The sequence below is a fragment of the Aestuariicoccus sp. MJ-SS9 genome (assembly GCF_032586235.1).
Classification (GTDB): domain Bacteria; phylum Pseudomonadota; class Alphaproteobacteria; order Rhodobacterales; family Rhodobacteraceae; genus Aestuariicoccus.
Genome location: NZ_JAWHTD010000001.1, coordinates 1 through 354,479 on the forward strand (window position 1 = coordinate 1; position 354,479 = coordinate 354,479).

General features: G+C 66.4%; 345 protein-coding genes, 2 tRNA genes, 4 pseudogenes and 1 riboswitch. Of the genes and pseudogenes, 187 read left to right on the top strand and 164 right to left on the bottom strand.

Features of this window, described 5'->3' with window-relative positions; all coding sequences use genetic code 11:
* Nucleotides 1–69: 69 nt before the first annotated feature.
* From RXV88_RS00005 to RXV88_RS00020, 4 genes are all read right to left on the bottom strand, one after another.
* Nucleotides 70–1,188, bottom strand: coding sequence for a M48 family metallopeptidase (locus tag RXV88_RS00005; protein WP_316289624.1), 1,119 nt, complete (start codon nt 1,186–1,188; stop codon nt 70–72).
* Between the two features lie 2 nt (nt 1,189–1,190).
* A complete protein-coding gene (locus RXV88_RS00010; protein ID WP_316289625.1) occupies nt 1,191–2,468 on the bottom strand; it encodes a DUF898 family protein in 1,278 nt (425 codons plus the stop codon).
* A gap of 212 nt (nt 2,469–2,680) precedes the next feature.
* A complete protein-coding gene (locus RXV88_RS00015) occupies nt 2,681–3,202 on the bottom strand; it encodes a 2'-5' RNA ligase family protein (protein WP_316289626.1) in 522 nt (173 codons plus the stop codon).
* Between the two features lie 118 nt (nt 3,203–3,320).
* Complete coding sequence (locus tag RXV88_RS00020; RefSeq protein WP_316289627.1) at nt 3,321–5,636, bottom strand: DNA topoisomerase IV subunit A; 2,316 nt, start codon at nt 5,634–5,636, stop codon at nt 3,321–3,323.
* 149 nt (nt 5,637–5,785) lie between these two features.
* Between RXV88_RS00020 and RXV88_RS00025 the strand changes: the two genes are divergently transcribed.
* Together RXV88_RS00025 and RXV88_RS00030 are read left to right on the top strand one after the other, a co-directional pair.
* Nucleotides 5,786–6,283 carry an SH3 domain-containing protein gene (locus RXV88_RS00025; protein WP_316289628.1) on the top strand — a complete coding sequence of 166 codons (498 nt, stop codon included), beginning with the start codon at nt 5,786–5,788 and terminating at the stop codon, nt 6,281–6,283.
* Nucleotides 6,284–6,360: 77 nt separating this feature from the next.
* Nucleotides 6,361–7,188: an SDR family NAD(P)-dependent oxidoreductase gene (locus tag RXV88_RS00030; RefSeq protein WP_316289629.1), complete on the top strand. Its 828-nt coding sequence runs from the start codon at nt 6,361–6,363 to the stop codon at nt 7,186–7,188.
* Between the two features lie 43 nt (nt 7,189–7,231).
* Here RXV88_RS00030 and RXV88_RS00035 read toward each other — a convergent pair whose 3' ends face one another.
* Nucleotides 7,232–8,110, bottom strand: coding sequence for a glutathione S-transferase (locus RXV88_RS00035; protein ID WP_316289630.1), 879 nt, complete (start codon nt 8,108–8,110; stop codon nt 7,232–7,234).
* Between the two features lie 226 nt (nt 8,111–8,336).
* On the opposite strand from RXV88_RS00035, the gene RXV88_RS00040 reads away from it, so the two are divergent.
* The 6 genes from RXV88_RS00040 to RXV88_RS00065 all read left to right on the top strand — a co-directional run bounded on the left by RXV88_RS00040 (nt 8,337) and on the right by RXV88_RS00065 (nt 15,035).
* Nucleotides 8,337–9,215, top strand: coding sequence for an RNA polymerase factor sigma-32 (locus RXV88_RS00040; RefSeq protein ID WP_316289631.1), 879 nt, complete (start codon nt 8,337–8,339; stop codon nt 9,213–9,215).
* On the top strand, nt 9,212–9,994 hold the full coding sequence (locus tag RXV88_RS00045) for a ChaN family lipoprotein (RefSeq protein ID WP_316289632.1): 783 nt from the start codon (nt 9,212–9,214) through the stop codon (nt 9,992–9,994). Before RXV88_RS00040 ends, RXV88_RS00045 begins: the two co-directional genes overlap by 4 nt.
* A gap of 86 nt (nt 9,995–10,080) precedes the next feature.
* The gene (gene coaBC, locus RXV88_RS00050) at nt 10,081–11,280 is read left to right on the top strand and encodes a bifunctional phosphopantothenoylcysteine decarboxylase/phosphopantothenate--cysteine ligase CoaBC (RefSeq protein ID WP_316289633.1); all 1,200 of its coding nucleotides are present in this window, start codon (nt 10,081–10,083) and stop codon (nt 11,278–11,280) included.
* Nucleotides 11,281–11,320: 40 nt separating this feature from the next.
* Nucleotides 11,321–11,785: a dUTP diphosphatase gene (dut, locus tag RXV88_RS00055; RefSeq protein ID WP_410468784.1), complete on the top strand. Its 465-nt coding sequence runs from the start codon at nt 11,321–11,323 to the stop codon at nt 11,783–11,785.
* Nucleotides 11,785–12,828: a molybdopterin-synthase adenylyltransferase MoeB gene (locus RXV88_RS00060; protein WP_316289634.1), complete on the top strand. Its 1,044-nt coding sequence runs from the start codon at nt 11,785–11,787 to the stop codon at nt 12,826–12,828. Before dut ends, RXV88_RS00060 begins: the two co-directional genes overlap by 1 nt.
* A 185-nt stretch (nt 12,829–13,013) precedes the next feature.
* The gene (locus RXV88_RS00065) at nt 13,014–15,035 is read left to right on the top strand and encodes a M3 family metallopeptidase (RefSeq protein ID WP_316289635.1); all 2,022 of its coding nucleotides are present in this window, start codon (nt 13,014–13,016) and stop codon (nt 15,033–15,035) included.
* Between the two features lie 4 nt (nt 15,036–15,039).
* On the opposite strand, the gene RXV88_RS00070 is transcribed toward RXV88_RS00065, so the two are convergent.
* Nucleotides 15,040–16,029, bottom strand: a complete 990-nt coding sequence (locus RXV88_RS00070) for a TraB/GumN family protein (RefSeq protein ID WP_316289636.1) — start codon at nt 16,027–16,029, stop codon at nt 15,040–15,042.
* Between the two features lie 75 nt (nt 16,030–16,104).
* Here RXV88_RS00070 and RXV88_RS00075 point away from each other — a divergent pair, with 75 nt between their 5' ends.
* Nucleotides 16,105–16,779 (top strand): DUF2161 domain-containing phosphodiesterase, encoded by a 675-nt coding sequence (locus RXV88_RS00075; protein WP_316289637.1) that lies wholly within the window; start codon nt 16,105–16,107, stop codon nt 16,777–16,779.
* A gap of 36 nt (nt 16,780–16,815) precedes the next feature.
* On the opposite strand, the gene RXV88_RS00080 is transcribed toward RXV88_RS00075, so the two are convergent.
* Both RXV88_RS00080 and RXV88_RS00085 read right to left on the bottom strand, forming a co-directional pair.
* Complete coding sequence (locus RXV88_RS00080; RefSeq protein WP_316289638.1) at nt 16,816–17,151, bottom strand: hypothetical protein; 336 nt, start codon at nt 17,149–17,151, stop codon at nt 16,816–16,818.
* A gap of 77 nt (nt 17,152–17,228) precedes the next feature.
* Entirely contained in the window at nt 17,229–18,845 is a 1,617-nt protein-coding gene (locus RXV88_RS00085; protein WP_316289639.1) for a tyrosinase family protein, read from the bottom strand.
* A gap of 358 nt (nt 18,846–19,203) precedes the next feature.
* Here RXV88_RS00085 and RXV88_RS00090 point away from each other — a divergent pair, with 358 nt between their 5' ends.
* The 4 genes from RXV88_RS00090 (at nt 19,204) to RXV88_RS00105 (ending at nt 23,915) form a co-directional block, all read left to right on the top strand.
* Complete coding sequence (locus RXV88_RS00090) at nt 19,204–19,515, top strand: co-chaperone GroES (RefSeq protein WP_316289640.1); 312 nt, start codon at nt 19,204–19,206, stop codon at nt 19,513–19,515.
* Nucleotides 19,516–19,602: 87 nt separating this feature from the next.
* Nucleotides 19,603–21,246: a chaperonin GroEL gene (gene groL, locus RXV88_RS00095; protein WP_316289641.1), complete on the top strand. Its 1,644-nt coding sequence runs from the start codon at nt 19,603–19,605 to the stop codon at nt 21,244–21,246.
* A 153-nt stretch (nt 21,247–21,399) separates the two neighbouring features.
* On the top strand, nt 21,400–23,037 hold the full coding sequence (locus tag RXV88_RS00100) for a metallophosphoesterase (protein WP_316289642.1): 1,638 nt from the start codon (nt 21,400–21,402) through the stop codon (nt 23,035–23,037).
* Nucleotides 23,038–23,075: 38 nt separating this feature from the next.
* Complete coding sequence (locus tag RXV88_RS00105; RefSeq protein WP_316289643.1) at nt 23,076–23,915, top strand: DMT family transporter; 840 nt, start codon at nt 23,076–23,078, stop codon at nt 23,913–23,915.
* Here RXV88_RS00105 and RXV88_RS00110 read toward each other — a convergent pair.
* Nucleotides 23,912–24,349 carry an NUDIX domain-containing protein gene (locus RXV88_RS00110; RefSeq protein WP_316289644.1) on the bottom strand — a complete coding sequence of 146 codons (438 nt, stop codon included), beginning with the start codon at nt 24,347–24,349 and terminating at the stop codon, nt 23,912–23,914. The genes RXV88_RS00105 and RXV88_RS00110 overlap by 4 nt on opposite strands.
* Nucleotides 24,350–24,410: 61 nt before the next feature.
* Between RXV88_RS00110 and RXV88_RS00115 the strand changes: the two genes are divergently transcribed.
* Together RXV88_RS00115 and RXV88_RS00120 are read left to right on the top strand one after the other, a co-directional pair.
* Nucleotides 24,411–25,175: an alpha/beta hydrolase gene (locus RXV88_RS00115; RefSeq protein ID WP_316289645.1), complete on the top strand. Its 765-nt coding sequence runs from the start codon at nt 24,411–24,413 to the stop codon at nt 25,173–25,175.
* The gene (locus RXV88_RS00120) at nt 25,165–26,310 is read left to right on the top strand and encodes an alpha-D-ribose 1-methylphosphonate 5-triphosphate diphosphatase (RefSeq protein WP_316289646.1); all 1,146 of its coding nucleotides are present in this window, start codon (nt 25,165–25,167) and stop codon (nt 26,308–26,310) included. Before RXV88_RS00115 ends, RXV88_RS00120 begins: the two co-directional genes overlap by 11 nt.
* Before the next feature lie 91 nt (nt 26,311–26,401).
* Here RXV88_RS00120 and RXV88_RS00125 read toward each other — a convergent pair whose 3' ends face one another.
* From RXV88_RS00125 to RXV88_RS00135, 3 genes are all read right to left on the bottom strand, one after another.
* On the bottom strand, nt 26,402–27,472 hold the full coding sequence (locus RXV88_RS00125; protein ID WP_316289647.1) for a 5-(carboxyamino)imidazole ribonucleotide synthase: 1,071 nt from the start codon (nt 27,470–27,472) through the stop codon (nt 26,402–26,404).
* 81 nt (nt 27,473–27,553) lie between these two features.
* Complete coding sequence (gene purE, locus RXV88_RS00130; RefSeq protein WP_316289648.1) at nt 27,554–28,054, bottom strand: 5-(carboxyamino)imidazole ribonucleotide mutase; 501 nt, start codon at nt 28,052–28,054, stop codon at nt 27,554–27,556.
* Nucleotides 28,055–28,153: 99 nt separating this feature from the next.
* Nucleotides 28,154–28,378, bottom strand: coding sequence for a YdcH family protein (locus RXV88_RS00135; RefSeq protein WP_316289649.1), 225 nt, complete (start codon nt 28,376–28,378; stop codon nt 28,154–28,156).
* 158 nt (nt 28,379–28,536) lie between these two features.
* Between RXV88_RS00135 and RXV88_RS00140 the strand changes: the two genes are divergently transcribed.
* Nucleotides 28,537–28,950, top strand: coding sequence for an Hsp20 family protein (locus tag RXV88_RS00140; protein ID WP_316289650.1), 414 nt, complete (start codon nt 28,537–28,539; stop codon nt 28,948–28,950).
* Nucleotides 28,951–28,953: 3 nt separating this feature from the next.
* The gene (locus RXV88_RS00145; RefSeq protein ID WP_316289651.1) at nt 28,954–29,184 is read left to right on the top strand and encodes a DUF1150 family protein; all 231 of its coding nucleotides are present in this window, start codon (nt 28,954–28,956) and stop codon (nt 29,182–29,184) included.
* A gap of 28 nt (nt 29,185–29,212) precedes the next feature.
* On the opposite strand, the gene RXV88_RS00150 is transcribed toward RXV88_RS00145, so the two are convergent.
* From RXV88_RS00150 to trxB, 4 genes are all read right to left on the bottom strand, one after another.
* Nucleotides 29,213–29,869, bottom strand: a complete 657-nt coding sequence (locus tag RXV88_RS00150; RefSeq protein ID WP_316289652.1) for a hypothetical protein — start codon at nt 29,867–29,869, stop codon at nt 29,213–29,215.
* A 23-nt stretch (nt 29,870–29,892) separates the two neighbouring features.
* A complete protein-coding gene (locus RXV88_RS00155; RefSeq protein WP_316289653.1) occupies nt 29,893–31,611 on the bottom strand; it encodes a bifunctional sulfate adenylyltransferase/adenylylsulfate kinase in 1,719 nt (572 codons plus the stop codon).
* A 147-nt stretch (nt 31,612–31,758) separates the two neighbouring features.
* On the bottom strand, nt 31,759–33,087 hold the full coding sequence (locus RXV88_RS00160) for a cytochrome P450 (protein ID WP_316289654.1): 1,329 nt from the start codon (nt 33,085–33,087) through the stop codon (nt 31,759–31,761).
* A 130-nt stretch (nt 33,088–33,217) separates the two neighbouring features.
* Nucleotides 33,218–34,222 (bottom strand): thioredoxin-disulfide reductase, encoded by a 1,005-nt coding sequence (gene trxB, locus RXV88_RS00165; RefSeq protein ID WP_316289655.1) that lies wholly within the window; start codon nt 34,220–34,222, stop codon nt 33,218–33,220.
* A 183-nt stretch (nt 34,223–34,405) separates the two neighbouring features.
* Here trxB and RXV88_RS00170 point away from each other — a divergent pair, with 183 nt between their 5' ends.
* The gene (locus RXV88_RS00170) at nt 34,406–34,903 is read left to right on the top strand and encodes an Lrp/AsnC family transcriptional regulator (RefSeq protein WP_316289656.1); all 498 of its coding nucleotides are present in this window, start codon (nt 34,406–34,408) and stop codon (nt 34,901–34,903) included.
* 6 nt (nt 34,904–34,909) lie between these two features.
* On the opposite strand, the gene RXV88_RS00175 is transcribed toward RXV88_RS00170, so the two are convergent.
* The 5 genes from RXV88_RS00175 to lgt all read right to left on the bottom strand — a co-directional run bounded on the left by RXV88_RS00175 (nt 34,910) and on the right by lgt (nt 39,004).
* Nucleotides 34,910–35,587 carry a Hint domain-containing protein gene (locus RXV88_RS00175; protein WP_316289657.1) on the bottom strand — a complete coding sequence of 226 codons (678 nt, stop codon included), beginning with the start codon at nt 35,585–35,587 and terminating at the stop codon, nt 34,910–34,912.
* 327 nt (nt 35,588–35,914) lie between these two features.
* The gene (locus RXV88_RS00180; protein WP_316289658.1) at nt 35,915–36,058 is read right to left on the bottom strand and encodes a hypothetical protein; all 144 of its coding nucleotides are present in this window, start codon (nt 36,056–36,058) and stop codon (nt 35,915–35,917) included.
* A 251-nt stretch (nt 36,059–36,309) separates the two neighbouring features.
* Complete coding sequence (gene pgeF, locus RXV88_RS00185; protein WP_316289659.1) at nt 36,310–37,065, bottom strand: peptidoglycan editing factor PgeF; 756 nt, start codon at nt 37,063–37,065, stop codon at nt 36,310–36,312.
* Entirely contained in the window at nt 37,062–38,120 is a 1,059-nt protein-coding gene (locus RXV88_RS00190; RefSeq protein ID WP_316289660.1) for a class I SAM-dependent methyltransferase, read from the bottom strand. The genes pgeF and RXV88_RS00190 overlap by 4 nt, the downstream gene beginning before the upstream one ends.
* Nucleotides 38,117–39,004, bottom strand: coding sequence for a prolipoprotein diacylglyceryl transferase (gene lgt / locus RXV88_RS00195; RefSeq protein WP_316289661.1), 888 nt, complete (start codon nt 39,002–39,004; stop codon nt 38,117–38,119). Before lgt ends, RXV88_RS00190 begins: the two co-directional genes overlap by 4 nt.
* 93 nt (nt 39,005–39,097) lie before the next feature.
* Between lgt and RXV88_RS00200 the strand changes: the two genes are divergently transcribed.
* The 3 genes from RXV88_RS00200 (at nt 39,098) to RXV88_RS00210 (ending at nt 41,355) form a co-directional block, all read left to right on the top strand.
* Nucleotides 39,098–39,340, top strand: a complete 243-nt coding sequence (locus RXV88_RS00200; RefSeq protein WP_316289662.1) for an accessory factor UbiK family protein — start codon at nt 39,098–39,100, stop codon at nt 39,338–39,340.
* Nucleotides 39,341–39,465: 125 nt separating this feature from the next.
* Nucleotides 39,466–40,503: a succinylglutamate desuccinylase/aspartoacylase family protein gene (locus RXV88_RS00205; RefSeq protein ID WP_316289663.1), complete on the top strand. Its 1,038-nt coding sequence runs from the start codon at nt 39,466–39,468 to the stop codon at nt 40,501–40,503.
* A 63-nt stretch (nt 40,504–40,566) separates the two neighbouring features.
* Nucleotides 40,567–41,355 carry an exodeoxyribonuclease III gene (locus tag RXV88_RS00210; RefSeq protein ID WP_316289664.1) on the top strand — a complete coding sequence of 263 codons (789 nt, stop codon included), beginning with the start codon at nt 40,567–40,569 and terminating at the stop codon, nt 41,353–41,355.
* A gap of 144 nt (nt 41,356–41,499) precedes the next feature.
* On the opposite strand, the gene RXV88_RS00215 is transcribed toward RXV88_RS00210, so the two are convergent.
* Nucleotides 41,500–42,768: an acetylornithine deacetylase/succinyl-diaminopimelate desuccinylase family protein gene (locus RXV88_RS00215; RefSeq protein WP_316289665.1), complete on the bottom strand. Its 1,269-nt coding sequence runs from the start codon at nt 42,766–42,768 to the stop codon at nt 41,500–41,502.
* Between the two features lie 159 nt (nt 42,769–42,927).
* On the opposite strand from RXV88_RS00215, the gene RXV88_RS00220 reads away from it, so the two are divergent.
* A complete protein-coding gene (locus RXV88_RS00220) occupies nt 42,928–45,807 on the top strand; it encodes a DNA/RNA non-specific endonuclease (protein ID WP_316289666.1) in 2,880 nt (959 codons plus the stop codon).
* 107 nt (nt 45,808–45,914) lie between these two features.
* Here the strand turns inward: RXV88_RS00220 and RXV88_RS00225 are convergent, their stop codons facing one another.
* Nucleotides 45,915–46,883, bottom strand: coding sequence for a DUF2125 domain-containing protein (locus tag RXV88_RS00225; RefSeq protein ID WP_316289667.1), 969 nt, complete (start codon nt 46,881–46,883; stop codon nt 45,915–45,917).
* Between the two features lie 67 nt (nt 46,884–46,950).
* Between RXV88_RS00225 and RXV88_RS00230 the strand changes: the two genes are divergently transcribed.
* From RXV88_RS00230 to RXV88_RS00240, 3 genes are all read left to right on the top strand, one after another.
* A complete protein-coding gene (locus RXV88_RS00230) occupies nt 46,951–47,481 on the top strand; it encodes a gamma-glutamylcyclotransferase (protein ID WP_316289668.1) in 531 nt (176 codons plus the stop codon).
* 67 nt (nt 47,482–47,548) lie between these two features.
* Nucleotides 47,549–48,769 (top strand): biopolymer transporter ExbB, encoded by a 1,221-nt coding sequence (locus RXV88_RS00235; RefSeq protein ID WP_316289669.1) that lies wholly within the window; start codon nt 47,549–47,551, stop codon nt 48,767–48,769.
* A 2-nt stretch (nt 48,770–48,771) separates the two neighbouring features.
* Nucleotides 48,772–51,204 carry a peptidoglycan -binding protein gene (locus RXV88_RS00240; protein WP_316289670.1) on the top strand — a complete coding sequence of 811 codons (2,433 nt, stop codon included), beginning with the start codon at nt 48,772–48,774 and terminating at the stop codon, nt 51,202–51,204.
* A gap of 3 nt (nt 51,205–51,207) precedes the next feature.
* Here the strand turns inward: RXV88_RS00240 and RXV88_RS00245 are convergent, their stop codons facing one another.
* The 3 genes from RXV88_RS00245 to gloB form a co-directional block, all read right to left on the bottom strand.
* Nucleotides 51,208–52,164 (bottom strand): M23 family metallopeptidase, encoded by a 957-nt coding sequence (locus tag RXV88_RS00245; protein WP_316289671.1) that lies wholly within the window; start codon nt 52,162–52,164, stop codon nt 51,208–51,210.
* A gap of 2 nt (nt 52,165–52,166) precedes the next feature.
* A complete protein-coding gene (gene clpA / locus RXV88_RS00250; protein WP_316289672.1) occupies nt 52,167–54,494 on the bottom strand; it encodes an ATP-dependent Clp protease ATP-binding subunit ClpA in 2,328 nt (775 codons plus the stop codon).
* 152 nt (nt 54,495–54,646) lie between these two features.
* Complete coding sequence (gloB, locus tag RXV88_RS00255) at nt 54,647–55,414, bottom strand: hydroxyacylglutathione hydrolase (protein ID WP_316289673.1); 768 nt, start codon at nt 55,412–55,414, stop codon at nt 54,647–54,649.
* Between the two features lie 62 nt (nt 55,415–55,476).
* Here gloB and RXV88_RS00260 point away from each other — a divergent pair, with 62 nt between their 5' ends.
* From RXV88_RS00260 to RXV88_RS00290, 7 genes are all read left to right on the top strand, one after another.
* On the top strand, nt 55,477–56,226 hold the full coding sequence (locus RXV88_RS00260) for a class I SAM-dependent methyltransferase (RefSeq protein WP_316289674.1): 750 nt from the start codon (nt 55,477–55,479) through the stop codon (nt 56,224–56,226).
* A gap of 590 nt (nt 56,227–56,816) precedes the next feature.
* A complete protein-coding gene (locus RXV88_RS00265) occupies nt 56,817–57,383 on the top strand; it encodes a F0F1 ATP synthase subunit delta (protein WP_316289675.1) in 567 nt (188 codons plus the stop codon).
* Nucleotides 57,384–58,922 carry a F0F1 ATP synthase subunit alpha gene (atpA, locus tag RXV88_RS00270; RefSeq protein WP_316289676.1) on the top strand — a complete coding sequence of 513 codons (1,539 nt, stop codon included), beginning with the start codon at nt 57,384–57,386 and terminating at the stop codon, nt 58,920–58,922.
* Nucleotides 58,923–58,937: 15 nt separating this feature from the next.
* Nucleotides 58,938–59,816, top strand: a complete 879-nt coding sequence (locus RXV88_RS00275) for a F0F1 ATP synthase subunit gamma (protein WP_316289677.1) — start codon at nt 58,938–58,940, stop codon at nt 59,814–59,816.
* An 18-nt stretch (nt 59,817–59,834) separates the two neighbouring features.
* Nucleotides 59,835–61,259: a F0F1 ATP synthase subunit beta gene (gene atpD / locus RXV88_RS00280; RefSeq protein ID WP_316289678.1), complete on the top strand. Its 1,425-nt coding sequence runs from the start codon at nt 59,835–59,837 to the stop codon at nt 61,257–61,259.
* A gap of 101 nt (nt 61,260–61,360) precedes the next feature.
* Nucleotides 61,361–61,795 (top strand): F0F1 ATP synthase subunit epsilon, encoded by a 435-nt coding sequence (locus RXV88_RS00285; RefSeq protein WP_316289679.1) that lies wholly within the window; start codon nt 61,361–61,363, stop codon nt 61,793–61,795.
* 224 nt (nt 61,796–62,019) lie between these two features.
* A complete protein-coding gene (locus RXV88_RS00290) occupies nt 62,020–62,370 on the top strand; it encodes an H-type lectin domain-containing protein (RefSeq protein ID WP_316289680.1) in 351 nt (116 codons plus the stop codon).
* 55 nt (nt 62,371–62,425) lie between these two features.
* On the opposite strand, the gene RXV88_RS00295 is transcribed toward RXV88_RS00290, so the two are convergent.
* The 5 genes from RXV88_RS00295 to RXV88_RS00315 form a co-directional block, all read right to left on the bottom strand.
* Nucleotides 62,426–65,812, bottom strand: a complete 3,387-nt coding sequence (locus tag RXV88_RS00295; protein ID WP_316289681.1) for an efflux RND transporter permease subunit — start codon at nt 65,810–65,812, stop codon at nt 62,426–62,428.
* A 3-nt stretch (nt 65,813–65,815) separates the two neighbouring features.
* The gene (locus RXV88_RS00300) at nt 65,816–67,273 is read right to left on the bottom strand and encodes an efflux RND transporter periplasmic adaptor subunit (protein WP_316289682.1); all 1,458 of its coding nucleotides are present in this window, start codon (nt 67,271–67,273) and stop codon (nt 65,816–65,818) included.
* A 91-nt stretch (nt 67,274–67,364) separates the two neighbouring features.
* Nucleotides 67,365–67,907: a molybdenum cofactor biosynthesis protein B gene (gene moaB, locus RXV88_RS00305; RefSeq protein ID WP_316289683.1), complete on the bottom strand. Its 543-nt coding sequence runs from the start codon at nt 67,905–67,907 to the stop codon at nt 67,365–67,367.
* Between the two features lie 15 nt (nt 67,908–67,922).
* The gene (locus tag RXV88_RS00310) at nt 67,923–68,465 is read right to left on the bottom strand and encodes a hypothetical protein (protein ID WP_316289684.1); all 543 of its coding nucleotides are present in this window, start codon (nt 68,463–68,465) and stop codon (nt 67,923–67,925) included.
* On the bottom strand, nt 68,462–69,235 hold the full coding sequence (locus RXV88_RS00315; protein ID WP_316289685.1) for a uracil-DNA glycosylase: 774 nt from the start codon (nt 69,233–69,235) through the stop codon (nt 68,462–68,464). Before RXV88_RS00315 ends, RXV88_RS00310 begins: the two co-directional genes overlap by 4 nt.
* Before the next feature lie 123 nt (nt 69,236–69,358).
* Here RXV88_RS00315 and RXV88_RS00320 point away from each other — a divergent pair, with 123 nt between their 5' ends.
* Nucleotides 69,359–70,309 (top strand): aspartate carbamoyltransferase catalytic subunit, encoded by a 951-nt coding sequence (locus RXV88_RS00320; RefSeq protein ID WP_316289686.1) that lies wholly within the window; start codon nt 69,359–69,361, stop codon nt 70,307–70,309.
* A complete protein-coding gene (locus tag RXV88_RS00325; RefSeq protein WP_316289687.1) occupies nt 70,306–70,851 on the top strand; it encodes an aspartate carbamoyltransferase catalytic subunit in 546 nt (181 codons plus the stop codon). The genes RXV88_RS00320 and RXV88_RS00325 overlap by 4 nt, the downstream gene beginning before the upstream one ends.
* Nucleotides 70,852–70,951: 100 nt before the next feature.
* Here RXV88_RS00325 and RXV88_RS00330 read toward each other — a convergent pair whose 3' ends face one another.
* Nucleotides 70,952–71,848 carry a LysR family transcriptional regulator gene (locus RXV88_RS00330; protein ID WP_316289688.1) on the bottom strand — a complete coding sequence of 299 codons (897 nt, stop codon included), beginning with the start codon at nt 71,846–71,848 and terminating at the stop codon, nt 70,952–70,954.
* A 95-nt stretch (nt 71,849–71,943) separates the two neighbouring features.
* On the opposite strand from RXV88_RS00330, the gene RXV88_RS00335 reads away from it, so the two are divergent.
* From RXV88_RS00335 to RXV88_RS00350, 4 genes and pseudogenes are all read left to right on the top strand, one after another.
* Nucleotides 71,944–72,171, top strand: a complete 228-nt coding sequence (locus RXV88_RS00335; protein WP_316289689.1) for a hypothetical protein — start codon at nt 71,944–71,946, stop codon at nt 72,169–72,171.
* A gap of 117 nt (nt 72,172–72,288) precedes the next feature.
* Nucleotides 72,289–73,356 (top strand): dipeptidase, encoded by a 1,068-nt coding sequence (locus tag RXV88_RS00340; RefSeq protein WP_316289690.1) that lies wholly within the window; start codon nt 72,289–72,291, stop codon nt 73,354–73,356.
* A gap of 17 nt (nt 73,357–73,373) precedes the next feature.
* Nucleotides 73,374–73,622, top strand: a complete 249-nt coding sequence (locus tag RXV88_RS00345; protein ID WP_316289691.1) for a hypothetical protein — start codon at nt 73,374–73,376, stop codon at nt 73,620–73,622.
* A 12-nt stretch (nt 73,623–73,634) separates the two neighbouring features.
* A pseudogene (locus tag RXV88_RS00350) lies at nt 73,635–74,072 on the top strand (gamma-glutamylcyclotransferase); the annotation flags it as partial.
* A gap of 260 nt (nt 74,073–74,332) precedes the next feature.
* Here RXV88_RS00350 and RXV88_RS00355 read toward each other — a convergent pair.
* Nucleotides 74,333–74,626 carry a hypothetical protein gene (locus tag RXV88_RS00355; protein WP_316289692.1) on the bottom strand — a complete coding sequence of 98 codons (294 nt, stop codon included), beginning with the start codon at nt 74,624–74,626 and terminating at the stop codon, nt 74,333–74,335.
* Between the two features lie 140 nt (nt 74,627–74,766).
* Here RXV88_RS00355 and pyrC point away from each other — a divergent pair, with 140 nt between their 5' ends.
* On the top strand, nt 74,767–76,062 hold the full coding sequence (gene pyrC / locus RXV88_RS00360; protein WP_316289693.1) for a dihydroorotase: 1,296 nt from the start codon (nt 74,767–74,769) through the stop codon (nt 76,060–76,062).
* 205 nt (nt 76,063–76,267) lie between these two features.
* Here pyrC and RXV88_RS00365 read toward each other — a convergent pair whose 3' ends face one another.
* A complete protein-coding gene (locus tag RXV88_RS00365) occupies nt 76,268–77,956 on the bottom strand; it encodes an AIPR family protein (protein ID WP_316289694.1) in 1,689 nt (562 codons plus the stop codon).
* Nucleotides 77,957–78,182: 226 nt separating this feature from the next.
* Here RXV88_RS00365 and plsY point away from each other — a divergent pair, with 226 nt between their 5' ends.
* Nucleotides 78,183–78,779 (top strand): glycerol-3-phosphate 1-O-acyltransferase PlsY, encoded by a 597-nt coding sequence (gene plsY, locus RXV88_RS00370; protein ID WP_316289695.1) that lies wholly within the window; start codon nt 78,183–78,185, stop codon nt 78,777–78,779.
* A 473-nt stretch (nt 78,780–79,252) separates the two neighbouring features.
* Nucleotides 79,253–80,113 (top strand): branched-chain amino acid aminotransferase, encoded by an 861-nt coding sequence (locus RXV88_RS00375; RefSeq protein WP_316289696.1) that lies wholly within the window; start codon nt 79,253–79,255, stop codon nt 80,111–80,113.
* A 215-nt stretch (nt 80,114–80,328) separates the two neighbouring features.
* Here RXV88_RS00375 and RXV88_RS00380 read toward each other — a convergent pair whose 3' ends face one another.
* Nucleotides 80,329–81,360, bottom strand: a complete 1,032-nt coding sequence (locus RXV88_RS00380) for a fatty acid desaturase (protein WP_316289697.1) — start codon at nt 81,358–81,360, stop codon at nt 80,329–80,331.
* Nucleotides 81,361–81,494: 134 nt separating this feature from the next.
* Here RXV88_RS00380 and RXV88_RS00385 point away from each other — a divergent pair, with 134 nt between their 5' ends.
* The 14 genes from RXV88_RS00385 (at nt 81,495) to gph (ending at nt 94,368) form a co-directional block, all read left to right on the top strand.
* Complete coding sequence (locus RXV88_RS00385; protein WP_316289698.1) at nt 81,495–81,950, top strand: universal stress protein; 456 nt, start codon at nt 81,495–81,497, stop codon at nt 81,948–81,950.
* Nucleotides 81,951–82,222: 272 nt separating this feature from the next.
* Nucleotides 82,223–82,531, top strand: coding sequence for an antibiotic biosynthesis monooxygenase family protein (locus RXV88_RS00390; RefSeq protein ID WP_316289699.1), 309 nt, complete (start codon nt 82,223–82,225; stop codon nt 82,529–82,531).
* Complete coding sequence (locus tag RXV88_RS00395; protein ID WP_316289700.1) at nt 82,524–83,321, top strand: class I SAM-dependent methyltransferase; 798 nt, start codon at nt 82,524–82,526, stop codon at nt 83,319–83,321. Before RXV88_RS00390 ends, RXV88_RS00395 begins: the two co-directional genes overlap by 8 nt.
* Before the next feature lie 141 nt (nt 83,322–83,462).
* Complete coding sequence (locus RXV88_RS00400) at nt 83,463–84,026, top strand: NifU family protein (RefSeq protein ID WP_316289701.1); 564 nt, start codon at nt 83,463–83,465, stop codon at nt 84,024–84,026.
* Entirely contained in the window at nt 84,016–84,678 is a 663-nt protein-coding gene (gene tsaB / locus RXV88_RS00405; protein ID WP_316289702.1) for a tRNA (adenosine(37)-N6)-threonylcarbamoyltransferase complex dimerization subunit type 1 TsaB, read from the top strand. Before RXV88_RS00400 ends, tsaB begins: the two co-directional genes overlap by 11 nt.
* Complete coding sequence (gene rimI / locus RXV88_RS00410; protein WP_316289703.1) at nt 84,668–85,126, top strand: ribosomal protein S18-alanine N-acetyltransferase; 459 nt, start codon at nt 84,668–84,670, stop codon at nt 85,124–85,126. Before tsaB ends, rimI begins: the two co-directional genes overlap by 11 nt.
* Nucleotides 85,127–85,226: 100 nt before the next feature.
* Complete coding sequence (locus tag RXV88_RS00415; RefSeq protein ID WP_316289704.1) at nt 85,227–86,231, top strand: BMP family ABC transporter substrate-binding protein; 1,005 nt, start codon at nt 85,227–85,229, stop codon at nt 86,229–86,231.
* A 143-nt stretch (nt 86,232–86,374) separates the two neighbouring features.
* Nucleotides 86,375–87,973 (top strand): ABC transporter ATP-binding protein, encoded by a 1,599-nt coding sequence (locus tag RXV88_RS00420; RefSeq protein WP_316289705.1) that lies wholly within the window; start codon nt 86,375–86,377, stop codon nt 87,971–87,973.
* Between the two features lie 86 nt (nt 87,974–88,059).
* On the top strand, nt 88,060–89,154 hold the full coding sequence (locus tag RXV88_RS00425) for an ABC transporter permease (RefSeq protein WP_316289706.1): 1,095 nt from the start codon (nt 88,060–88,062) through the stop codon (nt 89,152–89,154).
* Nucleotides 89,154–90,119, top strand: a complete 966-nt coding sequence (locus RXV88_RS00430; protein WP_316289707.1) for an ABC transporter permease — start codon at nt 89,154–89,156, stop codon at nt 90,117–90,119. Before RXV88_RS00425 ends, RXV88_RS00430 begins: the two co-directional genes overlap by 1 nt.
* Nucleotides 90,120–90,125: 6 nt before the next feature.
* A complete protein-coding gene (locus tag RXV88_RS00435) occupies nt 90,126–91,649 on the top strand; it encodes a class I adenylate-forming enzyme family protein (RefSeq protein WP_316289708.1) in 1,524 nt (507 codons plus the stop codon).
* Nucleotides 91,646–92,770 (top strand): N-acetylglucosamine-6-phosphate deacetylase, encoded by a 1,125-nt coding sequence (gene nagA, locus RXV88_RS00440; RefSeq protein WP_316289709.1) that lies wholly within the window; start codon nt 91,646–91,648, stop codon nt 92,768–92,770. The genes RXV88_RS00435 and nagA overlap by 4 nt, the downstream gene beginning before the upstream one ends.
* Before the next feature lie 384 nt (nt 92,771–93,154).
* The gene (locus RXV88_RS00445) at nt 93,155–93,709 is read left to right on the top strand and encodes a thioredoxin family protein (RefSeq protein ID WP_316289710.1); all 555 of its coding nucleotides are present in this window, start codon (nt 93,155–93,157) and stop codon (nt 93,707–93,709) included.
* Nucleotides 93,706–94,368, top strand: coding sequence for a phosphoglycolate phosphatase (gph, locus tag RXV88_RS00450; RefSeq protein ID WP_316289711.1), 663 nt, complete (start codon nt 93,706–93,708; stop codon nt 94,366–94,368). Before RXV88_RS00445 ends, gph begins: the two co-directional genes overlap by 4 nt.
* A 12-nt stretch (nt 94,369–94,380) precedes the next feature.
* On the opposite strand, the gene RXV88_RS00455 is transcribed toward gph, so the two are convergent.
* On the bottom strand, nt 94,381–95,316 hold the full coding sequence (locus RXV88_RS00455) for a LysR family transcriptional regulator (protein WP_316289712.1): 936 nt from the start codon (nt 95,314–95,316) through the stop codon (nt 94,381–94,383).
* A 113-nt stretch (nt 95,317–95,429) separates the two neighbouring features.
* Here RXV88_RS00455 and RXV88_RS00460 point away from each other — a divergent pair, with 113 nt between their 5' ends.
* The 7 genes from RXV88_RS00460 (at nt 95,430) to RXV88_RS00490 (ending at nt 101,406) form a co-directional block, all read left to right on the top strand.
* The gene (locus RXV88_RS00460; RefSeq protein WP_316289713.1) at nt 95,430–95,900 is read left to right on the top strand and encodes a TRAP transporter small permease; all 471 of its coding nucleotides are present in this window, start codon (nt 95,430–95,432) and stop codon (nt 95,898–95,900) included.
* Entirely contained in the window at nt 95,897–97,195 is a 1,299-nt protein-coding gene (locus tag RXV88_RS00465) for a TRAP transporter large permease (protein WP_316289714.1), read from the top strand. The genes RXV88_RS00460 and RXV88_RS00465 overlap by 4 nt, the downstream gene beginning before the upstream one ends.
* Nucleotides 97,196–97,233: 38 nt before the next feature.
* Nucleotides 97,234–98,226, top strand: coding sequence for a TRAP transporter substrate-binding protein DctP (gene dctP / locus RXV88_RS00470; protein ID WP_316289715.1), 993 nt, complete (start codon nt 97,234–97,236; stop codon nt 98,224–98,226).
* Nucleotides 98,227–98,295: 69 nt separating this feature from the next.
* Entirely contained in the window at nt 98,296–99,396 is a 1,101-nt protein-coding gene (locus RXV88_RS00475; RefSeq protein ID WP_316289716.1) for an FAD-dependent oxidoreductase, read from the top strand.
* Nucleotides 99,371–99,676, top strand: coding sequence for a (2Fe-2S)-binding protein (locus tag RXV88_RS00480; RefSeq protein WP_316289717.1), 306 nt, complete (start codon nt 99,371–99,373; stop codon nt 99,674–99,676). Before RXV88_RS00475 ends, RXV88_RS00480 begins: the two co-directional genes overlap by 26 nt.
* Nucleotides 99,663–101,057: an FAD/NAD(P)-binding oxidoreductase gene (locus RXV88_RS00485; protein WP_316289718.1), complete on the top strand. Its 1,395-nt coding sequence runs from the start codon at nt 99,663–99,665 to the stop codon at nt 101,055–101,057. Before RXV88_RS00480 ends, RXV88_RS00485 begins: the two co-directional genes overlap by 14 nt.
* Before the next feature lie 10 nt (nt 101,058–101,067).
* Complete coding sequence (locus tag RXV88_RS00490; RefSeq protein WP_316289719.1) at nt 101,068–101,406, top strand: RidA family protein; 339 nt, start codon at nt 101,068–101,070, stop codon at nt 101,404–101,406.
* 5 nt (nt 101,407–101,411) lie between these two features.
* Here RXV88_RS00490 and RXV88_RS00495 read toward each other — a convergent pair whose 3' ends face one another.
* The 5 genes from RXV88_RS00495 to RXV88_RS00515 form a co-directional block, all read right to left on the bottom strand.
* The gene (locus tag RXV88_RS00495) at nt 101,412–102,131 is read right to left on the bottom strand and encodes an alpha/beta hydrolase (protein ID WP_316289720.1); all 720 of its coding nucleotides are present in this window, start codon (nt 102,129–102,131) and stop codon (nt 101,412–101,414) included.
* Complete coding sequence (locus RXV88_RS00500; protein ID WP_316289721.1) at nt 102,128–103,669, bottom strand: ABC transporter permease subunit; 1,542 nt, start codon at nt 103,667–103,669, stop codon at nt 102,128–102,130. Before RXV88_RS00500 ends, RXV88_RS00495 begins: the two co-directional genes overlap by 4 nt.
* The gene (locus RXV88_RS00505) at nt 103,666–104,721 is read right to left on the bottom strand and encodes a glycine betaine/L-proline ABC transporter ATP-binding protein (RefSeq protein ID WP_316289722.1); all 1,056 of its coding nucleotides are present in this window, start codon (nt 104,719–104,721) and stop codon (nt 103,666–103,668) included. Before RXV88_RS00505 ends, RXV88_RS00500 begins: the two co-directional genes overlap by 4 nt.
* A gap of 75 nt (nt 104,722–104,796) precedes the next feature.
* Nucleotides 104,797–105,759 (bottom strand): glycine betaine ABC transporter substrate-binding protein, encoded by a 963-nt coding sequence (locus RXV88_RS00510; protein WP_316289723.1) that lies wholly within the window; start codon nt 105,757–105,759, stop codon nt 104,797–104,799.
* A gap of 47 nt (nt 105,760–105,806) precedes the next feature.
* On the bottom strand, nt 105,807–106,850 hold the full coding sequence (locus RXV88_RS00515) for a D-cysteine desulfhydrase (RefSeq protein ID WP_316289724.1): 1,044 nt from the start codon (nt 106,848–106,850) through the stop codon (nt 105,807–105,809).
* Between the two features lie 108 nt (nt 106,851–106,958).
* Between RXV88_RS00515 and RXV88_RS00520 the strand changes: the two genes are divergently transcribed.
* Entirely contained in the window at nt 106,959–107,876 is a 918-nt protein-coding gene (locus tag RXV88_RS00520; RefSeq protein ID WP_316289725.1) for a LysR family transcriptional regulator, read from the top strand.
* 467 nt (nt 107,877–108,343) lie between these two features.
* Nucleotides 108,344–108,592 carry a hypothetical protein gene (locus RXV88_RS00525; protein WP_316289726.1) on the top strand — a complete coding sequence of 83 codons (249 nt, stop codon included), beginning with the start codon at nt 108,344–108,346 and terminating at the stop codon, nt 108,590–108,592.
* 29 nt (nt 108,593–108,621) lie between these two features.
* Here RXV88_RS00525 and RXV88_RS00530 read toward each other — a convergent pair whose 3' ends face one another.
* Both RXV88_RS00530 and RXV88_RS00535 read right to left on the bottom strand, forming a co-directional pair.
* Nucleotides 108,622–108,774 (bottom strand): hypothetical protein, encoded by a 153-nt coding sequence (locus RXV88_RS00530; protein ID WP_316289727.1) that lies wholly within the window; start codon nt 108,772–108,774, stop codon nt 108,622–108,624.
* Between the two features lie 532 nt (nt 108,775–109,306).
* Nucleotides 109,307–109,459, bottom strand: a pseudogene (locus RXV88_RS00535) (IS1380 family transposase); the annotation flags it as partial.
* Between the two features lie 149 nt (nt 109,460–109,608).
* Between RXV88_RS00535 and RXV88_RS00540 the strand changes: the two are divergent.
* Together RXV88_RS00540 and RXV88_RS00545 are read left to right on the top strand one after the other, a co-directional pair.
* Complete coding sequence (locus RXV88_RS00540; RefSeq protein WP_316289728.1) at nt 109,609–109,962, top strand: hypothetical protein; 354 nt, start codon at nt 109,609–109,611, stop codon at nt 109,960–109,962.
* 229 nt (nt 109,963–110,191) lie between these two features.
* Nucleotides 110,192–110,620 (top strand): GFA family protein, encoded by a 429-nt coding sequence (locus RXV88_RS00545; RefSeq protein WP_316289729.1) that lies wholly within the window; start codon nt 110,192–110,194, stop codon nt 110,618–110,620.
* A 555-nt stretch (nt 110,621–111,175) separates the two neighbouring features.
* Here the strand turns inward: RXV88_RS00545 and RXV88_RS00550 are convergent.
* A tRNA-Lys gene (locus RXV88_RS00550) sits at nt 111,176–111,251 on the bottom strand.
* Between the two features lie 125 nt (nt 111,252–111,376).
* On the opposite strand from RXV88_RS00550, the gene dapF reads away from it, so the two are divergent.
* From dapF to RXV88_RS00570, 4 genes are read left to right on the top strand one after another with little or no spacing between them, the layout of a single operon-like run.
* The gene (gene dapF / locus RXV88_RS00555; protein WP_316289730.1) at nt 111,377–112,207 is read left to right on the top strand and encodes a diaminopimelate epimerase; all 831 of its coding nucleotides are present in this window, start codon (nt 111,377–111,379) and stop codon (nt 112,205–112,207) included.
* Nucleotides 112,204–113,457 (top strand): tRNA (N(6)-L-threonylcarbamoyladenosine(37)-C(2))-methylthiotransferase MtaB, encoded by a 1,254-nt coding sequence (gene mtaB / locus RXV88_RS00560; protein ID WP_316289731.1) that lies wholly within the window; start codon nt 112,204–112,206, stop codon nt 113,455–113,457. The genes dapF and mtaB overlap by 4 nt, the downstream gene beginning before the upstream one ends.
* Nucleotides 113,458–113,459: 2 nt before the next feature.
* Nucleotides 113,460–114,083 (top strand): FMN-binding negative transcriptional regulator, encoded by a 624-nt coding sequence (locus RXV88_RS00565; protein ID WP_316289732.1) that lies wholly within the window; start codon nt 113,460–113,462, stop codon nt 114,081–114,083.
* Nucleotides 114,084–114,122: 39 nt separating this feature from the next.
* On the top strand, nt 114,123–114,815 hold the full coding sequence (locus RXV88_RS00570) for a CDP-alcohol phosphatidyltransferase family protein (protein WP_316289733.1): 693 nt from the start codon (nt 114,123–114,125) through the stop codon (nt 114,813–114,815).
* Between the two features lie 54 nt (nt 114,816–114,869).
* Here RXV88_RS00570 and RXV88_RS00575 read toward each other — a convergent pair whose 3' ends face one another.
* Entirely contained in the window at nt 114,870–116,069 is a 1,200-nt protein-coding gene (locus RXV88_RS00575; protein ID WP_316289734.1) for a LysR family transcriptional regulator, read from the bottom strand.
* 102 nt (nt 116,070–116,171) lie between these two features.
* Between RXV88_RS00575 and RXV88_RS00580 the strand changes: the two genes are divergently transcribed.
* The 10 genes and pseudogenes from RXV88_RS00580 to RXV88_RS00620 all read left to right on the top strand — a co-directional run bounded on the left by RXV88_RS00580 (nt 116,172) and on the right by RXV88_RS00620 (nt 125,069).
* A complete protein-coding gene (locus RXV88_RS00580; RefSeq protein WP_316289735.1) occupies nt 116,172–116,903 on the top strand; it encodes a PIG-L deacetylase family protein in 732 nt (243 codons plus the stop codon).
* A gap of 166 nt (nt 116,904–117,069) precedes the next feature.
* A pseudogene (locus tag RXV88_RS23690) lies at nt 117,070–117,321 on the top strand (catechol 2,3-dioxygenase); the annotation flags it as partial.
* 148 nt (nt 117,322–117,469) lie between these two features.
* On the top strand, nt 117,470–117,901 hold the full coding sequence (locus RXV88_RS00585; protein ID WP_316289736.1) for a VOC family protein: 432 nt from the start codon (nt 117,470–117,472) through the stop codon (nt 117,899–117,901).
* 22 nt (nt 117,902–117,923) lie between these two features.
* On the top strand, nt 117,924–118,595 hold the full coding sequence (locus RXV88_RS00590) for a 4-carboxy-4-hydroxy-2-oxoadipate aldolase/oxaloacetate decarboxylase (protein ID WP_316289737.1): 672 nt from the start codon (nt 117,924–117,926) through the stop codon (nt 118,593–118,595).
* Entirely contained in the window at nt 118,588–119,676 is a 1,089-nt protein-coding gene (locus RXV88_RS00595; protein ID WP_316289738.1) for a 4-oxalomesaconate tautomerase, read from the top strand. The genes RXV88_RS00590 and RXV88_RS00595 overlap by 8 nt, the downstream gene beginning before the upstream one ends.
* Nucleotides 119,673–120,554 carry an amidohydrolase family protein gene (locus RXV88_RS00600; protein ID WP_316289739.1) on the top strand — a complete coding sequence of 294 codons (882 nt, stop codon included), beginning with the start codon at nt 119,673–119,675 and terminating at the stop codon, nt 120,552–120,554. The genes RXV88_RS00595 and RXV88_RS00600 overlap by 4 nt, the downstream gene beginning before the upstream one ends.
* Entirely contained in the window at nt 120,551–122,464 is a 1,914-nt protein-coding gene (locus RXV88_RS00605) for a TRAP transporter fused permease subunit (RefSeq protein WP_316289740.1), read from the top strand. The genes RXV88_RS00600 and RXV88_RS00605 overlap by 4 nt, the downstream gene beginning before the upstream one ends.
* Before the next feature lie 2 nt (nt 122,465–122,466).
* Nucleotides 122,467–123,441 carry a TAXI family TRAP transporter solute-binding subunit gene (locus RXV88_RS00610; protein WP_316289741.1) on the top strand — a complete coding sequence of 325 codons (975 nt, stop codon included), beginning with the start codon at nt 122,467–122,469 and terminating at the stop codon, nt 123,439–123,441.
* Between the two features lie 54 nt (nt 123,442–123,495).
* Nucleotides 123,496–124,155 carry a dienelactone hydrolase family protein gene (locus RXV88_RS00615; protein ID WP_316289742.1) on the top strand — a complete coding sequence of 220 codons (660 nt, stop codon included), beginning with the start codon at nt 123,496–123,498 and terminating at the stop codon, nt 124,153–124,155.
* Nucleotides 124,156–124,187: 32 nt separating this feature from the next.
* Nucleotides 124,188–125,069, top strand: coding sequence for an NAD(P)-dependent oxidoreductase (locus RXV88_RS00620; protein ID WP_316289743.1), 882 nt, complete (start codon nt 124,188–124,190; stop codon nt 125,067–125,069).
* A 6-nt stretch (nt 125,070–125,075) separates the two neighbouring features.
* On the opposite strand, the gene RXV88_RS00625 is transcribed toward RXV88_RS00620, so the two are convergent.
* Together RXV88_RS00625 and RXV88_RS00630 are read right to left on the bottom strand one after the other, a co-directional pair.
* The gene (locus RXV88_RS00625; RefSeq protein WP_316289744.1) at nt 125,076–126,461 is read right to left on the bottom strand and encodes a sensor histidine kinase; all 1,386 of its coding nucleotides are present in this window, start codon (nt 126,459–126,461) and stop codon (nt 125,076–125,078) included.
* Entirely contained in the window at nt 126,458–127,129 is a 672-nt protein-coding gene (locus tag RXV88_RS00630; protein WP_316289745.1) for a response regulator transcription factor, read from the bottom strand. Before RXV88_RS00630 ends, RXV88_RS00625 begins: the two co-directional genes overlap by 4 nt.
* Nucleotides 127,130–127,232: 103 nt before the next feature.
* Here RXV88_RS00630 and RXV88_RS00635 point away from each other — a divergent pair, with 103 nt between their 5' ends.
* Genes RXV88_RS00635 through RXV88_RS00660 form a run of 6 tightly spaced genes read left to right on the top strand, consistent with a single transcriptional unit; the run spans nt 127,233 to nt 135,127 of the window.
* Nucleotides 127,233–128,324: a tricarboxylate transporter gene (locus RXV88_RS00635; RefSeq protein ID WP_316289747.1), complete on the top strand. Its 1,092-nt coding sequence runs from the start codon at nt 127,233–127,235 to the stop codon at nt 128,322–128,324.
* A 55-nt stretch (nt 128,325–128,379) separates the two neighbouring features.
* The gene (locus RXV88_RS00640; RefSeq protein WP_316289749.1) at nt 128,380–130,395 is read left to right on the top strand and encodes a tripartite tricarboxylate transporter permease; all 2,016 of its coding nucleotides are present in this window, start codon (nt 128,380–128,382) and stop codon (nt 130,393–130,395) included.
* Nucleotides 130,392–131,429, top strand: a complete 1,038-nt coding sequence (locus RXV88_RS00645) for an isocitrate/isopropylmalate dehydrogenase family protein (RefSeq protein WP_316289751.1) — start codon at nt 130,392–130,394, stop codon at nt 131,427–131,429. The genes RXV88_RS00640 and RXV88_RS00645 overlap by 4 nt, the downstream gene beginning before the upstream one ends.
* Nucleotides 131,426–132,511 (top strand): 4-oxalomesaconate tautomerase, encoded by a 1,086-nt coding sequence (locus tag RXV88_RS00650; RefSeq protein ID WP_316289752.1) that lies wholly within the window; start codon nt 131,426–131,428, stop codon nt 132,509–132,511. Before RXV88_RS00645 ends, RXV88_RS00650 begins: the two co-directional genes overlap by 4 nt.
* Nucleotides 132,508–134,154 (top strand): thiamine pyrophosphate-binding protein, encoded by a 1,647-nt coding sequence (locus RXV88_RS00655; RefSeq protein ID WP_316289754.1) that lies wholly within the window; start codon nt 132,508–132,510, stop codon nt 134,152–134,154. Before RXV88_RS00650 ends, RXV88_RS00655 begins: the two co-directional genes overlap by 4 nt.
* Nucleotides 134,155–134,158: 4 nt before the next feature.
* The gene (locus tag RXV88_RS00660) at nt 134,159–135,127 is read left to right on the top strand and encodes a D-2-hydroxyacid dehydrogenase family protein (RefSeq protein WP_316289756.1); all 969 of its coding nucleotides are present in this window, start codon (nt 134,159–134,161) and stop codon (nt 135,125–135,127) included.
* A gap of 4 nt (nt 135,128–135,131) precedes the next feature.
* Here RXV88_RS00660 and rraA read toward each other — a convergent pair whose 3' ends face one another.
* Nucleotides 135,132–135,623 carry a ribonuclease E activity regulator RraA gene (gene rraA / locus RXV88_RS00665; protein WP_316289757.1) on the bottom strand — a complete coding sequence of 164 codons (492 nt, stop codon included), beginning with the start codon at nt 135,621–135,623 and terminating at the stop codon, nt 135,132–135,134.
* Nucleotides 135,624–135,647: 24 nt separating this feature from the next.
* Here rraA and RXV88_RS00670 point away from each other — a divergent pair, with 24 nt between their 5' ends.
* The gene (locus RXV88_RS00670) at nt 135,648–136,394 is read left to right on the top strand and encodes a TSUP family transporter (RefSeq protein ID WP_316289759.1); all 747 of its coding nucleotides are present in this window, start codon (nt 135,648–135,650) and stop codon (nt 136,392–136,394) included.
* Between the two features lie 11 nt (nt 136,395–136,405).
* On the opposite strand, the gene RXV88_RS00675 is transcribed toward RXV88_RS00670, so the two are convergent.
* From RXV88_RS00675 to RXV88_RS00685, 3 genes are all read right to left on the bottom strand, one after another.
* A complete protein-coding gene (locus RXV88_RS00675; protein WP_316289761.1) occupies nt 136,406–136,897 on the bottom strand; it encodes an asparaginase domain-containing protein in 492 nt (163 codons plus the stop codon).
* Nucleotides 136,898–136,978: 81 nt separating this feature from the next.
* Nucleotides 136,979–138,013: an AbrB family transcriptional regulator gene (locus RXV88_RS00680; RefSeq protein ID WP_316289763.1), complete on the bottom strand. Its 1,035-nt coding sequence runs from the start codon at nt 138,011–138,013 to the stop codon at nt 136,979–136,981.
* Complete coding sequence (locus tag RXV88_RS00685) at nt 138,010–138,660, bottom strand: GntR family transcriptional regulator (RefSeq protein WP_316289765.1); 651 nt, start codon at nt 138,658–138,660, stop codon at nt 138,010–138,012. Before RXV88_RS00685 ends, RXV88_RS00680 begins: the two co-directional genes overlap by 4 nt.
* Before the next feature lie 104 nt (nt 138,661–138,764).
* Between RXV88_RS00685 and tcuA the strand changes: the two genes are divergently transcribed.
* Complete coding sequence (gene tcuA / locus RXV88_RS00690; RefSeq protein WP_316289767.1) at nt 138,765–140,147, top strand: FAD-dependent tricarballylate dehydrogenase TcuA; 1,383 nt, start codon at nt 138,765–138,767, stop codon at nt 140,145–140,147.
* Complete coding sequence (gene tcuB, locus RXV88_RS00695) at nt 140,137–141,198, top strand: tricarballylate utilization 4Fe-4S protein TcuB (protein WP_316289768.1); 1,062 nt, start codon at nt 140,137–140,139, stop codon at nt 141,196–141,198. The genes tcuA and tcuB overlap by 11 nt, the downstream gene beginning before the upstream one ends.
* 83 nt (nt 141,199–141,281) lie before the next feature.
* On the opposite strand, the gene RXV88_RS00700 is transcribed toward tcuB, so the two are convergent.
* Genes RXV88_RS00700 through RXV88_RS00715 form a run of 4 tightly spaced genes read right to left on the bottom strand, consistent with a single transcriptional unit; the run spans nt 141,282 to nt 145,447 of the window.
* Nucleotides 141,282–142,379, bottom strand: coding sequence for a sn-glycerol-3-phosphate ABC transporter ATP-binding protein UgpC (locus tag RXV88_RS00700; RefSeq protein WP_316289770.1), 1,098 nt, complete (start codon nt 142,377–142,379; stop codon nt 141,282–141,284).
* Between the two features lie 5 nt (nt 142,380–142,384).
* Entirely contained in the window at nt 142,385–143,278 is an 894-nt protein-coding gene (locus RXV88_RS00705; RefSeq protein WP_316289771.1) for a carbohydrate ABC transporter permease, read from the bottom strand.
* Complete coding sequence (locus tag RXV88_RS00710) at nt 143,271–144,143, bottom strand: sugar ABC transporter permease (protein WP_316289772.1); 873 nt, start codon at nt 144,141–144,143, stop codon at nt 143,271–143,273. The genes RXV88_RS00705 and RXV88_RS00710 overlap by 8 nt, the downstream gene beginning before the upstream one ends.
* A gap of 59 nt (nt 144,144–144,202) precedes the next feature.
* On the bottom strand, nt 144,203–145,447 hold the full coding sequence (locus tag RXV88_RS00715; RefSeq protein ID WP_316289774.1) for an ABC transporter substrate-binding protein: 1,245 nt from the start codon (nt 145,445–145,447) through the stop codon (nt 144,203–144,205).
* A 234-nt stretch (nt 145,448–145,681) separates the two neighbouring features.
* On the opposite strand from RXV88_RS00715, the gene RXV88_RS00720 reads away from it, so the two are divergent.
* From RXV88_RS00720 to RXV88_RS00740, 5 genes are all read left to right on the top strand, one after another.
* Complete coding sequence (locus tag RXV88_RS00720; protein WP_316289775.1) at nt 145,682–146,419, top strand: response regulator transcription factor; 738 nt, start codon at nt 145,682–145,684, stop codon at nt 146,417–146,419.
* A complete protein-coding gene (locus RXV88_RS00725) occupies nt 146,416–147,867 on the top strand; it encodes a sensor histidine kinase (RefSeq protein WP_410468785.1) in 1,452 nt (483 codons plus the stop codon). Before RXV88_RS00720 ends, RXV88_RS00725 begins: the two co-directional genes overlap by 4 nt.
* 197 nt (nt 147,868–148,064) lie before the next feature.
* Nucleotides 148,065–148,577 carry a phage tail protein gene (locus tag RXV88_RS00730; RefSeq protein ID WP_316289777.1) on the top strand — a complete coding sequence of 171 codons (513 nt, stop codon included), beginning with the start codon at nt 148,065–148,067 and terminating at the stop codon, nt 148,575–148,577.
* A 146-nt stretch (nt 148,578–148,723) separates the two neighbouring features.
* Nucleotides 148,724–149,692, top strand: coding sequence for a hypothetical protein (locus RXV88_RS00735; protein WP_316289779.1), 969 nt, complete (start codon nt 148,724–148,726; stop codon nt 149,690–149,692).
* A complete protein-coding gene (locus tag RXV88_RS00740) occupies nt 149,689–150,600 on the top strand; it encodes a hypothetical protein (RefSeq protein WP_316289781.1) in 912 nt (303 codons plus the stop codon). Before RXV88_RS00735 ends, RXV88_RS00740 begins: the two co-directional genes overlap by 4 nt.
* An 11-nt stretch (nt 150,601–150,611) precedes the next feature.
* Here RXV88_RS00740 and RXV88_RS00745 read toward each other — a convergent pair whose 3' ends face one another.
* Nucleotides 150,612–151,313 (bottom strand): WbqC family protein, encoded by a 702-nt coding sequence (locus RXV88_RS00745; protein ID WP_316289783.1) that lies wholly within the window; start codon nt 151,311–151,313, stop codon nt 150,612–150,614.
* Nucleotides 151,314–151,349: 36 nt separating this feature from the next.
* Here RXV88_RS00745 and RXV88_RS00750 point away from each other — a divergent pair, with 36 nt between their 5' ends.
* Complete coding sequence (locus RXV88_RS00750; protein WP_316289786.1) at nt 151,350–151,682, top strand: glycosyltransferase family 2 protein; 333 nt, start codon at nt 151,350–151,352, stop codon at nt 151,680–151,682.
* A 42-nt stretch (nt 151,683–151,724) separates the two neighbouring features.
* On the top strand, nt 151,725–152,321 hold the full coding sequence (locus RXV88_RS00755) for a hypothetical protein (protein WP_316289788.1): 597 nt from the start codon (nt 151,725–151,727) through the stop codon (nt 152,319–152,321).
* Between the two features lie 9 nt (nt 152,322–152,330).
* On the opposite strand, the gene RXV88_RS00760 is transcribed toward RXV88_RS00755, so the two are convergent.
* Nucleotides 152,331–153,128, bottom strand: coding sequence for a hypothetical protein (locus RXV88_RS00760; RefSeq protein WP_316289790.1), 798 nt, complete (start codon nt 153,126–153,128; stop codon nt 152,331–152,333).
* A 31-nt stretch (nt 153,129–153,159) separates the two neighbouring features.
* Nucleotides 153,160–153,828: a hypothetical protein gene (locus tag RXV88_RS00765; RefSeq protein WP_316289792.1), complete on the bottom strand. Its 669-nt coding sequence runs from the start codon at nt 153,826–153,828 to the stop codon at nt 153,160–153,162.
* 59 nt (nt 153,829–153,887) lie between these two features.
* Between RXV88_RS00765 and RXV88_RS00770 the strand changes: the two genes are divergently transcribed.
* Together RXV88_RS00770 and RXV88_RS00775 are read left to right on the top strand one after the other, a co-directional pair.
* On the top strand, nt 153,888–154,997 hold the full coding sequence (locus RXV88_RS00770; protein WP_316289793.1) for a DegT/DnrJ/EryC1/StrS family aminotransferase: 1,110 nt from the start codon (nt 153,888–153,890) through the stop codon (nt 154,995–154,997).
* On the top strand, nt 154,994–156,013 hold the full coding sequence (locus RXV88_RS00775) for a sulfotransferase (RefSeq protein WP_316289795.1): 1,020 nt from the start codon (nt 154,994–154,996) through the stop codon (nt 156,011–156,013). Before RXV88_RS00770 ends, RXV88_RS00775 begins: the two co-directional genes overlap by 4 nt.
* Here RXV88_RS00775 and RXV88_RS00780 read toward each other — a convergent pair.
* From RXV88_RS00780 to RXV88_RS00810, 7 genes are all read right to left on the bottom strand, one after another.
* Complete coding sequence (locus RXV88_RS00780) at nt 156,001–157,605, bottom strand: B12-binding domain-containing radical SAM protein (protein WP_316289797.1); 1,605 nt, start codon at nt 157,603–157,605, stop codon at nt 156,001–156,003. The genes RXV88_RS00775 and RXV88_RS00780 overlap by 13 nt on opposite strands.
* Nucleotides 157,606–157,724: 119 nt before the next feature.
* On the bottom strand, nt 157,725–159,056 hold the full coding sequence (locus RXV88_RS00785) for an FAD-binding oxidoreductase (RefSeq protein WP_316289798.1): 1,332 nt from the start codon (nt 159,054–159,056) through the stop codon (nt 157,725–157,727).
* 2 nt (nt 159,057–159,058) lie between these two features.
* On the bottom strand, nt 159,059–160,609 hold the full coding sequence (locus RXV88_RS00790; RefSeq protein ID WP_316289800.1) for a trimethylamine methyltransferase family protein: 1,551 nt from the start codon (nt 160,607–160,609) through the stop codon (nt 159,059–159,061).
* Complete coding sequence (locus RXV88_RS00795; RefSeq protein ID WP_316289801.1) at nt 160,606–161,370, bottom strand: NAD(P)-binding domain-containing protein; 765 nt, start codon at nt 161,368–161,370, stop codon at nt 160,606–160,608. Before RXV88_RS00795 ends, RXV88_RS00790 begins: the two co-directional genes overlap by 4 nt.
* Nucleotides 161,371–161,407: 37 nt before the next feature.
* Entirely contained in the window at nt 161,408–162,898 is a 1,491-nt protein-coding gene (locus RXV88_RS00800; RefSeq protein WP_316289803.1) for an aldehyde dehydrogenase, read from the bottom strand.
* 94 nt (nt 162,899–162,992) lie between these two features.
* Entirely contained in the window at nt 162,993–163,901 is a 909-nt protein-coding gene (locus tag RXV88_RS00805) for a dihydrodipicolinate synthase family protein (protein ID WP_316289804.1), read from the bottom strand.
* Entirely contained in the window at nt 163,891–164,595 is a 705-nt protein-coding gene (locus RXV88_RS00810) for a GntR family transcriptional regulator (protein ID WP_316289805.1), read from the bottom strand. Before RXV88_RS00810 ends, RXV88_RS00805 begins: the two co-directional genes overlap by 11 nt.
* Nucleotides 164,596–164,728: 133 nt before the next feature.
* Between RXV88_RS00810 and RXV88_RS00815 the strand changes: the two genes are divergently transcribed.
* Entirely contained in the window at nt 164,729–165,667 is a 939-nt protein-coding gene (locus RXV88_RS00815) for a 2-hydroxyacid dehydrogenase (RefSeq protein ID WP_316289806.1), read from the top strand.
* Nucleotides 165,668–165,694: 27 nt separating this feature from the next.
* On the opposite strand, the gene denD is transcribed toward RXV88_RS00815, so the two are convergent.
* Genes denD through RXV88_RS00835 form a run of 4 tightly spaced genes read right to left on the bottom strand, consistent with a single transcriptional unit; the run spans nt 165,695 to nt 169,243 of the window.
* Entirely contained in the window at nt 165,695–166,651 is a 957-nt protein-coding gene (denD, locus tag RXV88_RS00820; protein WP_316289807.1) for a D-erythronate dehydrogenase, read from the bottom strand.
* On the bottom strand, nt 166,648–167,568 hold the full coding sequence (locus RXV88_RS00825; RefSeq protein ID WP_316289809.1) for a sugar kinase: 921 nt from the start codon (nt 167,566–167,568) through the stop codon (nt 166,648–166,650). Before RXV88_RS00825 ends, denD begins: the two co-directional genes overlap by 4 nt.
* A 47-nt stretch (nt 167,569–167,615) precedes the next feature.
* Nucleotides 167,616–168,212 (bottom strand): LysE family translocator, encoded by a 597-nt coding sequence (locus RXV88_RS00830; protein ID WP_316289810.1) that lies wholly within the window; start codon nt 168,210–168,212, stop codon nt 167,616–167,618.
* Nucleotides 168,212–169,243 carry an L-idonate 5-dehydrogenase gene (locus RXV88_RS00835; protein WP_316289811.1) on the bottom strand — a complete coding sequence of 344 codons (1,032 nt, stop codon included), beginning with the start codon at nt 169,241–169,243 and terminating at the stop codon, nt 168,212–168,214. The genes RXV88_RS00830 and RXV88_RS00835 overlap by 1 nt, the downstream gene beginning before the upstream one ends.
* Nucleotides 169,244–169,359: 116 nt before the next feature.
* Between RXV88_RS00835 and RXV88_RS00840 the strand changes: the two genes are divergently transcribed.
* The 3 genes from RXV88_RS00840 (at nt 169,360) to RXV88_RS00850 (ending at nt 172,020) form a co-directional block, all read left to right on the top strand.
* Complete coding sequence (locus RXV88_RS00840) at nt 169,360–170,118, top strand: SDR family oxidoreductase (protein ID WP_316289813.1); 759 nt, start codon at nt 169,360–169,362, stop codon at nt 170,116–170,118.
* Nucleotides 170,119–170,142: 24 nt separating this feature from the next.
* Entirely contained in the window at nt 170,143–171,063 is a 921-nt protein-coding gene (locus tag RXV88_RS00845) for an NAD(P)-dependent oxidoreductase (protein ID WP_316289814.1), read from the top strand.
* 66 nt (nt 171,064–171,129) lie between these two features.
* Entirely contained in the window at nt 171,130–172,020 is an 891-nt protein-coding gene (locus RXV88_RS00850) for a phytanoyl-CoA dioxygenase family protein (RefSeq protein WP_316289816.1), read from the top strand.
* Nucleotides 172,021–172,047: 27 nt separating this feature from the next.
* Here the strand turns inward: RXV88_RS00850 and RXV88_RS00855 are convergent, their stop codons facing one another.
* Nucleotides 172,048–172,749 (bottom strand): RraA family protein, encoded by a 702-nt coding sequence (locus RXV88_RS00855; RefSeq protein ID WP_316289818.1) that lies wholly within the window; start codon nt 172,747–172,749, stop codon nt 172,048–172,050.
* A gap of 123 nt (nt 172,750–172,872) precedes the next feature.
* On the opposite strand from RXV88_RS00855, the gene RXV88_RS00860 reads away from it, so the two are divergent.
* Nucleotides 172,873–174,654, top strand: coding sequence for an IlvD/Edd family dehydratase (locus tag RXV88_RS00860; protein ID WP_316289819.1), 1,782 nt, complete (start codon nt 172,873–172,875; stop codon nt 174,652–174,654).
* A gap of 13 nt (nt 174,655–174,667) precedes the next feature.
* Nucleotides 174,668–175,405, top strand: a complete 738-nt coding sequence (locus RXV88_RS00865; RefSeq protein WP_316289820.1) for an SDR family oxidoreductase — start codon at nt 174,668–174,670, stop codon at nt 175,403–175,405.
* Between the two features lie 45 nt (nt 175,406–175,450).
* On the opposite strand, the gene RXV88_RS00870 is transcribed toward RXV88_RS00865, so the two are convergent.
* The 10 genes from RXV88_RS00870 to RXV88_RS00915 form a co-directional block, all read right to left on the bottom strand.
* A complete protein-coding gene (locus RXV88_RS00870) occupies nt 175,451–176,335 on the bottom strand; it encodes a DMT family transporter (protein WP_316289822.1) in 885 nt (294 codons plus the stop codon).
* A 4-nt stretch (nt 176,336–176,339) separates the two neighbouring features.
* Complete coding sequence (locus RXV88_RS00875) at nt 176,340–177,062, bottom strand: SDR family oxidoreductase (RefSeq protein ID WP_316289823.1); 723 nt, start codon at nt 177,060–177,062, stop codon at nt 176,340–176,342.
* Nucleotides 177,063–177,074: 12 nt separating this feature from the next.
* On the bottom strand, nt 177,075–177,950 hold the full coding sequence (locus RXV88_RS00880; RefSeq protein WP_316289824.1) for an NAD(P)-dependent oxidoreductase: 876 nt from the start codon (nt 177,948–177,950) through the stop codon (nt 177,075–177,077).
* Between the two features lie 61 nt (nt 177,951–178,011).
* Entirely contained in the window at nt 178,012–179,055 is a 1,044-nt protein-coding gene (locus tag RXV88_RS00885; RefSeq protein ID WP_316289826.1) for a Gfo/Idh/MocA family oxidoreductase, read from the bottom strand.
* Nucleotides 179,055–180,545, bottom strand: a complete 1,491-nt coding sequence (locus RXV88_RS00890; protein ID WP_316289828.1) for an altronate dehydratase family protein — start codon at nt 180,543–180,545, stop codon at nt 179,055–179,057. The genes RXV88_RS00885 and RXV88_RS00890 overlap by 1 nt, the downstream gene beginning before the upstream one ends.
* A gap of 111 nt (nt 180,546–180,656) precedes the next feature.
* On the bottom strand, nt 180,657–181,604 hold the full coding sequence (locus tag RXV88_RS00895; RefSeq protein WP_316289829.1) for a phytanoyl-CoA dioxygenase family protein: 948 nt from the start codon (nt 181,602–181,604) through the stop codon (nt 180,657–180,659).
* On the bottom strand, nt 181,601–182,689 hold the full coding sequence (locus RXV88_RS00900) for a mandelate racemase/muconate lactonizing enzyme family protein (RefSeq protein WP_316289831.1): 1,089 nt from the start codon (nt 182,687–182,689) through the stop codon (nt 181,601–181,603). Before RXV88_RS00900 ends, RXV88_RS00895 begins: the two co-directional genes overlap by 4 nt.
* A 13-nt stretch (nt 182,690–182,702) precedes the next feature.
* Entirely contained in the window at nt 182,703–184,298 is a 1,596-nt protein-coding gene (locus tag RXV88_RS00905; RefSeq protein ID WP_316289833.1) for a TRAP transporter large permease subunit, read from the bottom strand.
* Nucleotides 184,298–185,110 (bottom strand): TRAP transporter small permease, encoded by an 813-nt coding sequence (locus RXV88_RS00910; RefSeq protein WP_316289835.1) that lies wholly within the window; start codon nt 185,108–185,110, stop codon nt 184,298–184,300. Before RXV88_RS00910 ends, RXV88_RS00905 begins: the two co-directional genes overlap by 1 nt.
* Nucleotides 185,111–185,233: 123 nt before the next feature.
* On the bottom strand, nt 185,234–186,250 hold the full coding sequence (locus RXV88_RS00915; RefSeq protein ID WP_316289836.1) for a TRAP transporter substrate-binding protein: 1,017 nt from the start codon (nt 186,248–186,250) through the stop codon (nt 185,234–185,236).
* A gap of 218 nt (nt 186,251–186,468) precedes the next feature.
* On the opposite strand from RXV88_RS00915, the gene RXV88_RS00920 reads away from it, so the two are divergent.
* From RXV88_RS00920 to RXV88_RS00930, 3 genes are all read left to right on the top strand, one after another.
* Nucleotides 186,469–187,161, top strand: coding sequence for a GntR family transcriptional regulator (locus tag RXV88_RS00920; RefSeq protein WP_316289837.1), 693 nt, complete (start codon nt 186,469–186,471; stop codon nt 187,159–187,161).
* Nucleotides 187,162–187,199: 38 nt separating this feature from the next.
* On the top strand, nt 187,200–188,045 hold the full coding sequence (locus RXV88_RS00925; RefSeq protein WP_316289839.1) for a fumarylacetoacetate hydrolase family protein: 846 nt from the start codon (nt 187,200–187,202) through the stop codon (nt 188,043–188,045).
* A gap of 145 nt (nt 188,046–188,190) precedes the next feature.
* Nucleotides 188,191–188,649, top strand: a complete 459-nt coding sequence (locus RXV88_RS00930) for an NUDIX hydrolase (protein ID WP_316289841.1) — start codon at nt 188,191–188,193, stop codon at nt 188,647–188,649.
* A gap of 5 nt (nt 188,650–188,654) precedes the next feature.
* Here RXV88_RS00930 and RXV88_RS00935 read toward each other — a convergent pair whose 3' ends face one another.
* Nucleotides 188,655–189,908: a cytochrome-c peroxidase gene (locus tag RXV88_RS00935; RefSeq protein ID WP_316289843.1), complete on the bottom strand. Its 1,254-nt coding sequence runs from the start codon at nt 189,906–189,908 to the stop codon at nt 188,655–188,657.
* A 126-nt stretch (nt 189,909–190,034) separates the two neighbouring features.
* On the opposite strand from RXV88_RS00935, the gene RXV88_RS00940 reads away from it, so the two are divergent.
* A complete protein-coding gene (locus RXV88_RS00940) occupies nt 190,035–190,430 on the top strand; it encodes a tetratricopeptide repeat protein (protein ID WP_316290140.1) in 396 nt (131 codons plus the stop codon).
* Nucleotides 190,431–190,475: 45 nt separating this feature from the next.
* Here RXV88_RS00940 and RXV88_RS00945 read toward each other — a convergent pair whose 3' ends face one another.
* Nucleotides 190,476–191,204 (bottom strand): Crp/Fnr family transcriptional regulator, encoded by a 729-nt coding sequence (locus RXV88_RS00945; protein WP_316289845.1) that lies wholly within the window; start codon nt 191,202–191,204, stop codon nt 190,476–190,478.
* Nucleotides 191,205–191,266: 62 nt separating this feature from the next.
* Here RXV88_RS00945 and RXV88_RS00950 point away from each other — a divergent pair, with 62 nt between their 5' ends.
* Nucleotides 191,267–191,659 (top strand): hypothetical protein, encoded by a 393-nt coding sequence (locus RXV88_RS00950; protein WP_316289847.1) that lies wholly within the window; start codon nt 191,267–191,269, stop codon nt 191,657–191,659.
* A gap of 117 nt (nt 191,660–191,776) precedes the next feature.
* Here the strand turns inward: RXV88_RS00950 and dctP (RXV88_RS00955) are convergent, their stop codons facing one another.
* From dctP (RXV88_RS00955) to RXV88_RS00980, 6 genes are all read right to left on the bottom strand, one after another.
* Complete coding sequence (dctP, locus tag RXV88_RS00955) at nt 191,777–192,835, bottom strand: TRAP transporter substrate-binding protein DctP (protein WP_316289850.1); 1,059 nt, start codon at nt 192,833–192,835, stop codon at nt 191,777–191,779.
* A 57-nt stretch (nt 192,836–192,892) separates the two neighbouring features.
* Nucleotides 192,893–194,182 carry a TRAP transporter large permease gene (locus RXV88_RS00960; protein WP_316289851.1) on the bottom strand — a complete coding sequence of 430 codons (1,290 nt, stop codon included), beginning with the start codon at nt 194,180–194,182 and terminating at the stop codon, nt 192,893–192,895.
* The gene (locus RXV88_RS00965; protein ID WP_316289853.1) at nt 194,183–194,767 is read right to left on the bottom strand and encodes a TRAP transporter small permease; all 585 of its coding nucleotides are present in this window, start codon (nt 194,765–194,767) and stop codon (nt 194,183–194,185) included. It abuts the gene before it with no gap.
* 53 nt (nt 194,768–194,820) lie between these two features.
* Nucleotides 194,821–195,327: a flavin reductase family protein gene (locus RXV88_RS00970; RefSeq protein WP_316289856.1), complete on the bottom strand. Its 507-nt coding sequence runs from the start codon at nt 195,325–195,327 to the stop codon at nt 194,821–194,823.
* Between the two features lie 66 nt (nt 195,328–195,393).
* Nucleotides 195,394–196,284: an aldo/keto reductase gene (locus tag RXV88_RS00975; protein WP_316289858.1), complete on the bottom strand. Its 891-nt coding sequence runs from the start codon at nt 196,282–196,284 to the stop codon at nt 195,394–195,396.
* Nucleotides 196,285–196,320: 36 nt separating this feature from the next.
* A complete protein-coding gene (locus tag RXV88_RS00980) occupies nt 196,321–197,475 on the bottom strand; it encodes an LLM class flavin-dependent oxidoreductase (protein WP_316289861.1) in 1,155 nt (384 codons plus the stop codon).
* 91 nt (nt 197,476–197,566) lie between these two features.
* Between RXV88_RS00980 and RXV88_RS00985 the strand changes: the two genes are divergently transcribed.
* The 6 genes from RXV88_RS00985 (at nt 197,567) to RXV88_RS01010 (ending at nt 207,488) form a co-directional block, all read left to right on the top strand.
* Nucleotides 197,567–198,268, top strand: coding sequence for a GntR family transcriptional regulator (locus RXV88_RS00985; RefSeq protein WP_316289863.1), 702 nt, complete (start codon nt 197,567–197,569; stop codon nt 198,266–198,268).
* A gap of 14 nt (nt 198,269–198,282) precedes the next feature.
* Complete coding sequence (locus RXV88_RS00990) at nt 198,283–199,377, top strand: Gfo/Idh/MocA family oxidoreductase (protein WP_316289864.1); 1,095 nt, start codon at nt 198,283–198,285, stop codon at nt 199,375–199,377.
* A gap of 180 nt (nt 199,378–199,557) precedes the next feature.
* Entirely contained in the window at nt 199,558–202,740 is a 3,183-nt protein-coding gene (locus tag RXV88_RS00995) for an Ig-like domain-containing protein (protein WP_316289865.1), read from the top strand.
* Between the two features lie 54 nt (nt 202,741–202,794).
* Nucleotides 202,795–204,087, top strand: a complete 1,293-nt coding sequence (locus RXV88_RS01000; protein WP_316289867.1) for a TolC family protein — start codon at nt 202,795–202,797, stop codon at nt 204,085–204,087.
* The gene (locus RXV88_RS01005; protein WP_316289869.1) at nt 204,084–206,303 is read left to right on the top strand and encodes an ATP-binding cassette domain-containing protein; all 2,220 of its coding nucleotides are present in this window, start codon (nt 204,084–204,086) and stop codon (nt 206,301–206,303) included. Before RXV88_RS01000 ends, RXV88_RS01005 begins: the two co-directional genes overlap by 4 nt.
* 3 nt (nt 206,304–206,306) lie before the next feature.
* Entirely contained in the window at nt 206,307–207,488 is a 1,182-nt protein-coding gene (locus tag RXV88_RS01010; RefSeq protein WP_316289871.1) for an HlyD family efflux transporter periplasmic adaptor subunit, read from the top strand.
* Nucleotides 207,489–207,656: 168 nt separating this feature from the next.
* Here RXV88_RS01010 and dtd read toward each other — a convergent pair whose 3' ends face one another.
* Entirely contained in the window at nt 207,657–208,100 is a 444-nt protein-coding gene (gene dtd / locus RXV88_RS01015; RefSeq protein ID WP_316289872.1) for a D-aminoacyl-tRNA deacylase, read from the bottom strand.
* Nucleotides 208,097–208,996, bottom strand: coding sequence for a carbohydrate kinase (locus RXV88_RS01020; protein WP_316289874.1), 900 nt, complete (start codon nt 208,994–208,996; stop codon nt 208,097–208,099). The genes dtd and RXV88_RS01020 overlap by 4 nt, the downstream gene beginning before the upstream one ends.
* A 143-nt stretch (nt 208,997–209,139) precedes the next feature.
* Between RXV88_RS01020 and RXV88_RS01025 the strand changes: the two genes are divergently transcribed.
* Nucleotides 209,140–209,556, top strand: coding sequence for an Hsp20/alpha crystallin family protein (locus RXV88_RS01025; RefSeq protein WP_316289876.1), 417 nt, complete (start codon nt 209,140–209,142; stop codon nt 209,554–209,556).
* A gap of 4 nt (nt 209,557–209,560) precedes the next feature.
* Here the strand turns inward: RXV88_RS01025 and RXV88_RS01030 are convergent, their stop codons facing one another.
* The 9 genes from RXV88_RS01030 to RXV88_RS01070 all read right to left on the bottom strand — a co-directional run bounded on the left by RXV88_RS01030 (nt 209,561) and on the right by RXV88_RS01070 (nt 217,509).
* Nucleotides 209,561–210,685, bottom strand: a complete 1,125-nt coding sequence (locus RXV88_RS01030; RefSeq protein WP_316289878.1) for a TFIIB-type zinc ribbon-containing protein — start codon at nt 210,683–210,685, stop codon at nt 209,561–209,563.
* Nucleotides 210,686–210,716: 31 nt separating this feature from the next.
* Complete coding sequence (locus RXV88_RS01035) at nt 210,717–211,094, bottom strand: hypothetical protein (protein ID WP_316289880.1); 378 nt, start codon at nt 211,092–211,094, stop codon at nt 210,717–210,719.
* A 55-nt stretch (nt 211,095–211,149) separates the two neighbouring features.
* The gene (locus tag RXV88_RS01040) at nt 211,150–212,283 is read right to left on the bottom strand and encodes an SPFH domain-containing protein (protein ID WP_316289881.1); all 1,134 of its coding nucleotides are present in this window, start codon (nt 212,281–212,283) and stop codon (nt 211,150–211,152) included.
* Between the two features lie 21 nt (nt 212,284–212,304).
* Entirely contained in the window at nt 212,305–213,264 is a 960-nt protein-coding gene (locus RXV88_RS01045) for a DUF2927 domain-containing protein (RefSeq protein ID WP_316289883.1), read from the bottom strand.
* A 2-nt stretch (nt 213,265–213,266) separates the two neighbouring features.
* Nucleotides 213,267–214,466 (bottom strand): toxic anion resistance protein, encoded by a 1,200-nt coding sequence (locus RXV88_RS01050; protein WP_316289885.1) that lies wholly within the window; start codon nt 214,464–214,466, stop codon nt 213,267–213,269.
* Between the two features lie 39 nt (nt 214,467–214,505).
* Entirely contained in the window at nt 214,506–215,387 is an 882-nt protein-coding gene (locus RXV88_RS01055) for a 5-bromo-4-chloroindolyl phosphate hydrolysis family protein (RefSeq protein ID WP_316289887.1), read from the bottom strand.
* A 176-nt stretch (nt 215,388–215,563) separates the two neighbouring features.
* Nucleotides 215,564–216,400, bottom strand: coding sequence for a hypothetical protein (locus RXV88_RS01060; RefSeq protein WP_316289889.1), 837 nt, complete (start codon nt 216,398–216,400; stop codon nt 215,564–215,566).
* Nucleotides 216,401–216,412: 12 nt separating this feature from the next.
* On the bottom strand, nt 216,413–216,610 hold the full coding sequence (locus RXV88_RS01065) for a hypothetical protein (RefSeq protein WP_316289890.1): 198 nt from the start codon (nt 216,608–216,610) through the stop codon (nt 216,413–216,415).
* 86 nt (nt 216,611–216,696) lie between these two features.
* Nucleotides 216,697–217,509 (bottom strand): pseudouridine synthase, encoded by an 813-nt coding sequence (locus tag RXV88_RS01070; RefSeq protein ID WP_316289892.1) that lies wholly within the window; start codon nt 217,507–217,509, stop codon nt 216,697–216,699.
* 114 nt (nt 217,510–217,623) lie between these two features.
* Between RXV88_RS01070 and RXV88_RS01075 the strand changes: the two genes are divergently transcribed.
* Nucleotides 217,624–218,076, top strand: a complete 453-nt coding sequence (locus RXV88_RS01075) for a nucleoside deaminase (protein WP_316289894.1) — start codon at nt 217,624–217,626, stop codon at nt 218,074–218,076.
* The gene (locus RXV88_RS01080) at nt 218,077–218,622 is read left to right on the top strand and encodes a pseudouridine synthase (protein ID WP_316289895.1); all 546 of its coding nucleotides are present in this window, start codon (nt 218,077–218,079) and stop codon (nt 218,620–218,622) included. It begins immediately after the preceding gene.
* An 83-nt stretch (nt 218,623–218,705) separates the two neighbouring features.
* Here the strand turns inward: RXV88_RS01080 and hemF are convergent, their stop codons facing one another.
* The 4 genes from hemF to clpS all read right to left on the bottom strand — a co-directional run bounded on the left by hemF (nt 218,706) and on the right by clpS (nt 221,909).
* Nucleotides 218,706–219,587, bottom strand: a complete 882-nt coding sequence (hemF, locus tag RXV88_RS01085; RefSeq protein WP_410468788.1) for an oxygen-dependent coproporphyrinogen oxidase — start codon at nt 219,585–219,587, stop codon at nt 218,706–218,708.
* A 113-nt stretch (nt 219,588–219,700) separates the two neighbouring features.
* On the bottom strand, nt 219,701–220,501 hold the full coding sequence (locus RXV88_RS01090) for an SDR family oxidoreductase (protein ID WP_316289899.1): 801 nt from the start codon (nt 220,499–220,501) through the stop codon (nt 219,701–219,703).
* A 36-nt stretch (nt 220,502–220,537) separates the two neighbouring features.
* Nucleotides 220,538–221,530, bottom strand: coding sequence for a class I SAM-dependent methyltransferase (locus RXV88_RS01095; protein ID WP_316289901.1), 993 nt, complete (start codon nt 221,528–221,530; stop codon nt 220,538–220,540).
* A gap of 31 nt (nt 221,531–221,561) precedes the next feature.
* Complete coding sequence (gene clpS, locus RXV88_RS01100) at nt 221,562–221,909, bottom strand: ATP-dependent Clp protease adapter ClpS (RefSeq protein ID WP_410468786.1); 348 nt, start codon at nt 221,907–221,909, stop codon at nt 221,562–221,564.
* A gap of 109 nt (nt 221,910–222,018) precedes the next feature.
* Between clpS and RXV88_RS01105 the strand changes: the two genes are divergently transcribed.
* The 3 genes from RXV88_RS01105 to RXV88_RS01115 all read left to right on the top strand — a co-directional run bounded on the left by RXV88_RS01105 (nt 222,019) and on the right by RXV88_RS01115 (nt 225,340).
* The gene (locus RXV88_RS01105) at nt 222,019–222,717 is read left to right on the top strand and encodes an HAD family hydrolase (RefSeq protein WP_316289903.1); all 699 of its coding nucleotides are present in this window, start codon (nt 222,019–222,021) and stop codon (nt 222,715–222,717) included.
* Between the two features lie 271 nt (nt 222,718–222,988).
* Nucleotides 222,989–224,413, top strand: a complete 1,425-nt coding sequence (locus tag RXV88_RS01110) for a D-alanyl-D-alanine carboxypeptidase family protein (RefSeq protein ID WP_316289905.1) — start codon at nt 222,989–222,991, stop codon at nt 224,411–224,413.
* Between the two features lie 81 nt (nt 224,414–224,494).
* On the top strand, nt 224,495–225,340 hold the full coding sequence (locus RXV88_RS01115) for an urea carboxylase-associated family protein (RefSeq protein WP_316289906.1): 846 nt from the start codon (nt 224,495–224,497) through the stop codon (nt 225,338–225,340).
* Nucleotides 225,341–225,348: 8 nt separating this feature from the next.
* On the opposite strand, the gene glyA is transcribed toward RXV88_RS01115, so the two are convergent.
* From glyA to RXV88_RS01135, 4 genes are all read right to left on the bottom strand, one after another.
* Nucleotides 225,349–226,680, bottom strand: coding sequence for a serine hydroxymethyltransferase (glyA, locus tag RXV88_RS01120; protein WP_316289908.1), 1,332 nt, complete (start codon nt 226,678–226,680; stop codon nt 225,349–225,351).
* On the bottom strand, nt 226,673–227,377 hold the full coding sequence (deoD, locus tag RXV88_RS01125) for a purine-nucleoside phosphorylase (protein ID WP_316289909.1): 705 nt from the start codon (nt 227,375–227,377) through the stop codon (nt 226,673–226,675). Before deoD ends, glyA begins: the two co-directional genes overlap by 8 nt.
* Nucleotides 227,377–227,691: an H-NS histone family protein gene (locus RXV88_RS01130; protein WP_316289911.1), complete on the bottom strand. Its 315-nt coding sequence runs from the start codon at nt 227,689–227,691 to the stop codon at nt 227,377–227,379. The genes deoD and RXV88_RS01130 overlap by 1 nt, the downstream gene beginning before the upstream one ends.
* 147 nt (nt 227,692–227,838) lie before the next feature.
* Nucleotides 227,839–229,803, bottom strand: coding sequence for a protein meaA (locus RXV88_RS01135; RefSeq protein WP_316289913.1), 1,965 nt, complete (start codon nt 229,801–229,803; stop codon nt 227,839–227,841).
* Nucleotides 229,804–230,013: 210 nt separating this feature from the next.
* On the opposite strand from RXV88_RS01135, the gene RXV88_RS01140 reads away from it, so the two are divergent.
* From RXV88_RS01140 to RXV88_RS01160, 5 genes are all read left to right on the top strand, one after another.
* Nucleotides 230,014–231,357 (top strand): 1-acyl-sn-glycerol-3-phosphate acyltransferase, encoded by a 1,344-nt coding sequence (locus RXV88_RS01140; protein WP_316289915.1) that lies wholly within the window; start codon nt 230,014–230,016, stop codon nt 231,355–231,357.
* A 172-nt stretch (nt 231,358–231,529) separates the two neighbouring features.
* Nucleotides 231,530–232,816 (top strand): crotonyl-CoA carboxylase/reductase, encoded by a 1,287-nt coding sequence (gene ccrA, locus RXV88_RS01145; RefSeq protein ID WP_316289916.1) that lies wholly within the window; start codon nt 231,530–231,532, stop codon nt 232,814–232,816.
* Nucleotides 232,817–233,175: 359 nt separating this feature from the next.
* Complete coding sequence (locus RXV88_RS01150; RefSeq protein WP_316289917.1) at nt 233,176–233,886, top strand: helix-turn-helix transcriptional regulator; 711 nt, start codon at nt 233,176–233,178, stop codon at nt 233,884–233,886.
* Between the two features lie 92 nt (nt 233,887–233,978).
* Nucleotides 233,979–234,614 carry an acyl-homoserine-lactone synthase gene (locus RXV88_RS01155; RefSeq protein WP_316289918.1) on the top strand — a complete coding sequence of 212 codons (636 nt, stop codon included), beginning with the start codon at nt 233,979–233,981 and terminating at the stop codon, nt 234,612–234,614.
* Nucleotides 234,615–234,783: 169 nt separating this feature from the next.
* Entirely contained in the window at nt 234,784–236,313 is a 1,530-nt protein-coding gene (locus RXV88_RS01160) for an ATP-dependent RecD-like DNA helicase (protein WP_316289919.1), read from the top strand.
* 50 nt (nt 236,314–236,363) lie between these two features.
* Here RXV88_RS01160 and RXV88_RS01165 read toward each other — a convergent pair whose 3' ends face one another.
* The gene (locus RXV88_RS01165; protein WP_316289920.1) at nt 236,364–237,383 is read right to left on the bottom strand and encodes an NADP-dependent oxidoreductase; all 1,020 of its coding nucleotides are present in this window, start codon (nt 237,381–237,383) and stop codon (nt 236,364–236,366) included.
* A gap of 102 nt (nt 237,384–237,485) precedes the next feature.
* Here RXV88_RS01165 and RXV88_RS01170 point away from each other — a divergent pair, with 102 nt between their 5' ends.
* From RXV88_RS01170 to RXV88_RS01190, 5 genes are all read left to right on the top strand, one after another.
* On the top strand, nt 237,486–239,117 hold the full coding sequence (locus tag RXV88_RS01170; protein ID WP_316289922.1) for a long-chain-fatty-acid--CoA ligase: 1,632 nt from the start codon (nt 237,486–237,488) through the stop codon (nt 239,115–239,117).
* Nucleotides 239,107–239,550 (top strand): MaoC family dehydratase, encoded by a 444-nt coding sequence (locus tag RXV88_RS01175; RefSeq protein ID WP_316289924.1) that lies wholly within the window; start codon nt 239,107–239,109, stop codon nt 239,548–239,550. The genes RXV88_RS01170 and RXV88_RS01175 overlap by 11 nt, the downstream gene beginning before the upstream one ends.
* An 81-nt stretch (nt 239,551–239,631) precedes the next feature.
* Nucleotides 239,632–240,867 (top strand): acyl-CoA dehydrogenase family protein, encoded by a 1,236-nt coding sequence (locus tag RXV88_RS01180; protein ID WP_316289926.1) that lies wholly within the window; start codon nt 239,632–239,634, stop codon nt 240,865–240,867.
* 65 nt (nt 240,868–240,932) lie between these two features.
* Nucleotides 240,933–241,955 carry a phosphotransferase family protein gene (locus RXV88_RS01185; protein WP_316289927.1) on the top strand — a complete coding sequence of 341 codons (1,023 nt, stop codon included), beginning with the start codon at nt 240,933–240,935 and terminating at the stop codon, nt 241,953–241,955.
* Entirely contained in the window at nt 241,942–242,352 is a 411-nt protein-coding gene (locus RXV88_RS01190; protein WP_410468787.1) for a PaaI family thioesterase, read from the top strand. The genes RXV88_RS01185 and RXV88_RS01190 overlap by 14 nt, the downstream gene beginning before the upstream one ends.
* Nucleotides 242,353–242,427: 75 nt before the next feature.
* Here the strand turns inward: RXV88_RS01190 and rpe are convergent, their stop codons facing one another.
* The 8 genes from rpe to RXV88_RS01230 all read right to left on the bottom strand — a co-directional run bounded on the left by rpe (nt 242,428) and on the right by RXV88_RS01230 (nt 251,279).
* Complete coding sequence (gene rpe / locus RXV88_RS01195) at nt 242,428–243,102, bottom strand: ribulose-phosphate 3-epimerase (RefSeq protein ID WP_316289929.1); 675 nt, start codon at nt 243,100–243,102, stop codon at nt 242,428–242,430.
* A gap of 127 nt (nt 243,103–243,229) precedes the next feature.
* Nucleotides 243,230–244,165, bottom strand: coding sequence for a glyoxylate/hydroxypyruvate reductase A (locus tag RXV88_RS01200; RefSeq protein WP_316289931.1), 936 nt, complete (start codon nt 244,163–244,165; stop codon nt 243,230–243,232).
* Between the two features lies 1 nt (nt 244,166).
* Complete coding sequence (rodA, locus tag RXV88_RS01205) at nt 244,167–245,306, bottom strand: rod shape-determining protein RodA (protein ID WP_316289933.1); 1,140 nt, start codon at nt 245,304–245,306, stop codon at nt 244,167–244,169.
* Complete coding sequence (mrdA, locus tag RXV88_RS01210) at nt 245,303–247,246, bottom strand: penicillin-binding protein 2 (protein ID WP_316289935.1); 1,944 nt, start codon at nt 247,244–247,246, stop codon at nt 245,303–245,305. Before mrdA ends, rodA begins: the two co-directional genes overlap by 4 nt.
* Nucleotides 247,243–247,782 carry a rod shape-determining protein MreD gene (locus tag RXV88_RS01215; RefSeq protein ID WP_316289937.1) on the bottom strand — a complete coding sequence of 180 codons (540 nt, stop codon included), beginning with the start codon at nt 247,780–247,782 and terminating at the stop codon, nt 247,243–247,245. Before RXV88_RS01215 ends, mrdA begins: the two co-directional genes overlap by 4 nt.
* Nucleotides 247,775–248,677 (bottom strand): rod shape-determining protein MreC, encoded by a 903-nt coding sequence (gene mreC / locus RXV88_RS01220; protein ID WP_316289939.1) that lies wholly within the window; start codon nt 248,675–248,677, stop codon nt 247,775–247,777. The genes RXV88_RS01215 and mreC overlap by 8 nt, the downstream gene beginning before the upstream one ends.
* 30 nt (nt 248,678–248,707) lie before the next feature.
* The gene (locus RXV88_RS01225; protein WP_316289941.1) at nt 248,708–249,754 is read right to left on the bottom strand and encodes a rod shape-determining protein; all 1,047 of its coding nucleotides are present in this window, start codon (nt 249,752–249,754) and stop codon (nt 248,708–248,710) included.
* Nucleotides 249,755–249,905: 151 nt separating this feature from the next.
* Entirely contained in the window at nt 249,906–251,279 is a 1,374-nt protein-coding gene (locus tag RXV88_RS01230) for a C13 family peptidase (RefSeq protein ID WP_316289943.1), read from the bottom strand.
* A 195-nt stretch (nt 251,280–251,474) separates the two neighbouring features.
* Here RXV88_RS01230 and RXV88_RS01235 point away from each other — a divergent pair, with 195 nt between their 5' ends.
* The 3 genes from RXV88_RS01235 to mscL all read left to right on the top strand — a co-directional run bounded on the left by RXV88_RS01235 (nt 251,475) and on the right by mscL (nt 255,198).
* Nucleotides 251,475–253,979: an FAD-dependent oxidoreductase gene (locus tag RXV88_RS01235; RefSeq protein WP_316289945.1), complete on the top strand. Its 2,505-nt coding sequence runs from the start codon at nt 251,475–251,477 to the stop codon at nt 253,977–253,979.
* A gap of 201 nt (nt 253,980–254,180) precedes the next feature.
* On the top strand, nt 254,181–254,630 hold the full coding sequence (locus RXV88_RS01240; protein WP_316289946.1) for a YtoQ family protein: 450 nt from the start codon (nt 254,181–254,183) through the stop codon (nt 254,628–254,630).
* Nucleotides 254,631–254,772: 142 nt separating this feature from the next.
* Complete coding sequence (mscL, locus tag RXV88_RS01245; protein WP_316289948.1) at nt 254,773–255,198, top strand: large conductance mechanosensitive channel protein MscL; 426 nt, start codon at nt 254,773–254,775, stop codon at nt 255,196–255,198.
* A gap of 54 nt (nt 255,199–255,252) precedes the next feature.
* On the opposite strand, the gene ald is transcribed toward mscL, so the two are convergent.
* Nucleotides 255,253–256,377, bottom strand: coding sequence for an alanine dehydrogenase (gene ald, locus RXV88_RS01250; protein ID WP_316289949.1), 1,125 nt, complete (start codon nt 256,375–256,377; stop codon nt 255,253–255,255).
* 140 nt (nt 256,378–256,517) lie between these two features.
* Here ald and RXV88_RS01255 point away from each other — a divergent pair, with 140 nt between their 5' ends.
* The 3 genes from RXV88_RS01255 to RXV88_RS01265 all read left to right on the top strand — a co-directional run bounded on the left by RXV88_RS01255 (nt 256,518) and on the right by RXV88_RS01265 (nt 259,733).
* Nucleotides 256,518–256,976 (top strand): Lrp/AsnC family transcriptional regulator, encoded by a 459-nt coding sequence (locus tag RXV88_RS01255; protein ID WP_316289951.1) that lies wholly within the window; start codon nt 256,518–256,520, stop codon nt 256,974–256,976.
* Nucleotides 256,977–257,088: 112 nt separating this feature from the next.
* Nucleotides 257,089–258,093 (top strand): Hint domain-containing protein, encoded by a 1,005-nt coding sequence (locus RXV88_RS01260; protein ID WP_316289954.1) that lies wholly within the window; start codon nt 257,089–257,091, stop codon nt 258,091–258,093.
* 56 nt (nt 258,094–258,149) lie between these two features.
* Entirely contained in the window at nt 258,150–259,733 is a 1,584-nt protein-coding gene (locus RXV88_RS01265) for a GMC family oxidoreductase (RefSeq protein ID WP_316289956.1), read from the top strand.
* Nucleotides 259,734–259,841: 108 nt separating this feature from the next.
* Here RXV88_RS01265 and RXV88_RS01270 read toward each other — a convergent pair whose 3' ends face one another.
* Entirely contained in the window at nt 259,842–261,206 is a 1,365-nt protein-coding gene (locus RXV88_RS01270; protein WP_316289957.1) for an alpha/beta hydrolase, read from the bottom strand.
* A gap of 146 nt (nt 261,207–261,352) precedes the next feature.
* Nucleotides 261,353–261,559, bottom strand: a complete 207-nt coding sequence (rpsU, locus tag RXV88_RS01275) for a 30S ribosomal protein S21 (protein WP_005614280.1) — start codon at nt 261,557–261,559, stop codon at nt 261,353–261,355.
* A gap of 114 nt (nt 261,560–261,673) precedes the next feature.
* Between rpsU and RXV88_RS01280 the strand changes: the two genes are divergently transcribed.
* The gene (locus RXV88_RS01280; RefSeq protein WP_316289979.1) at nt 261,674–262,369 is read left to right on the top strand and encodes a COQ9 family protein; all 696 of its coding nucleotides are present in this window, start codon (nt 261,674–261,676) and stop codon (nt 262,367–262,369) included.
* A gap of 267 nt (nt 262,370–262,636) precedes the next feature.
* Nucleotides 262,637–263,608, top strand: a complete 972-nt coding sequence (locus RXV88_RS01285; protein WP_316290145.1) for an NAD(P)H-quinone oxidoreductase — start codon at nt 262,637–262,639, stop codon at nt 263,606–263,608.
* Nucleotides 263,609–263,665: 57 nt separating this feature from the next.
* On the opposite strand, the gene RXV88_RS01290 is transcribed toward RXV88_RS01285, so the two are convergent.
* Nucleotides 263,666–264,523 (bottom strand): DUF2189 domain-containing protein, encoded by an 858-nt coding sequence (locus tag RXV88_RS01290; RefSeq protein WP_316289982.1) that lies wholly within the window; start codon nt 264,521–264,523, stop codon nt 263,666–263,668.
* Between the two features lie 183 nt (nt 264,524–264,706).
* Between RXV88_RS01290 and RXV88_RS01295 the strand changes: the two genes are divergently transcribed.
* Nucleotides 264,707–265,690: a quinone oxidoreductase gene (locus tag RXV88_RS01295; protein WP_316289984.1), complete on the top strand. Its 984-nt coding sequence runs from the start codon at nt 264,707–264,709 to the stop codon at nt 265,688–265,690.
* 19 nt (nt 265,691–265,709) lie between these two features.
* Here RXV88_RS01295 and RXV88_RS01300 read toward each other — a convergent pair whose 3' ends face one another.
* From RXV88_RS01300 to RXV88_RS01315, 4 genes are all read right to left on the bottom strand, one after another.
* Entirely contained in the window at nt 265,710–266,492 is a 783-nt protein-coding gene (locus RXV88_RS01300) for an alpha/beta fold hydrolase (protein WP_316289986.1), read from the bottom strand.
* 111 nt (nt 266,493–266,603) lie between these two features.
* Nucleotides 266,604–267,017, bottom strand: a complete 414-nt coding sequence (locus tag RXV88_RS01305; RefSeq protein ID WP_316289988.1) for a cupin domain-containing protein — start codon at nt 267,015–267,017, stop codon at nt 266,604–266,606.
* Nucleotides 267,018–267,348: 331 nt separating this feature from the next.
* Nucleotides 267,349–268,020 carry a hypothetical protein gene (locus tag RXV88_RS01310; RefSeq protein WP_316289989.1) on the bottom strand — a complete coding sequence of 224 codons (672 nt, stop codon included), beginning with the start codon at nt 268,018–268,020 and terminating at the stop codon, nt 267,349–267,351.
* 32 nt (nt 268,021–268,052) lie between these two features.
* On the bottom strand, nt 268,053–269,237 hold the full coding sequence (locus RXV88_RS01315) for an NAD(P)/FAD-dependent oxidoreductase (RefSeq protein WP_316289991.1): 1,185 nt from the start codon (nt 269,235–269,237) through the stop codon (nt 268,053–268,055).
* Between the two features lie 223 nt (nt 269,238–269,460).
* Here RXV88_RS01315 and ftsW point away from each other — a divergent pair, with 223 nt between their 5' ends.
* From ftsW to RXV88_RS01345, 6 genes are all read left to right on the top strand, one after another.
* Nucleotides 269,461–270,633 carry a putative lipid II flippase FtsW gene (gene ftsW / locus RXV88_RS01320; RefSeq protein WP_316289993.1) on the top strand — a complete coding sequence of 391 codons (1,173 nt, stop codon included), beginning with the start codon at nt 269,461–269,463 and terminating at the stop codon, nt 270,631–270,633.
* 66 nt (nt 270,634–270,699) lie between these two features.
* A complete protein-coding gene (locus tag RXV88_RS01325; RefSeq protein WP_316289995.1) occupies nt 270,700–271,839 on the top strand; it encodes a UDP-N-acetylglucosamine--N-acetylmuramyl-(pentapeptide) pyrophosphoryl-undecaprenol N-acetylglucosamine transferase in 1,140 nt (379 codons plus the stop codon).
* Nucleotides 271,840–271,865: 26 nt separating this feature from the next.
* Nucleotides 271,866–273,263, top strand: a complete 1,398-nt coding sequence (murC, locus tag RXV88_RS01330) for a UDP-N-acetylmuramate--L-alanine ligase (RefSeq protein WP_316289996.1) — start codon at nt 271,866–271,868, stop codon at nt 273,261–273,263.
* A 323-nt stretch (nt 273,264–273,586) separates the two neighbouring features.
* Nucleotides 273,587–275,155 (top strand): hypothetical protein, encoded by a 1,569-nt coding sequence (locus RXV88_RS01335; protein WP_316289997.1) that lies wholly within the window; start codon nt 273,587–273,589, stop codon nt 275,153–275,155.
* Nucleotides 275,156–275,360: 205 nt separating this feature from the next.
* A complete protein-coding gene (locus RXV88_RS01340) occupies nt 275,361–275,615 on the top strand; it encodes a DUF2484 family protein (protein WP_316289998.1) in 255 nt (84 codons plus the stop codon).
* Nucleotides 275,612–275,863, top strand: a complete 252-nt coding sequence (locus RXV88_RS01345; protein ID WP_316290000.1) for a DUF2484 family protein — start codon at nt 275,612–275,614, stop codon at nt 275,861–275,863. Before RXV88_RS01340 ends, RXV88_RS01345 begins: the two co-directional genes overlap by 4 nt.
* Nucleotides 275,864–276,235: 372 nt before the next feature.
* Here RXV88_RS01345 and RXV88_RS01350 read toward each other — a convergent pair whose 3' ends face one another.
* Entirely contained in the window at nt 276,236–277,864 is a 1,629-nt protein-coding gene (locus tag RXV88_RS01350; RefSeq protein ID WP_316290001.1) for an AMP-binding protein, read from the bottom strand.
* 116 nt (nt 277,865–277,980) lie between these two features.
* Here RXV88_RS01350 and RXV88_RS01355 point away from each other — a divergent pair, with 116 nt between their 5' ends.
* Nucleotides 277,981–278,640 carry a sulfotransferase family 2 domain-containing protein gene (locus RXV88_RS01355; RefSeq protein WP_316290002.1) on the top strand — a complete coding sequence of 220 codons (660 nt, stop codon included), beginning with the start codon at nt 277,981–277,983 and terminating at the stop codon, nt 278,638–278,640.
* Nucleotides 278,641–278,724: 84 nt separating this feature from the next.
* On the opposite strand, the gene RXV88_RS01360 is transcribed toward RXV88_RS01355, so the two are convergent.
* Complete coding sequence (locus RXV88_RS01360; protein WP_316290003.1) at nt 278,725–279,669, bottom strand: homocysteine S-methyltransferase family protein; 945 nt, start codon at nt 279,667–279,669, stop codon at nt 278,725–278,727.
* Nucleotides 279,670–279,931: 262 nt separating this feature from the next.
* Here RXV88_RS01360 and RXV88_RS01365 point away from each other — a divergent pair, with 262 nt between their 5' ends.
* Entirely contained in the window at nt 279,932–281,149 is a 1,218-nt protein-coding gene (locus tag RXV88_RS01365) for an MFS transporter (RefSeq protein ID WP_316290005.1), read from the top strand.
* A gap of 174 nt (nt 281,150–281,323) precedes the next feature.
* Here RXV88_RS01365 and RXV88_RS01370 read toward each other — a convergent pair whose 3' ends face one another.
* The 10 genes from RXV88_RS01370 to RXV88_RS01415 all read right to left on the bottom strand — a co-directional run bounded on the left by RXV88_RS01370 (nt 281,324) and on the right by RXV88_RS01415 (nt 292,184).
* On the bottom strand, nt 281,324–283,525 hold the full coding sequence (locus RXV88_RS01370; protein ID WP_316290007.1) for a 3-hydroxyacyl-CoA dehydrogenase NAD-binding domain-containing protein: 2,202 nt from the start codon (nt 283,523–283,525) through the stop codon (nt 281,324–281,326).
* A 118-nt stretch (nt 283,526–283,643) separates the two neighbouring features.
* On the bottom strand, nt 283,644–284,114 hold the full coding sequence (locus RXV88_RS01375) for a cupin domain-containing protein (RefSeq protein ID WP_316290009.1): 471 nt from the start codon (nt 284,112–284,114) through the stop codon (nt 283,644–283,646).
* 47 nt (nt 284,115–284,161) lie between these two features.
* Nucleotides 284,162–284,626 carry a hypothetical protein gene (locus tag RXV88_RS01380; protein ID WP_316290010.1) on the bottom strand — a complete coding sequence of 155 codons (465 nt, stop codon included), beginning with the start codon at nt 284,624–284,626 and terminating at the stop codon, nt 284,162–284,164.
* 1 nt (nt 284,627) lies between these two features.
* Entirely contained in the window at nt 284,628–285,839 is a 1,212-nt protein-coding gene (locus RXV88_RS01385; protein ID WP_316290012.1) for an acetyl-CoA C-acetyltransferase, read from the bottom strand.
* 13 nt (nt 285,840–285,852) lie between these two features.
* A complete protein-coding gene (locus tag RXV88_RS01390; RefSeq protein ID WP_316290013.1) occupies nt 285,853–286,491 on the bottom strand; it encodes a glutathione S-transferase in 639 nt (212 codons plus the stop codon).
* Between the two features lie 376 nt (nt 286,492–286,867).
* A complete protein-coding gene (locus RXV88_RS01395) occupies nt 286,868–287,992 on the bottom strand; it encodes an acyl-CoA dehydrogenase family protein (protein ID WP_316290015.1) in 1,125 nt (374 codons plus the stop codon).
* Between the two features lie 23 nt (nt 287,993–288,015).
* On the bottom strand, nt 288,016–288,228 hold the full coding sequence (locus RXV88_RS01400) for a hypothetical protein (protein ID WP_316290016.1): 213 nt from the start codon (nt 288,226–288,228) through the stop codon (nt 288,016–288,018).
* A gap of 61 nt (nt 288,229–288,289) precedes the next feature.
* The gene (locus RXV88_RS01405) at nt 288,290–290,071 is read right to left on the bottom strand and encodes an acyl-CoA dehydrogenase C-terminal domain-containing protein (protein ID WP_316290018.1); all 1,782 of its coding nucleotides are present in this window, start codon (nt 290,069–290,071) and stop codon (nt 288,290–288,292) included.
* A gap of 35 nt (nt 290,072–290,106) precedes the next feature.
* Complete coding sequence (locus tag RXV88_RS01410) at nt 290,107–290,511, bottom strand: MerR family DNA-binding transcriptional regulator (RefSeq protein ID WP_316290019.1); 405 nt, start codon at nt 290,509–290,511, stop codon at nt 290,107–290,109.
* Nucleotides 290,512–290,786: 275 nt separating this feature from the next.
* Nucleotides 290,787–292,184, bottom strand: a complete 1,398-nt coding sequence (locus RXV88_RS01415) for a 2-isopropylmalate synthase (protein ID WP_316290021.1) — start codon at nt 292,182–292,184, stop codon at nt 290,787–290,789.
* Nucleotides 292,185–292,344: 160 nt separating this feature from the next.
* Here RXV88_RS01415 and RXV88_RS01420 point away from each other — a divergent pair, with 160 nt between their 5' ends.
* On the top strand, nt 292,345–294,003 hold the full coding sequence (locus tag RXV88_RS01420) for an NAD+ synthase (RefSeq protein WP_316290022.1): 1,659 nt from the start codon (nt 292,345–292,347) through the stop codon (nt 294,001–294,003).
* Here the strand turns inward: RXV88_RS01420 and RXV88_RS01425 are convergent.
* Nucleotides 294,000–294,218: a tautomerase family protein gene (locus RXV88_RS01425; protein WP_316290023.1), complete on the bottom strand. Its 219-nt coding sequence runs from the start codon at nt 294,216–294,218 to the stop codon at nt 294,000–294,002. The two genes, RXV88_RS01420 and RXV88_RS01425, sit on opposite strands and share 4 nt — an antisense overlap.
* 157 nt (nt 294,219–294,375) lie before the next feature.
* Here RXV88_RS01425 and RXV88_RS01430 point away from each other — a divergent pair, with 157 nt between their 5' ends.
* Nucleotides 294,376–294,849: a phage tail protein gene (locus tag RXV88_RS01430; RefSeq protein WP_316290024.1), complete on the top strand. Its 474-nt coding sequence runs from the start codon at nt 294,376–294,378 to the stop codon at nt 294,847–294,849.
* Here the strand turns inward: RXV88_RS01430 and RXV88_RS01435 are convergent.
* Complete coding sequence (locus RXV88_RS01435) at nt 294,827–295,210, bottom strand: metallopeptidase family protein (RefSeq protein ID WP_316290026.1); 384 nt, start codon at nt 295,208–295,210, stop codon at nt 294,827–294,829. The two genes, RXV88_RS01430 and RXV88_RS01435, sit on opposite strands and share 23 nt — an antisense overlap.
* Before the next feature lie 99 nt (nt 295,211–295,309).
* Nucleotides 295,310–296,242, bottom strand: a complete 933-nt coding sequence (locus RXV88_RS01440; RefSeq protein ID WP_316290028.1) for an MBL fold metallo-hydrolase — start codon at nt 296,240–296,242, stop codon at nt 295,310–295,312.
* Nucleotides 296,243–296,518: 276 nt separating this feature from the next.
* Here RXV88_RS01440 and RXV88_RS01445 point away from each other — a divergent pair, with 276 nt between their 5' ends.
* A complete protein-coding gene (locus RXV88_RS01445; protein ID WP_316290030.1) occupies nt 296,519–297,835 on the top strand; it encodes an MFS transporter in 1,317 nt (438 codons plus the stop codon).
* Between the two features lie 117 nt (nt 297,836–297,952).
* Here RXV88_RS01445 and RXV88_RS01450 read toward each other — a convergent pair whose 3' ends face one another.
* Nucleotides 297,953–298,906, bottom strand: a complete 954-nt coding sequence (locus tag RXV88_RS01450; RefSeq protein WP_316290032.1) for a hexose kinase — start codon at nt 298,904–298,906, stop codon at nt 297,953–297,955.
* A 138-nt stretch (nt 298,907–299,044) separates the two neighbouring features.
* On the opposite strand from RXV88_RS01450, the gene gltX reads away from it, so the two are divergent.
* Complete coding sequence (gene gltX, locus RXV88_RS01455) at nt 299,045–300,379, top strand: glutamate--tRNA ligase (RefSeq protein WP_316290034.1); 1,335 nt, start codon at nt 299,045–299,047, stop codon at nt 300,377–300,379.
* Here gltX and RXV88_RS01460 read toward each other — a convergent pair.
* Nucleotides 300,376–301,614, bottom strand: coding sequence for a DUF2254 domain-containing protein (locus RXV88_RS01460; RefSeq protein WP_316290036.1), 1,239 nt, complete (start codon nt 301,612–301,614; stop codon nt 300,376–300,378). The genes gltX and RXV88_RS01460 overlap by 4 nt on opposite strands.
* Nucleotides 301,614–302,177 carry a gamma-glutamylcyclotransferase family protein gene (locus tag RXV88_RS01465; protein WP_316290038.1) on the bottom strand — a complete coding sequence of 188 codons (564 nt, stop codon included), beginning with the start codon at nt 302,175–302,177 and terminating at the stop codon, nt 301,614–301,616. Before RXV88_RS01465 ends, RXV88_RS01460 begins: the two co-directional genes overlap by 1 nt.
* A gap of 93 nt (nt 302,178–302,270) precedes the next feature.
* Between RXV88_RS01465 and RXV88_RS01470 the strand changes: the two genes are divergently transcribed.
* From RXV88_RS01470 to gcvP, 4 genes are all read left to right on the top strand, one after another.
* Nucleotides 302,271–302,747: an Rrf2 family transcriptional regulator gene (locus tag RXV88_RS01470; RefSeq protein WP_316290040.1), complete on the top strand. Its 477-nt coding sequence runs from the start codon at nt 302,271–302,273 to the stop codon at nt 302,745–302,747.
* 22 nt (nt 302,748–302,769) lie between these two features.
* A riboswitch (glycine riboswitch) is annotated at nt 302,770–302,855 on the top strand.
* 160 nt (nt 302,856–303,015) lie between these two features.
* Nucleotides 303,016–304,143 (top strand): glycine cleavage system aminomethyltransferase GcvT, encoded by a 1,128-nt coding sequence (gene gcvT, locus RXV88_RS01475; RefSeq protein ID WP_316290042.1) that lies wholly within the window; start codon nt 303,016–303,018, stop codon nt 304,141–304,143.
* A gap of 18 nt (nt 304,144–304,161) precedes the next feature.
* A complete protein-coding gene (gene gcvH, locus RXV88_RS01480) occupies nt 304,162–304,521 on the top strand; it encodes a glycine cleavage system protein GcvH (RefSeq protein WP_316290043.1) in 360 nt (119 codons plus the stop codon).
* 90 nt (nt 304,522–304,611) lie between these two features.
* Nucleotides 304,612–307,461, top strand: a complete 2,850-nt coding sequence (gene gcvP / locus RXV88_RS01485) for an aminomethyl-transferring glycine dehydrogenase (RefSeq protein WP_316290045.1) — start codon at nt 304,612–304,614, stop codon at nt 307,459–307,461.
* A 69-nt stretch (nt 307,462–307,530) separates the two neighbouring features.
* Here the strand turns inward: gcvP and RXV88_RS01490 are convergent, their stop codons facing one another.
* Genes RXV88_RS01490 through RXV88_RS01500 form a run of 3 tightly spaced genes read right to left on the bottom strand, consistent with a single transcriptional unit; the run spans nt 307,531 to nt 311,655 of the window.
* A complete protein-coding gene (locus RXV88_RS01490) occupies nt 307,531–308,400 on the bottom strand; it encodes an inositol monophosphatase (protein WP_316290047.1) in 870 nt (289 codons plus the stop codon).
* A gap of 58 nt (nt 308,401–308,458) precedes the next feature.
* Nucleotides 308,459–310,966, bottom strand: a complete 2,508-nt coding sequence (locus tag RXV88_RS01495) for an ABC transporter permease (protein WP_316290049.1) — start codon at nt 310,964–310,966, stop codon at nt 308,459–308,461.
* Complete coding sequence (locus RXV88_RS01500) at nt 310,963–311,655, bottom strand: ABC transporter ATP-binding protein (RefSeq protein WP_316290050.1); 693 nt, start codon at nt 311,653–311,655, stop codon at nt 310,963–310,965. The genes RXV88_RS01495 and RXV88_RS01500 overlap by 4 nt, the downstream gene beginning before the upstream one ends.
* A 17-nt stretch (nt 311,656–311,672) precedes the next feature.
* On the opposite strand from RXV88_RS01500, the gene RXV88_RS01505 reads away from it, so the two are divergent.
* Entirely contained in the window at nt 311,673–312,338 is a 666-nt protein-coding gene (locus RXV88_RS01505; protein WP_316290051.1) for an arylesterase, read from the top strand.
* A 59-nt stretch (nt 312,339–312,397) separates the two neighbouring features.
* Here RXV88_RS01505 and RXV88_RS01510 read toward each other — a convergent pair whose 3' ends face one another.
* Entirely contained in the window at nt 312,398–312,604 is a 207-nt protein-coding gene (locus RXV88_RS01510) for a cold-shock protein (protein WP_316290147.1), read from the bottom strand.
* Nucleotides 312,605–312,887: 283 nt separating this feature from the next.
* On the opposite strand from RXV88_RS01510, the gene RXV88_RS01515 reads away from it, so the two are divergent.
* Nucleotides 312,888–313,151 (top strand): hypothetical protein, encoded by a 264-nt coding sequence (locus tag RXV88_RS01515; RefSeq protein ID WP_316290053.1) that lies wholly within the window; start codon nt 312,888–312,890, stop codon nt 313,149–313,151.
* A gap of 84 nt (nt 313,152–313,235) precedes the next feature.
* Here RXV88_RS01515 and RXV88_RS01520 read toward each other — a convergent pair whose 3' ends face one another.
* From RXV88_RS01520 to RXV88_RS01535, 4 genes are all read right to left on the bottom strand, one after another.
* The gene (locus tag RXV88_RS01520) at nt 313,236–313,427 is read right to left on the bottom strand and encodes a hypothetical protein (protein WP_316290055.1); all 192 of its coding nucleotides are present in this window, start codon (nt 313,425–313,427) and stop codon (nt 313,236–313,238) included.
* A gap of 103 nt (nt 313,428–313,530) precedes the next feature.
* Nucleotides 313,531–314,676, bottom strand: a complete 1,146-nt coding sequence (locus tag RXV88_RS01525; protein WP_316290056.1) for a geranylgeranyl reductase family protein — start codon at nt 314,674–314,676, stop codon at nt 313,531–313,533.
* A gap of 23 nt (nt 314,677–314,699) precedes the next feature.
* A complete protein-coding gene (locus RXV88_RS01530; RefSeq protein ID WP_316290057.1) occupies nt 314,700–315,248 on the bottom strand; it encodes a L,D-transpeptidase in 549 nt (182 codons plus the stop codon).
* 268 nt (nt 315,249–315,516) lie between these two features.
* Nucleotides 315,517–315,942, bottom strand: a complete 426-nt coding sequence (locus tag RXV88_RS01535) for a tellurite resistance TerB family protein (RefSeq protein WP_316290058.1) — start codon at nt 315,940–315,942, stop codon at nt 315,517–315,519.
* Nucleotides 315,943–316,039: 97 nt separating this feature from the next.
* Between RXV88_RS01535 and RXV88_RS01540 the strand changes: the two genes are divergently transcribed.
* From RXV88_RS01540 to RXV88_RS01565, 6 genes are all read left to right on the top strand, one after another.
* Complete coding sequence (locus tag RXV88_RS01540; protein WP_316290060.1) at nt 316,040–317,629, top strand: lysine--tRNA ligase; 1,590 nt, start codon at nt 316,040–316,042, stop codon at nt 317,627–317,629.
* Between the two features lie 93 nt (nt 317,630–317,722).
* Complete coding sequence (locus tag RXV88_RS01545; RefSeq protein ID WP_316290062.1) at nt 317,723–318,142, top strand: DUF4864 domain-containing protein; 420 nt, start codon at nt 317,723–317,725, stop codon at nt 318,140–318,142.
* A 69-nt stretch (nt 318,143–318,211) separates the two neighbouring features.
* Nucleotides 318,212–319,189, top strand: coding sequence for a methylmalonyl Co-A mutase-associated GTPase MeaB (gene meaB, locus RXV88_RS01550; protein ID WP_316290063.1), 978 nt, complete (start codon nt 318,212–318,214; stop codon nt 319,187–319,189).
* 155 nt (nt 319,190–319,344) lie between these two features.
* Complete coding sequence (gene rpmB / locus RXV88_RS01555) at nt 319,345–319,635, top strand: 50S ribosomal protein L28 (RefSeq protein WP_316290064.1); 291 nt, start codon at nt 319,345–319,347, stop codon at nt 319,633–319,635.
* Between the two features lie 102 nt (nt 319,636–319,737).
* A complete protein-coding gene (locus tag RXV88_RS01560; RefSeq protein WP_316290066.1) occupies nt 319,738–320,082 on the top strand; it encodes a hypothetical protein in 345 nt (114 codons plus the stop codon).
* Nucleotides 320,083–320,121: 39 nt separating this feature from the next.
* On the top strand, nt 320,122–320,553 hold the full coding sequence (locus tag RXV88_RS01565; protein WP_316290068.1) for a copper chaperone PCu(A)C: 432 nt from the start codon (nt 320,122–320,124) through the stop codon (nt 320,551–320,553).
* A 6-nt stretch (nt 320,554–320,559) separates the two neighbouring features.
* Here the strand turns inward: RXV88_RS01565 and RXV88_RS01570 are convergent, their stop codons facing one another.
* On the bottom strand, nt 320,560–321,261 hold the full coding sequence (locus RXV88_RS01570) for an NAD-dependent deacylase (protein WP_316290069.1): 702 nt from the start codon (nt 321,259–321,261) through the stop codon (nt 320,560–320,562).
* Between the two features lie 36 nt (nt 321,262–321,297).
* Between RXV88_RS01570 and RXV88_RS01575 the strand changes: the two genes are divergently transcribed.
* Entirely contained in the window at nt 321,298–321,744 is a 447-nt protein-coding gene (locus RXV88_RS01575) for a low molecular weight protein-tyrosine-phosphatase (RefSeq protein ID WP_316290071.1), read from the top strand.
* 108 nt (nt 321,745–321,852) lie between these two features.
* Here the strand turns inward: RXV88_RS01575 and RXV88_RS01580 are convergent, their stop codons facing one another.
* Entirely contained in the window at nt 321,853–322,509 is a 657-nt protein-coding gene (locus tag RXV88_RS01580) for a GntR family transcriptional regulator (RefSeq protein ID WP_316290073.1), read from the bottom strand.
* A 144-nt stretch (nt 322,510–322,653) separates the two neighbouring features.
* Between RXV88_RS01580 and dctP (RXV88_RS01585) the strand changes: the two genes are divergently transcribed.
* The 5 genes from dctP (RXV88_RS01585) (at nt 322,654) to RXV88_RS01605 (ending at nt 328,357) form a co-directional block, all read left to right on the top strand.
* A complete protein-coding gene (gene dctP, locus RXV88_RS01585; RefSeq protein ID WP_316290148.1) occupies nt 322,654–323,634 on the top strand; it encodes a TRAP transporter substrate-binding protein DctP in 981 nt (326 codons plus the stop codon).
* Between the two features lie 76 nt (nt 323,635–323,710).
* Nucleotides 323,711–324,259 carry a TRAP transporter small permease gene (locus RXV88_RS01590; protein ID WP_316290075.1) on the top strand — a complete coding sequence of 183 codons (549 nt, stop codon included), beginning with the start codon at nt 323,711–323,713 and terminating at the stop codon, nt 324,257–324,259.
* Entirely contained in the window at nt 324,259–325,575 is a 1,317-nt protein-coding gene (locus tag RXV88_RS01595; protein ID WP_316290076.1) for a TRAP transporter large permease, read from the top strand. The genes RXV88_RS01590 and RXV88_RS01595 overlap by 1 nt, the downstream gene beginning before the upstream one ends.
* Nucleotides 325,572–326,819: a malonyl-CoA decarboxylase gene (locus RXV88_RS01600; RefSeq protein WP_316290078.1), complete on the top strand. Its 1,248-nt coding sequence runs from the start codon at nt 325,572–325,574 to the stop codon at nt 326,817–326,819. Before RXV88_RS01595 ends, RXV88_RS01600 begins: the two co-directional genes overlap by 4 nt.
* Before the next feature lie 11 nt (nt 326,820–326,830).
* Nucleotides 326,831–328,357: a malonyl-CoA synthase gene (locus tag RXV88_RS01605; RefSeq protein WP_316290079.1), complete on the top strand. Its 1,527-nt coding sequence runs from the start codon at nt 326,831–326,833 to the stop codon at nt 328,355–328,357.
* A 4-nt stretch (nt 328,358–328,361) separates the two neighbouring features.
* Here RXV88_RS01605 and RXV88_RS01610 read toward each other — a convergent pair whose 3' ends face one another.
* The 3 genes from RXV88_RS01610 to RXV88_RS01620 all read right to left on the bottom strand — a co-directional run bounded on the left by RXV88_RS01610 (nt 328,362) and on the right by RXV88_RS01620 (nt 332,286).
* A complete protein-coding gene (locus RXV88_RS01610) occupies nt 328,362–330,434 on the bottom strand; it encodes a DEAD/DEAH box helicase (protein WP_316290080.1) in 2,073 nt (690 codons plus the stop codon).
* 99 nt (nt 330,435–330,533) lie between these two features.
* Complete coding sequence (locus RXV88_RS01615) at nt 330,534–331,388, bottom strand: MBL fold metallo-hydrolase (RefSeq protein ID WP_316290083.1); 855 nt, start codon at nt 331,386–331,388, stop codon at nt 330,534–330,536.
* 43 nt (nt 331,389–331,431) lie between these two features.
* Nucleotides 331,432–332,286 carry a helix-turn-helix domain-containing protein gene (locus RXV88_RS01620; RefSeq protein WP_316290084.1) on the bottom strand — a complete coding sequence of 285 codons (855 nt, stop codon included), beginning with the start codon at nt 332,284–332,286 and terminating at the stop codon, nt 331,432–331,434.
* 113 nt (nt 332,287–332,399) lie between these two features.
* Between RXV88_RS01620 and RXV88_RS01625 the strand changes: the two genes are divergently transcribed.
* Together RXV88_RS01625 and RXV88_RS01630 are read left to right on the top strand one after the other, a co-directional pair.
* Nucleotides 332,400–333,311: a fatty acid desaturase gene (locus tag RXV88_RS01625; protein ID WP_316290086.1), complete on the top strand. Its 912-nt coding sequence runs from the start codon at nt 332,400–332,402 to the stop codon at nt 333,309–333,311.
* Nucleotides 333,312–333,332: 21 nt separating this feature from the next.
* Nucleotides 333,333–334,217 carry a DMT family transporter gene (locus RXV88_RS01630; protein ID WP_316290087.1) on the top strand — a complete coding sequence of 295 codons (885 nt, stop codon included), beginning with the start codon at nt 333,333–333,335 and terminating at the stop codon, nt 334,215–334,217.
* A gap of 11 nt (nt 334,218–334,228) precedes the next feature.
* Here RXV88_RS01630 and RXV88_RS01635 read toward each other — a convergent pair whose 3' ends face one another.
* Nucleotides 334,229–334,930: an NUDIX hydrolase gene (locus RXV88_RS01635; protein WP_316290089.1), complete on the bottom strand. Its 702-nt coding sequence runs from the start codon at nt 334,928–334,930 to the stop codon at nt 334,229–334,231.
* Nucleotides 334,931–334,956: 26 nt separating this feature from the next.
* Nucleotides 334,957–335,346: a DUF983 domain-containing protein gene (locus tag RXV88_RS01640; RefSeq protein ID WP_316290090.1), complete on the bottom strand. Its 390-nt coding sequence runs from the start codon at nt 335,344–335,346 to the stop codon at nt 334,957–334,959.
* Between the two features lie 202 nt (nt 335,347–335,548).
* Here RXV88_RS01640 and RXV88_RS01645 point away from each other — a divergent pair, with 202 nt between their 5' ends.
* From RXV88_RS01645 to RXV88_RS01660, 4 genes are all read left to right on the top strand, one after another.
* On the top strand, nt 335,549–336,037 hold the full coding sequence (locus RXV88_RS01645; RefSeq protein WP_316290093.1) for an EF-hand domain-containing protein: 489 nt from the start codon (nt 335,549–335,551) through the stop codon (nt 336,035–336,037).
* Nucleotides 336,038–336,115: 78 nt separating this feature from the next.
* Nucleotides 336,116–336,709 carry an RNA polymerase sigma factor gene (locus RXV88_RS01650; protein ID WP_316290095.1) on the top strand — a complete coding sequence of 198 codons (594 nt, stop codon included), beginning with the start codon at nt 336,116–336,118 and terminating at the stop codon, nt 336,707–336,709.
* Nucleotides 336,699–337,067, top strand: coding sequence for a hypothetical protein (locus tag RXV88_RS01655; protein WP_316290096.1), 369 nt, complete (start codon nt 336,699–336,701; stop codon nt 337,065–337,067). Before RXV88_RS01650 ends, RXV88_RS01655 begins: the two co-directional genes overlap by 11 nt.
* Before the next feature lie 3 nt (nt 337,068–337,070).
* Nucleotides 337,071–337,568 carry a periplasmic heavy metal sensor gene (locus tag RXV88_RS01660; RefSeq protein WP_316290099.1) on the top strand — a complete coding sequence of 166 codons (498 nt, stop codon included), beginning with the start codon at nt 337,071–337,073 and terminating at the stop codon, nt 337,566–337,568.
* 9 nt (nt 337,569–337,577) lie between these two features.
* Here RXV88_RS01660 and RXV88_RS01665 read toward each other — a convergent pair whose 3' ends face one another.
* Entirely contained in the window at nt 337,578–339,011 is a 1,434-nt protein-coding gene (locus RXV88_RS01665) for a diguanylate cyclase (protein ID WP_316290101.1), read from the bottom strand.
* A 96-nt stretch (nt 339,012–339,107) separates the two neighbouring features.
* On the opposite strand from RXV88_RS01665, the gene RXV88_RS01670 reads away from it, so the two are divergent.
* The 7 genes from RXV88_RS01670 to RXV88_RS01700 all read left to right on the top strand — a co-directional run bounded on the left by RXV88_RS01670 (nt 339,108) and on the right by RXV88_RS01700 (nt 345,121).
* A complete protein-coding gene (locus RXV88_RS01670) occupies nt 339,108–339,392 on the top strand; it encodes a DUF3572 domain-containing protein (RefSeq protein ID WP_316290104.1) in 285 nt (94 codons plus the stop codon).
* Nucleotides 339,389–340,093 (top strand): HAD family hydrolase, encoded by a 705-nt coding sequence (locus RXV88_RS01675; RefSeq protein WP_316290105.1) that lies wholly within the window; start codon nt 339,389–339,391, stop codon nt 340,091–340,093. Before RXV88_RS01670 ends, RXV88_RS01675 begins: the two co-directional genes overlap by 4 nt.
* Before the next feature lie 98 nt (nt 340,094–340,191).
* Nucleotides 340,192–341,760 carry a trimethylamine methyltransferase family protein gene (locus RXV88_RS01680; protein ID WP_316290108.1) on the top strand — a complete coding sequence of 523 codons (1,569 nt, stop codon included), beginning with the start codon at nt 340,192–340,194 and terminating at the stop codon, nt 341,758–341,760.
* A gap of 93 nt (nt 341,761–341,853) precedes the next feature.
* The gene (locus RXV88_RS01685; protein WP_316290110.1) at nt 341,854–342,462 is read left to right on the top strand and encodes a heme NO-binding domain-containing protein; all 609 of its coding nucleotides are present in this window, start codon (nt 341,854–341,856) and stop codon (nt 342,460–342,462) included.
* Nucleotides 342,459–343,475, top strand: coding sequence for a diguanylate cyclase domain-containing protein (locus RXV88_RS01690; protein ID WP_316290113.1), 1,017 nt, complete (start codon nt 342,459–342,461; stop codon nt 343,473–343,475). Before RXV88_RS01685 ends, RXV88_RS01690 begins: the two co-directional genes overlap by 4 nt.
* 189 nt (nt 343,476–343,664) lie before the next feature.
* Nucleotides 343,665–344,981, top strand: a complete 1,317-nt coding sequence (locus RXV88_RS01695) for a mechanosensitive ion channel family protein (protein ID WP_316290116.1) — start codon at nt 343,665–343,667, stop codon at nt 344,979–344,981.
* A 65-nt stretch (nt 344,982–345,046) separates the two neighbouring features.
* A tRNA-Gln gene (locus RXV88_RS01700) sits at nt 345,047–345,121 on the top strand.
* Between the two features lie 280 nt (nt 345,122–345,401).
* On the opposite strand, the gene RXV88_RS01705 is transcribed toward RXV88_RS01700, so the two are convergent.
* Genes RXV88_RS01705 through RXV88_RS01715 form a run of 3 tightly spaced genes read right to left on the bottom strand, consistent with a single transcriptional unit; the run spans nt 345,402 to nt 347,745 of the window.
* On the bottom strand, nt 345,402–347,078 hold the full coding sequence (locus RXV88_RS01705) for a recombinase family protein (protein ID WP_316290119.1): 1,677 nt from the start codon (nt 347,076–347,078) through the stop codon (nt 345,402–345,404).
* Nucleotides 347,075–347,512 (bottom strand): DUF2924 domain-containing protein, encoded by a 438-nt coding sequence (locus RXV88_RS01710; protein WP_316290120.1) that lies wholly within the window; start codon nt 347,510–347,512, stop codon nt 347,075–347,077. The genes RXV88_RS01705 and RXV88_RS01710 overlap by 4 nt, the downstream gene beginning before the upstream one ends.
* A complete protein-coding gene (locus RXV88_RS01715; protein WP_316290121.1) occupies nt 347,512–347,745 on the bottom strand; it encodes a DUF3489 domain-containing protein in 234 nt (77 codons plus the stop codon). Before RXV88_RS01715 ends, RXV88_RS01710 begins: the two co-directional genes overlap by 1 nt.
* 636 nt (nt 347,746–348,381) lie before the next feature.
* On the opposite strand from RXV88_RS01715, the gene RXV88_RS01720 reads away from it, so the two are divergent.
* Nucleotides 348,382–349,218, top strand: coding sequence for a DUF3883 domain-containing protein (locus RXV88_RS01720; protein ID WP_316290124.1), 837 nt, complete (start codon nt 348,382–348,384; stop codon nt 349,216–349,218).
* 85 nt (nt 349,219–349,303) lie between these two features.
* Here RXV88_RS01720 and RXV88_RS01725 read toward each other — a convergent pair whose 3' ends face one another.
* From RXV88_RS01725 to RXV88_RS01735, 3 genes are all read right to left on the bottom strand, one after another.
* Nucleotides 349,304–350,374: a hypothetical protein gene (locus RXV88_RS01725; protein ID WP_316290126.1), complete on the bottom strand. Its 1,071-nt coding sequence runs from the start codon at nt 350,372–350,374 to the stop codon at nt 349,304–349,306.
* 135 nt (nt 350,375–350,509) lie between these two features.
* Entirely contained in the window at nt 350,510–350,893 is a 384-nt protein-coding gene (locus RXV88_RS01730; protein WP_316290128.1) for a hypothetical protein, read from the bottom strand.
* Nucleotides 350,894–351,159: 266 nt separating this feature from the next.
* Complete coding sequence (locus tag RXV88_RS01735) at nt 351,160–351,585, bottom strand: hypothetical protein (protein WP_316290130.1); 426 nt, start codon at nt 351,583–351,585, stop codon at nt 351,160–351,162.
* Between the two features lie 774 nt (nt 351,586–352,359).
* Between RXV88_RS01735 and tnpA the strand changes: the two genes are divergently transcribed.
* From tnpA to tnpC, 3 genes and pseudogenes are all read left to right on the top strand, one after another.
* Nucleotides 352,360–352,743: an IS66-like element accessory protein TnpA gene (gene tnpA / locus RXV88_RS01740; RefSeq protein ID WP_316290132.1), complete on the top strand. Its 384-nt coding sequence runs from the start codon at nt 352,360–352,362 to the stop codon at nt 352,741–352,743.
* A complete protein-coding gene (tnpB, locus tag RXV88_RS01745; protein ID WP_316290134.1) occupies nt 352,740–353,093 on the top strand; it encodes an IS66 family insertion sequence element accessory protein TnpB in 354 nt (117 codons plus the stop codon). The genes tnpA and tnpB overlap by 4 nt, the downstream gene beginning before the upstream one ends.
* A gap of 68 nt (nt 353,094–353,161) precedes the next feature.
* Nucleotides 353,162–354,347, top strand: a pseudogene (gene tnpC, locus RXV88_RS01750) (IS66 family transposase); the annotation flags it as partial.
* Nucleotides 354,348–354,479: the final 132 nt, after the last annotated feature.

A 354,479-nucleotide genomic window follows, 5' to 3' on the forward strand; every position in this document is an offset into this window, starting at 1 on the left:
CCGAAGACATCGTACTTCAGTACCTCGAACAGCATATCGCCGATCCTACCGGCGCCAGCCGGTAGTGGTTCAGTCGCAAATGTTCCGGAAGGCGGCCCATTCCGCCGCATCCAGCACCGGCGTGGCGGTGAAACCGGCGGGCGTGGCGGCGCGGGCCTCCGCGATGCGGTCGGCCAGCGCGGGATGCGACATCAGATGCGCCAGCAGGCCCTCGGGTTCGCCGCCGCGCGCCCGCAGCCGTTCGAACATCCGCCCCAACGCCTCGGGCGCCAGCCCGGCGGACAAAAGCAGATCGTGGGCAAAGGCATCGGCGCCGGTCTCGGCTTCCTGGCTGTATTGCGCCTCGATCAGCCGTTCGGCCAGCACCAGCACCATCGCCCCGCCCGCGAAATCCCCGAAGAGCAGCCCCAGCACCCCGATCGACCCCGCCGAGCGCAGCGCGTGCCGCGTGGGGTCGCGGCTGACCACGTGACCCACCTCATGCGCCAGCACCGCGGCGACCTCGTCGGGGGCCTCGGCGGCGTCGATCAGGCCGCGGAAGAGCACCACATACCCCCCCGGCAGCGCAAAGGCGTTGACCATGTCGTGATCCAGCACGCTGACCGTCAGGTCGTGCTGCAGGTCCAGTTGGTCGGCCAGCCGCGCCTCCACCCTGCGCAACCCGGCCAGACCGGCCTCATTGGTGCAGAACGGCACCGGCGCGACCCCGCTGTCGCCCAAGGCCTCGCGGATCTGGTTCAGCGTCACCTCGCCAAGCGCGCGCTCGCCCTCGGGCGGGATGTAATTGGCCAGCTGGTCCGCCATGCGCGGCACCAGAACGCCGACGATCAGCGCGACCGAAGCAATGGCGGCCATGGCCCAGAGCGCCAACCGCCGCCGCCCGGTCACCGGCGCGGCGCGGTCGGCCTCGGGCAGGCGCGGCAGCAGCGCGCGGTCTTGCAGGATCACCCGGGCCAGCGGATCGTCGCGGTGGCGGATCACCAGGATGTCGCGTCGGGCCTGATCCGGCACTTCGCGGATGTCGGCCAGCGGCCAGGTCAGGCGGACGGCGCCTCCGATCTCGACCGAAAGACAGCGCGCCTCTTCGTCGACCCGCGCCATGGCCGCCTGCGGCGCTGCGGATTGCCCGTCAAAGAGCGTGGCGGGGGCGGCGAATTCCGGCGCGCGCGCGCCGACGTGGAGGATCATGCTCATATCGACGCCCCCACATCCAGCGCCTCGGCAAAGCCCTCGGCCTCGGTATGTTCGTCGCGCGGCCGCTGGCGCACCGACACCAGCGCCCCGGGCGACGTGACCGCCAGCCCCAGCGCGTAATGCCGCGTCACCGGCAAGGTGATCAACGCATGGGTCAGCGCCGACCAGAGCAGGAACACCGAGAAATAGATGACCACCGACAGCGCGATCAGCGCGTAGCGGCTGGCGTTCCCCAGCGTCTCCATCCCGGCGCCAGCGTCGAAATGCAGGGTCACATCCGCCCCAATCAGCAGTACCCCGATCAGCACGACGCTCGTGACAAGGGCGAAGATCGCCAACCCGGACAGCACATAGCCCAAGACGTGGATCATCAGCACCCGGAACGGGCTGGCCTTCAGGCGCAGCCCGGCCCCCTCCAGCGTCTTGGCCCCGGTCAGACGGCGCAGCGTCTCGACCCGGTAATAGGCCAGCCCGTAAAGCCCGACCAACCCGGCCAGAACCGCGATGCCCGTGCCAAGCGGAATATTGCCGGCATAGAAAACACCTGCGCCCACAGCACCCAGCCCGCCCGCGATGAAAAGCCACTTCATCGCCGGATAGAGCATCTGCCAGCGCCCGCCCTGCACCATGCGCGCATCGCCGAACCAGGTGCGGTCGGTCTTGTATTTTTCAAGCGCGAAGGTCATGCGCGGCCACAGCAGCCCGGCGCTGACAATCGTGATCAGCCAATGCACCAGCGCCCGGCCGGCATAGCCCCAGGCCCCCGGTTCCAGCCCGAACCGCATCCCGCGCCAGCGGGTGCGCGCTAGCACATAGCGCCGCGCGCGGTACTGCGCGTAGAACCACAGCGGGATAACACCCAGAAAGCTGAGCCCATAGGCAAAGCTGTTGCCCTGAAAGAGCGAGAAGCTGGCGAACATCAGCAGCAGGTTCACCACGCCGATGTAGAACGCCAGGATCACCACAGCGATCAGAAAGCCCAGCAGCTTTTCCATCGGGTCGCCCACGTATTCCAGCGGGTGTCCACCGACGCGGATCGCCGACCAATACCAGCGCCTCAGCCGCGTCTTCATCCAGAACCGGTAGATCCCCAGCGTCAGCACCGTCAGCACACCGGTGCGCAGCGCCAGACCAAAGACACCCCGGCGGTTGCCGTGAAACGTGGTTCCCAGTCCCGGCGGTTCCGGCGCGGCGGCGGGCTCGGCCGGCGGTTCGGGCGCGCCCTCACCGGACGAGGCGCGCTCCCATGGTCCTGTCTTTTGCCCGTCGTCCACTGCACGTCCCCGTTGACCGTCATGGCCACCCTACAGCGGCAGGGGGCGCAAGGACATGCCCCGGAAACGAAAAAATCCTGTTGGAAAGCAAGGGGGGGCATCCCGGCGTGGGTGTGGGATTTCCCTGTCGGTCAGGCGTCTTCGCAGCGCACCGGGTGCATCTGTCCGTCTTTCAAACGGCTGGACGCGTCCAGTGTCGCGAACGACCCGGGCTACGTCCGAAACGGTATTGTTGCGCGGGCGTTCAACCTGTCGCCAGTCGCCTCGACCAATTCCAGCGCCTTGACCGTTCCGGTAATCGGCAGCGCCCCGATATCGGCCACGTCCAACCCTTCGATGACCGTTTGATCCGCGTTCGTCGCGACGGTCATGTGCGGTGCGTACGGCAGATCGGATCGCAGATCATGCCGGTGCGGCCCCTCGTAAAGCCGACGGTGCAAGGCTGTCAGCGTCCGTGCCCCGCGGCCACAGGTCAGAAAGAGCTTGTGAGCCTTGTCAAACGGATCCCAGGCAACTTTGGTGCCGGAAAACGCGATGGTGAGTTTCGGGGTCGTGCGGGACACGTCCTCACAGAGCCCAAGGAGGGTGTCGGCGTCTTCCCGTCTCGATCCGAAAACCAGCGTGATATGCGGGCGAACCATCCTGGCCCTGTCGGGTTCGTGAAGGGATCGAAAACGGTCAATTCCTTGAGCAACGCCACGCTCGAACTCAGGATATGCCAACACATATATCACGGCGCGACATCAGAGCCATTCAGGCGGCTTCGCAACGGGAACGTCTTCGGCGGTGCCGGCCCGCCGCTTCGGGCGCGCTGGCCTTGGGTCGAAAGACAGAGGCAAAAGGCCTCGCCTGTCATGTAAACCGGTTGTCGCGCGGGAAGCCGCGCGGGGCCATGCGGCCTGCGCTGGCGCGTTTGCCGCGCCATTCGTCCAGCGCGGTCTCGGTGCGGGTGCGCCCCGCAGGGTCGCGCCACGACAGGCCCTCGGCCAGCGCGAAGGTGGTGGCGTCCGACAGGCCGCCGTCCTTGTACTTTTGCAGCCGAACGCCCTTGCCGCGCCCCATCTCGGGCAGTTCGTCCAGACCGAAGACCAACACCTTGCGGTTCTCGCCAACCACGGCGACCGCATCGCCGGTGACGGGTTTGCAGACCTGGGCCTTTACATCGCCGCGCACGTTCAGCACCTGCTTGCCCGCGCGGGTCTGGGCCACGACCTCTTCCTCGGGCACGACGAACCCGTCGCCCGCCGACGAGGCCACCAGCAGCTTGCGCCCCGGCTTGTGGATGAACAGATCGACGATCCCCGCCTCGTTGGGCAGATCGACCATCAGCCGCAGCGGTTCGCCCATGCCGCGCCCGCCGGGCAGGGCGGCGGCGCTGAGCGTGTAGAACCGCCCGTTCGACCCGAAGACCAGCAGCCGATCGGTGGTTTCGGCGTGAAAGATGAACCGGGGGCTGTCGCCGTCCTTGAACTTCAGCTCGCGGTCCAGCGCGATATGCCCGGTCATGGCGCGGATCCAGCCCATCTGGCTGCACACCACGGTGATCGGCTCGCGCTCGATCATGGCCTCCAGCGGCACCTCTTCGACCTCGCCGGCCTCGGCGAAGGTGGTGCGCCGCGCGCCGCCCGCATAATCCTTACCGAAGGTCTTGCGCACCTCGCGCAGTTCCTCGGCGATGCGCTTCCACTGCAGGTCGCCCGACTCGAGCAGATCCTCCAGCCCGGCGCGTTCCTCCATCAGCTTGTCGCGCTCGGCCACAAGCTCCATTTCCTCAAGTTTACGCAAGGACCGCAGCCGCATGTTGAGGATCGCCTCGGCCTGCACCTCGGTCAGCCCCAGCTCGTCGTCACCCGCCACAGGCGGCGGCGAGACATAGTCGCCCTCGTCCGTCGCGCGGACATGGGTGCGGCCCCAATCCTCGCGCATCAGCGCGGCCTTGGGATCGTCGTCGTAGCGGATGATGTCGATCACCCGGTCGAGGTTCAGATAGGCGACGATCAGCCCTTCCAGCACCTCCAGCCGGTGGTCGATCTTCTCCATCCGGTGGCGGCTGCGCCGGACCAGCACGTCGCGGCGGAAATCCAGAAAGGCGCGCAGCACCTCTTTCAGCGAACAGACCTTGGGCGTGACCCCGTCGATCAGCACGTTCATGTTGAGCGAAAAGCGGATTTCCAGGTCGGAATTGCGAAACAGCATCCCCATCAGAATGTCCGGATCGACGTTCTTCGAGCGCGGCTCGAGCACCATGCGGATGTCTTCGGCGCTTTCGTCGCGGATGTCGGCGAGGATCGGCACCTTCTTGGTCTGGATCAGCTCGGCCAGCCGCTCGACCAGCTTGGATTTCTGCACCTGATAGGGGATCTCGGTCACGACGATCTGCCACTGGCCGCGGCCCAGATCCTCGACATGGTATTTCGCGCGCAGCCGGATCGCGCCGCGCCCGGTGCGATAGGCCTGCGCGATATTCTCGGCCGGTTCCACGATGGCGCCGCCAGTGGGAAAGTCCGGCCCGGGCACATATTGCAGCAGCGTGTCGTCGCGCGCGTCGGGGGCCTTGATCAGATGCAGGCAGGCGTCGATCAGCTCGCCGATGTTGTGCGGCGGGATGTTGGTGGCCATGCCCACCGCGATGCCCGAGGATCCGTTGGCCAGCAGGTTGGGATAAGAGGCGGGCAGCACCACCGGTTCCTGCAGCCGCCCGTCGTAATTGTCGCGAAAGTCGACCGCGTCCTCATCGAGGCCGCTCAGCAGCGCCTCGGCCATGATGGTCATGCGCGCTTCGGTGTAGCGGCTGGCGGCGGGGTTGTCGCCGTCGATATTGCCGAAATTGCCCTGACCGTCGACCAGCGGATAGCGGATGGTGAAATCCTGCGCCAGCCGCGCCATCGCGTCATAGATCGCGGCATCGCCGTGGGGGTGGAAATCACCCATCGTGTCGCCGCTGATCTTGGCGGATTTCAGGAACCCGCCCGTGGGCGACAGCCGCAGCCGCCGCATCGCATAGAGGATCCGCCGATGCACCGGCTTGAGCCCGTCGCGCGCGTCGGGCAGCGCACGGTGCATGATCGTCGACAGGGCATAGGTCAGATACCTGTCACCGATCGCGCGGCGCAGCGGTTCGGCGACGTCGCGGGGGTTCATGTTGGGGTCATCGGTCATGTCATCCATAGATCGTGTGATATGCGCTTCCCGACGCCCGGTAAAGCGACCGGGTGCGAAATTTTCACCGAAATTCCCTTAGGGCGGGCTGGGGAATCGGCTACTCTTGGGGCATTCTCAAAGGTCCGGTTGCGGCCATCGTATTTTCCGGGGGGCGCATGACCCGATTTATTTTACTGACGTTCGTCTTTCTGTTCTGGGCATTCTACGAGATGTCCGGCGGGGCGGGGTTCCAGCCGGGCACAGCCAGCCGTGAGATTGCCGATGACATCCCGGAGCCGGCCGTGACCCGCGCCGATACCGGCATGGTCGACCTCACCCGGCTGACACCGCCGACGCCGCTCCCCGACGTGGCGCTGGCCACCGCCCGGGCCGCACCCGTCGCCGCGCCAGTCCCGCCCACCGCACCGGCAGAGCCCGCCGCCGCTCCGGCGCCCGCAGAGGCCCCGGCGCGGGAGATTTGGCAAGTCACCGGCGCCCGCGTCAACCTTCGCGCAGGGCCGGGCACGCGGTACCAGGTCGTCACCCAGCTGCGCCGCGGCGACGGCGTCACCATCCTCAGCGATCCCGGCGGCGGCTGGGTCGAGCTGCGCGCGGTCGAGGGTGATCGGGTCGGCTGGATGTCGGCGAATTTCCTCGCGCTGGCGGCGGACTGACAAATCCGCTTGTCCATGGCCGGTGAGCCGGGCAAAAGCCGGGGTCGGAGCGGTTCAACCGGCGCGGGCAGGCAAACATGCGGAAATCCATTCTCATTACCGGCTGTTCGTCGGGCATCGGGTTCGATGCGGCGCAGGGGCTGCGCGACCGCGGCTGGCGCGTCTTCGCCTCTTGCCGCCAGCCCGAGGATTGCGCGCGCCTGGTCGACATGGGGTTCGAGGCCCCGCGCATCGACTATGCCGACGAGGCCAGCATCCAGGCGGGTCTCGCCGCGGTGCTGGAGGCCACGGGCGGCACGCTCGACGCGCTATTCAACAACGGCGCCTTCGCGGTGCCCGGCGCGGTCGAGGATCTGCCCACCGACGCGCTCCGCGCGATCTTCGAGGCGAATGTCTTTGGCTGGCACAGCCTGACCCGCGCGGTGATCCCGGTGATGCGGGCGCAGGGGCACGGACGGGTGATCAACCATTCGTCGGTTCTGGGGCTGGTGTCGGCGCCGTGGCGCGGGGCCTATAATGCGACCAAATACGCCACCGAGGCGCTGACCGACACGCTGCGGGTCGAGATGCACGACACCCCGATCCGCTTCATCGCGCTGAACACCGGGCCCGTGACCTCGGAGCTGCGCAAGAAGTCGATCCCCCATTTCGAACGCTGGATCGACTGGGAGGCCTCTCCCCGCGCCGAGCAATACCGCACCAGCCTGCTGGCGCGGCTTTACCGGTCGAACGGGCCGGACCGGTTCGAAAAGCCGCCCTCGGCGGTGACCGCCAAACTGATCCACGCGCTCGAACACCCGCGCCCCAGGCCGCGCTATTACATCACCACGCCGACCTACCTGATGGGGGCCGCCCGTCGGCTCTTGCCGACCCGGACGCTCGACTGGATCCTCTCCAGAGGTTAGCGCGGCACGATCCCGGCCCGGCGCTGCGCCCGACCCACGCCCCTCAGGCGCGTGTGACCTGGTCGAAGAGGGCCATGAAGGCCGGCCAGGCGGCGGCGTCGGCGACGGTCTTGTCGCGGCAGAAAGCGTTGCAAAAGCCGAAGACGCGGCCTTCGATCCGGGCCAGATGGGTGACCGGCTTGCCCGAATAGGGGCAGGCGTCGTTTTCGGGTGTGCCGCTCTCGACCGGTGCGGCGGTCAGCGGTTCGGGGCCGGGCCAGGGGGCCGGGCTGTGATCCCGCTGGTAGCGTTGTAACGTGGCGCCGCCGGCCAGCCCCATGGCGCGCCAGCAGCGGAAGGCCGGGTCGGCGAGGTGGCGCGCGACATAGGCCTGCGCAGGCTCGTCCACCGGCAGGCCGTAGCCCGCGATGCGCGCGGCCACGGGCGCATAGACCGCATCGGCCACACTGTAGCCGCCACAAAGCCAGGGGCCGCCGCTCTGTGTCAGCGCATGATCCCAGAGCGCGGCGATCCGGGCGACATCCGCCCGCACCGCGGTCGAGGGGCGGACCCCGGTATAAGCGGTGCGCAGGTTCATCGGGCAATCGTTGCGCAGGTCCGCAATGCCCGAATGCATCTCCGCCGCCAGGCTGCGGGCCAGGGCGCGCAGCCTGGGGTCCTGGGGCCAGAGCCCGGCCTCGGGGAAACGGCTGGCGAGCTCTTCGGCGATGGCGAGGCTGTCCCAGACGACCGCGCCGTCCTCGGTCACCATGGCGGGCACGGTGCGCGCGGGGGCAAGGGCGGTCATATGGTCGGCAACGCTGCCCTGGTCGAACGGGACCCGCTTGGTCCGGACCGCAAGGCCGAACCGTTCGAAAAACAGCCAGCCGCGCAGCGACCAGCTGGAATAGATGTAATCGCCGATGAAAAGCGTCGCCGTCATGGGGCCAATCCTTTTGCGTTTCCAGACCGCTACCGCACCCCGGACCGCCTTGTGAAACGTTGATTTGTTATGGGGCTCTTCACCCTTCGTTATGCGTTTCTTGCGAAAGGCAAGTGGGATTTGAAACTTTTTTGCAACCGCTGGTGATCCGCTGACGTTTACCCTCCGTAGACATCCATAAGCGCCGATAAAAAGCCGTAAGGCACATGACAGCTGGGGAGCGACCATGGCACTTGACGCATTCAACGACCAGACTTTGTCCCGCCGGGCCATGAAGGCCGAATTGCTGGACGCGGAAACCGAATTGAAACTGGCTTATGCCTGGCGGGACCAACGGGACGAGGCGGCGCTGCACCGCCTCATCACCGCCTACATGCGGCTGGCGATCTCGATGGCGTCCAAATTCAAGCGCTACGGCGCGCCGATGAACGACCTCATTCAAGAGGCCGGGCTGGGCCTGATGAAGGCCGCCGACAAGTTCGACCCGGATCGCGGCGTGCGCTTTTCGACCTACGCGGTGTGGTGGATCAAGGCCAGCATCCAGGATTACGTGATGCGCAACTGGTCGATGGTGCGCACCGGCAGCACGTCGTCGCAGAAATCGCTTTTCTTCAACATGCGCCGGGTCCAGGCCCGGCTGGAGCGTGAGGCGGCAGCGGCCGGCGAAACGCTGGACCGGCACCAGCTGCGGCAGATGATCTCGACCGAGATCGGCGTGCCGCTCCACGATGTCGAGATGATGGAAGGGCGGCTTTCGGGCTCGGATTATTCGCTGAACGCCACGCAATCCGTCGAAGACGAGGGGCGCGAATGGATCGACGCGCTGGAGGATGACGGCGCGCAGGCCGCCGAGATCGTCGAGGAAAGCCACGACCGCGAGCAGCTTCGCGACTGGCTGGTGACGGCGCTGAATGGCCTGAACGACCGCGAACGCTTTATCGTGCGCGAGCGCAAGCTGCGCGACGACGCCCGCACGCTTGAAAGCCTCGGCAACGAGCTGGGCCTGTCGAAAGAGCGGGTGCGCCAGCTCGAAGCGGCGGCCTTCGTCAAGATGCGCAAATCGCTTGAGGCGCAATCGCGCGAGGTGCAACACTTCCTCGCATGAGGTTCTTCTTTGCCCTTTTTGTTCTGATCGCCCCCGCAGCCTATGCTGACGGGGGCGATTTGCCGTCGGCGGATGTGCTGTTTCTTGGCGAACAGCACGACAACCCTGCCCACCATGCGCGCCAGGCCGCCATCGTGGCGGACGTTCGGCCTGCGGCGCTGGTGTTCGAGATGCTGACGCCCGACCAGGCCGGGCGCGTGACGTCTGGTCTTTTGGCTGACCAGCAAGCGCTGGAAACCACGCTGGGCTGGCGCGACAGCGGCTGGCCCGATTTCGCCATGTACTACCCGATTTTCACAGCCGCGCCCGGGGCACGTATCTACGGCGCCGCGGTCCCGCGGGAGCGGGCGCGGGCGGTGATGTCCGACGGGATCCTGGCGGTGTTCGGCGACGATGCCGATGCCTACGGGCTGTCCGATCCTCTGCCCGCAGATCAGCAGGCCACGCGCGAGGCGCTGCAGCTCGAGGCGCATTGCGACGCCATGCCCGAGGAAATGCTGCCGATGATGGTAGACATCCAGCGCCTGCGCGACGCGCGCCTGGCGCAGGAGGCGCTGCGCGCGTTGCAGGATACCGGCGGGCCGGTCGCCGTGATCACTGGCAACGGCCATGCCCGGCTGGACTGGGGCGCACCAGCGGCGCTGTCCCGGGTCGCGCCCGGGGTCAGCCTCTTCGCGCTTGGTCAGGGCGAAGAGGCGCGCGCGCCCGATGGCAGCTTCGACCGGGTCGAGACGACGGCGGGCGTGGATCGCGGCGATCCCTGCGCCGCCTTCCGGTAAGGCGCGGCGCACCGTGGCGTCATGAGGTCTTGCGGCCCGCGCACCTGCGCGCGTAGGGTCGGCGCGGGTTTTAAGGGAAGCCGAAGATGCTGTCGGGCCGACGTATCCTGTTGATCATCGGGGGCGGAATCGCCGCCTACAAGACGCTGGACCTGATCCGGCGCCTGCGCGAACGCGGCGCGGCGGTGACGCCGGTGCTGACCCGCGCGGCAGGTGAATTCGTCACGCCGCTGAGTGTGTCGGCCTTGGCGGGCGAGAAGGTCTATACCGATCTCTTCGACCTGACCGACGAGGCCGAGATGGGCCATATCCAACTAAGCCGTGTCGCCGACCTGGTGCTGGTCGCCCCGGCGACGGCGGATCTGATGGCCAAGATGGCCCACGGGCTGGCGGGCGATCTGGCCAGCACGCTTTTGCTGGCGACCGACACGCCGGTGATGATCGCGCCGGCGATGAATGTCCGCATGTGGGAGCACCCAGCGACCCAGCGCAACCTGGCCGTTCTGCGCGGCGACGGCGTGGCCGTTGTCGGCCCCAACGAAGGCGACATGGCCTGCGGCGAATTCGGCCCGGGCCGCATGTCCGAACCGCTCGAGATCGTGGCGGCCGTCGGCGCGGCGTTGTCGGACGGGCCGCTGAGGGGACGCCGCGTGGTGTTGACCTCGGGCCCCACGCACGAACCCATCGACCCGGTGCGCTATATCGCCAACCGCTCTTCGGGCGCGCAGGGCACCGCCATCGCGGCGGCGCTGCGCGATCTCGGGGCCGAGGTGATCTTTGTCACCGGCCCGGCCGAGGTGCCCCCGCCCGAAGGCGTCGAGGTGGTCGCGGTGCAATCGGCCCGGCAGATGCGCGATGCGGTGCTGGCCGCGCTGCCGGCGGATGCGGGCATCTTCGCCGCCGCCGTGGCCGACTGGCGCGTCGCGCACCCGTCGGACAGCAAGCTCAAGAAGACCAAGGGCGGCCTGCCGGTGCTGGAGTTTGCCGAGAACCCCGACATCCTGGCCGAGGTGGCGCAGATGGGCGCGGGGAGGCCCGCGCTGGTGGTGGGCTTCGCCGCCGAGACCGACGACGTGATCGCCAACGCGACCGCCAAGCGACAGAGCAAGGGCTGCGACTGGATCGTCGCCAACGACGTCAGCCCGGCCACGGGCATCATGGGCGGCGCGGAAAACGCCGTGACGCTGATTTCCGGCGACGGGGCCGAGGATTGGCCGCGCATGGGCAAGACCGAGGTGGCCCGGCGTCTGGCCAGCCGCATCGCCGAGGCCTTGGGGGAGCGGTGACGGCGCGCGCCGGATCGCATAACAGGCAGAATGACAGGAGATGGCACGTTTGGTGCGGATTGATCTGACATGGGATGAGGGCGCGGACAGGTCCCTGGGCCTGCCCGCCTATGCCACGGCGGGCGCGGCGGGCGCAGATCTGCGCGCCAACCTGCCGGGGCGCGAGGCAATGACGCTGGCCCCCGGCGCGCGGGCGCTGGTGCCGACGGGCCTGCGGCTGGCGATCCCCGAGGGCTACGAGGCGCAGGTCCGGCCCCGCTCCGGTCTGGCGCTGAAGCACGGCATCACCCTGCCCAACAGCCCCGGCACGATCGACGCGGATTATCGCGGCCCGCTTGGTGTGATCGTGATGAACGCCGGGGCCGAACCCTTTGAGATCGCCCACGGCATGCGCATCGCGCAGCTGGTCGTGGCCCCCGTGGTGCAGGCCCGGTTCGAGCTGGTCGAGACCCTGCCGGGCACGGCGCGCGGCGCGGGCGGTTTCGGGTCGACGGGGGTCGGCTGATGCTGATGGTGCTGGGTCTGGCGGCGGTGCTCTGGGGCATTGGCCATCTGATGGGCGCGCCCAAGGCGGCGCGGGTCTATATGCTCGGCCTGCTCTACGTGGCGGTGCTGGCGCTGCACCTGGTGCTGCCGGCGGGCCATCCGCTGCGCATGGCCACCGGCGAAAGCGCGGCGCTGTGGCTGATTCTCGGTGGCTTTGCCGCTTTGGCGCTGATCTATCGCGCGGTGCTGGGGCGGCTGCGCAGCCGGGCGCAGGCGAACGAGGCCGCATCGGCCCCGCCAGCGCGCCCCGGCACGTTTTCGGCCACGGAACTGGAACGCTATGCCCGCCACATGGTGCTGCGCGAACTGGGCGGTCCGGGGCAGAAGCGCCTGCGCGAAGCCAGCGTGCTGGTGATCGGCGCGGGCGGGCTGGGCGCGCCCGCGCTGCAATATCTGGCGGCCGCCGGGGTGGGGACCATCGGGGTAATCGACGACGACGTGGTCGAGAACGCCAACCTGCAGCGGCAGGTGATCCACCGCGACGACATGATCGGCACGCCCAAGGTCTTTTCCGCCGAGGCGGCGATGAAGGCGCAGAACCCCTACGTGACCGTCCGCCCCTACAAGCGGCGCCTGGAGGCCGGGGTCGCCGAGGAGCTTTTTGCCGAGTATGACGTGATCCTCGATGGCACCGACAATTTCGAGACGCGCTACCTGGCCAACCGCGCGGCTGTGGCGGTGGGCAAGCCGCTGGTCTCGGGCGCGCTCAGCCAGTGGGAGGGCCAGTTGAGCGTCTTCCATCCCGCCGAGGGCGGCCCCTGTTACCAATGCGTCTTTCCCGAGGCCCCCGCGCCGGGGCTGGCGCCTTCTTGCGCCGAGGCGGGGGTTCTGGGGCCTTTGCCCGGCGTGGTCGGCGCGATGATGGCGGTCGAGACGATCAAGCTGATCGCGGGCGCCGGCGCGCCGCTTCGGGGCGAGATGCTGATCTACGATGCGCTCTGGGGCGAGACGCGCAAGATTTCGATCCCCCCGCGTGAGGGCTGCCCGGTCTGCGGATCCTGACGCCCGCGCCGCGACCGGACAGGACCATCGGATCGCACTGCGTTTCCAATGCGCATCGGCGCGACCTCGCAATAGACGGCCATGCGGCATCGCTGCGCGCCGGTCGGTCAAAAGCCGTCAGGCCAATCCGGTCATTGCAGTCACCCGGGCGTCGCCCTAGCTAATGTGTCAAAGAGGAGATGTGCATGACCAACCCGCTGCTGGACCCCTGGGAGACGCCGTTCGAGCTGCCGCCGTTCGACCGGATCGAGGACGACCATTTCGCGCCCGCCTTCGAAGAGGCGTTGACGCGGCATATGGCCGAGGTGGACGTGATCGCCTCAAACCCCGAGCCGCCCACGTTCGACAACACGATCATGGCGCTGGAAGGCGCGGGGGCTGCGCTGGACAAGGTGCTTTCGGTGTTCTTCAACGTCGCCGGGTCGGACAGCAACCCGCAAAGGCAGGATTTGCAGCGCGCGTTTTCGCCGAAGCTTTCGGCGCATTCCTCGGCCATTTTTTCCAACAAGGCGCTGTTCGCGCGCATCCGCGACCTGTGGGGCCGGCGCGACAGCCTGGGGCTGAGCGACGAGGAGGCGCGGGTGCTTTACCTCACGCATCGCGGCTTTGTCAGGGCAGGCGCGGCGCTCGAGGGCGACGCGGCCGACCGGATGGCCGAGGTCAAGTCGCGGCTGGCGGTGCTGGGCACGTCCTTCACGCAAAACCTGCTGAAGGACGAGGCGAAGTGGTTCATGCCGCTGGCCGAGGCCGATCTGGAGGGTCTGCCGGGCTTTGTCGTCGACGCGGCGCGGTCGGCCGGAGAGGCGCTGGATCAGCCCGGCCCGGTGGTCACGCTGTCGCGGTCGCTGATCGTGCCCTTTCTGCAATTCTCGCCGCGCCGCGATCTGCGCGAAAAGGCCTGGCGCGCCTGGACCAGCCGGGGCGAGAACGGCGGCGAGACCGACAACCGCGGCATCGCCGCCGAGGTGCTGGCGCTGCGCGAGGAGCGGGCGAAGCTGCTGGGCTACCCCGATTTCGCCACCTACAAGCTGGAAACCGAAATGGCCGGCAGCCCCGAACGGGTGCGCGATCTCTTGATGCAGGTCTGGCAACCGGCGCGGGCGCAGGCCATGGCCGACGCCGCCGAGATGGAAGAGATGATGCAGGCCGACGGCGTCAACGGGCCGTTGCAGGCCTGGGACTGGCGCTATTACGCCGAGAAACGGCGCAAGGCGCTGCACGATCTCGATGAGGCCGAGCTGAAGCCCTATCTGCAGTTGGAGCGCATGATCGAGGCGGCCTTCGCCTGTTCCAACCGGCTTTTCGGGCTGGAGTTCCGGCCGCTGGACGCGCCGCTCTATCACCCGGATGCGCGCGCCTGGGAGGTGACGCGGAACGGCGAACATCTGGCGGTCTTCATCGGGGATTACTTTGCGCGGGCGTCGAAACGCTCGGGGGCGTGGTGTTCGGCCTTCCGGATGCAGGCGCGGCGGCCGCTGGCCAAGACGCCCATCGTGGTGAACGTCTGCAACTTTGCCAAGCCTTCCAAGGGGCAGCCCGCGCTTTTGTCTTATGACGACGCGCGCACGCTCTTCCACGAATTCGGCCATGCGCTGCATCAGATGCTGTCGGATGTGGATTTCGGGTCGGTCGCGGGGACCTCGGTGGCGCGCGACTTCGTCGAGCTGCCCAGCCAGCTTTACGAACACTGGCTGGAGGTGCCCGAGGTGCTGGCCGAATTCGCCACCCATGCCGAAACCGGCGAGCCGATGCCCAAGGCGCTGCTGGACAAGGTGTTGGGGGCGGCGACCTTCGACATGGGGTTCCAGACCGTGGAATATGTCGCCTCGGCGCTGGTCGATCTGGCCTTTCACGAAGGCGAAGCGCCCGCCGATCCGATGGCGAAACAGGCCGAGGTTCTCGACGAACTGGGCATGCCCGAGGCGATCGTCATGCGCCACGCCACGCCGCATTTCGCCCATGTCTTTGCGGGCGACGGCTATTCCAGCGGCTATTACAGCTACATGTGGTCCGAGGTGATGGACGCCGACGCCTTCGAGGCCTTCGAAGAGGCGGGCGGGGCGTTCGACCCGGCAACGGCCGAGCGGCTGGAACGGTTCATCCTGTCGGCGGGCGGATCGCGCGAGGCCGAAGAGCTTTACGTCGAATTCCGGGGACGGATGCCCGGGGTCGAGGCGTTGTTGAAAGGGCGCGGGCTGGCGGCCTGAGCGGTCAGAACGGCTGGCGGGTCAGGGTAAAGCCCGCTTCGTCCAGCAGGTTCAGGATGCCGCCCGGCCCGCCCAGATGCCCCGCGCCGAAGGCAGCGACCACGGTGCCTTCGGTTGTGTCGAGCGCGTCGGTGATCACCGGGATCCAGGCCTGGTTGCGGGCCGTCAGCATCACCTGCTCCATCCGGTCGAACGACGCGTCCATCTCGGCCGGGGGCGCGGGTGCGTCGCGGCGGGCGAGGATGCGCGAGGCGATCCAGCTTTCGTAATGCGCCTCTTCGAAATAGGCGGCGAGCAGAGTGGCGAACTGATCCTCGGCGGCACCCGGCGGCAGGATCGCGGTACCGAGCATGTCGATCTGTTCTTCCAGCGGCGTCGCGGTGAAGAGCCGGAAGATCGTGTCGTAAGGTTCCAGCGACCGGGTGGGCACGCCATTTTCGCGCGCCAGCTTTTGCAGCCGGGCGTCCAGCCCGTCGGCCTCTTGCGCCATGGCGCTCATGCAGGGGGGCAGGGCCAGCAGCATCGACAGATACCAGGGCTGGAACTTGGCCGCCATGAAGGCGGGCAGGCCGCGTTCGGCGGCGGCCTCGGCCAGGGTCTGCCAGGCGGCGGCGTCCATCAGCTCGGGCAGGCTGGTGTCGCGCAGGGTGATCATGCCCGGATCTGTGGCGATGGCCTTTTGCAGCTCTTTCTCCTCGGCCTTGGTGATTTCGAGCAGCAGCAGGGCGGCGTTCTCGACCACGGGTGCCAGCCGTGCTGTCGGGCCGTCGAGGCGGGGATCGCCCAGATGCATCGTGCCGATGACATGCAGCACCTCGCCGTCACGCTCGGCCCGCCAGTGGTTGCCGCTGGTATAGGGCGCGGCGGCGGTGGCTGCGGTCAGCTCGGTGCGTTCGGCCCCGGTCAGGGTGGGCCGCAGATCGGTGCCGGTGCATTGCGCGGATGCAGCGCTGGCCAGGACCCAGATCAGACAGGCCGTCAGGAAACGTGTCATTCATGCCTCATGCGTTTGCAGGGACGGTAGGCCGGGTGATGGACACCGGCAAGGGCGCAGGCGATGATTCAGCCCATGCAGCGGGAAAGCGATCTTTATGCGCCGGTCAAGGCGCTGTTGCAGCGGCAGGGCTATGCCGTCAAGGGCGAGGTCGGCGCGGCCGACCTGGTGGCGGTGCGTGGCGGCGAGCCGCCGGTGATCGTCGAGCTGAAGCTGCGGATCACCCTGGCGCTCTATCATCAGGCGGTGGCGCGGCTGACGCTGAGCGAGCATGTCTACATCGCGGTGCCGCGCCCGACCGGGAAGACGGCGAAACGGGCGCTCAAGGACAATCTGGCGATGTGCCGGCGGCTGGGGCTGGGGTTCATCACCGTGCGCGCCGACGGGCGGGCCGAGGTGCAATGCGATCCGGGCGCGGCACGCCTGCGCCGGAACCCACAAAAGGCCGCAAGGCTCTTGCGCGAGTTCGAGCGGTTGCGGGGCGATCCGAACGACGGGGGTGCTACACGGCACGGGATCGTCACCGCCTACCGCCAGGATGCGTTGGCCTGCGCCGCGCATCTGGCCGAGGCGCAAGCGCCCTGCAAGGGGGCGGAGGTGGCCCGGGCCACCGGCATTGCCAGGGCGACGACGCTGATGCGCGACAACCATTACGGCTGGTTCGACCGCGTCGGCACCGGGCTCTATGCGCTGACCGACACGGGCCGCGCCGGGCTGGTGCATTGGGCCGGAAGCTGGGAGGACGGCTGAGGCTGGGCGCGGCGGCGCGGCCCCGGGGCACATCGCTCAGGGCTGGTCCAGCAGGCGGATGCCGCGCAGATCGTCGGGTCCGGCGGGGCGGTCGCCCTCTGGTGTCTTCACGATACCGGTCAGCGTTGTCTCGCCTTCCATAAGCGCATCGCGGGGCAGCAGGATCTGGTGATATTGCTCGTCCGCCGGATTGAGCTGGCCGAAAAACGCCACCCCGCCGACGATGCGCCCGTCGGGCGCGACGAGGATCAACTCGGCCCCGTTGGGCAGCGCGCCGGTGATCACCTCGACGGTCAGCGGGTCGTCATGCGGCGGCACGGTCAGGCTGAGCTGAGCCGGGGCCATACCGTCGTCAGGTGCTGTCTGCGCCATGGGAAGCGAGGACCAAAGGATCGCGGCCCCGCCAAGGGCCGCGATGCAGGTTATGAGGGCAAGGGGTTTCACCCCATTCAGATGGCCTCGACATCGACCGAAATCAACTGTCCGGCGATGGCGCCGGCGGAGTCCAGCCGTTTCGACGGATCGACCTCTGCTGCGGCCATGGCGAAGGTCAGCTCGCCGCCGGGCACCAGCGTGCCGGTCGCCTCGAGCCGGTTCAGCGCCTCGGTGATGTCGATGGAGACGGTGAAAGGATCGCTGTGGGAATGGACCACGCCGAAGAACTCGAACGACCCGGCCAGATCCGGGCTGTCGGGCGCGGTCTGGGGTGTGTCGCCCTGAGGCGCCATGAAGAAGTTGAACCGCAGGCCCTGAACGTTTTCGGGCGGCACGAAGGTGATATGCGCGATGTGGCGCACCTGGCTCATCGGGGCGGTGAGGGTGTTGGTGAACGCCTCGTTCAGCGCCACACCGGCGATGCCCGCGTTGAAGGCGCTGAAGGCCTCGGTGCGCACGTTCGAGGCATTGTTTGTGGCCACCATCAGCGCGCGGGGCGGCGCGTCGACCAGCTCTTCGCCGGTGGCGCGGGTATAGCTGTAGCCCCAGCGCCCGATGTCCATGTAATCGCCCGCGGTGGTGTCCTGGGTCACCTTGTTGCCGTCGCCGTCGATGAAGAACAGGAACGGCTCGCGATTGAAGGCCGGGGCGTCGGCGGGCAGGGGCAGGGCGGATAGGCCCAGCTTGGTCTGTTTGCGCGTCCAGATGTCCCACAGCCGGTCGATGTTGCCGTGGTGCAGGTAGAACAGCGGGTCGATCGACGAAAGCAGCGTCGGCATGATCCCCCCGGTGTTGTTGTGCACTTGGTTGTGGGGCTGGCCCTCGATCACGGCGGAACCGCGCATCCCCCGATGATGGTTCGGGGCCTTGGGGCTATTGAAGGCCGAAGACGGATCGTTCGGGGCCGGTTTGACGAAGATCTCGGGCTTGAGCCCGCCGAGCACGATCTCGGGCTGGACGAATTCGAGCGCGCGATCGGTCAGATCCGGGTTTTGCGCGGTCTTGGTGCGCCCGATGGAGCGGGGCGTGGCGAAATTGGCCTGCACACTGCCGCCCCAGCCGTTCCAGAACATGTCAAAGCCGGTGTTGCCGCGGATCGTCTCCTGCGCGAGCTGGGCGTCATCGAAGCTTTCCCAGTAGGCGCGGGTGGCGTCCTCGTAATCGGCGGCGAAGCTGGCCCAGTCGGCGGGGAAATGGCTGCTGGTCGGGTCGAGAGCATTGTCGCTGCCGAACATGGCCGCGGGCAGGCGCTGTTCGGTCGACCAGTCCCAATAGGGCAGCGAGAATTCGGGGTTCTTGCTGTGGATGCGGATCTTGTGTTCGAAATAGGCCAGGAACGGACGGTGCCAGACGAAGAACCACCAGTTGCCATGCGGACAATCCAGCAGGTGGATGAAGGCGTTACGATACCAGTTGTGCGGATGGTCCGGGTCGAGCTTGAGCATCTCCGCGACGCCTGCGCGGTAGCTGTCGACGTCTTCCTGCGCGTCCTTGGCCATGACGTTCTTGCGGATACCGGCATAGGTGCCCTGGGCAGACAGCAGCGCCGGGGCGGCCAGTGCGACGGAGCCGGCAAGCGCGCCACGGAGGACGGAACGGCGGGTGGTCTTGAGGTGGGGGATGTCTGTCATGGTCAATCTCCTGAAGTATGATTGGGGTCTGCTGCCCCATTGGGATGGTTGGAATTGCGCCGCGTGGTCGCGCCTGGCGGAAATAGGGTTTTCCGACGCCCGGCCCCGAGGTGCGGGAGTTGGAAATTTGAAATACACCTTTAAGTATAACACGGAAAAGGCGTGCGGTAAGCGAAAAATTCCCGGGGGCTGCGGTGCGGGTCGTGAATATGCGCAAAATTTTTGTGGATGCCATGTTGACACGACTCGGGCCTGTCCTTAGCTACACGCCGTTAGCACTCGAACGAGGTGAGTGCTAACGGTCCGCCGGAGATCGGCGGGACCATTGGGAAAAACTTTGAGCCAAGGAGCTGCAAAGATGGCATTCAAACCGCTTCATGACCGCGTGCTTGTGCGTCGCGTGGAAAGCGACGAAAAGACCAAGGGTGGTCTGATCATCCCCGACAGTGCCAAGGAAAAGCCCGCCGAGGGCATCGTTGTCGCTTGTGGCGAAGGCGCACGCAAGGACAGCGGCGAACTGATCGAGATGGCCGTTTCGGCCGGTGACAAGATCCTGTTCGGCAAGTGGTCGGGCACCGAAGTCACGATCGACGGCGAAGAGCTGCTGATCATGAAGGAATCCGACATCCTCGGGATCATCGAGGATTCCGCAGCCGCCAAGGCTGCCTGACCGGACCCTGATCCAACCGAAACGTCCGAGCGGTGCGCATGAATGCGCACCCTACGTGAACGCAATTCAAGATAAGGAAGATCGGACATGTCTGCAAAAGACGTTAAATTCGATACCGACGCCCGCACTCGTATGCTCAAGGGCGTGAACATCCTGGCCGATGCCGTGAAGGTGACGCTGGGCCCCAAAGGCCGCAACGTGGTGCTGGACAAGTCGTTCGGCGCGCCGCGCATCACCAAGGACGGTGTCTCTGTCGCCAAGGAAATCGAGCTTGAGGACAAGTTCGAGAACATGGGCGCGCAGATGGTGAAAGAAGTCGCCAGCCGCACCAACGACGAAGCCGGTGACGGCACCACCACCGCGACGGTTCTGGCCCAGGCCATCGTCAAGGAAGGCATGAAGGCGGTTGCCGCCGGCATGAACCCGATGGACCTGAAGCGCGGCATCGATCTGGCCACGCATAAGGTCGTCAACGCCATCAAGGCCGCCGCACGCCCCGTGAACGACAGCGCAGAGGTTGCGCAGGTCGGCACCATCTCGGCCAACGGCGAGGCCGAAATCGGCCGTCAGATCGCAGACGCGATGCAGAAGGTCGGCAACGAGGGTGTCATCACCGTCGAAGAGAACAAGGGCCTCGAGACCGAGACCGACGTGGTCGAGGGCATGCAGTTCGACCGCGGCTACCTGAGCCCCTATTTCGTGACCAACGCAGACAAGATGATCGCAGAGCTCGACGACTGCATGATCCTGCTGCACGAGAAGAAGCTGTCGTCGCTGCAGCCGATGGTTCCGCTGCTCGAGTCCGTGATCCAGTCGCAGAAGCCGCTGCTGATCATCGCCGAGGACGTGGAAGGCGAAGCGCTGGCCACCCTCGTGGTCAACAAGCTGCGCGGCGGTCTCAAGATCGCAGCCGTCAAGGCACCGGGCTTCGGCGATCGCCGCAAGGCCATGCTGCAGGACATCGCGATCCTGACCGGCGGTCAGGTGATCAGCGAAGACCTCGGCATGAAGCTCGAGAACGTGACCATGGACATGCTTGGCACCGCCAAGAAGGTCTCGATCACCAAGGACGAGACCACCATCGTCGATGGTGCCGGTGAGAAGGCCGAGATCGAAGCGCGCGTCGCCCAGATCCGCAACCAGATCGAGGAAACCACCTCGGACTACGACCGCGAAAAGCTGCAGGAACGCGTGGCCAAGCTGGCCGGCGGCGTTGCCGTCATCCGCGTCGGCGGCATGACCGAAGTCGAAGTGAAAGAACGTAAGGACCGCGTCGACGACGCGCTGAACGCCACCCGTGCCGCCGTTCAGGAAGGCATCGTGGTCGGCGGCGGCGTCGCCCTGGTTCAGGGCGCCAAGGCGCTCGACGGACTGGAAGGCGCCAACAGCGACCAGAACGCCGGTATCTTGATCGTTCGCAAGGCGCTTGAATCGCCGCTGCGTCAGATCGCAGAGAACGCCGGTGTGGACGGGTCGGTCGTGGCCGGCAAGATCCGCGAAAGCAACGATCTGAAGTTCGGCTACAACGCCCAGACCGATGAATATGGCGACATGTTCGGCTTTGGCGTCATCGACCCCGCAAAGGTCGTGCGCACCGCGCTGGAAGACGCCGCATCGGTGGCCGGTCTGCTGATCACCACCGAAGCGATGGTGGCCGACAAGCCCTCCAAGGATGGCGGGGCCGCCGGCGGCGGCATGCCCGACATGGGCGGCATGGGCGGCATGATGTAAGACCCGCGTACGCGTCCTTCGGGGCGCGGGATGCCGGGCGATACATCGCTTGCGACAACAATGAAGGGGCTGCCATCCGGCGGCCCCTTTTTCTTTTGACACGCACCTCTTTGGCGGGAATTCTGCGGGTCATATTTCATTGAGGAGTTGATCATGCGCATTCTGATGGCTGGCCTTTTGGCCTGCGGGCTTGGGGCTGGCGCCTCTGCCGCGCAAGAGGGCGGCGTTCCGGTCGCTCATGTGCCGGACCCCGATCTGCAGAACCTTCAGGTCCTGGCGATGTGGCAGCAGATTCTGCCCGATCCGCCGGGCCATACACCGGGCGCGCCCCTGACCGAGCTCCGTTATGTCGTGCATGCGCCGGGTCTGGCAGCCGCCGACCGCTGTGCCGCGCCGGGAATGAGCCTTGTCGGGGCGACGGCGGGGACCGCGCCGTCGCTTCGGGCCGAGATGAAAGGCCGCACCGAAGACCGCCAGACGGTGTACAGCGCGTCGGTCTGCACCACGCCGCTCGATCCGGGCGCGGCCGAGGTGGGGATCCGGCTGAACGGTGCGTTTGCGCCGCTCTATCACGACCCGCGTTTTTACGCAGGCCAGCCCGCGCCGGTTGCGCGTATGCCCGGGCCCGCGGCCTTTGGCGCCAAAGCAGCGGGCGGCGACGCCCTGCGCGCGGTGTTCCTGTCCGACAGCGGCTGCCGCGGCGAAGAGGCGACCACCGGCTCTGGCGCGCCCGACACGTCCAGCCGCAACTGGCAGGATTGTGACGTGATCGCGCCGCAGAGCACGCCGGACGCGACCGACCAATCCTGGCCGCTCAACCGGCACGCCTGGCAGGCGGCGGCGCTAGAGCCGGATTTCGTGATGCACGGCGGAGATTATCATTATTTCTTCGAGGAGCAGCCCTATTGGAAATCCGGTGCCGGGCAGGATCGCCTGGAATATTGGTTCCAGGAATTCCTGCTGCCGGTTCAGCCGCTCTTGCTGACGGCGCCCTTCGCCTTTGGCCGGGGCAACCACGAGGTCTGTGACTTCGGTTGGTTCGGTCCGGGCTGGCTGGCGCTGTTTCATTCCGGCGACGAGACGTTCTGCGGCGCCCGCAATCTGCCCGATACCGGCTGGTCGGTGGCCAGTTGGCGATTCACCGTCGCGCCGCGCAACGGCACGGCCAGCCCCTATACCGTCTGGATGATCGATTCCGGCGACACCGGCATGGCGCGCGAAAATGGCCGCTACGACCCGGCGGCGGCCAAGGGCCGCGACAAGCTGTGGGTGACGCATTACCCGGCAGTGAAGAACGAATATTACAGCATCAGAGGCGGCCGTCATATCGGCGACGACCTCAATCTGGAGGCCATCAACGCCGCTGTGCAGACCGGTTGCGCGGCGGGCGCCTCGTGCTGGCCAAACATGGTGCTGAGCGGGCACCAGCATCTATTCCAGCATCTGGCGCTGAGCGCCAAGGGGCTGGGGCCGGAGGTTCTGACCGATGTCTATGTCGCCGGGCATGGCGGTGTGCGTATGGACAGCGACGGGCTGCCGGCCTTTGCGAACGATGAAAGCGGGCTGCGCAGCTGCGGCACGAGCTTTGCCGACGATCTGGTGATGGGGCGCGACGATGTCACCGCCACCACCCAGACCGCACGGGCCTATGGCTTTCTGCTGCTGACCCGCGACGCGGCCAGCGCAGGCCCCGGCGGGCCGCAAAGCGGCTGGGAGGTGACCCCGCAATGGTATCTGTCCAAGGTGCCCCAGGGCGGGACCGCCGCGGATTGCGACGTCTTCGCGAATTAGGGCTTTTGCCCGGCGGGGGCGCGGGGCAAGGTGAGGGCATGCGTCTCTTTCTGCTCACCGCCCTGACCATGGTGGCCTTTGCCGCCAACTCGATCCTGAACCGGATGGCGCTGGCCGGAGGCGGGATGGACGCGCTTGTCTTTGGCGCCGTGCGGCTGGTGGCCGGGGCGGCGATGCTGGCGGCGCTGGTCGTGATCGCGCGCGGCGGCCTCAGGCTGGGCGGGCCTGCGCGGGTCGCGGGTGTCGGCGGGCTTCTGGCATATATATTCGCGTTTTCATGGGCTTACCTTCGGCTTGATGCCGGGGTGGGGGCGCTGATCCTGTTCGGCGTGGTGCAGATCACCATGTTCGCGGGCGGCCTGCTGGGCGGCGAGCGCCCGCCGGTCCTGCGCTGGCTGGGCGCGGCGCTGGCCTTTGGCGGGCTGGTGTGGCTGCTCTGGCCGCGCGCAGGCGTCCAGATCAGCGTGCCGCACGGGCTGGCCATGGCCATTGCGGGCGTCGGCTGGGGTGTCTATTCGCTGGCCGGGCGCAGGGCCTCCGATCCGCTGATGGCCACGGCCGCGAATTTCGTGTTCGCCGCACCTGTCGGGCTGGTGCTTGGGCTGGCGCTGATGCCGGGCGCGGCCTGGGACGCCGCGGGGCTGGCCCTGGCGGTGCTGTCGGGTGCGGTCACCTCGGGGCTGGGATACGCATTGTGGTACAGCGTCCTGCCGAAGCTCGCCGCGTCCAGCGCGGCGGTGGCGCAGCTGACGGTGCCGGTGATCGCCATGGCGGGCGGTATGCTCTTTTTGTCCGAGGCGCTGACGCTGGATTTCGTACTGGCGGCGGTTCTGGTGCTGGGCGGTGTCGGCCTGTCGGTTCTGGCTGGACGGCGCTAGGGCACGATCCGTTCCAGCGGGTCGTAACGCACGGATGTGTCCCAGGCGAGATCGCGCAACGCGTCCGGCTTGAGCCGGATGCCCGCCAGCGCCGCGCGGTCAAAGAACCGGCGGCGATTTACCACGTTTTCCGGATCGCGCCAATCGTCCGACAGCGCCCCGCCGAGGAGGGTGCAGCGAAAGAACACCTCGACCTGATGAAAGCCGCGCTCGGGGTCGTGGAACTCGTTCACCAGACACAAGGGCCCAACGTCGATGCGGAGCCCGCATTCCTCATGCACCTCGCGGCGCAGGTTGTCGGGCAGCGACGCGCCCTTCTCGACGCCGCCGCCGGGCGCGCACCAGAGGTCGCTCCGGTCGCCGGGATAGGCGTTGACCAGAAGCAGGCGGTCGTCGTGCACAAGCACGGCGCGGACGGCGAGACGTGGCGACATCGCGGAGCCTTTCATGCGAATGGTCTTTCTTAGGACGGGGATCGGGCTTATCTCAAGTGTCATGCGCCTGATACTCGCCTTTTGCCTGTCGCTGATCGCTCTGCCCGCGCGGGCGGATTGCGTGATCCTGCTGCACGGGCTGGCGCGCACCGAGTTCTCCTTTGTGCTGATGGACGAGGTGCTCAAGATGAAGGGCTATCGCACCGTCGTGCCGGGCTATGCCTCGACCAAGGCGCGGATTCAGGTGCTGGTGGAACAGACCCTGCCGCAGGCGGTGGCGGAATGTGGTGAGGACAAGGTGCATTTCGTGACCCATTCGATGGGCGGCATCCTGCTGCGGGTCTGGCTGACGGAAAACCGACCGGAGAACATGGGGCGGGTGGTCATGCTGGCGCCGCCGAACCACGGCAGCGAACTGGTGGACGAACTGGGCGGGCTCGAGCTTTTCGAATGGTTGAACGGGCCGGCGGGGATGCAGCTTGGCACCGGGTTCGACGACTTGCCGAGCCTGCTGCCGCGGGTGGATTACGACCTGGGGGTGGTGGCGGGATCGCGGTCGCTGAACCCGGTGTTTTCGCAGATCATTCCGGGGGAGGACGACGGCAAGGTGTCGGTCGAATCGACAAAGGTCGCGGGCATGTCGGCGCATCTTACGCTGCCGGTGACGCATACGTTCATCATGCAGGCCCCGTCGGTGATCGCGCAGGTGCTGCTGTTCCTGCGCGAAGGCCGGTTCGATCCGTCGCTGGACTGGACCACCGTCTTTACCGCGCAGGAGCTGGCCTGCCTGATCGGGCTCTGCCCCGAGGCGGAAGATGCCGATTGACCTCACACTGACCGGCGCGCGGGTGCTGCGCCCCGGCGGCTGGGACCCAGCGCCTTTGGCCGTGGCGGGCGGGCGGATCGTGGACGATGCCGCGGGCCGGGCGGTGGATCTGAGCGGCTATGACGTGCTGCCGGGTATCGTGGATGCCCATGGCGACGGGTTCGAGCGTCACATGGCGCCCCGACGCGGCGCGCTGCGCGAAGAGGATGCGGGCGTGGTGGCCTGCGCCTCTGAACTGGCGGCCAACGGCATCACCACCGCCTGCCTGGCGCAATTCTGGAGCTGGGAAGGCGGCATGCGCGGGCCGGATTTTGCCCGCAGCGTCTTTGCCTCGGTCGCGCGCGTGGCGCCGCAGGTGCCGGTGGACCTGCGTCTGCAGATGCGGCTGGAGACGCATATGCTGGACGATTTCCCGCAGGCATCGGAGGCCGTGGCGCGCTGGGGCATCGGTTATGTAGTGTTCAACGATCACCTGCCGCACGGGCGTCTGGCCGAGGGGCGCAAGCCGCCTCGGCTGGTGGGGCAGGCGCTGAAAAGCGGGCGCAACCCCGAGGCGCATCTGGCGATGATGCAGGCGCTGCACGCGCGCAGCGATGAGGTGCCGGCGGCTTTGGACGCGCTCTGTCATGACCTGGCGGCGCGCGGGGTGGCCATGGGCAGCCATGACGACCGCACGGGCGCGGCGCGGGAGACCTGGCGCGCGCGCGGCGTGTATGTGTCGGAATTCCCCGAAACGCTGGAGGCGGCCGAGGCGGCGCGCGCGGGCGGCGACAGCGTCGTTCTGGGCGCGCCCAACGTGGTGCGCGGGGCGAGCCATGCGGGCAACGTGTCGGCGCTGGAGGTTGTGGCGGCGGGGCTCTGCGATGCGCTGGCCTCGGATTACCATTACCCGTCGCCCGCCCGCGCGGCCTGGCGGCTGGTCGAGCTGGGGCTGTGCGACGAAGCGGCGGCCTGGGCGCTGGTGTCGTCCGGCCCGGCGCGGCTGCTGGGGCTGAAAGACCGCGGGGCGCTGCTGCCCGGGCAACGGGCCGATCTGGTGGTGATGGAACGCGACAGCCGCCGCATCGTCGCGACGCTTGCGGCAGGGGAAATGGCGTTCCTCACAGGCCCCGTCGCGGCGCGCTTTCTGGCCTAGAGGTTTATTTTAAAGGAGCGGCTGCGCCGCGCCGTGTATCTCACGCCCTGCCTTGCAGGGCGCTCGGGCGGGCGCTTGTGTCGGCGGTGCGCTATCCGCGCTTGACGATGTTCACATGACCCATCTTGCGGCCCGGCTTGGTGTCGGCCTTGCCATAGAGGTGGATCGCCGTGCCGGGCGCTTTGGCGAGCGCGGGGATGTCATCCACATCGTCGCCGATGAGGTTCTGCATGGTCACGTCCGTGTGGCGGCTGCCGTCGCCCAGCGGCCAGCCCGCCACGGCGCGGATATGCTGTTCGAACTGGTCGATCACGCAGCCGTTCTGGGTCCAGTGGCCGGAATTGTGCACGCGGGGGGCGATTTCGTTGACGATGAGACCCTGGGGCGTGACGAACAGCTCGACCCCCATGACGCCGACGTAATCCAGCGCGTTGAGGATTTTGGCCGCCAGCAGCACCGCGTCGGTGCGCTGTTGCGGACGCAAAGTCGCGGGTACGGTGGTGGTGCGCAGGATGCCCTCGCGGTGGACGTTCTCGCCCGGGTCGTAGCAGGCGACGCTGCCGTCCTGGCCGCGGGCGGCGATGACCGATACCTCGTGGGTGAAATCGACAAAGCCTTCGAGGATCGCCGGGGCGTGGGCGATCTCGTCAAGCGCGGTTTCGGCGTCTTCCGGTGTGGAGAGACGAACCTGCCCTTTGCCGTCATAGCCGAAGCGGCGGGTTTTCAGGATCGCGGGCAAGCCGGTCTGGGCGATAGCGGCCTCAAGGCTGTCAGCATCGTCCACCGCCGCGAAGGGGGCCGTGGCAAGGCCGAGGTCGCGCAGGAAGCTCTTTTCGGTCACGCGGTCCTGGCTGACGCGCAGCGCCTCGCGCCCGGGATGGATGGGGCGCAGCGATTGCAGGATGTCGAGCGCCGCGGTGGGGATATTCTCGAACTCGTAGGTGATCACATCGACCGACTGGCCGAAGGCGCGCAGGGCGGGCTCGTCGTCATAGGCCGCGGTGGTCACCCGATGCGCCACATGCCCGGCGGGGCATCCGGCGGAGGGTTCGTAGATGTGGCACTTGAAGCCTAGGCGGCTGGCCGCCACCGACAACATGCGGCCAAGCTGACCGCCGCCGAGGATACCGATGGTCGATCCGGGGGGCAGGGGGGCTGTCATGGCGGGGTCCTTCGGGCTGCGGAACGGGCGCTTTCGCGCCTCTTTCGGACAGAACGGCGCCGGACACAATGGGGATTGCGGTCAGGGCGTGTCGCGCACCGGGGCGTCGGGGATCGAGGCCGAGAGATCGGCGCGCCACTTGTCGAGCCGTCCTGCCAGCGCCGGGTCCTGAAGCGCCAGGATGCCTGCCGCCATGAGCCCGGCATTGGCCGCGCCCGCGGCCCCGATGGCCATCGTGGCGACGGGAAATCCGCGCGGCATCTGCAGGATGGAATAGAGGCTGTCGACGCCCGAAAGCGCGCGGGTCTGCACCGGCACGCCGATCACCGGAACGCGGGTTTTCGAGGCCATCATGCCAGGCAGATGCGCCGCGCCGCCGGCACCGGCGATGATCACCTGCAAGCCGCGATCTACGGCGGTCTTGCCGTACTCCCAAAGCCGGTCGGGGGTGCGGTGGGCCGACACGATCCGCACCTCGTGCGGCACGCCCAGGGCATCCAGCATATCGGCGGCCTCTTTCATGGTGGGCCAGTCCGACTGACTGCCCATGATGATGCCGACCTTGATGCTGTCCTCGGGCATGTTCCGCTCTCCTCTGGAAAGAGCGCGCACTATACCGGCTGGCTGAGGCGCGGCAATCGCACGCGCGACAGAGCGCCCGGGGTGTTGCCGCGCTGCCCGTCAGGCGATGATGTCGGGGGTCAGCCGGTCCTCGATCAGGGCGATCTTGTCCTTGAGGTAGAGCTTTTTCTTCTTCAGCCGCTGGAGCGTCAGTTGATCCGCCCGGCCGTGCGCCTGCAGCGCGTGAATCGCCTCATCCAGATCGCGGTGTTCGCGGCGGAACACCTCGAGCTCGACGCGCAGCACCTCGTCGGTCTTCATGGAAATGTCGGTCGGCGCATTCATCGTCGGGTGATTCCGGTTGCTGGACGGTCCCTTAACATACCGGATTCAGGCGATTTCGCAAAGGTCTTGCACCGGGCCCGATCGCTTCCCATATTTGTCACACCGGGTCGCCGGAACGGGGCCTGGGCAGGACTGTCGCTTTAGGCAAGGACGTGTCGATGACCAAACTGACCCTGGGGTCTTATCCCCATATGCTGGGCTTTGAACAGCTCGAGCGCCTTCTGGAACGCACCGCGAAATCGGGCAACGAAGGTTATCCTCCGTTCAATATCGAACAGACCTCGGATTACTCGTATCGGATCACGCTGGCGGTGGCCGGTTTTTCCGAAAGCGATCTGTCGATCACGGTCGAGGATCGGCAATTGGTGATTCGCGGGCGTCAGACCGACGACAGCGCGGAACGGGTGTTTCTACACCGGGGGATCGCGTCCCGTCAGTTCCAGCGCAGTTTCGTGCTGGCGGACGGTGTCGAGGTGGGCGAGGCGATGATCGAGAACGGGCTTTTGCACGTCGATCTAACGCTGAGCCGTCCGGATACGGTGGTGCAGACAATCCAGATCAGAAAGGGGTGAGCGATGAACACGCAGTATGATTTCGACAAGGTGATGAACAACGACCGCATTGTCTATGTCCGGTCGGTCGCTGTCAGCGATCTTCCTGACGACGTGCGGGACCAGGTGGGCGAAGCGGATGTGCTTTACGCCGTGCACCGTGCCGATGGCGAGCGACTGGCGCTGGTGCGCGACCGCAAGCTGGCCTTCGTGCTGGCGCGGCAGAACGATCTGGCGCCGGTGACGGTGCACTGATCGCCGCGGTGCCCGGGCGGCAGGGCTGCTACCGGGCAGGGGGCCAGATCCCGAAGACCTGATGAATGTGACGGGCGGCGGCAGACATGTCGGCCGCCCTTTGCGTGTCCTGCAATGGTGCGGGTGCCCGCAATGGGGTGACGCAGGCCCGCGCCGAAGGGCAGTCCCTGACGTCGAACCCTTGCCGCTCATAGGTCGCCGAAAGCCACAAATCATCGACGCGAAAGGCGGCGTCGGGCACCTTGAACGCCGCCTCGTCCAGTGCGCCCGCCTGCACCAGATCACCGCCGAAGCCCTGCGCAATCCGCCCGCCCCGGCGCTTTAGCCGGGACAGCGGAAACGAGGATGCACAGGTGACCGTTCCGGGGGTGTGGACGTCCTGCAAGGCACGGGCCCAGCCGGGCGCGTAAAGACAATCGTCGTCGCAATAAAGGATCATGTCACCGGTGGCGGCATCCTTCGCCACCGTCAGAAGCTTTGTCGCCGGGCCGTAATCGCGCGTCGCCCACAAAAGCGTCACCCCCGCCGGAAGCGGGGGTGGTGTGACCGGCCCGGGAAAGCGCCGGTAGGTGCGGGGCAGGGCCAGCACCACGCGGTCCCACCCTTGCGCTAGCAGGCATTCAAGCGCCGGCCCCAGCCCGCCGAAGCGCGGCGGGATCGAGGTGAGCGAGATGGTCAGCGCCAAGGCCGCTCTGCCCGGCTGACCCCTTACTGACCGGTGATCAGGCCCATGCTTTCCAGCTTGAGGATCACCTGATGCGCGCAGTTGTCGACATCCACATTCTCGGTCTCGACCCGCAGTTCTGGGTTTTCGGGCACGTCGTAGGGGTCGGAAATGCCGGTGAACTCCTTGATCTTGCCTTCGCGCGCCAGCTTGTAGAGCCCCTTGCGGTCGCGGCGTTCGCATTCCTCGATCGAGGTGGCGACGTGCACCTCGACGAAGGCGCCGAAGCTTTCGATATCCTCGCGCACGGCGCGGCGGGTGGTGGCGTAGGGCGCGATGGGCGCGCAGATGGCGATGCCGCCGTTCTTGGTGATCTCGCTGGCCACATAACCGATGCGGCGGATGTTCAGGTCGCGGTGCTCTTTCGAAAAGCCTAGTTCCGAGGAAAGGTTCTTGCGGACGATATCACCGTCCAGCAGCGTCACTGGACGCCCGCCCATCTCCATCAGCTTGACCATCAGCGCGTTGGCGATGGTCGACTTGCCCGAGCCCGAGAAGCCGGTGAAGAACACGGTAAAGCCCTGCTGGGAACGCGGCGGCCTGGTGCGGCGCAGCTCGGTCACCACTTCGGGGAACGAGAACCATTCGGGGATCTCAAGCCCTTCGGCCAGACGGCGGCGCAGTTCGGTGCCCGAGATGTTCAGGATGGTGACGTCATCCTTGTCGGCGATCTCGTCCATCGGTTCGTACTGGGCGCGTTCCTGCACATAGACCATGTGTTTGAAATCGACCATCTCGATGCCGATCTCGTCCTGGTGTTCGCGGAACAGGTCCTGCGCGTCGTAGGGGCCGTAGAAATCGTCGCCCGCGCTGTTCTTGCCGGGGCCGGCGTGATCGCGGCCGACGATGAAATGCGTACAGCCGTGGTTGCGCCGGATCAGGCCGTGCCAGACCGCCTCACGCGGGCCGGCCATCCGCATCGCCAGGTTCAGAAGCGACATGGTCGTGGTCGACGCCGGGTACTTGTCAAGCACCGCCTCGTAGCAGCGCACGCGGGTGAAGTGGTCGACGTCGCCCGGCTTGGTCAGGCCCACGACCGGGTGGATCAGCAGGTTGGCCTGCGCTTCCTTGGCGGCGCGGAAGGTCAGTTCCTGGTGCGCGCGGTGCAGCGGGTTGCGGGTCTGGAAGGCCACGACCTTGCGCCAGCCCAGCTTGCGGAAATAGGCACGCAGCTCGTTCGGGGTATCGCGGCGGGCGCGGAAATCGTAATGCACCGGCTGCTGGATGCCGGTCACCGGGCCGCCCAGATAGACCTTGCCGGCGGTGTTGTGCAGGTAGTTCACGGCCGGATGCGCATCGTCATCGGCGCCAAAGACCTTTTCCGCCTCGCGCGCCTTGTTGGGCACCCATTTGTCGGTGACGGTCATGGTGGCGAGGATCACGCCCTCCTGGTCGCGCAGCGCGATATCCTGCCCGATTTCGATCGTGTCGGCGAATTTCTCGCTGACGTCCAGCGTGATCGGCATCGGCCAGAGCGTGCCATCCGTCAGGCGCATGTTCTCGACGACGCTGTCGTAATCCGCCTCTGGCAGGAACCCCTTGAGCGGGAAGAAGCCGCCGTTCATCAGCAGTTCCAGATCGCAGATCTGGCGCGGCGTCAGATCGTGCGAGGTCAGATCGGCGGCCGTTACCTTCAGTTTCTGGGCGCTGTCGTAGGAAACGTAAAGCTCGGGGATCGGTGCGAGGTTGGGCAACATGGACATGACGGTCACAACCTTTTTGTCGAAGCGGATAAATTTTGCGCGGGCTTACTCCTGGGGCGGGGTCGGGCGCAAGCGCAACGGGTTCCGATTCATGCGGATGGTGCGGAAATGCCGCGTTGCACCGGCTGCATGGCTCATGCGGGGGCGTCAGGCAGGGCTTAGGGTGACCGGCAGGCCGCCCCTGGGTTGCGGAATCGGGATGCGTTTCCAGACCACCTCGCCGGTGTCGGCCCGCGCCACCCGGTAGCGGGTCAGCAGGGCGCGGGTAAAGGCCTTGACCTGCATGGTCGAGAAATGCAGCCCGATGCATTTGTGCGCCCCGCCGCCGAAGGGTGCCCAGGCGAACCGGTGCGACCGGTCCTCGGCGCGGTTGTCGGAAAAGCGTTCGGGGTCGAAGGCGTCGGGATCGGTGTAGTGCTTCGGCGACCGCATCACCATGGCGATCTGCGCCGACACATAGCTGCCCGCGGGGATCGGAATGCCGTTCCATTCAAAGGCGCGCAGGGCGCGGCGCGGGATCAGTGACACCGGCGGCACCAGGCGCAGCGCCTCTTTGAACACCAGATCGGTCAGCGGCATGGCGCCCAGCATCTCGGGCGTCATCGGCCCGTCGCCGAGCGCCGCCACCTCGACGGCCAGACGCTCTTGCCACTCGGGATGTTCGGCCAGCGCCCAGACCATCGTGGTCAGCCCGCTGGCTGTGGTGTCATGCGCGGCCATCATCAGAAAGTTGAAGTGATCGGCGATCTCTTGTGCGTCCCAGTGGCGGCCCTCGTCATCGGTGGCGCGGCACATCTGGGAAAAGAAGTCCTCGGCCGTGCCGTTCCGGCGGTCCTCCACCAGCGCATGGAACCGGCCGACAAGACGGGCGTGCGCCTGCGTCCCGCGCCGGAACTTGGTGAAGGGCAGCGGCTTGCGCACCACGGTGATGGTCGAGGCGATCTCGTCGATGAAGTCGCGGTTGAGGGTTTCGGCCTCGGGCGCGTCGGCGGGCAGCCCCATGAAGACATGCGCCCCCAGCCGCAGGGTCAGATCCTTGATCGCGGGGTAAAAGCCAAAGCGCCGGCCCACCGGCCATTCCGCCAACAGATCGTCAAGCTCGGGGGCCATGAGGCTCAGGTAACTGTCCATCGCGGGCTTGCGGAACGCGGCCTGCATGATGCGGCGGTGCAGGCGATGGTCGTCGAAATCGCGCAGCATCAACCCGTTCGGAAAGACATGGCCCAAGGCATCCGCCCAGCCTTGGGCGTTCGAAAAGAGCTTGTCGGGGTCGGTCAGGATGTATTCCACGGCCTCGGCCGAGGTGAAGGCGACACGCCATTTGCCCATCAGCCGGAGCCGGTAGACATCGCCGAATTCCGCCATCGCCCGGCGGTGCAGCCCGGTGAAATCGCGCAGCGAATGCAGGGTGTTGCCGACCAGCGGCTGCTGCGGCGGGAACGGAATATGCGAAAGCGCGGCGTCGGTGGCGGGCATGGCAATTGCTCCTGAAAATATGCGGGCAGTTTACGCTGAATCCGCCGGGAACGCGCAAAAATCCGGCCTGAAATGAAAACGACCGGCCTTTGGGGCCGGTCGCGGGGTCGTCTGACGATGCTGTGCGCGGCTATTCCGCCGCCGGGTTCTCGACGCCGTAGCCCAGCGGTTCGGACGTGTCCTTGCCCGCGTCTTCGCCCTGTTCGGCCAGCCAGCGCTCGGCCTCGAGCGCGGCCATGCAGCCCATGCCGGCGCTGGTCACGGCCTGCCGGTACTTGTGGTCGGTCAGGTCGCCCGCGGCGAAGACCCCGGGGATCGACGTGGCGGTGCTGTCGGGCTGTGTCACCACATAGCCGCCCATGTGGGTTTCCAGCACGTCCTTGACCAGTTCGTTGGCGGGCGCGTGGCCGATGGCGACAAAGACGCCCTTGCAGGGGATGTCGGTGATCTCGCCGGTGTCCACATGCTTGACCTTTACACCCTCGACGCCCAGCGGGCTGTCGGTGCCGTAGACCTCTTCCAGCTGGTGATGCCAGAGCGGTTCGATCTTGGGGTTCTTCATCAGCCGGTTCTGCAGGATCTTCTCGGCACGCAACTCGTCGCGGCGGTGGATCAGCGTGACCTTCGAGGCGAAGTTGGTCAGGAACAGCGCCTCTTCGACGGCGGTGTTGCCGCCGCCGATCACCACGATTTCCTGCCCGCGATAGAAGAAGCCATCGCAGGTGGCGCAGGCCGACACGCCGAAGCCCTTGAATTTCTCTTCCGACGGCAGGCCCAGCCACTTGGCGCGCGCGCCGGTCGCCAGGATCACCGCATCGGCGGTATAGGTCGTGCCGCTGTCGCCATGCGCCACGAAAGGACGCTTGTCCAATTCCAGGCTGGCGATGATGTCGCCGATCACCTCGCAGCCCATGGCGCGGGCGTGGGCCTCCATCCGCACCATCAGGTCGGGGCCTTGCACCTCTGTGTCGCCGGGCCAGTTCTCGACCTCGGTGGTGGTGGTCAGCTGGCCGCCGGGTTCGATGCCCTGGACCAGCAGCGGCTCAAGCATGGCGCGGCTGGCATAGACGCCGGCCGTATAGCCCGCCGGGCCGGACCCGATGATCAGAACCTTGGTGTGGCGCGTGTCGGACATGGGGCAGCCTCTTGCATCTTCGGTGTCGGTCCCTGCATATAACCCCGGCACCGTCCGGAAAAAAGGGCAGAGCGGTGCGCTGGCTTTCATTTTCGATTGATTAAGAATATTGCGCGGTTGTGAAATAATATCGCGCTCTGCGACGTTAGTGCTATATGATCCGAACAAAATACGGGGGACTGGGTGGTACACAGGCTTGATCCGATCGATCGCAAGATCCTGGCTGAACTGCAGGCCGACGGCCGCATGACCAACGTGGAGCTGGCCAAGAGGGTCGGCATCTCTGCGCCGCCGTGCCTGCGGCGGGTGCGCACGCTCGAGGAACAGGGTTTCATCCGCGGCTATCACGCCGATGTGGACCCGCGCGAGCTGGGGTTCGAGGTACAGGTTTTCGCCATGGTCGGCTTGCAAAGCCAGGCCGAGGCCGATCTGCGCGCCTTCGAGGACCGCTGCCGCGCCTGGCCGCTGGTCCGCGAATGTCACATGCTGAACGGCGAGGTCGATTTCATCCTGAAATGCGTGGCCCCCGATCTGAGCACGTTCCAGAGCTTTCTGACCGGCGAACTGCTGACCTCGCCCAACGTGGCCAGCGTCAAGACATCGCTGGTGATCCGGGGCGCCAAGGACGATCCCGGCGTGCCGTTCGACGTGCTGGAAGAACGGCTGAGCCGCAGCGCCTGACCGGCCTCAGCCCGTCAGGCCATCGATCACCTCGCGCCGGGTGCGCGGCCAGGCCAGCTCTCCGAAATCCGGAATGTCGTCGATGTTTTGGAACATCGACAGAAACAGCGCGCGGATGTTCTGACCCATCGGCTGGCTGAGCGCCTTGCCGGGGTGATAGGTCTCCATCTCGATCCCGCCGACGCGGATGGCGGCGTGGCGCCGCAGCATCAGGTGATAAAGCTGCACCGGACCGCCCGGCGTGATGTCGAAGATCCGGTCGCCGTCGGTGTAATCCGCCACCGGCACCAGAACGGCGCTCTGCCCGATCAGCCGTTGCAGCCGGTCCCGCCGCACGATCATCCGCGCGGCCGGTCCGGCCAGGATGTCGATGCCGGGGCGGCCCATGCCGAAGGCGTCCGACGTGATCCGTGTCAGCTGGGTGAGCGAGGTGATCTGGTCGGTCTTGCCTGGGACATAGCTTGTCGACCCGATCCACATCACCGGCTCGGGCGTCTGATCGGTTTCGACATAATCGCCCGGCAGCAAATCCTCGATTGCGACGGGGCCCCGGACGGTGTCGACCAGCGTGCCGCGCGCAAAGGCGCAGGCGGTTTCCTCGAAAAGCGGCGTGGCGGGCGCCACATGGGTCGTGTGAGAGATCGAGAGGTCGGGCAGTAGCGCGGCGGCCTCATATTTGCGCATGAGAGAAACTGTGCGCTGAGGCCGCCCATCTGTGCGGGCAAACGGGTCCGTTCGGACCGGGAGAGAAACGGGATCGCCGGCGCCTGGCGCGCGGTGTAGGGGGCTGTTCATGTGATCACCCTTTCAGGTTGGTCACATCCGTGCTGGCCCCCACCAACAACGACAGAAGGACTGTGCGAACTCGTTGATCACACCTTGGCCTCAATCCGTCATCGTTGTCAAAATTGATCGCGTGTTACCCGGCCCCCGGCAGCCAATCGTTTTACCGCGACAGTATTGTCCCCGCCGCGTGAACATTATCGCCACATTTGGCGCGGTCGCAGAGAATCACGCCGAGCGTTGCTTGAGCAAAGGTGCCGCGCGCTTGGCCACAAAGGCCCGGCGGCGGCTGCCGCGCGCCCAAGGCATCTGCACCTGCGTGTCCTGCGCCGTCTTGAGAACCGATTTGATGAAACGGCTGTTGGTGGTCATTGTCCTGCTCCTTGTTACGCGCCCCACCGGATCGTCGGTGGCGTTTGACCCAAGGTGCCGATGCATTGGGGCGGACTTTTGACAAATTGGCGATAATTCTTCGAAGTCATGGCGATTGGTGCAATTGCTGCGGTGTATAGCCGCCAATGACTTGGTATTTATGCAGAAAAATCCGCGAGCCGCTTGGATTATTTCTATTTCGGAAACAGATTGTCGCCCAAATACTGGCCAAACTACGGCGCGATTTCGCCTTAGAGGCGAATAACCGAAATCAGTCGCCCGTAATCCGCTTCCCTGGCATGGGTGGCACGGCGGTAGGAATAGAACCTTTCGGGATCGCTATAGGTGCAGTGGCGGGTCCATTCCGCCTCGACGCCCGCTTGGCGCAGCCGGTGCAGGCCGAAGGCGGGCAGATCGAAATGCACCCGGTCGCCGGCGCTGCCGGCGAAAAAGCGCGCGTTGCCGGGATCGTCCGCCAGAAAGGTATCGAGGAATTCGGGCCCCACCTCATAGGCGCGCTGGCTGATCGAGGGGCCGATCACGGCGCGGATGTTTGCGGGGGTCGCGCCCAGGGTCTCCATCGCCTCGACGGTGCGTTCCAGCACGCCGTCGAGCGCGCCGCGCCAGCCCGCATGTGCCGCCCCGACCACACCCGCGCGGCGGTCAGCGAAAAGGACCGGCTGGCAATCCGCCGTCAGCACCGCCAGCGCCAGGCCCGATATGTTGCTGACCAGCCCGTCGGCGCGGGGCGTGTCGCCGCTCAGCGGACCCGAGACGGTCACCACGTCGGCGGAATGCACCTGATGCACCGTCACCAGGTGATCGGGGCTGACGCGCATCGCGTCTGCCACGCGGCGGCGGTTGATCGACACCATCTCGGACTGGTCCGACGATCCGGTGCCGCAGTTCAGCCCCGCGAACACGCCCGAGCTGGCCCCGCCCTTGCGCGTGAAGAACCCGTGGCGAAAAGGGTTTAACGCATTGGCGGTGATGATTTCTAACGTCATGTGTCTAGTCCGGGGGGCGGCGCGGCCCCGTCTGGAAAGTATCCGAGAATCTTGAACACCGTCCCCATTTCCTCGGGATGGGTCAACCGGCGATGTGCAGCGATATGCGTCTCGAGAGCCTGTCCGCTCAGCCCCTGTGCAAGTGCCTGCGCGCGCGCCGTGATCCCAAGCCGTTCCAGAAAGACACCCTGCGGCGTCAGCCGGGTGAAGGCACTGGGGGTGGCGGCGGCAAGCGCCTCGAAATCCACGTGGGCGGTCAGGTCGGCCTCGCCCGGATGCGCGAAGGGATCGGCGGCGCGGTGGGCCTCGATTGCCTGAAAGGTGTCGCCCATCGACCGCCAGTCACCGTAATCCGCGATCAGCGCCGCGCCGCCGTGTGCCTTGATCCGCGCGCCGATTCCGGCGGCGATGGCGGCGGCGGGGGCGCAGGTCTCGACGATGTCGCCCGGGGCGGTGTCCTCCAGCCGGTGATCCAACGCCGCGACCGGCGCGGGATCGGTCAGCCCCAGCACCAGTGCGTCGTCGCGCAAGCCCACCACCCGCTCGCGCCAACCGTTTTCGGCGCGCTGGAACTGGCGGATCGGCAGCGCGTCGAAGAATTCATTCGCGATCAGGAAGAGCGGCGCATCGGGCAGGGTTTCGGGCGTGTCGTGCCACTCAGGCGCATAGGCGGCCAGCGTCGCGGCCTGCCGCGCGCGTAGCGTGGGCGAGGCCTCGACCAGATGCACCGAAAGGGCTGCGTGAAACCCCGGCACGGCGCGGGTCGCGCGCAGCGCGTCGGCCATCAGCGTGCCACGGCCCGGCCCCAGCTCGGCCAGAACGATCCGCTGCGGCGCGCCCTGATCCAGCCAGCATTGCGCCAGCGACAGCCCGATCAGCTCGCCGAACATCTGGCTGATCTCCGGCGCGGTGGTGAAATCGCCCGCCACCCCCAGCGGATCGCGGGTGGCGTAATAGCCGTGATCGGGGTGCATCAGACACGCCTGCATATAGTCGGCCAGACCGATCGGGCCGGTCCGGGCGATACGCTCGATAAGGAGGTCGCGCAGGCTCATGTCCGGCGGGGCGCGGTCAGGATCAACGCGATCCCCAGCGCCAGCATCGGCAGCGACAGCAGTTGGCCCATGGTCAGCCCATAGCCGCCCACATGCCAAGCCAGCCCCAGCGGGTTCCCCGCGGCGACGAATTGCGCATCCGGCTGGCGCACGAATTCCACCAGAAACCGCGCCAGCCCGTAGCCCGAAAAGAACGTCCCCGCCACGCGCCCCGGGCGCTTGAGCGCGCCGCGCCGCCACACGAGATAAAGCAGCACCGCGCCCAGGATCAGCCCCTCGAGCGCGGCCTCGTAAAGCTGCGAAGGGTGGCGCGCGCATAGTTCGCCCAGCGGCTGGCCGCAGTCCTGCGCCATCTGGCCGGGAAAGACCACGCCCCAAGGCAGGTCCGTGGCGCGGCCCCAAAGCTCGGCGTTGATGAAATTGGCGATGCGCCCCAGCAAGAGCCCCGGCGGCGTCGCCATCGCCAGCAGGTCCGCCGCCGGGCGCAGCGGAATGCCGTTACGCGCGCAAAACGCCAGAACCGCCAGCACCACACCCAGAAGTCCGCCGTGAAACGACATGCCGCCCTGCCAGATCATCAGGATCTGCCCCGGGTTTTCCAGGTAATAGCCCGGCTGGTAGAACAGCGCATAGCCCAGCCGCCCGCCCAGGATGATGCCCAGAATCACCCACGTCGCCAGATCCTCGATCTGGCGGGGCTCCATCGGCGGGGTGGCATCGGGCCAGAGCCGCGTGGCGCGCACCGCCCGCACGCACAGCCACCAGCCGATCACGATCCCCGCGATATAGGCCAGCGCATACCAGCGCAGGGCAAATTCCAGCCCGAAAAGGCTGATCGAAATAAGCTCGGGCGAGATATCGGGAAAGGGGATGACGGCGCGCATGTGCGTCTCTGTGCCTCTGTGCGGGCGGGGAAGTCAACCTTGAGAGTGCCGCCCAACCGGCCCATATAGGGGGCAACCCAAAGGAGTAGCCCCATGCAGACCCGCAACAAGATGTTCGAGGACATTTCCCAGCTGATGACCAACGCCATGGGCGTCGCCCAGGGCGCGCGGGAAGAGGCGGAAACGGCGATGAAATCCATGATGGACCGCTGGCTGGCGGACCGCGATTTCGTCACCCGCGAGGAATTCGACGCGGTCCGCGCCATGGCGCAGAAGGCGCGCGAGGAAAACGAGGCACTCAAAGCGCGCATCGAGGCGCTCGAATCCGGCAAGTGACGCCCCCGGAGGTGCAAAGAGCCGCCGCCGCAGTGTTTGCGTCCGCTGTCTGGAAACGCCTGCCGGGGCCTTGCCTCGCCAGGGGGGCTGCGATTTGATGACAGAGGCTGAACCGGAACGGACGCATGCGGGAACCTTTTGAACTGGGCGGCGAGGTGATCGCCGCGGGGCAGCGGCGGACGGTCGATCTTCCGGTCAGCGTCCTGTCGGATCACACGCCTGTTGCGTTGTCGGCCCATGTGGTCCACGGGCGCAGGCCCGGCCCGGTGATGTTCGTCTCGGCCGCCGTGCATGGCGACGAGGTGATCGGGGTCGAGATCGTGCGCCGCGTCTTGCGGGCCGGTCCGGTGGCGCGGTTGGCGGGCACGCTGATCGCGGTGCCGATCGTCAACGCCTTCGGGTTTCAGAACCATTCGCGCTATCTGCCCGACCGGCGCGACCTGAACCGGTCGTTCCCGGGCACCGCGCAGGGGTCTCTGGCGGGGCGGCTGGCGCATCTCTTCCTGACCCAGGTGGTCGAGCGCTGCGATGTCGGCATCGACCTGCATTCGGCGGCGGCGGGCCGCACCAACCTGCCGCAGATCCGCCTGACCCCGGGCAACGAACGACTGGTGGCCTTGGGCGCAGCCTTCGGCGCGCCGGTGACGCTGGGATCGAAGCTGCGCGAAGGGTCGCTGCGTGAGGCGGCCGAGACGCGCGGCGTCGACGTGCTGCTTTACGAGGCGGGTGAAGGGCTGCGGCTCGACGAGATGGCGGCCCGCGCCGGCGTGGCGGGCGTGCTGCGGGTCATGGCGCAGCTTGGCATGCTGGCGGGCAAAGGCGTGCCACGCGCGCGCCGCGCCTCGGTGCTTTGCGACAGCTCGTCCTGGGCGCGCGCGCCGATGGGCGGGCTGCTGCGCGCCCATCGCGCCAGCGGCGATTACGTCGAGGAGGGCACGTTGCTGGGCATGGTGTCGGACCCATTCGGCGAACAAGAGGCCGAGGTGCGCGCCGAAACCACCGGCATCGTCATCGGCCGCACGAACCTGCCCATCGTCAACGAAGGCGATGCGCTCTTTCACATCGCCGTACCCCGCCGCCCGGCGGGGGCCGAGGCGGCGGTGCAGGAGCTGACCGACCACCTCGAGGCGGAAACGCTCTACGACGAAGACGAGATCATCTGATCCGGGTTGCGCTCGGCCCCGCGCGCGGGCATGACCCTCGCGTCCCGAGACAGGAGAGACCGGATGCCCTTCACCCTTGCCACCTGGAACATCAACTCCGTGCGCCTGCGCGCCGATCTGGTGTCGCGCCTGCTGACCGAAGAGGCGCCGGACGTGCTCTGCCTGCAGGAATGCAAGAGCCCGGTGGAGAAAATGCCGCTCGAGGACTTCGCGGCGCTGGGCTATGGCCATGTGGTGGCGCGCGGACAGAAGGGCTACAACGGCGTGGCGATCCTGTCCAAGCTTCCTTTGGAGGATGCGGGCGACAAGGATTTCGCCGGGCTGGGCCACGCCCGCCACGTGGCGGCGCGGCTCGAGAACGGGGTAGTGATCCATAATTTCTACATCCCGGCTGGCGGCGACGTGCCGGACCGCGAGAAGAACGAGAAATTCGGCCAGAAGCTCGACTACCTCGCCGAGATGCGCGACTGGTTCAACGGCGACCGCCCCGGCAAGGCGATTCTGGTGGGCGATCTCAATATCGCCCCGCGCGAAGACGACGTCTGGAACCACAAGCAATTGCTCAAGGTCGTGTCGCACACCCCCGTCGAGGTCGATCAGCTGGGCCAGACCCAAGAGGCCGGCGGCTGGGTCGACGTGACCCGGCAGGATATCCCCGAGGGCAATCTCTACAGCTGGTGGTCCTACCGCTCGCCGGACTGGGACGCGGCCGACAAGGGCCGCAGGCTCGATCACATCTGGGCGACCCCCGACATTTCCAACTCCGCGCACGGCTCGCGGATCCTTCGCGCCGTCCGCGGCTGGGACAAACCCAGCGACCACGCCCCGGTCTTCGCCACCTTCGATCTCTGAACCACCGGGCGCGGTGCGCAGTGAATGCGCACCCTACGGGGCTCACCGCCCCTGTCTTCATTGATCCATAAATATCCCGGGGGTGTGGGGGCTGGCCCCCACTCCTGTCGGCGCGCCCTGGCGCGCCGATCCAAGAAACGGGCGCTACGTCAGCAACGCCTGCAGGCTCCGCCCCATCACCCGCGCGCTGTCGAGCATATCCGTCACGCCGATCCATTCGTCGGGCTTGTGCGCCAGTTCCAGCACCCCTGGCCCGTAAGCGATGCAATTCTTCAGCTTGCCGATCCGGTCGATGTGCTTCTGGTCGTAGGACCCCGGCGAGGCGACATAGGACGGGTCCTGCCCCAGCACATCCCGTATCGCCTCAGCCACCGTCGTGACGACCGGCGCGTCGCGGTCGGTCATCGACGGGATCACCCGGTTCAACTCTCGGATCTCGTAGTCGAAATTCGGCCGCCGCGCCTTGAGGTCTTCCAACAGGCCGACCACCTCGGCGCGCACTTCCTCCAGCGGTTCTTCCAGCAGAAAGCGGCGGTCGATCACGATCCGGCAGCTGTCGGGCACGCAATGGGCGGGCAGGCCGGTGTCGCCGGTCTCGGGCTCGCGCGCGCCGCCGTGGATCGAGTTGATGTTCATCGTCGATTGCCGCGCACCCTCGGGCACCACCGGCATGTCGGTGCGCCGCGCCGCCATCGCCGGAAACAGGCGCTCTTCGAAGGCCGCCAGCACGGCCCCCATGTGCCGCACCGCGCAATCGCCCAGGAACGGCATCGAGCCATGGGCGATCTCGCCCTTGGTCTCGATCTCGGCCCACCAGCCGCCGCGGTGGCCGAGACAGATACGATCCTTGTTCAGCGGCTCGGGGATAATGACGTGCTGCACGCGGGCCGGGTCGAAATACCCAAGCTGTGCCAGATGCGCGACGCCGCCGTAGCCGCCGGATTCCTCGTCCGCCGTCGCGCTGATCTCGACCGCGCCGGCGAAATCCGGATGGGCTTCCAGAAACGCCTCGCAGGCGATGACCGACGCGGCCAGCCCGCCTTTCATGTCGCAGGCCCCCCGGCCATAGATCCGGTCTTCGTCCAGCTCGCCGCCAAAAGGATCGCGGGTCCAGCCCTTTCCGACCGCGACGACGTCGTGATGGCTGTTGAAATGCACGCACTCCCCGGGACGCGCCCCGTCGCGCCGCGCCACGAGGTTCCAGCGCGGATACCGGTCGCTGTCGCCGGGCGCGCCGGTGGCGCGAATCATCTCGCAGGCAAACCCGCGCGCCGCCAGCCGCTGCCCGAGATAATCGCAGATCGCGCGGTAATTCTCGCCCGGCGGATTCAGCGTCGGGATACGGATCAGATCCTGCGTCAGCGCGATCAGCTCGTCGCGCTTGTCGGCGATGGGGGTGTCGAGGTCGGTCATGGCTGGCTCCGTTCCGGGACAGTCAACCGCGCCGCCCTGTCGGGCGCAAGTCACGATTGACGGTTCTTAATTTTCGCCATTCGTGCTAAAGTTGAAAGAGGCGTCAATTTTCGGCGTGACGGACCATCGGTTGACCAGTGTTTTGAAGGAGTGATTGACATGACACCAGAAGAGTTTCTGCAGCACGTGGCGCATGCCACGGAACGCGAAGACCTCGAAGAATTCGAACGGCTGGGGCATTACTTCGAACAGGGCGGCGCGCAGGGCCATCCGTTCGAGCCCGACATTCATCTGCACGGCCAGAACCCCGACGATCCGCAAGAGGCCAACGTCGCCGCCAGCGCCGCCAACGCCTGGGCGCGGGGCTACCGGCTCTCGCAATTCCGCAAGCGGATGCGGGCGGGCTATACCGGGCCGGTGCTGGTCAGCGAGGGGGACAGCTGGTTTCAGTACCCTTGGCTGCTGCGCGACACGATCGACAACCTGATGGAGCCTTTCGCCATCAATTCGCTGGGGGCCGCGGGCGACACGCTGTCGAACATGCTGGCGATGGCCGAATACCGCGAGGCGATTGCCGAACACTCGGCGGATGTGTTCCTCTTTTCGGCCAGCGGCAACGACGTGTTGGGCGGGGGCGATCTGGCGACGCTGCTGCACCGTTACCAGCGCGGGATGGAGCTGGGCGACATCCTGCGCCACGACAAGGTCGAGGCGACGCTGGCGCGGATCGAACAGGGCTACATGACCGTCATCCGCGAGGCGCTGGCGGTGCGCGGGTCGCTGCGGGTGTTCTTTCACGGCTACGACCGCGCCGTGCCGCGTCGCAACGGCAAATGGCTGGGCAAGCCGATGGGCGAGCTGGGCATCCCCTCGGGGATGCAGGCGTTGATCGCGGGGCATCTGATCGACCTGCTGAACCAGCGGCTGCATCGTGTCGCCAACCGGTTCCCTGGCCGGGCGCATCACGTCGATTGCCGGGGCCGCGTCGGCACCTCGGTCGGGTCCTGGTATGACGAGCTGCATCCGCGCAACCCGGGCTATGCCCGCGTCGCGGCGCTGTTCGAGGCGCAGATTCGCCAGTCCGAGGAAATCGCGCCGCCGCGTCCGGTGCCGCCGATGCCCTTCGAGCTGGACAACGGCGAGCCGGTGACCGCGCTCGACCGGGCGCTGGAACGGATGGAGGCGCCCGAGGAAGCGATCATCGACAACCTCGATTCGGCCATCATCGGCGCGCCGCGCGGCACGCATCTGACAGCGGCCGATCTGCAGATCCTCGACGATTACCAGGAGCTGCTGCGCGAGGCGAACCTGCCCGACAAGGACCGCCGCCTGCGCGCGCGCCGCCACATGGTGCCCGAGGACGACGAACGCGCCTTCGAGCGCATTCTGGGGCGGTCGAACCTCTTTCCGGTCAACTTCCTGTCGCGCGGCGCGGCCAAGGCGCAGGCGGTGGCCAAGATCCAGCTCTTCGTGCGGGGCGGTATCCCCGTGGGCTCTGGATCGGGGTTCCTGGTGGGGCCGGGGCTGATGCTGACCAACAACCACGTTCTGTCGAGCCGTCAGGCGGCGTCGCGGGCCAAGGCGATCTTCAACTATCAGGACGACGACAGCTTTCAGCCGATGCCGACCCAGACTTTCGACATCACCGGGGATGTGTTCTTTACCTCGGACCGCCATGCGCTGGATTTCACTTTCGTGTCGGTCAGGATGGACAATGATCGGGGCGAGACGCTGGATCCGTTCGGCAGCTTCACCCTGATCGAGGAATCCGGCAAGGCGGTGAAGGGCGAACCGGTGTCGATCGTCCAGCATCCGCGCGGCGACCGGAAATCCATCGCCCTGCGCGACAGCACCATCGTCGGGGTGAAGGGGGATTTCATCTATTACAGCACCGACACCGAACCGGGCTCGTCCGGGGCGCCGGTGCTGAACGACCAATGGCTGCCGGTGGCGCTGCACCACCGGTCGGTGCCACACCCGGACAAGCCGGGGGTTTGGATCGCCAACCGGGGCATCCGCATCAGCCAGATCTTCCGCGCCCTGCGCGAGGCCGCGGCGGCGGGCGATCAGGATGCGCTGGAGGTGCTGCGGCTTTTGGGGGCGGACGAGGGCGACGGCGCCGCCGTTCCCTCCACCCGCCCGCTGCGACCGAGGGAAGATATGTTCATCCCGACGCTCGACAGCTCGCTGCCGGTGGACGGCACCGTAGGCGTCAGCGAGGCGGCCTTTGCGGTCGACCGCTGGGACGGGGTGGCGGGCTATGACCCGGACTTCCTGAGCGAAACCATCGCCTTGCCGCTGCCCGAGGGCCGCCGCAACGTGCGCGAGGTGAACGGGCGGCCCGACCTGCCCTACAAGCACTTTTCGGTGGTGATGCACGAGGGGCGCAAGCTGGCGATGCTGACCGCCTGCAACACCGACGGCACGCGGCTGAAACGGCTGCGGCGCAGCGGGTCGTGGCGGCTCGATCCACGTCTGCCGCAAGCGGCGCAGATCGACAACGAGGCTTACCGCCACAACGATTATGACCGGGGGCACCTGGTGCGTCGGGTTGCGCCGATGTGGGGGAGCGAGGACGACGCGCGCTTTGCCATGGCCGACACGTTCCACTACACCGTCTGCGCGCCGCAGCATGCGCGGCTCAACCAAGGCATCTGGCTGGAACTGGAGGATTACATCCTCGACTGGGCCGAGGAGAACGCCGCCAAGGTGTCGATCTTCACCGGGCCGTTGTTCCGGGCCGACGATCCGGTCTATCGCGGGCTGGTGCAGGTGCCGGCGGATTACTGGAAGGTCGCGGTGGCCGAGACGCCTGCCGGGCTGCGCGCGGTGGGTTATTTGCACACGCAGAAGAACCTGATCCCGACGGTGGACGAGGCCTTTGGCGATTACCGCACGCACCGGGTGCCGATCCATGTGCTGGCGGAATTGTCCGGACTCGATCTGAGCGCGGTGCAGGGCTTTGACGTGGCGGGTGGCGGGTTCGAGGCCATGGCCGCCCCGCGCGAGGTGCGCGGACCCGAGGACATCGGGCTCTGACAAGGGATTGCGCCGCGCCTTGCGCGTCGCGGGGGGGAGGGGGCGCTGCCCCCTCTTGCCTGCGGCAATTCACCCCCGGGATATTTCGGGATCAGTGAAACGGAAGGTCAGGGCAGGCGCAGCCGGGGCGCGGGACCCAAGGGGATGGGGCCGAGGGCCATGCGGCCGTCGTCGAAATCCAGCGGCAGGTCGAGCGTGTCGCGGCTGCCCGAGAGGCTGGCGACGATGTCGAGCCCCTGTTCCAGCGTCCGCGCCACCGCCGGGGGCAGTTGGCCGGCGTCTTCGGCCATGGCGACCAGAACGCGCCAGTTTTCCGCCTGCAGGGTCAGACGCCCGTCCAGCGTGCCGTCATTGGCCACGTCGACCGTGCCGGCGAGCTTGAGCCGAACGTCGCCCAGCCGGTATTCGGCGAGGCGCAGGTCGATGGCGTTCGGCTGCGTGCCGCCGCCGGTCAGGCGGTCGCGGGTCAGCGGGTCGTCGAAAGTGACCCTGGCGTCCAGACGGACGCCGTCGAGGGCCGCGGGCAAACCCGGCAGGGCGCGGCGGTCGCTGGCCATGGCCTCGGCCGTCAGGGCCACGCGGTAGGTCAGCGGATCGTCGGGCTGATGCAGCACGGCCGCGTTCAGCCCGGCCAGCGCCAGCGACCTGTCGCCCGCGATGTTCAGCACCGTGGCCTCGAGGTTGAGGCGTTCGAGCGTTTGCCCGGTTTCGACCAGACTGGCGCGCAGCCCGTCGGAGGCGATGTCGTAGACGCCGTCGGGCAGGACCAGGGTCTGGGTGTCGGGAAAGGCCAGGATCAGGTGGCCCGGCTTGTAGCTGAGCTGGAAGATTTGCAGGAACGGGGCCTCCCACCCCGTGCCGCGCGCGCCGTCCGACAGGAATATGCCGCTGATCGTGGTGTCGATGCGGTTGGGAAAGCCGCGCACGGCGATGTCGTCATAGCTGGCCTGCCAGCCGTCGGCGCGGCGCGCCTCGAACCAAGCCTCGACCGCGCCGCGTTGCTGGGAGGCCGCGTGGAACCACCAGCCGGACCAGCAGGCCGCCAGAAAAACCACCAGAAAAATCAGCCTTTTCACCTGCTGCGCCCCTTACATTGCGGATCGCGATGGTGTTTACAGCGCGGCATCGGAAAGGACCAGAACCATGACGTTATGGGTGTTCGGCTACGGATCGCTGCTTTGGAACCCGTGTTTCGAAGTGGCGGAGACGGCGCATGCCACGCTCTCGGGCTATGCGCGCAGCTTTTGCATGCGCTCGATCCATCATCGCGGCACCGACGAGAACCCGGGCCTGGTGCTGGCGCTCGACGAACATCCGGGCGCGGTCTGCGAAGGGCTGGCGCTGCGCGCGGCGCCGGGCACCGAAGAGGCGACGCTGGCCTACCTGCGCGAGCGCGAGCTGATCTCGTCGGCCTATCTGGAGAAGACGCTGCATGTGGATCTGGCCGATGGCCGGCGCGCGCAGGCGGTGACCTATGTGATCGACGCCGAGCACGTTCAATATTGCGGCGGGCTGGCGTTGGAGGAGCAGGCGCGGATCATAGCGCAAGCGGTGGGCGGGCGCGGCCCCAACACCGAATATCTGATCAATACGGTGGCACATCTCGACGAGCTGGGCATCCCGGATGCAGAGCTGCAATGGCTGGCCCGGCGAGTGGCTGCGATAAGCGGATAACCGCTTGGCTTGACTGCCTATCACCCTTAGGGTCTGCGACGATGTTCACAACCGCCCGGGTTCACAAATGAACCAGCCCGACCTAGAGGCCGAGCCGCATTTCAGCCAACCCGTCCGCCAGATCGTGTCGATGCTGGTGGTGCTGGGCCTGTCGGCCGGTGGTGCGGTGCTGGCGTTGCCGCGCGTGCTGCCGGTGTTCGAGGCCAACCCCTATCTGAACGGGTTCATCCTGTTCGTCTTTGTGATCGGGGTGCTGTCGTGTTTCTGGCAGGTGGCGCAGCTGATGATCTCGGTGCGCTGGATCGAGCGCTTTGCCGGGTCGCGGATCGCCCCCTACCAGCGCGCCCCGCAGCTTCTGGCGCCGCTGGCGACGCTCTTGCGCAGCCGCGCCAAGCGGATGCAGATCACCACCACCTCGACCCGCTCGATCCTCGACTCGGTTGCCACACGGATCGACGAGGCGCGCGAGATCACGCGTTATATCGTGTCGCTGCTGATTTTCCTGGGGCTTCTGGGCACGTTCTATGGCCTCGCCACGACGGTGCCCGCGCTGGTCGACACGATCCGCTCGCTGGTCCCGCAAGAGGGCGAGAGCGGCGCGGATCTCTTCAGCCGGCTGATGAGCGGGCTGGAAAGCCAGCTGGGCGGGATGGGCGTGGCCTTTGCCTCGTCGCTGCTGGGCCTGGCGGGCTCGCTGATCGTCGGTTTGCTCGAGCTCTTTGCGGGCCACGGGCAGAACCGGTTCTACCGCGAGCTCGAGGAATGGCTGAGCTCGATCACCAAGCTGGGCTTTTCCCACGGCGATGGTGAATCCGGCCCTGATCTGGGCGCGGCGGGCGTCGTGCTCGACCAGATGGCGGAACAGATGGAGCGGCTGCAGTACCTCTTTGCCTCGGCCGAGGAAAGCCGGTCGGAGGTGGACAGCCGACTGGGTCAGCTGGCGGATTCGGTCGAACGGCTGACCGAACGGCTGGAGGCGACGGCGCCCTCGTCGACCGCGCTGGCGCGCATTGCCGACGGGCAGGACCGGCTGATCGACGTGCTGCAGCACCGCGAAAGCGGCGAAGGGATCGATGCCGAAAGCCGGATGCGGCTGCGGTCGATCGACGTGCAGATGCTGCGCATCCTCGAAGAGATCAGCGCCGGCCGTCAGGAAAGCATGGCCGAGCTGCGCACCGACCTCGCGGCGCTGTCGCGCACGCTGGGCCAGCTTGCCAAAGAGCGTCAGAATTACGTTCCGCTGCGTGCACAGCGCGGTGAACCGCCCAAATCCGGGCAGGAGAGCTGACCATGGCGCTGTCGCGCCGCACAGGACAACGGTTCCAGGCCTCGATCTGGCCCGGCTTCGTGGACGCGATGACCGGGCTCTTGCTGGTGCTGATGTTCGTGCTGACCATCTTCATGGTGATCCAGTTCGTGCTGCGCGAAACCATCACCGGGCAGGAAACCGAGCTGAACACCCTCTCGGCCGAGATCGCCGCGCTGGCGCAGGCGCTGGGGGTGCAGGAACGGCGGAACACCGCGCTGACCAACCAGCTGGGCGAGCTCGAGGTGACGCTGTCGGACAGCGAGGACCAGCTGGCCGAACAGCGCGCCATCATCGCGTCCCTGACTGCCACGCGCGACCGGCAGGCAGCGGCGCTGGACGCGGCGGACGCCCGCATCGCCAGCTTTGAGGATCAGGTCGCCGTTCTTCTGGCCGAACGTGACGACGCCCGCGCCTCGGTTGCCGAGCTGACGGCCACGACCGAAGAGTTGACCGCCGCGCGCGAGGCGCTGAGCTCGGAACGCGACGCGCTGGAACTGGCTTTGGCGGCCAGCCGCAACGAGATCGACGCGCAAGCCGAGGCCGCGCGGCTGGCCGCCGCACGCCGCGAGGCGCTTGAGGCGCTGATCGCGGACCTGCGCACCAACGCCGCCGAGGCCGAGACACGGATCGGTAACCTGACGTCCGACGTGGAAGGATTGCAGGCGGATCTGACCACGGCCGAGGCGCGGATCGGCAGCCTGTCGTCCGACCTCGAAGGTCTGCAGGCGGAATTGTCCGAGGAAGAAGCCCAGCGGCTGGCCGAGGCCGAGGCCGCCGCGGCGTTGCGCAGGCGGCTGGAGAACGCCAACGCCGAGCTGACCGCGATGACCATGGCGCTTGAGGCCGAACGCGCCCGCGCCGAAGAGACGCTGACGCTGCTGGCCGCGGCGCGCGAGGCCGAGGACGATCTGAACGCCCGGCTGGCGGCGGCGCTCTTGCAGGGGCGCGAGGAAACGCAGCTTTTGAACACGCGGCTGCAGGAACAGGCCGCCGATATCGCCGAACTGCAGGACGCGCTGGCCATGGCGCGGGCCGAAAACGGCACCGCCGGCAGCACCATCGCCGAACTTCAGTCCGATCTGGCCGCCGAACGCAGCGCCCGTGAAAGCGCGGAACGCGCGCTGGCCGACGCGCGGCGCGCGGGCGACGTGGCCGAAACCCGGCTGTCGGACCTCTCGGCGCAGCTGGCCGCCGCTTTGGCGCGGGTGACCGAGGCGGACCTGATGGAAACCGAACTGGCCGCCTTGCGTCAGGAGGCCGACACCCTCGTCGCCACCATCGCCGAAGGCGAGGCGCGCGAGGCCACTTTGAGGGCCGACCTGGCCGCCGCCCGCGAAGGGCTGGCCGAAAGCGAAGAGGCGGCCGATGCCGAGACAACCCGGCTGGCCGAGGCCCTGGCCGCGTCCGAGGCTCTCGTGGCGCGCCGGGATGCCGCGATCGCGACCTTGCAGGCCGAACTGGCCGAGGCGCAGGCCCGCGCGGTCGAGCGCGGGGCGGATGCCCGCTCGCTCGAGGAACGGCTGGCGGCGGCGCTGGCCGCCCGGCTCGACGCCCAGACCAGCGCCGAGGAAACCCGCGAACGGCTTGCTGCCGCGCTGGCCGCACAGGCCGCTGCCGAGGCCCGCGCCGATGAGCGGCTGAGCGAGGCCGAGCGCCGGCAGGCGTTGCTGTCGCAGGCGCAGGTGGAATTGCAGGACAGCCGCGCGCGCGCCACCGCCGCCGAACGGCAGACGGAGCTGCTCAACCAGCAGGTCGCGACCCTGCGCCAGCAGCTGTCGCAATTGCAGGGCCTGCTGGACGAGGCCCGCGCCAGCGATGCCGAGGCGCAGGTGCAGCTGCAAAACCTCGGGTCGGAACTGAACGCAGCACTGGCGCGGGTGGCCGCCGAGGAACGCCGCCGCCGCCAGCTGGAAGAGGCCGAGCGCAAGCGGCTTGAGGCGCAGGCGAAGGACCTGGAACGCTACCGCTCGGAATTCTTTGGCCGCCTGCGCGACGTTCTCGGCGCGCAGGAAGGGGTGCGGATCGAAGGCGACCGCTTTGTCTTTTCCTCCGAGGTGCTTTTCGCGCCCGGCGAGGCCGAGCTGTCGCCGGACGGTCGGCAAGAGATCGCCAAGGTCGCCGACATCCTGCGCGCCGTGGCGGGTGACATCCCCGAGGAAATCGACTGGGTCATCCGGGTCGACGGCCACACCGACGACGTGCCGATTCGCCCCGGTGCGCAATTCGCCGACAACTGGGAGCTTAGCCAGGCGCGGGCCCTGTCGGTCGTGCGCTACATGATCAATGCGCTCGACATCCCACCCGACCGGCTGGCCGCGAACGGCTTTGGCCAGTACCAGCCGGTGAACCCCGCCGACACGCCCGAGGCGCGTGCGCAGAACCGGCGGATCGAGTTGAAGCTGACCGAGAAATAGCGCCTAGCGCACCGTTACGTCCGCGTGCCGGATGGCGATCACCGTCTCGCCGCGCATCAGCCGCACGTAACCGCGATAGGCCCCTGCGGGCCAGCCGCCCGCGGGGGCGCGTTTACCGAAGGCGCGGAACATCTGCGCCTGACTGTCCTCGATCAGCACGCTGCGGTCGAAAACCGGCCCCTCCGGCCCGCTGGCCGACAAATGCAGCACGTCGCCCGGTTCGGCATGGAAGGCATGGCCGTAAAGCACCATCGGCTGATCGGGTTGCAGGTCACGGGCGCGGGCGGCACCGGACTGCACCTCGGAAAACTCGGGGACGCGGTCGGAAAACCCGGCGGTGAAGAGGCCGGTGCGTTCATACGGGATCGGCTCTTTCCAGAGAGTTTCGCGATTCGTGTCGCAGCCGGGCTCGGCTGCGGGGTTGAACGGGTCGACCGGCTGGCCGTCCTTCAGCACCGAAATATGCACATGCGGATAATTCGTCTGGCCGCTGAGCCCGACCAGCCCGAGCACATCGCCCGCCGCGACGACTGTGCCTGGCGTCACCGCGACCGAGCCCATTTTCATGTGGCAGTAGAGCGTTTGGTAGCCGTTGCCGTGCACGATTCGCACCGCGTTTCCGCATTCGCGGCCGCGCAATTCCTCGGCGATCTCAGGCGAATAGGGGCGATCGGTCATGCCGTCGCGCAGCGCGTCGACCCGACCGGCGGCCGCGGCCCGGACGGGCACGCCCGCAGCCATCGCATCGAAGGACAAAAGCGCGATATCCGTGCCGCGATGCCCGTCGCGGGATTTCAGCCCGCAGGCGTAATCGGCCTGGCCCGGGCCCGGGTCGGCATCGACGTAATCCTCGATAAAGCAGGTCTTGCCCAGGGTGCAGTCGAGCGGCAGGTCCAGAAAAGCAACCTCCGCCGCAGCGGGGGCTGCGGCGGAGGCCAGGATCGCCCACAAGAGGCGCATGTTCAGTCTGCGGTGAGAAGCGGCGGCTTTTTCGAGCTGAGGCGCGGCTTGTCCGGCCCTTCGAGGTTCAGCACCAGCTCGCCATCCTTGACCGCGACCTTGACGAGGCCACCCTTGGCCAGCTTGCCGAAAAGCAGTTCCTCTGCCAGCGGCTTCTTGATGTGTTCCTGGATCACGCGGCCCAGCGGACGTGCGCCCATCTTGTCGTCATAGCCCTTGTCCGCCAGCCATTCGGCGGCGGGCTTGGTCAGTTCGATGGTCACGTTGCGGTCCATCAACTGCGCCTCGAGCTGGAGCACGAACTTTTCCACCACCTGCAGGATGGTATCCTTCGGCAGCGGTGCAAAGCTGATCACCGCATCCAGACGGTTGCGGAATTCCGGCGTGAAGGTGCGTTCGATGGCGGCGGTATCCTCGCCCTCGCGGCGGTCGCGGCCGAAGCCGATGGCGGCCTTGGCCTGTTCGGTGGCGCCGGCGTTCGAGGTCATGATCAGGATCACGTTGCGGAAGTCCACCGTCCTGCCGTTGTGGTCGGTCAGCGTGCCGTGGTCCATCACCTGCAGAAGGATGTTGTAGACATCCGGATGCGCCTTTTCGATCTCGTCCAGCAGCAGCACGCAATGCGGATGCTGGTCGACCCCGTCGGTCAGCTGACCGCCCTGGTCAAAGCCGACATAGCCCGGAGGCGCGCCGATCAGGCGGGAGACCGCGTGCTTTTCCATGTATTCCGACATGTCGAAGCGCAGCAGTTCGACGCCCAGCGTATCCGCCAGCTGCTTGGCCACCTCGGTCTTGCCGACACCGGTGGGACCGGCAAAGAGGTAGTTGCCGATCGGCTTCTCGGGCTCGCGCAGACCGGCGCGGGCCAGTTTGATGGCCGACGAAAGCGCCTCGATCGCCTTGTCCTGGCCGAAGACCACGCGCTTGAGCGTCGCCTCCAGGTCCTTGAGTACCTCGGCATCGTCCTTGGACACGTTCTTGGGCGGAATGCGGGCGATCTTGGCCACGACATTCTCGATCTCCTTGGTGCCGATGGTCTTGCGGCGCTTGGATTCGGCCACCAGATGCTGCGCCGCGCCGGCCTCGTCGATGACGTCGATGGCCTTGTCGGGCAACTTGCGGTCGTTCATGTAGCGCGCCGAAAGCTCTACCGCGGACTTGATCGCATCGGCGGTGTATTTGACGCTGTGATGCTCTTCGAAATAGGGCTTGAGACCTTTGAGAATCTTCACCGTGTCCTCGACCGAGGGCTCGTTCACGTCGATCTTCTGGAACCGGCGGCTGAGCGCGCGGTCCTTTTCGAAGTGCTGACGGAACTCTTTATAAGTGGTCGAGCCCATTGTGCGCAGCTTGCCGCCCTGCAACGCGGGTTTCAGCAGGTTCGAGGCGTCCATGGCCCCGCCCGAGGTGGCGCCCGCGCCGATCACGGTGTGAATCTCGTCGATGAAGAGCACCGCGTCGGGGTGATCCTCCAGCTCGGTCACCACGGCCTTGAGCCGTTCCTCGAAATCGCCGCGATAGCGGGTGCCGGCCAGCAGCGCGCCCATGTCGAGCGAATAGATGGTGGTATTCGACAAAACCTCGGGCACCTCGCCGGTGACGACTTTGCGCGCCAGCCCCTCGGCGATGGCGGTCTTGCCAACGCCGGGGTCGCCCACCAGCAGCGGGTTGTTCTTGCGGCGGCGGCAGAGCACCTGGATGCAGCGCTCGACCTCATGCTCGCGGCCGATCAGCGGGTCGATGTCGCCCTGCCGCGACTTGGCGTTGAGGTCGACGCAATACTTGGCCAGCGCGGATTCCTTTTCCTCGGCTGCGGGGGCCTCGGTCGCCTGCGCCTCTTCCTCGGCTTCGGTGGCGCCGGTCACCGGGCGGCTTTCGCCGTAGGCCGGGTTCTTGGCGACGCCATGCGCGATGAAGTTGACCGCGTCGTAGCGGGTCATATCCTGTTCCTGCAGGAAATAGGCAGCGTTCGATTCACGCTCTGCAAAGATGGCCACGAGGACATTCGCGCCCGTCACCTCGGTCCGGCCAGAGCTTTGCACGTGGATGGCGGCGCGCTGAATGACGCGCTGGAACGCGGCGGTCGGAACCGCCTCGGACCCTTCGATATCGGTCACGAGGTTCGACAGATCCTCGTCGATATATTCCACCAACGTCGTTCGCAGCTCTTCGGTGTCGACCGAACAGGCCTTCATCACGCGGGCCGCATCGGGTTCGTCGATCAGGGCCAGCAAAAGGTGTTCCAGCGTCGCGAATTCGTGGCTGCGCGAATTGGCCAGCGCCAGCGCCGAATGGATTGCCTGTTCCAGTGTGTTCGAGAATGAAGGCACGGGCGTGCTCCTTCTTATCTGCGCTGCCTCGGGTCGGTGCAGCATTGCCTCTTAGTATTAAAGTTTGGTCGATTGCCGTGGGTCTTCAAGGTTTTTCTTTGTTTTCTCGCGTCACATTTCGGAACAGTGGCGAAAACTGCCGTGATCGTGACCTAAAAGCGATCCTTGCGGGCGCGGATTTCTGCGAAGGCCTCGACGTCCGACGCGCCGGGCATGCCAATTGCGGATTTGACCCCGGGCAGGTTGGCCCGCAGGAACGGGTTGGTGGCCAGTTCTTCGGAGAGCGTTGACGGCACGGTCGGCTGGCCCTTGGCGCGTGCCGCCGTGATGTCCTTTGACCGAGATGTAAGCGCGGCGTTGTCCGGTTCAATGGTCAGCGCGAATTTCGCGTTCGCGGCGGTGTATTCGTGGCCCGAGCAGACGGTGGTGTCGGGCGGCAGCGCGGCCAGTTTCGACAGGCTCGTCCACATCTGGTCCGCGGTGCCCTCAAAGAGCCGCCCGCATCCCAGCGCCATCAGGCTGTCGGCGGTAAAGACCAGCCCGGCAGAGGGGATGTGAAAGGCGATATGGCCGATGGTGTGCCCCGACACGTCCATGACCTGCACCGTCTCGCCGGCAAAGGTGAAGCTTTCGCCATCCGCGACGGCCCGGTCGAGCGGCGGCAGGCGTTCGGCATCGGCGGCGGCGGCGGTGACCTTGGCGGGATATCTCTCCAGCAGCTCCGGCACGGCGCCGGTGTGGTCGTGGTGATGGTGGGTCAGCCAGATGTCGGTCAGCGTCCAGCCGCGCGCCGCCAGCGCATCGAGGATCGGAGCGGCCTCGGGCGCGTCGACCACGGCGGTGGCGCCGCTTTCGGCATCATGCACGAGGTAGGTGTAATTGTCGGAAAGCGCGGGAAGCGTTACAAGTTCGAGGGGCATGGTCAATCGGGGCCTCCTTTGTCAGACTGCAACCAGAGTGACCGATAAGCCAAGGGGCTGCAATGCACCTGGACGTGCAGGACCTCCGCGATTTCTACTACGCCAGCGCGCTTGGCCGCGCGGCGCAGCGCATCGTGCGGGAACAGACGCTGGCCTTCTGGCCCGAGGCCAAGGGGCAATCGGTCGCGGGCTTCGGTTTCGCCGTGCCGCTCTTGCGCCCCTACCTGCCGAACGCCCGCCGGGTGATCGGCCTGATGCCCGCGCCGCAGGGGGTCATGCACTGGCCCGCCGGAATGCCAAATGTGTCGGTGCTCTGCGAAGAGACGCGCTGGCCGATCGAGACCGGGCATGTGGACCGGCTGATCCTGATGCACGGGCTGGAAACGTCGGAACGCCCCTCGGACTTGCTGGACGAATGCTACCGGGTGCTCGGGCCCGGCGGGAAGGCGCTTTTTATTGTGCCGAACCGCTCGGGGCTCTGGGCGCGCAGCGACGCCACGCCGTTCGGGTTCGGGCGGCCCTATTCGCTGAGCCAGCTGGAATCGCAGCTCAAGCGGCACGATTTCCTGCCCGAGGCGCATGTGTCGGTGCTCTATCAGCCGCCGTCGTCGCGACGGTTCTGGATGAAGACCGCGCCCTTCTGGGAGCGCGCGGGCCGCACGATTCCCGCGATCATGGCCGGGGGTGTGATGATGGTCACAGCCGCCAAGCGCTATCCGCCGCAGCGCAAGGGGCTGGGTGAAAAAGCCCGGGTGCTGAACCCGCTGGACGTGCTGACGCCGAAACCCGCAAAAGCGCCCAAGCCGGTCTGACCGGAACCCTACCCGCCGCAGGGCCGCGACGGGATTCGCAGCCGGTGACCGGGCGGTGCGCCTAAAATTTGTGCAAATCCTTGCGGGCGGTTCATTTCGCGCGACGAAAAACACTCGGGACCGGGCCGGACTGGCACGATGCGGTGTCAGGAATGGAGACAAAAAACCTGTCATTCGGAATGCCGGCAGGGCGCGCGGCGCGGGCCAGTTGCGGGGCATGGCGACCCGTAACCCCATAAAATCCAGCGCATTGGCGGGGTTGGGTGGCGACGGTGAGGTCCCCGGGCACGGCCTTACGGAAGAGTGTTACCGCTGACTCCCGCCCTCGCGCTTTTGCAGGGGCCGCGCGCGGGGGGCAGAGAATCGTCGTTTTTGCCGCCTTTTCAGACGCGCAGATGGTCGCACTTTGTGCAAAGCCCCGGAAAATAGGGGCTTCCGACGGCTCTTTATTACGCCTTAGCATGTTGCGGGGTGGGAGTGCCTCTGCTACATCCGCGCTGATTTTTGGCGTCATGGACCTATGTCATGACGAAACACACGTCTCCGGGCCCACCTGCAAGGGCGGGCCACGGGGGCATCATATCGGAAGGGTGGACGTGTCTGAATCAGCTTCGATTTCCTCCGGCATCGCCGAACGCTATGCCACGGCGGTCTTCGAGATCGTCAAGGAGAACAAGAACCTCCCCAAGCTCGAATCCAATCTGGACGATCTGGCGCAAGCCTTGTCCGAAAGCGCCGATCTGTGCGAATTGCTGAATTCGCCGGTTCTGAGCCGCGCGACGCAGGCCAGCGCCATTGACGCCATCGCGTCGAAGATGGGTCTGATTCCGGCGGTGAAGAACGTGCTGGGCCTGATGGCGGCCAAACGCCGCCTGTTCGTCGTGCCGCAGATGGTGCGCCAGCTGCAGGAAATGATCGCCGATGAGAAAGGCGAAGTGACCGCGGATGTGGTATCGGCCAAGGCGCTGACCGCGACCCAGTCCAAGAAACTGGCCGAGACGCTGAAGGCGCAGGTCGGGAAAGATGTGAAAATCAATGCGACTGTCGATGAAAGCCTCATCGGTGGACTTGTCGTCAAGGTGGGCTCGAAGATGATCGACACGTCGATCAAGGCGAAGCTCAACTCCCTCCAGAATGCAATGAAAGAGGTCGGATAAATGGGTATCCAAGCAGCCGAGATTTCTGCGATCCTAAAGGAGCAGATCAAGAACTTTGGCCAGGAGGCCCAAGTGGCCGAAGTGGGTCGCGTGCTGTCGGTCGGCGACGGTATCGCCCGCGTGTACGGTCTCGACAATTGCCAGGCCGGCGAGATGGTCGAATTCCCGGGCGGGATTCGCGGCATGGCGCTGAACCTGGAATCCGACAACGTCGGTGTGGTGATCTTCGGCTCGGACCGGGACATCAAGGAGGGCGACACCGTCAAGCGCACCAAATCGATCGTGGACGTGCCGATCGGCGACGCGCTGCTGGGCCGGGTCGTGGACGGCCTGGGCAACCCGCTGGACGGCAAGGGCCCGATCGAAACCTCGGCCCGCGGCGTCGCCGACGTCAAGGCCCCGGGCATCATCCCGCGTAAATCGGTGCACGAGCCGATGGCGACCGGTCTGAAATCGGTCGACGCCATGATCCCGATCGGCCGTGGCCAGCGCGAGCTGATCATCGGCGACCGTCAGACCGGCAAGACCGCTGTGGCGCTCGACGCGATCCTCAACCAGAAGTCCTACAACGACGGTGCCGGCGCCGACGAGAGCAAGAAGCTCTATTGCGTCTATGTCGCCGTGGGCCAAAAGCGTTCGACCGTGGCGCAGCTGGTGAAGAAGCTCGAGGAAACCGGCGCCATCGAATATTCGATCGTCGTCGCCGCCACCGCGTCGGACCCCGCGCCGATGCAGTACCTTGCACCCTACACCGCGACCGCCATGGCCGAGCATTTCCGCGACAACGGCCGCCATGCGCTGATCATCTACGATGACCTGTCCAAGCAGGCCGTGTCCTACCGTCAGATGTCGCTGCTGCTGCGCCGTCCGCCGGGCCGCGAAGCCTATCCGGGCGACGTTTTCTACCTGCACTCGCGCCTGCTGGAGCGTTCGGCCAAGCTGGGCGACGACCACGGCAACGGGTCGCTGACCGCGCTGCCGATCATCGAAACCCAGGGCGGCGACGTGTCGGCGTTTATTCCGACCAACGTGATCTCGATCACCGACGGCCAGATCTTCCTGGAAACGGAACTGTTCTACCAGGGCATCCGCCCGGCCGTGAACACCGGTCTGTCGGTGTCGCGCGTGGGCTCTTCGGCTCAGACCAACGCGATGAAGTCGGTCGCCGGCCCGGTGAAGCTGGAACTGGCGCAGTACCGCGAAATGGCGGCCTTTGCGCAGTTCGGTTCCGACCTCGACGCCGCGACCCAGCGCCTGCTGAACCGTGGCGCGCGTCTGACCGAGCTGATGAAGCAGCCGCAGTATTCGCCGCTGACCAACGCCGAGATCGTCTGCGTGATCTATGCCGGCACCAACGGCTTCCTCGACAAGCTGCCCGTCGCCGACGTGGGTCGCTTTGAACAGGGCCTGCTGGCGCACCTGCGCGGCAAGCACAAGGATCTGCTGGACTGGATCACCAACGAGGACCCGAAGGTGAAGGGCGAGGCCGAGGACAAGATCAAGGCCGCAATCGCAGAGTTCGCCGACGACTTCGCATAAAGGAGGGAGCGGTTCATGCCTTCTCTCAAGGACCTGAAAAACCGGATCGAGTCGGTCAAATCGACCCGCAAGATCACCAAGGCCATGCAGATGGTGGCCGCCGCGAAACTGCGGCGGGCACAGGATGCCGCCGAACAGTCGCGCCCCTACACCGAGCGGTTCATGTCGGTTCTGGGGTCGCTCGCGGCTTCGGTCGGCGACAGCGACAGCGCGCCCCGGCTTTTGTCGGGGACGGGCAAGGACGATGTGCACCTGCTGGTGGTGATGACGGCGGAACGCGGCCTCTGCGGCGGCTTCAACGCCAACATCGCCAAGCTGGCGCGCCAGAAGGCGACCGAGCTGAAAGGCCAGGGCAAGACCGTCAAGATCCTGACCGTCGGCAAGAAGGGTCGCGATTCGCTGCGCCGCGATCTGGGTGACCACTTCGTCGGTCACATCGACATGACCGACGTCAAGCGCGTGGGCTATGCCGACGCGCAGTCGGTGGCGCGTGACGTGCTGGGCCGCTTCGACGCGGGCGAGTTCGACGTCGCGACGATCTTCTTCTCGAAGTTCGTCAACGTCGTGTCGCAGATCCCGACCGCGCAGCAGGTGATCCCTTTCGTGGCGCCCGAAGGCACCGCCGAGGAAGAAGAGACGACGCTCTACGAATACGAGCCCGGCGAAGAAGAGATCCTCGCGGATCTGCTGCCGCGCGGCGTGGCGACGGCGATCTTCTCGGCGCTGCTGGAAAACGGGGCGTCCGAACAGGGCGCACGCATGAGCGCGATGGACAACGCCACCCGCAACGCGGGTGAGATGATCGACAAGTTGACCATCGAATACAACCGTTCGCGTCAGGCCGTCATCACCAACGAACTGATCGAAATCATCTCGGGCGCGGAAGCGCTCTAACGGAACCGGAGACGAAACATGGCAAACGCAAAAGGCAAAGTGACCCAGGTCATCGGCGCCGTGGTCGACGTGCAGTTCGAAGACCACCTGCCGGCGATTCTGAACGCGCTGACCACCGACAACAACGGCAAGAAACTGGTTCTGGAGGTTGCGCAGCACCTGGGTGAGAACACCGTCCGCACCATCGCGATGGACGCGACCGAAGGGCTCGTGCGCGGTCAGGAAGTGACCGACACCGACGGCCCGATCTCGGTGCCGGTGGGCAACGCCACGCTGGGCCGTATCCTGAACGTCGTGGGCGAGCCCGTGGACGAACAGGGCCCGGTCGAGGCCGACGAATACCGCCCGATCCACGCGGAAGCGCCGAAGTTCGAAGAACAGTCGACCGAATCCGAAGTGCTGGTCACCGGCATCAAGGTGATCGACCTGCTGGCCCCCTATTCCAAGGGCGGCAAGATCGGCCTCTTCGGCGGCGCAGGCGTGGGTAAGACGGTTCTGATCATGGAACTGATCAACAACATCGCCAAGGTGCACTCGGGCTTCTCGGTTTTCGCCGGTGTGGGTGAACGAACCCGCGAGGGCAACGACCTCTACCACGAGATGATCGAATCCAACGTGATCAAGCCCGACAATCTGTCGGACAGCCAGGTGGCGCTTGTTTACGGCCAGATGAACGAGCCTCCGGGGGCCCGTGCCCGCGTGGCGCTGACCGGCCTGACCCTGGCCGAACAGTTCCGCGACCAGTCGGGGACCGACGTTCTGTTCTTCGTCGACAACATCTTCCGCTTCACCCAGGCGGGCTCCGAGGTGTCGGCGCTTCTGGGCCGTATTCCTTCGGCCGTGGGCTATCAGCCGACGCTGGCAACGGACATGGGGCAGATGCAGGAGCGCATCACCTCGACAAAGGCTGGCTCGATCACGTCGATCCAGGCCGTCTATGTGCCCGCGGACGACCTCACCGACCCCGCGCCTGCGACGACCTTTGCGCACCTCGACGCCACGACCGTTCTGTCGCGCGCGATCTCCGAACTGGGCATCTACCCGGCGGTGGACCCGCTCGATTCGTCGTCGCGCCTGATGGACCCGCAGATCGTCGGCGAAGAGCATTACAAGGTGGCACGTGACGTGCAGGGGATCCTGCAGCGCTACAAGTCGCTGCAGGACATCATCGCCATCCTCGGCATGGACGAACTCAGCGAAGAGGACAAGCTCACCGTCGCTCGTGCGCGGAAAATCCAGCGCTTCCTGTCGCAGCCCTTCGACGTGGCGAAAGTTTTCACCGGCTCCGACGGCGTTCAGGTTCCGCTGGAAGACACCATCTCCTCGTTCAAGGCGGTTGTGGCCGGCGAATACGACCACCTGCCCGAAGCGGCCTTCTACATGGTCGGTGGCATCGAAGAGGTGAAGGCCAAGGCCGAGCGTCTGGCCGCCGAAGCAGCCTGATCGCGAAACAGGCGCAGCTCCTCCAGTCCTTGCGGACTGTCCTCGCGAGGAGGGCCCGCAAGGGACCGAGGAGCGGCTCCAAGCCAAAGGAATGACAGCAGATGGCTGAGACAATGCAATTCGATCTGGTCAGCCCCGAGCGCAGCCTGATGTCGGCCGAGGTCAAATCGGTGGTGATTCCGGGTGCGGATGGCGACATGACCGCCATGCCCAACCACGCGCCGCTGATCACCACGCTCCGTCCCGGAATTCTGCGGGTCGAGACCGACAAGGGCACCGAGGAATTCGTCGTGACCGGCGGCTTCGCCGAGATCGGCGAAGGCCTGTCGGTTCTCGCCGAACGCGCGCTGCCGCGCGCCGACATGGATCAGGCCACCTATGAGGCCCTCGTGGCCGAAGCGCAAGACGCCTATCACCAGGTCAAGGAAACCTTCAAGAACGAGCCCGGCCCCGTCGACGACGCGGCCAAGCTCTTGCAGGACATGGTTGCCGTCGGGGCCCATATCGGCCTCGATCCCAAGCAGCCGTCGCTCTGATCCGGCACGGCACGACATCGAAAAAGCCCCGCAGGTTCTGCGGGGCTTTTTCGTTTGGCCCGCACACCGCCTGCCACGACACGCCATCCGGTTGCGCCCGATAAGGAACCCGCTTCGCCCGGCGGCATTCCCGCCTCTCGCGGGTGCCGAGGCGCGCTTTAAGGGTCCCATTTCCGCCATTTTGCCAGTATACGAACCGCGCAACGGGCAATCAGAGGCGGGTGATGCGCAAACTACGTGCCGCGCGGATCGGCATCGATCAGGGCAACGAGGAACTGTTTTCCGATTTCGCCAATGGCGGCGAGATGTGGATCGGGTCGGGCTCGCGCGAGCGGCGCAAGAGGATCCATTTCTCCGAACCCTTCAGCACCATACCGGCCGTGCATGTGGGCCTGTCGCTCTGGGACATGGACAGCGGCGCCAATGTGCGCGCCGATCTGGCCGCCGAGAAGGTCACCGAAAAGGGGTTCGACATGGTGTTCCGCACCTGGTCGGACAGCCGCGTCGCGCGGGTGCGGATGGCCTGGATGGCCGTGGGCGAGGTCAAGTCCGAAGACGACTGGGACCTGTACTGAGACACAGGCGCAACACGGCCACGGACCCGATCCGGGGCCTCTGCGCTGCCTGTCCTCAGGCCCGCCGCCGCGCCAGCAAGAGGCCCACCGCGGTGGCGACGTAGATCGCGAGGCTCGCCGCGGCCATGCCGCCCAGGAACAGCGCAAAGGCCGCCTGCATCGGCGACAGCGCGGCCAGTTCCGGCAGGCTCAGCGCCGGGTGCAGCGCACCCGTCGCCGCGACCCATCCCATGGTCGCCGCCAGCCAACCCAGCATCGTCAGCACGGCCAGCACCATCACCCCGCGCACCGCCGGGCGGCGGAACCGCAGCCCCTTGCGCAGCGCGGCGATCTGTCGGCTGATATCGTGCTGGATGGCCACCAGCGCCGGCACCACCAGCAGCACCAGCAGCATCCCGAACCCCAGTCCGTAAACCAGAGTGATCACCGTCGGCTTCAGGAACTGCGCCTGGCTGGATTGCTCGTAAAGCAACGGCGCCAGCCCCAGAACCGTCGTCGCCGTGGTCAGGAACACCGGCCGCAGCCGGTCCGCCGCGCCGTCTATGATCGACGGCACCAGCCCCCGGGTCGCGCCGTATTCGTCGATCTGCGTCACCAGAACGATCGAATCGTTGATGATGATCCCGGTCATGCCCAGCAGGCCGACCACCGTGAACATCGACAACGGCACATCCCAGAGCGCATGACCATAGATCGTGCCCACGAGGCCGAAGGGAATGACCGCCATAACCACCAGCGGCCGTGTCCAGCTGGCAAAGACCCAGGCCAGCACCAGGTAAATGCCCAGCAGAACCAGCACCAGCCCGGTCCGCGCGTCGTTCAGGAAATCGCCCTCCTGCTCGCTCAGACCGGCCAGGCGGTAATCCACTTGCCGCTCGCTGGCGATAGTGGGCAGGATTTCTTCCTGCAGCGCCTGCATGATCTCGGTCGCGCGGGCGGGGTCGTCGTCGGAAATGTCGCCGGTGACCGATATCAGCCGCACCCCGTTCTCGCGCCGCACGGTGCTGAAGCCGGTCCGCCGCTCGACGCTGACGATATCGGCGAGCAGCACGTAATTGCCTTCGGGCGTGCGCATCTGCGTGCGTTCCAGGAAATCGGCGGTCAGCTCGCCCGTGGGCAGCTCGATCCGGATCGCGGCGCTGCGGGGGCCGTCGGGATAGGTCGCGGCCTCGATCCCGCCCAGCCGGTCGCGCAGCACGCGGCCCAGCCCGTCGATGTCGAACCCAAGCGCCTGGCCCTGCGCGGTCAGCTCGAGGATCAGCTCTTCCTTGTCATAGGCGAGGTTGTCCTCGACCGCCGAGACCTCGGGGAATTGCGCCAGCGCGGTTTTCAGGTCTTCGGACGCGGCCTTCAGCGTTTCCGCCGTCGCGCCGTAGAACTGCACGTCCAGCGCATCGCCGCCGGGCCCCGACCGCCAGCCGCGAAAGCTGATGGTCTCGACCAGCGGATGCCGCGCGACGCGGTCCTGCAGCGCGCCGACGAAGGCAAAGCTGGAATAGGGGCGCAGGTCGGCGTCGATCAGTTCGATCGAGAGGCCGCCCAGCTGATCAGGCTCTTTGGTGTCCGTTCCGCTCAGGCCCCGCCCTGCGTTGCCGCCCACCTCGGCGATCACATAATCCAGCGGGTTGCGGCCGTATTCGGCCTCGTATTCCGCGCCCAGCTCTTCGGCGGCGGCTTGCATGGCGCGCATCTGTTCCAGCGTGTCCTCGCGCGTGGCGCCGGGCGCCATGGCGAAATTGCCGGTGACCGAGGAGCGTTCAGGCGCGTTGAAGAACCGCCACTGCACATCGCCCGTGATAAATAGCGCCGCCTGCGAGGCGAGCAGCGCCAAAGCGCCGGCCAGCACCACGTAGCGCGCGGCGATCACCCCGGCCATGAAGGGGCGGAAGAGCGTCTCGCGCAGCCAGACGAAGCCCCGGTTCACCACCCGCGACGGCATGTCGTACCAATGTTGCTTCGCCGAATGGGCGATGGCATGGGACATGTGGTTGGGCAGGATCAGGAAGCACTCCACCAGGCTGGCCAGCAGCACCACGATCACCGTAAAGGGGATATCGGCGATCAGGTCGCCGAACCGTCCGCCGATCGCCACCAGCCCGAAAAAGGCGATCACCGTCGTCAGCGTGGCGCAGAAGACCGGCAACGCCATGCGCCGCGCGGCGGTTTCCGCCGCCTCGACCGGGGGCAGGCCGCGCCGGGCCAGGTGATCGGCGTGTTCGCCCACCACGATGGCGTCGTCCACCACGATCCCCAGCGTGATGATCAGCGCGAAGAGCGAGATCATGTTGATCGTGATCCCGGCCACGTACATCAGCGCGATGGCGGCCAGCATCGCAGTCGGAATGCCTGCCGCCACCCAGAAGGCGGTGCGGGCGTTGAGAAACAGAAAAAGCAGCGACACCACCAGCGCCAACCCGGTCAGACCGTTGTCGAGCAGGATGTTCAGACGCCCGGTGATGTATTCCGCCCGGGTTCGGATCAGATCGACGCTGACGCCGTCGGGCAAGGTGGCCTCAAAACCCTGGGCGACCTCCTCGACCTGGCGCTGAATGCCGATGGCGTCGCCGCGGTCGGACCGGTCGACGCGGATCGAGATGGCGGGGTTTTCACCGACGAAATAGCTGCGCTCGCGGTCCACCCCCTCGACCCTGATACGGGCGACATCGCCCACGCTCAGTTGGGTGCCGTCGGGCAGCGAGCGCAGCACGATCCCGGCGATCTGGTCCGCCGCGCGCTTTTCGGTGCCGGTGCGCACCCGCGCGCCGCCGCCCGACACGTCGCCCGCCGGGTCGGTGTCGACCTCGGCGGCGATGGCAGTGGCGATCTCGCGCATGGTGACGTCATAGGCGATCAGGTTGGACGAGGGCACCTCGATCACCGTCTCCGGCGCGGCGAGCCCCCGGATCGTCGTGCGCGTGACGCCTTCGGCAAAGAGCCGCGCGACCAGTTCGTCGGCAAAGCGGCCCAGCTGGTCCACGCCCACCGGCCCGGTGATCACCAGATCGGTGACCCGGTCGCGCCAGGCGCCGCGCCGTACGGACGGGTCGTCGGCCTCTTCCGGCAGGGTGCTGACGCCATCGACGGCGGTCTGCACGTCGCCGGCGGCGCGGGCCATGTCCCAGCCCGGCTCGAATTCAAGCTCGATCGAGGCCACCCCCTCGCGCGACCGGGCCGAGCTTGATTCCACCCCTTCGATCGCCAGCAAGGCGGGTTCCAGAACCTGTACGATGGCGGTGTCCACATCCTCGGCGCCGGCGCCGTCCCAGCGCACGGTCACGTCGACCTCGTCGACGATCACGTCGGGAAAGAATTGCGCCCGCATGTTCGGGACGGCCAGAAGACCGGCGGCGATGAGCACCACCAGAAGCAGGTTCGCCAGCGTTCTGTGCCGCACGAAATAGCTGAGGATACCGCCTGCCGCCCCGGGGATCGCGCGCGCCATGGTCTAGCCGCCCATCCGCTCTTCGATGCGCTGCACCACGCGGGCGGGCACCTTGGCCTGCGACAGCTGCGCCAGAATGCGGCTCTTGGCCTCGGCGGGCATACGCTTGTTGCCTTCGACGAAGGCGACAAGCCGGGCGCGGCGCTCTTCGGTCAGCTCCAGCATCTCGGGTTCTTCGGGGGCGGCGGCGTTGGGGCCGCGCAGCGGTTTGACCTTGATCCCGGCGCCCAGCAGCGGCGTGCGTTCGGCCACGACCTCTTTGTCGGCCAGATCGCGGGCGCGGATCAGGATATCGTCGCCCTGGCGGCGCATGACCTCGACCGCGACGGATTCCAGCCGGTCGTCGGTGCCGATCACGAGCACCTCGCCCGCCGCGTTGACCGCGCTTGCGGGCAGGCGGGCGACGAAGGGTAGGGCGGGTTCTTCGATCCGGACGGTCACGAAATCGCCGGGCTTGAAGCCCGGCGCGCTGTCCAGCGTTGCAAAGAGCAGCCGCCCGGTCTGGCCCGCGCCCACCGCCGCGCCTTCGCGGGTCAGGCGGCCGGCGGCGGTCAGATCGGTGCCGAAGACATCCAGCGTGACGCCGACAGGGGCTTCGCGCAGGGTCCCGTCGCTGTCCAGCAGGCGGGTGTATTGCTGGGTCGAGACGCGGAACGCGACCTCGAGCGATTGCGGATCGACCAGTTGCGCCAGCTGTTCATTGGCCGACACCAGCCGCCCGCCGACCACTGTCACGCCGCTGAGCGTCCCGTCGAACGCGGCGCGGATTTCGGTGTCGTCCAGATGCCGCTGCGCCTCGTTGCGGGCGATTTCGGCGCGTTTCAGCCGGGTCTGCGCCTGGTCGATGCGCGCCTCGGCCTGGGCCAGCGCCTGGCGGCGGGCCAGCACCTGCGCCCTTGCGGCAGAGGCGGCCAGCTCGGCGGTTTCTACCGCCGCCGCCGTTCCGACGCCCCGGCTTTCCAGATCCTTCTGCCGCTGGAACGCGCGGTCGCGCAGATCGACCTGTTCCTGCGCGGCGATCAACTCGTCCCGCGCCAGAAGGATCGCGCGGTCGGCCTCGCGTACCTCGGCCTCGGCATCCAGCACGTCGCTTTCCGCGCGGTCCAGCGCGGCCTGCGCCTCGGCGGGGTCGATCCGCGCCAGAAGCTGACCGGCCTGCACTCGCCCGCCCTCGAAGAAGGCGGGGTCGAGCTCGATCAGTGTGCCGCCCGCGGCGGCGCGCAGTTCCAGCGTGCGGCGGCTCTGCACCTCGCCAAAGGCGGTAAGGATGGGGGTTTCGGTGCCGAAGACCACCGGCACCACGTTGACCGCGAAGACCCGTTCGCGCGCCTGCGGCACCCTCGGTTCCTCGGCCAGCCGCGTCTGGACGGCGTCGCGCACCATCGCCCCGGCCCAGACCAGCAGGCCCAGGGTCAGCGACAGCAAAAAGAGGCCGGTCAGGCTTTGACGCAGAAAGCGCATGGCGCTCCTTTCCGAGGTTGCGCGGGATAGTGTATTATGTAGCGAGCGCAGGGGGCTTGCCAAGAGAACGGGGGTTAAACGCCCCCGCGGGTCATTTCCGTCGCTGGTGTTCGTCCAGCCGTGGCATGATCTCGACAAAGTTGCAGGGCCGGTGGCGGTAATCCAGCTGCAGCGACAGGATTTCGTCCCAGGCGTCCTTGCAGGCTCCGGGGCTGCCGGGCAGGGCGAACAGATAGGTGCCCCCGGCCACGCCGCCGGTGGCGCGGGACTGCACCGCGCTGGTGCCGATCTTGGCCATCGACACATGGGTGAAGACCGTGCCGAAGGCGTCGATCTCTTTCTCGTAGACGTCGCGATGCGCCTCGACCGTCACGTCGTGCCCGGTCAGCCCGGTGCCGCCGGTCGAGATCACCACGTCGATCCCCGGATCGGCGACCCAGGCGCGCAGCTGCTCGGCGATCTGGCTGCGTTCGTCGCGGATGATCTGGCGGTCGGCGAGGATATGCCCCGCGCCTTCGATCCGCTGGGCCAGTGTGTCGCCGGACCGGTCCTGCGACAGGTCGCGGGTGTCGCTGACGGTCAGTACGGCGATGCGGACGGGGATGAACTCGCGGGTTTCGTCGATGCGGGACATGGGGAGGCTCTGGTTTCAGGGGCAGGGATGCATGACCGGAAGGCGCGGCGTCTCGAAGACTTGCGCCATGCGTGCCCGGCCGGGGCCGGAGGCGAGATAGGCCGCGAAGCCGGTCCATGGGGCGGAAGGGTCGCCGCAGATGCCCGCGCCGATGGCGGCGCGGCGGCTGGCCAGCGCGGTGTCGAGGAAGGCGGGCAGTTCCCCCGCACCGAGCGGCGGAAAGGTATTGGCGGCGTAAAAGGCCGCGGCCTCGACCACCAGCCGCGACAGGGATTCGCGGTCGGCGTCGCCCAGCGTCTCGGGGCAAAGCTGCACCGCCGCGGCGATCTCGAACACCCGGTCGATGGCGCAACCCGCCGCCCCCCAGGAGCTTTGATCGGTGGCGGTATACATGCCGTTGTAGTCGGTCACGATCACCGGGCCCGGCAATTCCAGGATACGCCGGTCGGGCGTGGCCTGCTGAACCTCCGCCGCGTGATGGTCGAAGAGCGCGGGATAATCGATCTCGAAGGCCTGCGCGGGCAGGGCCCAGACGGCGAGGAGGCACAGCACCCTCATCCCAGCCGCGCCTTCAGCGACAAGAGGTCGGACCAGCTCTCGCGCTTGGCCGAGGGGGTGCGCAGCAGGTAGGCGGGGTGGAACATCGGCAGGGCGGGCAGGCCCTGCGCCTCGGTCCAGTGGCCGCGCAGGCGGGTGATGCCGCGTTTGCCCAGCAGCGCCTGACAGCTGATGTTGCCGACGACGACCAGTACCTCGGGCTTGGCCAGCGCGATGTGGCGGAAGAGGAACGGCTGCATCATGGCGATCTCGTCCGGTTTCGGATCGCGGTTCTGCGGCGGCCGCCAGGGCAGGACGTTGGTGATATAGACGTTCTCTTCGCGGCTGAGTCCGATGGTGGCCAGCATCAGGTCGAGCAAATGGCCCGCCCGCCCGACGAAGGGCCGGCCCTCGCGGTCTTCGTCGCGGCCCGGGGCCTCGCCCACGATCATCACCCGCGCGCCCGGCACCCCGTCCGAAAAGACGAGGTTGCGCGCGCCTTTCTTCAACTCGCAATGCTCATAGGCCGCAAGTGCCGCGCGCAGGGCCTCCAGATCGCCTGCCGCATCGGCCATCGCGCGCGCCTCGGCGACGGCGTCGACCTCGGGCGCGGGGGGCACCGGCGCGGGCGCCTCGGCCTTGGCCACCACGGGCGCTGCGGCCTTGGCGCGCGCGGCCTCCTCCAGCGCAAAGCGGTCGATCGGGGCCTCGGCGAGCGTCTCGTCGATCCCCATCTCCAGCTGCCAGCTGAGCGCGGCATGGGCCGCGTGCCATTCAAGTGCCGAATCCATGACCGCGATCCTAGCCCGCGACGGCGGCAATGCCACGCCCCGATCTGCGAAATCCCGCCGCCGGTCCCACTTGCCGCCCGCCCGCCCGCTGCCTATACAGACCCGACCAGCCGGAGCCCGCCCATGCGTTTCGATCAGCGACACCTTCTGGGGATCGAGCCCCTGCGCCCCGACGAAATCACCACTCTTCTTAATCTTGCCGACGATTACGTCCGGTTCAACCGGGGCCGCGACAAGCACAGCCAGGTGCTGAGCGGGCGCACCCAGATCAACATGTTCTTCGAGAACTCCACCCGGACGCAGGCCAGTTTCGAACTGGCGGGCAAGCGGCTGGGGGCCAATGTGATGAACATGGCGATGGAGGCGAGCTCGATCAAAAAGGGCGAGACGCTGATCGATACGGCGCTGACGCTGAACGCCATGCACCCCGACCTGCTGGTGGTGCGCCACCCGCATTCCGGGGCGGTCGATCTTCTGGCGCAGAAGGTGCATTGCGCCGTGCTGAACGCGGGTGACGGTCGGCACGAACACCCCACCCAGGCGCTGCTCGACGCGTTGACGATCCGCCGGGCCAAGGGCCGGCTGCACCGGCTGAACATCGCGATCTGCGGGGATATCGCGCATTCCCGCGTGGCGCGGTCGAACATCCTGCTGCTGCACAAGATGGAAAACCGCATCCGCCTTGTGGGCCCGCCGACGCTGATGCCCGCGGGCATCGAGCATTTCGGGGTCGAGGTCTATGACGACATGTGCGAAGGCCTGAGGGACGTCGACGTGGTGATGATGCTGCGGCTGCAGAAAGAGCGGATGGACGGCGGCTTCATCCCCTCGGAACGCGAATATTACCACCGCTACGGGCTCGATGCCGAAAAGCTGGCTTTTGCCAAGCCCGACGCCATCGTCATGCACCCCGGCCCGATGAACCGCGGGGTCGAGATCGACGGCACGCTGGCGGACGACATCAACCGCTCGGTTATCCAGGAGCAGGTCGAGATGGGCGTCGCGGTGCGCATGGCGGCGATGGAGCTTTTGGCGCGGAACCTGCGCGCCCGCCCGACCGAGGTCATGGCATGAGCGTGACGATGGAGATCAACGGCTCGGAAACCGGTGTCGTTCGGCTCTTTCACCTCGATCTGCCGCCCGAGGCGGTCGACCGCTTTACCACCCAGGCGGGCACCGGCGAATGGCCGCTGCAATACGGGCTGGGGGCCAAGCGCCTGCGTCCGGCGTTCGTCGAGTTGGTGGCGATCCGGGATCTGGAAGGGATGGCGCTGTCGTCCTACCTCGTCGAGGCGCACAATGTGCAGGGCACGGATTTCAAGGCGGCGCGGGCGCAGATCGACGCGCTGAAAGGGCATGTGCTGGTGCTGCCCAGCCAGGCGTTCGACAACACCTCGCAAACCCTGACGATCCGGACCCCGCTGCGCTGGATCGGCACCTTCACCGAGGCCGGTCCGCGCAAGAGCGCGGCGCGGCTGACCAGCCGTTCGGCGCGCGGGGTGACCGGAACCGGGCCGGCCCCCGTCGGCAAGGGCGTGTCGCTGGCGCTGAAGATCGTGCTGGCTGTTCTGGCGGCGGTCATCCTCGCGGTCGTCGCCTTGGCCGTCCGGCCGTAGGGTGCGCGATTTCGCGCACCGCTCTTCGGGCCGTCGGCAACGGTGCGCGAAATCGCGCACCCTACGGCGTTGCGCCGGATAACGGGGCGGCGGCAACGGTTTATCTGAACAGCGCCGCGTAGCGTGGGATGAAGAACTTTGCAAAGGCCTTTACTTCGGGCCGACGATAAGCCTCCGGCGCGATCAGCACCATATGCGGCGCGTCCAGCTCTTTGGGCGGGTCGAAGCAGCGGATCAGCGTGCCGGCCGCTTCCTCGGCCACCACCATGCGCAGGTTCATGATCCCCAGCCCCTTGCCCGCGCGCACCGCCGCATCCATCACCGTGATTTCGCTGAAGGACCGGGCGATCGCCTCTTCGGCCACGTATTTCCGCACCCAGTCGTGCAGCACCGGCTGGACATCGTCGCGCTGAAAGGTGAAGACCGTGTGGTCCTTCATGTCCTCGGGCCGCTCGGGCAGACCACGTGCCTCCGCATAGGACGGCGCGCCGTAGAGCGTGAACCTCGCCGTGCTGATATGCCGGCAGATCAGGTCGGGATGCTGTCGGCTCCAACTCAGCCGCAGCGCCACGTCCGCCTCTCCGGCCATCAGATCGAGCGGTCTCACCCCGGGCAGGAAATCCAGCCGGACCTCGGGGTGCCGTTCCGAGAACTGGCTGAAGATGTCGCTCACGCGCGGCGAGAATTTGGCGGCGTTGCCGGTGATCCTTATGGGCCGCGCGCAGGTGAGCCCGCGGACCGTCGCGGCCAAGCCATCGGCGGCGGCCTCGATGGCTTCGGCATCCGGCAGGATCGCCAGCGCCGCCTCGGTCGGACGAAAGCCGCGCGTGTCGCGGTCGAAGAGGGTCAGGCCGGTCTCGTGTTCCAAAGCCTCAATGCGCCGTGCGACCGTGGGCTGTGCGATGCCCAGCCCGCGCGAGGCGGCCAGGGTCGAGCCCTTTCGCATCACCGCGAGAAAGACGCGGATGTCCGACCAGTTCCGCAAATCGCTCTTCATTTTTGTAGAGCAGCACAAAATCGTTCAGGATACCAGAGGCTCTGATCCATGGGGTATTCTGAGGGTGTCACTTCGGCATCGAAAGGATCCCCGGCATGGCCTCCATCGACAGAACAGACATTATCGCCCCGACGCTTCTCGACCGGGCCTTCGCCGTCTTTCGGCAGATCGTCAGCGCCCGCGAAGAGACGGCCCTCGAGACCGCCGATGCGGTGCGGGCGCGCCGCGCTTTCGTGCAGGAGATGCTGGACCGCAATCCAAACGCCTTTTCAAGCGACCTCGACGTGAAGTCGATGATGCAGCATTATCCCGACAGTTTTTAGGGGCGCGATGCCCGGAGCAAACTCTGTGCGGCCCGGTCGACGGGTCCACGGCATCCGGTGCATCGGCATTCATTGTGACGAGGCGCCCCGGCCAAGATTGACGCGAGGCGCAAAAGCATGACCGACAACATCCCCTTCTTCGACGGCCACAACGATTTCCTGTTGCGGCTGATGAAATCGCCCGATCCGCGGGAAGAGACCTGGCTGGGCGACGGCGGCAAGGGTCATCTCGATTTGGCGCGGATGAAGGCGGCGGGGTTCGCGGGCGGGCTCTTTGCCATTTTCGTGCCGCCGGTGTCGGACGGGCCGCCGCGCGACTTTCGGGAGCTCATGGCAAAGCCGCCCTACGATCTGCCGTTGCCGCCCCTGATGGATCATGCCGCCGCGCAACCCGTCGCGCTGACCATGGCGGGGCTTTTGCACTGGATGGAACGCGCGGCGCCGCAGGACTTCCGCCTCTGCCGCTCGGTCAAGGATATCCGCGAGGCCTTTGCCGCGGATGTCATCGCCGGGGTGATGCACATGGAAGGGGCCGAGGCGATCGGCCCCGATCTGGACGCGCTCTATCTCTTTCACGACATGGGCCTGCGGTCGCTTGGCCCGGTCTGGAGCCGCCCGACAATCTTTGGCCACGGCGTGCCGATGGCCTTTCCCGGATCGCCGGATATCGGGCCGGGGCTGACCGAAAAGGGCAAGGATCTGGTGCGGCTCTGCGACCGGCTGGGCATTCTCATCGACCTGTCGCATCTCAACGAGGCCGGGTTCGACGATGTCGCCGGTGTGTCGACCGCGCCTCTGGTGGCCACCCATTCCAATGCTCACGCGCTCTGCGCCGCGCCGCGCAACCTGACGGATCGGCAGCTGCACATGATCCGTGAACGCGGCGGCATGGTGGGGGTCAATCTCGCGACCTTCCTTTTGAACGCCGATGGCGCCGCCGCCTCGCACACGGGATGGGACGTGATTTTGCGCCATATCGATTATCTGATCGACCAGGTGGGCGAGGATCACGTCGGGCTGGGCTCGGATTTCGACGGCTGCGTCCTGCCCGATCTGATCGGCGACGTCACCGGCGTGCCGGCCCTGTTCGAGGCGATGCAGGCGCATGGCTTCGATGACGCGCTGCTGCGCAAATTCGCGCGCGAGAACTGGCTTGCCTGCCTCGAGCGCGTTGGCGGCGCATGACCCCGGGGGATATGTCCATGATCGCGCCGGCCCTTCCGCCGCTGAGGCTGACCCGCGCCCTGGTCGACCGCCTTCCGGCCAGGACGGACGAGCGAGGGCCGGTGCGCGTGCCGGATCCCGAACCCGGGCACGACGGCCGTGCCGCCGCCGATATCCTGTCACGGCTCGACCCGCCGGGCGCGCTCTGGGTCTTTGCGGCGGGCTCGCTGATCTGGAACCCGCGCATGGCGGTGGCCGAGCGCCGCCTGGCGCATGTGCAGGGCTGACGGCGGGCGTTTTGCATTGACGACAAACGGTTTCGCGGCTCCCCGTCGGCGCCGGGCCTGATGATGGCGCTCGACCGTGGCGGTGCGTGTGCGGGCGTGGCGCTGCGGATGGAGCCGGGCGACGACCCGCACGGGTCGCTGGTCAGCCTGCTGGAGCAGGAACCGCCGGTTCCGCCGCAACTGGTACGGGCGGACACGCCGGACGGCCCGGTCCCGGCCATCGTCTTTGCCATGGATCCGACGTTCCCGCTGTATCGTCCCGAGCCAGAGCTCGACGATCTGGCGGATATCCTGTCGACGGCCGTGGGTCATATCGGGACGATGGCCGAATACCTGCTGAACACCGTGACCGAACTGGAAAAGGCGGGCGTCCACGATCCGCATCTGTGGCACTTGCAGGACAAGGTGGCGGAGCGGCTTGAACGGTTGGAGTTGCGGGCGGCGCGGTGATCGAGAGGTAATGGGCGGGTTGGTCTTCCGGCAGACCAAGGTCCCGGACCCCTGCAGTCAAGCCGCGACCAGCGCCTGCCCGTGGGGTGGCGCTGCAACCTGCGTTCTGCGCTCTTTATCTCTGCCCAGTCATTGCCCCGAGTGAGCGGCGCGCTTTGCCCTGCCAAAGCGCCAGCCCGCCGGAACGGGCAGGCGCTGGTCGCGGCGGCCTTCGGCCTTGATTCCGCGACTTTGGTGCTCTGAATACAGGTGCACTTTGGTTACGACCGGTTTTGCACCACCACCGGCGTTTCGAAATACCGGAAGCTGGGCGTGCTGCCGAAGGTCTCGGCGACGCGGGAGAGGAACGCCTCGCCATGCGCCTCTTGCGCATCGGCGATGCTGTCCCAGGTGTAGACGCCACCGGCGATCCCGGCCTCTGGGTCATAGAGATAATTCTTGCGGTACAGCTTGGGGTTGGCGCGCCAGATTTCGGCGCTTTCCTCAAAGAGTGCGACGACGCGCTCGCGCCCCATGCCTTCCGGAATGTCGAATGTCACGATCTCGGTGATCATCTGCGGCCCTCCTCTGTGGCGGAAAGGATGCCATGCCGCACGACCCCTGACCAGCCGGGCCGGACCCGCGTCACGTCGGGTGTTCCCCCCGCGCCGAATTTGCCGTACCACGGCGGGAAACCGGTCCAGGGTCCTTGCGCATGACACAGACTTTGCTTCAGAACGCCCGGCTGATCGACCCCGAAGGCGACGCGATCACCTCTGGCGACGTGCTGCTCGGCGATGGCGTGATCCAGGAAATTTACCCGGAAGGCTCTGAAAAGGCGCTGCAAAAGCTGGGGTCGGTCGAGCGGGTCGAGTGCGGCGGCGCGTTCCTCGCCCCCGGCATCGTCGATATCGGCGTCAAGATCGGCGAGCCCGGCGAGCGCCACAAGGAAAGCTACAAGACCGCCGGGCTGGCCGCGGCGGCGGGCGGCGTGACCACCATCGTCACCCGCCCCGACACAAGCCCGGCCATCGACACGCCCGAGGCGCTGGAATTCATCCGCCGCCGCGCCAATGACGCCACCCCGGTCAACGTCCTGCCCATGGCCGCCCTCACCAAAGGCCGCGAAGGCCGCGAGATGACCGAGATCGGCTTTCTGATGGACGCGGGCGCCGTGGCCTTTACCGATTGCGACGCCGTGGTGACCGACACCCGGGTCCTGGCCCGCGCGATGACCTATGCCCGCGGGCTTGGCGCGCTGGTTATGGGCCACCCGCAAGATCCCGGCCTCAGCCGCGGGGCTGCGGCGACCTCGGGCAAGTTCGCGTCCCTGCGCGGCCTGCCCACGGTGTCGCCCATGGCCGAACGCATGGGGCTCGACCGCGACATCGCGCTGATCGAGATGACGGGCGTGCGCTACCACGCCGACCAGATCACCACCGCCCGCGCATTGCCGGCGCTCGAGCGGGCCAAGGCCAACGGGTTCGACGTGACCGCGGGCACCTCGATGCACCACCTCACGCTGAACGAGATGGACGTGTCCGACTACCGCACCTTCTTCAAGGTCAAGCCGCCGCTGCGGTCCGAGGACGACCGTCAGGCGGTGATCGAGGCGGTGCGCACGGGGCTGATCGACATCATCGGCTCGTTCCACACGCCCCAGGACGAGGAATCCAAACGCCTGCCGTTCGAAGAGGCCGCGAGCGGCGCGGTGGGGCTCGAGACGATGCTGCCGGTGCTGCTGCGGCTCTACCATTCCGGCGAGCTGCCCTTGCCGGTTCTCTTCCGCGCGCTGTCGCTGAACCCGGCGCGGAGGCTTGGTCTGCCCGCGGGCCGAATGGCCAAAGGCGCCCCGGCCGACCTGGTGCTCTTCGACGCCGACAAACCGCTGATCCTCGACCGCTTCAAGCTACAGTCGAAGTCCAAGAACACCCCCTTCGACGGCGCCCGCCTGCAAGGAAAGGTGCTGCGCACCTATGTCGCCGGGCGGTGCGTTTGGAAGGCGGGGTAGGCGGGGGCTTTTTGAGGGCAGGGTGGCGGGGATGAACGGGCGGTTTCCGGAAGTTCCTAGCAGCTGCAGCAAGAAACCAGGCCCAACCGAATACGGAAATTCGGCGCTTGGATCTCGGAGACATTACGATAACGTCAAGGGTTTTGGATCTGCGATACCCTGTAGGCAATCATCCAACAAGATGCCCTCCAAATGAAAGTCAGGCTCACGATGCCTGAAAGTGCGCTTGAATCTTGTCTTTGACCTTGTCTTTCACTTCTTCCTTGAAGCTCGGTCCTTTGGCGATCTGATCGACTCCCCCAGCATTGGAAAACAGGTGCCACACTTCCGAAATCGCTTCTGAAATGTCGTCGCTGGAAATCTGACCTTTAAGCTTGGAAACTCTATCGGCATTCAAGGAAATGGACTTGGATTTAAGCGCGCAAACCCAGAAAAGAACATAAAATCGTATGTTGTTTCTGTCTCTCGCAACGAGGCCAGATGTTTCCTTGAGCTTCAACTCGATCTTGCGGATTGTCGAAGCAGCAACAAGATATGCATCCAAGGCATAGGTATCTGCAAAAATTGAATTGTAAACCGCATCATCTTTTATCAGAGACGAAGGCCGAGCCCTTGCGTTGTCCGGTTCACCCCGAAACAACGTCATAACTGCTTGAGCCATTAGGGCGATGCTGATAATTTTCGCAGCAGGCTTTCCTTCATTCTTGTAGAAATTCTTCCTCCTATCATAAAAATAACCATTGGCTTTCAAGTGATGTTCAATGTCCCTCTGAATTTTATCGGTCGCCCTTAGAGACGCGAGCGGCACCTGATTTTGACTATTGGTTGCCTTTATTATCTTGTCTCGGACCTCTTCATTTTCTGAGGCAACCACCTTGACCATCACCGATCTTGCGTCATTCCTATCTACGCCGGAAAAGAATCTACCAATTTCAGAGCTTGTCTGCAGGCCATTAACGATCTGGGGGTTTTCAATGGTAATTATTGATCCGCCCGAGCTGGCCCGCGATGCAAGAATAGTAACTCCATTGTTAAACCACCAAAAATCATCGGCCCGGCCGCTTTCCAGGGTGTTCGAGATTTCCTGATTTACCTCAGTTGAGCCTTGGTAGTCGCGAACGTTGGCCTCGAATAGATCTGACCGTATTTCTGACCCACCACCTAAGAGAAACGTATAGAAATTCCTTAGCTTAACTAACGCAACGTACCCATTGCTTCCATTGAGGGATTGATCGAAAGTGAGTTCAAAAGTTTGCGTAGGCTTCGTGCGGGCGAGAACCAAGAGCTCCTTTGCTCCCCAAAGCTTAAAGCTCACCTCTGCTTCATCAAATAGGCTTTTTAATGTATCAACGAGTTCCTCCGCCTTCAACTGAGTGTTTTGATGAACATCCGCGGTCGACTTGGTACATGCATATATTATTTTAATTTTCAAGGAGGGAAATTTTGAGGCAAGTCGTCTGTATGACTTGCGAAATATGTCCGCTCGAGATTTCACTTCCGAGTTATACTGTGTTAGTGTATCAAAATCTTGAGACAGGCTCAAAAGACGCCTGAGTGACAGTATCATATTATTGATCGGTGTTTCCGAGAACCCGCTTGTTGATTTGCTTTGGATGATCACGACTTCCAGGTCAGCAGATTTTTTGGGCAGGGTGAAACCTACCTCCTCCCCGACGCACTCCCCATCTACAAAGGTATAAAAAGAATCAATGCCGCCATCGTGTTCGCCGTCAACGATCCCGGCTTGTATTTCCTCGTAGGAAAGTTCGTACTCTTTTGTGGCCTGCTCTGCGCAAAAAACTTCGAAGAAGTCCGGCGCGGACATCTCAGGGGCAATCGTTTCGTTTTGATCCTGCAGAACCTGACCAAGAATAATTTCTGAGTTGTCAGCCATTGGCGAATTTTCTTCCCGCTTTTCTGCTCGCAGCTGTAGCGCCCTTCTCCGACGACGGCAACGGCAAGCAACGTTACGGCACCTTGTTCAACCCTGAACGGCAGATATGGGCAGCTTGCGTCGCGTCATCGGCCGGCAATAGGTGCATGGCCGACCGACGACCGATTCCCCGGCACCTGTCATGCGATGGATTGCGGAGGGCGGGGGGGGATCGTATGGTTCGGGCATGGATATGTCTGTGTTCTCTGTGCTGCTTTGGGCGGTCGTCGGGTATCTGATGGGGTCGGTGCCGTTCGGGCTGCTGATCACGCGGGGCTCGGGGATCGATCTGCGCAGTGTGGGGTCGGGCAATATCGGCGCGACCAACGTATTGCGGACCGGCAAGAAGGGGGCGGCGGCGCTGACGCTGATCCTCGACGCGGCGAAGGGGGCGGCGGCGGTGCTGCTGGCGCGCGCCGTGGCGGGCGAAGAGGCGGCGCAGGTGGCCGGGCTGGCGGCCTTCTTCGGGCATTGCTACCCGGTCTGGCTGCGGTTCAAGGGCGGCAAGGGCGTGGCGACCTTCCTGGGCATCCTTCTGGCCATCGCCTGGCCGGTCGGCATGCTGAGCTGCGCGACATGGCTGGCGGCGGTGGCGCTTAGCCGCATCTCGAGCATGGGGGCGCTGGTGGCGGCGGCTTTCTCGACCTTGTGGATGTTCCTGCTGGGGCGGGGCGAGGTGATCGGGCTGGGCATCGTGCTGACGCTGATGATCTTTTGGCGGCACCGGGAAAACATCGCGCGCCTGAAGGCCGGAACGGAGCCTCAGATCGGGAAAAAGGCCTGAGCCTGGCGCTGCCCTGAGGGGTGGACTGGACGGCTTTTCAGGATGCGCTGGAGCGGCATGGGCCGACCGGTCGTCGAAGAGTATGTGCCACGGCCGGCGGCATGCAGACACATAAGGACACCCGAATTGGCCGCGTTCGTCTGAACATCATTGCCGAAAGCGCCTCGTTCCTCGTTCTCGGGGGTCGCGCCGGAGCCGGTCTTTTTCAGCGAACCGGGCGGCAATGGGATCGGCATGGTCGGCGCGACCTTGGTGCGCTGTACCGGCCGGTTCTTGGCGGCGGTGCGCGCAGAGCACGCACCCTACGGGGCTTGGCGCCGTGTTGTCCGGAGGCGCAACGCGGTCCCGGACCCGATCCGGGACCTCTGCCCTCGCCTTGACGCGGTGAGGTCTGCCGATATTGCCGCGCGCCGGACTTGTCCCCGGGGCGCGCCGCGCCTAGGGTCGGAGCGGCGTGAAGGAGGCGAGACATCATGGCGACCGGCAGCAATATCCGCACATATTTCGGCGGCACCTGGCATGAGGGCGATGTGCCGGTCATGCGGGCCGCCGATCACGGCGCATGGCTGGGATCGGGCGTGTTCGACGGTGCGCGCTTTGTGCAGGGCGTTGCCCCCGACCTGCTGGCGCATTGCGCCCGGGTGAACCGCTCTGCCGAGGCGCTTATGCTGACCCCGACGGTTGGCGCCCAAGAGATGGTGGCGATGGTGATGGAGGGGCTCGAGGCCTATCCCAAGGACGCCGCCGTCTATATCCGTCCGATGTATTGGGGGATCGACGGCGATCAGACGGCGATCGTGCCGCAGTCCGGCAAGACCGGCTTTGCGATCTGTCTGGAACAGATCCCCATGGCCCCTGAAAGCGCCGCCGCCAGTCTTGGTCGGACGCGGTTCCGCCGCCCGGTGCTGGAGGATGCGGTGGTCAACGCCAAGGCCGGCTGTCTTTATCCCAACAACGCGCGCATGCTGGCCGATGTGCGCCAGCGCGGCTTTCAGAACGCGCTGGTGGCCGATGCGATGGGCAACGTCGCGGAAACCGCGACGGCCAACGTCTTTATGGTGCGCGACGGGGTTGCCTTCACGCCGATCCCGAACGGCACCTTCCTGGCCGGGATCACCCGTGCGCGCCACATCGCCAACATGCGCGCCGACGGGATCGAGGTGGTCGAGACGGTGCTGACCTTCGCCGATTTCGATGATGCGGACGAGGTGTTCATGTCGGGCAACATGAACAAGGTCACCCCGGTCAACGGGTTCGAGGACAAGAGCTATCAGGTCGGCCCGGTGACCCGCCGGGTGCGCGAGCTTTACTGGGACTGGGCGTTGTCGACCTGAGGCCTTGAGCCGCTGGGATCGGACGAAAGTTTCGCCGCGCGCTGGCGCGTGCAGCGACCGGCCGGGGGCTCCGCCCCGTCGCAATTGTCTCTCGGACCAATGGCGCGACAATGGCAATCGCCGGGGGCTCTGCCCCCGGACCCCCGGGATATTTTTGACCAGATGAAGCAGGAGCGCGGGGCGGTTGGCGTGTCGTGTGCGTGCGTCGGGCGCGCTTACAGCGATTTCAGATCGGAGAAACGGACCAGCCGGCGCGTCGGTTCGTGCCACAGGTTCAGCCGCGCGCAGGCCAGCGAGCTGCGCAGGGTCAGCCGAGAGTGCTCGACCAGTTCGGCATGGTCGCGCAGGACCTCGGGCAGGCGGTAGAACGGGATGCGGCTGTAGAGGTGGTGCACGTGGTGGATGCCGATATTCGCTGTCAGCCACCGCAGCGGCGCGGGCAGGTCGTAATGCGAGGAACCGTGCAGTGCGGCCTCGTGCAGGTGCCAGTCGGGACCCATGTCCCAATGGGTCTCTTCGAACTGGTGCTGCACGTAGAAGAGCCATACGCCGACCGATCCCGCGACCATCACCGTGGGCAGCCAGACGAAGGCCAGCGCGGCCCAGCCGCCCAGCAGGTAGAACGCCGAGAGCAGCGCCAGGATGCTCAGGTTCGTGCCCATCGCGCTGATCCAGTAGCGGCTGCCTTCATGCATGACGCCGAAGGGCAGGCGCTGTTTGAGCAGGAAGACATAGGCCGGCCCGATGGCGAACATCACGAAAGGGTGGCGGTAGGCGCGGTAGGCCAGACGGCCCAGCGGGCCGCGAGCGCGGTATTCGTCGACCGTCAGCGTGTCGAGATCGCCGATCCCGCGGGAATCGAGATTGCCCGAGGCCGAGTGGTGGATCGCATGGCAGCGCCTCCAGACGTCATAGGGGGTCATGGTCAGCACCCCCAGGCAGCGGCCGATCCAGTCGCGGGCGCGCCGGTTGTCGAGAAAGGAGCCATGCCCGCAATCGTGCTGGATGGCGAAAAGGCGCAGCAGGAACATCCCGTTGACCGCCGCGATCCCCATGGCCAGCGCCCAGTGCAGGCTGAGTGCCCATCCCGCCAGCGCCCAAAGCGACAGGAAGGGCAAAAGCGTCACCGTCAGCTCCCAGATCGAGCGTTTCGTGTCCGGTTGACGATAGTCGGCCAGGATACGCACCCAGTCGCGGGCGGTCTCGACGGTCCGCTCTGCGGGGGTCGGCACTTTGTGGAATGTCATTGTCTGCTCTTATTGTGTGGTACCGGGATAAAGCCCACGCCGGGTTTGGCAAGACCAAACAGCCCCGGATGCGGCGCTATTGCACGGGCAGGGGGCTTGCGTCATGATCGGGAAAGGGTCTTGAAGGGCAAATCATGCGCAAATTTCTGGTGGTTCTGGACGACAGCCGCGAATGCCTCAACGCCATGCGCTTCGCCGCGATGCGCGCGGCGAACACTCGGGGCGGTGTGGCGATCCTGTCGGTGATCCCGCCGGACGAGTTCAATCACTGGATCGGCGTCGGTGAGGTGATGCGCGAAGAGGCGCGTGAACGCATCCATGCGCATTTCGAGGTCTTCGCGAAGTGGATGCGCGACAAGCAGGGGGTCGATCCCGAGCTGGTGATCCGCGAGGGCGAGGCGGTTCCCGAGATCATCGCGCAGGTTCGCGAAGACCCCGAGATTGGGGTTCTGGTGCTGGGGGCCGCCGCCGACCGCAAGGGGCCGGGGCCGCTGGTGACGCAGCTGACCAAGAACTCCGGGTCGCTGCCCATCCCGATCACCATCGTGCCCGGCGATCTGAGCAAGGAACGGCTCGAGGCGATCACCTGACGCGATGCGAACCGTTGTCCGGCGGCCTTGGCACCTTGCGCTAATGTGCGCAGCTGCGCGCCACGACCGGGCCGCCCGCTGACTATCCGCGCGCGGCAGTCCCGGGCTTGACCCGGGACCTCCTGGGCAATTGCCGCGCGTTGGCCGTTGCAGCTCCATCCGAGTGGCCGTTGCTCCAAAACCACGGCGGATACCGTCGCCGATGTGTGCTATACTGCGCCGTACTGAGGCTCTCATACATCCAGAAACCGCGCTTTTCGGAGGACGGATGCATGATCATGCGGATATTTCAGGTCGTCACGCGGCCCGGCAAGGAAGCGGACTTTGCCCGCTTCTTCCACGACACGGCCATCCCCCTGATGCGGGGGACAGAGGGCATTATCCAGGTTCTGCCGGGGGCCCCGCGCCCCGATACCCCGAGGGAATTCAGTTTCGTGATGATCTGGGAAAGCCTTGAAGCGCTCAAAGCCTTTGTCGGCGAGGATTACCAGAGCCCCCATATCGACCCGGCCGAGGCCGAACTGGTCGAATCGCGGACCATCACGCACTACGACCTCGTCGGGGGCGTAAGCGATGAATAGCCCCGCCACCTTTGCCGAGCGCTACCAGTCGGTCCTCGTTCCGGTGATTTTCGAACCCTGGGCGCGCGAGCTTATGCGCCGTGCCGCGCCGCGAACGGGTGATCGTATCCTCGACCTTGCCTGCGGCACGGGGGTCGTGACGCGGCAGGTCGCGCAGATGGGCGTGCATCCGGGTCGTCTGACCGCGGCGGATCACAATCCGCAGATGCTGAATGTGGCGCGGGCTCTGACCGCCGAGGCCGGGCTGGATGTGGAATGGGTCGAGGCCGACGCCGGCGACCTGCCATTCGAGGATGACGCGTTCGATCTGATTTACTGTCAGCAGGCGCTGCAATTCTTCCCGGATAAGCCGGCGGCGCTGCGGGAAGTGCGGCGCGTACTGGCCCCCGGCGGGCGGGCGGCGTTCTGCGTCCAGCGGGACCTGGAGGCCAATCCGATGCTGAAAGCCCAGGCCGCCGCCCTCGACCAATATGTCGGGACAGGCGCGGGGGACGCGGTGCGGGCCATTTGCGGCCTGCCCGACGGCGAGGAGCTGCGCGACCTCTTCGAGACCGCGGGGTTCGAAGAGGTCGAGGTCGCGCCGGTCACGCTGACCCTCCACCATCCCGACGCCCGGTCCTTTGCGGCCGGCGCGATGGGCGGCATGCACACAGGCGACAAGCTGTCGGGAATTTCGCAGGACGATGTCGCGCGCGTGGTCGAGGCCTTCCTGACCGGGCTCGGCGATTGTCTCGACGGGTCCGCGATGCGCTTTCCGCACGCCTCGCATGTGGTTCTGGCCGGGGGCTGAGGGACCGCAGGGGCGAGCGGCAAGGTCCCTGCCGGTCCGGCAATTTGATGCCCGCCGGAGGGTTTTAGAACTGTTCTAAACCTTGACCCCGCAGCGGGGCGGGCGCATATAGGGAGGGACGCGAAAAAAGGTGCAGATGCCATGTTCATTCAAACCGAATCCACCCCCAACCCGGCCACGCTGAAATTCCTGCCCGGCCAAACCGTGCTGGAGATGGGGACGGCCGATTTTCCCAGCCCCGAAGGCGCGGCGGGATCGCCGCTGGCGGGGCGGCTCTTTGGCGTGCCCGGTGTGCGCGGCGTCTTTTTCGGCAACGATTTCGTGACCGTCACCAAGGACGACGGCATCGATTGGGACCACATGAAACCGGCCATCCTCGGCGCGATCATGGAACATTTCCAGTCCGGCGATCCGGTCATGGCGGATGACGCGGCAGGCGCGGGCGGCCATGCCGAACATTCCGGCGAGGATGCCGAGGTCGTCGGCCAGATCAAGGAACTGCTCGACAGCCGGGTGCGTCCGGCTGTGGCGCAGGACGGCGGCGACATCACCTTCCACGGCTTTGATCGGGGTGTGGTCTATCTGCACATGCAGGGGGCCTGCGCGGGCTGCCCGTCCTCGACGCTGACGCTGAAGATGGGGATCGAGAACCTGCTGCGCCACTATATCCCCGAGGTGACCGAGGTGCGGCCGGTTGCCGTCTGACGTTCACGTTCTGGCATTCGACACATCGGCGGCGCATTGCGCCGCCGCTTTGCTGTGCGGAGGCCGGATCCTGGCCGAGCGGGCCGAGGACATGGGGCGCGGCCAGGCCGAACGGCTGATGCCTATGCTGCAGGCGCTGCTCGATGACGCAGGCGTGGGCTGGGGCGACCTGGGGGTGATCGCAGTCGGCACCGGGCCGGGGAACTTCACCGGCATACGCATCGCCGTGTCCGCCGCGCGGGGGCTGGCGCTGGGGCTGGGCGTTCCGGCGATTGGTGTCAGTACGCTAGAGGCCGCGGCCCACGCGCGCAATCTGCCGGTGGTCAGCGCTGTGCCCGCCCCACGCGGGCAGTTCTATGTGCAGACCTTCGGGCCGAACGGCGTGCAGGATGTTAGGCTGATGTCCGCGGACGGATTGGAGACAGCCAGCAGCGCCATGCCGATCTGCAGCTACGATCTGGCGGCGCTCGAGGCGACCGATCTCGAGATGCGGCACCGCGCCCCTGCCGATCCGCTCGCAGTGGCCATCGCCCGGATCGCCGCGCTCCGTTCGCTGACGCCGGACCAGCCGCGCCCCGCGCCGCTTTACGTCAAACCCGCCGATGCCGCGCCTCCGCGCGAGGCGCCGCCGGTGATGCTCGATGACGCCTGAGGCGCTGGCCGGGATCGCCGCGCGCGCCTATCGCCACATGACCCCCTGGAGCGCGGCTGATTTCGCCGAGCCGCTGGCACAGCCCGCGGCGCTGCTGGTGGCAGAGGATAGGGGATTCGTTCTGGGCCGGGTGGTGCTGGACGAGGCCGAGGTGCTGGCCCTGGCGGTCGAACCCGCGATGCAGCGGCAGGGCCATGCCCGCCGGCTGCTGTCGCGGTTCGAGACCGCGGCGGCCGCGCGCGGGGCCGGGCAGGTGTTTCTCGAGGTGGCGGCGGGGAATGCGGCGGCGCGTGGGCTTTACGCCGCGCTGGGCTATGCCGAGGTGGGCAAGCGTCGCGATTATTACCGGCAGCCTGACGGGGCACGGGACGACGCGATCTGCCTCAGAAAGGATCTGACCCAAGGTCACGGGCTTGCCGCGCCCGGCGAATCCCCAAAAAGCGGTTGACCCTTCCCGCGCCCTGCGGCCTTAATTGGCGCGATCAGCATGATCTGCAAACGAGCGGCGGGCGAACGACCCGTCGCCTTTACCATCTGGGAGCCTTTTGATGACCCTCATGACCAAATTTCTCGGCGCAGCCGCGTCGCTGGCGCTGACCGCCGGGGCCGCTCTGGCCGATCCGGCCCTGATCTACGATCTGGGCGGCAAATTCGACAAGAGCTTCAACGAGGCCGCTTTCAACGGCGCCGAGCGCTGGGCCGCGGCCACCGGCGGCAGCTATCGCGACATCGAGCTGCAATCCGAGGCGCAGCGCGAGCAGGCCCTGCGCCGCTTTGCAGAAGCCGGGTTCAACCCGGTTGTCACCACGGGCTTTTCCATGTCCTCGCCCATCGCGGCGGTGGCGGCCGATTATCCCGACACCAAGTTCGTGACCATCGACGGTTATGTCGATCCGGGCGAGCATCCCAACGTTCTGTCGGTCCTGTTCTCGGAACATCAGGGCAGCTACCTGGTAGGCAAGCTGGCGGCCATGGCCTCTGAAAGCGGGACCGTGGGTTTTGTCGGCGGTATGGACATCCCGCTGATCCGCAAATTCGCCTGCGGCTACGCGCAGGGCGCCAAGGCGGTGAACCCCGACGTCACAGTGATCTCGAACATGACCGGCACCACACCGGCGGCCTGGAACGACCCGGTGAAAGGGTCGGAACTGGCCAAGGCGCAGATCAGCCAGGGTGCGGATGTGATCTTTGCCGCCGCCGGCGGCACCGGTCTGGGCGTGCTGCAGACCGCGGCGGACGAGGATATCCTGTCGATCGGCGTGGATAGCAACCAGAACTATCTGCATCCCGGCAAGGTGCTGACCTCGATGCTCAAGCGGGTCGACGTGGCGGTCGAGGAAGCGATGACCGCGGGCGCCGATCTGGAGACCGGCGTCAAGGTGCTGGGCCTCGCTGAAGAGGGCGTGGGCTACGCGCTGGACGACAACAACGCCAGCCTGGTGACCGGCGATATGCAGTCGGCCGTCGACGAGGCGCGCGAAATGATCATCGCCGGCGACCTGGCGGTGCACGACTACACCAGCGACGACAGCTGCCCGGCACTGACGTTCTGAACCGTCTGAAGACAAAGGCGGGGCCGCACCGCGCGGCCCCGCTTTCCGCAACGGGCAGCTCGTCAAGCCCTTGCGGCCTTTCCTCGCGAAGACGCCCAGCGGGCGGATGAGCGGCCCCCGATCCAGCGCAGTCAGGGCGTGACATGACCCATCCCGCCATCGAACTCAAAGGCATATCCAAAGCCTTCGGCCCGGTGCAGGCCAACAAGGACATCTGGATCCGGGTGATGCCCGGCACGATCCACGGCATCATTGGCGAAAACGGCGCCGGAAAATCGACGCTGATGTCGATCCTCTATGGCTTCTACAAGGCCGATGCGGGCGAGGTCTTCATCAACGGCAGCCGGAACGAGATCCCCGATAGCCAGGCCGCGATCGCGGCGGGCATCGGCATGGTATTCCAGCATTTCAAGCTGGTGCAGAATTTCACTGTTCTGGAGAATGTCATCCTCGGGGCCGAGGACGGCGGTCTGCTTAAGCCCAGCCTGAACCGCGCGCGCGGGGTTCTGAAACAGCTGGCCGAGGAATATGAACTGGCGGTCGATCCCGACGCGCTGGTCGAGAACCTCAGCGTCGGGCACCAGCAGCGGGTCGAAATCCTCAAGGCGCTCTACCGGCAGGCGGATATCCTGATCCTCGACGAACCCACCGGGGTGCTGACCCCGGCCGAGGCCGACCACCTGTTCCGGATCCTCGACAACCTGCGGGCCGAGGGCAAGACGATTATCCTGATCACCCACAAACTGCGCGAAATCATGGATATCACCGACACCGTCAGCGTGATGCGGCGCGGCGAGATGACCGCGACGGTCCGGACGGCCGACACCTCGCCCGAGCAGCTGGCCGAGCTGATGGTGGGGCGTAAAGTGCTTTTGCGGGTGGACAAGGCACCCGCCAATCCGGGCAAGACCGTGCTCGAAATCGAGAACCTGAAGCTGACCGACGACAAGGGGGTCGTGCGGCTCCGCGGGATATCGCTCGACGTGCGCGCGGGCGAGATCGTGGGCATTGCGGGTGTCGCCGGAAACGGCCAGTCCGAACTGCTCGAGGTGCTGGGCGGCTATGCCAGCGCCACCGGAACGATCCGGGTGAACGGAGAAGAGATCGACCTGAGCGGGCACCATTCCGATGGCCAGTCACGCCGCGCGCGCGGCATCGCCCATGTGCCGGAGGACCGCCAGCACGAAGGTCTGATCATGGAATATTCCGCCTGGGAAAACTCGGTCTTCGGCTATCACCGCGACGCGGCGGCGACAGGCGACGGGCTGCTGATGGACAATGCCGCCATCCGCACCGAGGCGGCGGCCAAGATGCAACGTTTCGACGTGCGCCCGCCGAATCCGAACCTGGCGGCGCGCAACTTCTCTGGCGGCAACCAGCAGAAGATCGTTCTGGCCCGCGAGATCGAGCGCAACCCGGACATCCTGCTGGTTGGTCAGCCGACCCGGGGCGTGGACATCGGCGCGATCGAATTCATTCACCAACAGATCGTCACCTTGCGCGATGCAGGCAAGGCGGTCTTGCTGGTGTCGGTGGAACTGGACGAGATCCTGTCGCTCTCGGACCGCATCGCGGTGATGTTCGACGGTCAGATCATGGGCGAACGCGATCCCGCCAAGACCGATCAGACCGAACTTGGCCTGTTGATGGCCGGGATGACGGAAACGCCCGACAAGCCATTGATCGAAGCCGTCGACGAAAAACTGACGGCCAAAGAGGAACGGGAGGCGCGGCATGTCTGAACGCCAGCCAAGGGACCCGTTTTCCGTGACGGAAAACGGACCGGAATTTTGGCAAAATTCCACGCCCGGGGCAGAGGAGCCGCGGCATGGATAGGATGCCCGCCTGGGCCGATGCCATCCTCGTCCCGCTCATTTCGCTGTTTCTTGCGGCGATCCTGTCGGCGCTGGTGATCCTGGCGATCGGCGAGTCGCCGTCTCAGGCCTTCTGGCTAATGGTCGATGGGGCGCTGATGCGCTCGTCGGGCTGGGGGTATACGCTCTACTACGCCACCAATTTCATCTTCACCGGCCTCGCGGTCGCCGTTGCCTTCCATGCCCGCATGTTCAATATCGGCGGCGAGGGGCAGGCGATGATCGGCGGTCTGGGGGTGGCGCTGGTCTGTCTTTTCATCCCTTGGCCGCATTGGTCCATCGCGCTGATCGGCGCGACGCTGGCGGCGGGGCTTTTCGGTGCGGCCTGGGCGTTGATCCCGGCCTATCTGCAGGCCAAGCGTGGCAGCCACATTGTGATCACCACGATCATGTTCAACTTCATCGCCGCGGCCGTGTTGAACTACGTTCTGGTCAACCTCCTGCGGCCAGCCGGCGCGATGGACCCGGCAACGGCCAAGTTCCCCGAAGCCACCCATCTGCCGACCTTTCAGCAGATGTTTTCCACCGCCGAAACCGCCCTGTTCCGAGGCTCGCCCGCGAATGTCAGTTTCTTCATCGCTCTGGCGGCCTGCCTGGCGGTCTGGGTGCTGATCTGGCGCACCCGGCTGGGATACGAGATCCGCGCCTTCGGCAATTCCGAAACCGCCGCCAGGTATGCCGGTATCAGCCCTGTGCGCATCACGGTCGTGGCCATGCTGATTTCCGGCGGGCTGGCGGGGCTGATGGCGCTCAACACCACAATGGGCGAGGCCGAGCGGCTGGTCATGAACGCCACCGAGGGCGCCGGCTTCATCGGGATCGCCGTGGCGCTGATGGGGCGGTCGCATCCGCTGGGCGTGCTGCTTGCGGCGATCCTCTTCGGCTTCCTCTATCAGGGCGGGGCCGAGCTGGCGCTCTGGACGGACATCCCGCGCGAGCTGATCGTGGTCATTCAGGCGTTGGTGATCCTCTTCACCGGGGCGCTGGACAACATGGTGCGGATGCCGTTGCAAAAGCTGTTCATGGCCCTGCGCCGGAAGGGGGCGTGATGGATCTCGACACGATTATCCAGGTTCTGGACAGCACCATCCGGCTGGCGACACCGCTGTTGCTGGCCTGCCTTGCGGGGCTCTTTTCAGAGCGCTCGGGCATCATCGACATCGGGCTGGAAGGCAAGATGCTGATCGCCGCCTTCTTCTCCGCGGCGGTCGCGTTTTCGACTGGGTCGGTCTGGCTGGGGATGCTGGCGGGCATAGCCGCGTCGCTGGCCTTGTCGGGCATCCACGGGCTGGCCTCGATCACGTTTCGCGGCAACCAGCTGATTTCCGGCGTGGCGCTGAATTTCCTAGCCAGTGGCGTGACGGTTCTGGTGGCGCAGGTCTGGTTCGGGCAGGGCGGGCGCACGCCATCGCTGATGACGGGCGGCCGGTTCGAGGGCTTGACGCTTCCGCTGGCCGAGACGCTGCGCCCTGTGCCGGTGCTGGGGCCGATCTATGCCGACCTGATTTCGGGCCATTCGATCCTTGTCTATGTCGCCTTTCTGGCGGTGCCTTTGACATGGTGGGTCCTGTTCCGCACGCGTTACGGCCTGCGCCTGCGCGCCGTGGGCGAAGCGCCCGAGGCGGTGGATACCGCTGGCGTTTCGGTCGTAGGCCTGCGCTTTTCCGCGCTGGTCATTACCGGCGTGCTCTGCGGGCTGGCGGGGGCCTATCTGGCGACCGGGCTGCAGGCGGGCTTTGTCCGCGAGATGACCGCGGGCCGTGGCTATATCGCTCTGGCCGCGCTGATCTTTGCCAAGTGGCGGCCGTGGTACGCGCTTTACGCCTGCCTGCTCTTCGGCTTCCTGCAGGCGGTGGCGCTGCGCTATCAGAACATCGACCTGGGTGGTTTTGTGATCCCGGTGCAGGTGATGGACGTGCTGCCCTATATCCTGACCGTCGTGATCCTGGCGGGCTTTGTCGGCAAGGCGATCCCGCCGCGCGCCGGTGGCGAACCCTATGTGAAGGAGCGCTAGGGGGAGATGAACCCCGCCGTCTGGCTGCACCGCACCGCGCAGCGCTGGCCCGAGCGTCCGGCGCTGCTGGTCGGTGAGAGGGTCACAGCCGATTACGCGGGTTTCGCGGCCATGGCTGCCGCGCTGGGAAATGGCCTGCGCCAGCGGGGTATCGGCCCGGGTGACCGCGTGGCGGTCTTCATGCAGAACGCGCCGGAGTATCTGATCGCGCTCTACGGCATCTGGTGGGCCGGGGCCGCCGCCGTTCCGATCAATGCCAAACTTCACGCCAAAGAGGCCGCATGGATCATCGCCAATGCCCAGGCTGCGCTGGTCATCGCCGACGAACCCCATGCCGGGGCGCTCTCCTCGGTCCTGCCCGGGGACCTTGCCGTCGTCGCAACCGGAACGCCGGACTGGGCCGCCCTGCAGGCGACCGCGTCGGACGCGCCGCCGATGGCCATGGGGCCAAAGGATCTGGCCTGGCTCTTCTACACCTCTGGCACCACGGGGCGGCCCAAAGGTGTGATGATCACCGCGGGCAATCTTCAGTCGATGACGCTTTGCTATTTCGCCGATGTCGACGAGGTGCGGGCCGAGGATGCGATCCTCTATGCAGCGCCGATGTCGCATGGGGCGGGGCTTTATAACTTTATGCACGTGATCCGGGGCGCGCGCCATGTGATCCCCGAAAGCGGCGGGTTCGACGCTGCCGAGGTGTTGGCACTGGCCCCCAGGATCGGCCCGGTGTCGATGTTCGCGGCCCCCACCATGGTGCGTCGTCTGGTCGACGCGGCACGGCGCGCCGGGTTGGACGGCGACGGGTTGCGCACGATCGTCTATGCGGGCGGGCCGATGTACGAGGCCGATATCCTCGACGCCGTGGCCACCATGGGGCCGCGGTTCGTGCAGATCTATGGGCAGGGTGAATGTCCGATGGGGATCACCGCGCTCTGCCGCGAAGATGTGGCGGACCGCGACCACCCGCGCTGGCGCGACAGGCTGAATTCCGTGGGCCGCGCGCAAAGCGCGGTCGAGGTGGCGGTCGTCGATGCCGAGGGCCAGCCGGTGCCGCCCGGCACCAGCGGCGAGATCGCCGTGAAGGGCGCGACCGTGATGGCGGGTTACTGGCGCAACCCCAACGCCACGCAGGACACGCTGCGGCAGGGCTGGCTGATGACCGGCGACATGGGGGTGCTGGACGCCGAGGGCTATCTGACGCTGCAGGACCGCGCCAAGGACATGATCATCTCGGGTGGGTCGAACATCTACCCGCGCGAGGTCGAAGAGGTGCTTCTGTCGCATTCCGCCGTGCGCGAGGCCGCCGTGCTGGGCCGCGCCCACCCCGAATGGGGCGAAGAGGTGGTAGCCTTTATCGCCGCCGATCCGGGCAGCGTCGACGCCGCCGCGCTGGACGCGCTTTGCCTCGACCGGATCGCGCGGTTCAAGCGGCCCAAGGCCTATGTCTTTGTCGACGACCTGCCCAAGAACAATTACGGCAAGATCCTCAAGACCGCGCTGCGGGACCGGCTGGCCGGAGGTGGGGAATGACCCGCATCGCCTATGCCGCCGCGCGGGTCTTTGACGGGCAAAACCTGCTGACGGACCATGCGGTCCTGTCGGAAAGCGGGATCTGCGCCGGGGTCGTTCCGGTGTCGGATGTGCCCGAGGGTTACGCCTGTCAGCGGCTTGAGGGCATGGTTCTGCCGGGTTTCGTCGATCTGCAGGTGAACGGCGGGGGCGGGGTGATGTTCAACGACGCGACCGACATCGCAGGGCTCCGCCGCATTGCCGAGGCCCACGCGGGCACCGGGACGCTGGGCATACTGCCGACGCTGATCACCGACACGCCCGAGCGCACCACGCAGGCGATCCGTGCCGTGCGCGAGGCGCTGGCGGCGGGTGTCCCCGGTATCCTTGGCCTGCATCTGGAAGGCCCGCATCTGTCGCGCGCGCGCAAGGGCGCACATGAGGCCGCGCTGATCCGGCCGATGCAGGACAGCGATCTGCAAGAGCTTTGCGCAGCGGCGCGCGATCTGCCCAACCTCATGGTCACCGTCGCGCCGGAGGCCGCGAGCCTTGCGCAGATCGCAGCCCTGGCGGAGGCGGGCGCGCTGGTGTCGCTGGGCCACAGCGATTGCGATTACGAAACCGCCATGGCCGCTTTCGGGGCGGGCGCGCGCTGCGCCACGCATCTTTTCAATGCCATGAGTCCCCTGACCAGCCGCGCCCCCGGTCTGGTCGGCGCGGCGCTGGATCACGGCGCGGTGGCGGCTGGGCTGATCGCCGATGGTATCCATGTGCATCCCGTTAGCCTGCGGCTGGCGCTGCGGGCCAATCGCGGGCCGGGTCGGCCCTTTCTGTTGACCGATGCGATGGCGCCGCTGGGGACGGACGACGCCTCGTTTACGCTGAACGGACGGCGCATCCGCCGGGCTGGTGGCCGCCTGACGCTGGAGGACGGCACGTTGGCCGGGGCCGATCTGACCATGACGCAGGCCATCGGGGTGACGACCGGGCCGGTCGGCGTACCTATGGCTGAGGCCTTGGCGATGGCGACCTCGGGTCCGACAGGTCTTTTGCGCGATGCGCCGGGATTCGGGCGGTTCGAGCGCGGGCAAAGGCTTCGGGCGATCCACTGGCCGCCGGAGGGCGCGGTCGCGTCATTATGAGGGCGAGGTTCGGGACGAAACGAGGCGCGATATTCATCGCAGCACGAGTCGCGGATTCAAGGGCGAAGCCCGCCGCGACCAGCGCCTGCCCGTCCCGGCGGGCTGGCGCTTTGGCTGGGCAAAGCGCGTCGTTCGTTCGGTGCAATGACTTGGCTGGGATAAAGCGCACAGAACGGATCAAGCAGCGCCACCCCACGGGCAGGCGCCGGTCGCGGCTTTCGAATGTTCCATTAACGTCGCCCCGCCCGGCAAGGACCCATCAACCGTATCCCACCAGCACCCGCCCGAAGCCCGGCAATTCGTTTGACGCCGCGCGCGCCGTGGTGGATGACTGCACCCAACCGGATGCCCCGCATTCACCGGACCCAAGGAAAGGCACACCAAATGGCCGTCTCTCCCCCCGTGTGCGATTTCGGCTGGACCGCGCCGGGATTCCGCCTGCCCGCCACCGACGGCAAGGTCTACGCCCTGTCCGACATCGCCGGGCCGAAGGGTACGCTGGTCATGTTCATCTGCAACCATTGCCCCTATGTGCTGGCCGTGCTCGACCGGATCGAGCGGGACGCCCGCGATCTTCAGGCCCTGGGCATTGGCGTCGCGGCGATCTGTTCCAACGATGCCGAGGCCTATCCCGCCGACAATTTTGACAACATGGCCCGGCTGGCACTGGACCGCGGGTTCCCTTTTCCCTATCTGCACGACGCCTCTCAGGACGTCGCCCGGGCCTGGGGGGCGGCCTGCACGCCGGATTTCTTTGGCTTCAATGCCGACGGGGAGCTGCAATACCGCGGAAGGCTAGACGGCTCGGGCCGAAATCCCGCGCCCGTCGATGCCCCGCGCGAGCTTTATGAAGCGATGCGGCAAGTGGCTGAAACCGGGCGGGGCCCGCGCGACCAGATCCCTTCGATGGGATGTTCGATCAAATGGAAAGTGACATGACCAAGACCATCGTCTTCGATCTCGACGGCACGCTGGTGCACAGCGCGCCCGACATCCACGCCGCCGTGAACCGGATGCTGGCCGATTGCGGCGAGGCGCCGCTGGATATGCCAACGGTGACCGGCTTCGTCGGCAACGGCATTCCGAATCTGGTGCGGCTGGTGATGCAGGCGCGGGACATTCCCGCCGATGCAGAGCCCCGGATGATGCAGCTGATGGTCGACCATTACACCGCGCATCCGGCGGATCTGACGCGGCCCTATCCCGGTGTGGTCGACGCGCTGACCGCGTTCCGCGCGGCGGGCCACAGGCTGGGGGTTTGCACCAACAAGCTGCACGCGCCTTCGGTCGACATCCTTGATCAGCTGGATCTGGCACGGTTCTTCGACGTGGTGATCGGCGGCGACAGCCTGCCGGTCAAGAAGCCCGACCCGGCCCCGCTCTATGCCGCGTTCGAGGCGCTTGCGCCCGAACCGGGGCTTTACGTCGGCGACAGCGAGGTGGACGCCGCCACGGCCGAAAACGCCGGGGTAAGCTTTGCTCTGTTTACCCGGGGCTATCGCAAGACCCCGGTCGAGGCGCTGCGCCACCACTTTGCCTTCGACGCCTTCGACGACCTGCCCGCGTGGGTCGCGCAGAACGCGGTGAGCGCCGGCTGACGCAGGCACGGGTCAGGCCCTGGCCAAGCTCTTTGCGACCTCCTGCTGCATCTTCTGAAGACCGCTTTCAAGATCGGCGATAAAGGCCCGCGCGGCCAGCGATTGCGTGGCATAGCCCGGCGTCAGAATCGAGACGCCGCTGGTGATCCGGGGCCGAAAGCGGCGCAGCGTCAGGGCCGGGTTCGCAGGGTTCTGCACGAGATAGCTGTAGGCCGTGATCATGTCGCAGACCATATAGCACAGCCCCTCGGCCACGAATTGCAGACCCGGCAGAAAGGTGCGCAATTCCAGGTACTTGTTAAAGCGATGCCCGGTTGAATGAAAGGCTGCTTCGGTCTGGGTGGCGGTGGTGTGATCCTCGAACAGGATCGCCATAGGCTTGCCGTCGAGATCGGCGGGCGTCAGCGTCTTGCGCGCGGCCAGAGGATCGTCCTTGGCCAGCACGCAGACGCAATCCAGCGCGAAATCCGTCTGGTTGATCGAGGCGCGCGGGGCCGGGGTTTCGGCAAAGCCGATGTCGTATTGCTGCGAGGCGATCAGATCCTCGACCACCCCGGATGACCGCATGATGAGCGCCAGCTCGATCCCCGGCTTGTCGCGGGCGAATTGCGTCAGCAGCCGCGGCATGAAGAACCCCGAGGCGGCGGGGTGACAGGCGATGCGCAGCTTGCCGGTTTCCAGCGTGCCGATGCGCGCCAGCGTTTCCTTTGTGCGGTCCAGCCGCGCCAGCACGGCCTCGGCCTCTTCCAGAAAGAACCGCGCTTCGGGGGTCGGCGTCAGCTTGCCGTGTTCGCGCAGAAAAAGCGCAAAGCCCAACTCGTCCTCGAGCGTGGCGATCATGGTGCTGACGGCGGGCTGCGTGCGCCCCACCGTCCGCGCGGCCTGGCTGATCGAGCCGCTGCGCATGACTTCGACGAAGGTGACAAGCTGACGGACCGAGAGGTTCATATCAAATCCATAAACTCAGTTGATGGGTTTAAAGATATTATCAAATTGATTTTATGGTGCTTGTCCAGCGATCCTTTCTTCACCAACGCCCATAACCGGCGGAAGGGGGGATCATGGACACGTTTTCGAAATATCTGCTGACCGGGCTGATCGGCATCGTCGCCCTTGGCCAGTTCGTGCAGGTGATCACGCGCTACGTCCTTCAGGTGCCCGTGATGGGGCTGGAGGAGACGATGCTCTATCCGACGGTCTGGCTTTACATGCTGGGCGCCGTCAACGCCTCGCGCGAGAACACGCATATCCGCGCGAACGTTCTGGAGATCTGGCTGACCACCGACCGGCAGCACACGATCCTCGCCATCATAGGCGAGATCATCAGCCTGATCGTGGGCCTGTGGCTGCTGTCCTGGGCCTGGGATTACACGCGCTATGCCTGGCGGGTCTGGAAGGAAAGCCCGACCCTCTACATCCCGACCTTCTATTCCGACGTCGCGCTGGTGATCGGTATGGCGCTGATGATGATTTACACCGCCTGGCACCTCTGGGGCCACGTGCGCAAGCTTGCCGGGGAGACGGCCCAATGATCGAGATCGCGCTTCTGGCCATTGCCGTACTGGTTCTGACGCTGACACTTGGGGTGCCATTGCCCTACTGCTTCGGGGCGGCGCTGATGGTGATGTATTTCATCGGCGACGTGACGATGAAGGGGATGATGCTCTGGGGGTTCCAGCAGTTGGGCAACCCGGTTCTGCTGGCCATTCCGCTCTTTGTGCTGGCGGGGACGATCATGTCCGAAAGCGGGATCGCGGCGTCGCTTTTGCGTTTCGTCAATGCCTTCATCGGCCATGTGCGCGGCGGGCTTGGCGTCGTGGCGGCGGTCAGTTGCGCGGTGATCGGGGCGATCTCGGGCTCGGGCCTGACCGGCATCGCGGCCATCGGCCCGCTGCTGATCCCGGAAATGGAAAAGCGTGGCTATCCCCGCGAATACGCCACCGCGCTGATCGCCAACTCGTCGATCCTGGGCCTGCTGATCCCGCCGTCCGTGACGATGATCGTCTACGGCTGGGTGACCGACACCTCGATCCTGGCCTGTTTCCTGGCGACGCTGGGGCCCGGCCTGCTGATCATGTTCAACTTTTCGGTGGTGAACCTGTGGATGAGCCGCAAGTTCGACCTGCATCTCGACGACAAGCCCACCTTCAGCGAGCTGACCAGCGAGGTCACCAAGCGCGGCATCAACGCCTTCCCGGCGCTGCTGATGCCGGTGATGATCCTGGGCGGCATCTATGGCGGGATCATGACCCCGACCGAGGCCGCGGCCCTGTCGGTGATCTATGCGATCCCGGTTGGCTTTCTGATCTACAAGGGCCTGCGGTGGGACAACTTCCTTTCGGCTGGCAAAGAGGCCGCGACCGCCGTGGGCGCGATCATGGTAATGATCCTCTTTTCGATGATCCTGGGCCAGATGTACGTCTACGAAAGCATCCCGCAGCAGCTGGTCAGCGCGATCTTCGGCATCACCGAGAACAAGGTCCTGCTGCTGATCATGATCAACATCCTGCTCTTCCTGGTGGGCATGGTTGTCAACGACGTGACCGCGATCATCCTGATCGCCCCGCTGCTGCTGCCGCTGATGAACGCCATCGGTGTCAGCCCGGTGCAATTCGCCGCGATCATGGGGGTCAACACGGCCATGGGGGGTGTCACGCCGCCCTATGCCTCGATCCTCTATCTCGGCGCGCGGATCGGCAATGTGAAGGTCACCAAGGTGATCCCGCCCGCCATGATCCTCATCGTGACAGGCTATGTGCCGGTGGTCTTCCTGACCTCGCTCTGGCCCGACCTGTCGCTCTTTTTGCCGAGACTGTTCGGCTACTGACCGCAACCCCTTTCCACATCCAACGGAGGACACCACCCATGAAACACTTTCTGACAGGCACCGCCGCCGCCGCCCTGATGGCCATCGCCAGCGTCGCAAGCGCGGCCGAGCTCAAGATGAGCCACGTCCGCCCGCAGGACGCCACCATCGACGTGGAACTGCGCGCCTTCGCCGGCAAGGTGGCCGAGGCCACCGGCGGCGACGTCACCATCAATATCTTTCCGGCCTCGGCGCTAGGCGATTACACCACGGTGCAGGAACGCGTGAGCGTCGGCGCCATCGACATGGCCACCCAGCCCGCCGCCACCGCTGCCGACCGCCGGATGCAGATCAGTTCGTTCCCCTATCTGGCGAACAGCTGGGCCGACGCCCGCGCGATCTATGGCCCCGACGGCCCGGTGCGCGACGTGATAGCCGGGCTTTATGCTGAGCAGGACATCACCATGCTGGCCGCCTATCCGGTCTATTTCGGGGGCATCTCGCTGAACACCGATCCGGTGAACCCGGGCGACCCCAGCCAGTCCAACGGCATCAAGGTGCGCGTGCCCGGCATCAAGTCGTTCCAGCTGACCGGCGAGGCGCTGGGCTACATCCCGTCGCCGATCCCGTTCTCCGAGGCGTTCACCGCGATCCAGACCGGCGTCGTGGACGGCGTGATCGGGTCGGGCGCCGAAGGCTACTACGCCTCTTTCCGCGACGTGACCAAGGCCTACATCCCTGCCAACACCCATTTCGAAGTGTGGTACATGATCATCTCGAACGGCTCGCTGGCCGAGCTTGACGCTGAAGATCAGGAGGCGCTCAAGGCCGCTGCCGCCGATTTCGAAGCGCAGCGCTGGACCGTGGCCGAAGCGGATCAGGGCAAGTGGGAACAGCGTCTGGCCGACGAGCTGGGCACCAACGTGGTCCAGCTGACCGACGATCAGCTGGCTGCCATGGCCGCCAAGGTCCGCGAAACGGTCTGGCCGATCGTTCTGGAAGACGTCGGCGCCGAATGGGGCCAGGGCATTCTCGACCAGATCGGCAAGTAATTTCACCCGGGGCGGCGGGTCACCGCCGCCCCGCACCCGAAACCTCCAGCCCAAGGAGAGGACAGTGCGATGGACGCGGATTATGCAATCGTCGGCGGCGGTGTCGTGGGCCTTTCCGTGGCCTGGGGGCTTTTGAAACGCGGCAAGCGCGTCACGCTGATCGACGGCGACGATGGCTCGTTCCGCGCCAGCCGCGGCAATTTCGGGCTTGTCTGGGTTCAGTCCAAGGGCATGAAGCAGCCGCGCTATGCCCGCTGGTCGCAGCAATCCGCCGCGATCTGGGCCGACTTCGCCGCCGAGCTGGGCCACAACACCGGGCAGTCAGTGCCGCTGGAACAGAAGGGCGGCTATGACCTGCATTTCTCGGAAGAGACCCTGCAGGCCACGGTCGAGAAATACGAGGTGCTCAAGGCGCAGCTGGATGGCGATTACCCCTACGAGGTGCTGGGCCACAACGCCCTGCGCAAGGAAGAGCCGCATATCGGCCCCAAGGTCGTCGGCGCGATCCTGCATCACCAGGACGGCCACGCGAACCCGCTGAAACTGCTGAAGGCGCTGGCCGATGACGTGCGCCGGATGGGCGGGGTTGTGCTGAACGGCAAGACCGTCACCGAGGTGACCAAGCCCGACGGCTTCGTGATCCGCTGCAGCGACGGCTCCACCATCGGCGCGGCCAAGGTGGTTCTGTCCGCCGGGCTGGGCGCTGCGACGCTGGGGCCGAAGCTGGGCTTCAAGGCGCCTGTCCGGCCGCAGCGCGGGCAGGTGCTGATCACAGAGAAACTGCCGAAGATGATCAATCGCCCCTCGCTCATTGCGCGGCAGGTGGACGAGGGCGGCATCCAGATCGGCGCTACCAACGAAGAGGTGGGCCTTGACGACCGCGTGACCCAGCCGGGTTTGTCGGGCCTCGCCGCCGAGGCGATCGCCGCCTATCCCGCACTGGCCCGCGCGCAGCTGGTGCGCAGTTGGGGCGCGCTGCGGGTGCTGTCGCCGGACGGGCTGCCGATCTATCAGGAAAGCCGCGACATGCCGGGGGCCTATCTGGTGACCTGCCACAGCGGCATCACGCTGGCCGCGGCCCATGCCCGCTACCTGCCCGACTGGCTGGAACGGACCGAGGCCGCCCCGGATCTGGAGGTGTTCAGTGAAGACCGCTTCGCCGTTTCTTGAACTCGACCAAGGCCCGCGCGTGCGCGTGCATTTCGACGGGAGGCCTTTCGACCTGCCCGAGGGCGCGAACCTCGCCGCCGCCTTGCTGGCGGCTGGGGTCGGGGTGTTCCGGCACACGCCCGTATCGGGCGCGCCGCGCGCACCCTATTGCATGATGGGGGCCTGTTTCGAATGTCTGGTCGAGATCGACGGCGTGGTCCGTCAGGCCTGCATGATCGAGGTGACCGAGGGTCTGCGCATCGCCCGCCCGCATGAGGAGCCGACGGATGACCCAGAGTGACCTGATCGTCATCGGCGCCGGACCCGCCGGCATGGCCGCCGCGGCGACGGCGGCGGGGCATGGGCTGTCGGTGACGCTGCTCGACGAACAGCCGCGTCCCGGCGGACAGATCTATCGCGATGTGGACCGGGCAGCGGCGAAACGCGGCGACATTCTGGGGCAGGATTACACCCACGGCGCGACCCTGACCGCCGGGCTGAAGGCCCCTGGGATCGACCACATCGCCGGCGCGGTGGTCTGGGCCATCGAGGACGGCTTTCGCGTATCCTACACCCGCGACGGCAAAGGCGCGCAGGTGACCGGCGACCGGATCGTTCTTGCCACCGGCGCGCTGGAGCGTCCGATGCCGGTGCCCGGCTGGACGCTTCCTGGTGTGATGACGGCGGGGGCCGCGCAGATCCTGCTGAAGCAATCGGGCGTGCTGGCGCGGCGGGCGGTGCTGGTGGGCAGCGGGCCGCTGCTCTACCTAATCGCGGCGCAGATGGTGCGGGCGGGCACGCCACCGCTGGCGCTGGTCGAAACCCAGACGCGCGGCGATCTGGTGCGCGCCGCGCGGCACTGGGCCGGTGCCGTACGTGGCTGGCCCTATCTGGCCAAGGGGCTGAGGATGCTGGCCGAGATCGTCCGCGCCGGGGTGCCCCGCTACACCGACGCGACTGACATCGCCGTATCGGGCAGCGCTCGCGCCGAGGCGGTGACCTTCCGCGCCGGGGGCAGGGCGCACAGCCTCGCCTGCGATACGGTGCTTTTGCATCACGGCGTCGTGCCCAACACTCAGGCGGCGCGGTCGGTCGGGGTGACTCATCGCTGGGACGAGACGCAACATTGCTTTGCGCCCCAGGTCGACGCGTGGGGCGCAACGGATGCCGAGGGCGTCTATATCGCCGGTGACGGCGCAGGGATTGGCGGGGCGAAGGTTGCCGAGGTCGCGGGCAGGATCGCCGCTCTTGGCGTGGCCTGCGATCTGGGCCGGCTGACGCAAGCGCAACGCGACGCGCTGGCCGCGCCACTGCTGCGCGCGCGGGTCAGCGAAGGCGCGATCCGGCCGTTCCTCGACACCGCCTATCCGCCGTATGCGCAGGCCCTGTCCCCCGCCGACGCCACCATCGTCTGCCGCTGCGAAGAGGTCACGGCGGGCGACATCCGCGGCTATGCGAAACTGGGCTGCCTCGGCCCCAACCAGACCAAGGCCTTTGGCCGGCCCGGCATGGGGCCGTGTCAGGGCCGCTATTGCGGTCTGACGGTCACCGCATTACTGGCAGAGGCGAACGTGCAGACGCCGGATCAGACGGGATATTACCGCATCCGCCCGCCGCTCAAACCCGTCACGCTGGGCGAGCTGGCGGCCATGGACACAGCGGCCCAGGACGCCGCCGAATAGGAGCACAGGCATGATCGAACGCATCGACACCGGCAAGCGGATGAGCAAGATCGTCAAGCACAATGGCGTGGCGTATCTCTGCGGACAAGTGGGCGACGGCGCGACCGTGGCCGAACAAACCCGCGACTGCCTCTCGCGGGTCGAGGCGCTGCTGGACAAGGCGGGATCGTCGCGCGAGCAGATGCTGCAGGCGGTGATCTGGCTGGCCGACATGGCCGATTTCGCCGAGATGAACGCTGTCTGGGACGCTTGGGTGCCCGAGGGCCACGCCCCGGCCCGCGCCTGCGGCGAGGCCAAGCTGGCGCGGCCCGAGCTCAAGGTCGAGATTATCGTGACGGCGGCCTGCTAAGGGCTTCAGCTGTCCAGAAAGCCTTTGACCAGACGGTTGAAGATGTCGGGCCGTTCCATGTGCACCGCATGGGCGCAGCCCGGCACGACCGCCAGCTGGCAGCGCGGGATCGTGCGCCAAAGCGTTTCGACCTGCGACCATTGATAGGTGCGGTCGCCGTCTCCCCAGATCAACAGCGTCTCTGACGCGATCTGCGGCAGGTGATCCACGCCCGACCAGTCGCGCATCGCCGCCAGCCCAGCAAGGATCGCGGGCAGACCGGACTTTTCGGCGATGGCGGCGCAGGCCTGATATTGGGCGGCGGCCTCCCGCTGCAGGAACCAGGTGGCGGCGATACGGCGTGCGGTGGAGGCCGGTCCATCGTCGCGCGTGCGCTGCATCGAGGTCTCGATGGGTTCGAACCGGCCAGGCAGAACGCCCACTGCGCCGGTGCCGTAGAGGATCAGCCGCGCGACGCGGCCGGGGGCCTGGCGGATCATCTCTTGTACGATCATGCCGCCCATGGAATGGCCCATCAGGTCGAAGCGGTCCACGCCTTGGCGGGTGACTTCCTCCAGCACCCAGGCAGCGAAGCCGGGGATGCTGTCGATGGGCGGTAGATCCGCGCCCCGGCCAAAGCCCGGCAGATCGACGCGGACCAGATCGCGCCCCTCGGCGAGCGGCGCCTGCAACGCCCATTGATCGCTCCCGCCCATGAAACCATGGACCAGGACCAGCGGTGTCACCGGCGACCGCCCTGCACGATGCGGTCAAGGATCATGGCGCAGAAGAGGATCGAGAAGCCCGCGAGGATACCCTGACCGACGTTTGCGTATTGCAGCGCCTCCAGCACGTCCTCGCCCAGCCCCTTGGCGCCGATCAGCGACGCGACCACGACCATCGCAAGGCTCAGCATGATCGTCTGGTTGATCCCGGCCCGGATCGACGGTGAGGCAAGCGGCAGGTCGACCTTGGTCAACAGATACCATTTGTTCGCCCCGAAACTGATCGCCGCCTCGCGCACCGATTCCGGCACGCCGCGCAGGCCCAGCACGGTCAGGCGCACCACCGGCGTGCCGCCGAAGATCATTGTGGTGACCACGGCGGCGGGCTTGCCCGTGCCGAAGAAGGCGATCACCGGGATCATGAAGACGAAGGCGGGCATGGTCTGCATGAAATCCATGATCGGCTGGATCGCCGCGTAAAAGCGCGGACGGCGGGCGGCGAACATCCCCAGCGGAATGCCGATCAGGATCGACAGACACGCCGCCGTGCCCAAGAGCGCCAGCGTCGTCATCGCCTTTTCCCAGAACCCCAGCAGCCCCATGTAGGCCAGGAACGCGCCGGAATAGATCGCCATGCGCACCCCCGCCGTCAGCCATGTCAGCAGGATGATCAGCGACGCGATCACGATCCACGGGGTGCTGACGAACACCAGCTCCAGCGCGTCCAGCACCAGCCGGATGCAATAGGTGATGCCGTCGAAAAGCGCCTCGCCGTTCAGCACCGCCCAGTTGAAGAAGGCCTCGACCCAGTCGATGCTGGTCAGGCGGATGTCCGGGTCGGTGGGAAAATCGGTGAGCAGGGCGAAGCGGTCGGGGAAGCTGTAGTGCACCATCGCCGCCGCGACGAGCAGCCCCATGAAAACCGCGCTGAACACGATCTGAGACACCGGCATACCCGACCGGATCGAGCGATCCGACAGCCAGTCGGAAAAGCGCGCCTCGAGCGCCCAGTTGGCGGTGGTGGCCTGCGCGGCCTTGGCCAGAATGAGGATCGCCAGACCCGTCAGCGCGATGGTCGGGCCGGTGGCGGCCAGAGCTTCGGCCTCGGCGCGGATACCGCCGATATTGGCCTCCAGCCCGTCGACCGCGCGTTGAAAGGCGTCGACCCTGTCAGACCCGCTTTCGATGGCGGCGGCCAGCTGCTGGCGGCGCAGCTCCAGCGTGCCTTCGATGGATTCGATCCGCGCCATGGCGTCGGCGGCCAGATCGCCGAAGAGCCCGCGCGCGATCTGCACCAACGCCAGCGCCTCGAGGATCAGAAACGGCAGCGCCCAGGACCAGAGCCCGCGCGCCCCGAACCAGACCGGCCCAAAGAGACCGGCCATAAGGTTGAACGTGGGCGTGAACCGGGCCGAGGCGCCGATGCGGTCGAAATTGCGAATGTAATACTCGGGGCTGGTGCGCACGAAGGTGCGGATGTTCTCGCGCCGCTCTTCGGCATAGGCCAGCGCGGCGTCGCTTTCGGTGTCTTCCAGCGGGTTCAGGTTCTCGTCTCTCATGATACTTCTGTCCCTTCGATGACCGTCCGCAAGAGATCGGCGCGGGTGATGACACCGACATCCGCGCCATCATCCTCGACGAGGATGGCGTTTTCGTCGTCGATGGCCATATTGATGAGATTGCTCAGCGTTTCGGCCCCGTTCACCCGGGGGGCATCGGACGGGATCGGGCCGTGGGCGGCCAGATAGGCGTCGATGGGCTGCATGACCGCATGGGCATGCACCACCTTCAGCCGCGAGATACCCGCGACGAAGTCGGCCACGTAATCGTCGGCGGGGTGCATCACGATGTCTTCGGCAGTGCCGACCTGAACCACCTTGCCGTCCCGCATGATCGCGATGCGGTCGCCGATGCGCACCGCCTCGTCCAGATCGTGGGTGATGAAGACGGTCGTTTTCTTCAGGATCTTCGACAGGCGGATGAATTCGTCCTGCAACTGCCGCCGGATCAGCGGGTCGAGCGCCGAGAAGGGCTCGTCCATCAGCAGAACGTCGGGGTTGGCCGCCAGCGCGCGGGCGAGCCCCACACGCTGCTGCATCCCGCCCGACAGCTCATGTGCATATTTTGCGCCCCATGCGCCCAGTTCAACGATGTCGAGGATGGCGGCGGCCTGGCGCATCCGTTCGTTCTTGGCCACCTGGCGGATTTCCAGCGGCATCGCCACGTTGTCCAGAACCGAACGGTGCGGCATCAGGGCGAAGTTCTGGAACACCATGCCGATCTTCTGGTTGCGGAAGCGCTGAAGCTCTCTCGGCCCCAGCGCCATCACGTCGGTGCCCTCGATCTCGATCTTGCCATCGGTGGGTTCGAGCAGCCGGTTGAAATGGCGCACCAGCGTCGATTTCCCGCTGCCCGACAGGCCCATGATGCAGAAAATCTCGCCCCGGTTCACGTGCAGGCTGACATCGGCGACGCCCACCACCGAGTTGAATTCGGCCAGAACCTCGGCCTTGGACAGGCCCCTGTCCCGGATCGCGCGCAGGGCCTGTTCAGGCCGCGCGCCGAAAATCTTCCAGACATTCGAGATTTCAATAACGGTTTCTGCGTTCATCTTTCCCCGCCCTGCCTGGTTCAGGCGGGGCGGCCCGGTCGCAACCGGAGCCGCCCCTTTGTCATAAGTGCCGGATCAGAGGCCCAGCATCGCATCGACGCGATCGGAATTGGCCTCGACCCATTCCTTGGCAACGTCTGCCGGATCGCGGTCCTGGGCGCTGATCTCATATGCCAGGCTGCTGACGTCGTCGGCGGTCAGCGCGAAGTTGGTGAAGAACTCGGCGATTGCGGGCGAGCGGTCCACCAGCGAGTTCGACCACGCGATCTGCACCTCTTTCAGCGCGTCCTTGCTGGCGACCATCGACTTGTTGTACCAGTCCGGATCGTCCGAGGGCTGCACCATGACGTACTTTTCCGGGTCGTAGGTCGGCTCGGTCAGCATCATGACGTCGAACATGTACCAAACCGCGTGCGGCGTGTAGCAGTAGAAGGCGTAGCCCTCGTCCTTGGCGATGCTGTCCTTGATGCGCGCGGTCTTGACCGCCTCTTCGGCGCGGATGGGTTCGATGAAGTCCAAGAGGCCATAGTCGCGCACCTTGACCTCGTTCACGTTGGCCGAGGCCCAGCCCGGCGCGCCGATCCACATCTCGCCCTTGCCGTCGCCGTCGCTGTCCATCAGCGCCGCCACGTCGGGCCGACCCAGATCGGTGATGTCGGTGATGTTGTTGGCTTCGCCGAAATTCTTGCTGACGCAAAAGCCCTGGTTGCCTTCGTAGGGGTTCGACGAGAGCGTCACGGTACCCTTGCCGTCGACATATTCCTTGGTAAAGCTTTCCTGGTTGGGCAGCCACACATCGGGGTGCACGTCGATGTCGCCCTTACCCTGGTCCATGGCCTGGAAAATCGTCGCGTTGTTGCCGGGGACGTATTCGACCTGCCCGCCGATGCGGCTGGTCACGATCTCGCCCAGTACATGAGCGATGGCCTGCGCGCCGGTCCAGGACGGCACGCCGATCTTGACCTCTTCGGCGAAAGCCGGCAGCGCGAAGGCGCTGACCGCCGCGGCAAGTCCAAGGGATTTCAGTTTGGTTTTCATGATCTTCTCCTCTGTTGGTGCTGTTGGTGCGCCTTTGCGGCGTCCTGTCAGTTCAGCGATTGGTTTATCTGGTCTTCGTAGGCGAAAAGCGCGGTGGACCCCCCGGTATGCAGAAAGAGCACGTTGTCGGTCGGCTTGAAGAAGCCCTGCCGGACCATGCCGATCAATCCGGCCATGCCCTTGGCGGAATAGACCGGGTCAAGAAGAATTCCCTCCTGCCGCGCGCTTAGGCGGATTGCCTCCATTGTGGACTCTGCGGGAATTCCGTAGCCCTCGCCGACATAACCGTCATCCACGAGGATCTTGCTCAGCGGGATGGGGTCGGCGCCGAGTTTCTCCAGCGTTTTCAGGGTCAGCGCGTGCACCGCGTTCATCTGGCGTTCGCGCGGCTGGCGGACGCTGACGCCCATCACCGGCAGCGCATGGCCGATTGCCTCGAACCCGGCCACGAGCCCGGCCTGGGTGCCGGTGCTGCCTGTGCCCATCACCAGCCAGTCGAAGGTCTGACCGGTCTCGCTTGCGTGATCCGCGATCTCCTGCGCGCAATTGGCATAACCAAGCGCGCCGGTGGCGTTCGACCCGCCGCCGGGAATGAAATAGGGGCGGTGCCCCTCGGCGCGCAGTTGTTCGGTCACCGCCTGCGCCTCGGCGTTCATGTCGAGCCCCGGGGGCCGGAAATCATGCGTCGCGCCAAAGAGGTTGTCGAGCAGCACGTTGCCCGTCTGCTCATACGACGCGGCGCGGTCGGGCACCCGTCGTTCCAGCAGGACATGGCATTTCATGCCGACCTTGCAGGCCGCCGCCGCCGTCTGGCGGACATGGTTGGATTGCACGGCGCCCTGGGTGACCAGCATGTCGGCGTTCTGCTGCATCGCCTCGCCCACAAGGAATTCCAGCTTGCGGGTCTTGTTGCCGCCCATGGCCAGCCCGGTGCAATCGTCGCGCTTGATGAAAAGACGCGGGCCGCCCAGATGTTCGGTCAGGCGCGGCATGGCCTCGATCGGGGTGGGGCGGTGGCACAGGTCGGTGCGCGCGAAGCGTTCGAAATCAATTCGGACGGCGTCGCGCGGAAGCGTATCGGTATCGGCCATGGCAAATCCTGCAGGAGCTAAAGTCCCTTTCAGAGTGACCAAGAACCCCGGCACGATCCAATGCTATGTTTAAATGGCATTATGCAAATTTTGCATTATGATTAAATTATGGACCTTTTGTTAATCCGCGATCTCGAACGCCTGCGCCAGACCGGGAACTTTTCCCAGGCCGCGGCGCTCGGTAACCTCAGCCAGCCGGCATTCAGCCGGAGGATCAAGGCGCTCGAGGCCTGGGTCGGCGTCACGCTTGTCGACCGGTCGCGCCAGCCGGTGCGCCTGACAGAGGCGGGTGCGCAGATCCTTGAGGCCGGATTGCAGGCCTCGGCGCGGATCGAACAAGAGCGCAGCCAGATCCTCGAGGCACAGTCGCTGCCCGACAAATACGTCGTCACCTTCGCCGCGCAGCATTCCATCGGATGGCGTTTTTACCCCGCCTGGCTTCAGGGGCTCGAGGACGCCTACGGCCCGATCCTGTCGCGGCTCAGGGCCGACGATCTGCCCAACTGCATGCGCGATCTCAAGAACGGAAGCGTCGATTTCGTGATCGCCTATCAGCGCGCCGATGCGCCGCGCGGTATGTGCGTCGATTCCATCGCCATCGGCGACGACCAGCTGATCCCGGTGTGCAAACCCGATGCCGAGGGCCTGCCGCTCTTTCGCTTCGACACGCCGGGGGTCAAGATGCCCTACCTGCGGTTTGGCGACGCCGCGCCGATCGGTGCGCATCTCGAACCGCTGTTCTTGGACAAGCTTCTGTCACGCCGGTTGCAGACGGTCTATGAAAATTCCATGGCCGGAGCGCTGCGGATCCGGGCGCGGGCGGGCGACGGCGTGGCCTGGCTGCCGCGCAGCCTCGTCGCGCCGGATGTGGACAGCGGCATTCTGGTGCAGGCGGGCGAGCCGGACTGGATCGTCGATCTGTCGATCCGGCTCTTTCGCAATACCGAGCGGTCGAACCGGACCACGCGGTCGATCTGGTCGTTCCTCGAAGTCCGCCAATCGGTGTCGCTCTTGCCCGAGGCGTGACCCGCGGGCGGGCCTTTGACGGCCATCCGGCCCTTCCCTCGAAGCTGACGCAGTGCGCGGTGGTGCAACAACGATGTCCCATGTCGCCGGTCCGGCTGCCCTGCCGCGCATGATCGGTTCGATATGGCCTCGGGACCAGGTCCAGCCATTCCTTGCATCGCTGCCTGCAGCGGCATGAAAGCCCGGCAGACCGACCGCTGGCGCGGATCAAGAAATTCGGAAAGATGGCATATTTTCAGGGCGTTTCTGCGGGCGTTCTGGCCACGCGAATGTCGGTCATACGCATCCGCCCGAGCCCATCGGCCCGGCGTTTTCGATTTCTGTAGCGCATACGGCGGATCCACTGCGCAATCGGTTCATTGAAACTCGACCGTTTTCCGCTTTGGCTCATCAAGGGTCCGATTCATGCCCAAAGTGATCAAGAAATATTCGGACCCCCCTGATCACACGGATCGGCGGACGACACCTTGCTGAAGATCGCGGCAAAGTGCGCGCCGGAAATCGGCACGGAGCTTGAACGCGCCAAGGCGATTGCGCAACTCAACTGGGGAACCACCAACGCAGCAGAGGTGGCGCGCGCGATGGCCGAAACCGTCGGATTGAAACTGGCCGACGTTCCCGATTTCGACGCGGCGGCATCGTTCGAAGAGGTGGCAAACCTCAAGATGTCCAGCGGCGATGGTGCCGATATCAAGATCAAGCGCCCGGAACTCTAGACCGTTGACGCGCTGGACTATAACCGCGCCTACAAGATCCAGGTCAAACCCGCGGTGCCCGCGAACATCGTGGCGATACCCGGCATCGACAAGCGGTTCGTTCGCGAAAAGGAAACCTGCGAAATCAAGTGGCGCGAAGACTTTTTTACGTAGGCTTCACACGGGCAGAAGAAGAAATCCATATTGTGTGCAATAAGAACAATCCGTCCCCGTTTGTGATTGAGTTGGCGAGACGTTTGAAGGAGCAATAGGGCACTCGACTGCCTAAGTGTTCAGGACCCGGTCACTGGCAACCAAATTCGCTCATATATTGCCGGACCCGGTCAAGGTTCGAGCTCGAGCTGGGTCCACAAAGAGACTCACATGGCACGCCGTCTCCGTCACCGTCGGCCCTTCTATAGCCGCATACACACCATTGGTAGACAGCCTCTCTACAGCTACTGAAGCGCCCACAGGTGCCGCCGCAATTGTAACTTTGAGCTAGTTGAAACGACTGCCTCGGCTCCTCAGAAAGCACGTAGGTCGGCAAGGTTACTAGCGACATAACCAACGCAAAAAAGGTGAGTATTTTCAGATCAAACATTTTTTCTCATTTCAAAATAAATTCCCGTAATCCTTATCAGTGGTAATACCTTCTGGCAACCCTTTTAACAGTCTTTAGCCGATGAGAAAATTAATGATTATCAATAACGTCCACAATATGGCCACATAGTGCGACGTCAGATCGGACAGCTCAAGTGCATCATCGAGGTCCCGCAAGATGAGCAGGCCTGCATCAGAACTGAGCTGCGACGGTCGGGGTTCCAGCGGCGCGCGTTGGAGGGAATCCCGCCTCAGATTGTGACTTATTCCAGCACTCGATAGAATGAACGTACAACACCGCCTTCACGTAGCTAGACTGATCCAAGTGTACCCTCAAGCATATTCAGTTACTGAAAAAATTTTTAGGTAACTGGGAGAAAATGAGTTACCAATATTTATGTGAAATGTTGGTCAGCGAAAACTAAGGAAAACACATGGCTAAGAAAGAAGAAGAACGAGACTGGTCGGAGATCATCGCTGAAGTGCGGTCAAAGGCGAAGTTGGAACTTGAAGAAGTTGCTAGCGAAATTCATGCAAAGGTAGAAGAGGTGGTTGCGAAGGTCCGTTCTGCCAACTTCCATGAGGAAGCCGAACAGTTTCTATCTCGAGTTCGAAATCTTGCAGACGATTTCTCTCATTCCGAGGAAGGTCCTTCGTCTTCAGTCGCCAAACCCAAGACCGGTAAAGCTAAACGCCCTCCCATGTACCGCACACCTGATGGTAAAGAATACTCCAGGGCACTCAAGGGCTGGACGGAAGCTGAGAAAGAGAAGTTCAGGATTAAGTGAAGACTAACGAGCGCTGCATCCAAAGCGGACATCACTTAGACCTCGCCCAATCCTAGATGACGGCTGACGAGGGCTTAACGGACATCTTATAGAAAGGCTCAGATGTCGTGGAAGAGCCCAGAGCGGACCTTCTGACCGTGCGCTTTCCGCCGGTTGTTGAGTCAGTTTCGTGTTTGATCGATGTCATGCTATTATGGGGCTATTGAAACATCGGGGGGGGGAGGACAACATGTCGAACACGCACAAAGGTCAGTGCTTCTGCGGAGCCGTCGAAGTCGAAGTGACCGGGGAACCGGCCGGTATGGGCTATTGCCATTGCGAAAGCTGTCGGTCTTGGTCGGCCGGTCCAGTTAATGCATTCACTCTCTGGGACCCGGACAAGGTCAAGATTGTGAAGGGCGAAGAGTATGTGAGGCAATACAACAAGACCGAAAACAGCGATCGGAAATGGTGCGAAAAGTGCGGTGGACACCTAATGGCAGGGCATCCGGGCCTTGGCCTTACCGATGTCTATGCGGCGGTAATTCCGAGCCTCGAGTTCAAGCCGGGCATTCACGTCAACTACGCCGAAACGGTTCTTCCAATGAAGGACGGCCTACCGAAAATGAAAGACTTCCCCTCCGAATTCGGAGGTTCGGGAGAAACAGTTCCGGAATAGGTCGATGGCCACGCGACAGCCGTCACCCCTGGTGTCATTTCAGCGGTTGGCGGCTTTGTCCGCAAGCCGGACCTAACCTCGATTTTGGCGAACGTCTGGAGCCGTTGAAAACCGTCGTTGGGGTTGGGATCGATTATTTCTCCATAGCCTAGCCCTGCAGCATCCCCACTTGATGAAGCTAGATGAAGATGTCCTTGGGCTGGTCACGCTCAGTGCTTCAAGTGTTTCCAACCCCTTCACTGGCAGAGGGCATATATGAATTACGCACATACCCCCGGTGGCCCATACCCACCCCCTCGCAAAAGCTGGACCGGAGAGGTCTGTGCCGGGTTGGTTGCCTGCACAAGTGGGCCGTTATCTCAGTTGCGTCAGCTTAAAGTGTAGGGGCGTTGTCCGGACCCTGAGGCACTAGTCCGTGCTGCAAGGCGTTACGTGAGACTTCCTGCGGCAAACATCAAAGCTAAGCTCAGCGGAAGAAATCCGCCAAATGTCTACCATATGTCTATTGGAGCACTGGGCTCTCGCGCACATTTTTCCATAAGTCTTTGATTTTAGTGGTGAGCCGTGCAGGATTCGAACCTGCGACCCACTGATTAAAAGTCAGTTGCTCTACCAACTGAGCTAACGGCCCACTAGGCGGTGTATCTAGAAAGACGCTTGCAGGGGGTCAACCCATAAAATCGACAAAGTCCGGGTCTTTTGCGGCCGGCATCGGGGGCTCTGGAAGAGGGGCGGGGAAGGGCGTATATGCTCGGCATGACCGCTGTGCGCGATACCGGATTGCCCTTCATGAAAATGCACGGGCTTGGCAACGACTTTGTCGTGCTGGACGCGCGTGCGCGCACGCTGGAGGTGACGCCGGCGCTGGCGGTGGCGCTGGGTGACAGGCATCGCGGGGTGGGGTTCGACCAGCTGGCGGTGATCACCAAGGGCACGCAGGACGCGCATCTGACTTTCTACAACGCGGACGGGTCGTTAAGCGGGGCGTGCGGTAATGCCACGCGCTGCATCGCGCGCTTCCTGATGGACGAATCGGGGCGAGAGGCGCTGACGCTGACCACGGATCGCGGCACGTTGCCTGTGTGCGATGCGGGCGGAGGGCTGACCTCGGTGAACATGGGGGCGCCGCAGCTTGACTGGGCCGAGATTCCGTTGGCCGAGGCGATGGATACGCTGGAATTGCCGATCGAGGGCGCGCCGACGGCGACCGGCATGGGCAACCCGCATTGCACCTTCTTCGTCGAGGATGCCGAGGCGGTGGCGCTCGACCAGTTCGGGCCGCGGTATGAACACCATCCGCTCTATCCGCGGCGCACCAATGTGCAGGTGGCCAGCGTGACCGGCCCCGACCGCATCCGCATGCGCGTGTGGGAAAGGGGCGTGGGGGTGACGCTGGCCTCGGGCTCCAGTTCCTGCGCCACGGCGGTGGCGGCGGCGCGGCGCGGGCTGACCGGCCGGCGCGTCATGATCGACCTCGATGGCGGCACGCTTATGATCGACTGGCGCGAGGATGGCGTCTGGATGACCGGCCCCACGGCGCATGTTTTTGACGGGGTGCTGTCCCCTGACTGGCTGGCCGCGCTATGACCGCGCCCAAGTTCACCACGCTGGGCTGCCGGCTCAACGCCTACGAGACCGAGGCGATGAAGGCGCTGGCCGATCAGGCCGGGCTGGGCGATGCCGTGGTGGTCAACACCTGCGCGGTCACCAACGAGGCCGTCGCCAAGGCCCGCAAGGAGATTCGCCGCCTGCGCCGCGAAAACCCGCAGGCGCGGGTGATCGTCACCGGCTGCGCGGCGCAGATCGACCCCGACAGCTTTGCCCGGATGGAAGAGGTCGACGCCGTCATCGGCAATACCGAAAAGATGACGCCCGAAACCTGGGGCCGTCTGGCGGCGGATTTCATCGGCAATACCGAAACCGTGCTGGTCGACGACATCATGTCGGTCACCGAAACCGCCGGTCACCTGATCGACGGCTTCGGCACGCGCAGCCGCGCCTATGTGCAGGTCCAGAACGGCTGCGATCATCGCTGCACCTTTTGCATCATCCCTTACGGCCGGGGCAATTCCCGGTCGGTCCCCGCCGGTGTCGTGGTGGATCAGATCAAGCGGCTGGTCCAGCAGGGCTATAACGAGGTGGTGCTGACCGGGGTCGATCTGACCTCTTGGGGCGCGGATTTGCCGTCGCAGCCCAGGCTGGGCGATCTGGTGATGCGGATCCTGCGGCTGGTGCCCGATCTGCCGCGTCTCAGGATCAGCAGCATCGACAGTATCGAGGTCGACGACAACCTGATGCGCGCCATCGCGACCGAGCCGCGGCTGATGCCGCATCTGCACCTGTCGCTGCAGCATGGCGACGATCTGATCCTCAAGCGGATGAAGCGCCGCCACCTGCGCGACGACGCCATCCGCTTTGCCGAAGAGGCGCGCAAGCTGCGGCCTGACATGACCTTCGGCGCCGACATCATCGCCGGTTTCCCGACCGAAACCGAGGCGCATTTCGAAAACTCGCTGAAGCTGGTAGAGGAATGCGGCCTGACCTGGCTGCATGTCTTTCCCTACAGCCCGCGCCCCGGCACGCCTGCCGCGCGGATGCCGCAGGTCGACGGGCGCGCGATCAAGGAGCGCGCGGCGCGGCTGCGCGCCGCCGGTACGCGGCAGGTCGACCGGCATCTGCAGGCGCAGATCGGGCGCCGTCACAACGTGCTGACCGAAGCCCCCGACATGGGCCGGACCGAGCAATTCACCGAGGTGCGGTTCTCCCAACCTCAGCCCGTCGGCCAGATCGTGCCTGTCACGATTGCCGGGCAGGACGGGCATCAACTTCGGGCCTGACCATGCATCCCAATCCTATCTTCCACAAAACCGACCGTGCGCGCAGCCTCGCCTTTGCCCGCGAGCGTGGCTTCGGCGTTTTGGCGGTATCGGCCGAGGGCGCGCCGCATCTGTCGCATGTGCCCTTCCTGCTGTCCGAGGATGGCACGAGTGCGCTTCTGCATCTGGTGCGCTCGAACCCGATCGCGCGGACGGTGCGCGCGGCCACGCCCGCGCGGCTCGACGTGCTGGGGCCGGACGGCTATGTGTCGCCCGACTGGTACGGCATCGACGATCAGGTGCCGACCTGGAACTACGTCGCAGTGCACCTGCTGGGGCAACTGCACCCCATGCCCCCCGAAAGCATCGAAGAGGTGCTGGAGGCGCAATCGGCAGCCTACGAGGGGCGGCTCGACAAGCGGCCCTGGACCATGGACAAGATGAGCGGCGACGCGAAGGCCCGCATGCTGCGCCAGATCCTGCCCTTCCGGCTGGAAGTGACCGGCATCGACGCCACCTGGAAGCTGGGCCAGAACAAGCCCGACGAGGTGCGAAAACGCGCCGCCGGTCACGCGCGGGGCGGTCTGGGTAACGATCTGGGCACGCTCGCCAACTTGATGGACGCGCCGCCCGATCTGACCGACTGACCATTTGCGCTTGCGGCACATTTGCGCCATGACAGAGGCATGAAACTGACCACGCGCGCGCTTGCAGTACACCTTTTCACGGCGACCGGTGCTGTCTTCGCCATGCTGGCCCTTCTGGCGGCGGCGCAAGAAAAGTGGTCGGTGATGTTTCTCTGGCTCGTAGTGGCCTTCGCGGTGGACGGCATCGACGGGCCTCTGGCGCGCAAATACCACGTCAAGAAGAACGCCCCGCGCTTCGACGGGGTGCTTCTGGACCTGATCATCGACTATCTGACCTACGTCTTCATTCCGGCCTTCGCGCTTTTTCAGTCGGACCTTTTGCCGGGGTGGACAGGCTGGTTCGCCATCATCGTGATCACCTTCGCCAGCGCGATGTATTTCGCCGACACGCGGATGAAGACCGATGACAATTCGTTCCAGGGCTTTCCGGGATGCTGGAACATGCTGGTGCTGGTGCTCTTCGCGATCACGCCGAATTTCTGGGTGATCCTGGCCATCGTCGCGGTGCTGGCGGTGGCGATGTTCCTGCCGCTGAAGTTCATCCACCCCGTCCGGACCGAGCGCTGGCGGATGCTGTCGTTGCCCATCGCGCTCTTGTGGACGTTTTTCGCCGGCTGGGCCGCTTGGGTCGATTTCCACCCCGAAAGCTGGGCGCATTGGGGGCTGATCGCCACGTCGGTCTATCTGGTCTTCGCCGGTGTTGCACAGCAGCTGATCCCGGCGCGGGGCTGAGCGGCGACCTTCTTGCTGCCTTGACGGAATTCGCAGGTGGGCACGTTATCGTGTCTACATCCGGCGTCCTGCGTCGCGCAGAGCCTGCAGAAAGATCGCTTGCCCGCTCGTCGGATACCAGTCCGCCCGGTACAGCGCGCCGATTGCGCGCGGGGCGTCGTCGAGCGCGACGGGCAACTCAAACAGCAACCCCCGGCGCGTTTCCGAGACGACCTGCGCCCGGGAAATCAGCGTCAGCCGGTGGCGCGACTGCAAAAGCTGGCGCACCAGCACCATGGATGAGGTTTCGACCAGCGTCTCGCCCACGGCCTCGGCCAGCGACGGGAAGGCGCGTTCGAAATAGCTGCGGGTCGGGGTGCCCGATCTGGGTAGAACCCAGGGAAAGGAATGCAGATCTCCGGGCGTGATTGCACCACGTTGCATAAGCGGATGATCCGGCCCGCAAAAGATCGCCAATCTGTCTAGGAAAAGCGTTTCCTGCCGGATGTCCCGCGCTGGCGGCGGATCGCGCAGCGCCCCGACCAGAATGTCGAGCGCGCCTGTGCGAACCGCTTGCAGCAGTTCGGGAAAGGGACCGTCGTCCACATAGATGCGCAGCTGCGTCGCGCCGTCCTGAACGCTGTCGATGGCCTCGGACAGGATTGTTGCCCGGGCCAGCGGCAATGCGCCGATGCGCACCCGAGCCGCGCCGTGGCCGAGCGCCGTGGCGATTTCCTCGGTCGCCTGTTCCAACTCGGCGAACATCAGCCGGGCGGCCTGTTGCAGGGCCTCGCCCTGCCGGGACAGGCGAACGGCGCTGCCCGCTTTCTCAAAGAGCGGCAGACCGAGGCCGTCTTCCAGGTCTCGCGCGGCGCGGTAGACCGTGGGCTGGGCCGCCCCAAGCGCCCGGGCGGCAGCGGAATAAGACCCCGTCTCGCCGATAGCGATCAGCGTGCCCAGCTGCGCGGCGGTCGCGCGGGTCTCGACCCGCAGCGGCATGGGTTTGCGCGCGCGCCCCGCCCGCCCGTTCAGCAGATCGAGCGCCCGGCTGGCGCGGAAGCGGAATCGTTCGCCCTCTGCGGTGGGCACCATCCCGCGCGGCGCGCGGTGGAAAAGCCGGGTGCGCAGCTGGTCCTCGAGCCGCGCGATGGCGTGGGTGATCGCCGGTTGCGACAGGTGCACGACCCCCGCGGCCTCGGAAATGCTGCCTCTGTCGCAGACCTCCACGAAGGCGCGCAGATGTCTGAGATTGAAAGAACGGCCCGCCTGCGTCATGCGCTGCTTATAGCCAAATTCGATACCTCGCGCAAAATTCGAATTTGTGCGGCAGGCGGAAAACGCGGATCATGTCCTGGCACCAAGGGGAGGGTGAGGCCGTTGACCGACAAGAAGACCGCACTTGTGATTTCCGCTCATGCCGCGGATTTCGTCTGGCGTTGCGGCGGCGCCATCGCGCTCCATGCGGAAAAGGGATACGAGGTGACGGTGGCCTGCCTGTCCTTCGGCGAGAGGGGCGAAAGCGCGCGGCTCTGGAAAGAGGGCAAGTCGCTCGACGAGGTCAAGGCGATCCGCCGCGCCGAGGCCGAAGCGGCGGCAGAGGTGCTTGGCGCGCATCATCTGGAATGCTTCGATCTGGGCGACTACCCGCTGCACATGGACAAGGACGACAAGTTCGCGCTGGTCGATCTGATCCGCAGGGTTCAGCCTGCGTTCATGATGAGCCACTCGCAATACGACCCCTACAACACCGATCACATGTACATGACCCAGGTGGCGCTGGAGTGCCGGATGATCGCGCAGGCCTGGGGCCACAACCCGGGTGAAAAGGTGCTGGGCGCGCCGCAGCTTTACCTTTTCGAGCCGCATCAGACCGAGCAGATGGGCTGGAAGCCGGACACGTTCCTGGACATCACCCCGGTGTGGGACAAGAAGCGCGCGGCGATGGAATGCATGAACGGGCAGGTCCATCTGTGGGACTATTACACCCGCGTCGCCCATCAGCGCGCCAATCACTTCAAGCGAAATTCAGGCGGCATGTCGGGCGGGCGCGATTGCAAATACGCCGAAGGGTTCCAGTCGATCTTCCCGCGCACGGTCGACGAATTGTAAGCGCCGGGCCGGGCAGGGTGGCGCGGTATAGGTGTAGCTAATCGCTGGAGGAGGCGATGGGCTGCCGACAGGGGCGCACTGCCCCGGTGTCTGGCAAGGAGGAGAGCCGAGGATGACTGCAGCGACATTCCCGTCATTCGACACGGCCCATCTCGGGCATGTCGAGATGCTGACCGACCGGTTCGAGGAAAGCCTGGATTTCTTCACCGGCGTCTACGGTCTAAAACTCTCCGGCCAGAACGGGCAGAGCGCCTATCTGCGGGTCTGGGACGATTACGAATTCCATTCGCACAAACTGACGCGGGCGAAAACGACCGACGTTGGCCATATCGGGTATCGCGCCGCCTCGCCCGAGGCGTTGGGGCGGCGTGTCGTGGCGATCGAGGCATCGGGCTGCACGACCCAAGGCTGGGTCGATGGCGGCATGGGTCACGGGCCCGCCTACCGCTTCGAAGACCCATTCGGGCATATGTTCGCGCTTTACTGGGACACCCGCCGGGCCGAGCCCGGACCGGGCGACGCCCCGGCGCTTCATGGAAACCTGCCTGGGCGCGCGCCTCACCTAGATGATCCCGCTGGACAACGGCCGTCTGGGAGGTTGCTGGTTCGCGGTCAAAAACAAGACCTGCGATCTGGCCTGCTCCGAAGAGCACGGCGGCGGGCGGGGGCGTCTGCATTACGTCACCTACGCAACCGATCTGCGCGAGGACATCCTGCGCGCCGCAGACCTCTTCCTCGAAGCGGGGGTTCATATCGAAACCGGCCCGGACAGGCACGCCATTCAGGGCACGTTCTTTCGTCGTGTCCGGGAGCCCGCGGGCAACTGGGTCGAACTGGCCAACGCGGGTGCGCGGCTGATCCTCGCCCCAGCCTGTCGTCTGGACCGAGGCGGACCGCAAGACGGGTCAGGCCTAGGGGCTCAGGACCATCGACAGCTTTCACACCCACGGGTCACCGCCCGTGACACGGCAGGGCAGACTGCCCGTCGCATGATATAAGACGAGACCAAAAGGAGCCGCCATGCCGGTTGTGGTTCAGAACATCGAAAGAGCCGATTCCGCCCTCATCGCAAGGCTGGGCGCCGCCGGGGTCGCGACCGTGCACGAGGCGCAGGGCCGCACCGGGCTCATGTCGGCTAAGATGCGGCCGATCCAGCAGGACATGGCAATCGCCGGGTCGGCCGTCACCATCAGCGCCGCACCGGGGGATAACTGGATGATCCACGTCGCCATCGAGCAGCTGCGCGACGGCGATATCATGGTGCTGGCCCCGACGGCCCCCTGCGACATGGGCTATTTCGGCGATCTGCTGGCCACCTCGGCCATGGCGCGGGGCTGCCGGGCGCTGGTGATCGACGCCGGGGTCCGCGACACGCGCGACCTGCGCGCGATGGGTTTCGGCGTCTGGTCGACGGCGGTTTCGGCGCAGGGCACGGTCAAGGAAACGCTTGGGTCGGTGAACGTGCCCATCGTCTGCGCCGGGGCGCATGTGAACGCGGGCGACGTGATCGTCGCGGATGACGACGGCGTCTGCGTGGTGCCGCGCGCCGATGCGGCGGCGGTCATGGAGGCGGCGCAGACCCGCATCGACGCCGAAGAGGCCAAGCGCCAGAGGCTCGCGGCCGGCGAGCTGGGGCTCGATATCTACGACATGCGCCCCCGGCTGGCCGAGAAGGGGCTGAAATATGTCTGACGGGCTGCGCTGCATGTGGATGCGGGGGGGCACGTCCAAGGGCGGCTACTTCCTGCGGGACGATCTGCCCACGGCCCCGGCGGCGCGCGATGCGCTGCTGCTGGGGGTCATGGGCTCGCCCGACCCGCGCCAGATCGACGGGATGGGCGGGGCCGATCCGCTGACCTCCAAGGTGGCGGTGGTCGGTCCCTCGGACCGTCCCGGCGTCGATGTCGATTACCTCTTCCTACAGGTCTTCGTGGATCAGGCCATCGTCACGGATGCGCAGAACTGCGGCAACATCCTCGCCGGTGTCGGCCCCTTCGCCATCGAACGCGGGCTGGTGCCCGCGCAGGATGGCGAGACACCGGTCACCATCTACATGGAGAACACCGGCCAGATCGCGGTGGCGCGGGTGCGCACGCCGGGTGGCGTCGTGTCCTATTCCGGCGACGCCCATATCGACGGCGTGCCGGGCGGTGCGGCACCCGTACCCATCGAATTCCGCGACACCGCCGGGTCGACCTGCGGCGCGCTCTTCCCGACGGGCCGCGTGGCGGACGAAATCGACGGGGTCGCGGTGACGCTGATCGACAACGGCATGCCCTGCGTCATCATGCGCGCGTCGGACATGGGGATCACCGGGCAGGAAAGTCCGGCCGAGCTTGAGGCCGATACCGACCTGCGCGCGCGGCTCGAAGCGATCCGGCTCAAGGCCGGGCCGCTGATGAACCTGGGCGACGTGGCGGCCAAGTCGGTGCCCAAGATGACCATGGTCAGCGCGCCGCAGCGCGGCGGCGCGATCTCGACCCGGACGTTCATTCCGCACCGCTGTCACAAGACCATCGGCGTGCTGGGCGCGGTCAGCGTCGCCACCGCCTGTCTCACGCCCGGTGCTGTCGGCCACGATCTGGCGCAAATCCCAGAAGGCGACGCCAAACCGCTGTCGGTGGAACATCCCACCGGCGAGATGACGGTCGTCGGCAGTGTCGAGGGCACAACAGTGACCCGGGCCGAGGTGCTGCGCACCGCGCGGAAACTGATGGACGGCACCGTCTTTCCCGCCGACCCCGTTCAATCCCTGCAGGAGGCTGCGGAATGACCCCCGATTATCTGCCGTTTCACCCCTCGCCCAAGAAACCGGACTACACGCCGCCCCCGGGTGCGGTGGACGCCCATTGCCACGTCTTCGGCCCCGCCGCCGTCTTTCCCTTCGCGCCCGAGCGCAAGTACACGCCCTGCGACGCGCCCAAAGAGCAGCTTTTCGCCCTTCGCGATCATCTGGGCCTGTCGCGCAACGTGATCGTTCAGGCCACCTGCCACGGGCGGGACAATGCCGCGCTGGTCGATGCGCTGGAGGCGTCGGAAGGCCTTGCGCGCGGGGTCGCCATTGTGGGCGAGGACGTCTCCGAGACCGATCTAAAGGCCATGCACGCGGCGGGCGTGCGCGGTGTCCGGTTCAACTTTGTCAAACGGCTGGTCGACGCCACGCCGCACGAGGTCTTCGAACGGATCGCGGCGAAGGTAGCGGCGCTGGGCTGGCATATCGTGGTTTATTTCGAGTCGCAGGATCTGGACGAGGTCGCGCCGCTGGTCCGGCGGCTGCCGGGGATCGTCGTGGTCGACCACATGGGCCGGCCTGACGTCGCGCAAGGCGTCGAGGGCGCGGGCTTCGCCGCCTTCCTGCGGTTCATGGAGGAAAATCAGGATGTCTGGGTCAAGGTTTCCTGCCCCGAGCGTCTGACGCTCGCGGGCCCGCCATATGACGATGTGGTGCCCTTTGCGGCGCGGCTTGTGGACCGCTTCCCCGACCGGGTGCTCTGGGGCACCGACTGGCCGCATCCCAACATGAAAAGCCACATGCCCGACGATGGCGCGCTGGTCGATGTGATCCCCCGGATCGCCCCGACCGAGGCGCTGCAACGCAAGCTCTTGATCGATAACCCCATGCGCCTCTACTGGCCCGAGGAGGGCGCATGACCACAGCCCGGACCACATGGCGCGACGGGCTTATCGCGGTTCTGGCGACCGCGATGGTGCTGGCGTGCATCCTGTGGAACATAGAGGCCCCGACGCGTCTGGGCTTTGCGCTGCTGACCCAGCAATACATGGCTTTTCAGCTTGGGCTGGCGCTGGTCATCGCCTACCTGAAATTCGACTTTCGCGGCGAGGACAAAGCCGGCGCTGGCCTGATCGACGGGGTGATCGCCGCGGCGGTATTCGGCGTGCTGATGTACGCGGCCTACGATTTCGTCTGGCTGCTGCGCGAGCAGGCCTACCGGCCGTGGCAGATCACCATGATCGGCGCGGTGGTCGTGGTCACGGTGATGGAGGGCATCCGCCGCCGCGCAGGCTGGATGCTCTTCTCCATCGTCGGCGTGTTCCTGATCTACGCGCTCTTCGCCGACAAGGTGCCGGGGCGGCTGATCGGCAAGGAACTCAGCCCGGTCCGGCTGGTGCAATACGTGGGCTTCGACCCCAACGCGGTCTTTTCCACGCCGCTGGCGGTGGGCACGATCATCGTGCTGCTCTTCGTCTTCTTCGGCAAACTGCTGTTTGCGGCGGGGGGCGGGGCGTTCTTCACCGATCTGGCCATGGCGGCGACGGGCCGGTCGCGCGGCGGCAGCGCCAAGATCTCGGTCGTCGGCTCGGCGCTTTTCGGGTCAATCTCGGGCAGTGCGGTGTCGAACGTGGTGACCACCGGGGTGGTCACCATCCCGCTGATGCAGCGTGGCGGGTATTCCAAACGCGATGCCGGCGCGATCGAGGCCGTGGCCTCGACCGGCGGTCAGCTCACGCCGCCGATCATGGGGGCTGCGGCCTTCCTCATGGCCGAGTTTCTGGACATCTCCTATTTCACCGTGGCGGGGGCGGCGCTGATCCCGGCGCTGCTCTATTACCTCAGTGTCTTTCTGCAGGTCGATCTGATCGCCGGGCGCGACCGGATCGCGCCAACGGATGTCGAAGGCCTGACCGTCCGGCAGGTGCTGGCCGAGGGCTGGCATTTCATCATCCCCTTCGCGGTGCTGCTGTTCGCGCTCTTCTGGTGGCGGATGGATCCAGCGGATTCCGCATTGCTGTCGGCGGTCGCCATCGTCGCGGTCAGTTTCCTGCGCAGCTATCGCGGCCAACGGCTGACCCTGTCGACGCTCGGGCGCACCTTCGTCGACACCGGGACCGGCATGGTCGATCTGATCCTCGTCGTGGCGGCGGCGGGCTTTGTCATCGGCATTTTGAACATCACCGGCCTGGGCTTTGCGCTGACGCTGGTGCTGGTGGATGCGGTCGGGTCCAACGTGATCCTGCTTTTGGGTATCTCGGCGGTGATCTGCATCATCCTCGGCATGGGTATGCCGACCTCGGGCGTCTACGTCCTGCTGGCGGCACTCGTCGCGCCGTCGCTGGTCGAGGCAGGGATCGAGCCCATCGCGGCGCATCTCTTCATCCTCTATTTCGGCATGATGTCGATGATCACGCCGCCCGTGGCGCTTGCGGCCTTCGCGGCGGCGACGATCACCAAGGACGACCCGCTGGGCACCGGCTTTGCCGCGATGCGGGTAGGCTGGGCGGCCTTCATGCTGCCGTTCATCTTCGTGGCGACGCCCGCGATCCTGATGAATGGCGGTTGGGGCGCGATTGCGCTGAACCTCGCGCTGGCCTGCGTCGGCGTCGCGGCGATCACCGCGGGGATCGTGGGGTTCTGGGCGCAACGCCTGTCGGCCCTTTTGCGCATCGGGTTTGTCGCGCTCGGGCTGCTGACGCTGCCGCTGGGCTTTCTGCCCGCGGCCGAGACATTGCACATACCGGCGGCCATTGCCGCCGTGCTTCTCGCAGGGGGTCTGCGGATCAAGGCCCCAAAGGAAACGAAGTCAGAACCAGGGAGGATATGACGATGAATTTTCTGACCAAGACGCTAGCGGGCGGCGCTTTTGCGCTGGCCTTCGGGGCGACGGCGGCTGTCGCGCAGGTCGTGACGATCGCGACAGGCGCGCAGGGCTCGCTGGCCTATAACTCGGGTCAGGCGGTGGCCAAGGTGGCGAACGACGCTGGCATCACCGCCCGCACCCAGCCGCTGGTGGGCTACCTGCCGCTGATCAACAACGGCGAGGTGGATTTCGGCTTTTCCAACGGGGTCGAGGCCGAATACGCCTATTCCGGCACCGGCAATTACGACCGCGCGAACCCCAACATCAGGCTGGTGGGCGTGATGTTCCCGCTGACCACCTCGATCATGGCGCCCTGCGACCTGGGGCTGAAGACGGTGGCCGACCTCAAGGAGCGCGCGGGCGATCTGCGGATCGCGTCGGAATACACCTCGTCGACGATCATCCCCTTCTACATCGGCGGCGGGCTGGCCAATGCGGGGCTAAGCTATGACGATTTCCAGCAGGTGCCGGTGGCGTCCTTCGTCGCGGGCATCAACGCGCTGGGCGACGGGCTGGTGGACATCGCCCTTGTCAGCCTGAACGCGGGCGCGGGCCAGCAGGCGGCGGTCAAGCTGCAGGTTCGCGGCGGGCTGTGCTACATCTCGCTAGACAATTCCGACGCGGGCGTCGCGGCGTTCAAGGAATTCCTGCCGGCGGGCAACATCGTGTCTTTGCCGCAGAACGACAAGATCAACGGTTTGCAGAACGGCGGCGCGAACCTGATGAGCATCCCGTGGGTGATGATGGTCAATGCCGACGTGGATGAGGATCTGGTCTATACGATGACCAAGACCGTCGTCGAGCAGAACGCTGCGCTGAAGGATAGCTTCGGCGCCTTCGCCCGCGCCAAGGCCGAGACGATGGCCCCGGCCTCGGCGGTGCCCTATCACCCCGGAGCGCTGAAATACTATGCCGAGGCCGGTATCGACGCGCCGCAGTAACGCCAATCCGGCGCGCGCGGAGACGCGCGCGCCTTTCCAACAGGAGACAGGGACATGATGATCGAACTCACCGCAGCCGACGGCCACAAGCTGGACTGCTGGATGACCGAAGCCGAGGGCGCGCGGAAAGGCGGGATCGTGATCCTGCAGGAAATCTTCGGCGTCACCGACCAGCTCAAGGGCGTGGCGGCCCGCTATGCCGCGCTGGGTTATGACGTGGCGATCCCGGCGCTTTTCGACCGGTTCGAGAAAGGCGCGGTCATCCCCTATTCCGAGGCCCCGCGCGGCCGCGACATGATGCTGGCGACCGACCTCGACACCACGATGAAAGACGTGGACGCGGCGGTGCAGGCGCTCAAGGCAAAGGGCGGCAACGTCGCGGTGATCGGGTTCTGCTGGGGCGGGGGGCTGGCGCTGCGCGCCGCGCAGGTGCTCGACATCGCCTGCGCGGTGCCGTTTTACGGCACCCGGTTGAACCAATACCTGCTTGCGCCTCTCAAGGCCCCGGTCGAGGGGCATTTCGGCGCGGAGGACGGCCACGTTCCACCCGAAATGCTCGACGCTGCGCGCGCCTACTTCCCGGATATGGGGGTTCACCTTTACCCCGGCGCGGGCCATGCTTTCGCTAACAATCATAGGCCGGCAGACTTTGTCGAGGCGGCGGCCGAGGAAGCGCATGCGCGCGCCGAAGCCTTCATCGGCGCGCATATGTAGTCGTTGCCACGAGGCGGGAAGGAGCGGACAGGATGCGAATAACCTTCATCGGGCTGGGCGAAGCGGCCAGCGCCATCATTTCGGGATGGGGCGACGCACAGCCCGGCCCGATCCGCGCCTTCGACATCAAGACGGTCGACCCGGCGACCGCGCCGGAAATCGCGGCACGGGCCGAGCGGCTTGGCGTAACGGCCTGCGCCAGCGCCGCCGACGCCCTGAAAGATGCCGAACTGGTGTTTTGCATGGTCACGGCCGACCAGGCCGTCGCGGCGGCAGGGCAGGGCGCGCCACACCTGCCCGAGGGCGCGGTCTGGTGCGACATGAACAGCTGCGCGCCCAGCTCGAAACAGCGCTCTGCCGCGACCGTCGAAGCGGCGGGCGGGCGCTATCTGGACGTGGCCGTCCTGGCCCCGGTCTATCCTTTGCGCAACATGGTGCCCTGCCTCGTCTCGGGACCCGACGCGAGCAGAATGGCGCCCGTGATGGCGGGTTTCCCGATGGATGTGCGGGTGGTCAGCGACGCGGTCGGCCGGGCGTCCTCGATCAAGATGGTGCGGTCGATCATGGTCAAGGGGCTGGAGGCGCTGACCGCCGAATGCGTGCTCGCCGCCGTCGCGGCGGACGTGGCGGACGAGGTCTTCCCCTCGCTCAAATCCGACTCGCCCCGGCTCGAAGTGCTCGAACGCGCGGCCTACAATTTCGAGCGCATGCTGGTGCATGGCAAGCGCCGGGCCGCCGAGATGGACGAGGTCGCCAAGATGCTGGCCGACCTGGGCCTGCCGGGGGACATGTCCACCGCCACGGCCCATTGGCAGCGCGTTCTGTCCGGAACCGATCTGACCCTGCCCGAGGGGGATGTTCCCGACCACCTGTGGTTCGCGTCGGAATACCTAAAACGGCTCCTGCCGGACTGATCGCGATTACGCGGTCCGCGCCCCGGCGTCGGTCCTGTCCTGCGCGGGCAGGGTGATGGTGACCGCGAAACCGTGCTCGCGCGGGTGCACCGACAGCGTGCCGCCATGACGCTTGGCCACCGCATCGGCGATCGAAAGACCGAGCCCGCTTCCCGCGCCGGGCTCCATCTGGCCAAAGCGGGCCAGGATCTTGGGGATGTCCTCGGGGGCGACGCTCGCGCCGTCGTTCTCGACGCTGAGTGTAAGGGTTCCGGCGCTGCGCCCCAGCGTGACCACGATTTCGGTCAGGCCCGTGCCGCCGTGCATCAAAGCATTGTCGATGAGGTTGGTCAGCGCCTCGCGCAGCATCAGCGCGTCCACCAGATGCGCGCCCACGTCCGCTGCATTTGCCGTCAGTGTCACACCGCGCGCCTTGGTTGCGCGCTGCATGTCGCTGACCGTGTCCCGCACCAGCGCGCAAAGATCGACGCGGGCAAAGCCCTCGGTCCCGGATTCCGCGCGCGCGCGTTCCAGCGTAAGCAGGCGGTTGGCCAGATCGGTGGCCTTCGCGGCCGCGCTCACCAGATCGCCCGCCCGCGTGCGCGCCGCTTCGAGCGTTCCGGCGGTCTGGATCGACTCGCCCAGTGCCCGCATCCCCGCGATGGGGTTGCGCAGCTGGTGGGCCGCATCCGACACGAAGGCCGCCTGCGCGTCGAAGGTCGAGCGCATCCGGTCCAGCAGCGCGTTGAGCTGCGACACGATCCCGCGCGCCTCGACCGGGACGGCCCGCTTGATCGGGCTCAGGTCCTCGGGCGAGCGGGTCGAGATCGCGTCCTCCAGATCGGTCAGCGGTTTCAGGCCGATCGCCACGCCGAACCATACCAGCGCCGCCACCGCCAGCAAAAGGGTGGCCATCACCGCCGCCGAGCGCAGGGCCAGCGCCCAGACGAAGGCATTCCGCGCCTCCAGATCCTGCCACACGGTGATGGTGAAGATGCCCGACAGGTTGTCGATGCTGGCCTCGTCCTTGAGCCTGAGCACCCGCACCGGCGCGCCGCGATAGGTGGCGTCGTAATAGGCGAAGGCGACGTCGCGGCTCAGCCGCCCCGGGGGGATCGGCGGCACGGCATAGCCGGTGACCAGAACGCCATCGGGGCCGTAGACGTGATAGCGCACGGGTCCGCCCGCGGTTTCGCTCAGCAGCGTTTCGGTTTCCAGCGACAGCGCGTCGCCGTCGCCGCGCGCCACATCGCGGGACACCGCCACGGCGGTGAACATGAGGTTGCGGTCGAAGAACTCTTTCGCCGTGGCCTGCGCCACGCCGATCCGCCAGACCCCGATCATCAGCGCCAGAACCATCAGCGGCAGCAGGATGATCGTGAAAAGCCGCAGCCGCAGCGAAAGACGCTTCACCCCTGCCGCTCCTGCAGGACATAGCCGATGTTGCGCAGCGCCCGGATTTCGAGCCCGACCGGCCCGAGCTTCTTGCGCAGCCGCGAGATATGCGCCTCGACCGCGCTTTCGGCCACGTCGGCGCCGGTACCGTAGAGCGTCTCGATCAGTTCCGTCTTGGATTTCGCGCCGCTGCGCGCTCGCAGCAGGGCGTCGAGCAGCGACAATTCCCGGCGCGGCAGTTCCAGCGGCGCGCCGTCGATCATGACCAGCCGCTGATCGGGCACATAGCGCAGCCGGCCCATCGTGATCTCGGTCTGCATGGCGTTGGGCACCCGGCGTGACAGCGCGCGGATACGGGCCTCGAGTTCGTCCATCTCGAACGGTTTGGCGAGGTAGTCGTCCGCCCCGGCATCCAGCCCGGCGACCAGATCGTTGGTGGCGCTGCGCGCGGTCAGCAGCAGCACCGGACGGTGATCCCCCCGCGCCCGCATCCGCCGCAGGATCGACAGACCGTCCCGCCCCGGCAGGTTGATGTCGAGGATGATGATGTCGTTCTCGTCGGTTTCGAGAAACTCTTCAGCCGCATGGCCATCGGCGATCAGGTCGGTGGCGTGGCCCCTGTCCTGAAGGCGGTAAGCGATGCCCTTGGCCACGCTTTCGTTGTCTTCGATGATCGCGATGCGCATTTTCCGCCTTCGTCAGTTTCGTGCAAGGTTCGCAGGATACATACTGGGCATCAAGTGCGCGAAGCACTGAGATCGGGCGGGTCAGCCGCCAAGGGAGGAAACTATGACGATCAAGAAAATGGCCCTCGCGGCCGGCTTTGCTGTTGCGGCCACGTCCGCCTTTGCCGGAGGGCACGGGCTCGACATGTCGGGCAAGACCATCGAATTCGTGATTCCGTTCTCGGAATCTGGGGGCTCGGCCAAATGGGCGAACTTCTATGCGCCGCTGCTGAGCGAGGCGCTGCCGGGCCAGCCCACGGTCGTGGTCAAGTATATGCCCGGCGCAGGCTCGACCAAGGGCGCCAACTGGTTCCAGGATCAGACCTGGGACGATACCGAGGGCACGGTGATCTTCGGTTCTTCGGGGTCGACGCAGTTCCCCTATCTGCTGGGCGATCCGCGCGTGCGCTATGAATACGGCGACTGGAACGTGGTTCTGGCGTCGGGCACCGGCGGCGTCGCCTATCTGCCGCCCGAGGAAGCAGGCATGCTCGACGGTCTGGACGCGACCGGTCTTGCCGGGCACGACTTCATCTGGGGCAGCCAGGGGGCGACCCGTCTCGATCTGGTGCCGCTGCTGGCGTGGAAGATGCTGGGCATGAATGTCGAGCCGGTCTTCGGCATCAAGGGCCGCGGCGACGGCCGCCTGATGTTCGAGCGCGGCGAGGCGAATATCGATTACCAGACCTCGTCGGCCTATCTGGCCAACGTCACCCCGCTGGTCGAGTCCGGCGCGGCGGTGCCGTGGATGACCTGGGGCGCGCTGGATGACGACGGCAACATCGTCCGCGATCCGACCTTCCCCGACATCCCGTCCTTCAAGGAGGTCTGCGAAGCCACCCCCGCCTGCGAAACCAGCGGCGACGCGTGGGAGGCGTGGAAGGCCTTTGCCATCGCCGGTTTCCCGGCGCAGAAGATGGTCTTCCTGCCGAAAGGGGCGCCCGAAGAGGCGATCGCTACCTTCACACAGGCCTTCAACGACGTTCTGGCACGCGACGATTTCGCCGGGATCTCCGAGGCGCGCCTCGGCGTCTACCCGCAGATGACCGGCAAGGCCGCGCAGAACACGCTCAAGCTGGGCACGCAGGTGCCGCCTTCGGCCAAGGCTTTTGTGCAGGCCTGGCTTGAAGAAGCCTACGGCGTTTCGCTGAAGTAAACGCCCTGCCCCCCGCGCCACTGCGCGGGGGGTCCTTTTTCCCGGGAGCAGACCGATGGACCTTTTTGCAACGGCGCTGCCGGCGCTTTCCGAAGCATTTGCGCTTATCCTTCAGCCGCAGCAGATCATGTTCCTCATTCTGGGGGTTCTTCTGGGCCTGTCGGTGGGTGTGTTTCCGGGCCTCGGCGGCATCGCCGGATTGTCGCTGGTGCTGCCCTTCATGTTCGGCATGGACCCGGTATCGGGCCTTGCGCTGATGGTCGGACTGGTGGCGGTGGTGCCGACGTCGGACACCTTCGCGTCAGTGCTCATGGGCATACCCGGCTCGTCGGCCAGCCAGGCCACGGTGCTTGACGGTTTCCCGCTGGCCCGCAAGGGCGAGGCGGCGCGGGCGTTGGCGGCGGCTTTCGTGTCGTCGCTCTTTGGCGGGCTCTTCGGGGCCTGCGTTCTGACCTTCTTCATCCTCATCGCCCGCCCCCTGGTGCTGGCCTTCGCGCTGCCCGAGATGCTGGCGGTCACGCTGCTGGGTCTTGCGATGGTGGCGATCCTCGCCGGCCGCCTGCCGCTCAAGGGTGTCGCGGCGGCCTGTCTCGGCCTGCTTCTGGGCACCATCGGAGAGGCCAGCCACGGCGGCAGCCTGCGCATGGCGACCTATGACATTCCTTATCTGACCGATGGCATCAAGCTGGTGATCGTCGGTCTGGGCATCTTTGCTGTGCCCGAAATCATCAGCCTGCTGCGGCAGGACCAGTCCATCGCGCGGGGGGCCACCCTGGGCGCGGGCTGGATGCAGGGCATCCGCGACTGGTGGACCAATATCTACCTGTCGATCCGCTGCTCGGTCATCGGTGTGATCGTCGGCGTGATCCCCGGCCTTGGCGGATCCGTCGTCGACTGGATCGCCTACGGCCACGCGGTGCAGACCACCAAGGACAAGTCCAACTTCGGCTCGGGCGAGATCCGCGGCGTGATCGGGCCGGAAAGCTCGAACAACGCCAAGGAGGGCGGGGGCCTCGTGCCGACGCTGATCTTCGGCATTCCCGGCTCTGGGTCGATGGCGGTCTTCATCGGCGGTCTGGCGCTGCTGGGCTACGAGGCCGGGCCGCAGATGATCCAGAACGATCTGAATGTCACCTACACGATCGTCTGGTCGCTGGCGCTGGCCAACGTTGTGGGTGCCGGGCTCTGCATCGCGCTGTCGGGCGGGATCGCCCGGCTGACCACGATCCGCTTCACGCTGCTGGCGCCGTTCCTTTTCATGATGATCTCGTTCGCGGCGTTCCAGTCGCGCCAGTCGCTGGGCGATCTGGTCGCGCTTTTCGCCATCGGGCTTGTCGGCATCTTTTTGCGCCGTTTCGACTGGTCGCGCCCGGCCTTCCTGATCGGCTTCGTGCTGTCGTCGCAGGCCGAGAATTTCTCGGCCAACGCCCATCAGATCGCTACATTCAAATTCCGCCGCGGGATGGAGCAGGGGCTGGAATACCTTGCCTCGCCCATCGTTCTGGTGATCCTGGCGATCACTGTGGTGTCGGTGATCCTCGGGATCCGCCAGTCCAAGCAGATCCGCTCGGAGGGCGAGGTCCACACCGGCGCCAAGCGCGCGCCGCTGATCTTCCTGCTGATGCTGCTGGCCTATTCCGTGATCGCCTGGGTCAACGCGGCCTCCATCAACCTGATGTCGGACAAGATCTTTCCGATGGCGGTGGCCAGCGTCGGCATCGTGGCGCTTGTCCTGCTGCTGATCCGCATGATCCGCGCGCCCGAGGGCGACCCGATCTTCGCCGACCGCGAGGCCGCGGGCGAGGATGCCGACGCGCCGCACGGGCTTTGGCCGACGCTGGCATGGTTCGCGTCGCTTCTGGTGCTGTCGGCGCTGCTGGGCTTCGTGCTGGCGCTGACGCTCTTCATGCTGGCCTTCTTCCGGTTGCGCGCCGGGGTCAGCTGGTTGCAGACGGTTCTGCTGACGGCGGGGGGCATCGGGTTCATGATCTTCCTGACCTCGACGCTCAACCGCGATTTCCCGCCGGGGCTGCTGCAAGAGCTTGTCGATCTGCCCTGGCCATTGCGATGAGGCTTCTGTGCCTGCCGGGCGACGGGATCGGGCCCGAGATCATGGCGGCTACCTGTCAGGTCCTGCGCGCGGCTTGCCCCGGGGTGACGCTCGAAGAGGCCGACATCGGGTTTGCCGCCTTGCAGGCAGACGGCACGACGATCCCCGACGCGGTGCGCGCCCGCGCCCGCGAGGTCGATGGCGTGGTCCTCGGCCCGGTGTCCCACAACGCCTATCCGCCGGTGGCGGAGGGCGGGTTGAACCCCTCGGGCGTGTTGCGCAAGGACCTGGCGCTTTTCGCCAACATCCGCCCGGCGCGGTCGCATCAGGCGGTGCCGACACCCACCGGGCACAAGGTCGACATGGTGGTGGTGCGCGAAAACCTCGAAGGCTTCTACGCCGACCGCAACATGCACGAGGGCCCCGGAGAGTTCATGCCCGTGCCCGGCGTCGCCCTGTCCGTCCGCCGCATCACCGAGGCCAATTCCCGCGCCATCGCCGAGACCGCGTACCGGCTGGCGGCCCAGCGGCGCGGCAAGGTTGCCGTGATTCACAAGGCCAACGTGCTGCGTCTGTCGGACGGGCTCTTCCTCGACACGGTGCGCGACGTGGCGCGGGCCTTTCCGCAGGTAGAGACCGAAGAGCTGCTGATCGACGCGGCGGCGGCGCATTTCGTGCGCGACCCCTCGCGCTTCGACGTGGTGCTTGCGACCAACATGTATGGCGATATCCTGTCTGATCTGGCCTCGGAACTGGCCGGCGGGCTGGGGCTGGCGGCCTCGCTCAACCACGGGGCGGAACACGCGGTGGCGCAGGCCCAGCACGGATCGGCCCCGGATATCGCGGGGCAGGACGCGGCCAACCCCGCGTCGCTGATCGGATCGGCGGCAATGCTGCTGGAACATCTGGGCCAGCCCGACGCGGCCCGACGCATCACCACGGCGCTTGACGCGGCGCTGGCCCGGCCCGATACGCGCACGCGCGATCTGGGCGGGGCGCTCGGCACCCGCGCCTTCGCCGATCATCTGACCCAACGGATCGAGGCTACACCATGACCCAGCACCCAATTCCGTATCTCTTCCTGCGGGGCGGCACGTCGCGCGGCCCCTATTTCAACGCAGCCGACCTGCCAAAGGACCGCGATCACCTGGCGCAGGTCCTGATTTCGGTCGTCGGGGCGGGGAACCCCCGCAACATCGACGGAATCGGCGGCGGCACGGCGGTGACGACCAAGGTGGCGATGCTGTCGCGCTCGGACGATCCCGCGGCGGATATCGATTACTTCTTCGCGCAGGTGGGCGTCGAAGAGGCCGAGGTCGATTTCTCGCCGACCTGCGGCAATATCCTCGTCGGCGTCGGCCCGGCGGCGATCGAGATGGGGCTGGTGCCCGCGCGCGACGGGGTGACGCCGGTGCGCATCCGCGCCGTCAACACCGGCGCGCTGATCGAGGCCGAGGTGCAGACGCCCGGCGGCGCGGTCCGCTATGACGGTGACGTCGCCATCGACGGCGTGCCCGGCACGGCCGCCCCGGTGACGCTGAACTTCATGGAGGTGACGGGCTCGCGCACGGGCAAGTTTTTTCCGACCGGCAACCCGGTGGACGAGATCGACGGCGTCCAGGTGTCCTGCGTCGACGTGGCCATGCCGATGATGATCGCGCGGGCGTCGGATTTCGGCATCACGGGGCACGAGACCGCCGAGGAACTCGACGCCGACAAGGCGCTCTTTGCGCGGATGGAGGCGCTCCGGCTCGAGGCAGGCAGGCGCATGGGGCTGGGCGACGTGACCCGGTCGGTCGTCCCCAAGATCGGCCTGATTTCGGCACCGCGCGCGGGCGGGCATTTCGCCGTGCGCTACTTTATGCCGTGGAACACCCATCCGACCGTGGCGGTGACCGGTTCGCAATGCCTGGCGGCCTGTGCGCTGGCCCCGGGCACCGTGGCCGAGGGGCTGGTCCGTCCCATCGGGCCATCGCCCGTGAACGTGGTCATCGAGCACCCGATGGGGACCATGGAGGTGCGCGTCAAATACGACACCGACCCCTTCGCCTTCGTCTCGGCCGGGGTGACCCGCACCGCGCGGCTGATCGCGCGCGGCGAGCTTCTGGTGCCCGCCGCCGTGTGGGAGAACGCATGACGCTGCACACCTTCGACATCCTAGCCCGCGCCTTTGTGCAGGAGGGGACGGGGGCGTGTTTCGCGCTGATGGGCGATGCGAACATGGCTTTCGCCACGCGGCTGTCGGAAACCGGCTGCCGGATGATCTATGTGCGGCACGAACATTGCGCCGTGGCCGCCGCCATGGCCTATGCCCGCAAGACCGGCGAAGTGGGGCTGGCCACCGTCACCTGCGGGCCGGGACTGACCCAGCTGATGACCGCGCTGCCCGCTGCCGTGCGGGCGCGGATCCCGCTGGTCGTGCTGGCGGGCGAGGCGCCGCTGAAGGCGGGCTGGTACAATCAGGCGATAGATCAGGCCCCCTTTGTCACTGCCACCGGTGCGGCCTACCACAGCCTGCACTGGCCCGCCCGGATGCCGACAGCCGTGCGCGACGCCTTTCTGCAGGCCCGGCGCGAAGGCCGCCCGGTCGTTCTGGGCGTGCCCTTCGATCTGCAGGAACTGCCCTGGACCGGGTCCGAGACCTTGCCCGAGCCCGCCCATCGCCTGCACGTCCAGCCGCGCCCGATTCCGCCCAATCCCGACGATCTGCAGGATGCCGTCAGGGCGGTGGACAGCGCAAACCGAGTTGTCGTGATGGCCGGCATGGGCGCTGTCGAGGCGGATGCAGCGCAGGCCTGCCGCGCGCTGGCCGAACGCTGCGACGGGCTCTTGGCGACGACCTTACCCGCGCGCGGTCTCTTCCACGACGACCCGTTCTGCGTCGGCATCGCGGGGGGCTTTTCCACCGAGGTCGCGCGCGAGATGTTCGCCGAGGCCGATCTGGTGATCGCCTTGGGCGCATCTCTGGCGCGGCACAACGCGGATGGCGGGGCGCTCTGGCCAAAGGCGCGGGTTCTGCAGATCGACACCGATCCCGTCGCCGTCAGCCAGGGCCGCGTGGCCGCCGACCTGCATCTGCGCGCCGACGCGCGGCTGGGGGCCGAGGCGCTGGCCGAAGCGATCCGGCCCCGCCCGGCGGACTGGCGCAGCGATGCGCTGGCAACGCGCATCCGGACCGAGCCCGCCGATTCCGCGCAATTCCCGCCAGAGGATGGCCTGCACGATCCGCGCGACGCTGTCGCCGCGCTCGACGCCGCGATCCCGTCCGACTGGCAGCTGGTCAATTCGTCGGGGCATTGCTCGTATTACGTCGCGCAGATGCCCCGCCGCGCTTACGAAAATTTCCTGACGATCCGCGAATTCGGGGCCATCGGTAACGGCATCTCTTTCGCGATGGGAACCGGGGTCGCCCATCCCGACCAGCCCGTCGTGTTGTTCGACGGGGACGGCAGCCTGCTGATGCACGTGCAGGAGATCGAGACGATCCTGCGCCACGGGCTTAATATCCTGATCGTCGTGCTGAATGACGGCGCCTACGGGTCGGAAATCCACAAGTTGCGGGCCGAGGGGCTGTCGGATGCGGGAGCCGTCTTTGGCCCCACCGATCTTGCGGCGATTGCCCGGGGTTTCGGCGCGGCGGGCCAACGGGTGGACGACCTGAGCGACCTTCCGGGCCTGATTTCGCAGTTCCAAGGGTCGGGCCGCGCGGCACTGCTGGACATTCCGATCAGCGACAGGATCATGTCGCCGGTCATTCGAAGATCTCACGGGAAAGGCTGATCCGATGAAAGTGCACATTCTCGACGACTGGTTCGACACGCTCAAGACGCTGCCGAGCTTTGCCCGGCTCGAGGGCCACGACGTCACCATCTGGACCGACCATACCGAAGACCTCGACGTTCTGGCCGAGCGGCTGGCCGATGCGGACTGCGTCGTGCTCTTTCGCGAACGCACCCCGGTGACGGCGGCGCTGCTGGAGCGTCTGCCGAACCTCAAGCTGATCAGCCAGCGCAGCGTTTATCCGCATGTGGACGTGCCGGCGTGTACGGCCAACGGCGTGATGCTCTGCTCGAACATGTCGGCCGGCAAACCCTCCATCGCCGCGTCGGAACTGACCTTTGCGCTGATCCTCGCCTCGGCGCGGCAGATCCCGCAGCAGATGCAGAGCCTGCGCGCGGGGACATGGCAGCTTGCGCCGGGGCAGACGCTGATGGGGCGCAGGCTGGGGCTTTATGGGTATGGCAAGATCGGCGGCCAGGTGGCGCGCTATGCCGAGGCGTTCGGGATGAAGGTCTGGTGGTGGGGCTCGGACGAGGGCCGGGACCGGGCGCATGCGGCCGGGGCCGAAGTCGCGCCGAGCCGCGAGGCGTTCTTTGCCCAGAGCGATTTCGTTTCGATCCACGTGCGCCTGACACCCGCCACCCGTGGCCTGATCAGCGCCGAAGATTTGCTGGCGATGAAGCCCTCGGCCACCTTCGTGAATACCTCGCGGTCGGGCCTTGTGGCGGACGGCGCGCTGGAGGCCGCGCTGGAGGCCGCGCGGCCCGGGCGGCTGGCGCTGGATGTGTTCGATCCCGAACCCTTCACCGACACGTCGGACCCGGTCATCAGCCATCCAAACGTGATCTGCACGCCGCATATTGGCTACGTCACCGAGGACGAGTTGGATATGCAGTTCGCGGATATCTACGACCAGATCAACGCCTATGCCGACGGCGCGCCGATCCACGTGATCAACCCCGAGGTGCAGTGAAGGGTCAGAGCGCCAGGTCGTCGGGCTTGGTGCCCGGCGGGAAGACGATGCAGCCTTCCTCGTCGGCCACGAGGAAGGCGCCGGGCGAAACGCGCGCCTCGCCCAGGCGGATGTCGATGCCGATCTGCCCGTCCCCGCGCCGCTTGCCGGGGCGCGGGATGTGGCCCAGCGCCAGCACGCCCAGATCGAGCGCCGCCAGCTCGCCCACGTCGCGCACCGCGCCCCAGATCACCACGCCGGCCCAGCCGTTGTCGTTGAGCCCACACGCGATCATGTCGCCCATGACCGCGTTGCGCACCGATCCGCCTGCGTCCACGACCAGAACGCGGCCCTCGCCCGGGGTCTGCGACAGCTCCTTGATGCGGCTGTTGTCCTCGAGGCATTTGACCGTTTCGACCACGCCCGAGAACCGCTTGCGGCCGCCGTATGACGTCAGCCCGAAGGGCAGGATTTCCAGCAGGTCGCCATATGCGTCGTGCAGGTCGCAGGTGTTCATGCGGGTAACCTCCGGGGTTGGGTCATGAGCGTCGAGGCGCTGCTTGGCGGGTTCGATCCCATCGTGGCGATTATGCTGCTGGGCGCAAGCTTTGTCGGCTCGTTCATCACCGTGGCGCTGGGGATCGGGGGCGGATCGCTGCTTTTGGCGATCATGGCGTCGTTCCTGCCGCCCGCAGCGCTGATCCCGGTGCACGGGGTGATCCAGCTGGGGTCGAACCTGTCGCGGGCGGCGGTGCTCTTTCGCAAGACCCACTGGCCACCGGTCGCGGCCTTCGCTGTGGGCAGCGCCATCGGGGCGGGGGTGGGCGGCAGCGTCGTGGTGAATCTGCCGCCGGGGATCGTGCTGATCGGGATCGGGGTCTTCGTGATCTGGAGCGTTCTGGCCCGGCCCCCGGCCTGGCTGTCGCGGTTTCCATTGCTGACCGGCCTGATCTCCAGCTTCCTGACCATGTTCTTCGGCGCGACCGGCGTGTTCGTCGCGAATTTCTCGAAATCCCTCCGTCTTTCGCGCGAGCCGCATGTCGCGACCCATGCGGTGCTGATGACCCTGCAGCACGGGCTGAAGATCGTGGTCTTCGGGATGCTGGGCTTTGCCTACGGCCCCTGGGTGGGTTTCATCGCGGCGATGATCGCGGCGGGGTTTCTGGGCACTTTGGCGGGCCGCTCGGTTCTGATCCGGATGAGCGATCACGGCTTCAAACGCGCGCTCGATGTGGTGCTGGTGCTGATTTCCCTGCGTCTGATCTGGCAGGGGATCGGGGCGCTCTGACCTGGTGCCGGTCAGACGTCGAAGCGCCCCTGTTCGGTGTTCTTGTTCAGCTCTGCCGCCGCGAAGACGCGCCCGTTCATCACGCCCCAGACCCCGTGGCCCAAGAGTTGCGCGGCCACGACCGCGCCGCCCAGGTTGAACTCGCCATCCGAGGTATAGAGCGAAAACGGCCGCATTGCGCCGGTCAGTACCACGGTCTTGTCGCCGATCCGGGGCGCCAGAAAGCGCGCCGTGTCGCCCATCGTGCCGGTGCCGTGGGTGACAACGACCGCCTCTTCGGGGGCGGCGGCGACCGCGCCGGCAATGGCCGCGCGGTCGGCATCGTCGAAGTAAAGACTGTCCTTCAGCATCAAGAGCTCGACCGTGGGAAAGTGGCAGCGCCCGATGCGGAGCATCTCGGGCAGATGCGTCGCGCCGTCGGGCGCGAATGACAGCCCCTCGGTCCGGGGATCGTGCACCTTGTCGATGGTGCCGCCGGTGACGATGATGCGCAGGTCTTTCATCGGAGGGCCTTTTGGTTTGCCGCGGTCGTGGTGCTTCTATCCCATTCGGGTGCGGTTGAAACCGTCAAACCGGTGCACTGTTCAGGTGTCGGACCGCGACACCAGCCTGAAATAGCGGACCGCGACCGGCGCGCCCAGTATGACGACGAAGATGCGCAGCACGTGATGCGCCACGACAAAGGCCACGTCCGCCCCCACGATCAACGCAAGCACTGTCAGTTCGGCCTGTCCGCCCGGGGCGAAGGCCAAAAGCGTCTCCATCCCCGGGGCGAGGCCGAACATATAGATCGCCTCGACGAAGACGATGGTCAGCAGGATCAGCAGAACGCAGAAGCCGACGCCGGCGATCAGGTCGCGCCGGGCCTCCTGCAAGGTGATCCCGGCGTATTTGCTGCCGATTGTCAGCCCGATAAAGAATTGCGCGGCCCATATCGCCTCGGCTGGGGGGCGGTAGTGCAGCAGCCCTGCGAGGGTGACGATGGCGGTCACGATCAGCGGCCCCAGGATCGACGCCCCGAACATGCCGACGCGTTTCGCCCCAAGCCAGCCAACAAACGCGCAAACCACCATCAGCGCCATTTCGTGCAGCGGCACAGTGGCTGCGGGCGCGCCCGGCGGGTTGCTGAGGTCGGCCCCCCAGACGCCCTTCAAAAGGAACGGCAGCGCCACGACGATCACCAGAACGCGGGTCGCGTGGATCAGCGACATGGCGCGGACATTGCCCCCGGCCTCTTCGCCAAAGACCAGCATGTCCTGGAGCCCGCCGGGCATCGAGGCGTAATAGGCGGTGGCGAAGTCATAGCCCCAGAGCCGCCGGAAATAGGGAATTCCGACCAGCCCGATAGCGGCGACCATCACCGGCACCAGAACCAGCGTGGGCCACATGGCCGGGAAGGTGACCAGCACGGCCGGTGTCAGCGTCGCCCCCACGGCGACACCCAGCACAGTGCGCATCGCCTCGTTCACGGGCTTGATCCCGCGCATGGGCACGCCTGCGAGCGCGGCCAGCAAACAAGCGGCGATCGGGCCCAGCAGCCAGGGCAACGGCAGGTCCACGAATTTGAACAGCGCGACGCCAAGCGCGCCGATCGCGAAGGCGTTGAGGACGGGCATCATGGCTCCATCGCCCGCAGACGGTGCCGCAGCGAGGTTTGCAGATGGGTCTCGGCCGCGGTCCCCGCCGCCGCGCTGTCGCCGCTGCGCAGCGCGTCGATGATCGCCTCGTGCTGCGCCACGACCGTGTCAATGCGCGCGTCGTCGGTGAACGTCGTGGGCCCCAGCAACAGCAGCGAATTGTTAAGCGCCCGCGCCGCTTCCAGCAGAAAGCGGTTGCGTCCGGCAAGGTAAAGCCCGCGGTGAAAGGTCTGGTTGATTGCCGCCGCCCGCGCCGGGTTCTGCCGTTCCTGCGCGATTTCCCGGTTGAGGTCCTCCAGCGCGTCGAATTCCGCGCCCGTGCCATGTTTGGCGGCCAGCTCGGCCGCGGTGCGTTCCAGCACCACGCGCATCTCATAAAGCTCGACCACTTCGGCGTGGCTGAGCCTGCGGATCACCGCGCCGAGGCGGGGGCGGTGTTCGACGATGCCGTCCGCCTCCAGCCGCCGCAACGCCTCGCGCACAGGGGTGCGCGAGAGATTCAGCCGCTCGCCCACGTCTTCCTCGCGCAGCCGGTCGCCGGGGGCGAACTGACCCTCGCGAATCGCGCCGAGAAGCGCGTCATAGGCGGCTTCGCCGCTGGATTTCGACAGGGTTTGCGGGGTGGTCATCGGCTGGGCCTTGAACTTTGTATCCGCTGGGATACAATACTGTTAACCCAGGAGCAGGGTGAAGTCAAAGCGACTTTGCCCGCAGAGGTGGCAAAGGTTTGAAGATGGACACGAAACCCGACATTCTGGTCGTCGGTGGCGGGAACGCGGCGCTTTGCGCGGCGCTGACCGCGCGCGAAACGGGCGCGCGGGTGGTGATGCTGGAAAGCGCGCCGAAACCCTACCGCGGCGGCAATTCACGGCACACGCGCAACTTTCGCTGTATGCACGCAGGCCCCTTGGGCGTGCTGACCGATGCCTATGGCGAGGACGAATATTTCGAAGACCTGATCAAGGTCACCGGCGGCAAGACCGACGAAACGCTGGCCCGCATGACCATCCGCGCCTCGGAGGAATGTTACGACTGGATGCAGGCCCATGGCGTGCGGTTCCAGCCGTCGCTTTCGGGCACCCTGTCGCTGTCGCGCACCAACGCGTTCTTCCTCGGCGGCGGCAAGGCGCTGGTGAACGCCTATTACCGGCGGGCCGAGGACAAGGGCATCGACATCGCCTATGAGGCCGAGGTCACGCATCTGGAGCATGACGGCGCCCGCATCGGCGCGGTCGAGGCGACAATCGGCGGCGACACGGTCACCTTCCATCCGCGCGCGGTGGTCGTCGCCTCGGGCGGCTTTCAGGGCGATGTCGACTGGCTGGCGCGGGCCTGGGGGCCGGCGGCGCGCAACTTTTTGAACCGGGGCACGCCCTACAACCGGGGCGTCGTGCTCAAGGACCTGCTGGATCAGGGCATGGAAAGCGTCGGCGATCCGACCCAGTGCCACGCCGTCGCCATCGACGGCCGCGCGCCGAAATTCGACGGCGGCATCGTGACCCGGCTGGATTGCGTGCCGTTCTCCATCGTTGTCAACAAGGACGGAGACCGTTTTTACGACGAGGGCGAGGACGTCTGGCCCAAGCGCTATGCCATCTGGGGCCGGCTGGTCGCGGCGCAGCCCGATCAGGTCGGCTATGCGATCATCGATTCCAAATCGCTGGAGCTTTTCATGCCGTCGGTCTTCCCGCCGGTGAAGGCCGACACGCTGGAAGGGCTGGCGCAGAAGCTGGGCCTGCCGGGCACCAAGCTGCGCGAGACGGTCGAGGCTTTTAACGCCGCCTGCCGCGACGGCGACTTTCATCCGACCGAGCTGGACGGTTTGGCGACCGAAGGCCTGAGCCCGCCGAAAACCAACTGGGCGCGCCCGATCTCGGAGCCGCCGTTCTACGGCTATTCGCTGCGTCCCGGCGTGACCTTCACCTATCTCGGACTGCGCGTCGACGAGAGCGCGCAGGTGCACGGGCCGGACGGGCCGGTCGAAAACCTTTGGGCAGCAGGAGAAATCATGGCGGGGTCCATTCTGGGACAAGGGTATCTGGCCGGGTTCGGCATGACCATCGGCACCGTCTTCGGGCGTCTGGCAGGGAAGGGGGCCGCGGCTTATGTCAACTGAACTGATCGCCGAAGCCCGCCGCCAGGTCGAGATCTGCAACGCCTGCCGCTATTGCGAGGGCTATTGCGCCGTTTTCCCGGCGATCACCCGGCAACGGGCCTTTGCCGACGGGGACATCACCCAGCTGGCCAATCTCTGCCACAACTGCCGGGGCTGCTATTACGCCTGTCAGTACACCGAACCGCACGAATTCGCGCTGAACCTGCCCAAGGCGCTGGCTGAGGTGCGACAGGCCAGCTGGCAGGACCACGCCTGGCCGCGGGGATTTGCGCGTCTTTACGACCGCAATGGCGTGGTGATCGCGGCGCTTCTGGTGGTGGCGATTGCGCTGCTCTTCGCGCTGGCGCAGGCGTTCCGGCCGGAAACCGGCGAAGGGTTTTACGCCTACATGTCCCACGGGCTGATGGTGGCGGTCTTCGCGCCTGCCTTCGTGCTTCCGCTTGCCGCCATTGCCGTGTCGCTGCGCGGCTACTGGCGCAGCGTGGGCGGCGGTGCGGTGTCGCTGACCGATCTTTGGGCCGCGCTGCGCTCGGCGGGGCGGATGGACAACCTTTCGGGCGGGCACGGCGAGGGCTGCAATTTCGAAGATGCGGACCGCTTTTCCAACGCCCGGCGCGGGTTCCACCACGCTGTGCTTTATGGCTTTCTGCTGTGCTTTGCCTCGACGTCCACGGCGACGCTGATGCACTACCTGCTGGGGCTCGAAGCGCCTTACGGGCCTTTCAGCCTGCCCAAGCTGCTGGGTGTTCCCGGCGGGGTGCTCTTGTGCCTGGGGACGGCGGGGCTGGCGTGGCTCAAGCTTAAGGCCGATCCCGAGCTCGGCGCGCCCAAGGTCTGGGGCGGCGAGATGGCCTTTGTCGCATTGCTCTTCGCGGTCAGCGCCACCGGCCTCGTGCTCTATGCGGCGACGGGCTCGGCGGCGGTCGGCTGGCTGCTGCCACTGCATCTCGGCACCGTCCTGACCTTCTTCCTACTGATCCCGTTCTCGAAAATGGCGCATGGCTTTTACCGCCTCGCGGCTCTGGTGCGGGATCAGACCGAGCGAGGCTGACACCAAACCTTCCCGGCATGGCGACATGAAAAGAGCGCCCGAAGATCACTTCGGGCGCTCGTTGTTTTCGTCGGGTTGGCGGGTCAGTTCAGCCGCAGCCCGGTGTCCGGGGCGAAATACGACACCTTGCCCAGATCGAAGGCCAGTTTCAGCGGCTTGCCGGGCTGCGCCGTGGTCTCGGAGTGCAGACGGGCGGTGACATGCTTGCCGCCCAGCTGCATCACCGCGAAGGTGTCGGCCCCCGCCGGTTCGACGATGTCGATCAGGCATTCGGCCTCTTGCGCGTCGCTGCCCGTGCGCATCGTCGGATCGGCGATGTCTTCGGGGCGCACGCCCAGGATCACGTCCTCGGGCAGGTCGTGGTTGCGGGTGTCGGTCAGCACGATCGGCGCGCCGTCCTTGCGGGCGATCTCGATATGGGTGCCGCCGCCGTTCGCCCGGGCCTTGGCCGGGATCAGGTTCATCGCCGGGCTGCCCATGAAATCCGCCACGAAGAGGTTGGCCGGACGGTTGTAGATTTCCGACGGCGACCCGATCTGCTGGATCACCCCGCCCTTCATCACGACGATCTTGGTGGCCAGCGTCATCGCCTCGATCTGGTCGTGGGTCACATAGACCATCGACGCGCCCAGATTGTGGTGCAGGGCCTTGATCTCGGTCCGCATCTCGACCCGCAGCTTGGCGTCCAGGTTCGACAGCGGTTCGTCGAAGAGGAAGAGCTTGGGATCGCGCACCAGCGCCCGGCCCATCGCCACCCGCTGACGCTGGCCGCCCGACAGCTGGCCGGGACGGCGGTTCAGCAGCGGCTCGATCTGCAGCTGCTGGGCCACCTGCGCCAGCTTGCGGTCCTGCGTCGCCTGATCCACCCCGCGCACCTTCATGCCGAAGGTGATGTTCTTGGCCACCGACATGGTCGGGTAAAGCGCGTAGGACTGGAACACCATGGCGATGTCGCGGTCCTTGGGGCTGACGTTGGTCATGTCCTGCCCGCCGATGAAGAGCGACCCGCCGGTGATCGGCTCTAGCCCGGCAATGCAGTTGAGCAGCGTGGACTTGCCGCAGCCCGAGGGCCCGACCAGCACCAGAAAGTCGCCCGGTTCGATCGACACGTTGATGTCTTTGAGGATCTCGACGGGTCCGTAGTTCTTGTAGAGGTTCTTGATTTCAAGGATCGGAGCCATGGGATTTATCCTTTCACGGATCCAGCGGTCAGACCGCGGATGAAGTATTTGCCGGCGACGACGTAGACCAGAAGGGTGGGCAGCGCAGCGATGATCGCGGCGGCCATGTCGACGTTGTATTCCTTCACGCCGGTGGTCGAATTGACGATGTTGTTCAGGGCCACGGTGACCGGTTGTGTGCCGGCCTCGCTGAACGACACACCGAAGAGGAAGTCGTTCCAGATCTGGGTGAACTGCCAGATGACCGCGACAACGATGATCGGCAGCGACAGCGGCAGGAAGATCGACCAGAAGATCCGGAAGAAGCCCGCGCCGTCCACCTTGGCCGCCTTCGTCAGCTCGGCCGGAATACTGACATAGTAGTTGCGGAAGAAGAGCGTCGTGAACCCGAGCCCGTAGATCACGTGCACGAAGATCAGACCGGGAATGGTCCCCGCGATGCCCATGATCCCCAGCACCCGCGCCATCGGAAGCAGCACCACCTGGAAGGGGATGAAGCAGCCGAACAGCATCAGCGAGAAGAGGATGTTGGCCCCGCGAAAGCGCCATTGCGCCACCACATAGCCGTTCATCGCCCCCAGCAGGGTCGAGATGGCCACCGCCGGAATGGCGATCAGCACCGAGTTCCAGAAGTAGGGCCGCACGCCTTCGCACTGAATGCCGGTGCAGGCGCCCGACCAGGCGGTGCGCCAGGCGTCGAATGTGACCTCGCGCGGCAGCGCGATCAGGTCGCCGGTGCGGATCTCTTCGAGGCTTTTCAGCGACGTCGTGACCATCACGAAGAGCGGCATCAGGTAGAACAGCGCGAAGAGGACGAGGGTGATGTAAAGCAGCCAGCGCAGGGCGATCTTGCCGATCTGGCTGTTGCTCTTGGCGGATGTCATCGAAAGATCAGTCATCTTGGGTCCTCAGCTCGGAATAGAGGTACGGGACGACGATGGTGAAGACGACCAGCATCATGATCATGGCCGAACTGGCCGCCTGACCGATGTCCCCGCGTGAGAACGCCATGGCGTACATATACGTGGCGGGCAGGTCGGTGGCATAGCCGGGGCCGCCGCCGGTCAGCGCGATCACCAGGTCGAAGCTCTTGATGGCGAGGTGCGCCAGCACGATGAAGGCCGACAGAAAGATCGGGGCCATCGACGGGATGATGATGGCGGTATAGACGCGCCAGGTGGGAATGCCGTCGACCTGCGCGGCCTTGATGATCTCGCCATCGACCGACCGCAGACCGGCCAGGAACAGCGCCATAACAAAGCCCGAACTTTGCCAGATGGCAGCGATGACGATGGTGTAGATCGCCATGTCGGGGTTCACCAGCCAGTCGAAGGTGAAGGTCTCGAACCCCCAGCCGCGGACCATGGCCTCGATCCCCAGACCGGGGTTCAGGATCCATTTCCACGCGGTGCCGGTCACGATCATCGACAGCGCCATGGGGTAAAGATAGATCGTGCGGATCGCGCCTTCGGTGCGGATGTTCTGATCGAGAAGGATCGCCAGGATCAGCCCGAGGATCATCGCGATCACGATAAACAGAATGCCAAAGATAAAGAGGTTGTTGATTGCCGTGTCCCAGCGCGGCGACGCGAAGAGACGTTCGTATTGGATAAAGCCCTCGATTTCGTATTTCGGCAGCAGCCGCGACCGCGTCATCGATACCCAGGCCGTCCAGGCGATAAAGCCGTAGACGAAGACCAGAACTGCGATGAACGAGGGGGCCAGTACCAATTTGGGCGTGTTTTCTTCAAGCCACTTGGTCATTGGATTTGTCCCTTTGGGGGTGGTCCCGCCCCTTGGGATCAAAGGGCGGGACAGGCCGGTTACATGCTGTTTGCGACGGCGTCTGCCAGCATCTTGACCGCGTCTGCCGACGACATGTCAGAGTTGAAATGCGCGGTCACGACATCGGTGATCGCGCCAGACTGCGCACCGCGCAGCGCCATGCCGTGGGCATAGCTGGGCAGCAGCGACCCGTTGGCCGAGCTTTCGTTCATGTCCTTGGCGGACAGGTGCGCGCAGCTGTCGAACTCGTCCAGCGACACGTCGGTGCGGGCCGGGATCGAACCCTTGTTAAGGTTGAACACCTTCTGGAAGTTCTGACCGACGATCAGTTCCGCCAGCAGGGCCTGGCCTTCCTGCTTGTCGTCGCCGTCAACGTCGAACATCGCAAAGCTGTCGACGTTGTAGAGGAAGCCGTCACCCGGGGTCGAGGCGCAGAGGAAGTCTTCGCCCGGGACCTTGCCCGCGGCCATGAATTCGCCCTTGGCCCAGTCGCCCATGATCTGGAACGCCGCTTCGCCGTTCATGACCATCGCGGTGGCGAGGTTCCAGTCGCGGCCCGAGAAGTTGTCGTCGACATAGCCGCGCATCTTGCGCATCTGGTCGAAGACCGCGACCATCCCGTCAGAGGTCAGCGTGTCGGTGTCCAGCTCGACAAAGGCCTTGTGGAAGCCGTCGGGGCCGAGGATGCCCAGAGCGACGGCCTCGAAGACGGTGGCGTCCTGCCAGGCCTGGCCGCCATGCGCCAGCGGGATCACGCCCGCCGCCTGCAGCTTTTCGGCCGCCGCGTTGAACTCGTCCCAGGTGGTGGGCATTTCGATGCCGTTGGCCTCGAGAACGTCGGCATTTGCCCAGATCCAGTCGACGCGGTGCACGTTGACCGGCGCGGCGCACCAGGTGCCCTCGCACTTCATGTGACCGGCGATCGAGGCGGGCAGAACGTCGGCCCAGCCCTGTGCCTCGGCCACGGCCGAGATATCGGCCAGAACGCCTTCTTCGTACCATTCCTGGATCGCCGGGCCTTTCAGCTGAACGGCGGTGGGCGCGTTGCCCGACAGAACGCGTGCGCGCAGAGCGGTCATCGCGGCGTCGCCGCCGCCGCCCGCGACGGGCATGTCTGTCCACTCACCGCCCTTGGCGGCGAATTCTTCCTGCAGCACGGCGACCGACTTGGCTTCGCCGCCCGAGGTCCACCAATGCAGGACTTCGGCCTGCGGGTTGGCGATGGCCGCGGTGGATGCGACCAGTGCGATACCGGACACAGCGCTGAGAATGTAGGATTTCATCTTGGTTCCCTCCCAAAGATAGTAAATACGGGCCCTTTTACGGGCTTCGGTAGCGCAATCATGGCGGATCGCCCCGGCGCCATGCAATTGAGACATGGCCGGTTCCCGGGCTGGTCATGCAAATAATCGGGCGGTTCGTTACAGGTTGTTACGTTGCCCCCGATTTTGTTGCATGGTGTTACCGATCCGGGTCCGGCATGCATGCACGGGGGCCGCGGTGCAGGAGGGTGACAGGTGGCGATTCCCAGAATTCTGGTGGTCGATGACGACCCCGAGATGCGCGAGATGATGACCCAATTCCTGCGGCGGAACGGCACCATCGCGCTGCCCGCCGCGACCGAGGCCGAGGTCCGCAAACATCTCGGCGGCGGGCGGGTCGACCTGATCCTGCTGGACGTCATGCTGGGCGACGAGAACGGGCTGGAGATCTGCGGCCGCCTGCGGCACGAGCAGGACGTGCCGATCATCATGGTCTCGGCTTTGTCGGCCGATCACCAGCGCATGGCGGGCTACGAGGTGGGGGCCGACGATTACGTGGCCAAGCCCTTCAACCCCGATCTGCTGCTGGCGCGGGTCAAGGCGGTGCTGTCGCGCGCGCGGCGGTCGTCGTCGCTGGTGCACCGGCGGAACACCAAGACCTTTCACTTCGCCGGCTGGACCTATGACGCCAAGCGCGACGAGGCGCTGTCGCCCGCGGGCGTGCAGGTCGCCCTGTCGCGGCGCGAGACGGCGCTCTTGCGGGCGCTGCTGGCCAATCCGCACATCCCGCTCACCCGCGAAGAGATCGCCGCGGCGCTCGACGTGACCGGCGACACCAAGCAGACCGCCGACGCGCTGGGCCGCGCCATCGACGTGCTGGTTGGGCGGCTGCGGTCCAAGATCGAACGGAACCCCAAGGATCCGCAGATCCTGCGCACCGAGCGGGGCGTGGGTTATGTCTTTGCGGTCGACGTGATGGCGCAGGACGCGTGATCGCCCGGCCCTTCAGCCTGCGCGCCATCGGCACGCTCTTCGTTGCCGCGGCCTTTCTGACGGGCGTGCTGGCGACCTGGATGTGGATGCAGTCAAACGCCGGCTGGCGCGCGCATGGCACTCAGGCCTTCGTGGCGGGTGTGACGACCTATAACGCCTTGCAGAACAACACGCTGCCCTCCGGCGACGTGGCGATCCTGCCGCTGTCCGATGCCGATCAGGCGCTGGCGCGCGCGGGCGCGTTCAACCGCATCGCCGCCGCGCCGCAGGCCGCGCGCCTCACCACTGTGCCGATCCTCGCCGATGCCGAGAACATCGCCACAGGCGAGCCCCTGACGCTGGTAATCCTGTCGCCCGACCTGGTCTACCGCCTGTCGGCGCTGCCCATCCGCGACGGTCAGACCGCCGCCGAGACCACCGGCGAGGTCTTCCGCCTGCTGGCCTCTTATTGCAGCGACCCGGTTGTCATAGCGCGGATGGGCGACGCGCCCTGGGTGCGGATCGACGGCGGCGCCGTCTGGGGCTGCGCCGACGCCCCGTCCGACCAGCGTCTGATCGCGGCGATGGGGGCGGTCATCGCGCTGGCGATGCTGTTCACCGCGACCCTGAACACCTCGGCCGATTTCACCCATTTCGCCGATCAATTGCGCAGCCGCCGCCGGCTTGGCGGGCCGACCAGCTACGACATCCCCGGCCCGCGCGAGCTGCAGGATATCGTCGCGGCCGTGAACAGTTATCTGGAGACCGAGCGCGCCCAGCTCGAAAGCCGGGCGGCGGTGCTTTCGGGGGTCAGCCACGATCTGGGCACGCCTGCCACGCGCCTGCGCCTGCGCACGGCGCTGATCCAGGACGCCGAGCTGCGCGAAAAGCTCGAGGCGGACATCGACAGCATGACCGGCATGATCGACAGCGTGCTGACCTACACCCGTGCCGAAATGAGCGCCGAGCCACCGCGCAAGCTGTCCCTGACCGCCCTGATCGACGCCATCGTCGCCGATTACGAGGACATGGGACGCGACGTGACCCTGCGCGCGCCCCGGGACGTGATCGTGCATGGCGGCCGTTCGGTGTTTATGTCGCGGCAGGGTCAGACCGTGGTGGCTGGGGATCGCGACGTGATCGTCACCGGCAGGCCCATCGCGCTGCAGCGCGCGGTTACCAACCTGATCGACAACGCCCTGAAATACGGACGCCGCGCAACGGTTCAGCTGGAAACCGATTCCGACAGCGCGACCATCGTGGTCGAGGACGAAGGATCGGACAGTTCGGCGGCCGAGATCGAGGCGCTGATGGCCCCCTTCCGGCGCGGCGACAACACCGCGACCGTCGATGGCTACGGGCTTGGCCTGACCATCGTGGCCACCATCGCCCAGCTGCACGGCGGCGCACTTGCGTTCGAGGACGGCCCCACGGGCCTGCGCGTGCGGCTGACCATCCAGCGCGGATAGCCGGGCCCGCCCCTTGGCAGGCCGCTCGCCGCGAGGTTGCGCGTCTTCCTTCGGACACAGAGGCGCGCGCGCGACGGCGCTTGTCCCCGCCAAGCCGGTTCGAGTCCCGCAAACGTCACTCAGGCATTGCTTTAAGGGAAATTCCCTCTAAGAATGCTCGCGTATAGGTATAATTTGTTCACTAAGGAGAGAGACTTATGGAAGGTACTATCGGAACGATAATTTTGTTCGCGGGCAATTTTGCGCCAAGAAGCTGGGCATTCTGCGACGGGCAGTTGGTGTCAGTTGCGGAAAATTCGGCGCTGTTCAGCATCCTCGGAACAACCTACGGCGGTGACGGGCGGAACACTTTTGCGCTGCCCGATCTGCGCGGCTGTGTGCCGATCCACCCCGGCACCGGTCCGGGGCTGACGACGCGCCGTCTGGGCGAGCGTCTGGGGCAGGAAAACGTGACTCTGACGCTGGCGGAAATGCCCTCGCACAACCACTTTCCGCGCGCACAAAGCGGTGCAGGCAACGAACAGACGCCGATCAACGCCGTCAACGCGGACGAAGGCAACCAGACTTTCAACCTCTACAACAACGCCGCAAACGGCAATATGATGGCCACCACGGACACCGGCGGCAACCAGTCGCACAACAATATGCAGCCGAGCCTCGGCATCAACTACGTGATTTGCATGCAGGGCCTTTTCCCGTCGCGCAGCTGATCCTGTGTCGGGGTTGTCCGGACAGACAGGCAACGGGGGGCGGCAGCGCCTCCCGTTTTCGTTTCGACAGCCGCGCGCAGAGGCGCTAACGCTGACAGGGCCGGGCCCCGAGCCCGGCGTTATCCTGGCCACCACAGGCACGCCGAATGACCGATCATGGGGACTACACGTCGCTTTGGACCCTCAAGGGGCGCATCGACATACCGCTGCGTGACGCGCGGGGACATGCGCTCAAGTTCCAGTTTCCAACGGTTCACCGGCTGGCCCCCGACCGCTGGCGGCTCTACCTCGCCGCGCGGGGCGAAGAGAATGTGGGCCGGATGGTCTTTGCCGATCTCGACCCGACGCGCGCCATGCGGGTTCTCGACTGCGGCGAGGTGATCGACAGCTCTGGCGCGGGGCAGGGCGATTACGACGCCGACGGGATCGGACCGTCCTGCGTCTTTCAGACCGACGCCGGCCTGACGATGGCGGCCACGGGCCTGAGGCTGAGGATGCCGGCCTACGACGCCGGGATCGGCTTTCTGCGCAGCGACGACGACGGGCGTAGCTGGCGCCGCTGCCCCGAGATCGCGCCGTTCTACGGCCCGTCGCCGCATCTCTTCGCCGTCGGCGCGGATATCCAGCGCATCGGCGGTCGCTATCACATGTGGTTCGCGCAGGGGGCCGGGTGGCGCGAGGACGTGAAACCCTACCCCGAACCGACCTACCAGATCGGTCATGCCACGTCAGACGACGGCACGGCCTGGGTCGCCGATCCGGCCCCGGCGATCGCCTTTGCCAGCCCTGAAGAGACTGGCATCACCCGGCCTTGTGTGCGCTTGGCGGCCGAGGGGTACGAGATGTGGTACTGCACCCGCCGCAAATACGACCCAAAGCGCCCCGAACTGCGTCGCTACCGCATCGGCTATGCCACCTCGTCCGATCTGGTGCACTGGCGGCGGCAGGACGCGGCGCATCGGTTCGCGCCGCCCCCCGCGCCGGGCGATTTCGACGGGCAGATGCAATGCTACCCTACGGTTGCCGCGACGCCCGGGCGGACGGTCATGTTCTACTGCGGCGATGGCTATGGACGCGGCGGCGTCGGCTATGCGGAACGGGTGACGGCGCGATGACCGACTTCCTGATCGCCAGCCACGGGGTCAGCGCCAGCGCCTGGCTGGCGGCCTTTCTGCACACGCATCCAAAGGTCCACTGCGTCCACGGCAGCCAGATGCAGCCCGTCAGCGGGGCCGAAACCTATGACATCGACGCCATCCGCGCCGAAAAGGGCATGGCCGGCCTGCTGGCGCTGGCGCAGCAGGTGCGGCGCGGCGCGCAACAGCGCGGCGCGCGTCCGCTGTCGCAGGTGTTCGGCGATTTGCGCGCCGCATCCGACCGACCGATCCGCGGCGCGGTGCACAGCTTTCGCCTGCGCGATCTTCCGGGGCTCGATCCGGGCGACAGGGCCGCACCCATCGTTGTCTTCAACCTGGTGCGGCATCCCGTGGACGTGGTGCATTCGGCGCATGGACTGCTGCGGCAGTCGATGCGCATCGACCTGCATGAGGCCTGGTGGACCGCCGGGCGGTTGGTGTCGGGCCACCTTCAGACGATCGAGACGCTGGCCGCGCGCCATGATCTTTTCCCCGGCGATCCGGAGGTCATCAGCTTTTTCGGGGCCTGTCTCGCGCTCGAGGGGCTGGCCGCCGATCAGCGCGCCGTTCCCGAGGTGCGGGGGAAGGACTGGGTCGACTGGGCGGGCACCCTGCGCAGCGAGGATGTCACCGGCGACAGCCAGACCCGCGCGGACCTGCTGACGCGGATCGGTGCCGATCCGGTGGCGGCGCGGGCGCTGCCCGACCGGATCAATGCCCATGCGGGCGGTGGCCGCGACCAGGGCCCGCGCGCCAAGTGGGCGCGCTGGTCGGACTGGCAGCGCAGCGCGTTTCAGACCTTTTTCGACACAGCCCAGCTGCGCGCGGCCTATACCGGCATGGGCTATGACCTGTCGATGATCCCCGAGGGGGCCGCCGCAGCATGACCCCCGAAAGGTCAGTCGATCTGGCCGAGGATGTCTGCCCGGATCGTCTCGATATCATCGGTGAAGAGCGCGGGCAGCAGATGCGGAAACCGCCCCCGGTAGGGCGGCAGGAACCGCAGCGCCACCCCGGCGGCGGCGAAACGCGCCGGATCGTACAGCGCCCGCCCGCCCGGCGCGTTGACGTAACAGGTCCCGCCCATCTGGCGGACGATTTCCACGATCCGGTCCTGGCCCGTCAGCCCTTCGGGCTTTGTCAGCGCCGAGCTGCGGAGGATCTCGGGCGTCAGGCGCAGGCCCGCGCAGACCCGGCGCAGGGTCCGTTCCAGAAAGGCGGTCAGGTCGCGCCCCGGGTCCTCGATCAGCGCGCGCAGTTCCCGGCGCAGCGCCGTGTCAGTCCGGTCGAGCGCCGGCAGCCCTGCGCTATTCGCCATAAGCCGCGCGCCTGAGTCCGGGGCCAGTTGCATGTCGCGGATCAGGGCGTCGCGCGGGGCCTTTTGCACCGCCAGGGTCAGCCACCGCTCGCCCCCGCCCGGCGCGGGCACCTGACAGCGGTGCACCCGCCCACGACGCGGAAATTGCACGTCGTCCAGGATCACGAAGACATCCGCCGCGGCAAAGAGCCGGAAGTACCCGGCATAAGGCAGAAAATAGGGCTGCATCACCGCAACCCGGCGCGCCCGAGGCTCGTATTCCCCGCGCGTGTCGCCTAGCATCGGCGGGCAGCAGGGCGGCAAGGACAAGGCAGAGGCATGAAGATCGTGGCCTATATGCAGGTCGGAAACGAGGTCGCGCTGATCGACGCGGTCATTTCACATACCTTGGCGCTGGGTGTCGATGGCTTTGTCATCGTCGATGCCGCCTCGCACGACGGCACCGCCGAGGCCCTGCGCGCTTATGTGGGCGATCCGCGGTTCGACATCGTCTTTCTGGATCACGATCAGGTCTATGGCCCCAATCCGCCCGATCCGATCGCCTTCGGCCGCGAGATGATCGCGCGGATGCGCGCGCGGTTCGATCCCGACTGGGTGCTGCGGCTGGATGCGGACGAATTCTGGCTGACCGACGGCGCGACCCTGCAATAGGTCTGCCAGGCCGCGAGCGCCGATCAGATTACCGTCACCCGCGTGAATGCGATCCGCGTGCCGGGCGGGCCCGCGCCGGATATATTGGTGCGCGACCGCCGGTTCGACGAGATCGCCGTGATGGTGGCCCCCTTCGAGGGGCAGCTGTTGTGGCGGAAAGGTGCGGGCCGGTTGCCGCTGAATTTCACGGCGGTGCTCGCCAAACCGCTGCTGCGCGCCGACAGGCTGCACGGTTTTGCACGGGGCGGGCACGCGGGCACCTATGCGGACGGCACGAAAATGCAGAGCGAACCCACCGACAAGCTGGCGGTTCTGCATTTGTGGTTCACCGATGAGGCGCGGTTCATGCGCAAGGCGGGGTTCATCCGCAAGGTCGAGGACACCCTCGGGCGCGAAAGCCGGGCCTGGCAATGGGCGCATTGGGGCAATCTTTCGAAACGCGGCGAGGACGCGGTGACCGCCGAATTCGCAAAGCAGATGCCAAGCCCTGCGGAATTCGAGACGCTTGTCGCGCAGGGGCGGATCGCCGTGGGCCCCGCGCTCTGGCCCGCGCTGCGTGGCGGGCGTCCCGGGTCCGAGCGGCGCGATCTGGCCGAACTTGGCTGGCACCGCGCCGCCGGCGGCGACGGTCCGGCCTGAGAAAACCCGCTATTTGGTCACGCGGTCGGCGGCGAAGGTCGCAGGGTCGATGGCGATCACCACCGCGTCGCCGGTCGGCCGCAATCCAAGTTTGGTGCAAAGCGCCTCGGACGGGGCGTTGCCCTCGCGGATGCCGGTGGAGAAGGTCGCAAAGCCGAAGCGCGCGTTCATCTCGAGCATCGCCATCGCCCCGAGGATCAGCGCGATCCTCTCTCCGCGCCGGCTTTCGTCGGTCGACAGCATACCCCACCATGCAGTGCCGCCCTTGGGATGGTCCGGGTGGAACTGCGCGATGCTGGCCGCCGCCCCGACGATGCGCCCCGCGCCATCGCTGGCATAAAGGCAGACCGTCGGGCGGTCGTGGCCGCGCAGAAAGGCCCCCATCGGCAGCAGAACGCCGCAGCCCTGCGTCAGCGCATCGAGCCCGGCCATCTCGTCGGCAGGAGTGTCCGAGCCGGTTGCCTGCACCGTCAGATCGGGCGGGAGCGGACGTGCGTTGCGCACCGAACGGGCGATATCCAGAACATCGGGCCCGCTTTGCCACCGGTTGAACCGGTCGGTCCGCAGCCCCCGGGTCTCCAGCCGGGCGCAATGGTCCTCCGGATCCGGGACGCCCTCGACCGCGCCGATGCCCTGAAGGCGCGCCAGCGCCTTTTGTTCGCGGATGTCGCCGCTGTTCCAGTCGGCCAGGCCGACACCGCGTCCGTGGCAATAAAAGCGGGGATCGTCGCGCAAGAGCGTCCAGAGTTGCCAGGCGCGGTATTGCAGCGCTTTCTGGGTGTCGCTGCCGAAGTATTCCGGGATCATGCCAGCCCTCTCATGATTGCCGCGCCGCGCCTCATCCCAACAGTCTCTTGCCGAAACGGCGCGCGCCGCCTTCGATCACCCGTATCCCGCGCGCGGCGGCCAGCGCGCCGTCGGCCAGATCCCGCGTCACAACCGTATCCGCGCCGACGATGCAATCCGAGCCCACCGTCAGGTTGTCGGTGACACCCGACATGCCGCCGAAGAACACGCAATCGCCCACCCGGACATTGCCGGCGATCCCGCAGAAGGACGCCATAAAGCAATAATCGCCGATCCGGGCATGGTGGCCGATGTGCACCTTGCTCCACAGGATGCTGCAAACGCCCAGACGAGAGAACGGCTGAACCGTGCATTCCTCCAGAATGACGCTGTTCTCGCCCACATGCGGGGTTTCGACCTGTGCGGTGGGGTGGATGAAGCTGGCAAAGCGATAGCCCATCGCCTTGCCCTCCAGATAACGGTCGCGGCGAAAGCGGTTGTTGTCGCGATAGCTGACCGGCCCGATCAGCTGGTAACGGTCGGGCGGGAAGTCCTGCGCAATGCGGTCCCAGGGGACGACCGGCTTGCCCCTGAATTCCGGCTCTGTCGGCAGAAAATCCGGATCGACCGTATAGCCTGCCACGGTAAGATCGCTATGATTGTCCAGGTAATGGCCGACGACCTCTGCAAGTTGTCCGACGCCAAAGACAATCACATCCATGTCGTGTAATCCTTCGGGACAGACGCGCCGTCCGGGTTGCTAATATCAAGGAGCCTATCTTGGCAGACATCCCGTGGCTACCCGTGGCGCGCCCTCGGTTGCCGACAGCCGACCGGCTGATGCCCTATCTGCGGCGCATCGACGAAAGCCGCGTCTACGCAAACCGCGGCGCGCTTCAGGTCGAGCTGGAGCAGCGGCTGGAGGCGATGACGGGACTGCCCGGCCAGCGCGTGCTGGCCTGCGCCAGCGGCACGGCGGCGCTGATCGGGGCGATGCTTACGGTCGCGTCGGGACTCAAGGAAACCCGCCCGCTTTGCCTGATGCCGGGGTTCGGTTTCGTCGCGACGGCCGCGGCGGCCCGGCTGGCCGGTTTCGCGCCGCATTTCGCCGATGTGTCGCCCCGGACGGGCGCGCTCTGTCCAGAGCGGCTGATGTCCCATCCGCGCCTGTCCGAGGTGCGGATGGTGGTGCCCGTGGTGCCGTTCGGCCGCCGGATCGACCTTGCGGCCTGGGACCGGTTCGCGCAGCAAACCGGCATCGCCGTTGTCGTCGATGCCGCCGCCGGGTTCGAATGGCTCACCGCGCCGGGGCGGGAATTTCCGCCGTCTCTCATGATCGCGGTCAGCCTGCACGCCACAAAGGCCTTCGCCAGCGGCGAGGGCGGGTTGGTCATCGCCGCCGATCCGGACAAGGCCAGGGGCGCGTTCCAGGCCATCAACCATGGCTTTCTCAACACCCGGCAGGCCGAGCTTTTGGCCACCAACGGCAAGATGTCCGAATACCACGCCGCCGTCGCCCTGGCCGAGCTCGACGGCTGGGCCAAGAAGCGCGCGGCGCATCGGCGCACGGGCGCGCTCTTGCAGGCGCAATGGCGCCGCCGCCCGCGCGAGGGCCGGCTCTGGACCTGCCCGGATGTCGCGGGGTGCTATGCGCTTTACCAAGCGCCGACCGCCGCCGCGGCGCAGGCGGCGCAAAAGGCGCTGGCCGCCGCCCAGATCGGTACGCGGTTCTGGTACGGCAGCGGCATTCAGGATCACCCCGCGCACAGGCACCTGCCCAGCGACGACCTGACCGTCGCCCGCGATCTGGCCGGGCGGCTTCTGGGCCTGCCCGCTTTTCCCGACATGACCGCCGCAGAGGCCACCCGCATCATCGAGGCCCTGCCGTGATCTCCTACCTTCACATCGGGTTGCCCAAATGCGGCTCGACCTTTCTGCAGCACCGGTATTTTCCGGTGCATCCCGAGCTCTACCACCTGGGAAAATCCAGACGCCCGATGGAGATGCCCTTCGACATGCGGCTGTTCCTGTTCTCGGACCTGACCGATCTGCCGCCTTATCAGTATGACGGCGCGGCGCGGCGCCGGATGATCGACGCGCACCGGGACAAGGCCGAGAGGCGCGGGGCCCGCGCCATCGGCATTTCGATGGAGCTTTTGACCAACATGGTGCAGGGCCGCCTGTCGCTGGACGACCGCGCCGCCCGCGCCGTCGGCGCGCTGGGCAGCGGAACGCGGGTCGTCTTCATGGTGCGCGAACCCCTGTCGTGGATGACGTCGCTTTATGCGACCTACGTGCGCGAAGGCGGCCTGACCCAGGGCTTCGACGAATGGTGCGTCCATGCGGTTCTGGACCGCGACATCGGCTTTTACGCCAATTTCCTCTTCGACCGCATCCACGACAGCTATGCCGCGCTGGTGGGGGGCGACAATATCCTGACCCTGCCTTACGAAACCCTGCGCGCCTCGCCGCAAGGGGCGGCGGATGCGATCAGCGACTTTCTCGGCGTGACGCGTCTGCCGCTGGGCAACGAGGGCGCGCTGCATGCCCGCCCGTCGCCGCTGGCGCTGGGGGCGATGCTGGCGCTGAACCGGCACTGGTGCTTTGCGTTGGGCGGGCCGCATCTCCGCCGTCTCGGCGGGCATCGCCTGCCCGAGCTTTATGCGCAAGAGGGCGCGCCGGTGCCCGGTTACGTCGCCGAGGCGACAAAGCGCCACCAGCTCATGTACCGCCCCGAGGCGGACATCCTCGCATGTGCGCGGCAAGAGGGGCTCGAGATCGCGCCGCCTGATCTGACCTGCCCGCCCGCATTGCAGGCGCGGCTGACGGAAAGCCTGGCGCCGCACATGCGGCGGCTGGCCGACCTCACCGGTCTGCCGCTCGCCGGTCTGGGCTATCCGGTCTGAGCCAGCGCCGGAGCCGCGGCGCGGGTGCGCGACTGGCCGATGTAATTGGTGTCGTCGGTATGCGCCATCAGGTAGAAATGCCGATGCTCGATGCAGAGCCCCAGGAAAGACGCAAACGGAATGGCGATCCCGCCCGGCAGGGCGCGGTTGCGCCGCCAGGCGCGCCAATAGGCCGCCATCAGCGCGCGCCCCTGCACCGTGGGCAAGAGCGCCCGCGCGAACCGCATCGCCGGGCCTGCCGCCGCCAGCGCGGGCAGGCCCGCGCGCTGCCGCGTGGCGGTGATTTTGCGGTTCAGCGCGCCGCGCCGCTGCCGGAACCCGGGCGAGGCGGCGTAGCCGTCCAGCAGGCGCGCGAAATAGGTCTCGGGGTCGTAAAGCCGGTGCAGCAGCGCGCGGTAGCCTTTCAGCAGCGTGCCACGGTCCATCTGCCGGGGCGCGAAGATCAGCAGGTCGTTCGACAGATCGAGCCGCCCTTCCGCCTTCAGCCGGTCGTACAGAGGCGTCGAGGGGATCGGCGTCAGCAGTGCGATCGCGGCCTTGGCGATGCCTGTGTCCTGAATGAACCGGAACTGTTCGTCGAAGATCCGGGCGTCGTCGTTGTCGAACCCCACGATGAACCCGGCCTGCACCGTCAGCCCGTGGTCGCGGACGATGCGCACCTTGTCCCCCAGATCGCCGCCGCGCGTGTTCTGCACCTTGCGCGTTTCGGCCAGCGATTCGGGCCTTGGCGACTCGATCCCGATGAACACCTCGCGAAAGCCCACGTCGACCATCAGCCCGATGAACTCGGGGTCGTCCGCGAGGTTGATGCTGGCCTCGGTGGTGAAGCCGATTGGATAGCCGTTGGCCTCTTGCCAGGCCTTGAGCGCCAGCAGAAACTCGCGGTCCTTCTTCTTGTTGCCGATGAAGTTGTCGTCGACCAGAAAGCAGGTGTCGAACCCCGCGGCGCGGATCGCCTCGACCTCGCGCAGCATCTGCTCGGGCCGTTTGGTGCGCGGTTTGCGCCCGAAGATGGTGATGATGTCGCAGAATTCGCAGAGGAACGGGCAGCCCCGCGAGAATTGCAGCGACGCAACCCGGTAGCCGCCGCGCCGCAGCGCGTCGTAGCGCGGGGCGGGAACCGCCTCCATGTCGGTGCGGTTCGCCTGTTCGTAACGCTCCGCGACCGGGCGGCCGTGGGCCAGATCGTCAAGATAGGCAGGCCAGGTGGTGTCCGCCTCGCCGATGAAGCGGGTGTCGCAGAGGCCCTCGAACCTCTGCTCCTCGACCGTGACGTAAGGCCCGCCGAGAATGACCCGCGCGGGCAGATCCCGCAACAGGCCGAGCAGCTCGAACATCCGCTCGCGCTGCACGATCATCCCGGTCACGCCGATCACGTCGAAGCGGCTGAGCGCGGCGATTTCGATTTCCTCGACGTTTTCGTCCAGCAGCACGACCTCGTGTTCCTCGGGCACCAGAGCGGCCAGGGCGGGCAGGGCGCCGGGCACCATGTAGGACTGGCGCGTGCGCGACATGACCGACACCGCGTGCTCCATCCCCCAATACGAGGCGGGCACCCGTGGGTTGATCAGGCAGATACGCAAAGGCTTCATGGCAGGGCTTGGTCCAGTTAGGATTGCGATAATTTTCAGTCAGGGAAACACGTTTCGATTGCACCGTATCGGATCGTGGTGGCATGTCCAGCCCCGGGGCGGAACGCGCCCGGCAGGCGCTAAAGCTCGCGCCCCGCCGTCCATTCTCCCCAGCGCAGGCGCGCCGCAGCTCCGGCCCGTATCAGCGGGCGGGGCGGCAGGCGGGCCGGGGGCGCGGCGGCCAGCGCGCGGCTCAGCGCCGGGCTGCCGACGCCCGCCGCCGCCTCTGCCGCCAACAGCCCCGCCAGCGTGCCCTTGGCGGTGCCCAGCCCGTTCTGGCAGCAGGCCGACCACAGCCCGGGTTCCAGCGCGCCGATCACCTGCACGTTGTTGCGGCTCAGGCAGAGCCTGCCGCCCCAGCGATACTCCATTCCCACACCCGCCAGCATGGGAAACCGCGCCGCGAAGGACCGGTCGTGCGCCCGGCAGATCCGCGCCAGCCGGGCGTCGGACACCTCAAGACCGGGCTCATAGGTGAACCTGTTGCGGACCACGATCCGGTCACCGCCGGTGCCGGAAATACGCCGCACCGTGGTGCCCAGCGGATCGGCCGGGGTCAGCCCCCAGACCGGCGCGCCGCCCAGGTGCTTGGTCTCGTCCGCGGTCAGCGCTCGGGTCATCGAGGCATAGGTGAACACATGCATCAGCCGCCCGCGCATGTGGCCGAAGCGTTCCAGATGCCCGTTGACCGCCAGGATCACACGCGGCGCGGTGACCGATCCGCGCGGGGTGGTGGCGACCCAATCGCCCTTCCGCTCCAGCGCGGTGACGGGGCTGAGTTCGTGAATCGCGATGCGGTTCGAACGCAGCCCCCGCGCCACCCCGCGCACGAAAAGCGCGGGCTGGATCATGGCGGTACCGGGGGTGAAAAGCCCCTCCCGGTAAAAGCGCGTGCCGGTCAGCGTGTGCATGTCGGCGGCGTCGAGCCGCTCGCAAGGTTCGCCCAGGGCCGCGAGGTGCCGCGCGAAATCTGCGTTGTGCCGGGCGCCCTTCGCGGTCGCCGCGGCATTGATCTTGCCGGTCCGGGCAAAACCTTCGGGGCCGATGTCAAAAGCCTCGGCCATCCTGGCGGCAAAGGCGATGGCGTGGCGGTTGTCGGCGATCTGTGCAAGGTCGGCCTCAACCGCGCCGGCGTAATTCTCGGACGCCAGGTCGTGCGGCAGGTCTATCATGAAACCCGAATTACGCCCCGCCGGTCCGTCCGCCACCCGATGCGCCTCGAGCACCGCGATCCGGTCGCCGGGGCAAAGCTGCGACAGCCGTCGTGCCGCCGCCAGCCCGGCAAAGCCCGCGCCGATCACCAGCCAGTCGGCAGTGGCGGCGCGCTCGAGCGGGGTCGGCGGATCGGGGTCGGGCAAGAGCCGCGCCCAGCCCGCGGGGCCCGGATCGACCGGCGGCCTGATCCCGCGCATGTTCAATACTCCTGATTGAGCGCATCCGCCGCCGGGATCTCGCGCTCGCGCCGGGCGATGAAATCGCGCAGCGCCTCGTCCACGGCCGGGTCCAGCCCGGGTTCCTCGTAGGACCGCAGCAGCGTGCGGGCGTGGGTCAGCGCGCGTTCGGTGATCTCGACCGATCCTTCGGCCTGCCATTGCTCGATAGAGTTGTTGTCGAAGAGCTCGGGCATGAAGAACGCCCGCTGGAAGTTTTCCAGCGTGTGCGGATGGCCCAGGTAATGCCCGCCGGGGCCCACGTCGCGCACCGCCTGAAGGCCCTCTTCGAAATCGTCCCAGCGGATGCCTTCGGCCATGCGGTAGCCCATCGCGCACATCTCTGCATCGACGACGAACTTGGCCATCGAGCAATGCATCCCCGCCTCGTTCCAGCCCGCCGAATGCCAAATATAATTGGCCCCCGCCATCAGCACCGCATTCAGCGTCATGGCCGATTCGTAACCCGCCTGCGCGTCAAATGTCTTGGCCCCGCCCAGCGTGTTCGAGGACCGCCACGGCACGCCGTAGAACCGCGCCATCTGGCCGATCATGAAGTTCATCAGGCTTATCTCGGGCGTGCCGGCCATCGGCGCGCCGGATTTCATCGACACCGTCGACAGGTAATGGCCGTAGATCGCGGGCGCGCCGCGCCGCACCACCTGGGTATAGGCCAGCGCGCTCAGCGCCTCGGCATTGAGCTGCGCCACCGCGGGTGCGACCGACGCGGGCGTGTTGGCCCCGCCCAGCACGAAGGGCGAGCACAGCACCGGCTGGTTGCGGCGCGAAAAGGCGCGCAGCGCGCCCAGCATCGTCTCGTCCCAGACCAGCGGCGAATTGCCGTTTATGTTGCCGGTGCAGACGGCGTGCGTCTCCATAAACTCCGCCCCGAAAAGCAGCGCGCACATCTCCATCACGTCCTCGGCGTTCTTCGGGCTGGTGGTCATGCCCATGAAGGTCTTGTCGGAATGTTTGATCGACGAATAGGTGATGCGCAGATGCCGCTGACTGATCGGGTGATCGTAGGGTTCGACGATGTGATGGGCCGAGGAATGCAGGCTGGGCAGCATGTGGCTCAGCTTGTGGAAATCGGCCAGATCCGCCAGCGTCGGATTGCGCCGTACGTCGTTCAGATCGCGCAGGAACGGCGCGCCGGTCATCGGCACAAAGATGCTGTGATCGTTGCCGAAAGGCAGGTTATTGGCCGGGTTGCGCGCGTGGTAGGTGAAGGACGCGGGGATCGTCGCGATCAGCTCGCGCACCAGCCAACGGTCCAGGTGAACCCGCTCGCCGCGCACATCCGCGCCCGCGCGGCGCCAGTCCTGCAGCGCGATCGCGTCGCGAAAGACGACGCCCACATCCTCCAGAATGGCCATCGAAGCGCCGTCGATGCGGGCGATCTGGCCCGCGTCCATCGGCTCGACCAGCGGCAGCCTGCGCCGCAGCGCGGGCAGCATCGTGATATCGCGGGTTTGGCGCTGGGCCTTGCGCGCGCCCCGTCCGCGGCGGGCGGGTCCGATGGCGGCGACGGTCACGGCTTGCGCTCCATACTTGCGGCGATGCGTTCGAGGATGCCCGGCAGGGGTGCCAGGCTCCCGGCCTCTGTCAGCCCGTCGACCATCTGCCGGTTAAGGGTGTTTGGCGTGGCCAGTGCGGCCTTTTCAGACGCCAGCTGGCCCGCGGCGGATTTCGGCAGGTTGGTGAGCACGCCGGACACCAGGTTGGCGACGTAGACCTCTGCGGCATCCGCGTCGCCGGTTCTGTCCGCCAGCCAGCCGCTGGCCTCCTCCAGCATCGCCAGCACGCCCGACACGAGGGCCGAGGCGGCGAAGAGGCTGGCAAGTGCGGCTTCCTCCGCCAGAGGCAGAACGGGGTTGTCGTCGCCAAAGAGCGCCTGCAGCGCCGCCGGGTCGCCCGCCACCGGCAACGGGCAGCCGCCCGCTTCGATGAAGCCGTAGGGAATGGTCGCGCCGATCCGCGTGACCGGGGCGCAGGCGGCGGCGATCTCGGCCAGGGTCGGTCCCGCCATGACAGAGACGATCCGCTGGTCCTCGCGCCAGGTCAGGCCGTCGAGCGCCGCACCCCAGACCGCCGGGCGCAGGCAGAGGAACACCGTCTCTGACGCGTCGATCACGCCCTGATTGGGCGCAACGTCGATGCCCAGCCCGGCCTCCACGAGGGTCGCCGCAACCGTGGCGTTGCGGTCCGACACCGTGACCCTGTGGCCCTTGCGCACCAGCGCCCGCGCCATCGGCGCGGCGATATGGCCGGTGCCGATGAAGCCGACGGCGGTCATGACGCGCCCCCGGCTACGGGGCCTGTTCCGCGCGCCCTCATCCGACCCGGTCCCCGTCGCGCGGATCGCTCAGATCGACCCAGATCGTCTTGAGCTCGGTGTATTGGTCATGGGCGTGCAACCCGTTGTCGCGCCCGCCGAAACCCGACTGGCGGTAGCCGCCGAAGGGCGTTGTGATGTCGCCCTCGCCGTAGCAATTGACCGTCACCGTGCCGGCCCGGATCGCCCGCGCGGCGCGCAGGGCGGAACGGCCGTTGGCGGAAAACACCGACGCGCTTAACCCATAGGCCGTGTCGTTGGCCAGCTCGATCGCCGCGTCGTCGGTGGCGACGGTGATCACGCTCAGCACCGGGCCAAAGATTTCGTCCCGGGCGCGGGGTTCGTCGGCGGCGATCTCGTAGATCGTCGGGGGCAGGAAGGGCCCGTCCATCTCGCCCCCGGCCAGCGCGTGGCCGCTCAAAAAGCCCCGGACTTTGGCGCAATGCGCCCCGGACACCAGCGCGCCGATGTGGTTGGCGGGGTCGAGAGGGTCGCCCGTGCGCCAGTCGCGCAGCCGCGCCGTTATGCGCGCCAGCAGCGCATCCTTCACGTCGCGGTGCACGATCAGCCGTGAGGTGGCCGAGCAATTCTGCCCGGCGTTCCAGAACGCGCCGTTGACCACATGTTCGGCGACGTGATCGAGGTTCTCGGCATCCGACAGCACCACCGCCGGGTTCTTGCCGCCGCATTCCAGCACCACCTTCTTGAGGTTGCTGTCGGCGGCATAGCGCAGGAACCGGCGGCCGGTTTCGGTCGAGCCGGTAAAGCTGACCATGTCCACGTCCATGTGCCGTCCCAGCGGCTCGCCCACCGACGGCCCATCGCCGGGCAGCACCTGCAACACACCGCGCGGCAGGCCCGCCTCATGCGCCAGTTCGGCGACCCTGAGCGCGGTCAACGAGGTCTCCTCGGCCGGTTTCACGATCACCGAACAGCCCGCCGCCAGCGCCGGGCCGATCTTCCAGGCCAGCATCAAGAGCGGGAAGTTCCAAGGCAGGATCGCGGCCACGACGCCGATGGGCTCGCGGACGATCATCGCCATGGCGCCGTCGCCCACGGGCGCGGTCTGGTCATAGATCTTGTCGGCGGCCTCGGCGTGCCACCTGATGCAATGGATCGCCTCGGGCAGGTCGATCAATTCGCAGTCGCGGATTGGCTTGCCCGCATCGAGGCTCTCCATGACCGCCAGGTCGCGGCGGTGGCGGGTCATCAGCTTGCAGAGCCGGATCAACACGTCCTTGCGCGCCGTAGGGTGCGTGGTCCTCCACGCACCGCTGTCGAAGGCCGTGCGGGCCCGCGCGACGGCCAGGTCGACGTCTGCCGCGCTGGCGGTCGACAGCTCGGTCACCACGTCCCCGGTGGCGGGGTTCAGCACCGGCATCGCCGGGCCGCTGCCGGTCCGGAACCGGCCGTCGATGAAGGGCGCGCGGGGCAGGTCGAGCCCGGCGGCGATGGCGGCATATTCGGCGCGGGTCAGCAGGTCTGTCATGCGGTTTCTCCCACCCCGGAGCTGATCCGGGGCCTCAAGGAAGGGGCAGAGGTCCCGACGCGGGGGCCGGGAAAGCGAAGGCGGCAAACCAAGGTCATGGCAACGCCCCCGGGATCGCGGCGATGGCGCGGTTCATCGTGCCGATCACCTCGGCCAGCTCGCGCCGCGCCTCCTTGGTCAGTGGCTGCAACGGCCTGCGCGGCGGGCCCGCGTCGATGCCGCGCAGGCTCAGCCCGAACTTGATCGACTGCACGAAGGCCCCGCCCTGTTCCAGCACCCGCATCAGCGGCAACATCGCCGACATGATCGCGCGGCCCCGGGCGAAATCGCCGTCGAGCGCGCAGGCGCGGTAGAGCGCGATATGCGCCTCGGGCGCGAAATTCGACCCCGCGCAGACCCAGGACCGCGCGCCCCAGGCAAAGAACTCCAGCGCCTGGTCGTCCATCCCGCAGCTCAGCGCGATATGCGGATAATCGCGCGCCAGCATGTGCAGCCGGTTCGGATCGCCCGAGCTTTCCTTGATAGCGCAGAAATTCGGGCTGCGCCCCAGCCGGTCGAGGCAGTCCTCATCCATGTTCACCGACATCCGCCCGGGGTAGTTATACAGCATCACCGGCAGGTTCGCCGCCCGGTCCACCGCCAGCGCATGCAGCGCGATCTCGCGGCCCGTGGGATAGGCATAGGGCGGCGTGGCCACCAGCAGCGCATCCGCCCCGGCGGCCTTCGCGGCCTGGGCATAGATCACGCTGTCCTCGGTCCGGATCGCGCCGGTGCCCACGATCATCGGCACACGGCCCGCGATCAGCTTTGCCACGCGGTCCATCATGTCGATCCGTTCGTCACCGGTCTGGGCGTAGTATTCGCCGGTCGTACCGGCGACGATGATGCCATGCACCCCCGCACCGACCAGCAGCTCGACGGTTTCGGCCAGTGCGTCCTCGTTCAGCGTGAAATCCGCATGATAGGGGGTCACCAGCGGGGTATAGATGCCCTCAAAGCGCATGTTTCCGGTCCTTGAACGACAGCACGTCGACGGGCAGCGGATCGGGGCGGACGAACCGCTCCAGCCGGTCGCGCGACAGGTCCCAGTGCTGCAGGGTCAATTCGATGGCCAGCGCGCCCTCTCGCGCCTCGATGGCGGCGATGATGGCGTCGTGCTGTTCCGAGGCCTTGGCGATCAGCGCCTTTTCGGTGTCCGAAGCGGGCCGGTAGAACGTCTGGCTGAGCCGCGTATGGTCGATCAGCAAACGCTCCATCGCCGCCGCCAGATAGGGGTTGCTGGCCATGTCCACGGTGATCGCGTGGAACCGGTGGTTGGCCAGCGCGATCTGGTTAGGATCGGCGGCGCGTGTGGCGGCGGCAAAGGCGCGCTGCGCCGCTTTCAGCGCGTCGAGTTGCGCCGTGGTGCGATTCTCGGCCGCCAGCCGGGCCACATTGGCATAGACCATCGGCGCGGTCTGAAAGAAGGTCCGCATCGTGCCGATGTCCATCGACGCCACCTTGGCCCCGCGATTGCCCGTGATCTGCACAAAGCCTTGACCGGCCAGCCGTTGCAGCACTTCGCGCAGTGGGGTGCGCGAGATGCCGTAACGCTCGGCCAGCGAACTTTCGTCCAGATCCGATCCCGGTTCGAGATCGGTCGACAGAATGCGGCTGCGCAGGTCTTCGAAACAAAGGTCCTTGGCGGAAGTCGGCATGGAGAGTCCTTTTTGTGTACACTGTGTATACAAAAGGGACTCGGAGTCAACTGAGAACAATCCCGGCCCCGTTGACTTGTCGGTGCCTCTGCGACAAGAAAGAATGGTATACCATTTTCCGAAAGGGCCTCGCATGACCTCCTCAAACGTATTCGCCATCGGCCCCTTCAACCCCGAGGAACGCGCCGCGCTGCAGGAAACCTTCGCGCCGGTCTTCCTTTCCGGCCCGGACGAGATCGCCGCGCAAGAGGGCCGCGACGCGGTCAGCGCCGTGGCCTACAAGGGCCATGCGCCCTTCGGCGCGGCGCAGATGGACCTGCTGCCCGGGCTCGGGATCGTTGCGAATTACGGCGTGGGCTATGACGCGATCGACGTAGCGGCGGCGGATGCGCGCGGGATCAAGGTGACGAACACGCCCGATGTGCTGAGCGACGACGTGGCGGACCTGGCGGTGGCGATGCTGATCATGCAGGGGCGCCAGATGATCCAGGCCTCCGACTGGGCGCGGTCGGGCAATTGGGCGGCCAAGGGCGAATACCCGCTCAACCGCAAGATCAGCGGCGGCCGGGCGGGCATCCTCGGGTTGGGCCGCATCGGACGCGAGATCGCCGACCGGCTGGCGGCGTTCAAGATGGACATCCACTATTTCGCGCGCTCGGAAAAGGACACGCCCGGCTGGACCTACCATTCCGACCCGGTGTCGCTGGCCGGGGCCGTGGACTATCTGATCGTCGCCCTGGTGGGTGGGCCCGACACCGCCAATATCGTCAGCGCCGAGGTCCTTGCGGCCCTCGGCCCGCGCGGCATCCTGGTGAACATCTCACGCGGGTCCTGCGTGGACGAAGAGGCGTTGATCGCCGCGCTGCAATCGGGCGGGCTGGCGGGCGCGGGGCTGGACGTGTTTCTGAACGAACCGAACATCGACCCGCGCTTTTACGACCTGCCCAACGTGGTGATCCAGCCGCACCAGGGCTCCGGCACGGTCGAGACCCGCGCCGCCATGGCCAAGCTGCAACGCGACAATATCGCGGCGCATCTGACCGGCGCGCCCTTGCTGACCCCGGTGAACTGAGGCGGGGGCCCGGCAGAGGGTCCCGGGTCAAGCCCGGGGCCGGTCGTCCTCGATGTAGAAACGGATGTTGTCCTCGAAACTGTCGTCGGCGCTCAGGCCGAGCTTGACGGATTTCTCGGGCCGCAGGTCGAACCGCCAGCCCTTGACGATGCGCTCGACCTCGGGCTGTTGCTCCCAGCGGATCAGCCGCGCGGGTTCCGGCCCCGCCACCGCGGTCATCGCCTCGATCAGCTGTGCAATCGTCCACATCCGCCCCGGCATCATCATGTTGCGGTTCTGGCCCAGGTCGGCCTCGGCCAATTCGGCCCCGAGGATCAGGTTCTCGACGCATCTGCGGGGTGACAGGTAGTAATGCGCGAAGTCTTCGGTCACCGGGCAGACCGCCTCTTGCCCGTTGAGCGGTTCGCGCAGGATCGATGACATAAAGCTCGAGGCCGCGCGGTTGGGTTTGCCCGGCCGCACCGAGATCGTCGGCAGCCGGAACCCCCGCCCATCGACGAAGCCCTTGCGTGAAAAGTCGTTCAGCAGCAGCTCGCCGATGGCCTTCTGCGTGCCGTAGGAGGTCTGCGGATTGAGCAGCGTATGGTCCAGGATCGGATCCGGCACCTCGCCGCCGTAGACGGCGATGGACGACGAGAAAACGACCACCGGTTTCGTCCCGAGCGCCCGGCAGCGGTTCAGAACGTTCAGCGTGCCCATAAGGTTGATCGACATGCCCGCGTCGAACTCCTCTTCGGCGTGGGCCGAGACGATGGCGGCCAGCAGGAAGATCACATCGGTGCCCTCGGGGATCGCGGCGGCGACCGAGGCCGGGTCGGCGATGTCGCAGGTCAGGCTGCGCGCGCCTTCGACAGGGGCCGGGTCAACCACGTCGGCCAGCGTCAGCGAGGCGATGTCCCGCCCGCGCAGATGCCCGCGCCGCAGCAGCGCGCGGCCCAGTTTCTGGCCGATCACGCCGCCGCCGCCGAGGATGAGAATATTCATCGGTCGTCCTCCGTTTCGAAAATTTGCGGCACCAGCGCGCCGCGATGCCGGATCACCTTTGCCGCCAGCGCCATCGCGCCGCAGACCGCCGTGTCGAGCCCCTGACCCAAAGCCAGCCCGCAGAGGAAGGCCGCGCCAAAACTGTCGCCGGCGGCGGTGCTGTCGACCACCTCGGCCACTTTGGGCGGCTGATAGACCGCCGGGCCGATGTCTTTGTCCCAGACCGTCAGCGCACCGCCGCCGTCCTTGACGGCGACCCGCGACGCGCCCGCGTCGCGGTAGCGCGCGATGGTGTCCTCGGCGCTGGCATCGCCGAAAAGGGCGATCTCTTCGTCGAACGATGGCAGCACCGTGTCGGCGACCGAGGCCCCCATGCGCAGCCCTGCGCGCATGGCGTCCTGGCTTTCCCAGAGCCGGGGGCGCAGGTTGGTGTCGAAAGCTACATGCGCGCCCGACCGGCGCGCCGCGTCAAGTGCGGCGCAAAGTGTGGCGCGGCCCTCGGGCGGCAGGATCGCCAGGGTGATGCCAGAGAACTGAATCACATCCCGCCCCGCCAGAACACCTGCGAGCCAGTCCGGATCCTCGGCCAGCGTTTTGGCCGCCGATTGTCCGCGCCAGTAGGAAAAGCTGCGCTCGCCCTTGTCGAGCGAGATCATGTAGAGACCGACGGTGCGGTCGGCCACGCGGCGCAGGGCGCCGGTGTCGATGCCCTGCGCGGCAATGAAGGCGGTCATTTCGTCCGACACCGCGTCGGTGCCGATGCAGCTGGCATAGGCGACCGACCACTCGGCGGGCAGCAGGCGGCGCGCGTACCAAGCGGTGTTGAACGTATCCCCGGCAAAGCCGCGCCGGTAGAGATCGCCGCTCGCCGGGGCCAGCTCGACCATACATTCGCCGATGGAGAGAAAGGACGGCATGGGATCAGTCTCCGGACAAATGGGTCATGGGGGTGACGCGCCGCATCCTACCCTCCGAATGCCGACAAGAGCGCCAGCGCCACGACCCCCAACATCGCCGCTGCCATGGCCATGTTGATGGCGCGCTGCGTGCGCTCGGCCAGGTTCAGCCGGTGCAGCGTCACCCCGGCCCAGAGCCAGGCCAGATGGATCGGGATCCAGATCGCGTTCATGATGATGACCTTGGTCACCGTCTCGAAGACCAGATTGCCGGGCGCATAGCCGAAGCCGGTGATCAGCGCGGTGTTGACCGCATAGGCCTTGGGATTGATCGTCTGCAGCAATACGCCCGCGCCGATGCCGGGCGAGGATTTCGCCTCGATAAAGGCGATGCGCGCCCCGGCGAAGGCGATCCGTGCGGCAAGGTAAAGCAGATAGGCCACCGATGCGGCCATCAGCACCCAGCGGATGGCGGGGACCGACAGCACCACCGCGGCCAACCCCGTGATCACCGCTGCCAAAACCAGGTTGGTGCCGATGAAAAGCCCCGTGACATAGGACAGGCCCGGGCGGAACCCATAGGCCGCGCCCACCCCCGCCGTCGACAGAACGCCGGGGCCCGGCGTCACGATCAGCAGGAAGACGGCGGCGGCGAAGGTCAGCATCAGGTGAAATCCAGCTGCACTTTCATCGCCTTGGCGCGATCCGCGGCGGTGTCGAAGGCGCTCTGGTACTCGGCCAGCGGAAAATCATGCGTGATCAGCGGGTCGACCACGATCAGCCCCTTCTGCATCAGCGTGACGGCAGTGGCGAATTCGCTGTGAAAGCGGAAGGACCCGATCAGGTGCAGCTCTTTCGCGGTGATCTGCATCATCGGCAGCGACATGTCGCCCGACAGGCCAAGCTGCACGATGGTGCCTTGCGGCCTCAGCGCCGGGATCGCACCCGCCAGAGCGGGCTGCGCGCCGGAACATTCAAAAAGCACGTCGATCTGCCCCTTGCCGGCGGTGAACGGGGCCAGGGCGTCGGGGATGGTGGCGGTGTTGAGCGTATCGTCCGCGCCCGCCTCGCGGGCGAAGGCCAGCGCGCGGTCGGCGATGTCGGTGGCAATGATCCGCCCCGCCCCGGCACGCCGCGCGGCGAGAATGGCAAGCGCCCCGATCGGGCCGCAGCCGGTGACCAGCACGGTCTTGCCCAGCAGCTCGCCCGCCCGCCGCACCGCGTGCAGCGTCACCGCCAGCGGTTCGGCCATCGCCGCCTGCGCCGGGCTCAGCCCCGCGGCGGGCACGCATTGCGCCGCGTCGGCGACGATTTCCTGCCGGAAGGCCCCCTGGATATGCGGGAACGGCATGGCCGAGCCGTAAAAGCGCATGTTCAGGCATTGGTTGGGCAGACCGCGCAGGCATTCCTCGCAGGCCCGGCAGGACCGCGACGGCGAGATCGCGACCAGATCGCCGGGCTCAAGCCCCGTCACCCCGTCGCCCAGGGCCGTGACATGGCCCGCGACCTCGTGCCCGAGGATCATCGGTTCGCGCAGCCGCACCGCGCCGAAGCCGCCGTGGTTGTAATAATGCAGATCCGACCCGCAGATCCCGCCGCGCGCCAGCCGGATCCGGACCTCTCCGGGGCCGGGATCGGCGATCGTCACATCCTGAAGACGCAGGTCACGGGCGGCATGGGCATAAAGCGCGAGCATCGGCCTCTCCTTGGCGGGTGGGGCGCTTGGCAATCGGCCCGCAAATGGTATACCATTTTTATCAAGGCGATCTTGGACCGGAATGTCAACGGGCGGCGCCATCCTGGGGAGGTATCATGCAATTATTCGATCTGACCGGGCGCACGGCCCTTGTGACGGGCTCGTCCATGGGCATCGGCCTGGCGCTGGCGCGCGGGTTGGGGCAGGCGGGCGCGCGGCTGGTGCTGAACGCGCGCAATCTGGATCGGCTCGACGCTGTGGCCGAGGGCCTGCGCGACGAGGGGCTGGAGGTGGACACCCTGTCGTTCGACGTGACCGATCCGGCAGAGGTCAAGGCGGCCATCGACGGCTACGAGCGCACGCACCAGATCGACATTCTGGTCAACAACGCCGGGATGCAGCACCGCACCCCGCTGCACGAATTCCCCGAGGACGCCTTTGACCGGCTGATGCGGACCAACGTGAATTCGGTCTTCTACGTGGCCAAGGCGGTCGCGCGGCACATGATCGAACGCGGCGCGGGGCGGATCATCAACATCGCTTCGGTTCAGACCGCTTTGGCGCGGCCCGGCATCGCGCCCTACACGGCGTCCAAGGGCGCGGTGGCCAACCTGACCAAGGGCATGGCCACCGACTGGGCGCGGCTGGGCCTGAACTGCAACGCCATCGCGCCGGGCTATTTCGACACGCCGCTCAACGCCGCCCTGGTGGCCGATCCGGCGTTTTCCGAATGGCTGGAAAAGCGCACCCCGCAGGGCCGCTGGGGCCGGGTCGAGGAACTGGTCGGCGCGGCGGTGTTCCTGTCGTCCGACGCATCGACCTTCGTCAACGGGCAGACGCTGTTCGTCGACGGCGGCATCACCGCAAGTCTTTGAGACGTCATCGAGGGAGAGAGAGCAATGGGAAAACCGGTCATCGGCTTTATCGGTCTGGGCCTCATGGGCCACGGCATGGCCAAGAACATCCGCAAGGGGGGCTATGAGCTCTGGGTCAAGGGCAATGTGAACCGCGCCCCGGTCGAAAGCCTGATCGACATGGGCGCGCATGAATGCACCTCGCCCAAGCAGATGGCGCAGATCTGCGACATCATCCACATCTGCCTGTCGAACTCGGCGCAGGTGGAATCGGTGATCCGGGGGGCGGACGGCATCCTGGCCGGCGCGCGCGAGGGGCTGATCGTGATCGATACCTCGACCGCCGATCCGACCTCGACCCTGGCGTTGGCCGAAGAGATGTCGGCCAAGGGCGTCAGCATGGTGGACGCGCCGCTGGGCCGAACGCCGAAAGAGGCCGAGGAGGGTATGCTGGACGCCATGGTGGGCTGCGACGCGGCCCTGTTCGACACGGTCCAGCCGGTGATCGATTGCTGGGCCGGCAGCATCACCCGGATCGGCGATGTTGGATCGGGCCACAAGATGAAGCTGATCATGAACTTTCTGGCGATGGGCTATGGCGCGCTCTTCTCCGAGGCGGTGGTGCTGGGGGCCAAGGTCGGCATCGCCCCGCAGACCGTGCGCAAGGTGATCGGGCCGAGCCGCATGGGCAACGGCTTTTTCGAGACCTTCATGCGTTATGTCTGCGACCGCGACCGCGACGCGCACAAGTTCTCGATCACCAATGCGTCGAAGGACGTGCGCTATGTCGCGCAGATGGCGGCGGATGCGGGGGTGGTGAACGTCATGGGCGCGTCGATCAAGCATTACTACACCCATGTGGAGGCGATTGGTTCGGGTGCGGATTACGTACCGATGCTGTCGGATCACGTTGGCCGTCTGAACGGCGTCGACATGGCCGAGGCGGTGAAGAAGGGTCAGGACTGAACCGCGCGGGGAGGTCCCGGATCGGATCCGGGACCGGTGTTGCGCGCCAGGGCCAGGGAGGGGCCGATGCTGACAGCGGATCAAAAGGCGTTCTACGCCGAAAATGGGTATCTGAAGGTGGAGGCGGCGGTGACGCCCGACGAACTCGCGCGGCTGCGGGAGATCACCTATCGCTTTATCGACGGGTCGCGTGACGTTGCGCAAAGCGACGATGTCTACGATCTCGACACCGGGCACAGCGCGGCCGAGCCGCGGCTGACGCGGATCAAACTGCCGCACAGGCAGGACCCGTATTACTGGCAGATCCTCACGCAATCGCGGGTGACGCAGGTGCTGAACGATCTGCTGGGGCCCGACACGGTGCTGCTGACCTCGAAGCTGAACACCAAGGCGCCGGGCGGCGGGGCGGCGGTGGAATGGCATCAGGACTGGGCGTTCTATCCGCATACCAACGACGATCTGCTGGCCTTCGGGCTGATGCTCGAGGACGTGGACGAGGCGAACGGCCCGCTGATGGTTCTGCCCGGCAGCCATCGCGGCCCGGTGCTGAGCCATCATGCCAACGGCGTCTTCTGCGGCGCCATCGACCCGGACGATCCGCTGTTTGAGCGTGACCGTGTGGTGACGCTGACCGGCAAGGCCGGGGACATGACGGTGCATCACGCGCGAACGCTGCATGGCTCGGCCCCGAACATGAGCGACCGGAACCGTCTGATTCTGTTCTACGAATGCGCGGCGGGGGATGCCTGGCCCTTGCTGGGGTCCAGCAGCTATTTCCACGCGCTGGGGCAGCGCGGGTTCTGGGAGGATCTTCAGGACCGCGTGATCACCGGCCAGCCCTGCCTGACGCCGCGGATGGCGGATGTGCCGGTTGTCATGCCCTTGCCGCCCGCGCCGGATATTTCGTCGATCTTCCGCATGCAGGAATCCGGCGGGGCGAAAAGCGCGTTTCGCTGAGCGGATAAGGTGGCAAAAGGCCCGGCGTCAGCGATCCTCGATCACTGCCGCGCCGCTGGCCAGCATGGCGGGCAGGCGGCCGAAGCTGCGCAGGCCCTGCGCGACCTCTGCATCGAGCTGCTCTTCCAGCCGGATGATCTCGGCCAGCCGTGCGATCACTTCGTCGATCCGTGCGAAAGGCACCACGACCACGCCATCCCGGTCACCCACGATCATGTCGCCGCTGGCGACGGACTGCCCGCCGATGTTCACCGATCCGCCCACGCGCCCCGGCCCGGTGGAAAACGGTGATGCCGGGCAAAGCCCGGTGCACCACGCGGGCAGGCCCGCCGCGACGATCCCGTCGTAGTCGCGCATCGGCCCGTCCGACACAAAGCCCGCGGCGCCTGCGTTGCGCAGCATCCCCATGACCCGGTCGCCCGCCGACGCGCAGCCCTGGTGCCCGCCGAATCCCGCCACCACGATGTCGCCGGGCTGCACCTCGTCCAGCGCGCCAAGGGTCGCCAGAATGTCGCCCGGCCCGTTGTCGGCGCAGAGCGCAGGGCCTGCCGCCATGCATCTCAGATCGCGCCCCTCGCCGATGGGCCGGATCGCCTTGTCGAGCGCGCCGCCACCGCCGAGGGCATCGCAGACAAAGCCGGTCGGAACGCCCTGGAACGCGGCGATCTGCGCCTCGGTCGGGCGCGGGCGGTTGCGCCGGATGATCAGCGCGGGGGGTTCTTCGATCATGTCGCCTGTCTCCGTTTGGGCTGGCCGGATACGGCTTATGGACGGGCCGCGTCATTTGGTATACCAAAATTGCAAATGCTCACAAGCCGGACCCGGCCGGCTTTCGATCCAAGGACGACCCGCATGTCAGACACCCGCGCAGGCAAGAAATTCCGTTCGCAGGAATGGTTCGACAATCCCAACAATCCCGGCATGACCGCGCTCTATCTCGAGCGATATCAGAACCAGGAATACACCCGGGCCGAGCTTCAGGGCGACCGCCCGGTAATCGGCATCGCAAATACCGGCAGCGATCTGGCGCCCTGCAACAAGATCCACGTCTTTCTGATGGACCGGATCAAGGCGGGCATCCGCGATGGCGGCGGCATCCCGATGGAATTCCCGGTGCACCCCATTCAGGAGACCGGCAAGCGGCCGACGGCGGCGCTTGATCGGAACCTCGCCTATCTGAGCCTTGTCGAGGTGCTGCACGGCTATCCCATCGACGGGGTGGTTCTGACCACCGGCTGCGACAAGACCACGCCGGCGATGCTGATGGGGGCCGCGACGGTCGATCTGCCGGCCATCGCTCTCAATGGCGGGCCGATGCTGGACGGCTGGTGGCAGGGCAAGCGGGCGGGCAGCGGCACCATCGTCTGGGAAAGCCGCCGTCTGCTGGCCGAAGGCAAGATCGACTATGAAGAGTTCATGAGCCGTGTCTGCGCCAGCGCCCCGTCGCTCGGCCATTGCAACACAATGGGCACGGCCAGCACGATGAATGCCATGGCCGAGGCGCTGGGAATGTCGCTGACCGGCAATTCCGCGATCCCCGCGCCCTTCCGCGAGCGCATGGCCATGGCCTATGAGACCGGCCGGCGCATCGTGCGGATGGTTTACGACGATCTGAAACCGTCCGACATCCTGACGCGCGAGGCCTTTGAGAACGCCATCGTCGTCAACGCGGCCATCGGCGGGTCGACCAACGCGCCGCCGCACCTGCAGGCGGTGGCGCGCCACGCCGGGGTCGAGCTGAACGTGAAGGATTGGGAGACCGTCGGCTTCGACGTGCCGCTTTTGCTGAACATGCAGCCCGCGGGCGAATACCTGGGCGAGTCTTTCTTCCGCGCGGGTGGCGTTCCGGGGGTCATGGCCGAGCTGATGAAGGCAGGGCGGATTCACGAACAGGCCATGACGGCGACGGGGCAGACCATGGGCGCGAACCTCGCCGGTCTGGAAAGCCAGGATCGCGACGTGATCCGGCCCTATGACAACCCGATGCGGGTGAACGCTGGGTTCAAGGTGCTGTCGGGCAACCTCTTCGACTCGGCGTTGATGAAGACCTCGGTGATCTCCGAGGATTTCCAGCGCCGCTTCCTGTCGCAGCCCGGCAAGGAGGGCGTGCTCGAGGCCCGCGCCATCGTCTTCGAGGGCCCCGAGGATTACCACGACCGCATCAACGACGCCTCGCTCGACATCGACGAGCATTGCATCCTCTTTATCCGCAACGTCGGCTGTGTCGGCTATCCCGGCTCGGCCGAGGTGGTGAACATGCAGCCGCCCGATGCGCTGATCAAGGCGGGCATCAACCATTTGCCGACGGTGGGGGACGGCCGGCAATCGGGCACGTCCGAGAGCCCCTCCATCCTCAACGCCTCGCCGGAATCGGTGGTGGGCGGCGGGCTGGCCTTTCTGCAGACAGGCGACATGGTTCGGCTCGATCTGAACGACAGCACGATGAACGCGTTGGTGGACGAGGCCGAATGGGCACGCCGCAAGGCGGGTTGGACCGCGCCCGAGATCGTCAACCAGACCCCGTGGCAAGAGATTTACCGCACCCACGTGGGCCAGCTGGCCGAGGGCGGCTGCCTGGAACTGGCGACCGCTTATCAAAAGGTCGCGCGGCACCTGCCGCGCGACAACCACTGAAGGATTTCGCATCATGAGCCAAAGCATCCTGATTACCGGCGCGGGCCGCGGCATCGGCAAGGCCTGCGCCAAGACGTTTCTCGAGGCGGGCTGGCGCGTCGGGCTGATCGGCCGAACTGCCGCCGCGCTCGAAGAGGTCTCGGGCGGCCATGAGAACGCGCTGGTCCTGGCGTGTGACGTGACCTACGAAGGGCAGGTCGATGCGGCCTTCGACACGGCGGTCACGACATGGGGGCGCGTGGATTGCATCTTCAACAACGCGGGCGTCAGCCTTTTGGGCGCGACGATCGACGAGATCGCGGTGGCCGACTGGCGCAACCTGATCGACATCAACGTGACCGGCAGTTTCATCTGCGCCCGCGCGGCGTTTCGGGTGATGCGCGCTCAGGACCCGCAGGGCGGGCGGATCATCAACAACGGGTCGGTGTCGGCCTATGTCCCGCGCTGGGGATCGGCGGCCTATACGACGTCGAAACACGCGATCACCGGGCTGACGCGGTCGATATCGCTGGATGGGCGGCCCTACAACATCGCCTGCGGCCAGATCGATATCGGCAATGCGCTGACCGACATGGCCGAGAAGATGACCAAGGGCGTGCCGCAGGCCGACGGCACCATTGCCGTCGAGCCGGTGATGGATGTGTCGAACGTGTCGAAATCGGTGCTGCACATGGCGTCGTTGCCGCTCGAGGCGAACGTCCAGTTCATGACGGTGATGGCCAGCGCCATGCCCTATATCGGCCGCGGCTGACCGGCCGGGATCGGATTTTTAAGTAAAAATCCGGACCGTTTTCCGTCACGGAAAACGGGCGCGCCGCTCGCGGTGCCAGATATAAAGCCCGGCGGCGATAATGATGCCGCCGCCGCCCAGCGTCCAGACCGTGGGCCAGGTCGCAAAGACCAGGATCCCCGCGATGGCCGCCAGCAGGATCTGGATATAGACCACCGGCGCCAGGATCGACGCGTCGGCCATGGTATGCGCCCGCGTCGTCGCGATATGCCCAAGCGCGCCGAAAAGCCCGATCACGCTCATCATCACGACAACCAGCGGCTGGTCGGGCATGTGCCAGAGCGGCCAGACCACCGGTGCCAGCGCCAGGGTCGGCAGGCCTGCCGACCACAGCTGCGCGGTGCCGTTGGCCTCGATCCCGGCCAGCATACGCGTCAAGATGAAATAGCCCGAAGCACAGGCCAGCGCGCAAAGCGACAGGATCATCGCCGGATCGAAACCCGTGCCCCAGGGCTGCATCACCACCAGCACCCCGAAGAACCCCGCACAAACCGCCGCGATCCGGTGGATGCCGACCCGTTCGCCCAGGATCGGGATCGCCAGGAGCGTCACGACGATGGGTCCGGCAAAGAAGATCGTCGTCGTGACGGTGATCGGCAGGTGGCTGAGGGCGGCGAAATTGAACATCGTGCTCGCGCCCAGCAGCGCGCTGCGCAACAATTGCCGCCAGGGCGCGCGGCTGCGGAACACCGACGGCCCGTCGCGCGGCACGAAGATCACGCAGGCGATCAGGAAATGCCCGGCATAGCGGCAGAACACCGCCTGCAGAGGCGCCACCCCCGCCAGAATCAGCCATTTCGCCGTGGTGTCGATGCAGGTGAAAAACACCACCGCCAGCGCCATGAGCGACAGGCCCAGGCCGGTGCGCTCTTCGCGCGGGGCGACGGACACCGGCTCAGCCCACCGCCCAGCCGCCGTCGATCACATGCGCCTGCCCGGTGGTGAAGGCCGATTCGTCCGACGCCAGGTAGAGCGCCAGTGCGGCCACCTCCTCGGCGGTGCCGATCCGGCCCATGGGCTGGCGGGCGATGAAGGCGCGGCGCGCCTCTTCGTAATCCCCCATGGCGTGCAGCCGGTCCTGCAGTGACGGGCTCTCAATCGTGCCGGGGCAGATGCAGTTCACCCGCACCCCCTTGGTCACGTAATCGAGAGCCACGGATTTCGTCATCCCGATCACCGCCGCCTTGGTGGCCCCATAGACGAAGCGGTTCGGCGCGGCCACGATCGACGACACCACCGAGGCGACGTTCACGATCGACCCGCCGCCGCGTTCCACCATGCCCGGCAGCACCGCCTGCATGGAATGGAATTGCGAGCGCACGTTCAGCCCCAGGGCAAAGTCGAATTCCGCATCCGTGGCCTCGGCGATGGTGCCCGCGTGCACGAAGCCCGCGCAATTGACCAGCACGTCGGGGGCGGCCGCCTGCACCGCGCCCGTCAGCGCGGCCTTGTCGGTCACGTCCAGCGCCGCCGTCTCGCAGTCCAGCCCCTCAAGCAGCGCGGGGTTCAGATCGGTGGCTACGACCGACGCGCCCTCGGCCATGAACCGCTCGGCGATGGCGCGGCCGATGCCCTGGCCCGCCGCCGTGACGAAGGCCCGTTTTCCCTGCAATCTCATGTCATTCACCTTTCAGATGTGTGCTGAGGTATCCACCATCTCGGGCACCAAGCGGTCCCCGAAGCCATTGTCGCGTGCCTCGCGCAGCGTGGCGTCGGCGGCCCCGGAAATGCGCGACTGCGCGCCCAGATCGGCGGCCATCTGGCGGTAATACCCCACGTCCTTGGCGCCGTTGGTCACCGAAAAGGCCAGATCGATCTTGCCCTCGGCGGCGTAGTTCCGGACGAAATCCATCATGCCCGAGCGCAGCGGCCCGGCGGCCATGACGTTGTAGAGATCCTCGCGCGCCACCCCCGCCGCATCGGCCATTGCAAAGGCCTCGGCCATGGCGCAGGCGGTGGTCATGCCGAAGAAATTGTTGATCAGTTTGATCGTATGCCCGGTCCCCAGCTTGCCCAGGTGAAAGACGTTTTCGCCCAGCGTCTCCAACAGCGGCCGGGCGCGTTCGAACGCGGCTTCGTCGCCCGAGCACATGATGTTCAGCAGCCCGTCCTTGGCATGGGCCGGGGTCCGGCCCAGCGGCGCGTCGAGATAGGCCGCGCCCTTTTCGGCCAGCGCCGCGCCGATCCTCAGCGTCGAGGCGGGCAGCGAGGTGCCGAAGTCGATCACGATCTGATCTTCGCGCGCCCCGGCCAGCACGCCGTCGTCGCCGAATATCCTGGCCTCGACATGCTCTGACGTGCCCATGCAGAGCATGACCACATCGCTCGCCTCGGCCAGCGCGCGGGCGCTTGCCGCCTCGGTCGCGCCGTGCGCCAGCGCCGCGTCGATGCCGGTGCGGTCACGGTGGCCCAGCACGATCAGCTCGTGGCCCGCGGTCTGCAGGCAGTCGACCATGGCGCGCCCCATCAGGCCGAGGCCGATGAACCCGATTTTCGCTGCTGTCATGAGAGGTCCTCCAATAGGGTCCGGCCGCAGGGTATGGGCCGGCGGTTTGTGTACTGGCGGCTCAGGCGCATTCGGTGACCGGCCCGACATGGACGGTGCCGCCACTGGCAGCGGCGTCAAGCGTGGCCAGTGTCGCGGCGAGGGTGGCCAGACCGTCGCGGCCCGTGGCCAGCAGATCGTCCGCCGCGCCCCCGGCCACACGGGCAAAGCGCAGCATCTGTTCCAGGATCGGATCGACGCGGGGCAGCTTGGGCCCGGGGGTGCGGGTCTGCGCCGTCCGCCAATCCGTCGCCTCGTGCCACAGATCGAGGGAGGGAAAGCAAAGGCTGGCCTTGGTGCCGATGAAGCGCACAGGGTCCTGACCGGTCTGGCCGATCTCGGGGTTCTCGCCCGAGGCGGCCTCGAAGCTCCAGGGCGAGGCGCCGGCGTCCGAGATCAGGAAGGTACCGAGCGCGCCCGAGGCAAAGCCCAGCGTCAGCGCGGCGGTGTCCTCGATCGCCAGACCGCGGGCCGCATTCGCTGTCTGCGCGGTGATGCTGGCGATCTCGCCCATGAACAGCCGCAAGAGGTCGATCTCGTGGCTGAGGTTGGTCAGGATCGGCCCCGCGCCCGGCGCGCGCCGCCAGGGCACGTCGTAATAGCTGTCGTGCTTGCGCAGCGACCACAGCCCCTGAACGGCGACCAGCGTGCCCAGATCGGGCAGGCGGTCGCGGGCGGCGGCGACGAATGGATGGCAGCGCCGGTGGTGCCCGGTCAGCAGCGGCAGGCCGGCGCTCTCTGCCGCGCGGCAGAGCGTTTCGGCCTCGTCCAGCGTGGCGGTGACGGGCTTTTCGACCAGCACCGCCCAGCCCCGCCCCAGCGCGGCCAGCCCGCTGGCCAGGTGATCCGGGGTCGGCGTGGCGATCACGGCCGCGCGGGTGCGGGCGGGCACGTCCTCGACCCCGGACACGACCGGAAACCCGAGGCTTTCCAGCTCCGCGCGGCGTGCCTCCTGCGGTTCGACCACCGCCGTCAGGTCGATCTGCGGCGCGGCCAGCGCGACCGACATGTGCCGGAACCCGATCGACCCGCCACCGATTACGCAAAGCGGAAGCGCTGGGGCCATCACATCACCGCGCCGATCTGCCAGGGCACGAATTCGTAATCGCCCAACCCCTGCGCCTCGGATTTGGTCGCCTCGCCGCTGGCCATCCGCAGCCACATCTCATAGATCTCGCGGCCCACCTCCTCGACGCTGGCCTTGCCGGTCAGGATGCGGCCCGCGTCGATGTCCATGTCGTCGCTCAGCCGCGCGTACATTTCCGAATTGGTGGCGATCTTCATCGACGGGCTGGGTTTCGCGCCGAAGGCCGAGCCGCGCCCGGTGGTAAAGGCCACCAGATTGCAGCCCGAGGCGATCTGCCCCGTGACCGAGGCCGGATCGTAACCGGGGCTGTCCATGAAGGTGAAGCCCCTGGCCGTCACCGGCTCGGCGTATTTGTAAACGCCGGTCAGCGGCGTGGTGCCGCCCTTGGCCGCGGCCCCCAGCGATTTTTCGAGGATCGTCGTCAGCCCGCCTTTCTTGTTTCCGGGGCTGGGATTGTTGTCCATGCTGCCTTTGTTGCGGGCGGTGTAATCCTCCCACCAGCGAATGAGGCCGACCAGCTTTTCGCCGGTGGCGCGGTCGGCGGCGCGGGCGGTGAGCAGGTGCTCGGCGCCGTAGATCTCGGGCGTTTCGGCCAGCACGCCGGTGCCGCCCTGCGCCACCAGCAGGTCGCAGGCATGGCCCAGAGCCGGGTTGGCGGTGATGCCCGACCAGGCGTCCGACCCGCCGCATTGCAGCGCGACCATCAGCTCGGAGGCGGGGCATTCGCTGCGGGTGGCTTCATTCACCAGCGGCAGCATCGCCTCGATCTTCTTGATCCCCAGCTCGACCGTCTTGCGCAGCCCGCCGACGTCCTGAATGTTCATCGTCTGAAAGAGCGGGCCGGGGGTGAGGCCGAAGGCCTCGACCAGCCAGTCGATCTGGTTCATCTCGCAGCCCAGCCCCGCCATCAGCACGCCGCCGACATTGGGATTGCGGGCATAGCCCCACATGACGCGCTGCAGCGCCTCGAAACCCTCGCCATCCCCGGCCATGCCGCAGCCGGTGCCATGCACAAAGGCGGCGACGCCGTCGACATTGGGATAGGGGGCCAGCCGGTCGGGGGTGAAATGCTGCGCGATCATGCGCGCGGCGGTCGCCGAGCAATTCACCGAGGTGATGACGGCGATATAGTTGCGCGTGCCGACCCGGCCCGAGGGGCGACGGAAGCCCATGAAGCTGTCTTTTTGCGCGGCGGGCGCCACGGGCCGCAGGTTGGTGCCGAACTCGTATTCGGTATCGACGTTGCGGAAGTCGAGGTTGTGCGTGTGCACATGCGCGCCCTGCGGAATGTCCTCATGCGCATAGCCGATGATCTGGTCGTATTTGCGCACGGGCTGGCCCTTGGCGATGGCCTGGGTCGCCATCTTGTGGCCGCGCGGGATCAGCGTCGTGGCGCCCTCGTCGCCTACGGCGAGCGGGCGGATGGCGGTGACCACGTTGTCATGGTCGGACAGACGGACGGTGTTCATCTCGGTGCAACCTTCGTTTCGGGCGCGCCGCAGTCCCGGGCCCGATCCGGGGCCTCTTGGCCATGAGGTCCCGGGGCAAGCCCGGGACTGCGACGCGTGTCGTGATGCATTTCAGGCACAGGCAGGGCTGTCCGCCTGCCAGCGGTGGATCGGGATATGAGGCTGGCCTGCGAGCCGGGCGCGGGCGGCTTCCCACATCGCGCGCCATGCGCGCCAGTCCCGGAGTTCGGTGTCCGGCGCGGCGCGCGAGCGCGCGACGAAGTCGGGGAAATGCGCGCGGCCCGTCGGCTGGCCGGTCACATTGTAGCGAATGTCGAAGGACCAGCGGAAGGCGTCCGACCGGTTCACCAGCGAGGCATGCGGCGTCAGCGGATGGAAGATCACCGCGCCGCCGGCCTTGACGGGCAGCGGCAGCGCTGCCTCTTCGTCGAGGAACCCGTCGGCGATGGCGGTCTGGCGTTTGGGGCAATGCGGGCACATGCGCGGCTTTCCGGGGATCACCTGCAAACAGCCGTTCTCGACCGTCGCATCGGTGATCGCCAGCCAGACCGTCACCATCCGCGTCGCGTCGCCCTCTTCATGCGCCACCGCGCGGTCCTGGTGCCAGTCGGTCGCGGTGATATGCGCGCGGATCTCGTCGCCGCGCAGGTCGGTCGCGGGGGGCTTCAGCCGCACGTGCTGGATCGGGTTCGAGGCGATCTCGGGCCCGATCAGATCCTCCACCAGATCGAGCAGGCGCGGGCAGGTCACCATGTCGAAGACCGCCGGGCCGAAGTGAAACGGCGTGTCGGCGGCGATCGCATCGCCGGGCAGCGAGATGTCCATCGGCTGAAACCAGTCGCAGCCGGCGGCGTAGCTGGTCAGCAGCTTGTCCTGAAACCCGCCGTCGCAGGGCGGCACGCGCCCCTCGGCCTGCCAGCGGGCATAAAGCGCGTCGAGCAGGGTCGCGTATTCGGCGCGGATCCGGTCCAGCAGGCCGGGCGGCAGCACGTCCTCCACCACCAGGAAGCCGACCTGTTCGAACTGGTCTTTTTGGGTGTCCGACAGAAACAGGGTCATGGTCGCAGGCTCTCCAGCCGGTCCCAGTCGAAGACGACGCCGTGGCCCGGACGGTCGGGGGCGATGGCGTGGCCGTCTTCGATCCGCAAAGGCGTCTCGACATAATGCTCGAGCCCGAAGCCATGCGCCTCGAGATACGAGCGGTTGGGGCAGGCGGCGAGCAGATGCACGGTGATGTCATGCGCGCCGTGGCTGGTCACGGGCAGGTGGTGCGCCTCGGCCAGCCGGGCGATCTTTATGAACGGTGTGACGCCGCCGCAATTGGTGACGTCCGGTTCGGGAAAGCTGACGCCGCCGCTGTCGATGACCGTCTTGAAATCCCACAGCGACCGCAGGTTTTCGCCGGTGGCGACGGGAATGCCGCCTTCGGTCTGCACCCTTGCGTGGCCGGCGGGATCGTCGGGCGGGATCGGTTCCTCGAACCAGGTCAGGTCGAATTCCGCAAAGGCGCGCGCGGCGCGGATCGCGCCCGCGACCGTGTATTTCATGTTGGCGTCGACCATCAGCGGCAGGTCCGCGCCGAAGGCGTCGCGCATGGCGGTGATCTTGGCCACATCCTCGGACAACCTGTCGCGGCCCACCTTCATCTTGATAGCGCGGTGGCCGTTTTCCATGTTGTCGCGGGTCTGGGCCACCAGCTCTTCGGGGGTCAGGTCGAGGTCGATGCCGCCCGCGTAGCAGGGCACCCTGGGGTCGAACCCGCCCAGCAGCCGCCAGAGCGGCAGGCCCGCCCGTTTCGCCTTGAGATCCCAGAGCGCGATATCCAGCGCCGACAGCGCCAGCACCGTCGGCCCGCCGCGCCCGCCGTAGTGGAAGGCCCACCAGAGGTCCTTCCAGATCGCCTCGGTCAGGTCGGCGTCGCGGCCCAGAACCTTGGGCGCCATCTCGCGCCCCAGGATATCCGCCGCCGCGCCGCCGTTCACGCCGCAGGTGAAGGTATAGCCCACACCCTCGGCGCCGTCGGCGTCGCGCACCCGCGCGGTGACCACCTCGAAACCGCGCATCTGGCCGTGCATCGAATCCTCGAGCACCCGGGGCAGCGGGATCATGTAGTGATCGGCGATGATGCGGTCTATCCGGGCCATGGCTTGGGTCGTATCAGAGGAAGAGGGTCACGATGGGCGGCCAGATCAGCAGAACCGACAGCGCCAGCAGCTGGATTGCGATGAAGGGCAGGAACCCGCGGAAGATGTCGGTCAGCGAGATATGCGGCGGCGCCACCGATTTCAGATAGAAGGCCGCGGGGCCGAAGGGCGGCGACAGGAAACTGACCTGCATGTTCATGCAGAACACCACACCGAACCAGATCGCCACATGGCGCGGCTCGAGCTGGCCGAGATAGCCCAGCTCTTCGATCGGCAGTTTCAGCACGATGGGCAGGAACACCGGCATGATCAGCAGCACGATGCCGACCCAGTCCATGAACATGCCCATGATCAGGAAGATCACCATCATGGTCAGGATGATGCCCATGGTCGGCAGATCCGCGCCGACGATCAGGTTGGCCACATAGGTGGGCCCGCCGGCCAGGGTATAGGCCGCCGCCAGCGCCGCCGCGCCGATGGTCACCCAGATGATCGTGCCGGTGGATTTCAGCGTCCGCATCAGCGAATCCCAGACGATGTCGAAGGTCATCTCGCGCCGGATCAACCCGATCACGAAGACCGCGATCACGCCCATGCCGGCGGCCTCGGTGATGCCGGTGATGCCGCCGTAGATCGACCCCAGCACCACCCCGATCACCACGATGGGCGCGATAAGGCCCTTGCCCATCTGCCAGCCTGCGGCGGTGCGCTCGCGCCCGACCACGACGAAGACAATCAGCAGGGAAATCGCGAAGGCCCCGACAATCCAGGGAATGTCCGACACCATCCCGAGGAAGATCGGATCGACCCCTTCGGTCACCGCATTGGCCCCGGTGAAGGTAAAGAAGAGGTTGCGCGCCAGCAGCACCCCGGTCAGCCACAGGGTGAACCGCGCCAGGAAGCCTAGGAACATCAGCCCCTTTTCGCTGCCACTGGGGTCATTGGGGTCGGGTTCTGGCAGGGGCGCCTGGCTTGGGTCCATCCGCGTCCGGATCAGGATGTAGATGATGAAGAACGACGCCAGCATGAAGCCCGGCAGGAAGGACGCGGTAAAGAGCGCCTTGATCGAGGTCTCGGTCACCAGCCCGTAGAAGATCAGCACGATCGAGGGCGGGATCATGGTGCCCAATGAACCCGACGCGCAGATCGTGCCGATGGCGAGGTTCTGGTTGTAGCCCAGCCGCAGCATCTGCGGCAGGGCGATCAGCCCCAGCAGCACCACCTCGCCGCCGATGATCCCGGACATGGCCGCCATGATCACCGCCATGATCGAGGTCACAACCGCGATCCCGCCGCGCATCCGCGACAGCCAGACGTTCAGCGACGAATACATGTCGCGGGCGATCCCGGATCGCTCGAGTAACGCGGCCATGAATATGAAGAGCGGCACCGATATCAGAACGTAGTTCGTCATCTGCCGGTAGACCGCCTGGCTGAGCACCGACAACGGCCCCATGCCGAAGCGGCCGAACAGAAGGTCGGGCCCGAATTTCATCACCAGCGTCGCCACCGCCAGAAAGGCCGAGGCAAAGCCCAGCGGCATACCGATGGCCAAAAGCGCGAACATGCCCAGCAACAAAAGCAGGCTGAGGGTGCCGATATCGACCATTAGTTCTTCTCCTCAAGCGTGCGGCGGATGTTCTCGATCTCGGTCTCGTCGACATCGTCGAGGGGCGAATGATGCTCGGGGTGTTTTTTCCAGTCGGTGATGAGGTTCGAAAGCGCCTGGATCGCCACCAGCGTGATGATGATCAGGATGGCGGGTTTCACCGTGGCGGGAATGGGCGGATCCCAGGCGGTGCCGAAGGTCTCCATCCGGCCGAATTTCTGCTGGGCCTCGTTGAAGGCGCCCCAGACCAGGCTGAAGGTGAAGGCCCAGATCAGGAAGACAGAGATCACGTCGGACGCTTTCTGCATCCAGCGCGGCATGATGTTGTAGATGATGTAGATGCGGATGTGGCTGCGCTGCTGCATGGCATAAAGCCCGGCCAGCAGGAACACGAAGGCCGCGATCCAGAGCGATAGCTCGTTGGCCCAGAGCGTCGGCTTTTCGAAGACGTAGCGCGACACGACTTCGTAGAACATCACCAGCACGATGCCGGCGACGCCGATCATCGCGACGCGCGAACAGACCAGCGACAGATAATCCAGCGGGCCCGTGGGCGCCGGTTCGATGCTGCCGATGAAATCCGACAGGTAGAGCGAGGCCAGCAGCAAGGTCAGGAACATCAGCCAAAGCATGATCTGAACCTGCGGCCGCCCCTCGGGGCGCAGCATCTCGTGCATCGAAATGCCCTCGGCACTCAGGAAATGCCCGCCGATCAACCAGATCGCCATCGCCAGTGTCGCGACCGTGACCCCGATCAGAGCCATGCGGACCGGCGCGCGCATCGGGCCCAGCCAAACGCTTTCGGTTTGCATGATCCGTCCCCCCGTTGAGTTCGACATTGCCGGACCGGTTCACCGCTGCCGGCAAGAAATTGCGGCAGGCCCGTGGACCTGCCGCATGGGTCCTTGCGCTTTTGCGCAAGGACAAGCTCCTGGTCAGTCGGCGATCAGGCCGAGCTGACCCAGATAGGCCTTGTGGCTGTCCACCAGCGCACGCGCCTCGGGGGTCTTTTCGGCCCAGCCTTCCCAGGCCGCCTGCGCGCCCTTGCGGAACGCGGCGCGGTCCTCGGCCGACCAGTCGTACAGCGTCACGCCCTCGGCGGTCAGCTTGGCCGCGGCCTCGGCATTGGCGCGCTCGGAATAAAGCGCGGTCTGCAGCGCCAGCTTCTGCATCGCGGTTTCGATGATGCGCTTGTGCTTGTCGCTCAGCCCGTCCCACACGGTCTTGTTGCAGGCCAGGTGGTCCGACGGCATCGAGTGGAAGCCGGGGTAGGTGGCGTGCTTGACGATGTCGTAAAGACCCAGGCCCACGTTGTTGGCCAGGCTCGACGCGTCGGCGCCGTCGATGATGCCGGTTTCCAGCGCGGTGAAGATCTCGGTGAAGTCCATCACGATGGGCGAGGCGCCCAGCTCGGCGAAGATCTCGGTCTCAAGTCCCGGGGGCGAGCGGAATTTCCAGTCCTTCAGATCGTCCGGCCCGGCCAGCGGGCGCGACGAGGACATGGATTCCTGTCCGTAGATCCACCACCCGATCAGCTGCATGCCGTAGGTGTTGTACAGCTCTTGTGCGGCCTCCAGGCCGCCGCCGTAGTAGAGCCACGACAGCTGCTGGTAGGGCGTGTCATAGCCGCCCATGATGTCGCCGACGAACTGGAACGCGGGGTTCTTGCCGGTCTGGTAGGCGCCGCCGGTCATGTCGCAATCGAGAATGCCGTTGGCGGCGGCGTCGAAGGTTTCGACCGTCGCCACGACTGAGGACGAAAAGAAGAACTCGATGTCGATCTCGCCACCGGACATCAGCTCGACATCGTCGATGAATTGCTGGGTCAGCTGGCCCGACACGGATTCGGGTGCGTAATGGTTCTGAATGCGCAGCGTCACTTCTTGCGCCATCGCGGAGCCCGCGATCACGACAGCCAGTGCCGCCGAGCCAAGCAGTTTTGAATAAGACATTTTTTTCCTCCCTGAGCGGTGTCTGAACCGCAATCCGATGCGCCGGTGGCTTAGGCCCGGCGCGAAGAATGGTATACCATCCCGCAGCGAACGCTAACCAAGACCTTCTCGACAATCAATCAATTTTGGTATACCAAAAAAAATAAGAGTGAGGCGGCGGCAAGCGCCTGAAAATGTTTGATAATTGCCGGCAATCTGCGAAAGGATGCAAAAGGATCATGGCGGACACCACGCTGCCGGACCAGATCGCGGCGCGGCTGCGCCGGGATATTTTGCGCGGCAGGCTGGCACCGGGCGCCCCCGTCAAAGAGCGCGACAACGCCGCCGAGATGGGGGTCAGCCGGACGCCCATGCGCGAGGCGATTCGCATTCTGGCCAAGGAAGGTCTGGTCGAACTGCGCCCCGCCCGCAGCCCCGTCGTCGCCAATCCGACCCTGAAAGAGGTGACCGACGCGATCACCGTTCTGGTGGCGCTCGAGGAACTGTCGGGCCGGCTGGCGGTCGAACACGCCACCGACGAAGAGATCGCCGGCATCCGCCGGATCCACGAAAAGATGGCCGCCGAATTCGATCTGCTGGATCACATCGACCGGTTCGAGATCGACATGGCCTTTCACATCGCTATCGCCAAGGCCTCGCATAACGTGGCGCTGGCGCGTACGCATGGGGCCTATCTGGCGCGGATGTGGCGGGCGCGCTTTCTGTCCGCCCGCACCCGTCGCAACCGCGACCGCGTGCTGCGCCAGCACGGCACCATCGTCGCCGGGCTCGAGGCGCGCGACGCCGAGGCCGTCAGCCGCGAGATCGGCGTTCACCTCGGCCACCTGCTGACGCATATCATCGAGGAATTCCGCGACCGGGCCGAAGACGCCCGCCCGGCGGTGGAGGTCGAATCCGACTCCGGGTCGTGATAACGATCCGCAACTGACCACAAAGAAAGGGAGCGAAGATGAAACTGCTGCGTTACGGGGCCGTGGGGGCCGAAAAGCCGGGGATGCTGGACGCCGATGGCAATGTGCGGGATTTGTCGGCGCATGTGACCGATTTCGCGGGGGACTCGGTGTCGATCGCGGCGCTCGACGCGCTGCGCGGGATCGACCCGGCGTCGTTGCCGCTGGTCGAAAATCCGGGCCGGATCGGCAGCCCGCTGGCCAGCGTGCCGAACTTTTTCTGTGTCGGCCTGAACTACGCCAAGCACGCCGCCGAAACCGGGGCCGAACCGCCGAAAGAGCCGATCCTCTTTTCCAAGGCGACCTCGGCGCTTTCGGGGCCCAACGACCCGGTGATCATCCCGCGCAAATCGGTCAAGAGCGACTGGGAGGTCGAACTGGGCATCGTGATCGGGGCCGAGACGCTTTACGTCTCGGAGGCTGACGCGCTGAACCACGTGGCGGGCTATTGCATTATCAACGACGTCAGCGAACGCGAATTCCAGATCGAGCGCGGCGGCACCTGGATGAAGGGCAAGGGCGCGCCCACCTTCGGGCCGACCGGCCCCTGGCTGGTGACCGCGGACGAGGTGCCGGACCCGCAGAAACTGGACCTGTCGCTAAGCCTGAACGGCGAGGTGGTGCAAAGCTCGAACACCGACGACATGATCTTTTCGGTCGTCGAGATCGTCAGCTACATGAGCCAGTTCATGAAGCTGGTGCCCGGCGACATCATCGCCACCGGCACCCCGTCGGGCGTCGGCATGGGCATGAAGCCGCAGCGCTTCCTGCGCCCGGGCGATGTGATGGAGCTTGAGATCGAGGGGCTTGGCAAACAGCGCCAGGAGGCCGTCGCGGCCGAGTGATCTTTACCGCTCAAGATTACCGAGAACGCCCCGTTTCGGCGGGGCGTTTTGCCCGGAAATCGGCGTCTAGTTGAAAAATCTTCAGGAAAATGTAAGTTAATTCAAGCAGTCAACAAATCATAACACAGCCAAGGGCGTTCATTTCATGCCGAAAATCGGGGAACAGATCGCCGCATTGCCGATGCGGTGGGACAAGAACGGGGATTTGCAGATCCTCATGGTAACCTCGCGCGACACCGGTCGCTGGGTCATGCCCAAAGGCTGGGAAATGGACGGCAAGAAACCCTGGGCCGCCGCCGAGATCGAGGCGTTGGAAGAGGCCGGCGCCAAGGGCTACATCGGCCACGAGGCTATCGGCACCTACCGCTATCCCAAGATCATGGACGACGGGCGCATCGTTCCCTGCCGCGTGCGGGTCTATCCGATGATCGTGGAAAAGCTGAAATCCGACTGGAAAGAGCGCAAGGAACGCACCCGCCGATGGTTCTCGCCCAAGGCGGCGGCCAAGCGTGTCGACGAAGAGGATCTGGCCGCGCTGTTGCTGACGCTGGTCAAGAAGCCCCGCGAACAGCCGGTCATCCAGGAATTGCTCAAGGCAAGCTAGGCGTGTCAGTCCACCGGCAGGCCGCTTGGGACGCTGTCGGGGCGGCCCATCGGCGTGCTTAGGGCGCTGGCCCCGGTCAGCGCGCGCAGAAAGGCCTCGATCGCGGCGATGTCGTTTGATGACAGCGGCACCGCGTCGGCGGGGACGGCTGCCGCCTGCCGGGCCATCTCGAACCGGTCCGAGGCGATCACGAAATCACTGGCCGCCAGCCAGTCGGCGCGCGGCAGCCGCGCCATCTCGCGTTGCCAACGGGCGCGGGCGGCGCGCGGGTCGGCCATGTGGGCGATGATGCCTGGCAGGTCCGGATAGGCCCCGTTGTGCCCGTAGGGCGCCGTCAGCGCGACGTTGCGCAGCGACGGGGTGCGGAACTTGTAGGCGTCCTCCAGATCGTCGGTGGCCCCCATGCGCCCCACATCGCGCGGGGTCGGATCGAAGCGGCGCGTGCGCCCGGGGCCGAAGGCGGGCAGGCCCATGGCGTGAAACTGGTGGTCTGTAAACAGCGGCCCCGAATGACACTCCGCACAGCCCGCGCGCCCAAAGAACAAGAGCCGCCCGCGTTCGGCATCTGCGGGCAGGGGCGTGCCAGCGGTGACGAAGGCGTCATAGGGGCTGTCGAAGCTTTGCCATTCGGCGCCGATGAAGGCGGCGATGGCATTGGCGATCTCGACGATGGTCACCTCGTCGGCGCTGTCGACACCAGGAAAGGCCGCGACGAACATCTCGCCATATTCCGGGATCGTGCGCACCCGCTTGGCCAGGATCGGCCAGGCGGCGTCGATCCGGTCGTGCACGGCGCCTGCGATCTCATTCTCCCTGGGGTTCCCGGCCATCTCGAATTGCGCGGTCATGGGAAACAGGGCTTGTGCGGCGAGGATCGAATTCAGCCCCTGCGGCAGCCATTCCTCGGCCGGGCTGTCAAAGCCGTTTCCGTAAAGTTCCGACACCTCCAGCCGCCCGTCGTGGAACAGCACACGGATGTCCTTGTGCCCGAGGTTCCAGAGCGCCGGGGCGTTGCGGGGGATGCGTTTGCGGATGCGGTCGTCGCCCTCGCCCGCGGTGCGGTCGGGGCCGATGCCCGCGCCGCCCTCGCCGATCCCGAGGCTCAGCCGGTCGGTGCCGCCGAGATCGTGATGGTGGCAGGTGCCGCAGCTGATATTGCGGTTGCCCGACAGGATCTTGTCGTAGAACAGCAATTGCCCGATCCGGGCTTGCGCCGGATCGAAGGGCAGGAAATCATCCGCCGCAGGGGTTTCGGCCAACACCGGCCCCGCGAGGCAAAGGAGGACCGCGTGACACCAGGAAAGACGTTTGCCGCGGCGGTGACCGCTTTGGCGCTGTTGCCGCTCGGCCCGGCGCGCGCCGATATCGAGGACGGACGCGACCTGATGGAGGCTGGGCGTTTCCAAGAGGCCTATGACGCGTTCTGGCCCGCGGCGCGGTCGGGCAACGCCGATGCCGAGGAACTGATCGGCGTCATGTATGCGCTTGGGCTGGGGGTCGAGCAGGATTACGTCCGCGCCTTCGAATGGTATCTGCGCAGCGCGATGAAGGGCCATCCGGGGGCGCAATCTGGCATCGGCTGGTATTACGAGACCGGGCTCGGCCTGCCCGCGCCTGATCTGGTGCGCGCCTACCTGTGGTACCGGCTCAGCACCATCGGCGGCGACCCCGACGCGGCGATCTCGGTCGAGGAGGTGGTCAAGAAGATGACGCCAGAGGAAGTGGCCTATGCGCATGAGCTGGTCGATGACTACCGCGTCTGGATGTACCCGTTCCGCTGAAGCGTGGCGCGGCGGCGGCGCAAGCGCAAGAGACCATTTGCGAAATCACATCAGGGGGCGTCTGGGCACTAGCGACGTGTCCACCAGCCCGGCCTCTTCCAACGCTTCGATGTCGGGCACCCGCAGGCGTCCGTCGCTCCAGCTGGCGAGTTGCCGGTCGCGCAGACGGGCCAGCGTCTTGTTGGTATGCACCAGCGACAGCCCCAGCGCATCGGCCAGATCCTGCTGGCGGTAAGGCAGCGGTATCTCTCCATCCCGGTCGAGCCCCAGCGCGCAGATCCGCCGGTAGATGCGCGAAAAGGCCCAGGCGACCCGTTCGATCGCGCTTTTCTGCCCGACGCTGGTGACGGTCTCGCCCAGAAAGCGCTCTTCCAGTGCCGCGAGCCACGTCAGGTCGAAGGCGCGTTCGGGCCGCGACTTAAACAGCGTCCACAATTCCGACCGGTCGAAGACGCAAAGCCGCATGGGCGTCGTCGCCTCGACCGAATGGGTCATCTCGTTCATCACCCCGGCCTGAAGCCCGAGAAAATCGCCCGGAAAGACGAAGTTGATCACCTGCCGCCGCCCGTTCGCGAGGAGCTTGTAGCGCAGCCCCATCCCCGACAGCGCGGTGAAAAGCTGCGGGGTGTTGGCGCCTTCGGACATCAGCGGCGCGCCGGCGTCGACGGTCATTTCGCCGACCTTGAAACGCTCCATGAACTCGACCTCCTCGGACCGCATCTGGGTGAAGAGGTCGAGCTTGCGGATCGGGCAGTTTCGGCATTGCGTTGCCATGGCGGCTCCTGACTATGTCATAGATTAATGCAGAGTGTACCTTTTGTGTTCCATCTGGCCTGATGGATATTCAGGTTCAGGAACGGCTCATGGGATTGGATGCAGGCCGGACGGGCGCGGAACGGGTCTTTGTCGTGTCGGCAAACGATTTCGTGGCGCAGGACGCCGCGGATATTGTCGGCGACGACATGCCCGGGGCGGAGGTGCGCGTTTTCAGCCATCCCAACGCCGTCGCCGACGCGATGGCGCAGGAAGGCCCGGCGTCGCACGACATCGCGCTTGTGATCGCGCCGCGTTGGGAGCTGGCGGGAACGCGGCTGGTCGACACCCTGGCGGCGCGCGGCGGCATTCTGGTCATGCTGACGGCCGGACCGATGGACAGCCCCGTCACCGAATGCCGCACGATCACGGGCAGCCGTCCGCATCGCTGCAGGCCTTGCTGCAAGAGGCTTTGACGCTGGGCGGTTGAGGGATCGGGGTTTTGGCCCGGCACCTTCCAAACGGAACGTGCAAAAAGAAACCGGGCCGCGTGGCGGATGCACGCGGCCCGGTGACTTGGGTTCCGAAAAGGATCAGTTCAGATCGGCCTCATAGGCGGCGGCCAGATCGGCCTCGGCCTCGGCCACGGCGGCGGTCAGAGCGTTGAAGATCTCTTCGCCGCCGTCGACGTTCTCCTTGAACCAGTCAAAGACCGGCGCCGCGGCGTCGCGGAAGGCGGCCTTTTCCTCGGGCGTGGGCACGTAGAGATCGCCGCCACCGGCCACGAAATCCTCATAGGCCTGGATCGACTTGCGCTTGGGGCTGGCGAAGGTCGCCTGCTGTAGCGCGGCAAAGCCATCGACCACGACGCGGCGCATGTCCTCGGGCATGGACAGGAACTTTTCGTTGTTCATGACCCAGATCGCGCCCATGTAGGCGTGGCCGTCCAGCGTGACGTAGTTCAGGCCGGCATCGGGGAACTTCATGTTCATGATGTCGGTGATGCCGTTCTTCGAGCCTTCGACCACGCCGGTCTGGAAGCTGGTGAAAAGCTCGGGCCAGCTGATCGGGGTGGGCGATGCGCCCAGGGCCTTGACCAGCTCTTGCGGCAGGTCGGCGACCACTGTGCGGATCTTGAGCCCGGCCAGATCCTCGGGCATCTGCACCCGGCGCTGGGTGTTGGCGAAGTTGCGCCAGCCGCCGGTGTTTCCGATGGTCATGATGCGGATCGTGTCACCCGAGCTGGCCAGCGCCATCTCGCGCATCTTGCGGGTGAAATCGCCTTGCAGCACGTGCTCGGCCACGCGGTCGTCGGACATCAGGTAGGGCAGGTCGAGAACCTGCACATAGGGAAAGATGCCCGCCGCGCCGCCAGAGGTGGTCACGAAGACGTCGATCGACCCGTCGGCCACGCCCTGAAGGCACTCGGCCCCGCCCGAGCAAAGCTGCGTGCCGATGAAGAGCTCGACGGCGATCTTGCCGTTCGAGGCGTTCTCGATGTGGTTCTTGAAGACCACGAGACCGTCGTAATCCTCGTCGTTTTCGTTCGAGTTGGCGGTGGCGCGGATGGTGTAATCCTGCGCGCTGGCAGCAATAGCGCTGCCCGCCAGCAGTGCGGCCGTCAGCGCCGCCGTTGTCAGACCTTTGAGCATTGGTGTCTCCCTGTAGCTTTTCTTTCGGTCGGTTCATGGGCGTCGCCGCCCGGTGGGTCAGTCCGCGAACCCGGTAAGGCGCGGAATGGTCATGGATATCTCGGGGATGAAGGTGATGAGGAAGATCACCAGGATTTCGACCGCGAGGAAGGGCAGGATCGCGCGGGCGATGGTCTCGACCCGCTCGCCGCTGACCGACGAGGCGACAAAGAGCACCAGCCCCATTGGCGGCGTGGCCAGGCCCACGGTCAGGTTGACCGACATGATGATCGCGAAGTGGATCGGGTCGATGCCCAGCTCGACGAAGATCGGCCCCAGGATCGGCCCCAGGATGATGATCGCCGGCCCTGCATCCAGGAACATCCCCACCACGAAGAGCAGCAGGTTGATCAGGAACAGCAGGACCAGCGGGTTCTGCGACAGCCCCAGGATGATCTCGGCCAGCTGTTCGGGCGCATGGCTGAGGCTGACCACGGTCTTGAACGCCATCGCCGCGCCCACCAGCAGCAGCACCACCGCCGAGGTCATGGCCGAGCGCATCAGCACATCCGGCAGGTCGCCGACCCTCAGCGTCTTGAGCACGAACATCCCGATGATGATCGCATAAGCCACCGCCACGGCCGCGGCCTCGGTCGGGGTGAAGACGCCCATCAGGATGCCGCCCAGGATGATCACCGGCGTCAGCAGCGGGAAGAACGCCTTGAGGCTGGCCTGCCCCCGCTCGGACCAGGTGGATTTAGCGGTCGAGGCGGGGAAGTCGTATTTGTCGGCCATGACCTTGACCATGATCATCAGCCCCAGACCAACCAGGATCCCCGGCACGATGCCCGCCAGGAACAGCGCGGCGACGCTCTCGCCCATGACATAGGCGTAGATGATCATGATGCCCGAGGGCGGGATGATCGGCCCGATCACGGAACTGGCGGCGGTGATCGCGGCGGCGAAGCGGCGGGTGTAGCCCTCTTTCTCCATCGCGGGGATCAGCATCGACCCCAGCGCCGAGGTGTCGGCCACCGCCGACCCCGACAGGCCCGCGAACAGCATCGAGGACAGCACGTTCACATGCGCCAGCCCGCCGCGGAAATGGCCCATCATGGCCTGGCTGAATTCCACCAGCCGCATGGTGATGCCGCCACGGTTCATCAGCTCGCCCGCCAGCATGAAGAACGGGATCGCCATCAGCGGAAAGCTGTCCATGCCGTTATAGACGTTGCGGTAGAGCAGCGACAGGTCGCGCTCTTGGCCGTTCAGCCACAGCAGGATGCCGGGCGCGGCCAGCATGCCGAAGAAGACCGGCAGGCCGATCATCAGGAACACCAGAAAGAGGGGCAAGAACCAGATCAGCATCTATTCGACCCTCAGTTCGGAATCCATCAGCGGGCGCAGGCGGTCTTCGCCGCCCAGCATGGTCACAAGCGACCGCAGGATCAGTTCTATGTTGACGACCAAGAGCAAGATCAGCCCGACGTAAAGCGACAGGTACATCCACGCCAGTTTGATCTTGAAGCCCTTCTGCCCGATCACCTCGAGCGGCAGGTAGAGCGAGGACGACGCAAAGAGCCAGCCGGACTTGACGTGCTTCAGCCCCAGTTGCAGGCCCACGACCAGCACGATGGTCGCCAGGAACAGCAACACCAGCGACAGCGCCGCGGCGGCGCGCGGGGGCAGGGTGATGGTCAGCGTGTCGATGGCCACGAAGCCGCCCCGGCGATAGGCCGAGGGCGCGATCAGCCCGGTCATCCAAAGCATCAGGAAACGCGCGGCCTCTTCGGGCCAGGGCAGGGCGTTGTTAATGACGTAGCGCATGAACACCTGCACCAGAATACACACCACCATCAATGCAATCGCTATGACCGCGAACCCGCGGCCAAGCCGCAGGATGTGGTCGTTCACGAATTGCAGGGGGCGCAGGATCCCCAGCAATGCGGCCATCGGCCTCTCCTCCCTATGCGCCCCCCCCGTTTACCGGTTTTTATCGGGGCGGATTATGTCGCGGGCGTGAAGCCCCCGTATTTTCCGCCGAAGAACATCAACGGTTCTCCGATTCGGGTGGTGACGCGCGTGACCCGCGCCACGACGATCGTATGATCGCCGCCGTCATGTTCGGCGGTTTTAGTGCATTCGAAACGCGACAGGCAGTTCTGCAACAAAGGCACGCCATGCGCGCCCTCCTCCCATGCGAACCGGTCGAACGCGTCTCCTGACCGTGCGAAGCCCTGGCAGACCTCGGCCTGGTCGCTGCCGATGACGTGAATGGCAAAGTGATCGGCGGCGGCGAAAAACGGATAGCGCGACGACCCCTTCGCCGGCGCCCAAAGCACCAGCGGCGGGTCCAGCGACACGCTGGCGAAACTGTTGGCGGTGATGCCCAGCGGGCCGTCCCCGGTGGCGCAGGTCACCACGGTGACGCCGGTGCCAAAGCGCCCCAGCGCATCGCGGAACGCGCGCGAGCTGGTCCCGGCGGGGTCGAAACTTTGCGACATGGCGTTCATCCCGGATGCTTTCCTGTGATCGCGAGGCCGGTCACCCGACCGGCGTTTCCGTGTACTGACTGTGCCTCAGGCGACTTCGCGCCCCAAAGCGTGGGTGTAAAGCTCAAACCATGTCTCCCGATCCAGGTGGACCTTCGCAGCATCGCCGATGCGGGCGATCCGGTCCAGATTATTGGTGCCGAGGACAGGTAGAATTCGTGCGGGATGTGCCAAGAGCCACGCAATCGCGACGGCGCCGGGTTCGACATTCTGCGCGTCCGCGATGCGCTGCATCGCGTCGCGCAGGGCAATATGCGCACTGTCGGTAAAGATCGCGCCGCCGCCCAGCGGAGACCATGCCATCGGCGGGATCTTGTGGCGCTGCAAAAACGCCAGCTGCCCGTCGGTGAAGGGCTGGTGCGCCAGCAGGCTCATCTCGATCTGGTTGGTGCAGAGCTTGGTGGCCATGCTGGCCTGCAAGAGCTCCCAGTCGTAGGGCATGAAGTTCGACACGCCCACCGCGCGGACCTTGCCGGAATTCACCACCTCGTCCAGCGCCGCGCCGGTTTCCTCGGCATCCATCAGCGGGTCGGGGCGGTGGATCAGCAAAAGGTCGATGTGCTCGATCCGCATCAGCCGGAGCGAATGGTCGACCGACGACAGGATATGCGCGCGGCTGGTGTCGTAATGCTTGACCCGCGCCTCGGCGTAGCGGCCCACCGGTGCGACGATGTCGCATTTCGTGACAATCTCGATCCGGTTGCGCAGATCCTTGGTCAGCGCGTTGCCGAGGATCTCCTCGGCCTCGTAGCCGCCGTAGATGTCGGCCTGGTCCATCGTCGTGATGCCCTGATCGAGGCAAGCCGCGATCTTGGCGCGGACGTGTTCGGGCGCGGTGTTGGTGTCGTCGCCCAGTCGCCACATGCCATAGACAAGGCGGCTGAAGCTTAGATCGTCGGTCAGCGATACGCGGTCCATCATCATTCCTTTATTGCGCTGTGCGGCCGGGGCGCGTCAGCGGCGCTCTCCGGCGCCAAGCGGCGTCTTGGGTGTTTCGGCGGGCACGCGGCCATAGGCCTGCGGCAATGAGCATGTCTTGAGCTGCGGCAGGACGCGGGCGCCGAAATGGCGGCATTCGTCCAGATGCGGATAGCCCGACAGGATAAAGGCGCGGATGCCCATCTTCTGGTATTGCTCCAGCTCGGACAGCACCTGGTCGGTCGATCCGACCAGCGCCGCCCCGCAGCCCGACCGCGCCCGGCCAACGCCGGTCCACAGATGCGGCTCGATAAAGCCTTCCATATCCGCCAGCTCGCGGTTCTTGGCCTGGTGCGACACGCCCAGGCTGCCGCTGTCGAGCGCGCGTTCGCGGATCGCGCGGCCCTGATCGTCGTCAAGCTTGCTGACAATGTGCTGGGCGTATTCGCGGGCCTCTGCCTCGGTGTCGCGCACGATGACATGCACCCGCAGCCCGTAATCCAGCGTGCGGCCATAACGTTCGGCCACCGCGTGCACATCCTTCATCCGCTGCGCCAGCGCGTCGCGGGTTTCGGGCCACATCAGGTAGACGTCGCAATGCTGACCGCAAAGTTCCAGCGCATCCGGCGAATAGCCGCCGAAGTAAAGCAGCGGACCGCCGGTCTGGTAAGGCTTGGCGGGGTCCGTGGTCAGCCCCTCGAAATCATAGACCTCGCCCTTGTGGTTGATCTCGTCCTGGGTCCAGGCCTGCTTGAGGATCTCGACCACCTCGCGCGAACGCTGGTAGCGGTAGGGCGAGGGGTCCTTCTGGCCGGGGAAATCCGACGAGATGATGTTCACCGTCAGCCGGCCTTCCAGCATGTGATCCAGCGTGGCGATGGTGCGGGCCAGCATGATCGGCTGCATCTCGCCGCAGCGGACGGCGGCCAGCATGTTGATCTTTTCGGTGATCGGGGCACAGCCCGCCACGAACGACAGCGTGTCCTGCCCGACCTGGTAGGACGAGGGGCACAGGATGTTGCGAAAGCCCTGCGCCTCGGCCTCTTTCACGATGGACGAACAATGCGCCCAGCTTGACCGCAGCTTGCCGTCGGGCACGCCGAGGAATTCGTAATCGTCCGAGCAGAGGGCGGCGAACCACGACACCTCGGCGGCGTCGAGATCGGGGGAGGTGATGGGAACGACGGTCATAAGGTGCCTGTGGGCTGTATCATTTCCACTTGCGTAGCACCGTGCTTGATGTAGATCAATACTGTATCAATTCTTTCGACCGAGGCCTTCCTTGTCCGACCGCCACGCCCTGCCGCTCTATGTGCAGCTGAGCGAGATGCTGATCCGCGAGATCGCCGCCGGGCGTCTGACGGATGGCGAACGCCTGCCGCCTGAACGCGAGATGGCGGCGCGGCTGGGCACCTCGGTGGGCACGCTGCGCAAGGCCTTGGCGGACCTGACCGAAAAGGGCCTGCTGGAACGCGTGCAGGGGTCGGGCAATTACGTCCGCGCCAGGACGGACGCCGAATCGGTCTATGCGTTCTTCCGGGTCGAGCTGCACGAGGGCGGCGGCCTGCCCACCGCCGAGATCCTCGGGGTCGACACGCTGGACAAACCCGCCGATCTGCCGGACTTCGGCACCAGCACCCGGGGCCACCGGATTCGCCGGCTGCGGCGGCTCAATGGCCGGCCCGCGGTGCTGGAGGAGATCTGGCTCGATGGCGGCTATGCCGAAACGCTGACCGCCGGCGACCTGTCGGAATCGCTCTATCTTTACTACCGCGAACGCCTTGGCCTCTGGATCGCCCGGGCCGAGGACCGGCTGACGCTGGACCGGGTGCCCGACTGGTCCCCTTCCGCCTTCGCGCCGCGCCCCGGCGCGCCCTGCCTGATGGCGTCGCGCGTATCCTGGGCGCAGGACGGCGCGCGGGCCGAGGTTTCCCGCAACTGGATCGACACCGATGTCGCCGCCTACGTGGCGCGCATCGCCTAAAGGAAGACACCCCCGTGAACGACAAAATCCTGAACTACGGCATCATCGGCTGCGGCATGATGGGGCAGGAGCACCTGCGCAACATCGCCCTGCTGCCCGGCGCGCGCGTCGCCGCGATCTATGAGCCGAACGAGATCATGGCCAATGCCGCCAAAGCTATCGCGCCCAACGCCCGGCTTTGTCCGACGCTGACCGATCTTCTGGCGGACGACAGCCTCGATTGCCTGCTGGTGGCCAGCCCGAACCACCTGCACGTCGCGCAGATGGACGAAATCGCCCGCACCCGGCCCCTGCCTTTGCTGATGGAAAAGCCGCTTTACACCGATCCCGCCGACGCAGCACATATCGAAAGCTTTGCGCAAAGCTATTCCGCGCCGGTCTGGGTGGCGATGGAATACCGCTACATGCCCCCGATCCAGACCTTCGTCGAAGAGGCCGCGCGAGCCACCGGCGGGGTGACCATGTTCACCATCCGCGAGCACCGCTTTCCCTTCCTGCCCAAGGTCGGCGACTGGAACCGCTTCAACCGCAACACCGGGGGGACGCTGGTCGAAAAGTGCTGTCACTTCTTCGACCTGATGCGGCTGGTATTGAACGACGACCCGGTGCGGGTGATGGCCAGCGGCGGGCAGGTCGTGAACCACCTGGACGAAACCTATGCCGGCGAGGTCCCGGATATCTGGGACAGCGCCTATGTGATCGTGGAATTCGCCCGCGGCGCCCGCGCGATGCTGGAACTCTGCATGTACGCCGAGGGCGCGCGTTACCAGGAAGAGCTGTCTGCCGTCGGCCCCAAAGGCAAGATCGAGGCTTTCGTGCCCGGCCCCGGCCGCTTCTGGCCGACCCATCTGGGCCTGCCGCCCACCGCGCAGGTCGTCGTCAGCCCGCGTCAGCCCAAGGGGCCGCAGACCGTCGAGATCCCGGTGGACCCGACCTTGCTGGCTGCGGGCGATCACAACGGATCGACATTCTACCAGCATCAAAAGTTCCTCGAGGTCGTGCGCGGCGGGGGCGCGCCCGAGGTCGGGCTGCGCGATGGGGCCTGGGCTGTCCGCATCGGCCACGCGGCGCAGGCGGCCGCGCGCACCGGTCAGGTCGTTAAACTTTGACGCGAGCACGCTCGGGCTGGGCTTTTGATTTTGCACAACATCCCGCCGCATCGGCGGCAAAAAAACGAATCGGCCCGAAGTTCGCACTAGGGAAAATGGCAAAATTAAGGTAACCACTCCGCCAAACAACAAGACAGCCGACAATAAACAGTGCTGTCACAGAGGCAGAGCGGTGACGCCATGAAATCGATCGAGTTTGTCGTTCGTGCCCCTATGGGCACGGCGCATCGTGGTACGGTTGCCGGTGCGGGTGAGGGGTTTCTCATCGACGCCGGAACCGGAAATGAAATCTCCCTGCACCTCCGGGCTTCGGACCTGCGTGGCTATGACCGCGCCGCCGACGACCTGATGATCACCCTCGCCGACGGAAGGGTGATCGTGCTCGAGGGGTATTTCGAACAGGGCCCGGGCCTGCCGAACCGGCTGTTCCTGAGCGCCCGGGGCGAGCTGAACGAGGTTGCCTTTGCCGACATGGGCAACGGTGGGCTGCAGGCGCAATACGGCCCGGCCGAAGCCTGGGGCAAATGGAGCCCGTCCGACGATCTGTTCTTCGTCGACCAGCCTGAGGTCGTGGCGGGCATGCCCGAGGAGGAAGAGGTCAGCATGCTGGGCTCGTCCCTGCTTGGCACCGGCGGGCTGGGCGGCCTGGGCTGGGGCGGCGCCGCAGCTGGGGTCGGGCTGGTGGGCACGACGCTGATCGGCGGCGACGGCGACAGTGAAGGCGGCGGCGGAAATCCGACAGCGCTTCCCGATCCCACGGTCGACAATCCCGATGCGGATATCGACGCGAACGGCGAGGACGACCCGACTGTCACGGTGACCGGCACCGCCGTTCCCGGCTCGACGGTGCGGGTCGTTATCGGCGACCGCGAGGTCACGGTCGAACCCGGCGACGACGGCACCTGGCAAGCGGTGTTCGAGTACGAGAGCTTCCCCCCCGACGGTGACTACCGCGTCGAGGTGAATGTGCTGGATCCAGACGGGATCGAGCACGATCTGGAGGGGCCGCAGGTCCTGATCGACACGATGCCGCCGCCCGTGGAGGTCGAGACCGGCACCGTATCCGCCGGCGATATCGTGAATGCCGAAGATCACCAGGACGGCGCCGACGTCACCGGCACGGTCGAGCCAGGCGCGACCGTCGTGGTCACCATCGGCGAGACCGACGTTCCCGTGGACGTGGCCCCCGACGGGACGTGGACCGTCTCGCTCGACGACGCGGTCCTGCCTGGCGGCGAATACGAGCAGGACATCACCATCATCGCAACCGATCCGGCGGGCAACGTCACCGTGGTCGACGATGTGATCGCGGTGGACACCGTTCCGCATCCCATCGCCATCGACCCGGTGGGCGGCGACGATCTGGTGAACGGCGAAGACGCCGATGCCGGGTTCGACATCACCGGCACCTCGGCCCCCGGCGCCGTGGTTCTGGTCAGCTTTGGCGATCTGACCCAAGAGGTGACGACCGGCGCCGATGGCGTCTGGACGCTGCCTGTGACCTCGGCCGATTTCGCGGGCGGGGAATATACCGGCACGATCTCCGCCAGCACCTCGGACTCGGCGGGCAATACCTGCAGCGCCAGCCGCGACGTGCAGATCGACACCGTCGGCGCGGTGGAGATCACCGGAACGCCGCTGACCGGGGACGACCTGATCAACGCGGCGGAATATGACGAAGGCGGCGTCACCCTGACCGGAACGTCCGACCCCGGGTCGGCTGTCATGGTCACCATCGGTGACGTGACGCAGGCGGCGAGCGTCGGGTCCGACGGGGCCTGGACCGTCTCGTTCGACGCCACGATGCTGGCCGCGGGCACCTACACGACGACCGCGACAGCCACCGCGACCGACGCGGCGGGCAACGTCGCCACGACCAGCCACAGCTTCGGTGTCGACACCCAGATCAGCGTGTCGCTGGACAGCGGTCTTGCGGGCGGCGACGATCTGGTCACCGCGGCCGAAGCCGACGGCGGCTTCAGCGTGACGGGCCAGGCCGATCCCGGCGCCGTGGTCGAGGTCACATTCCAGTCCTTCACCTATGCCACCACCGCCGGCGACGACGGCGCCTGGCAGGTCGCCGTACCCGGCGCCGACATCGCCGCGGGCACCTACAGCGCCGCCATTGCCGTCACCGCGACCGACGCCGCCGGGAACACCGCCAGCGCCTCGGGCAGCGTCGCGGTCGACACGGTCATCGGTGTCGGTATCGACACCTCCGGGCTGGAAGGCGACGGCATCGTCAATGCCGTCGAGCGCAGCGATGGCATCACCCTTGTTGGCACCGCCGACCCGGACAGCGCGGTTGAGGTGACCCTGGCCGGTGTTACCCACACCGCAACCGTGGCGGAGGACGGCAGCTGGAGCGCGGATTTCGCCGCCTCGGACCTGCCCGAGGGCGAGACCACGCTGACGGCCACGGCCGTTGCAACCGATGCGGCGGGCAATGTCGCCAGCGCCAGCGGCGACGTGCGGATCGACACCTTCGTGCGCGACTTCGCCATCGCGTCGACCCCGGGCGGCGCGGACGGTGTGATCAACGCCGCCGAGGCTGCCGCGGGCCTTACGCTCGACGGCGAGGTCGAGGCTGGGTCAGCGGTCGTCGTGACCATCGGCGGCGTCGCCCATGTGGCCACCGTCAGCGGCACCGGCTGGAGCGTGGATATCCCGCCCGGCGCGATCCCAGAAGGCACGCTGTCGGCCGAAGTGCTGATCGAGGCGACGGACGCCGCGGGCAACACCCTCTCTGAAACCATGAGCATCGCCATCGACACCGACGCGCCGGACGCGCCCATCGTCGAAAGCTATACCCGCGACCTGACCGGTTTGCGCGGCATCAGCATCGCGACCCAGGACGACGCTGTGGACATCGCCCATGTGGTCGAAACCGACGGCGCCTTCGGGATCGAGGCGGTCGGCACCAGCGAATTCGATGTCCCCTCTCTGGGCGAAACCGGGTTTGCCTTCTCGCCGACGGTGGCGGACGGATCGCATCTGGTGGTGCGGGCCACGGATGCGGCGGGCAACCAGACCGGCACCTATCTGGTGGCCGACGATCCGGCCACCTCCGAGGTGGCCATGACCGATCAGCTGGCGGCCGAGCTGGGGGCGTTCCAGATCGAGACAATCGACCTGCAATTCGCCGAGGACAGCCATCTGACGATCACCGAGGCGCAGCTTTTGGCGCTGTCGTCGAACGCGGACACGCTGACCATCCAGGGCGGCGCGGACGATGCGGTCACGATCACCGGGGCGCAGCACAGCGGCACGGGGCTTGGGTCCGAGGGACAGGTGCTCAACGTCTACACGTTGGGCGAGGCGACGGTGCTGATCGAGGACGACATCACCAACGTCACGATCTGAGCCGGTTTGTAACCAGGGGCCGGGGCCGATGCGGCCCGGCCACGGAGGCAGGTAATGAATATGACGGGCAGGCAGGCTCTGGGCATTCTGGCGGCGGCGACGCTGCTGTCGGGATGCATGAAGGACGAAGGCGTCACGCGGTTTCTGTCGGCGCCCTTCGGCCCCGCGGCAGAGGCGCCGCGAGAGGTCGCGCCGGCCTCTCTGATCATCGCGGCGCTGCAGGCGCGGCAAAGCGCGCTGGTCGAGGGCAGCGCTTACGCGCAGGTGGCTGCGTCGGTCATGGCGGCGGACAGCCGCGTCGCCGAGGCAGAGCTGCGAGTCGCGCGGCTGCGCGCCGAGGCCGCGCAGAAGAACTGGCTGCCGACCCTCAGCCCCCGCGTCTCGCTAACGTCGCTGGGCGATTTCGCGGCGGATCTGCTGATCAATCAGGTGCTCTTCGACAACGGCCGCAAACAGGCCGAACGCGATCTGGCCAAGGCCGATGTCGAACTGGCCGCCGTGGCGCTGACCGAGGACGGCAACACCCGCATCTTCGAGGCCCTGACGCTCTATCTTCAGGCCGAGGAGGGGCGCGAGGCGCAAAAGCATTACAGCGTCGCGCTGCAGGACATGACGCGGTTCGAATGGGTCATGAACGAACGCGTCCGGGGCGGCGTGTCGGATCCTTCCGATCTGAACGTGCTGCGGCAAAAACTGGCGAGCATCCGCGCCAAGGCCGATGCGGCGGGCGAAAAGACCGTGACGGCGCTGGCCGAACTGGGCGCGATGTCGGCTGGGCCGCTGAGCGATCTGCGCGGCCTGGGTGGGCTGGGCCCGGCGCCCGGCGGCACGCCTCTGGCCGTGTTGCGCGCCATGGCCGAACGGGACCGGGCGCTGGCCGAGGCGCGGATCGCCCGCGCGGGGCACCTGCCGGGGTTGGGCGCGACGGTCACCGTCGATGGCGACGGCGCGTCTGGCGGGGCAAATGTGCTGACCGATCAGGGCATCGGCTTTGGCACGCCCGCGGCTCTGGACGCCATCGAGGCGGGCAAGGTGGCCGCCGAACGCAGGGTCGACGAGGCCCGCGAAGAGGCGCAGCGCAAATTGCAGTCCGAGCAGCGCCAGCTCGAGGCCCTGCGCCGTCAGGCCGCCGAGGCGCGCGGCCTCAGCATTCAGGCCCGCCAGAACCTCGACCTGTTCCAGCGCCAGTACGAAGGCGGGCAGCGGCAGGTCATGGACGTGGTCGGCGTCTATGAAACCTATTCCGCCGCTTTGGAGCGCGAACTGGAACTGAAATACAAGGCCGCCCGCGCCGAGCTGACGATTGCCAGGCTGCAAGGGGCGTTGGCCGAAGGACAGCAGATTTGAGCGCAACGCCGATTTCGGTCCTGGCGGGCCGCGCCCGCAATGCGGTGTTGCGCGCCGTGCCGCAGGCGGCCCCGGCCAACACGCCAGCCCGCGCGCCCCGCTACTCGGACCGCGCCCGCGCTCGGGCCGGTTTGATCCGGGTGCAGGCCGGGCTCTGCGGGATCGAGGCGAACGGCGACGATATCCTGCAGGCCCTGGCGCAGAACGCCAAAGATGACCGTTACGGGGCGGACGCTCTTCTGGCGGGCCTGCGCGCCGCCGGGCTTGAGGCCGAGGCCATCGAGACCACACACCCGACACCCCGGATGTGGCCGGCGCTGGCGCTGATGACCAACGGGCAGGCGGTTCTGGTGCTGGGGCAAGAGCACGATGCCGGCCCGCTGACCGTCTACGACGCAGGCGAAAAGGACAAACGCGCCGAGGTGTTCATCGAGGATTTCGCCCCCCATTTCAGCGGCACGCTCTTGCGCGGCGACGCGCCGGTTGCGCGGCTTGGCGATCTGCACGCGGCCGTGACCCAGCGCAAACACTGGTTCTGGGGTGAGTTCGCGCGCTTTCGCCGCCACTTTGCCGAGGTGGCGCTTGGGTCGTTCGTGGCCAATCTTCTGGCGGTCGCGGTGGCGCTCTTTTCGTTGCAGGTCTACGATCGGGTGATCCCGCATCAATCCGAAGCGACGCTGTGGGTGCTGGCCATCGGCGCGGCGCTGGCGCTGCTGCTTGAGGCGTTCCTCAAGATCGCGCGGTCGCAATTGCTGGACGGCGCGGGGCGGCAGATCGAGCTGGGCGTGCAGCAGGTGCTGATGTCGCGACTTCTGGGGATGCGGTCGGACAGCGCCGGGCGCTCGCCATCGCAGCTTTTCGCGTCGATGCGCGAATTCGGCTCGGTGCGCGAGTTCTTCACCGCCTCGACCGTGGGCGCGCTGGCCGATATCCCGTTCATCTTCGTCTTTCTGCTGCTGGTCTGGTCGATCGGCGGATCGGTGGTCTGGGTGCTGGTGGCGGGCGGGCTGCTGATGGTGGTGCCGGGGATCTTTCTGCAAAAGAGGATGCTCCGGCTGACGCAAGAGATGCAGGGCGCCAGCGCCCGGCAGAGCCGCCTGTTGCAGGAAGCGGTGGTCGAGCTCGACACGATCAAGACCCAGCGCGCCGAAGACCGCTTTGCCCGGATCTGGGATCAGCTGGTGGCGGTGCAGGCGCTGAAATCCTCGGATCAGCGCAGGCTGGCGGCCAGGCTGACCTTCTGGAGCCAGGGCGTGCAGCAGGCGACCTATGTCGGCGCGGTGATCACCGGGACCTACCTGGTCTTTGCAGGCGAATTCACCGTGGGCTCGATTATCGCGGTGGGCATTCTGACCTCGCGCACACTGGCGCCGCTGACGCAGCTCGCGGGGATCATGGCGCGCTGGGGCAACGTCAAGGCGGCGCTGGACGGGCTGGACGGGATCGCGGGCGCGGAACAGGACCGCAGCGCGGCGCGCAGCTATCTGCGCCGCACCATGCTTGAGGGCCGTTACGATCTGCGGGACGTCACCTATCGCTACGATCCCGAGGGGGCCGCGGTTCTGGACATCGGGGCGATGACGATCCTGCCGGGCCAGACCGTCGCGGTGCTGGGGGCCAACGGGTCGGGCAAGTCGACCCTGCTGAAGATGCTGAGCGGGCTTTACGCGCCCGCCACCGGGCAGGTCCGGATCGACGGCGTCGAGATGGCGCAGATCGACCCGCGCGACCTGCGCCGCTCGGTCGGGTATCTGGGGCAGGAGGTGCGGCTCTTTCACGGCACATTGCGCGACAACCTGAACCTCAGCCTGCTCGAGCGCGACGACGACCGGCTTTACGCGGCGCTGGATTTCGCGGGGCTGGGGCAATTCGTCAAGGCCCATCCCCGGGGGCTCGACCTCGAGATCCGCGACGGCGGCGAGGGGCTGTCGGTGGGCCAGCGCCAGAGCATCGGCTGGGCGCGGCTGTGGTTGCAGGACCCCGAGGTCTGCCTGCTGGACGAGCCCACGGCGGCGCTGGACCAGACGCTGGAAAAGACGCTGATCTCGCGGCTCGAGACCTGGCTTTCGGGGCGCACCGCGGTGATCGCCACCCACCGGGTGCCGATCCTGGCGCTGGCGACGCGCACGCTGATCCTGGCCAATGGCCGCATGGTGATCGACGGGCCGCGCGATCAGGTGCTCGATCATCTGCGCAGCGCCGGGCAGGGGGGCTAGGGCATGGCCGTCGCCGACACCGGCCTGTCCGCCCAGCTGTTGCGCCGCATGGCGGGGCCGTCGCTGACCATCTGGCTTTGCGTGGCGGCGGTTGCGGTCTTTGTGGTCTGGGCGGCCTTTGCCTGGATCGACGAGATCGTCCGCGCCGAGGGCGAGATCGTGTCCTCGTCGCGCCCGCAGATCATCCAGAACCTCGAAGGCGGGATTCTCGCCGAACTTCTGGTGAGCGAAGGCGACGAAGTGCAGCGCGGCGACGTGCTGGCACGGCTGTACGGCACGCAGTTTCAATCCTCGGTCGACGACCTGCGCGACCAGATCACCGCGCTGGAAATTCGTCGTCTGCGGCTTGAGGCAGAGCTGGCGGGGGCGTCGGTCTTTGACGTACCAGGCGACCTGGCGGCGCGGTCGCCGGATATCGTGGCCTCGGAACGGGCGCTGTTGATGGCCCGGCAGACCGACGTTCAAAGCCGCAGCGAAGGCGCGTTGCGCGTGCTGGAACAGGCGGAAGGCGAAAAGCGGCTGCTGGAGGACCTGCTGGACAAGAAGGTCGTGGCGCTGATCGAGGTCACCCGCGCCCGCAAGGCCCATGCGGATGCGCAGAGCCGATACGACGAGATCGTCACCCAGGCCGCACTGGCCCGGGCGCAGGAGTATTCCGACACGCTGAAGGAGCTGGCGACGCTGCGGCAGAATCTGAAATCCTCGCAGGATCAGCTGAACCGCACGGTGCTGGTGTCGCCGATGCACGGGGTGGTGAACACCGTGTCGGTCAGCACCATCGGCGGCGTGGTGCGGCCGGGCGAGGAGATCCTGCAGATCATCCCGCTGGACGAGGAGCTGTTCGTCGAGGCGCAGGTCGCGCCCGAGGACATCGCCAATATCCGGCCCGGGCAGGAGGCGACGATCCAGCTGTCGGCCTATGATTACACGATCTACGGGACGCTGAAGGGGCAGGTGGAGGTCATATCCGCCGACACGTTCAAGGACGAGCGCAAGGCCGGGGGCCAGGCGCATTACAGGGTGACGCTGCGGGTCGGTCGCGACGGGCTGAGCGAGCGGCAGTCCCGCATCGAGATCCGCCCCGGCATGCAGGCGCAGGTGGCGCTGCACACCGGTGAGAAGACCGTGCTGCATTATCTTCTGAAACCGCTCTACAAATCCCGCGAGGCCCTGAGCGAGCCCTGATCCGGGTGAGACAAAGGTGCGCCTGCGGCGCGCTTTATGTCTCGTTGCCCGCCGCTGGCGGGCTGCCTCGGGGCGTTTGGCGGGGTGACGCGTTGGTGCGGGCGTTGGGGTCTGTGGCCGGTGGCGGAGCCTCCGGCGGGAGTATTTGTCCCAAGAAGAAGAGCGGGGTCAGTCGGCGGTGTCGAGCCAGATCGTGACCGGACCGTCGTTGGTGAGGCTGACCGCCATATCGGCGGCGAAGCGGCCGGTGGCGGTGGGGATGCCCTGGGCCTGGATTTGCGCCGCGAAATATTCGTAGAGCCGTTCGCCGTCTTCGGGGGCGGCGGCGGGGGAGAAGCCGGGGCGGTTGCCGCGGCGCGTGTCGGCGGCGAGGGTGAACTGGCTGACCACCAGCGCTGCGCCGCCTGTGTCAAGGAGCGCGCGGTTCATTCGGCCCGCGTCGTCCTTGAAGATGCGCAGCTTGGCGATCTTGGCGGCGAGGCGGTCGGCCTCGGCCTCGGTGTCGCCCTGCATGGCGCAGATCAGGATTAACAGGCCCGGGCCGATCTCGCCGATCACGGTGTTGTCGACCGAGACGGAGGCGCGGGTGACGCGCTGGAGCAGCGCCCTCATAGTTCGGTGTCCCAGGGCGGGTTGGCGCCGGCGCGGCTGACGGTGACGGCGGCGGCGCGGGCGCCGAGGTCGATGGCCGGGCGCAAAGCGTCGAGCGGGGTGGCGCGCAGCAGATCGCGGTCAAGCTGGCCCGCGCGCCAGAGACCGGCCAGAAGCCCCGCGTTGAAGGTGTCGCCCGCGCCCACGGTGTCGACGACCGTCGCCTTGTGGGCGGGCACGCGGATTTGGCCCGCCGCATTGTGGGCATCGACGCCCTCGGCGCCGCGGGTGATCAGCACCAGCGCCGTGCCGCCCGCGATCAGCGTCTCGGGCGTGGTGCCGAGCCAGGCCATGTCCTCGTCCGAGATCTTGACGATGTCTGCGGCGCCAAGCATGGCGTTCAGCCGGGCGCGGTAGCGGGGTTCGTCGGTGATGAAGCCGGGGCGGATGTTGGGGTCGATCATGATCGGGCGCTGGCCCGCCTCGCGCGCGCAGAGCGCGGCGTAGGCGTCGGCGGCGGGTTCCGACACCAGGCTGATGCCGCCGAAGAAGAGCGCGGCGCAGGCGGAGGTGTCGGGCAGGTCGGCCTTGGTCAGCATGCGCCCGGCGGTGTTTTCGTCGTAGAATGCGTATTTGGCGTGCCCGTCCGTCAGGGTGACGAAGGCCAGCGTGGTGGGGCGTGCGGCGCGCGGGGCAAGCGCGCTGTCGACGCGCGAGGCATCCAGCGTTTCGGTCAGAAGCTGGCCGAAGAGGTCATCCGACAGCCCGCCGAAATATCCCGACGGGGCGCCCAGCCGGCCGAGCGCGATGGCGGTGTTGAAAACCGCGCCACCGGCATGGGGGGCAAAGGCGGGCTCGCCCGCGGTTGTGGTGCGGGGCAGCATGTCGATCAGGGCTTCGCCACAGCAGAGGATCATCGGGGTCTCCTGTTCGTGTTTGCGCTAACTAGACGATTGCGGCGCTTGTGAACAAGCCCCGTGCACTGCGCGTGATCAATTTGTGCCACGATTCGCTGCGCTAGGCTTGCCCGGAACGTCACACCAGCAAGAGGAGAGAAAGAATGGTCGAGACGGATCGGAACAGCGGTCTGTGGCCGCAGCTTTATGCGCCGCTGCGCGGGCTGGGGCATCGGATCAGCGACTGGCTGTCGCCGGCGTCGGATGCGTCGTCGGACGAAAACGCCTATCGCATCAGCGTCGAATTGCCCGGCGTGGGCGAGGACGAGGTGGAACTGAGCGTCGAGAACGGGGTGATGACCGTGAGCGGCGAGAAGAGCGCGACGCGCGAGGAGAAGGGCGATACCTGGTATTTCACCGAACGGGAATACGGATCGTTCCGGCGGTCTTTCCGGCTGCCAGGGGATGCGGATGCCGACCGCGCCGAGGCGCATATGAAGGACGGCGTGCTGAACATCACCGTGCCGCGCCGCGCGCCCGACAAGGGGGCGGGCAAGACGATCGCGGTTAAGCGGGGCTGAGCTTTTACTGGTTCTGCGCGATCAGGTAGCCGACACCAGCAGCCACGATCATCGCCAGCGTCGCGGCGAAGGCGATCTTCCAGCCCGACCATGGCCGTTCGCCCTGCACCTTTCCGGTGCGGCCGTTCACGACGAAGCGATAGGTCTTGCCGCGGTACTTGTACGCGGCAAGCCACACCGGCAGCAGGATATGCTTGAAGGTCACGTCGCTGACGGTGGTGTCGATATTGCTGATGCGCTGGCGGTCGCCGCCGATGTCGAACTTGACGTCCCGTTCGATCACGCGGTCCATCTTGTGCCGGGCCTCGGTAAAGCCGGTGTCGAGGTCGACCGAATAGCCCTCGGCCCGGAACCCGGCGAGGAATTCCGGGCGGTAGGGCTCCATCGCGGCAAGGTCCCAGGGTTCGAGCGCGTCGGTGTAATGCTTTGGCAGGCTGGTCGAGGCCAGCACCAGAACGTCGTCGAAGAACCGCGCGACCCGGCCCGAGGCGGGTCTCCACCGTACCTTTTGCACCTGGACGGTCTCGGTCTTGCCGTTGCGGGTGACGGTGCGGGATTCGTAATAAACGGTGCCGCGCTGGCCGGTGTAGCGTGACTTGGTGTCGGCGTCGAAGGTCCAGTAGGGGACATAGATGCCCTGCATCCGGCGGCCCTTGCGGGCGTATTCCTGTAACCCGTTGGGCGCGAACCAGAGCGCGCCGAGCCAATCGGTCATCGCCGTTTTCGCGGATTTTTCGTCCAGCGCGAAGGGCAACAGGCCGCGCGGCTTGATATGGCGGTGGGTGCCGGTGTCGGCGACCACGGGCGTGGCGCAGAACGGGCATTCGGCGGCGTGCACGTTGGGGTCGAATTCGACATCCGCCGCGCAGTTGGGGCAATGCGAGACGCGGGTCTCCTCCATCTCTTGCAACGGCAGGAGGTTGTCGAGCGCGGCCTTGAAATCGAGCTCTTTGATGCCGCCGTCCCAGGGGCCGGGGCCGTCCACCTGTTCGGTCGACCCGCAATGGTCGCAGATCATTTCCGAGCGCGCCGGATCGAAGCGATAGTCAGAGCCGCAATTGGGGCAGGGGAAGCGGTGTTCCTCGACGGGTTTCGGAGGGGCGGGTGGAGCGGCAAACGCGTCGGTCATGGAAAAAGGCCTTCAGGGTAAAACACTGGGTTCAGAGGATGCCATGCAACGCGCGCGGTGTCATGAGCCGAAGTGCGCCATCCCCCAGCGCCGTGTGCCGCCACAGATGAAAGATCGCGTGTAGCGACGCAATGGAAAGCAACAGCATAAGAGCCAGCGACGGTTCGGGCCAGGGCGGCGCCTGTTCCAGCCGGTCGGCGGCCACCACCAGGGCGGTGGCCGCGCTGGCCACATACATGGCGCGGTGCATCCAGGGATGAGCCGAACGGGCCGTGCCGGACAGCATCGGCCCGGCACCCGTCATCAGGCCGAAAACCAGGCCGCTGCCCGAAAAGATCAATGCCGCGACGACAAAGGCCCAGGATAAAACCGGTGAGCCGGTCCCGCCGGAAATCAGCAGGATCAGCAACAGAAAAACCGCCCAGTGCAGGGCTATGGTCAGGCGTCGGCGGGTCATTGCCGCGTCAGATCCCCGGTGGCGGAGGCGGCGGCAGCACGGTGAAGAGCTGGGCCAGTTCGCGCACCTCTCCGGCGGGCAGCCAGCCGTCCTGACCTGCGGTCCAGACATAGCTGTCGCGGGTCAGATCGCCGGTGGCGGCCATACGCCCCAGCGTGGCCTTGGAAAAGGGGCCCTTGGTCTCGCCGTTCTCGGCGATGTGCCAGACATGCTCGACCGGCGGGGGCGGCGGCGCGGCGGCGGCGGGGGCCGGTGCGGCGGCCTGCTGAGGTGCTGCGCCCCAGGGGCCTTGCCCGGCCATTCCGGCGGCGGCCTGATGGCCGATCTGCATCCCCAGCCCGGCCCCGAGCCCAGCCTGCAGCGCGGCATTGCCACCGTCGCGGCCAAGCGCTTCGGCGGCCTGGAACTGCATGTATTCGTTCAGATTGCCGATCACGCCCATCGACGAGCGCTTGTCCATCACCTCTTCGACGGCGGGCGGCAGCGAGATGTTCTCGATGTAGAGCTCGGGAATGGTCAGCCCGTATTCGGTCAGCTTGGGCGCGATGTCGCGGGCCACCAGCTTGCCCAGCTCGCGGGTGTTGGCGGCCATGTCCAGCACCGGAATGCCGGACCGGGCGAGCGTGCGGGAAAACTCCTGCACGATGATGTTGCGGATCTGAAAGCTGATCTCGTCCATGGTGAATTCGCCGTCGGTGCCGACGATTTCGGTCAGGAAGCGCGCGGGGTCGGTCACCCGGACCGAATAGGTGCCGAAGGCGCGCAGGCGCACCGGGCCGAATTCCGGATCGCGGCAGATGATCGGGTTCTTGGTGCCCCATTTCAGATCGTTGAAACGGGTGGTGTTGACGAAGTAGATCTCGGATTTGAACGGGCTCTGAAAGCCGTGATCCCAGTGCTGCAGCGTCGTCATGATCGGCATGTTGTTCGTCTCGAGCATATAAAGCCCGGGCGTGAACACATCGGCCAGCTGGCCTTCGTGCACAAAGACCGCCGCCTGCCCTTCGCGCACGGTCAGCTTGGCGCCGTACTTGATCTCGTGGCCCTCGCGCTGGAACCGCCAGACCATGGTGTCGCGCGTGTCGTCGACCCAGTGAATGACGTCGATGAACTGGCCGGAGAGGAAATCGAAAATGCCCATCGGGGTCTCCTTTTTACACTATCAGCTGGAGCCGCCGACCAGTTGCTCGGCGAGCGAGCGGACGATCGGGCGGGCTTCCTCGGCGCGCATACCCGGGGTGAGGCGGGGGTCGTAGAGGATGCGCAGCAGGTATTCGTCATGCGTGGTCAGAAGCGCGAATTCGTCGTCGTCGTTGAAGATCGACGGGCGCGCCTGCGGGCTGTCGTTGGCCAGCCCCAGCCCCTGCGCCATTTCCTCGTGGATACAGGCGCGGCGCAGCAGGTCGGGGTGTTCGGCGCGGATCACGGCGATGGCGCGGTCGTAGGAATAGCCGCCCGGACGGTCGGCGAAGGCGATCACCAGGCAATGAATGTCGCGCGGCAGCCGGTCGAAGATCGCCAGCGAGGCCTGATCCACGTCGGGCACAAGCGCGCGGATGCGCGGCTGGATCAGCGCGCGGTCGTCCTCGCCCATGAAGAGCACATGGAAATTCGCGCCAGCGGCCGACATGCCGATCCGGTGCCCGGTCGCCCGCGCCAGCCGGTCGGTGAAGCGCGCCAGCGCCGCGCGGTCGGCGCTGCGCTGCTCGGCGGGCACCGAGGGGCCGAATTCCGCCACCACCCGTACCGGCTTGGTCCATTTCTTGATCCGCCCGAGCCCGCCGTCGCCAGGGCGGAGCCCGGCGCCGCGGACGTATTCCTCGGTCAGGGCGATGTTCTCGAAATCGCGCGCCAGCATGGTGTCGGTGATCGGCGTGTCCGGCCCGCCGCCGTCGGTGCGCAAGAGGCCGCGCGCCAGCAGGTCGGCCTGGACCCGGCGGTAATATTGCGCCAGAGCGAGGCTCGCGGCCGAGGGCGTTTCGCGGCCCGCGGCCCCCGCGCCGCCCATCGCCGCCGGCCGGGCCTGCGGCAACGTGCCGGTCTCGCGCGGCGCCAGCCGCGACGCGTCGCAGGCCGCCAGCGCCAGCAGCGACAGCGCCGCGAAGAGACCCCGCGCGCGCATGCTCAGCTGGCCGGGACCGACGTGGCGGCATTGTCGCCCACCCCGTCGCGCCGCGCCTTGGCGGCGGCCAGCGTGTCGCGCAGCTCGGCCTCCATCTTCTTCAGCTCTTCCTCGGCCGCGGCGCGGCGCGCCTTGCCTTCGTCGGCGATCTGCAGGCTTTCCTGGATGGTGCCGATCAGGTCGGCATTGGCCTGCTTGACCGCCTCGATGTCGAAGACGCCGCGTTCCATTTCCTGGCGGATCTGCTTGTTGCTTTCGCGCAGGTTCTTGGCGTTGGCGGTCAGCAATTCGTTGGTCAGGTCGTTGGCGTCGCGCACTGCCGCCGCCGCCTCGGCCGAGCGCTGGATCGTAACCGCCTGCGCCAGCTGCGTTTCCCAGAGCGGCACGGTGTTGACCAGGGTCGAGTTGATCTTGGTGACCAGCGACTTGTCGTTCTCCTGCACCAGCCGGATCGAGGGCAGCGATTGCATCGTCACCTGCCGCGTCAGCTTCAGATCGTGGACCCGGCGTTCCAGATCGTCGCGCGCGGCGCGCATATCGCGCAGCTCTTGCGCGACCATGACCTGCTCGGCTTCGGCGGCGGCCTGAACCTCGGCCTCTTTGGCGGGGATCGTGGTCTTGTCGAGCTCGGACAGCTTTTCCTCGCCCGCCGCGATGTAAAGCGCCAGCTCGTCGTAGAACTGCAGCGTCTTTTCATAAAGCATGTCGAGCGATTTGATGTCCTTCAGCAGCCTGTGCTCGTGCTTGAGCAGATCGTCGGTGATCCGGTCGATCTGACCCTGCACCTCTTCGAAGCGGGCGGTGAACTTGGCGAAGGGCGCGGCGCGGCCCAGCAGCTTTTCCCAAAAGCTGCGCTCGCGCCGGACATCCAGCTCGCTGACCGAAAAGCCGCGGATCGTGGTCACGATGCCGCGCAGACTGTCGCCGGCGGGGCCCACGTCCTTGTTGCGCACGTCCTGCAGCATCGCCTGGCTGATTTCCTGCAGCTCGGCCTGCGCGGCCGATCCGAACGACACGATGGACTGGGTATCGCTCATGTCGATCTCGGCCATGCGGGCGCGGATTTCCTCGCCCACGGGCGCGGGGGCGGCCGACAGCGGGACGACAGCGTCTGCGTCGGTGGGTTCGGGCAGGACGATGGCGTTGATCTCTTCGACCATGGCGAGGGCTTCTTGCGCCTTGGCGCGTACTTTTTCGGACATGACGTTCAATCCCCTGACTAAAATCCAAAATGGGCCCTGTTAGAGCCGTACTCCTTCACGCTGCAAACGGTCGCGCAGCACTTCGATTTCGACGGTAAGATCGCTGTTGGTGTCCAGCATCAGATGGCGGGTCTTGGCACCAAAGCTTTGCTCCAGATCGCTCAGCAGCGCCAGGTAATCGGCCTTGGCCTTGGCGTCGCGGGTGCGGTCGTAGATATCGGCGAATTTGACCGACGCATCGCGCGCGCCCATCAGGTAGACGCCCAGAAACTTGCGCGCGGCGGTCAGGTCGCGGGGGTCTTCCTCGACCGTGCGGATCAGCTCGCGCGCCTTGACTAGGAACCGTTCGACCCGGCCTTCAACCTCGCGGTCGCCGGCGCGCCGGGCGGCGTCCTGCATGCCGGAGAGGTATTTCTCGGCCTCGTCCACCACAACCGCGACGCGGTCCTGCTGGAAGGTGTCGATGCCCTCCATCCCCTTGTCCTTCATCGGATCGAGCCCGAACGCCCCGAGATGCAGCGCGCAAGCGGCCACGCCATAGATCAGCGGCGCCAAAAACCCCGGTTCGACCTTCCACGCCGCCAGCGCGACCCCGGCCCCGGTCAGAACGGCGGCGACGATCTTGCGCGGCACCGCCGGACGGCGCGCCACCTTGCGGTCGTTATAGGCCGCCTCGGCACGCAGGCCGTCACGCAAGAGCCAGGCCCCCAGCACCAGCGCACCGGCTGCCACCAGCCCGACGGCCAGCCCCGTGGCCCCGTCGTTGATCGACCGGACGGCGAGCACGATGGGCGGAACGAAGAGCACGTTGGAACGCGCGCCCACCGGATCGACGCTGGCCTTGGCGAAGGCGCGCGGCGTGTCCTCGGTATCGGGCGGGGTCCCGTCGGGGCTGAATTTGCCGCCATATCGCTGCGCCATGGTTCAGATGCCCCCGATCCAGCCGGTGGCGACCCCGAACAGCAGCACGATCAGCAGAACATATGTGACCTTTTGCAGGCCCTTGCCCGTCATGACGCCCCCCGGTTTTCGCGTATCTGCGATAAACTTAGGGTATGTCCGGCGTGCTTGCTAGGGGGAAGTCGGGGCGCTTTGGATCAGGCGGCGGGCCTTTGGGGGATCCGTTCTATCAGCAGATCGGCCTCCAGCTCGAATTCGTCGCGCCCGTCGTTCAGGCCGATGGCGCGGGCCTTGGCCTCGAAGGCGCGGGTCAGAGCGGTCATCTTGGCGACGAATCTGTGGCGTGCATAGGCATGCCGGTCGCTGTCCCAGGCGTCGACCAGCTCGATGGTCTCTTCGGCGAGGATCTTGAGAAACCGGCGGAGCGGTTTGCGCAGCGCCCCGAGAACCGCCGTATCGTTGGCCGCCATTCGCACCAGCCGCGACACGGCAGAGCGCATGGCCTGGCTGCGCAGCGTCAGATCGTCGTCTTCCAGCGCGGCGATGTCGGCCACGATTGCGTCGAGCATCGCATCGGCCTTGCCGGTCAGTTCGGCGGTGCGCTGGCGCAGAACGACCTTGGGATCGTCGATGCCCTTGTGCCGCAACGGATCCGGCCGGAAGGCGGCGATCGACAGGCTGGTGGCGGTCAGCGCCAGCCCCAGCGGCGGTCCGAAGGTGTGAAACTGCAGCCCGGCGAGGATCAGCACCAGAAAGCCGATCAAAACAGAGCCCACCAGCTTGCGCGGCAGGCGCGGGCGGCGCGCCACCTCGGCCGCGTCATAGGCGGCATGGGCTTTCTGCCCGCTCCAGATCAGCCACAGGGCCAGCGCGAACAGCACAAGCTGGAAAAGCGCGCCGACCACGGTCAGGACAGAGCCCTGAAACAGGATCAGCAACAGCGGAAATGCTGCGAGATACAGCATGTAGAGCCCGGAATCGAACGGCCCAAGCACTTGTTTGTCGCGATTGTAGGGGTTCTGTCCCGGCAGCATGACGCCAGCCTCTCAGTAAAAGCTCAGCATGAAAATCATCGCCCAAAGCGAAAAGAAGGCGGAGCGCTGTACGAACACCCCCGCCGACCAGGCCTGCTCGGCGGCATCGGACATGACCCTCGCGGTGTCCCGGGCAATAGTCCGAAGATCGCCGAGAACCAGCAGGAGCGATGCGACAAGCGTCGCGGTGATGACGAACGTAGTAAACATGGGCACAGGAATGCCCGCCAATCCCGGCAAAAAAGCGGCAGGTTGCGGCTGAAACCGGGGAATTAATATGAATGGTTAATGGATGATTAACGCTTGTCGGGCGGGGCGTTGCGGCTCTTGCGGCGGCGCTCCACCTTCGGCCGGTCGGGCTTTGCGCCGTCGAGCCCAAGCTGGTCGCGCACGATCTTGCGGCGCACCTCCTGCACTTCGCCCGGTTTCAGCTGGCCCAGCTGGAAGGGACCATAGGACAGACGGATAAGCCGGTTCACAGTCAGGCCCAGATCCGTCATGGCGCGCCGGATCTCGCGATTCTTGCCTTCGCGCAGACCGACGGTCAGCCAGGCGTTGGCGCCCTGCTGACGGTCGAGGCTGACGATCATCGGCTGAAAGCGCTGGCCGTCCACGACCAGCCCTTCGCGCAGCGGCGTGAAGGTGTCGTCGGTCGGGCGGCCCTTGACGCGCACCCGGTAGCGCCGCAGCCAGCCGGTCGAGGGCAGCTCCAGCCTGCGCTTGATCCCGCCATCGTTGGTCAGCAGCAGAAGGCCTTCGGAATTCAGGTCGAGCCGGCCCACGCTCATCACCCGCGGCAGATCCTCGGGCAGATCGTCATAGATCGTCGGGCGGCCCTGCTCGTCTTTCGTGGTGGTCACCAGCCCGGTGGGCTTGTGATAGAGCCAGAGCCGCGGCTCTTCGGGTGCGTCGAGCGGTTTGCCGTCGACCGTGATCTTGTCGGCCTCGGTCACGTTCAGCGCGGCGCGGTCGATCACCTTGCCGTTCACGGCAACGCGCCCCGCCTCGATCATGCGCTCGGCTTCGCGCCGGCTGGCCACACCGGCGCGGGCCAGAACCTTGGCGATCCGGTCGCCGGGCGGCGAAGAGGGGTTGCGGGGCTGTGCCATGCCCGACCGCCTAGCCGATATCGCGCGGGCAGGGAAGGGGGATCGCCAGCCCCGGACTCGATCAGGGGCCTCCCGGCCTCTCGCGCCGCGCGGGGTTTCGCGTTATGGCGGGGCATGACATTCGCAAGCCACATGGACATCGCCCTGGAAGAGGCCCGCGCCGCCGCCGCCCGCGGCGAGGTGCCGGTCGGCGCGGTGATCGTGTCGCCGTCGGGCGCGGTCGTGGCGCGGGCGGGCAACCGCACGCGTGAGCTTAATGATCCCACCGCCCATGCCGAGATATTGGCAATCCGCGCGGCCTGCGCCGCCGCCGGGTCAGAGCGGCTGGCGGATCACGATCTTTATGTCACGCTGGAGCCATGTCCCATGTGCGCCGCGGCGATCTCGTTCGCGCGGATCCGGCGGCTCTATTTCGCGGCCTCGGACCCCAAATCGGGCGGGGTGGCGCATGGCGCGCGGGTCTTTGCGCATCCGCAATGCCACCACCGGCCCGAGATCTACGACGGCATCCACGCCCGGGCCGCCGAGGCGCTGCTGCGCGACTTCTTTGCAGAAAGGCGCGGGTGAATGTCGCGGATCGTACTTTTCAACAAACCTTTCGGCGTGTTGTCGCAATTCACCGACAAGGGGACCGAAGGCAGCGCGCGGCCAACCCTGTCGGCCTATATCGACCTGCCGGGCGTTTATCCGGCGGGGCGGCTCGACCGCGACAGCGAGGGGCTGTTGGTGCTGACCGACGACGGCAGGCTGCAGGCGCGCATCGCGGACCCCAGGTACAAGCGCCCCAAGACCTATCTGGTGCAGGTCGAGGGCGATCCGTCCGAGACGCAGCTGGCGCAGCTGCGCGGCGGCGTGACGCTGAAGGACGGGCCAACCCGGCCTGCCGTCGTCGAGCGCATCGCGCCGCCCGACCTCTGGCCCCGCGACCCGCCGGTGCGCTTTCGCAAGACCGTGCCGGATGCCTGGCTGCGCATCACCATCACCGAAGGCCGCAACCGCCAGGTGCGGCGCATGACCGCGCATGTGGGCCTGCCCTGCCTGCGGCTGGTGCGCTGGTCGGTTGGCGAATGGTCGGTCGAGGGGCTGAAGCCCGGGGCGTGGCGCATGGTGTGAGCGTCGGAGCGAGGGGCCAGCCCCTCGCGCTCCCCGGAGTATTTTTGCCAAGAAGAAGAGAAAAAAGGGCTTTCAGTCCCGGGTCAGACCCATTTGGCCAGCGGCGGGAGGCTCATCAGCACGGCATTGGCGTCGTGGCCGGTGGCGAGGCCGAACTTGGTGCCCCGGTCGTAGACGAGGTTGTATTCGGCATAGAGGCCGCGGTGGATCAGCTGGGTGTCCTTGTCGGCCTCGTTGAAAGGCTGGATGCGGCGCTTTTCCACCAGCGGGACGAAGGCGGGCAGGAAGGCGCGTCCGATGTCCTGGGTCAATGCGAAATCCGCCTCCCAGTCGCCGGAATTGCGGTCGTCCATGAAGATGCCGCCGACGCCGCGGGCGCGGTTGCGGTGGGGGATGTAGAAATACTCGTCCGCCCAGAGCTTGAGGCGGGGGTAATGCTCTTCGCCATGGGGATCGAGATGCGCCTTTTGCGTGGCGTGGAAATGGGCGGTGTCCTCGTCGTATTCGATGCAGGGGTTCAGATCCGATCCGCCGCCGAACCACCAGGCGTGGGGGGTCCAGAACATCCGCGTGTTCATGTGCACCGCCGGGCAATGCGGGTTCTGCATATGCGCCACGAGGCTGATGCCGCTGGCCCAGAAGCTGGGGTCGTCCGCCATCCCCGGCACGCCGCGCGCGGCCATGGCCTTTTGCGCGGCCTCGCCGAGCTGGCCGTAGACGGTGGAGACGTTGACGCCGACTTTCTCGAACACCCGGCCGCCGCGCATCACGCTCATCAGCCCGCCGCCCGCGTCCGACCCGTCGTCCGAGGCGCGCTTTGTGTCTGTCACCTCGAACCGGCCCGGGGCCATGTCGGCGAAGGGGCCGCTGGCGTGGCTGTCTTCCAGCGCCTCGAACGCGGCGACGATGTCGTCGCGCAGCTGACGGAACCAGGCCGCGGCCCGGCTGCGTTCGGTGTCAAGCATGTCTTTCATGGCGCTGTCCTCTTGCTGTGGCACTTTGCTAGCCCAGCGGACCGGTGGCGTTCAAGCGCCAATCGGGCGCGAGGACGGCCCGCAAGGGCAGGACGAGCTGCCCCCTAGTGCGCGGGCGCGGCCACCGGATCGAGCAGGGTGCGCCCGCCGTCGATTGTCATGATCTGGCCGGTCACAAAGCCGGCCCCTTCGGAGGACAGGAACTGCACCGCCTCGGCCAGCTCGCCCGGCGCGGCGATGCGGCCCAGCGGCGTGTGCTCCTCGATATCCTCGCGGTATTCGGAATGATCGCGCAGCGTATCCTTGAGGCTGGCCGACATCACCGACCCGAAGGCCACCGCGTTCACGCGGATGCGCTCGGGCGCCAGCGCCACCGCCAGCGAGCGGGTCATCTGGTCGAGTGCTGCGCAGGACACCGAATAACCCAGCAGGCTGGGATGGGTGCGCCGCGCGGCGATCGATGACAGGTTGACGATGGCCCCGGCCTGGCCTTCGGTCTGGCCCTCGGCCTGTTTGATCATCCGTTTCGCCACCAGCTGCGACAGCCGCAGCGAGGTCATCAGGTTCTGGTTCAACAGCCCGGTGATCGAATCGTCGTCCATGTCCAGCGGGTCCGACGCCTTCATCTGGCGCGATCCGTTGATCAGGATGTCGACCCGGTCGAAAGCGTCGAGCGTCGCCGACAGCAGGTTCGCCAGCGTCAGCCGTTCCCGCAGGTCGCCGGCGAAATAGCGCATTTTGCCGTCGTCGTTGATCTCGCCGCATTCCTTGGACAGGCGCGCCTCGTCCATGTCGGCGAACATGACATTGGCGCCCTTCTGGGCGAAATGCCGCCCGATGGCGAGGCCGACGCCATTGGCCGCACCGGTGATGATCGCGGTCTTGCCTTCGATGGAAAAGGACATGGCGGGCAGGCTCCGGCTGGGATTGGGGGCTGTGGATTATCTGTGCGCGCGCTTGGGGCGTTGGGCGTGCAGGATCTTGAACCGGTTGTCGCCGGCGGCTTCGGACAGCGTTCCAAAGGCCTCGTTCAACGTGGGTTCATAGGGCAAGTGGCGGTTCGCCACAAGCCAGAGCTGCCCCGACGGCTTGAGCGCGCGCGCCGCCGACAGGATGAAGGCGCGGCCCAGCGAGGGGTCGGCTTTGCGCCCGGTGTGGAACGGCGGGTTCATCACGACGCAGTCGAGCGGCGCGGGCGGGCGCCATTGCGTGGCGTCGGCCCAGTGGAACGCCGCACGCGCATCGTCCACATTCAGCCGCGCGCAATCGAGCGCGGTACGGTCGTTTTCCACCAGATGCAGCGCGGCGGGGTCTGCCTTGGCCAGAATGCTCTGCGAAAGATAGCCCCAGCCCGCACCGAAATCGGCGACCGTGCTTCCCAGTCTGGCGGGCAGCGAGTCGGCCAGAGCCTTGGACGCCGGGTCGATCCCGTCGGCGGAAAACACGCCCGGCACGGTGAAGAACCCATCCCGGTTCCGTGTCGGCCCGGGTAGCGCCCAATCGGCGAAGGCATCGGTGGCGGCGAACCAGAAACATTTGCCATGCGCCTTCGAGGCGTGACCGGCCAGCGCGACGCGCCCGCGCACGGCCTTCAGCAGCGATTCCACCCCGTCGGTCTTGGCGCCGTCGACGACGATCAGCCCGCCCGGGGCGGCGGCGCAGGCCATGGCGATCCGGCCTTGCGCCAGCTCGCGGGCGCGCGGCAGGCGGACGATGGCGGCGGCATAGGGACCCTGGGGCAGCAGCTGGCAGGGATAGCCCGCCGCCGTCCAGAACGCGGTTTCGGCGGCCCCGGTATGGATGATGTCGACCCGCGACCGGGGCAGCGCGGACAGGTCGTCGTCGACCATAGGGCCGATCACCGCGATGCGGCCTTCGCCGGGCAGGGACAGGCCGCCATCGGAAAGGCAATAGGACAGACGAGAGGTGCTCATGCGGATCGGTGCGGGCCGCTGCGGGCCGCGCCTATTCCTTTTCCATCGTGCATTGCAGCGGATGCTGGTGGCGGCGCGCGAAATCCATCACCTGGGCTACCTTGGTCTCGGCGATCTCGTGGCTGAAGACACCCACCACCGCGACACCCTTCTTGTGCACGGTCAGCATGATCTCGAACGCCTGCGCATGGGTCATGCCAAAGAACCGTTCCAGCACGTGCACGACGAATTCCATCGGTGTGTAATCGTCGTTCAGCAAAAGCACCTTGTAGAGCGGCGGGCGCTTGGTCTTGGGCTTGGTTTCGACCACGACACCGGTGCCGCCTTCGCCTTCGCGCGAAGGCGGCGTTCCGCTTGCCATCAGGAGGGTCCTGGCCATATCGGCGTCAATCGTCATCTGTCGCTGCGCTTGCGTTGTCCTGGCTTGATCCGTCTATATAACCTGTCTCACCCGTTAGAAAAGGGCCGTGGCCGCGTGTGAGGGGGAAATGCCGGGAAATCTGCTGACAATCGGGTTCGATGCGGACGACACGCTCTGGCATAACGAGCGGTTCTTCAAGCTGACCCAGGACCGATTCGCCGAAGTGCTGTCCGATTACGCCGACGGGGCGGACCTGAACGCGCGCCTCCAGGCCGCCGAGCGGCGCAACCTGGGGCATTATGGTTTTGGGGTGAAGGGCTTTGTCCTGTCGATGATCGAAACCGCCGTCGAGGTGACCGAAGGCCGGGTGCCCGGCCATGTCATCTCGGAACTGCTGGAGGCCGGGCGCGACATGCTGGCCCATCCGATCGAGCTCTTGCCCCATGCCCGCGAGGCGGTCGAGGCGCTGGCGGCGTCGCATCACCTGGTTCTGATCACCAAGGGCGACCTGCTGCACCAAGAGCGCAAGCTGGCGCAATCCGGTCTGGGCGAGCTCTTCGACGCGGTCGAGATCGTGTCCGACAAGACACCCGACACCTACGCCCGCATCTTCGGCGCGCGCCCCGGCGGGACGGAGGCCGCGATGATGGTGGGCAATTCGATGAAATCCGACGTCGTTCCTGCGGTCGCGGCGGGCAGTTGGGGGGTCTTCGTGCCGCACGATCTGCAATGGGATTTCGAACATGCCGATCCACCGGACACCCCCCGATACCGCGCCATTTCCGACCTCGGAGATCTGCCTGGCCTCGTGCAGGACATCGGCTGAACCTTTGCCACATTTTCGCCGCAATCGCCGGTCTGGGGCCTCAACGCCGGCTTTCCCCAAGATGTGGATTGGGCTGCCTCTGTTTTGGGCGAAAAATCAAAGGATTGCAGGGTTTCTTTGATGTGCCCTCTGTGGTAGCCTCAAACCAAATCAATAAAGAATAAAGCCCACCGAAAAATCGGGGGTTACGAGGCAGAAAAGGCGGATCATCGTGACGGGACGGCGGAGGCAGCCGGGCCGAATTGGCCTGTATATCATTACATTCATCTGGTTGGCGCTTCTGGTGCCGCTCAGCGCGGCGGCAGCCCCTTATGCCGCCATGGTCATGGACGCGCGCAGCGGCAAGGTCCTGCATTCGCGCAATGCCGACACGCGATTGCACCCGGCGTCGCTGACCAAGATGATGACGCTCTATATCGTGTTCGAGGCCGTGCAGAACGGCGAGCTGAGCATGGACAGCGTCATCACCATATCGCGCAACGCCGCCGCCGAGCCGCCCTCCAAGCTGGGTCTCAAGGCCGGGCAGAAAATCAAGCTGCGTTACCTGGTGCGCGCGGCGGCGGTGAAATCCGCCAACGACGCCGCCACCGCCCTGGGCGAGGCGGTGTCCGGCTCCGAAGCGGCGTTTGCCCGCCGGATGAACCGCACCGCCAAGGCGCTGGGGATGACCCGCACCACCTTCAAGAACGCCCACGGCCTGACCGAAAGCGGGCATATGTCCACCGCGCGCGACATGACCATCCTCGGGCGGCATGTGCTCTACGATTATCCGCAATACTACAACCTCTTCTCGCGCCGGTCGACCGATGCGGGCATCCGCTCGGTCAACAACACCAACCGCCGTTTGCTGGCTGCCTACAAGGGTGCGGACGGCATCAAGACCGGCTACACCCGCGCCGCCGGGTTCAACCTCGTGGCCTCGGCCGAGCGCGGGCAAGAGCGGATCATCGCCACCGTCTTCGGCGGGCGTTCGACCGCGTCGCGCAATGCCAAGGTGGCCGAACTGCTCGATCTGGGGTTCAATCGCGCGCCCACGCGGGTGGCGTTCCGCGCGCCGGGCCGTCCGGCCTATGTCGGCAACACCGAACCCAAGGTCCAGATCGCCCAAAGCTCGGACCCGCAGCCCGGAACCCGCGCGAAATCCATTCGCGTCGCCAATGCCGCGGTGACCCGCAGCCTGCGCCCCAAGGCGCGCGCGGTCGCGGTGCCCGCCGTCGCCCCGCTGGTGGCCGCACTCAAGGACGATATCGAAGGCGCGCTCCAAGAGGTGCAGGTCGTCGCCGCCACGGACGTCAAGGTCGAGGCCCCGGTGGCCGACGCCGGTGCCGCCGCGCCCGCCGCATCGGTCAAACCGGTGGTCCGGCCCAGCGACATCGTACTCGCCAGCGCCCGCGCGCCCGAACCCCGCGTCGCGCCGGAACGCACGCAAGAGGTGGTCACCCGGGTCTCGACCTCGGGCGGGCGGCATTGGGGCATCAACGTCGGGCTTTATCCCAGCCGCTACGCTGCGGAAAAGATGCTGCTGAAGACCGCGCTGCAAGAGATGGCCACGCTCGACGGATCGCTCCGCAAGGTGGTCAAGCGCAGCCGCGGGTTCGAGGCGAATTTCATGGGTCTCTCGCGTGACACCGCCGATCTCGCCTGCCGCCGGTTGCAGGCCCGCCAGGTCACCTGCTTCATGGTCGGGCCGGGCTGACGCGGGCTTTGTCGCAGGCAAGCCGCCAGCGGCTTGCCATTTCCCGCCTTTGCGCCCCAGATGGGCGCAAAGGAGCCCGCCATGACCAATCCGCCGCCAGACGCCGAGGCCCGCCGCGCCGTCCCGCCCGTCATCTGCTATCCCAACGACACCCTGCCGCAGCCGCCCCTGGCGCTCTACGCCGATGCGCTGGCTCAGGCGGAGGTTGTTGAAACGGCGGTCGCCCCGCCCCGCGACGCCTGCCATTTCCGCGTCGATGCCGGGCAGTTCTTCCGCATTACCAGCGTCGAGGGGCCGCAGGTGGGCGACCTCAACCTCTGGAACGCCCAGGACCTGGCCGAGAGGTTCTATTCCGGCAAGACCCGCGCCCTGCACGGCACCCACCTGACCACCGGGCGGCGCATGTGGTCGGCCTTTCCCTACCTGCGCCCGATGGCCACCATCGTCGAAGACAGCCTCGACTGGTACGGCGCCGATGCCTTCGGCGGGCGGGTGCATGACGTGATCGGCACCCGCTGCGATCCCTATACCGGGAACCTGCTGTCGGGCAGCCAGTATCACCATTGCTGCCATTCCAACCTGACCCGCGCCCTGGCCGAGGCCACCGGCCTGCCGCGTGCAAAGGCCGAGCCGCACGTCCACGACGTGCTCAACGTCTTCATGTGCACCGGCTTCACGGCCGACACCGGCCAGTACTTCATGAAGGCCAGCCCGGTGCGCCCCGGCGACCACCTGACCTTCTTCGCCGAGATCGACCTCTTGGGCGCGCTCAGCGCCTGTCCGGGCGGCGATTGCTCGTCCGAGCACAGCTCGGACACGGCGCAATGTTATCCTCTGCGGGTCGACATCCTGACCCCTCCGGCAGGCGCTTTGTCAGGCTGGACACCTCCGGGCGTCAATGGCTACGACCGGAGCCACGGCCCGTAGGGTGCGCTTCAGCGCACCGCGCCGTGGACGTAATGCAACGTGTCAAAGCTCTTGCGCCAGGCCGACACCTCGGGGGCCAGCGTCGCCGGGTCCTCGGCCCTCAGCGCCTCCGCGATCAGCCGCGCCATGCGCGGCGCGTCGGCCTCGGTCACGCCCCAGCGCACCAGTTCCGGCGTGCCCATGCGCAGCCCGTTCATGTCGCCGGGCACCGGGGCCAGCGGCAGGCCGATGCCGCAGGCCAGAAACCCCGCCTGGCGCAGCCGCCGCGCCGCAGCCTGTCCGCCGCCGAACCCCGCCGCCTCGACCGCGAACTGATGTGACGCGGTGAACCCGCGCGCCGCGCCGAAGACCGGCACGCCCTCATCGGCAAGCCCGCGCGCCAGCGCCTGCGCCAGCCGGATCATCGCGCGCGCATAGTCCGCCCCGAAATCGCGCCAGTCGAGCAGCGACACCGCCAGCGCCGCCGACTTGGCGGCGTCGAAATTGGCGGTCATGCCCGGAAAGGCGATGGCCTCGATCCGCTCGGCCAGGTCCGCCTCATTGGTCACGATCAGCCCCGAAGGCGGCCCGCCCAGCGACTTGTAGGTGCTCATCGTCATCAAATGCGCCCCCGCCGCCAGCGGATTGTACCAGGCCCCGCCCGCGATCACGCCGCATTGATGCGCCGCGTCGAAGAGCACCTTTGCGCCCACCGCGTCGGCGACGGCGCGCACCCCGGCCACGTCATGCGGCCAGAGGTTCAGCGACCCGCCCACGGTGATCACCTTGGGGCGCACCCGTTTGGCCAGCGCGCCCAGCCCCTGCAGATCGAACGTATAGCCATCCGCATCGAACGGCGCCTCGTGCGTGACCAGCCTGTACAGCCCCGCGCAGCCCGCCGCGTGATGGGTCACATGGCCGCCGATGTCGGCGGGCGGGGCGATGATCGCGTCGCCGGGCCGCGCCAGCGCCATAAAGCCGTAAAGGTTGGCCATCGCGCCCGAGGCCACCCGGATCTCGGCAAAGCGCGCGTCGAACACCTCGGCGGCAAGTTCGGCGGCGATGACCTCGATCTCTTCGATTGCTTCCAGCCCGGTCTCGTATTTGTCACCTGGATAGCCGAGCGAGGGCCGCGGGCCGAGCCCGCTGGCCAGCAGCGCCTCGGCGCGCGGGTTCATCACGTTGGTGGCGGGGTTGAGGTTGAAGCAGTCGCGTTCGTGGATGCGGCGGTTCTCGTCCGCCAGTGCCTCGATCCGCCGGGCGATGTCGGGCGACGCGGCCGCCGCCGTCTCGGCCGCGATGCGCGCGATCAGCGCGTCCGACCCGTCGGGCAGCCAGTCCCGGCTCGCCAGCTTAGGCAAAGGCCGCCTCGAGCGCGATCTCCACCATGTCGCCAAAGGATTTCTCGCGATCCTCCGAGGGCAGCGCCTCTTCGGTGATCAGATGATCGCTGACCGTCAGCACCGCCAGCGCGCGCACGCCGTGGCGGGCGGCGAGGTTGTAAAGCTCGGCGGCCTCCATCTCGACTCCAAGGATGCCGTGGCGGGTCATCTGTTCGTTGAGATCGGGACGTTCGTCGTAGAACACGTCCGACGAATAGATCCCGCCCACATGGCAGGTCGTCCCTTTCGCCTCGGCGGCAGCGGCGGCGTTGCGCAGCAGCGTCCAGTCGGCGCAGGGGGCGAAATTCAATTCCCGGAAAATGCCGCGCGATGGGGTCGACAGGCTCGACGCGGTCATCGCCAGGATGATGTCGCGCAACGCCACGGATCGTTGCATCGCGCCACAGGACCCGATGCGCACCAGCGTTTTCGCGCCGTAGTCGCGAATCAATTCATTGGCGTATATCGAAAGGCTGGGCATTCCCATGCCCGATCCGTGAATCGTCACGCGATTGCCGCGCCACATGCCGGTAAATCCGAGCATGCCACGCACCTTGTTCACGCATTCCGGGTTTTCCAGAAAGGTGCGCGCGGCCCATTCCGCGCGCCTGGGATCCCCGGGGAGCAAAACCGTTTCCGCGATCTGCCCCGCACGGGCCCCGATATGGATCGTCATCAGATTGCCATATCGTCCATCGACTTGCCGGAATTGAGCGCTTCGATCACCCAATTGGGTTTGCGGCCGCGCCCCGTCCAGGTCTGGGTCGGGTCGGCGGGATTGGCGTATTTCGGCATACCCTTGCTGCCCTTGGCTCCGCCGCCGCTACCCAACAGCTCATCGAGCGAAAAGCCGTATTCCTTGGCGGCGTGTTCGGCGGCGCGCTTGGCTTCGGCCAGGCGGCGGGCGTCCAGTGTTTTTAAAGCTTTATCAACATCCCCGCGCAATTTCTTGAGTTCTTTTTCCGACAGGGCGTCCAGGTCGATGTTCATGATAACCTCCATTTTGGGTTACTGTTATTTACGAAAATTTCACGATGACAAGCTCTGTTTTGTGTAAATTCAGATTTCCTTATCACAGATAGCAAAAAGCCGCTCACCTTTTTGGTGAGCGGCGCGAAAAGATTCAATTACGGCGTATTATTCCGCGGCGACGGCTTTCGGGTCGGCCAGGGTCACGATATCGCGCATTATTGCGTTCAACTCGAAATCCTTGGGCGTATAGACTTTGGCCACGCCCATGGCTTTCAGACGTGTGGCGTCGTCGTCGGGGATGATGCCGCCGACGATCACCTTGATATGGCCCAATCCGGCCGCGCGCATCTTGGTCATCAAATCCTCGACCAGCGGAATATGCGATCCCGACAGGATCGACAGCCCGACCACATGCGCGCCATTCTTTGCGGCCTCGACGATTTCATCGGGGGTCAGGCGAATTCCCTCATAGTCGATTTCCATGCCGCAATCGCGGGCGCGAAAGGCGATCTGTTCGGCGCCGTTGGAATGGCCGTCTAGCCCCGGTTTGCCCACGAGGAACCGCAGTCGCCGGCCCAGACGGTCGCTGACCGCGTCGACCTCGGCGCGGATGTCGTCCAGCCCTTCGGTCTGGTTGCTGACCGACCGCGACACGCCCGTTGGCCCGCGGTATTCGCCGTGAACGCCGCGCATCTCTCCGGCCCATTCGCCGGTGGTGACGCCTGCCTTCGCGCAGGCGATGGACGCGGGCATGATGTTGTCGCCCGCGCGCGCCGCCGCGCGCAGCGCCTCCAGTGCCTCGGTCACTGCCGCGTCGTCGCGCGTGGCGCGCCAGGCCTCCAGCCGGCCGATCTGGTCCTGCTCGACCGCCGGGTCCACGACCATGATCCCGCCGTCCTCGGATTGCAGCGGGCTGGGCTCGCCCTCGGTCCAGCGGTTGACGCCGACCACGATGGTCTCGTTCCGCTCGATCCGGTTCAGCCGCTCGGCGTTCGAATCGACCAGCCGCGACTTCATATAGTCGATGGCCCCGATCGCCCCGCCCATCGAGTCGATATTTCCCAGCTCGGCCCGCGCGCCCGCTTTCAGCGCCTCGACCTTGGCGTCGACGGCCGGGTTGCCCTCGAAAAGGTCGTCGTATTCCAGCAGATCGGTCTCGTAGGCGAGGATCTGCTGCATCCGCATCGACCATTGCTGATCCCAGGGGCGCGGCAGCCCCAGCGCCTCGTTCCAGGCGGGCAGCTGCACCGCGCGGGCGCGGGCCTTCTTGGACAGCGTCACCGCCAGCATCTCGATCAGAATGCGGTAGACGTTGTTTTCGGGTTGCTGCTCGGTCAGCCCGAGCGAATTCACCTGCACGCCGTAGCGGAACCGGCGGTAACGCGCGTCCTCGACGCCATAGCGGTCGCGACAGATCTCGTCCCAGAGATCGACGAAGGCGCGCATCTTGCACATCTCGGTCACGAAGCGGATGCCCGCGTTCACGAAAAACGAAATCCGCCCCACCAGCGCCGGGAAATCCTCTGCCGCGACACGAGGTTTCAGCTCGTCCAGAACCGCACAGGCGGTGGCGAGCGCAAAGGCCAGCTCCTGTTCCGGCGTCGCCCCGGCCTCTTGCAGATGGTAGGAACACACGTTCATCGGGTTCCACTTGGGAATATGCCGATAGCAATATTCAGCCACGTCCCCGATCATCTTCAGCGACGGTTTCGGCGGGCATATATAGGTGCCCCGGCTGAGGTATTCCTTGATCAGGTCGTTCTGCACGGTGCCCTGCAGCTTGGCGACATCCGCCCCCTGTTCCTCGGCCACCGCGATATAGAGCGACAAGAGCCAAGGCGCCGTGGCGTTGATCGTCATCGAGGTGTTCATCTGCTCCAGCGGGATCTGGTCGAAGAGCGTGCGCATGTCGCCCAGATGGCAGACCGGCACACCGACCTTGCCCACCTCGCCGCGCGCCAGAATGTGATCGCTGTCATAGCCCGTCTGCGTCGGCAGATCGAAGGCCACCGAAAGCCCGGTCTGCCCCTTTGCCAGATTGCCCCGGTAAAGCGCGTTCGATTTCTCGGCGGTCGAATGGCCGGCATAGGTGCGGATCAGCCAAGGCTTGTCTTTTTGCGGTGCGGTCATGGGGGCCTCTGTCTCTCGTGGCGCAATCGGGCAATCTTGTTGCGTTCGGTGATAGATAGGCGAAATAATATGTCCCTGTCAATTCGCTGCAATGCAGCGCGTGCAGATGCAGCATAGCGCCCGTCCGGTGCAAAGGGCAGAGCCAAATCGCGCAAGCGCCGGGCGGCGGGCCTCTTGCCGGAGCGCGCGCCGCCTGTCACGGTCCCTGCCATGACGACGCCGATCACGCTCCCTCTCTGGTTGTTCCTGCTGATCCTGCTGTTTGCGGCGGCGTCTTTCGCGACGAATTTCCTCTTTCCCTCGGTCCGCTGGTTCCTGCGGCGGCGAATGGAGCGGGCCGTTGCGCGGCTGAACGAACGGCTCGAGAGGCCCATACAGCCGTTCAAGCTGGCCCGGCGCTATGACCTGATCCAGAGATTGATCTACGATCCGGAGGTCACACAGGCCATCGTCGAACACGCCCGCGAAACCGGCCTGCGCGAGGACGTGGTGTTCGAGCTCGCCCGCCGCTACGCCAACGAAATCGTGCCGTCGTTTTCCGCCTTCGCCTATTTCGGCGCGGGCGTGCGCGTGGCGCGCTGGCTGTCCAACGCGCTCTATCGCGTGCGGCTGGGGCATTACGACGAAGAGGCGCTGAGAAAGGTCGACCCCGACGCGACCATCATTTTCGTGATGAACCACCGGTCGAACATGGATTACGTGCTGGTCACCTATCTGGCCGCCGACCGCTCGGCGCTGTCTTATGCGGTGGGGGAATGGGCGCGGGTCTGGCCGCTGTCGCGGCTGATCCGCGCGATGGGGGCCTACTTCATCCGCCGCAAATCGCGCAACGCGCTTTATCGCAAGGTCCTGGCCCGCTACATCCGGATGGCCACCGCCGGCGGCGTCACCCAGGCGATGTTTCCCGAAGGTGGGTTGTCGCTGGACGGCGGGTTGCAGCCGCCCAAGCTGGGCTTGCTGAAATACATCACCGACGATCTGGACCTTGCTGCGCGCGACGTGGTCTTCGTGCCGGTCGCGCTCAATTATGATCGGGTGCTTGAGGACCGGGTGCTGATCAAGGCCGACCAAAGCGGCGGGCGGCGCTTCGATGCGCGGATCAGCCGGATCGCGGGCGCGGCCCTGCGGCAGTTCTGGCTGCGGATCACTGGGCGCTTTCACCGGTTCGGCTATGCCGCCGTCAGCTTTGGCAAGCCGCTGTCTTTGCGGCACTTCCCGGCGTTGGCGCAGAACCCCGAAGCGCTGGCGGGCGCGCTGATGGACCGCATCGCCGAGGTCGTGCCGGTGCTGCCCGCGCCGCTGGTGGCGCATCTGCTGCTGGACGGGCCCAAGACCCGGGCCGAGCTGGAGCTGGGCTTTGCCGAGGCTATGAAATCCCTGCCGGACGCGCATATGCACCTGCCGCGCCGCAACCGCGACTATGCTGTCGAGGTGGGGCTGCGGGCGCTGACGGAACGCGGGATCGTGACCGAAGAAGAGGGCGTGTTCAGCATCGACCCCGCGCAGCAGGACGTGGCCGCATTCTATGCCCGCTCGATCCGGCACCTGTTTTGACACGTTGCTGCGGGGGCGAAGAAAATTCTGCAACTGCTCGGTCATAAAATTACAAATATCGACCTTATCTTGTTGCATTGTTGCTTTAAGGGCGATATTTGCTGGGAAACCAACGCGATTCTGCGCTGCGGCGCGTGCGCTGACCCAACACGTACCATTGACGGAGGCCCCCATGGCACTGGACACCCACACCGGCATCGCCGCCTATGACGCGCCGGAAAAAGAGCTCTACGAGATCGGGGAAATGCCGCCCTTGGGATATGTGCCCAAGAAGATGTACGCCTGGGCCATCCGCCGCGAGCGCCACGGCGAGCCGGACAAGAGCTTTGAGGTCGAGGTCGTCGACACCTGGGATGTGGACAGCCACGAGGTGCTGGTCCTGGTGATGGCGGCGGGCGTCAATTACAACGGCGTCTGGGCCGGTCTGGGCCAGCCGATCAGCCCCTTCGACGTGCACAAGCAGGATTACCACATCGCCGGGTCCGACGCGTCGGGCATCGTCTGGAAAGTGGGCGAAAAGGTCACCCGCTGGAAGGTCGGCGACGAGGTGGTGCTCCACTGCAATCAGGACGACGGCGACGACGAGGAATGCAACGGCGGCGATCCGATGTTCTCGCCCAGCCAGCGGATCTGGGGCTACGAGACCGGCGACGGGTCCTTTGCCCAGTTCACCAAGGTGCAGGCGCAGCAGCTGATGCCGCGCCCCAAGCACCTGACCTGGGAGGAAAGCGCCTGCTACACGCTGACGCTGGCCACCGCCTACCGGATGCTTTTCGGCCACCATCCGCACGACCTCAAGCCCGGGCAGAACGTGCTGGTCTGGGGCGCGTCGGGCGGCCTGGGATCCTATGCGATCCAGCTGGCCAATACGGCGGGGGCGAATGCGATCGGCGTGATCTCGGACGAAAGCAAGCGGCAGTTCGTTCTGGATCAGGGCGCCAAGGGCGTCATCAACCGCAAGGATTTCGACTGCTGGGGGCAGCTGCCGACGGTGAACAGCCCGGAATACAATGTCTGGCTGAAAGAGGCGCGCAAGTTCGGCAAGGCGATCTGGGACATCACCGGCAAGGGCGTGAACGTCGACATGGTCTTCGAACATCCCGGCGAGGCGACCTTCCCGGTGTCGACGCTAGTGGTCAAGAAGGGCGGCATCGTGGTGATCTGCGCCGGCACCTCCGGGTTCAACTGCACCTTCGACGTGCGCTACATGTGGATGCACCAGAAGCGCCTGCAGGGCTCGCATTTCGCCAACCTCAAGCAGGCCTCGGCCGCCAACAAGCTGATGATCGAGCGGCGGCTGGATCCCTGCATGTCCGAGGTTTTCCCCTGGGCCGAAATCCCCGATGCGCATATCAAGATGCTGCGCAACGAGCATAAGCCCGGCAATATGGCGGTGCTGGTTCAGGCCCCGAAGACCGGGCTGCGCACGCTGGAAGACGCGCTGGAGGCGCGCCGCTAAGCCTGCGGGCCACATCCGCGAATCGCCCGCCCGCCGCGGGCCCGGGCCGCCGATCGGGCGGCCCGTTTCATTTCAAGACCTTCGCACGCAGTGTCTCGCCATTTCTGGGGAGTTTGATTCCGTGAATATTAAGATCTGATGGCACATGCTATGGTAGAATTAACTGCACGTTAACCACTGGAGGTCGAAGCTGAACATGGGACATGACTGGATAATCGACGTATTGACCGATCTGAGAGCCTTCGCTCAGGCCAACGGGCTCCGGGCGCTTGCCACGCAGCTGGAGGATACGCAGCTCGTTGCGCAGGTCGAAATTGCGTCACATGCCAAAGGGGATGGCAGTGGGCTACGTGGCGACGATGCCTTCACTGGAAGGCCTGCTCGAACGGTTGGAATGCGTTGACGCGCTCGACCAGCTTCAGAACATCATCGAAGCGCTGCGCGCGCATTACCAGGTGGACCATGTTGTCTACCACTGGGTGAACAGCAACGGCGATCAATACGGCTGCGGCACCTATCCGCAGGAATGGGTGCAGCGCTATCTCGATCAGGGGTATCTGCGCATCGATCCGGTGGTTTTGGGCTGTTTCCAGCGCTTTCATCCGGTCGACTGGAAGCGCCTGGAATGGTCGAGCAAGGCGGCCCGCGCCTTTAGGCAGGACGCGATCGACCATGGCATCGGCACCCAGGGCTTTTCGATCCCGGTGCGCGGTCCCAACGCGCAGTTCGCGCTGTTCACCGTCAGCCACGATTGCGACGACGCGGAATGGCTGGCCTTTACCGAAGGCAACCGGCGCGATCTGATCCTGATCGCGCATTACTTCAACCAGAAAGCGCTGGAGCTGGAGCCGGGCCGCACCCCCGAACCCGCCCAGGCCCTGTCCCCGTGCGAGGTCGAGGCGATGACGCTGCTGGCGGTAGGCTACAACCGGGCGCAGGTGGCCGACACGCTGTCGATCTCGGAGCACACGCTCAGGGTCTATATCGAAAGCGCGCGGTTCAAGCTGGGGGCGATGAACACGACCCATGCGGTGGCCCGCGCGCTCAGCCGGGGGCTGATCGTGGTGTGATGAACGGGCGGTGACAGGGTCGCGCGCCCGCTTTCCAGGTCGTTAACCAACGCGGCGGAGCCTTGCCGGAGCATCCAGCAGGGAGAACCGCCATGATCCGATATCTTTATGCCCATCAGCTCGACCGGGACCCTGCGCCGCGCGCGAGCATGTACCGCGACCGCGCCGAGCAGTTCAAGGCGCGGCTGGGATGGAACGTCGAGATCGACGCGTCCGGAGAGGAGCGCGATGTCTACGACGCCGAAAATCCGCTCTATGTCATCTGGCAAGGGCCAGACGGGCGGCATGGCGGGTCGATGCGGCTTTTGCCGACGACCGGGCCGACGATGGTCAACGACCATTTCCGGCACCTGACCGATGGGGTGCGGATCGAGAGCCCGCTGATCTGGGAATGCACGCGCTTTTGCCTGGGGCAGAGCGCCGCGCCGGGGACGGCGGCGGCGCTGATGCTGGCGGGCGGCGAGGTGATGCGTCACTTTGGTGTCCGGCATTTCGTCGGCGTGTTCGACGCCCGGATGGTCCGCATCTACCGCATGATCGGCGCCAGCCCCGAAGTGCTGGGCCGCCAGGGTGCGGGACGCGACGCGGTGAATGTGGGCCTGTGGGAATTTTCAGCGCAAACCCAGGCACGGGTTTCGGCCCGCGCGGGGATCTGCGCGGCGCAATCCGCGGCATGGTTCGAGATGTCGTTCACGACGCGCCCCCGTCCGGCTGTCGTGGCGGCTTGAGCGGTGTCGGACCGGCTTCGCCGGTCCGACCGTTTGGGGGGCCGGCCCCCCAAACCGCATGAATATTGGGGGGCCAGCCCCCCAACCCCCCCGGGATATTTATGGATCAATGAAGATGGGGGCGCGCGGTCTCTGGCGCCTGTGTCGGGGCGGCTGTAGGGTCGCGGCTATGACGCTGCCCGCTTTGACATTTTCCGACGATCAGGCCGAGGCCTATGACCGCGTGGCCGATATGCTGGCCGAGGCAGGGGTCGATCTTGCCGATGGCATGACGCTGCCGGCCAAGGAAGGAAGCGGGTGTATCATGGCGCTGGTGGGCAAGGCGGGGTCGGGCAAGACGCTGCTTTTGGCGGAATTGTTCAAGGCGCTGGAGGCGGCGGGGGTCGACACCGTTTCGGGCGATTATGAGGGCCGCCGCAGGCGCGACCGGCGGACGCTGGCGATCCTGGCGCCCACCAACAAGGCGGCGAGCGTGCTCAGGATGCGCGGTGTGCCGGCGACGACGATCCACCGCATCCTTTATACCCCGGTCTACGACCCGGAATACGAGCGCATCGCCGAATGGCTGATGGGCAATGGCGACAAGCCCGAGGTCGAGGGGGTGACGCCCGAGGCCCTGGCGCGGGCCAAGGCGTCTTACGAGGGGCACAAGTCGATTCCGGCGGCGCTGGCGGCGGCGGGGCTGCGCGGCAGCGATTTCATCAGCGGCTGGAAGCGGCGCGAAGAGCCGCTGGACATCGGCTTTGTCGACGAGGCCTCGATGCTGGATGACCGGCAGTTCGAGGATCTGCGCGAGATTTTTCCCAACCTGCTGCTTTTTGGCGATCCGGCGCAGCTGGCGCCGGTGAACCAGTCGGGCACGATGGTTTTCGACAAGCTGGCCGAGAGCCAGAAGATGGTGCTGCATCGCGTGCACCGGCAGGATGCTGACAACCCGATCCTCGATCTGGCCCATGCGCTGGCCGATCCGGCGCTGGAGTTTCACGATTTCGAGCGGATGGTCGAGGAGAAGGCGCGGATCGACGACCGCGTGGTCTGGGGCCAGAGGGTCGAGGTCGATCTGATGGCGCGGTCTCCGGTGCTGGTCTGGCGCAATGCGACGCGGATCCGGCTGATCCAGGCGTTTCGGCGCGTGCACGACGCGCCTGAGACCGAGCTGCTGGAAGGCGAGCCGCTGATCTGCGACGGGATCGAGCTGCCGCTCAAGCATCGCAAGAAGCGGCTCGATCTGGAGGCGCGCGGGCTGATCAAGGGCGCGCAGGTGATCTACCTTGGGCCCGGGCGGAAGCCCGCGTTCTCGCGGCTCCATGTGATCGGAGCCGAGGAGCCGCGGGTGTCGGCGGCGTCGATCGTCAAGATCGAGAAGCCGGATGAGGAAGAGCCCTTCATCCCTTTCGCGGCGCGCATGGGGGCGACCTTTCTGCATGGGGCCGCGGTGACGATCCACAAGGCGCAGGGCAGTCAGTGGGACACCGTGCAGGTCTTTGCGCCCGACCTTTATGTCGCCGCGCGGATGGGACGGGTCGAGGCGGGCCAGCCGCTGTGGAAGCGGCTGGCCTATGTGGCGATCACCCGGGCGCAGGAACGGCTGATCTGGGTGGTGCGCAACCGGCTGTCGCGGCCCACGGGGCCGCTGCGCGTCGATGATCTGAAAGCGCCGGCGGCGGCGCTGACGCTGGAGGCCGAGGAGGGCCCGTAAGGGACCGAGGAGGGGCCCCTCGTCAAGTCCTTGCGGACTTTCCTCGGGATTTACAGCGCCACCACCTGCTTGCCGACATTGCCGCCCTGCAGCATCGAGATGAAAGCCGCGGGGGCGTTTTCCAGCCCTTCGGCGATGTCCTCGAGATATCTGATCTCGCCGCCCGCCACCTTCGGGCCGACCTCGGTCAGGAACTGTGGATAGAGGTCCCAGTGATCGAAGATGATCATCCCCGACACCTTCAGCCGTTTCACAAGGATCGACCGCCAAAGGCCCGGCAGGTGGTCGGTGCCGTCGCCTTCCACGCCGCCGTACCAGGCGATCGTGCCGCAGAGCGGGATGCGCCCGTGCACGTTCATCAGCGGCAGCACCGCGTGCAAGAGCTTGCCGCCCACGTTTTCCCAATACACGTCGATGCCATCGGGCGCGACCTCGGCCAGGGCGGCGCGCAGCGACGACGCGTCCGCATGGGCGCGGTGGTCGATGGCGGCGTCAAAGCCGAAGGTCTCCAGCGCCAGCCGGCATTTCTCGGCGCCTCCGGCGACGGCCACTGTGCGCAGCCCCGCAAGCCGCGCCAGCTGGCCGACCATCGACCCCACAGGCCCCGTCGCGGCGCCCACGACCAGCGTCTCGCCCGCCTTCATGTCGGCGAATTCGCGCAGGCCGGTCCAGCCGGTGAAGCCGGGCATCCCCAGCACCCCCAGCGCTGCAGAGGGCGGCGTGCCGGGGTCGAGCTTGCGCAGCTCGGTGCCGGGCAGCACCGCGTGGCTGGCCCAGCCGGTGATCCCGGTGACCAAATCGCCCGCCGCAAAGCCCTCGGCGTTCGAGGCGACGACATGGCCCACCCCTTGCCCCGTCATCGTGCCGCCGATGGCGACCGAGGGGGCGTAGCTTTTGACGTCGTCCATGCGCCCGCGCATGTAAGGATCCAGCGACAGATGCGTCACCGCGACCAGCACCTCGCCCTCGCCGGGCGCAGGCATCTCGCAGCTCTCGTAAGCAAAGTCCTCGGGCACGGGCAGGCCCTTGGGGCGGCGGGCCAGGGCGATGCGGTGCATGGTGTCGGGCATGGGTGGCTCCTTTTCGGCAATCGGGGAAATAGCGGTTGCGCTGGTGGCGCGCTCTGGTCACTCTAAACAGAGCAGGGATGTGGAAGGCAAGGGGAGGGCCGGATGCAAGGCATGATGATGCATTTGCCGCTTCAGGTGATCGAACTCCTGAAATACGGCGCTGAGGCCCATCCGGGCGCGGAAATCGTCTCGGTCCGGACCGAGGGCGACATCCACCGCGAAACCTATGCCCAGGCCTATGCCCGCGCGGCCCAGCTGGCGCATGGGCTTGCCGGGCTGGGCGTGGGCAAAGGCGACCGGGTCGCAACCCTGGCCTGGAACGGCTACCGCCATTTCGAACTCTATTTCGCCACCTCCGGCATGGGGGCGGTCTGCCACACGATCAATCCGCGCCTCAGCGCCGAGCAGATGCTCTATATCATCGGCCATGCGGGCGACAGCGTGCTCTGTCTCGACCTGAACTTCGTGCCGCTGATCGAGGCGCTGGCGGATCAACTCCCCGAGGGGCTGACGCTGGTGCTGATGACCGACCGCGATCACATGCCCGAAAGCAAGGTCGATTTCCTCTGCTACGAGGAGCTGCTGGCGGGCCAGCCCACGACCTACGACTGGCCGCTTATGCCCGAGGATGCGGCCTCGGGCCTGTGCTACACCTCGGGCACCACGGGCCATCCCAAGGGCGCGCTCTATTCCCACCGCTCGACCGTGCTGCACGCGATGTTCATCGCCATCACCCTGTCGCGGAGCCTCAATGAAGGCGCGCGCGTGCTGCCGGTGGTGCCGATGTTCCACGTCAATTCCTGGGGCCTGCCCTATGCGGCGCCACTGGTGGGGGCGTCGCTGATCATGCCGGGGCCCAAGCTGGACGGGGCATCGGTTTATGACCTGATGGAGGCCGAGCACGTCACCGCAAGCTGGGGCGTGCCAACGGTCTGGCTTGGCCTGCGCGCCGAGATCGACAAGCGCGGCAAACCGCCCGCGACGCTCGACCAGCTGGTGATCGGCGGCTCGGCCGCACCGCGCGCGATGATCGAATTCTTCGAAAAACTGGGCATCGACGTCTGCCACGCCTGGGGCATGACCGAAATGTCGCCGGTGGGCACCCACGGCCAGCTTTCGTCGACCATGACGGATCTGCCGTTCGAGGAACGCATGGCCATCAAGGCAAAACAGGGCCGGCGGCTCTTTGGTGTTGATCTGAAGATCGTCGGCGAGGACGGCGCGCGCCTGCCGCATGACGGACAGGCGGCCGGGGAATTGTACGTGCGCGGCAACGGCATCATTTCCGGCTATTTCAACAACCCCGAGGCGACTGAGGCGGCGATGGATGCCGAGGGCTGGTTCGGCACCGGTGACGTGGCCAGCATCGACCCCGACGGGTTCCTCAGCATTCAGGATCGCAGCAAGGACCTGATCAAATCGGGCGGCGAATGGATCAGCTCGATCGACCTGGAAAACATCGCCATGGCGCATCCCAAGGTGGCCAATTGCGCGGTCATTGCGATCCCGCATCCCAAATGGGACGAACGGCCACTGCTGGTTGTGGTGCCCGCGGGCGACGACAGGCCGACGCTGGAAGAGATCCACGCGCTGATGCTGGAGCATATGGCCAAGTGGCAATTGCCCGACGCGATGGAATTCGTCGAGGAATTGCCGCTGACGGCGACAGGCAAGGTGTCCAAGCTGACCCTGCGCCAGCGCTTCGAAGGCTACGTGCTGCCCGATGCCGGCTGAGACGCTGCGGGCGCTGGGCCCGCGCCATTCGGACTGGTTCGCTCTGGACGCGGGCCGCGTGCGCGCCTTTGCCGACGCGACCGAGGATTGGCAGTTCATCCATCTCGACGAGGCCCGCGCGGCAGAGACGCCCTTCGGCGGCTGCGTGGCGCACGGGTTCCTGACGCTGTCGATGCTGTCGGCGATGTCCTACCAGGTGGTGCCCGAGCTGCCGGGCGTGACGGCCAGCGTGAACTACGGCTTCGACCGGGTGCGCTTTGTCCGTCCGGTGCCGGTGGGCGTGCGCATCCGCGGCCGCTTTGCGGTGGCCGATATCGTCGAGGGCGACGGCTGGATCGCCGCCCATTGGAACGTCACCGTCGAGATCGAGGAGCAGGACAAGCCCGCGCTGGTGGCGCAATGGATCACGCGGTTCTATACCGCTGAGGATTAGAACGCGGTCGCCCCGGGCCTGACCCGGGGCCTCTTGGCCGGGAGATCCGGGACCGCGTGGGAGCAGAAAGGAGAGGCCGGGATGGATTTGGGCATGACCGAGCGGGTGAAGCCGCTCATCGAAAAGGTGCGGCGCATGGTCGAAGAGGAGATCGCGCCGCTTGACGCCGAATTCCACGCCGAGGTGGGCAAGCACCCCACGGGCGACCGGTTCCGACACACCGACCGGCAGCTGGAGATCCTGGACGGTCTTAAAGCGAAGGCGAAAGAGCGCCGGCTGTGGAACTTCTGGCTGACGGAGTCCGAGCGCGGCTATGGCCTGACCACTGTGGAATACGCCTATCTGGCCGAGGAGATGGGCAAGGTCGGCATCGCCGCCGAGGTGTTCAACTGCAACGCCCCCGACACCGGTAATATGGAAGTGCTGGAACGCTACGGTGAGGCCTGGATGAAGGAGCGCTGGCTGGGGCGGCTGCTCGAGGGCGAGATCCGCTCGGCCTACGTGATGACAGAGCCCGACGTGGCGTCCTCGGACGCGGCGCAGCTGGCCTTCGAGGCGCGGCGCGACGGTGACGATTTCGTTCTGAACGGCGAGAAATGGTGGATCAGCGGCGCGGGTGACCCGCGCTGCGCGCTCTATATTCTGATGGCCTGCACCGACCCGGAGGCGGCCAAGCATTCCCGGCATACGATGTTCGTGATGGATGCGGACACGCCCGGGATCGAGGTGCTGCGCCCGATGCAGGTCTTCGGCCAGGACGACGCGCCACATGGCCATATGCATCTGCGCTTTACGGATGTCCGCGTGCCGGTGCGCAACGTGGTGCTGGGCGAGGGGCGCGGCTTTGAAGTGGCGCAGGGGCGGCTGGGGCCGGGGCGCATCCACCATTGCATGCGCGCCATCGGTCAGGCGGAAAAGGCGCTGCAGATGATGTGCCGGCGCGGGCTGGCGCGCGAGGCCTTCGGCAAGCGCATCGCCGAGCTGGGCGCGAATTTCGACATCATCGCCAACGCCCGGATGGAGATCGAGATGGCGCGGCTTTTGTGCCTCAAGGCGGCCTGGATGATGGACACCGCGGGGGTGCGCGCGGCGCAGCCCTGGATTTCCAAGATCAAGGTCGTGGCGCCGCTGATGGCCGGCAAGGTGATCGACGAGGCGATGCAGCTGCATGGCGCGGCGGGGATTTCGCAGGATACCGATCTGGCGCATATGTGGACCCATGTGCGCACGCTGCGCTTTGCAGACGGCCCGGACGCGGTGCACCGCCGCCAGGTCGCCCGCGCCGAGCTGCGCAAATACGCGAACGACAAGGTCTAGGCGGTGTCGGATTTTTGCAAAAAATCCGATCCGGATTTTCTCAAAATCCGGGGCGCGGAAGGGTAATGGAGCAAGCGGCGATCGACCGTGTCACCGCGTGGATAGAGGCGCGTGTCCCAGGGGTTTCCGGCCCGCTTACGGCGCGCAAGTTCGACGTCGGCCAGTCCAACCCGACCTATCTTCTGCAGGGCCCGTCCGGGGCCTATGTGCTTCGGCGCAAGCCGCCGGGGGTGCTCTTGAAATCGGCCCATGCGGTGGATCGCGAGTTCCGCGTCCAGTCGGCGCTGGCGGCGACCGGCGTGCCAGTGCCGCGGATGCTGGCGCTTTGCGAGGACGACAGCGTGATCGGCTCGATGTTCTATGTCATGGAGCATGTCGCGGGCCGGAATATCGCCGATCCCTCCATACCTGACGCCGCGCCCGCCGAACGCCGCGCCATCATGGCCGAGATGAACCGCGTTCTGGCGGCCATCCACGAGGTCGATGTGGAGGCCGTTGGCCTGTCGGATTTCGGGCCGCCGGGGAATTATTATGCACGCCAGCTGGCGCGCTGGACCAAGCAGTACCGGGCGTCGGAGACCGAGCCCATCGCGGCGATGGACCGGCTGATGGAAGCTCTGGCGCGCGACATGCCCGAGGACGACGGTCAGCGGACGCTGGTGCATGGCGATTACCGGATCGACAATTTGCTCTTTGCCCAAGACGGGCCTGACTGTGTTGCTGTGCTCGACTGGGAATTGTCGACCCTGGGGCATCCTTACGCCGATCTGGCCGGGGTCGTCATGCAATGGCAATTGCCGCCCGGGACGGAAGGGCGGGGTCTGGCCGGGCTCGACCGTGCTGCGCTGGGGCTGATGAGCGATGCCGAATTCGTCGACGCCTATTGCGCCCGGCGCGGTATTCGCCCGATCCGGGGCTTCGGTTATTACGTCGCCTTCGCGTTCTTTCGAATGGCGGCGATCCTGCAGGGCGTCAAGAAACGCGCGCTTGACGGCAACGCGTCGAATCCGGACAAGGCGCTGCGGCTGGGGGCCTTTGTGCCGCGCTTTGCCGAACTGGGACTGGAGGCGCGTCATGCCCATGGATGAGCGGTTTCGCGAGAAGCCTTACAGCTATTCGACGCATCTGGGGATGCATATGGTCGATTGGTCCGAAGGCTATGCCCGGTTCGAAATGCCGCTGGCCGAGCACCACCAGAACCGTCACGGCAACCCGCATGGCGGGGTGCATGCGTCGCTTCTGGACACGGTCATGGGCTATGCCGGTTGCTGGACCGGCGATCCGGAGGTCCGGCAGATGGCGCTTACGCTGACGTTGAACGTATCTTACCTGTCGCGGCCCAGGGGCACGCTGCTGATCGGCGAGGGCCGCAAGACCGGTGGCGGGCGCAGCACCTTCTTCGCCGAGGCGTCGGTCACCGATGAAACCGGCGAGCTGATCGCGACCGGGTCGGGGGTTTTCCGTTATCGCAGGGGCGGCGCGTAGGGTCGGGCGGCGGAGTGAGGGGCCGGCCCCTCACACTCCCCGGAGTATTTTTGCCAAGAAGAAGATGAGGCCTCTTCAGCCTTCCGCGGCGGCGCGGATGGCGCGGATATTTTCGCCGTAAACGGAGGGGTTGGAGACCGATCCGCCGCGGAACACCGCCGAGCCCGCGACCAGAACGTCGGCGCCGGCGGCGGCGACGAGGGGCGCGGTGGAGGGGTCGACGCCGCCGTCGATCTCGATATGCACAGGGCGGTCGCCGATCATCTCGCGCAGGCGGCGGATCTTGGCGGTCATGTCGATGAACTTCTGCCCGCCGAAGCCGGGGTTCACCGTCATCACGCAAACGAGGTCGGTCAGATCCAGCAGATGCGCCACCGTGTCGGCCGGGGTGCCGGGGTTCAGCGCGACGCCCGCCTTCATGCCCGCGCCGCGGATGGCCTGCAACGTGCGGTGGATGTGCGGACCGGCCTCGACATGGGCGGTCAGCACGTCCGCGCCGGCATTGGCATAGGCGTCGATATAAGGATCGACCGGCGCGATCATCAGATGCACGTCCATCACCGTCTTGACGTGAGGGCGGAACGCCTTGACCGCCATCGGACCGAAGGTGAGGTTGGGCACGAAATGCCCGTCCATCACGTCCACATGGACCCAGTCGGCGCCCTGCGCCTCGATGGCCTGAATCTCGCGTCCGAAATCGGCGAAATCGGCAGAGAGGATCGAGGGGGCGATCTTGATCGAGCGGTCCATGGGCGGGTCTCCTTTGGGCGCCGGTCTATAGCGTATCGGGAAAACCCTGAACCGAAAATGCCCTGACGCGCTGCGCGCTCCCGGGACATTTCCGGCAGACCATGTCTCGGCTATTCCCCGAAACGCTTTAGTAGCCCGCAGTGCGGTCTACAAGGTGCAAAAACGGCGCGCCTGCCTCGCCGCGGCGGATGTTCTCGGCGATCACGCGGGCGGCGCTGTCGGGGCGGGTTTCCGAGGCGATATGAGGTGTGACGGTGACCTGGGGATGGGCCCAGAAGGGGTGGCCCTTTGGCAGGGGTTCGGTGCGGAAGACATCGAGCGTGGCATGGGCGATCTGCCCGCTGTCCAGCGCGGCCAGAAGGGCGGCGTCGTCTATCAGCGGCCCGCGCCCGGGGTTGATGACGAAGGCACCCGGCGCGGTCAGCGCCAGCGTCTCGGCGTTCAGCACGTTTTCGGTGGCGGGCGTGTCGGGCAGCAGCAGGATCACGATCTGCGCGCCCGACAGGGCCGCGCCGAGGCCGTCGGCCCCGTGATGGCAGGTCACGCCGGGCAGGGTCTTGGCGCTGCGCGCCCAGCCGCTGACCGGAAAGCCAAGAGCCGTCAGCGCGCGGGCGCAGGCCTGCCCCAGCGCGCCCAGCCCCAGGATCGCGACCGGGCGGTCGCGGGACATCGGGGGCGCGTCGGCCTGCCAGACATGGCCGTGGTTCACGATATGCGCATCCATCCCGAGATGATGGCGCAAACTATGGCCCACGACCCATTCCACCATGCCCTGGGTCAGGCCTTCGTCATCGACCATGCGCGCGAAGGGGGCGGTCAGTGTCGGGTTGCCCACCGCCGTCTCGACCCCGGCCCAGAGGTTCAGCACCGCTTTCAGCTGGGTGTAGGGGGTGAAATCCTGCACCTCGGAATTGGGGGCGTAGACGATGTAATCGACCGTCTCGGGCGGCATCTCGGTCGCCAGCCGGTAATCGAGGCCGTGCGCGTCGAGCGCCCGGCGCAGGGGCGTTTCGTAGTCTGCCCAGCTCTCGGCTTTGGCGGCGAATAGGATGTTGACGGGCATGTTACCTCGGACGGTGGATATGGGCGCTCTGGACCAGGCCGAAGGCCACCATCAGCACCAGCATGGCGGACCCGCCGTAGCTGACCAGCGGCAGCGGCACACCGACGACGGGGGCCAGGCCCATGACCATAGCCATGTTCACGGCGAAGAAGAGAAAGAACGTCAGCCCGACGCCCAGGATCAGCAGAGACGAGAACCGGTCACGGTTCTGCATCGCGGCGACGATGCAGAAGATCAGGATCAGCACATACAGCATCAGAAGGGAAAAACCGCCGACAAAGCCGAACTCCTCGGCCAGGGTGTTGAAGATGAAATCGGTGTGCTTTTCGGGCAGGAAGTTCAGCCGCGACTGCGTGCCCTGCATGAAGCCGCGCCCGGTCCAACCGCCCGATCCCATGGCGATCTTGGCCTGGGTGATGTGATAGCCCGCGCCCAGCGGGTCGGACGAGGGATCGAGGAACGTGTCGATGCGGCGGAACTGATAGTCCTTGAGCATTTGCCAGTCGGTGCCGCGGCTCTTGAAGACGGTGGCGACAAAGCCGACCCCGGCGCTGACCACCACGGCGAAATAGGCCCAGTGCACGCCCGCCAGGAACATCATCAGCCCGCCCGAGGTCAGCAGAAGGATGGCGGTGCCCAGGTCGGGCTGGGTGATCACCAGGAAGGTGGGGATCAGGATCAGCGCCACCGGCAGGATCACCCACAGCGGATGCGAGGTCCGCTTCAGCGGCAGCCAGTCGTAATAGGCCGCCAGCAACATCACCATGGTGATCTTCATCAGTTCCGAGGGTTGCAGCCGCATGAACCCAAGGTCGATCCACCGTTGCGCGCCCATGCCGACACTGCCGACGAATTCCACCGCCACCAGCAGCGCCAGCGACGCCAGATAGGCGACCACGGCCATGTTGCGCCAGAACCAGATCGGCACCATCGCCACCACCAGCATCACCGTCAGCCCCAGCACGTAGCGCTTCATCTGCGGCTCGGCCCAGGGGCTCAGCGACCCGCCCGCCACGGAATAGAGCATCAGGAACCCGACGCCCGCGACCGCGGTCAGAAGGACGATCAAGGGCCAGTTCAGGAACAGGACCTTGCGCCAGCCCGAGGGGACTGATTTGACGGTGTACTCAAGATAGCTCATGCACGGCTGGGTCCGTCGCCGGGTTTGATCTTGCGCAGGGCGCTCAGCCGTTCCTGCAGGGCCTTGATGCGGGCGCGGTCCTTGGCCGGGTAGGCCTCGAGCGGGGGGTCGCCCTTGTAGAGCGCCTGCAGGGTCACGTCGCGGGCGATGGGCGCGGCCGCCGCCGATCCGCCGCCGCCGTGCTCGACCACGACCGACACCGCGATTTGCGGGGCCTCGAACGGCGCGAAGTTGACAAAGAGCGCATGGTCGCGCCGGTTCCAGGGCAGGTCTTCGTTGCGGGTAACGCCGCGGGCGCGCTCGGCGGCGGTGATGTTGCGGACCTGGCTGGTGCCGGTCTTGCCGGCCATGCGAAAGGCGTCCTCGATGATGCGGCTGCCATAGGCGGTGCCGCGGCGGTTGTTGCTGACCGAATACATCGCCCGGCGCACCTGCCGCAGATGGTTTTCGTTCAGCCCCAGCGCGCCGTTGCCCGGCACCTCGGTTTCGACCCCGTCGATGGATTTCACCAGCCGCGGGCTGATCGCGCGGCCGGTGGCGATGCGCGCCGTCATCACCGCCAGCTGCAGCGGCGAGGTCAGCACAAAGCCCTGCCCGATGGACGAGTTCACCGTGTCGCCGATCACCCAGTCCGCGCCGCGCTCGCGCAGCTTCCAGGCCTTGTCAGGCATCAGCCCCGAGGTCTCGGCGGACATCGGGATGCCGTGATCCATGCCCAGACCCAGCCTGCGGCCCATGGCGGCGATCTTTTCGATCCCGACCTTCAGCGCCAGCTCGTAATAATAGACGTCGCAGCTTTGGCGCAGAGAGTTTTCCAGGTCCATATGCCCGTGCCCCGCGCGCTTCCAGCAATGAAAGCGGCGGCCGCCGACCTCGAGATGGCCGGGGCACCAGACGGTGTCGTTGGGCGAGACCAGCCCGGCGTCCAGCGCCGCCAGCGCGGTGACCATCTTGAAGGTGGACCCCGGCGGATAGGCGTCCTGCACCGTCTTCGACGCCAGCGGGCGGTGGTCGTTGGTGTTGAGCGCGGCGTAATCGGGCACCGAGATGCCCCGCACGAACTTGTTCGGGTCATAGGACGGCGACGAGGCGACCGCCAGAAGATCGCCCTGTTCCAGATCCATCACCACCACGCTGGCGGATTCCTCGCCCAGTCGCGCCTGCACGTAATCCTGCAGCGCGCTGTCAACGGTCAGCTGCAGATCGGCGCCCGCTTCGCCTTCGCGGCGGTCGAGCTCGCGCATCACGCGGCCGGTGGCGTTGACCTCGACCCGCTTGGCCCCGGCGCGGCCGCGCAGCACGTCCTCGTATTCCGCCTCGATCCCGACCTTGCCGATCTGAAAGCGCGGGATGCGCAGCACCGGCTCGATCTCGCCGTAACGTTCCAGATCGCGGTCGTTCACCGGGCCGACATAGCCTGCCACATGGGCGAAATTCTCGACCTGCGGATAGGCGCGGCTAAGACCGACCTCGGGCGTCACGCCGGGCAGGGCGGGGGCGTTGGCGGCGACGCGGCTGATCGCTTCCCAGCTGACGCGGTCGGCGACGGTGAACGGCAGGAACGGCGCGCTGCGCTGCATTTCGGTCAGCGCGCGGTTCAGTTCGTCCTCGTCCAGCTCGACCAGCGTGGAAAGCCGCGCGATCACGTCGTTCACGTCGCCCGCGTCCTCGCGCACGATGGTGATCCGGTAGCTGGGCTCGTTGGCGGCGACCAGCCGCCCCTCGCGGTCGAAAATCTGCCCGCGCGACGGCGGGATCAGGCGGATGTTGATCCGGTTTTCCTCGGCCAGCAGGCGGAATTCGTCGGCCTGATCGACCTGCATATACCGCATCCGCAGCCCCAAAAGCCCGGCAAAGCCAAGCTGCGCGCCGCCCAGCAGCATCGCCCGCCGGCTGATCCGGCGCGCGCTGTCGGCGGTTTCCTTGGGCGAGCGTCTCATGCCACTTTGCCTCGTCGTTCCAGATCGCCCGGGGCCGGGCGGCGGATGCCGAACACCAGTTGCGACACCAGCACCACCACCGGGTATAGCAGAATTGTCATGGAATATTGAACCATGCCAAGCCACATCGCCCCTTCCGACACCATCAGAACCGCAAGAACGAAGCGGTAGATCAGCGTGATCAGCAAAAGCGTGCCCGCAACCGACATCCATTCCAGCAGAAAGGTGTTCTCGCGCTGGCGGCCGACGCCGGATTTCAGCAGCTCGACCGCGATCAGCGTCAAGGCCGACCAGAGCCCGGGCGGTCGCTGAAACAGCATGTCCGCCAGCAGCATGATCCCCGCGATGCTGATCGCCGGCACGTATTCGGGCCGCCTGAGCGCCCAGGCGAAACAGAAGGCCACCAGCAGGTCGGGCGAGGCCCAGCGGCGCGGCACCGTTTCCAGCGGGATCAGATGAAAGAACATGATCACCAGCGCCAGCGCCACGAAGGCAAACCGCATCAGCCACAGGCGCAGAACCGGCGTCTCACCCATCGGTCTGCTCCGCGTTGTCGGGCGGCGCGTCGGGCAGATCCTCGGGGGTGATCAGCGCGCTGGGGTTGGTGACGCGCCGCGCGCCGTGGTCGCGCAGCACGCGCAGAAACTCCAGCCGCTCGTAATCCGCCGCCAGCCGCGCGCGCAACCGCCCGCCGGGATCCTGCGCCACCTCTCCGATCAGCAGCCCGGGCGGGAACACCTCGCCATCGCCCGAGGTGACGATCCGGTCGCCCGGGCGCACCTGGTCGGGGTCCTCCAGAAAGTCGATGGGTGGCGCATTGGTGTTGTCGCCCACCACCAGTGCGCGCTGGCCCGAAGGCTGGATCACCGCCGGAATGCGGCTGGTGGCGTCGGTCAGCAGGATCACGCGGCTGGTGTTGGCCCCCACGCCCGAGATCCGGCCCACCAGCCCGATCCCGTCCATTGTTGCCCATCCGTCAACAATCCCGTCACGCGACCCCACATTGATCAGCACAGACTGCCGAAAGGGCGAACCCGAATCCGCCAGCACCACCCCGGTGATATAGGTCAGCCGCGGGTCGAGCCGCACATTGTTGAGATCGCGCAGCTTGGCGTTCTCCTGCTCGAGCTGCAGGGCGGCCTCTTTCCACGCGGTCATCTGCCGCAGCTCGCGCCGCAATTCCTGATTCTGCTCGTAGATGCGCTGGTAGCTCTGGAAATCCCGCAGGATCCGGACCGTCGCGGTAACCGGCGCCATCGCCCAGTCCATCCTCGGGACCACCGCATCGACGACTTGCGCGCGAAAGCGTTCGACACGGGGGGAATCGATGCGCCAGACCAGAAAGAGCCCCAGCAGACACAGGATCAGCACCGCCAGAAGCAATCGTTTCAGCGGGCCGGAATAATCATCCTGGCTGCGGTCTCTGGCCAATCATACCCCCTTGCCAAAGCGTGGGACATATCAGCTGTCGTAGTCAATCGCGTGGCGCAGCTGTTTTTCGTATTCCAGCGCCTTGCCAGTGCCCAGGGCCACGCAGTTGAGCGATTCGTCGGCGATCGACACCGCCAGTCCGGTCTGTTCGCGCAGCGCCAGGTCCAGATCGCCCAGCAGAGCGCCGCCGCCCGTCAGCATCACGCCCCGGTCGACGATATCGGCGGCCAGGTCCGGCGGGGTGGCTTCCAGCGCGGTCATCACCGCCTCGCAGATTGCCTGCACGGGCTCGCTCAGCGCCTCGGCGACCTGCGCCTGGCTGATCTCGGTCTCTTTCGGCACGCCGTTCAGCAGGTCGCGGCCCCGGATCTGCATCGACGACCCGCGCCCGTCGTCGGGCATCCGCGCGGTGCCGATCGAGGTCTTGATGCGCTCGGCGGTGGATTCGCCGACCAGCAGATTCTGCTGCCGGCGCAGGTAGTTGATGATCGCCTCGTCCATCCGGTCGCCGCCCACCCGGACCGACCGGGCATAGACGATGTCGCCAAGGCTCAGCACCGCCACCTCGGTGGTGCCGCCGCCGATGTCCACGACCATGTTACCGGTGGGGTCGGTGATCGGCATGCCCGCGCCGATGGCCGCCGCGATGGGTTCGGCGATCAGCCCCGCCTTGCGCGCGCCCGCGCTCAGCACCGATTGCCGGATCGCCCGCTTTTCGACGGGCGTCGCGCCATGCGGTACGCAGACGATGATCTTGGGCTTCGAGAAGGTCGACCGCTTGTGCACCTTGCGGATGAAGTGCTTGATCATCTCCTCGGCCACGTCGAAATCGGCGATCACGCCTTCGCGCATGGGCCGGATCGCCTCGATGCTGCCCGGCGTGCGGCCCAGCATCAGCTTGGCGTCCTCGCCCACGGCCAGCACCTTCTTTACGCCGTCCTTGACGTGATAGGCCACGACCGACGGCTCGGACAGGATCACGCCACGGCCCTTCACATAGACCAGCGTGTTCGCCGTGCCGAGGTCGATGGCCATATCCGCCGAGAATATGCCCAGAAGTTTGTCCAGTCCAAACATGCGTGCCTTGCCCTAAAACGTCGGTTTGCCCGCGACTCTGTCGAGTGCGGGTTTGTCGCCCTTATAGGCACGCGGGCGGTGGGGCGAAAGGGTGCGCGCAGGGGAAATCAGCTTGATATCGCCGATCCGTGAAGACGGCCCCTGCCGCCGCTCATTCTGCAGCCAAGGCCTGCCGCTGGCGTTCCGAATCGAGCCGGTCCAGATGTGCCGCCACCTCGGTGCCCACGGACATCTGCGGGCGCGATGGCGTGTGGCCCGCGTCCTCTTCCCACGCCGTGACGGTGTCGCGCGCGACCTCGAACGCCCGGCGCAGATCGGTCGAGGCGCCAACGCCCTCTTCCCAGAACGCCCGCCCGAACCAGGTCCAGCCCTCATGGTCGCCGCAGCCGAACGAATTCGTCTCGGCCGAGCTCGCGGTGATGACCAGCCGGCTCGGCGCTTCGAGATCGTCCACGAAAGAGCCGGAGTAGCAGGCCGACACCACGATGGCGAGGTTGGGAATGTCCGCGGCGTCAAGGATCGCCGCCAGACGTCCGGCGCTCATGTCCTGAAGCCAGCCGCCCGGCATTTCCAGCGACAGGTTGTCCGGGCTCCCGTGCGAGGTGAGGAACACAATCGCCATGTCCTCGTCGCGGTTCATCCTTGCGCCGATCGCCGCCAGCGCGCGTTCAAGGTTGACGTGGTTTGCCATGGGCGTTCGCAGCGGGTCGGGGGCGCTGTTGGCCAAAATGACAACCCGTTCGGGGCCGGCAAGACCGTCGCCCAGAATACCGGCCACCGCATGCGCCTCGTAGGCGAACACCTTTTCAAAGCCGTAGCCGCCGAAGGTGACCGCATAGACATCGACCAGCCCCGGCCTTTGCGGCGCAAGCGCATCCGTCTGCGCCCTCAGAAGACCGGACTGTTCGGCGTAGAGCCGTTCGGTTTCGATCCAGACCGACGCCTCCTCTTCCGATGCGGACGCCGGGTCTGCTTCCCAAAAGAGCGGCCAGGTGGCCTGTTCGAACTGAACCGCCGCCGAAACGGCGATCACCGGAACCAGCCCCGGCAGCGCCCGCCACCCCCGGCTGCCCGCCTCACGTGCCACGCGCCAGAACCCGGCGCCCAACAACGAAAAGCCAAGCACCACAACCCCGACCCCCGGCGCGATTTGCAGCATCCCTTCCGAATATTCGAAGAGCTCCCAAAACAGGATCGCCACGACGCAATTGAAGACCGAAACCCAGCATGTCACCAGCAGAGCGGCAGGCAAAAGCGCGCCGCTTCCCGTGATCGTCAGACCCAGCGCGAGGCCGAGCGCGGTCAGCAGCCAGCCGCCGAAGTAAACGAAGAACCCGGTCCTGTTCGGGGTCGCCCCGGGGCCGGTGAGGAAGGCTTCGAAAAGAACGCCGGCGGCAAGGGCCACAAGCACCGCCAGTACGATCTGCCCCGGTGTCGCCGTCATGAAACCGGCGGTCTCGCGCCGGAACAGCGCGCGCCACGGAAAGGCGGCATTGCGCAGGGTCTCAAACATCACATTCTGCATGTATAACACTCCAACTCGTTATGTTTTCTACCTGAGGGCGTATTTCGTCGCGGGCTTGGCGCAAGCGTGGTCTTCCGAGGGCAAGGGGGTTTGCCCGATGCCATGTCGCTTTCCCGCCATGACGTGTCGGGCCAGTTCAGCGTCGCCGCGCGAGGGGATGTAGGTACGTCCCAAACGCTTGTCGGAGACGTCCTCATGAAGACCCAAGTCAAAGCCCTTGTCGTCGGCGGCGGTGCCGTCGGAACCTCCATCGCCTACCACCTCGCCCGCGCGGGGTGGGACGACGTGATGCTGCTCGAACGCGACGAGCTGACGTCGGGCTCGACCTGGCATGCGGCGGGGCTTCTGCCGTATTTCAACATGTCCTACGCGACGACCCACATCCACGACTACTCGATCAAGTTCTACAAGACGCTCGAAGAGGAAACCGGCCTCAACGCGGGTTTCTTCGTGGTGGGCAACCTGCGCATGGCGCAGACCGACGCGCGCATGGACGAATACATGCTCTACGCCTCGACCGCCGAGACCTGCGGCGTGCCCTACGAATGGATGACCCCCGCGCAGATCAAGGACCGCTGGCCGCTGGTGCGCACCGAGGACCTGAAAGGCGCGATCTACCACCCCACGGACGGCTACATTAACCCCGCCGACGTCACGATGGCGATGGCCAAGGGCGCGCGCCAGCGCGGCGTGACGATCGAGCGCAAATGGCAGGTCGACAGCTACACCTGGGCGGGCGACCACTGGGATGTGGGCGTCACCAAGATGGTCGAGAAAGGCGGCAACCTGGTGCCCTCGGACGAGCAGATGGTGATCCAGGCCGAACACGTCGTCACCGCCACCGGCAACCACGCGCAGCGCACCGCCAAGCTGCTGGGCCTCAAGATCCCCGCCATTCCGGTCGAACACCAGTACATCGTCACCGAACCCGATCCGGCGCTCGTCGAATGGCGCAAGGCCGGCAATGCCGAACACCCGGTGCTGCGCGATGCCGACGCCAAGTGGTACGTGCGCGAGGAACGCGGCGGCTGGATCCTGGGCCCCTACGAGCTTAACGCGCCCGCGCGGTTCGAATATGGCGTGCCCGACAGCTTCCGCGCCGACCTCTTCCCGCTCGATCTGGAACGGATCGAAGAGGAATACATGTCGATGATCCACCGCCTCCCGTCCTCGGAAGAGGTGGGGCTCAAGGACGATTACAACGGCCCGATCTGCTACACGCCCGACGGCAACCCGCTGATCGGCCCCGCGCCAGGGCTGCGCAACATGTGGCTGGCCGAGGGCTTTTCCTTCGGCATCACCGCCGCCGGCGGGGCAGGGTACTACCTGGCGCAGCTGATGGTCGAGGGCGAGGCCGAGATCGACATGGCCTCGCTCGACCCCAAGCGCTACGGCAGCTGGATGACCACCGAATACGCCGCGCGCAAGAACGAAGAGGCGTATGAGCACGTCTACATCCTGCACCACCCCGACGAGGAACGTCCCGCCTGCCGCCCCCTGCGCACCGCGCCCGCCTACGACCGGCAAAAGGCGCTGGGCGCGCAGTTCGGCTGCGTCAACGGCTGGGAGCGGCCCAATTATTACGGCCCCACGGATGCGCCCGACACCTTCGACCACGACGCCCGCAGCTTCCGCCGCGGCGGCTGGTGGCAATATGCGGTGGACGAGGCCAAGGCCGTACGCGAAGGCGTCGGCCTGATCGACGCCACCGCCTTCACCAAGCATGTGGTCAAGGGCCCCGGCGCGACGCAGTTCCTCGATTGGTTCACCTGCAACAAACTGCCAAAGGTGGGCCGGATCAACCTGACCTACGCGCTGACATCGCACGGCACCACCCGCACAGAATACACCATCGTGCGGCTGGCCGAGGACGAATACTACCTCGTCTCCGCCGGGGCCTGGACGGCCTATGACGCCGACTACCTGCGCAAGGCCGCCGCCGACAAGGCACCCGAGTTCGGCTATATCGAGATCCAGGACGTCACCACCCAATGGGGCGTCTTCGCCATCGCAGGGCCGAAATCCCGCGAGGTGCTGGGCGAGATCGTCAAGGATGCCGACCCCTCAACCGTGCTGGGCAACAAGCGCTTTCCCTGGCTCTCGTGCCGCGACATCGAGCTGGGCATGTGCCCGGTCCGCGCCATCCGCGTCGCCTATACTGGTGAATTGGGCTGGGAACTGCACCACCCGATCGAGATGCAGAACTACCTCTGGGACCAGCTGATGGCGGCGGGCGCAAAGCACGGGATGAAGCTGGTGGGCGCGCGGGCGCAGAACTGGCTCCGCCAGGAGAAAAGCTACCGCGCCTTCGGCACCGAACTGGGTCGCGACGCCACCCCGCTCGAGGCCGACCTGCCGCGCTTCGTGGATTTGTCCAAGGACTTCCACGGCAAGGCGGCGATGGAGCAGACGGGGGTGCGCGCCAAATGCTGCACCCTGCTGATCGACGGCCCCGATGACGCCGACCCCTGGGGCCGCGAGGCGCTCTATACCCCCGACGGCGCCCGCGTCGGCCGCCTGACCTCGGGCGGCTACTCGGTCGCCTTCGGCAAGTCGATCGGCATGGGCTACGTCACCCCTGAACTCGCCACGCCCGGCACGAAGCTCCAGGTCAAGATGCAGGACAGGCTCTGGGACACCGAGGTGGTCGAAGACAGCCCCTACGACCCCAGGAACGAAGCGATCCGCAAGGACGTCTGAGCCAACGACCCCGCCGCGACGGCGCCCCTCCGACCGTCGCGGCAAAGGACAAACGGGCGGGGGCTTCCGCGTCGCCCCCGCCCTTTCACTGATCCCCAAATATCCCGGGGGGCTGCGCAGCAGCGGGGGCAGCGCCCCCTCCTCCGGTTGCCATCCGGCGGCCCAGGCGTATGTTGTGCGCCAAATCAGAGGAGATGGGATATGGGACTGAACGTCTATCTTTCGGGCGAGATTCACACCGACTGGCGCGAGCAGATCATCGACGGGGCGCAGGGGCTTGACGTGACCTTCAACGCGCCGGTGACCGATCACGCCGCCAGCGACGATTGCGGCGTCGCCATCCTCGGGGCCGAAGAGGACAAGTACTGGCACGACCACAAGGGCGCGATGGTCAACGCCATCCGCACCCGCAAGGGGATCGAGGACGCCGACGTGGTCGTGGTGCGTTTCGGCGACAAGTACAAGCAGTGGAACGCGGCCTTCGATGCGGGCTATGCTTCGGCGCTGGGCAAGTCGCTGATCATCCTGCAGCCGCCCGAGCACGACCATGCGCTCAAAGAGGTGGACGCGGCGGCGCTGGCCATGGCGCGCACACCGCAGCAGGTGGTGCAGATCCTGCGCTACGTCCTGACCGGCGCGCTGCCGGGCTGACCTCGGCGCGGTGCGCGGGGACCGCGCACCCTACGGGCCTTTCGCAGAGAAGTTTGGCGTTGCGCTGTACGCCCTGGCCTGCCTTTACTGTCGCGTGCCGGCCAGCCGGACGGCCGGCGTCAGCTTATCTTCGGGAAATCACATGATCCAGGAATTCAAGCAATTCATCGCCCGGGGCAATGTCATGGACATGGCCGTGGGCATCATCATCGGAGCGGCCTTCACCGCCATCGTCAAATCGCTTGTCGGCGACATCATCAACCCGATCATCGCGCTCTTCACCGGCGGGATCGACTTCTCGGGCTGGTTCTACGTGCTGGGCGACGGCGAATTCGCCTCGATCGAAGCGGCGACCGAGGCCGGGGTCCCGGTCTTTGCCATCGGCACCTTCATTATGGCGGTGATCAATTTCCTGATCGTCGCCTTCGCGGTGTTCATGCTGGTCAAGACGGTCAACCGCATCAAGGCCGCGGCCGAGACGCCCGAGAACCCCGCCGAGGAAGAGGCCCCAGCGGGCCCGACCGAGCTGGAGGTCCTGCTGGAGATCCGCGACGCGCTCAAGCGCTGAGCGCCCCTCGAAAAGCAATCGGCCGGGCCCCTCGCGGGCCCGGCCGATCCGCAGTCAGGCGGCGGTCTTCAGCGCCAGTTGCGGCGCGGTCACGTCCATCCCCAGCGCCTTGCCCACGGCATAATACGTCAGCCGCCCGGCATGGACGTTCAGACCGTCCAGCAGATGTGGATCATCCGCGCAGGCCTGCCGCCAGCCCTTGTCGGCCAGCGCCAGCATGTAGGGCATCGTCGCGTTGCCCAGAGCGATGGTCGAGGTGCGCGCAACCGCCCCCGGCATATTGGCCACGCAGTAATGCATGATCCCGTCGACCTCGTAGATCGGATCGGCATGGGTGGTGGCCTTCGACGTTTCGAAACAGCCGCCCTGGTCGATGGCCACATCGACCAGCGCCGCCCCGGGCTTCATCATGGCGAAGTCGGCGCGCTTGACCAGCTTGGGCGCCGCGGCGCCGGGCACCAGAACCGCGCCGATCACCATATCCGCCGCGCCCAGATGCTCGGCCAGCAGGCCCGCGCTGGAATAGCCGGTGCGGAAGGTGCCACCGAAGACTTCGTCGAGATAGCGCAGCCGCGCCAGCGAACGGTCGAGCACGGTCACTTCGGCGCCCATACCCGCGGCGATGCGCGCCGCGTGGGTGCCGACCACGCCGCCGCCGATGACCAGCACCCGCGCCGGGCCGACGCCGGGCACGCCGCCCATCAGCACACCGCGCCCGCCATTGGCCTTCTGCAGCGTCCATGCACCCATCTGCGGCGCCAGACGGCCCGCGACCTCGGACATCGGGGCCAGCAGCGGCAGCCCGCCGCGCTCGTCGGTCACGGTTTCATAGGCAATCGCGGTGCAGCCCGAGGCCAGCAGATCGCGGGTTTGCTCGGGGTCGGGGGCGAGATGCAGATAGGTGAAAAGCAGCTGACCCTCGCGCAGCATCTTGCGCTCGATCGCCTGCGGCTCTTTGACCTTCACGATCATGTCGGCGGTGGCAAAGATTTCCTCGGCGGTGTCGAGGATCGCCGCCCCGGCGGCCTCGTAATCGGCATCGGTGAAGCCGGCGCCAAGGCCTGCGCCTTTCTGGATCACCACGTCATGGCCGTGGGCGACGGCCTCGCGCGCGGCGTTGGGCGTGACGCCAACGCGGAATTCCTGGGGTTTGATCTCTGTCGGGCATCCGATTTTCATGGCAGCTCCTCCTGTCTGACGCTTGACCGCATATTGCGCCAAATCGCTTGCAATTTCCGTGCAAGTCTGGTGCGCTGATAGCGATAAAGGTCGAAGGATCTTCGAGCATATTGCCAAATGGCCGCAGAAAAGGGACGTAAATGAAGCTGGATGAGATGGATCGCCGAATCCTACGGGTCCTGCAGCGCGCGGGCCGCATGTCCAATGCGGACCTTTCCGAAGAAGTGAACCTGTCGCCCTCGGCCTGTCATCGCCGGGTGCAGCGGCTCGAGGAATCGGGGATGATCCGCGATTACGTGGCGCTGCTGGATGCGCGCAAGCTGGGCCTTTCCTCGACCGTTTTTGTCGAAATCACGCTGAACACGCAGGCCGACGAGGTGCTCGAGGCATTCGAAAAGGCGGTATCACGCGTGCCCGAGGTGCTCGAATGCCATCTGATGGCGGGCACCGCCGATTACATCCTCAAGATTGTCGCCGAAAGCACCGAGGATTTCGCCCGCATCCACCGCCAGTACCTGACCCGCCTGCCCGGGGTGGCGCAGATGCAATCCTCGTTCGCGCTGCGCACGGTTTTCAAGACGACGGCCCTGCCGGTCTGACGGCCGGTCGTTCGAATTTTCATTAATTTTCCGTCGCTGGGCCGTCCGGCTTAACGAACGCTTTGCTGTCCTTGCCCCAGAACGACCCTGAAAGCGCGGGGCGGGGCAAGCGATGGTCTTTTCGATCGAGGCAGAGGATAGCGAATTCGCCGTGTCGACGGGCAACAACGTCAACACGGCCAACGGGCAGTCGCGGTTCGACCATCCGCCCAACGCCAGCAAGGATCTGGTGATCACCGCGGTCGAAGGCGATTCCGACCCGCGCCTGTTCGAGGTCGGCGATACCTATGACATCAGCTGGGGCGGGGCGGGCGGCGGCGGCACCATCCTGAACGCCACCGTGGTGCGCAGCGACGATCCCTCCGACGGCGGCAGCGGCGGCGTGCTGGTGTTCGAAGGGGTGGATGAGAACGGCGATACGGCGCAGGTGGTCTGGACCCCCGGCGACGATCTGGAGGATTGGTACTGGGCCCAATACCGCCCCTCATCGCGGCCCGAGTTCCGCACGACCGACCAGAACAGCAGCTTTGATTACGAGGTCGTCTGTTTCGAAAAAACCGTCCGGCTCGCCACGCCGCGCGGCTGGCAGCCGGTGTCGTCCTTGCGGGTGGGCCAGACCGTCTGCACCTGGGACGGCGCGCGGCGCGTGGTGCGCTGGGTCGGCCGCAAGACCGTCGCGGCGACGGAAAACGCCGCCCCGATCCGGTTTGCGCCGGGAACCATCGGGAATGCCGCACCGATCAAGCTGTCGCCGCAGCACCGGGTGATGATCGCCTCGCCGCAGGCCGAACTGCACTTTGGCGCATCCGAGGTGCTGGTGCCCGCCATCGGGCTCGTGGATGGCCGCAGGGTGCGCCGGGTGCAGCGGCAGAACGTGACTTATGTGCATATCCTGCTGGACCGCCACGATATTCTGATCGCCGAGGGCGCGCCCTGCGAAAGCCTGCTGCCGGGGGACCGCAGCGGCGCAATCCTCTCCGCCCACGACCGCGCGGACATCCGCCGCGTTCTGGGCCCCGACAGCCACATCCCCGCCCGCCCCATCCTGCGCCGGCGCGAGGCGGCGACGCTTGTGGCGTCCTGCCGCGTCCCACTGCGGGAACAGGCGGTGTTCTGACATTGCCCCTCGGCCGGGTCTGCGCCATTCTGCGCGCGGCATCGGGGGGACGGCACTTGACCTGGGATCACATCGTCATCGGCGCGGGCAGCGCGGGCTGCGTTCTGGCAAAACGGCTGAGCGAGGCGGGCCGCCGCGTCCTGCTGCTCGAGGCCGGGGGGCGCGACAATTACCATTGGGTGCATATCCCGATGGGCTATCTTTACTGCATCGGCAATCCGCGCACCGACTGGCTTTACCGCACGGCCCAGGAACCGGGACTGAACGGGCGCTCGCTGCTTTACCCGCGCGGCAAGGTGCTGGGGGGCTGTTCGTCGATCAACGGGATGCTCTACCTGCGCGGCCAGGCCGCCGATTATGACGGCTGGCGGCAGATGGGCCTGCCCGGCTGGGGCTGGGACGACGTGCTGCCGTTCTTCAAACGGTCCGAGGATTACGTCGAGGGCCCGTCGGACATGCACGGGGCCGGGGGCGAATGGCGGGTCGAGAACCAGCGCCTGCATTGGGACGTGCTGGACCACTGGATGGACGCCGCCGCCGCCGCCGGGCTGCCGAGAGTGACCGATTTCAACACCGGCGACACCGAGGGCGTCGGCTATTTCCGGGTGAACCAGCGCAACGGCTGGCGTATGAACACCGCCAAGGCGTTCCTGCGCACCACCTCGACCGACCGGCTGAAGGTGGAAACCCAGGCGCATGTGCAAGAGCTGCTTTTCGATGGCGCGCGGGTGACCGGCGTGGCCTACCAGCGCGACGGCCAGCGGATCGAGGCGCGGGCCGAGGGCGACGTGATCCTGTCGGCGGGCGCAATCGGATCGCCGCAGATCCTGCAATTGTCCGGGCTGGGGCCGGGGGCGCTGTTGCAGGAGCACGGGATCGCGGTCAGGCGCGATATCGAGGGGATCGGTGCCAACCTTCAGGACCATCTGCAATTGCGCTGCGCCTGGCGGCTGACCGGGGCCAAGACGCTGAACACCATGGCCAATTCGCTGATCGGCAAGGCGAAGATCGCCGCCGAATACGCGCTGAAACGCACCGGCCCGATGTCGATGGCGCCGTCGCAGTTGGGCGCTTTCGCGCGCTCGCGCGAGGGGCTGGCGACGCCGGATCTGGAATACCATGTCCAGCCGCTGTCGCTGGATGCCTTCGGCGAGCCGCTGCATAGTTTCCCTGCGATCACCGCCAGCGTCTGCAACCTGCGGCCCGAAAGCCGGGGCAGCGTGCGGATCGCCTCGGGGAATTTCCGCGACGCGCCGGTGATCGCACCGAACTATCTGAGCACCGAGGGCGACCGGCAGGTTGCGGCGGATTCGATCCGGCTGACCCGCCGGATCATGGCGCAAGAGCCGATGGCGCGTTACCAGCCCGATGAGATGCGGCCCGGTGCCGTGCTGGAAACCGATGCCGAGCTGGCCAAGGCTGCCGGCGACATCGGCACGACGATCTTTCATCCCGTGGGCACCGTGCGCATGGGCGCGGACGAGGCCGCGCCGCTGGATGCGGCGCTGCGGCTGCGCGGGGTCGAGAACCTGCGCGTGGTGGATGCCAGCGTCATGCCGACGATCACCAGCGGCAACACCAACGCGCCCACGATCATGATCGCGGAAAAGGCGGCGGCGATGATGCTTGAGGAAGGTTAGCAAGGCTGACCTAATGTTTCGCGCGCGAAACATCGGGTCAGTAGGTATGAAATTTAACTTATTGATCCATTAGGGAAATTTAGGATTTCCTTAAGGTGGCGCACGGTGCTAGCCAGGCATCTCCCACCAGATCCCAGCGGCGCTGCTGCGCTCTTTCAGCGTGGGCATACGCCTGCGCGGGGGCCGCAGGCCGCTCAGGAACAGGTTGCCCAGATCGTCCAGCAGCCCCCGGTCGTGCGCATAGGTGTTGTGGTTGAGCGAGAAAAGCTCTGTCCCGACGGCGGTCACGTCGATGGTGTCGATATCGGGCACCACCACCGGCCCCGTGGCCGGCACGTCGCCCGCGCGCGGATGCCCGCCGCGGATCGTCTCGGAGGCCATCAGCGCCAGATCCGACGCGCAGGCATAAAGCGTGACACCCTTCGCATGACGGGTGAAATGCTGCGCGATGCCCTTGAAGACTTCGGCGTCCACGTCGGGTGCTGCGAGGATCAACTGGTCGATCACCTTGTCGGTGCGGGCAGAGAGTTTCGTGCCTGCGCGGGTCACAAGCTCTGCCAGCGCGGCATTGCCCATGGAATGCGCCACGACGTGCAGCTTGTCGATGCCGGGTGTCGTCAGCACCAGGTCGAGGAAGGCGTCGAGATGCGTGACCGCCCCGCGCGCCGCGTCCATATCGGCCACGTAAGAGGCGACGCCGCCCGTGCTGGGCCAGCTGTAGGCAAAGGCGGGGCCGTCGAACCCCAGATCGTGCGCCAGCTGCGCGGCGCGGTACATGGCGGTCTGAAAGGTCGTGTTGAAGCCGTGGATATAAAGAAACGCGGTGTCATCGTAATTGCGCGCGGCATGGGCGGCCTCGGCGGCCAAAGCGGTGAAATCGTCGGGTTCCAGGATCTCCGTCCGATGAATGGTAAAGTGTTTCGCCGGATCCTCGTCCTCGCGCCAGAGGGTGATCTTGAAGAGCGTAAATTCACGCGGGCGTTCCATGTGACCCAGACGGTGCGCCTCTTTCGGGATCGTGATGTCGGTGGCGCCGACGGTCAGATGCCCGGCACGGTCGGTGCCAAAGCCGGGGCCCGTGCCGGTTATGGCGGTGACGTTGCGGTCGGTGCCGAAAAAGATGCGCTGGACCCAGTAATCCTCGGATTCGGGCAGAGCCATTTCGAACGGGTCGCCCGCGTCCTCATCGAAGGGCATCCCGAAGCCGTGGTTGAACCATTTCACGGTTTTGGAGGGCCTTCCGTCGCCGTCGTCCGGCGATGCGGCCTCCGGTTCGGCCGGGAGCGGGGCAGGCGCGCCGAAAGGGGCGGCTGCGGCCGGGGGCGGCGCGGCCTGTTGTTGTTGTTGCTGTTGCTGTTGTGGCGGTGGTTTGTCGGCCTCGGGCGGCGGCGCGCTGCTGCGCAGGGCGAACAAGACGAAGGCCAGCAAGGCCAGAAGGACAAGGCAAACGATCCAGAAAATCGGGTCGGTCATGGGGCGATCCAGACGCAATTACCAAAAGGTGAATGGATCGAGTATGCCACAACCGTGGCATCGCGCCAGCCCCAAGAGACGACAAACCCCCGAAAGGCGCAGGCCCCGGGGGTCGTCTTGTGACTTTTCAAGTGCTGAAAAGCTGCTTAGAGCAGACCTTCGCGCTGTGCCTTTTTACGAGCCAGCTTGCGGGCCCGGCGGATCGCCTCGGCCTTCTCGCGCGCTTTTTTCTCGGACGGCTTCTCGAAATGTTGCTTGAGCTTCATTTCGCGGAACACGCCTTCGCGCTGCAGCTTCTTCTTCAGGGCACGGAGCGCCTGATCGACATTGTTGTCGCGAACACTAACCTGCATGTGGTTGTCACCACCTTTCTAAGTTGAGTTGCAAGGATTTGCAGGAGGTGGCCGTATAGCAAAGCCGCCTTAAGTTGTCTAGGGTGCGAAACACCGAAGAAAACGGGGGATCCGATGACCGAAACCGATGCGACACCCGATGCCGACGCGCTGCTGGACGCCGCGCTGATGCATGTGGCCTTCGATGGCTGGTCCGAGACCGCGTTCAAGGCGGCGGTGGCCGACACCGGCATGGATCCGGTACTGGCGCGGTCGCTTTGTCCGCGCGGGGCGGTGGATCTGGCGATGGCCTTCCACCGGCGCGGCGACGACGCGATGGTCGAGCGGCTGGCGGCAACGGACATGACGGGGATGCGGTTCCGCGACAAGGTGGCGCTGGCGGTCAGGCTGCGGCTCGAGGCGGTCGAGGACCGCGAGGCGGTTCGGCGGGGCACGACGCTCTTCGCGCTGCCGATGCATGCGGCGGACGGGGCCAGGCTGATCTGGGGCACGGCGGACCGCATCTGGACCGCGCTGGGCGACACGTCGGACGACGTGAACTGGTACACCAAGCGCGCGACGCTGTCGGGGGTCTATTCGGCGACGGTGCTCTATTGGCTGGGGGACGATTCGCTGGATCATCAGGCGACGTGGGAGTTTCTGGACCGCCGGATCGACGACGTGATGCGGATCGAGGGGCTGAAGGCCAGCGCGCGCAAGAACCCGCTGCTAAGCCGGCTGATGGCCGGGCCCGACATGGTGCTGTCGCGGATCCGCGCGCCACGCGCGGCGGCGGACATTCCGGGCCAGTGGGGCGGCAAGGGCCGCTGAGCGTGCCGCCGTCCCGGGCTTGACCCGGGACCTCGTGGCCCGTCGACCAGGCTTGCCCGTTGAAGGCCTTTCCCTCACCGTGCGGATCGCATCGGCGTGGTCCTGATCGCCCGCCTTTCAACTCCGGCCAAGCTGGCGATAATAGGGTGACACGCGTGCCCGGCGCGCCCAAGACCGTTCAGCCTGCGCCCGCGCGGGCTGGGAATCGAGACAACCGGCGCGCGACGCGCCCACCCGACCAGACGAGAGGCCCGATCCGTGACCACAATGACCGCAGTCGAAATCACCCAGCCAGGCGGACCCGAGGTGCTGGCGCCCGTCACCCGGCCGGTGCCGGAACCGGGGCCGGGGCAGGTTCTGCTCAAGATCGCTTATGCGGGCGTGAACCGGCCCGACGCGCTGCAGCGCGCGGGCAACTATGCCCCGCCGCCGGGGGCGAGCGACCTGCCGGGGCTCGAGGCCTCGGGCCATGTGGCGGCGCTGGGCGAAGGCGTCACCGGGCTTGCGGTGGGCGACGCGGTCTGCGCGCTCTTGCCCGGCGGCGGCTATGCCGAATACGCGGTGACGCCCGCCGCGCATTGCCTGCCGGTGCCGCGGGGCATGGGCCTGAAAGAGGCCGCCTGCCTGCCCGAAACCTATTTCACCGTCTGGACCAACGTCTTCATGCGTGGCGGGCTGAAAGCGGGCGAGCGGTTCCTGGTGCATGGCGGCTCGTCCGGCATCGGCACGACCGCGATCCAGCTGGCCAAGCATTTCGGCGCGCAGGTCTACGCCACCGCCGGATCGGCCGACAAATGCGCCGCCTGCGCGCGGCTGGGCGCGGACCGGGCGATCAACTACCGCGAGGAGGATTTCGTCGAGGTGCTGCGCGCCGAGGGCGGGGCGAACCTGATCCTCGACATGGTGGGCGGCGATTACATCCCGCGCAACGTCAAGGCGCTGGCCGATGACGGGCGGCTGGTGCAGATCGCGTTCCTGCAGGGGCCCAAGGTCGCGCTGAATTTTGCGCCCGTGATGATGCGCCGGCTGACGATCACCGGCAGCACCCTGCGCCCGCAAAGCGACGCCGCCAAGGCCGAGATCGCCAGCGCCCTGCGCGACCACGTCTGGCCGCTGCTGGATGCGGGCACGGTGGCGCCGGTGATGGATTCCGAATTCGCCCTGGCCGACGCGGCCGAGGCGCATCGGCGGATGGAAGGGTCCACGCATATCGGCAAGATCGTTCTGAAGGTTGCCTGAGAGCCCGGGCGAGAGGCCCCGGACCGGGTCCGGGGCCATGTCGGGCGCGCTGCCCTCTTATTTCACCGCGCGGCGGTAGAAATGCCAGGTGGCGTGGCCCAGCACCGGCAGGGTGATGATCAGTCCCAGCAGCATCGGCAGAGCGCCGATCACAAGGCCCGCGACGACGACCGCGCCCCAGCCCAGCACCACGCGGGGGTTCTTGCGTGTGACCTCGATCGAGGTGGCGATCGCCACCGGCAGGCCGACATGCCGGTCGAGCAGCAGCGGGAAGGACACCACCGAAATCGCCAGCGCCACCAGCGCAAAGACCGCGCCGACGCCGCAGCCGATCACGATCATCGCCCAGCCGGCCCCGGTGCCCAGCACCTGGCGCATGAAGGTGCTCACGCTATCGGGCGGGGCGGTGCCGAGCGTCGCGCCATAGATCTCGGCCGCGGCCAGCATCCAGACCACGAACAGCGCCGTCAGGTAGAGCCCCAGCACCAGAACCGCGCCGAAGCTGGGCGATTCCACCACCCGCAGCGCATCGAGCCAGCGGGCGCTTTCACCTGCCTCACGGCGGCGGCTGATCTCGTAAAGGCCGATGGCGGCCACCGGCCCCAGCAGAGCAAAGCCCGAGATCAGCGGGAAGAGCAGCGGCAGCATCTCCATCCGCAGGCCGATCCCGAAGAGCAACAGCCCGACGACCGGGTAGATCAGCACGATGAACATCACGTCGCTGCGGCTGGCCATGAAATCCTGCCAGCCGGCGCGCAGGGCCGCGCGGATGTCGTCGGTGCTCAGGGTTTGGACCTGCGGCGGGCGGGCGGTCTCGTCCCCGCCCAGCTCACGGGCCGAGGCGGCGAGGTGGCTGCCGGATTTTCCGAGGATTCTGGCTGTCCAGGACAGTGGGTTTCCGATGGTCCGGGCCATGGCATAGCTCCTTTCGATATGCGCAGCGCATCCGTCCGAAGCCCGGCCATGACGCGCCGATGGCCAGACCGGTCAGCTGCGTCTATGTAGACATTATAACACGGAATCGCGCCGCGCCCGTTCACGCTTTGCAGAGCAGCCCGTGACGGGCGCGACCAGCACGTCCAGAGGAGGACCGAACCCATGTCAGAGACCGCAAGAACCGCCATCATCGAGGCCCATGGCGGCCCCGAGCAGTTCAAGATCGTCGAGCGCGAGGTCGGCGAGCCCGGCCCGGGCGAGATCCGCATCCGCCACAAGGCCTGCGGGCTGAACTTCATCGACGTCTACCAGCGCACCGGGCTTTATCCGATGGAGCTGCCCCATGCGCTGGGCATGGAGGCCGCGGGGGTGATCGAGGCGGTGGGCAGCGGTGTCGGCCATCTCAAGGTCGGCGACCGCGCCGCCTATGCCGCGCAGCCGCCGGGCGCCTATTGCGAGGCCCGCGTGATGCCTGCCGCACAGGTCTGCCCGCTGCCCGATGCGATTTCCTTCGAGGAAGGTGCGGCGATGATGCTCAAGGGGCTGACGGTGCAGTACCTTTTCCACCGCACAACGCCGCTCAAGGCCGGGGACACGGTGCTGTTTCACGCCGCCGCCGGGGGCGTTGGATTGCTGGCCTGCCAATGGGCGAAATCCGAGGGCATCCGCCTGATTGGCACCGCGGGCAGCGACGAGAAATGCCAGCTGGCGCTGGATCACGGCGCGGACGCCTGCATCAACTACCGCACCGAGGATTGGCCCGCGCGGGTGCGCGAGCTGACCGAGGGCGCGGGCGTCGACGTGGTGATGGACGCGGTGGGGGCGGACACGTTCGAGGGCTCGCTCGATTCGCTCAAGCCGCTGGGGATGATGATCTCGTTCGGCAACGCCTCGGGGCCGGTGCCGCCGTTCAACGTCGGGATCCTCGGGCAGAAAGGCTCGCTCAAGATCACGCGGCCGACGCTCTTTACCCATATCGCCAACCACGACACCTGCCAGGACATGGCGGCGATGCTGTTCGACAAGGTCGGGTCGGGCGCGGTGAAGATCCGCATCGACCAGCGGTTCCCGCTGGCGGATGTGGCCGAGGCGCATCGCACGCTCGAAGCGCGCAAGACCACGGGGCAGACGATCCTGACGCTGTGACCCGGGCGCTCGCGGGCGCTCAGCCCGCGAGGCTTAGAAAGGCGCGGACGGAGTCCTCGAATTCGCGGGGTTTCTCGGCGTGCAGCCAGTGGCCCGCGCCGGGGATCTTGGCAAACCGCGCCTTGGGGAACAGGGCGCGGATCCGCTCGCGGTGTTCGGGCAGGACGTAATCCGACTGCGCGCCGGACAGAAACAGCACCGGGCCGTCGAAGCTGGCGTCGATCTGAGGAAAGCCCAGGATCTGCGGCATCGCCTCGGCCAAAGCGTCGAGGTTGAGCCGCCAGCGCTTGCCCGCCACGTCCAGCGACTGGGTGAAGAAGGCCTGCAAAGCGGGCTCGGGCACGTTCCGGGCCAGCTGCGCCGCCGCGTCCGAGCGTTTGGCGACCTTGTCCAGATCCACCGCGCGCATCGCCTCGATATACTGGATCTGGGTGTGGCTGTAGGCGACCGGCGCGATGTCGGCCACCAGCAGCGTGTTCACCATCTCGGGGTGTTGCAGCGCCAGCAGCATCGCCGCCTTTCCGCCCATGGAATGGCCCACCACGTCGGCGCGGCCGCCGTGGGCGGCGATCACCTGGGCAAGGTCGGCGGCCATGGCCTCGTAGCTGTGATCGTCCGACCAGAAGCTGTCGCCGTGGTTGCGCTGGTCGACCGCGATCACCTGCCGTTCGTCCGACAGCCGCTTGGCGATCACGCCCCAGTTGCGGGCCGAGCCGTAGAGCCCGTGTACGATCAGCAGCGGCGGTCGGTCGGTGGCGGTGCCGTGAAGGATGGTGTTCAGCATGGCCGCGTCATAGCGCATTTGGGCGGCGGGGGGCCAGAGCCTTGGCGCAAAGCCGCGAAAGTCGCGGTGGATCGGGCGGTCGGCCTGCGGGCCCCGGGACCCCGAACCGGCAGGTGCGGGTGCAGCGGATCATGCCTCGTCGCTGCGGGGGCCCGCATAATCGGCGTCGGTGACCTTTTCCAGCCAGTCGGCGGCGGAGCCGTCCTGCGCCTCTTGCATGGCCAGGTGGGTCATGGCGCAATCGGGCGCGGCCCCGTGCCAGTGCTTTTCGCCAGGCGCGAACCAGACCGTGTCGCCGGGGCGCAGGGTCTGGATGCGCTCGCCTTCTTTCTGCGCCAGGCCAAGACCCGAGACGATCAGCAGGGTCTGGCCCAGCGGATGCGTATGCCAGGCGGTGCGCGCGTCGGGCTCGAAGGTCACCAGCAAGGCATGGAGCCGCGACGGAGGCTCGCCCGCGATCACCGGGTCAAAGCGCACCTGACCGGTGAAATAGTCGGGGTTCGGCGTTTGCGAGGGGCGGCTGCCGGCGCGGTGGATGATCATGGGGCGGCTCCTGTCGGCGGGATGGGGTTGGGGTCACCCTACGCGATGGGGCGCGTTTGGCCAGTGGGGGTGTGTGCCCGGGGGCGTATGTTGTCCGCGAAACGGGTGACACAGGCCGCGACCCGCGCCTGCCCGTGGGGTGGCGCTGCAACCGCAGGTCAGTGCGCTTTATCCCCGCCAAGTCATTGCACCGAACGAACGATGCGCCCACATCGGCCAAAGCGCCAGCCCGCCGGGACGGGCAGGCGCTGGTCGCGGCGGCCTGCGGCCTTGATTCCGCGACCTGATGATTGGCGTTGCCGGACGTCGCCTGTCGTGCAGGGCCGACCGTTCAGCGCGCCGCCCTGTCCTCCGGCGGCTTCCGCAACCCTGCCAGCTGGCCGCTTTCCAACGCCTGGCGATGGATCACGCCCAGATGCGCCGGGATCACCGGCAGGTCGAGCACCCGCGCCATCGCCATCCGGTGGTTGCCGTTGCCCGCCAGAAGCGGCAGGCCGTCGCGGTCGATATGCACGAAGACGCCGCCATGTTCGCGGCGCAGGTGATCCGGCAGATCGCGCATCCGTTCGAACCGGCCGGTCCGGCGCAGATGGTCGAACAGCGCGTCCATCCGCGCATAGCGGGCGACGATGTCGTCGCGGGTCTTGCAGCCGTCCGCCGGTTTGCCCTCGGCGATGCGGCGGAGCATCTCGTCGTAGATGCCGGTCTCGTCCCAGGGCACGCCCTGGGCGAAATGCGCGACGCAGGCGTCGTATTTCACCGTGCCCTCCAGCGGGCGGCGCTGCCTGTCCCAGTCGCCGCCCAGCACCAGCCCGCTGTGCCGGCGGCGGTAATCGTGGGCCCTGGTGCGCTGGAACACATGGGTCACGTCGCGAGGGCGGATCCAGATCGTCTCGTCGCTGAGCGGCGCGCCCGCGCCGAAGCGCAGACGGTTCATCAAGTCGCGCAGCGCCTTGCGGTGCGCCTGCGCCTCGATCAGCCGGTGCAGATGGGTCAGCTTCATCGCCGAGAGGTATGGCGCGGCCGAACGCCCTGTCAAGCGGCGCGCGCAGCGATGGCGCGGCCCGCCGCCACGCCCGAGGCCCAGGCCCACTGGAAGTTGTAGCCGCCCAGCCAGCCGGTCACGTCCACGGCCTCGCCGATGAAATAGAGCCCCGGGACGGTCTTCGACATCATCGTCTTGGAGCTGAGCCCGCCGGTGTCGACGCCGCCCAGGGTGACCTCGGCGGTGCGGTAGCCTTCGGAGCCGGTGGGCGTCAGCCGCCATTGGCCGAGCGCGGTGCAGAGCGCGTCTATGCGGCGGTCGGAGAGGTCGGCGACGTTGCCGGTGAGGTCGTACAGCCCGCCCAGATGCTCGACCAGCCGCGCGGGCAGGTGGCGCGCCAGCTCGGTGGTCAGCGCGCGGCGGCCGTGGCTCTGGCGCTGATCGTGCAGGATTTCGGCCAATGGGGTGTCGGGCAAGAGGTCGAGCTCGATCGTCCCGCCCTCGCGCCAATAGCTCGAGATTTGCAGGATCGCGGGGCCGGATAACCCGCGGTGGGTGAAAAGCAGCGCCTCGTCGAAGCTGGCCGCTTCGTTGTGGACCCGCGACTTGACCGACACGCCCGAGAGGCCCGCGAAGGGATTGTCCGAAAAGGTCAGCGGCACCAGCGCGGGGCGGGTTTCGGTGACGTCATGGCCGAACTGGTGGGCGATGTCGTAGGCCAGGCCGGTGGCGCCCATCTTGGGGATGGATTTGCCCCCCGTGGCCACCACCAACGCATCGGCGGTGACGCGGCGGCGGGCGCCGTCGCGTTCCAGCACGGCGGTAAAGCGCGCGCCGTCGTGGGTCAGATCGGCCAGCGCGGTCTGCAGCCAGAGCTCGGCCCCGGCGGCGGCCATCTCGGCGCGCAGCATGTCGACGATCTGGGTGGCCTTGCCGTCGCAGAAGAGCTGGCCCAGCGTCTTTTCGTGCCAGGCGATGCGGTGGCGGTCGACGAGGTCGATGAAATCCCAGGGCGTGTAGCGGCTGAGCGCGGATTTGTGGAAATGCCGGTTCTGCCCGAGGAACTGGTGAAAGTCGCAGCGGGTGTTGGTGAAATTGCAGCGCCCGCCGCCCGAGATGCGGATCTTTTCGCCCGGGGCGCGGGCGTGGTCGATGACCAGCGTGCCGGCGCCTGCGCGGCAAGCGGCCATCATGCCGGCGGCGCCGGCCCCGAGGATGAGCGTGGGGACATGCATCCCCCGCTGGTGCCACGGACGTGGCGCGAAGGGAAGGGGGCGGTGCGCCGTGAAGGCGCACCCTACGGCGTTTCGCCCGGCCTCGTAGGGTGCGCATTCATGCGCACCGCGCCGTGTCGGGCCGGGCGAATCGCTTTTGTCTGGTCCGGCGGGGCGAAATCCGTTAGTGTCCCGACCAGACCCGGAAAACGGGCGATCGAGAGGCAGTTCAGGCGGTGTTCCCATGACGGAAATGGTCTATGGCGCGGTACCCGTGCGCAATGTCGAGCCGGTCTTGCCGAAATGGTGGCGGACGGTCGACAAATGGTCGTTGTCCTGCGTGTTCATGCTCTTCGGCATCGGCATTCTGCTGGGGCTCGCGGCCTCGCCGCCGCTGGCCGAGCGCAACGGTTTCGGGCCGTTCCACTATGTCGAGCGTCAGGCGGTCTTTGGCGGGCTGGCGCTGAGCGCAATGCTGATCACCTCGATGATGAGCCCGGTCGTGGTGCGGCGGCTGGCGGTATTGGGCTTCCTCGGCGCTTTCGTGGCGCTGGCGCTGCTGCCTTTCTTCGGCACCGATTTCGGCAAGGGGGCGGTGCGATGGTACAGCCTCGGCTTTGCGTCGTTGCAGCCGTCGGAGTTTCTCAAGCCCGCCTTCGTGATCGTGGCGGGCTGGTTGATCGCGGCAGCGCAGGATCTGGGCGGGCCGCCGGGCCGGCTTTACTCCTTTGCGCTGACCGTGGCGATCGTGCTGATGCTGGCGATGCAGCCCGACTTCGGGCAGGCGGCGCTGGTGCTTTTCGGCTGGGGCGTGATGTGGTTCGTGGGCGGCGCGCCGATCGTGCTGTTGCTGGCGCTGGCGGGGATCGTCGTTTTCGCGGGCACCCTGGCCTATGAATATTCCGAGCATTTCGCGCGCCGGATCGACGGCTTTCTGAACCCCGAGCTCGATCCGACCACGCAGCTGGGCTATGCCACCAACGCCATTCAGGAGGGCGGCTTTTTCGGGGTCGGCGTGGGCGAGGGCCAGGTGAAATGGTCGCTGCCCGATGCCCATACGGATTTCATCATCGCCGTGGCGGCCGAGGAATACGGGCTGATCCTGGTGCTGTGCATCATCGTGCTTTACGCCACCATCGTGGTGCGCAGTCTTGTGCGCTTGATCCGCGAGCGCGATCCCTTTATCCGGCTGGCCGGGACGGGTCTGGCCTGCATGTTCGGCGTGCAGGCGATGATCAACATGGGGGTTGCGGTGCGGCTCTTGCCGGCGAAGGGCATGACGCTGCCCTTCGTCAGCTACGGCGGATCCTCGCTGATTGCCGGGGGGATCGCGCTGGGCATGTTGCTGGCCTTTACAAGGACCCGTCCGCAGGGCGAGATAGGCGACATTCTGCGGGGACGTCTGCGCCCGCAGTAACGGTCGGGAGCAGCGGTGCGCAGTGAATGCGCACCCTACGCAGAGCAAGGGGCTGAGAGGCGCGGCATGGCAGAAAGGTTTCGCCCCCCGTTGGTGGTGATCGCCGCGGGCGGCACCGGGGGGCACATGTTCCCCGCGCAGGCCCTGGCCGAGGTGCTGCTGCGCCGTGGCTGGCGCGTCCGGCTGTCGACCGATGCGCGTGGCGTGCGCTATGCCGGGGGCTTTCCCCCTGCGGTCGATATCGAGGAGGTGAGCAGCGCCACCTTTGCGCGCGGCGGCGTTGCGGCCCGCGCGCTGGCGCCCTTCCGCATCTTGGCAGGCATAGCGGCGATGGCCTGGCGGCTGTGGCGCGACCGGCCCGACGTGGTCGTGGGCTTTGGCGGTTATCCGTCGATCCCGGCGCTGGCCGCCGCCTGGCTCTTGCGCCTGCCGCGGATGATCCACGAGCAGAACGGCGTTCTGGGGCGGGTCAACCGGCTCTTTGCCACGCGTGTCGACACGGTCGCCTGCGGCACCTGGCCCACCGATCTGCCCGAGGGCGTCGAGGGCGTGCATGTGGGCAACCCGGTGCGGCAGGCGGTTCGCGACCGCGCCGGTGCCGGCTACATCGTGCCGGGCGATTATCCCATGTCGCTTCTGGTGATCGGCGGCAGCCAGGGCGCGCGCATCCTTTCGGACATCGTGCCCCCCGCCATCGCGGCCCTGCCCATCGGCATGCTGCGCCGTCTGCGCGTCAGCCACCAGGCCCGCGACGAGGACGGCGATCGCGTCGCCGCCTATTACGCCGAGAACGGCATCGACGCCGACGTGCAGCCTTTCTTCCAGGACGTGCCCGCCCGCATGAGCGAGGCCCAGCTGGTGATCTCGCGTTCGGGCGCATCTTCCGTGGCCGATATCTCGGTCATCGGGCGGCCCGCCATCCTGATCCCCTATGCCGCCGCCACCGGCGATCACCAGACCGCCAATGCCCGCGGGCTGGTCGAGGCCGGCGCCGCCATCCGCATCCCCGAGGCCAGGCTGACCATCGAGGCGCTGACCGAGGCGATCGTGGCCGTCCTGGGCAACCCCGAAGGCGCGGCGCTGATGACCCGCGCGGCCTTGTCCGTCGCGAAACCCGACGCCGCGCTGGAACTGGCGGCGCTGGTCGAGGACCTGGCCGGGGTCGACCGCCACCCCGAAGGCACCGACGGGGAACAGAGCAGATGAGAGATGATCACAAGGGAGAGCCGACCATGTCCGCCGCCACCAAACTGCCCGGAGACGTGGGCCCCATCCATTTCGTCGGCATCGGCGGCATCGGCATGTCGGGCATCGCCGAGGTGCTGCTGAACCACGGCTACGTGGTGCAGGGCTCCGACCTCAAGGCCTCGAAGATCACCGAGCGGCTCAAGACCCTGGGCGCGCATGTGTTCGAGGGCCAGAAGGCCGAAAACCTCGACAAGGCCGAAGTGGTGGTGATCAGCTCGGCCATCAAGCCGGGCAACCCCGAACTGGACGAGGCGCGCAGGCGGGGCCTGCCGGTGGTGCGCCGGGCCGAGATGCTGGCCGAGCTCATGCGGCTGAAATCCAACGTGGCGGTGGCCGGCACCCACGGCAAGACCACGACCACCACGATGGTCGCCACGCTGCTGGACGCGGGCAATTTCGACCCCACCGTGGTCAACGGCGGGATCATCCACGCCTATGGCTCGAACGCGCGGGTGGGTCTGGGCGAATGGATGGTGGTCGAGGCCGACGAGAGCGACGGCACCTTCAACCGCCTGCCCGCGACCATCGCCATCGTCACCAACATCGACCCCGAGCATATGGAGCATTGGGGCGATTTCGACACGCTGCGGCAGGGCTTCTACGATTTCGTCTCGAACATTCCGTTCTACGGGCTGGCGGTCTGCTGCACCGACCACGAAGAGGTGCAGCGGCTGGTGGGCCGCATCACCGACCGCCGCATCGTGACCTACGGCTTCAACGCCCAGGCCGACGTGCGCGCGGTGAACCTGCGCTACGAAAAGGGCGTGGCGCATTTCGACATCGCGCTGCAGGCCGACGAGCTGGTGATCGAGGGCTGCACCCTGCCGATGCCCGGCGATCACAACGTCTCGAACGCGCTGGCGGCGGTGGCGGTGGCGCGGCATCTGGGGATGGCGCCCGACGCGATCCGCGCGGCCCTTGCGGCCTTCGGCGGCGTCAACCGGCGCTTTACCCGGGTGGGCGAGGTGAACGGCGTGACCGTCATCGACGATTACGGCCACCACCCGGTCGAGATCGCGGCGGTGCTGAAAGCCGCGCGGCAGGCCAGCGACGGGCGGGTGATCGCGGTGCACCAGCCGCACCGGTACTCGCGGCTTTCGAGCCTCTTCGACGATTTCTGCGCCTGCTTCAACGAGGCCGACGTGGTCGCCATCGCCGAGGTCTTCGCCGCGGGCGAAGAGCCTATCGAGGGCGCGTCGCGCGACGATCTGGTGGCCGGGCTGATCCGCCACGGCCACCGCCACGCCCGCGCCATCCGCGACGAGGACGATCTGGAGCGTCTGGTGCGCGAACAGGCCAAACCGGGCGACATGGTGGTCTGCCTCGGCGCGGGCACGATCAGCACCTGGGCCAACAACCTGCCCGAGCGGCTGTCGCGCTGACGTCTGTGCAGGCGCAACACGGCCCCGGGCCCGACCCGGGGCCTCCCGGTTTGCCATAAGGCTCCGGGTCGGGCCCGGGGCCGTGTTGCGCACGTGATCGACGTGGCGACCGGCACCTGCCCGTGGGATGGCGCGGCAACCTGGGGTCATTTACTTTATCGTCGGCAAGTCATTGCTTCGAAGGGGCGGCGTGCTGTCCTCCCCAAAGCGCCAGCCCGCCGGGACGGGCAGGCGCTGACAGCAGGCGGCCTGCGGCCTTGTCCCGCGACGCGAGGCGTTGAAAGGCCGTTGTGCAGGGGAAATATCTGACGCAGTATCGCGTCATGCGGGCAGAAGACATCGAGGATCGCAAGACGCTGCAGGCGTGGCTGACGGACCGGCCCCGCGCCGACGCCTTGGCCATCGCCCACCGCGCGGCGCTGCGGGTGCTGCCGGTTTGGGGCGCGGCAATGGAGGAGGACTGGGCGCGAAAAGGTGAAGTGACTGCTTTGCCGCTTTTGCGGTGCAATTTGATATCGGCGGTTGCGGCTCTTGTGCCAACCGCCGATATCACGGACGCCGCCGCCCGCGCCACCGCCACCGCAGCCCGCTCCGCCGCCTTCGCCACCACCACCGTCGACGCCCACGCTGTCGCAGACGCCCGCGCCGCCGCCTTCGCCTCAGCCGATACCGACGTCCGCGCCGCTACCGACGCCCGCGCCGCCTTCACCTCCGCCCGCGCCGCCGCCCGTGCCGCCACCACAGCCGACGCGTGGGATGCCATTCGTGCCGATGCGCAGGCGCTGGAGGCCGGCAACAATCCCTTGTTCGACGATATCTGGCACTTTGAGAATCCGGAATTCTTCACGCCCGCCACTGCCGCAATGGTGAGTATCTGGAAAAACGATCCCCCCGCCCGCTGGACCTTCTGGCGGCGCTGGTGGGACGCGGCGGTCAACGGCCAGCCGCTCGACCCGCAATTGCAGCTCGCCATTGTTCAGGGCGTGGACGACGACACCTGGCAAGACCCCGACAAGACCGCCGCCCGCATCGCCGAGATCGAGGCGGGGTTCGTGCCGAAACTGTCCGATGCGGCCTTTGCCGATTTCCGGTTCGATGACGTGCATCACTGGATGGTGCTGGTCGATTTCGACGACGACCTGGCGCATCTGCGCGATCCGGAGGTGATCCGGGCCTTCCACGAGGATTGTGAAGACCTGCGCGACCAATTGCAGGATTTCATCGATTTCGCGGGCGATGCGATTGCAGGGGACGGGAACAGGGCGGTTGCCATGGTCACCTCGGCCGACAAGCTGCTGCGTGAATTGCAGCGCGCCGACGGGGCAGATCGCCTGCGCGCGCGACGCTTCGTGCAGCTTGGCCAGTACACCGAGCTGCGCGCCGCGATCGAGGCCGACCGCAAACGTGTTGGCGAGATTAACGCCAAGGCACTGGACGATGCGCTGGACGCCTTCCGCGCGCTTTGCCGCAAGCATCTTGGACCGGTGCTGCGGCGGATGGAGCCTTTGGACGGCTTCGATTTGGGGCACCACGATCCGGAAGACCTGCTCGGGCTTTTGTCGGATGTGGTCGCGCGGTTGAAGTCGGCGCAGATCGAAGGGCTGAAACCGCTAGACCCCGATGCGCAAGCCGCGTTTGACGATATGGTCGATGCTTTGAAAGACCTGAGAACGCAGCTTGCCGAGGCGCAGAGCGAGGAACGCCGGTCATATCTTCGGGAGCGGTTCACGCGCGGCTATGTCGGGGCCTTTGCCACCGTGAAGCGTCTGACGGAGCGCATGACGCCTTACGCCGAGGGCACGACGAATGCGGTGGACGGGGCGATCAGGAACCAAGGTCGGTTCAAGAAGTTTTCCGAATTGGTGGAGTGGCTGTCGCAGTTCCTGACGTGAGACGGCTTTGCCCTTGCCCCGTGTGCCTGCCGCCGGAACGGACGCTTTGCAACGCCGTGTGGTGCAGGGTGGCGAGGCCGTCGTTGGATGTATCGACGGCGAAAGTGCCGGGGCGGGTGCCCGGAACGGACCATTTTTGCGCCATCATGTTTCCGCATCGCCGTGGCATAGGGCGGTGAGGATCACCAACGGGAACCTTTGAAACATGAGCATGGCGCTTTTTGCAGGCTGTCTTTGGGTGCTGGCGGCGACGCTGGTGGCGTTTCTGCCGATGCGACGGCAATACGTGCCGGGGGTGGCGCTGCTGATCCTCGCGCCGGGCGTGATCGGCTGGATCGGGCTGGCGCATGGCTGGCTTCCGGGGGCGCTGGCGCTGGCGGCCTTCCTGTCGATGTTCCGCAATCCCTTGCGCTATTTCTGGGCCCGTGCGCGGGGCCGTACTCCGGAGGTGCCGAAATGAGCCTGTCGCTGACCGCTGCGCTTGGCTGGATGATCCTGGCCAATGTGCTGGGCATGATCCCGTCGAAGGACAACCACTGGCGGAGGGCCTATATGCTGATCGCGTGCGGCCTGCCGCTGCTGGGCTGGGTGTTCTGGGAGAACGGGTTCTGGACCGGCGCGGTGGTGCTGGCGGCAGGCATGAGCGTGCTGCGCTGGCCGGTGCGGTACCTGCTGCGCTGGCTGCGCCGGGTGGCGGTGCCGGCGTAGGGCAAGGTCGGGGCTTTCGGGGCCGACGACAGTTGATCGGGGTCGGCGCTCGCGCGGCGGCCCGCGGCCACGCTTGCGTGCTGGACCGGACATGTCTTGAACAAGCGCGCCAAAGGCACGGAATCAAGGCCGCAGGCCGCCGTGCCCAGCGCCTGCCCGTCCCAGCGGGCTGGCGCTTTGGTAACGTGGGCGCGCCGCTCGTTCGATGTAATGACTGGGCAGGGATAAAGGGTCCAGAAAGCCGGTAGCAGCGCCACCCCACAGGCAGGCGCTGGGCACGGCATCCACCTTCCCTTTGGTTTGCAGAGGCGGTCGTGCTTTAGGGCGGTATACTTGCCGGTCCGACCACCGAGCTACTTCTCTGCGGTTTGCCTAAACCTCTGCCGCCAGCTTGCGCAGTTCGAATTTCTGGATCTTGCCGGTCGAGGTCTTGGGCAATTCCTGGAACACCACCCGCTTGGGCGTCTTGAACCCGGCCAGCCGGGCGCGGGCATAGGCGATAAGCTCGTCCTCGGTCGCCGCCGCGCCGACCTTCAGTTCGACGAAGGCGCAGGGGACCTCGCCCCATGTCTCGTCGGCCTTGGCCACCACCGCGCAAAGGTTGACGGCGTCATGACCCATCAGGCAGCCCTCGACCTCGACCGAGCTGATGTTCTCGCCGCCCGAGATGATGATGTCCTTGGCGCGGTCGGCGATCTGGACGTAGCCGTCGGGATGCATCACCGCGATGTCGCCTGAGTGGAAATGCCCGCCGGCAAAGGCCTCGGCCGTGGCCTCGGGGTTCTTGAGATACCCCTTCATCACCGGGTTGCCGCGAATGACGATCTCGCCCTGGGTCTTGCCGTCGCGCGGCACCGGCGCGCCGTCCTCGCCGATGACGTCGATGCCCTCCATCATCGGCATGCCGACGCCCTGGCGCGCCTTGATGGCCGCCTGGTCGTCCTGGCCCAGCCCGTCCCAGCGCTGGCCCTGCCAGATGCATTCGGTGACATGGCCGTAGGTCTCGGTCAGACCGTAGACCTGCATCACGTTGAACCCCAGCCTGCCGATCTTGGCCAGCGTCGCGGGGGCGGGGGGCGCGCCGGCGGTAAAGAGCTCGACCGTATGGTCGAAGGCGCGGCGGTCGTCCTCGGCAGCGTTGACGATCATGTTGAGCACGATGGGCGCGCCGCCGAAATGGGTGACACCCTCGTCGGCGATGGCGTCATAGATCGCGCGGGCGGTGATGTCGCGGCAGCACACGACGGTTCCGCCCAGCATCGGCATCATCCAGGTGTGGTTCCAGCCGTTGCAGTGAAAGAGCGGCACGATGGTGAGGTATTTCGCCCGCAGCGGCATCTGCCAGCTCACGGCCGTGCCCATCGTCATCAGATAGGCGCCGCGATGGTGATAGACGACCCCCTTGGGGCGCCCGGTCGTGCCCGAGGTATAGTTGAGCGCCAGGCTCTCCCATTCGTCCTGAGGCATGAGCCAGTCGAAGGCCGGATCGGCCCCGGCCAGCATCGTCTCATAATCCAGGTTCCGGCCCGTGCACGGGTGTCCGGCCTGCGGATCGGCCACCTCGACCAGCGTGGGGGCAGGGCCCTCCATCCGCGCGATGGCCTCTTCGACCATGGGCAGGAATTGCGGATCGACCAGCGCGACGCGCGCCTGCCCGTGGTCAAAGATATAAGCCACCGTATCGGCATCGAGCCGCGTGTTGATCGTGTTGAGCACCGCACCGCATGCGGGCACGCCGAAATGCGCCTCTGCCTGGGCGGGGATGTTCGGCAAAACCGTCGCCACCACGTCGCCGGGGCGCACGCCCATGGCCGCCAGCGCGCTGGCCAGCCGGGTGCAGCGCTCGTGATATTGCGCATAGGTCGCGCGGTGATCGCCGTAGACCACCGCTTCGAGATCGGGAAAGACCTGGGCCGCGCGCCGCAGATGCGACAGCGGCGTCAGCGGCACGAAATTCGCCGCGCATTTCTCCAGCCCCGTTTCGTCCGGCAAGTTTGCCATGATCGCGCCTCCCGATGTCAATTCCGACCGGAACTATGCGTCGCTTTGCCCGTTTAGAAAAGCCCCGCCGGCGCGCCGGGGATTCCATTTTTCGCCCGGCCCGCTAGGGTGCGCACATGATCGTCTCACCGGGCCGCGGCTATATCTTCGTGCACATCCCCAAGACCGGCGGCACCTCGATGGCGCTGGCGCTCGAGGCGCGCGCGATGGCCGACGACATCCTGATCGGCGACACGCCCAAGGCGCGGCGGCGCAAGGGGCGGCTGGCGCAGCTGACGGCGCGGGGCCGGCTCTGGAAACATTCCACGCTGGCGGATATCGACGGGGTGCTGACCCCCGCAGAGATCGCCGGCATGTTCACCTTCACCCTGGTGCGCAACCCCTGGGACCGGCTGGTCAGCTATTACCACTGGCTGCGCGCACAGCGCTTCGATCACCCCGCCGTCACCCTGGCCCAAAGCCTCGGCTTCGCCGACTTCCTGACCCATCCGCAGACCGTCGGCGCGATCACGGCCAACCCCTATGGCAGCTACATGCGCGACGCGGGCGGCACGGAACGGGCCAGCGCCTATCTGCGGCTCGAACATCTGTCCGAAGACATCGCGCCGCTGGCCGAACATCTGGGCTTCACACCCGCGCTGCCGCACCGCAACCGCTCGGCCCGCGCCGCCGACTTTCGCGGCTACTACACCGATGCGCTCGCCGAACACGCCGCCGCCCTCTGCGCCGAGGACATCGCCCGCTTCGACTATCGCTTCGACCCGCCCTTTCACTGATCCATAAATATCCCGGGGGGCTGCGCAGAAGCGGGGGCAGCGCCCCCTCGACGGCACCGTCAGGAACCGCCATTGACCGAACGCCTATCCGGCATCCACCCCGGCGCAGCGGCGGGCCAGTTCCGCCATGTGCTCCGTCGTCGAGCCGCAGCAGCCCCCCAGATACCGGGTTCCGAAGACCGCGCGCAGGGCAAAGACGTTGCGTCCGAAATCCCGGGGCGCCTCGGTGTCGATCTCGTCGAGCCCGTCCAGCTCTTCGGGTGTCTTGGCCGAGGTATTGGCGTCTATTCCCAACACCCGCTCCGCCGCCGCCGGGTCCCGCGCCCGGACGGTTCCCATGGCAGAGGCAAAGACCGAGGCGTGCACGCAGTTGATGTTGTAGCCTTCGGGCGGGCGGGGCACGGCGTCGTCGATCGCGGCCGTGGCACGGTCCAGCGGCGTGCCGTCGAGCAGCGTACCATCGGCGCGGATGACAAAGCTCAGAACGTAAGGCACCTCCGTCTCGGCCAGCAGCCGCGCGATGCCGCGCGCCTCCCCAAAGGCGGGCAGGGTCTGAACCTTGAACAGATCGACCCCGCTGTCGGCCAGCGCCGCGATCTGGGGCGCGTGAAAGCGCATCGCGCCGTCCTCGTCCGGCGCCTCCTCGGGTTTGTAGCCGTCTCCCGCCGGGCCGGTGATCGCGGCAATCAGGATCGGCGCGGCCCCGGGCCCATAGGCCGCGCGCAGCTCTTTCATGAAGGCGCAGCCATCGGCGTTCACCGGCTCAGCGGCAAAGCGCGACCGCGCGATGCGGTCGGCGCTGGTGCGCCAGGTCGGCGTGCCGGCGACCATCGGCAAGCCGTGGCGCTGGCCGATGTCGAGATATTCGCGATGCGTCGCGGCAAGCACCTCGCGGCCGGTGTCGTCATAAAGCATCCCGGCATAAGCGATGTGAGGATCGAACGTGTCGGCCGCGCCGCGCCGCAGCCTCTCGTACATCGACCCCTCGCCCAGGATGACGGGAAAGCGGCCCGGAAAAGCGCGTCCCATAGCGGCATCCCTTTCGGCCCTGTCAGACGATCAACTTACCATAATCCAGGCTGCCCGCCAAACCCGGCCACTGTCGCAGCGCCTGCAACAAGCCCGAAACTTTCCTCGAAAACATACGGTCTTGACGCGAGGACCGGCTTCACGTTCAGCCATTACGTGACTATCTTTCGGGAAAGGCGCGACATTCCGTGCCCGTGTCAGATCCCACCGACGCCAGCGGCCCGCCACGGTGTCCCTTTCCCCGAAACGAGGAGACGCCCGCATGGCCAACGCCCTTCTGCGCAGAAACCGGAACTTTCGCCTGCTCTTCGGCGCGGGTGCGCTGACCAATCTCGGCGACGGGCTGGTCCTGCTGGCGTTGCCGTGGCTCGCCACGCTGATGACCCGGGATCCGGTGGCCATAGGCGCCGTCGCCGCGGCCACGCGGCTGCCCTGGCTGCTCTTCGCGATTCCGGCAGGCGTGATCGTCGACCGGTCGAACCAGCGCAGCCTGATCGCCCGCGCCGACCTGCTGCGCAGTGCGATCGTGGTCACCATCATGGCGCTGGCGCTCGGCGATCCGGGGCCGGGCGCGATCTGGGTGCTGGCGGGGCTGGCCTTCCTTCTGGGCGCGGCGGAGGTGCTGCGGGACAACGCCGCGCAGACCATCCTGCCCGCCATCGTCGACCCGGCCGATCTCGAAGCTGCGAACGGCCAGATGTGGAGCACCGAGCAGCTGACCGGCCAATTCGTCGGCCCGCCCCTGGCCGGGGTGCTGATCGCGATGGGTGTGGGCATTCCCTTCGGTCTCGACGCCGCGTTGCTTGTCCTTGCGGCGGGGCTGGTCTGGATGATCACGCTGCCGCCGCAGGTCCGCGTGCCGACGGGCTTTCTGTCGGCGCTGAAACAGGGGATTGCATTCATGCGCGGCGATGCGATCCTGCTGCGGCTGGCGGTGGTGTTGGGCATCGCCAATTTCCTGGCGACGGCCACGATCACCGTCCAGGTGCTTTTCGCCCAAGAGGTCCTTGGCCTGTCGGCGGCAGCATACGGCATGGTGCTCTCAGTCGGCGCGGCGGGCGCGATCACCGGCAGCCTGGCCGCGCCGACGCTGACCCGGAGTTTGGGGCGGCAGGCGTGCCTGTTGGCATCCATCGGCATCTGGGGGATCGGCTATGGCCTGATCGGGCTGAGCGCGAACGGCTATGTGATGGCGCTGTCGCTCTTCGCGATCATGACCGCGGCGATGGTCTGGAACGTGATTACCGTGTCCTGGCGCCAGCGCCGCATCCCGGCCGAGCTTCTGGGGCGGGTGAACAGCATCTACCGCTTCTTCGGCTGGGGGTCGATGCCGCTCGGTGCCCTGGCGGGCGGCATCGTCGTCGCCACGCTGGAGCCGGAACTCGGCCGCGACATGGCGCTGCGGGCGACCTTCCTGCTGGCCAGCCTGAGCTGTCTCGCGCTGCTGATCTACGCGCTCTTCCGCCTCCGGCTCGACTGATCCGGCGATGAAAAGCGGGGCCGGTCCGTCAGGACCGGCCCCCCGGGGCGGCGCGGCGAAGCCGCGGCGCAACACCCTCAGGCATTCTCCAGCCAAAGCCGAACCATGGATGAAAAGCGGGCCGGTCCGTCAGGACCGGCCCCGGGCGACGCGGCGCAGCCGCGGCGCAATACCTCAGGCGGCTGCGGCGGTCTTTTGGCCGAAACGGCCGTAAAAGCTCTGACCTTTCTCCGCCATCTCGCGCAGCAGGTCCGGGCAGGCGAAGCGCGGGCCGTAGGCGGCGGCCAGCTCGTCACAGCGTTCGGCGGCATAGGGCGCGCCGATCATATCGAGCCACGAGAACGGCCCGCCCGACCATGGCGCAAAGCCCCAGCCCAGGATCGCGCCCACGTCGCCTTCGCGGATGTCCATCAGCACACCCTCTTCCAGCGCGCGCACGGCCTCGAGGCATTGCACCATCAGCAGGCGGTGCTGCACCTCGGTGACCGAGGGCTGATCGGCGGCTTGCGGGTATTTCGCCTGCACCGTGGCGCTCAGACCGGTGCGCTTGCCCTTGTCGTCGTAATCGTAGAACCCGGCCTTGGCCTTGCGACCCAGACGGCCCTCGCCCTCCATCCAAAAGATCACCTCGTCCACCGCGCCGTCGGGATAGGCGTCGCCCATCGCCGCCTTGGTGGCGCGGGCGATCTTGGCGCCGAGGTCGATCGAGGTCTCGTCCACCAGCTGCAGCGGGCCCAGCGGCATGCCGATAATCTTGGCGGCGTTTTCCACCAGCGCGGGGGCGACGCCCTCGGACACCAGGCGCATGCCCTCGTTGATATAGGGGATGATGCAGCGGTTGGCGTAGAAGAAGCGCGCGTCGTTGACCACGATGGGCGTCTTGCGGATCTGACGCACGAAATCCAGCGCCTTGGCCACCGCGCGGTCGCCGGTGCCGCGGCCCTTGATGATCTCGACCAGCATCATCTTCTCGACCGGGCTGAAGAAGTGGATGCCGATGAATTGCTCGGCGTTCTTCGACGCCTTGGCCAGCTCGCTGATCGGCAGGGTCGAGGTGTTGGTGGCAAAGATACAGTCGGCATCCGTCACCGCGTCGACGGCCTTGGTCACCTCGGCCTTGATCTTGGGGTCTTCGAAGACCGCCTCGACGATCAGGTCGCAGCCTTTCAGGTCGTCGTAGTCGGTGGTGGCGTGGATGCGGCCCAGCACCGCTTCCTTCTTCTCGGGCGTGGCCTTTTTGCGGGCGATGCCCTTGTCCATGAAGCTTTCGGTATAGGCCTTGCCCTTGTCCGCCGCCGCCTGGTCGCGGTCGAGCAGAACCACCTCGATCCCAGCCTGCGCGCTGACCAGCGCGATGCCCGCGCCCATCATGCCCGCGCCCAACACGCCCACCTTCCTGACCCGCTGGTCGGCGACGTCCGCAGGGCGCACGGCACCCTTTTCAAGCGCTTCCTTGTTGATGAAGAGCGAGCGGATCATCGCCCCCGACGAAGGGTTCATCAGCACGTTGGTGAACCAGCGCGCCTCGATCTTGAGCGCGGTGTCGAAGGGCACCAAAGCGCCCTCGTAGACCGCCGAAAGCAGCGCCTTGGCCGCCGGGTAGACGCCCTTGGTCTTGCCGTTGACCATGGCCGATGCGCCCACGAAGGTCATGAAGCCCGCCGGGTGATAGGGCGCGCCGCCGGGCATCTTGTAGCCCTTGGCGTCCCAGGGTTTGACCAGATCGGCATCCTTGGCGTTCAGCACCCACTCGCGCGCCGCCGCCACCGGATCGGCGGCGATCTCGTCCACGAGGCCCGCCTTCTGCGCCGCGATCGGATCGCTCAGCTTGCCCTCCAGCAGGAAAGGCGAGGCGGTCATCGCGCCCATCTTGCGCACCAGCCGGGTGGTGCCGCCCGCGCCGGGGAAGATGCCGACCATGATCTCGGGCAGGCCGATCTTGGCCTTGGGATTGGGCGCGGCGAAAATGCGGTGCGTCGAGAGCGGGATTTCCAGCCCGATCCCCAGCGCCGTGCCGGGCAGGGCGGTGGCGATGGGCTTGCCACCCTTGAGCGTCTTGGGGTCCATGCCCGCGCGCTCGATCTTGCGCATGATGCGGTGGGCGTTCATGATCCCCTCGAAGAGACCGCGCGCCGGATCGTCGCCCGCCATCTCCTTCATCCGCGCGATGACGTTCAGGTCCATCCCGCCGGCAAAGCTGTCCTTGCCCGAGGTGATCACCACGCCCTTGACGGCCTCGTCGGCCAGCGCGTCGTCGATCAGCCCTTCCAGCACGTCCCACGCCTCGAGCGTCATGACGTTCATGGATTTGCCGGGCACGTCCCAGGTGATGATGGCGACGCCGTCGTCGTCCTTTTGCATGGTGAAATCGGTCATGTGTCGTCTCCGGATAGATCAGGATGAAGGCCGGTCCGGCGGTGCGGTCTCGGCGCGTTGGGGAAGGCGCCCGCGCCCCGGCCCCGGCTGGGGCAGGGCGGCTGTGGCGCGAATGGGGTCATGACGCGGGCTCGATGTCCGAGCCGTCGCGGCGGGTGAAGGTCAGGCCGGTGGCATCCATCGCCACCTTCATGTCGTGGTCCGAATACCAGGCGGTTTCGGTTTCGGTTCGGGTGCCGACCACGACAAAGCTGCCCGGCGTCTCGGACAGGTTGACGATATGGTGCCCGTTGCGGTCGCCCGCCGGGAAGGCGGCGCAGTCGCCCGCGTGCAGCGGCGTGTCGCCGTGATCGTCGCGCAGGGTCAGCGTGCCTTCGGTCACGACCAGGAATTCGTCCTGGGTTTCATGCCAGTGGCGCAGCGATGACTTGGCCCCCGGTTCCAGCCGCACGAGGTTGACCCCGAATTGCGTCAGCCCCGCGGGATCGCCCAGCCGGACCTGGCTGCGGCCCTCCATCTCGCGGTCGAGCGGCGCGGGATAGCCGGACCCGGTTTTGACGGGCAGCGCCTGGATGTCGATCTTGGGCATGGGTCGGTTCCTTATTTGGTCGGCCAGGGGCCGCGCGTGGTGAGTGCTCAGCTGGCGTCGGGCGATTGGATCCTGGCGCGGTCGCGCAGGTTGGCGGGGCTCAGGACGGTGCAATCTGAATTCCGGACGTCCGAGGTGATGGTCATGCCTTTCCAAACGCCGTCCCGCAGCTCGAGGGTCATGTCGCTCTGCCAAGGGGGCACGGCGTAGTGGCCGCCGCGCAGGACATAGGTGGTGTGGCGGCCTTCGATCCGGGTGTCGTCGCCCGCCAGATAGGCCGCGCGCTGGCAGATACGGTGATATCCGGTGGCGCCCATTGTCTGCAGGCTGTCGCGGAAATGCGTGAGGGTGGTCAACAGGTCGGCATTGTCGTCGAACCGAAGCCTGGCGTCTTTCGTCGCCATGACGTTGGGCAGGCCGAGCATGTCCGCAACCGCGGCAAAATCCCGGACCCACAGCGCGCGGGACAACCGGTCGAGGTGGTCCTGATAGATGTCCTGCGCGCTTTGCATGTCAGACCCGCTCGATGATGGTGGCCGCGCCCATGCCGCTGGCGATGCAGAGCGTCGCCAGCCCGGTGCCCTTGCCCGAGCGCTCGAGCTCGTCCAGCAGCGTCCCGATGATGATCGCCCCGGTCGCGCCCAGCGGATGGCCCATCGCGATAGAGCCGCCGTTGACGTTGACCTTGTCGCTGTCCACATCGAAGGCCTGCATAAAGCGCAGAACCACGCTGGCGAAGGCCTCGTTCACCTCGAAGAGATCGATGTCCGAGATGGACATGCCGGTCTCGGCGAGGATCTTTTCGGTCACCGGAACGGGGCCGGTCAGCATGATGGTGGGATCGGTGCCGATCTTGGCGGTGGCCCTGATGCGAGCGCGGGGCTTGAGCCCGTGCTTTTCGCCAAAGGCCTTGTTGCCCACCAGAACCGCAGCCGCGCCATCGACGATGCCCGAGCTGTTGCCGGCGTGGTGGATGTGGTTGATCCGCTCCAGATGCGGGTATTTCATCAGCGCGATGGCGTCGAAGCCGGGCATCATCTCGCCCATCTGCTGAAAGCTGGGGTTGAGGGCGCCCAGCGACTGCATGTCGGTGCCCGGGCGCATGTATTCGTCGTGATCCAGGATCGGCAGGCCGTTCTGGTCGCGCACGGTGATGATGGATTTCGCAAAGCGGTTGTCGTCCCAGGCGGCCTTGGCGCGGCGCTGCGATTCCACCGCCAGCGCATCGGCGTCGTCGCGGGTAAAGCCGTATTCGGTGGCGATCAGATCGGCGCTGATGCCCTGCGGCACGAAATAGGTTTCCATCGCAACCGAGGGATCGACGGCGATCGCCGCCCCGTCGCTGCCCATGGCCACGCGGCCCATCATCTCGACACCGCCGGCGATATAGGCCTCGCCCGCGCCGCCGCGCACCTGGTTGGCGGCCAGGTTCACCGCCTCCATTCCGCTGGCGCAGAAGCGGTTGATCGCGAGGCCGGGGATGGATTCGTCGAGGTCCGAGGCCAGAACGGCCGTGCGCGCCAGGCAGCCGCCCTGTTCGCCGACCTGGGTGACGTTGCCCCAGATCACGTCCTCGACGGCGTGACCGTCAAGCCCGTTGCGCTCTTTCACGGCGTTCAGCGTCAGCGCGCTGAGCCGCGCGCTGGTCACCTCGTGCAACGCGCCGTCCTTGCGGCCCTTGCCGCGCGGGGTGCGCACCGTGTCGTAGATATAGGCGTCTTGCATGGTCTTTCCTTCCTCAGGCCCGGTCCGCGGGGGAGCCGGGCATCAAATCGTACGGATGTTTCCAGCCGTCGAGCGACTGGATGTTGCTCAGCCAGCGGTCGATCTCGGGCCAGTCGCCGCGGTCGAAGCCGAAGGGCTCGGGGTAGAAGAGGTAACCGCAGCAGCTGAAATCGGCGTTGGTCGGCCCGTCGCCGACGATCCAGTCGCGGCCCTCGAGATGCGCGTTCAAAATGCCGTAGGCGGCCTTGAGCCGCCCTTGCGAGAAGGCGATCACCTCGGCCGGCCGCTTGTCCTCGGGCAGGAAGTTCATCAGGAACCGCGTCATGCCGGCCTGGCTGGACAGCTTGTGATTGTCCCAGAACACCCAGCGCATGACCTCGCGCGCCTCTTCCGCGGTGGCTCCGCCGAACTTGCCGGACTTTTCGGTAATGTACATCTGGATCACGCCCGATTGGGTCAGCCGCGTGTCGCCGTCCACCAGAACCGGGGCCTCGCCCATCGGGTTCACATTCTCGCGATATTCAGGCGTTCTCGTTTCGCCGTTGAAAAAGTCGACCTTGCGGGCCGTCCAGTCCAGACCGGACAGCTCCAGCGGCAGGGCCGCCTTGTAGGCGTTGCCGGATTCGCCGAAGCAGTAAAGTTCGATGGTCATTTAGATGCCCCTCCCAAGGCGCCGCTGTCACGGTCCGGAGCGGGGGTTTCACACCCCCGCACCCCCGTGGAGTATTTTTCCCAAGAAGAAGCAGGGAAGAGTTGCTCCCCTAACCTCATGTTAACCCAGAGTTGGTTGACTCGGTTCCGTGGTACAGGCTGGAGAGCCGATGGCCATCCAAGGAGAAGCCCCGCGGCCCCGCCTGCGTTCCGTCTGACGGTCGGGCCGGGCGGCGGGGTGGACCGGCCGCTGCCCGCGCTGTCATTCTGGGTCCGATGCCCGGTCCGCTCTTCTTCTTGGTGGAAATACTCCACGGGGGTGCGGGGGTGTGAAACCCCCGCTCCTGCCGACAGCATCCGGGAACGCGCCCCGATCCTCACAGCGTCCTCGCAATCAGCTCTTTCATGATCTCGTTGGTGCCGCCGTAGATCCGCTGCACCCGCGCGTCGGCCCACATTTCGGCCACGGCGTATTCCTGCATGAAACCATAGCCGCCGTGCAGCTGGACGCAGTCGTCCAGCACCTCGCCCTGCGTGTCGGTCAGCCAGTATTTCGCCATGGCTGCCTTTTCGACCGTCAGCTTTCCCTCAAGGTGCTCGGCCATGCACTCGTCGAGAAAGGCGCGCGCCACGGCGGTCTTGGTCGCGCATTCGGCCAGCTTGAAGCGGGTGTTCTGAAACTGCGTCAGCGGCCCGCCGAAGGCCTCGCGTTCCTTGCAATAGGCGATGGTGCGCTCGAGAGCGCCTTCCATCGCGCCGATGGCACCGCAGCCGATGATCAGCCGTTCCTGAGGCAGCTGGTTCATCAGCTGGTAAAAGCCCCGGCCCTCTTCCTCGCCCAGGATGTTCTCGGGCGGAATCGCCACGTTGTCGAAGAACAGCTCGGACGTGTCCGCGGCGTGCAGCCCGACCTTCTCCAGGTTGCGGCCGCGCTGGAACCCCTCTGCTCCGTCGGTCTCCACCACCACCAGCGACACGCCCTTGGCGCCTTCGGACGGGTCGGTCTTGGCGGCGACCACGATCAGGTTGCCGTGCTGGCCGTTGGTGATGAAGGTCTTTTGCCCGGACAACCGGTAGGCATTGCCCTCGCGCAGTGCGCGGGTCCTGATGCGCTGCACGTCCGACCCGGTCGAGGGTTCGGTCATCGCCAGCGCGCCCACCAGTTCGCCCGTGACCATACGCGGCAGCCAGCGCCGCTTCTGGTCCTCGGTGCCGTAAGCCAGGATGTAATGCGCGACGATGCCGGAATGGATGCCGTGCCCCCAGGAGGCCAGGTTGGCGCGCGCCGCCTCGATCAGGATCACCGCCTCGTGGCCGAAATCGCCGCCCACACCGCCGTATTCCTCGGGGATCGACGGGCAGAGCAGGCCAAGCTTGCCGGCCTGGGCCCAGATTTCGCGGTCCATCTCGCCCTGACGGCGCCACTTGGCGAAAAGCGGCTGCCATTCGGTCTCGATGAAGCGGGCGGTCATCTCGCCCAGCATCCGGTGGTCTTCTGTCATCCAGCGCGACGGCATGGATCCCCCTATGTCTTGCGTGACTCGAGTTCGGCGTTGAAGAGACGCAGGCGATGGGCCAGCGCGTCGCTGTCGGTGACGCTGTCGAAATGCTCGAAGAGAAACGACAGCGCTTCGCCTTCGTCCAGCCCGGCCTGCCCGGCAAACCGCCTGAGTCCGCGATAGCCGTCCTCGGTCATCGCGACGGGAAAGCGGCGGGTCAGGCGAAAGCGTTTGGGCATGGGCGGACGGCTCCTCTTGATCGTGACGGTGTAGGGTGCGCATTCACTGCGCACCTTTCCATCAGAAATTCGCGGCGTCGAGGGCCATCACCGGCTCCCCGCCCGACCGGATGCGCGCCAAGTGCGTACCGGTCACCGGCAGATGCCGCGCCATGTAATAGCGCCCGGTGGCCAGCTTGGTCTCGTAGAACGCCGCATCTCCCGCACCTTCTGCAAGCGCGGCCTTCGCGGCCAGCGCCATGCGTGCCCACATCAGACCCATGCAGACCTGCCCGAAAAGGTGCATGAAATCATACGACCCCGACAGCGCGTTGTTGGGGTTCTTCATGCCCTCGGACATGAAATACATCCCCGCCGCCTGCAAATCCTTCGAGGCCGCCTTGAGCGGCTCGAGGAACTGCGCGTCGAACTCGGCATCCTGACCCTTGGTCTCGGCGACAAAGCTCTTGACCATCTCGAAGAAGGCCATGACGTGCTTGCCGCCGTCCTGACCCAGCTTGCGGCCTACCAGATCCAGCGACTGAACCCCGTTGGTGCCTTCGTAGATCATGGTGATGCGCGCATCGCGCACAAATTGCTCGAGCCCCCATTCGCGGGTGAAACCCGATCCGCCCAGGGTCTGCTGCGCCAGCACCGTGGTCTCGAAGCCCTTGTCGGTCAGGAACCCCTTGATGACCGGGGTCATCAACGAAATCAGCCCTTCGGCTTCTGCGTCGCCGGTACGGTGCGAGCGGTCGATCAGCGAGGCGCCCCAGAAGGTGAAGGCCCGCGCGCCTTCGACAAGGGCCTTCTGGTCCATCAGGTTCCGGCGCACGTCGGGGTGCACGATGATCGGGTCTGCGGGCTTGTCGGGGGCGGCGACGCCGGTCACGTCGCGGCCCTGCAGACGGTCCTGCGCAAAGCCAAGCGCGTTCTGGTAGGCCACGGCCCCCTGCGCGTAACCCTGCAGGCCGACACCCAGCCGGGCCTCGTTCATCATGGTGAACATGGCGCGCATGCCCTTGTGCGGCTCGCCCACCAGGAAACCGGTCGCGCCGTCGTAATTCATCACGCAGGTGGCGTTGCCGTGGATGCCCATCTTCTTTTCCAGCCCGCCGCAGGACAGGCTGTTGCGGTCGCCAAGCGAGCCATCTTCGTTCACCATAAACTTCGGCACGATGAAGAGGCTGATGCCCTTTACGCCCTCGGGCGCGTCCGGCAGTTTCGCCAGCACCAGGTGGATGATGTTGTCGCACATGTCGTGTTCGCCGGCCGAGATCCAGATCTTCTGCCCGCTGATCGCATAGCTGCCGTCGCCGTTGGGCACGGCCTTGGTCCGGATCAGGCCCAGATCGGTGCCGCAATGCGGCTCGGTCAGGTTCATGGTGCCGCCCCATTCGCAGGTCACCATCTTGGGCAGATACATCCGTTTCTGCGCGTCCGAGCCATGGGCGTGGATGGCGTTATAGGCGCCGTGCGTCAGGCCCTGGTACATGTTGAACGCCATGTTGGCCGAGCTGAACATCTCGCCCACGGCGGTCTGGATCAGATAGGGCAGGCCCTGGCCGCCGTATTCCGGATCGCAGTCGAGCGCGGTCCAGCCGCCGTCGCGCACCTGGTCGAAGGCCTCTTTGAAGCCCTTGGGCGTGCGCACCACGCCGTTTTCCAGCGTGCAGCCTTCTTCGTCGCCCACCGGGTTCAGCGGGGCCAGCACGTTTTCGGCCAGCTTCGCCGCCTCGTCGAGGATCGCCTCGGTCGTGTCGCGGTCAAGCTCTTCATAGCCGGGGATGCCGGCCTCGGCGATCTTGAGAACGTCGTGCAGAACGAACTGCATATCCTTGGTGGGAGCGCGATAGGTCGGCATGTGTCTCTCCGTCGGTCAGGGGGCCGGGGCCGGGGTTACCCGGCGGCCTTCTTGGTCTGGGTCATCGAGGCGATCATCTTCTCGCCCCACTTCATCTGGTCTTTCAGCTCTTCGATGGCGACGTTCAGCTCGTCGCGCTGGCGCATCATGTCGTCCAGCCGCTGCTGCGCGAGTTCGTAGGTCTTGACCATCTGCGTCTGCTGCTGGTCGCCCATGTGATAGAGGTCGAGCAGCTGGCGGATGTCCTCGAGGCTGAAGCCAAAGCGCTTGCCGCGCAGGATCAGCTTGAGCCGCGCCCGGTCGCGCTTGGAATAGAGCCGCTTCTGGCCTTCACGTTTCGGAAAGATCAGTTCCTTGGATTCGTAAAAGCGCAGCGTGCGCGGGGTCACCTCGTAGGCGTCGCACATTTCGCGGATCGTCATGATGCGGTCTTCGGTCATAGGTCAGGTCTCACTTCGGCAGAGTCGTGCTCAAGCGATGCGTGTTCCGGCCCCGTGATACAACTTCCATTTACGTTGACGTAAGTCATACGTCGCGTCACTTTTGGGGTGACGTAAGATCATGTCGCGTCAAGCGGCGATCGGGCAAAGAATATTTATCTCAAACGCCCCGGCGGCCGCGGCGCCGGTATGGAATACCATACCAGGCTGCTGGGAAGGACGCGCCCCGGGGCGCGCGAATCGCGATGTTTTGGGGCCGCGCGGATCCTGCGGGTTCAGCCGTCGGAAAGCGCGCCGTTGACCCATTCGCCGCTGGCCTCTTCGCCGGTGGCATAGCGCATGGTGCCCTGACCCTGCCGCTTGCCGTCCTTGAAGGTGCCCTCGTAGACGTCGCCGTTGGCGTAGGTCGCGGTGCCCTGGCCGTTGATCTCGCCATTCTCCCATTCGCCGGAATAGCGAAAGCCCTCGGCCATCACGATCTCGCCCTCGCCGTGGCGTTTGCCGTCGCGGAATTCGCCGGTATAGACCGTGCCGTCGGGATAGGTGGCGGTGCCCTGTCCGTGTCGCTGGCCGTCCAACCATTCGCCTTCGTACTTGTAGCCGTCGGCATAGGTCATCACGCCGTAGCCGTGATTGCGGGCGTTCTTGAAGCCGCCCTCGTAGGTCAGCCCGTTGGGATAGGTGGCCACACCCTGACCGTCGATCACCCCGTCGACCCAGTCGCCCTCGAAGGTCGAACCGTCGGGATAGGTGATCTTGCCCTTGCCGTTGGCCAGATCGCCGCGGAACTGGCCTTCGTAGACCGATCCGTCGGGATAGGTGACGCGGCCCTGGCCCTCGATCTGGCCGGCCACCCAGTTGCCGGTGTAGCGATAGCCGTCGGCCCCGATGAAGGTGCCCTGGCCCTGGCGCTGGTCATCCTCGAAGTCGCCTTCGTAGATGTCGCCGTTGACATAGGTCACCTTGCCGGTGCCCTGGCGGCGGCCGGCGACCAGCTCGCCTTCGTAGACGTCGCCGTTGGGTTGGGTCAGCTTGCCCACGCCGTCGATCTGGCCGTCGCGCCACATGCCTTCGTAGATCAGCCCGTCGGGCATCGTCAGCTTGCCCTGACCTTCGCGCGCGCCGCCCGCGACGCGGCCCTCGTAGACCGACCCGTCGGGATAGCTGATGCGGCCGTTGCCGTCCTTGACGCCGTTCACCCAGTCGCCTTCGTAGACATAGCCGTTGGGGCTGGTCATGGTGCCGCGCCCGTGGTGCAGCGCATTGCGGAACGACCCCTCGTAGCGCACCCCGTTGGCGTAGATCGCCACGCCCTGGCCGGTGATCTTGCCGTCCAGCCAGCTGCCCTCGTAGGTGCCGCCGTCGGCAAAGATGATCTTGCCGATGCCCTCGGGCTTGCCCTTGGCGAACTGGCCCTCATAGACCGACCCGTTGGGAAAGCGCGCCACGCCGTCGCCGCGGATCTCGCCCTCGACCCAGCCGCCGGTGTATTCGTAGCCGTTGGGCAGCCGGTAGGTGCCGGTGCCGTGCTGCAGGCCGTTCTGGAAGGTGCCCTCGTAGACGCCGCCGTCGTCGTATTGCTTGGTGACGATGTCGCTGTCCTGCGCCAGCGCCGGTGCGCCGAACGCAAGGCCGAGCGCCAGAGAAATGCGGATCGCGGTGCCTGCTGTCATGATGCCCGTTCTGCCCAGCGGTTGGGCCATAGCTGCCTGGTTGGGCCAAAAGTTAAAGGAGCAGGCGGGCCGGGGCAACGTCTTTTGGCGGCATCCGCTTTCCCTCGGGCGTGGTTCTGCTATTTGGGCGGTGTCACGCAACGACGAAAGGGCAGAGCGCATGGCAGACAGCTTTCGCGTCACTCTGGCACAGCTGAACCCGACGGTGGGCGACCTTGCCGGCAACGCCGCCAAGGCCCGCGACGCCTGGGAACAGGGCAAGGCGGCAGGGGCCGACCTTGTTGCGCTGCCCGAGATGTTCATCACCGGCTACAACGCCCAGGACCTGGTGAGGAAGCCCGCCTTCCACATCGCCGCCATCGAGGCGGTGCGCGCGCTGGCCGCCGATTGCGCCGACGGGCCGGCGCTGGCCATCGGCGGGCCCTGGGTCGAGGGTGCGGGGCTTTACAACGCCTATTTCATCTGCAGTGGCGGGCGGATCGTGTCGACCACGCTCAAGCACCATCTGCCCAACGAGACCGTGTTCGACGAGGTGCGTATCTTCGACGCTGGCCCGCTGGGCGGGCCCTATGCCGTGGGCAACACCCGTATAGGCAGCCCGATCTGCGAGGACGCCTGGCACGAGGACGTGGCCGAAACCCTGGCCGAGACGGGGGCCGAGTTCCTGATCGTGCCCAACGGCTCGCCCTATTACCGGGGCAAGTTCGAAACCCGGCTCAACCACATGGTGGCGCGGGTTGTCGAGACCGGTCTGCCGCTGATCTATCTCAACATGGTCGGCGGGCAGGACGATCAGGTCTTTGACGGCGGGTCGTTCGTGCTGAACCCGCACGGCCAGATCATGGCCCAGCTTCCGGTCTTCGAGGAATGCGTGGCCCATATCGACCTGGAACGCGGCCCCGACGGCTGGCGCGCGCTGCAGGGCCCGTTCACCGAACATCCCGACCTGATGGAGCAGGATTACCACGTCATGGTGCTGGCCTTGCGCGACTATTGCCGCAAGACCGGGTTCGGCAAGGTGCTGCTGGGGCTATCGGGGGGCATCGACTCGGCGCTGGTCGCCACGATCGCCGTGGATGCGCTGGGCGCCGACAACGTGCGCTGCGTGATGCTGCCCTCGGAATACACCTCGCAGCACAGCCTCGACGATGCCGAGGCCTGCGCCAAGGCGCTGGGGGTGCATTACGATTTCGTGCCCATCGCGCAGGGCCGCGCCGCGATCACCGCCACGCTCGAGCCGCTCTTCAAGGGGCTGGCCCCCGACCTGACCGAGGAAAACATACAGTCCCGCCTGCGCGGCCTCTTGCTGATGGCGATGTCCAACAAGTTCGGCGAGATGCTGCTGACCACCGGCAACAAATCCGAGGTCGCGGTGGGTTACGCCACGATCTACGGCGACATGGCGGGCGGCTACAATCCGATCAAGGACATGTACAAGACCCGCGTCTTCGACTGCTGCCGCTGGCGCAACGCGCATCATGGCGACTGGATGATGGGCCCGGCGGGCGCCGTGATCCCCGAGCGGATCATATCCAAGCCGCCCTCGGCCGAGCTGCGCGCGGATCAAAAGGACAGCGACTCGCTGCCCGATTATCCGGTGCTCGACGGCATCCTGCATATCCTGATCGACGACGACGGCAGTATCGAGGATTGCGTCGCGGCGGGATATGACCGCGCCGACGCCAAGAAGGTCGAACAGTTGATCTATGTCAGCGAATACAAGCGGTTCCAGTCCGCCCCCGGCGCGCGCCTGTCCAAACGCGCCTTCTGGCTCGACCGGCGCTATCCCATCGTCAACCGCTGGCGCGACGGAAGCTAACCGCGCGCCCGCATCGCCAGCGCGTCCTCGGTCGTCAGCGCCGCACCGCCGTAGCCCCAGCTGCCGCTTCGCACCTCGTGGATGCGGACCGAGGTGTTGGCGCGCAGGGTCTCGCCCGCCACAGCGCCAAAGCCCTCGGTGACCTTGGCGATGATCGCGCGCTTTTCCTCGTCCGAGAACACGCCTTCCAGAACCTGAATGTCGATGGCGGGCATGGGGTTCTCCCTGTCTGATGCATCTTGCTTAAGCATAGGCGGTGCGGCACGGCACGCAAACCCCGCCGCAACGCACGAAGATGTTGCGCGATCCCGCAAAGGTAGAGAGAATGTGCCAGGGGTCTAGCAACAGCAGAACGGTCCCGAGGATAAGGTCATGAGCACCAGTTACCCGCCGGTTGCCTTTTCTTTCGAACTGCGGCTGATCGAAAGCCGTACCGCCGATGCCGCCTTTCAAGAGGTTTCGGGCCTTCAGGCACATCTCGACAGCGAGGTGCTGGCAAACGGCGGAGAGCAAGAGCTGCAGCATCGACTGCCCCGCGCGCCCCGGCCGCAGAACGTGACGCTCAAGCGCGGTGTGATCGGCGCGGGCTCAGACCTGTCGGACTGGATCCGCGCGACGCTCGAGAGTGGCATGAACGCCCCGATCCGGCCGCGCGGTCTGATCCTCTCGCTTCTGGATACCAGGGCGACGCCGGTCATGAACTGGGAACTCGGCACCGCCTATCCGGTCCATGTTGAATTCTCCGGCATGCCGACCGTCGGCGAAAAGGACGATGTCGCGGTGGAAACGCTCGAATTCGCCTATCAGACCATCCGCCGGCCTCTCACTCCCACCAACGGTCGATAGCGGCGATGTCGTCGTCGGACCAGCCGAAGTGGTGGGCGAATTCGTGCACCGTGACATGGGCGATCAGATCGTCCAGCGCCACGTCGCCCCGGTCGCGCCACTCCGCCAGAATCGGCTCGCGGAAGAGCCAGACAACGTCGGGATAGGGCGAGGGATCGCTTAGCGCCTTTTCGGTCAACGGCACACCGTCGTAAAGCCCGGTCAGCTCTGCGGGATCGTCGATGCCCATGTCGCGCAGGATGTCGTCGGGGGGCCAGTCCTCGACCCGCAGCAGCACCGTCCGCGCCGCCTGGCGGAAGGGGGCGGGGAAGGCGGCGACGGCGGCCTCCGCCACCCGAATGAAGCTTGCCGAATCTGTCATGTCGTCACTTTGCGCCAGCCTCGGGCGCAACGGCAAGGCGGGCGCGGCCGTCAGGCCGCGCCCGCCCCCGGGCGACGCGCGTCAGCGCGGCGCAATCCCTCAGCCCATCAGCAGCTGATAGCTGTGCGGCACATAGTGGAACCCGTCGCCCCGCGCTTGGGCAAAGCCGACGCCGGGGAAAGGCATGTGGTAGCCGACGAAGGGCACACGGTCCGCGGCCAGCATGCCCAGCATCCTGCGTCGCGTCGCGGCGGCGGCGGCCTTGTCCATGTCAAAGCGCACTTCCCAGTCGGGCTTGGCCAGCGACCAGACGTAGTGGTTGGCCAGGTCCGCGGCCAGCATCAGCTGCTGCCCGTCGCTTTCCAGCATATAGCCCATGTGGCCCGGCGTGTGGCCGAAGGCGGCCACACCGGTCACGCCCGAGGTCACCGCGCCGCCATCGCCGATGAAGGTCGTCTTCTCGGCCAGCGGCTTGACGTTGGCGTTGAAGCCTTCGTTGTCCATCTTGGACCAGGCGTCGAATTCCACCTGGCCGGTGACATAGGCCGCATTGGCAAAGGTCGGTGTGCCGTCGGTCATCAGCCCGCCGATGTGGTCTCCGTGCATGTGGGTGATCACCACATGGGTCACCTGATCGGTGGTGTAGCCCGCGGCCTCGACGGCGGCGGCGATGCCCGCACCGTTCAGGCCGGTGTCAAAGAGGATCAGCTCCGCCCCGGTGTTGACCAGCGTGGGCGTGAAGAAGAAATGCGCCTTGTCGCTGGGGATTAACGCGTCCTGCGACACCTGCGCAAAGGTGTCGGCATCGACATTCATGCCAAAGATGTTCTGGGGCTCTTCCACGGTCCGCGCGCCCGCCAGCAGTGTCGTCACCTCGAACCCGCCCAGCATGAAGCGATTGGTGCGCGGCAGCTTCATGCCCTGCATCTCGGCGCCGTGTCCGGCGGCGCGGGCCAGACCGGCACCGGCAAAGGGCAGGGCTGCGGCTCCGGCCAGGGCGGCGCGGCGGGTCAGGGAAAGGCTGTCTGTCATGTGTTTCGTCCTCGCTTTCATTCGGTTGAGCGAGAGATAGAGCGCGGCGGCCCCGGGCGAGCGCCGCTCACGGCTTCGTGATCGGTGTGGCGCATGGTTGCGCTACCGCCACCGATTTGCGACCGCCCCGGTCCTGCCAAACCAGCCCCCGCGCCGACAGACCCAAAGCGACTGCCGGTGGCAGGCCGCGTGGCGCGCGCCGGGGCTTGAAGATCCCGGCGCGGTGAAAGACCTTGGAGCCATGAGCCACTCCCCGCACAAATCGGATCCTCCGGCATGAGCCCGCTTTGGCGGAACCGGACCTACCGGCGGCTCTTTGCCGCGCAGGTGGTCGCGCTGACCGGCACCGGCCTGCTGACCGTGGCGCTGGGCCTTTTGGCGTTCGATCTGGCCGGGGACCGGGCGGGCGCGGTGCTGGGCGCGGTCTATACCATCAAGATGATCGCCTATGTGGGCCTGTCGCCGCTGGCGCAGGCCTGGGTGCAGCGCCTGCCCCGGCGGGCGGTGCTGATCGGGGCCGATCTGATCCGCGCGGGGGTGGCGCTGTGCCTGCCGTTCGTTTCCGAGGTCTGGCAGATCTATGTGCTGATCTTCGCGCTGCAATCGGCCTCGGCCACCTTCACGCCGGCCTATCAGGCCACCCTGCCGGATGTGCTGCCGGACGAGGATGACTACACCCAGGCACTGTCGCTGTCGCGGCTGGCCTATGACCTCGAGAACCTGACCAGCCCGGCGCTGGCGGGGCTGCTGCTGTCGGTGCTGAGCTACTCCAACCTCTTTCTGGGAACCGTGGCGGGGTTCCTGGCCTCGGCCCTGCTGATCCTGTCGGTGGCGCTGCCGCCGGTGCCCGCGCAATCGCAGGCGCGCCCGTTTTCCGAGCGGGTGACGCGCGGGGTGCGGCTCTACCTTGCGACGCCGCGCCTGCGCGGGCTGCTGTCGCTGACGCTGGCGGCGGCGGCGGCCGGGGCCTTCGTGCTGGTCAACACCGTGGTGCTGGTGCGGTCGGGCTATGGTCGGGACGAAACCGCGCTGGCCGTGGCCATGGCGGCCTTCGGCGCCGGGTCGATGACCGCCGCGCTGGCGCTTCCTGCCGTGCTGCGCCGCCTGCGCGACCGGACGGTGATGACCGCCTCGGCCGCCGGGCTGATCGCGGCCATGGCGGTGACGGCGGTCAGCCTAGGCGGCGCGCTGCCCGGCTGGCCTGTCTTCCTGCTGCTCTGGGCCGGGACCGGCGCGCTCTATTCGGCGATCCAGACACCCGGCGGGCGGCTCTTGCGGCGGTCGTCGGGGCCCGAGGACCGGCCCGCGCTCTTCGCCGCGCAATTCGCGCTCAGCCATGCCTGCTGGCTGGTGACCTATCCGCTGGCGGGCTGGGCGGGGGCGGCGCTGGGCATGTCTGGGGCGCTGTGGGTCTTGACCGTGCTTGCGTTGGCGGGGCTGGTGTCGGCCCTGCGCTTCTGGCCCCGGGGCCTGCCGGCGCACCGCCACGCGGACCTGCCGCCGGGCCATCCGCACCTGCGCGAGCATCCGCTGGACGAGGGCGGCCGTCACGACCACGCGATCCTGCACGACGGTCTGCACCGGGGGCTTTGAGCGCGCGTCGGTTCAGCCTTTCAACCGCCGGACATTCGCGTCCGTTCGGCATGGAACGCCGTCACGACCAAGGGCCTCTGCACGACGAGATGCCTCGGGGGTTTTGAGCGCGTCGGCTCAGCCTTCCAGCCGGGACAATTCGCAAGCGGTTAGCAATTCCGACACCAAAGCGGGCGGGCAGAGCGCGGTGCCCTCGGTCGTCACCGTGGCGCTGGCCGCCGCCGCGCCATGGCGCATCGCCCCGGCCACGTCGGACCCCTGTGCCAGCGCCAGGGTGAGCGCCCCGACAAAGCTGTCGCCCGCCCCGATCTTGGACCGCACCGGCACATCCGCCGCCGCCACGTGCCAGAGCCCCGTGGCCTCGGCCAGCACCGATCCGTCCGGGCCGCGCGCCACGATCACCGCCGCCGCCGCACCCTGCCGGACCAGCGCACTGGCAAAGCGGGCGGTGTCGGTGCGACTGGGCAGAGGTCGGCCCGCCAGCCCCTCGGCCTCCTGCGCATTCATGCGCAGGACCGCCAGCCCGGCGGTGCCCTGCGCCAAGGTCCGCAGCGCCGCGCCCGAGGTGTCGACGATCAGCCGTGCGCCGGTGCCCTCCAGCCGCCGCGCCAGGGTGGCGCAGAAAGCGTCGGGCACACCGGGGGGCTGGCTGCCGCTGACCACCAGCAGGCCGTTCGGCACTGCCGCCCCTACGATGGCGTCGAGCGCGCGGTGGGCATCGGCCTCTGCCCATTCCGGCCCCGGCAGCACAAAGCGATATTGCCCGCCGGTCGCGCGATCGGTGACGGCGAGGCTCTGCCTGGTTTCGCCGGGGGCGTCGATGGGCAACGCCGCGATACCCTCTGCCGCCATCAGCCCGGCCAGCTGCGCGCCGGTCGCGCCGCCCAATGCCACCAGCGCCCGCGCCTGCCCATTCAGCCGCGCGATCACCCGCGCCACGTTGATCCCGCCGCCGCCGGGGTGGCGTAGCGGCGCGTCGCAGCGCAGCTTGGGGCCGGGCACGACCGCATCGGCAAAGGTCGACGCGTCGAGCGCGGGGTTGAGGGTGATCGTCATGATATCGGTCTGCATCGCCCGAGCATGCCAGCCGCCCGCGCCGCCGCCAAGGGTCGCAAACCGGAAAATCCTTTCCGGGCGGCGCGCCGACCGCGCCGCAATCTGGACAAGGGGCCGCGTCTGTGAGACAGGCGACACCAACAGGAGATGCCCATGACCACCACCCGTTTCGCCCCGTCGCCTACCGGCTTCATCCACGTCGGCAACCTGCGCACCGCGCTCTTCAACTATCTGATCGCCCGCAAGTCCGGCGGCACCTTCATCCTGCGCATCGACGACACCGATCCCGAGCGGTCCAAGGAACATTACGTCGACGCGATCAAGGAGGATCTGGAGTGGCTGGGCCTGACCTGGGACCGGGTCGAGCGGCAGTCGCAGCGGCTTGACCGCTATCACGACGCCGCCGACAAGCTGCGCGGGATCGGCCGCTTCTACGAGGCGTTCGAAACCCCGACCGAGCTGGACCTCAAGCGCAAGAAGCTGCTCAACATGGGCCGCCCGCCGGTCTACGACCGCGCGGCGCTGGCGCTGTCGGAGGCCGAGAAGGACAAGCTGCGCGCCGAGCGCGGCAATGGCGTCTGGCGCTTCAAGCTGGATCAGCAGCGGATCGAATGGGCCGACGGCATCCTGGGCGATATCTCGATCGACGCGGCCTCGGTCAGCGACCCGGTGCTGATCCGGGGCGACGGGCAGGTACTTTACACGCTGGCCTCGGTGGTGGACGACACCGAGATGGGCGTGACCCATGTGGTGCGCGGGTCGGACCACGTGACCAACACCGCCACCCAGATCCAGATCATCGAGGCGCTGGGCGGCACCGCCCCCGCCTTTGCGCACCATTCGCTGCTGACCGGCCCGCAGGGCGAGGGGCTGTCGAAGCGGCTGGGCACGCTGAGCCTGCGCGACCTGCGCGAACGCGGGATCGAGCCCGAGGCGCTGCTGAGCCTGATGGCGCGGCTGGGATCGAGCCAGCCGGTCGAGCTGCGCCTGACCCTCGACGAGATCGCCGAGGGGTTCGACCTGTCGCAATTCGGCTCGGCGCCCACCAAGTTCGACGAGAACGACCTGCTGCCGCTCACCGCGCGCAAGCTGCACGGCCTGCCGCTGGCGGCGGTGGCCGAGGATATCGCAGCCCTTGGCGTGCCCGCCGACAAGGCCGAGCTTTTCTGGTCGGTCACGCGCGAGAACATCGTCACCCGGCATGACCTCAAGGATTGGTGGCAGCTTTTCTCGGAAGGCCGCGAGCCGCTGGTCGCCGAGGAGGACCGCGAATTCGTGGCGCAGGCCATGGCGCTCTTGCCCGAAGGGCCGTTCGACCGCGACACCTGGGGCCAGTGGACCACAGCGGTGAAAGAGGCGACGGGGCGCAAGGGCAAGGGGCTCTTCATGCCGCTGCGCAAGGCGCTGACGGGGCAGGAGCGCGGGCCGGAGATGGCCGACGTGATGCCCTTGCTGCAAAAGGTGCCCGCGCGGGCGCTGGCGGGCTAATCCTCGCGCACTTCGGCCAGCAGCGCGGCAAAGGCCTTGCGGTCGCGCTCGACCGTGATCTGCCCGTGCACATGCGCCGCCAGATAGCGTTGCATCACGTGGGCAGCCTCGCGCATCTCTGCGGACGGGCTCTGCGCCAGTTCGTCGAGCGCGTACAGCATCTGCCGCATCACCTCGACCTTGTCCCGGCCGTCGCGGACGATCACGCTGTAGGCGTCGCGCAGCAGTTGGTCCGCGGTCAGGCGCGGGGCATGCAGGCGGTCGAACCGGGGCGGCGACGGGTCCGCGACGCGGCTTGCCTCCCACAGCAGCGCCTGCAGCCGCCGCAGCGCGTCGATCGCCGTGCCGGGGTCGTTGATCCCGGGCGACAAGGCGCGCGCGGCGATCTCTGACAGCACCACCAGCCCATAGCGCGCATCCTGCTCCATGCTGCGCTCGTCGGCGATGGTAAAGGCCTTTTCCAGCCCGTCGGTCGACTGGCTGGTCACTCGCGCGACCGGCCTGCCCTCGAGCACATGATCCCGCGGCGCGGCGGTGATCCAGAGCTCGGCCTCGGCGGCCTCCATCTTTTCCTGCAGCCAGTCGACATCGACGAATTGCACATAGCCCGACCGCGCCGCCGGAACCGGCTGGCTGCCCTTGGGCGGGTGGTCGTCGTCGTCCATCGGATGTGCGCCGAGCGCCGGCAGGCGCGCGGCGGCCAGAAGCGGCCCGCGCGCCGAGGCAGTGACCAGCGACAAGGCGTGATCCATGCTGCCCAGGCTGAGGTGCCCGATCCAGCGCAGGATCGCCACGATGATCAGCGCGATCACCGCGACGGTCATGCCAAAGACCACAACGGCCGCCGATTCGCCGTAGAGATCGGCGCGGAACATCACCACGCCCAGAAGCGAGAACAGGAACGCACCGACGAAGGTGGCCAGAACCGTGTGGGTCGTGGTGTCCTGCATCAGCACGCGGTAGGCGCGGGGGGTGGCCTGGCTCGACGCCGCCTGAAAAGCCTGCACCATGACGCCCAGCGAAAACGTCGTCACCGCCAGCATGGACGAGGCGAGGATGGTCAGGATCGGCAGCACCGCGTCGCGGTCGATCCGGGCTTTCCAGGCCTCCGGCATCACCGGATCGACGAACGGCGCCAGCGCCACCGCCAGCAGCGCCAGCAGCATCATCAACAGCACGCGGACCCACAGCTCGCGCAGCACGCGCCGCAGCAGCATCAGCGGCTTGGACAGCATCAGGCGAAGACCCGGCAGCCGAGCCGGGTCAGCGCGGCGTCGACAAAATCGCGCTCGAGCCCGCTCAGGGTCTGGGAACGCGGATAGCGCGGGGCGTGGCGGTCGTTGAGCACCGGCACCTCCCATCCGGTGGTGGTGGCGAAAAAGCGTTCGGCCCCGGCGGCGCCGAATTCCGACAGATAGCCCTGCACCACCACGTCGATATAGCTCAGCAGCACCGGATGATCGTCGTCGGGCAGCCGCAGGCGTTCCGGCGCTATGGCGTAGACCGCGACCGAGCGCGCGTCGGGCGCCTCATGCGCCACGTGGGACGAGGCGTCGAGCCTGTCGTAGGCGGCCTCACGCAGGTCGAGCGCGTGCCAGTCGTCGCCGGGCACCGGCGCGATCAACCCCTCGATCTCGGACTCGGGGTCGGCGATGGCGGTCAGATAGGCGACCTGCCGCCCCTCGGTATAGCGCCAGGCCCGCCGCCAGCCGCGCGCGGTTGCGCGGTGCGCGGGGTCGTAATCGTGGGTGCGGCGGTTCACCAGCGACCCGTAGCCGAAGAAATAGGGATGTTTCATGCCGCTAAGGTGCGCAGAAATTGATGCAAGTCAAATGTCCCAAAGGCCGGACGGGCCATAAAGGAGGCGCAACAGCTTCCGGGGAGAGCGGACATGCGGGTGACCAAACGTACCAATATCGCAATGCGCGTGCTGATGTATTGCGCGGCCCATCCCGACCGGCTGGTGACGAAATCCGAAATCGCCGGCCGCTGCAACGCGTCGGAAAACCACCTGGCGCAGGTGATCAACCGTCTTGCGCAGCTTGGCTTTCTGCACACTCAGCGCGGCCGCAACGGCGGGCTGGAGCTGGGCCGCCCGGCCGCCGACATCGCCATCGGGTCGGTGTTCCGCGCCTTCGAGGCGCCGGTGCCGCTGGCCGAATGCTTTGCCGATGCCGACAACACCTGCCCGCTGACCGAGGCCTGCCGCCTGCGGGTGGCTTTGCAGGAGGCAGCGGATGCGTTCTATGCCACGCTCGACCCGCTGACGCTGGATGCGCTGGTCTGCGGCAATGCGGCGTTGCTGAGCATTCTCGACCCCGAGCCGTGCAACGGTATACCTGCGAATACATCGCTTGCGGCAGAGTAACATCTAAATTATCGTCACGCCGAATCCTGCGATGGGAGAACCGGTTCGCCCGGTGCCGAAGGAGCAACCGCCCCGGAAACTCTCAGGCCAACGGACCGTCGCGGGGCCGAAAACTCTGGAGAGAGGTGCAGCGCGTCTGCATCCGCCGAAGGGATAACGATCTCAGGCGAAAGGACAGAGGGGGCATTCGCTTGCGGGCCGTCTTGACCCGTTTCAGGAATGCCCGTGGGTCCTTTGCTGGCCGCCGGGGAACAGCAACGGGGGCCGCATGAGCGATCTTCACCGCACGCCGCTATACGATCTGCATCTGGCGCTGGGCGCCAAGATGGTGCCTTTCGCCGGATACGAAATGCCGGTGCAATACGGGCTTGGGGTGCTGAAAGAGAATCAGCACACCCGCGCCGCCGCGGGTCTTTTCGACGTCAGCCACATGGGCCAGGTGATCCTGCGCGGACCCGATCCGCAGGCCACCGCGCTGGCGTTGGAAACGCTGATCCCGCAGGACGTGGCGGGGCTGCCCGAGGGTCGGCAGCGCTATGGGTTCTTCACCAATGACAACGGCGGGATCGAGGACGACCTGATGTTCGCCAACCGCGGCGATCACCTCTTCGTGGTGGTCAACGCCGCCTGCAAAGAGGCCGACGTCGCGCGGATGCGCGCCGCTCTGGAGCCGCAGGGCGTCACCGTCAAGCTGCTGACCAACCGCGCCCTGCTGGCGCTGCAGGGGCCGCAGGCGGTGGACGTGCTGGCCGAGCATTACCCCGCCATCCGCGAAATGCGCTTCATGGACGTGGCGACCCTGCCGCTGGGCGGGGCGGAATGCTGGGTGTCCCGCTCGGGCTATACCGGCGAGGACGGGTTCGAGATCTCGGTCCCCAACGCCGCCGCCGCCGATCTGGCCAAGGCGCTGCTGGCCGATGACAGGGTCGAGGCGATCGGGCTGGGCGCACGGGATTCGCTGCGGCTCGAGGCCGGGCTTTGCCTTTACGGACACGACATCGACGCCACCACCACCCCCAAGGCCGCCGCGCTGACCTGGGCGATCCAGAAAATCCGCCGCAGCGGCGGCGACCGCGCGGGCGGCTTTCCGGGCAGCGCCGTGGTTCTGGCAGAGCTTGAAAGCGGCGCTGCGCAGACCCGCGTCGGCCTGCGCCCCGAGGGCCGCGCGCCGATGCGCGAAGGTGTGGAGCTTTTCGCCGCCGCGGAGGGCGGCGAACCCATTGGCCGGGTGACCTCTGGCGGGTTCGGCCCGACGGTGGGCGGCCCCGTGGCGATGGGCTATGTGCCTTCGGACTTGGCCAGCCCCGGCACTGCGCTTTACGGTGATGTCCGGGGCAAGCGGATGCCCGTGACCGTGGCGGCGCTGCCCTTTGTGCCCGCCGGCTTCAAACGATAGCGACAAGAAGGACCTGCTATGAAATATACCGAAGAACACGAATGGCTGCGCGTCGAAGATGACGTCGTGGTTGTCGGCATCACCCAGCACGCCGCCGACGAACTGGGCGATATCGTCTTTGTCGAGCTGCCCGAAGAGGGCACCGAGGTCGTCAAGGACGACGAGGTCGTGGTGATCGAATCGGTCAAGGCCGCCTCGGACATCCTGGCCCCGCTCGATGGCGAGATCGTCGAGGTCAACGGCGCCATCGTCGACGAGCCCAGCAAGGTCAACGACGACCCCGAGGGCGAGGCGTGGTTCTTCAAGATGAAGATCGAGGACCTGTCGGTGCTCGACGAATACATGGATGAAGCCGCCTACAAGGCGTTCGTCGGCTAAGGCGGGCCGTGGGGCGCAATGCCCCACGCCCCTTGCCCGACGCCCCCGTGACCGACGCCCCTATCAGACCGCTGCCGACGGAGCCGTGACATGACCTACGAGCCGATTGACTATCTTCCCTACGACTTCGCCAACCGCCGCCATATCGGCCCCTCGCCGGCCGAAATGCGCGAAATGTTCGCCACGCTCGGCGTGACCTCGCTGGGTCAGCTGATCGACGAAACGGTGCCCGCGAGCATCCGGCAGGAGACGCCGCTAGATTTCGGCAAGGCGATGTCGGAACGCGAGTTGCTGCACCACATGCGGGTGACGGCGTCCAAGAACAAGGTTCTGACCTCGCTCATCGGCATGGGCTATCACGGCACCGTCACCCCGCCCGCGATCCAGCGCAACATTCTGGAAAACCCGGCCTGGTACACGGCCTACACCCCCTACCAGCCCGAGATCAGCCAGGGCCGGCTCGAGGCGCTGCTGAACTACCAGACCATGATCTGCGATCTGACCGGGCTTGAGATCGCCAATGCCTCGCTTCTGGACGAGGCCACCGCCTGTGCCGAGGCGATGACCATGGCGCAGCGCAGCGCTAAGTCGAAGGCCAAAGCGTTCTTTGTCGACGAGAACTGCCACCCGCAGAACATCGCCGTGATGAAGACCCGGGCCGCGCCGCTGGGGATCGAGGTGATCGTCGGCGACCCCGACGATCTGGACGCCGAGGCGGTCTTTGGCGCGATCTTCCAGTATCCGGGCACCTATGGCCATGTGCGCGACTTCACCGATCACATGGAGCGGCTGCACGCCGCCCGGGCCATCGGCATCGTCAGCGCCGATCCCATGGCGCTGTGCCTGCTGAAAGAGCCGGGCGCGATGGGGGCCGATATCGCCGTCGGCTCGACCCAGCGCTTCGGCGTGCCGATGGGCGCGGGCGGACCCCATGCCGCCTACATGGCCTGCCATGACGGGCTGAAGCGGGCGATGCCCGGCCGGATCGTCGGGATTTCCATCGACAGTCACGGCAACCGCGCCTATCGGCTGTCGCTGCAGACCCGCGAACAGCATATCCGGCGCGAAAAGGCCACCTCGAACGTCTGCACCGCGCAGGCGCTATTGGCGGTGATGGCTGGGTTCTATGCGGTCTTTCATGGCCCCAAGGGCCTGCGCGCCATCGCCCAGCGCATCCACCGCAAGACCGTGCGTCTGGCCAAGGGGCTGGAGGCCGCGGGCTTCAAGGTGGAACCGGACGTCTATTTCGACACGATCACCGTGGATGTGGGCCTCTTGCAGCGCGGCGTGCTGCAGGCAGGCATCCGCGAGGGCGTGAACCTGCGCCGGGTCGGCAAGACCAAGGTGGGCATCACCATGGACGAGGCGGTGCGCCCCGAAATCATCGAATCCGTCTGGCGGGCCTTCGGGCTGGTCAAGTCGGACGACGACCTGACGCCCGAATACCGCCTGCCCGAGCATTTGCTGCGCACCAGCGATTACCTCCAGCATGACGTGTTCCACATGAACCGGGCCGAGACCGAGATGATGCGCTACATGCGCCGTCTTGCGGACCGCGACCTGGCGCTGGACCGGGCGATGATCCCGCTGGGGTCCTGCACGATGAAGCTCAATTCCGCGGCCGAGATGATGCCTGTCAGCTGGCGCGAATTCAGCCAGATCCACCCCTATGCGCCGGCCGACCAGATGCGCGGCTATGCCGAGCTGGTGGGCGGTTTGTCGGCCAAGCTGTGCCAGATCACCGGCTATGACGAGATCTCGATGCAGCCCAATTCGGGCGCGCAGGGCGAATATGCCGGTCTGCTGACCATCGCGGACTGGCAGAAGGCGCGCGGGGAAGGGCACCGCAACGTCTGCCTGATCCCGGTCAATGCGCACGGCACAAACCCGGCTTCGGCCCATATGGTGGGCTGGCAGGTCGTCGCGGTGAAATGCGACGAAAACGGCTCGATCGATCTCGAGGATTTCCGCGCCAAGGCGGAAAAGCATTCAGACACGCTCGCAGCCTGCATGATCACCTATCCCTCGACCCACGGGGTGTTCGAGGAGACGGTGAAAGAGGTCTGCCGGATCACCCACGACCACGGCGGGCAGGTCTATATCGACGGCGCCAACATGAACGCCATGGTCGGTCTTTCGCGGCCAGGCGATCTGGGCGGCGACGTCAGTCACCTGAACCTGCACAAGACCTTTTGCATCCCGCATGGCGGCGGCGGGCCGGGCATGGGCCCGATCGGCGTCAAGGCGCATCTAATCCCGCATCTGCCCGGCCATCCGCTGAAATCCGGCGGGCCGGGGCCGGTCAGCGCCGCGCCCTGGGGGTCGCCGTCGCTGTTGCCGATCAGCTGGGCCTATTGCCTGATGATGGGCGGTGAGGGGCTGACGCAGGCGACGCGGGTGGCGATCCTGAACGCCAATTATATTGCCAAGCGGCTCGAAGGGGCGTTCGACGTGCTCTACCGTGGCGGGCGGGGCCGCGTGGCGCACGAATGCATTCTCGATGTGCGGCCTTTCGTGGAAAGCGCCGGGGTGACGGTGGACGACATCGCCAAGCGGCTGATGGACGCGGGCTTTCACGCGCCGACCATGAGCTGGCCCGTGGCGGGCACGCTGATGGTGGAGCCCACCGAGAGCGAGACCAAGGCCGAGCTGGACCGTTTCTGCGATGCGATGCTGGCGATCCGCGAAGAGATCCGCGCCATCGAAGAGGGCCGCATGGACCGCGAGGTCAACCCGCTGAAGATGGCGCCGCACACGATGGAGGATCTGGTGCGCGACTGGGACCGGCCCTACAGCCGCGAGCAGGGCTGCTTTCCGCCGGGCGCGTTCCGGGTCGACAAGTACTGGCCGCCGGTGAACCGCGTGGACAACGCCTACGGCGACCGGCATCTGGTGTGCACCTGCCCGCCGATGAGCGATTACGCCGAGGCGGCGGAGTAGCTCATCCGCCCTTGCGGGCGTCTTCGCCGCGATGTCGCGAGGACGGCCCGCAAGGGCAGGACGAGCGCACTATTCGTCGTCCAGCAAAAACCCGAACACATCGCGGACGCGGGCCCAGGTCTCGGCGTTCGCGGCGCAGAGCAGGTAGCCCTTGCGCCGGTCGGCGCGGTATTCCGACCCGTCCAGCATCGACACATGTCCGCCCGCCCGCGCCACGATCAGGGCGCCCGCGGCGTGGTCCCAGGGGGTCAGGAACGTCGACAGGATGAAATCCGCGTGCCCCTGCGCCACCATCCGGAATTCGTGGCAGGCGCAGCGCAGGTTCATCACCCGTGCAAATCGCGTGAAGGTGTCGGCCAGGGCCGGCCGTCGCTTCTTCGGTGCGTTGTAGAGCGGCACGTAGCCAGACAGCGTCTCCGCCGAACCGCCCGTCGATGTCGTCAGCGTTTTCGCCGGGAGGCGCGGGCGCAGCATCTGCGCGGGCCCCTCGCGGTCGGCCACGATCGCGTCGTCCATCACCGGATCGTAAAGCAGGCCGAAGACCGGCTGGCCATAGCGTGTCATCGACAGGATCACCCCGAAGGTGGTCAGACCGTGGGCATAGTTCCAGGTGCCGTCCACCGGGTCGATGGTAAAGGCCATCTCGGCATGGGCGATCTGGTCAACCACCTCGGGGTTGGCCGCCACGTCCTCTTCGCCGACGATAAGCGCGTTGGGGAACATCTGCACCAGTCCGCGCGCGATCATCCGCTCGGCGGCACGGTCCGCTTCTGTCACCAGGTCCTGAGGGCCCGACTTGGTGTCGATCTCGGCGCGTGACAGTGCGCGGAAGCGCGGCAGGATCTCGGCCCGTGCGGCCCGGCGGATCAGGTTCAGGATCGAGCTGCGCTGCGCCGGGGTCAGCGGCGCGGGAATGGGCATCGGCAGGGTGTCGGTCATCGCGAAGGCTCCGTTCTGTCCTGGGCAGGAGGTGCCAGCCCGGGACCACAAAAGCAAGTCATTCCCGCGCGCGCAGCACCTGCGCCGGGCGCACCGCCAGCGGCCGCCAGGCAAAGGCCAGCCCTGCCAGCAGCGTGGCGATCACCCCGCCGCCGACGATGCCCAGGGCCGAGGACCATTGCACCGCAAACCCCGATTCCATGATGAAGGTGCTGACGGCCCAGCCGCCCAGGATGCCCGCAAAGAGCGCCACCAGACCCGCCGCCGCCCCCAGCAGCGCCGAGCGCAGGGCAAAGCTGCGCAGGATGCGCGCGCGGCTGGCGCCCAGCGTCTTGAGCACCGCCGCCTCGAAGGTGCGCGCGCCTTCGCCCGCCGCCGCCGCGCCGATCAGCACCAGGAACCCGGTCAGAAGCGTGGCCGCCGCCCCCCAGCGTACGGCAGCGGAAATCCCGGCCAAAAGCTCGCTCACCCGGTCGATGGCGTCGCGCACGCGGATCGCGGTGATGTTGGGGAATTCGCGCGCCAGATCGCGCAGGATCTGCGCCTCGGCCTCTTCCTCGGCATAGACGGACGAGATGAAGGTATGCGGCGCGCCCTGCAGCGCGGTGGGGTTCATGGTCAGCACAAAGCCGATCCCCGCGGTCGAGAAATCGACCTCGCGGAAGCTGGTGATGGTGGCGGTAATGTCGCGCCCCAGCACGTTGACGGTGATGGTGTCGCCTAGCGACAGGCCGATCTCTTCGGCCTCTTCGGCGGCAAAGCTGACCTGCGGCGGCCCGTCGTAATCGGGTGGCCAAAATTCACCGGCCACGATCCGGGTGCGGCTGTCGGGCTCGGCGGCATAGGTGATGCCCCGGTCGCCGCGCACGACCCAGTGGTCGGGCGCCACCTCGAGCGCATCTTGCCCGTTGATCCGGGTGATCACCGCGCGCAACATCGGCGCGCTGTCGATGCGGCTGACGGCGGGGTCGTTCTCCAGCCGGTCCAGATAACCGGGCATTTGGTCCTTCTGGATGTCGACGAAGAAATAGCTCGGCGCCACGTCCGGCAGATCGCGGGCGATGGCGCTGCGCAGGTTGCCGTCGATCTGCCCCACGGCGGCCAGCACCGACAGCCCCAGCCCGAGGCTGAGCACCACCGCCGCAGCCCCCTCGCGCGGGCCGCCGATGGACCCCAGCGCCCAGCGCAGGATCGGGCGGCCCCTTGCGAAGGGCGTCGTCAGCCGGGCCAGGTGGCGGATGCCCCAGGCGGCCACGACAAGGATCAGCAATGCGCCTAAGATGCTGCCCGCCGTCCAGAGCGTCAGCCAGGCATTGCCGGAGAAAAGCACCGCCGTGCCCACCAGCAGCGCCAGCAAACCCGCTGTGGCGAAAACGTATTTCCAGGCCGGCAGGATCTTGGCGCTGCCGAGCGCATCGCGAAAGAGCGTGGCCGCGCGCACCTCTTCGGTGCGGGCCAGCGGCCAGAGCGTGAAGAGAAGCGCTGTCAGCAACCCGTAAACCGCCGCCTCCGCCAGCGGGGCGGGGTGAAGGGCAAAGATCGTCGGCACCGGCAAGGCGCTGGCGATCAGCGGGGCGAAGAGCAGCGGCACGGCGGCCCCGAGGATGAGGCCAAGCGTGATGCCCACCAGGCTCAGAACGCCGATCTGGATGAAATAGGTCAGAAAGATCGTCGCCCGGGTGGCCCCCAGCGTGCGCAGCGTGGCGATCACGCTGGTCTTGCGCGCCAGATAGGCGCGCACCGCCGCCGACACGCCGATGCCGCCCACGGCCAGCCCCGACAACCCCACCAGCACCAGGAACGACCCCAGCCGCTCGACAAAGCGCGCGACGCCCGGCGCGCCGTTGCGCGCATCGCGCCAGCGCATGCCGGTGTCGCGGAACTGCGCTTCGGCCTCTTGCTTGACGGCGTCGAGGTTCGCGTCCGGCGGCAGCAGCATCCGGTACTCGGTCTCATAGCGCGAACCGGTGGCCAGCAGGCCGGAACCTGCAAGGTCGGCGGTGCGCACGATGGTGCGCGGGCCCAGACCGAAGCCGCCGCCGGCGTCGTCCGGTTCGACCTCGATCACCGCCGAAAGGGTGAAGTCCTGGGTGCCCAGCTTGAACCGGTCGCCCGGTTCCAGCCCCAGCCGCTGGGCCAGGACTGGCGCCATGACGGCGCCCCGATTGTCCAGCGCGCGGGTAAGCGGCATGGGCGGATCCAGCACCATCTCGCCCAGCAGCGGATAGGCGTCGTCCACCGATTTCACCTCGGTCAACCCGCGCTCTTCGGCCTCGTTGGCGACCATCGAGCGGAAATCCGTCACCTCGGACAGCGCGGTCGAGATGCTTTCGAGATAGGAGCGTTCCTCGTCGGTCGCGAAGCGGTAGGTGAATTCCGCCTGCGCGTCGCCGCCCAGCAGAACTGCGCCCTGATCCGACAGCCCCGCCTGGATCGCCGAGCGGACCGATCCGACGCCCGCGATCGCCGCCACGCCGAGCGCGAGGCAGGCAAGGAAGATGCGGAACCCGTGCAATCCGCCGCGCAGCTCGCGGCGGGCGAATTTCGCCGCCGTCGCGAGGCTCATTCCGCCGCCCTCAACTGCTGGTCGGCGATGGCGCCGTCGGTCAGCCGGATCACCCGGTCGCATCGGCTGGCCAGCGTGTTGGAATGGGTCACCAGCACCAGCGTCGCCCCGTGCCGGTCGCGCAGCCCGAACAGAAGGTCGATGATCGCCTGCCCGTTGGCCCCGTCGAGATTGCCCGTGGGCTCATCGGCCAGCAGGATCTCGGGCCGGGAGGCCGAGGCGCGGGCCAGCGCCACGCGCTGCTGCTCGCCGCCCGACATCTGCGCGGGATAGTGATCGGCGCGGCTGGAAAGGCCCACCGCCTCGAGCTCGGCGGCGGCGCGGTCGAACGCGTCTTTGTGACCGGCCAGCTCCAGCGGGGTCGCCACGTTTTCCAACGCGGTCATGGTGGGGATCAGGTGGAACGACTGGAACACGACGCCCATGTGTTCGCGCCGGAAAAGCGCCAGCGCGTCCTCGTCCATCGCGGTCAGATCGCTGCCCAGCGCGTGAACGTCGCCGCAGGTGGCGCGCTCCAGCCCGCCCATCACCATCAGAAGCGAGGATTTGCCCGATCCCGATGGCCCGATCAGCCCCAGAGTTTCCCCCTTGTTCACGTCGAGCGAGATTCCATGCAGGATCTCGACCATCCCGGCATTGCCCTTTAGCGCCAGGGTCACATCTTTAAGGGTGAGAACGGGATCAGGCATAAAGAAAGGTCCGGGTTATGTTTCGGTGTTTTACATATGGGGCGCGGGCCCGGGTCAGCAAGGCGGCGTTGGCGCTGTTTCTGGTCTGGGGCACGGTGGCACAGGCCGAGGGCGTGCAGATCCTGGCGCTGGGCGACAGCCTGACGCAGGGCTACGGGCTGCCGCAGCCCGACGGTTTCGTGCCGCAGCTCGAACGCTGGCTGGACGGGCAGGGGATCGAGGCCGAGGTGATCAACGGCGGCGTCTCGGGCGACACCACCGCCGGCGGCCTGTCGCGCGTGGAATGGAGCCTGACGCCCGAGGTGGATGCGGTGATCGTGGCGCTTGGCGGCAACGACCTGCTGCGCGGCATCGCGCCCGAGGTGTCGCGCGCCAATCTCGACGGGATCCTGTCGGTGGCGCAGCGCAACGATCTGCCCGTGCTGCTGGTCGGTGTGCCCGCGCCGGGCAATTACGGCCGCGATTACAAGGCCGCCTTCGATGCGATCTATCCCGAGCTGTCGGAGGTCTACGGCACGCTCTATGTCCGCAGCTTCTTTCAGGGGCTGGGCGACGATCCGGTCGCGGCGCGGGGCTTTTTCCAGGACGACGGCATCCATCCCAATGCCGACGGCGTGGCGCGGATCGTGGCGGCGTTGGGCCCGGCGGTGGCTGAGCTGGTCGATCGGGCCGACGGATCCTGAGCAACGAAAAAGGGCAGGCGCGGCGGCCTGCCCTTGTCCGAAAGCATCGCGTGTGGCGCTTAGGCCAGCGAGATGTTCACAGCGGCTTCGCGGCCATCGCGGCCGGGCTCGATGTCGAACGTCACTTTCTGGTTGTCGGCGAGGCCGGTCAGCCCCGAACGCTCGACAGCCGAGATGTGCACGAACACGTCTTTGCTGCCGCCCTCGGGCGCGATAAAGCCGTAGCCTTTGGTGGTGTTGAACCATTTGACGGTGCCATTTGCCATCGTCACTTCTCCTTTAGTGCTGCCCGCGGAATTGCGGCAGGTCGGCGCGGTCAGTGCAAGATCGAGGACTGAGCCGTGAAGGAGCAGTGGGTCGATAGTGGTAAACGTCGCGGACTTCGTATGACGGTTCGACTGAGTCGTTGCAAGATTTTTCACGGAATACCCTTAAAGATCGGCGGCGCGGCGCCGGTCGAATCGTATTTGGCGCAGATTTCGCGGCCGCGCGACTTGCCATGTGGGCCGGCCGCTCCATCTAGCGCCCGGAACAGTTCGGAGGGACCCCATGTCGAGCCTTGATGACCGCAGCCTTGCTGCCGAGGAAACCCGCGCGCTCGATGCGCGCTATGCCGCCGCCCGCGCCGAGATCGAGCGCAGCCGTGCCGTTGAACAGGGGCAGGCGGGCGCGCTTGTCTTCGCGGCGCTGGCCTATGGCGACGCGCTGGACAGCAATACGGCCTTTGCCAAAGCGTCGCACGCAGCCAAGCTGTTCTGCATCGCGGCGGTTTTTGTGATCCCCAATCTGTTGGTGATCCGGGTTCTGCTGTAAGCCGGCAACTCAGATGTCAAAGACAAGAAAGCCGCGCGGCATCGCGCGGCTTTTGTCATGGACGGGCCGGACGGGCGGCGGTTGTCAGGCCTTCGCTTCGGACAGCATGGCGTGGGGATGCAGAGACCGGGCCATGATGGCGCAACCGGCAAATCCCAGCCCGACGGTCAGGTAAAGACCGACCGCCGACAAGAGGGTCATTCCGAAGGCGGCCCAACCGACGACGCCCGCGAACAACCCGATGACGCTGCCGAGAAGAATGGCGATGACGGCCATGGCGTGTCTCCTTGCTGGGGGCCAGAATGGCCTCCAATCGTTACGAGGCAACTAACGTCAGCGAATTGCGGCAGCAATATGGCGATGATTTGGCGTGAACGCGTCAGGCCAGCCGCCCCGACAGCGTGCTAAGAGCAAAGCGGGGCAGCCGCGCCAGCAGCCGGCGGGTGATCTGCGGGTATTCAAGCCGCCCGGCCAGCAGGTCGAAATAATCGCGTTTGAGCGTGGTCGAATGTCGGAACGCCCTCAGGAACGGGCCGCGCAGCCGTGGCGCAAAGATCAGCGGGCGGATCAGATTGGCCTGACGGATGGCCCCGTGGATGGGCCGCAGGCTGTTGACGTAATGCGTCAGCGCCCGGTCGGGATGGCCTTCGTCCAGCGCCCGGATCGCCGCGCGGGCGGCCAGCTGGCCGCTGCGCAGCGCATAGGCGATGCCCTCGCCGGTGATCGGATCGACCAGCCCGGCGGCGTCACCCGCCAGCAGCACAGACCCTTTGCCGGGAATCCGGCGCGGCTGGCCGAAAGGCAGGTACAGACCCTTTACCGGAACATCGCCCAGAGCGCCGAGCTGCGCGCGGTAGCCCGCCAGCGCGGATTTCATGTCGGCGTTGCGGCGCAGCATGCCGCCGACCCCGATGGTGGTGCCGCAATGCTTGGGAAACTGCCAGCCATAGCCCCATTCCGCTGCGCCGAAGTCGATTCGCAGGGGGCGGGGCGCGTCCGGCAGCTCGACCTCGAGCGCGAAACCGATGGTGTCCGGATCGAAGGCCCGCCCGAAAAGCGCCCGCGCCACGGCGCTGTTCACCCCGTCCGCCGCGATCATGGCGGAGGCGCGCAGCGCGCCGCTCTCCAGCGTCACCTCGGGCCCGTCGGGGTCGATGGCGCTGACCTTTGCGCCGGTCAGATCCTCGGCCCCGGCACCCAGCGCGCCCTGGACCAGCGCCGCGTCGAAGTCACGGCGCATCACCAGGTTCAACGGCGGTACGCCGCTGCACTGGCCAAGCGCCTGCCCAAAGGCGCCGAAGTCGACCGTATCGCGCCGGGCGACGGGGCAGTCCGGCGCGCTGGTGGCGAAGATGTCCTGGAAATGGGCCATTGCCCGGCCCGTCACGCCGCCGCCGCAGAGCTTGTCGCGGGGGAAGCTGCGCTTGTCGATCAGCGCCACGCTGAGCCCGGCGCGGGCCGCCGTAACGGCAGCGGCCGATCCCGCAGGACCGGCCCCCAAAACAATCAGATCGAAACGGCGCATGGCTGACCGGGCGTGGCCCGCGGTCACAGCACCGTGACTTTGGTGCCCATGGGCACGCGTTCATACAGGTCCTCGACATGCTGGTTCAGCATGCGGATGCAGCCGTTCGAGACCGACCGCCCGATCGACCGCGGCGCGGTCGTGCCGTGGATCCGGAAGAACGTGTCGCGGCCATTCTGGAAGAGATAAAGCGCGCGCGACCCCAGCGGGTTACCCGGCCCGCCCGGCTGGACATAGTCGTTGTCGACGAATTTTTCGTAGGTCCGCGGCTCACGCTCGATCATCTCTTGAGTGGGACGCCAGGTGGGCCACTTTTTCTTGGCGCCGATCTTGGCGGTGCCGGTGAATTCCAGCCCGGCCTTACCGACACCGACCCCGTAGCGCATCGCCTGACCTTCGTCGGTGATGTAATAGAGGAAATGCGCCTTGGGCAGGATCAGGATCTGGCCCGGGGCGAGATCCTTCTTGATCGCGACGGGCTGAGGGCGGAAAACCGGATCGATCTCGAATGCGTGGGCCGGCAGGGCAGCGGTGGCCGCGGCGGCGGCGACAAAGGTTCGGCGGGTGATCATGGCAGCACTCGTGTTGTTCGTGAAATGCAGATATGTTGCCCATTTGCACCGCAAAAGCAATGCACGCGCAGCACACAGGCGCGTGACGATGGCAGCGAAGCAACAGGGCCGGGTGTCTGGAGCATCGCCCAATCGGTGAAGCGACAGGTCTTGGGCTCTTGCGGCCCCGGTGCGGGCAGCGGGATTTTCCGGCGCTTGGATATGGGTTCTTCCGTCGTGTGTCCGGGGTTCAACGCGCCGACGCCGAAAAGGTTTCACTGTCCCGGACTTAGCCCCGGATGTGGCGCGCGCGCGACCCCCGCTCGATCGCCGCTGCGTGCAGGCGGTCGATGTTCAGCTCATAGCGGATTTCCTCGAGCAGGCGCAGCTCGGTCTCGGCCAGCGATCCGTCCGCCGCGGCCACGTCGCAGGCCAGCGCATAAGCGGTCTCGAAAAGCCGTTCGGGCAGGTTGTCGCGCAGCAGGCCGAAGAGCGCGTCGAGCCCGTCCTCCTGCTCGAAAAGATCGAACACCAGCGACGCCATCGTCCGCACCCGGTCGGCGTCGTACTGGGCGAAGATCGGCAGGTTGTTGACCGCCGAATCGATCTTGACCAGTTCTGCGGTGCGCAGATCCTCGTCCGAGGCCGACACCGCGATCATCAGCGCCACGAGACAATCCTGGGGGGTCAGCGGGTGGGTATCGGAGTTGGACATGGGGCACTTTCTGGCAAAACGCGATCTCACAACATTTATTGACCCCGGCGCGCCCCCGCAATAGGAACCGGGCGCATTCCCGAAAAGGAGAGACCCGATGACCGATCTGCGCGACGCTGCGATGACCTCGAAGGCCTGGCCCTTCGAAGAGGCGCGCCGGGTTCTCAAACGCTATGAAAAGGCGCCGCCCGAGAAGGGTCATGTGCTGTTCGAGACGGGCTACGGCCCCTCGGGCCTGCCGCATATCGGCACCTTCGGCGAGGTGGCGCGCACGACGATGATCCGCCGCGCGTTCGAGCTGATTTCCGACATCCCGACGCGGCTGATCTGCTTTTCCGACGATATGGACGGCATGCGGAAGGTGCCCGAAAACGTGCCCAACCCGCGCCAGCTCGATGCGCATCTGCAAAAGCCGCTGACCAGCGTGCCCGATCCCTTCGGCACGCACGACAGCTTTGGCCACCACAACAACGCGATGCTGCGGCGGTTCCTCGATACCTTCGGGTTCGAGTACGAGTTCATCTCGGCCACGGAATTCTACGCCTCGGGGCAGTTCGACGACATCCTGCTGCGCGCCTGCGAGAAATACGACGACCTGATGAAGATCATGCTGAAGTCGCTGCGCGACGAGCGCCGGCAGACGTATTCGATCTTCCTGCCGATCCACCCCGAGACGGGCCGGGTGCTCTATGTGCCGATGAAGAACGTCGATGCGGCCAAGGGCGAGATTACCTTCGACGACGAGGACGGGCGCGAGTGGACGCTGCCGGTGACGGGCGGCCAGGTAAAGCTGCAGTGGAAGCCGGATTTTGGCGCGCGCTGGGCGGCGCTGGGCGTGGATTTCGAGATGTACGGCAAGGACCATTCGACCAACACGCCGATCTACGACGGCATCTGCCGGACGCTGGGCGTGCGCCCGCCCGAGCATTTCACCTACGAGCTCTTTCTGGATGAGAACGGCGAGAAGATTTCGAAGTCCAAGGGCAACGGGCTGTCGATCGACGAATGGCTGACCTATGCCTCGACCGAAAGCCTGTCGTATTTCATGTATCAGAAGCCCAAGACCGCCAAGCGGTTGTGGTGGGACGTGATTCCCAAGGCGGTGGACGAATACCACCAGCAGCTGCGCGCCTATCCCGGGCAGGACGCGGCGCAGCGGGTCAACAACCCGGTGTTTCACATCCACAACGGCAATCCGCCGGAAAGCCGGATGGTGGTGCCGTTCTCGATGCTGCTGAACCTGGCCTCGGCGGCGCATGCCGAAACTAAAGAGGCGATGTGGGTGTTCATCCGCCGCTACGCGCCGGATGCCTCGCCGGAAACGCATCCCGATCTGGATGCGGCGGCGGGCTATGCGGTGAAGTATTACGAGGATTTCGTACGCCCGACCAAGAGCTTCCGCGCCCCGAACGATCAGGAGCGCGCGGCATTGTTGGATCTCGCGGGGCGGCTGCGCGGTTACGATGGCGCGGTCGAGGACGAGGCGCTGCAGACGCTGGTCTTCTCGGTGGGCAAGGACCACGGGTTCGAGCCGCTGCGCGACTGGTTCCGCGCCATCTACGAGGTGCTTCTGGGGCAGAGCCAGGGGCCGCGCTTTGGTGGGTTCATCGCGCTTTACGGCGTGGCGGAGACCGCCGCGCTGATCGAGGACGCGCTGACCCGCGAAGACGCCCAATCGGGCGGATGAGCGCCGCCGGGGCCGCTCCTCAAGCCCTTGCGGCCTTTCCTCGCGTTCGTTGCGCGCTACCCTTCAAACAGCAACGTTTCGGAGGGAAATGCGATGAAGCGCTGGGTTCTGGCAATTCTGGCCGCCACGATGGTGTCGGCGCACAGCATTGACGCACAGGAGGCCGTGGCCCCCGATCCCCGGATCGAGGCCACGATCCAAAGCCAGATCGACGCCTTCCTGCAAGACGATCTCGCCAGGGCCTTCACCTTTGCCAGCCCGATGATCCAGAGCCTTTTCGGCACGCCGGAGAACTTCGGGCTGATGGTGCGGCGCGGCTATCCGATGGTCTGGCGGCCCGAGGACGTGCGCTTTGGCGCGTTGCGCGAAGTGGATGGCGCGCTCTGGCAGACTGTCATCCTCCGCGACGCCGGCGGCGCGACACATGTTCTGGGCTACGAAATGGTCCTGCAAGACGGCGAATGGCGCATCGCGGGCGTCCGCATCCTACCGCAGCCCGACGTCGCCGCCTGATCCACCCGGGGGGTGGACAAACCGGTCCCTGCCGGGCCATTTGGGCTGGCAAAAGACGGATCGGGCGGCATGGACATCAGCGATCTCGCGACGCGTATCTCGAAGGGCGAACGCCGGGCGCTGGCGCGCGGCATCACGCTTGTGGAAAGCGCGCGCGCCGATCACCGCGACCAGGCGACCGAGCTGCTGGCGCGGCTCAAGGAGCATGGCAACACCGCCCTGCGCATCGGCCTGTCGGGCACGCCTGGTGTCGGAAAATCGACCTTCATCGAAGCCTTCGGCATGATGCTGACCGGTCAGGGCCTGCGGGTTGCGGTGCTGGCGGTCGATCCCAGCTCGGCGCGTTCGGGTGGGTCGATCCTGGGCGACAAGACCCGGATGGAGCGGCTTTCGCGCGATCCGCACGCCTTTATCCGCCCTTCGCCCAGCCAGTCGACCCTCGGCGGGGTGGCGCGCCGCACGCGCGAGGCGACGTTTCTGTGCGAGGCGGCGGGGTTCGACGTGGTGCTGATCGAAACCGTGGGCGTCGGGCAATCGGAAACCGTGGTGGCCGAGCTGTCGGACCTTTTCGTGCTGCTGCTGGCCCCGGCGGGGGGCGACGAATTGCAGGGCGTCAAGCGCGGCATCATGGAGATGGCCGACATCATCCTCGTCAACAAGGCCGATGGCGAGCTCAAGGCCACCGCCACCCGCACCTGCGCCGATTACGCCGGCGCATTGCGGCTCTTGCGCAAGCGTCCGCAGGATCCGCCGGGCTTTCCCAAGGCGCTGACCGTCTCGGCGTTGGAAGAGGCTGGGCTGGCACAGGCCTGGGACGAGATGCAGGCGCTTGCGGCCTGGCGCCGGGACAACGGGCATTTCGATGCCCGCCGCCGGGCGCAGGCGCGCTATTGGTTCGGCGAAGAGGTGCGCCGCGCGCTTCTGGCGCGTCTCGACACCGGCGAGGCACGGGCGGCCATGGATCGTCTTTCCGAGGAGGTGGCCGAGGGCCGCATGCTTCCCGCCGAGGCCGCGCGCGAGATGCTGGCGCGCCATCTGGACGACTGAACGCCACGCGGGGGTGCGATCCTGCAACCTTGGCCTTGACGATTCCCCCGTCGCATCGTAACAGCCTGCAAACGAGATTCCGGGCGTGGCACGACCGCGCCCTTTGATTTTGGCAGAACCCGCTTTTTGCCATCACGTAAGATGAGGATGAACCCATGTCGCGCGTCTGCGAACTGACCGGTAAGGGCCCGATGACTGGCAATAACGTCAGCCATGCCAACAACAAGACCAAGCGCCGTTTCCTGCCCAACCTGAACGACGTGACCCTGCAGTCCGAAACGCTGGGCCGCGGCATCAAGCTGCGCATCTCGGCCTCGGCCCTGCGCAGCGTCGATCATCGTGGCGGCCTCGACAAGTACCTGGCCAAGGCCAAGGATACCGAGCTTTCGGCGAACGCGCTGAAGGTCAAGAAAGAGATCGCCAAGGCGCAGGCCGCAACCGCCTGATCCTCACGACCCCGACGGTTTGAACAGCCCCGCGCCACCGGCGACGGGGCTGTTTCCTTTTGTCGCTTTGCGCCTGCCAGCGGAATGTCTATCTGAGCTGACATGAAAGCGATCCTGCACAGGTTGACAGGGCTGGCGATGGTGCTGGCGCTTGCGGTGACGAGCCTGCAGATGGCCGTTGCGCGCGGGCAGGCCATGCCGGTCGGCCAAATGGTCATCTGCATGGGCCAGACGGTGGTCACAATCATGGTGGATGCCGAGGGCCAGCCGGTCGAATCGGTGCATCTGTGCCCCGACGCCACGCTCTTCGTGGCCGAGGGCGACCTCTTCGTGCCGCCGCAGCCGACGCTGGTCTGGCAGCGCGTCTTTCACCGCGATCCGGCGCTTGCCCCCGTGCCGGCCCCGCCTCCGGGGCCCAGGGCGCGCGGGCCTCCGGTGGGTGTCTGACACCTCTTTGACAGACACCACACCAAAGGAATTCCGGATATGAAACTCCACACGCTTCTGGGCGGCGCGGCTGCGCTGCTGATCGCCATGCCCGCATGGGCCGATATCGTTATCACCGACGCCTATGCGCGCAGCGCCATGGCCAGCGCCAAGACCGGCGCGGCCTTCATGGTCATCGAAAACACCGGCGACGAGGACGACCGCCTGATCGGCGCCGCCTCTGACGCCGCGCCCATGGTGCAATTGCACACCCACATCGCCGACGCCAATGGCGTCGTGAAGATGCGCCATGTCGAGGATGGCTTTGTGATCCCCGCCGGCGGCACCCATGTGCTGGAACGCGGCGCGGATCACGTCATGTTCATGGGGCTCGCGGGCGGCTTTGCCGAGGGGCCGACCGTGACCGTGACGCTGACGTTTGAGAAGGCGGGCGACATCACGATCGACGTCCCCGTGCAACTCGACCGCTAAGCGCCGTCAGGGCGCGCCGGTCAGGCGCGCCACCCAGGCCGGGACGATCTCGGTCGCGGGGCCGGTCAGGTGATCGTCGAACGCGCCGGACACATCGGACCGCGCCAGGTTCAGCTCTATGGTGCGCGCGCCCGCAAGGCGCGCCTCCTCGACAAAACCGGCGGCGGGATAGACCTGCCCCGAGGTGCCGATGGCCGCGAAAAGGCCGCATTGGCCCAGATGCCCGATGATCTCTTCCATGCGGTAGGGGATCTCGCCGAACCAGACGATATCGGGCCGGGTCTGCGGCGCGGCGCAGGCGGGGCAGAGGTCGCCGCCGGTCATTTCCGGTGGCGCGGTCCAGCGGTGATCGCAGGCGGCGCATAGCGCGCCCGCCAGCGCGCCGTGCATATGGATCGCCTCGGCCCCCGCCGCCTCGTGCAGGCCGTCCACATTCTGCGTGACGATCACCACCTCGCCGGGCCAGTCCCTTTGCAGCCGCGCCAGGGCATGATGCGCCGCATTCGGTGACGCGGCGGCGGCCTGAACGCGGCGCGCGTTGTAGAAGGCGTGGACCAGATCGGGGTTGCGCTGGAACGCCTCGGGCGTGGCGACATCCTCGATCCGGTGCTGCGCCCAAAGCCCGCCCTCGTCGCGGAACGTTCCCAGCCCGCTTTCGGCCGACAGACCCGCGCCGGTCAGGATGACAATCTTTCCGCTCTGGTCCATGATCCGTCTCGCATCCGCCTCAGGGGTCCTGAAAACATGACGCATCGTATCCTCTTTGTCTGCCTCGGCAATATCTGCCGCTCGCCCAGCGCCGAGGGCGTTCTGCGCGCCAAGGCGGCGCGCGCGGGCGTCGATCTGACCATAGACAGCGCGGGCACCGGGGACTGGCATATCGGCAAACCGCCCTACGGACCGATGCAGGCGGCGGCGCGGGCGCGGGGATACGATCTGTCGGGGCTCAGGGCGCGGCAGGTGGCCGTGCGCGATTTCGATGCCTTCGACCTGATCCTGGCCATGGATTCCGAGAACCTGCGCGACCTCGAGGCGATGCGCCCGCCCGAGGCACGCGCCCGACTGCGGCTTTTCACCGATTACACGGATACCGGGGCGGATCACGTCCCCGACCCCTATTTCACCCGCGATTTCGACGGCGCCCTGACCCTGATCGAAGAGACCGCCGAGGGGCTGCTGCGCCAGCTTTAGCTTCGGGGTCCAAATCACGCGCAACACGGTCCCGGGCCCCGACCCGGCACCTCGGATCAGATCACCCGGACAGCCTGCCCGGGCGCATCCCGCAACCCGGCGCGCGCGCTATTCGGCGGCGGGCCGCAGGCTGGCGATCAGGTGGTGGAATTTTTCGCCCTGCACCGCGACGTGGTCGCGGATGACCGTGGCGGCGGTGTCGCCGTCGCCCGCCTCGAGCGCGGCGACGATGTTTTCGTGCTCGGCCATGGATTGCCTCAGCCGCCCGCGAAACCGCAGCTGCACCCGACGGAAGGGTTTCAGCCGTTTGTGCAGCCGCAGGCATTCCTGTTCCAGAAACCCGTTGCCGGACTGGCGGTAGATGATGCGGTGAAAGCGCTCGTTCTCGGCGTAGTATCCATCGGCATCTTCGGCAGAGACGGCCTGCTGACAGCGGATGTTGGTGTCGCGCAGATCGGCCAGCGCCGCATCGCTGATGCGCCGCGCCGCAAGCCGGGCGCAGACGGATTCAAGCTCTGCCATGACCTCGAACATTTCCATCAGCTCGACCGGGCCGGGCTGGCGCACAAAGACCCCGCGACGTGGGATCTGCTCGACCAGGCCCGAGAGGGCAAGCCGTTGAAACGCCTCGCGAATGGGCGTGCGCGACACCTCGAATTGCCGCGCAAGCTGCACCTCGTCCAGCCGGTCGCCATCGGCGAAGGAGCCTTCGAAGATCATGCCCTCCAGCCGGTCGGCGATGATGTCTGCGCGTTTGCGTTCCATAGATCGCCCCTAGCACAGGTCAACCGTGCTCACAACAATTCCCTTCTTGTATACAAAAAGTTTGACTGCGGATACACGTTCTGGCAGGCCTAGGGCCGACCCGGGAAGAATCGGGCACCGATCAGGGAGGAAGACACCGTGAATATCCGCACCAAATTGTCCGCCGCAGCGCTTGCTCTGGCACTGGGCGCGCAGGCCGCATCGGCCGCCGAGCTGCGCCTGTCGCATCAATGGTCCAACAGCGACGTCCGCCATCAGGTGGCGCAGATCGTCGCCGACGAGGTTGCCGCCGCGGGCGTCGATCTCGACATCAAGATTTTCCCGTCGCAGTCGCTGTTCAAGGCGCGCGAGCAGTACAAGCCGCTCAGCCGCGGCCAGCTTGACATGACGGTTCTGCCGCTCAGCTACGCCGGCGGCCAGCAGCCCGCCTACAACCTGACCCTGATGCCCGGTCTGGTGAAGAACCACGATCACGCCGCGCGCCTGTCCGCGAGCCCCTTCATGGAAGCGCTGGAAGAGAAGATGGCGCAGGACGACGTGATGGTGCTGGTGCATGGCTACCTCGCCGGCGGCTTTGCGGGCACCGAAGGCTGCATCACCGGGCCAGACGACGTGCAGGGCCTGCAAACCCGCGCCGCGGGCAAGGCGTTCGAGCAGATGCTGGCAGGCGCGGGCGCGTCGATCGCCTCGATGGCGTCGTCGGAAATCTACAACGCCATGCAGACCGGCGTTCTGGACGCCGCCAACACCTCGTCGAGCTCGTTCGTCAGCTACCGCATCTACGAGCAGGTGAAATGCTACACTCCCGCGGGCGACGTGGCGCTGTGGTTCATGTATCAGCCGCTTCTGATGAACAAATCCACCTTCGACGGGCTGACCGAAGCGCAGCAGTCAGCTCTTCTGGCCGGCGCCGAAAAGGCCGAGGCCTTCTACCTCGAAGAGGCCAAGAAAGAGGACGCCGCGTCGGTCGACGTGTTCCGTGAGGCCGGTGTCGAGATCGCGCAGATGTCCGAGGACGATTTCAACGCCTGGCGCACGATTGCGCAGGAAACCTCGTACAAGGCCTTCGTCGACGAAGTGCCGGACGGGCAGGCGCTGCTGGATATGGCGCTGGCCGTCGAATAAGCGCATCAGCGCTGTCGGGGTGGGCGCATCGCCCGCCCCCTTCATTCTTTCTGACTGACGACATCGGAGGCCGGTCATGGCTGTCCAGAGTTCAGCGGCCGTCGCGCCGACGGGCAACAATCCCTTTTTGCGCCTCGTTGCCGCAATTTCCACTGTCGCCGGGTGGTGTTCCGCCGGGATGATCGTGGCGGCGGTGGTGATCACCTGCCAGATGATCTTTATCCGCTTCGTGCTGAACGGCTCGACCGTCTGGCAGACCGAGGCGGTGGTCTATCTGGTCATCGCCGCGACGCTGATCGGGCTGCCCTATGTGCAGCGGCTGCGCGGACATGTGAACGTCGATCTGATCCCGCTCGCCTTGCCGAAGCGCGCGCGTTTTGCGCTTTGTGTGCTGACGTTGTCGGTCAGCATCCTGATCGTCGGCGTGATGCTCTATTACGGCTATGACTACTGGCATTTCGCCTGGGAGCGCGGCTGGCGGTCCGACACGGTCTGGGGTGTCCGGCTTTGGATCCCCTATCTGTCGATCCCGGTCGGCTTTGGCCTTTTGCTGCTGCAACTGGTGGCCGATCTTTTCGCGGTGCTGAAAGGCATCGACACCCCCTTCGGACTGGAGGACGCCTGATGGATCCGCTTCTGCTTGGCGCATTGGTGGCGGCTGTCACCATTATGGTGCTCTTTTCGGGCGTGTCGGTGGCGCTTGGGCTGCTGATCGTGTCGGGGGGCTTTCTGATCGCCTTCGACGGGATGCGGTCGCTCGAACTGATGCCCGAGATCCTCTTCGGCAAGCTCGACAATTTCGCGCTGCTGTCGATTCCGATGTTCATCATCATGGGCGCGGCGATCGCCTCGACCCGGGCTGGGGCCGATCTTTACGAGGCGCTCGAGCGCTGGCTGACCCGTGTGCCCGGCGGGCTGGTGGTGTCTAACCTCGGGGCCTGTGCGCTGTTCTCGGCGATGTCCGGGTCGAGCCCCGCCACCTGCGCGGCCATCGGCAAGATGGGCATACCCGAGATGCGCAAGCGCGGCTATCCCGATGCGGTGGCCGCCGGGTCCATCGCGGCGGGCGGCACGCTGGGCATCCTGATCCCGCCATCGGTCACGATGATCGTCTACGGCATCGCCACCGAAACCTCTATCGGGAGGCTGTTCCTAGCGGGCGTCATCCCGGGGATGATGCTGGTGGGGCTCTTCATGGCGTGGTCGCTTTATTCGACGTGGCGGTCGGGCAATGCGTCTGTGCTGAGCGCAGGCAGCTACACCTGGCGCGAACGGTTCGAGATCCTGCCCCGCGTTCTGCCCTTCCTGCTGATCATCCTCGGTGTGCTTTACGCCATGTACGGCGGCATCGCGACGCCGTCGGAAACCGCGGCGGTGGGCGCGCTGCTCTGCCTCGTGATCGCGGTGGTGATCTACAAGCTCTGGAACCCGGCCGATCTGTGGGTGGTGCTGCGCGACAGCACCAAGGAATCGGTGATGATCCTCTTCATCATCGCCGCGGCGGGTGTCTTCAGCTACATGCTGAGCTCGCTCTTCATCACGCAGAGCATCGCCGAATGGATCGGCACGCTGGATGTGAACCGCTGGGTGCTGATGGGGGCGATCAACCTCTTCCTGCTGGTCGCTGGGTTCTTTTTGCCGCCGGTGGCGGTGATCCTGATGGCCGCGCCGATCCTGCTGCCGATCATCACAACGGCGGGCTTCGATCCGATCTGGTTCGCCGTGGTGCTGACCATCAACATGGAGATCGGCCTGATCAGCCCGCCGGTGGGTCTGAACCTTTATGTCATCAACGGCATCGCGCCGGACATCTCGCTGCGCACGATCCTCGTGGGGTCCTTGCCCTACGTGGCCTGCATGGTTCTGGCAATCGTACTGCTCTGCCTCTTCCCGGGGCTGGCCACCTGGCTGCCGGACGCGGTGATGGGGCCGGGGCGGTGACGCTTTTCGCCGATCTGCTGTCGACGGTGTTCGAGCGGCGCTTCCGCTCGTCCGAGCCCGACACAAACGACACCCGCCCGATCGAGGCCCTGTGCCTCGACCTGGTGGGTGCCTCGGGCGAGGTGACGGGGCTGGCCAGCGCGCGGGCGATCCTGACCCGGTTCGTAGGCATGAGCGACGCCGACAAGCTGGCCTTCTTCCGGCATCTCGCAACCGAGATGGACATCTCGCCCGAGGCCGTGCGCGACAGCCTCGCGGCCTACGAGGCGCGGCCGGGCCGTGCCAGCTACCGCGCCTTCATGTCCGCCGCCGAACCCCCGCGACAGGAGCTGATCCGGCGGCTGAACCAGGTGCCGGGGGCAACCGGCGCGCTGGTCCGGATGCGTGCCGATTTGCTGCGGTTGTCGGATGGAGAGGCGGCGCTGGAGGCGCTGGACCAGGATTTCCGACATCTCTTCGCCAGCTGGTTCAACCGCGGCTTTCTGGTGCTGCGCCCGATCAGCTGGGAAAGCCCGGCGCATATCCTCGACAAGATCATCGCCTATGAGGCCGTGCACAGCATCGACAGCTGGGACGATCTGAGGCTCAGGCTGGAACCGCCCGACCGCCGCTGTTTCGCGTTCTTTCACCCCGCGATGCCCGACGAGCCGCTGATCTTCGTCGAGGTGGCGCTGACCGGCGGCATTCCCGGCTCGATCCAGGCGCTGCTGTCGCCCGACCGCATGTCGGCCACGCCCGATCAGGCGGACACGGCGGTGTTCTACTCGATCTCCAATTGCCAGGCCGGGCTGGCCGGCATTTCCTTTGGCAATTCGCTGATCAAGCAGGTGGTGGCGGATCTGTCCATCGAACTGCCGGGGTTGCGGACCTTCGTCACCCTGTCGCCCATCCCCGGACTGGTGGCCTGGCTGGAGGAAACCGGCCTGCCTTACGACGTCAACGACCCCGAGCGAATGCGCGCGCTGGCCGCGCATTACCTGCTGCACGCCAAGGATGGTCGGGGCCGGCCGCGCGATCCGGTGGCGCGCTTTCATCTCGGCAACGGGGCCGAGGTGCACGCCCTGCACGCTGATGCCGACACGTCCGACAAGGGCCGCGCCCAATCGGGCGGGGCGATGGTGAATTACCTTTACGATCCCGCCGCCGTCGCGCAGAACCACGAACGCTACGCGACCGACCGCGCGATCCCGGCCCCCGCCGAGGTGCGCACGCTGGCCGCGCTTTCTGACCGCATCCCCGCCTGAGGACCAAGACCATGTCCAACCCGCTTTATGACCGTCTTTTCGGATGCCACGCCGGCCGCATGTCGCCGTTTCTGCACTTGCCCGATGGCGGCACGCTGACCCATGACGCCTTTCTGCGCCGCGCCGCGCAGATCGCCCATGTGCTGACCGCGCGCGGGCTGAAGCCGGGTGACCGGCTGGCGGCGCAGGTGCAGAAATCGCCCGAGGCGCTGGCGCTTTATGCCGCCTGCGCGCAGGCCGGGGTGGTGTTTTTGCCGCTGAACACCGCCTACACCACCGACGAGCTGAGCTATTTCATCGAGAACAGCGGCGCCAAGCTGGTGGTGGGCGACCCGGCGCGCGCGGACGAGCTGGGCGCGCTTTCGGAAAAGCTGGGCGCGCGGTTCGACACGCTGGCGGGGGACGGCACCGGCAGTCTGACGGCGGCGGCGGATGACGAACCCGACAGCTTCGACACCGTCCCGCGCGAGGCGGACGACCTTGCCGCCTTCCTCTACACCTCGGGCACCACCGGGCGCTCGAAGGGGGCGATGCTGACCCAGGCGAACCTGCTGTCGAACGCCGAGACGCTGGTCGACCACTGGCGTTTCACCGCCGACGACGTGCTTCTGCACGCCCTGCCGATCTTTCACACCCACGGGCTTTTCGTCGCCACCAACGTGACCCTGGCGGCGGGTGGGGCGATGATCTTTTTGCCCAAATTCGATCTCGAGCAGATCCTCGACGCCCTGCCGCGCGCCACTTCGATGATGGGGGTGCCGACCTTCTACACGCGTCTGCTGGACGATCCGCGCTTCACCCGCGATCTGGCGCAACACATGCGGCTTTTTATTTCCGGCTCGGCCCCCTTGCTGGAGGACACCCACCGCCAGTTCGAGGCCCGCACGGGGCACCGTATCCTCGAACGCTACGGCATGACCGAGACCAACATGAACACCTCGAACCCCTATGACGGCGAGCGCCGCGCGGGCACCGTGGGTTTTCCGCTGCCGGGGGTCGAGCTCAAGATCTGCGATCCCGAAACCGGGGCCGAGGTGGCGCAGGGCGAGGTCGGCCAGATCGAGGTGCGCGGTCCGAACGTGTTCAAGGGCTATTGGCAGATGCCCGAAAAGACCGCCGCCGAGCTGCGCGAGGACGGGTTCTTCATCACCGGCGATCTTGGGCGGCTCGACGCGGATGGCTATGTGCAGATCGTGGGGCGCAACAAGGACCTGATCATCTCGGGCGGCTACAACATCTACCCCAAGGAGATCGAGCTGCTGCTCGACGACCAGCCCGGCGTGCTGGAGTCCGCCGTCATCGGCGTGCCGCATCCGGATTTCGGCGAGACCGTGCTGGCGCTGATCGTGCCGCAGCCGGGCGAGACACCGGACCCGGAGGCGATTACCGCGGCCTGCGCCGAGACGCTGGCGCGCTACAAGCATCCGCGCAAAGTGCTGGTGATCGACGAATTGCCGCGCAACACCATGGGCAAGGTGCAAAAGAACATCCTTCGCGACCGTTACGCGACCCTCTTTCAACCGGCCCCGAGTAACTGACCTTTCAGCCCTTGCGGCGCGGCGGGGCGTCGCCGCCCCGGGCCGTCGTCTGCCGCCGCTTCGCCCCGGCGCGCCCCAGCGACTTTGACGGGTCGCTGGCGTCGGGCCGGCGTTTGGATTGCGGGCCTTTGGGCTTGGCCGCGACATCGGGCTTGGGCCCGCCGGGCTTTTTGTGGCGCGGCTTTCCCGGGGCGGTGTCCGTTGCGGGCTTCGGCTTTTTCCCTTTGGTTGCGGGGCCGTGGGGGCGACCTTCCTTGCGCGCGGCGGGTGGGGTGCTTCTTGCGCCGTCACCGGGTCGGGGCGCTGGTTTCTTTGGCCCTTCGCGACGGGGTGCGGGGCTGTCGGCCGGGCGCGGGGCGCGTTTGGCCACGGGCCGTTCGTCGCGTGCCGCAGGCGGCGCGTCAGTGGTGTCGTCACCGGTGCGGCGCGCCGGTGTTCTGGGGCCGTCACGACGTGGCGCCGGGCCTTTGGGCGGGCGCGGCGGGGTGCGGGGCTGCGCCGATGTCGCCTCCTGGGGCGGGGCGTCGAGCAGCCTGGCACGTATATCACGCTCCAGCACGCCGCCCGCGCTCAGACGGTCGCGCAGCGCGGGGATCGCAGCTTCGGCGATTTCGACATAGGTTTCCTGTGGGGTCACCCTGATCTTGCCGATCGCGGACTTCTCGATGTTGCCGGTGCGGCAGAGCAGCGGCAGGATCCAGCGCGGCTCGGCCCCGGCGTCGCGTCCGACCGACAGCGCCAGCCAGCCCGAAGGGCCAAACGCGGCGCGCGGCGCGGGGGCCGACCGCAGCCCCAGTTCTTCGGGGGCCGACAGCCCCGCGCGATAGAGCCGCAGGCAGGCAGCCGCGATCTCTTCGGGTTTGTGCCGCTCGAGCAGCGCGGCGGCAAAGGCGGCCTCTTCGGGGCTCAGTTCGGTGTCCCACGCGGGGTCGGACAAAAGCCGCGCTTCGTCGAGCGCGCGAATGTCCTCGGGGCTGGGGGCGGCGCGCCATTCGGCCTCGATCTTGGCCCATTTCAGCAGGCGCTCGGCCTTCTTGGCCGCCTTGTCGGGCACGATCAGCGCCGAGATCCCCTTGCGGCCCGCGCGCCCGGTGCGGCCCGAGCGGTGCAGCAGCGCCTCGGTGTTGTTCGGCAGATCGGCGTGGACCACCAGATCGAGGTTCGGCAGGTCGATGCCGCGCGCGGCCACATCGGTGGCCACGCAGACCTTCGCCCGGCCGTCGCGCATGGCCTGCAGCGCGTGGCTGCGCTCGTCCTGGCTGAGCTCGCCCGACAGACTGACGACGGCAAAGCCGCGATTGGCCAGTCGCGCGGTCAGCCGGGCGACGGTGGCGCGGGTGTTGGCAAAGACGATGGCCGTGGGCGCGTCGTGAAAGCGCAGCAGGTTGATGACCGCATGTTCGGTATCGGCGGGCGCGACCTGGATCGCCTGATAGGCGATATCGGCGTGCTGGTTGCCTTTGGACAGGGTCGTGACCCGAACCGCATCGCGCTGGAACTGCTTGGCCAGCGCCGCGATAGAGGGCGGCACGGTGGCCGAAAAGAGCAGCGTGCGCCGGGTCTCGGGGGCCTTGCCCAGGATGAATTCCAGATCCTCGCGAAAGCCGAGGTCCAGCATCTCGTCCGCCTCGTCCAGCACGATGGCGCGGATGTCGGCCAGATCGAGCGCGCCGCGGTTGATGTGATCGCAAAGCCGCCCCGGCGTGCCCACGACGATATGCGCGCCGCGTTCCAGTGCGCGCCGCTCGTCGCGCGCGTCCATGCCGCCGATGCAGGTGGCCACGCGCGCCCCGGCCTTGCCGAAAAGCCAGGCCAGTTCGCGGCTGACCTGCATCGCCAGCTCGCGCGTCGGCGCGACGATCAGCGCAAGGGGTGCTGCGGGCGGGCCCAGATGCGCAGCCTCGCCCATAAGGGTCGGCGCGATGGCCAGGCCGAATCCCACGGTCTTGCCCGATCCGGTCTGGGCGGAAACCAGCAGATCGGCCTTTACCAGGTCGGGGGCGGTGACGGCTTGTTGCACATCGGTCAGCGTGTCGAACCCGCGCTCGGCGAGGGCGTCTGACAGGGTCGGGATCATGGGGAATTGGTCCAATCGGAGAAACGGCATCAGGCCGTGTGAAGGCCCGGCAGATAGCCCAAGGCGGCGCGCATGTCCATGCCTGGCTGCCGCGGGCCGTCAGAGCGTCAGGCGCATCCCGTCGCGGCCGATCTCAAGCGGGCCGTCCCAGTGCCGGCGGACCTTGGCGCGCCAGTCGTCCTCGGTGAATTCGGCAAAACCGTCGGGCACCATGTGGTTGATCGCCAGCCTCTTGACCCCGGCCTCAGAGGCCAGGCGGCCCACGTCGGCGGCGTCGGTGTGGCTGCGCAGGATGTGGCTGCGCAGGCGGTCGTCGCCATTGGTCATGCGCTGCATCAGCAGATCGACGCCCTCGGTCAGCATGGCCTCGTGGACCAGCAGATCCGCCCCGGCGCAGAATTCGGCCAGACCGGGCAGCGGGGCGGTGTCGCCGGACAGGACGACCGCTTTGCCGTTCGCGTCGAAGCGCAGGGCGAAGCTGTCTTCGATGGGCGGATGGCAGTTGCGCAGGGCGGTTACGCTCAGGCCGTCGTCGTTCAGCACCTCGCCCGGTTCAAGGGTATGGAAACGCACCAGCTGCGCCAGATCGGGGCGGCCCTCGTCGCGGATGCGCAGTTCGATGTCGAAGGCCATGGAGGCGAGGAAGCCCTGCCAGTAGGTCTCGGTCCCCGGGGGGCCGTAGACCGGCACCGTGCGGTTCAGCCCGGCAGTCCAGGCGGTGTGCAGAAGCGGGCCGAGCTCGAGGTAGTGGTCCGAATGCAGGTGTGTGATCAGGATCATATCGATCTGCGTCAGCGCCACGCCCTGATCGCAGACGCCCCGCGCAGCACCCAGCCCCGCGTCCACCAGAATAGTGCGCCCGCCCATGCGCAGCAGGATCGCCGTGGGCATGTTCGATCCGGGCCGGATCGCCGGGCCGCCCTTGACGCCCAGCAGGCTGACAAAATCGCTCATGTCGGGTCTTTCGCTGATGAGGGTCCCCAGAGCCTATCCGCTGTCACGCCGGGCGCAAGGCGCGAAGATGGTCAGGGAAGGCGCGGGCGGTCACCGTGGCCTCGCGCACCAGCTGGTCGAAATGTGTCGTCAGCGCCGAGACCCGTTCGGTATCGCGGAAGGACAGGTAGATGCGCCCGACATAGAGCACCGCCAAGAGCGGCCCGAACACCGTGACCGGGGCGGAAAAGATGCGCCGTGCATCGAAGAGGTAGATCCGCAGGCGTGGATAAAGCCGGTCGCAGAGGTCGAGGATATGGTCGATCTGCGCTTGCCTGATGTCCGGGGGCAGCCCGTCGTAATAACCAGTTCCGGCGGCAAAGCTGGCGACCTCGTAAAGCGGCATGGCGATCTCGTAATCCGAGCGCGACTGCTGCATCCAGGCCAGCCGGTCCGCTGAGGCGTTGATCGCCTGCGTCGTGGTCTTGCCCAGATGCGGCCCGTATTCCCATTCCAGCACCGCGCGGGTCTTGAGCATGTCGGGCAGGGTGGCCGGCACGTGGCGGATCTTGTAGCCCTGCGCCTCGCGGTGCCAGGCAAAGATCGTCTCGTCCACCAGCGCGCGGCGGGCCGCGGTCAGCGTCAGCGAGGTGGCGAGCAGATCGGCGGCGCTTTCGGGGCGCTCCGACAGGCCCAGAAGCCAGTCGGCGGATACCCCCAGCGCCTGTGCGCAGGCCCCGACGATCTGCGCGTTGGGCAGGCGCGCGCCGTCATCCGCCAAGAGCTGCGAGATGGTCGAACGGTCGGCCCCGATCGCGCGCGCAAGCCCGCTTTGCGTGACCCCGCCCGAGGACATGGCGGCGGCCAGCCGGTCGCGGAACAGACGGGCGCGGCGGGTTTTGTCGATGATTTGGCTCATGTGGTGATAATTATCCCGGTTGCGGGCTTTTGTTAACTGTTTTCGGAATGGGCCGGGGATGGGGGCCTTGCTAGCGTCTCGCGCAGGCAAAAGAGATTTTTTGGGGGATAGGCATGAGATCTGCGCCGCAGCGGCGCTGGCGCGCTGTGGAATGGCCGACGCTGGCCCTTTTGGCGGGGTGCTATGCGCTCTGGGCCATCGGCACGACCTGGGCCGCCGCGCTTTGGCTGCCGCTGGGTATGGCGCTGACCGTTCTGGCCACCGCGCTGCATTCGTCGCTGAGCCATGAGGCGCTGCACGGGCACCCGTTCCGGTCGGCGCGGCTGAATGCGGCGCTGGTGTTTCCGGCGCTGAGTGTCGTGGTGCCCTATCTGCGGTTCCGCGACACCCATCTGGCGCATCACCGCGATGCGATCCTGACCGATCCCTACGACGACCCCGAAAGCAATTACCTCGACCCGGCGGTCTGGGTCCGGCTGCCGCGTTGGGGGCAAAGGCTGATGACGGTCAACAACACGCTGGCCGGGCGGCTGATCGTGGGGCCGTTGCTGGGGCAGGCGGCCTTTATGCGCGAGGATTGGCGGCGGATGCGGCGGGGCGACGCCCGGGTGGCGCTGGGCTGGGCGCTGCACCTGCCGGCGGTGGCGGTGGTTCTGGTCTGGATGACCCAGGTCGCGGCGATGCCGCTCTGGGCGTGGGGCCTGTCGGTCTATGCCGCGCTGGGGGTCCTCAAGATCCGCACCTTTCTGGAACATCAGGCCCATGAACGCGCCCGGGGCCGGACGGTCATCATCGAGGATCGCGGCCCTCTGGCGCTGCTCTTTCTCAACAACAACCTGCATGTGGTGCACCACATGCACGCGGCGGTGCCCTGGTATCGCCTGCCCGGGCTCTATCGCGCCAACCGCGCGCGTTACCTCAGCCGCAACGAAGGCTATCGCTATGCCTCTTACGCCGAGGTCTTCCGCAGGCACTTTCTGAAAGCCAAGGATCCGGTGCCACATCCGCTATGGCCTTCGCCCTGACGGGGGCGCATAAGGCGGCGCATGGATTTGTGGATTGCCGTCACCCTGTCGGCGGCGTTTTTCCAGACGCTGCGGTTCATGCTGCACAAGGTGCTGAGCATGGGCGCGTTGTCGACCACCGGCAGCACCTTTGCGCGCTTCGCCTGGGTGGTGGTGGGCGCCTACCTGGCGGCGCGCGGCGCGGCCGTGCCGGACCTGTCGGCGGTCTTCTGGGCCTATGCGCTGGCGGGGGCATTGGGGCAGATCCTGGCGACATCCTTTGTGATCGCGCTGTTCCGGACGCGCAATTTCGCGGTCGGCATCACCTTCAAGAAAACCGAGGTCATCCAAACCGCGATCATGGGCCTGATCGTTCTCGGCGAAGAGATCAGCGCGGGCGGCTGGGGGGCGATCCTGATCGGCCTTCTGGGCGTTCTGATGCTGTCGGACACGCCGGGGCTTCAGGGCAACCTGCTGAGGCGGATCGGCACGCGGGCGGTGGCGCTTGGGCTGGCCTCGGGCTTTTTCTTCGCCATTTCCGCCGTGGGGTATCGCGGCGCGTCGCTGAGCCTCGACAGCGCCGACCCGCTGGTGCGCGCTGGGGTGACGCTGGTTTGCGTGACCAGTGTGCAGACCCTGGCCATGTCGCTCTGGCTGCGCTGGCGCGAGCCGGGGCAGATCACCGCCGTCTGGCGCGCGCGCCGCACGGCGGTCTGGCTGGGGCTGACATCGATGGCGGGCAGCCTGGGGTGGTTCACCGCATACACGTTGCAAACGGCGGCCTATGTGCAGGCGCTGGGCCAGGTCGAGCTGATCTTTTCGTTGCTGGCCTCGGTCCTGTTCTTCCGCGAACGCCCTACCCTGCGCGAGCTGGCGGGCATCGGGTTCCTGACCCTGTCGATCCTGTTGCTCGTGCTGCTCTTGTAGCGACCCCGGGGTCAGTCCGTCATCGGCACGCCGCGCAGGCGCAGGAACAGGCTTTCCTCATCGTCGTTGCGGAAAAACGGCACCGACAGGGGAGGCGCGGTGTCGTGCACCCTTGCTGTGACCTCGGCCAGAACGACCTCGGTGATGAAGGGCAGGTCAAAGCCGCGCACCTCGTCCAGCGCGATCCACTGCAGGTGGCGCAATTCGTCCGACGCGGCCGAGAAATCGTCGGGATCGGTCGCCAGCGCATCGGCATCGACCAGAAAGAACCGCGCGTCGAAGCGGCGCGGGCGGCCGGGCGGCGTGATGGCGCGGAAGACGAATTGCAGCTCGGCGGCGCTGGGCAGCAGGTCGCGCTGGGCAAGCCCCTGCCAGTCCGGCGGCGCCTCGCCCGGCCAGGCCCCGGGCGTGCCGAGGATCTGGCCGGTCTCCTCCCACAACTCGCGGATGGCGGCGGCGGCCAGCGCGGTGGCGCGCCCCGGCGTGGCATCTTCGTCCAGCCGCGCGGCGCAGAGCGGCGGCAGCGGCTGGGCCAGGGGGACAGAGGCGTCGCCCTTGTCGACGGCCCCACCCGGAAAGACGAACTTGTCGGGCATGAAGACCGCCGCCGATCCGCGCTGCCCCATCAGGATGCGCGGACGGGTGGCGCGGTCGCGCAGCACGATGACGGTGGACGCATCGCGGATCGCGGTCTTGTCGGTGGTTTCACTCATGCCCGGCCTTTCCTGCCCCGGGGCGGTCATGCTGGGCGCGAGAACCCGTGCATGTAGCGCGACCACTGGATCGCGACGATCACCCCTTTCAGTCGGGGCAGAAGATACAGAGACAATCCGATACATCCAACCGCGAAGATCGTGAACAGGATCAAGGGCTCGGGCCGCCAGGTGACGAAGACCAGATGCAGCAGCGGCGCCATCAGGTGGCCCACCAGCAGGATCGTCAGATAGGCCGGGCCGTCGTCGGCGCGGTGATGATACAGCTCTTCGCGGCAGACCGGGCAGGTGTCGCGCACCTTGAGATAGCCGCGCAGCAAGGGCCCGCTGCCGCAATTGGGACAGCGGCGGCGCCAGCCTTTCCAGACCGCGGGGAGGGTGGGCCGGTCCTCCGTTTTCCGGGACGTTTCGGTCATCGCATCTCTCGCTACTCGTAGGCGGAAAATGCACCAGAGGCCGGGCCGAACGGAATGGGCCAAGTTGTCCTTGCGTCCGGATGTCGCAAATCACGCGGACGTGATCGGGACGACCGACGGAACCCGCGCCGTGCCTCGTTTGAGCCTTCATGACCACGCGCCGGAGGGCCGCGGTTCTGAACGTCAAACAGGAGATGACATTATGAAAAAGACACTGATTCTCGGCACGGCCTGCGCGCTCTTTCTCGGCCTCGGGGCGGTCGGGGCCTCGGCCCATGGCGGCAAGGGCGGCCAGCGCGGCCCGGATTTCGCCATGCTGGATGCGGATGGCGACGGGCAGGTCACCCTGGCCGAGCTTGAGGCGCACCGCGCCGCACGCTTTGCCGAGATGGACGCCGACGGCGATGGCTTTGTGACCGAGGCCGAGCTGACCGCCCATGCCGAGGCGATGGCGGACGAACGGCGCGCCGGGCGCATCGGGCGGATGATGTCGCGCATGGATGCCGATGACGACGGCAGGCTGAGCATTGAAGAGCTGCAGGGCCGGCGCGATCCTGCGCTGTTGATCGAGCGGCTGGACAGCGACGGCGACGGCGCGCTGAGCCCTGAAGAAATGGCCGACATGCGCCAGATGCGCGGCGGGCACGGGGGCCGTGACGGCCACGGCGGACGCAAGATGCACCGCGACTGACAGGCCCGGCCCCGGCCCGGCGCGATCCGGGCCGGGGCAGCGTTGCCCGCGGGCGCGCGAACCGTTAGCCGTGACTGCATGGACATGCCGCTGGACGCCATGAACGATCAGACCGACGAGGCGCTTCTGGCGGCCTTCGCCAAAGGCGAGCCCGCCGCGGCCCGGGCCCTGACCGCGCGGCTGGCGCCGCGGGTCTATGCCCATGCCGCGCGGCTTCTCGGCGATACCACCGAGGCCGAGGACGTGGCGCAGGAGGCCATGCTGCGGCTCTGGCGCATCGCACCGGACTGGCGCAGCGGCGAGGCGCAGGTCACGACCTGGCTTTACCGCGTCACGGCCAATCTCTGCACCGACCGGCTGCGCCGCCGGTCGCGCGCGGCGGTCGATCTTGCCTCGGTGCCCGAACCGGCGGACGACGCCGCATCCGCCACGTTGCGCTTGCAGGACAAGGCCCGGGGGGCGGCGCTGCAGGAGGCGCTGATGCGATTGCCCGAACGGCAGCGGCAGGCGGTGGTGTTGCGCCATATCGAGGGGCTGACCAACCCCGAGATCGCGCGCATCATGGACATCGGTCCGCGCGCCGTGGAAAGTCTCACGGCGCGTGGGAAACGCGGGCTGGAACTGCTGCTTTCGGGCCGGCGCGAGGAATTGGGGTTCGACGATGACGACTGACAAGCGCAAGCCGGATACCGGCCTTGAGGAGTATTTCGCCGCCGCCCGCGACGCGGCGCCGCTGCCGCCGGGCGATCTGCTGGCGCGGATCGAGGCGGATGCGCTGGCCGAGCAGGCGGCGCTGGCCCGGCCGCGCCGGGCGGGCGCGGTTCCGTCAGGCCTTTGGGCCGATCTGCGCCAGGCGTTGGGGGGCTGGCCGGCCTTTGCGGGGCTGGCGGCCTCGGCCTGCGTGGGGCTCTGGATCGGGGTCAGCCCACCGGCCTCGGTGGCCGGCCTGTGGCCGGCGTCGGCGGCGGAACTGACGGGCGACACGCTCGACCCGGTCAGCGGCTTCGATTTCGTATTGGTGGAAGGATAGGCGATGGCGGACGCAACCGGGCCGAAGCGCGGGATGACGGGATGGATCCGGGCGGTGCTGTTCGCGTCGCTGGCGCTCAACCTGCTGATCGCCGGGATCGCGGCGGGGATGTACTGGCGCGGCGGGCCGGATCGCGGACCGCGCGACCGTGATTTCGCAGCACCTTATGCCCGCGCGCTTGGGGACGAACAGCGCGGCACCCTGCGGCGCGCGTTGCGGCGCGAATTCCTGGCCAACCGGCCGGAACGCGGCGCGCTGGCGCAGGGGTACGTCGCGGCCAGTGCCGCGCTGCGCGCCGAACCCTTCGACCGCGCCGCACTCGAAGCCGTTCTGGAGGGCCAGGCGCGGCAAGCGCAGACCCGTCAGGAGATCGGCCGCAGGGTCATGATCGACTTTCTGAGCAATATGAGCGCCGAGGACCGCGCCGCCTTCGCCGACCGGCTGGATCAAGAGATCGACCGGCTGTCACGGCGCGCAAAGGCCTGGCAGCCGAGGGATTAGGCCACCGTTTCAGGCCCGGTTCTGCAACGCCCGGTCCAGCGGCATGGGCGGCACGGTGGTGTCGCGTGCGGGTGGCGGGCGGTCTATTTCCACCCGGTTGCGGCCGTTTTTCTTGGCGCGGTACATGGCGCGGTCGGCGCGCTGGATCAGGTCGGCGCCGGTAACGGCCACGCCCGGATCGGTGACCGCCACGCCCAGAGACGCAGTGACCCGCAGCGGCGGCGACAACCCTTGCGCGGGGACCCGCAGCCGCGACAGCGAGCTGCACAGCCGTTTCGCGATGCGCAGGGCGCTGTCGGCGTCGGCGTCGGGCATGACCACGAGAAATTCTTCGCCCCCCAGCCGGGCCACGAGGTCGGCGGCGCGCAGCCGGTCGCCGAGATGCCGGGCGACGGCGGTCAGCACCTGATCGCCGGCGGCATGACCATGGGTGTCGTTGATCGCCTTGAAGTGATCGAGGTCGATCACCAGAACGGCGGCCTCGCGTCCGCGGTGATGCGCGGTGCGGGCCAGCCGGTCGAGATGCGGCAGCGCGTAGCGGCGGTTGTAAAGCCCGGTCAGCGGATCGGTCAGCGCCGCGCGCAGACCGACTTGCATGTTCGCGCGCAGCCGGTCGGCGGTGCGTTTGCGGGTCACCTGCCGCTGCAGCCGCAGGATCAGCTCGTCGGCGTAAAGCCCGTTCGCCATCAGGTCGTTCGCCCCCAGATCGAGCGCGGTGGCGGCGCTGGCCGTCTGGGCGCCGTTGGCGACATAGAGGATCGCCGCGTGCCGCGTCGCGGTATTCGCCCGCATTTCGGACAGAAGGCTGAGCGTGGCACCACTGGAGCGGGGGTCTTCGATCATCACGAAGACATCCGCCGTGCCGTCGGGATCGCGCATCGCCGCCTCCGGCGACATCTGCGAGAATTTTCCGCGCAGACGTTGCCGCACTGCGTCGATCACCGGGTCAAGGTCATTCGCCCCCGCCGGTGCGATGAAGACGACCCGCGGCGGTGCGGCGAATTCGGCCTGATCCTCGGCCAGTCCGAGGGCGCGCTGGGTGTCGTCGCGCAGGCGCAGCTCGGCCTCGGCGTCGCGTGACCGTAGCAGGCTGCGCATCCGCGCCAACAGGACCAGATCGTCCACGGGCCGCGGCAGGCAGTCGTCCGCGCCGCCGGCCAACGCGTCACAGCAGGCCTGCGGTCCCGGCCCGTCGCAGAGCAGAATGACCGGCAGCGCCGCCGCGATGCGGGTCGCGTGCAGCATTTCGCAGAGTTCTGCCCCGGTGACATCGCTCAACTCCTGCGCGGCGATCACCAGATCCGTGGGGTGTTCGGCGACATGGGTCATGACCTCTTTGCCGGTCGCCGCGACACTCACGTCGTAATACGCCTCTTCCAGCGTCACCCGCATCATGATGCGGTTCGTCGCGATCGGGTCGGCAATCAGGATCCGTCCGGGCATTGGGTTTCCTCGGTGCCGCGGATCACGGCTTGATCCGCGCGTCGACTCCAGTTCTTATTGAGCTTGGTTAAAAAACCCTTTCGAAAGTCCATAAAGATGCTGCCATCGCGCGAAATTGCCGAAGTCGTCGGCCTGCAGGCGATGGCCTGGCTGGCCGCCAATGACGAATTGCTGCCGGTTTTCATGGGGGCGACCGGCGCCTCGACGTCGGATTTCCGCGAGAATCTTCAGGATCCGGTGTTTCAGGCCTCGGTGCTGGACTTTCTGTTGATGGACGACACCTGGATCGTGCAGTTCTGCGATGCGCAGGAGCTGGCCTATGACATGCCGATGCGCGCCCGCGCGGCGTTGCCTGGCGCCGAGCAGGTGCATTGGACGTGACCGGCGGCGGCATCGCGGGGGTCGTCTTTGACAAGGACGGCACGCTTTTCGATTTCCGCGCCACATGGGATGTCTGGGCGGCGGGGGTGCTGGCGGACTTGTCGGAGGGCGATGCGCAGGTGCTGGTCCGGCTGGCGGACGCGGCGCAGTTCGATCTGGAGAGCAGATCCTTTCGGCCCGAAAGCGCCATCATCGCGGGCACTCATCGCGAAGCGGCGGAGATCCTGGCAAGCGCCCTGCCGGGGGCCGATGTGGACCGGCTGGAGCGGGACCTGGCGGAAAAGGCCAGCCGCGCGCCGCTGGCGCCCGCCGCCGATCTGCCGTCCGTCCTTGGCGGTTTGCGCGCGCGCGGATTGCGGCTTGCGGTGATGACCAACGATGCGGAATCGGTGGCGCGGGCGCATCTGGGCGCGGTGGGGGTGCTGGACCGCTTCGACATGATCGCCGGATTCGATAGCGGGTTCGGGGCCAAGCCGGATCCCGGGCCGCTCTGGGCTTGCGCCGACCGGATGGCGGTTCCGCCCGAGCGCTGCGTCATGGTCGGCGACAGCACCCACGACCTGCAGGCCGGACGCGCCGCGGGCATGCGCTGCGTCGGTGTGCTGACCGGCCCGGCGGGGCGCGCCGACCTTGCCCCGCTGGCGGATGCGGTGCTGACGGATATCGGCGCGCTTCCGGGCTGGCTCGATTCCATGGCATAGCGCGGCCCGGCCGTCGAAAACGACCGATTGCGTCGCTATCCGACAGGCCGCGCCCTCCGGGCGGTGGTGTCCTTGGACAACCGCGACAGGAGGTCACCATGCCAGAGGCCGCAACCAAAGACCGCAAACGCCGCCGCAGCGGCGGCCGCGCGGGCAACGCCACCCGCCGTGGCACGGCGGTGATCGAGCAAATGCCCTGGCGCGTCCCGATCAACACCGACCGCCCGACCGAGCCGCTGACCGAGGAAGGCGTCGCGCGGGTTCACGACGCGGCGATGCGGATCCTCGAAGAGATCGGGATCGAGTTTCTGAACCCCGAGGCGGTCGCGATCCTGAAGGACGCGGGCTGCGAGGTGCGCGACGAGAACGTCCGGATGGGGCGTGATCTGGTGATGGAGTTCGTGGCCAAGGCCCCGTCGCAATTCACCCTGACCCCGCGCAACCCCGACCGCCGCATCACCATCGGCGGCGGGCATATCGTCTTTGGCAACGTGTCCTCGCCGCCCAATTACTGGGACATGGAGATCGGCAAGAAGGTGCCCGGCACCCGCGAGATGTGCCGCAATCTTTTGAAGCTGACGCAGTATTTCAACTGCATCCACTTCGCGGGCGGCTATCCGGTCGAGCCGGTCGATCTGCACGCCTCGGTCCGGCATCTGGATGTGCTTTATGACAAGCTCACCCTGACCGACAAGGCGATGCACGCCTACAGCCTCGGCAAGGAACGGGTCGAGGACGTGATGGAGATGGTGCGCATCGCCGGCGGGCTCAGCCACGAGGAGTTCGAGGCGACGCCGAGGATGTATACCAATATCAACTCGACCTCGCCGCTGAAACACGATTTCCCGATGATGGACGGCTGGATGCGCTGCGCGCGGCGCGGGCAGGGGCTGGTCGTGACGCCGTTCACCCTGGCGGGCGCTATGGCCCCGGTGACCATGGCGGGCGCGGTGGCGCAATCGCTGGCCGAAGGGCTGGCCGCCATCGTTCTGGCGCAGGCGCTCCGCCCGGGCGCGCCGGTGGCCATCGGCACCTTTACGTCGAATGTCGACATGAAATCCGGCGCGCCGGCCTTTGGCACGCCGGAATACATGCGCGCAACCCAGATGACCGGCCAGATGGCGCGGTTCTATGGCCTACCCATGCGCTCAAGCGGTGTCTGCGCCGCCAACGTGCCGGACGGGCAGGCCATGTGGGAGACCGAGCACAGCCTCTGGGCGGCGATCCAGTCGGGCACCAACATGGTCTATCACGCGGCCGGCTGGCTCGAGGGCGGTCTGATCGCCAGCCCCGAGAAATTCATCATGGATTGCGAGGTTCTGCAGCAGCTTCAGCGCTATCTGGAGCCCGAAATCTGCGACGTGTCGGATGCCGGGCTGGCGCTCGACACCATCGCCGAGGTCGGGCCCAACGGGCATTTCTTCGGCACCCAGCACACCCAGGACCGCTATACCACGGCGTTTTACCAGCCGTTCCTGAGCGACTGGAAGAACTACGAGGCCTGGGACGCGGCCGGGGCGGTCTGGACGGCAGAGCGCGCGCATCTGATTTACAAGGCGATCATCAACGATTTCGAACCGCCGCCGCTGGATGACGCGATCCGCGAGGAACTGGCCGACTTCGTCGCCCGTCGAAAGGCCGAAGGCGGCGCGCCGACCGATTTCTGACGCCGAATGGCATCAAAAAGGCCCAGATCCGTTTGCGGTTTGTAAACCGTCGCTATTTTACGCTGACAAGTAAGCAGTCAGGGCAAAAGATGGATGCATGGTCTTATAAATCTCACGCTTCAGTGTTTTTTGAAAGATACCTACGGTAACGGTGTCTGGAGCGAGATTGCCGAACGGGCCCGGTTGGAAATACCGGAGTTTGAGGCAATGCTCACCTATGATCCGCAGATATTGAAGGATGTCTTGACCGCCGCCGAAGCGACTCTGGTTAAACCCCGCGACGCCACGCTGGAGGATCTGGGCACCTACCTCGTGTGCCATCCCAACAACGAAAGCCTGCGGCGTCTTCTGCGATTCGGTGGTGTGGATTTCGTTGACTTCATGCATTCACTCGACGACCTTCCCGACCGTGTACGGCTTGCGGTCGAGGATCTGGAACTGCCCGAGCTGGAGCTGCGCGAGATGACGCAAGAGAACTATTGTCTCGAGGTGCGCGGCACGTTTCGGGGCTTCGGCCATGTCGTTGTCGGGCTGCTGCGGGCGATGGCGGACGATTACGGCGCGCTTGTCCTGCTGGATCACCGCGGTCAGCACGGGGATACCGAAACCATCGACATCGCCCTCGTCGAAACGGAATTCGCCGAAGGCCGCGAATTCCAGCTGGGCGCGGACCCCACCCTCCGGCGGAGCGCGGTACAATGACCATCGACAAATCGACGCTGAACGCGCTGTGCCCGATGCATGTGGTTCTGGATCGTCATGGCCGGATCGTCCAGGCCGGGCCGACCTTGCAGAAGCTCAGCCCGGGCATCGAGCTGGTTGGACAGCTGTTCCTCGACATCTTCTCGGTCCGCCGCCCGCGCGCGGTCGACGATATGGGCGCACTCTTGCGCGCCGAGGGGCGCAAGCTGCACATGCGGTTCCGTAACGGCCCCGACACCGCGATCAAGGGGCTGCTGGCCGCCGATCCGGCCAGCGCCGGTGCGGTGGTCAACCTGTCCTTCGGCATCTTCACTGCCGAGGCGGTGCGCAACTTTCACCTCACCAGCGCCGATTTCGCCGCCACCGACCTGGCGGTGGAAATGCTCTATTTGGTCGAGGCGAAATCCGCCGCGATGGAGGAATCGCGCATGCTCAACCAGCGCCTTCAGGGCGCAAAGATCGCCGCCGAGGAACGTGCCTTTACCGATACGCTGACCGGTCTGCGCAACCGTCGGGCGATGGATCATGTCATCGAACGGCTCGCCGTGGGCAACAACACGTTCTCCGTGATGCGCATCGACCTCGATTATTTCAAGGATGTGAACGACACGCTGGGCCATGCCGCGGGCGACCGGGTGCTGCAGCATGTCGCCAAGGTGATGGTCGCCTCCACCCGCAAGGAGGATACGGTGACCCGCGTCGGCGGCGATGAATTCGTGATCCTGTTCGACGGGCTCGGCGACCGCGCGCGCCTCATGGCGCTTGCGTCCGATCTGATCGCCGAGATCGAAAAACCCATTCCACACGGCGACCGGATCTGCCGCATCTCGGCCAGTATCGGCATCAGCATCCGCAACGACCGCAATTCCGTGACCGCGCAGGACATCCTGGAACAGGCCGACCGTGCGCTTTACGCCGCCAAGAACGCGGGCCGCGCCCAGGCCGCGATCTATGGTGCGGAGTTCGAGGGCGACCGCCTCACCACCCAGGACCGCAGGATGGCCGACGGCTGATCAAAGCCCCAAGCGGCATAACGGACTTGCCTGCGCCCGGCTCAACCGCCAGTCTGACGCCATGGCGTTTCGGGGCCAGCCTGAATCGAAATACCTCTGCCGCGCTGCGGGCTCTCGGGGCGTTTTGGACAATCGATGGCTCGGATATGACCCAAAACGCGGTATTAAACCGAACCGATTGAGACCCCGATGGTGCGCCTTATCCTCGTTTGTCTTTGTCTGCTGATCGGGCAGGCCGCTCTGTCGCAGGAGGCGGACCAGCCCTCGGGCACGATCACCATTGACGACAGCGCAGCCCGCGACGCGGCCATCGCAGTGCGTATCCGCGAAATCCTAGCCCAGCTCGAAGGCTATGACGACGTCACCGTGTCGGTCAGCTCGGGCATCGTCACCCTGCGCGGCACGACGCTCGACAGCGCGGCGGTCACCCGTCTGAACGCGCTCGCGGGGCGGGTCGAAGGGGTCGTGGCCATCGAAAACGAGGTCACCGAAACCGCCGACGTGGTGCGCCGGCTTGACCCGGCGGTGGACCGCTTCGTCAACCGCGCGCGCCAGTTCGTGGCCTTCCTGCCTCTGGTCGGTGTTGCCCTCGCGGCGTTCCTCGCCGTTGTGTTCATTGGCTTTTTCATCGCCCGCTGGCGCCGCCCCTGGGACCGGCTGGCACCCAACGCCTTCATCTCGGATATCTACCGCCAGGTGATCCGGCTCGCCTTTATGGTCGGCGGTGTGGTGGTCGCGCTCGATATCCTCGGGGCTGCGGCGCTGCTGTCGACCATTCTGGGCGCCGCGGGAATCATCGGTCTGGCCATCGGTTTCGCCGTGCGCGACACGGTCGAGAACTTCATCGCCTCGATCATGCTGTCGATCCGCCAGCCCTTCCGGCCCAATGACACCGTCGAGATCGAAGGCGACACCGGCAAGGTGATCCGCCTGACCAGCCGCGCCACGATCCTGCTCAGCTTCGACGGCAACCATATCCGCATCCCAAACGCCACAGTGTTCAAAAGCCGGATCGTCAATTTCAGCCGGAACGACGAACGCCGCTTCGTGCTGGACCTGGGCGTGGCCTACGACACCGATCTGGCCGCAGCCCAGGCGCTGGCGCTGGAAACCGTGCAGGCCTTGCCCTTTGTCCTGACTACGCCCGCCCCGGCGGTCTGGCTGGAAGAGCTGGGCGACAGCGCGGTCATCCTGCGCGTCGCGGCCTGGATCGCACAGCACGAAACCAGCTTTGTCGGTGCCAAGGGCGAGGCCTACCGTATGTGCCTCGCGGCCTTCGACGCCGCCGGGATCGAGATGCCGGGCCCGACCTACACGGTCCAGGGTCTGCCGGCCGACAAACCCGCCCCGGCCCCGCGCCCCGCGCCGGCGATTGCCCCGGCCGAAAAGGTCGAGGTGCAAGAGGTCAAGGCCGCCGCCGAGCAAGAGCTGGAGCAGATCATCGAAACCGAACGGGCCGAGACCAAAGCGGACGATCTGCTTTCGCCCCACGGCCCCGAAGAATGAGCGGGATTTTTAAAAATCCGGGGCTTGATCCCCCTTCGATGTCACAGTAAGTAGCGCGGCATCGTTGGGGTGTAGCCAAGTGGTAAGGCAGCGGTTTTTGGTACCGTGTACCGTAGGTTCGAATCCTACCACCCCAGCCAGAACCCCCTAAGCATTGATATAAATGTATAATTTATTGAATATGACCCTAATTCCGGGGGTATTTTGGGGTATCTAGATACCGCAGATTTTAGTTCTGCCAGAATTTGCGCGGACTGCGGCAAAAGTCTGGAATCGCCATTTTCGCGGTAGCAGTTTGGGCACATGTGATGCGTGTAGCATCGCCTTTCATCTGGGAACGATCGCGACGCGTCCTGGCGCGACGCCGGAGTATCCGTCGGCCGGATACCGGCGTGCGCAGCTTTCTGATTATCAGAAGATTTACAGAGCAGCGAAGGCGTCGCGCTGTTCCGACCAGATGGGTGAGAAGGCATGCCGTTTGAGCCAGTCGGAGGTCATGCCAACCGGTTGTCGGCCTTCGCGGACGGAACGGATGAAGTCTGGCGCTAGGAACGCCAGTTCGATCAATTGCTGAACACGGCGTTTCGAGACACCTTCGGCGTCTGCAATTTCGGCAAAGGTTTTGCCTGACCGGACCAGTTCAAAGTACCGATGCGCGCGAGCGATGTTGCGCAGCAGGGTGGTGTCGATCTCCGTTGGCGCGTCGCCGATGATGAGTTTGGTTTCCACGCCCCGCTTGCGGTGCTGGAATGGAGCCGCGAGCGTCAGGAGGTCTTCGTTGATACGGCTCGGATCCACTTCCAGACCCGCCGCAAGCCGTTCGCCCGAGAGCGCGATCCGGATCTCGCCGGGCTTTATGTCGAGACGCTCGACAACATTCTGACAGCGACGTTTTGCATCTTTCGCCGCACCAGTGTCGGTCGAAATCAATCTGGACAACCGTTCACCCACGGTGACCGTTTCGTCTGTCATTGCACCAACCAGGATGCCTGCGCGAACCTCCTGCTGGTTCAGATGCTGGCGGATCATATCGGAGACCTTGTCTTCCAACTCCGCTGCCGGTAACCGCCACCCGGACGGATCGCGCGGAGTCGTTCCCCGGACTAGTCGGTGGGATACATAGTATCGCAGCTTACGTCCCTTTGCCGTTTTCGAGTGACTCGGGGTTAGACGATCTCCGGTTTGATCGAAGATTCTGCCCGCCAGCGGCGAGACCGATGCCCTTGCACCATTCCGGTTCCGCTTCGTGAAGGTCCGACCCTTCGCCGCATCAGATCGGAGCTGTTCCTGGATACTGTCCCAGACATCCGGATCAATCAGCGGCGGGTGCTGTCCGGGATAGACCTTCGCGTGATGCCGGATGCGCCCGGCATAAACGGGGTTGGTCAGGATGTAGTGGATGTGCCCATAGCTGAAGGAAGCGCCGCCCTTCACCCTTCCCGAGATCAGGGTTCGGACGGGCGTCTTGAGGCCAAGGATGTCTACCTTTTCTTTGACGACACGCGCATTGCGATGCTCGAGAAACAGATCATAGATCGTGCGGATCACCTGGGCATCCGGCTCGGCGATCTTCAGGGACCGGCCATCGGCGGCATAACCCAGCGGCACCGTTGCGCCCATCCACAGCCCTTTCTTCTTGGATGCCGCAATCTTGTCCCGGATGCGCTCGGCAGTCACTTCACGTTCGAACTGGGCGAAGCTCAATAGCATGTTCAGCGTCAGCCGCCCCATACTCGTGGCCGTGTTGAAGGACTGCGTGACCGACACAAAAGATGTGCCCGCGGCGTCCAGGCGTTCAACCATCTTCGCGAAGTCCGCCAGTGAACGCGTCAAGCGGTCGATCTTGTAGACGAGGATCTGATCTACGGCGCCCCGGTCGATGTCAGCCAGCAGGCGTTGGAGCCCCGGACGTTCCATACTGCCGCCGGAGAGACCGCCGTCATCGTATCGCTCCGGCAACAGCACCCAGCCTTCCGCCTTCTGGCTGGCGATGTATGCGGCGCAGGCCTCGTACTGAGCGTCCAGCGAGTTGAACTCCTGCTCCAGCCCGTCCTCCGAGCTCTTCCGCGTGTAGATGGCGCAGCGGATCTTTTTCATGAGCGACTGCCTGCCTGACCGTTGAGGCCGAAGAACCGCGGCCCCGACCAGGTGGTGCCGGTGATCTGCAGCGCGATGGCGGATAGCGATTTATAGTGATCGCCATTCATCAGGAAGCCGTCGTCGCGCACCTCTACCTGATACCGCCGCCCGTTCCATTCCCGAACAAGCTGCGTGCCGGGTTTGATCAAGGGTGCCGGCGCTCTGACCTGTTTGCCGCCAGCGGCGGATTTGAGCGTGCGCCTCACCTCTGTCGTCAGGCCGCCGAAGGCCCGGCACTGCGCATCCCAGATCAGCGCCTTGCGCATGAAGATCATCGACAGGAAGTGTGGCGGGGCGTCTCCAAACGCCGCCGCCCAGGCCACGCGCAGGGCCGCCCGGTCCATCTGGCCGAGGTTTTCCCAACGCGCGACGATGTCCGCATTGTCCGCCATCAGGCGGCGTCCGCCGGTTGGCCCGTGATGCGGTAGCTCAGGGGTTTGCCCTCGCCTGGTTTTTCGGCGGAGATCTCAAACCCCGCCTTACGCAGGCCGGTCAGCGCTGCCCGTGTTGTATGGGACTGCCAGCCGAGCCTGTCGCTGATCGTCGCAACATCCGCACCGGCCTTCCGGGTCAGCAATTGGATCAGCAGCGCTTTCTTCGTCTTCGGTTTGGTCTGCTTTGTCATTCTGTCTTCTCCATTTTGTTCAGGCAGGTCGAAAGTGATCCTGGCACTGAGCAGAGCCCGGAGCCCCGGGCGGAGAAGGCGGCGCGCGGCGCCAGGTGCGTCGCGACACGGACAGTACCGCTCTCTTCGCGCACCAAGTCCAGTGGAATAATAGCCGCTTAACGGGGAAAAGCAGTCATCCGACAAAAAGAATCGGGGGCTCCGGCACTGCCCGCAGTACAAGACGAAATATTCTTCTGACCGAGGCTCCGAGCGACCTGAGCGTTCGAATCCCGCCCGCTCCGCCACTTACACATTGCGAACCCGAGATGAGGTCCCTAGCGGGGCCTTTTTTCTTTTTGGTTCAAAGGGGTTTAAGGAAGGCAGCCGACTTTTGGAGACTTGCCCTTACCCCGAAATCGTTCTCTGACCGCCCCGCGTCTCTTTCCACCCGCCCTCCATCCAGACCGGGACGGCTTCAAAAAGGAACGCCTTTTCAAGTTGTTGTTGAGAATGGGTTGCGCCGCAGTTGATGTGGGTTCAGCCCCTGTCAACGCGAACAGAGACACCCGAAGGCGGCGTGACTGTGCGGGTTGATGCGAAAGACCGCGAGAAGTCTCTGATGACAATGACAATTTCCGCCCATAGCCTGGCGGCATGTCGAATGGGCCTTGGACAGACGAAGAAAACGATCTGATCGTCGCAGATTATTTTGCGATGCTGGCTGATGACATCGCTGGGCACCGCTATAACAAGGCCGAGCATCGACGGGCGCTTATGCCATTGTTGAAAGATCGGTCCGAGGGATCGGTCGAGTTCAAGCACCAGAACATCAGCGCAGTGCTCAAGGGGCTCGGGGAAGACTGGATCCCCGGCTACAAGCCTGCATTCAATTTCCAGATGACCTTGGTGGATGCCGTGGCGCGCTGGCTGGCGTTGAATTCGGCTTGGCTTGGTCGCAGTCCTGCTGCGCGACCGCCGACCGGCCTGGCTGACGCCGCGCCCATCTGGATCGGACCACCGCCGACGCTGTCGAACCAGCCACCGCCACAGGAGCTGGAGCAGATGCTGCACATCGCGCGAAAGTTCGATGTTGCGGCGAGAGACGAGCGAAACCGCACCCTCGGCCGTGCCGGCGAGGAGCGCGTCCTGGCGCACGAGCGTGCAGCCCTTAAATCAGCGGGCCGCGACGACCTTGCGCGTAAGGTCCGGTGGGTGTCGGAAGAGGATGGGGATGGTGCTGGCTACGATATCGCCAGCTTCGCGCCGAACGGACGCCCGCGCCTGATCGAGGTGAAGACGACGAACGGATGGGAGCGCACGCCTTTCCACATCAGCCGGAATGAACTGGCCGTGGCCGAGGAACGGCGTGCGGAATGGTCCCTGTTCCGGCTATGGAATTTCGCACGCGAGCCGAAGGCGTTTGAGCTACATCCACCGCTGGACGCGCATGTTTCACTGACCGCGACGTCCTTTCAAGCAACTTTCCATTGAGCACTCCAAAATCAACGCCATTGCGGATCCCTATTCGGTTGGTGCGCAGTGAAGCTATTTGACAACGTTAATTCAGTTGAACAGATCACTTGGATGGCCAAGCAAATCGGAAGTAACGTACATAGTATTTCTCGTGTAGGTACTTCAGGTCATCCTCCCAATCTGCGATTGCGTCATCATAGCCGCGCGAAGGCATTTTCTTGAAATTCTTCGCAAGTGAGGCGATGTGATAGGCCATCTTCTTCAATCGAAGCGAGCTTTTCGGATCGCCCCATTTCCTCATTTCGGAGATACTCTGGTAGGGCGGCAATTGCCCCGAAAAGCATCGATCCAGTATCAGTTGCCTAGAGGATGCAGGAAGGCCATCAGTCTTGCCGACTGTGTAACCCAAGATCTTTAAATAGCTGATCTCCTGCCGTTCAAAATTTCCGCCTCCCGATCCAGAACCGACATCGGTGGAAGGCCACTTGAAAGCCTCGCTTTCTGGCAATTCCTTTATCCGGCGCCTCCATTCCCTCTCAACGGCTGCGACGATTTGGAGGTGTTGGTCACGCTTCGCGCCAGAAGAGTTTGCCGCACCAAGAGTGTTCGATTTCCAGAGCTTTAGTAGCTGGTCGTTGTCCTTAGATGGTATCGAAGCGCGGATTTTCTTGCCGCTACCAAATAGGTCGATCTTTACAGACTTGGGGTGAGTTATAGGAGCCGCCGTAGTCTTTGCGTTTCGCGTCTTCTTTTTTCGCTTCTCTGCTTTCCGTTCAGCTTTTTGCCTCGCTTTTTCGGCAGCTTTGAGATGCTTTTCGCGCTTTGCCTGTGCTGCTGCCTTGGCTTGCTCAGTCTTTCTGATGGCTGCAGCAAAGTGCCGATCATAGAATGCGTTGATTTCGGTTCTATGACGAAGAACGGTGCCGCCCTTGAAGGTGAGGCCTATCTCGAAGAGGGGATCATCAGTTGCTTTGGCCAGCCAGTTCTCGGCGAGCATTTGAGCAATACAACGAGAGAATAGCCATCTAAACTCATCGCAGTTCTCCAAATCGCCTTCTTTCAGGAAGTCCGAAGCAACCTTCTGCCAAGAAGCTGGGCCATCGGCGATTGCGAGCAAGATAAATTCACAAAGCCCTTTTACTGTTTCGAAGTCGAGTTTGATTTTCTCAGCCATCTCGAGTTGTAGAATATCCGTTCCGCGAATTGCCCAGCGGGCAATACGCCCGACTTGCTTTTCTGAGCACACGGTAGCTTGGCGAAAGGGAGTGAACAATAACCGTGACCACGTGGCCAAGAACACTTGGCTGCACTAGGCGAAAACCCGTCTTCTCTGCTCGTGCCACGGCAGGGAAGAGACAAAGCACAGATCATACAGACTGACCGCCGGTGCCTCGCGGCTGCAGGCCAGTCGCTTTAGCACCTCTGGCGCCAGGTACGCCAACCGCAACTGTCGGCTCACGTGCCGTTCCGCAAGGCCGACGGACTCCGCCAACTCTTGGATTGTCGCGAACTCGCCTGCCTCCATTCGGCGACGCCAGCTCCACGCGCGGCCGATGGCGCGCAGGATGTGAGGATCCTGTGCCTGATCCGCGCTAGGGCCGTGCTCGGCGGGCGGCAGAATCTTCGGTCTCCCGTTCTTCTTGCGCACCCTGAGAGGGATCAGAACACGGATGGTGTCGTTGGGGCTGGTCATTCGGCAGCCTCCATCTCGCGCGGGGCGAACATCTCGCGGATGACCCCGGCGATGCCCTCGCGCCGGATATCGAGTGTGGATCGGCATGCAAAATTGACCCCTGTTACGGGGTGATCGGCGTCCAAAAGTGACCCCCCTGACGAATATGATCAGAAGAGACGACCCAAGCAACTGATTTAGAGAACGATTTGCAGAACACTTACCTGTATTGCTTGGCTAGACAACGCTTTGCGATTGTGGATGGCGCTCAAAAAAATGGGCGCCGTTCACAACATCATGAAACTGTGCTTTTTTCGGAAGTGCTTCGCAAGATTCTTGGACTTCACCTGAGTATTGCACTCCGGACATTCGATCATATTGTCTTCGGGGAATTTAAAGGTTTCCGGAAATTTGATCGGAGCCAAAATTTTGAAAGAGTACATTTCGTCCTCAATCCAGCGGATAAATGTACACGCGGGATCAAAAACCGCGATCCGGCCGACTAAAAATCCTGCGCTGTTCTTTATGAGCAGCATAAAATTGTCATTCTCGCCTGTTTGAACATTTATTAAAGTTGTTTCATTGAACAGAGAAGTTTCGGCCTCTGTCACAACTCCGACAATGAGACCGTCCTGCGTACTGCTCGCGGGAAGCTTGTAGTCGGAGGCCAGAGAGCTGCGTGTTTTCGAATTTGTACCAGAGCCGGTATCCATGCACCCATGCTTGTACCATGGTGGCCCGAGCGGTGGATCGATCCAAACGCTTCCACCGTTATGACGGATGAAATAGACGCGGTCACCACATTCAGGGCAGTCAGTTTGGAAGCAAGAGCTTTCGTTGCTCGAAAGATATCCCGTAAAATCATTGCCAGACGAGTAACCGCCTCCAGAACTGCAGCCGCCGAACGGATGGATGGGAATACATCTCCCTCCAACATATCGAAACTCCACGGGTTGACCGCAGCGGCTGCAAGTCGACATAAATCCCCCAAATGTATGGCGTCAGCTCCCTTAGTTTTACTTGAAGTCTTCGTCGGTGGCCAGTCCTGATGCTTTGCTGAGCGTCCTCGGATTAGAAACCTCTTTTGTGCCTTCTGCCTCAAGACAGCACTTCAGGACCTGATGCCTGCACGAATTGCGCAGCAATTCGCGCCTGACACGCTGGGTCCGACACAGTCACGGGAGAGAGTTGGTTTCTGGGTGCGTTTCCACCGCCACCACATTAGCCATTGATATTCGATGATTTTCCGCCTCGCGTATTGTGCCGTGATTACCGCGACATGCGAGGCGTGATGCCTCCTAGAGACCTGAAATTGCAGGCAAAATAGCCGCCCAGAATGGCGCGAGTCTCTGTTTGGCATTTGGGCGATACGGATTTCAGGCGGGGCAACATGCGCTGGACTGTAACCGGTGTTTTCTCCCCACCTTCCTGCGCCCGGCCTAATCTGAGATCGGCTCCTTCAGGGTCAAATGGGAAGGAGTTTCTCCATGGATGCTACATTGGAGGTTCTCACGGTTGGTGGAGGCCGTCGGCGAAACCGGAAGTGGCCGGATGAGGTGAAGGCTCGGATCGAAGCGGAGACTTTGAGGCCCGGGGCGAGTGTTGCAGCGGTGGCGCGAACACATGGCATTCAGGCGAACCATTTGTCCTCGTGGCGAACGATGGCGCGTCAGGGCAAGCTGGTGCTGACTGCGCCGGATAATGAGGTCGAGTTTGCCGCGATGGTCGTCGGGCCACCGGCCCCAGCGAAGGCGGCCCCCGCCTCCGGAACCGCCGAGATCATCATGGGATCGGTGACGATCCGGCTCGAGGCTGGGGCCTCGGCGGAACGGATTGCCGCGATCGTTCGTGCGTTGGCAGCTCCGGCATGATCTTCCCGTCGAACCGGGTGCGGATCCTGGTCGCCACCAGACCGGTGGACTTCCGCAAGGGGCATGACGGGCTGGCGGCTCTGGTGAAGAATGAGCTGCGCAAGGAGCCCTTCACCGGGACGGTCTTCGTGTTCCGCGCGAAGCGGGCGGATCGGCTGAAGCTGCTCTATTGGGACGGCACCGGCCTGGTGATGGCTTACAAGCGGCTGGAGGAGCACAGCTTCACCTGGCCCGCCATCCGGGACGGGCTCATGACGCTCAGCCATGCCCAGTTCGAAGCTCTGTTTGCCGGGCTCGACTGGCGGCGCGTCCGGGCCATCGAGGCCCGCGCGCCCGAGACCGTCGAATGACTGCGGCAGGATGACTCGGGTGGTGCTTTGGGCAGGCGGAACCGGGACTCGGCTGATAGATCGGCTCCATGCTAAGTGCCGCCGACCTGCCCGATAACATTGACGCCCTGAAGGCGATGCTGGTCGCCTCAGAGGCGCGCAATCTGCGCAAGGATGAGCGGATCGAGCGGCTGGAGAAGCTGGTCGTGGCCTTCAAGCAGGCCGCCTTCGGACGCAAGTCGGAGAAGAGCGACCCGGACCAGTTCGAACTGGCGCTGGAGGATCTGGAGACGGCGATTGCCGCGGTCCATGCCGAAGAAGAAGCCGATGCCCCGGCTGCCAGGCGGAGCGCCAAGCCCCGAGCGGTCAATCGCGGGGCGCTGCCCGACCACCTGCCGCGCATCGAGGAAGTGATCGAACCCGAAAGCCTGACCTGCGCCTGCGGGGCTCGGCATTGTGCTCGAACCAATGGCGCATCAATGGCTCGCCCTGCATTGCATCGGCGAAGACGTGTCGGAACGGCTGGACATCGTCCCTGCCCAGTTCCGGGTGATCGTGACGCGCCGCCCCAAATATGCGTGCCGCAGCTGCACTGACGGCGTCATGCAGGCACCGGCGCCGGCACGTCTGATCCCCGGTGGGCTGCCGACCGAGGCGACGGTCGCGCATGTCTTGGTCAGCAAATACGCCGATCATCTTCCCCTGTATCGCCAGGCACAAATCTACAGCCGCCAGGGTGTCGTCCTCGACCGTTCGACGCTCGCGGACTGGGTCGGGCAGGCGGCCTTCGAGTTGCGCCCTGTCTTCGATGCCCTGATGACGGATCTGAAGCGCTCGACCAAACTCTTCATGGACGAGACCCGCGCCCCAGTGCTCGATCCGGGCAAGCGCAAGACCAAGACGGGATACTTCTGGGCGCTGGCGCGGGATGATCGGCCCTGGAGCGGCGGAGCGCCGCCCGGCGTGGCCTTCAGCTATGCGCCCGGTCGCGGCGGATGCCATGCCGAGCGGGTCTTGCAGGGCTTCGGCGGCGTGCTGCAGGTCGACGGCTACGCTGGCTACAATCGGTTGCTCGCCCCTGATCGGGTCGGCCCCGATATCCGGTTAGCTTTCTGCTGGGCGCACGCCCGGCGCAAGCTGGTCGAGATCACCCGCGCCGGCCTGGCGCCGATTGCCGAAGAGGGCGTGAAGCTTATCGGCGACCTCTATCGCGTCGAAGCCGAGACCCGCGGATGTGATCCCGCAGCTCGTCTTGCGGCGCGGCAGGAACGCTCTGTAGTCGGGTTTGAACAACGCCTTCAGGCGGACTGAAGGCGGAGATTTTGTGTGTTGGGCGTGTGCAGGTCGGCGAACAACCAACCGATGATGACGGTCCAAAGCGCTCTGAGGTGGGCGAGTATCTTGCGG

Coding starts and splice junctions, on each gene's coding strand:
- rpsU (WP_005614280.1), bottom strand. CDS start 261,559: ATGCAGGTTAGTGTTCGCGACAACAATGTCGATCAGGCGCTCCGTGCC.
- RXV88_RS01415 (WP_316290021.1), bottom strand. CDS start 292,184: ATGACAGCAGGCACCGCGATCCGCATTTCTCTGGCGCTCGGCCTTGCG.
- RXV88_RS00375 (WP_316289696.1), top strand. CDS start 79,253: ATGGCGACCGGCAGCAATATCCGCACATATTTCGGCGGCACCTGGCAT.
- gcvH (WP_316290043.1), top strand. CDS start 304,162: ATGAAATATACCGAAGAACACGAATGGCTGCGCGTCGAAGATGACGTC.
- RXV88_RS00845 (WP_316289814.1), top strand. CDS start 170,143: ATGGGAAAACCGGTCATCGGCTTTATCGGTCTGGGCCTCATGGGCCAC.
- RXV88_RS00285 (WP_316289679.1), top strand. CDS start 61,361: ATGGCTGAGACAATGCAATTCGATCTGGTCAGCCCCGAGCGCAGCCTG.
- RXV88_RS00855 (WP_316289818.1), bottom strand. CDS start 172,749: ATGATCGAAGAACCCCCCGCGCTGATCATCCGGCGCAACCGCCCGCGC.
- RXV88_RS00620 (WP_316289743.1), top strand. CDS start 124,188: ATGCGAATAACCTTCATCGGGCTGGGCGAAGCGGCCAGCGCCATCATT.
- RXV88_RS01200 (WP_316289931.1), bottom strand. CDS start 244,165: ATGCCCGTCAACATCCTATTCGCCGCCAAAGCCGAGAGCTGGGCAGAC.
- RXV88_RS01365 (WP_316290005.1), top strand. CDS start 279,932: ATGGCCAACGCCCTTCTGCGCAGAAACCGGAACTTTCGCCTGCTCTTC.
- RXV88_RS01440 (WP_316290028.1), bottom strand. CDS start 296,242: ATGACAGACAGCCTTTCCCTGACCCGCCGCGCCGCCCTGGCCGGAGCC.
- RXV88_RS00515 (WP_316289724.1), bottom strand. CDS start 106,850: ATGGCCGATACCGATACGCTTCCGCGCGACGCCGTCCGAATTGATTTC.
- RXV88_RS01215 (WP_316289937.1), bottom strand. CDS start 247,782: ATGGGTGAGACGCCGGTTCTGCGCCTGTGGCTGATGCGGTTTGCCTTC.
- RXV88_RS00240 (WP_316289670.1), top strand. CDS start 48,772: ATGGCGCTGTCGCGCCGCACAGGACAACGGTTCCAGGCCTCGATCTGG.
- RXV88_RS00125 (WP_316289647.1), bottom strand. CDS start 27,472: ATGACAGCCCCCCTGCCCCCCGGATCGACCATCGGTATCCTCGGCGGC.
- RXV88_RS01710 (WP_316290120.1), bottom strand. CDS start 347,512: ATGGCGGACAATGCGGACATCGTCGCGCGTTGGGAAAACCTCGGCCAG.
- RXV88_RS00510 (WP_316289723.1), bottom strand. CDS start 105,759: ATGAAAACCAAACTGAAATCCCTTGGACTTGCCGCGGCGGTCAGCGCC.
- dtd (WP_316289872.1), bottom strand. CDS start 208,100: ATGAGGGCGCTGCTCCAGCGCGTCACCCGCGCCTCCGTCTCGGTCGAC.
- RXV88_RS01460 (WP_316290036.1), bottom strand. CDS start 301,614: ATGCTGTCCAAGCCGCTGATGCTGCTGCGGCGCGTGCTGCGCGAGCTG.
- gcvT (WP_316290042.1), top strand. CDS start 303,016: ATGAGCGATCTTCACCGCACGCCGCTATACGATCTGCATCTGGCGCTG.
- RXV88_RS01040 (WP_316289881.1), bottom strand. CDS start 212,283: ATGGGCATTTTCGATTTCCTCTCCGGCCAGTTCATCGACGTCATTCAC.
- RXV88_RS01065 (WP_316289890.1), bottom strand. CDS start 216,610: ATGTTTACTACGTTCGTCATCACCGCGACGCTTGTCGCATCGCTCCTG.
- RXV88_RS00940 (WP_316290140.1), top strand. CDS start 190,035: ATGGAGGCTGGGCGTTTCCAAGAGGCCTATGACGCGTTCTGGCCCGCG.
- RXV88_RS00920 (WP_316289837.1), top strand. CDS start 186,469: ATGGCGGACACCACGCTGCCGGACCAGATCGCGGCGCGGCTGCGCCGG.
- RXV88_RS01165 (WP_316289920.1), bottom strand. CDS start 237,383: ATGCCCGACACCATGCACCGCATCGCCCTGGCCCGCCGCCCCAAGGGC.
- RXV88_RS00925 (WP_316289839.1), top strand. CDS start 187,200: ATGAAACTGCTGCGTTACGGGGCCGTGGGGGCCGAAAAGCCGGGGATG.
- RXV88_RS00075 (WP_316289637.1), top strand. CDS start 16,105: ATGCAGCGGGAAAGCGATCTTTATGCGCCGGTCAAGGCGCTGTTGCAG.
- RXV88_RS00115 (WP_316289645.1), top strand. CDS start 24,411: ATGCGCCTGATACTCGCCTTTTGCCTGTCGCTGATCGCTCTGCCCGCG.
- RXV88_RS01180 (WP_316289926.1), top strand. CDS start 239,632: ATGGATTTGGGCATGACCGAGCGGGTGAAGCCGCTCATCGAAAAGGTG.
- RXV88_RS01590 (WP_316290075.1), top strand. CDS start 323,711: ATGGCTGTCCAGAGTTCAGCGGCCGTCGCGCCGACGGGCAACAATCCC.
- RXV88_RS00980 (WP_316289861.1), bottom strand. CDS start 197,475: ATGACCGTCGTTCCCATCACCTCCCCCGATCTCGACGCCGCCGAGGTG.
- RXV88_RS00340 (WP_316289690.1), top strand. CDS start 72,289: ATGACCGACAACATCCCCTTCTTCGACGGCCACAACGATTTCCTGTTG.
- RXV88_RS00565 (WP_316289732.1), top strand. CDS start 113,460: ATGCATCCCAATCCTATCTTCCACAAAACCGACCGTGCGCGCAGCCTC.
- RXV88_RS00830 (WP_316289810.1), bottom strand. CDS start 168,212: ATGCTGACCTTCGCCGCCGCCGTCTTCCTGCTGATCGTGACGCCGGGC.
- RXV88_RS01430 (WP_316290024.1), top strand. CDS start 294,376: ATGAGCACCAGTTACCCGCCGGTTGCCTTTTCTTTCGAACTGCGGCTG.
- RXV88_RS00475 (WP_316289716.1), top strand. CDS start 98,296: ATGGACGCGGATTATGCAATCGTCGGCGGCGGTGTCGTGGGCCTTTCC.
- RXV88_RS00740 (WP_316289781.1), top strand. CDS start 149,689: ATGACCGACTTCCTGATCGCCAGCCACGGGGTCAGCGCCAGCGCCTGG.
- RXV88_RS01545 (WP_316290062.1), top strand. CDS start 317,723: ATGAAGCGCTGGGTTCTGGCAATTCTGGCCGCCACGATGGTGTCGGCG.
- rodA (WP_316289933.1), bottom strand. CDS start 245,306: ATGAGCTATCTTGAGTACACCGTCAAATCAGTCCCCTCGGGCTGGCGC.
- RXV88_RS01400 (WP_316290016.1), bottom strand. CDS start 288,228: ATGCCCAAACGCTTTCGCCTGACCCGCCGCTTTCCCGTCGCGATGACC.
- RXV88_RS01690 (WP_316290113.1), top strand. CDS start 342,459: ATGACCATCGACAAATCGACGCTGAACGCGCTGTGCCCGATGCATGTG.
- RXV88_RS01315 (WP_316289991.1), bottom strand. CDS start 269,237: ATGCATGTCCCCACGCTCATCCTCGGGGCCGGCGCCGCCGGCATGATG.
- RXV88_RS00745 (WP_316289783.1), bottom strand. CDS start 151,313: ATGCTAGGCGACACGCGCGGGGAATACGAGCCTCGGGCGCGCCGGGTT.
- RXV88_RS00090 (WP_316289640.1), top strand. CDS start 19,204: ATGGCATTCAAACCGCTTCATGACCGCGTGCTTGTGCGTCGCGTGGAA.
- RXV88_RS01595 (WP_316290076.1), top strand. CDS start 324,259: ATGGATCCGCTTCTGCTTGGCGCATTGGTGGCGGCTGTCACCATTATG.
- RXV88_RS01240 (WP_316289946.1), top strand. CDS start 254,181: ATGGGACTGAACGTCTATCTTTCGGGCGAGATTCACACCGACTGGCGC.
- RXV88_RS01055 (WP_316289887.1), bottom strand. CDS start 215,387: ATGGCGCAGCGATATGGCGGCAAATTCAGCCCCGACGGGACCCCGCCC.
- RXV88_RS00335 (WP_316289689.1), top strand. CDS start 71,944: ATGGCCTCCATCGACAGAACAGACATTATCGCCCCGACGCTTCTCGAC.
- RXV88_RS01425 (WP_316290023.1), bottom strand. CDS start 294,218: ATGCCCGCCATCGACATTCAGGTTCTGGAAGGCGTGTTCTCGGACGAG.
- RXV88_RS00245 (WP_316289671.1), bottom strand. CDS start 52,164: ATGCGCCTCTTGTGGGCGATCCTGGCCTCCGCCGCAGCCCCCGCTGCG.
- RXV88_RS00655 (WP_316289754.1), top strand. CDS start 132,508: ATGACGCTGCACACCTTCGACATCCTAGCCCGCGCCTTTGTGCAGGAG.
- RXV88_RS00895 (WP_316289829.1), bottom strand. CDS start 181,604: ATGACCCTGTTTCTGTCGGACACCCAAAAAGACCAGTTCGAACAGGTC.
- RXV88_RS00175 (WP_316289657.1), bottom strand. CDS start 35,587: ATGCGCAAATATGAGGCCGCCGCGCTACTGCCCGACCTCTCGATCTCT.
- RXV88_RS01350 (WP_316290001.1), bottom strand. CDS start 277,864: ATGGCAAACTTGCCGGACGAAACGGGGCTGGAGAAATGCGCGGCGAAT.
- gph (WP_316289711.1), top strand. CDS start 93,706: ATGACCAAGACCATCGTCTTCGATCTCGACGGCACGCTGGTGCACAGC.
- RXV88_RS01625 (WP_316290086.1), top strand. CDS start 332,400: ATGAGATCTGCGCCGCAGCGGCGCTGGCGCGCTGTGGAATGGCCGACG.
- RXV88_RS00670 (WP_316289759.1), top strand. CDS start 135,648: ATGAGCGTCGAGGCGCTGCTTGGCGGGTTCGATCCCATCGTGGCGATT.
- RXV88_RS00005 (WP_316289624.1), bottom strand. CDS start 1,188: ATGATCCTCCACGTCGGCGCGCGCGCGCCGGAATTCGCCGCCCCCGCC.
- RXV88_RS00500 (WP_316289721.1), bottom strand. CDS start 103,669: ATGAGAGACGAGAACCTGAACCCGCTGGAAGACACCGAAAGCGACGCC.
- RXV88_RS00885 (WP_316289826.1), bottom strand. CDS start 179,055: ATGGCCCCAGCGCTTCCGCTTTGCGTAATCGGTGGCGGGTCGATCGGG.
- RXV88_RS00365 (WP_316289694.1), bottom strand. CDS start 77,956: ATGGCTGACAACTCAGAAATTATTCTTGGTCAGGTTCTGCAGGATCAA.
- RXV88_RS00765 (WP_316289792.1), bottom strand. CDS start 153,828: ATGGATGTGATTGTCTTTGGCGTCGGACAACTTGCAGAGGTCGTCGGC.
- RXV88_RS01235 (WP_316289945.1), top strand. CDS start 251,475: ATGAAGACCCAAGTCAAAGCCCTTGTCGTCGGCGGCGGTGCCGTCGGA.
- RXV88_RS00995 (WP_316289865.1), top strand. CDS start 199,558: ATGAAATCGATCGAGTTTGTCGTTCGTGCCCCTATGGGCACGGCGCAT.
- RXV88_RS01135 (WP_316289913.1), bottom strand. CDS start 229,803: ATGACCGCACCGCAAAAAGACAAGCCTTGGCTGATCCGCACCTATGCC.
- RXV88_RS00145 (WP_316289651.1), top strand. CDS start 28,954: ATGAACACGCAGTATGATTTCGACAAGGTGATGAACAACGACCGCATT.
- murC (WP_316289996.1), top strand. CDS start 271,866: ATGTCCGCCGCCACCAAACTGCCCGGAGACGTGGGCCCCATCCATTTC.
- RXV88_RS01020 (WP_316289874.1), bottom strand. CDS start 208,996: ATGATCCTCTGCTGTGGCGAAGCCCTGATCGACATGCTGCCCCGCACC.
- RXV88_RS01280 (WP_316289979.1), top strand. CDS start 261,674: ATGACCGAAACCGATGCGACACCCGATGCCGACGCGCTGCTGGACGCC.
- RXV88_RS00485 (WP_316289718.1), top strand. CDS start 99,663: ATGACCCAGAGTGACCTGATCGTCATCGGCGCCGGACCCGCCGGCATG.
- RXV88_RS00160 (WP_316289654.1), bottom strand. CDS start 33,087: ATGCCCGCCACCGACGCCGCGCTTTCGCATATTCCGTTCCCGCCGCAG.
- RXV88_RS01230 (WP_316289943.1), bottom strand. CDS start 251,279: ATGCAGAATGTGATGTTTGAGACCCTGCGCAATGCCGCCTTTCCGTGG.
- RXV88_RS00380 (WP_316289697.1), bottom strand. CDS start 81,360: ATGACATTCCACAAAGTGCCGACCCCCGCAGAGCGGACCGTCGAGACC.
- RXV88_RS01470 (WP_316290040.1), top strand. CDS start 302,271: ATGCGGGTGACCAAACGTACCAATATCGCAATGCGCGTGCTGATGTAT.
- RXV88_RS01285 (WP_316290145.1), top strand. CDS start 262,637: ATGACCGCAGTCGAAATCACCCAGCCAGGCGGACCCGAGGTGCTGGCG.
- atpD (WP_316289678.1), top strand. CDS start 59,835: ATGGCAAACGCAAAAGGCAAAGTGACCCAGGTCATCGGCGCCGTGGTC.
- RXV88_RS01680 (WP_316290108.1), top strand. CDS start 340,192: ATGCCAGAGGCCGCAACCAAAGACCGCAAACGCCGCCGCAGCGGCGGC.
- RXV88_RS00795 (WP_316289801.1), bottom strand. CDS start 161,370: ATGACCGCCGTCGGCTTCATCGGCACCGGCCATATCGCCGCGCCGATG.
- RXV88_RS00530 (WP_316289727.1), bottom strand. CDS start 108,774: ATGGATTTCTTCTTCTGCCCGTGTGAAGCCTACGTAAAAAAGTCTTCG.
- RXV88_RS00455 (WP_316289712.1), bottom strand. CDS start 95,316: ATGAACCTCTCGGTCCGTCAGCTTGTCACCTTCGTCGAAGTCATGCGC.
- RXV88_RS01385 (WP_316290012.1), bottom strand. CDS start 285,839: ATGCAAGACGCCTATATCTACGACACGGTGCGCACCCCGCGCGGCAAG.
- RXV88_RS01420 (WP_316290022.1), top strand. CDS start 292,345: ATGGCAGACAGCTTTCGCGTCACTCTGGCACAGCTGAACCCGACGGTG.
- RXV88_RS01450 (WP_316290032.1), bottom strand. CDS start 298,906: ATGCAGACCGATATCATGACGATCACCCTCAACCCCGCGCTCGACGCG.
- RXV88_RS01010 (WP_316289871.1), top strand. CDS start 206,307: ATGGCCGTCGCCGACACCGGCCTGTCCGCCCAGCTGTTGCGCCGCATG.
- RXV88_RS00680 (WP_316289763.1), bottom strand. CDS start 138,013: ATGATGCCCGTCCTCAACGCCTTCGCGATCGGCGCGCTTGGCGTCGCG.
- RXV88_RS00780 (WP_316289797.1), bottom strand. CDS start 157,605: ATGAAGCCTTTGCGTATCTGCCTGATCAACCCACGGGTGCCCGCCTCG.
- RXV88_RS01080 (WP_316289895.1), top strand. CDS start 218,077: ATGTCGCGGATCGTACTTTTCAACAAACCTTTCGGCGTGTTGTCGCAA.
- RXV88_RS00880 (WP_316289824.1), bottom strand. CDS start 177,950: ATGACAGCAGCGAAAATCGGGTTCATCGGCCTCGGCCTGATGGGGCGC.
- gloB (WP_316289673.1), bottom strand. CDS start 55,414: ATGCCCCTCGAACTTGTAACGCTTCCCGCGCTTTCCGACAATTACACC.
- RXV88_RS00850 (WP_316289816.1), top strand. CDS start 171,130: ATGCTGACAGCGGATCAAAAGGCGTTCTACGCCGAAAATGGGTATCTG.
- RXV88_RS00395 (WP_316289700.1), top strand. CDS start 82,524: ATGAATAGCCCCGCCACCTTTGCCGAGCGCTACCAGTCGGTCCTCGTT.
- RXV88_RS00140 (WP_316289650.1), top strand. CDS start 28,537: ATGACCAAACTGACCCTGGGGTCTTATCCCCATATGCTGGGCTTTGAA.
- RXV88_RS00490 (WP_316289719.1), top strand. CDS start 101,068: ATGATCGAACGCATCGACACCGGCAAGCGGATGAGCAAGATCGTCAAG.
- RXV88_RS00215 (WP_316289665.1), bottom strand. CDS start 42,768: ATGACCGACCTCGACACCCCCATCGCCGACAAGCGCGACGAGCTGATC.
- RXV88_RS00200 (WP_316289662.1), top strand. CDS start 39,098: ATGCAGACCCGCAACAAGATGTTCGAGGACATTTCCCAGCTGATGACC.
- RXV88_RS00585 (WP_316289736.1), top strand. CDS start 117,470: ATGATCCCGCTGGACAACGGCCGTCTGGGAGGTTGCTGGTTCGCGGTC.
- RXV88_RS00110 (WP_316289644.1), bottom strand. CDS start 24,349: ATGTCGCCACGTCTCGCCGTCCGCGCCGTGCTTGTGCACGACGACCGC.
- RXV88_RS00385 (WP_316289698.1), top strand. CDS start 81,495: ATGCGCAAATTTCTGGTGGTTCTGGACGACAGCCGCGAATGCCTCAAC.
- RXV88_RS00575 (WP_316289734.1), bottom strand. CDS start 116,069: ATGACGCAGGCGGGCCGTTCTTTCAATCTCAGACATCTGCGCGCCTTC.
- RXV88_RS01730 (WP_316290128.1), bottom strand. CDS start 350,893: ATGACCAGCCCCAACGACACCATCCGTGTTCTGATCCCTCTCAGGGTG.
- RXV88_RS00045 (WP_316289632.1), top strand. CDS start 9,212: ATGAGGTTCTTCTTTGCCCTTTTTGTTCTGATCGCCCCCGCAGCCTAT.
- mrdA (WP_316289935.1), bottom strand. CDS start 247,246: ATGAGACGCTCGCCCAAGGAAACCGCCGACAGCGCGCGCCGGATCAGC.
- RXV88_RS01615 (WP_316290083.1), bottom strand. CDS start 331,388: ATGAGCGATTTTGTCAGCCTGCTGGGCGTCAAGGGCGGCCCGGCGATC.
- RXV88_RS00435 (WP_316289708.1), top strand. CDS start 90,126: ATGAACCCCGCCGTCTGGCTGCACCGCACCGCGCAGCGCTGGCCCGAG.
- RXV88_RS00890 (WP_316289828.1), bottom strand. CDS start 180,545: ATGAACACCGTCCGTCTGTCCGACCATGACAACGTGGTCACCGCCATC.
- RXV88_RS01405 (WP_316290018.1), bottom strand. CDS start 290,071: ATGCCGACCTATCGCGCTCCCACCAAGGATATGCAGTTCGTTCTGCAC.
- RXV88_RS00705 (WP_316289771.1), bottom strand. CDS start 143,278: ATGACTGATCTTTCGATGACATCCGCCAAGAGCAACAGCCAGATCGGC.
- RXV88_RS01580 (WP_316290073.1), bottom strand. CDS start 322,509: ATGGAACGCAAACGCGCAGACATCATCGCCGACCGGCTGGAGGGCATG.
- RXV88_RS00760 (WP_316289790.1), bottom strand. CDS start 153,128: ATGATCCCGGAATACTTCGGCAGCGACACCCAGAAAGCGCTGCAATAC.
- RXV88_RS00865 (WP_316289820.1), top strand. CDS start 174,668: ATGAGCCAAAGCATCCTGATTACCGGCGCGGGCCGCGGCATCGGCAAG.
- RXV88_RS01025 (WP_316289876.1), top strand. CDS start 209,140: ATGGTCGAGACGGATCGGAACAGCGGTCTGTGGCCGCAGCTTTATGCG.
- RXV88_RS01335 (WP_316289997.1), top strand. CDS start 273,587: ATGCGGGCAGAAGACATCGAGGATCGCAAGACGCTGCAGGCGTGGCTG.
- RXV88_RS00545 (WP_316289729.1), top strand. CDS start 110,192: ATGTCGAACACGCACAAAGGTCAGTGCTTCTGCGGAGCCGTCGAAGTC.
- RXV88_RS00520 (WP_316289725.1), top strand. CDS start 106,959: ATGGACCTTTTGTTAATCCGCGATCTCGAACGCCTGCGCCAGACCGGG.
- RXV88_RS00295 (WP_316289681.1), bottom strand. CDS start 65,812: ATGGCGCGCGCGATCCCCGGGGCGGCAGGCGGTATCCTCAGCTATTTC.
- deoD (WP_316289909.1), bottom strand. CDS start 227,377: ATGACGATCCATATCGGGGCCCGTGCGGGGCAGATCGCGGAAACGGTT.
- RXV88_RS00615 (WP_316289742.1), top strand. CDS start 123,496: ATGATGATCGAACTCACCGCAGCCGACGGCCACAAGCTGGACTGCTGG.
- RXV88_RS01300 (WP_316289986.1), bottom strand. CDS start 266,492: ATGCGCTATGACGCGGCCATGCTGAACACCATCCTTCACGGCACCGCC.
- groL (WP_316289641.1), top strand. CDS start 19,603: ATGTCTGCAAAAGACGTTAAATTCGATACCGACGCCCGCACTCGTATG.
- RXV88_RS01535 (WP_316290058.1), bottom strand. CDS start 315,942: ATGTCCAACTCCGATACCCACCCGCTGACCCCCCAGGATTGTCTCGTG.
- RXV88_RS01225 (WP_316289941.1), bottom strand. CDS start 249,754: ATGTTTGGACTGGACAAACTTCTGGGCATATTCTCGGCGGATATGGCC.
- RXV88_RS01640 (WP_316290090.1), bottom strand. CDS start 335,346: ATGACCGAAACGTCCCGGAAAACGGAGGACCGGCCCACCCTCCCCGCG.
- dctP (WP_316289715.1), top strand. CDS start 97,234: ATGAAACACTTTCTGACAGGCACCGCCGCCGCCGCCCTGATGGCCATC.
- RXV88_RS00750 (WP_316289786.1), top strand. CDS start 151,350: ATGAAGATCGTGGCCTATATGCAGGTCGGAAACGAGGTCGCGCTGATC.
- mscL (WP_316289948.1), top strand. CDS start 254,773: ATGATCCAGGAATTCAAGCAATTCATCGCCCGGGGCAATGTCATGGAC.
- RXV88_RS00320 (WP_316289686.1), top strand. CDS start 69,359: ATGCGTTTCGATCAGCGACACCTTCTGGGGATCGAGCCCCTGCGCCCC.
- RXV88_RS00600 (WP_316289739.1), top strand. CDS start 119,673: ATGACCCCCGATTATCTGCCGTTTCACCCCTCGCCCAAGAAACCGGAC.
- RXV88_RS00300 (WP_316289682.1), bottom strand. CDS start 67,273: ATGCGCTTTCTGCGTCAAAGCCTGACCGGCCTCTTTTTGCTGTCGCTG.
- tnpA (WP_316290132.1), top strand. CDS start 352,360: ATGGATGCTACATTGGAGGTTCTCACGGTTGGTGGAGGCCGTCGGCGA.
- RXV88_RS01660 (WP_316290099.1), top strand. CDS start 337,071: ATGGCGGACGCAACCGGGCCGAAGCGCGGGATGACGGGATGGATCCGG.
- RXV88_RS01620 (WP_316290084.1), bottom strand. CDS start 332,286: ATGAGCCAAATCATCGACAAAACCCGCCGCGCCCGTCTGTTCCGCGAC.
- rpmB (WP_316290064.1), top strand. CDS start 319,345: ATGTCGCGCGTCTGCGAACTGACCGGTAAGGGCCCGATGACTGGCAAT.
- RXV88_RS01155 (WP_316289918.1), top strand. CDS start 233,979: ATGATCCGATATCTTTATGCCCATCAGCTCGACCGGGACCCTGCGCCG.
- RXV88_RS01325 (WP_316289995.1), top strand. CDS start 270,700: ATGGCAGAAAGGTTTCGCCCCCCGTTGGTGGTGATCGCCGCGGGCGGC.
- RXV88_RS00420 (WP_316289705.1), top strand. CDS start 86,375: ATGACCCATCCCGCCATCGAACTCAAAGGCATATCCAAAGCCTTCGGC.
- RXV88_RS00070 (WP_316289636.1), bottom strand. CDS start 16,029: ATGACACGTTTCCTGACGGCCTGTCTGATCTGGGTCCTGGCCAGCGCT.
- RXV88_RS01260 (WP_316289954.1), top strand. CDS start 257,089: ATGGTCTTTTCGATCGAGGCAGAGGATAGCGAATTCGCCGTGTCGACG.
- RXV88_RS01140 (WP_316289915.1), top strand. CDS start 230,014: ATGACGACGCCGATCACGCTCCCTCTCTGGTTGTTCCTGCTGATCCTG.
- RXV88_RS00390 (WP_316289699.1), top strand. CDS start 82,223: ATGATCATGCGGATATTTCAGGTCGTCACGCGGCCCGGCAAGGAAGCG.
- RXV88_RS00235 (WP_316289669.1), top strand. CDS start 47,549: ATGAACCAGCCCGACCTAGAGGCCGAGCCGCATTTCAGCCAACCCGTC.
- RXV88_RS01525 (WP_316290056.1), bottom strand. CDS start 314,676: ATGCGCCGTTTCGATCTGATTGTTTTGGGGGCCGGTCCTGCGGGATCG.
- RXV88_RS00180 (WP_316289658.1), bottom strand. CDS start 36,058: ATGACCACCAACAGCCGTTTCATCAAATCGGTTCTCAAGACGGCGCAG.
- RXV88_RS00220 (WP_316289666.1), top strand. CDS start 42,928: ATGACACCAGAAGAGTTTCTGCAGCACGTGGCGCATGCCACGGAACGC.
- RXV88_RS00425 (WP_316289706.1), top strand. CDS start 88,060: ATGGATAGGATGCCCGCCTGGGCCGATGCCATCCTCGTCCCGCTCATT.
- RXV88_RS00260 (WP_316289674.1), top strand. CDS start 55,477: ATGCACCTGGACGTGCAGGACCTCCGCGATTTCTACTACGCCAGCGCG.
- RXV88_RS00645 (WP_316289751.1), top strand. CDS start 130,392: ATGAGGCTTCTGTGCCTGCCGGGCGACGGGATCGGGCCCGAGATCATG.
- RXV88_RS00735 (WP_316289779.1), top strand. CDS start 148,724: ATGACCGATCATGGGGACTACACGTCGCTTTGGACCCTCAAGGGGCGC.
- RXV88_RS01130 (WP_316289911.1), bottom strand. CDS start 227,691: ATGAACATCGACCTGGACGCCCTGTCGGAAAAAGAACTCAAGAAATTG.
- RXV88_RS00815 (WP_316289806.1), top strand. CDS start 164,729: ATGACCTCCTCAAACGTATTCGCCATCGGCCCCTTCAACCCCGAGGAA.
- RXV88_RS00640 (WP_316289749.1), top strand. CDS start 128,380: ATGGACCTTTTTGCAACGGCGCTGCCGGCGCTTTCCGAAGCATTTGCG.
- RXV88_RS00730 (WP_316289777.1), top strand. CDS start 148,065: ATGGAAGGTACTATCGGAACGATAATTTTGTTCGCGGGCAATTTTGCG.
- RXV88_RS00945 (WP_316289845.1), bottom strand. CDS start 191,204: ATGGCAACGCAATGCCGAAACTGCCCGATCCGCAAGCTCGACCTCTTC.
- RXV88_RS01715 (WP_316290121.1), bottom strand. CDS start 347,745: ATGACAAAGCAGACCAAACCGAAGACGAAGAAAGCGCTGCTGATCCAA.
- RXV88_RS00715 (WP_316289774.1), bottom strand. CDS start 145,447: ATGAAATCCTACATTCTCAGCGCTGTGTCCGGTATCGCACTGGTCGCA.
- RXV88_RS00085 (WP_316289639.1), bottom strand. CDS start 18,845: ATGACAGACATCCCCCACCTCAAGACCACCCGCCGTTCCGTCCTCCGT.
- RXV88_RS00290 (WP_316289680.1), top strand. CDS start 62,020: ATGCGCAAACTACGTGCCGCGCGGATCGGCATCGATCAGGGCAACGAG.
- RXV88_RS01355 (WP_316290002.1), top strand. CDS start 277,981: ATGATCGTCTCACCGGGCCGCGGCTATATCTTCGTGCACATCCCCAAG.
- RXV88_RS01685 (WP_316290110.1), top strand. CDS start 341,854: ATGCATGGTCTTATAAATCTCACGCTTCAGTGTTTTTTGAAAGATACC.
- RXV88_RS01435 (WP_316290026.1), bottom strand. CDS start 295,210: ATGACAGATTCGGCAAGCTTCATTCGGGTGGCGGAGGCCGCCGTCGCC.
- RXV88_RS00445 (WP_316289710.1), top strand. CDS start 93,155: ATGGCCGTCTCTCCCCCCGTGTGCGATTTCGGCTGGACCGCGCCGGGA.
- nagA (WP_316289709.1), top strand. CDS start 91,646: ATGACCCGCATCGCCTATGCCGCCGCGCGGGTCTTTGACGGGCAAAAC.
- dut (WP_410468784.1), top strand. CDS start 11,321: ATGGCACGTTTGGTGCGGATTGATCTGACATGGGATGAGGGCGCGGAC.
- RXV88_RS00960 (WP_316289851.1), bottom strand. CDS start 194,182: ATGCTGATCTGGTTCTTGCCCCTCTTTCTGGTGTTCCTGATGATCGGC.
- RXV88_RS01390 (WP_316290013.1), bottom strand. CDS start 286,491: ATGACCATCGAACTTTACTGCTTCGGCGAATCCGGCAACGCCTACAAG.
- dapF (WP_316289730.1), top strand. CDS start 111,377: ATGACCGCTGTGCGCGATACCGGATTGCCCTTCATGAAAATGCACGGG.
- RXV88_RS01395 (WP_316290015.1), bottom strand. CDS start 287,992: ATGACAGAAGACCACCGGATGCTGGGCGAGATGACCGCCCGCTTCATC.
- RXV88_RS01255 (WP_316289951.1), top strand. CDS start 256,518: ATGAAGCTGGATGAGATGGATCGCCGAATCCTACGGGTCCTGCAGCGC.
- RXV88_RS01305 (WP_316289988.1), bottom strand. CDS start 267,017: ATGATCATCCACCGCGCCGGCAGCCGCCCCTCGCAAACGCCGAACCCC.
- RXV88_RS00040 (WP_316289631.1), top strand. CDS start 8,337: ATGGCACTTGACGCATTCAACGACCAGACTTTGTCCCGCCGGGCCATG.
- RXV88_RS00840 (WP_316289813.1), top strand. CDS start 169,360: ATGCAATTATTCGATCTGACCGGGCGCACGGCCCTTGTGACGGGCTCG.
- RXV88_RS01465 (WP_316290038.1), bottom strand. CDS start 302,177: ATGAAACATCCCTATTTCTTCGGCTACGGGTCGCTGGTGAACCGCCGC.
- RXV88_RS00330 (WP_316289688.1), bottom strand. CDS start 71,848: ATGAAGAGCGATTTGCGGAACTGGTCGGACATCCGCGTCTTTCTCGCG.
- RXV88_RS00325 (WP_316289687.1), top strand. CDS start 70,306: ATGAGCGTGACGATGGAGATCAACGGCTCGGAAACCGGTGTCGTTCGG.
- RXV88_RS01605 (WP_316290079.1), top strand. CDS start 326,831: ATGTCCAACCCGCTTTATGACCGTCTTTTCGGATGCCACGCCGGCCGC.
- RXV88_RS00030 (WP_316289629.1), top strand. CDS start 6,361: ATGCGGAAATCCATTCTCATTACCGGCTGTTCGTCGGGCATCGGGTTC.
- RXV88_RS00970 (WP_316289856.1), bottom strand. CDS start 195,327: ATGAACGCCATGTCGCAAAGTTTCGACCCCGCCGGGACCAGCTCGCGC.
- hemF (WP_410468788.1), bottom strand. CDS start 219,587: ATGCTTGACACCGAACGCAGCCGGGCCGCGGCCTGGTTCCGTCAGCTG.
- mtaB (WP_316289731.1), top strand. CDS start 112,204: ATGACCGCGCCCAAGTTCACCACGCTGGGCTGCCGGCTCAACGCCTAC.
- RXV88_RS00210 (WP_316289664.1), top strand. CDS start 40,567: ATGCCCTTCACCCTTGCCACCTGGAACATCAACTCCGTGCGCCTGCGC.
- RXV88_RS01370 (WP_316290007.1), bottom strand. CDS start 283,525: ATGACCGATTTCACCATGCAAAAGGACGACGACGGCGTCGCCATCATC.
- RXV88_RS00205 (WP_316289663.1), top strand. CDS start 39,466: ATGCGGGAACCTTTTGAACTGGGCGGCGAGGTGATCGCCGCGGGGCAG.
- RXV88_RS01490 (WP_316290047.1), bottom strand. CDS start 308,400: ATGACCGACACCCTGCCGATGCCCATTCCCGCGCCGCTGACCCCGGCG.
- RXV88_RS01345 (WP_316290000.1), top strand. CDS start 275,612: ATGAGCCTGTCGCTGACCGCTGCGCTTGGCTGGATGATCCTGGCCAAT.
- RXV88_RS01050 (WP_316289885.1), bottom strand. CDS start 214,466: ATGTCCGAAAAAGTACGCGCCAAGGCGCAAGAAGCCCTCGCCATGGTC.
- RXV88_RS00570 (WP_316289733.1), top strand. CDS start 114,123: ATGAAACTGACCACGCGCGCGCTTGCAGTACACCTTTTCACGGCGACC.
- RXV88_RS00415 (WP_316289704.1), top strand. CDS start 85,227: ATGACCCTCATGACCAAATTTCTCGGCGCAGCCGCGTCGCTGGCGCTG.
- RXV88_RS01445 (WP_316290030.1), top strand. CDS start 296,519: ATGAGCCCGCTTTGGCGGAACCGGACCTACCGGCGGCTCTTTGCCGCG.
- RXV88_RS01360 (WP_316290003.1), bottom strand. CDS start 279,669: ATGGGACGCGCTTTTCCGGGCCGCTTTCCCGTCATCCTGGGCGAGGGG.
- RXV88_RS01115 (WP_316289906.1), top strand. CDS start 224,495: ATGACCAATCCGCCGCCAGACGCCGAGGCCCGCCGCGCCGTCCCGCCC.
- RXV88_RS00135 (WP_316289649.1), bottom strand. CDS start 28,378: ATGAATGCGCCGACCGACATTTCCATGAAGACCGACGAGGTGCTGCGC.
- RXV88_RS00975 (WP_316289858.1), bottom strand. CDS start 196,284: ATGGACCGCGTATCGCTGACCGACGATCTAAGCTTCAGCCGCCTTGTC.
- RXV88_RS01500 (WP_316290050.1), bottom strand. CDS start 311,655: ATGCCTGATCCCGTTCTCACCCTTAAAGATGTGACCCTGGCGCTAAAG.
- RXV88_RS01030 (WP_316289878.1), bottom strand. CDS start 210,685: ATGACCGACGCGTTTGCCGCTCCACCCGCCCCTCCGAAACCCGTCGAG.
- RXV88_RS00400 (WP_316289701.1), top strand. CDS start 83,463: ATGTTCATTCAAACCGAATCCACCCCCAACCCGGCCACGCTGAAATTC.
- RXV88_RS01150 (WP_316289917.1), top strand. CDS start 233,176: ATGCCTTCACTGGAAGGCCTGCTCGAACGGTTGGAATGCGTTGACGCG.
- RXV88_RS00020 (WP_316289627.1), bottom strand. CDS start 5,636: ATGGATGACATGACCGATGACCCCAACATGAACCCCCGCGACGTCGCC.
- ald (WP_316289949.1), bottom strand. CDS start 256,377: ATGAAAATCGGATGCCCGACAGAGATCAAACCCCAGGAATTCCGCGTT.
- RXV88_RS00930 (WP_316289841.1), top strand. CDS start 188,191: ATGCCGAAAATCGGGGAACAGATCGCCGCATTGCCGATGCGGTGGGAC.
- RXV88_RS01075 (WP_316289894.1), top strand. CDS start 217,624: ATGACATTCGCAAGCCACATGGACATCGCCCTGGAAGAGGCCCGCGCC.
- RXV88_RS00835 (WP_316289811.1), bottom strand. CDS start 169,243: ATGCTCGCGCTTTATGCCCATGCCGCCCGTGACCTGCGTCTTCAGGAT.
- RXV88_RS01175 (WP_316289924.1), top strand. CDS start 239,107: ATGCCGGCTGAGACGCTGCGGGCGCTGGGCCCGCGCCATTCGGACTGG.
- RXV88_RS01000 (WP_316289867.1), top strand. CDS start 202,795: ATGAATATGACGGGCAGGCAGGCTCTGGGCATTCTGGCGGCGGCGACG.
- RXV88_RS00660 (WP_316289756.1), top strand. CDS start 134,159: ATGAAAGTGCACATTCTCGACGACTGGTTCGACACGCTCAAGACGCTG.
- RXV88_RS00460 (WP_316289713.1), top strand. CDS start 95,430: ATGGACACGTTTTCGAAATATCTGCTGACCGGGCTGATCGGCATCGTC.
- RXV88_RS00810 (WP_316289805.1), bottom strand. CDS start 164,595: ATGCCGACTTCCGCCAAGGACCTTTGTTTCGAAGACCTGCGCAGCCGC.
- RXV88_RS00080 (WP_316289638.1), bottom strand. CDS start 17,151: ATGGCGCAGACAGCACCTGACGACGGTATGGCCCCGGCTCAGCTCAGC.
- RXV88_RS00675 (WP_316289761.1), bottom strand. CDS start 136,897: ATGAAAGACCTGCGCATCATCGTCACCGGCGGCACCATCGACAAGGTG.
- clpS (WP_410468786.1), bottom strand. CDS start 221,909: ATGGCCAGGACCCTCCTGATGGCAAGCGGAACGCCGCCTTCGCGCGAA.
- RXV88_RS01725 (WP_316290126.1), bottom strand. CDS start 350,374: ATGGCTGAGAAAATCAAACTCGACTTCGAAACAGTAAAAGGGCTTTGT.
- RXV88_RS00315 (WP_316289685.1), bottom strand. CDS start 69,235: ATGGATTCGGCACTTGAATGGCACGCGGCCCATGCCGCGCTCAGCTGG.
- RXV88_RS01670 (WP_316290104.1), top strand. CDS start 339,108: ATGCTGCCATCGCGCGAAATTGCCGAAGTCGTCGGCCTGCAGGCGATG.
- RXV88_RS00230 (WP_316289668.1), top strand. CDS start 46,951: ATGACGTTATGGGTGTTCGGCTACGGATCGCTGCTTTGGAACCCGTGT.
- RXV88_RS01635 (WP_316290089.1), bottom strand. CDS start 334,930: ATGAGTGAAACCACCGACAAGACCGCGATCCGCGATGCGTCCACCGTC.
- RXV88_RS00035 (WP_316289630.1), bottom strand. CDS start 8,110: ATGACGGCGACGCTTTTCATCGGCGATTACATCTATTCCAGCTGGTCG.
- tcuA (WP_316289767.1), top strand. CDS start 138,765: ATGGACACGAAACCCGACATTCTGGTCGTCGGTGGCGGGAACGCGGCG.
- RXV88_RS01340 (WP_316289998.1), top strand. CDS start 275,361: ATGAGCATGGCGCTTTTTGCAGGCTGTCTTTGGGTGCTGGCGGCGACG.
- pgeF (WP_316289659.1), bottom strand. CDS start 37,065: ATGACGTTAGAAATCATCACCGCCAATGCGTTAAACCCTTTTCGCCAC.
- RXV88_RS00310 (WP_316289684.1), bottom strand. CDS start 68,465: ATGAGGGTGCTGTGCCTCCTCGCCGTCTGGGCCCTGCCCGCGCAGGCC.
- RXV88_RS01510 (WP_316290147.1), bottom strand. CDS start 312,604: ATGGCAAATGGCACCGTCAAATGGTTCAACACCACCAAAGGCTACGGC.
- RXV88_RS01650 (WP_316290095.1), top strand. CDS start 336,116: ATGGACATGCCGCTGGACGCCATGAACGATCAGACCGACGAGGCGCTT.
- RXV88_RS01530 (WP_316290057.1), bottom strand. CDS start 315,248: ATGATCACCCGCCGAACCTTTGTCGCCGCCGCCGCGGCCACCGCTGCC.
- gltX (WP_316290034.1), top strand. CDS start 299,045: ATGACCACCACCCGTTTCGCCCCGTCGCCTACCGGCTTCATCCACGTC.
- pyrC (WP_316289693.1), top strand. CDS start 74,767: ATGACACAGACTTTGCTTCAGAACGCCCGGCTGATCGACCCCGAAGGC.
- RXV88_RS00025 (WP_316289628.1), top strand. CDS start 5,786: ATGACCCGATTTATTTTACTGACGTTCGTCTTTCTGTTCTGGGCATTC.
- RXV88_RS00605 (WP_316289740.1), top strand. CDS start 120,551: ATGACCACAGCCCGGACCACATGGCGCGACGGGCTTATCGCGGTTCTG.
- ftsW (WP_316289993.1), top strand. CDS start 269,461: ATGACGGAAATGGTCTATGGCGCGGTACCCGTGCGCAATGTCGAGCCG.
- RXV88_RS01310 (WP_316289989.1), bottom strand. CDS start 268,020: ATGAAGCTGACCCATCTGCACCGGCTGATCGAGGCGCAGGCGCACCGC.
- RXV88_RS01695 (WP_316290116.1), top strand. CDS start 343,665: ATGGTGCGCCTTATCCTCGTTTGTCTTTGTCTGCTGATCGGGCAGGCC.
- dctP (WP_316289850.1), bottom strand. CDS start 192,835: ATGCTCAAAGGTCTGACAACGGCGGCGCTGACGGCCGCACTGCTGGCG.
- RXV88_RS00915 (WP_316289836.1), bottom strand. CDS start 186,250: ATGTCTTATTCAAAACTGCTTGGCTCGGCGGCACTGGCTGTCGTGATC.
- tnpB (WP_316290134.1), top strand. CDS start 352,740: ATGATCTTCCCGTCGAACCGGGTGCGGATCCTGGTCGCCACCAGACCG.
- ccrA (WP_316289916.1), top strand. CDS start 231,530: ATGGCACTGGACACCCACACCGGCATCGCCGCCTATGACGCGCCGGAA.
- RXV88_RS01185 (WP_316289927.1), top strand. CDS start 240,933: ATGGAGCAAGCGGCGATCGACCGTGTCACCGCGTGGATAGAGGCGCGT.
- RXV88_RS01515 (WP_316290053.1), top strand. CDS start 312,888: ATGTCGAGCCTTGATGACCGCAGCCTTGCTGCCGAGGAAACCCGCGCG.
- RXV88_RS01540 (WP_316290060.1), top strand. CDS start 316,040: ATGACCGATCTGCGCGACGCTGCGATGACCTCGAAGGCCTGGCCCTTC.
- RXV88_RS00155 (WP_316289653.1), bottom strand. CDS start 31,611: ATGTCCATGTTGCCCAACCTCGCACCGATCCCCGAGCTTTACGTTTCC.
- RXV88_RS01380 (WP_316290010.1), bottom strand. CDS start 284,626: ATGCAAAGCGCGCAGGACATCTATCAGGACCACCTCGACCGGTTGTCC.
- RXV88_RS00635 (WP_316289747.1), top strand. CDS start 127,233: ATGACGATCAAGAAAATGGCCCTCGCGGCCGGCTTTGCTGTTGCGGCC.
- RXV88_RS00825 (WP_316289809.1), bottom strand. CDS start 167,568: ATGCCGTCCTTTCTCTCCATCGGCGAATGTATGGTCGAGCTGGCCCCG.
- RXV88_RS00065 (WP_316289635.1), top strand. CDS start 13,014: ATGACCAACCCGCTGCTGGACCCCTGGGAGACGCCGTTCGAGCTGCCG.
- RXV88_RS01375 (WP_316290009.1), bottom strand. CDS start 284,114: ATGCCCAAGATCGACATCCAGGCGCTGCCCGTCAAAACCGGGTCCGGC.
- RXV88_RS00710 (WP_316289772.1), bottom strand. CDS start 144,143: ATGACCAAGTGGCTTGAAGAAAACACGCCCAAATTGGTACTGGCCCCC.
- RXV88_RS01070 (WP_316289892.1), bottom strand. CDS start 217,509: ATGGCACAGCCCCGCAACCCCTCTTCGCCGCCCGGCGACCGGATCGCC.
- RXV88_RS01190 (WP_410468787.1), top strand. CDS start 241,942: ATGCCCATGGATGAGCGGTTTCGCGAGAAGCCTTACAGCTATTCGACG.
- RXV88_RS01105 (WP_316289903.1), top strand. CDS start 222,019: ATGCCGGGAAATCTGCTGACAATCGGGTTCGATGCGGACGACACGCTC.
- meaB (WP_316290063.1), top strand. CDS start 318,212: ATGGACATCAGCGATCTCGCGACGCGTATCTCGAAGGGCGAACGCCGG.
- RXV88_RS01095 (WP_316289901.1), bottom strand. CDS start 221,530: ATGAGCACCTCTCGTCTGTCCTATTGCCTTTCCGATGGCGGCCTGTCC.
- plsY (WP_316289695.1), top strand. CDS start 78,183: ATGGATATGTCTGTGTTCTCTGTGCTGCTTTGGGCGGTCGTCGGGTAT.
- RXV88_RS00785 (WP_316289798.1), bottom strand. CDS start 159,056: ATGCGCGGGATCAGGCCGCCGGTCGATCCGGGCCCCGCGGGCTGGGCG.
- RXV88_RS00505 (WP_316289722.1), bottom strand. CDS start 104,721: ATGAACGCAGAAACCGTTATTGAAATCTCGAATGTCTGGAAGATTTTC.
- RXV88_RS00905 (WP_316289833.1), bottom strand. CDS start 184,298: ATGGTCGATATCGGCACCCTCAGCCTGCTTTTGTTGCTGGGCATGTTC.
- RXV88_RS01295 (WP_316289984.1), top strand. CDS start 264,707: ATGTCAGAGACCGCAAGAACCGCCATCATCGAGGCCCATGGCGGCCCC.
- RXV88_RS01570 (WP_316290069.1), bottom strand. CDS start 321,261: ATGGACCAGAGCGGAAAGATTGTCATCCTGACCGGCGCGGGTCTGTCG.
- atpA (WP_316289676.1), top strand. CDS start 57,384: ATGGGTATCCAAGCAGCCGAGATTTCTGCGATCCTAAAGGAGCAGATC.
- RXV88_RS01565 (WP_316290068.1), top strand. CDS start 320,122: ATGAAACTCCACACGCTTCTGGGCGGCGCGGCTGCGCTGCTGATCGCC.
- RXV88_RS00595 (WP_316289738.1), top strand. CDS start 118,588: ATGTCTGACGGGCTGCGCTGCATGTGGATGCGGGGGGGCACGTCCAAG.
- RXV88_RS01090 (WP_316289899.1), bottom strand. CDS start 220,501: ATGTCCTTTTCCATCGAAGGCAAGACCGCGATCATCACCGGTGCGGCC.
- RXV88_RS00540 (WP_316289728.1), top strand. CDS start 109,609: ATGGCTAAGAAAGAAGAAGAACGAGACTGGTCGGAGATCATCGCTGAA.
- RXV88_RS00950 (WP_316289847.1), top strand. CDS start 191,267: ATGGATATTCAGGTTCAGGAACGGCTCATGGGATTGGATGCAGGCCGG.
- coaBC (WP_316289633.1), top strand. CDS start 10,081: ATGCTGTCGGGCCGACGTATCCTGTTGATCATCGGGGGCGGAATCGCC.
- RXV88_RS01170 (WP_316289922.1), top strand. CDS start 237,486: ATGCAAGGCATGATGATGCATTTGCCGCTTCAGGTGATCGAACTCCTG.
- RXV88_RS01705 (WP_316290119.1), bottom strand. CDS start 347,078: ATGAAAAAGATCCGCTGCGCCATCTACACGCGGAAGAGCTCGGAGGAC.
- RXV88_RS00100 (WP_316289642.1), top strand. CDS start 21,400: ATGCGCATTCTGATGGCTGGCCTTTTGGCCTGCGGGCTTGGGGCTGGC.
- RXV88_RS00650 (WP_316289752.1), top strand. CDS start 131,426: ATGACCCAGCACCCAATTCCGTATCTCTTCCTGCGGGGCGGCACGTCG.
- RXV88_RS00345 (WP_316289691.1), top strand. CDS start 73,374: ATGATCGCGCCGGCCCTTCCGCCGCTGAGGCTGACCCGCGCCCTGGTC.
- RXV88_RS00630 (WP_316289745.1), bottom strand. CDS start 127,129: ATGCGCATCGCGATCATCGAAGACAACGAAAGCGTGGCCAAGGGCATC.
- RXV88_RS00805 (WP_316289804.1), bottom strand. CDS start 163,901: ATGCGCTTTGAGGGCATCTATACCCCGCTGGTGACCCCCTATCATGCG.
- RXV88_RS00610 (WP_316289741.1), top strand. CDS start 122,467: ATGAATTTTCTGACCAAGACGCTAGCGGGCGGCGCTTTTGCGCTGGCC.
- denD (WP_316289807.1), bottom strand. CDS start 166,651: ATGAATATTCTCATCCTCGGCGGCGGCGGCGTGATCGGCCAGAAACTG.
- RXV88_RS00875 (WP_316289823.1), bottom strand. CDS start 177,062: ATGAGATTGCAGGGAAAACGGGCCTTCGTCACGGCGGCGGGCCAGGGC.
- RXV88_RS00430 (WP_316289707.1), top strand. CDS start 89,154: ATGGATCTCGACACGATTATCCAGGTTCTGGACAGCACCATCCGGCTG.
- RXV88_RS01270 (WP_316289957.1), bottom strand. CDS start 261,206: ATGACCGACCCGATTTTCTGGATCGTTTGCCTTGTCCTTCTGGCCTTG.
- rraA (WP_316289757.1), bottom strand. CDS start 135,623: ATGAACACCTGCGACCTGCACGACGCATATGGCGACCTGCTGGAAATC.
- RXV88_RS01735 (WP_316290130.1), bottom strand. CDS start 351,585: ATGGATACCGGCTCTGGTACAAATTCGAAAACACGCAGCTCTCTGGCC.
- RXV88_RS01630 (WP_316290087.1), top strand. CDS start 333,333: ATGGATTTGTGGATTGCCGTCACCCTGTCGGCGGCGTTTTTCCAGACG.
- RXV88_RS00590 (WP_316289737.1), top strand. CDS start 117,924: ATGCCGGTTGTGGTTCAGAACATCGAAAGAGCCGATTCCGCCCTCATC.
- RXV88_RS00120 (WP_316289646.1), top strand. CDS start 25,165: ATGCCGATTGACCTCACACTGACCGGCGCGCGGGTGCTGCGCCCCGGC.
- RXV88_RS01160 (WP_316289919.1), top strand. CDS start 234,784: ATGACGCTGCCCGCTTTGACATTTTCCGACGATCAGGCCGAGGCCTAT.
- RXV88_RS01560 (WP_316290066.1), top strand. CDS start 319,738: ATGAAAGCGATCCTGCACAGGTTGACAGGGCTGGCGATGGTGCTGGCG.
- RXV88_RS01410 (WP_316290019.1), bottom strand. CDS start 290,511: ATGACCGAAGACCGCATCATGACGATCCGCGAAATGTGCGACGCCTAC.
- RXV88_RS01610 (WP_316290080.1), bottom strand. CDS start 330,434: ATGATCCCGACCCTGTCAGACGCCCTCGCCGAGCGCGGGTTCGACACG.
- rpe (WP_316289929.1), bottom strand. CDS start 243,102: ATGGACCGCTCGATCAAGATCGCCCCCTCGATCCTCTCTGCCGATTTC.
- lgt (WP_316289661.1), bottom strand. CDS start 39,004: ATGCGCGCCGTCATCCCCTTTCCCGATATCTCGCCCGAGCTTATTTCG.
- RXV88_RS01060 (WP_316289889.1), bottom strand. CDS start 216,400: ATGCTGCCGGGACAGAACCCCTACAATCGCGACAAACAAGTGCTTGGG.
- RXV88_RS00685 (WP_316289765.1), bottom strand. CDS start 138,660: ATGACCACCCCGCAAACCCTGTCGAAATCCAGCGGCGAAGCCGCCTAT.
- trxB (WP_316289655.1), bottom strand. CDS start 34,222: ATGTCCGACACGCGCCACACCAAGGTTCTGATCATCGGGTCCGGCCCG.
- RXV88_RS00465 (WP_316289714.1), top strand. CDS start 95,897: ATGATCGAGATCGCGCTTCTGGCCATTGCCGTACTGGTTCTGACGCTG.
- RXV88_RS00190 (WP_316289660.1), bottom strand. CDS start 38,120: ATGAGCCTGCGCGACCTCCTTATCGAGCGTATCGCCCGGACCGGCCCG.
- RXV88_RS00900 (WP_316289831.1), bottom strand. CDS start 182,689: ATGGCCCGGATAGACCGCATCATCGCCGATCACTACATGATCCCGCTG.
- RXV88_RS01645 (WP_316290093.1), top strand. CDS start 335,549: ATGAAAAAGACACTGATTCTCGGCACGGCCTGCGCGCTCTTTCTCGGC.
- RXV88_RS00965 (WP_316289853.1), bottom strand. CDS start 194,767: ATGGCCGCATTGCTGGGGATCCTGCGCCCCCTGCAATTCGTGAACGAC.
- RXV88_RS00355 (WP_316289692.1), bottom strand. CDS start 74,626: ATGATCACCGAGATCGTGACATTCGACATTCCGGAAGGCATGGGGCGC.
- rimI (WP_316289703.1), top strand. CDS start 84,668: ATGACGCCTGAGGCGCTGGCCGGGATCGCCGCGCGCGCCTATCGCCAC.
- RXV88_RS00105 (WP_316289643.1), top strand. CDS start 23,076: ATGCGTCTCTTTCTGCTCACCGCCCTGACCATGGTGGCCTTTGCCGCC.
- RXV88_RS01575 (WP_316290071.1), top strand. CDS start 321,298: ATGACGCATCGTATCCTCTTTGTCTGCCTCGGCAATATCTGCCGCTCG.
- moaB (WP_316289683.1), bottom strand. CDS start 67,907: ATGTCCCGCATCGACGAAACCCGCGAGTTCATCCCCGTCCGCATCGCC.
- RXV88_RS01520 (WP_316290055.1), bottom strand. CDS start 313,427: ATGGCCGTCATCGCCATTCTTCTCGGCAGCGTCATCGGGTTGTTCGCG.
- RXV88_RS00060 (WP_316289634.1), top strand. CDS start 11,785: ATGCTGATGGTGCTGGGTCTGGCGGCGGTGCTCTGGGGCATTGGCCAT.
- tcuB (WP_316289768.1), top strand. CDS start 140,137: ATGTCAACTGAACTGATCGCCGAAGCCCGCCGCCAGGTCGAGATCTGC.
- RXV88_RS01720 (WP_316290124.1), top strand. CDS start 348,382: ATGTCGAATGGGCCTTGGACAGACGAAGAAAACGATCTGATCGTCGCA.
- purE (WP_316289648.1), bottom strand. CDS start 28,054: ATGCCCGAGGACAGCATCAAGGTCGGCATCATCATGGGCAGTCAGTCG.
- RXV88_RS00910 (WP_316289835.1), bottom strand. CDS start 185,110: ATGCAAACCGAAAGCGTTTGGCTGGGCCCGATGCGCGCGCCGGTCCGC.
- RXV88_RS00860 (WP_316289819.1), top strand. CDS start 172,873: ATGTCAGACACCCGCGCAGGCAAGAAATTCCGTTCGCAGGAATGGTTC.
- RXV88_RS00275 (WP_316289677.1), top strand. CDS start 58,938: ATGCCTTCTCTCAAGGACCTGAAAAACCGGATCGAGTCGGTCAAATCG.
- RXV88_RS01665 (WP_316290101.1), bottom strand. CDS start 339,011: ATGCCCGGACGGATCCTGATTGCCGACCCGATCGCGACGAACCGCATC.
- RXV88_RS00700 (WP_316289770.1), bottom strand. CDS start 142,379: ATGGCTCCGATCCTTGAAATCAAGAACCTCTACAAGAACTACGGACCC.
- gcvP (WP_316290045.1), top strand. CDS start 304,612: ATGACCTACGAGCCGATTGACTATCTTCCCTACGACTTCGCCAACCGC.
- RXV88_RS01290 (WP_316289982.1), bottom strand. CDS start 264,523: ATGGCCCGGACCATCGGAAACCCACTGTCCTGGACAGCCAGAATCCTC.
- RXV88_RS01505 (WP_316290051.1), top strand. CDS start 311,673: ATGTTTCGGTGTTTTACATATGGGGCGCGGGCCCGGGTCAGCAAGGCG.
- RXV88_RS01655 (WP_316290096.1), top strand. CDS start 336,699: ATGACGACTGACAAGCGCAAGCCGGATACCGGCCTTGAGGAGTATTTC.
- RXV88_RS00800 (WP_316289803.1), bottom strand. CDS start 162,898: ATGACAGACCTGCTGACCCGCGCCGAATATGCCGCCATCGCCGCCGGG.
- RXV88_RS01495 (WP_316290049.1), bottom strand. CDS start 310,966: ATGAGCCTCGCGACGGCGGCGAAATTCGCCCGCCGCGAGCTGCGCGGC.
- RXV88_RS01045 (WP_316289883.1), bottom strand. CDS start 213,264: ATGCGCGCGCGGGGTCTCTTCGCGGCGCTGTCGCTGCTGGCGCTGGCG.